We start from the raw sequence: 324,974 nt of genomic DNA on the forward strand, positions 1-324,974 counted from the left end.
CAATACACCGCGCAAATGTTTAGGGTACAAAACACCTGCAGAAGTCTTTCGGCAGAAACTCTTCGCAAACAGACATCGTTTTGCGTAAACTCAAACCGAAAAGTCGCGCTTCAGCCTGACCTCACACCGCAAAGTTAAAATGTCCTGTTTCTGCAAAGTAGAAGTGTCACACTCCCCGGTCTGAAAGATGTCTGGGAGATAAGCAGATGGGATTGATCACGATGAGCGAACGCGATCTGCAACGGATTGAGGTTTTGTCGAAGGTTATTGCGGGGCGCCAGACCTTGGCATCTGCGGCCCATGTACTGGATCTGAGTACGCGACAAGTCCGACGATTATTGAACCGGATACGCTTGGATGGTGCTGCTTCGATCCGGCATAAAGCGATCGGCATGCCCTCCAACAATCGGATAATAGACGGCGTCAAAGATTATGCGATGGCATTGGTTCGCGAGCGCTATGCGGACTTTGGTCCGACTTTGGCGGCAGAGAAGCTTGACGCGCGTGATGGTTTGCATGTCTCACGCGAGACGTTGCGTGGCTGGATGGTGGAAGCCGGACTTTGGCTTTCCCGCAAGCAACGACGGACATTTCATCAGCCTCGGTTGCGTCGCGAGGCTTTGGGTGAGTTGGTGCAGATTGACGGTTCAGACCATCGTTGGTTTGAGGATCGCGGCCCCGCCTGCTCCTTGTTGGTGTTTGTTGATGACGCGACCGGCACGCTGATGGAGTTGCGTTTCGTGCGTTCGGAAAGTGCTTTTACGTATTTCGAGGCACTGGGCCATTATCTGAGGCGGCACGGCGCACCTGTGGCCTTTTATTCTGACAAGCATTCGGTGTTTCGGGTTGCGAAGAAAGAGGCCAGAGGCGGACAGGGCATGACGCAATTCGGGCGCGCGTTGTGTGAGTTAAATATCTAGATTCTCTGTGCAAATTCGAGCCAGGCCAAAGGTCGTGTTGAGCGGATGAACCGAACATTACAGGATCGCCTGGTCAAGGAATTACGGCTTGCTGGGATCAGCGACATGGAGACGGGCAATGGCTTTCTGCCACGCTTCATGGCGGATTATAACAGGCGCTTTGCGATCATCCCTGCCCGGTCTGAAGACCTGCATCGGCCGCTCAATCTTGCCCCAACACGCTTGTTGGACATCCTGTGCAAGCGCGAGCAGCGTTATGTGGGTTCACAGCTGACGTTTTCGTTTGAGCGCCAGCGGATCATGCTGGAAGAGACCGAGGTGACGCGTGGCCTCGTTGGACGTTATGTTGAGACCTACGCCTATGCGGATGGCCGGTTGGATGTGCGCTGGAAGGGGCATTCCCTGCCTTACCGCGTGTTCAACAAAGATCAGCGTGTGACCCATGCAGCGATCACCGAGAACAAGCGGCTGGGTGATGTCTTGGCCTATATCAAAGAGCAGCAGGACAAACCGCTTCCACCGGACGTGAAGACCAATAGCGACAAAAACGGTTACAAACCACGCGGTGGTAAACCAGGGCGACGCACCGATTTTTTGCATGATCCTGCGGTGATTGCGCGGCGGCAAAAGGTGCTGTCGCGGCAGGGCCCCAGTGAACCGACCTTCATACGATAGGCGCAAAGCGAAAGCCGAAGAGTGGCAGAGCCACCCGCCCCGCTCTGCCCTTGCAACCCCGATCAGCCGGTCCGAGCGGGGCTAATCATCGCCCGCACAAAAGCATCAAAGTGACATTTTAACTTTGCAGAAAAACGGACAATTCAACTTGGCTGCCACAATATTTGTAGCCGGGTATATTCTATTTTAAACTGCAACATGCCGATGAATTCATGTGCTTAGCCATGGAGGAAATTGGATGTCAAATTGCTATTCACAGATCACTTTGCGTGAACGGCGTCGTCTTCTCGAACTTAAACAGCTTAAAGTCCCTCTCGGCGATATTGCGCGGCTGATGGGTCGTCATCGCTCGACGATCTATCGCGAGATCAAGCGCAACAGCTTTCGGGACACTGAGATACCAGACTATAACGGCTATCATAGCGTTGTTGCCGACAACATTAGTAAGGAGCGCAGAACGCGGTTGCGCAAGCTCCGACGTTATCCAGAGCTGCGCAAGTTCGTCATTGAACAATTGGAAGCCCATTGGTCGCCGGAACAGATCTGCGGCAGACTGGTTAGCCATGGCCTGAGCTTGATACATCTGTGTGCAGAAACAATCTATCGCTTCATCTATTCAAAGGAAGAATACGCGCTGAAGCTGTATGAACACCTGGCTGAGATGCGAACAAAGCGCTGCCCACGCGGCACCAGACGATCGCGCAGTTCCCGCATTCCAGAAGCGTTTCGTATTCATCAACGTCCTCATTTTATTGACAATCGTCTGCAATTTGGAAATTGGGAAGGCGATTTGATTATCTTTTAACGTGACCTTGGAGAAGCCAATGTCATGACACTTGTCGAACGCAAGAGCCGTTATTGCGTCATCATTAAAAACAACAGCCGACACTCAAAGCCTATCATGAACAAAATCATTCAGGCCTTTGCAGCACTGCCTTATCACGCACGTCGAAGTTTTACCTTTGATCGTGGTTCCGAGTTTATGGCGTATCGGGCTTTGGAGGATGGAATGGGGGCAAGAAGCTGGTTTTGCGATCCAAACTCACCGTGGCAGAAAGGTGCTATTGAGAACATCAACAAGCGCATTCGACGATATTTGCCCAGCAACACGGACCTGACACAAATCAGCCAGGAACAGTTGATCGCCCTCGCCCATAATCTCAATGCAACTCCGCGCAAGTGTCTTGGATTTAAGACACCAGCCGAGGCTTTTGCTACACTTTTGCAGGATGCAGCTTAATCAGATAGCTTTACCTACGGCATGATGCAGTTGGATAGCTTTTCCAAACAACAGTCGCTTATCTGTTCAAAAAGTATTATCAGTGAACAGCAGCATACATGATGTCTTTCTCAGTGACTTTAAGCGGCGAGAATTCCTCAACTATGCGCCCTTGGCGACAGACCAGAATGCGGTCAGAAAGAGCCAGAATTTCCGGAAGATACGAGGAGATAACGATAACAGCCAGTCCCTGATCTGCAAGAGCTTCAATCAAGCTGTGAATTTCGGCAATCGCGCCCACATCAACGCCACGCGTCGGCTCATCAAAAATAATAAGTTTCGGATTCTGCACAAGCGCCTTGCTGATAACAACCTTCTGCTGATTACCGCCTGAAAGCTCGATAACCTGTGCTTTTGAATCAATGCTTTTGATAGCGAGCTTATTTCGCCATGTATCGGCGAGCGCCTTCATTTCCTTATAGCTGATAACTGGCAACCGTTCCAGACCAGCAGCCAGAAGTCCCGCATAAAGATTTTCAGCGATAGACATGGTTTCAAAGAAGCCATCAACCTTACGGTCTTCAGTGACATACACGATCCCATCGCGCACGGCCTCACGCGGCGTTGTGTAACGCACCGGCTGTCCACGATATTCAATGGTTCCACCACGCAGAAAATTGCGTTTAAAAACCCCGGCAATGATCTTCGCGGTCTCGGTTCTGCCCGAACCAACAAGCCCGAAAATGCCAGTCGTCTGCCCTTCAAAAACTGAGAAGGATGTATTGCGCACCATCGCCCCCATAGACACATCTTCAACTGAAAGGATGCGCGGGCCAGCAGGACGGATAGCTCGGCGTGGCTGGGATCCCTCGACAGAAGCACGCCCGATCATTGCCTGAACAATCTTTGCCTGGTCCATATAAACGGTATTCTCTGTCATCACCTTCTCACCGTCGCGCATGATAGTGATACGGTCTGAGATAAGCAGAGCTTCTTCGAGAGCATGACTGATAAAGACAATAGTTACGCCGCGTTTTTTCAATCGCCTGACAAGTGCGAAAAAATGTTTGCGTTCTTCAGGTGTCAGAGTGGCGGTTGGTTCATCAAAAATGATGATTTTCGCGTTTAGTCGTACTGCGCGCGCGATCTCCACCATCTGGCGTTTTGCAGCACCAAGCGTCGAAACATTGGCAGTTGGATCCACAGTAAAATTCAGCGATTGCAGAAATTGTTGTGCCGCAATGGTAATACCGCGTAAGCGGTTGAATGCTTTCTCATCACCAAGGTAAAGATTTTGAGCAACAGTCATCGAGGGCACAAGGCTCGTTTCCTGAAACACCATAGCGATACCGTGTTGCAAGGCGTCGGCGGGGCCAGAAAACCTGATTTCGTTTCCGTTCAGAATAAGCTTACCAGAACTCGGTTCCACAACACCGGCGAGCAATTTGCTGAGCGTTGATTTTCCGGCTCCATTTTCACCCAACAGCGCGTGCACCTCACCTGCGTGAAGGTCGAAATCAACCGCATTAACGGCGATATTCCCGTGATAAGACTTCGTGATCGCTTTGGTTTCCAGCAGAACTGTCATTGCCCATCACCGTTATCAAGCTCGACTATCAGATCAGCTCCTTTGACCGTTGCAAGCACCGACGAGCCTGTATCCAGTATCGACGTTAATCCGTGACGGTTACCATCAGAGCGGCTATGGAAACTTTCCTCCGGCAGACATTGGCTGTCGAGCCGTACCGCCAGGCCGTATGAACGCGAAGGCGCCCAGGGTTTGTGAACTCCCATCGTGCGCACTGACCCGCACTGCAATGGCGCAAGAAAGTCAGAGCCAGAAGACAAGGCAGGCGCAATCCAGTATTCACGCTCAATCGTTGCGAGCATATCGTGACGGAAAGCCTTCTCCTGCAATACGAACTCGATCAGGCGATTTCGGGGTGCGAAAACTGACAGCCAGAAGCCGCCATTGCGCGCAGGCGACAATCTGCCCGGATAGCCTGGAATTCTGGTCAGGACCGGCGTCACGCCCGCTCCAGCATCGATTTGAATAATGCGGTGCGCAAAAGCCTCGCTGACCAATATCAAGCCATCACGGTTAGCATGAACACCTGATGGCCATGCAAGCCCGTCTGCCAGAAGAGTTGCGCTGCCGGAAACAATATCAAGCCTCCACACAGACCCGGTCGCTTGTTTGTTCATGAGAGCGACGACCCAATCAGACGGCGCATAGGTGGCAGAGCCTACTGTTAAAACAATGGTTGTCGCATCGATTACCGATACAGCCGTTGGACAAAGAAGCACGTTTGAATCAAGCCGATCAAAAATCTTGCCATCATGGATTCCACCATGGATGAGCAACTTGCCACTATCTAGCGCAACAATCAGAGCATCATCGGAAAGCACGGCCATTGCGGCAATATCGGCATCGTAACTTGCGATTTCCTCGGCGACAGCATCCGTAATTCTGAACACCGAGGCACCAGACGAGAAGACGGGGGTGCCTGACCAGAGCACGAGATTATCCGGCGCTTTATGCGATAGAAGAACCGGGGCATCATCCAGCGCAGTATTGGGTTTATATGCACCGTCATAAGGTGGGATCGTAATGGCCTTGCCACGAAATGGATCAAGAAGGCGATCAATGAAACTCATTTTGCCTCTCCCCAATAGGAGTTCCAGCCTGTCCAGTCTGGATCAGCTCCATCAATCTTGATACGACCAATTCGATTATTCAGAATACCGCCAATATATAGAAAGCCTTTGTGCTCGCGCATTGACGTCACCATAGGGTGACTTGCACCGCCCAGATCGCCAAGGGTTGCGACAATGGCCCCTGAATCATCAAATTTCACGACGCCGCCCGTGTTGATATTAGGGAACAACCACTCGTCCTGCGGGAGACGCCGGGTCATGCGTTTGCGCATACCGGGATTTCGCAATGCAAGATCGAAACTTGGTGTGCGCATCCCCAGCCACGCCATCCAGTAAGTGCCATCGGAAGCGCGGTTGATATTATCCGGGTAACCCGGCATGTCGCGGATAACTGTTTCTAGAGTGCCGGCCTTTGGCCCCTCAATCCAGTAACGGTGAACCGAGCAGGCCCACGACTCTGCCAAGAGCAACGACTGACCGTCATGGGCTATGCAAACGCCATTGGCATAGCGGAGATTTTTAAGAACTGTCCGTGTTTTGCCAGTTTTTGGATCATACACTAACAAACGTCCGGTGGGGCGGCTCTCAATTGAGTCCAAAGCCCAGTCATGCGCATCATAACGTGTTGTTGAATCCGTAAACCAGACCCGACCATGACGGTCGATGTCGCAATCATTTGGATCACGTAATCTCGCATCGTCGATGACAGAAAAAAGGGAACGGCCTGTCTCCGTCGATAATTCGCTGACCGTGCCATTCTGTGCAACAGAGTATAAACCCATCGCGCCCACGCAAGACTTGATTGATCCGTCACGTTCGATCGCAAGTCCCAGCGGGAAGCCGCCAATATGCGCAAATATTTCTGAGCGTTTATAATCCGGAGCGAAATAGCGTACGATTTCGCCATGCCGTGTGCCCGCATAAAGATTATCGTCACGGTCCAGAACAACATCTTCCGGACCTTCGACCTCACCAATACCGATAGCTTCAGCATTCGCCAGTGAATTGTTGAGCGCGTATGGTGTGCCCGATCCGGGCACCGCTGACAAAGCGGTCTGCATTTGGTGATGCACGGGTGCCACATAAACCTCAGACACGACCTTATGTCGGTTTTTTAGCCAACGCACATCAAACACGATTGCGAGCGCCAGCAACAATCCGAGGATCATCTGATTGGTGCCAGTTCCCGCGCCCATGCGGATCAATCCGTTATTGATAAGCAGTACAGCGACAGCACCCATAAAGCCCTTGGCAATCGAACCACGCCCGCCGCCAAGACTGTTCCCGCCAACGACGGCGGCAGTCAATGCCAACAATTCCAGCCCAAGCCCGGTCCCTGGCCCAACCCCGGACAAGCGTGCGGCAAAAAGATAGCCCGCAATGCCACACGCAGCTCCGCATACAACATAAGTCAGGAAGACCGTTCGCCGCACCGGAATACCTATATTGAATGCGGAACGGCGAGCACCACCAACGGCACTGATATGCCAGCCAATGCGCGAACGTGTGATGATCAGATGTGCGAGCGCCGTGAACAGCACGGCGATCAGAGCACTCACAGGCAGGCCCCACAAGGTGCCCATACCCATCCAGTCAAAGCTATCAGAATAAACCGCAGAACTTTGTATCTGTTTGCCGTAGTGAATGATCAGAATATCATAGATCGAACGACCGATAATGAGCGTAACGAGTGTTGTGAGAAATGCGCGCAGACGCAGATAGCCAATGAGAAAGCCATTGAACGCACCAAACAATGCCCCCACACCGACCGCAGCAATGAAAGCCAGCCAGACGGACCCTTCCCCGATATAAATAACGGAGAGTGTTGCAAAAGCTGCGAGAGCAAAAATAGAGCCAACCGACAGATCAATTCCGCCACCAATGATAACCACCGTAAGCCCGATCACAACGATCAGAAACTCACCCAGCTGCCGAGATGTATCAAGGAGACTGCCTGCGGTAAAAAAGCCTGGAACAAGCACGCCGAAAATGCCGATGACGGCGATAAGGAAGACAAACGGAACCAGATTATCAACCCAGTTTTTAACGAGAATTTCCCCGGCGAGATGGTCCGGGATTCTGTTATATCGAAACCGCGCTAGCGCTTCTCTCATTTTCATTCGATGTTTCCGGCTTTCCGAAAGGCAATGTCTATCATCCAGTCCCCGCTGCTGGAGCGGGGAAGCATAAGCAAAAAAGGGGAAGCACAGCGCTCTAAAGAGACCGTGCTTTCCTAATTGGTGACTTTAAGTCTTCGCTGCTTCGATTGCCTTCTGGCTCCAGCAGACGCCGGGCGTCAGATCAGCTTTCGTACGCGCGCGTTCGAGTGTGTAAAGGTAGCGGGCCTTATCGCCCGGCTTTTCATTGCCCTGCAACAGAAGCTTGATCGCGGTTACAACGTCGTGCGATTGACGAACCAGCTCACTGGTCACGATAGCGCCAAAAGTACCATCTTCTAGCAGGTTGCAGTCGATCTGTTCGCCGCCACCGGTGGTCACCAGAAACACCTTGTCTTTAAGACCTGCATCACGAATGGCCGCAGCGGTTCCCTGCGCGGTTGCATCCCAGAAATCGATAATGCCGCAAACATCAGGATTTTGCTGTAGCAGTGTTGTGGCTGCATTGCGCGCGGTGGTCGGATCCCAGTTGGAATCGGGCTGGCCAACGACCTTGAATTCTGGGTTTTTCTCAAGAACAGCCTGCACACCAGCCCATTGATCCAGGCTCGATGCATTAACCTGATCGCCCTGTATCACGCCGATCTTCTTGCTGGAATTTGGCCCACAGCCCTTGATAACAGCTTCCGTTTCGAGCTCTCCAAGCTTCTTCCAGTCCGAACCGGCGAAAACATCAGACGCAAAATTCGATGGATTATCGAGCTGGATAACAAAAATTCCGGCATTCTGTGCCCGCTTATAAAGGCGGCTATAGGAGTTGATATCCGGGGATTGTACAATCAGCACATCAGGCTTGTTCGCAGACGAAATCAGATCTGTGATCGCCTGCGCTCCTGCATCCACGCTCCAGTTCGGATCACGTGTTTCCCATATGCCACCGAAAGCCTTGACTTCTTCACCGATAAAATGGTTCCAGCCCTGAGCGAGATCAAAGCCCATTGTCATTGGAACAAGCACAACGCGCTTGCCCTTAAGCGCATTTTCATAAGCAGCAGGTCCGGGGTTCCCCGCATCCTGCGCCGAGCTTGTGAAAGCGCTCACAGCGAACACCATGGTCGCGGACAGAGCGGCAAGTAAACCACGCTTCCAGATTTTCATTTTCCAACCCTCTTTTCGATGGACCGCCAGGCGCGCCCATAGTTACAAATGTCAGATATCGCCCTGCTGACTGGTCTGTTCATCGCGTGGATTGAGGCGCCCATCGAGAATGATTGCAGCCAGCAAAATTGTTGCTTTGATCAAGTTTTGATAGATATTGGGGAGGTCGAGGATGGTCATACCGTTGAGCAAAATGCCAATCAGCAAGGCACCAACCAGAATATTGCGCATCCCGCCTTTTCCGCCGGAAAGACCTATGCCGCCAATCACCACCACCAGAATGACATCATAGAGCAGCGTTGAATTCACGATGCGGGTATTCATGCTTTGCAGGCTGACAGCCGTAGCGACGCCGGCAACCCATGCCAGCAACGCACTGACAACATATTTTAGCAGCGTCAGCGGACGCACACCGATACCCATGGTCCGCGCCGCCTGATAGTTATCGCCCATCAGGTAAAGAAACCGTCCGGGCTTCGTATATCGAAGAAACAGCCAGCCTATGATCAGCATTCCAAGGAAAAGCAGCACGTCGAGCGGGAGCCCTACCAGGCGCGCCTGCCCCAGAGAGAGCAGCGCCAGCGCATCCTGCGGAATGGAAATCACATCCTGCGTCAATATCTGAGAACGAACAAAGCCGAAAACAAAAGCACTCGTGGCGAGCGTCGCAAAAAGCGCTGGGACACTGGCATAGGCAACCAGAAATCCGTTGACCAGACCAATAGTCACAACAACCAGAAAGACAACAGAACTCGCTGTGAGTAAGCTCCAGCCATGATGCAACAATTCAAGTTGTAGCGCAGTTGCAATCACCATCACAGCTACCATAGATAAATCGATACCACGACCGATAACCACCAGCCCCATACCGATAGCCAGAATACCCAGCACTGAAATGCTGCGTATAATTGCGATAAGATTTCCCGGTGTCCTAAAACCATCAAGGCTCACGGCAAAGCCCGCAAACAATGCCACGGCCAAGATCAGAACAATTTTTTCCTGACTAACCGAGTTGAAAAAGCCAGATGACCGCGACACTTCAGGCAACCTTTCACATGCTGAAACAGTCGTTTCAGGCCGTTAGTCGGCACCCTATCGGGCTGCAACAATCGCGGTAATTGAAACGCTTTCCGGATCATCAATAGCCGGTCTCAGTCGTTGCTTGCAGGCAGCCTTTTCTATCTTGAAGTCAAAATGAGAACAATTTTTCGCCAAACGACGCCCTGCGGGAAACAGGTCTTAAACCATGTCTACTGCCAAAGAACCAATTGAGCTTATTTGCCTCAGCTGGTCACATCAAACTCAGGATCAATAGGAATAGACAAGGCAGTGACAATCCGATTGGTCTCTGATGCCATACCAATAACAGCAAGAAGATCGCCATACTGGGCATCCGTCATGCCCTTAGCGCGTGCGGCGGCGGTGTGAGAGTGAATGCAATAATTGCAACCACTGGCAACCGACACAGCAATATAGATCAGCTCTTTTGTAAGCGGATCGAGTGCCGACGGCTCTACCATCACCTCTTTCAGACTTTGCCACGTCCGTTCGAGGGTGCGAGGATCGTTCGCCAGTCCTCGCCAGAAATTATTTATGAAGTCCGATCCCCGCACGGCCTTTATATCATCGAATACGGCTTTAACGCGTGGTGATTTCTCCGCATCTCCGTCGGTCCAGAGCTTCACTGTCGTCATGTTCATCACCTTGAAATTCTAAAAGCGCTGGCAAACAGTATAGCAAACCAATAACGCCCACCAAAATAGGAATGTAGCGTCGGAAACAGCAAATCAGGGCGGGTTCACCGCCCTGTAGAGCAAGACAAAATTGATCAGATATTGCCTGCGATTTTGAAGCGCAACGCGTCATCAATAAAGCTCTTTTCGCCTGGTTCACTCTCATTAGAGCCGAACGGCAATTGGGCGCGCAGCGTCCAATTTTGTGGAATATCCCATTGCTGTGCAACCACAGTGTCGATCACCGGATTATAATGTTGCAGGCTTGCACCAACACCTGCGTTCGCTAAAGCAGTCCAGACTGCGAACTGCGCCATGCCTGATGATTGTTCCGAAAATTCAGGAAATTTGTCCGCATAGAGCTTATAGGTTTCCTGCAAATCACGAACTACCTGCTGATCTTCATAAAAAAGAACCGTCCCTGCTCCCGATGCAAATCTCTTAAGTTTCGCTTCAGTTGATTCAAAAGCATCTTGAGGTACGAGAGGTCGCAACGCAGCCTTCACAAGCTCCCAGAACTGAACGCTTTCGGAGCCATAAAGAATGACAATTCGCGAGCTTTGAGAATTAAAGGTGCTGGGCGCATGGCGCACAGCTTCCTGAATTATGCGAGTCACGTCGGCCTGAGATAACTCTAGGTTCCGACCAATATTATACTGGCTTCGACGGCGGCGAATTTGATCGATAAAGTCATGGGCCATTACAGGTCTCTTTACAGTTGGACAGGATTTGGTTTCAGGCAATCGCTGGATTAATAGTCGAAGGTGGGTAAAATTGGCAGGTTCGCGCATCTCGCGCAAAGTCACGAGGCGGCAATTTCTGCCGCTTCTGGAGAAATTAATTCCATTATTTGCAGTTCCGACAGCCAATTTATTATACAAAACGTTCAAAGTTGAATAACGCGTAGCCACTGACCATTTTGTATGGCTGGAATGATACAACATACAATTTGCTGCCATGATTTACGGTTTTGCTGCAAATATTTCGTCAATGGATGAACTGATAGTAATCTGGCTTTCAGTGAGCGGAGTACTTTTGTTGTTCAAAGGTCACAACTTCGATCAGTCCGTCATTCTGCTCTATGTTCGATAGTACCTTGCTTACAATCAGAGCATCCGCAATCTGAGAGAAATGATGGCGGAACGCGGCATTAATCTGGATAATTCAACCGTCTATCGTTGGGTCGTCTGTTTCAGTCCAAGGCTGCTTAAACGTTTTATTCGGAAAAATGTCAGGTCACACGCAAATGGAACCTCGATGAAGTTCACATCAAGGTCGAAGGCAAGTGGCTGAATTTGTATCGTGTAAGCGATAGAAATGCGATACAGTTGAAGTTTCTTCAGCAAAAAACTTATCTCATTGCTGCGAAACGCTTTTTAAGCAGAATATTAACCAACCGCGGCAGGCAAGAGCGCATTATCATGGATGGTAGTCAGACCGACAGAACAGCTATGTTACAATTCAATACAGGACTCCTTCTCTCTCAGAATCGGCGTATTCGCAATTTAGTATTAGTAATAATTAACAAAAAAATCAACGAGAGTTGTCGAATGTATTTATATTCAACTTTGAATTAAATTAATAATTTAGAAAATATTTATTTAATATTATCTCATATATATACGTAAAATTATAATATTTGTTTTATCTAGGCTTGGATATTTCAGACGAAATTTTATCTTTTATGCTGTTTTTACTAAACATCAATTTCTTCAATATTTATTAATAAAGCAAGCTAGGTGCTCTAAATATATGATAAATTAATTTTACGAATTTTATTCAAGATAGCCGACATTGATCAATTTTCATTGAATTGCATTGGTGTTTCACTCGAAAGCGACTATTCGGCAGTTGGGCTATCCAAGTAAGAATGCTTTGAAGGGCTGGCACCTGGAATATGAGCACCATCTTGATCTGCGTTTAGGATTTGCGCCCAGCCCCCCAAGTTCACACGGGCGCAGAAGGAAGTGGCTGTTGAGCACTACCGCACGCATGGTCGTTGTGTTTCTGCAACGATGCGCGCCTTGGGCTATCCCGGCCGTGCAACGTTGACAGCATTGGTTCGTTAGGCGTTTCCCGAAACTAGTAAAGCTGTCACTAGAAGAATTGGACGTCCACGATATCCCGAGACGTTGAAGAAGGCTGGCGTTGTCGGACTTAATAATCGGCAAGAAAGCGCGCAGGCTTTGGCCGAAAAACTCGGCGTATGCAGACCGACACTGTATAACTGGAAAAACCAGTTACTTGGCCCGGCGGCTCCCGCAATCAAGAAACGCAAGAACAACTCACCGCCAGTGCCAGAGCGAGACGAATTAGAGCGCCAGCTCGAAACGCTGCCGAACGATATTCAGAAACTGCAGCTTGAGCACGACCTTTTGAAGAAAGCGACCGAAATCATAAAAAAAGACTTGGGCGTCGATCTGCAACTTCTAAGTAATCGGGAGAAAACGCTGCTGGTTGACGCCCTCAAATACCTTTATCAACTCCCAGATCTGCTTGCTCAGTTGGGATTGGCGTGAAGCTCATATTTTTACCATCGAACCCGCATGAGGATGAGCGACAAGTACTCACCATACGTCAAAACATCACCGAAATCTTCGAAGCCAACCGTCGATGCTATGGCTGCCGCAGGCTACAGGCGTCATTGGCCAAACAATACGTTACAATCTCAGAGAAGGTTGTGCGGCGCTTGATAAAGCAGGAGAACCTGATCGTTGCCACGTCAAAGCGGCGGCGATATCGCTCTTATGTCGGAGAAATCAGTCCGGCACCTGAGAACCTTATTAATCGCGACTTCCAGGCCAAAGCGCCGAATGAGAAATGACTGACTGATATCACTGAATTCCATATCCCGGCTGGCAAGGTGTATCTCTCACCCATCATCGACGGTTTCAATGGTTTGGTTATCAGCTGGTCACTCGGAACGAGACCAGATGCGGAATTGGTCAACACCATGCTCGACGCCGCCATAGAAACTGTCACAGGTAGAGATGAGCGGCCAATAGTGCATTCTGATAGTCATATAATTGATACCAGTTCTTTGATGGTTTTACTCAAACACCGAGTGAGCATTCTCTGTGCCGCATGGCTTCCCGGTATGATCTGACCCTCATTCTGATCGACCAATATGTGTCTTTCCGCGGACCTGTCGATCATCCGGGGCACCCTGCGGTGCGGTTTTGCCTCGAAGGTGCTGCTGTGACCCAAGAAGGGCATGACCATCTGGCCCCATGACTGTCCTGTCCCTGCATCCTTCAGACAAATAATTCTCATGCCGCAGGAGAGGTTAATTAGATGGCTGAGCAACGAGCAGAAACTCAAGTCATTGGTGGCGTCGATACACACAAGGACTTGAATGTCGCAGCAGTCGTTGATCATCGCGACCGCGTTATCGGTACCGAGAGCTTTCCGACAACTCGACTTGGCTATCGCTTGATGCTGGCTTGGATGCGATCCTTCGGGGACCTTCAGCGGGTCGGAATCGAGCACTCTGGCAGTTACGGCGCGGGGTTGCTGCGCTACATGCAAGCCGCTGATGTCGAGATTTTGGAGGTAACAGCACCCGACAAGCTCGATCGCCGCCGCCGCGGCAAGAATGACGACTTCGACGCAGAAAGTGCGTCCCACGCAGCCTTTGCGAGACGGCATACCGTAACACCACGCAGCAGGGACGGCATGGTAGAAAGTTTACGCGTCCTAAGGGTTTGCCGCAAAACTGCTATCCAGGCGCGCCGCATTGCCCTGCAGCTGATCCAGATGACAATCATCTGCGCGCCGGAGAATATCCGCGATCCACTACGCAACATGACGCGGATGCAATTGATCCGTGCGCTCGCTACCGCCAGACCTGACCTCACTGCATATCGCCAGGTGAGGAAGCCTACCGCATCTCTCTCAAGTCTCTGGCGCGACGTTATCTCGAACTACATGACGAGATTGCCGACCTGGACGACATTATTGAGGCCATCGTCAAGGATTTTGCTCCTGAGCTACTTGCTCAAACCGCAATCGGCGTGAACAGTGCTGCGCAGTTGCTGTTCACGGCGGGCGATAACTCGAACCGGTTGAAGTCCGAGGCGAGCTTCGCCGCATTGTGCGGCGTCAGCCCCGTCCCCGCTTCTTCCGGGAAAATGGTTCGATATAGGTTGAACAGGGATGGAGACCGCGCGGCAAACAGTGCCATACGCATTATCTCTGTCGGGAGGCTTCGATTGGAAGCACGCACGCAGGCCTACGTCGATCGACGGACCGCCGCCGGAAATTCGAAGCTCGAGGCAATTCGCTACCTCAAACGCTACATCGCCCGTGAAGTCTTCGCCATCCTCAGACGGCGGCATAGGGAAATCAATCAAAGCCAAATCGCGGCTTGACTCTTAGAAGGACGTCCGCGGTGCACATTATCGCTGGCCGGGTTGGCTAACGAGGATCAGTGATGCGAAGCTGGTAGGCTCAATGTCCCGCAAGGCTTGTTCCCCAGATAACGCTGCATGCGAAGGCTTCTTCGGAAGGCTGAAAACAGAACTCTTATACCCCCGTGATTGGAAGAGCACCACGATTGAGCAGTTTATCAAAGAAGTTGATAGCTACATTCGGTAGTACAACGAGAAACGGATCAAAATGTCACTTGGCGCACGAAGCCCAATCGAATATCGAAACAGTCTTGGCATTGTGACGTATAACCAGTCCAAGTTTTCGTCCGCCCCTCCTTTTTTACCCGCAATTCCTGCGCACTTCTGGGTGGAAATCAACACCGTCCATTTTTAAGCAAGTGCAGCACATATCCTCAAACTTCATTGAGGCTTTCAATATATCAAAATTTACGTCCGGTCAGCCCATATAAAATGCTAGGAAATCCTTTTATACTTTTTTCCACAATCAACATCCTAATTAACTCTTTAGCTAAAACTAAAAATGAACCAAATTCAAAGAATATCGGCTTATAACAATTATGCTTCTTGTAGTACTCTTTAATATTACCCCTGTTTCTAATAGCATAGTAACGTGAAAGATCACTAGAATCATTCAAATGCCGCAAGCCAAGGCTAATCTGCTTTTGCTTTCTGACTTTTTGCAGACACTTATCAGCAATAAATGCAACATCTGTGTGCTTAGATGCGAGCCAACCATAGATTGCATCGTCCCAAACAATGAAAAAACGCTCATCTGGCACACCAATCTTATTCACGATATCACGGTGGATCATCATTCCTTCAAAACAACCATAATTCGTTAGAAAATACCCCTTCCCCTGATATGGATCTTTGAGAAACGGCACTTGCACGGCAAGGCTATCGCAGATCCATTGCTCACAAAAGAAATGTTCTCCGTCGGGATCTTTTCTACCCGCGTGGAAGCATTTAAATTGGCCTGACCAACGCATCATATTGTCTAGACCGTTGGGGAGAACGATAACGTCATCATCCATGAGCCAGAACCAGTCTGCCGCAGTCTTCAAAGCCTCACTTACGCCGACAGAAAACCCGCCGGCTCCTCCCATATTCTTATCGAGGCTTTTAGTTACAAGTTCGAAACCAAGTTCTTTACTGGAAAAATCGCGCAAAATATTCTTGGTTGGCTCACTACTGTTATTATCTATAACGATAACAAAATCCGGCTTACGCTCCAGAGATGTTATGCTCTGTAACAGACCCTCTAATAGAGAAGGTCTATTATAAGTTACTATAACAATAGCCACACTCTGACTGTATATTATATCTGCAACCATTGCTATATATTACTTCCAATCGATTATTTAAGGCTTTCTGTCGAACCTGTATCGTAGCCCATCACAAAATGCGCGTCGCCATTGATGAAAACCATCCCAATCTAGCTTCTTTCTTATTAGAAAATAATAGGGGTAGAGAATCATGTCAGCGAAAAAGCTCAAAGGACGAAGATGTCTCCGGGCCAAATAGCCTCTATTCCTGAAGAAGTAATATTTTTTAAAGCTCGTTTCTGGCACGAGCAATTGAAGCTTACCTTCAACAATAGAGACAATTTCGCCCCATACAGGTGGATGGCTTACCAATGCAGTAGTTAAAGTACCAAACCGCACTCCATTTCGTCTTAAGCGTAGCAAGAAATCAACCTCGTCGCCACGAATGAACAACCTGATATCTGGAATGCCAATTTTGAAGAAAACATCACGTCTAACAAGCGCCCCGTTAAAAAAATGAGCCAGGTTCGGAATAAACTCCCTTTCCTGTACAGCTTGTCGATCAACTGTTAATCGACCGTTTATCTTGAATGGGAACGCCGTCTTCTGATCATCCTGAGATGCTACAATCAAGGGAGAAATAACATCGAGATTATGTTTCTCAGCACCATTAATAAGAATCCTAAGACAATCCGAACTGATAGGACAGGCATCATCATCCATAATCCATACCCACTCAGCACCAGAAGACAGCGCGGATAGAATTGCTAGTGAGAAACCTCCTGCGCCGCCAAGATTGATCTCAGACTTGAGGTAAGTTAGCTCCTCACCATCATAATCTGGACGACCACTCTGCCCCGCGTCGACGAGATGAATAGACAAAAGCTCCGGCTTCAATTGTTTGGATGAATCCAAAAGACGATCAATGTCATCGGGACGATTACACGTCAGCACGGCCATTGCGACAGACAAATCAAATCCTTTCCCTGCGAATTCCAAAGCCTATATAGAGAAAGCGATTGAAAGTTTCCAATCAATCGCTCTGCTTAACAATATTACACTGCTTTGTTAACCGGCCGCCAAGCGCGGTTCAATGGTTGTTTCGTAACATTTCAGAGCAGCACCAATTGCCTGATGCATATCCAGATAACGGTATGTTCCTAGTCGACCGCCGAAAATCACGTCATTTTCAGCATCAGCCATTTCCTTATAAGCGAGGTATGTCTTCTTATCCTTCTGTGTATCGATTGGATAATAAGGCTCGTCACCGCGCTGCGCGAAACGTGAGTATTCACGAACTATGACAGTCTTGTCCTTCTGATAATCACGCTCCGGATTAAAATGTCGGAACTCTAGGATACGAGTAAAGGGCACGCTTTCGTCAGCATAATTCATAACAGCAGTGCCTTGAAAATCGCCTACTTGCAAAACTTCAGGTTCAAAGTCAATCGTACGCCAGCCCAATTCCCCTGCCTTGTGATCAAAGAACTTATCGATCGGTCCGGTGTAAACAACCGGTTTTCCGGCAGGAATCTGATATTTTATGTCAAAGTAATCTATACCGGTCTGGATATGAATTAGGGGATTTGAAAGCATCTTTTCGAAGATGGCCGTGTAGCCATCAACAGGAAGCCCCTCATAAGCATCATTGAAATAACGATTGTCAAAATTATAGCGAACAGGAAGACGCGTAATTATACTTTCCGACAATTCTCGGGGATCCGTCTGCCATTGTTTCGCAGTATAGCCACGAATAAATGCTTCATAGAGCGGACGTCCAATTAGTGATATTGCCTTTTCTTCAAGGTTAACAGGCTTATTTTCACCCAACTCACGCGATTGCTCCAATACAAGCTGCTTAGCTTCCGCAGGAGACATCCGTCGTCCGAAGAATTGGCATATCGTGCCAAGATTAATTGGCATCGAATAAACCTGATCCTTATAAGACGTATATACCCGGTGCTTATAATCAGTGAACTTCGTGAAATTGTTCAAATAGTCCCAAACGAGCTTATTAGGAGTGTGAAAAAGATGCGCACCATATTTATGTATCTCGATACCCGTTTCCGCATCGTTTTCACTATACGCATTGCCGCCGATATGATTTCGCCGGTCTAAAATCAGCACTTTGCGCCCCAATTCATTGGCGGCGCGCTCGGCTATTGTTGCACCAAAAAATCCAGCGCCGACGATAATTAAATCGTAATGATCAAAATTCACAGCAAGCCATCCAGGTTCGTTATAATTAATATCGATTGGTTTATGCCATAATCGATCTAGCTATCGATCTCAAGATAAACGTAATCAGTCTTTATGAATGTCTACCTCATCATAAAACGTAATATCGATAAAAAATCATGTTATCAGTAATAACTAGTAATTGAAAATATTGTAAAATTTGCCGTGAGCCGGAAACGTAATGTGATATATATTTCGACTTTTTCATCATCCCTTAATCAAAAACGCCCTATTTGAAATGCAATGATTTCAGTGCTTTGATAGCATCGCCGGGTTAGTAAAAAAATCGAGGATACCTATGAGTTCGATCCGCAAAATCCGTAAAGCAGTTTTTCCTGTCGCAGGTCTTGGCACCCGTTTTCTACCCGCGACCAAGTCGATCCCCAAGGAAATGCTTACCGTCGTTGACAAGCCAGTTATCCAGTATGTCGTGGATGAGGCTCGTGAAGCCGGCATCGAACATCTGATTTTCGTCACTGGACGCAACAAGGCTGTGATCGAAGATTATTTCGATGCACAGGTTGAGCTTTATGCAACCCTTGCCGAGCGCGGCAAAAAGGCTGAGCTTGAGCATTTGCAAGAATTGCAGCCGCAGCCCGGTACTACGAGCTTTACCCGTCAGCAGGTTCCGCTCGGCCTTGGCCATGCGGTCTGGTGCGCGCGTGAGCTGGTCGGCGATGAGCCTTTTGCACTGCTTCTGCCAGATATGGTTATGCAGTCGAAGACGGGCTGTCTCAAGGAAATGGTCGAGCTTTATGAGCAGACCGGCGGCAATGTGATCGCTGTGCAGGAATGCGATCCTGAAGAAGCCCATAAATATGGCATCGTCGGAAAAGGCACTGCTATTGGCAATGGTTTTGAGATCAACCAGATGGTTGAAAAGCCTGCCAAGGGCACAGCACCTTCCAATCTCTATATCAATGGCCGCTACATTCTTCAGCCAGAAATCTTTGAACTGCTAAGCAAGCAGGAAAAAGGCGCTGGCAATGAAATCCAGCTGACCGATGCGATGTTAAAACTCGCTGATCAACAGAAATTCTATGGCTTTGATTATCATGGTCGGACATTTGACTGTGGTTCGAAGTCAGGCTTTATCGAAGCCAACGTAGCTTTCGCTCTTTGGCGCAAAGATATTCGCCCAATGGTAGAAGCGAATATCGCCAATCTTCTCAAGACGATCAAGCCAGAATAAGCCTGCAAATCGGAATAAATTTCCGGTCAATACAATGTGTAGATTCAACAGGTTAGAGCGCGGTTCTTCTGGAAGTACGTATGGTTCTCTAACCACCAAACAGAAAGTGAAAGCCACGCTTGAAGGATTGAAGGCGTGATTTTTACTTGTCAAAGACTATTTAAAAGCCTCTTATTTTCGAGAATCTTGGAAGTAGGTTGCCAATACATCTTCAGGAGCACCATCCATTTTTAGTTGCCCATGCTCTAGCCACACAATACGGTTACAATTCTTCATCAGCAGCTCTCTGGAATGGCTCGCAAGAACCAAAATTTTGGTTGATCCGACGAGGTCATGCATTCGCTTATTCGCACGCTCCTTGAAATCTTCATCGCCAGTCGACAACCATTCATCCATGATCAGAATTTCTGGACGAACCGACGTGGAAGTAGCAAATGCTAGCCTGAGTTGCATACCCGAAGAATATGTTCTGAACGGCATATCCAGGAAATCTCCCAAACCTGAAAATTCGGCTATTGCATCAAATTTTTCGTCAATCTCTTTTGGGTGCATACCCATCATTGCAGATCTAAGACGAATATTTTCGCGCCCCGTCGCATCAGGATCAATACCAAGCTGAATATTGATCAATGACACACAAGTTCCATCAATGAACGCGTCGCCTTGCGTGGGCGTGTAAATACCCGAAAGAACGCGTAGCAGAGTCGTCTTTCCAGAGCCATTGTGACCGATCAACCCAATCCGATCGCCATCATTCAATAATAATGATACCCTTTCAAGACCACGAATTACGACTAACCTATCACTCTTCCGCTCAATCTTTCCGCCTGTCGCAATGCTCAGAACGCGATTCTTAAGAGATCTGCTTGATGAGTTATAGATTGGGAACTCAACACTGACATTATCTAGCTTAATCAAACTCATATCATTACAACCAATACGCTACGCGCCAACGATATTTTCCAAAAAATACTAGTGCAACCGCCCAACCGAGAACGGCAAGCACGCTCGCAAAAACCCAGCTAATATTCTCCGGAGAATGGCCAAAGAGGGGAGCCCTCACCAATTCAATGAAGTGATAGAATGGGTTGAGTTCAATGAAGGCCCGTGAAACATGGTCTGGCAAAATCTTTACCATCCACATGATAGGTGTCGCATAAAAAAGTATCTGCAAGACATTCGTCACAACCTGCGTCATGTCGCGAAATCGCGCGCACAAAACAGCAAGAATAAGCATCATCCAAGCTAAATTCAGGCAAACGAGAAGAAACCCGGGAATTGCCAGAAATGCGTAAAAATTCATTGGATGTTGTAAGATCAAAGCAATAATAGGAAATATTACAATATTATGTAGAAAAATTATCACATTCCTCCACATGGTGCGCAATATATGTGTAAAAAGTGGCATCCGTACCTGCAGGATAATGCCATCCGATCCGCTGAATGTGGTACACCCCTCAGACAAGCAGCTAGTTATAAAGCTCCACATGATTACGCCTGCACATACGTGAGGCAAATATTCGCGCATCTCAGATTGGAAAAGCGTTCCAAAAATCGCACCCAGAGCACCGATCAAGACGGCCATATTCAAAGTGAGCCAAAAAGCTCCAAGCCTTGAACGGCGATATCGCTGTGCAACATCCTGCCAACCAAAAATTAAAGCCAGACGATACTTGGCAAAAGCCTCGATAATGTCGTTCAATGCTACATTGACGCCTGTCTTTGGCTTCAAACGGTATGCAACCAGCTCGGTATTCTCATCGAAAGCTTCAACGCTCATAAAGATCTAATCCTAGTTGAACATCGCGGCACCACTGCATGTGGTTTGGCACATAGTTCGTCAGCCTGAACGTGCGTAGTAATGGAATCACTTGAAATTAGTCAACCATTTCCCCAACCAAATGAATCGCTAACGTGGCCAAATTCGGATCAGCATACCCTTACTCCCAAGTTTTCTCTACGTCGTAGACTCATAAACTGATGCACCAGATGCCGAGAGAGTCGAACCAGGAAAACTGCACAGCTAGGATGGTAATCCCCCGTTTTTAACGGGGCTGAGCAGTAGAATTCATCTCGATCCCGAGCCCCTCCCGGTTGAAGTCGTCGATGACGTTCAAAGTCCGGAACAAGCGACCATCGGAAAGCTGATGGGCCATGATGTCCATAGGCCAGGTCTAGTTGGGCTATTGGGGGCACAGCCAGTGGCTCTGGTCGTTCCCGCGCCGTAAGCTTACGCTGGTCCCCACCTTCCAATTACAGTTCTGATTGTCGCAATAGACTTTTGAGATGATCAGGACGGAGTTTCCCCATGGACACTATATTGGAGGTTCTACGAGTTGGTGGCGGAAGCTGCGGGGGCCGAAAGTGGCCGGATGAGGTGAAGGCGCGGATTGTAGCGGCAACGCTGCTAGCTGGCGCTACGGTGCGTTCTGTTGCACGTTGGCACGGTTTGCTTGCAAATCATGTATCGACTGCGGTCTCTTGCGGAAAAGGAGTAGCTGGTATTGCCTGCGCCAGAGGATCTGGTGGAGTTTGCAACCTTAATGGTTGGGTCGACCACTCAGGCAGCGTGCATTGATGTTGATGTTCCCTCAGGCCCGGAAATCGTCGCGGGCGCAGTGTTCATTCGTCTGGAGGCTGGCGCTTCGGCGGATCAGATCGCATCGGTGGTGCACGACTTGGCTAACTGCCCATGATACTTCCTTCCAACCGGGTACGGATCATGGTTGAGACGAAGTCCATCGACTTCGGCAAGGGGTATGACGGGTTAGCGGCACTCGTATCATCGGTTCAGCGCGAGAACCCATTCACGGTACCGTATTTGTGTTCCGTTCACGCCGCGCGGATAGCTTGAAGCTGCTATATTGGGGCGGTACCGGGCTGATGATGGCTTACAAACGGCTGGAGGATATGAGTTTCACCTGGCCTGCCGTCAGAGACGGATTGATGACGTTGAACCACGCGCAGTTCGAGGCGCTCTTTTTTTGGGCTCGACTGGCGTAAAGTCAAGGCTCTGGAAGCCAGAGCGCCAGCTGCGGCAGAATGAATCAAATATCTGGATTTACTTGTTTTTGCTGGGTTCTGATGGTATCTTTGGTCTATGCAGATTACTCCCGCCCTTGATCTTTCAGCCATTTCAGCCGCGCAACTTGCGACGGCTCTCGCATTGATAGAAGAGGTTGCGGTGCTGAGGGATATCACCCGGCGGCAAGAGCATCTGATCGCCGAACTCAACCACGCTTTGCATGGAAAACGGTCGGAAAAGCTGTCTGTAGACGAGCGGCAGTTGGCATTCTGCAGGTCGATGGCTATCAGGGGTACAACCGGCTAACCAAACCTTCTCGAAAGGTTGGCAGTCCCATTCGGGTGGCTCATTGTTGGGCGCATGCAAGGCGCAAGCTGAAGGAAGTCTTCGACCGCGACGGCTCTGAGATCACCGCCGAAGGCCTGCACCGAATTGCGGAGTTCTACGCTATCGAGGCTGATATACGCGGCATCTCACCTGGCCAGCGCCTGTCTGCCCACCAGACCCGCGCCGCGCCCCTGGTCGCCGCCTTCGGTGAATGGCTTCAGACACAGCTTGCACGTTATCCGCCAAATCCCGTCTGGGAGAAAAGCTCACCTATATCCATAACCAATGGGAAGGCTGCAAACCGTCCTGACAGATGGTCGCGTAGAGATCAACTCCAACAGGGTTGAAAACCTAATCCGGCCTATCGCTCTCAATCGCAAAAACGCGCTTTTTGCAGGTCACGACGAAGGCGGTATTGTTTGGGGGCGCATCGCTTCGCTGATGGAAACCCGCAAAATCAACGATTGTCGAACCCTTTGCTTATCTCAAAGCAACACTCACTGCTATCGCAGCCGGATGTCCTCAAAGCTGCCTCGACGATCTGCTCCCATGGAACTTTAATACGTCAAGCTAAGAAACACGTGCAACGCAGCGAAAGCTTACCCCGCACCAGGCGATTCCTAGGCTTGATCCTCAGATTCAATTCCAGATCACGACAGATACGGTAAACTCTTTTGTGGTTCCATCCGAAACCTTTGATATTATGCAGATAAAGGAAGCACAGGCCGGAACCCCACGCTTTCCGGGCTGTCGTCAGACGCAACAGCCAGTTGACAATATCTTCGTTCTCGCTGTCGAGCTTGCGTCCATAGCTGTAGCACGTCTCGCTGATCGAGAACGTCCGACACGCAAGCGCCAAGCCCACCTTATGTTCTTGAACTGCTTGCCTGGCCATCTCCTTAAGTTGAGACGGCCTCAGCGCTTTTTTCCAACAGGTCCCTTTAGGAGATCGTTTGCATGCTCAGATCGGCATACATCTTCCTCAGTCGACGGTTCTCGTCTTCCATGCTCTTCATTTGGCTGACCATGGACGCGTCCATGCCGCCGAACTATGCCCGCCACTTGTAAAAGCTGGTATCACTCATGCTATGCTCCCGACAAATCTGCGCAACCGGAATGCCATCCTACGCCTGCTTCAGAATTGCCATACCTGTGCGTCGCCAAATCGTGATGTTTTTATACGAATCTTCTCCAAAATCATTGCGAGAAATTCTACTTTTAAACCCGGTTAATTGCCGGGGAGATTACCACAGCACAAAGCCTTGATTCAACAGTCGGTAGCTATCGGACCGCTACAAAATATCATCTGGCAAGAATAACCAAAATCAATGGGACAGAGGCGGTGTATACGATACTTCTTCAAAGCTGCAGGATATAGGCTGATTAAATGCGACATGCTTTAGATGAGACTGGGGGCAAGGTCACCATCGCCCACCACTTTCATTGCAAACGCTTGTCAATGTAGGCTAATTGTTACAATAAGAGACTGCTGTGCCTAGTTATTTGAGTTTGGCTTTGGATGCGTATATGCGGTAAAACTAATAAGGAAAAATACACACTATACCACTGGAAAACGATATGAAAGAAAAGAAAATATATAATACAATTCAACGGGTTATTTTCCCAACAGTCGCAGAAATAGATAAATCACCACTGTTCGTAAGATGGCCTAACGGCGGTGCTACCGCTTCAGTCGATATGTTCGGAATCAATATTTCCAAAGGAACAGTGTTAGATTTATCGACCTTTTTCAATTCTTTCAGCCATAAAAAATGGCTGGACCTAACTGGTCTGCAAAATCTTAGTGTTAGATTCGAAGGGTCAGGAAAATTTTTAATCAAGGTTCTCTGCTATACAGAAACAGCAGCGGCTTCTATTATTTTAGAAAAGGAGTTAACACTATCGAGTGAGGAAACTATATTAGAATTACAGAATATTGATGGAATAAATGGAAATATTATCGCATTAAATATACAGTCTCTGCAGGAAGACTCACATATTAAATGTCTTGAATGGGTAACTTTAGAAGTACCTAAACGTGACGTTAAACTCGCCGCTGTAATTACAACTTTCAAGCGCGAATTGGCTGCTCAGCGGGCCATTGATAAATTTAAAGATGTTATTATTCCCCATTCGCCGCACGCACCGATTGAATTATTCGTTATCGACAACGGCCAATCCCTCGATATTTCAATCGAAAATACTGCCATCCACCTGATCCCCAATCCAAACTTGGGAGGAGCGGGCGGTTTTGCTCGCGGTCTGAAAGAAGTACAGGACAGAAACCAGTTTACACATACTTTGTTCATGGATGACGACGCAGCATGTGAACCAGAAAGCGTCTGGCGCACTTGCGCATTGCTTTCATATGCTCACGACACAAAATTAAGCGTGGCAGGAGGGATGTTTCATACTGAAACACCAACCGTTCAGTATGAAAAAGGCGCAACACTTTTGTTGAACGGTAACGGGCCTGTTTGGGCGACCCATTATCATAACCGCAACCTTTCCGACATCGCCGTTGTCGCAAGCAATGATTATGGGGACTGGGCAAATTATGGCGCGTGGTGGTTCTTCGCATTCCCCCTTTCGGAAATTTCACAATATCCATTTCCGTTTTTTGTGCGTGGCGACGATACAGATTTTAGCATTGCAAACAATTTAAGAATTGCAACGATGAACGGTATTGCCACTTGGTGTGAGAATTTTGGATATAAGGTTTCGCCTTCTGTAATATATCTTGCTCATCGCAGTTGGCTTGCGCTGGTTCTTATGCATGGAGATGCAAAAAAAATTAGAAGTGCATATAAACACTGCTTAAAAGAATCTATACATATGGCACTTAGATTCCAGTATGCTTGTGCACTAGCTGCATTAGATGCAATTGATGACGTGGCCAAAGGGCCTGACTATTTTGCAGCAAATCCAGCCCCCATCGACAAGCTGAGCTCGTTCAAGAGTTTATACCCACCACAAAAATTAACAGCCAACGATTTTGAGAAACTTGTTCCTGTCCCAAGAACCTCGCCTCGTATTCGCCGCATAGTGGGCATTTTGACGATTGGTGGGCTCCTGCTTCCACAATCGCGAATACGTGAAAAGTATGCTCACACAAGAATACCGTGGGAATCAGGCACGTGGGATCTTTTGCGACTTAATGGTGCAGTTTATGGTGTGGGAGAAAACCTCTCCTTATTCAAACGTGATCGAAAAGCACTCTCCAAAGTCCTACTTCGTATACTCAAAACGAGAATGAGCGCTTTTACAAATATCAGCCGTCTTGAAGACGAATATAAAGCAGCTTCCACGACTTTGCGTACAAAAGAATACTGGGTAAAGCTGTTTTCGGCATTAAAGGGATAATCATGAACAATACAAAGCTTGCGATCTTGATGTTGGCTTGCAAAGACTACGAAGCTACAGAACTCGCTCTGGCTTGTCATATGTCTTATGGCAACCCTAATATTCCATTTTTCATCCTACAGAACTGTCGTGGAAGCTATGATGCGGAACGCACCTTACAAGTGGCAAAACGCTATCAAACGCTTTATCCCAAACAGATAAAAGTTATCGATAATATAGGTCCTGACTACCCATATAAGTCTATATCGGAGTTATTGGAATCTGACATATTTAAAGAATTCGATCTTGTGTGCAAGGTTGATGATGATGCATTTCCTATTTCGCCAAACTGGATAGACAGCCTTCTTTCTCTATGGCATGAAAAAGATAAAGAGCAAGGCGATCAACTCGCATATGTCACACCACTGATCAACAATAATTGTTGGGGTTTTCCAGAGACCTTGAAGGCCATGGATCTGGAGGAAACCTACTTTAAGAAGTACGCTCGTGATCATTACGCGGGAGCGGGATCAAGTAGGAAACTATATCCCGCAAATGCTATCGCAACTGGATCAGATGGAACCGTTTGGCAACTCCCTTATCTCGCGAGATGGCTACATGAAGAGACAACTCTGCAGCCTGATCGCTTCATTGCCGCGACTAAAGAACTAACTTCGGCCGAGGTGCCGTCGCAGGAGCGATATTCCATTGGATGTATACTTTTCAGAAAAGAATTCTGGAAAGCAATAAACGACGGTGGTCGCGATGACGAGCACATGATGCACCAGTATTGCAAGAAGAATAATTTGCGAATCTTTTGCCAAAGATCGATTCCTTTTGCCCATATGGCTTACTTCGTTCAACGAGAGGAAAATCGCGACATCGTTGAAGCCGCCCAAAAAATATATCAAGACAGGCTTTCTCTGCCTTATCCTATTGGCCTTCGCAAAACACGTGAACTGGAAATAGAGGCTCGTTTACGTTGGATCGAATTAAGCAATGCGGGTAGTAATGACCCCAATCACCAAGTCGCAGCAGGCAGCGGTGGCCCCAGCCTTTCTCCAGAAGAGTTTGGGGTTCGTGCATTCAAGGGAGTTGTACGCGCCATTCTTTATAAGCTGAGGCTATCGTCGCGGCGACCATAGAAAAATTCTAACGTGTTCACTTATCTCATCTAATGGAATATCCAGGGCTATAATCTATTCAGCCTTGGATGCTCTTTAGAGAATTCAACCTTATCTCGTTTTATTTAAACAGCGCAAAAAACCACCTCAAAGGCGCGGTAATTTTCCAAGTCCGGCTATTGAGAATCAAAATTCTTGCTGTTTTCTCTTGCTTGAGCTCTTCACTAATTCGCTCAACTTCCGCCAACATCGCGTCGAGCTTAGCTTGTACATTATTCAACTGACTTAACAATTCGGAATTTGATTCAAGCTGTTGGGTATATAGCTTTTGGGTTTCCTCTCGCTCAGCTCTAATATGCTCACAATGGCGGTTCGAATTTTCGAGTAAGCGGAGATTATTTGACCAAATATCAATGAAGTCAATTGGCAGAGCATTTGGCTTTCCATGCGCGGCGAAAATCGCATGCTCCATTTTTTTCTTCTTACTTACGAATGAATCCCGAGCCGTCTTATTGAAGGTTGGCAACCTACGATTCAATTCGTTTGACATGGCACTGTAAATATCCACACCAAGATCGTTGTTTAGTACAGGCCAGTTGCTGCCCATCTTGCGGACAGCCTCATGCTTGGTGTCATAGTAACCAGTTGTGCTAAGCGCCACCCCACTATACCCTGACAGGGATGCTAAAAAATGCGGATGGTATCGCGATGTGATAACCAATCCACCATCACTTACCGGGAATCCGCTTTCAGTGAGCTGACTCGGATCCAGAGAGGAAATACTGAAGCCGTGATTTTCAAGTACACTTCGGAGTTCAGTGCTTGGGCCGGCGACGTCAGCAGACATCGCAGCTGCATACACGATGTTATGAATCCCATGTGTCTTCAACAGCTCTATTGAAGCCGGACTAAAAAGATCTGAGACGATATGATCGCCTGGGAATAGATCATTCTGAAGGCAAATCACCAGCGTGGGTACACCCATATTCTGAAGCGGAAATTTGGGGGGGCCATTATGAATAAACAGGAGCGCGTCATCACCTGAAAAACTTAAATGCTCAGGCGATGATATCTTCAATAATTCGTATGATTCGGTATCTCTTACATCCACATAATCAAACGTCGACAAGATACCAGTTAATCCGGAAATGTCCTCCGATTTGACCGGCGAAAGTCCAAGGCCTGTTGCTATGATACGCGCAGCTGATCTCCACGCGAGGAGACGAGCGAGCAACAAGAGGATGTAGTTTGCCGGCCATAATGCATTCAGATATCCACCGCCAATGATATGGATTTGATCAATATTATAATGCGCAAGCGCATCGACGCAGTTGATTGCCTTCCAAGCTCGAGTTGGTTCCCGCAAACCATTATGAATACTATGCCACGAACTCGATGATTTCTGGCCTTGGTCGGGAACGACAGAATATGTGCAGGCCCACAGACTTTCATTCGATTTTAATGTGTAGACGTCGCCTCCGACAAACTGGGCAACATTATCTGGATTGTAACCGTCACAAAGTATTTCTGCATCATTATCTGCGTCTCTAATTGCCTTTATCCAAGCATGTAGTATAATCTCATCGCCAAAATTTGGCCCTCCGACCGCACCAATTAATAAATATTTAGCCATAAGAGAAATTACTTTCACAATGTTTGTAGGAATAACAATTATGCAGCTTTTTTTGATTCACTTATACGTCGAATTACCGGACTCACTGGTATTAGCTAGTTATCGACTATATTAGGATCAACGTGATGATTACCTCCGGATCGCAGTAAGCGCCACTTTTGTCTTAAAAGTCGAGCTGTGGTTTCGGCGCGGTCGTCTCGTCATGATATCTCCTGTTCCCGGCATCTAAGCCGAAGTCAGACAGAAATTCCACTTATCCCAGCTGTGCAGTTCTCCCGATGTATCTCTCAATCAACTGTGCTCAACGTTAGTCGATGCAGGTCCATACCTGGCAGCGTTATTGTTTACGAACGCTCAATCACTTCAGTCTGAGGATTATAAACCATATCGGCTACCATTTTTTTGACTTGGAAGCATTTCAAATGTTTGAAGGACGGATCTGATTAAAGCCTGCACATCTGTTGCCAGCCGCCGATCAATGTCGGATGCCAGTAAAGAAGAGAATATAATTGTTCGTTCTCTTGCACGCGTAAGCGCCACATTCATCCGCTCAATGCGCTGCTTGTCTTCAAAACCTTCAATTTCCAGTGGGAGGCGACCTTCTGGTGTGAACACTGAGTTCAAAAAAAACAGCACACAATCTGTATCTTTGCCCTGCACACCTTCGGGTAAGCCTAGAAATCTTAATTCCTTCAGATTTGCTTTTTGAACCACGTCATGGATTGACTTCAATTGCTTCTGGCTGAAAGCGACAATACCCACACTCTCTTTTCCAGCAATGCCTGACCGGCAGCGTTAATAATTGCCCGCACTTCTCCTCTTGAAACGCCGTCCCGTTTGCGTCCCAAGGGCACGTAATGCAGCTCGCTTTGACGCATGCCTCTATGTACTATGGCCAATCTGTTTTGATAACTGAAGATGTTGGACCACGTCACTGCATCGCAATTGCGCGCGCAATGATTTTTACGCAAAGGCAGCGTTGGAATATCTGATGAACGGGCTACTGCAAAAATCGAGTTTTTACAACTAATCTGAGAAAAGTGACCAAGGGCCACGAATTGTGGCCTGCCGTTAAAGAGGGAAGCGTCAAAAGCGATGCGCGTTGCGTCGTCGAAAATTAGAACCTCAGCCTTGTCATGGCGTGGCGGATTAAAAAGTTAGCTGCTGAAACTTGTGGTAGAACGGGCTTCATCTGCATGGTCTGGATAATTGTCACGCGGATCACGCGCTGAACCAAAAATGATATAATTGGCTTCACGCGCTCGGCCGATGAGAAACTTATGTCCCTTATCGGCCACGATGAAATCGTAACAACGCGCTTCGATCCCGTCAAGTGTGTTACCATCCGCTATAACCTTAACAGACTTGCCTATCGCCAGACAGTAATTGACCATTGCGGGAATCAAATGGGTTTCGCCGGTTCCAGCAGCACCCTCAATGATAAACGAACGGCTTCTATCGAGCATCAAAAGCGGTTGTTTCAATTCCTCTGTGTAAGATACCCAGGACGACGGGTCACAATGGTGCGAATGAATTTTGCCTTCTGTGATTAGGTCACTTGAATTGTAAAAGCCTTTAAACGAAGGTTTTGCGCGAAAAGATCGCTTAAGAAGAGCTTTTGGCTGAGCGCCTTTAGCGTCGCTTGAAAATTGGCGATCACGTACAGCGTAATAAGTTCTTCCACCATTTGAGACAGGGCCTGCCTAGAACTGGCTGAACTTTGTACGGCTGCCTGCATAGGCATTGGTAATCTCGCGGCGACGCGCGAGAAATTCATCCGGATCGGTCACGACGATCTCATCACGATCGTTTGAAACTAAGTCGCAATGCACAGCACCTAATCGGCGTTCAACGCGAGCATTTCTGATGATGATACGGACCCTGCCCTGATCGTCAGTCACGCGCTCGTAAGGATGGCCGTTTAACAAATTTGACTTCAAAGAAATTTTGGCTGGCTTTTCCATTAACCAGACAAGTCCGCTGTTAATTGTAGCAACCTCATATTCAAGCTTACAACGGGCGACTTCCAGCTCAATCGCGGTGCGCTCCATTCTGAGCTGTAATTTTTCTTTTCGCTTTTGCAGAATTTGGCGATAGCGTTTTGCCGGAATACGCTGACCCCAGGGATAAACCTGCGCATGCAGCCGCTTAGAAAGTCGTGGCCTGTCCAGCTGCAAATTCTCCCATTCGTCGATTTTATTTTCGGCGGTTTCAATTTCCGGCATCTCTTTGTACCAAACAATTTTCGCACGAAAATGTGCTGCCGCTTTTTCACAAAGACTAAGTACGAGCCTTTTGTAAGTCGCTTCCATTCGACGCTTCCATTCGGCATTAGACAGCGTCTTGTGCGGTTTAATCGGAACCATCACTTTTGACGGGTCGATATTTAATCCAGACACATCAGCTGCTTTTCTTCGAAAAGAAATTGAACGATCAGCTAAAAGCCAAAAATATTCAGCCCGGTTAATTGCGGATTATCATCCTTCATGCAGGCGATTATCGCAGACAGCTACGCAAAAAATCCTGACTGCAGAAGACAGCGAATGGGCCAAAATAGCTGCTCAACCCGTGCTATTTTGCGTATACACGCATCTTAATGCAAGTAGATCTTTTCGCGCGAAATTCGTGCGATATTAGTTTATGATTTTTATCAAGCAGTATAAAATATTTTTTTGTAAAATAAAAACATCGAAAAATTAGTGTTCTATGCCGCAGAATTCCGCGGCAAAAAAACGCAATAGAATTATACAAAATTCTCAATGTTATAAACTAACGGGAAATTTGGCACTTATACAATTGTTTTGAATTTTTAAATTGCAATCTCGATAAACTGAAAGTTGGATATTAAGCAACAATACAATAATTAAGATCATTTGATCAAAATTCGCTAGCAATAAATTGGTGTGATGTAAAATATATGTAAATCACATCACATAATATTGTGTAGAACCGGCATAAACGGAGCCTCAATCGGCTTTATTCGGCCCACCATGCCTCTAAATCAAATGCAAAGTGAAATTTTAAGGTTTTAAGGTGCTCATTTTCGAAAATAAGGCCAATTTCTGAGGATTTTCTCAATTCGTAGGGCTCAATACCTCAAAAGTGGCGCAAACGCCATTTTTGATCTGTTTTCGACGCTTCTAAGTGTCTCTGAAGACAACGCCAAGGCGTTTTTTTCCTCGAAATCCCGCGCTGCCGTTGGCAGCACACTAACGTGTGGCGGGATATAAGATTATAGCAGCGATAACTTAGAAAGAGAAGAAAATACTTTGTCTCAACTTTGGAAGTTCATTTCAGTGTCTTTTGACGATTTTTGACCCAGATTTTTAGGCGTGAATGAAAAAGTTGGACATAAAGATTGCCGATTGTCGTTCCTGATAGGCGATCGTCTGGTTTTGAATATTTCAGTTTTGAAGAGCTCGATGAGGGCGAATAGCAGCAGCAGAAAAATACAGAAAATAAGTTTCTAAAATTATGAGATGTGTGCGCTTTGCTCACTTGAATTGCTATTTATTTTTATTTTTGAAGGGTCGATCTGCGATCTCTTGATAGTTAGATTTCCCGAAAAAAGAGAAGAGTGGCGCGCCTGATAGATTGTGAAAGCGCGCAGTCATTAAACGGTTTGAGTGAGAGGTTTTGTGGTTTCAGCTTTACTTAGGCCAGAGCTTTTGTTCGTCCAAAATTATAAGGAGTTATGAAATGCGAATAATTGGAATGTTTGATCAGCGCGGCAACAGTATCGTTGGTCAAATGGAATTGCTCGGGCACACGATCGATCTGGTATTCTGGCCGCGTGAAAAGAAAAGCGAATTCAGTCCGGATTTCGATATTTATAAAAAGAGCTTCATCGTTGGATCTGCCTGGCGCAGAACAACGCTCGATACAGAGCAGAATTATCTCTCCGTCAAATTTGATGATCCGACTTTTGTGTCACCGGTTTATGCGCGGCTTCTCGATAAGGATGCAGACGGCAAATTTGCCCTCATCTGGCAGCGCCCCTAAGCCAAGCCTGTTTAAACCGTTGAGGTTTTCGCTCATATCACCATTGTCATCAGCATTCGTGCGTCTGACCATCCGTCGATAGCATTTACGCTCATCGACTGCTCTGAGGCAACAAGGCCATTAACTCCGCCGCCTGAATGATCAGGCCGCAGGCCGTTCCGCCTCCCTTCCAAAAAGACTGATCGCGCAATCCGCTTAATCCTGTCTGGAGCATCGCTGCTTCCAGCGTGCTTTCGCGCGCGGTTCGTCAGCACTGACATCAACAACAAAACAAAACGAAAAATAGAAAGACGGAAATTAATGACAACTGCACATACTAAACTTCAGCTCACCATCTCGTTTGATGATGGCAATGAGCCGCAATCCGCAAACATGCGCATCGAACTCGGGGAATCAAGCATTCTGCTGCCGATCACCCCTGGGCTTCGCTTTGAGGGTGAACACCCTCTGAGCATCAGCCTGAACTTTCCCAACAATTTTATTCTCAATAAGGAAACAAACGATGGATGTGTTTCGTCAAACTCAGCAATCACCGAAGAAACGTCACACACGAAATCCTCTGAAAACAAAGCAGACAAAAAGCAATTGCTTCTACCGTCTGCCCGTTCACAGACAGCTTCATCAAAATACCAAACACAATGGCCAGTCATCGGTGGTGATGACCTCATCCTCGACACGGCCGATATTCTGAGTTCAAAGGCATTCGCCGAGAAATTCAGCCCTGGCTTAAAGGATCTTAAAAAGCAGCTCAGCATTCCGATCTTTAAGATCGGTGAATGCGGTGAAGGTCGAATTGCTGATCGTATCAAGCAGCAGAGCAAGGATCAGTACGGGTCCTATTATCAAATCGATGGTGACTGGCCGGTGCAGGATGAAGGCTATGATGAATATTCAGCTCTTCAGATCTATTCGCCAGAGACTCTTCACGAGAATAGCCCGGTTCGTGCGTTAACCCGCGGCCTCTCGTTCACCCTCCCTCAAGGCATGAGGCGTCAGCAGTTCAGTGCCGACTTTCAAAAGCGGCTTGCATCTTGCAGCTGGCTCAAATGGCGCAACACCGAAGATGCCATTGCGCATTTTGAGCGCAAGAATATCAATCAGGATATTATCGATCGCTACACTGATTATGGTGTCGGCGGTCGAACGGACATGACCCAGGCCGTTGAGCTTTACTGCATCCGCAATGAAAATCCCGATGACTGCAAGCGGCTCATCGCCATCATTAAGAATGTCATTCTCGCGCATATGGGATTGAATTGAGAACTGCGAATTTGTGCTTCCGCTAAAGGAATTGCAATCCGAAATTCAATAACTGCAAATCTTTATGACAGGCTGGGTACGCTCGGCCTGTTTCTAAAAATGAAGCAACTATTCGAATTTTTTCAAAAATACGACATAAACTGAATGATGTTTATGAGTATGAAAGCGATACGACCACGGACAATCTATCCCAAGCAACGCCAAAATGATAAAATCATGAAAAATGTCATAAATTACGAAATTGTGATGATGTCGATTTTCCTATTGGAAACTTGAATTATTATGAAGAAAAATAAATTTTTTATAAATATTCAGTCTTTTTGTGAGATCCAGAAATAGATTTTTTATAAAATAATTTTCGGCTTTTTTAATTTTATATTTTTTTAGATATCTGAACTACGATTATTGAAACTAATTTTCAAAAAAATATAGAGCCATCTTAATCCTCCCCAATTTATAAATAATTTAATTATTTTTTTAAAAAAGGTCTGTGTGAGTTATTACTTTTTCTTGAAATTATTTTCCTAAACTTTACGTAAGTTATTTTACTGTTAAAATTCAATGCTTTATGAATTTCACCAATGATTGATTTTAAATTAAACAGCTGACTGGTAGCAGCAGAGAAATCTGACCAGCAAACTTATTTTATATTTTTACACGGATAAAATCACTTTTAAAACTCTGATAAAATATTAAATGGAGGAAATTTTAAAATAATTTTTTCCAATCAGTTTTCTCAAAAGTTTAGAAAATAATTGACCTTGAATGTGCCTAGTAAAAAAGCGTATCGGAAATGAGGCGCAAATGTTGCCAAAAATGGGAATTTAATGCGCCATCAATTTTATTATTTAAAAACAAACAATTAGATGATTTGTGGTATCTGGTCAAAATCTGCCTAAGAAATTTTTACTGGGCACTTGCTTTTTAACAACTTGCTAATGACAATATAAAGGAGGCGACGAACCAAAACAGTCCGCCGCCTCAAGATGGTTGATCCATCCATAGCCAAAGGGCCAGAGCGAACAACATATGCACTCTGCACGATATAACATGTTGCGATAAAGGCAACAGGCAACAAGCCGCGAGGGTCGTGCGTGACGATCTGGTCTGGAGGCTATGTATGGATCGACCGATATTAACAATGGGAGTATCATCCATGCATACCAATAAAGAAAGTCTTTTTAGCGACATCTCAGGAAGTCCATCAAATTTCCGTTTGCTGGCACTGCCGGAGGTGATGCAGCTGACTGGCCTCGGGCGTGCCACCATTTATGAATGGATGTCAGAGGGAAGATTTCCACAATCCCTGAAACTCGGAGGCAGCTCTGTTCGGTGGAGATCCGATGAAATGGAATATTGGATTTCCACACTACCTCGGCATCGAAGCAATGTCTTAGGCCAAAACAAAAGCGCGTCGCAATTCAGTCTATTCAAGCGACGCGCTTCATCTCTTCATATTTCAGCATGTCGTCACCTCAGAAGGGCAACGCCCCCCTTAAAAATACACTTTAATTGATCTTGCCGAATATTCTTTGAGCTGATCGACGGCGGCCAACAAGCAAATCTGATGCCGGCAGCATACCATCAAGGAGCATGTCAGCCCATATTTGTGCAAGCTCCTGTCGGCGCGCCATATGGCTTGCACGATTGTATGCTGCTTCAACCTTATCGTCTTGTTTGTGAGCGAGCATCGCGTCGATAATAAAACGATCAGCTGGAAAATTATCATTCATAATTGTCGAGAATGTCGCGCGCCAACCGTGAGGAACATGTCGGTGATGATACCCGGCCCGATTGAGAAGGTAACCCAGCGCATTTTCACTCATGGGCTTATGTGCATTTCGCGCATTGGGGAATACGTAGGGGCCCTTACCTGTCAACAGGCGAACGGCCTTAAGCGTTTCGAGAGCCTGCCGTGACAAAGGTACCCGATGGTCATTGCGATCATCGTTCTTCATCGCCTTTGTCATCTTCATACGTTCAGCAGGAATAGTCCAGACTGGATTGTCCTCATCAACACCTGCAAACTCGCTCCATGGCGTCGCCGCCAATGAACCAGGCCGAACGGCGGTAAGAGCAAGCATACGCATTGCAAGTCGCGTGACTGGATGCGCCGTTTCACCATCTATCGCTTGAATGATTGCACGTGCTTCTTCGAGCGTGGCAGCAGCCGGATGACGACCTTTCCTAATCGGCGCTAGCGCCTTCTGAACGATCGACGCGGGATCAGAGCTACCTTTTCCAATCGCTATAGCAAAAACAGCTGACACACGTTGACGCACACGATGTGCTGTCTCAATCGCAGGGCGTTTTTAAATTTTACGCAGAACGCTTAGTACCTCAGGCGGTGTAATCTCATTAATTTGCATATCACCGAGATCGGGAAATACGTCACGCGTCAATGTATGAATGACTTCATCTGCATGACGCTCACTTCACGAACCCTTCTGAAGATTAAACCATTCCCGGGCAATCGCTTCAAAGGTAGACGCTTCATTAGGCCTCATGAGCTTTTGTTTCTTCTTGGCAGCAGACGGATCGACGACAGATCGCAACAGCTTTCTGGCCTCTTCTCGATGTTGCCGAGCCTAAGCAAGCGAGACCTCAGGATACGGGCCGAAAGATATCATTTTTGCCTTGGAATCGAAACGATAACGATAACGCCAAACTTTTGAACCGGTCGGCATAATGAGAATCGAAAGTCCGTTCGAATGTGTTTGGTGATAGGACTTGTCTTTAGATTTAGCTCTTTTAATTGCAGCATCTGTCAACATTTTCGCCCCCCGTGACGTATACGCATTAAGGCGCCGCGATATACGCTTTTCTCCGATCGCGTATACACATTATATACGCATTTTGACTGGCTTGCCGGATACGTACATGGAAGGACGCGGAGAGATAACCGGCGCAAAAGCCCGAAATTGCGCGGTTTTTTGATGGATCTGGAATTTCAAGGAAAGGGAAATGGCGGAGGGGGTGTCCTATTATTTATTCTAATAAGTCATTGAATTAAAATCATCTTCCATTTCAGGTATCACCTAAATATCCGGTTTCATATCCGGTTTTTACAGCTAGTTCGAATGAGCACTTTCATCCCATGTCATCTATGAACGTGTCGTCCAAGCGGTTTAAACTTACCTACGGCTTAGAAGGCTGTGAGATTTATTTCGTTTTCAATGAACTCTCCAGCTTACGACACGCTGATACAGGCGCAAATTAGCCGTGCTTGGAGCTCTTTCGGCTTCAGATGTGGTACCGACGGGTCGCTTCATCGATCTTACATAAACCCTTATTTTGCGGTATTTTTCCGTACTTCTTAAATAATATGTGGCTCATAATGTGGCCCAAAATGTGGGCAATAATACCTGCCTGTTTCATATCTTTATTCTGGATCTGCAAACCTGTTCAAGCGAAGCCATTCGCTTGAACAATGCTAGCGCGGATCCTGATTGTCTGAAGATTAGACTCCCCCCTAAAAGACAGATCCCAGAGTGCTCAGTTTGTTCGAGCATCTAAGATAAAAAGCGAAGTAGGGATCCACTATATCCAACGTGTCTCCATCCCACGCTAGCACTTCTGATGAAGACTGCACCTCAGTACAAATCGTCTGCATCTGCTCCAGACAAGAGGTAACACTGGAGCCGGAAGGCGTTTCTCCTGTGCATACATTCTTTATTCGGGACTGAATATCATCGTAAGTAAATGAAAGCGCTACAGGGCTTTGCTTCACAGCAAGCAATACCGTTCTGTAAACATCACCGTTCGTTCCATCTACCAGTGCATGCGTTTTTCGCTCTGTTCCGCGTACTCGCGGCCCTGCATGAAGACTTGAAAGCAACTTTGTATAATCAGTTACGACCGAAGTCCTGCGCAACCCATCCTCGATCTGGCCCTCTGTAACCTCATAATGCACAAGATCTTTCGTCGGACCCACAACACCCAAAACCTGACAGAGATTAAGGCAGATTGTCTGCATGAGTTGCGGAGACCCCATCGCCTCATCTGCCAAACGTCTTTTAATCTCTTCGCTTACAACGATCCCCAGTGCCTCAAATCCTTTGTCAGCTATCTGAACGAGATGATCGCTGTTCCAGCGTTCAATATCAACGCCTGCAACCCTACCGCGAAGTTCTTCATTGCTGCGCACTACATCGTCAGACCTATGTGGAACTGATGCAGTCAGAATTTTTACACCATTATCAGCAGCCGCTTTTACTTGCCTGCCGATCTCAGTCCTGATTTCTGGTTTTATATAGTGAAAATCATCTATGAAGATTACAAAATCGCTATTGGCCACCTCTTTGATGACCTGTGTTAGAGGATTGATTGTTGTAGTTGAACTTACAGTATTTGCCTGACCCTGCCGATAGTCTACACCGCCGCTAAACGATCCTTTGACTACTACAGCACTCACGCCACCTTCACCTCTAGCACTCATGCCAATAGAATTATTATCGGCCAAGGATTTGGTTTCGCTTAATGGCGTACCCATCCACTGCAAAACTTGCTCCCAAAGATTGCTAGCCGCGTTGATTGCCGCCCCGTGAACATATATTACATAGTCATAATCAATTATTTTTTTAATTAGAACGGTTTTTCCGGTCTTAGATGGACCGCTTATTGATACGATCGTCTTCGGCATCTCCATATTATTTCTAAGATGCTCTTCCAGCTTCAAATCTTCACGACCAACGTAAGTATAGGATGGAATATCGTTTGGAGTGAATACGTCGATTAATTTCATTTACTGCCCCTGAGCCGCCTAAATGATGATGATTCTAAGTCTAAATTAGCCGAAATTCTGATCTTGTCGAGATAAGGCTTCCGAGACCGGAGAGAACTAGAACTCATACCTCTCATCCATGTAACCTTTTAAATGTCCGATGCAATAAAAGCGGCTCCATAATAAGACCACCGGCTTAGAAGGATGTAAGATTTCTTTGGTTTTCAATAACGGTTCCAACTTTAAGCCGTCTCAATAGGGTTGCTAATGATGGGAAGTTGGAACTTTTGACAGGCGTTAAAACGCCTCCTCAAACAGCATTTCCCCACAGCTTATCAACCGGATTTCCACCGCATTTTCACACTCGTAAAAAGCTTGATTGACTCTTTTCCAAAATGAGAACATTTTAGGAACATTCCCCTACAGCGCGGAATATGTTCCTTAGTGCCTATGCACTCGGGACAGGTTTCGTGCGCCCTGTTTTCTGGAGTTTGAAATGCGCCTGCCTGAGACGATTGAACGACTGTACCTCGACTTCGACGGGTTTTTCGCGTCGGTCGAGCAGCAGTGCGACAAGCGTCTGCGAGGTCGGCCAATCGGTGTCGTTCCTTTTGAAGGCACCAATCGAACTGCCGTGATCGCCTGCTCAAAAGAGGCGAAAGCGATGGGTGTGAAGAATGTGATGCCAATCAAGGACGCGCTTCGGGTTTGTCCGGATCTCATTCTCGTGCCACAGAACCCAGATCTATACCGACGAGCGCACAATGCCCTGCTCTGCGAGATCGAAACGGTCATCGCTATTGATACCGCTAAGAGCATCGATGAGCTGACGTGCGTTCTGGACGACAGCGGCAAGCGAGATCCTGAATTGCTTTCCGCCCGCATCAAAGCCGCTATTGCTGACAACATCGGACCATACATCACCAGCTCGATTGGTTTTGCTGCGAACCGCCAGTTGGCCAAGATCGCGTGCAAGGCTGGGAAAGATGAAAGCAAGCGTCACGGTAGCTATGGCAACGGCCTTGCGATCTGGCATCCCGCATCGATGCCCGCGCCATTGCTGAAAATCCCGCTGGAAGACATTCCCGGTATCGGATCAAGCTTGGCGCAACGGCTTTACAAGAACCGGATCTACACGACAGAACAGCTTTACGCATTACAGCCGAAGCATATGCGCAAGATCTGGAACAACGTGAACGGTGAGCGACTTTGGTATGCCCTACATGGATATGACATCCAAGCGCCAGAGCAACAGCGCGGGATGTTTGGCCATGGGCGCGTGCTGCCGCCAGAATCCCGCAAGATCGATGGCGCTTACGAGATCTCACGCCTGCTACTCACTAAGGCCGCGCGTCGCCTGCGCCGTGAAAACTTCTATGCTGGAGGTCTATGGCTCTGGCTTTCAATTCATGATGGCTCATGGCTGGGCAAACAAGGACTATCTGTCGTGAATGACGATCAAGCCATCTTGGCTGGTCTTAATGCGCTGTGGAATCGTGTCCGCCGAGAGTTTCCGAAAGGCACGACAATCTTCCGGGTTGGCGTCACCCTATATGATCTTTCGCCAGCCGATGAGCGCCAGATTGATCTCCTCAATAATGACGACAAACTGCGCCAGAAGTGGGAACGCGCCAATGGTGCTGTCGATAAGCTCAACAGCAAATATTCCAGCACAATCGTCAGTATGGGCGAATGGAAGCCACCGGCAGGCGGACACGTTGGCGGAAAGATCAGCTACACCCGCATTCCTTCAGCCGAGGACTTTTGGTGATGGGAAACTGGAAAACTCACATCAAAGTCGGCGATCTGGCAGATGATCAGAAGCTGGAACTGATTTGCCGGAAATGTAACCGTCTGGCCTACACCGATAAATTGTTGCTCTGCGAGACGGTTGATCGTTCGCAACTCTATCTCGATCAGATCGAGAGCATGGCGCGCTGTAAAGGTCGCGGCTGCAAAGGTACGATGCGCCTATCCATGGTGCGCCTTAAGGAAATGAGCGGCTTTGTCGGTGGGTTAGCATGAGCGGATACGGAACAGATAATGGCCGCGTTTCCAAGCCCGGAGGCAAGTGGGAGCATTGGTGCGATGCTGACGGATGCAAAGCATGGGGCACATACGGTTACAAAACGAAATATGGTCAACTTTGGTTTTGCTACGAACATAAGCAGGAAGGCGAGGACGCCTTGGCTGGACGAAGGTAATATGCGCGCTACCTGATCTCTTTAAAAGGGAGAGCACCATCTTGAAACCTAAACAAGCGGGAAACTACCCAGATCGAGATCTGGATTGTCAGGAAGCTGTTGCGCAAGGCATCGCAGACTTGATCGAACAAGCGACATTATCAGGCACATCGGAAGCTGATGCCGCAGCTGCAATAGCTGACACCGGCGTTCCGGGCATACGTGATCTCATCGATGATGCGGTTGCAGCTGGATGGTCAGCTGAAGAAACAGCTTCAGCCATTAAGGTTGTTTCGGCAGGCATGTATCGCGGCTACACCGGAACAGATCCAGACGAATAATGCGGTAGGGGTCGGAGTTCCGGAGGTTCTACGGAAAGCAAGCTAATTCAATCGCTTGTAGAAAAGTGGGGCAGATTTAGCCCATATGATTTAATTATGCTTTTTAATCCGCCCCCACCGCGAACAACAAAAAAACCCGCCGAAGCGGGGTTGTTTAAGGAGGTACGCGGCGTTGACCGGCTTCAATACGTTGAAGAATTTCTTTCACCACACGCATATCACCACCGAGTTGCGAAAGCGCGCCTTGTGTTTCTTTGTTGCTTTGGGTCACCGATAGGATCGCCTGCTCGCTCGTTGTGACGCGGTACGAGAGATTGTCGTAAGAAGCAGCGATTTTTCGTACGTCACTTTCGATGCTTTTCATTCTCTCATCAGAACGTGCATCATTCGCTTTAACGTCTGCGAGCCGGTTTTTGTGCAGCTCATCATGAGTAGTCCACCTCGCAGCCTGCTCACGCTCAACTCTCGCTGTCTCAGCCGCATTGCTGCGAATGTCAGTTTCGACGCGTTCAACATACCCACCCCCCTTCCAGATCACGCCGAGCGCCGCAAGAACTATGAGGCCGGTATTAATCAGTGAGCCAAAACGCTGCCAGACGCTTTCAACATGCCTTAGACCATTCACTTGCTTACCCTCCTCACTCACTTCCAACATCCCCGCCGCTTTCCGTTTTCATCATTGCCCTCGACGCGCTCGGCCCCTGCCCGATCCACCGTGGTTAGCGCAACCAATCCGGCCGCACTGAGATTATTCTGCCGCCACCCCGCGCAACCGCTCACAGTCTGCGGGTTGCAGGCCGCGACGACGAAGAGACAAGACACAAAAATCATAGTTCGACAGAGAACGGAGCTTCGCATCGTCCTTCGTCCTTTCACGTTCAGCTTTGATGTCAGATTGCAGTTGTTCGGTTTTGATTTGCTGCCGACCTTCACGCTTACCGATCAGGTAACCGCCACCCGCTATGATGCAGGCAGCGACGATTCCGGCGATAAGGTATTTTAGCCAGGCAGGAATGACCTTCCAAATGACTGCCATCAGGCAAACTCATTGGAAAGGTCTTTGACCGCTTTAAAAAGATCGAAGCGCCGCTTGATTGCATATACAGCAAAGCCACCAACCATAGCGCAGATGAACAGCTGCACGCGCCAATCCAGGCCGCCAAGGAAAGCGCCAACACCCGTCACCGCCATACCTATGGCGGTCAATGCATTGCCAATAACGGTTTTCGATTTCGCAGGAGGTGCGCCAAGCTCACCGGGATCTGCAACGATTGGCACCTTTTCAACAACGACGACAGCATCACTAGCCACAGCTGAAGTTCCCGCCGCCTTCACCTGATCAAGAATTGCTTCCATGCGTTGCGGTGTAACGAGAGCCTTATTGAGCTTATCACCAGCATAGAATGTTTCGCCCCGCTGCAATGCACGGTGTGCGCCCTTCGTCGGAGCAAGGACAGGAAATGAAGCCCATTCTTGCGCTAACCGCCGACCGAACTCAGTGCGACTGATCTTGCCAGCAATGAAATCATTGTAGCCGCGACGGATCGCGAGATGATAACCGAGACGATCCTGCAAATCAGGATCCATGATCTGCCCGCCACGCAGGCGTAACTCCGCCTTCAAGTCGAGCAGCGTATTACGCATGAACTGATAACCACCCGCAGCCGACGACTTAAAGCGCTTTGTGAAAGTTGGCTGAATTCCGATCAACTCATCGATCGACATCGATGTGATTTTCTTCGTTATCTTTCCTTCATTGTGACCATAGATCACATCGTATGAAGAGCGATCGGTTTTGCCCGTTTCGATAAGGCGCACGAAATCAAGCAGAAGCGCCGCGCCAGCTGGTACGGTTCTATCCATTGTGTTTTCCTGTTTTTGTGAGATGATTGATGAGAGCGGACGAAGCCCCCGCTTCAAGAACGCTCAGCCCCAGAGTAACCCCATTCTCTGGGGCTTTCTTTTGGTGACTATCTGTGTTTCAATTTTCTGGCGCAGGTGAGGGGTGACAATCTATCCAGCGCGGCCCCGGCACATATCGACCACCAGTCGTCCGGGGCTTTTCTTTTCAGGATACTCGGCTAGATTGCAGAGGCGCCAGACATGTTACATTCCTTGTCCACGCGCAGCCTTGTCATACAGCGGGCTGTGACAAGGCTTTTCTTTTCAAGCATGTTCTGTAATAGATAAGGTGCACTCAAGGCCGCCCGTCATAGTTGCCTCGGTGTAGAACCCCGGATTGACCTACCGTCTGCCGGGGTTTTTCTTTCACAGTAGTCCGCTATACTCTGCATCAAACGCGGAGGGGCAAATGTTTTTGATTGATGTTCTTGAAGACGAAATCGCAGTTTTTACTGTAGCTGCTGTGATAACTATGTGTGTCTGCTTCTGGATCTGGCGACAGGCATAAGATATACCTCAAGGGCGACGACTTCGACATGAGTTGCAAAGCCCATGGCTGAACTGCTAATTAGCGGCTTGGAAAAATGAACATCCGAACCGGGAGGCTAAATGATACGATCACTTATCCTACAAAATGCAATTCCAGTCGCTATCGTTGGATATTACATTTCAGCACTATTTAACTTCAGTCGAACAGAGCGGATGACGATAGATCTTCGAGCGCGTCATCACAGGTTCTTGAGCTGGATTATCGCTTTATCCCCTGTCGGGCTCACTCTCAGTGCGATATTAGGTGCTATTGTCGTTTTCGCTCGATATACTGAAATGGCACCTTAAATCCGCCATACTGTCGCTTAATCGAAACCACAACGATTGACAGTATACGGAATTACTATGTTCAGACTTGAACCTGCTACAGTTCTTTGGGGCTATTTAGCAATTGCTGCGTTCACCGGCCTAGCGTCCGCGCCTTTGAATAAAGATTGCCGAAATCCGGATTATGACGGACGGATGTTGGGAGCATGCCTTTTTGCTGAAGGCCTTGCTTCTGGATTTGCTTGGCCACTGTATTGGGCATGGGAGGCGGAACACCTTTTGCACCTAGAGTGGAACCGCCTGCATGACACCAATTGAATTATGAATTTTTTGAGAACCAGTATTCTCTGAATTTTGAGTAGTTCTCATAATCCTTTTGAGAAAACATCGGCACACCGATTTCATGCAACTTGTTCATCGTATCACCGATTTTATCATAAGGAATTTGGTTGATGAACGATGGATTGTAAGCGTTTACCCATGACATATCTATTCCGGTGCTTTGGAACTCTTTCAATGCTTCCGGGTTCTCAATAACTCGATACACTGTTTCATGTGCATCACTGGATGCAAAGGCGTAGTAAAGGAAGTCCAGCGCAAAGGACTTTCCTATTTTCACTTTGTTTTTTGGAAGCGATATAGCATCGTAAACTTCATTTCCTGCAACGCCATCGCGCACAAGCTCCATACGAAGCAGCAGTTCTTTTCGATATTTCTTTTCAGAACCCTCATCCGCAAGAGACTTCAACGAAGCTTCTGCGAAATCCGGAGCAAGTTTCTGGATGATACGAACCGTTGCAAATTCTGTTAGGCCCTTTGTAATTGTGTAATCACCCAAGCCAACAGCACGGCGGAAATCGTTCATAGGTTGGTGCTTATATTCCGCTGGCTGCATATGCACCGGAGCGGCTTCGAAAATCGTCCCGAACCCGATCCCGCTCATATTCAGGTAGTCCGCGTGAAGAATAAGCGGGGCACCCATGAACATCCAGTGAAACGATCCGTCGCCAGTTCTTCGGAAATCAGTCTCAATAATCGTCGTATCAAGCGTTTCAAAGAATGCGCGCTCCCGCGCATAAATCCCCCCGAAATCGATTGATGCGAGCTTATAATATCCGGGACAAAGCAAATATCCGGCCAGAGAGTCAAAGCCCCCACTGAAAGCCAGAAAAGGCGTCGTTCCAGCTTGCCACGGCTCAATTACACCTGCAGTCGAAATTTCAATGCCAGCAATTTCTTCTAAAACAGCCACACATTCCGTCGAAACCTCGAAATTTAGACGGACTTTTTTGAAAAGCCCGCCAAAAATACTGATGATACAAGTAGCAATTAGATCGTTGTGACAGCTGAAATCGTCCGGAACAGATATGCTGAACGTGTCTATTTTGGCCTTTGGCTTGAAATGAAACCACATTTTTCCGTCCTTGATATAAGGGCGATCAAATTCTGTGACCTCGGTAGTTTTGATAAGCGGTGCAGGTTTTCTAACTAGAAATGGCGCATGACGCTTAATTTGTTCTTTCACGTCACGCGGCAGCAATTTAGCTACAGTCTCATACATTACCCAATCCCCTTCAACATAGATGACCAATAGTCAAAATTAGCTACCAAATTCAAGGGGCAGGATAGAATTACATCGTCATGTGCGATGAAAGCGCAAGATAGCGGATTGCTCCAGTCCTGTTTTCAATTTGAAGCGCTCCACTACTGCCGGGATTAAGCGCCACGTTAATGGCACCGTCTGCCCCGGTTGTGCCACTAAGCGGGCCAGTGACAACATTGACGCCAGAGCTATTCGGCAAAGGGGAGTTATCACCAGCTGTGGCCGATTTGATTACTCCATTAAGGATGCGGTAAGCTGCACTCGTTCCGACTGCATTTATCAATGAAACTGTCACTTCACCACCCCGGTGTGCCGGAAGTGACTTAACCGCATCATCAGCTACGCTGAAAAAGTACGTGTTGTTATATTTCACGTAAGCGCGAGAACTCATCGAAAACGTTGTGAGATCGGGGAATATCTGCACGGTTGGGGTGGCGGAGCCCGATGCGTTGATTAGAGAGAAACCGTCGATGATGATCGGGTTTTCCAATGTCCAACCTGAAGGCACATTGATTATGCGGAATGGCACCGTAGATCCGCCGTCTTGCGTGTAGCCAGCCCGGATATCCGAGAGCGAGAAGCCGGGGATGCTATTACCTATGCTGGCAATGTCTACAATACCTAACGCCACACCTTTTAGATTAAATCCGGACGCACTCCACCTTTTGCCAGATTGCACATCGATCTGATCGACGCTGAATTTAATAGCATAGTCGAGGTATTGGTTCGCGGCGCTTGTGTAGGTTCTGCTGTTTGAAGCGCGCGTATCCAATTGGCGAGAATTATAGTAGAGGTCAGACATGTCTGCATCGCTTGTGCCATGTATAAGCACAAGCGAACGCATGCGGCCCCATCCGTTAATCCCTTTGGCGACCTCTGCTTTTCCTCTGAAATTGAGGACAGTGCCAACCGAATAGCCGCTGCTGTTGAGGTAGACATTATCCATCGCCCCGCCATGCGACCCACAGGTGTTTTGTTCGGTTGCGCCAATCGGCCAAAATTCGACACCGTCATAAGCGACACCGCCACCATGTGCAGCGGTATCTTCGATGATGTTTCCAACCGACAGGAAGGCATAGCCACTCAAGTCCAATACACGGCGACAAGCAAAGCCGCTCACATTCTTTGAATGGCCGTAGCAAGCGGCTCCGAGCGTCACGCCATAGCCGGACCCGTCCCATACATTATAGGCCCTGTTTGCATAATCTGCCCGTATATTTTCCAGCGTCCAGTCATACCAAGCCACGCCCCGAAGCCCCGCATCAGCGAAGCCATGAAAGCGAACGCCAGCAAGACGCGGACGAAACGCGTATTCGATGTCCAGCGCAATGTGGCCTCCATCTCCCGTCGTCGCGTCAAATGTCGGCTCCCGGAAAAATTCGAAGTCCCCATCAATATCCACGAAAATCGCATTGATTTTCCGGACCCTAATTTTGTTCGCAACGGAGAAAGTGTCACCCACAGCCAATCCACTAGGGAATACGCTCGTCCCGGTAGTATTTGAGCAAATACCTGTAGCCGTATCAAAATGAGCAATGACGGCCGATTTGCCGGAGTTGGCCCCTGACGTAAAGATGACCCTACCACGCATCAGGGAAACAGCCCTACCGATCAAGCCTGATGCCGTGAAGCTGTTAGTTCCGACAGCAGTAATCGTCCCATCAACTTGTGTCATGTTGACGGAATAGGGGTGAGCCTCACTAAACGTCAGGCTGTTGCCGTTGACACGATCAACGCTCGTTATCCTCCCGTAGAAGCTGCTTGCGCGCGGATCGGTGTCTATCAGGCTGTCGCTTTCGAGCGCGACCATATCACCGACAGAGAATCCGGAGGCATCCGTTACCCCAACTGAAGAACCTCCAGTCCATATCGAGCCCGTAGCTTGAACTGCCCCCGCGCTTTGTCCCAAAAAGCTCATGAATATCAGGTCGCGCCAGTTAGATGTTGATGCAGGATCAGGAAGGTTTACAGGTAGGAAGCGCACCTTTCCGGCATGAGAACGCCACAGCAGATTGCCGCCCGCGTACGTTTGGGTAATTGTATTAGCGTAGTAATCGCCACCTTTCCAATCGATCTTTATACCGGAACGGAAAGCGTAATCGATAAGATCTGAGACCATTTGCGCTTGGTCAGGTGAACCAGTTAGTCCAAGCTGCTCGGAGAGCCATGTTTCGCCGACCAGCTTCCACCAAGCCCCGTCAGCCGACTGCACTTTGCCGATATGGGTCGGTTCCGTTGCTACCCATACATAGAACCCCTCGCCACCATCCCCAACAGACGCAAACCCATTTGTACGAAATGCAGTAATACCAGCCGGAATTTCCAGTGTCTCAACCGCATTTCGTGTTGAATAGATCGGGACATTACCCTGTGAAACAGCATCCGACGCAGCTGCCACAGCTTCATCGCGAGCCTGCTCAGCTGCCGCCTGTGCAGCTTGTGCAGCGGCCAGTGCCGCCTCGACATCATCAAGCAATATTTCCATGTCACCGTAAGACAACATACGCAGTTCCGAACCGGTATCGATACACAGAACGGCCATTCCGGGAGTAAGATATCCTGACGGAATAGCTGCGCTCGTGTTCGTGACCAAAGCACGATTTACCGCTCCGGAGACGGTTACGGCACCAGTGTTCTCTTGCGTAACGTTCAGAATATAAAGAACCTGGTAGGCTGCAGCTGGAATGGCAACCGAAGCTGTCACAATAATGTTGTTCGCAGTGCCAGTGTTCGCATTATTCAAACGGATGACACGGTTATCCGGAAAAGTGGAGATGCCTTCCAAAAGTTTTTTAAGCGTGTCGCGAATGTCTGGCTTATACGGATGGAACGGACCCGATGCGGGCATTCCGTCAATAACGAAATCGCGGAAGATATCGTCAATCGTGCGAACGGTCATTCGGATGCTCCATAGCAAATAGCCCCGCCAGAGCAGGGGAAAATTCAATGAATTGTGTTGGTGATCAGGTCGTTTCGACCGTGCTTTCGGAATAGTCGCCTATGCGGCCCTTTTCGGTGCGCATTGCCAACTGGAACTCATATTCAGTCGTGGTGGCCAGTGTAGGCGTTGTGTAACTTTCGGCGTCATTGGCGAGAGGACCAAACACGGTCCATTCAGTGTCGACCGTCTTTTTCCAGCGCACCATGTAGCTAAGGATAGCGTTGCTTGAAGGTGGGAAGCTCAGTTCCGCGACCGGCCCCGACTGGATTATCACGTCGGGAGCGTCTGGGATCGGCAACTCATCGTCGACATTGCTGTTATCCGATACAGGCGCAGTTCCTTCCTGCGAGAGATCCCACTGGTAAGCGGTTTGTGGCATTGACTGGACCTGTATCGTCGCGCCTTGAAGGATGCCGCCCTCACCCAGAATGAACTTGAAATCCAACACTTCAAAAACACTGTTGATGCCAAACAGAGGGTATTGGATACGGATAAATCGTACGCCAAATGCTGCAAGGCCCATCAGATTTGTGTTGAACGTGCCAACCCAATTCGGGTTTGCACGGAACCATTCCAGCTTCATCAGACGTCTTGCCTGACTGTGCGACGGTGACATGTTGAATTGAACGTCTTTGGCTTCCTCGCCACGCTCTGACACATCGTTCTCATAGGCCCAAGGATCAGCATCAGTAGATTGATAATCCTGACCGGGATCAAGGAATGTTGCACGGATCGTGTTGGCGGAAGTCATTACATCACGTCCGCGACCCACCTCAGAAAAGCCGGTGATTGCGTCCGCCGTCAAAACAACTGTCGGCTCTTCCCATGCCCCGATATCGAGCGTTAAACCGCCATCGGGTGTAGGAACTAAACGGCCATCACAACACGACAACATTCGCCCCAGAACGTCAGCAGGACGCTCATTGAGCTGATATGAACCCCACAGCCTGTATCTCGGCTCGGTTCCACCAGATGCAACAGCAATTGCTTCATTCGAACGGTTATACGCGGCAGCCCATCCAGCCTGCGCGAGAGGTGTTGTGAACAAACTTTCCGGCAAGCGCATACCATCGCGATGTGTCATATAATCGCGAATTACGGCTGCTGCCCGATCATTCCATTCCGTAACGCCTGTAACAGGGTTTTTCACAAGGGATGTGCGTGCCACAACCCGATAGTTGGTATTGATGCCGTTCGGGAATAGTCCGAGATAGTATTCTTGCCCAATTGCATATTGACATGCCAACAAAGAAGCCACGCCATCGCCACGGTGTTGGGCAGTCCATTCAGGGAACTCACTAACCAGCTCAGAATAGGCAACTTCTGTTGCGGCGCCTAGACGAGCTTCGATACGAAGCAACGATCCTTTGGTCTGACCATGTCGCCATTTGCTGGGCGGAACGGGCGTGCCGTCTGGCAAAAGGTTGACAAGGGTGTCGTCTATCCAAAACTCTTCAATACCATCGAACGGCCCCTGCCCCAGTGCCAGAACCTTGTAAAAGTTCCCGTTCTTGGTTTCGGCAAACGCCCAAGTCCCTGACATTTTTACGCGACCGTAATGTCTGATGCGAGGTGCAGTCGGTTGACGCACCTGTTGTTGCACGTCTTCCGGTTTTGGTTGGGATGGACGGAAGATCGAAGATGCCAAGTATGACAGACCGAGAGAAAGCGCGAGCCCACCAAGGGTGGTCGAGGCGAACATCGTTATTGCGGCAAGACCAGTCTGAATTGCCGCACCTATAGCTCCCGTTCCAATAATGCTCGCGATGATACCGGAAAGAGCTACTGGCATTGAATTCTCCAAGCTTTCCAGATTGCATCAAGTGACACGCCGATCAGTCCGCTCTCGTCCCGCGAGAACCAGAATGTATCAGCGTGAATGGCGAGGCACATTTTTCGATTGTGAAGGATCAGACCGACATCGCCTGTCTTTGGTTCATCGCTCTTTTCAAAGCCGACAAGCCTCATCGCCCGGTTGACGACAACAGGGAAGCTGCCGCGCTCAATCAGAAGGGCCGTAGCGTCGTATTCGTCGCGATAAACCAACCCAGCCTGTGCCAATGGTGACTTCCCCGCTTGAAGCTTGATCCAGCGGTCCGCTGTTGAAGCGCAATCAGTCTCACCCCACCGGAAAGGCTTTTGGGCCTCGGCTGCTACAAACTCTGCGATCTGCATGATTTGACCTTAGTAGTCGGGGTACTTGAAGCTTTTGAACAGCAATGAACCGACGAACTGAAAGAACTTATCCCCGTTCGATCTGGCTTGCTGATCGCGGTCAGTGTACCGTCCATAAGCTGGACGCGATCGGTTGAAAAAAGCATTCTCAGCCGTCATTGAGATTGACTGGATCGCACCTTCAATTCCCTGCATTTCCGAACGGCTGATGCGTGGCGGCTGCATAAATCCCCACCAGATCGGCGCGGGGTTACCAAGCGGTTGCCATTCGGTATCGAATAACTGGATCGAAACCACAACAATCCGTTGATCAACCTCTTCGTTCGCATTCAACGCCATGGCGAGAAAGTTCAGTGTTGTATCTGGCAAACCGCTCAACTGAAACGACACGTTGTCTGCGGCAGTTGATGACCCCATGCCGATACCGTCAATTGAACCATATCCATACATTGGCTCATAGATATTGCCGCCAGCTGGTAGTTTTGTATTTCCGTTCCATACCCGCATTGTCTCAGACGCAAAGCGGAACTCGACAAGCATATCAAGCCGAACCTCACCTTTTGAGAACTCAGCCAATTGCTGCGACGTGAAAAAAGACATCATACATCCTCAATGAAATTGACTGTCGGGTATGACCATGGCGCAACAAGGTCTAAATCGAGATCCATTTCAGCATCGGTTGCGAGACGCATTCGGCAAACAGGCCGGTCAAATTCCATTTCCGTTCCAGCTGCCACGGCTTCACGCGCTGGAGGACGGAAGGTGATAGTTGCCGTATTCGCTCCGGTCATCTGGACCGTGCGAATGCGATACATGCGCTCACCGACTGAAAAATCCTGCCCCGGCTGAAGCTGGCCCGCCGCGACAATGGCAATGTTCGCAGTCGTTCCACGCAAAGGAATATTGCTTATCAGGCGAATGTCGATTGCGCGGGAACGATATAAGCCGCCATCACTAAACGGGCTAGTATCTAAATGAGGAACCCGGTTCAGCAAGTCTTTCCAATCCGGATCAGAGGGCTGATACGCGCAGCACCTTGGAACAAGAATAGGATGCATCCTGCCTTCCAGCAGATTTGCGATAGCGCGGAAAGCCAAGATTGATGCAGTCCCGCGCTTGATGATGATGTCAGCAAACGTTGCCTTCCAGATGCCAGCGTCTGATGCGGACACCTGAGAAACGCCAGACACGCTCGACGGCCCGGCCAAAGTGCGAGGCGCAATGTTAAAAGGATCGCGCTTAGGCTTGAGCACTGAACGAGGCCAGAGAATTGTTGCCATTACATTTTTCTCGCTTGTGCGTCAGCCATCATTGACGGCAAGGCCTCCTGAACAGTCCGGGTGCTTTGTTGCACTGAAACCTGAACAATCGCGCCGGACGCTGTTTTAATCCGCTGATCGGCAATGGTAGCCATGCGCCCACTGTCATCTTGCAGCATGACGCGGATTGTTTCGTTTGAACCTTGCCCCCGGGTACCCTTGATACCGGGCGCAGTTGGTGCATTCGATGTTGGCAATGGACCGACATAGCCACCATTGGCGTAACCCTTCAGGCCACGGCGCATTGCTTCAAGGGCTGCGGGACCGCCAGCAGCGCGAACTGCGTCTTGGTCAAAGACATACTCGCCTTTGTGAACCACACCAGCCGGCTCATGCTTGCCACCGTTGCCGGTGTAGCCGCCCTTATCAAAGCCAAACAGCTTGCCGATGCCGCCTAAGAAACCCGATCCGCCGCCGCCGAAGATGCCAGCCAGTGGACCTTTGCCAAGCAAGGTCGCCTGCAAGACCGCTTCGATCAGAGTGTTCAGGAACTTATCAAGAGCCGAATTGCCGGTTTCAATCGCCGGTATCATCGACTGAAAAGCATCCATCATGGAGCCTTTGAAGAAGTCAGCGGCCTCTCGCGCCTGATCCTGACTTTCGGCAAGCTTATTGGCTTGAACGGTGGCATTAGCATAACCTTCAGCCAAGCCGTCGATCTGCTCTTTCAAAGCAGGCGTGATTTCAATCCCGGCTTTCTTGGCAGCATTCAGCAGTTCTTGCGTGGCGCGAGCTTTGGTGATTGCATAATCGTAATCATCAATGAGCGGGTTGATGCCAGCCTGCGCTTCGGTTTCAGATTGGATAGCTGCGGTGCGTTCTTTGATCTGCTCAATTTCGCGTTGCAAATCATCAGGACGATCTTTCTTTGATCTGCCGCCGCCTTTACGTGATTTCTTGGATCCCTTTTTCGCAGCATCCTCAATAGCCTTGGCCTGCGCTTCCAAGCTTTTTTTAGTTTCGTCAAAATCACCAAATCTATCGTTGAAGTTGACCTGCGATTGCCTCACACCTGTTTCGCGGGCCTCACGCTCCGCATCGGTTTCTTTTCCAACGCGTCCGCCCTTGCCGCCGAGACTGGATAAGGCCAAGCTCAGCGCATTGACTTCACCACGCGCAGCAGCGGCTTCTGATGCAATTTCCTGCATCCGTGCAACAACGGATGTGACATTCGGATCAATACCAGACAGGCGGTCGAGTTCAGAGTTAAAGTCCTCGACTGATATTTCACCGTCCTTAAAGCGCTCAACGAGATCACCCATTTCGCCATAAACAGACGATAGGTACGTACTAAGACCAGATATTCCGCGCCCGGCTGAGTTGAAAGCCTCCTCAAGAGCCGCAACAGATTTCTCGACATTTGCAGTTGCGTCATCAATGCGTATCGCCTTCTGGGCTTCCGTAAGGCTGCTTGATAGTGCGAAAAGTTTTTCAGCGGTCTTTTCAATGCCAAGCCCTGCGTAATCGGTATCTTCACCCGCCTTCTTGATCGCCTCAGCATACCTATTTGCGCGCTCTTCCGCCTCCTGCGAACGCGTCGATATCGCATACATGATGCCGGTCAAGGCCAACAGACCAACACCAACCGGACCACCGAGGGCAGTCATTGCGGTAGAAAAACCGCGAATTGCGGCAGACGAAGCGGTCGCAATAGGACCAGTCGCGGCTAATTGCGCGTTAGCGGCGCTCATTGCCATGCGAGAGGCCAACAACTCACGGCTGACACTGCGCAATGAATTGGTCACAAGACCGTTTGCGTGGACTGCTGCCATAGCTGCTTCCGCGCTACGCAGTCGTGCCGCTGCCATGGCCTGTTCTTCAACGGCTGCTGCGCGTGATGCTGCCGCCGCTGCAATTGTCGTTCTCGTATAACCGCCAAGACTTGTTGTTGCATTCCCAATCTGGCGCGCACCGAAAGCAGCTGCCATTGCGACACCCGCAACGGCTACGGTATCCATATTCTTGGCAACGCCACCCAGCAGACCAGAGAGCTTTTCGGAAACCTTTCCAGTTTGATCAAGCGCACCAACAGACTTTAGCGCCGCATTCTGGATCTGCTGTAATGCATCACCAATAGTCGCTGGCATCGATCCAGCCTGATCGGCAAGCTGCTCCATGCGCTTAGTGAGAGCACTGTAGATCACCTGCGAGGTAATCTTGCCCTGAGCACCCACATCGCGCAGTGCATTGACGCCAACGCCAAGTTCAGCGGCTAGAACTTCGGCTACACGGCCACCAGTTTCAATGATGGTATTAAGACCATCGCCTGACAACTTGCCAGCTGCCATGGCTTTCGAAAGAGCGTTCGTGACACTCGTTGCGCGATCACCCTTTGCGCCTGATACAACAAGAGCGTTGTTTAACGCCTCAGTATAATCAAGCTGCTGATTGGTGTTATAGCCAAGCTCTTTGAGAGCCGTGCTATTGGCAATAAAACTTTCTGCTGTCTGCTGAAAACCTGAATAGGTGTCCTGCGCAAGGTTATAAAGACGCTCCATAACCGCTGGAGCTTCTGACATTTCCCCAACAGCGATACCGACACGAGCGGAAACGTCAGACCAACTATCGGCCATCGTGACCAATTCGCGGGCTGCAAATATACCTGCCAGTCCGGTCATCATCCCTTTCATGGATGTTGTGGACTGGCTGAGCTTGGCTTCTGCCGACGACACGGCAGCAACGGACGCCTCAAGGTCTTTCTTGATCGCAGAACTAATGCCGCCGCGGGAGAACACGCTTTCGATATTCTTATTCATATCGCGAAAGCGACGTTCAATCTGATTAGATTGCTTTGCCGCCTGACTGTAAGAGCGGTTGAGCGCCTTCTCAAAAGCCGCAGTCCGGGCCTCCATAGCCACGACAAGGCGTTCAACGTCAGTTGCCATCAGAAGCCCTCTATTCCAAGTTCTGCAAGTTGCTCGTCGCTCATGCCGGGAGCGGCTTTTTCTTCGGTCGCATTGGCGGCTTTGAAGCCTTCAGTGGCGCATCGGAACTCCCAAAGCGTCATCATGCCGATGTCGCGATTGATTATTCCAGCCCACTGGTAGAAGCGGTTGAACTTCCATTTGCCACGCGGGAGCGGGTTCGGGTCTTCTTCGCCCCCGCTTTCGGCTCCCCCGGCTGATCGTCCACATCTCCAAAGAGTGCGACCATCAACACAGCCTGCGCAGTCAGTACCGATAATGTGAGTGGACGATCTTCAACGAATTTTTGGACCAGCTTCCGAGCGGCTTCCTTTTCCATGCCACCGCCTTCAAGACCTAGGCGGATGGGCTGGATCACATCATCAATGAACCATTGTTTGGAAGTGAGCCGCATCAAAATCCATTGCGGCCCTGCATCGCATTTGTCTTGCAGGGCGCGAAGGTGCTCAAGGCGGAGCTCAAAATCATGTTCGCCGCCAGCCCATGTAAGAGCTTTCGCCATTACGCAGCCTTAGCGGTACGCGTTGGCAAGCCGTCGAACTGAATTTCGATTTCAGCCGATACCTTCTGGCCTTTTTCAACGGCATTGTTGAGGTTCACAAGGATGGCCGATCCGGTTTCATACTGCGTGTCACCAACCGCTGAATTGACATGCTCAACGCGGATTGTCTTCTTGCCACCGGAATACCACCAATCAAGCATCATTTGATGGCTCTGGCTGGCCCAGACGCCAGTACCTGAAATAGTGACTTCTGAGGATTGAACAGCACGTTCAACAACAGCCGGCAGGCTTTCATCTTCACAATCGGCAGGAACTTCGGTCGTCTGCATATTGTGCTGGCGGTTGATACCGCGCTGTGTGATGCCACAAATCTTCGAGAAAGTACCCCCGACATCTGTTTCAATTTCAACAACAAGATGCTGAAACTCTGCTGTAATTGGCTTAACGGCCATGATATTTCTCCATGCGAAAACGGGCCAGCAATACGCCAGCCTTGATAGGGCTTGAGGCCCGGTTTCAGGTGATTGGGCTAAGCCCGTTTACGGCCTTTCAAGGCGCGCTTCTCATCGCGTGTCGGGCTTATGACCACTTCGGGCCAGCCTTTCGAAACGCAGTAATCAATGAAGTCTTGCGGACGTTCTTGCGGTTCAGCTGATGCCTTTGCATTGAACGAATAACGGCTGCGCGGACGCGACCAGTTGCATTCCACTTTAAAGATCGCCCAAGCCATTATTTCGCTCCGTCTCTGACTGCTTTGCGCATTTGGCGCGTGACCCTGCCCCGAACACGCTTTCGCAACGTGCGCCATGATGGGAAGAAGTATGGGCTGGCCTTCATGTGCTGGGTGCCGAACTCTTGCAAACGTGCAAGCTGAAACTGCTCCCGCTCACCAACCATAGTTGTTGCATCGCCTGCGTATATGGTGATCACCAAGCCGTCACGGGTTGGTGCGGACTTGCCTAGGACCATAGAGCCTTTGGGCGCATCGCCCCATGTCCAGTTGATCGATTGTGCAAGTGCGCCAGTATCTTTCGGAGCCAATCGGCGCATCATGCTGACGACTTCACCAGCACCTTGTTCCATGGCCTTAATTGTCGCATCGAACACTGCCTGTGGAATGGTCTTTGTCAATTTCCGCTTTAAACGATCGAGCCCTTCAACCATCTTCAGAAACCTCGTCGATCAGACCTGTCACTTGCACAACGCCATGAACAGTCAGGCCGTCCGGATCGTCAAATGTGCGGGCTATCTCAATCCGCGTGCCGACCAAATATCCCTTTGGGAACTCGCCTTCCAATCCACGCATCACGTCTACAACGGCATCCACGATTTGCTTACAAGGCCACTTCCGGCCATTGGCACGTGTCCAACAATCAAGCTGGAGAGTTTCTTCGCGAGCCTCAATGCACTCCGCGTCATCAGTGGAAAAATCCGCCTCGCCGAGACTGATATACGGAAACTCACGTTGCGTCGGAGGGTGATCCCAGATGCGACCCGCAACGAGATCGTTCACGGTTGCATCGGCTTTCAAAGCAGCGACAATATAGTTAGCGAAGCTGACGGAAACACTCATGTTGCCACCCCACTCTCAGCAGTGATTTCAACAAACTGGCGATCTTCTGTCGGAACCACAGCGCGAATATTATATTCAATGCCAGTCCGTGCATTCTTCATCTTTGAATCGGGCGTGATCTGGGTTGTTTTGCTACTACGCCGAACGGTGACAACAACAGGCTGCTTTCCCTCAAGGCGGGAAGCCTGGACAGCTTCACCCCCACGAAGATAACGGATATGCGCTCGTGTCGTGAAATCCATAGGAACTTCATTAAACCCGTTGTTTCCATCCGGCACCTCAGTAATGATGCCGAATGTCATGGAATGATGAAGCTCACCGGACGAAAGCTTAACAGCCATGATAACCTCACCGATAGATGCGGTACGGCTGCAATAGCGCTTCGACCGCGAATGGCATTTTATTGACAGACCCTTCCGTCGTCGCAGCTTCGCGCACCGCGTACCATTGAGCCACCAGCATCATGATCGCAGTACGGATCGCTTGCGGAGCATCCGAAATCAGTTTTGATGAATCCACAGGATCAGGCCTTTGCCAACCGACCTTGTAACGGATGCGCACCGAATCTGCCGTGCCTTCCGCCGTTGGCCAGCCGTTATGCAATGGCCTCACACCACCCAAGGTCGCTTCGTATTCACTAGCTGGCATAACGATAGAAGCACCAGCCGGATCACGATAAGTGATGGATACAATTTCGACAATTGGCGGATATGGCAGTGGGATAATACCTTGCTGACATGCCAGTGAATAGAAATCCGCAACGCAGAGCTCCAAGGTTTGGACGCCAAGCGCACAGCCAAGCCAACCTGTAGGGCCATCAATCCAAGATGTTGCAGCCAACAGCAGTGACCTGATGAGTTCGTCGTCATCATCAAAATCGACAATCAGATGACGCTTTGCCTCCTCAAGCGTAACTATTGGCTGGGGAGGCTCTATAACGCGGACTTGGCTATCCATTGCACCTAACCGTTATTTTTCCGACTTGCCCTTAGACTTGTCGTTTTCTGTCGTTTCCGATTGCGATGCAGGCTTCTGCAGGTCAGCAATTGCAGCCTTCAGACCGGCAATTTCATCAGCGGCGGCAGTCAGCTTTGCTTCGGCTTCGGTCTTATAGGCAGCGAATTCAGCCTCTACACCTTCGGAAGCTTTGACGACCTCTGCCAGCTTACCTTCAGCTTCAGACTTGTATGCATCCAACGCCGAAACCGCGTCAGATGTCGCCTTATTTGCATTCGTAAGCACTATTTCAGAGTCAGCCTTGAAATCTGCCAGCTCACGAACTGCCGTTTCCGTCTCGGCCTTCGATGCTGTCAAGGCCTTTTCACCAGCTTCAATTTCAGCAAGCAGAGTGTCGATATCGGCAGTATCGCTTTTCGAAGCCGCCGCAATTTTCTTGGCATCGAGAATACCGAGTTCCTTGCGGCCCTTCGCATTCTTGATATCCTGTTCTGAAGCTTCGGTATAAGCGCCACTGGCCAACATCTTTTCAGCCTGACTTTTATCAACGTCCGTGAGGATCTGGCCTTTGCGGACGCGACCAAAGTCGCCAAAGCTTCCGCGCGTTGCTTTGATATGCATAGTTATTCTCCTTTGGTTCATAGAGCGGGCGGCAGAACCGCCCGCCTTAATGAGCCAAAAGACAGCGATTACGGCTGGAGCGCAGTGGCAAAATCGCCGGTCACAAGCGCAGCGCGACGCTTGACTGCAAGAGCCAGACGGCGTTCCGCACGAACGGTCAGCATGTTCTTGATGAAGTTGTCACGATCTTCGGACGAGATCAGGACTTCCGTTTCCATACGGTCCCAGATCTTTGCAGCCATACGGAATGCACCCGTAAGGAATTCATCGAGATCCATCGCTTGAGTAGCGATGACTGGACGGCCCCAAAGCTGCGGACCTGCAAGCTGGATCACGTTGGCAAAGATGTAACGGTTCTCACCATCCTTGGTCAGTTCGATATCTGCCCAGTCAGTAGGGTTGAGAACAATGCCGTCAGCTGGATATTCTGCAAGCGAAGCCTGAAGAATTGCCAGACGCAAGATATCAATCTTGGTCGCGTTGACGACAGTTACACCGGGATTGGCATAAGGTGTGGCCTGCGGAACAAGACCATGAATATGCTGCCCGGTACCGTCGCCCTTGAGAAGTTCTGCCTCCTCCACAAAATCGAGACCGTAGCGAAGCTCACCATCGATTTCGCTCTGAAGCTGCGAGACATCGTCCATTGCCTGACGTGATACCGGCACCCAGTGCGCAATAGTGCGAACAGGCGCATCAGCAACTTCCCAGATATAATTGGATTCCGGTTTCTGCGCACCTTCTGCAACAACACCAGCCTTGTTATCGCGCGTGACCATGCGCGCAAACTCGATAGAGTTACTTGCTGTTTCACCAACGGAGAGAAGCTGGCGAATAGTCATTTGTCGGCGTGGAATACCGACAATTTCCGTATCACGCTGCGGAGTGATTAATGGTCCTGCGGAACCCGGCGCTGATGTGATCGCATTCTGGATGACAATACGAACTGCACCCTTGGCGCCACTCTTATTGACGAAGTTCTTCAGATCCTCGGATTCACCGACCATCTGGCCAAGTGACTTAACGCTCTGCTCACCGCCGCCGCCTCGACGAGAAGCAACGCGCTGCTCAATATCGGTGCTTTTGGTTTCGAGCGATTCAAGACGTTCTGTCAGTTTATCATGCGCAGCTGATAGCTTGCCCTGCGCCATAAGCAGTTCATCTGCCTTCTGCTTAACTTCAGCAGTGAGCGTGCCGGACTCTTTTGCCTGCTTAAGAGCATCTTCCGCCGTCTGCTTTACGTCGCCGCCAACGCGTGCAAGTTCGCTCTTCACTTCGCCGAGCAGCTTTTCAATGTTCTGCGCGTCATTGCGAACGGAACCGACGATACCAGCAGGACGTGCGGCCATGAGTGCCGCCAGTGCTACTGACGGCATGAAATGTTTGGACATGATTGCCTCCTTGGCTGCCCTAGATAGATTTTATGGATGCGAGGAGGTTTGAAACCTCAGCTAGTACGGCAGCGTCCTGCATGCCGGTTACGGTAGCGCCAGGCATACCGCCTTTCAGCGCATTGAGCAGTTCGCGCCGCTCGGATCGCGGTACGTTTGCTCTAGCGAGAAGAGTATCGAATTTGTGAGCCGCAACCTGTTGGCGGCTCTCCATCGAATTATTTGCCTTACTCTCGATTTCATCAGCGGAGAGCATACTGTCTGCAAAACCCTTTTCGACAGCTTCAGCGCCGCCAATCCAAGTTTCGCGATCAAGCATGCGACCAATCTCATTTTCATCAAGACCAGTGCGCGCCGCATAAATATCGGTGGCAGTCACATCAAATGGCTCAAGCCAGTCAGCGACGTCACGCAACGCATGACGATCTCCTACAGCGACAACCCACGTATTGTGGATCATGATGAATCCTGCGCGGGCGATCTGCACCTCATCTGCGGCCATCGCTATGACGGATGCGGCGGATGCTGCAATTCCGACAATCTTGACGGTCACTTTCGCCGGATGCTCGCGAAGAAGATTGTAAATCGCCAGCCCTTCGAAGTAATCGCCACCCGGCGAGTTGATCGAGACGACAACGTCTTTCTTGCCAATATTTCGCAGAGCGGCAGAAATGCGCTTGGCCGTCACACCATCCCCAAACCAGTCTTCTCCAATCGGATCGAGAATGGAAATGGTGTTATCGGAATCGTCAGCTGCGGATTTGACCGAACTATTCCAGCGATCAAGTGCTGCTGGCGCAAGCTCCGAACGCAAGCCGGGACGAACATTGATCTTGGCAGATGGAAGCTTACGCATCGTCATCGGATTGCCTTTCCTTGGAATATTCACCAATCCATGCGCGCATCGCTGCGCGGGCTGCGTTGCTGTCACTCGCAGCGCCAAGTTGGGTGAGCGGTGCAAGATTGGTTTGTGCCGTGAGTTCGTCACCGCCATCCTTGCGAGGAAGATTGAGTTTCGCCCTACCCTCATTACGGGTCATCAGACCGTTTTGCGTCATGGTTGACAGGAATGCCGCCTTGGACTTGCTGTCCATTTGCAAGAGAGCTTCGCGGTTGAACTCAGCATAACGGCGACGATTGCCGGTTGGACGGATAAGCTGCTTTTTGATCCGCGCCTCTATGCGATCACAGAGCGGATCGATGCCAAGTGTCAGCCACGCCAGCAGGATCTGTTCAACACCAGATCCCCACATGGTCTGGCCTTGTGCAGCGTGACCGATGATGATCGGCGGTACGCCCCACCAACGGCAAATTTCCTCGACGCTGAAGCGCTTGTTTTCAAGCATCTGCGCATCGACAGGGGAAAGTGCCAACCGGTCATATTTCAGACCCGCTTCAAGAACCATCAGTTTGCCAGCATTGCGAGAGCCGACAAACTTTTCCATGATCGTTTGCAGCTGCTCGCGCTGTTCTTTCTCAAGCGTCTTATCTGAGGAAAGTACGCCACTGGCCTGCAATCCGTTTCCGTAGAGCTTGCCGGTCGCCTCATCGAGCGCGATTGCGGATCCAAACGCCTGCGCACCAAACTGGATTGGCGATAAACCCATATCGCCGCCAAAACTGAATCCGCGAAGGTGAAACACTTTGTCTCGCGGAAGAATTTCAGTTTTACCACGATCATTGACACGATATTGCAACTCGCCTTCGCTGTCGCGGAATGGCGTGCAATGCGTGCTGGCTAATGGCTGGAGAGAAACCAGACGATTACCGCTTTGCACCTTTTCGGAATATGCATTGCCGGTAGCAGCCATCCACGCAACCATCGACTCCCAATATTCGAGCGCCGTCTGATCTTCGTTTGGATTTTCGCAGATGACTTCTGCAAGATCGTCATCAGAGACACGAACACGATTATCATCGCCACGCTTCTCATACATGGCAAGCGGCAGGCACGATACGGCCTGCGCAGTAAGCCGGATGCAAGCCCATGCTGTTGAAAGCTGCAAAACAGAATGAAGGTGAACGCTTTTCCCAGCGTGGTTATTCGTACCAAAAGCACCGGCCCAGCCAGAGCCATTCTTCAGTGATAGGCGCCGATCCTTGGCGATTATCTCATCACGCGTCATATTTGCCGGTAAGCTGGACTTCCGGTTTCGCGTCTTTTTGCGAGTAGCCATTAGACTCCGACCATTACCGGGTTAGCGAGGAAATTATCAAGCCGATCATCCGAAGCTTCGGGGTTCCAGCTCATCAGGATTGTGGCGCAAAGCATCGCGATAAATGGATCAATCTTTGCACGACCCGCCGCCTGTTTGGTGGCGAGATTGCCGTTGCCGTTCACTTCAATCTTCACATTGCCGATAACCCAATTCATCATCGTGCTTCCGTCATGACTGAGTGTATCGTTGCTGAGCTTGTGCTCCAGTCCCCATATCGCTGGAGAAAGCGCTGGACCCTGTCGGATACGCCGGAACATTTCATCTGATATCTTGCGCTCTGCCAAGGCATCAATGAATGCGGCGATGTTGTTCGGATCAGAGCCGACTGCATCCTTTTTGGGAAACAGACCAGCATTGCGTAGTCGTGCCGCTATGTCGGCTATCTGATCAATATAAGCTGAGACCTCACAGAAAGTGAGGCTTCTCTCAGCCTCAAAGTCACGCAAGTTGGCAGCTATTTCTTTGCGTGTTTCAAGAACACTCGGATGCGCATAAGCATGGCACCAAACCAACCATCGACGCGTCACCCTCTCGCGCCCGATGACACAGACGCCGAAAAGGTCATCCAGACCGCCGCCATCCGTTCCCATAACGGCAACTTCAGAACGGCGCATCAGCTCATCAAGCGTGAGTGTTGGATCTGCGCGATCTTCCCAGTAGTCGCCACCGCGCCATGCATCATCGGTAAGACCAACGCCGATTTCGATGTTGAGATGCTGGCTAAGCCAGATCTTCTCAGCCTCTTTATTGACCTTGCCGTTATTCTCGTAATCATCAACCAGACGCTGCGGGTCAATAGAACGCCCAATATTTGGCAGCACATAGCGCCAGTTTCTATGGCTTCGCCAAAAATCCTGACTACGCTGCAAATCCGCGGGAAACTCATAAAGCACCGGCAGGAGGATTGGCGATGGACCGCCGACGCCGTCACGAACCTTGCGTGCTTTATCGAGTTCGGTTTTCCAGATCCCTGCCGGTTGCTCATCCGATTGCGTGGTAATCATCAGGACTTGCCCGCCCTGCATGGTGATACCGCCGCCCCGGATCTGCTGCATGACGGCTGCGGCCTTGGCTTTCTTGCCCAGTTCGTGCAACTCATCAATGATTGTCAGGATCGGGATTTCGCCGGTGACAATCGACGTGTCGAAGGTCTTAACATCCAGTTTCGTGCCGGTCTTACGGCGCGTGATGCACTTGAGATGATCCTGCACCTTGAATATCGCATCAAGACGCGGATCAATTCGGATCATACCCTGTGCCTGATCAAAACAGCGCTCCGAGATATTTTGGCTCGGTGCAACAATAAGCATCTGACGATTAGGCGCTTCTTCCATGAAAAGCGCTGTCAGGCCCAAAGCCGCAACATATGTCGTCTTCGAGTTCTTCTTAGGAACCATGCAGAGCAGTTCCCAAACGAGCCGCTTTCGCGTTTCAGGATCCTCGCTCGCCAGAAAGGCGCAAAGAATATCGCGAAACCAATCACCGCATGCATCTGCCAAAGCGGGATTTCCGGGAACATCCGGCAATCGAAGGCGATTAAAGAATGCCAATGCCTTCGCCGCTTTTTCTGGATTGAGCGGAACGTCGGCCATTGGCGTCTGTCCTGCCTGAATCCGATCCCACCAATCCGGGCAGGCAAAGCGTGGCAGTGTATTACTGGATGACATTCTGCGAAGCCTCGGCTTCGAGCTCCGCCATCAGATCAGCGTCTGCGGCCATGGCTCGCTGTTCGTCGGTTGCTTTTTTGCCTGGTCGATCTGTGGGCCGATCATCGTCGCTACCCTTGGAACCCATTGCAGCCTCAATCACCATGCGGTCGTTGCGCTCAATCATCGCGCCAAGTTCTCGAAGTGCAGTGACGTTTCCGGCGTTGGCTTGGTCCATGGCAATCTCAAATCGCCGTGCATCCAGTCTGTCCCGCATGCCATCACGCGTTTTTAGCTCGGGACTAAAATACCGCTGAATTGTCTTTCCCGACACATCAAGCGCGTTACCAATCCGAGAGATCGACCAGCCCAGAGCCAGTAACAGCTTGACTTTATTACGATCTTTTTCAGATGGCGCATATGGTGGCCGTCCCTTCTTGCCAAAACCTTCACGAACAGGCTGACCGAAGAGGTCAAATTCAATCGTCATGAGAAAAAAATCTCTTCATGTGGGAGACGCGGGTCTAGGAGATGGACCCCTTTTTGACTTTCGATCCGCCCCCCCCCCGCCTGATGTTTCACGGTCGATGTTTCACGCGACCAGTACGATTCGAGGCATGATGGTGCGAAGCTTAGCCACGTGGCCTCGTGCAATCTGGGTACATATCTATCGAACCATCTTCATGCTCGGTTAGATCTTCCACGGTAGCATCTCGCCATGTTGGTTCCTCATCGGGCACTGGCAATGAACTGAGTGCTGTTCTGAAGTGTCGGCGCGTCTGCACCTGAAGAATGATCTTGCCTTCTTGGTCCGCACGATATCGGCGCTTGCCTGTTAGTTTGACCATGATTGACCTCAAAGAAAGCCGCGAGCTTTATACTTCGGAATGCTGCGCAGCACTTCGCGATCCACATCACGTCGAATACCTTCAATCACCTTCTGCATATCGGTCGTATCCACCGATACAGTGACAGTTAGCTTCTCAATATCTGTCGACTTATCCGACCTTGGCAGCGCCATTGCGGGAACTGCGACTGCAACCGGCGCAAGGCTGAGAAATGACAAGAATGAACGACGGTTCATGTTGCACCTTCTGTGTTTAACGGCTGGAGTTATCGAGAATGGTTGATGATGCTGGCCGCTACGTGCTGCTTAGCGTTGCGCCCTACTGAAAGGTTCTTCGGCAGCGTACCCATTACCCAATTCAGTTCTGGCATCACCAACGCCTTCAGACTAATCCCACACACCACGATGATGCAGGCTCACCTGCTCTTGCTTTTGCTTTTCGCTGTCGTGATAGACTTTGCTCAAGGCCTGAAGGTTGTTCATATCCCAGAAGAGTTCAGCATTGCCGCGATGCTCTTTGATGTGATCGACAACCGCGCTGTTTGGCGCTGGATACTTTCCGATAAGAAGGATGCCGGTCTGCTGGCAAGTGAACAGGTCACGCTTGAGAACATCCTCGCGCAGCTTTTGCCAACGAGCGGTCTTATACCACTTGCGCCATGGCGCAGCTGCATCACGCTCACACTCGATACGTTGGCTCACGTCAGCCTCATATACATATGGAAAGAGCGCCACATCGGGCGCTCAAAGTGTTTGGTGAATTTCAGACATAGCTTACGCTCTGGCCCTGAATCGGTGTCTCCTAATTGAGACTGTCAGAGCAGGGTCCGAGCGCGCCACCTCAGCAACTTGTGCCCACGTGTTACCGTGTATCGAGGATCACTATCTAATCCGGATCATCCGTGGGCAGATTACAGTCACAGCGGAGACAAGAATGCAAGAGGCACAATCATTGGCATAGGTCGGTTCATAAATTGTATTTCCACAACAGCCGTGCCCTTCCCTTTGCCTACAGATGTTACGACCGCACCCACATGACCAGCAAATGGCCCCTCTACAATTTGCACCTTCCGAAGGTGGCCAAACAATGTGACAGGCCGCTCATGATCAAATTCACCACTCTTGGCTTTCTCATTGAAACAGCGTACTTTTTCAGCGCTCATCAGGTAGGGATTTTGATAACCGCCAAGCACCTCAGACACGTCATCAAAACTTAATAAGGCAGCTATCGCATCATTATTAATTGGGCACCTAGCTAACATGTATCCCACCATCACTGGAGCCTTACGTGGGGGAATTTCTCGCTTTTGCCTACGCAGTTTTGGTCCCATTTTCATAGGAACAAGCGCTTCAATGTTGGTAACTTCAAGCGCCTCACATACTGATACTTCGCGGTTAACCCGCGTGCGAAGTATGAGCCATGGCGAATCATCTTGCATACGAACTGCCGCTGTCGCTCTCAAACGTTCTATTCGACGACGCTCTGCCAGCACCTTGTCAATCGCCCGACAATGCTCTTCACTGGGAGCCGATGCTATTGCGATATCAATTTGACGTTGATCAATTGCCATCATGCTCACCTAACCCCCTCAAAGCTATTTCAAAGTCTTTCATTCCATCTGGGCCACCTGCTGGGAAACAAACCCATTTCAGCCAGTCAGGTGTTGGATACCAACGCCAGCCACGCTCTTCGTGGTAAGCCTTCCATGCAAACCAAAGCTCACTGCCGACGCTGACGGACTCCATTCGATCTGAAAGGTAGTCCAAGCGGCCAGAGACCACGACAGAACGACCAGTCGCGCCACGCTCAAACATGGCCTCGACATCAGTCCATCCCTGTTTCACAAGCTTTTCACGATAGATTTCGCCTTCGGTTCGCTCACCGCGTTCGATCTGATTGCGCTCAAAAGCCGTTGGCGCTGAGATCAGGCCCGGCGAAACCGTCAGGAAGTTTCGATAAACATCGATACCGAACAGTTTGCCGAACGGTTTAGCCTCAAGGCGAGATGGCTGATCAGGTTGAGCTGGAGCATCGGGGACATCTTTCCAAAGCTTCTGCCTGAAATATGTCGATGGTGCTGAGACGTGTGATTTTTTCTGTGCTTTGAGCAAAGCGAACCAAGCGTCGCGCTTCGCTTCAGCTTCAATACGTTCATCCGGAGTGAGGGCAAACCAATCGTCGAGATAGTTTTCCTTTGGCATGCCATCGAAACCGGGCCAAGCTTTGATGACCCGCCAGAAGGCTGTCTTGATTGCCTTCAAATCTTGCTTTTCGATCGCGCACGCCTCTCTCAAAGGTTCCTTTACAGGTTCCTTTACAAGGTTAGGCGGCAAATTCTGCCGGTTGAAACTGTCAGAATCTGCCGGTAGCTCGTGCTCATTTTCGCCGGTAGAACAAGCGGCAGAATTTGCCGGTTGAAACCCCGGCTCGAACCCAAGTCCATAACGGTTTGAACCGCGCTTGCCGTTCTCGCGATGCAAATCCCAATTGATCAGGCCACGTTCGCGCAATCGTGTGAGCTGATCACGCACCGCACGTTCTGCCAGATTGGTCTTTGAGCAGATGAATTCCTGACTGGGGAAACACCCATTGATAGGGTTGTGACAGTCTGCGAGCACCATCAGAACGGCCCATTCGGAAGGTTTCATATCCCGATGCAGTTCTGGTTGGTCAAAAGCCCATTTAGTCGCTGCGTGGCTCATTCCGCTGCCTCCTGATACGGAGACACGCCATGGTGCACGGGCTGCTTAATGGCGCGCAATTCGGCCAATTTGCGCTGATATTCGGCCTCATCAAAAAGGGTATCCATCTGGCGAAGATGATGATGCTTGCCGGTCAGCGCGCCCGCGTCACGCTGCGCCTGACAAACAGCGCTTGATAGCGACTGGATGCTACTCACGCCGCCATCAAACAGATTGCCATATCTGTTCACAAGACGACGAATGCACGTTGCCGCCGCATCGCGGCTTGGCAACAGCCAACCTACCGGCGTCAGAACATAGCCGCTGTTTTCATGAACAAGGATAAAGCCAGCTGTGACTTGTTCGCCGGGACGCTCGCCCCTGCGACCGCCGTCAATCCAGCGCGCTATCGCTTCATCAGTTTTCAGTTCGTCAACGATTTCATGCGCAACGATAGCCAGTCCATTGCTGGCATATCCCTGCATGATGCGCCGACCAGTGGATCTGGTTGCATCGCGCACGCTGACAGACTGGCGAATAAGCATATCGCTCATGCGTCACCCCCGGTATTTTGTGTAAGTAGAAGAAGCGTTTGGCGTGCATGATCGAGCGCCAGATTGACCAAGTCACCATTGCGGCGCGTCTGGTTCATAGCGGCGTAAAAGCACGTGAGATACTCGCAACCAGCCACAAAGCCATGCTCAGAGCATAAACGCTCCAAGAATGGCTGATACTGGATCATGATGCGGATAGGACAAACGAGCAGCACCAATGCGCGGTCAGCGTCATTTGCAGCACCGATCATAGCCTGCAAGATTGGCAGAATATTATCGTTCATTCCGCCGATAAGGTTCGGGCTTGCGGTCACAGAAAACCCTCCTGCTTTGCAGGCGCGGATATCGGCGGTGTTGCAACCAGCATGTCGGACTGTGCATGAGCTTTGCGGATCCGCTCATGTGCGATCTCAAAATAAGGCTCATGACGCTCAATGCCGATGAAAGAGCGGCCAGCCTTTACGCAAGCGACACCTGTCGAGCCGCTGCCCATAAACGGATCAAGCACCACCTGCCCTGCAACATTGCAGATGATCTTCGACATGACGGTCTGCGGCTTAACCGTAGGATGCGCGACATCGCTGTCTTGGCCATTCTTGGCGATGATGAAGCGTTTTTTCTGCTGAAGATCGCCGACCGGATGGAAGCCGCAATTCCAGGCATGAACGTAGATTTCGATATCGGGCCGATAATGCTTATTCGCCACTGGCATGGCATTCGGCTTCACCCACGGGATGATTGCGTAACGATCATACTGTGATGCGAGATAAGGCAGTAGATCAGCCCACTGATCATTGTGCGCGAAAAACACAGCAGAGCCGAATTGCTTGCTAGTGAAAACGCTATGATCAAAGCCTTGATCAAGACCGACCGCCGCAATTTGATCCATGTTCGGACGCTTTGAGCGGAACTTGCCGCCGCCCGATGTTTCAAACTCGTATGGTGGATCTGACACAACCGCGTCGATCATTCCTAGCGTGGGAACAATGGCGTTGCAGTCACCGAGATAAAGCATGCAATTGCCGATGACGATCTTGCGCTCATATGGATCGCGTTGCGGCCAATGCGTATCGCCGCGCTCGCGCTTCACTTGGACTGCGAGATCATAGCATTTTTTGGAATCGTCAGCCGGATCATATTCACGCATATCAGCGCCGCCCCGCAAACCAGATGATGTAAATGAGGAAAGCCGCGACCGACGCTTCCGCCAATACAGCAGTGAGAATGATCAGAAGGGTTTCGCGTGGCGTAAGGCGGCTGCTCATCGCTTGCGCCTGACTGGACGTAAGAAACGCCCGGCATGTTGACGCTTTTCGCGATAATGGCTGACGCCATAAATGATTGTGGAATGATCGCGACCGCCGAGCTTCAATCCAATTTCGGTGCAGCCAAGCGGCGTGAGGCGAAACGCCCAATAGTAAATCGCCTGCCGCGCCAAAATCAGATCGTAGCGGCGGGATCGCGACAGGACATCGCGTTGCGACACACGAAGGGCGCGGCATATCCGGCGAATAATCGTGTTAAGATCAGGTCGATAGAGATCAGCCACCGGCAAAACACCGGCTTTTGCCACCTCACCACAATATCGAACCCATTTCCGGTTGACCCGATGAAGGATCACTTCATCAGAAATGGCAGCGCGCGACCTCTTCGACGGTACTTTTTTCGGTAACGTAGCCTCAGCTGTGACGACTGGCGCGACCTCAACCGGTGGCGCCAGTTTTGGCCCCACCGGAGCTTTGCGTGCTTCCTCGCGCAAGCGCTGCGCGCGCATAGCTGCGGCAGTTATCGGATTGCTTTCTGTATGGCGTGAGGAAGCGTAAAACATTAGCGCTCTGCCGAGCCTTCGAAGAATGGAAGGCCGGTTTTGGCGGCAGCTTCTGCAAGATCGCGCTGGACCTGTTCACGCAGCACGTTTTCCCAACGATAAAGCTGATAGAACCAGACAATATCGCCGCCCTTGATGCGGTAACGCAGGCGTGCCGGAATGCGGACCTTGTCACCATCGACAAACGCCGGCACCGAAATCATAAAGATGCCCGGAATGACAACCGGCTCACCCTTGGCGTTCTGATGTTCTTCCTTGAACTCGACAGTACGTTCGCCGGTCTGCAAGCGCGTGCCCTGCTTCACCGTCGCGCTGACAAACACTTCCAGATGACGGGCGAGCATGACCAGCTCAGACGGCGTGGCCATCTTTTCATTGAACAGGCGTTCGCACTCAGTACGTTCGCCATCAGTCGGAGCACATAATTCAACCGAATGCTCTTCAAGGAACAGAGCAAATTCTGCCTGTTCCATCGGTTGCGCATTGTTCTTCACCCACGCGGTGAATTCTTCCGTTACCGGGAATGCGTATTCAACGCGATGCTCACCAAAGCGCGGCTCATTATCGAGATCGTGATAATCAATGATCGAAGTGAGTTTCGGATTAGGCCAGCTTGCCTTGCCAAAGATGACCGAGCCATCATCCTTGTGACGGTTCGTGAGATCAATGAAGCTTGCGAGCACATCGGTATTTGCAGTACCGCGGCGGCGTTCTGGCGCAATGCGATGCTCTTCAAGCAGGCTTTTGACAGAAGCGAACTTCTGATTATTACGATCAAACGCCAGCGGAACTTCGTCGGCAAGACCCTTCGCCAAGCCTTTCGTGGAAACGCTGACAATTTCCGGGTCACTGGCCTTATTGGCCAGCCCGGTTAATGTGAGAATTGCGGCATTGAGGCCGACAATGGATTTCTTATCTTCCATGGTTTTACTCTCCGGTTAAAAAAATCAGCGCTCAGTGGCGGCGCTTGGCGTCGGCCCGGCGTCACGAAGGAACATGTCAACTTGGCTTGGATGCTCGATGCTCAGTGCACCATCCAAAGACCAGAACGGTGTTTTCATGAACTTGGCGGTGTCAGGCAGTTTGAGCTTGACCTTTGGATCAATATCGATGCGGCCCAACTCGTAGTTAAAATCGATGGTCACGGTCATCGTGGCCTTGCCCTTGTCGCCGGGCATGTTTTCCAGTGCCTCGATCGCAAGCGCCATTTCATCATCAAGCTTGCGCGTGAAATCACCACGCGAAAGCAGTCCGAGCATTTCCCGGAACGAACGCATAACCCGGCTCATTGAAGTCCTCCTAAGACAGTGGGTGTTTGCTTTTTGGTAAGAGGTGAGCCCGCCTCAACAGAACGGCGCGCAATGCGATCAGCCTGATCTGGAAAGCGGGAAACGAGTTGCAGCGAGCGGTCGCAGCCAAAGCGAGCAAACGGATGCCGCCAGCGCAGCGGCTGCGGTTTGCCGGTTTCATCGATGATGAAAAATTTGAGGACTTGTGATGCGGTCATTCGTTGACCTCTCGCGCTTCAGCGGCAGCAAGTCGCCCATCAATGTCAGCGTGGATTTTCGCAATCTGGCGCGATATTTTGCGCAATTGCTGCGCTTCCGATGGCGACAGAAAACCATCCGCCTTGGCGCGAACAGTTTCGACCATCATATTTCCGGTCAGCTCAACCAAATCGGCATTGAGTGCAGACAGACAGGACGAAATTGAGTTGCTGACGACAGATCCGCCAACCTCAAGGCCGAGAAACTCGACCATGATGCCCGAAACAATCGGGCGACCGACATAGCCTTCCAGCGCCATAACGACCGGCGTCGGCATTGTGTCTCGATCAACACCGCCATACCAACGCCCGACCTGACTTTTTGAAATTGCGAATTTTTCAACCACGCGGCGGCTGCCGCCATACGCGTCAATCAGATCCGTCTGCGCTGCCAAAACCCGCAAACGCCAGCGTTCTGTAAATTCACGAGGTTCGATGTCAGCCATAGCGCGCAATCCTCAAGGCAAAGCTTTCCCGCGCCGGGAAAACCCAGCGTCGTTTCCCGTGGTGGGAAGGTCAAAAATTTGAGAGTTTCAAACCGTCAAAACGGCATCAGGAATTTGAAGTCATGGATCGCAACCTCGACAGATCATCGAACCGCCTCCCCGGAATTAGTCGCCGTGGCGCGCTGACGGACTTCACAACGCGCCACGGCTTCGCCCGATGGGAGGACTTCAGGCGAATTGGAAATAAAAGCGGAGCGCAGTGCAGTTTCGGCCCGCAGCCGCGCTCCTGTTTCGCAGTTGCCCTTGGTGCTTTGCGAACTCAAAACATTTGCCGGAGCGCCACTTTGGGCGGGGGGCGCAACAGACGCTCCGGCAACATCACCCGCCGAGGAACTGGCAGGAGATACTTTCGAACTAAAAGCTTCTACATTGAGGCGATCAAGCAGAGCACGCGCTGGACCGCGCTTAGGAATGCCATCATTTTCCCAACGCCAAACAGTAGAAAGGTTAACGCCTGCCATACCTGCCAGCTGTGACTGCGTCAGGTTTAGGGCTTTCCTAATCGCCGGAATATCTAATGGTGCTTCGTTCATGTCGCGGAATGTGCGTTAAGCACAATTCATTGTCAAGACGAAACGCACATCGAAAGTGTGCAATATGCAAATCATGACAGACACTCGCCCAGACTTCGCTAAGCGATTGGAAATTGCACGTATCGCCCGCGGTTTTAAAACCGCGAAAAGCGCCTGCGAATATTTTGGCTGGAACTACAATTCCTATGCGCAGCATGAGCAGGGCAATCGTGGAATCAGCCGAATATCGGATAAGTATGCAAAGGCTTATCGTGTTAGCGAAGCATGGCTACTCACAGGCGAAGGCAAGGGGCCATCATCAACGGATGCCGAACAACCTACTGACGTTGATAGAGAATTCTCACTTTTGATTGCCGAAGCCACAGAAGAAGAGAAGCAGGCGATGCTTCCTCTTTTGCGGACATTGATCGCCGCCAGAAAGCAATAAAACTCCGCCGTTCATCCTGCGACAGCCTCTCCCACTCATTCAGCAGATCATCCTCGATACTCACTACTGCACCCCTTTACCGCACATTAATGATGGCCCATGAAATGGAACGCATCAAGAACATATTTAATAAACTGCTTATCTGATGAGCAGTTATAGAGCTTTTCCACAGGCACAGATTCGGCATTATTTAAACAATTGACCTTACAGAGCACAATGTTATTGCTCATTACGCACATTTTGTATTGACATAATTGTGCATTATGCGCATTTTCTGCTCACCCCGCCCAAAACCGGCTGCGCTGGACCGGGTTTTGAGTAGAAAGCGCAGTCGGTTCTCCGGGGTTTAGCGGAGAGACCGATGTCAAACATTATTTTCATGGCAAGACTAACGGACAAAGGCGACTTCGCCGCTGTTCGACGCGCAGAACAGTTGCTTCAGGCTCACGGCTTTTCAGTTGGAGTAACCCAGCGTGGATCACCTCGCGGTATCCTGTTCGGAGCGTACAATATCCAGAAATGGCGCAACCTTGATGAAAACGACCGTGCCGGTTTGCACGGCATTTTAGACGGCGACCGTGCAAGCGATGCGCAGATTGAGATCTGGGATCCGGCTCCTATTGAAGCCGTTGGTGCACTCGCTATCGCAATCGAGGGGCAGTCTAGCTCGATAATCACGAAGCGCCCTTCGCTATCAACGGAGGTTCTCGAACATGCATGAACGCCCCAGCTCAGAAGGTTTTAACCTTCCTACTGCCTACAAATCGCATGACAAGAAGCTCAATCAAAAGGTTGTTTTAGCAACTCTTTTTGCCAGCGCAAGTGTCGCCGCCATTCTTGGCGCGCAGATCGTAGGGCTGGTATGACTGACCGCCCTATCCTTTTCAGCGCGCCAATGGTGCGCGCCTTGCTCGAAGGTCGCAAAACACAGACGCGCCGTGTGATTAAACCACAGCCGACCGGCCGGATTGATCCGCTTATTAGTTTCAATCATGGCAGAATGGAAATCGCATTCGGTCCTGACATGCGTGATAAAGATGGTGGTCCGAAATGGTGGCGACCGCTTGCACAAGCAGGAGATCGCCTTTGGGTACGCGAAGCTTGCGCCATTGTCGGCACAGTAGATCCGGGCTTCGTGTTGTATCGGGCGGACGGTTATGAAGCCGAATGCGAGCGCCACGGCTTCGACAAACCATTCCCTCCTGAAGCGGAAGCCCGCTGGCGTCCATCTATTCATATGCCACGCTGGGCATCGCGTATCACGCTTGAAGTCATAGATGTACGCGTAGAACGTTTGCATGACATTAGCGAGGCTGATGCATTTGCTGAAGGTGTCACGAAAGTGCGGGAAGCTTGCCACGTTATTCGTGGGTTCGATTATGACTTATCAGGTCTTTGCCATACATCGGCAATCACGCCATTTCTGAAACTTTGGAACCACATCAACGGACCCGATGCATGGGAGAGTAACCCATGGGTTGCCGCCTACACTTTCCACGTCATCAATCGGAATATCGATCAGATCGGGGTGGCGGCATGAACAAACGTAAGAAAGTCGCATCGTACCAAAATCGCTTGAACAAAAGTCTGGCAAACTTCAAGCGAGATACTAAAGGCCACTCAATGACGGTTCGCATGGATAACGGCGTGCATCGCGACCTCAAGTTTTCCTATAACAACAGTTCCACATACCACTTCAACATCACGACTTGGCCGGGATACCTATGCATAAGCGGGGATATGGGAGACTACGTTTTCCAGCGCTTAACTGACATGTTCGAGTTCTTCCGTGGCGATGCCATCAACCCGGATTATTGGGCTGAGAAAATTCAGGCGAATAATAGGCGCGGCGGTTATGAGCGATTTAGTTTTGATCGCCTCAAAGAAGCTGTGAAGACAGATTTCGACCAGTGGGAAGTCCCACGCAGGAAAAAGAAAGCTGCTTGGCAGGCCATTGAAGATAAATTGTTTTTCTACATGGACCCGAACGATGAGCGCGGATGCATACAATCGGTTATGGATTACGAGTGCTCGCTAACCAAGCAGTGCTTCGTTGATTTTTACGAGCACAATTTAAAGGAATACACGCACCACTTTCTGTGGTGCTGTTTCGCTATCCAGTGGGCTATCAAGCAGTATGACGCCATCCACCCGACAGGAGGCAGCTATGAAAAATAGATGCAAAGAAAATCCATGTTGCGGAGAACCGCATTCTTGCACCTTGACCACCCGCCCCGCCGCGCCGGTCGAAGGGTTGGAGACGGTTGAACACCAATACTGGACACCAAAGAGCGAATGGAAAAAAGGCGATAAGAAGTTTGTTCTGAGTGCGGCTAGAAGTGGTGAAACTATCCGCGAACTCGTCGCCAAATCGCAGGCCGAGGACATCATTGCGGCGGAACGGGGAGCGCAGCAACGTCTTCTTGATATTATCGAGGAAGCGAACGCCGAAATTGAAAGCTTGGAAGTTGAAAAGGTACGGCTAGAAAACCGCCTCTTGGTTCTCGAAACCGACAACGCGGCGCTGACGGCGCGGGTTAAGGAGTTGGGCGAGGCGTTGGAAGAGATTGACCGCACGGCACAAGCTGGTTTGTGTGCGGGCACATTCCAAGGTGCGCGAGCTTTTCATGAGGATATTCGCACCAAATGCGCCGCCTTGGAGGATCGCCCATGACCTCCACCCATCATAAAGAGATCGATGAACTATTAGACAAGCTAACGCCCCTTGCTTCGCAAGCTCGCGTTGAAAACGCCCATTGGATTGTAACGCCTGAAGGTGAGTACGTCTCCAATAACGGCAACGAATGGTGCTTCGACTGCGGATCAGCAAAGCTCAAGAACCTTCGGAAGCATAATCGTAAAAACGCCGATGGATACATTCTTGATGGCGGATGGGCAATCGATCACGACACGCCACCTATGTGCGCTCACTGCGGCGTGAAGCTGCGGGCCTCGCTTTTGGTGTATGGCGGCATCTACGAGTTGGATCATTTCCGAGATAATCCTCCGGTCCCCGGCAACATAGATCACGCCTACGAGGTCAGCGAAATGCTTTCAGCTTTCCAATACACGCGATCAGAGCATGACGGTCTTGCTGCGGAAGCCATTGAGATCGGTCAAAAACTGGTTTCACAGCTTAAAGGAGACCGCCCATGACCCTCATTGACAGACTATCCAAGCTGGACGGGCCTGATAGGGAAGAGGATGCGGAGATTGCCAAGAGCGTTGGCGGACTCAAAGCTAACCGTGAATTTGGCATGGGCGGCAACTGGTGGGACCGATGGACCGATGGCGGGTTAACTGTTGGCCTCCCCGCCTACACCGCCTCTGTAGACGCGGCTATCGCGCTGGCTGAGAGGGTGCAGCCTTACAGCATCATGGTCTTATTTAATGATGCATTCATCTGGCTTCACGCGAGATACAGACCAGAAAATCATTCAAAGATGCTTCCCATCGCCCTCTGCACCGCCCTCTTGCGCGCAAGGGAGGTCAACCGATGAGCATGGCTTGGATCCGGAAGAACTATCGTGTTCCTGCCAAGCGCGGTGGACGTATTCAATACACTGGCGGGTGGAAAGACGAAACAAAATCGACCTTTGGAACAATCCGTAGTGCAATAAGTGGCAGACTTAGAATCCAGATGGACGGCGAGAACCATACATCGATCTTCCATCCGACGTGGGAGATCACCTACTTGGACGGCGGTGTGTTATGATCGCCATCGCCCATCATGTTCAGATAGTTGGTAATTTCCTGCGCTTCATCGCGCCGAAGATTGCAACAAAATTGGCCGTTCAGCTTGGCAGGTTCACCTGTCAAAAGCCTAACAACGGTCCACGTTCCATCCGGCTCTTGCCGTTTGTTGAAGTGAATTTTTGTCATGGCACATACCGTTCATTGCGCTGCCAAGTAGATAAGTTTGAGCAGCCTATTTTCAAGTCATCGAGGAGAGCAAAATAAGATGCATGCGCAAAGCACAAATCAACAGCGAAGCCTTGATCACATCCAAGCGCCGAGACTTCTAGACGTCAACGACGTCAAGCGCCTCACCACGCTGGGAAAGACGACGATTTATCAGTACGTCAAGGACGATAAGTTTCCGAAGCCAGTGCGGCTGGGAGCAAACAAGATCAGATGGCGCGAGGATGAAATTGTTGAATGGCTCGAATCGCTGCCTCGCGCTTGATAACTATCGCTTCGGCCCCAGTAACAAATCTCCTGCTGGGGCCATTTTATTCATCAATAAATCAGCCCACAGTTGCGCGAGTTCACGCCTCCGACCAAGATGCATTGCGCGATTGTATGCAGCCTCGACTTTATCTTTTGGAACATGCGCCAACATCAGGTCGATAACCGCGCGATCATTCGGGTAATGCTCATTCATGATTGTTGAGAACGTAGATCTCCAGCCATGAGGCACATGCACCCCTGATAAATGCGCGCGCTTAAGCAGGTAGCTTAATGCGTTTTCGGACATCGGCTTAAATCGATGTCGAACGTTAGGGAAAACGTAAGTCGCGCCCCACGACTCTTTCTTGGCTGCTTCAATCACCTCAATTGCCTGCTTTGACAACGGTACCAGATGATCGCGGCGTGCGTCATCCTTATGCTCCAGCTTCAACTTCATCCGGCTTGCAGGGATGTGCCAGACGGGGTTCTCCTTATCGAGATCTGCAAATTCCGTCCAAGGCGTGGTGATCAATGTGCCGGGCCTGACAGCCGTTAAGGCAAGCAGGCGCATCGCAAGCTTGGTGACCGGGTGAGCGGTTTCAGCTTCAGCCTTAGTCAGAACTTCGCGAGCCTCTTTGAGCGTGATCACCGCAGGCTGTTTGCTTTTGCGCAAGGGTGCCAAGGCACCTTTCACAATATGGGCCGGATCATCTGATGCTTGACCGGATGATATGCCGTAAACAAACACCGATGAAATCCGCTGCCTTACACGTTTAGCTGTTTCAATGGCGGTCTTTTCGATCTCGCGCAGCAACTTCAAAACATCAGGCGCACTTATGTCGTCTGGATGCTTTGATCCGATATGTGGAAATACCCGCGCCTCAAGACTGTCGATCACATCATCAGCATGTCGCTTGACCCACATAGGCCTTTGAAGCTCAAACCACTCACGCGCCAGTATTTCAAATGTGAGACCGGTAACGCTCGATGGCAAGCGAATCGGAGAAACCTTAGGGTCGCCGCCGCTCTTAACAATCTTACGTTTTTCATCACGGAGATCCCGCGCATCTGAAAGAGATAATTCGGGATACGACCCAAGCGATAGCAGATGTTCTTTGCCTTCGCGCTGATAACGAAAGCGCCAAAGCTTTGAACCGGAGTTCGCCACGAGAAGAAACAGCCCTTTTGAGTCGCTTAATTTGTAAGGCTTGTCGTTTGGTTTGGCTTTTTTGATTTGTGCTTCAGTTAGCATGCACCCACCCGCTATCTCAATTTAGCGAACGGGCGAAGGATAACGGTATCCGGTTTTCTCTTTTACGATATCCGGTTTGTATCCGACTTGGTCCCGGCTTCCAGCAACCAAGCCCGAACGCGCTCGAAACGGAATGTACACTCAAACTCAAGCTTTACAATGGTTTTCGAACGCGAATGAACGTGGGTGTATCTGCTTGAAAGAGTAAATGGCGGAGGGGGTGGGATTCGAACCCACGGTACGGTCTCCCGCACGCCGGTTTTCAAGACCGGTGCCTTAAACCGCTCGGCCACCCCTCCACGCGATTGAAATGGTTATGCTTTTCTCGGTTTCAGAAAAGCTCTAATTCAGTATGGATACTGATTTGCCACCCATTCAATTATCGGATGAGTACTTACCAGCTTTTATGGCGACGTCAACTTGTTCTGCAACTTTTGTTTTCATCCAAAGCATGACTTGTGAATAAATTTCCAGAGCAATCCGATTATGAAGGAGGATATGCATCAGCACGCCATTTTCACCACCATTCTTGACCTGATAAAACGGGTGCCATGGACCTCAGAACAAAAATGATTTGCGGCAGCACATTCGGCTTTGATTGTCGTTCGGATTAAGTAGCTTTGTGGCGCTTCATATTTTTGTCGATGACTTACGCGATTGCACTAATTGCACTTTGGTAAGCTTCTTTCCCGCTATCAACACAAACTCTACCGCGTTGAGAACTGGCAGAAGACCGTAGAGTAACCCTAAACAGCAATAAGAGGACGCCCGACCGAACAACCTCTTCAAATTAAATTGTTAAAATTAAGCTGTTTGAATGATCGTATTCTGCTAAAGCTCGCGACGAAATTAACAGCATGGAAATATTCATAAAATGGAATGGTTCCCGATAGTCGCCGGCGGATTCAAGCTTATCGTTTTAGGCATCGCCATGTTTTTTGCCATCAAGTGGCATTACGACAAAGACAAAGAGGCAAAAAAACAAGAAGCTGATAAAGCTATTGAGCCAAGCAATTCATAATTTACCCATGACAACAACGCATTGCCCCTTCCCCAAACAGGAAGGGGTATTGCGATAAATAAATATATACCTCGACGTCCGAAGATAATTATTGATGAATCTTAAAGTCCAACAATAATACGATAAATAAAATACTATATAAATAAATGCAACTTAGACAAAAATATCTAAGTTAAGCAATCTCGATATAATAGAGATTAAAAATAAAGGCAGCGGCAATCTGTCACTTATATAGATTTGTAAAAAATCGCGCTACGGATTGAACTCTCCATCCATAATGCATAAACTTGATATTCATACTCATAAAAGAAAAGGGAACCTATGAGTCTGGAATCGGTCAAAGCGTTCTTTGCGGAGAAGGCACCGGAAATCGATATCATTGAATTACCGACCAGCACAGCGACAGTCGCACTTGCTGCTGAGGCTCATGGCGTGCAACCGGGGCAGATCGCGAAGACATTATCGTTTACGGCTAAAGACCAGACTATTCTCATCGTTACGCGTGGCGATGCACGTATCGATAACCGTAAGTTTAAAGATCATTTTGGAAGCAAGCCGCGCATGCTGGATGCGGAAAGCGTGGTAAGCGAGACAAGCCATCCAGTCGGCGGGGTGTGTCCGTTTGGTTTACCAAGCGCCCTGCCCGTTTATTGTGATCTGTCGCTCAAGACCTATGAAGAAGTTGTACCTGCAGCAGGCGCAACGAACAGCGCGGTAAGGATCGCTCCGCAAAAAATGGCCGAACTCGTTTCGGCGCAATGGATTGATGTTTGTCAGTCGACCGACATTGATTTGAATACATGATCGCGGTGACGTGATGAAAAGAAGTCGTTTTTTACCCTTCAAAGGTGATAAATCACTTCATATATTTTAAGAATAGTTCTAAAGTGGAATCGAAATAAACGCACGCGCTTGGCACATACGCTCAAAAGCTAACCATCTTCGGTTAACCCACGAAGTATGTGACGTAACAAAAGCAGAGCTTTTGAATGGGAAAACCCCAATCATAAAGTTCGAGGATGTGCTGAAAGGAATAATAAATGCGTCTTACTCGTCAGACGAATTATGCCATTCGCATGCTTATGTATTGTGCCGCCAATGACGGCAAATTGAGTCGTGTGCCGGAAATCGCCCGTGCATATGGCGTATCCGAACTTTTTCTTTTTAAGATTTTGCAGCCACTTGTCGAACACAAGCTGGTTGAAACGGTGCGCGGTCGTAACGGTGGTGTACGCCTTGGACGCGCAGCAAAAGATATTTCACTGTTCGACGTTGTACGCGTGACCGAAGAAAACTTCGCGATGGCAGAGTGTTTTGAGAACGACGCTACGGAATGCCCGCTCGTTGATAGCTGCGGCTTGAACTCAGCTTTGCGTGAAGCGCTTAATGCCTTCTTCGGCGTTTTGATGAAGTACAGCATCGACGACCTCATAAAGGCTCGTCCGAATGTTCGTGCTTTGCTTGGCCTTGATGAAGATCTTGAAGTTGAGCGGGTCGCCAGCTAAATTTCTATTTTGTACTGAATTGAAAAGGCTGAGAACCGACTTGGTTCTCAGCCTTTTTATTTTATGATTTCGTTCAGAGCGACGCAGCGTAAGCCGATTGTGGTAGCACGAAAGGAACGCCTTTTGCCGGCTGGACACCGACCCGCAACGTGCATTCATAAACCCGTTCAAGGCGATCGTCGGTCAAAGCATCTTGCGGCGTGCCGATCGTATCAAGCCTTCCCTTATGCATGACGGCAATACTATCGGCAAACATGGCGGTAAGATTGAGATCATGAAGAATGGCAATCACCCCACCACCTGCCGCCGCAAAATCGCGTGCAATTTCCATCACCGTGATCTGGTGTTTTATGTCGAGGCTGGAAATAGGCTCATCAAGGAACAAATAGCGGGGTTTTCCATCCACCACCGGCTTCCACACCTGACACAAGACGCGAGCCAGCTGAACTCGCTGCTGCTCGCCCCCGGATAATTCCTGATAAAGCCGACCGCTAAAGCCAGCCAGATCGACTTTCGCTAAAGCGAGATCAGGCAATTTTTCCTGTTCTGGACCCATCACACCGCTGAATCCACCTGTCAGACCGATATGTACAATTTCGCGAACTGTGAAGGGAAACGACAAGGCGCTGGCCTGTGGAAGCACCGCACGACGTGCTGCCATGCGCCATGGCTTAATGCTGCTAAAATCCTCGCCATCCAAATAAGCCGATCCCGTATAAGCGATATCGCCAGACAGCGCGCGCAGCAATGTTGTCTTTCCCGAGCCATTCGGACCAACGATGGCTGTCACCTCACCCGGTCGGGCAACAAAATCGACATTTTCAATGATCGACTTTTTGCCGATAGAAACGCTTAAGTTTTTGGTTTCAATCATCTCGTGCCTCACAGGTCGAGAACGCCGCGCTGACGCAGCAATATCCAGAGGAAGAAAGGAGCACCACAAACTGCCGTAATAATGCCAATAGGCAACTCAGCGGGTGCGACAATGGTACGGCTGACCGCATCTGCCAGCAGAAGCATAATCGCGCCGAGCAGCGCTGCCGAAGGCAACAAATAGCGATGATCGGGGCCAATGCTCAAACGCAGCATGTGCGGCACAACGATACCAATAAAACCGATGCCACCCGATATTGCGACCGTTGCACCAGTTGCAGCGGCCACTGTCACAATAGCCACATTTTTAATACGCTGAACGGGGATGCCGAGATGACCCGCGGCTGCCTCGCCCAATGCAAGCGCATTTAGACCACGTGCAAGAAACGGTGTAGCAAACAGGACAACCATGATAATCGGGCCAGCCGTTCCAATCTTGCCCCAAGTTGCGCCCGCAAGCGAGCCAAGACCCCAGAAGGTTAGATCACGCAACTGACGATCATCGGAAATATAGACGAGAGCGCCAGTGGCGGCCCCCGTCAGTGCCCCAAGCGCGATACCGGCAAGCAACATTGTAGCGACGGACGTGCGGCCACGCCGCGTCGCTACGCGATACAGCACAAGCGTTGTGATCAATCCGCCAACAAACGCAGCCAGTGGCAAAGCATAAAGACCGAGCAACATGTAAAGCGGCGCAAGCGTGGTTCCACCAAGAACAATCATCGAAACTGCACCCAGGCTGGCACCAGCCGAAACACCGACAAGGCCCGGATCAGCGAGTGGATTGCGAAACAACCCCTGCATCACAGCGCCTGAAACCGCAAGCGACGCCCCCACCAATATGCCTATGATGATGCGCGGCAGGCGTATTTCCATAATGATCAGATGATCGCGCCTGAAGGCATCTGCACTCTCCTGCGTGCCGAAAACATATTCACGCAGAACAGTCAAAACCGATGCATCAGAAGCACCCGCAGTAAGACTGAAAAGAGCAGTCACGCCAAGGGCTATCGCAAGAACAACGATAGCAAGGCGTGCGCGGGCTGAACGATCACCGACATGGTTATCGGCGGCTTGATCACGCACAACAAAGCCCCCGGGTTTTGCCGTGCGGTCATGGCTGGTCATTTCTATATGTCCTTATTGCGCGTTTCCGCGATATGCCTGCCCGTACTCAAACGAAACAGGCACAGTTCTTAGTTTGCGGCCTGCTTGCCATAGAGCTTTTCAGACAACTCGCGGCTGGCAGCACCTGTACGTGGACCGAAGCCAAGCAAATAGAGTGAGTCCATCTGAACAATGTTACCGCTGCGGCCCGCAGGCGAATTGGCCAAAGCAGGATTTTTCAGAAGGTCTTCCTTCTGAACGCTATCTTTACCAATATTCATCGTCAGGATCAGATCAGGAGCAGCCTTTTCAACGGCCTCGTCTGTCAGCTGCTTATAACCCTGGTATGAATCGATAGCATTTGCACCGCCCGCAAGCGTAATGATGCCATTGGCACCAGTGCCAGTTCCAGACGCCATAATGCGTCCTTCCTGTGCAGACATGATGAAAAGCACACGCTTACGTGGGTTTTGATTGGCCGAAATCTTCTCAGCTGCTTCAAGATCACGCGAGACGTTTGCTGCAAGTTCCTTGGCCTTATCTTCAAGCCCAAGCGCTTTACCGACAGCATCAATCTTGGCAATGACGCCCTCACCCGTAAAGGATTCCGGTACCATAACAATAGGAACAGATGCTTTCTTGAGGACTTCCAGAGTTTCCGGCGGGCCACTGCCTTCCGACATCAAAATGCCGGTGGGATTGACCGAAAGAACGCCTTCCGGCGACAGGCGGCGCATATAACCAACATCGACCAGTTCGTGCGCTTGTTCAGGATAGGTACTGGTTTGGTCACGTGCGACGAGCTTATCGCCTGCGCCCAACGCATAGACGATTTCTGTCACAGCGCCACCAACCGAAACAACCCGGGAGCTATCCGCAAGTTTCTCAACTGTATCCGCTTTTGCAAACCCGCTGAACGCAACGGTCGTAGCAAGGACAGCCAAAGCCGTATAGCGACCGATGCTTGAACCAATCATTGACATGTTTTGAACCCTTCACATGCATATTCCGGAAATGGAAGCCATCTCCGGAACGCATATTAAAACAAAGACTTAAATCCTGTTTGTATTAAGCGGCAGACGACTGAGGCAAGCGCGGCAGATTTTCTGCAATCATGCGCCAGTCAGCGAGTTCAGCCTCGCCTTCATGACGTTCGCCGAAGAACTGGATAATCATCTCACCATTGGCATCGTAGGCTTCAAGCGAAGTGACGTGACCATCCTTGGTAGGTTTACGAACAACCCATGCATCAGCAATGTGATCCGCGCGCAGATGAAGATGGAAAGTCGGGTCAAGTACATTGAGCCATGGGCCCATCGTCTTAATTTCTGCAATCTTACCCGTGTGGATTTGAATGCAACCGCGACTTCCGACAAAGCACATGATCGGGATCTGTTCCTGCACCACATGGTTCATCATCGCTTCAACTGCCGACAGATCGACGCGCCATGCGAAATCCTGACCCGCAAGATGCACCGCCTGATGACGGTCAACACCAAAATCCTTCAGCAGGCCAATAAACTGGTGAACATCGGTGAGCGCTCCCCAGCGTTCGCGGAACGCATCGCCATCAACAGTTGAAACATCAGCTTTCTCAGCTTTGGCAGCGATTGGCTTTGTTTCAATCGCAGGCGTCTGATCATCAAGCAGCAGTTCTGAAACAAGCTGCTCATATGCTTCCAGATTGGATGCAGGACGCAGATGGATTTTATGAACCGCTTCGCCCGAAGCATCAAAAAACTGAAGGCTACGACGAATATGTTCGCCATCCGGCTTTGCGACAGCAAAACCGTGCACCCAATGCCTCGGGAAAATACGGAGATCAATTTCTTTGCCGAGTGTCAGCGATGCATGCGGACCCCAAATCGTTTTTTCGAATGGGCCGATCTTTTCGTGCACAGCGCTTTCATTGCGCGTTAGCGCCATGACTTCGCCGAGCGAAGGCGCATGTTTAAGCAGAGTTTCAACATCGGCACGGATGCGTCGAGCGGAAATCGAGCTTTTAGCATCTGCACCTGTGTAAGCCGCAATGAAATCGGCTTCTGATATCCCGAGGCTTTGCGCAAAATCGCGTTCGCGCATTTTCGGGTTATCTGCCCGTGCCTTGAGTATTTGCTCTGGGGAGGGCTTGGTCTGGGTCGTCATCTTTTGTTGCCTACTTGTTAAGGATGAGCTTGCCTTGACGGGTGATTTTCAAACGATAGAGAGAGCCGCCGTGCTCTATCGCCACTTCACGAGAGCCGTTGAAGAGTTCACGGCTGCCATAAGTTTTAAGCTGCGATTCATAAGACTGTTCAGAAGTGTGCGATTTGACCTGTCCTGTCGTATCTAGACGCGACTGGAGTTCGGGCATGCGGCTGGAGACGCGCTCACGCGGCAACCGCACCTGCATGTCGATATGGATTCGCCTGTTCATTTTACTGCCTCTGCACCAGTTATGGAGCCGTTTTTGTTAACTGACTTGGTCCCAACAAATCATTAGTTGACATCATAAGTCATGTTTAATAATCACTGCCTTACTGGATTAATCGAGTCAAGTTTAATTGTCTTTTTTTCCAGAGCAAGCCCGAAGGTTCTCCTTCCAGCCAGCGCCATAACTTCCCTCGGGATGGGAAGAACGTAACCTATTGAGATAATTAATTTTCTCGCGCCCAAGCGGCTGCGAGAATTTTCTGTGGCCTTCAGGAGAACTTAGGCAATGCGGGTAATAAACGGGGAATATAGGCGGTCATTTCTAGCGAGCACAGGCTTGGCAGTGATCCTTACTACGATGGCATCGGGCGCATATGCGCAGCAAAAAGCTGCTGCAAGCGAAGCCGATGGTGTTGAGTTGAAAACAATAACAATCCAGAATCCAACGACAGCTAAAGGCGATGCACCATATTCTACGCCTGCTGCAGTCAGTGCTATTTCAAAAGAAGAAATCAATCGTTATGGCGATGTGAAACTCGATGACTTGCTTCGAGATGTTCCGGGTACCTTTACGCGCGTGAACGGTTCCCAACCTGGTGTTGCTGTTAATATTCGCGGCTTCGAAGGCTCAGGGCGCGTTAATACAATGATCGATGGTGTTCGCCAGAATTTCCGCTTTACAGGACATGAAGCTTCCGGCTTTACATATGTAGACTCTAATCTTCTCGCAGATATTGATGTGAGCAGAGGTGCGGTCACCGGCCTTGGCGGTGGCGGTCTCGCTGGCAGCGTAAATCTTCGTACCTTGGGCGTTGATGACATCGTGCGCCCAGGTCAGCAATATGGTGTTTTGGGCCGAGCCTCATGGGGTAGCAACGGTGTTGGCTTCTCGGAGATGATCGCTGGTGGTGCTCGTGTCAATTCGATGGGCATTGCGGGAGCAATCAGTCATAGGGATTCTGATAACTATAAAAATGGCGATGGCATTGAGCAAAACAATACTGGGCAAAAGCTGACGTCTGGTCTTATTAAGACTGAATTCGGTTTTGGTGAAGATCACAAATTGTCTTTAGGCGGCGTTCTCTATAACAATGATTTTGGCGCCAATTCTTACGATCAAACCATCAAAAATCGAACCCTGACTGCAAATTATAGCTATAATCCAGCAGATAATGATCTCATCGATTTCCATCTAAATGGTTACTACAATCGACTTGATATGAATTATGGCAAAGGCCTCACATCAAATGCAACAGCGGCTATAGACCGCGAAATCAAGGACACGGGATTAGGCTTCGATATATCCAACACCTCACGCTTTAACGTCAACGAAGTGGCCGTTAAATGGAACTATGGTGTTGAATATTTCCGCGATAAAGTGACCGGAACGAAGACTGGTGCTAATCCGGATAATGGACACAGCACAACCGGTGCAGTCTTTTCGGATACGACTTTGTCATACGGAATTGCCGACCTTACGGTCGGCTTGCGTTATAACTTCTATAGCCTTGAAGGTGACGCAACTGATGGCACTTCTCTAATTGACAGGTCCTTCAACGCGCTCGACCCACGCATCACCCTCGCCGTCAATGCAACAAGTTGGCTGCAACCGTATGTGACCTACTCTCACTCGATGCGTAGTCCCACTCTTCAAGAAACGATGGTTGGTGGCGTGCATCCAGGTAGCACTCAGGTCGGCTTCCGTGCAAATCCAGACTTAGAACCTGAAAAGCAAAGAGGCTGGGAAATCGGCGCTAATATTCGCAAAGATGACCTGCTGACCGCAGGTGACAGCCTGAGAATTAAAGCCAACTATTACGATATGGATGTAGAGAACTACATAATCAGTTCGGCATATAATGGCTGTAATCCTTTAACAGACAGAACTTGCCAGACATGGTACACGAATGTTGATGGAAATTCCCGCGTTAGAGGTGTGGAACTGCAAGCAGCTTATGATGCAGGATTTGCCTTTGGTGGCGTGACTTATACGTACACCAAAGCTAATTTGCCGTCGATTCTGCCCGGACTTGGTGCAAGCCAATACCTTCCGGACAATATTTTTTCATTGTCAGGTGGCGCTCGCTTCCTCGAACGTAAGCTAACCGTCGGTGGACGTTATAGCTACGTCTCCACCGGCAAGGTTGCAGGTTATACGGGAACGACAACTTCCGACAAGAGCTACGGTCTAGTCGATGTCTTCGCAAACTATAAGTTTACTGAGAACGTTGATCTAACGCTCAAAGTTAACAACCTGTTCGACAAGACTTACACACCATTCCTCAGCACATCTGGATCAGGTCAGGGACGTACATTCCTCGTCGCTACACAGTTCCAGTTCTAAAAACATTCGGGAGGTCTAAGCCTCCCGAACATCAATCGTCGTGTCTACGAAGTCCACTCATCTCTGACCGCTGTGGTGGTCTTCATATCCCGAGATACGACGCGGCGAGTGCGGTCCCTACCACTGCACTCGCCGGAATTTTATCAGGACGTACCACGCCATCTGTGCAATTGTCCTGCGACCAATTTGTAGCCAGTCCCTCTTTGAAAGTAAGGATCAGCAATGTTCATCGCAATGAACCGCTTCAAGGTAATCGTCGGCAATGAAGCCGAATTTGAAACCGTTTGGCGCAGCCGCGACTCGCAACTGTCAGAGTTGCCGGGGTTTGAAAGCTTCCATCTTCTGCGCGGCGCAACCAATGAGGAAGAAGGCTATACGCTTTATTCCTCGCACACAGTTTGGAAAACGCGTGACGATTTCATCTTCTGGACGAAATCTGAACAGTTCCGCAACGCGCATCGCAATGCGGGCAACACCAAGCCGCTTTATGCTGGCCCACCTCAGTTCGAGGGATTCGAAGCTGTTGAAGGCATCTAAACAGTCTCAAAAGGCAGTTTTCCACACGATGCGGCGAAATAGCGCATAAATTCAAAACAGGGCTAAAACTGCCCTGTTTTTCTTTATGTAAAAGTCTAATTCGCGTTTAAAGATGGGCGGTTAACTCATATTTAGAATTATTCTAAGTTATTGTTTTTTAGAACGTTTCAAAAACATAAAATTTGACAGAACGGCCACCATACAGCCATAACCTGACTGAAACTGGTGGGTTTTAAAAGACTTACCTAAGACTACCTTTGATGTTCGGGCCTTTAACCCCTGCGATTGGAGGAACCTTTGTTCGGTTCAGAGTGGCTTACCGCCAATATTGAAGTTAAAAAACGCACTTTAAACAGTGCTTTTGATGCTATGAATAGCAACGAACAAAGATGCCCACTCCATCTTGTGAATTTTTTACAATCACAGAGCATTGCAGATGCTGGAGTTTCTTTTAAATGCTAGTCTGCAGCTGCAACGTTATTACACAAAAAGATATTGAAGCCGTTGTCACGCAACTTCTTGATGAGGATTGCTGGCGTTTAATCGTGCCTGGAACCGTCTTCAATGCCATATCCAAGAGTGGCCGCTGCTGTGGCTGCTTCCCAAATGTCGTAGAAACGATCATAAGGGTGACCGAAGAATATCATCTTCGTCACAATCAAATGGACGAAAACGTGATCCTGTTTATGGATCGTGTACGTTCTCTACGAGACAAATTCGGGAGTTCTTGGAATGAAAGGCGAACCAAAGGTCATCGAGCGGCTTAACGAGGCACTGTTTCTCGAATTAGGCGCTGTAAACCAGTATTGGTTGCACTATCGTCTGCTTAACGATTGGGGTTTCACGCGTCTTGCTAAGAAAGAACGCGAAGAATCCATCGAAGAAATGCAGCATGCGGACAAGATCATCGACCGCATTATTTTCCTTGAAGGCCACCCAAACCTTCAGACACTCGCACCATTACGCATTGGCGAAAACGTCAAGGAAGTTCTAGAAGCTGACCTCGCTGGCGAGTATGACGCACGCGCTTCTTATAAGAAGTCACGTGAAATCTGCGACGAACTCGGTGACTATGTCTCCAAGCAGCTTTTTGATCAGCTTCTGGCGGATGAAGAAGGTCACATTGACTTCCTCGAAACCCAGCTGGAACTGCTTGGCAAGATCGGCGAAGAACGCTATGGTATGCTGAATGCAACTCCTGCAGACGCAGCAGAATAAGTAAAAATACATTACAAAAAAGGGCGCTCTAAGCGCCCTTTTTTATTCTTTGGATTGCAGCTTATTGCGGCAGCTTGTCGTCTACGCCTTCAACATAGAAGTTCAGGCCAAGCAATGTCTTGTCGTCAGCCTGTTCGCCCTCTTTCAACCAAATTGAACCGTCCTGCTTCTTGATAGGACCAGTGAATGGCTTGAATTCGCCAGACTTGATCTTGGCTTCGGTTTCTTCAGCCAGTTTCTTCACGTCGTCTGGCATGTTGGTGTAAGGCGCCATCTTGACGAGGCCTTCCTTCATGCCCCACCAGATGTTCTGGCTTTCCCATTTACCGTCGAGAACAGCTTTAGCGCGGTCGATGTAGTATGGACCCCAATCGTCAACAATCGCGGTGAGCTGAGTTTCTGGGCCAAACTTGATCATGTCCGAAGCCTGACCAAATGCCTTGATACCACGCTCGTGTGCAACCTGGATTGGTGCGGTTGAGTCGGTATGCTGGGTCAGAATGTCGACGCCCTGATCAACCAATGCCTTGGCAGCATCGGCTTCTTTGCCCGGATCAAACCACGAGTTAACCCAGATCACCTTGACTTTGAAATCAGGATTGACCGACTGTGCGCCGAGGATGAAGGAATTGATGCCCTGCACAACTTCCGGCACGGGCACCGAGGCAATGTAACCTGCAACGCCCTTTTCGGACAGCTTCGCTGCGATCTGCCCTTGCACATAGCGACCTTCATAGAAGCGCGCATTGTAAGCAGAAACATTGTCGGCGGTCTTGTAACCGGTTGCATGTTCAAACTTTACATCCGGGTATTTGGCAGCAACCTTGATGGTTGGGTCCATATAGCCGAAAGAAGTCGTGAAGATCAGCTTGTTACCAGCACGCGCAAGACGCTCGATAGAGCGCTCAGCATCAGCACCTTCCGGCACGTTTTCCAGGAATGTCGTTTCGACCTTGTCGCCAAGCGCTTCAATCATTTCCTTACGCCCAACGTCATGCTGATAAGTCCAGCCGAAGTCGCCCGGAGGTCCGATATAGATGAAGCCAACTTTCAACTTGTCTTCTGCATGTGCCGCTCCGCCGAGCATAAAGCTGGCTGCGGTGGCAATCGCCAACAGCGTCTTTTTCATGTTCCCTGCACTCCTTGTTATCACCCTCAAAACAAAACAGCAGGCCGTGGGAGCCGGACTGCTGTTCAGAACTCGTATCTACCTGTCCGGCACAAATGGTTTGCCAAGCGACGCAGGCGTGTTCATCATCGTCAAACGCCTGTTGCGCGAGATGATGACCAGAACCAAGATGGTCGCGATATAGGGCAAGGCCGACAGGAACTGCGACGGAAGACCGAAACCAAGTGCCTGCGCGTGAAGCTGGCCAATGGTCACAGCGCCAAAAAGATATGCGCCGATCAGAACACGCCAGGGACGCCATGAAGCGAACACCACGAGCGCAAGTGCAATCCAGCCGCGCCCCGCCGACATGTTTTCAACCCACTGAGGCACATAGACCAGCGATAGCTGCGCGCCGGCAAGTCCGGCACAAGCGCCGCCAAACAACACTGCGAGATAGCGCGTGCGAACTACATGCACACCAAGCGCATGAGCCGAGCCGTGATTGTCACCGATAGCGCGCAATTGTAGGCCTGCCCGCGTGCGGAACAGGAACCATGTCACGCCAATAACAAGAAGAATGGAGATATAAAATATTGGGTCCTGACCGAACAGGAAGCGACCGACATAAGGAATATCAGTGAGATACGGAATGCTGATCGCATCAAGCCGTACACCGGGCATACCGACAAAGCTTTCACCAAGCATAGCAGATACGCCGATACCAAGAATGGTGAGCGCCAAACCCGTTGCAACCTGATTGGTAACAAGCGTCAGTGTCAGAAATGCAAATATGCCGGAAAATGCCATTCCTACGAAAATGGCGGCAATCATGCCAAGCCACGCCGAGCCAGTAAACTGAGCCGCGGCAAAGCCGGAAACCGCCCCCATCAGCATCATACCCTCGACGCCGAGGTTCAACACGCCGGAACGTTCAACAACGAGTTCACCAATGGCAGCAATTAGCAAAGGTGTTGCAGCAGTCGCTATGGTGAGAAGGATTGCCTGTGTCAAATCCATTGATCAGGCCTTTCCTGCTGCGCGTCCCGCGATAAAGCGGATGCGATAATGAATGAGTGTGTCGCAAGCGAGCACGAAGAACAGGATCATGCCCTGAAATACGCGCGCGGATTTTTCGGAAATGCCGATTGAAACCTGCGCAGCCTCGCCACCCAGATAAGAAAGCGCCAGCACGAAACCTGCTGCAATTGCACCAATCGGATTGAGCCTGCCAAGGAAGGCGACAATAATCGCCGTAAAACCATATCCGGGCGAGATAACTGGACGAAGCTGGCCGATAGCGCCCGATGTTTCAGCAATACCCGCGAGACCTGCCAGCGCGCCCGAAACAGCAAAGACAAAAAAGACAAGTTTGCCCCGACTAAAGCCCGCAAAGCGCCCTGCCCGTGGGCTTTGACCAATGACTTTGATTTCAAAGCCTTTCAGCGTTTTGGCAAGCAAAAACCAAACGACGATTGCGGCAATAATTGCGAAGATGAAGCCCCAATGCGCACGTCCAGATGCACTCCAGATTTCTGGCAGCACGGCGCTTGCATTAAACTGACGCGTTTCCGGGAAATTATAGCCTTCCGGGTTGCGCCAAGGGCCACGTACCAGCCAATCAAGAAAAAGCTGCGCCACATAAACGAGCATCAGACTGGTCAGGATTTCATTGGTGTTAAAGCGGACTTTCAACAAAGCCGGGATCGACGCATAGGCAGCACCGCCCGCCATGCCCATTAACATCATCAACGGCAGCACAATCCACATCTGAAGATCGGGAAACATGACGGGCAGAATCGAGCCAGTCACTGCACCAATTATAAATTGGCCTTCCGCACCGATATTCCAGTTGTTGGACTGAAAGCACACGCAAAGACCCACTGCAATAAGAATAAGCGGCGTCGCCTTTACCAGCAATTCGTGCCACGACCAGATATCAAACAGCGGTTCGACAAAGAAAACGTAGAGCGCATGAAGCGGATCTTTGCCCATCAGCGCAAAAGCAATACCACCAAAAACCAACGTCAGCACCAAAGCGAGCAAAGGCGAGATGGCACTAAAGATCTTCGATGGCTGCGGGCGTTTTACGAGTTCAATACGCATCACGCTGCCCCCGCCTGATCTGTACCGGAAACGCCGCCCATCAAAAGGCCGATCATTTCCAATGTTACATCTGCTATAGGCATCGGGTCGGAAAGCGCGCCATGGTTCATCACAGCAATACGGTCACTGATTTCAAGGAGTTCATCCAGATCCTGACTAATCACAAGCACTGCTGAACCAGAGCGTGCGAGATCAACAAGCGCTTGGCGGATATGCGCCGCAGCACCGGCATCCACACCCCATGTCGGTTGATTGACGACCATCACCGATGGCGAGCGATCTAATTCTCGTCCGATAATAAATTTCTGCAAATTACCGCCTGACAAGGCGGAAGCGGGCGGGTTTTCTGCGCTCTTGCGGACATCCATTGTTTTGATAATGCGCTGTGCAGCCGACCGCAACGCGCTTTCAGCAATAAGCTTCAGCTTGCCACCGCGCATAAAGGCTTTGGCATCGGTTTTATAACGCGAAAGGAAGAGATTATCTGTCAGCGAGAGAGCCGGAACAGCACCATGTCCCAAACGTTCTTCTGGCACAAAGGCAGCGCCCATCATTCGGCGGTCGCTAATGCCGAGCTTGCCTGCGCCCGTGCCGCGAATGCGCACCGCTGATGCAGACGATTGGAGAACCTCGCCAGAAATGGCTTCAAAAAACTCACCCTGCCCGTTACCAGCAACGCCAGCAATACCGACAACTTCCCCAGCTTGAATGCCAAGCGAGATATTGTTTAGCGCTGTTGAGAATGGGCCTCGCGGTGCTTGAGACAGATTTCTTATCTCAAAAAGCGGTGACGCTTCTTGTTCAACAGCTAAAATCGGGCTGCGTGCGACGACTTTAATATCATTGCCAACCATCATACGCGCCAGTGATGCAGCCGTTTCCTGTCTCGGATCACGATGCGCAACAACTTTGCCATGACGCAGCACGGTGGCACGGTCACAAAGCCGCTTCACCTCTTCAAGGCGATGGCTGATGTAAAGGATCGACTTACCTTCAGCCTTCAGGCGCTCCAGCGTTTCAAACAGGCGGTCAGCTTCCTGCGGTGTGAGAACCGATGTGGGTTCATCGAGAATGATCAAATCCGGTTCCTGCAACAGGCAACGAACAATCTCAATACGCTGACGCTCGCCAACCGACAGATCACCCACATGGGCCTGCGGATCGATTGGAAGACCGTAGGCCTTCCCCACATCGCGCGCACGTTTTGCCACTTCAGAAAGCGACAGGGAGCCATCAAGCGAAAGCGCAATGTTCTCGGCGGCCGTGAGCGAGTCAAACAGCGAAAAATGCTGGAAAACCATGCCAATGCCAAGCTGCCTTGCCATTGCGGGTTCGGTAATCGTAACGCGCTCACCCTTCCAGACGATTTCGCCTTCCAGAGGTTGCAACGCACCAAACAGCATTTTTACAAAGGTCGATTTTCCCGCACCATTCTCACCCAGAAGCGCGTGAATTTCACCTTCCGCGATAACGAGATCAACGGCGTCACAGGCCCGAAGCTGACCAAATACTTTGGTGAGCCGGCGGACATCCAAAAGAGGTCGGTCGGTTGAAGGCGCTGACATTATTCCCCGAGCTTATTTTTGGATAACCTTATCCAGCAAGGTCACACTTGAAAAGCTAAAAAGAAAACGGCGGAGGACATATGCACACCGCCGTTATATTTTCTGATTGTATTAAGACCTATGGAAGCAAGATGCTCGCACCGGTAGTTTTACGTGCTTCGAGGTCTTCATGAGCCTTGCGAACGTCTTTCAGCGCATAAGACTGGTTGATTTCGATCTTCACAGCACCGCTTGAGACAACATCAAAAAGATCATTCGCTGTTTTTTCCAGATCAGCACGCTTTGCAACATAATTGAACAAAGTTGGACGCGTTACAAAGAGCGAGCCCTTTTGTGCAAGCAGATTAAGATCAAACGGCGGAATAACCCCGGATGACTGACCAAAGCACGCAAACATACCAAGCGGCTTCAGCACATCGAGCGATCCCATATAGGTATCGCGACCAACTGAGTCATAGACGACGTCCACGCCCTCGCCGCCGGTCAGTTCTCGGACCCGGTCGACAAAGTTTTCCGTACGGTAATTAATGACATGGTCATAGCCATGCGCTTTAGCCAGCGCGACTTTTTCCTCGGAACCTGCTGTTCCAATAACGGTTGCACCAAGGTGTTTGGCCCACTGACCAGCAATTAACCCTACGCCACCGGCTGCGGCATGGAAGAGGATTGTATTTCCCTGCTTCACAACAAAAGTCTGGCGCAGAAGATACTGCGCAGTCATACCTTTCAGCATCATTGCTGCAGCAGTTTTTAATTCGATGCCGTCCGGAGCCTTGACGAGCCTGTCGGCCGGCAGAATGCGCTCATCAGCATAAGAACCCGGAGTCGCTGCATAAGCAACGCGATCACCGATTTTAAGACTTTCAACGCCGGAGCCAACGGCCACAACAATGCCCGCACCTTCATTGCCGGGGATGAATGGCATTTGCGCGGCTTTATAAAGTCCGGTGCGGAAATAGACATCAATGAAATTCAGACCAATCGCCTCATGGCGCACCTTAACTTCGCCAGCGCCCGGTTCACCGATTTCGATCTGCTCATATTGCAGAACTTCCGGGCCACCTGTCTGGTGCACGCGAATTGCATTGATCATGATGCTTCTCCGGTCTTTGCTTTCTTTGCATTTGCAGCTTGTTCAGCCGCAATCACCGTAGCCGTTCGACCAAGATTAGGGAAAAACTGCATGATTGCGCCGATGAAATAGATGTAAAGACCTGTCACCGTGATACCGACCCGCACCCAAAGCGGCGCATCGAGCATATAATAAAGGCCAGCCGCACCGAATGCACACCATAGCAAGAAGATCGAAAGGTTGAGCGGGCGAAGACGCACCACGCGCACTGGATGCAAAAAGCTGATTGGCAGAAATGAAAGAATTGCCGACAGAACGACGATAGCAAAGGCTTCCCATTCGCCCGGCCGCACAATGAACAGCGTAAACACCACCATATTCCAGACTACCGGAAAACCCTTGAAGAAGTTTTCCTTCGTCTTCATGCCCGTATCGGCATAGTAAATCGCGCTGGTGATGACGATGATCGCGCCGGATATGAAGGACAGGTTGGTCCCCATAAACCCGCTTTGATAAAGCGCGAAGGCCGGTATCAAAACATAAGTCACATAGTCGATGATGTTATCAAGCAGTTCGCCTGACCAGTTGGGCAGCACATATTTGACTTCGAGTTTGCGGGCGATTGGTCCGTCAATGCCGTCGACGAACAGCGCCAGTCCCAACCACCACCACATTGCAGTGTAGCGACCGTCACTCGCAGCGACGATAGACAAAAAAGCAAGAAATGAACCCGATGCGGTGAGCAGGTGCACAGAAAATGCTTTCGCCTGAGGCGCTGTCACTTTCTTAGCTTTTAATTTTCCGGTCAGTTTGCTTCTCACGTCGCTCGCCATTTCTCTTGATCGCCATCCCACGCGCTAAAAACAGCATTGGGAGGCAGATAAGACTTTCGGGCACCAAGCCATCGAAAGCCATACTCTGTTAAAAAAGCTTTCCCCGAATAAGGTCAAAAGCGCAAGTAAGTCATGAGACAAAACCGCCCTCATTCCACCAAAGATTGGGTTTTAGTGGTTGCGGCAATGGCGTTTGACCATCACTTACGATTAAATGAACACAAATACGATGCGATAAGAATCGCTTTGGACCGGAGTTTTGTCGGTCAGGGATAGAGCATTATGAATGATGTGATTGTAGATAAGCCCCTCACTGAAATCACGATCAGCGGCGGTGGTCCTGCCGGAATGATGGCGGCGATCGCACTTAGCGCCAAAGGTTATCGCACAGCATTGCTCGGCCCGGAAACAGACATTCACGACCGCCGTACAACAGCGCTTATGATGCCGGCCATCCGCTTTCTCGAAGAAATCGGCGTGTGGGAAGATATTGCCCCAGTCGCTGCTCCCCTCGCATCAATGCGTATCGTTGATGCCACAAAGCGGCTTATCCGCAGCCCAACTGTCACGTTCCGTGCAGGTGAAATTGATGAAGTCGCATTCGGCTATAATATCCCCAATGCTGCCCTGAACCAGAAGCTCTCTGACGCCGTTGCGAGAAATGCGAACATCACGCGGATAACGAACACGGCGATTGAATATCGTAACAACGACGATCACATAACCATCACGCTTGCAGGTGGCGATACACTGCATACGCGTTTGGTCGTGGCCGCTGATGGACGAAATTCAGCAGCGCGGGAAGCAGCAGATATTCGCACCCGTCGCTGGAGCTATCCGCAGACAGCGGTCGTGCTTTCCTTCGCACATGAGATCGAACACGAGAATATTTCGACCGAGTTTCATACCGAAGAAGGACCATTCACACAGGTTCCGCTCAAAGGTAAACGCTCAAGTCTCGTCTGGGTCGTCAACCCTGAGCGGGCAGATTATTTGCTTGCGCTAAATGAGAGCATCCTTGCTCAACATATTGAAGACATGATGCAATTCATGCTTGGCAAGATCACAATTGATGTTCAACCGCAAGCGTGGCCGCTATCAGGTATGGTGCCTTTATCATTCGCAGCCAAGCGCACAATTCTGATCGGTGAAGCAGCCCATGTCTTTCCGCCTATCGGCGCGCAAGGACTTAATCTCGGAACGCGTGATGTAGAAATGCTCGTTAAAGCCATTGCAAGCAATCCTTCTGACCCCGGTTCAGATCGTGTGATCCGCGCTTATGATCGTGGCCGCCGCCCTGATATTCTGGCACGCACTGGTTCAGTCGATGCGCTGAACCGCTCGCTATTGTCATCAATGTTGCCAGCACAGATTGCTCGCGGTGTGGGGTTGGAGATGTTGCGTTCGTTTGCACCGCTTCGTGCGTTCTTCATGCGCGAAGGTTTACGGCCCGGTAGCGGATTTTCCAGGTTTCTACCGCAGTTTCCGAAACTATCTGATCGCGGAAGCCAAGTAAAAAAGTAGCCAATCGCGTTAAAATTCGATCCTGAAATCTCCCGCAGCTTTATTTTTGTGAGCGGTGAACTACATATGTCTTATGAGTATGGCACAGATAAAACACGCTAAGTTTCAGATCGGACAGGTCGTTAAACATCGTCTGTTTCCCTTCCGCGGGATCATTTTCGACGTTGATCCTGAATTTGCGAACACGGAAGAATGGTACGAATCCATTCCAGAAGAAACGCGTCCGCACCGCGATCAGCCATTCTATCATTTGCTGGCAGAAAACTCGGAGTCCGAGTATACGGCCTATGTTTCTGAGCAAAATCTTGTGCCAGACTTTAGTGATGAACCTCTGCGTCATCCGCAAATTGGCGAAATGTTTGATAAGCTCGAAAATGGCTCTTATCGCGTCAAGCTTCACGCAAACTGAGACATATAAAAACTGACAAACCAAAAAGGGCGCTTGAAGCGCCCTTTTTTTAATTCTCGCATATAGCGCTGCTTAGTTAGCTGCGCCTTTTGCCTTGGCCTGTTCAGCCTTCATCTTTTCTTCGAATTCCTTCTGGCGCTTTGCAACAGCGTCCTGAAGTTCCTTTTGGCGTTCTTCAAGTTCAGACTGCTTAAGGCCTGGACCAGTAAGCGCTGCCGAGAAACCGGTCAATGCAACAGGAATCGGGTTCTGCTTGTTCTGGTAGTTAACCGAAGTCAGCGTAACCTTGGTGCCCTTCTTAAGAGCATTGATCAGCTCGTCCGAAAGCGGTGCTTCGGCAATGCAGCGATCTGGGAAGCAAATGCCATATTCAAGCTTCGTTGGCTTGGCATTGTCGATCTGAAGACCAACCCCCGCAGGAATCAAGCGACCGATTGGAACGGTAACCTGAAAAATCTTGCGGTTAATCTTACCCTTAATCTCGATGAGGTTGACAGCGGTCAGCAACTGGCCGGAGTCAGCAGTGATAATGTTCTGCGTGTTGCAGATGTCATTGTCTTCCTGCTTCGAGCAAACTTTGAACCAGCCCTGTGGCGGCTGCTGCTGTGCGGCTGCAGGCATCGTCGCAGAAGCAAGCAGGGCGAACGCGCCGGCAAATGCGGATGCGGCAGCGATTGTCTTCGTGCTGGTCATGATCAACAGTTTCCTTCCAAGGCTTTGATCTTCCGGTCTCTGGTTTGAGTCAGCGATAGACCGTCACTGATTTGAAAATGCGGCAACAGCGTGACCTCTGGAATTTATCATCCCAATCCGAGGGCCGTGTTACAACGACTTCACACATGAATCCAGATGGTCGTATGCAATCAAAGAGCAAAATACGACATATTTTTTGTTTTAATCTGCACTGTCACGCGCCAGACACGCTCTTAATCCGCACGAGTTCAACGTTCATGCTAATTTCGCCATACGAATCAAATGTAAGTTCTCACGCTTATTTACAATGAACCAATTAAGTTGAACGAGGACGCGAGAAAGTTGACTGAATTGTTTGCTCTTTTCCGCACCACAGCTTTGGCAAGCCTGATCGGCATTTTTACAGCGTCGGCTCCCACGCATGCAGAAACCAATTCCGCGCCAGATTATGCACTTTCAATGCATGGTGATGTGGCCCTGCCCGCTGACTTCACTCATTTCCCATACGCCAACCCCGATGCACCAAAAGGCGGGACGCTCAGAATGGGCGTTGTTGGCACTTTCGATAGCCTCAATCCATTTGTGCTGAAAAGCATGCGCACGACAGCTCGCGGCTTGTTTGGCGATCAGGACTTTGGCAATCTTGTCTATGAAACGCTTATGCAGCGATCCCGCGATGAGCCCTTCACCCTTTATGGATTACTGGCTGAAAAAGTCGCGATTGATCCGGAGCGCAAATGGGTTGAGTTTACACTAAACCCAAAAGCAAAATGGTCTGATGGCGAGCCTGTCACTGTGGATGATGTGCTCTTCACCTATGACATTCTGACTGAAAAAGGCCGCCCGCCGTTTAACAATCGCATGAGCCGCATCGACAAGATCGAAAAGACCGGTGAACGCTCGGTGCGATTTAACTTTAACGAGCAATCTGATCGTGAATTTCCGATGCTGATTGCCGGGACAATGCCAGTTCTGCCAAAGCACGCAATTGATCCGGCTACCTTTGGCAATTCCACGCTTAAGCCACCGGTTGGCAGCGGGCCGTATATTGTATCGAGCGTACAGCCCGGCCAGCGGATTATCTACAAGCAGAACCCTGACTATTGGGCCAAAGAACTACCTGTTCGTCGGGGCTTCGATAATTTTGATACATTCAGTATCGAATATTATCGCAATGAAACTGCGTTGTTTGAGTCTTTCAAAAAGGGACTTCTTGACGTTTTCATCGAAGCAAACCCAACACGCTGGGAAAAATCCTATAATTTCCCCGCAGTGACACAGGGAAAAATCGTCAAAGAAAACTTTGAAAAAGGCACACCCGCAAACATGCTGGGATTTGTTTTCAACACGCGACGCCCAGTGTTTGAAGATCCACGTGTCAGACAGGCACTCGGACTACTGTTTGATTTCGAATGGGCTAACCGAAATCTTTTTGCCGACCAGTACAAGCGTTTGCAGAGTTTCTGGGAAGGCTCTGAACTGTCGTCCATTGGAAAACCCGCCGATGCGCGAGAGCGTGAACTGCTCGCAGCTTTTCCAAAAGCGGTGCGCCAAGACGTCATGGAAGGCGCTTGGCATCCGTCTACCACCGATGGAACAGGACATGATCGGGGGCCAGCCAAACAAGCTTATGAGCTTCTAACGGAAGCTGGCTTTTCATTCGAGCACGGCAAGGCAATCGACCCATCCGGCAAGCCTTTGCAGTTTGAAATCATGACACGTTCGCCAGATGAAGAAAAAGTAGCGCTGGCCTATAAGCGCAATCTCGCGCGTCTCGGTATTGATGTCGAGATCAGGAGCGCCGACGATGCACAATACCAGCAGCGGCTGCAAACCTTCGACTATGACATGATCCTTGGGGCCTTAACCGGCTCGCTATCTCCCGGCAATGAGCAATGGCAGCGCTGGGGCTCGGCATCGCGTGATGCACAGGGAAGCTTCAACTACCCGGGCGTTGCAGATCCAGCAGTGGATACCATGATCGAAGCCATGCTTGCAGCGCGTGAGCGGGCAGATTTTGTCAGTGCCGTACGCGCACTCGACCGTATTCTGATATCCGGAAATTATTACATTCCACTGTATTATCTGCCTTATCAGTGGGTTGCGCGTTGGGACCAGATCGGTCATCCGGAAAAGACCTCACTCTACGGTTATCAATTGCCGACATGGTGGAAACTCACTCCCTGATACCGGTTGAACGCATTATAATTCACCCTACATTTTAAAAGTAAAATCTATGCAAGCGGGAGCGCTGTAATCCCGCTTGTCGAATGGAGCACCTTATGACCGGAAGAAAAATCACCATCGACGTTGTGTCTGATGTCGTCTGCCCTTGGTGTTTCGTAGGCAAGAAACGACTTGAACAGGCACTTGAATTAGCGCCCGAAGTCGATGCTGAAGTGCGCTGGCGTCCTTATCAGCTCGACCCAGCAATCCCTGCACAAGGCAAGGATCGTCAGGCCTATATGCGCGAAAAGTTTGGTACCGGTTCTAAGATTGACGATATTCACAAGCAGCTTGTGGAGCTAGGCGAAGAAAACGACATCGTTTTTGATTTTGAAGCGATTAGTCGCGCGCCCAACACGCTTGATGCGCATCGCCTAATTCATTGGGCGGCACAGGCTGGCCCAGGATTGCAAGACAAGCTCGTGGGCAGACTGTTCTCACTCTATTTCGAGCAAGGACAGGATATAGGCGATCACGATGTTCTCGTAGATGCCGCTGCAAGCATCGGCATGGAAGCGCCAATCGTTGCTCGCCTTCTGCAAAGCGATGCCGATAAAGATGCGATCCGCGAGGAAATTGACACGGCAAACCGCATCGGCGTGCGTGGCGTACCTTGCTTCATCATCGACCAGAAATATGCAGTTATGGGCGCACAATCAGCTTCGGCATTGGCCGATGCCATCAGACAGACAGCGGAAGGCTTTGAACCTGGCATTTCCGAAGATCGCTGACACCCGAATAAGCAACTAAAAAGCCCGCGCATTCATTGGGATGCGCGGGCTTTTTTCTTTAAAAATCAAGCGAATGCTTACATACTCTCATCAGACACCCGAACCAGAGTCCAGCATGGTTGCTCGGCAAATTCAAATTCCATATATTCGCCATTGTCGGTGCCTTTGATAACGACAATCTTATTGCCGTTCTCGCCATCCTTGTACTCAGCCTGCCGTTTTCTTCCAGCCAGCGTTTCCACATCTGGCATCACCGGCCATTCGACATCCGCAAGCGGAACTTCTGTGCTCACCTTCTTTGGCTCTGGATCAGCTTCCATATCCAGGCTCTCGAAGATGACGGTCTTTGCGGTATTGGCTTCCTGAATCGAAATATCATGGCTGAAAGTTTTGACAAAATTCTCAATCGTCTCAACCTTACAATTGGGCGTCGTCAAAGCGAAAGCCGATTGAGACACAAATACGAGTGCAGCAGCGGTGCAGGAAACGCGCAAAGCATTCTTTAGCATCAAAGTTCTCTCCGTTTAAACTTCAGAGCCGGGGAATGGCTCGGAACCCTCAGTGTTTAATAGCGAACTGTTTAGCTGCCGCTAGCAATCTTTGCCAGCTGTGTCATGATGACAGCCGAGCCATTCAAACGCTTTTCAGGCGTAGCCCAATCGCGAATAAAGACGATGCTCTGATCTGGCCTGATCTTGGCCATTGAGCCGTGTTCGCCGATCATCTTCACCAGTCCAACTGGATTATTGAACGTTTTATTGCGGAACTGAATAACGACGCCCTTTGGACCAGCATCGAGCTTTTCGACATTGGCGCGGCGGCACAAGGCTTTGATATAAACGATCTTGAGTAGATGCTGTACTTCTTCCGGCATTGGACCGAAACGGTCGATCAACTCCGCGCCAAATGCATCAATTTCCTGTGGTTCGGCAAGATCGGCAAGACGACGATACAGTCCCAGACGCAATTGCAGATCCGGCACATAGGCTTCCGGAATCATCACAGCCGTACCTATGGCAATCTGTGGCGACCACTGGCTATCTTCACCTTCAAATGTACCCTTGAGCGTGGCAACGGCTTCTTCCAGCATCTGCTGATAAAGCTCAAAGCCCACTTCCTTGATATGTCCGGATTGCTCCTGCCCCAGCAGATTACCCGCGCCGCGAATGTCCATATCGTGGCTTGCAAGCTGGAAACCTGCGCCAAGCGTATCAAGCGATTGCATCACTTTCAGGCGACGTTCAGCTGTCGTGGTCAGCGTGCGTCCGGCAGGCAACGTAAACAGCGCGAATGCACGCTGTTTCGAGCGACCGACGCGACCGCGAAGCTGATAAAGCTGTGATAGGCCAAACATATCAGCGCGATGCACGATCATCGTGTTGGCCGTCGGAATATCGAGCCCGGATTCCACAATCGTCGTGGACAACAACACGTCATATTGCCCGTCATAAAACGCATTCATGATGTCATCGAGCATACCCGGCGCCATCTGACCATGCGCGACAGCGACTTTCAGCTCTGGAACGTGCTGTTTAAGGAACTCTTCGATCTCGCCCAAATCAGCAACGCGCGGGCAGACATAGAAACTCTGACCACCGCGATAGCGCTCGCGCAGCAGCGTTTCGCGGATCACGAGAGGATCAAACGGAGAAATGAACGTCCGTACAGCCATGCGATCAACCGGCGGCGTAGCAATGAGCGAAAGCTCTCGAACGCCTGTCAGAGCCAGTTGCAATGTGCGCGGTATTGGCGTGGCCGAAAGTGTGAGAACGTGAATATCCGACTTCAACTCCTTGAGCCGTTCCTTATGCTTCACACCAAAATGCTGCTCTTCATCAATGATAAGCAGACCAAGATTTTTGATCTTGATCGAACTTCCAAGCAGTGCGTGGGTTCCGATGACAATATCGACAGTACCGTCTTCCAGCCCCTTTTTGGTGGCTGCAAGCTCCTTAGTGCTAACAAGCCGCGATGCGTGCGCCACATTGACCGGCAGCCCATGGAAGCGCTTGGAAAATGTCTTGAAATGCTGGCGTGACAGCAGCGTTGTTGGGACAACGACCGCCACCTGAAAGCCACTCAAGGCTGCAACAAAAGCCGCGCGCAGTGCCACTTCCGTCTTACCGAAACCAACATCACCACAAATAAGGCGATCCATCGGCTTTCCTGCGCCTAGATCATCCATAATAGCATCGATTGCTCGCTGCTGGTCTTCGGTTTCATCATAAGGGAAACGCGCAGCAAACTCTGCGTAAACTCCTTCTGGCGGAACCATAGCAGGCGCACCACGCATCTGACGTTCGGCGGCAATCTGAATCAGATGGCCAGCAATTTCAAGCAAGCGCTTCTTAAGCTTGGCCTTGCGCATCTGCCATGCGCCGCCGCCAAGCTTGTCTAAAGTTGCTTCTGAGCCTTCCGAGCCAAAGCGAGACAGGAGCTCGATATTTTCAACGGGCAGGAAAAGCCGGTCATCGCCAGCGTAGTGAATTTCAAGACAATCATGCGGAGCACCGGCTGCTGTGATGGTCTTAAGGCCAATGAAGCGTCCGATACCGTGATCGACATGAACGACAAGATCACCAGCTGAGAGCGACGCGACTTCCGAAATGAAATCCTGATCGCGCTTGCGGCGTTTCGAGCGCCGTACAAGACGGTCGCCCAAAATATCCTGCTCGGCCACAACAACCAGATCGCCCGCATCAAAGCCACTTTCAACGGCCAGCACCGCCGCCGTGATCTTGTCACGTGACAACGCCTTGACCATTGAGAGCCGGTCAACCGTCTCGATCTTCTCAAGGCCATGCTCGTCCAGCACCTGCAAAAGACGATCAAGCGAGCCTTCCGACCACGCCGCCACAAGCACTTTTTTGCCTGACGCGCGCAGATCGGCGATGTATTTTACCGCCTGTTCAAATACGTTTACATCGGTTGCAGCGCGCTCCTCAGCAAAGCTGCGGCCTTTATGAACATCCGCGTGAACAATCGTACGACCAGATACTTCAGGCACATCAAATGGCGTCAGGTCTATACGCTGACCGCGGCTTACTGCAATCGCTTCAACATCTTTTGGTGTGAGATAAAGCGCTTCCGGTTTGACTGGCTTATAAGGCACGGCATCACTGCCCGGCTCTTTACCTTCAGCCTGTCTCAACCGAGATTCATAATGGTCGACGACCATCGTGTGACGCTCAGTAAGCGCTTCATGCACCAGATGATCGAAGACCACCGGCATGTCGCCTGCATGGTCAAACACTGTTTCGAGATTGTCGTAGAACAGCGGCAACCAATGTTCCATGCCGGCAAAGCGACGGCCTTCACTGATCGCTTGATAAAGCGCGTCATCACGTTGCGGCGCACCAAACATCGCCACATAATTTTTGCGGAAACGGCTGATCATATCCGGCGAGAGCGAAATTTCGCTCATCGGCTGTAGCACGAACTCCTTGCGTGCGCCGGTAGTGCGCTGCGATGCCGGATCAAAAGCACGGATTGTCTCTAGCGTATCACCAAAGAAATCAAGCCGCAGCGGTTCTTCGGATCCCGGTGCATAAAGATCGAGAATGCCGCCACGAACCGCATATTCACCAATGTCACGCACGGTCGAAACACGTTCGAAACCATTGCGTTCCAGCCGCGCGCTCAGATCATTCATATTGAGCTGATTGCCGGGGCGCGCAGAAATCACCTGCTCGGCGATTGCGGCCTGCGGTGGCAGTTTTTGCAGAATTGCGTTTGCCGTTGTGATGATAACGGCCGGATGCGGCGACGTTTTAAGCGAAGCCAATGCACCCAGTGCAGCTAAGCGACGCGCGCTTGTATCCGCACCCGGCGAAACACGATCATAGGGCAGACAGTCCCAGGCAGGCAGATGGAGAACCGGCAAATCCGGTGAAACGAAATTCAGAACCTGCTCGAGATCGGCAATGCGCTGACCATCACGCACAATATACAAAACAGGCCCGCGTTCACCAATCTCCTCGACCAGTCGCGCAAGACAAAAGGCTTCGAAACCATCGGCAACGCCGTCGATAACGATATTCTTGCCATTTTTAACGCCTGAGCTGGCTTTAAGACCGAGTTTGCTGAATACGGGCATGGGACTTATTCTCAGAATTCTATGCGGTCACGGAATGCGATAATGTCTCGGAACAACGGCGTATCATGCTCTTCAGGCGTAGGGCTTTCGCCTGTTACCCACTTCAAGAGATCGCGATCAAGCACTTCAAGAAGCTGTTCAAACTCTTCAAGTTCAGCATCGGTGAAAGCTGGAAGATACTGATCGGCATATTGCCCAAGGATCAAATCCATCTCGCGCATACCGCGATGCCATGCGCGAAACAGAAGCTTGCGACGCCTTACATCAAGATTTCCTGCCGCAAGTGTGCTGCCAGTCATTGTTTGAGCGCTCCATTAACAAATATGTTGCCGGTATATAGCATCTCAGGCGCAAGTGGGAACCCGTTTCCGCAATAAGAACAAAAATAGTACAAAACTATTTCAAAGGCTTGCACAGAAAAGCAAAGCAGTTAATGCTCCCGCCATGCGCCCGTCTGTCCTTGATCCGTTTTTCGCTTCCGTCCGCTCGCTTTCCGGCATTGGCCCGAAGGTGTCAGCTTTGCTTAGTAAACTTTTGGGCACAGATGTACCCGGTGCTGAGCCTAAAGTGGGCCAGCTTCTGTTTTTGCCGCCGCACAGCGTGATCGACCGACGCAATCGCCCCGGCATCGCTTTTGCACAGGAAGGTGCGATTGTTACGCTCGAAGTTAAGGTCGATCAGCATCAGCCTGCACCGCGCGGGAAAGCCAATGTTCCGCATCGTGTGATCGCGCATGATGATACCGGCGAAATCGTCCTCACCTTTTTCCATGCGCAATTGCCATGGCTTGAAAAGACGTTGCCAGAAGGTGAAACCGTCATCGTTTCAGGCAAGGTCGAATGGTTTAACGGACGCGCTTCAATGGTGCATCCCGATTATATTGCGAGCCTTGAAGATGCAGCCAATCTACCAATGGTCGAGCCGGTCTATCCACTGACGGCCGGGCTTTCTTCCAAAACACTTGGTCGCGCGATGAAAGAAGCGCTGAGCCGCGTTCCGGTTCTGCCTGAATGGATTGATGGGCCGTTGATTGCGCGGGAGCGGTTTTCGCCATTCAAAGATGCTCTCGATACGATGCATCTGCCGGAAGACCCAAGCGATATAGCGCTCGAAAGCATTACGCGCCGCAGACTGGCCTATGACGAGTTTCTGGCAGGCCAACTCGCATTAGCAATGGTGCGCTCCAAAACACGCCGACTTTCCGGCCGTCCGCTGGAAGGCAACGGGCGCATAGCGGCAGAAATTATGCGCCACCTGCCCTATAAGCTGACGAAAGGTCAGGATCAGGCGGTTCGCGAGATCATCACCGACCTCAAATCACCAGAGCGTATGTTGCGGCTTTTGCAAGGCGATGTGGGTTCCGGTAAAACGGTGGTTGGCCTTTTATCAATGGCACATGCCGCAGAGTCCGGCGGGCAATCTGCCCTGATGGCTCCCACAGAAGTTCTGGCACGACAGCATTTTGCAACGATTGCCCCGTTGGCTGAAAAGGTTGGTTTGAAAGTAGCCCTGCTTACTGGTCGCGATAAGGGCAAAGAACGCACTGCCACACTTGAAGGTCTGAAAAGCGGTGAGATAAATATTATCATCGGCACACATGCGCTTTTTCAGGAGAAAGTCGAATATCACGATCTGGTCTTCGTTATCATCGATGAGCAGCATCGCTTTGGTGTGCATCAGCGTTTGATGCTGACAGCTAAAGGCACCGCGCCTGATATGCTGGTTATGACGGCAACGCCGATCCCGCGTACACTTGTTCTGACGGCCTTTGGCGATATGGATGTATCCAAGCTTACAGAAAAGCCCGCCGGGCGTCAGCCGATCACCACCGCAATTCTGCCAATGGAGCGGATGAACGAACTGGTTGAACGTATTCGAAAAGCAATACATGAAGGGCAGAAAATCTACTGGATTTGCCCACTTGTGGAAGAATCCGAACTTGTCGAACTGACTTCTGCCGAAGAACGTTTTGAATCACTGAAGCCCGTCTTCGGTAACAAGATTGGCCTCATTCATGGCCGGATGAGTGGTGCTGAGAAAGACGAAGCTATGCGTGCTTTCAAGCAGGGCGAAACACGCCTTCTTGTTGCTACGACTGTTATTGAGGTTGGCGTCGACGTGCCCGATGCAACCATTATCGTCATCGAACATGCGGAACGCTTCGGCCTCTCGCAATTGCATCAGTTGCGCGGACGTGTCGGGCGTGGCGACAAGCCATCCACATGTCTGCTGCTTTATAAAGGCCCGCTTGGTGAAATCGGACAGGCACGTCTCAAGGTGATGCGCGAAACCGAAGATGGCTTCCGCATTGCTGAAGAAGACCTGAAACTGCGCGGCGAAGGCGAATTGCTCGGCACCCGTCAATCAGGCACTCCAGGCTTCCGGCTTGCTTCGATTGAAGCGCATGGTGACCTTCTGGAAATTTCGCGAAAAGATGCGCGTTATATTCTGGCGAGCGATCCTGATCTTGAAAGCGAACGCGGTCAGGCTTTGCGGGTGCTGCTCTATCTCTTCGGACGCGATGAGGCGATCCGTCTGCTCCGGGCAGGATAACATAATGGCCGCATCGCTGCGGCCATTTTCATTTTACTCTACAGTCACCGATTTCGCTAGATTGCGTGGCTGATCGACGTCAGTCCCCATCAACAATGCTGTGTGATAGGCCAGCATCTGGATTGGCAGAGCATAAACCAGCGGCGTTATGAATTCCGGCACATCTGGCAGAACGATTGTCGCCATCGTATCGATGCTAGCAGATGCAGCACCCTTCTTATCGGTGATGAGAATGATACGACCACCGCGTGCAGCCACTTCCTGCATATTGGAAACGGTCTTCTCATAAAGACGATCAGAAGGTGCAATGACAATAACCGGCATGGTCTCGTCAATGAGCGCAATCGGGCCGTGCTTGAGTTCACCAGCCGCATAGCCTTCAGCGTGGATATAGGAAATTTCCTTGAGCTTCAGCGCGCCTTCCATAGCCAGCGGGAAGGATGTTCCGCGACCAAGATAAAGCACATGATTAACCTTGGAAAGTTCATGGCAGACTGCTGCAATCTGGTCTTCAAGCTTAAGAACCTGATTGATGAAACGCGGAGCTTCAGAAAGCTGACGCACCAGTTCCTGCTCACGCTTGTCATCAATCGCACCGCGTGCTTTTGCAGCAGCAATAACAAGCGATGCCATCGTGGAAAGCTGGCAGGTGAATGCCTTGGTCGATGCAACACCAATTTCAGGGCCAGCAAGCGTTGGGAAAACGGCATCCGATTCACGCGCAATAGTCGAGCCCGTGACATTGACCACAGAAGCAATCTTCAGGCCCTGTGACTTACAATAACGCAGCGAAGCAAGCGTATCAGCCGTTTCACCAGACTGCGAAACGAACATTGCGAGCGAGTCTTTTGAAAGCGGCATTTCGCGATAGCGGAATTCCGAAGCGATATCGCTGTCGACTGGCAAACGTGCGATCTGCTCAAACCAGTATTTTCCAACCGAAGCTGCATAAAACGCTGTGCCGCAGGCAGAAATCGTCAAACGATCAATCTTGCTGAAATCAATACTGACTGCTTCCTGACGCACTTTGCCAGTGGTGAAGTCGAGATAATTGGCGAGCGTATGCGAAATAACTTCCGGCTGCTCGAACATCTCTTTCTGCATGAAGTGGCGATGGTTGCCCTTCGAGACCAGCATATTGGCCGTCTGCGACTTCTGGATTGCGCGCTCAACCTCCACATTGTTCTCGTCATAGACGGTCACGCCCTTGCGGGTCAGCACGGCCCAATCGCCATCTTCGAGATAGGCAATGGTGTCGGTGAACGGCGAGAGCGCGATAGCGTCAGAGCCAAGGAACATTTCGCCGTCGCCATAGCCAACGGCCAATGGTGGTCCCTGACGCGCACCAATCAGGGTTTCTTCGTCGCCTTCAAACAGGAAAGCGAGCGCAAAAGCGCCCTGTAACAAAGGCAGGCAATCGCGCACAGCTTCAACCGGCGATTTGCCCTTATTCAGTTCGCGCGTCACGAGATGCGCAACTGCCTCAGTATCGGTTTCTGTCTCGAACTTGTAACCTTCAGCAGAAAGCATAGCCCGCAGTTCAGCAAAGTTTTCAATGATACCGTTGTGCACAACGGCCAGACGTGACGTGATATGAGGATGCGCATTACGCTCAACCGGTTTACCGTGTGTGGCCCAACGCGTATGGCCGATGCCAATCACGCCAGGAAGCGGCTCACCTGCAAGGCGCTTTTCCAGATTGACCAGTTTGCCTTCCGCGCGACGGCGATCAAGCTTTCCATCCAGCAGCGTAGCAATACCAGCGGAATCATAGCCGCGATATTCAAGCCGCTTCAGCGCATCAACCAGACGCGGTGCAACTTCGTCATTGCCGATGATGCCGATAATTCCACACATAGAGTGCTCCAAATCCAAGATTCACGCATATAGCTGCGATTTAAAACTTATAAAGCAGAACGGCAACCCAAAGGATTGCCGCTATTGTCATCCAATAGTCTTTTATTTCTTCGCCGTTTTAGCCGCTTTGATGGCAGCGTACTTCTCACGCAGCAGCTTTCCACGACCTTCTTTCGTTTCCTGGCGCGCACGACCAAAAGCCAAAGCGTCGGCAGGAACGTCATCTGTGATCGTGCTACCCGAAGCAATATAAGCATTGTTGCCAATTGATACCGGCGCAACAAGCGAGCTATTTGAACCGATAAACGCGTTTTCACCGATCACGGTCTTGTATTTGTTATAGCCATCGTAATTGCAGGTAATCGTGCCTGCACCGATATTGCTCGACGCACCAACCATCGCATCACCAATATAGGTAAGATGGTTGATCTTGGCGCCCTTGCCGACTTCTGCGTTTTTCACTTCGCAGAAATTGCCGACTTTTGACTTTTCACCAAGATTTGCACCCGGACGCAAACGCGCAAACGGCCCAATCTCAGCATTCAAACCGATCTTTGCGCCTTCAATATGCGAAAAAGCATGGATCATCGCGCCCGATGCGACATGAACTTTCGGGCCGAAAAACACATTCGGTTCGATAACAACATCTGCTTCGACCAGCGTGTCATGCGAGAAAAAGACAGTTTCAGGCGCAATCAGCGTCACACCTGCCAGCATCATCTCCTGACGCTTGCGGTTCTGCCAGATGTTTTCCGCAACAGAAAGCTCTGCGCGATTGTTGATGCCAATCACATTATCGACCGGCACTTCAATCGCCACGACGTTCAAACCTTTGCCATGTGCAAGGCCAACGATGTCAGTGAGATAATATTCGCCCTTGGCGTTTTTGTTATCAACCGCATCGAGCAATGCAAGCGCATGATCGCCGCGAACGGCCATCAGTCCGCCATTGCAGAAGCCAATTTTCTTCTGCTCGTCGGTCGCTTCTTTTTCCTCGATGATTGCGGTGAGCTTGCCGCCTTCTTCGATCAAGCGACCATAGCCATGCGAGCTTTCAGGGCGGAATCCGATAACGACAACATCTGCGCCGTCCACAAGCTTATTGCGTGCGGCCTGCAAAGAATGCGCTTCAATCAGCGGCGTATCGCCAAAGACAATCAGCAAATCATCATACCCGCGTTCAATCGCTTCGCGGGCCGCCAGAACAGCGTGCGCCGTACCAAGCCGTTCTTTCTGCTCGAACGCAGAAACAGCATCGGCAACTTTTTCGACAGCTCCGCGCACTTCATCCGCTCCGCGTCCGACAACCAGCGCTACGTCGCTCTTACCGGTTCCCTGCACGGCTTTGACCACATGAGAGACCAGCGGCAGGCCTGCCACCTGATGCAGAACTTTTGGCAGGTTCGACTTCATGCGTGTGCCTTCGCCAGCGGCAAGCACGATGGAAAGGCAGGTACGGTCTGTCATGGTATCGTCCAGAATGATTGATGGCTTCTCTGCTCAATAGCATCAAAGCGTATATGGAAGCTTACAGCGCGTTATCCAAGTCTGCCCAATGCGGGGAAGGTTTCAAGCAGCCAGAACGAGAAAGACTGCATTCCGCCTGTTAAGAAAAGGACACCAGCCGCGATTAAAAGAACGCCCATCGCTTTCTCGACTTTGCCAAGATGCACACGGAAGCGCGACAAAAACCGCATGAATGCGCCAGAAAAAAGAGCGGCAATCAAAAACGGAATACCAAGGCCGAGTGAGTAGACTGCCAGCAGTGCTGCGCCCTCGCCGACGGTACTACTGCCACCTGCTAGAGTGAGGATCGGGCCTAGTACCGGACCGATGCATGGTGTCCAGCCAAAGGCAAAGGCCAGACCCATAACGTATGCGCCCAGCGGCGTTGCAGGTGCGCTGCGTGCCTGAAAGCGCGCTTCTCGCGACAGGAATGAAAAGCGAAGAACACCGAGGAAGTTAAGGCCCATCAGTATAATGACAACGCCTGCAACCATTGCGATTTCCTGCTGCCACATGCGCAGGAATGCACCAATCGATGATGCACCAGCACCAAGCGCAACAAAAACAGTGGTGAAGCCGAGAACAAAGCAAATGGCAGCAAACGCAAGCGAGCGGCGCTGGCTCGGGGCCGCGGCGGCTCGCGCTTCTTTTTCAGCGCGAAAATCTTCAACGCTCACCCCTGCCATATAACAAAGATATGGCGGAACCAGCGGCAAAACACAGGGCGAAAGAAATGACAGTGCACCTGCCCCGGCCGCCGTTAAATAAGAAACACTAAGCACTAAAACCTCTTTATATCAGACCGGATGTTTGTTATCTCAAACATACAAACAGCTCTAGTCATTTGTTTTTGAACAAAGTCCGGCAGGGTTTATAAAAATCTCTCAATTTATCTAAAAACTTTTGTACTCACGCTAATTCATTCAGCCCTATAGACCAACTTCGGCATTAGTTTGAATATTTTCAATGCGGCATCTCGTTCGAACACAAGTTCGCCCTAAATCAGGATCATTTGCCAGATTTTAGATTGCTCCAGACTGGACAACGCTCCGATGAGCTTAATTGACGATGAAGAACCTTCTTTAACACCGCCACCCGCCAAAAGATCTTTCGCGTGGCTAAGACGTTACCAACACTTTCTGTTTCCGATAGCTGGCATCGCAATCGCGCTGCTCGCAATCTATGTTCTTGGTAATCTGCTTCAGAACACGTCGCGTAAAGAAACACTTGATGCATTCCATGAAATGCCATGGACCATCATCGGCCTCGCGGTCCTGTTTACGATGCTCAGCTATGCAGCAGTCGCCCTTTACGACGTCGTTGCAGTGGACACCATTGCCCCAAATCAGATTCCGCGCCGCATTGCTGCCGTCGCGGGTGCTGCAGGCTATGCGATATCTAATGCTATCGGCTTTTCGCTGCTGACGGGCGGTGCACTTCGTTACCGTATTTATGCAGCCGAAGGTATTAGCCTTGCTGACATTGGCAAGATCGTTGGCACTTCATGGTTTGCAATCTGGTTTGCGCTCATCATCATGGTGGGCGCAGCCCTCCTGATTGATCCGCAGGATGTTCCGTGGATTTCGACCATTGATGCCCGTATTGATATCGTCGCGGGAGTTATTATTCTCGCTGGCATCGCCTGGCTGATCTACTGGCTTTCCCATGGACAACGTACGTTGCGCATCGGATCGCTTAGTCTGCGCTTGCCAAATTCAAAGGGCGCGATCACACAAATCCTTGCTGGCCTTGTCGACGTTGGTGCAGCAGCCGCAACGCTTTACGTTCTGATGCCACAGGACGCCGTGCCAAGCTTTGCAGTCTTCTCACTCGTCTATGTGATTGCGATTGTTCTTGGTATTGCGAGCCATGCTCCGGGTGGCCTTGGTGCCTTTGAAGCGACCATCATCGCCGGTTTGGGCATTGGCGATAATCCGCAGGCGATTGCCGGTTTGCTGGCCTATCGGGTCATCTACACGGTCATGCCGCTTGTGGTCTCGACAATTGGCCTGCTCATCTGGGAAGCTATGCGCCGCAGGCAAATGCTTGGGCGGCAAGCCAAGTTTGCCAAGCGCCTTGTCGAGCCGCTGATACCGGGGCTTTCCGCCAGCATCATCTTCCTTGGCGGCATTATACTGCTTGTTTCGGGCGCAACACCCGATATGCGCTATCGCGTCAAAATCTTGTCAGGCGTTGTTCCAGAGTTTTTTGTCGAGACTTCTCACCTTGCGGCAAGTCTTGTTGGCGTCGCTCTGCTCATCGTCGCGCGTGGCTTGTTCAAACGGCTGGAGCGCGCATGGATTGCGGCCATCGTCCTTCTGCTGTTTGGTGCCGTTTTCTCAATTGCAAAAGGTCTCGACTGGGAAGAAGCAAGCATTCTTTGTGTCTTCGCACTTGCTCTATGGGGGTTCCGGGATTCCTTCTATCGGCGTCCGATTTCCGGTCCCTTTGAACTGAGCTGGAGTTGGGTTGCCTCGGTCGGAACGACAGTGATCGTCTCGACATGGCTCGGCTTTTTTGTTTATCGCCATGTCGAATATTCCAACAATCTATGGTGGGATTTCGCGTGGAACGATAACGCGCCGCGCTTTTTGCGCGCAACGGTTCTGGTCTTCGCGGTTGTCGCAGCATTTGGTCTGCACTCCATCATCAACCGTCATAGCCAACGTAAGCGCAAACGCGATTATTCAATCCCCGACGCCGTTCCAACGCTCGTTGCGCAATGCCCGCACACCGATGCGGCACTCGCTATGTTGGGTGACAAGCAATTTTTGTTGGCACCAGATGACAGCGCCTTCATCATGTATGCACAATCCGGTGGAAGTCTGATTGCCTTGGGCGAACCGATAGGCACAGCGCAAAGCGGCAAAGACCTCGCATGGGCATTCCATAGTCTTGCCGACAAAATGGCGCTTCGCACAGTGTTTTACGGAGTTGGTCCGCAAAGCCTACCGCTATTTCTTGATATGGGGCTTGTCGCCCTGAAGCTTGGCGAAGTTGCACGTGTGAACCTTGCAGACTTTTCTCTGGAAGGTCCACGCAGGCAACCTTTCCGTTATGCGGATCGTAAGGTTGAAAAGGACGGCCTGACTTTTGAAGTCATCGACGTAAAAGATGTACCGCCACTTGTGCCACGCCTGCGCGAAATCTCTGACGCATGGCTGGACCATAAGTCTGGCAGCGAAAAAGGTTTCTCGCTAGGCTATTTCGACGATGATTATATGCAGCGTTTCGATGTTGCCGTTATCAAAAAAGACGGTGAAATTGTCGCCTTTGCCAATCTTTGGCGCGGAGCCGACAAATACGAAATCACCGTCGATCTCATGCGTTACATGCCGAACGTGCATAAGTTGCTGATGGACGCACTTTTTGCCAAACTGCTCATGTATAGCAAAGATCAGGGCTACAAATGGTTTAATCTGGGTGCTGCACCACTCTCGGGCCTAAACCGCAGCAGACTGGCTTCACGGTGGAACCGCTTCGGCTCTTTCATCTACCGGCGCGGCGCTGATCTTTATCACTTTGATGGCTTGAAAGCCTTCAAGGAAAAATTCGGTCCCGTCTGGACACCACATTATATGGTCTGTCCCGGCGGACTTGAGACACCGCGTGCGCTTATCGATGCAACAACCCTGATTAACGGCAGCCCTCTGGAGTTTATTCGCAAATGAAGAAGCGACGCATTCTTTTGACAGTCTTCGGATTGGCGCTGCTTGGTGCAGCCGGTGCTTATGCTGCGATGCATTCAGGCAAGATAGCTCGTCATTGGGCACAGTTTTTCAATGCTGACGAGCCGGTAATCCATGCCAGTGCCGAGCGACTTTCAAACATTCCGGTCTATATGCCGAAAGGCGATCCGGTTGGACTTTCCATTTTGCTGAGCGACGAAAACGGCATCGGTGATAATGAACGCAGCTATATGGATGCAATGCTTGCACGCAACATCATCGTGCTTCCGGTAGAACTTGGCCCGTGGCGGGCTGCGCTCGATAAGGAAGACGGCGAGTGCAATTATCTCGACTCAGACTTTGAAGCCATTGCCAAAGAGGCCCTCCGCGGACTGGATCTGGATGTTTATTTCCATCCAGTCGTAACCGGCATTGGACAAGGCGCTACAATCGCTTATGCCGCTGCATCCGACTCTCCAGATGCAACGATTGCTGGGGCAATTGCTCTCGACCCAACCCCTGCAAAAACTCGGCTGCCCTCTTGCACAGAAGAAGCTGAAGCCGTCAAAGCACCGGGCGGTGGCTTCACCTATGAATATGATGCGAAAATGCCTGCATCCACACTTGTAATTGGCCCAACAGGCTCGCCGGTCAACAATCCGTTGGAGGCACGACAGAAGAAAGTAGCCGTGTTGCAATCCGGGCCAGATTTCGCCTCTCGTATGAAGATGGCGGTCGACAATGTGGTTGCCATGGCTGATCAGGATGCCAAAAACGAAGCCTTGCCCATCGTTGACCTGCCAGCTAAAGGCGGAAAAGCTGAAATGGTCGCAGTATTTTACTCAGGTGATGGCGGCTGGCGCGATCTCGACAAATCCATTGGCGAATGGCTGCAAGCGAATGGCGTTCACGTCATCGGCGTCGATTCACTCCGCTACTTCTGGTCAGAACGAACGCCCGAAGAAATTGCGCGTGATACAACCGCAATGATCCAGAAAGCTGATCCGACAAACAAACTACCGGTCACAGTTTTGGGCTACTCGTTCGGTGCGGATACATTCCCCTTCGCCTGGAAATATCTTGACCCAACCATCCAGGACCGCACGAAGATGATTGGCCTATTGGGCGTCGAAACAACGACGACGTTTCAGGTCTCAATCGAAGGCTGGCTTGGAATGGATGGCGACAAAGATGTTGTACCGGCTATCTCAACCATCCCGCTTGATCGTGTTGTCTGTGTCTATGGTGAGGAAGAAGACGATACAGCTTGCACCGCACCAGAACTTAAAGGCGCAGATCTCATGAAACTCGCTGGTGGCCATCACTTCGATGAAAACTATGAACCAATTGCCGCTGATCTTTATCAAAAAATGCGATCACATGCGGGCCTGCCACCACGTCCAGCAAGTTAAATATCGGGGTCCGAAGTCTGACAATGCTTGTTGCTGCTTACCGGGAGGATATTATCGCTTCTCTAAAAGCTCGGTATCGCTTGGCTTCGGATAACCTCCATACCGTTTTATAGAACGCTATCCCGCATTTGTGCCTTTTGCTCCTGAACGCCTCCTTATATTGAGGCGTCACGGACAAACGCTTAATCAAGCAAACGAAGAGAAATCTTCATTTTTTTCAGAAGAAATCCATAACATTTTGGGTGAATGAGATTACCTAACTACCCTGAATCAGGGATTAATTCGTCATAGTTCGATGCCTAATTGATATTATACAATTTTGACTAAGTCGATCCTGAGAGTATGATTAAGCATTCCATTTACAGGGGCAGTTCATTTGAGAGCTTCTGACGTGCCCTCCTAAAACATACGAGTTTTGCCCGTAGCGCTGCATCAATCCAGCATAGCATTTGATAGTTCGACCGAACTGCCATCACACGTTCCCAATTATTTTTTTGCAAAATTATTGCAAATGATTTGCAAAAGCGATTGAAATTAGTCTATTCGTACTTTATGCAAATGATAGTTATTCGCATTAAGGAAAAAGACCGAGTCAAAACCATAACTATCGTGCGCAATATACGATCAACCATTTGCAGGCTTGGCAAATTCCCCGAGGAGAAGGCAATGAACCGTCGCTTAAACCGCAGCTTTTTTTCTATAATATCCATCAGCTTAGGTTTGCTTTTCACATCGGGGGCCGCGTTGGCGGCGGATAAATTCAAAGCCGTTACGACCTTCACGGTCATTGCTGATATAGCTCGGAATGTTGCTGGCGATGCCGCGACGGTTGAATCGATCACGAAGCCTGGTGCTGAGATCCACGAATATCAACCAACCCCCGGCGACCTCATCAAAGCGCAGGGTGCGGACCTCATCCTTTGGAATGGACTCAACCTTGAGCTCTGGTTTGAAAAATTCTTCTCACGCCTCAAGAAGGTTCCAAGTGTGGTGGTGAGCGATGGCGTTGTGCCGATGGGTATCACGGAAGGCCCTTACAGCGGCAAACCCAATCCCCATGCGTGGATGTCCCCGACCTCTGCACTCATTTACGTCGACAATATCCGCGATGCGTTCGTGAAATATGACCCGGACAATGCTGACACCTACAAAGCCAACGCCGAAAAATACAAAGCCGAAATCACTGCGACCATTGATCCAATCAAAGCCGAGTTCACAACGATTCCGACCGACAAACGCTGGCTTGTGACGAGTGAAGGCGCATTCTCCTACCTCGCCCGCGATTTCGACCTGAAAGAGCTTTATCTCTGGCCGATCAATGCCGACCAACAGGGTACTCCGCAGCAAGTACGCAAAGTGATTGATGCTGTTCGCGCCAATAACATCACTGCCGTTTTCTCGGAAAGTACGGTTTCCGCCGCCCCTGCTGAACAGGTCGCGAGGGAAACTGGCGCGAAATATGGTGGCGTCCTCTATGTCGATTCACTTTCTGAAGCGGACGGCCCAGTTCCAACTTATATTGATCTTCTGAAAGTCACTTCGGACACGATCGCCAAAGGCCTCAAACAATGAATGTTCCAATAAACCATCACATTGAGGAACAGGCCGCGCTTAATCAAAGCGCGGCTCAGGGCTTGAGCGTGAAAAATGCGACTGTCACATATCGCAATGGTCACACGGCCTTGCGCAATGCGAGTTTTGAAATACCAACCGGGACGATCACTGCGCTTGTAGGTGTAAACGGATCTGGAAAATCGACCATTTTTAAAGCCATTATGGGCTTTGTTCGCCTTGCGAAGGGCGACATTTTGATTCTCGGCCAACCTGTTAAGCAGGCATTGAAAAAAAACTTGGTCGCTTATGTTCCGCAAAGCGAAGAGGTTGACTGGAATTTCCCTGTTCTGGTCGAAGATGTCGTAATGATGGGGCGCTACGGGCATATGGGCATGATGCGCATTGCACGTCGCGCCGATCACGAAGCGGTTGAAAAATCTTTGAGCCGCGTCAACATGCTCGATTTTCGCAAACGGCAGATCGGCGAACTCTCTGGCGGGCAGAAGAAACGTGTATTTCTCGCTCGCGCATTGGCTCAGGATGCCCAAGTCATCCTCCTTGATGAACCTTTTACCGGGGTGGATGTTAAGACCGAGGAAGCAATTGTAACCCTTCTGCGCGGCCTTCGCGATGAAGGTCGGGTGATGTTGGTTTCGACACATAATCTTGGCAGCGTACCAGAGTTCTGCGACCGCACGGTTCTCGTAAAGAATACCGTGCTTGCCTATGGCCCTACAGAAGAGATTTTCACGCAAGCGAACCTCGAAAAGGCTTTCGGAGGCGTCCTGCGCCACCTCATTCTTGATGAAAAGACCAGTCATAATCGATCAGCTATTGGCGTGATAACAGACGATGAGCGCCCATTTGTGCTTTATGAGCATAAACAGGAAGGACAGAATTAATGTCCGTGCTGCTCGAACCGTTTTCTTATGGATATATGCTCAATGCCATGTGGGTTTCCGCCCTCGTCGGTGGAGTTTGTGCATTTCTGTCAGCCTATCTGATGCTTAAGGGTTGGTCGCTCATTGGTGACGCCCTCTCCCACTCCATCGTACCGGGAGTTGCCGGTGCCTATATGCTGGGCCTGCCCTTTTCTATCGGCGCTTTCTTCTCGGGTGGCTTGGCTGCGGCTGCTATGCTGTTTCTCAATCAGCGCACGAAGCTCAAAGAAGATGCTATTATCGGGCTGATCTTCACGGCCTTCTTCGGCCTTGGTCTGTTCATGATTTCGCTGCGGCCAACCTCAATCAGCATTCAGACAATCGTGCTGGGCAACATTCTGGCGATCACGCCCGGCGATATTCTGCAATTGGCCATCATTGGCTTTGTGTCGCTCGCTCTGCTTTTGCTGAAATGGAAAGACTTGATGGTGGTGTTTTTTGATGAAAGCCATGCACGGTCCATTGGGCTGAAACCAACAGCGCTGAAAATCATGTTCTTCACACTGCTTTCAGCTTCGACAGTTGCTGCAATGCAGACCGTAGGTGCGTTTCTCGTCATCTGCATGGTCGTAACGCCGGGTGCAACCGCCTACCTGCTGACAGACCGCTTTTCACGGCTTTTGTGGATTGCTGTACTCATTGGCGCGCTAACAAGTTTCATCGGTGCATACATCAGCTACTTCATGGACGGTGCCACAGGCGGCATCATTGTTGTGTTGCAGACGCTGGTGTTTCTCACTGTATTTTTTCTAGCACCCAAGCATGGCATGCTCGCAGCACGCAGGCGCGCATCCAAAGCGTTGCAGGAGGTTGAGCTATGAGCTTTCCTGAAATGCTTTTGATGCCATTTCAATTTGATTTCATGGTCTATGCGCTGATTGCTTCGGTGCTTATCGCCATTCCAACTGCCCTGCTCTCCTGTTTTCTGGTGCTCAAGGGTTGGTCGCTAATGGGCGATGCTATCAGCCATGCAGTGCTGCCGGGTGTCGTCATCGCCTATATGGTCGGTCTGCCCTTTGGCATCGGCGCGTTTATTGCAGGTATGGTCTGCGCACTTGCGACCGGATTCCTCAAAGAAAACAGCCGTATCAAACAAGATACCGTCATGGGAATAGTCTTCTCAGGCATGTTTGGGCTAGGGCTTGTGCTTTATGTTTCTGTGCGTGCAGAAGTTCACCTTGATCACATCCTATTTGGAGACATTCTGGGCATCAACACGGGCGATCTTATCGAGACCGCAATTATAGCTGCTCTGACTGCCGGTATTTTGATAGTCAAATGGCGCGACTTTCTGCTTCATGCATTTGATCCGGCGCAAGCACGTGCAGTTGGTTTGCCGGTACGACTTCTGCATTATGGATTGCTCTGCCTGATTTCGCTCACCATTGTCGGTGTGCTGAAAGCCGTTGGAATCATCCTCGCAATCGCCATGCTGATCGCGCCGGGAGCAATTGCATTCCTGCTCACGCGCCGGTTCAGCAGCATGATGATTGTTGCTGTTATTGTTGCGGTGTTCTCGTCGTTCATGGGCGTTTATCTGTCATTCTTCATCGACAGTGCACCAGCACCAACAATCGTTCTGCTCATGACAGCGATCTTCATCGCTGCCTTTCTGTTTTCATCATGGCGCACAGCAAAAGCAGAAGCACTGCATGAGACTGAAAGTGCTTGATTAATTTACCAAGTAAGCTGTCCTTTCGTGTCGGATCAGCTTGCGTGCAGCGTGGGCAGCTTTGCAAAGCTGTCCACGTTTTTGCACAGCTGCGCAGCATCAGTCATATGGCTGTTATAAATCCTCGATAGATAACGACGTCAACAGGCAGCACATAAAAACTGCTCCCGAATTTTCAGCGCATTAAAATTGTTGCTTGTCGAGGTAAAATAAAAATGCTTCAATCCCAATTGCACGGCTGTGCAGAAAAAATAAAACCGGCCGTCGATCCTGGGGAGGATACGCAAATGCCTGCGTTTTTGGAGGTAGCGGATGCGCGCGTTCGCTATGGCAACAATGAGATTCTTAAAGGTGTAGACCTTTCGGTCAAGAAGGGTGAGTTCGTCGCACTGCTCGGATCATCGGGCTGTGGCAAGACCACTTTGCTGCGTGCAATTGCCGGCTTTAATACACCAAGCGAAGGCGCAATCCGCGTCGGCGGTAAAGATGTCACTCGCCTGCCACCTGATAAGCGCGGCATGGCCTTGGTGTTCCAGTCCTATGCGCTCTGGCCACATATGACAGTCGCGCAAAACATCGGATACGGACTGCGCATTCGCGGCACAGCGAAAGATACAATCCGCAGCAAAACTCAGGAAGTTGCTCGCCTTCTAGGGCTTGATGCACTGCTTGATCGTAAGCCAACCGCCCTGTCCGGTGGCCAGCGCCAGCGCGTCGCCCTTGGACGTGCGCTTGCAATTGAACCGGATATATTGCTGCTGGATGAACCGCTATCCAATCTTGATGCACGCATTCGCTTGTCCGTTCGTCACGAAATCAGTGCGTTGCAGCGCCGCTTGGGTATCACTGCTGTGCATGTGACCCATGACCGAGAAGAAGCCATGGTCATGGCTGATCGCATCGTGATCCTCAACAATGGTGAAGTTGCTCAGGCGGGAGCACCTGAAGAAGTCTATAATCATCCAGCATCTGATTTTGTTGCGGCATTTATGGGTGCTGAAAACAACGTTGAATTGCCAATAAGCGTCACGGCTGATCGAATTGAAATTGCAGCCGGACCGCACAACAAAGCAAGCACGATACCAGCCGGTCGTCGCAATCTTTCAGACGGTATCGCCACTGCCCGCTTTCGTAGCGAAGCTGCCAAACTGACCAATCCTGGATCACCCAATTCTGGCACGACACCTGAACTCATTCTGACAGGAACAGTCGATCAAACCAGCTATCCCGGCGGTCTTTGGCGTCACATGGTGAATGTCGGCGGCAAACATCTCTTGGTCGATACGCACGAAAGCCACCAGCCCGGATCTCAGGTTGAAATACGCATTCCAGAGCAGTCACTTTTCCTGTTCGACAAGTGATCTGACCAATAAAAATGGCCTCATATTTTGATGCACACCTGTGCATTTGAATACAAGCCATTCGTAGCTGTCATACCAGATCAACACAGAATTGCGGGCCGTAAAACGCCCGCAACCGCTCAAAAATTCCCGATCACGCATCAACTGATACACAACATTTAACCGGCGAAACCTTCCGCTAAGCGGATAAAATGCAGGATTTATTCGATGAAAACGATCCTTAAAACAGCTCTCATTCTTGGCCTCACGGCGTCACCAGCGGCAGCGCAAGAACTGACCGTTCTAACCGCTGGCGATCAAAACATGGTCGATTATGTAAACGAATATCTCGGTCCATTGTTCGAAAAAGAAAATCCGGGCACAACGGTTCGTGTTGTCGGCACAGGTCCGGGCGATGCTGGTTCACAGAAGATTCTCGAACGCTTCGAAGCACAGTCCAAAGCTGGCGTAGATAAGTGGGACGCTGACGTTGCAGTCGTTCATGAGAAATTCGCTGGCCCAATGGTCGAAAAGAAGTTTCTTGAAAACTATCGTGGCAAGATCGACAGCGGCAAGCTGGTAACCCGAGACAATGCCAAAATGGCGCTCGGCACCAATGTTGACGGCTATGTTATGCCAATGTTCAACAGCCAGACGGCACTTGCCTACAACCCGGCTCTCGTTGCCAACCCGCCAAAGAGCTATGACGAGCTGGTCACGTGGGCCAAGGAAAATCCGAAGCAGTTCGGCTATAACGGCATCAAGGGCGGCGCATCAGGTGTGAGCTTCGTTATGGGCTGGATCTATGCTTACGGCGGCGATTCCGAAAAGCTGATGAAAGGCCCGTTTGAAGAAGGTGAAGCGAAGAGTTGGGACAAGGCTTTCGCCTCGCTCAAGGATTTCACCACCAATGCAACTTTGACGCCGGGCAATGCTGGAACACTCGACATGCTAAGCCGTGGCGAAATCGCCATGGGCCCGGTCTGGGTTGATATGTTCTATTCTTGGAAGGCTAACGGCCAGCTCCCACCAGAAATGAAGCTCATTCTGCCTTCGCCGGGCATGCCTGGCCAGCCGATGCATTATGTCATTCCTGAAAAGAGCGCCAATAAGGAACTCGCTGAGAAGTTTGTAGCGCTTGCAACCAGCCCAAAAGTTCAGGCTGAAGGCATCGTAGAACGCTTCAACTGGTATCCGGGCATCGATGCCGACCACGTCAAGGCAGAACTCAATGCTGATACGTGGAACAAGCTCTTCACCGATATTTCACCAGAAGAACTAGCCAACTACGGCAAGCCTTTCCCTATCGCTCCATACAACAAGGCGATCCTGGAAGCTTACGAGCGTCAGGTCGGCAACTAACATAGGATTAAGCCGGGTGCGTCAGCGCGCACCCGGTCCCCTCACCTGAATTAAGGAATATCTATGTCGCAGAGAATGACGGGTTTTCTGCTGGTCGCACCCGCACTGGCAATCGTGTTGTTTCTGTTCATCGTGCCGCTGTTTGGCGCGATAACTGGTGCATTTCACGTTGGCGAAGATTGGGGCTTCGGCAATTTCACCAAAGCTTTCGAGCTTTATTCCAGCGACATGCTATTCACGCTTGTAATCGTCACACTTTCCTCAGCACTCATTGCGCTGTTCGCAATCGCGATCGGTGGCTATCTGACACTCGGGTCTAATCAGCGCGCAGTCACTGTGCTTCGCTGGCTTTATCGTTGGCCGCTGTTCATTCCTTTCATTGTTGTTGGCCAGATATTGCGCACTTTTCTTGCAAAAAACGGCCTTATGAATAGCCTTTTGATCGAGAGCGGTGTTCTCACACCCCTTCAAGCGATGAGCTTTCTCGACTGGCGCGGCATTGTCATTGCGTTTGTCTGGAAACAGACCCCGTTCGTTACGTTATTGCTTGCTGGCGCAATGGCATCGATTGATCGCAGCACGATTGAATCAGCACGCAATCTTGGTGCTGGGCGGCTGCGCATCCTCATTGAAATCGTGCTTCCACAAGTACGTCCGACGTTGCTTGTTGGTCTGATACTGAGCTTCGTCACAATGATGTCAGTGCTTTCTGTGCCGCTGATGATAAATGCCCAATCGCCAACCATGATCACCGCAAATATGGCGTTCCGCATCAATGCCTATGGCGATTACGGCGTTGCCAATGCGCTTGGCACGATCTCGCTCCTGATGACCAGTCTGGTTGCATGGGTTTATCTGCGCCAAACCATGAAGGAGCATGGCTAATGAGCAACATCTTTGACTGGCGCTGGATACCGCGCGGCATCGTGCTTGGTTTGCTGGCGTTTGCAATCTTTGGACCACTGGCGAACCTTCTTCTCTGGGCTGTGGCTGAACGCTGGTATTTCCCGCATACGCTGCCCATTCAATATGGTTTTTCTTTCTGGGCGAATGTATTTTCACCGCGTGGAAACGCGCTGTCTTCGCTTGCCACAAGCGTTATCATCGCAAGCCTGACGGTGGTTGTTTCGCTCGGCCTTGCCATTCCTGCTGGCTATGCACTGGCACGCCTGAAACTGCCATTTCGTGGGCTGGTGTTGCTTATCCTGCTTATCCCGCAGGCATTTCCGAACCTCCCAATCTACGTCAATATCGCGCAGATGTTCTATTCACTACGTTTGAACGGCACGATTACGGGCGTTGTTTTGGTGCATGTAACACATGGTCTGGTCTATGCAGTGTGGATCGCAACAGCCGCTTTCTCCGCGATTGATCGCGAACTGGAAGAGGCCGCACGCTCTATGGGCGCTTCTGCCATTAAGACCTTCATCCACATCACATTGCCAATCGCAGCACCGGGCCTGCTTGCAAGCGCAATCTTTGTGTTCCTTGAATCACTGGATGAATTTACCGGCACCTATTTTGTGGGCGCACCTGACATTACAACATTGCCGCTGATGCTCTATACAGCAAGCTCAGGTGGCAACTATCAGATCGCGTCGATCAGTGCATTGATCCTGCTGGTGCCGTCCATTGTGTTCATGTTTGTTGTCGAGCGCTTCTTGCGTGCAGACGTCCTCTCGAAAGTGGGTCGATAATTATGGCCGACAAAGATCGTTTTCAGGAAGAGCTTCCCGAAAACCAACCGCGCTTTATCAGTGCGCACGAAGTTGCTGTAGAGGCTGGCGTATCTCGCTCGGCGGTTTCGCGCACGTTCACTCCCGGCGCAAGCGTTTCGCCCAATACTCGCGAAAAAGTGCTGAAAGCAGCGGAAAAGCTCGGCTATCAGGTCAACGACCTTGCACGGGGATTGCTTGCCAACCGTAGCCGCATTGTCGGCATGATCGCAGCAGATCCAGCAAGCCCCTTCCGCTCGCGGCAGATCGCTGCTCTGTCTCGCCGTTTAACGGCACGTGGTAGCGTTCCCGTTCTTATCCCGACCGGACAACATGGTGAAAACCTCTCTGCTGCACACCAGACTTTGCTGCGCTATCGAGCCGAAGCAACTGTCGTTCTCTCTGGTATGCCTTCATCTTCCTTCGTTGAACTGGCACAGCGCAACGGGCAAACTCTGATCGTCGTCGGACGTAACGAAGACGGTCCAGACCACATTCGCATCAACAATAAACAGGCAGCCGAAACAGCGGTCGATGTTTTTGCCGCTCGCGGCATGAAACGGCTGGGACTTGTGACGTCGAATGTGCGCAGTCCCAATCTATTGGAACGCGAAGAGGCCTATATAGCGCGGGCCAAAAGCTTTGGCCTTGATGTCAGCGTACAACGTGGCGAACTCACGGACTATGATGGCGGCTTTGCTGCTGCTTCTCTTTTGCTGAGCGAGCGGGATCGTGTTGAAGCGGTGTTCTGCGTCAATGATCTGATGGCTTTTGGGCTGATCGATTGCGCGCGCGATGTCTTCAATCTCTCGATACCTGACGATCTGTCCGTCATCGGCTTTGATAATGTCACCGAAGCGCGCTGGGGTGCTTACCGCCTCACAACATTTGATCAGAATGCCGAGCGTCTCTCCGCGGAAATTATCCGAATGCTCGATGAGCGGCAAAGCGCGCCCAATGCACCACCGCAGATGGTGATGATCGACACGCCCTTAATTTTGCGTGGAAGCGTTCGCCCACTAAAAACTGAGAACCCAACGAACGGAAGCAAGTTCTGAATGTCCGATCATTCTATCTGGCTGCGGCCTGCTCATGACGATCTTATTTTTCTTGATAGCATCGTCAGTGATTTGGGTGGACGCTTTAATTCGCCGATATTTGAGCCGCATGCAACGCTGGTGCCAGATATGAAGCGGTCAGCAGAAGACCTTCTGCCACAAGTGTTGAGTCTCGCAATAACCCGCAAACCGCTTGAACTACTGATCGAAGACGTCACGGGAAGCGACGCTTATTTTCGCTCTCTCTATGCTGCACTTGAAAAAGCACATGCACTAATGCGCCTGAAGCAGGATTCTCTTGAAATCTCCAGCGAAGCCAGCTTGCAGAGCTTTATGCCGCATGTCTCGCTGGCTTATGGCGTTGAGGAAACAACCCTCAAACAAATGGAAATCGATCGGCTTAAAAAAGAGCTGTCCGGTCGAAAGCTTCGGTTCGACCGGCTTGTAATCGTAAGCTCCTCTAGTGATACGCCAATCGATCAATGGCATGTCAAACACGAGGTTTATCTAAAAGGCTAAGCCAGCCGCACATATAATATGCGGCTGGCTCTTAATCATCAAAGAGGGCGCGGGTAAGAGCGATAGACTTTTTCGATGTCTGCCAGAACGTCATCTGAAAGTGTTAGTTCACTCGAAGCAATGTCAATCTTGAGCTGCTCAACAGATGTTGCGCCAATAATCACGGACGCCATAAATGGCCGTGATACAGAGAAGGCAATTGCCATCTGTGCAATATCAAGACCATGCTTTTTAGCAACATCGATATAAGCGCGGATTGCCGGCTCAGAATAAGAGTTATCCCGCCACATGCCGCCATCCATCACAGATGCGCGTGAACCTTCAGGGACTTTTCCGTCAAGGTACTTGCCAGTCAGCACACCTGCTGCAAGCGTGGAATACGCAAGCAAACCAACATCTTCGAAAAGCGATACTTCTGCCATGTCGTGATCAAATTCACGCTGCAAAAGACCATACTCATTCTGGATCGATGCCATACGCGGCAGATTATGTTGTTCAGCAATCTTGAGCCACTGCATCGTGCCCCAAGCCGTTTCGTTGGAAAGGCCAACGTGACGGATTTTGCCTGCACGCACCGCATCTTCAAGACCAAGCAGAACATCATGGATTTGTTCACGTTCGGCTTTCGGATCAACATTGGATGGATTGAAATCCCAGCCCTGACCAAAGTGATAATGCGGGCGGGATGGCCAATGGATCTGATAAAGGTCGATATAGTCAGTCTGCAAACGCTTCAGGCTGTCATTAACGGCTTCAGCGACACTGGCACGGCTCGGCTTCGCGCCGCCGCGAATCCATTCCTGCCGGCCACCACCTGCAATTTTGCTGGCAAGGATAACGCGATCACGTTTGCCTGACTTTTTGAACCAGCTACCGATGTAGTTTTCCGTCTTGCCGTAGCTTTCCGGGCTCATCGGAATGGCATAGCCTTCAGCAGTATCGATAAAATTGACACCCGCATCGACAGCAAAATCAAGCTGCTCATGCGCGTCGTTTTCAGTATTCTGAACGCCCCAAGTCATGGTGCCGAGGCAGATATCAGTAACATTAAGGCCTGTGCGGCCCAAAGGTTTCATTTTCACGAGATTTTTCCGGATCGATTTGCCCGCAGAGCGCGGATGTGATGGGGGACAATTGATAACCCCGCTTTGTCACACCTGACAAGACCGCTCCTTAAAAATTGAAGATGATTATAGAAACCGATTTGCTGAATAAGGCGCTGGATCAGTAAATGTTTTCTCGCCTGTCATCATCTCAGCCAAAAGACGCCCAGTTGCCGGACCAAGCGTCAAACCATGATGCGCATGTCCAAAATCAAACCAGAGACCCTTATGGCGCGGCGCAGGACCAATCACCGGACGCATATCTGGCAGACATGGCCGCAAGCCAAGCCACGGCTTTGTTTCGACAGGCGCACCGAGCTGCGGCAGAAGGCGGCGCGCAACCTTCTCAGCACGTTTGAGTTGAATGAAATTAGCCGGAGCATCAGGCGAAGCAAATTCGATGCCTGTCGAAAGACGAACGCCCTGCACCATAGGCGCAAGCACATAGCCCGCCTCTTCATCAACCACGGTATGACCAAGCCGCTCGCCGTCCTGCATCTCAAAATGCATATGATGACCACGCTTAATACCAAGCGGAATTGCATAACCAAATTTCTGGAAAATCAGGCCCGATTGCGGACCAAGAGCTACTACCACTTCACGCGCAAAAGTGGGACCTTCCTCGGTCGTTACTTGCCACCCATTCGTGCTTTCCGAAAGTGTTGCCGCATCGCCATGAACAAACCGGCCACCATTTGATCGAAACAAATCCGCATAGGCCTGAACCAAACCGCCCGGATTGACGATGGTTTTGGGATCAAGCCAATGGATACCACCTGCAACATCACCCAACGTTGTTTCGCGCTGTTTCAGCGCCGGTGCATCAAGAACATCATAGGCCAGATTAAAGCGTTGCAACTGCGGCAAACGCTGAACTGCCGCCTGAAAAGCAATCTCACTGCGGAAAACTTCGATCCAGCCTTGCGAGCGCACGAGCCGTTCACAACCCGCCTGTGTAATCAGCGCATCATGCTCACGCACGCTCGCTTCAACCAGTGGCAACATCGCATCGGTTGCTATCTTGAGGCGCTCTGGTGATGATTCACGCCAATATTGGAACAGCCAGCGCGCAATGCGTGACACATACAACGGATCGTAGCGCACATCGGAACGGCGGTTCATGCCATAACGCAGCAGCGTGCCAAATCCTTGCGGAAACGAATAAGGAATAACGCTGGAGCGCTCAATAAGCCCTGCATTTCCAAAGCTTGTGCCTTGTCCCGGCTCACCACGATCAATCAGCGTGACTGAACGGCCTCGCGCTTGCAAATGAAGTGCTGCCGAAACACCGACGATACCTGCGCCCAGAACGATGACATCTTGTTGCAGCATGGTATCCCCAACCCATTGCATGAAATGAAAGCGCGCACCGACTGTTTGTCAGTGCGCGCATTCATACATCAAACTAGCGTAACTTTTACAAGTCACTTATCTTCGATCAATAAATATCAAAGTCGAAATATTTCTTCACGATCGTTGCATAGGTGCCGTCGTCGCGAATTTTCTTGATGGCCACATTGAACTGCTCGCGCAGATCATTGTCACCCTGACGCACCGCAATAGCCGTGTCTGTCTGCGTACCGGGCACATCCCCAATCAGCTTGCAGCAATCCGCGCCATCAGCCTTGATCCAGTCAGAAATCGGAAACTTATCCGAAATCACTGCATCAAGGCGACCGCTTTTAAGATCGGCATTGGCTTCATCAGCAGTCGGATAGAGTTTAACGTCCGCACCAGCTTTGCCATAAACGTCTTCGGCATAAGTGCCCTGCGTGGTCGATCCCTGTGCGCCGATGCTCTTCCCCTTGAAAGCTTCTGCATCAAGCGACGTGATCGTGCTATCTTTTGGAACTGCCACGGAAAGCGGTGTGGAATAATATTTGTCGGTGAAGGAAACCTGCTTCTGGCGCTCTTCCGTCACACTCATTGATGCAATAACAGCATCAAACTTGTTGGTCTGGAGGCCCGGAATCATGCCGTCCCAGTCATTAGCGACAATCGTGCATTTCGCATCCATCGCCTTGCAAAGCGCATTGGCAATCTCAACGTCCAGCCCTTGCAATGTTCCATCAGCTGCAACGAAGTTGAATGGCGGATAAGCACCTTCCGTTGCAATCTTGATCTCCTTCCATTCCTTAGCCTGCGCTGGAAGTGCGGCTATAATGGAAGCAAAGCCTGCGAACAGGATAGATTTCAACATAATATTCCCCTTGACCGTTGTTATGGTTCTGTTTTGCAGGTTTCCCGCCCACAATATTATGGATCGAATGAAGCACTGAGCGCCGCCAGTTTCAAGTTAAACATTTGGCGACGCTCATAAATTCTATCAATAAATATCGAAGTCGAAATATTTCTGCCGGATCGTCTCGTAAGTACCGTTGTCACGGATCTTTTTAATCGCCGCATTGAACTGTTCACGCAGATCATCGTCGCCTTGACGCAGAGCGACCGAAATCTTGGTTTCCGAGCCCGGAATATCGCCAAGGAACTTGCAGCAATCAGCGCCCTGCTTTTTCAACCAATCTGCAGCCAAAAACTTATCAGCCGCAATCGCATCGATACGGCCGTTCTCAAGATCGGCATTGGCTTCGTCGGCAGTTGGGTAAAGCTTCACATCCGCGCCGGCCTTGCCATAGACATCATCGGCATAATTGCCCTGTGTCGTGCCAGCCTGAGCCCCGACTGTCTTGCCGTCAAATGCTGACGGTTCAAGCGAGGTAATGTCGGTGTCTTTCGGAACCACAACGGCCAGTGGCGTTGTGTAATAGCGTTCGGAGAAAGCAACCTGCTTTTCGCGCTCTGGCGTAATCGCCATCGAGGCAATAACGGCATCGAACTTGTTGGCCTGAAGACCCGGAATCATGCCGTCCCAATCATTGGCGACGATTTCACACTTGGCTTCCATTGCTTCGCAAAGCGCATTGGCAATATCGATGTCAAAGCCAATCAGCTTGCCGTCAGGCGACATGTAGTTGAAAGGCGGATAGGCGCCCTCACTGGCAATACGAATTTCTTTCCATTCCTTTGCCTGCACAGGCATGGCTAGAACAACGGAGGCCAGACCGGCCAGCAAAATTGTTTTAAACATCGCTTCCCTATTCCACTTTTAGTTTCGGGCCATTTGATTTCTCAGTCCGGATTGCCCGCAAAGCCGAACAAATTCAATTGCAACTTTGGTCATATTCAAACGCAAAATGACCCGCTGCGTGTAAAACGCAACGGGTCTTGATATGGCCTTAACGGTGCTTTCAGGCAACAAGACGCGTTGCGTGATCTTCCTGAGCATAGGCTTTGCCGAAGCGGTTTGCGAGGAATGCATCAAGCGTGATGTCTTCCTGACGAACAAAGCCCTTCTGCGCAATTTCACCCTTAGCAAGCATATCGAGCACAGCACAGATTGCCGAAGCAGTTGTGATCTGGATGCCAGAGCGAACGATCTTGCCAACCTGATTGGCGTAAACCTTGTTCGCATAGGTTTCCTGAACCAGACGGCCGTTCTTCATTCCCGAAACAGTAACGAAGATCACGATAACGTCCTGCAATGTGCTTGGCAGAGCATTCTCAAAAATGTCCTTGAGCACTTCACGACGATGACGCAGGCCAAGATCGTTCAGCAGCGCCTTCATAAGCGCTACGTGACCTGGGTAACGGATCGTGCGGTAGTTAAGCGTGCGGACCTTGCCTTCAAGCGTATCACAAAGCGTGCCTAGACCACCCGAAGTGTTGAAAGCCTCGTAGGTTACGCCGTCGAGCGAGAACTCTTCGCGCTCTTCAAGAGCCGGAACCTTGGTCAGCTGGCCGTTGACGATAGCTTCACATGGTTCGATATATTCGTTGATCAGGCCGTCGGTGCTCCATGTGAGATTGTAGTTAAGAGCATTCGATGGGAATTCTGGCAGAGCGCCAACGCGCATACGGACGTTTTCCAGTGTGTCAAAGCGCTTTGCGAGATCGTAAGCAACGATCGAAATAAAGCCTGGAGCCAGACCGCACTGTGGAATGAATGCAGTGTTTGCATCCTTCGCCAGTTCCATGACGCGCTTGGTGCTTGCAACGTCTTCGGTCAGATCAAGGTAATGCACGCCAGTCTTGGCTGCAGCTTCTGCGATCAGCGTGGTGAGCTGGAATGGAGCCGCGCTGAGAACTGCGAACTTACCGGCCAGAACAGCTTCAAGCGCCTTGGCGTCTGCAATGTCGAGCGCCTTCGTCTTAACTTCTGCACCAGTGTCCAGCGCATCAAGCTGTGCCTGCGAACGATCGATAACCGTTACAGCATAATCACCAGTCGAAGCCAGAAGATCGGCAATGGTCGCGCCAATTTTGCCCGCGCCTACAACAACGATCTCTTTCATGTTTATTCCCCTATAGGTCTGTTTGGGTAATGCAATTTCGATAGACAAAGAATCTCATATTTTTCGGCGAAAAGAAGCGTATAAACTGACGATTTCACGTTGTTTGTTTGTGCAATATGACGTACTTAATATGCATTATGACGACAAATGCCGACCTTGCCCTTATCGCACTGCTACGTGAAAACGCACGTGCATCCACTGCCGACCTCGCACGGAAGCTCAGTGTGTCACGCACGACCGTACAAAGCAGGCTGGAAAAGCTGGAAAAGCGGGGCGTAATTGAAGGCTATACCGTTCGAATCGCTCCAGAATTTGAGCGCGATCTGGTGCGCGCGCATGTGCTTGTAACGGCGCTACCGAAGTTTGCACCAAAGGTGGAAACGGCACTGCGCGGCATCATGGCTGTGCGTACATTGCATTCTGTCAGCGGTCATTTCGACATGATTGTGGTGGTTGAAGCGCCGTCGATTCAGGAATTGGATATTGTTCTCGACAAAATCGGTGCGCTCGAAGGCGTCGAACGCACCATGTCTTCGATCATTCTATCGACACGGATTGATCGCTAATCAGTCTTTCGAACTGCCTTCCCAACCGGCATAAAATACGCCCGGATGCCTTTCCATGAACTGCGTAACAGCATCAATTTCTTCCGGGTCAATCGACGTACTCACAAGGGTCGCGAGAATTTCGACCGTCTCAGCATTGCGATCAGAAATCTCCACATCGCCAACCGGATATTTCGCCTCTTCCAGCTTCTCAACGAGCAGCTCGCGCATTTCTTCCATCGCTTTGTGAGAAGCGATAACGCGAACTTCATAAGTTTGCTCAAGTGCCTGTTGATCGACCGGTATGCGATTGATGAGATTGACCAGCGGGCGAAGCAGCGTATTTCCCAGCAGAACAAAGACCGTCAAAAGAGCTGCTTCGGCCAGCATATCAGTGCCAGCACATGCGCCAACGGCTGCGGAACACCAGAGCGTCGCAGCCGTGTTAAGGCCGCGAACATTCATGCCCTCTTTCATGATGACACCGGCACCGAGGAACCCGACGCCCGAAACCACATAGGCGATAACCCGTAAAGCTTCCGCGTTGCCTGCAAGACGCGCTGCCAGATCAACAAAAGCAGCAGCGCCAAGTGCGACCAGCGCATTGGTTCGCAAGCCCGCCGTTCGCTGACGATACTGACGCTCAGCTCCGATCAATGTACCAAAAATGAAAGCGGCAGTGTAACTCACTGCCGTATCGAGAAACGGGAAAAAGTCGAAAGTATTCAAAAACTGCATATCAAAAACCCAATTTCTGCCAATGCGTTAGCAAATTAGATTAATGCAATTATGACGGTGAAGTCAGTCCACTCAGTTGCCAACAAATTCAAACTTATCGACATCGACCAAACCACGATCTGTGATCTTCAGATGCGGAATAACCGGCAAAGCAATGAAAGCCAATTGAAGAAACGGCTCTTCCAGCACGGATCCGAGTTCTTCCGCTGCATGACGCAGCGTGCGCAATTGTTCGCGTACTGTTTCATATGGCTCAGCACTCATCAATCCGGCTATTGGCAAAGGCATTTCGGCAAGAACTTTCCCATCGCGCACAACAACAAATCCGCCCTCGATTTCACCAAGACGATTTGCAGCAACAGCAATATCTTCGTCGGAAACGCCGACCACGCAGATGTTATGGCTATCGTGACTGACGGTTGACGCAATAGCTCCGGCTTTCAGGCCAAAACCATGCACAAAGCCCGTTGCGATATTGCCATTTTTGCCGTGGCGCTCGACGACTGCAATTTTCACGACATCGCGTTCAAGATCGGGTTCAACGCCATGCGGACCAACTTTAAGATCGAATTCTAAGCTTTCGGTGATGATCTTGCCGGGAATAATACCGATGGCACGGGTCTTGCCGCTGTTAGATTGCGACCGGAAATTCGTTGCACTGACCCTTTGCGCCTTAACGCTGTTACGACCAACTGCGGCAACCGTTTTGCGGGTTGCGAACAACTCTTCCGAAACCACCCTGCCCGCAGAAAGCACGATTTCTGCATGACAGCCTTCAAGACTATCAACGATCACGAGATCGGCGCGCTGCCCCGGCGCCACTAGGCCACGATCATGCATCCCAAACGCGCGCGCTGCCGAAACACTTGCCGCGCGATAAATCGCTAGCGGCTCAACGCCTCCAGCAATGGCTGTGCGGATCAGATAATCAAGATGGCCCTGATCTGCGATATCGAGCGGATTGCGATCATCGGTGCATAATGACAAGAATTGCGAATGTCGTTCAGTGATGATCGGCATTAGCGCATGCAGGTCTTTCGAGACCGATCCCTCACGCACGAGCACATGCATGCCTTTACGCATTTTCTCTAATGCTTCTTCGGCACTTGTCGCTTCATGCTCTGTACGAATACCCGCTGAAATATAGCCATTCAGGTCAAGCCCGCGCAGAAGAGGTGCGTGACCATCGATATGACGTCCCTGAAAGGCTTTGAGCTTCGCCATGCATGCAGGGTCTTTCGAAAGAACGCCGGGGAAATTCATAAACTCAGCGAGGCCAATTACCTTTGGATGATCGGCAAACGGCAAAAGATCGTCGATCAGAAGCTCCGCGCCCGATGTCTCCATATGCGTAGCTGGTACGCAGCTCGAAAGTTGCACACGAATATCCATGATCGTCTCAAGCGAGCTATCAAGGAAATATTTTAAACCTTCGGCGCCCAGCACATTGGCGATCTCATGCGGATCGCAAACGACAGTTGTAACACCCTGCGGGAGCACGCAACGATCAAACTCATGCGGTGTAATGTGTGATGATTCAATATGGAGATGCGTATCGATAAACCCCGGAACGACAATACGCCCGCTGATATCGATTTCCTGCTTGCCCTGATATGTACCGAACGTACCAACAATGCGATCACCGCAGATTGCAATATCGCTTTCAACCAGTTCACCAGTTACGAGATCGAAGAAGCGGCCACCTTTCAACACGATGTCTGCGGGTTCGCGACCGGCGCCCTGATCAATCATCTGTTCCAACATTGGCTCACTCCATTCAAATCATTTTCGGAATCAATTTCCCGAAAATAACACAATGAAGCAACTTCAACGCTGATATTCGATGACCCGGCTTCGGTTAAGAACCAATTCAAGCCTGTTTTCGTCCAGAAGATGCATGCAGATGCGTTTGCTCCAAGGCCCATCCTGCAGCGTAAACAAAGCCCGCCCATTACCCAAATCTTCAAGCGGCATGACCTGACGCGCCGGTCCTATACCCATAATAATGTGACCATTATCCACGGTGAGCGACGCGCCATAAAGCGATGCATTCCATTGTCCGTCAAATTCTTGACCGGCTGGTTTTGGATGTACTGGTCGGAATTCGCGCCTCACATGACCAATTTCACCTTGCAGAACATCACCACCCCACCGCAATTTCATCGGCGATGATGGAGATAAGGAAGAAGCCCAATCTTGCCCCACATCATAAAGCCTATCTTCCGCGCCAAGATAATTTGCTACGCCTTCACGCATTTCGAGCCAAAATGGTCCAGTGTCAGTGACGTACAATCCATCAGGGATGGCAGACGTCTTTTCGGGCAATGAAAGACCGTTCAGAGCCGCCATGCAATCACGTGCGATTGTATATGTATCGGCATCTTCGCGATTACAGACAACGACTATGCCGGTTTTATCAACCGGATCGAGCAAGAAATAGCTTTTATAGCCCGGATGCGAGCCGCCATGACCAATAAACCGCTTCCCGTCGATGTCATTCCAACGCAAACCAAGGCCATATCCTGTCGGACGACCGTCATTTAGAAAATGCTCAGCAGACAACGTCGAAAGCAATCCATTCAAAGCGCCATGACCGGCCAAAAGTGCCTGCGCCCATTTTGTGAGCGCCATGCCGCTACCAGCCACACTGCCAGATGCGGAAAGATGCAATCCCGCACTGCTTTGCTGCCATTTTCCGTTTGCTTTAAAGTAACCCGGAACAAGACCTTTCACAGGATCGGCCCACTCATTGGGGGCTTCCATACAGATATTAAGCGGGTGGCTTAATTCTGATCGCACAAAGTCTTTGAAAAAAATTCCCTTACGTTCGAATGCCGCTTCAATCAGTCTATAGCCTGTATTGGAATAAGATATTTCCGCACCAGCCGGAAAGTTAAGCCGCTCCAAACTGGCAAGGAACTCAATCAGGCTTGCTGCATTCGTATGCGAATATACGGATAGTCCCAACAGCGTCAGGCACTCGCGCGCATCCGGTAAACCACCCGTCATATCCAGCGCACGCGCGACGGTAACGTCAGCAAGCGGGCACTGCAATTCCGGCAAGTGGTCGCCGATCCGATCATTAAGACCAATCAAGTCGGAATGGCGCAACAGCATCGCGCAGAAAATATGCTTGGTGATCGAAGCATAGCGAACAACGGTATTCGCTGTAAAAGGAGTGCCCGTCGAAAGGCTCTCCAGCCCTCCGGCATAAGCGAATTTCACACCCTCAAGATCAAAACCAATGATGACGCCACCCGGCTCATCCTTGCTCCATGTCCTGGAATAATGCTTTGCAGACAACGAGGCTGCATTCCAGTCGGAATGGATGGGCATAAAAACTCCGTCAGGCATTCTCGGACGATGGACTGCCCGCATGTGAAAATTAGTGTTTATTTAAAGCCGCCGAGAAATGAGCCTAACATTACATTAGCAGCTTTGAAGAAAGCCACATAATTGGGATTCGACTGGTGGTGCAAGTCCATGAGTTTGCTGAATTTTTAATTGGGCTTTATAAGAGTGATAAATATTTTTGCTAAGACCTCAAAAACGGGTAGCTGATCCCAAAACCGAAATTGCAAACTCTATTGATGATCGGTTCGGACCACTATCCACATCTTCTGCACATAATTATCGTTTCTTTTTCGTTTTTTTTCCTTTCGCCAATTAACATTTTCGGTTTTATTCTATTAAGGGAGAGAAAAGTTGCCCTATAGCGAATTTGCAGTCATATAAGTGTAATAACCATAATGCAGGTATCGGAACCTTAAGAGTGGAACGAATCCGTTCTTGAAGTTCACGAAACCTCATTTCCGAGGAGGAAATATGCTTACCCGTCTGATCACAACTTCAGCGCTGACTGGCGCCCTTGCCCTAACCCTTGGTTCACAGGCTTTCGCACAGACAGAGCTAAGCTGGTGGCACGGCATGACCGGCGCAAACAACGAAATGGTCAATGAGCTTTCCAAAGAGTTCAACGAAAGCCAGAGCGAATACAAAATCGTTCCAGTCTATAAAGGCAGCTACCCAGAAACGTTGAATGCAGGCATTGCCGCGTTCCGTTCCAAGCAGCCACCGGCAATCATTCAGGTTTTTGATGCTGGTAGCGGTGTGATGATGGCTGCTGAAGGCGCCATGGTGCCGGCAGCGGAAGTGCTCGAAAAAGGTGGCTATAAGTTCGACAAGTCGCAATATCTGCCGGGCATTGTTGCATATTATTCAAAGCCAGACGGCACCATGCTGTCGTTCCCTTACAATTCCTCTTCGCCAATCCTTTATTACAACAAGGACGCTTTCAAGAAAGCTGGCCTTGACGAAAACAACCCACCAAAGACATGGCCGGAAGTTTTCGACGCTGCCAAAAAGATCAAGGCAAGCGGCGCTTCCCCTTGCGGCTTTACCTCGACATGGCTGACATGGATTCAGACTGAAAACTTCTCCGCATGGAACAATGTTTCCTACGGAACCAATGAAAATGGTCTCGGCGGCACCAATGTTGAGCTTAAAATCAACGAACCGCTTTTTGTTGAACATTTTCAGGCTATTGCTGACCTCGCTAAAGACGGTACCTTCCGTTATGGCGGTCGTACTTCGGAAGCCAAGCAGCTCTTCACCTCTGGCGAATGCGCGATCCTGACTGAATCGTCAGGCGGTCTTGGCGACATCATCAAGTCTGGCATGAATTACGGTATCGGCCAGCTTCCTTATTACGAAGGTCATGGCCCACAGAACACCATTCCAGGCGGCGCAAGCCTCTGGGTGTTTGCTGGCCTCAGCGATGACCAGTACAAGGGTATTGCACAGTTCTTCAACTTCCTTTCGCAGACCAACATCCAGCAGAAGCTGCATGAAAAGTCAGGCTATCTGCCTGTGACGATGGCTGCTTATGAAGCAACGAAGAACTCGGACTTCTATGAAAAGAACCCGGGCCGTGAAACGCCAATCCTTCAGATGATGGGCAAAGCGCCAACCGAAAACTCAAAGGGCGTTCGCCTCGTCAACCTGCCGCAAGTTCGTGATATTCTGAACGAAGAATATGAAGCGATGCTTGGCGGTAAGCAGGATGCAAAAACTGCTCTCGACAATGCTGTTAAGCGTGCAAACGACGCGATTGCAGCCGCACAATAATCTGATGAACTAGAGCGTGCCGCCTGACCTCAAAGGGTTTGGCGGCATTGCTATCCGCAAGGAAACTCCCCGTGCAAAATGTTACGTTTCCAAACAAAATCTTACCCTATTTGCTGCTGGCCCCGCAGATCATATTGACTGTGATCTTCTTTTTCTGGCCAGCAAGTCAGGCTATTTATCAGTCCTTCATGCGTGAAGACGCTTTTGGATTGAAATCGACATTTGTTGGATTAGCCAATTTTACCAATGTTCTGTCTGATCCGAATTACCTTCATTCTGTTCAGGTGACGATTGTTTTCAATCTCCTGACGGCATTTGTCGCGATGGGCGCAGCCTTGTTGCTTGCAACCGCCGCCGATAAAGTTATTCGCGGCAAGACATTTTATCGCACACTGCTAATCTGGCCTTATGCTGTAGCGCCTGCCGTCGCCGGTATGCTCTGGCTGTTCATGTTCAACCCTGCCATGGGTACACTGGCTTATATGCTGCGTAGCGCAGGTTTCGCATGGGACCCGCTGCTAAATGGCAATCAGGCAATGGCGATGATTGTGGGTGCTGCCGCATGGAAGCAGATTTCCTATAATTTCCTGTTCTTTGTTGCGGGCCTTCAGGCAATCCCAAAATCGCTGATTGAAGCTGCGGCCATTGATGGCGCACGTGGTGCACGGCGTTTCTGGTCGATTGTTTTCCCGCTTTTGGCACCGACGACCTTCTTCCTGTTGGTGGTCAACACGGTTTACGCCTTCTTCGACACATTCGGCATCATTCATGCTGTAACCGGCGGCGGCCCAGCCAAAGCCACCGAAACCCTGGTCTACAAGGTTTATAACGACGGCTTCGTCAATCTTAACCTCGGCTCCTCCTCGGCGCAGTCGGTTATTCTGATGATTATCGTAATCGCCCTGACCGCATTCCAGTTCCGCTTCATTGAGAAGCGCGTGCATTATTCGTGAGTGAGGCGAACATGATAGAAAAACGCCCAGTCTCAAATCTGTTAGGTCATCTGATCCTGATCATCGGGATCATCGTTGTCGCCTTTCCGATTTATTACACCTTCGTCGCTTCGACGCTGACTTCAGGCGACATTATTCGCCCACCAATTCAGCTTGTTCCCGGTGGGCATATGCTGGAAAACTACAATGAAGCCATTTTCGGTGGCGTCGAGCGTGTGGTTGGTGTCAGCTTAGAGCGTCTTCTCTGGAACTCATTTGTGGTGGCAATGCTCATCGCAGTTGGCAAAATCATCATCTCGTTCATGTCGGCATTCGCGATTGTATTCTTTCGCTTTCCATTCCGCATGTTTTTCTTCTGGATGATCTTCGTCACGCTGATGCTGCCAGTCGAAGTGCGTATTCTGCCGACCTATAAGGTCATTGTGGATCTTGGCATGATCGACACCTACGCGGGTCTGACACTGCCACTTATGGCGTCTGCAACGGCAACGTTCCTGTTCCGTCAATTCTTCCTCACAATTCCCGGCGAATTGGTGGAAGCCGCACGCATTGATAATGCAGGACCGTTCCGCTTTATGCGTGATATTCTGCTGCCACTGTCGAAGACAAACATTGCTGCCCTCTTCGTCATTCTCTTCATTTATGGCTGGACCCAGTATCTATGGCCCCTGCTCGTCACCAATGATGCGAAAATGAACACGATCATTATCGGCCTGCGCCGTATGGTCGATTTCGCCGATGCTTCCACGCCGTGGAATTACGTCATGGTTACGGCCATTCTGGCTATTATACCGCCGATCCTTGTTGTTGTTCTCATGCAGCGTTGGTTCGTCAAAGGTCTCGTGGAAACGGAAAAATAATGAGCAAGATCATTCTTGATAATGTCCGCAAGAGCTATGGCGGCGGTGTTGAAGTCATCAAAGGCGTTTCGCTGGATATTCAGGACGGTGAATTCGTCGTTCTCGTCGGCCCATCGGGCTGCGGTAAATCCACACTTTTGCGTATGATTGCAGGCCTTGAAGGCATCAGCGGTGGCACGATCTCCATCGGTGACCGCGTTGTCAACGATGTGGAACCAGCCGAACGCGACATCGCAATGGTGTTTCAGAACTATGCGCTTTATCCGCATATGTCCGTACGCGATAACCTCGCCTACGGCCTGAAAAATCGCAAAACACCGAAGGACGAAATCGAACGCCGCATTGCAAAGGCAGCGAAGGCGCTCGAAATTGAGCAGTTCCTTGATCGCAAGCCACGTCAGCTTTCCGGCGGTCAACGTCAGCGTGTTGCTATGGGTCGCGCGATTGTTCGTGAACCATCCGCATTCCTTTTCGATGAACCGTTATCGAACCTCGACGCAAAATTGCGCGTGCAGATGCGCGTTGAAATTAAACGCCTGCAGCGTTCGCTAGGAACAACCAGCGTTTATGTGACACACGACCAGATGGAAGCCATGACCATGGCAGATCGTCTTGTGGTGTTGAACGCCGGTAATATCGAGCAAGTCGGCACACCAATCGAGCTTTACGAAAAGCCAGCTTCGACCTTCGTTGCGACCTTCATCGGTTCACCATCGATGAACCTGCTGGAAAGCGGAGAGAACAATGTCTGGCAGCCGGGCAAGGCTGTGACGCTACCGTCAGACAAATATACCTTCGGTGTGCGTCCGGAAGACATTCGCATCATCGAGAATGGTGAAGCGGAAGCTGATGGTTTCAATACCGAAGTTCGTATTGAGGCCATCGAGCTGGTTGGTGCAGAAAGCTATATCCATAGCTCGCTCACTGATGGCAAGCCGTTGATCTTCCGCGTTCCCGGCCGCTCCGAGCATTCGGTGGATGAAGTAGTGAAAATCGGCGCATCAGCAAAAAATATACATATTTTTGGTGCTGACGGTCGCCGCGTAAGCAACTAATTTCAATGCCGGGCGTTCAGGAAACTGAGCGCCCGAAACATAATAAATCCCTTTTATTAGCCGTTTTCGTTTTGGATTTTATGCGCTACACAGCAGTAGAATATTTTTCTCTTTTTGAGGAATGCGCATAGAATGACCCACCAGCAGATACTGTCCTTCGCAGTGATTATTCTCATGATGGGGGCATTTATCTGGGGCAAGTTTCGCTACGATATTGTCGCTCTGTGTTCGCTGCTTTTGGCTGTCGCTGTCGGCGTCGTCCCATTTGATCAGGCCTTTACAGGTTTCAGCGATGATATTGTCATCATTGTCGGTAGCGCGCTAATCGTAAGCGCTGGTGTGGCGCGTTCCGGCCTAATGCAAGAGGCAGTTCAGCGTTTTCTCCCCGACCTGAACAGTGTGCGATTACAGCTTGCAGTGCTTGTGGCAATCGTCACAGTGTTATCCGCCTTTGTTAAAAATGTTGGCGCACTCGCCATCATGATCCCGGTCGCTTTTCAGTTCGCGCGGCGTTCAAATGTGTCGCCTTCTACCTTTCTGATGCCGATGGCATTTGGTGCGCTGCTTGGCGGATTAATGACGCAGGTGGGCACTTCACCCAACATCGTTGTGTCGCGCATTCGTGGCGAAATGGTTGGCGAACCTTTCACCATGTTTGACTTCACCCCGGTTGGTGCAGTTCTGGCAGTTGTGGGCCTTATTTATCTGGTCTCGTTCTATTGGCTTGTGCCGCAGCGCACGCGCGAAAGCGTATCACTGGATGATGCCATCAAGATCAAAAACTACGCCTCGGAAGCAAGCGTTGCCGCAAATTCTTCGGTCTTGGGAAAGCGCATCAGCGACCTCATAAAGCCCGCCGAAGGCGAGGCTATGGTGACGTCGATCATTCGCAAGAACAGCCGCATCACTCCGCTGCCCGATACGATGCTTGCCGAAAATGATATCGTGCTCCTAGAAGGCGATCCGAAGGCACTGGATACTGTTGTCAGCTCTGGCAAACTCACGCTGTCCAAAAACCGCAATCCATCGGACACAAGCGGTTCGACTGAGATTGAAACTGTTGAAGCCGTTATCGGAACCAATTCCCGCCTCGTTGGCCTCAATGCGCAACAGCTTGATCTTTATGCACGTTATGAAATCAACCTACTGGCTGTCAGTCGTCCCGGCCAGCGCATTTCAGAGAGGCTGAGCGAAGTGCGATTAAGCTTTGGCGATGTCGTTGTTCTGCAAGGCAGACAAGCCAATCTCTCAAACTTCCTGACCGAATATGAACTGTTGCCGCTCGCACGTCGCAAGCTCATGCTCGGCAGTGTCAGACGCGCACTTATTCCGCTTTGCATTCTGATCGCAGCAATTGGAGCGACCGCTTTCAGCCTTGTGCCGGTGGCAATAGCGTTCTTCGCGGCGGCGGTCGCCATGCTGCTATTTAAAGTTATTCCTATCAACGAGGTCTATGACGAAATCGATGGGCCAATTCTGGTCATGCTTGCAGCGCTGATACCCGTGTCAGACGCGCTGCGCACCACCGGCGGAACCGAACTCATTGCACAATGGCTTTCCAGCATCGGTCATGAATTGCCACCATATGGTGCCCTGGCGCTTATTCTCGTCACAGCCATGATGGTAACGCCATTTCTCAACAATGCTGCAACCGTGCTTGTCATGGCACCTATTGCCACAAGCTTTGCCTCCGGACTTGGCTTCAAACCGGAAGCCTTCTTGATGGCTGTCGCAATTGGTGCGGGTTGCGATTTCCTCACACCAATCGGCCATCAATGCAATACGCTTGTCATGGGGCCAGGAGGCTATAAGTTCAGCGACTATCCAAGGCTTGGGTTGCCCTTATCGATCATCATCGCACTGGTGACTGTACCAGCACTGATGTTCTTCTGGCCTCTACGATAGCTCGTCCTTTAGAGAACGAACCCAGTCGAGACTTTCCATAACGATTTTCTCGATTGGGTCAGCAACATCCACACGGAAAACCAGCGCTTCACCAACGGGGCTTTCAAGTGTCGCAAGCTGGCTTTCCAGCATTTTAACCGGCATGAAGTGGCCAGACCTTTGCCCCATATGCTGATGTAAAACGTCAAAACTACCATCAAGAAAGACAAACATCAGCGAACCGCCAGAAGCCGCACGCATTCGGTCGCGATAGCTCTTTTTCAACGATGAGCAAGATACCACAATACCGTTATGGGCAGCGGCGAGCCGATCACCAATCTGATCCAGCCAAGGCCAGCGGTCTTCATCCTGCAACGGAATTCCAGCCACCATCTTATCGACATTGGATTGTGGATGCAGGCTATCGCCCTCCAGAAAAGGCAAATTGAGCGCCTCTGCGAGTTTTTCGCCAACCGTTGACTTTCCAGAACCAGAAACACCCATCACAACAATATGCACGTTCAAGATCCTTAAAATGTTTCGAGCTGAAGATTAACGCGGTTTGCAGCTCCAACAACATGGAGGCGCATAACGTCACGCGCTTTCAGCGGATCACGCGCAGCAATCGCATCACGAATGGCAACATGCTCAGCGATGGTGATCTCGACAATTTCCTCCAGAACTGCACGCGCTCGCGCTGCGCGGATGGCCTGACTGATACGTTCCGCAATAAAGCCTAGCACCAGAGGGAAATATTCATTGTGTGTAGCGCTCGCAAGCGCACGATGGAATGTGAGGTCAGCGGCGATCCCATCATCGGACCATTTTTCACCGCCGGTCATCTCAGCTAAGGCTTCATCCAACTTGCGCAAATCGTCTGCGGTGTGATGCACCGCAGCAAGCCCCGCAGCCTCAATTTCCAGCGCCATACGCAACTGAAAGAGACTGCGGAAATGATCACGGTCGGCCAATGTTTCAGGCTCAATGCGAATAGCATGGCGGCGATCGGGCTCGGTCACGAAGGCACCGACACCCTGCCGGGTTTCAATAAGCCCTTCGTTACGCAATTGGGCAATCGCCTCCCGGATGACGGAACGACTAACACCAAAGCTTTGGGCGAGACTATGCTCCGTGGGCAATTTATGCCCCGGCAACCAACTGCCTTCACTTATCTGGCGGACAATTTCAGAAGCAATACGAGCGGGAAGCTGTTCGTTACGTCTGATTTCACCGAACATCGTATGCTGCTCCCCTGTATCCTCTGCCATTGATTTGTAGTGAGTTTTTTATCAAGTCAAGCGAAAGCTGACAGCCAGATTTTTATAACCAGGTTCTGCGCTAAATTGCGGGAACGCATCTCCAAAAATCGCCATGTTTCAAACAAGCTACGCATAAAAGTAGTTTTCAAATGCCGATTATACAGTTATCAGACAACCCAACAATATAATTTGGAGGAGTTAAATTGTGATGCCGTTTGCAGGGCCGAAAGCCCATAAGATACGAAACTTGGCGTCGTTCGACCTCCGCACCCAATTTAAATTCGCATTTTGAACTGAACACACCGGGAGGAATATCCGTGCAAGACAAGCATACTTTGAACTCGTCCATCATTCTGCCAGAAGACAGCGCTTCCGCAGTGCTTATCGGACGCGTATGGTCCAAGGCCGAAAACGGCCCCTGCCCTGTACTCGTCGCCAACGGTCATGTTCATGATCTATCCAGCATTTCGGCAACCGTTTCAGGGCTTCTGGAGCGCAAAGATCTGTTAGCCGAGTTGAAAGACGTAAGCCGCTTTGCTGATCTTGGCGCACTTGATGATTATCTTTCCGGCGAAAAAGGCGAGTTGCTTGCACCGATTGATCTCCAGTCGATCAAGGCAGCGGGCGTAACCTTTGCCGACAGTATGCTTGAACGTGTAATCGAAGAACAGGCAAAGGGAGACCCGACCCGTGCGTTGGAAGTACGCAAGCGTCTGGCGCCTGTTATCGGCGACAGTCTGCGCGGCGTCGCTGCTGGCTCTGAAAAAGCCGCACAGGTTAAAGCTCTTCTTCAGGATATGGGCCTCTGGTCGCAATATCTCGAAGTCGGCATTGGACCGGATGCGGAAATTTTCACAAAATCGCAGCCAATGTCTTCGATGGGTTGTGGTGCAACAGTCGGCATTCTGCCAATCTCGCAGTGGAACAACCCAGAGCCAGAAGTTGTGCTTGCTGTTGCCTCCGATGGCCGCATTGTCGGCGCAACGCTTGGCAATGACGTTAATCTGCGTGATGTTGAAGGTCGCTCGGCGCTTCTGCTCGGCAAAGCCAAGGACAACAATGCATCCTGCGCCATTGGCCCGTTCATCCGTCTCTTCGACGGTGAGTTCACCATGGATGTTCTGCGCAAGCTTAAGCTTTCGTTACATGTTACCGGAACTGATGGCTTTGAAATGACCGGTGAAAGCCCGATGGAAGCGATCAGCCGCGATCCGGAAAACCTTGCTGGCCAGATGATGAACCGTAATCACCAATACCCGGATGGTGCAGTTCTTTTCCTCGGCACGATGTTTGCACCAGTGAAAGACCGTCGCGGCGCAGGCCAAGGCTTCACGCACGAAATCGGCGACAAGGTTGAAATTTCAACGCCCAAGCTCGGACGTCTCGTCAACTGGGTTGATCGTACTGATAATTGTGCCGAATGGACTTTTGGCATTCGAGCGCTGATCCAAAACTTGCAAAAGCGCAATCTGCTCGACAAGATTTAAAACTGAAAGGCCGCATATTATAAGATATACGGCCTTTTATATTAATTCAGTGGAATAGCATTTCCATCTTTGGAACTCTGATAAGCATTCGACATCTTATCATATTTGGCTCGGATGGCATCAAGCCGCTTTTCGAGACGAGCCCGATCTGGCTCCGAAAGCGATGCCACCATTTTCGGAATGGAATGGCTGTGCCAAAAACTATTGTCGTGGTTGTAGCCACCCGGCTCAAGCGTGAAAACTTCCTTGAGAATCTTCAGATCATGCGGGATCGAAAACGCATCGCGTGAATCTTCATGGCTGAACAAATAATAGAAATTATCAAAACCACTCCACGTGATTGCCGAAAGGCACATTGAGCACGGCTCATGTGTGGAGAGGAAAATCATGTCCTTGGTTTCAGGACGCCCTTTTTCAGACATCTCGTAGAAACGCTTGATGGTGTGAACTTCACCATGCCAGAGCGGATTCTCTGTCTCGTTATTGGTTTCAGCAAGCACCAGCGATAAATCGGACTTGTTGAGCAAAGCCGCACCAAAAACCTTGTTGCCGTCAGCAACGCCCTGCTCAGTTAAAGGTATGATGTCGTTTTCAATGACTTCAATCAGTTTCTCAAGCAGCTTCAATTCATCCGATGACATAACTCGACTCCTTTAGTGCAAAAGAAAAACGCCGGGGTGTTGCCCCGGCGTTAAAATTTTATTCTGGGAAGAATGCGAAGCGGATCACGAAGAGCGCCGCGACGATCCATGTCGCCAAGTGAACCTCACGAACCTTACCGGTTACCGTCTTCAAAACGACATAGCTGATGAAACCAAAAGCCAGACCGTTAGCAATCGAATAGGTGAGCGGAATTGCAAGCGCTGTGAGTGCAGCAGGTGCAGCTTCGGTGATTTCGTCCCACTTGATTTCGGACAGTTCGCGCATCATCAGACACGCGACATAGACCAGCGCTGGTGCTGTTGCGACAGCAGGCACGGAGCCCGCCAAAGGCGAAATGAAGAGCGCTGCAAGAAACAGCAGAGCGACAACAAGTGCCGTCAGGCCCGTACGACCGCCAGCCTGAACGCCAGAAGCACTTTCAACATAGGCTGTTGTTGAAGACGTGCCGAGCAGCGAGCCACCAAGAATTGCGGTGCTGTCTGCAAACAAAGCTTTACCAAGACGATTTGGCTTGCCTGGTTCGATAAGACCACCACGCTTGGCAACGCCAATCAGTGTGCCAGTCGCGTCGAACACTTCAACAAGTACGAACACCAGAATGACGTGCAGAATGCCCGTATGCAGCGCACCCATGATATCGAGCTGCATAAATGTTGGCATCAAGCTTGGAGGTGCAGAAAACACACCATTAAACTGTGTGATGCCGAGCGAGATCGATGCAACGGTAACAACGAGAATACCGATAAGGATCGCACCGCGAACCTTAAGTGCATCCAGAGCCGCGATGATGAAGAAGCCAGCAATTGCCAAAAGAGGACCAGCTTCACGCAGATCACCAAGGCCGACGAGCGTTGCTGGATTATCGACAACGATTCCTGCAGTCTTGAGGCCAATAAGCGCCAAGAACATACCAATACCCGCAGCAATAGCGCTTCTAAGCGAATGCGGAATACCTTCAATCAACCAGCGCCGAATACCTGTGACAGTCAAAAACAGGAAGATAATGCCGGAGATAAACACCGCACCGAGCGCCTGCTGCCATGAAAAGCCCATAGCGCCAACAACGGTGAAGGCGAAGAAGGCGTTCAGGCCCATGCCCGGAGCCATACCAATTGGCCAATTGGCAACGAGTGCCATAACGATTGAACCGAGTGCCGCCGCAAGACAGGTTGCGACGAAAACCGCGTTTCGATCCATGCCCGTGCTGGACAGAATATCAGGATTGACGAAGATGATGTAAGACATAGTCAGGAAGGTTGTCAGACCAGCGATCACTTCCGTTCTCACCGATGTTCCGTGTTCCTGCAATTTGAACAGCTTTTCCAGCATGATCCCTCCAGGGCAAAAAGCGCGCGTTCAAAGGCACCCATAAACCGCCAAAGGCAATTGCTTGCGATTGGACGTTGAAAATCGGTGCAATCTATTGCGATTGCCGTATTTGTTAGCCGCAGCCGCTTATTAGCGAGCGGATTTGTTCCCCATACACCCAAGTCGACAAAAAACACAGTTCTGCCGCAAGAATGTCTGTTTATTAACGTGATTTAGTTTGGTCTGACTTAATCAATAACGCTAGTCAGCTATTCAGCGGTATATTTTTGAAAGTGCTTCAAAAAACGGCAATAGGCTAACTTCGGGCCTCTGCAGCTAACATAATGATTAATATACGTTTCTAATTAAAACGCCCGTACCATACAAACCGAACGCAAAAAATGTATGCGCGACAAGGTTGAGTACGCGAACGTTCGCAGCGTTCGGTAAACGCGAAGCTGCCCACCCGATTCCCAATCCAGGCTGTAACAAAAACCATCCTGCAGCCACGGTCATTATGCCAAATATCCAAGCCGGAAGAAAAATGGGATTCGCAAACCACGCCGAACCACCATAAAGCGCGAAAACCACGCCATAAAGAATGCCGACAACATAATGACCAATCCAGCCTAATACGACTTCATGTCGATAAGGTTTGGTTGCAGCAATATCCTCGTGAAATATTTGACCATGGCGCAAATGCCAGAACCAGCGCCCAACAAGGCCCCAATCCGGGCGCGACTGGCCGGGAAACTGAGCAAGAATCAATGCCCATAGGTCCATCAAGATTGTCGCGCCAACTCCAATCACGGTTCCTTTAATGACAAGCTCAAGCATTTCATGATCCCAAAAGTATTGGGTAGTCACATACCCCTGTGGCTACCCAATAAGCAAGATCTAATAGTCTATCGGGCAAATGCCCCGCAATATATTAATTGCTCGATCACTAAATATAGCATGAGAAGAACATATTTACGGAATGAAATCAGCAATCTGGCGGCGACGAAAATTGCACATCAAGTCGGATATCCGGATGACCATCTATTTGTCACGGGCACTGAAAGGTAAATAATACAAGACGGCGTAAATCTTACAACCGCGACACGTCTCAAAAATACACGCGAAATGTCTCAACACTAAGCGAAAACAATGATTACGCAATCAGCAGAAATCAATGAAAAATAATAAAACATGTTACTATCGGTATTTAAAATTAAATTTATAAAACAAAAGCGCCGGGACTGGAGCACCGACGCTTTGTTATATTACTTCTGTTTCACTTACGGGGCGATCATCTATCAGCCGCACCATCAGTGATTACTTACCGAACACTGCGCTCTGGATCTGCGAACGCGATACGCCGATATCGGCAAGAAGATGATCGTCCATTGCACCGAGTTCACGGATAGCGCGGCGACGGGAAACATACTGGTTAAATTTCTGACGAATGTTCATTTCTTTTCTCCTCGTTGGATGCCCTATATTTAATCTTTTGCACAAAATTCCACCACGGATATGATTGCAAATGAGGCATGCGTTTTCGCTAGAGCTCGCGCTCTTGAAAATGCCGCAATCGCCTACCCCATAGGGGATAGAGGAAGTTCATTTTTTTGATTTTTAGGGCATTTGCCTTTTGCCAAACGGGTCTTAATCGATTAATCCGGTCGGCGGAGGAGTTTATCTCTAGCCTTTTGCGGAAACCACTATGCTTTACGGTATTTTCCTCGCGTTTGCGTCCTATGCTGCATTCGCCATCAGCGATGCGTGCGTCAAGTTTCTTGACGGCACATTATCCCCCTATGAGATCGCATTTTTTGGTGCCGTGCTCGGTATTCTTGCCATCCCATTCACGAAGAAGCCGGAAGATCAGTGGCTCGATATGTTTCGAACCACAAATATAAAACTCTGGTTACTTCGGACACTTACCGCCGCGATGGGTGTGATTGGTAGTGTTGTCGCCTTCACGCATCTATCAATGGCTGAAGCATTTGCGCTGATATTCCTGCTTCCGGCATTTGTGACGATCCTTTCCGTGCTGTTCCTCAAAGAGCAAGTCGGCTGGCGTCGGTGGTCGGCAGTTATCATCGGCTTTATTGGCGTGCTTGTTGTGCTGCGCCCCGGCTTTCGTGAATTATCGATCGGTCACCTTGGCGCACTTGGCGGCGGCCTTGGCGGTGCATTCAGTATCGTGATCTTTCGCGCAATGGGTAAAAAAGAAAAGCGTATCTCGCTTTACACTGCGGGGCTTATTGGCCCAATCCTCATCTGCGGTGCCTTGATGATTCCGAGCTATCAGACACCTTCCGCTCTGCAATGGGGTTACCTTGCGGGTTACGGTCTGCTTGCAGCTCTTGCTAACATTCTTCTCATGCTTGCAGCGCAGCGTGCGCCCGCGAGTGCCATCGCTTCCCCACAATATAGCCAGATGATCTGGGCTATTCTGTTCGGATATTTCGTTTTCCATGATCATATTGATCTTCCGATGCTTATCGGCATCGTTCTGATCACGATTTCTGGACTATTCACTTTCGTGCGTGAGCGCCAACGCGGCGTTCCGGGACCAGCAGCTGTGGCAACATCCGATCCGTCACCGGCTTTGGCTGAAGAAAAGTAGACCAGTTCTCGCGTAAGCTTGATCACTATAAGGATATATCAAACCCGAAACTGGTTTCCAGTTTCGGGTTTGATGCTATAAAAGCCAATAATCATATCCCGCCGCAGCTCTTTCCAGCAATTCTATTTAAAACTGAAAGCGCTTCGCGCGGGGTTTGGCACGTAACGTAATTGATCAAGGATGAAGACGATGGCTGAGAAGCGAGCAACTTGGACCTATTACAAAGGCGAATGGCATCAGGGCGATGTGCGCATTCTTGGTGCAGCTTCGCACGCAACCTGGCTTGGTTCTCTCGTGTTCGACGGCGCACGTCTCTTTGAGGGTGTAACACCTGACCTTGATCGGCATTCTGCACGAGCAAACGACTCTGCACGCGCGCTTGGACTGGCGCCTATGCTGAGCGGCAACGATATTGAAACTTTGGCCCGCGAAGGTTTGAAGAAGTTCGCGCCGGGAACAGATGTTTATATTCGCCCGATGTATTGGGCCGAAGACGGCGATAGCACCACTGTTGCGGCAGCACCGGAATCAACGGACTTCGCACTTTGCCTTGAAGAAATCCCGATGGTCGAGCCAAAGGGCTTTACCGTTACGACAACATCGTTCCATCGCCCTTACCTGCAAGTCATGCCTGTTAATGCCAAGGCTGCATGTCTTTATCCAAACAATGGTCGCATGCTGCGAGAAGCCAAAGCTAAGGGCTTTCATAACGCTCTGGTGACAGACGTTCTGGGCAATGTTGCAGAAACTGCAACCTCGAATGTGTTCATGGTTCGTGGTGGCGAAGTTTATACTCCAGTTCCAAACGGTACATTCCTCAACGGCATCACACGCCAACGCGTTATCGGTCTGTTGCGCCAGGCCGGTGTCAGCGTCCATGAAACGACGCTTACGCTTCAGGATTTCCGCGAAGCAGACGAGATTTTCTCTACGGGCAATATCAGCAAGGTTGTTCCGATCATTGGCTTCGATGAGCGTACACTCGAATATGGCGCCATCACCAAGCGTGCGCGCTCGCTCTACTGGGAATGGGCGCATAGCTGAGAACTCGGCTATAAACCATTGTTTCAATGATATAACGGTTACTTTTGAATGCTTGAACATACCCCGCTGTTTATGACAGTAGCCGTTATTGCAGCCTTTTTGGTCGGCCTATCCAAAGGTGGCCTACCGTCCGTCGGAACGCTTTCAGTGCCGTTAATGGCATTGGTGATCTCCCCTGTAACGGCGGCAGCGCTACTGCTGCCGATCTATGTCGTCAGCGATATGTTTGGGCTTTACCTCTATCGCCACCACTTCTCGGCCAGAAATCTAGCAATTCTTACGCCGGCTGCCATTGTCGGGATTGGATTAGGCTGGTTTTTCAGCTCGCATCTTTCCAGCACATTCATCGGAATGATGGTCGGACTTGTGGGATTATTCTTTTGCTTCAACGTCTGGGTTGGTGCAAAATACCGCCGTGCGGCGCGCAAGGCGGATATCGCGGGCGGAACCTTTTGGGGCATTATCACCGGCCTCACCAGCTTTGTTTCACACTCCGGCGCACCACCATTCCAGATGTATGTGCTACCGCAGCATTTGGAAAAGCTCGTATTTGCAGGCACATCGACCATTCTGTTTGCAATCGTCAATGCGGTTAAGCTGATCCCTTATTGGCAATTGCAGCAGTTTTCCAACCTTGACTGGTCGCTTGGTCTTTGGCTTCTGCCTGCCGCGATCATCGGTACGTTTGTTGGTGCCAAGCTCACCCGTATCATGCCGGATGGTCCGTTCTTCCTGCTCGTTCAGCTCACGCTCTTTGGCCTGTCAATCAAACTCATAGCAGATTGGGTCATCCCGTTTTTGGCGCACTAACTTTCGAAAAACCGAGACCAATCCAAAATCAATATTTCGCAACAAGCCTAATAAACCTTCGTGATGGCCCTATATCTTTTATGAAGTCGCAGTAGGCAAGTTCTGGCAAGCCGATTTAAAGGAACCAGAGACCGCGAACTGCGTTCGTTAAACAGTGACGTTACGGAGGCAAAAGAATGGTCGAGTTGGTCAACAATATTGAAAACATCGAGTTCATCATCGCCAAGGCGCGTGAATATGATGTTCAGGTTCCCGCAGTGGACGAAGATTCCGGCTCCAATGCTTCCGATGATGGTGATGTTGACATTCTTGATGCTTCCATAACCAATCCAACACGCAAGGAACTTGTCGCTGCAATTCGCTCTCTGAACGAAGACGAGAAGATTGAATTGCTGGCCTTAGTCTGGGTCGGTCGTGGAGACTTCAGCGCGGAAGAATGGGATGACGCCCTTGCCACCGCAAGTGATCGCCACAATGGGCGTGAAGCGAAATACCTTCTCGGAATACCACTGTTGGGCGATTACATCGAAGAAGGCTTGGAAACGCTCGGCGTAGAATTCGAAGCCTACGATAACGAATAAGAAAAATTGATGTTTCCATTGATCGTTCTGTTTTGACGCCGTCACAGCTGGCGAGTAGTCTGCGCATCGACAAGGGAAACGAAAAGCAAAGCATTGGAGGATTTCATCATGCTTCAAAAAAATCTGGATCAGAAAACAGATTTCTATATCGACGGCGCATGGCACGCACCACTCGAAGCTAAGACGATTGAAGTCATCAATCCAGCCAATGAAAAGCCATATGCAGTGATTTCTGCTGGCTCGGCTGCTGATATTGATCTCGCTGTCGCTGCGGCGAAAAAGGCATTTCCCTCATGGAGCGAAACGCCTGCCGAAGAACGCATTGGCTATCTTCGTCGTATAGTTGAAATCTATGAGCGCCGTCTTGAAGAAATGGCACAGGCTATTTCGAAGGAAATGGGTGCGCCAATCAAGCTCGCGCGTGAATCTCAGGCCGCGGCTGGCATTTCGCACACCAAAGCTTTTATCGCGGCTTTCGAGAATTTCGAGTTCGATGAAATTCTTTCGCCTAAGCATTCCAATCAGGCGATTGTGCGTGAACCAATCGGTGTGTGTGGTCTCATCACACCGTGGAACTGGCCAATGAACCAGATCGCGCTCAAGGTCATCCCTGCCCTTGCTGTGGGTTGTACTGTTGTGCTCAAGCCATCCGAAATTGCTCCAATGTCGGCGATGCTGTTCGCTGAATTTGTCGATGAAGCAGGTTTGCCAAAGGGCGTATTCAACCTCGTTAACGGTGAAGGTCCAGTCGTCGGCGAAGCAATGTCGCAGCATCCTGACATCGACATGATGTCATTTACCGGGTCAACCCGCGCCGGAACTGCTGTTTCGCGTGCTGCTGCCGCGACAGTCAAACGTGTTTCGCTTGAACTTGGCGGCAAATCACCAAACATCGTGTTTGCCGACAGTGATCTCGAAAAAGCGATTGAACGTGGTGTGAACCATTGCTTTGAAAACACTGGCCAGTCGTGCAATGCCCCAACCCGTATGTTGGTTGAGCGCTCGATCTATGATCAGGCGGTTGAGTTTGCCAAGACGTCGGCATCGAAAACCACGGTCGATGATCCATCAAAAGATGGCGAACATATCGGTCCATTGTCTTCGTCGATCCAGTTCGACAAGGTGCAGACAATGATCCAGAAGGGCATCGATGAAGGTGCGCGTTTGGTTGCTGGCGGCACCGGACGTCCTGACGGTATTTCCGAGGGTGACTTTGTTAAGCCAACCATCTTTGCTGATGTGAACAACGACATGGCTATCGCACGCGAAGAAATCTTCGGCCCTGTGCTGGCAATGATCCCCTTCGATACGGAAGAAGAAGCCATCGCTATCGCCAATGATACGCCTTACGGTTTGGCCGCTTATATTCAGACTGGAAGCCCTGAACGCGCAAAGCGTGTTGCCCGAAAACTCCGCGCTGGCATGATCCAGATCAACGGAACATCACGCGCGCCGGGAAGTCCTTTTGGTGGGTACAAGCAATCCGGCAATGGCCGCGAAGGCGGCAAATGGGGCCTTGAAGACTTTATGGAAGTAAAGCTCATAAGCGGTTGATTGAAAAGCTTTAAATAAAACAGAAAACGCCGGTTATCCGGCGTTTTTTATTGCTATTTTTACCAGCTATTTTTCGTCAATTGATAGGCACATCATACTTCTGTGCCCCCGAACCTGTTCCTTGACGGAAGAAAGAAAAAGCAAACAACCGTCAAGGAATGGGTTCATTTTAATTATGGGCTGATCCCAATTTAAGGCTGGCGAATTCTGGGGAATCCAACAAATCCTGATGATGAGCACGCGCAACATCAGGATGAGAACGCAAGCGACTTTTCAGATTATTCTGTCCCACCTCGCGGAAGAGCGTATTCAATGGATCAACGCTCACACCGCGTTCCTTTGTTTTTAGCTCTTCCGGGAGATCAATCACAGGGATTGTCGCATCATACCGCGAACCAAGGAAGAACGCGACTGAGAAGCGTTCTGTGCCTGCTGGTGGAGCTACCACACCATGCACGTCAGCACGAACAAATCCATTCGTCGCCAATTCAAGCAGCTCGCCAGTATTGATTACAAATGTTCCCGGTACAGGCGGTGCGTCAATCCAGACACCATCTTCACGCTGCACACGCAAACCCGGCACAACATCCTGCAAAAGAACTGTTACAAATCCGCCGTCCTTATGTGCGCCAACACCCTGCTCACTTTCCGCAACATCTCGACCGGGATAACGAATGATCTTCAAAAGCTGCGATGGATGCGGCTCATAAATCTGCGCAAAGAAATCTTCACTCTGCCCCAGTGCTTGTGCAATTGCTTTCAATACATCAATGCCAACACGGGTAACCTCTGCCTGATAAGCGAGCAAAAGAGGCTTCAATTCAGGAAGTGCATCAGGCCACTGATTTGGGCCGATCAAGCGTTTCCATGCAGGACTATCGGGACCAATTTCAGCTGGCTCGAGTTCAGTGTTGATGTCGAGTTGCTCACGCCAATCCTGTTCGCCTCTCGTGCGCTCCAAACCGGCGCGATTATAGCCACGAAAATGCGGCGTATTAATCATCTCGATCTTGAGCTTTTCTTCGGTTGGAAGCGCAAAGAAATGCTTAGCAGTAGCAACAACATTTTCGATGAGTTTCGGATCAACACCGTGCCCAGTGAGATAGAAAAATCCATGATCATGCAGCGTATGGCGCAGCTCATCGATAAAGCTTTTTCGGTCTTCTGCTGTGCCATTGTAGCGTGAAATGTCGAGCAACGGCAGATTGAACGGGTTTGATTGGACGGTCATTAATATTTTCCTTGGAATTCCTGCACAAGCGATTGCCCGCTTATTCCCGAATGTCTGGCGAAACTTAGGGCATATGAAAGCCACAAACAAAGCAACAACTTGCTGACTCATTCGATTGACAGGAGTTAATTTCTAATAATCTGCATAAATAGAATATTTTTCTCCTATCGCTCTATGGCAATCACGAGGCTGCGTGACGTGTTCGCCAAAGCTCTTCTGCCTTTTTGTAAAACTGGCCATAGCTATCATCATCGGCGGCAAGTGCCGTCATTAATGCCATTGCTGTTGATGCAATGACTGTGAGTTCAGCGCGCTCATCGATAGCCGCACCAGACCAAACTGCGAGCCAATATTCAAACGTGCTTTGGCTGGTATGACGGTCTGTAGCGGCCTTTGATAAGGTCGGCAGATTAATGTCGGTTTTCTGCTCACCAAACCATCTGTAGACCGTATGCGCGTGATGAGGAACCAGTTCTGCAACATCTCGGCTTGTTGAAACGGCAGACACAGACTTCATATCCAACAGGGCACCTGCATCACGATGCAGTTCGCGGTAAGCAGGCTGTGTCACACCGACAAAAGATGCTGAAAGCCTCAAGGGATTAAGCAGATGGGCGAGACTATTGATTGATGAGCGCGAATTAAACAACGGATAGAGCGCCAGCAGGGAATGAACCTGCGGTGCAAATCCTGCCAGTGGCATGAAGCAAATGCCATGAGCGGTTAAAGCGCTCTTTCCAAGCGCCAGCGACGTGGCAATCGGAATATTTACGGCCTGTGCAGCAAGTTCCAGCTTTCCCGACAATTCGCCCATACCGCAGTTGCCATGTAACACCACCGGATAACCTGCGCGGGAGACGAGAATAGCTGCCAGCATAAACCAGGGCGACTGATTGGAATTGGGTGAGAGATAGGCTGGCCAGTCGAGCGCTGGCGTGCTGATATTCGTATCAAGCGCGTAATAGCGATGCGCTGCACGAGCCATCCCTGCTAACTCCGGCGCAGTTTCACCCCGATAGTGAATAAGACGCAACAAAGCACTGATTTGCATAGGGTCTGCCTCACCAGCAAAAATCGTGGTGAAAGCGTCTTCTGCCTCATGCATTTCGAGCGGACGCGTATAGCCAATCTTACGGCCAATAATCGCTATGTATTTTGCCAAGCGTAGGGACGGATCATTCTCGTCCTGAACATTGGCGAATTGCGCAGCAAGTTGTTCTGGCGTTGGGTGGTTCTCAAGCTGTATCACCTTGCGGATGCCAAGCGGTGGCGGGGCGACAATCATACTGGTTTTTTCCCAGCCCCGCTTTCTTTCGCAATGCACTTCAGCAGCATCTTTGCCGTCAAAATTCATTAGCGCTTCTGTTTCGTTTGCCAGCCTGCGAAGTCGTCCGCGCAATGCTTCCGCTTTGGGCGTCGCAAGCATGTTACGGCCTGAACGGATAAAAATCGGATCATCAAATTTTTCGCGTATCTGCCCAAGCAATCGACTCATGGCCGCCATACTCAAGCCCATTTGCCGAGCGGCCCCACCAACACTGCCTTCCACAAGAAGTGCATCGAGCGCAATCAACAAGCGAAGCTGACCCAATTTCAGGCTTTCGCCTTCAATAGCCTCCGGCTCTGTCTGTGTTTTCATGCGCTTGCCAGCCATTGCTGCGTTATCCGTTCAGTTGCGTTTTTTGGAACTTGGAATTGTTATAAAAGACGACCGTTGACGTCATCTTATTGCCATACATAAGGAGAGCCGAAAACTCAACTTAAAGGGTGAAATTTATGACCAGCTTGTTTCGGGGATCGCGCGCCACTGGCTCGCAGAACAGGCACTTGGCCAGCAAATCGCTTTTTGCAAAAGCTGTTCTTGCGGGCACATGTCTTTCCACTGCACTTATTCTGAGCGGAGCAGTTTCCTTCGCACAGACCTTAACCAAGGCAGAGGAAGAAGCTGCCAAAAAGAAACAGGCTGAAGCGCAAGCGGCTGAACAGGTGAATGCTGGGGGTGGCATTACACTTAATCAGATCGTGGTATCGGCAACTGGTTTCGAGCAAAACATCACCGATGCGCCAGCCAGTATCTCGGTCGTGCCGGGTGAAGAACTCGAAAAAGGTGCTTATCGTGATCTCGGAGATGCACTGCGTGATGTGCAAGGCGTTGCCGTAACTGGTGCCGCTGCCGAACGTGATATCTTCATCCGTGGCCTTCCCGGAACTTATACGCTCATTCTAGTTGACGGAAAGCGCCAGAGCACACGTGATGCGCGCACCAACGGTAATTCGGGCTTTGAGCAAAGCTTCCTGCCGCCAGCCAACGCTATTGAGCGCATCGAAGTCATTCGTGGTCCAATGTCGTCGCTTTATGGTTCCGACGCGATGGGCGGCGTTATAAACGTCATCACCAAAAAAGTCGCAGACAAGTGGAGCGGCTCGCTAAGCGTCGACACGACAGTCCAGCAGCATTCCAAATATGGCGATTCCTATCAGGGTTCTTACTACATAACCGGCCCGCTCGTGCCCAACCTCGTTGGCGTACAGCTTTGGGGCCGCGGTATGAAGCGTCAGGAAGACAACATTATCAGTGGTACGCCTGAGCAAAAAGACATCGACATCACAGGTCGCGTGACCATCACGCCAAATGCTGATCACGATATTGTTTTTGAAGCTGGCAAGACCCGCCTGCGCCGCGATTCAAGCGTTGGTAACACCATCAATCCAGTGGCAACCGGCAGCACAGCACCTGTTGATGCTTACAATCTGAATGACCGAAATCATTGGTCCGTCAGCCATACTGGCCGTTGGGGTCCAACGACTTCCGAATTCTCCTTCATGCAGGAAACGGCTGAAAGAACAAATTTCAGCTGGAATAATGCGCGCAGAGAATTCGTGGAAAACCTGCGTTCGCCACATATCCGCAACTCCACGCTTGATGGCAAGTTCACGACACCATTCGAGCTTTATGGCAACCATACGCTCGTAACGGGTGGCCAGTTTATTGAAGGCACGCTGACGGATCAGAATCCGGGTCGTCGCAATGGTCTTGATGAGCAGTTCACAATCAAGCAATGGGCGCTCTTTGCTGAAGACGAATGGTGGATCACACCGGACTTCGCCCTCACCGGCGGTCTGCGTATGGATCACCACGAAATCTACGGTTCACATTGGAGCCCGCGTGGATATGCCGTCTGGCATGCAACCGATCAGCTGACCATCAAGGGCGGTATTTCAACCGGCTTCCGTGCACCTGAGCTGCGCACCATCGCACCGGGCTATGCTTATACCACTGGTGGCGGCAATTGTACTTATGGTCCAACTGGAAACTGCGGCGTCATCATTGGTGACCCGGGCTTGCAGCCAGAAAAAAGCACGAGCTATGAAGCCAGTGCACTTTGGGATAATCAGCAGGGTCTGCGTCTTGGCGCAACTTACTTCTACACCGACTTCAAAGACAAGATCGCCAGCAACATTCAGTATGATCCAATCACTGGCCAACCCCTTCGCTGGGCACAGGATCCAAACTACGTTCTCTATTACAGCTATAACATTGACGATGCTGTCATTCAGGGCGTCGAGTTGACTGCAGACTGGGAAGCGACCGACACGATTAAACTTCGTGGAAGCTATACTTACACAGACTCAGAGCAGAAGACCGGCGAATATGCGGGTCTGCCTTTGGCGCGCACACCGAAGCATATGGCAAATGTCCGCGCTGACTGGGAAACACCAGTCGAAGGTTTGACCGCTTGGACTGCCGCCAATTATCATGGCGAAGAAATCAATGCCGGTCTTCGTATTGGTACTGTCGGTGAACCTTATGCCTATAACAGCCGAGGTCAGGTCATTGCCCGCAAATACAAGGGCTATGCGACAGTCGATTTCGGTGGCTCATATGAGTTCAGCGAAAACGTCACACTGAATGCGGCAGTCTACAACATCTTCGATAAGAAGGTGACCGTTGATGAAACGAACAATGTCGTCGAAGGCCGTCGTCTCTGGCTCGGTATGACTTCACGTTTCTAAGATACGCAATGACGCCAGCCGATTTTAGCTGGCGTCATTTTTATGAATTGGATGCTCTCATGAGCAAAATGAAGAACGTCATTCTAAAGGTCTGCCTCATGGTTGGAAGTATCCTTGTGAGCGCATCCGCGCATGCTGAAAAGCCACAAGTCGGTTCCTTCGACATGCAGGCAAATGGCATCGACTATCGGATTTTCGTTGCGGCTCCCGCAGAAAAAGCACCTGCTGAAGGGTTTCCTGTCGTCTATATGACGGACGGCAATCGCATGCTGCCAATCACTGCAAAGCTTATGGAAAACAACCCTAAGCTCAATGCCGTTTTTGTTGGAATCGGCTATCCAACCGAAGACCAGAACGAAATCGTGCGCCTGCGCTATTTTGATCTGACACCGCCGACGCCTGATGATCTGATCCCCGTTCAAACGAATATTCCAAAGACCGGCGGACGAGATGCTTTTTTCGCATTCCTTGATAATCAGGTAAAAGCCGAGATTGAAGGTCGTTTTCCAATCGACCCAACCAAGCAGGCATTATTCGGCCACTCGCTTGGCGGCCTCTTCACGCTTTATGCGCTGTTCAATCATAGCGATTCATTTCAAACCTATGCCTCTGCCGACCCTTCGATCTGGTGGAATGGACGCTCCATTCTCGCCGATAAGGACAAGTTCGTAGAAGCATTTAAAGCAAATCCAAAACCCATTCGCCTGTTGATTGAAAATTCTGGAAAGCGCGGCGAGCGTCCGGGTCAGACCAAAGAAGATGTCGAGCGGCTCAAAATACTACGTGGCGGACCATCGGGCGCGGACATTCAAACAGAGTTGAAGCAGCTACCCGGCTTTGATGTTGCCTATCGTCGTTTCGATGATGAAAGCCATGGATCGATGATCCCACTGACCGTGGAAGATAGTTTGAAATTCATACTGCTCAATGAAGCGCCAAATGGCCAAAACAACTGAATATTGATCTTCCCGCTTTGACGGGAAGAAAACTGGACTATAAAGTACAGGATTGACGAAAGGATCGAACGCTATGCTGAAATTCAGCCGACATTTTTCCCGTCTGTTTGGCGCGGCACTTGTTGCGACAGCACTTGCCTCCGGCGCGCACGCGGCTGATGTCGCGGTAAAACACGCGCAGGGCGAGACAAAGATTGCAACCAATCCTGAAAAAGTCGTGGTGTTTGATTTTGCGACGCTCGACAACCTTGACCGTCTTGGCGTGAAAGTTATCGGCGTCCCCGGTAGCATCGCTTACCCGGAATATCTCAAGAAATATGACGGGGCTGATTATGAAAAAGTCGGCACATTGTTTGAACCCGATTATGAAGCTGTCAATGCAGCAGAACCGGATCTCATTATTGTGGGTGGCCGTTCGGCAGCGAAATATGGCGAACTCGCAAAAATCGCACCGACTATCGATCTGACTGTTCCAGCCAAGGAATTCATTTCCGGCAGCGAAGCCAATATCGAAAAGCTTGGCCAGATTTTTGGCAAGGAAACCGAAGCGAAGGCCGAAGTTGAAAAGCTAAACAGCGAACTCGCTGCACTAAACGAAAAAACAAAGGGCAAAGGCAAGGGCCTGATGATCCTGACTTCAGGCGGCAAGATCAGCGCCTATGGTCCGGGTTCGCGTTTCGGTGTGCTGCATGACAGCTTCGGTATCGAACCAGCAGCGCCTGATCTTTCCGTCGGCAATCACGGGCAGCCAGTGAGTTCAGAATTCATTCTGGAAACCAACCCGGATTGGCTTTTCGTACTTGATCGCGATGCCGCCATTGGACGTGAAGGCACCTCTGCCAAGCAATTGCTCGACAACGAACTCGTGCGCCAAACAAATGCCTGGAAGAACAATCAGGTCGTCTATCTCAACGGCCAGAACTGGTATCTCGTGGGCGGCGGTCTTGGCGCGCTGCACAGTACCATTCAACAACTTTCAGAAGCTTTTGATAAAGCTAAGTAATATCTTCTGACCCAGTCATGTCGGGCCGCATAAGTTGTGGCCCGATTTCATGGCAAGGCAAGAGAACGGGAATTCAGCGTGAAGGCACTCGCCGCAGCTATAATTGTTGTCGTCATACTGGCTTTTATCAGCCTGTTTATCGGCGTCAGCGATGTATCGCTTAGCACGCTGTTTGGCGCAAACAGCACCGACCGCGCGACCGAAGTGCTGTTAATCAGCCGCATACCCCGCACACTTGCGATCATCCTCGCTGGCATGTCCATGGCAGTTGCCGGAATGATCATGCAGATGCTCACCCGCAATCGTTTTGTCGAGCCTTCAACCGCAGGCACTGTTGAGTCGGCAAGCCTCGGTATTCTACTGGTTATCCTATTTGCCCCCGACACTCCGGTCTTTGGCAAGATGCTTGTGGCATCCGTCACAGCCCTTGCAGGCACAGCGCTTTTTCTGCGTATCCTGCGCAGTATTCCATTGCGTTCTGTTCTGGTGGTTCCGCTCGTCGGCATAATGCTGGGCGGCGTCATTAGCGCGGTCACAACTTTCATTGCCTATCGTTATGATCTGCTGCAAGCACTCAATTCATGGACAACAGGTGACTTTTCAGGCGTGCTGCGCGGACGTTATGAGCTGCTTTGGCTCTCATTCTTCCTGACCGTTATTGCCTATATTGCAGCTGATCGTTTCACAGTTGCTGGCATGGGCGAGGACTTCACCACAAATCTCGGTCTCAACTATCGCCGCGTGGTAACGCTCGGACTTGTAATCGTTTCGATGGTCAGCGCAAGCGTGGTTGTGACGGTTGGCATGATCCCGTTTCTGGGATTGATTGTGCCGAATGTGGTCAGCATGTTCATCGGCGATAATATGCGCCGCGCTGTTCCATGGGTGGCGGTATTGGGTGCCGGACTGGTACTCGCCTGCGATATTGTCGGGCGACTGATCCGCTTCCCCTATGAAATCCCAATCGGCACAATGATGGGTGTCGTTGGCAGCGCGTTGTTCCTTTATCTGCTATTACGCAAGGGGTCACGCATTGCTTAAACGTCCCGGCTTTGTCATCGCATTTCTTGCAGTCCTTACCCTTGCTTCCTGCGTTGCGTTCATGACACTAGGCGCAAAAGGCAGTTGGTCTTTCATCCTCACTTTCCGAGGCACAAAACTCGCTGCGATGATACTCGTGGCCTATTCAATCGCTGTCTCAACCGTTCTGTTTCAAACAGTCACCAACAACCGCATTCTCACGCCCTCCATCATGGGTTTTGATGCGCTTTATATTCTGATCCAGACATTCGCCGTCTTTGCCTTCGGTGCCATTCACATCAATGGAATAGGCCCAAATGCGCGTTTCTTTGCTGAAACCGCAATAATGGTGGTTTTTGCAAGTACGCTTTATGCATGGCTGTTTTCAGGTGCGGCGCGCAGCCTGCATCTTGTCATGCTCGTTGGCATTGTCTTCGGTGTTTTCTTCCGAAGCGCGTCAAACCTCATGCAGCGCATGATCGACCCGAACGAATTCGCGCTGCTACAAGATCGTTTCTTCGCAAGCTTCAATAGCGTCAACGCAGATATTCTGGTGCTGGCAGCAATCATCGTGGCGGTAGTCACGCTTTACGGCCTGCGTTTTCTCAATGTCTTCGATGTTTTATCGCTTGGACGTGATCCGGCTATCAATCTGGGTGTCGATCATAGCCGCGTTGTGCATCGCATTCTGCTGATCGTTACGATCCTTGTGTCGGTATCAACTGCGCTTGTCGGTCCCATCACTTTTTTCGGTCTGCTCGTCGCCAATCTCGCTTACATGATCGCGGGATCTTCCAAACACCGTATCGTTCTGCCCATCGCCGTTCTTTTGGCAATTTTGTGCATTGTCGGCGGACAAACTGTCCTTGAGCGTGTTTTCGCTTTCAACACCGCGCTTAGTGTCATCATCGAGTTTCTGGGCGGACTCGTCTTTATTATCCTTCTCGTCAGGGGGAACGCACGTTGATCGAAATAAGCCAAGTCAGCAAATCCTATGCAAATGCAGTCGTCGTTGATAATGTGACGCTACAATTGCCAGCACGCGGCATTACCTCAATCATTGGGCCAAATGGTGCGGGAAAATCGACGCTGCTTTCGATGGTCAGCCGTCTCTTGCCGATGGAAAAAGGCCGCGTGACTGTCGATGGGCTAGATGTTTCAACCACATCCGGCGATATTCTGGCAAAGCGCCTGTCGATCCTGCGGCAAGACAATGCGATTAATTCCCGCCTCACCGTGCGCGATCTGGTTACATTCGGCCGCTATCCGCATTCCAAAGGACGCCCAACACGCGAAGATCTCAACCATGTCGATCAGGCGATCGGCTATCTTGGTCTTGAGGAACTGGGTTCGCGCTTTCTCGATGAGCTTTCCGGTGGGCAACGCCAGCGTGCCTTTGTGGCAATGGTTCTTTGTCAGAATACGGATTATGTACTGCTGGACGAACCCCTCAACAATCTCGACATGAAACATTCAGCCTCAATGATGAAGCTGTTGCGACGCGCTGCAGATGAACTCGGCAAGACGGTCGTCCTCGTTCTGCACGACATCAATTTCGCCTCGTGCTATTCCAACCATATCGTTGCCATGCGCAAGGGTAAGGTCGTGCATCAGGGATCGCCGGAACAGCTCATTCAGCCGGACATTCTGCGCGATATTTACGAGATGGAGATTGCCGTCGAAATGATCGGCGGCAATCGTATTGGCATATATTATCTTTAATTATGCAACCGGCTCGCTCGGGAAAAGCTGCTGCAAAGCATCATAAGCCGAAAGAACAGTTTCCATCTGCGCTGTGTGGCCTTTTACAAAAGCTTCGCCGTAGATGGTTTCGTCTGGATATTCGGTAATCAATGTCAGCGGAACGGTGTGCCGATCATCAACACCAACCAGACATGGGAAGCCGTTGATAATACGGAAACCCGTTTCGCCCGCATGTTGTTCGAAAAGCTTGATCTGTGCATCGTTGTATTCAAGCAGACCATCGATCGCACCAAGATGCTTAGTCACATGATCCATAAGCTGTTCAGCTTCTTTCTCCCATGACGCGTGGTGACGTATAATCAGGAAGAAGCCCTTTGGCAGCGTCCACATCGCAAAGGAACGCGGCACATAACCCGACAGAGGGCGCGTCCATTCATGTGACGGATAACCATGCAGATTGACGTGAAGCTTCGCACTTGTAAGAGCCTCAGCCTCTACGCGGATGGCCTTTTCAAAGAGCCCTTCGCCTGTGCGATATTCCAGATCATCACCCAGAGCCGTGTAGCGAGACGCGTGATGCATATGATGTGGTTGCAAGACACACAAACGTTTGTGGATTTCATATCCGTCCGGGTTTTCCTGCGGCGAGATCGTGAAATGTCCGCCATCGCGCGCGGCAAGCCGTGTGGCTGCACGCAATGCACCAACGATACCTGTTGTTTCATTGGCGTGCTGCCCGGCGCTGATCATCATAGGCAGATCACTGCCCGAAACATAGGTCGCGCGCACGCTACGCCCCGCTCGCGTCTTGGCTTCAAAAGGCGAACCGCCAAGTTTAACAATCTCACGTCTGATCTGATCAGCGGATAGCGGAGCTTGTGCATTTTCCAGCACCTGCTCGGCAGTCAGCGCATCCGTTGTTTCAAGCGGACGCGTTTCCACTTTCACATATGGGTCGGCGTCACGGAAACGAACTTCCGGCACAATCTGCCCCGGCTGCAAACCGCGATCACCAACAGGCCGACCAGACTTTTTCTGAAAGACTTCGAGCAGCGAAAAATAAATGTCTTCATGCAGAGCTTCAGTAAGGCTCAGTGCTTCTTCATCAAAAGGAAGACGACGATCTGTAATTGGCAGGCTGACCGATATGTTCAGCTCTTCAAAATAGGGCTCGCCCCTACCCCAGTCATGAGTAGCTATAGTCGAGATCGTGTCATGAAACAGCTTTTCATAAGCTGTCTCAAACCGGGCATTTTCTACTTTGTCTTTGTGCTCGACAATCAGCCAGCCGGTTGGAGAAACAAGCGTTTCGCCGATGAAATCTACATGGACGCGATTGGGTGCGAAAACCCGATGATTTTCGTTCCGACCATCGGCAAATATAAGGTCGACTTCATAGAAGAAGTCATCCTTACCCGATGCGCTAAAGCTGATTTTTGCATCAGGCAGAAGCGCAGAAAGCGGATAGGTTTCGAGCAAAAATCGGTTTTCTACGCAATTGTCATGGCGCGGATAGAGAATTGTTGCGGCTTTGAGGGCTGCACCGTCCACTTCTTCAAGGAAGAAATGCAGAAGCGGCTTATAGGCCGAACGCAGACGCGCATTAATGCCCGCCTCGCGCAATTTCGTTTCAGCCGCAAAGCGACTTGGCTGATCATCGAACAGCCATGCTTCCACTTCAGCGCCGCGCATTTCCGGCTTTGAGAAACGTTCGATCAGGACATTGATTGAACGCGGATAGGTCTTTTCAAAAAGCACGCTCATCGCGATGTCCTACCGGTTGGATCGAGCGTGTCACGCAGCCAGTCACCCAGAAGATTAAGGCCAAGCACGGTGAAAAGAATAGCAAGGCCGGGGAAAAGGCTAACCCACCACGCAGTCTGGAGATATGTGCGGCCATCGGCCAGCATTCCACCCCAGCTCGGAATGGTTGAATCAATACCAAATCCAAGGAAGGTCAGGCTGGATTCAAGCAGGATATTGTTAGCGACATTCAGCGTCATCAAAACGATGACAGGACCAAGCAGATTTGGCAGCAAATGCTGCAAGATAATCCGCCAATCCTTCACGCCGATAGCACGCGCAGACAGAATAAACTCACGCTCACGCAGCGACAACACCGAGCCGCGTACCAGTCGGGCATATTGTACGCATTGCGAAACAATCAGCAGAATGATCGTATTGACCAGTCCACCGCCGAGGATGGCCATAAACGTAATCGCAAGCAAGATGAACGGCATGGCAAGCTGCACATCGACAAAGCGCATCAGCGCCATGTCCCAGAAGCCACGATAATAGCCCGCGACCAGTCCCATTGTGGTGCCGATGATGACCGAACCTACAACGGAGATGAAGCCCACAAATAGCGAAATCTTGCCGCCGATGATAACACGCGCGAGCACATCACGTCCGAGAGGATCAGTGCCAAAAATATGCGCTGGATTGACGAAAGGTGGTGTCAAACGTGCCAGTAGATCGATCTTATTTCCACCTGCTGGAAACAGGTAGCCTGAGAAAATCACCGCCAAACAAATAGTGCCAGTCAGCAGAAAGCCGACAACGAATTCCAGATTTGCAAAACGTGAAAGCGAGAGAGTTGATGTTTTAGTCGCCATTACTCTACTCCGTCCGAATGCGCGGATCGACAAGGCCATAAGCTATGTCTACCAGAAGATTGACGCCGATAATCAGCATCGACAGAATTGCGATTGTCGCCTGAAGAACAGGATAATCGCGTCCAGCAACAGCATCAAACGCCAGCGTTCCCATGCCCGGCCAGTTGAAAACGCGTTCAATTACCACAATGCCGCCGAGTAGACCACCAAACTGAAGGCCGATGAATGTAATCAGCGGAATGGCACAGTTGCGCAGTGCATGCTTGTAGAGCACTTTGTTTTCGCTCAAGCCTTTGGCGCGGGCGACCATGATATATTGCGATTGCAAGGTTTCGAGCATTGATGTGCGCACAAGACGAACATTGGTTGCCGTCAGAATGATGCCCATCGTCATGGCTGGCATAATGAAACTTGCAAAACCGCTCATGCCGCTTGGTGGTAGCCATTGCAGAGAAATACCAAACAGCAAAACAAGCATTGTGCCGAGCCAAAAGTTCGGAAAAGACAGGCCAACCAGCGAACAAATGCGAATAAGCTGATCGGCCCATTTGCCACGCGATACAGCCGCTTTAATGCCCAGCGGCACTGAAATCACGATGGATACAAACAGCGATGCAAAAGCCAGCATCAGCGTTGCAGGCAAGGCACTGCCAACCAGAACGGAAACGGGTGTCCCACCCAAAAAGCTGCGTCCAAGATTAAGCGTGAACAGGCCTTTGAGGAACTCCCAATATTGCACAAGGAAAGGCTGGTTCAGGCCCAATCCTTCGCGGATGCGCTCTAGATCGGCTTCTGTGATACTGCCCGCACCTTGCGTCAGCATCAGCGCCGGATCGCCCGTAAGCCGGATTGCATAGGATACAAGCATTGTCATGGCTATAAGCACAAACAACGCCTGCAAAATTCGTTTTATGAGAAATCCGGCCACCAGAGCGCCTCCGAAATGCGGTGGCAAGCCGATAAACGGCTTGCCACATTAGTCTTATCAATCAACAGTCACGTCGGTGAGACGCAGGCGGCTATCTGGAACCGGAACAAAGTTCTTCACGCGCTTGTTCACGCCAAAGATTGCCTTGAGGTTATAAAGCGGCATTTCCAGAGCACGGTCGGCTGCATAATGCGCGATTTCCTGAAGCAGCTTTTCGCGCTCGCTACGATCAAGAACCGAACGCTGAGCTCCGAGCATCTTGTCGAGCTTTTCGTCCTTGTCATATGGGTTCCACTTTTCGCCCGAATGATACATCGAGTAAGCCGTGTTATCGTAATCAAGCGTCCAGCCACCCCATGACTGCTGGAACATCGCGCCGGTCTTGCCCTGCGGGATGATGTCGTTGAGCAGAACATTGGTGTCATAAGGCTTGATGGTCGCATTGATGCCAACCATCTGCAGGAAGGAAGCGACAGCCTGTGCGACTTCATTGAAGGTCGCTTCATTGCCGCGAACATCGATCTGTACTTCTGCGCCCGGCTGAACGCCAGCTTCTTCAAGCAGCTTCTTCGCCTGTTCAGGATCGTAAGGCAGCGGCTTCATTTCAGGATCAAAGCCAAACGAAAGCGAACCCTGGAAGCTTGCGATCTGCTCTGCCTGACCAGCGAGGATCGACTGAATGATCGCATCACGATCAACCGCCATGATCAGTGCCTTGCGCACGCGCTCATCCTTGGTAATGCCGTCGCGCGTGTTGAAGCGAAGCGCATAAACAGTTGGACCAGCGGTCGTGACGAGTTCGAGCTTTGGATCGGCTTCAATCGTCGGGATCATGCCGATTGGAATGGTCGGCGGAATGACGAGATCAACGCGACCAGCCTGAAGTTCGGCAACGGCTGTCGAAGGTTCAGTGATAAAGCGATATTCAAGCTCTGAAAGCTTCGGTGCGCCACCCCAATGATCAGCAAAAGCTTCGAGCTTGATGTTGACCTTTGGCTCATAGGACACAAACTTGAACGGGCCAGTACCGACTGGATGCGTGTTGAAATAATCATCACCCTTTTCGGTGATGTATTTCGGCGGAACGATCATCGCGCCATAAGCGGCAAGCTTGGTGATCAGAACCGGATCAGCAGCCTTCAGATGAAAATCAACGGTCTTTTCGTCGATGATTTCAACTTTGTCGATTGCGATATAGTTCGAACGCTGCGGACCTTTTGCGCCTTCATCTCCAAGCAGACGATCAAAGGTAAACTTCACGGCTTCGGCATTAAATGGCTCGCCATCGTGGAACTTCACACCTTCACGCAGAGTGAAGCGAATGCGCTTGCCGTCATCCAGCTCTTCCCATGACGTCGCAAGGCCGGGAACGATTTTCAGATCAGGACCGCGATAAACCAGACCGTCGAAAATATTGGTGCCGACAGATGCCCAATTGACGAGGAACGTATCAATCGGATCCCAGCTTCCGGGATCCTGCGGCGACGAAACGGTAAGCTTTCCAGCGGCGAAAGCTGGAGCCGACGCAATCACAGCCGCCGACAGAGCGGAAGCCAGAAAAGCGGCTTTCAGTGCTTTCTTTATCATTATTTTCCCCTTTGGGTTCGTTGAAGCATTTCCAGCAAAAGTGTTAAGCGGTTTTGCGTTGGACCATGCGATGAAAAGATGGTGCAAGAATTCAAGCGCTTTCGGCGACGAAATGGCCTGATGAAATCTCGCGATAGTTATAGATGGTCGGCTTGTCATCGATGCGACGGGTCGTGCTTGGAATTTCGCCTTCGAGCGCTGCGCGCTCGGTACGGGCCGAAGGATCGGCGATCGGCACGGCAGACAACAGGCGCTGCGTGTAAGGATGCGATGGCGTTTCAAACACCTGCCGACGCGAGCCAAGTTCCATGATTTGGCCAAGATAAAGCACCGCAACGCGATGGCTCATCTTTTCAACCACAGCCATGTCATGGCTGATGAAGAGATAGGCTAAGCCCTGCTCCTTCTGAAGGTCCATAAACAGGTTGATCACCTGCGCCTGAATCGACACATCAAGCGCTGACAAAGCTTCATCAGCGATAATCAGTTTCGGTTTTGAAGCAAGCGCGCGTGCAATGCAGATACGCTGGCGCTGTCCACCCGAAAACTCATGCGGATAGCGCGATGCATGTTCCGGGCCAAGACCAACGCGCTCTAGCAGTTCTGCCACGCGTGCATTGATCGCCTTGTTATTGTCGAGAAGACCATGCGTGCGGATTGGCTCTGCAATGGAAAAGCCGACAGTCTTGCGCGGATCGAGTGATGCAAACGGGTCCTGGAAAATATACTGCACTTCGCGACGCATCGCGTAGCGCTCTGGAGAACTCATCTGCGAATAGGCTTTGCCATTGAAGCGAATATCGCCTGCTAATGGCGATTGAAGCTGCTGGATTGTGCGTCCAATGGTCGATTTGCCCGAACCGGATTCACCAACCAGCGCCAGCGTTTCACCCGGATAAATGTCGAAAGCGACCTTAGAGACCGCATTGCATACATGAGTGACTTTGCCAAAAATGTTCTTCTTGATCGGAAAGCGCACATACAGATCATCAACGGCAAGAAGCGGCTTTTCACCGTAACGTGCGGTATCCTGAATGCGTTCTTCACCCGTTAAAACAGGCACGCCATCGCGCATCATCATAACCGGCATCCGTTTTGGGAACGCCTCGCCCGTCATGCTGCCGAGCTTTGGAACTGCCGACAAAAGCGTTTGTGTGTAAGGGTGCTGCGGCGCTTCAAAGATACGGCCTACCGGGCCTTCTTCGACCTTTTTACCCTTCCACATCACGACAACATCGTCAGCCATTTCAGCCACCACGCCCATATCGTGCGTGATGAAAATGACCGCCATTTCAAGCTCTTTCTGCAAGTCCTTGATGATGTGCAGAACCTGTGCCTGAATTGTGACATCAAGGGCCGTTGTTGGCTCGTCAGCAATGAGTAGTTTAGGACGGCAAGCCAGTGCCATAGCAATCATCACGCGCTGGCGCATACCACCAGAAAGCTGGTGCGGATAACGCTTAAGCAGGCCTTCGGCATCCGGCAAACGCACCATTTCCAGCAGGCGTTTCCCCTCAGTCAGAGCCGCACTCTTCGACATACCTTCATGCAGCATCAGCACTTCAGAAAGCTGGTTGCCAATGGTGAAAACCGGATTGAGCGATGTCATCGGCTCCTGAAAGATCATCGCAATGTCTTTACCGCGAATACCGCGCATGGCTCTCTGATCCGCTTTCAGAAGATCGCGCTCGCCTTTAGGACCATTAAACAAAATGCGACCATTGGGGAATTTTGCGCCACTCATATCAGCAAGGCGCATAATCGAAAGCGAGGTAATCGACTTTCCTGAGCCGGATTCACCGACAACTGCCAGCGTGCGGCCAGCAGAAACAGAGAAATTCAGATCATCAACAACGCGATTGCTGCCGAATTCAACACTCAGACCCTCAACCGTCAGCAGAGGCTTGGACACAGTTCCGCTCAAACTCGTAACTCTCTTATAGTGTTATGGCAGACCGCGTGGCCTGATTGAATGCACCGGACATGAAGCGCAGCAATGCGGCAACTTCCGAAAGGGTTTCTTCTGAAGGGCGGGCATTGGCGGTCGATTCGACCAATAACCGCTCACGAATCTCGCGATAACGCGCACAAGCTTCTGCGCCCTTTTCGGTGATTTTGACCGTCTTTTCCTTGGACGCCTTACCAGTGGTCAAAAGCCCGGCTTTTTCCAACTTGCGGATGGCGTAGGTGGCGATATGCGTATCTTCGATATCAAGCACCAGACAGATATCAGCCAGCTTCTTTTCACGCCCACGATGCCGGATTGAATGAAGGATCAAAACTTCGATTGGCGAAAGCCCCGGCAAACCGGCAGCTGCCATGCAGCGAACCATCCAGCGTGAGAATGCATGGGAAGCGAGAATAAGGCCATATTCCACCTCGGAAAGACCAGGCGAACCGCCTTCTGCAAGGTGCGAAGAAGATACAATAGGGCCAAGAGATGCGACAGAACGTAAATGCTTAGGCAACGAGACTTCATCAAAGCCCAACGACTGCATATCCGCTGGCGCTTCCGCCATCAGCTCGCCATCTCTGTTATTCCCCATATAAGCTGCTCCCTTTTTCTTATTTGTTTTATGTCATCATCTTATCGACATTTTGTCAATAAAGTGGTGTCGTATTTTCTGAAATGCCGATAATTAGATAAATAGGTGATAGTTGAGAGCGCTATTCGGCCTCGATCTCAGCTGCGTCACGGCGATTTTTAGAACAGAAAATCGCAGTTTCAGGCTATTTGGATTCAGATTGCTCAAATTACAATAAAAACAAAAATATATTCCGATAAGTATCCAAAAGCGGTGATTTTCGACGCATCATTAGAAAATAATTCCTGTATTTTAATTTCATCGAATATTTTTACAGGTGACCTTACAAATGAAGTTCGCAAAAATCCTCGCTACAGTCGGCGTTCTCCAGGCAGCTCTTCTCTCGACCGCGCTTGCGGGCGATAACCTTGAAGCCATTAAATCGGCTGGCGTTCTCAAGATCGGCACTGAAGGCACCTATGCGCCATTCACCTTCCACGACAAGGACAACAAGCTCGTTGGTTTTGACGTGGAAATCGGCGAAGCCGTTGCTCAGAAGCTCGGCGTGAAGCCTGAATTCGTTGAAGGCAAGTGGGATGGTCTCATTGCTGGCCTCGATGCCAATCGTTATGATGCCGTGATCAATCAGGTCGGCATTACCGAAGAGCGCCAGAAGAAGTTCAACTTCTCAAACCCTTACATCGTTTCCAAGGTCGTTCTGATCGTCAATGACAAGAACGATACCATTAAGGACTTCGCCGACCTGAAGGGTGTAAAAGCCGCTCAGTCGCTCACCAGCAATTATGGTAAGCTTGCAACCGAAGCCGGTGCAGAACTCGTTGCAACAGACGGTTTTGATCAGTCGGTCCAGCTTGTTCTGACAGGCCGTGCTGATGCGACGCTCAATGACAGCCTTTCTTTCCTCGACTTCAAGAAACAGCAGCCGAAAGCTCCTGTAAAAGTCGTTGCAGAAAAGGAAAACGCCACGGCTTCCGGCATTATCGTGCGCAAAGGTGATGACGAGCTCGTAGCGGCTATCAACAAGGCGCTTGATGAAGTCAAAGCTGATGGAACCTATGACAAGATTTCTCAGAAATACTTCGGTCAGGACGTTTCGAAGTAAGCTCTGGATAGTGTCTTCAAAGAAAGCCGGAACCAGTTTCCGGCTTTCTTTCATTGTGTATATGTTATTTCCTGAGAATTGAGTGTTCAGGTCCTATCCCAGCTAAGGAATTTGAGACGTGCCCGATTGGCTTCAACTCATGGCGGATTCCCTGCCCACCCTACTTTGGGCCGGGCTTAAGTTCACCATCCCACTGACGATACTTTCGTTCATTTTCGGCCTATCGCTCGGATTGCTTACAGCGTTGGTGCGCTTGTTTGCGCCGGTCTGGGTATCGCTGATTGCGCGGTTCTACGTCTGGATTTTCCGCGGCACACCAATGCTGGTACAGCTGTTTGTGATCTTCTACGGTCTTCCAAGCGCAGGTATTTATCTCGACGCCTTTACGGCAGCCGTTATCGGCTTTTCGCTGAATGTTGGTGCTTATAGTTCGGAAGTTATCCGCGCCGTAATTTCTGCAGTTCCGAAAGGTCAGTGGGAAGCAGCCTATTCCATTGGCATGAGCTGGCGTCAGGCACTAACCCGCACCATCCTGCCACAGGCAACACGCACTGCCGTTCCGCCGCTGTCTAATACATTCATCTCGCTGGTGAAAGACACATCACTTGCTGCAGCAATCACCGTGCCAGAACTGTTTCAGTCGGCACAACGCATTGTTGCCACCACCTATGAACCGCTGGTGCTTTATATTGAGGCAGCGCTCATCTATCTGGCGCTCAGCACGATCCTGTCCAATCTTCAGGCACGACTGGAAAAGCGTTTCAAACGCTATGGTGGAACGCTGGAGACAAACTCATGATTGAGCTGAAAGATATCGTCAAAAGCTTCGACGAGGTTGTGATCCTCAATGGCATCAACGTGAAAATTGCCGAAGGAACAGTCACAGCACTTGTCGGCCCATCAGGCGGCGGCAAGAGTACACTGCTGCGCTGCATCAACTTGCTCGAAGTCCCAACGTCCGGCACGCTAACGCTTGGCGGTCAGAGCTTAACGTTTGATCCCGACCGCAAACCAAGCTGGCAGGCGATCCAGTCTATTCGCCGTCAAACGGGTATGGTATTTCAGAATTTTCAGCTTTTCCCGCATCAGACAGCCATTCAAAATGTTATGGAGAGTCTGATAACGGTCCTGAAATGGCCAAAGGAAAAGGCAAAAGAACGCGCCATGGAGCTGCTTGTAAAAGTAGGCATGGCACATAAGGCCGACGCCTGGCCTGCAACGCTTTCTGGCGGGCAGCAACAGCGTATTGCAATTGCACGTGCCCTAGCGCCCTCACCGCGTGTTCTGCTTTGTGATGAGCCAACATCTGCACTCGATCCAGAATTGGCATCGGAAGTTGTGGACGTGTTGAGCAAGCTTGCAAAGGAAGGTACGACGATGGTCATTGCCACGCATGACCTGCGCCTTGCTTCAAAGATTGCGCAAAATGTCGTGTTCTTGGAAGCCGGCAATATTGTCGAAACTGGCACTGCGCATGATGTGTTCGTCACGCCAGCGCGCGAACGGACCAAGCAGTTCGTGGCGACAATCAATGCCGCGCACAGCTACGACATTTGAGACCTGAAAGTCATTTCTGATTCTGATAATGGGGCTTTTGCAGACAGCAGGAGCCCCTATTCATATTAGCCCTATCAGATTCATGCGTCCTTTTATCAATTTTCCCACGACTGGTCCCTGCCTGCCCCTTGGTAAATGCCCAAAGCGCTGCTACATTAAGGGCAACGTAAAAATTGAAGCGCATTGCTTGCGTCCTTTACAGGTTCGCGCGGCGCCATAAGGATAAGAACCTTGAAAAACCCCGAGGAGCGCCCCGCAGCAACGGCGCAACAAGGGGCGTCCGGCGGACAAACGGGCAACCAACAGGCTCGGAATCCGTCCGAGAACGGCAAGCGCAAACCGCGCAAGCAAGCCGTTCCAGAAGTCGGCAAGGCAGCAAAAGCCCCCGATTCAGGACGCTCAGACACTGAAAACAAAGGCTCTCAAAGCCAGCGCAAGCGTGCGCGCCGTCGCAACCGTGGCAAATCCCCCGGTGGCTCTGACGTGCGTGGCCAAAAGCCAACAATTGCTGAAATACCGAATCCAGATACTAAATCCGCAGATGGAAAGCCCGGCGGTAAAATATCGAATCGCCGCAGGCGTGCCCGCAAAAAGAAGCAGGCTCGCCAGCAAGGAAGTGCGCCTGTAGCTTCAGACAATGTTACAAAGCTGCAAAATCCCACTGCCCGTTTGGAGCCAGCGGGCAACGCATCACCGCAGGTAAAACGCCATTCGACCAATACGCAAAGCGTTCGCAGCCATGCGCCGCATGAAGCACCGCTCTATGCAGCGCTCGATCTGGGGACCAATAATTGCCGCTTGTTGATTGCTTCACCAACACGCCCCGGGCAGTTTCGTGTTGTGGATGCTTTCTCGCGCATCGTGCGGCTTGGTGAAGGCCTAAGTTCAACCGGACGGTTGAGCGAGCACGCGATGCAGCGTGCTATTGAAGCTTTGAAGATTTGTCACGACAAGCTTGAATCTCGTAAAATCAAGCGTTCACGTTTGATTGCGACTGAGGCTTGCCGCTCTGCCGCGAATGGCGAAGAGTTTCTCGAGCGCGTTCGCACAGAAACCGGGCTCGAACTTGAAATCGTTGACCGTCAGACAGAAGCCCGCCTTGCTGTATCGGGCTGCGGAACGCTGGTTACACGGGAAACCGATGCGGTCGTGCTGTTTGATATTGGTGGCGGCTCATCAGAAATCGCGTTGATCGATGTGACGCAGCGCCGCTCACCGCGACTTGCTGAGCATATTATGGCTTGGACCTCCCTGCCCGTTGGCGTTGTCACGCTTGCCGAACGTTTCGGTGGCCGCAATGTCACGCAGGAAAGCTTCGATGCCATGGTTGGCCATGTCACAGACCTGCTTTCCGGTTTTGCAGAACGCAACTGTCTTGGAAACCTCACGGCAAGCTCGCGCTTCCATCTGTTAGGCACATCTGGAACAGTGACAACACTTGCTGGCATCCATCTTGGACTTGAACGCTATGATCGGCGGCGCGTCGATGGTATGTGGATGGGATCAGAGGACGTGACGCAGATGACGCAACGTCTGCTGTCATGGGATTTTGAGGCCCGCGTTGCCAATCCCTGCATTGGAGCCGATCGTGCTGATCTGGTGCTTGCAGGTTGTGCTATTCTTGATGCCATACGCAATGTGTGGCCGAGTGAAAAACTTCTCGTTGCCGATCGCGGATTGCGCGAAGGCATATTGACCGAACTCATGTCGCGTGATGGTGCCTGGCGCCACAACCGCGCGCCAACCGTCAAAGCTGGCGGCAAAACCGACTTAAGAAACAGGCACTAAGATGAGCAAAGCAGGCGGAAACAAGAGCGGCACCAAAACCGGCGGACGCGGCGGTGCAGGAACCAGCAATCTTCGCGTTCGCGTGAAGAAAAAAGCCGGAACGATCAAGGAATCGTCGCGCCGGTGGCTACTGCGCCACCTGAATGACCCCTATGTTCACCAATCGAAGAAGGATGGCTATCGTTCGCGTGCAGCTTATAAGCTAATCGAAATCAATGATCGCTATAACCTTCTAAAAAAGGGTCAGAAGATCATCGATCTGGGTGCTGCACCCGGCGGCTGGTCGCAAATCGCTGCTAAGATTGTTGGCTCAACAGACGAGAATCCGCAGATTGTCGGCATCGATTATCTGCATGTTGATCCGCTTCCCGGCGTTATTCTGCTGGAAATGGACTTTCTCGACGATGAAGCCCCTGCAAAACTGATGGAAGCGCTTGGCGACAAGCCTGATCTGGTGATTTCAGATATGGCAGCACCAACGACTGGCCATCGCCGCACGGACCACTTGCGCACCGTGCATCTTTGCGAAGTTGCGGCTGATTTTGCGGTATCAGTTCTCAAGCCCGGTGGCCACTTCCTGACAAAGACATTTCAGGGTGGCACTGAAAATGAACTGCTTGCGATGCTCAAACAGAAATTCAAATCTGTGCATCACATCAAGCCGCCCGCATCGCGTGCAGAATCCGTCGAGCTTTATTTGCTCGCACGTGACTTCAAAGGCTAAAAACGACCATCAAGGCGGCTTTCAAAGCCGCCTTTTTATTTGCCATTAGACAGACCTGCTTCTTCCAAAGCCGCAGCATCATTGCTCTTACGCTTAAACTTTGCAGAGCTTGAAAGCTCGTGGCCTGCATCCGGTGCCAGTCGTGCAAACCAGAAAATTGCCGTTGCCGATACTAACGCCACCACGAAGAATCCAATATGGAAATCTGCCAGCTGTAACGGTGCGCGCCGAACCGCCGTGCTCAATTCGAGAATGCCACCCGCCAGCGCCACACCAAGCGCGATTGAGACCTGTTGCGCGACCGCGGTAATTGGCGTCGCCTGACTTGTCTTGGCATCAGGAATTTCGGCAAAGGCCAGAGCATTCACTCCAGTGAAGAACAGCGAGCGGAAAAATCCACCGATCAGCAAGAAACCGATAATGACACCATAAGGTGTATCCGGAAAAAATAGCCCATTGGCTGCAATAAAACCGGCTGAGATCAGCGATCCATACATCAGTGTGCGGCGGAAACCGAACAGGTTGAACACCTGCCTCGCACCGAACTTCATGCTGATCGCACCAATTGCCGAAACGAACGTCATCATACCGGACTGGAACGGCGTCATGCCGAAGCCGAGCTGAAACATCAAAGGCAGCAGAAACGGAATTGCGCCAATACCCAACCGGAAAACACTGCCACCAAAAACAGCGGCGCGGAAAACCTGATTTTCGAATAGTTTCAGATTAAGCAGCGGATCAGTCACGCGTCGCGCATGAAGGATATAAAGAACAGCGCAAGTCAAGCCGAGAGCCACGACGACAATGCCAATGACTGGCGGCAGTGCGGGCAGACTAACAACCGACAAGCCAAACACGACGCCCGACATCGCAACACCGGACAGGACAAATCCCGGCCAATCAAGCGGCTTTAGAATACGCTCATCGGTATCCGGTAGAAAGCGGGTTGCAAACCAAATGCCAAGAAGACCAATCGGCACATTGATGAGGAATATCCAGTGCCACGAAAAGAAGGTGGTAATAAACCCACCGACCGGCGGGCCAACCAATGGCCCGACCATCGCGGGTATGGTTAGCCATGCCATCGCTGACACAAGTTCACTTCGAGGCGTCGAGCGGATCAACACCAAACGCCCGACGGGCGTCATCATCGCACCGCCCATACCCTGCAAGAAACGCGCAACAACAAAAGCAGTCAACGAGTTCGAAGCCGCACAAGCAACAGACCCCACCACAAACACAGCGATCGCTGCACGAAATACATTCTTGGCACCGAATCGGTCCGCCATCCAGCCGCTTACCGGAATAAAAACCGCAAGCGAGACGAGATATGCAGTCAGTGCGAGTTTTAAGGCAATCGGGCTGGTGCCAATGTCAGCGGCAATTGCAGGTAGCGATGTTGAGATGACATTGGAATCCATCTGCTCCATGAAAAGAGCAATGGCCAGCACGAGAGGAACGATGCGGTTCACGGTAAAAATCCGAATAAAAGCAGCAAATTACAATTAGCTTCAATGTCGTTATACGCCGCTCTCTATGTAACGCGCACGGATTATTTGCCAGCCCGTTTAACGTCACAATACGGTTACCAGTCGGAAACACGACCTCGATGGCCGGAATACAACGCATTTCTCACGCGACGTTACAATCGTTCACATTTGTGAGAAATGGGTTGCGCCACTCGTAACAGGCTGTTACATTTCGTTATGTTCTCGAGCTTTAGAATCCGATGCAACAGCGTCGAGGTTCAAGGAGGTAGAAAATGAATGACATTACTAGAACCGCACTCGTCTATGGAATGATGATCGTTTCACTGAACACGGCGCTGGCGATTGGTCTTCTTGGCTTAGACTTCCTGCGTTAAGTGCGAGACCCTAACAGTTTGATTTTGCCCTCCAGGCAAGCATGAAAAAGAGCGCTCCTATCTTATTGGGAGCGCTCTTTTCATTTTGTTTTCAACGAATACGTTCCTGGCTTTTTGGATCGAAAAACACAGCTTTGTCGAGATTGAAAGCAAGGCGTGAGCGTTGCCCAGCGACAATGCGTGCATCAGCACGCAAACGCGCGACGACCTGTTTACCGCCAATCCGTGTCACTGCGAATGTGTCGGATCCGGCAGGCTCCACCACATCAATCAGACAATCACCTTCGATAACAGATTGCGCATTACGATCCGCTCCATCGGGGTCGGTGAGAGCTTCGGGACGAATGCCAAAAGTAATATCCTGGCCGATATGGTCACTGAGTCCCTTCGGCGCATTAAGGAGCGGAAGTCTCAAAGCCTCGCCCTCCGCCTGCGCAAGAACGATAACAACATCTGCTCCATTCTTTTCAACGCCTGCGCTGAGAAGATTCATGGCTGGCGAACCCATAAAATCGGCCACAAACATATTGGCGGGATTGTTATAGATTTCCGCTGGGGTGCCAAATTGCTGCAAGATGCCATCTTTCAGAACAGCAATTTTTGTTGCCAGAGTCATTGCTTCAATCTGATCATGGGTCACATAAACGATTGTTGTCTTCATGCGATGATGCAGCCGTTTGATTTCAGTGCGCATATCCACACGCAACTTGGCATCAAGATTGGACAGCGGTTCGTCAAACAAAAACACCTGCGGATTGCGAACCAACGCGCGCCCCATCGCAACACGCTGACGCTGACCGCCCGAAAGTTGGCTCGGCTTGCGATCTAGAAGATGGCCGATCTGAAGAATATCAGCAACTTCCTGAATAGCCTTATCGCGCTCAGGCTTTGGCACTTTGCGAATTTCCATGCCGAAAGCGATATTTCCGCCAACTGTCATATTCGGATAAAGTGCATAGGACTGAAACACCATCGCAATATCGCGCTGCGAAGGATGCAGACCTGATACAGACCGCCCCTTAATCGAAATATCCCCGGATGTAATTGGCTCGAGTCCGGCAATGGTATTGAGCAATGTAGACTTCCCACACCCAGACGGCCCGACCAGCACCAGAAAGCCGCCCTCCTCAATCTCGATATTGATGTCTTTGAGGACCGGGACGCTGCCGTAGGATTTATAGAGATCTGTAATTTTGAGAAATGACATGTGAAGCTTATCCCTTAACGGCACCGGACATCAGACCGCGCACGAAGTAGCGCCCGGAAACGATGTAAACAATCAGCGTTGGCAACGCGGCCAGAATGGCAGCTGCGAAGTGAACATTATATTCCTTAACGCCTGTGGAAGAGGAAACGAGGTTGTTAAGCGCAACCGTCATCGGCGTTGAGTTTGCACCCGAGAAAGAAGCGCCGAAAAGGAAGTCGTTCCAGATATTTGTGAACTGCCAGATGACCGACACAACGATGATCGGGCCAGATGATGGAAGCAAAATACGGGTGAAAATCTGTAAAAAGCTTGCACCATCAATCTGTGCGGCGCGCACAAGTTCAGTCGGAAACGCTTCGTAATAATTTCGGAAATAAAGGGTCGTGAATCCGATACCATAGACAACATGCACAAGGATCAGCCCCCAGATTGTACCGGCAATGCCAAGCATACCAAGAACACGGGCCATTGGGATCAGCACGATCTGAAACGGGATAAAGCACGAAAGCAGCAACAGGCCAAAGAAGACATTCGATCCGCGAAAGCGCCACTTCGTCAGCACATATCCGTTCAACGCGCCGATAATTGTTGAGATGAAAACTGCTGGCACAACCATCAGGATCGAGTTGATAAAGAATGGCTTGAGGCCAGTTGGCTGCACGCCAATCTGTGCTGTGGACCATGCCGAAAGCCATGGCTCGATGGTCCATTGCTGTGGCAGACTGAGCATGCCGCCTTGGCGAATTTCATCCAATGGCTTGAATGAATTTACCAACATCACATAGAGCGGCAGCAGGTAATAGATCGCAAATAGCAGCAACGCAGAATAGATCAAAGCGCGTGTCAGCTTGCCGCTATTGATTGCATTTTCCTGGGTCTGAGCACTCATGAGCGCGACCCTCCGCGAATTTCCGAATAGAGATAGGGGATGATAATCGAGAATATCATGACAAGCATGATGATCGCGGAAGAGGCACCGATACCCATCTGATTGCGCGTGAAAGTGTAGGAATACATGAAGGTCGCAGGCAGTTCGGTCGCCTGCCCCGGCCCGCCGCCGGTCAAGGCAACTACAAGATCATAAGCCTTGATCGCGAGATGTGCCAATACCACAAAAGCCGACAAGAATACCGGACGCATCAAAGGAATAATGATGCGGCGGTAAATCGTGCTGGTGGAAGCACCATCGATTTGCGCCGCTTTGATGATTTCATTGTCTACGCCACGCAACCCCGCAAGGAACATCGCCATAACGAAACCAGACGACTGCCAAACAGCTGCAATGACAAGGCAATAAATTGCCATTGTGTTGCTCTTGATCCAGTTAAACGTAAATCCTTCCCAGCCCCAAACACGCATTGTATGTTCAAGGCCGATACCTGGATCGAGAAACCACTTCCACGCGGTCCCTGTCACGATGAACGAAAGCGCCATCGGATAAAGATAAATCGGGCGCAAAAAGCCTTCACCGCGGATTTTTTGGTCAAGCAAAATAGCCAGAAACAAGCCGATAACCGAACAGATGATAATGTAAAGCGATGCGAAAATCGCAAGATTGGTGACAGCGCGCCACCAATGCGGTAACGCCCAAAGCTTTTCATAATTCGAAAGCCCGACAAAGCCATATGACGGCAACATTCGGCTGTTTGTGACGGACAGAACGCCGGTGTAAATGATAAATCCATATACAAATACAAGGACAATCAAGAAGCTCGGTGCCAGAACCAGCTTAGGCACCAGTTCCTGTAGTCGGCTGTTACGCTTCATGTGTGCGTCACCCATTTCTGCACGCGCATCCGGCTGCCGTTCAATCGCGGCGCTCTTGATGCGGGCTATTGTTTTAACGGCATTGTTGTCTGCCGCTCACTGTACTGAAAATATTTATTGATAACGGCTGATGTGAGCGCCCGGAACCTCTTCCGGGCGCAAACACTCTACTTACTTCGCGCCCTCAACGGCGGTAACCAGTTCCTTAACCGCATCTTCTGACGAAAGCTGGCCATTGAACTGACGGGTCACAACGTCATAAATCGCGTTCTTGACGGAAGCTGGATTTGCATAACCATGCGCCATGGAGCCGAGCATGGTGCCCTTGTCCGCTGCTTCCTTCACATCGGCGATCGCCTTCTTACCGCAAGCGTCAAAAGCGGTATCTGGCACATCGGTACGTGCAGGAGCAGAGCCCTTGACTACGTTAAAGGCCGACTGGAATGCCGGGCTTTCGATAGCAGAAGCCATTTCAAGCTGTGCTGGCACCTTGTCATCAGCAACCTTGAACATCGCGAACATATCGGAGTTGAAGGTTACCGCTCCTTGGGTTTCCGGGTAGCGCATGCAAACGAAATCTTCGCCCGGCTTTTTACCAGCTTTCACGAATTCGCCCTTAGCCCAATCACCCATAAACTGAACGCCAGCCTTGCCTTCAATGACCATTGCTGAAGCGAGGTTCCAGTCACGACCAGAGAAGTTATCATCCACATAGGAACGCAGCTTGGTCATGCGGTCGAACGCCTGCTTCATCGTATCGCTGCCGAGCGCTTCCGGGTCGAGATCGATAAAGGCTTTTTTGTAGAAGTCCGGACCAAAGGAAAGGACGACCGCATCAAAAATCGTTGCGTCCTGCCATGGTTGACCGCCATGAGCGATTGGGGTGATGCCCTGTTCTTTGAAATTATCGAGAAGAGCAACCAGTTCATCCCAGTTGGTTGGCTCTTTGCCGCCAGCTTTGTCGAGAGCAGCCTTGTTGATCCACATCCAGTTGGTGGAGTGGATGTTTACAGGTGCGGCAATCCAGTGGCCATCATACTTGGCAAAATCCTGCAAAGGTGCTGGTATAACCTTATCCCAGCCTTCCTTGCCTGCAATCTCATCAAGATTACCGAGCGAACCCTGTTCAGACCAGTCGCGGATGTCGAAACCGAGCATCTGCACGGCGGTCGGAGCATTGCCAGCTGTAACGCGGGCGCGAAGAACAGTCATCGCTTCTGTTCCGCCACCGCCTGCAACTGGCATGTCTGTCCAGCTGATCCCCTTAGCTTCCAAGTCCTTCTTGAGAACATCAAGTGCTGCGGCCTCACCGCCAGCGGTCCACCAATGCAGAACCTCCACGTTCTGTTTGTCCTGCGCATTTGCAACAGGCGCCATTGTGGCAAGCATTGCACACGCAGCCGTACCCATGGCGGCCATTTTAAAATATTTATGCATATGTCTACCTCCCGTAGAACTCTACAAAATAAAATCTAGCCAGATGCGTAGGGCGATCTCACCCAAAGCATCCTTAAGAGCATTCAACCTGCTTTGAGACCTCCATCCCAATCATTCTACCGCAGCTCCACCTGCGATTGACAACGTTGTCTTTTTTAGTTGAAAGTCTTCACTTCAGACAAGATGTGCGCCTAGAATAGGCCGAGAAACCTGATCTGTGTCAATACGGTTAGCTCACGGACGCTCAAAGTCTGCCACGCTAAATCGAAAAATCCATCCAAAAAACAGAACAATTTGAGCATCTTAGTGCGCAAAAAAATATTTCTTGCAGCGATATATTACGGGGTAGCGGATATCTGAAAAATTCAACGCTCATCCAGTTCCAGATCAGTATAAATTTCCCGTGAAGTCACTAGACATCAGCCAAAGGAATGCCTAGTTTCCGTTCAATCGCACAATGGTGTGCGAGTTTGTTCTCGGGGCGGGGTGAAACTCCCCACCGGCGGTATGAAGAGCGATCTTCGAGCCCGCGAGCGCCTTAAATAAAAGGTCATTTCGACCGTTCATTTAAGGGTCAGCAGATCCGGTGAGATGCCGGAGCCGACGGTTAAAGTCCGGATGGAAGAGAGTGAAAGAACGTTCGGCTGTGCCTTAACGGGCGCTGGCATTCGTTCCTTTGTGCGCCCTGATTCTAGTTTCTTGAGGAACCTATGAACCAGAGCTATCCGAACAAGACATCCTTCAAAATCGCCTTCATTCAGGCGCGCTGGCACGCAGATATTGTCGACGAAGCACGTAAGAGCTTCATTGCCGAACTGGCTGCCAAAACGGGCACAAACGTGGAAGTTGAAGTCTTCGACGTTCCCGGCGCTTATGAAATTCCGCTTCATGCCAAGACGCTCGCAAAGACAGGCCGTTATGCGGCGATCGTTGGCGCGGCTTTCGTTATTGACGGCGGCATTTATCGTCATGATTTCGTGGCTACTGCCGTTATTAACGGCATGATGCAGGTGCAGCTTGAAACCGAAGTTCCGGTGCTCAGCGTGTCACTCACGCCGCATCATTACCACGACAGCAAAGAGCATCATGACTTCTTCTTCAACCATTTCAAGGTGAAGGGCGTGGAAGCTGCACATGCTGCATTGCAGATTGTCAGCGAACGCGCACGCATTGAAGCACTTGTATAATCTTAATTTAGCTGGCCTTACATTTGTAGGGCCAGCTATTCTGTAATGATGCGTTCGGGGTGCGTATAGACGTCAAAATCGTCGCCGCGAACAAGCGCCACAAGTGTGAGATTGGCTTCTTCCGCAGTGCGGATTGCCAGAGCCGTTGGCGCAGAAATTGCGGCCAGCAATGGCGCACCAAGAATAACGGCTTTTTGTACCATCTCAACTGAAACACGGCTCGTGAGTACGACCAGACCACTGGCTGCGAGCCTGTTTTCATGCGCCAGTGCACCAATAAGTTTGTCGAACGCATTATGTCGACCAACATCTTCACGAACCATGACAAGCCCCTGATCTGGCACGTAAAAACCTGCACCATGCACCGCATGTGTCAGCGCATTCAAACGCTGCGCATTACCAAGCGCGTCCATAGCTGCTGTTATTGATGCTGCTTTAAACCGAATGTTACCTGGCCCTATCTGCGTGAGCGGGCGAATGGCCTGATCGATAGAATCGATCCCGCACAAACCACAGCCCACAGGCCCTGCCATAAACCTACGTCGGGCAACGAGCATATCGTTACGCTTCGTGACAAGCCGCATCTGAATATCGATGCCCCTTTCAAACACCTCAATATTCAGATCTTCGATTTCAGAGATATGGCTTATGATGCCTTCCGTAAGACTGAAACCTAAAGCAAAGTCTTGAAGATCAGCAGGTGTCGCCATCATAACGGCATGGGTCGTACCGTTATAACTCATAGCGATGGGTACTTCCTCCGGAACTTCGCGCGAACTCTCGTGATAACCATCGTAACGACGAGTAAGGCGAGGCAAGTTCTGGCTGGTCTCGTACGTAATCATTTATCCTGCAACTCACAGATGCATAACTAGGCTTAAGTCATAACACTTAACGATATGATTGGTATCCGTATCAAATTCAATGAAGCAAAAGATTGAATAAATATCTGGCACCAGTCAAAGGGCATAGCGCTTGCGATAAGCAATGCGAACAAGCTATATCTGAGCACAATTCAAGTTCGTAAAGACTTGGTGCCTATTCCAACAGATCGTCTTACAGGTGCAAAAATGGATATTCGTCAAATCGACGACAATTACTCAGTGACCGGACAAATCTCGCCAGACGACGTGCGCGATATCGCGGCTGAAGGCTTCCAGACGATCATATGCAATCGTCCCGATGGCGAAGAAGGGCCAGATCAGCCAAGTTTTGCTGAAGTCGCCAAGGTAGCCGAAAAGGCTGGCATCAAGACCTATTATATCCCGGTCATTGGTGGCCAGCTCACTCAGGAAAACGTTGATGAAATGGCCTCGGCAATTGCCGAAGCCGAAGGCCCTATTCTGGGCTATTGCCGCTCTGGCACACGCTCAACGAATATTTACGGTATCGTGCAGAGCCAAAAGCGCGGATAAAAAACGAGCGCAAGCTATTTGGACGGTGTTGCCGCAAAGGCATTTGAGAAGTCTTTGCAAACATAGCGATTACCGTCCAGAAGCACGCGGGCCTGAAAAGCGCGCATTCGAGAACTTTGACCGGCGAACATTATGCGCCGAATACTGGCGGTAGTAGCTCATGCCTGTGCGGACCGCTGTTGCGATCACGCCGCCAGCAATCATCGTCCAGCCAACGATCTGCGGCCAGTTGAAGTTTTCAATGCCGGTGCTCAGCGCTACGATAACAACACCAGCCCACAGAACAGCAGCCGTGCGGCGCCAGAAAACCGGGTTGAGTTCGTCAAAGACGGCCTTCCACAGCGAAAGCACAAGACAAGCAAAGAAAACGGCAGCGGCCAAACCAATGTTCAGCAACTCGACTGGGAGCCATTGTTGCGTGTTGAGCATAGATTCCATCATTCCATTCCTTCCGCGACCCTGACGACGACCTTCGTGGCCATTTTCCTGTCAGCTTGCGCGGTCTTGTTTCAATTGTGACCATTGAGCTTTCGCATTGTGGTAGAAGCATGGAATTGGGCTTATAATACAGTCACATATTATTGCGTTCACGCGAAATATCGTGTTGAAATCATTCAGTAATCTGCGTTCAACAACAGGCTTTAAGCCTGTCAAAGCCCTTGATAGATCAGCGTTTTTTGGATTTTCCGCACATTCGGCAACCATGCCGCGCATCGTGTTAAAGTCGCGAACCATAACGACATTGTAACAATTTGATATTGCAGAACTTCTGCGATCACCTGCGAGCGTTACCCAAACGGCGCCCGACCCGCGAAAGCAGGATGACCGGCAGAATGCCGACTGCCACAATTGCCAGCGCTGCAACAGATGCTTCCTCATAGGTTCCGCGTGCAGCCTCGCCATAAAGATGCGTAGCAAAGGTCTCAATATTGAGTGGACGCAACAAAAGCGTTGCCGGTAACTCTTTCACGCAATCGACAAAAACCAAAAGGCCAGCGGCAACAATAGCCGTTTTTGATAGCGGCAGATGTACTTGGCAGAAGGTAGTCGTCACTCCTCGCCCGAGTGTACGAGAAGCGTGATCAAGCGATTGCGGAATCCGCTCCAGCCCTGCATCAATGCCACCAGCCGAAATAGCCAGAAAGCGTGCGACATAGGCATAGATGATAGCTGCCCCCGAACCGATCATCAACAAGCCTGTCGACACGCCGAATAAGCTGCTGAACACCTGACCGAAGAAGCGATCAACCGCTCCAGAGACGATCATAATAGCGATTGCAATCACGGTTCCGGGCGCTGCGTAGCCCATAGTTGAAAAGCGATAGAACCAACGCGCAGCTGTGCCGGGAAACAGCCGCATCGCATAGGCCACCATCATACCAAACAGCAGCACCAGAATGGTTGCGACACATGCCAGCATGACAGTGTTAAAAGCTTCGCCGGCAAGGCGCGGAGATATACCCGCAAAACGCATCCGCTTGACCGCTTCAATCACAAGATAAGTCGCAGGCAAGATAAAGCCAATAATGATTGGAGTAAGGCAGGCAAAGAATAGCCATATGCCTTTTAAACCCCTCACCTTTAGCGGCTCGAAACCACGTGAATGGCGAATATTGGACGAGAAACGTTGTTTACGCCTCGCCCATCGCTCAATTGAAACAAGTGCGACAACCAACAACAAAAGCGCCAAGGCAAGCTGTGCCGCTCCCGGCAGGTCGAAACGCGTAACCCATGTTGTGTAAATCGAAACAGTCAGCGTCCGCACACCTAGAAATTCGGCAGCACCAACATCGTTAAGCGTTTCCATCAATGCAAGACTGACGCCAATAGCCACGGCGGGACGTGCAAGTGGCAGTGCAACGCGCCAGAATATGCCTCTGCGACTGACGCCCAATGTGCGCGCAGCTTCAATCAAGCTTGCAGACTGTGTGAGAAACATCGCACGCGTTGGAATATAGACATAGGGATAAAGCACGAAGCCGAGCAGAATGATGCAGCCCGTCATGGATCTTATATCGGGCAAGCGGAACTGGCGGGGAGTTTCATAGCCCAGCATGAAACGGATTGCGCTTTGTATCGGGCCAATTGGGTGCAGAATATCAAGATAAGCATAGGCGATGATATAGGTCGGCACCGCAAGCGGCAGCAAAAGCGCCCATTCCAGCACACCGCGCCCATGGAAATCATAAGCCGTCACCAACCAAGCAGTCGATGTACCGACAAAGGCTGTAATAAGCCCCACACCTGCAAGCAAAATGATTGTATCGGTAAACGCCGTGGCAAAGATCGTTGAAAAAAGATGGCCCCACAGCCCGGACGAGCCGCGAAACGCTTCTATAATCAGTGCAAGAACTGGTAGGCACACCAGCAGCGCAATCAATCCGGAAAGCCACAACCAGCCTCGCCCTGAGCGCGAGCGATAAGGCTTGGTCGATGATGCGGCTTGCACAGATTCCGGCATGCTTTCCTCATATCAAAACGCCGGCGCAAAGGTTTTGCACCGGCGTCATTTTCATAATGCTAATCAGCTTTTAATTATCAAAGCCAACTTTGTCGACCAATTCACTGGCCTGCTTACGATGCTTGACGATTTCCGAAAGTGGGACACTATCAATCTTGAGTTCACCGAAAGATTCGACAATCGGATCAACCGGAGCACCAGCTTTGACTGGGTATTCGTAGTTCGCCTGAGCATAGAGCTTCTGCGCGTCGTCCGAAGCGAGATATTCAAGAAGCTTAACGGCTTCTTCCTTGTTCGGGGCGTTCTTGGCAACAGCTGCACCGCTGATGTTTACCTGCGTGCCGCCATTTGCAAAGGTCGGCAGAATGACTTTGATGCTATCTGCCCATGCCTTCTGCTCATCGCCGCTTTTGCCTGAGCGCATCAGCCCAACATAATAAGAGTTTGCAACGGCAATATCGCAAATTCCGCCTGCAATATCCTTGGCGCCATCGCGATCACCACCGGCAGCCTTGCGTGCCAGATTAGCTTTCAGGCCAGTAAGCCATTCTTCGGTCTTTTCGGCACCATTATGCGCAATATAATCCGCAATCAGCGCCGTGTTGTAAGGGTGCTGACCAGCGCGAATACAAATCTTGCCCTTCCACTTCGGATCAGCCAATTCTTCATAGGTGATCTTGTCGAGTTCCAGATCCTTATCGGCATAGATGACGCGTGCGCGCATCGACAGGCCGAACCAGTTACCATCGGCATCACGAAGCTGCTCAGGAATTGCATCCTTGAGAGCTTGTGAATCGACCTTCTGGGTCAGTCCCTTGTCTACGAGATCAACCAGATTGCCAGCATCAACCGTCATCAGGATATCGGCAGGAGACTTATCGCCCTCAGACGCAACACGTTCAGCGAGACCATCCTTCAGGAAAACTGTGTTGACGGTTGTACCCGTCTTTTCCTTATAGGCATCGAGCAAAGGCTGGATCAGGCCTGGCTCACGGGTTGTGTAGATATTCACCTCATTTGCATTTGCAGCACCTGAGAGAAAAGTCGCAGCCATGAGTGCAAGTCCAGCACGCGCGATCTTGGGCATATTACCTCCGAAAATATGGTTCATTTGGAACTATATGTAATGCAATCGGAATATATGAACTCGATTTTGCAGGGTCAATTGCACGGGCGGATAAATATGACCTATTTACTCACTTTTTTCCGAAAATCAGCGCTTTGCTCCAATCAACGTGGAGTAAAACAGATGACGCCTCCTCAGCCACATGCTGTTCTGTCCGAACGCGCAAAGACTCTTCGCTCCCATTTAAGCGGATCAAGAGTTCTTCCGTTTCACCAAGATAGATGCGGGTTTGGATCTGTCCGCTCAAACCACTCGCTTGGTCATGCGGCAGCGTTTTAATATCACGCGGTCGGATGTAAACGAGGACTTCGCCACTTATACCGAGATCACTCGGCAGATCGAAAGAACCCAGTTTGGTTTCGATTGCATTGCCGCGAACAAAACCTTCAAACGCGTTGAAGTCGCAGAAGAAATCGGCTGCATATCGGCTATTTGGATGATTATGCAGCTCGCGAGGAGAACCTTGCTGCACGATTTCTCCCGAGCGCATCAGAACGACGCGATCGCCTGTCGAAAGCGCTTCTTCAGCCTCATGCGTCACGATAATGACCGGCGTACCAAGAGCACGTAATAGGGCCATCGTTTCGCTCCGCACGCGCGCGCGCAATCCGCGATCCAGATTGGAGAACGGCTCATCCATTAACAACAGATCAGGCTTGGGAGCCAAAGCCCGGATGAGCGCAACACGCTGCTGTTCGCCACCCGACAACATATGCGGATAACGGTCTGCCATCGAAGACAAACCAACCAGTTTAAGCAATTCATCGACGCGGCTGAGCGCTTGTTCCTTGCGTACCTTGCGCAAGCCAAAAAGTACATTTTCGCGCACGGTCAAATGTGGAAACAGCGCATAGTCCTGAAAGACTACACCTATGTTTCGCTTTTCCGGTTCAATGAAGATCGATGGCCCGACGAGCGTGCGCCCGCCCATCGTAAGCTGACCTTCATCAGGCGCATCAATGCCTGCAATAATCCGCAACATTGAAGTCTTACCGCAACCGGAATGCCCGACCAGACAGATGATCTCACCGGGCTGCACATCCAACGATATGTTGTCCAGTGCGCGCACGGTTCCAAACTGCCGACCAATTCCCGAGAGGGTCAGTGCCGGAGCCCTTTCATTACCAAGCTTTGTGTCTTGTAAAGTCCGTGCGTCCATAGATGAGACCGAAAGTCCTGTTATCATCAAACTGCATATAAATGCACTTGGACGACTTTGCCAATAAAACCCGACCAAACGCATCAAGCATTTGCTGAAACACCATTTAAAGCACAATAATTTGCTGCACTATCCGGTTGAATAAGCTCGCAAATCGCGCAATGTTGCTTTCATCAGAATTTGATATTCGCATTGCAGGAGTCTGATCATGGGGCCGATCACCGACAAAGTGGCAACCGCCGAGCGTTTGCCACAGGAAACGAAGGTCGCCATCATCGGTGGTGGCGTGATCGGTGTATCAACGGCGCTTTTTCTGGCCGAGCGCGGCATTCCTGTTGCTCTTTTTGAAAAGGGCGAAATCGCGGGCGAGCAATCAAGCCGTAACTGGGGCTGGTGTCGTCAAACCGGACGCGACAGCCGTGAACTTCCGCTGATCGTCGAAAGCATGCGTCTCTGGGAGGGTATGAATGAACGTGTGGGTCGCGAAACTGGGTTTCGCACCACAGGCATTGCCTACACTGCCGAGAAAGATGAGGAAGTCGAGCGCTATGCAGAGTGGATCAAAATTGCCAGCGAACATGGCATCCAAACGCAGTTGCTTAACGGTCAACAGGCTGCAAGCCTCGCACCGGGACTGACGCGTCCACTCAAAGGTGGCATGATCACGCCGCGCGATGGTCGTGCAGAACCGCAAAAGGCAGTACCTGCTTTTGCCGCAAAGGCTCAGGAACTCGGTGCTGTCATTCTGCAAAATTGCGCCGTGCGCGGGATCGAAACCACCAATGGACATGTGTCAGCAGTGCTAACCGAAAAAGGCCGCGTGGCTTGCGAGGCAATTGTCGTTGCTGGCGGCGCCTGGTCGCGACTGATCATATCGTCGTTCGATGCCCATCTACCGCAACTCAAAGTGCGCTCGTCCGTCTTTCGTACCTCGCCTATCGAGAGTGGCGTTGAACCGGCAATCGCGTTTTCGGACTTCGCACTGCGCAAGCGGCTTGATGGCGGATATACGGTTGCGAGCCTTGGCGGTTCCATTGCAGACATAGTGCCGGACAGCTTCCGCTTTTTCCGCGACTTCCTTCCGTCGCTCTCAACCGAATGGAAATCGCTCCGTTTCCGTTTTGGCGAACGCTTTTTTGAAGAAGCTTTCCAGTGGAAGCTCCGTCCGGCAGACCAGGTCTCGGTGTTTGAAAAAATCCGTACGCTTGATCCCGAACCGCACAGGGCAGCGAATGCAGCAGTGCTGGCCAAACTGAAAACTGCCATTCCATCTTTTGCTTCTTCAACAATAGCGCAGGAATGGGCAGGTCTCATCGATACTATGCCGGATGTCATTCCGGTTATCTCACCCCTGCCCGGCATTGACGGGCTGATTGTCGCCACAGGCTTTTCAGGCCACGGTTTTGGCATCGGCCCCGGTGCTGGTCGATTGGTTGCTGATATGGTCAGCGGCGAAACGCCGGTGGTCGATCCGTCGCCGTTCCATATCTCGCGTTTCTCCGACGGATCGAAAATCCGTATCGAGAACTGGGGTTAGAAAATCTAAAGTCGATTAATCGTACCTGCCGCTGCCATAATGAGTGGTGCAAAGTGACTAGAAAACGTCTCTTTGTTCCACTCGCTTAGTGATCCGCCGACGTGAATGGCTGCAACTGGGCGCCCTTCGGGTCCGCGTATCGCAGCGCCGATTGCGATTTCGCCTTGAAGAACTTCTTCCGAAGCAAGCGCAAAACCATTTTCGCGGGCTTCGTGAATTTTGTCCCAGATTTCTTGCGGCTCAGTGATGGTGCGCGGTGTAAATTTGCGGCGTTTGGACCGCTGAATAATCTCATCCACTTCATCATCTGGAAGCTGCGCCATAACTGCGCGCCCGCCAGAAGTGCAATAAAGAGGCACACTATTGCCGATAAGCGTTGCAAAAAAAGCTTCTCGCTTACTTTGCAAACGCAGCGCATAAACCAGACGCAGATCATCCCTGACACTGAGATCGACACGCTCACTGGCGTCCCGTCGCAGCTCAAGCAGAGATGGAAGTGCGCGCACAATAACCGAATTTAATCGAAGATAATCCAGCGTATGATCAAGAATACGAATGCCGGGTACATACCCACGATCATTTGGGTCGCGTTCAATATATCCCTGCTGGCGAAGTGTGTGAACAATGCGCTGCACAGTGCTTTTTCCCATGCCGCAGATTTTTGCAATCTCGTTGAGAGTCAATGGCTTACTGGTGCCGTGAAAGGCTGACAAAACCTGCATCGCACGTGCGATTGCAGAGACAAAAAGCGGGTCTTTTTCATCCGCATCAGACACCGGACGAACACCATATTCCACTCTCTCAACGTCGCGCATAGCCCCTCCTTTAAATCCCCTTGACACATTAGCAAAATGCCAGCTATCGTCAATAACAATACTACCGTATCGCTAGACGATACTTATGTCAATCACGGGAATGATTGGCTGGTGATCTGGAGGAGGAAATAATGCGCGGAACAAGTCTTCACTTCGACGCGAGCTATAAGGTTGGATGTCAAAGCCACCAGTCAGCATCATTGCTGCCAGAAAAAACAACGGAACATCATCTGAAAATGGGAAAAGCAATGCTTCACGAAAAGAATTCACAGCCATCGCTGAAAGCTAAGGGCCGTGCAAATCGCGGCATGAGTCGCTTGCGGTCGACCGTTGCAGGCATGGCAGCCGTTTTGCTTGCCGACTCAGCATTCTGTCTGCCAGCTCAGGCGCAAACCATCACGGCCGTCATGGAAGGACTGCGCGTCCTTGATCCGGTAATCACAACCGCACACATCACGCGCAACCATGCCTATATGATTTATGATGTGCTGGTCGCCGTTGATGACAAATTTCAGCCACAGCCACAGATGGCAAGCTGGACAGTCTCCGATGACAACAAAACTTATACATTTACGCTGCGTGACGGCCTGAAATTTCACGACGGCGCACCAGTTACAGCTGCGGATGCGGTTGCTTCACTGAAGCGTTGGGGCCAGCGCGATTCCGGCGGGCAGACAATTTTCAAGCTCACGGACAGCCTTGAAGCAAAAGACGACAAGACGATTGTGTGGACGCTAAGCAAGCCATTCCCTCCGCTTCTCGATACAATTGCAAAACAATCCGCACTACCTCCTTTCATCATGCCTGCGCGCATCGCTGCAACGCCAGCAGATACAGCAATCACAGAATATATCGGTTCTGGCCCATTCAAATTTGTTACCGAAAAATTCCAGCCGGGTGTCAGTGCCACTTATGTGAAGTTTGAAGACTATGTGCCGCGCGATGAGCCACCAAGCTGGATGGCAGGCGGCAAAAAGGTCAATGTTGACGAGGTCAACTGGCTTACAATGGCGGACTCGCAGACCGCCGTTAATGCGATCATGTCGGGCGAAGTCGATTTCATCGATCAGGTGCCTGTAGATCTGCTGCCAATCCTCGAGACCAGCGATGATGTTGCTGTCGAGCTTCGCGATGATCTCGGCTATCAGGCAATTGCGCGAATGAACTTCAAGCATCCGCCGTTTGATAACAAGAAAGTTCGTCAAGCAGCGATGAAAGCGCTCAGCCAGAAGGATTTCCTCGCAAACATCGTCGGCAACCCCGACTACTATAAGGTTTGTGGTGCGATCTTTGGTTGCGGAACACCTTTGGGCGATGAAACCGGCGGCGAAACGCTGATCAATGGCGGCGATATTGAAGGTGCTAAGAAGCTCCTTGCAGAATCTGGCTATGATGACACGCCTGTTGTTATTCTTCAGGCTACCGATGTGCGTGTAACGTCATCTCAGCCGATCGTTGCAGCTCAAGCCTTACGTGCTGCAGGCTTTAATGTTGATTTGCAGCCGATGGATTGGCAGTCAATTGTCACGCGCCGGGCCAATCCGGGCAAGCCAAGCGAAGGCGGCTGGAACATGTTCTTTACGAACTGGATCGTGCCAGAAGTCGACAATCCACTGATCAGCCCTATGCTCAATGGTCGTGGTGATCAAGCATGGTTTGGTTGGCCGAAGGATGATGAAATCGAAGCTCTGCGCGAAGAATTCATCGATGCGACAACACCTGAGCAGCGCAAAGAAATCGCCAAGAAGATCCAAATCCATGCGATGGACAATGTGAGCTATGTGCCGCTTGGTCAGTTCTTCTCGCCGCATGCCCGCCGCAAGGTGCTTGAAGATATGGTTATGTCTCCGGTGCAGGTATTCTGGAACGTTAAAAAAGTCGAATAACCCTAGCCTCAATTTTGATACAGGTTGACGGCGCAACGTTCAGCGCCGTCATCACCTCCCGAACTACTCACATGAATCTGAATGCGTTTGATCTGGAAATTCATTCTTTCCGGCTCGTTCTCTTTCGTTTGAAATTTCGACAAGGACAACCCGATGTTTGGTTTTATCCTGCGTCGCATTCTTGCCGTCATCCCTGTGATGGCAATCGTTGCGATCTTTGTTTTCCTCCTTCTGCGTCTGACCCCCGGTGATCCCGCCGCGATCATTGCCGGTGATTCAGCAACGACCGAGCAGCTTGATCGCATCAGGGAGTCGTTGGGGTTGAATCTGCCGCTTCATACTCAGTTTTTCACTTGGGTCGGCCATCTGTTTCAGGGTGATCTCGGAACGTCGCTTATTTCCGGCACGTCTGTCACCACAATGATCGGCCAGCGCATGTGGCCAACCTTGAACATCGCTTTAATGACGATCTTCTTGTCCGTTGCCATTGCAGTTCCGCTGGGAATTTTGGCTGCTTGGCGTCATCGCACATGGATCGATTACGCCGTCATGACGCTCTCGGTGTTGGGCTTCTCGATACCGGTTTTCGTTATCGGCTACCTGTTCATCCAGTTTTTTGCGATTGATCTGCGCTGGTTCCCGGTGCAGGGCTATACCGCTCCGACAGAGAACTTTGGCAAGTTCCTTTCGCGCGCAGCACTCCCCTGTTTTACGCTGGCCGTGATTTATGTGGCGCTTATTGCACGCATGACACGCGCCTCCATGCTTGAAGTGTTGGGTGAGGATTATATCCGCACCGCTCGCGCTAAGGGTGTGCGCGAAAAAGTCGTTCTTTTTCATCATGCATTGCGCAATGCTGCGGTTCCTATTCTCACTGTTATAGGCACAGGCTTTGCTCTGCTGATCGGCGGCGTGGTTGTAACCGAAAGCGTGTTCAATATCCCGGGAATTGGGCGTCTGACCGTGGATGCAGTCCTCGCACGCGACTATCCGGTTATTCAGGGAATGATCCTGCTTACCAGTGCGCTTTACGTGTTCGTCAATCTACTGATTGATCTTTCCTACACGCTCTTTGACCCAAGGATACGCTACTAATGTCAGCCACACCACAACCGGCAGCACGCCTGCAATGGCTGCTGAGCGCTCTGTCCTTCTCAAAAGCAACTCGGCTTGGCATTGGTCCGATCATTGCCGCCGCCGTGCTTATCATTCTCGTCGTGATGACTCTGATCTCACCATGGATTGTCCCGCATGATCCTATGACAATGGATGCCTTGCAGCGTCTGAAGCCACCTTCAGAAACTTATGCGCTGGGTACGGACGGCTATGGTCGTGATCTCTTGTCTCGTGTTCTGATGGGTGGGCGTGTATCGCTGCTCATCGGAATTGGCGCTGCAATTGTCAGCATCTTTCTTGGGCTGATCATTGGCCTGGTTGCGGGCTTCTCCCGCGTTGCTGATGCCATCGTTATGCGTGTTATGGATAGCCTGATGGCGATACCGTCCATCTTGCTGGCCATCGCACTGATCGCGCTAAACGGTGCAAGCATTGGCTCGGTTCTGGCGGCAATCACCATTCCAGAAATTCCGCGCGTTGTCCGTCTGGTACGTTCCATTGTGCTTTCAGCGCGCGAAGAACCCTATATTGAAGCTGCCCTCTCGCTTGGGTCTTCGATGCCAAAAATCATCTGGCAGCATTTAATGCCAAACACACTGGCACCACTGACTGTGCAGGCCACCTATGTCTGTGCATCGGCTATTCTAACCGAAGCTATTCTGTCGTTCCTGGGTGCAGGCATTTCGACCGAAATCCCGACATGGGGCAACATCATGGCTGAAGGCAGATTGTATTTTCAGCTTAAGCCATCGCTGATCTTCTGGCCGGGATTGCTGCTCTCGCTGTGCATCCTTTCCATCAACCTTCTTGGCGATACGGCGCGTGATCTGCTCGATCCACGTCTCAAGAAACGCGAGGGCTGATCATGATTTTTAAGAACCGCAATTTTGATAATGCACCCACAGTGCTCGAAATATCTGATCTGACCGTAAGGCTCGCTGGCAATGCCAATGCAAAGCCGGTTCTCAATGGCATTTCACTGAAAATCAGAAAAGGTGAGACGGTTTGTCTCGTCGGTGAAAGCGGGTCGGGCAAATCCGTCACATCGCTTTCGATCATGGGGCTTTTGCCAAAAGGTGCGCTTGAACCCGCTGGGGGGCAGATCAATATGGAAGGCAAAAATCTTCTCGATCTTGGACCACAGGCAATGCGTGCCATTCGCGCCCGAAAAATATCGATGATCTTTCAGGAGCCGATGACGGCGCTTAATCCGGTTTTGCGCGTTGGCGAACAGATTGAAGAGGTGCTGCGCACGCATTTGAACCTGTCATCCAGCGAACGCAAAGCGCGTGTTCTCAACATCATGGAGCAGGTACACCTGCCCGATATTGATCGCATTTATCGCTCCTATCCGCATCAGCTTTCCGGTGGTCAGCGCCAGCGCATTATGATCGCCATGGCGCTTGTGCTTGAACCGCAATTGCTGATTGCTGATGAGCCGACGACAGCACTTGACGTCACAACGCAAAAGCAAATCCTCAGCCTGATCGCCGAATTGCAGGAAAAGCACGGCACAGCGGTTTTGTTCATTACGCATGATATGGGCGTTGTGGCGGAAATTGCTGATACCGTCCATGTGATGAAAAACGGCAATGTCGTTGAGCATGCACCGGTCGAAAAACTGCTGCGCTCCCCACAGGAAGATTACTCGAAAAAACTGCTGCAATCTGTACCAAGCCTGACGCCACGCGCAGCACGCGCGACTGCTTCTGATGAACTTGCCCTACAGGTTGAAGATCTTCAAAAGGCATACGGAACGCACAAGGTTTTCGTTAAAGGTGAGCATACATTCGCTGCAAGCGATGTAAGTTTCACAATCAAGCGCGGTCGAACACTCGGCATCGTGGGCGAAAGCGGTTCGGGAAAATCGACCGTTGCCCGATGTGTAATGCGTCTTATCGATCCTACGGCGGGCGACATTAGAGTTTCCGATTACAACATCGCCAAGCTTTCGCAACGCCAGCTTAAACCCTATCGCAAGCATATCCAGATCATCTTTCAGGACCCGTTTCGCTCACTTAATCCGCGTTGGACGATTGGCCGAAGCCTTGTTGAAGGTCCGGTCAACATGGGCGTTGATAAACGCACGGCGACAGCGCGCGCAGCGGAACTGCTGCAACTGGTTGGATTACCGGAAGATGCAATCGATCGTTATCCGCACCAGTTCTCCGGTGGCCAACGCCAGCGTATTGCCATTGCAAGAGCCGTTGCCATGGAGCCGGATGTCCTTGTGGCTGACGAGGCGGTTTCTGCACTCGACGTTTCGGTTCAGGCACAGGTGTTACAATTGCTCGATGAATTGCAGGAAAAGCTCGGCATTTCCACCCTTTTCATCACACATGATCTGCGTGTTGCCGCGCAAATTTGTGACGATGTTCTGGTTATGCAGCATGGCCGCATCGTTGAGTATGACACCGCGATCAATGTGCTTTCAGACCCCAAACACGCCTATACGCGCAGCCTGATTGATGCAGCACCTGGCAGGCAGTGGGATTTTGCCCACTTCCGTGAGCTTGGCACAACGACAATCGAAGCACCGCTGAACTGAATTTCATTTTTCCTTAGACTGGATCGAACGTAATCATGACAAAACTTAACGCACTCAGCGCTCAGGAAATGATTAACGGCTACGAAGCCGGAACTTTTTCGCCTGTTGATGTTACCAAAGCGGTTATTGAACATATTGAGCAACACGACCCGCAACTGAATGCGATGTGGTTTGTTGATGCCGAAGGCGCTCTTGAAGCAGCACGCGCATCTGAAGCACGCTGGAAAGCAGGCGATCCAATTCGTGTAAAGGGCGTATCGCTGGATGGTGTTCCCATCACACTCAAAGAAAACATTGCGACCAAAGGCGTGCCGATGCCGCTGGGCACGGCCTCTGGCGACATGACACCGAAGAGCGCAGATTCACCACCCGCCGCCCGCCTGCGCGAGGCTGGTTCAGTGTTTCTCGGACGAACCACAATGCCGGATTTCGGGATGGCATCGTCCGGTACATCAAGCTTCCACAAACTCGCCCGCAATCCTTGGAATCTGGAAAAGAACCCCGGCGGATCGAGTGCCGGTGCTGCTGCTGCCGGTGCTGCGGGCTATGGCCCCATTCATCTGGGAACGGATATCGGCGGTTCTGTTCGGCTACCGGCTGCATGGTGTGGTCTGGTCGGGCATAAGCCAAGCTTGGGACGCATTCCTATCGAGCCACCTTTTATGGGACGTGCCGCAGGTCCGATGACGCGTCGCGTTCACGATGCAGCAATGGCCATGGCTATTCTGTCCCAACCAGACAGTCGCGATCACATGAGCCTCCCAGAAGCCGACATTGATTGGCTAAATCTTGAGCGTAGCGTTCGTGGCTTAAAGATTGGCCTTCTTCTCGACCCGGGCTGCGGAATGGCTGTCGATCCGCAAGTAACCGCTGCCGTCACGGAGGCCGCCAAATTATTCGAAAGTGCCGGTGCACATGTCGAACTTTTAAAGCCTTGGATGACGCCTGAGATGCTTCGTGGTCTGGATCATTTCTGGCGCACAAGATCCGGTTTAGATGTGCAGGCCCTTCCAGAGCAAACACGTGAGAAAATCCTTCCCATCATGCGTGAATGGGCTGAATCCGGCCTTGGAAAAACAGGGGAAGAAGTCTTCCGTAACTATTTGATGACGCTGGAGATCAGGTCAAAGACTGTCGCGGCGACTGCCGATTACGATTTTGTTTTGACGCCAATTTCACCCAATGTCAGCTTTCCAGCAGAGTGGACATATCCAAACAACAACACTGTTGAGGGTGCACAATCACACATCAATTTCACGCTGTTGTTCAATATGAGCGAACAGCCTGCCATTTCTGTTAATTGTGGATATGACAGTGCTGGCGTGCCAATCGGGTTGCAGATTGCTGGGCGTCGCTTTGACGATCTGGGCGTGTTGCAAATGGCAACAGCTTTCGAACAAATGCGTGGCCCCCAGCGCGCCTGGCCTTTCTAAACATCCAGCAATATCGGGCAGTGATCATAAGTCCCTGCCCGCCTTTAAACGCCAGCTTTGTTGCCTCTTGTCAAACATCTCAACTGATACATATCCATCCTTATCTTGTGGAATATGGAGAGTAAAATGGGTGAAGCAGGTGTAGGCTGGATCGCAGCAATCATTATCGGTGGTCTTGCAGGTTGGATTGCGTCCAATTTCATGAATAGTAACACTGGCATATTCATGAATATTATTTTGGGCATTATCGGTGCGGGCATTGCCAGCTTTTTATTCGGCCTTCTGGGCGTATCGTTCGGTGGCTGGCTTGGCTACCTGATTGCTGGCTTCATCGGTGCATGCATATTGATTTGGGTCGCGCGAGCGATAACGTAACGTCAGCGACGATCTATTAAAGCCCCGCATTTTCGGGGCTTTTTCTATTTTACAGACTGAATACCGATCAACTATTCATGATTAGCTAATTTAAACTCATTTTAAATTGAAACACCCTATTTATTGCGTCTAATAAAGATGTGCTGAATGTTGACGGAGTTGTAGGGTGATACGGATACTATTTCTTCTGCTAGGTCGCGAGATTATTCAGCGACACTGGAGAACCCTTCTGGTGGTATCCGCTTTATGGATTATCGGCGGTGCGTTAATCGTTATCGATGCACTCGACGGTAAAACTCTTATCCCAACACGTATTTTTGGGTATTTTCTGCTTCCAGAGGCAGCACTGTGCCTTTTTGCAGCGTTTGCAAGCCAAGGCACGGCACGAAGAATGCGCATCGTGCAAGGCGTTGCTCTGTCAGGCGTTAGCATATTAATCCTAACCTCTACTCCAGCGAGTAACTTCGCACTCGCGGTTTTATTCGGCCTTTGCTTCTTCATTGACGGCGTTGTGCGTATCGGCAGTGCATGGGTTGTCCGTTATCCGCGCTGGAAAGTCGGCCTCATCGGTGGCGTTGTTGAAGTTCTGATAGCAATTTTCACGCTTCAACCTTGGCCGACGTGGTACGCTGGAACTGTCGGCGTCAATGTCGGCGCTGTACTTGTTTTGACTGGCATAGGCCTGCTCAACATTGCGTTCCGAATTAAACGTCTGGAAGCCGACGCATCGCTAACAAGCATTTTGAGTAGAAATCCTTTCAATTATCGCGCCGCACAGATTTATAAAAAGCGAACAGCACGCAACCGTAAAAAGCTAATAGTTCACGTCTGGACGCCAACTGGTACGGCAATGACGTCGCTGCGACAGCGTGCAATCAATCGCTACATAGCGGCAGTTGATAATAATGGTGTGATCTCGACAGGACATTCTGCACTGGAAATGTCACCCGATGTCTATATCAGTCATTATCCGGCAGCCGAAATTGACCGCAATCCGGATGAGTTCACGCGCACATTGCGCGCGACACCAGACAATAATGTTCCGGGCCGCTTTTTGCCAAGTTACGAGTTTGAATCCAACGATTGGTGTCCATCAACCGTAAAAGTGGAAATCAACAATATCGACGCAGCACGGCTGCGCCGGTTTTGGAAACACTATCGCGAAACTGACACCTATAATCTGACAAACAGAAACTGTTCAAGCGCAGTCGCAGATGCACTCGATGCCGCTCTTGAAGGTGTCTATCGCGAACACAGATGGCCAGTATTCAAAGCGCTACAAGCCCTTGTATTTCCGGAATTATGGGCAGCTGGGCTCATGCGAAAACGCGCTGAATCCATGGCGTGGACACCCGGACTTGTCCTTGACTATGCACGTGCATTATCAGCTTTGGTCGACCATTCCGAACGCCCGTCAGCAAAACAGAGCTTCCGTCTTGTGAAAAAATATTCACCACGCAAATCGAAGGCTCGTGCCGGTTAAAACACGTGTTAATGCCACATGATTTAACTTGATTATTTTACTCATATTAAATAGATTTCTCTGATCTATCATACAATAAAATGGATCAGGCCGAAGTGCATTTTATATCAGGTACTCGCGTTTTACCTTTCGGCAGAGTCGCAAAATCTTTGCTGGTGCTCGTAATTCTTTGCATCGCACCACCGACAGCATTTGCCGAAAGCGATGAAGCAAAACGCATCGTCTCACTCGGCCCTGACGTGACCGAGATCATATTCGCGCTTGGGGCTGGCGATAAAGTTATCGCAGTCGACCGCAGCAGCAAATATCCCGCTGAAACAGCGAACAAGACAAATGTAGGCTATCGCCGCAGTCTGTCGCCGGAAGGCATTCTGGCGCTTAATACCGACCTTATCATTGCTTCCGAAGATATTGGGCCACCTGAAACAACCGATGTGCTCAATCAATCGGCGGTCGAAGTGTTTTATGTGCCCGTTGACAACAGCCGCGAGGGCCTCATCAAAAAAATCGGGCTGATCGCAAAGCGGCTTGGAGTTGAGAAGCAGGGTGAAGCTCTGACACAGACGGTTATAGATGATTTCGATGCAGCCACGGCCTATGCCAAAAAGGTTTCGGCGGACAAGCAGAAAAAAGTTGTATTTTTCCACGGCCTTGCAAAGCTGAGTGGTGCCGGAAGCGACACAGCGGCAGATGCGTTTATTCGCTATGCTGGCGGGACAAACCCTTTGTCTATTTATTCTGGATATAAGCCAGTATCGGAAGAATGGCTGGTCAAGGCGGAACCAGATGTAGTTCTGATGCTATCAGATGGTGCAGGCGGGCCAACACGCGAGGATGTTTTCTCCCATAAAGCATTACAAGAGACTCCCGCTGCACGCAGTCAGTCACTGGTTGTTCTTGAAGGGCCTTACATGCTGGGATTTGGCCCACGCACAGCCGAAGCGATCCGTAAGCTGGCGGCTGCGCTCTACGAATAACTCAACAAAGAGCCCCGGAAAACCGGGGCTTCATCACTTCCGATATTCAATGATGTTTATTAAGCACTCGCAGATGCGGCCTGAGAAACACTCAGAACGCTAAGCTCGTGTGCCTTGCCATCACGTGCAGTCCAGGACATCGACTGACCGGGCGTCAAGCCAATAAGTGCTGTACCAATCGGCGTGAGAATCGAAATCTTACCCTGCGCAATATCTGCTTCACCCGGATAGACCAGTGTTACCTTCCGTTCGTGGCCATCATTGGAGCGAAACTCCACAGTCGAGCCCATGCAAACAACATCAAGCGGCAGCTTCTTCTGCGGAACGACCTTTGCGCGATCCAATTCCTGTAACAGTTCCTCAGCAACTTCTTCCAGTTTTTCGGAGACGTTACCGGCCAGAATTGTCAGGCGTTCGTTGTCGATGTCGCTTACAACGATCTTTGGCTTCTTACGGTTCTTTACGCTCATGACGTTCGCTCACTGCTGTCTAGTGATGATTGCTCTCCGCGACGATTCTCGTCCGGAATAACTGATTATTTTTTTAAGAAAGCGCTTTTAACAATTCCGCTTGCAGCCAAGCGGCAAACCGTCCCCCGGAATCCTCTGCGCTAAGCAGGACTCGAGGGTTGCTATCCCATGATCGGTTGGAACCGATGGAGTATGGATGCGAAACGGTTGTTCATGTTGCTAAACTTGGTGATATCCTTGGCAATGTCAAGTGCACAACTGACAGTGTGACCGAGTAACGATGGTATTACTGTGGTTTAATGCTATAAATCGATGTTCCTTTTATGTTCACAAAGCAGCATCCAGCTATGATCGATTCACATGCCGCAAATAATTCGGAGCAAGGTTTCTGCCGCGATTGCCTATCGCCGCAAAAGCTTGCAACGACGCGACGTTGCAATACGTGCGGCAGTCCGCGGCTTGTACGTCATGCAGAGCTTTACAAACTCTCACTGGCCCATGTCGATTGTGATGCTTTTTATGCTTCTGTTGAAAAGCGTGACAATCCAGATATTCGCGACAAACCAGTCATTATTGGCGGCGGTACGCGCGGGGTCGTCTCCACCGCCTGTTATATAGCGCGCATTCATGGTGTGCGCTCCGCCATGCCTATGTTTAAAGCGCTGGAAGCTTGCCCAGAAGCTGTGGTTGTTAAACCCAACATGGAAAAATACGCACGTGTAGGCCGTGAAGTTCGACAACTGATGCATGAACTTACGCCGCTCGTCGAACCCATCTCTATTGATGAAGCATTCCTTGATCTCGAAGGCACCGAACGCTTGCACCGCGCACCTGCAGCTTTGGTTCTTGCTCGCTTCGCCAAACGTGTCGAAGACGAAATTGGCATTACAATTTCAGTCGGGCTTTCCTATTGCAAATACCTCGCCAAGATAGCCTCTGATCTACAAAAACCACGTGGATTTTCTGTCATCGGAGAAGCCGAAGCACTGGATTTCCTGCGTGATAAGCCGGTGAGTATGATCTGGGGAGTTGGAAAGTCGTTTAATGCGAAGCTGGAAAGCGATGGCATTCGTACAATCGGCCAATTGCAGACAATGGATGAAGGCTCGCTGATGAAGGCTTACGGCACGATGGGCCAGCGCCTTTTCAGACTGTCACGCGGACAAGACAGCCGCAAAGTCGAACCAGAACACGACATGAAAAGCGTTTCCGCAGAAACCACCTTCAACAAAGATCTCTCGCAAGAGCGCGATCTCGTACCTGTCCTACGTGCATTGTCGGAAAAGGTTTCGCATCGTCTTAAAAATGCTGACATTGCTGGGCGCACTGTCATCCTTAAACTCAAGACGCAGGATTTCAAGCTACGGACCCGCAATCGCCAGCTCGCAGACCCCACACAGCTTGCTGATCGCATTTTCCGCACAGGCCTTCAGCTTTTAGAAAAAGAACTGGATGGCACCAAATTCAGACTACTGGGTATTGGTGTAGGAGAATTGTCAACCGATGATCGCGCGGATCCGCCGGATCTGGTTGATACGGCAGCCACAAAGCGTGCGGTAGCGGAAGGCGCAATTGATAGCTTACGCAACAAGTTTGGGCGCAATGCGGTGGAAACTGGCTACACCTTTTCCAAAGGCAATCTAGCGAGAACACAAACACCGTCGGATCGAGACCCAGATGAGTAATCGCAATTAAGACATTTAATTAGAAAGCCTTGGAGAAATGTCGCACAATTGTCCGTAACGGCTTGACGAAGCGTGTCTGGATCAATATTGGAACTCATCAAGAGTGGACTGACTGATTTGACAGCGCTCTTCGGAAGGCCTCATGGCGGAGTGGTTACGCAGAGGACTGCAAATCCTTGCACCCCGGTTCGATTCCGGGTGAGGCCTCCAACATTTACCCAAAATCATTATAACTGATTGAAATCACTTTGATACTTATCAAGGTGTGGCAATCGGTTCTCAACGTGTTCCGCCACACCTAAGTCGGGTGTGGCAATCGGTTCACCTTCCACCCCTTCACGCAAAATAAATTTCATCTGTGCATGCGGCGTATTGACTCTTTCTATTAGCATGAACAAAATAAGAACATCGATGGCGGTCATGTTTAACACAGATATACGGATGGCGTGTGTATCTGCTTTTTAATGGAGCAGTACAATGAATGCGGTTACGCAAGAAAATGAATACGACAATGAAATCGAGCTCGTCCTCGCCTATCACAAGGGCGACGTGCGAGCAGCGATTGAAGCGCTTTTGAAAGACCGTGATTTCCTCGTCAAAGAAATCGAGTATGCCAGCCTTGCAATGTCGATGGGCTTCGCTCGCGGCTGGAAGCCAACTGTGTTTACAAAATGAGCAGATCACGCGTCGAGCCACCAAAGATGCTGATCAACAAGGAAGTGCCAAAAGCTTGTTTTAAATTGTGGCAGGTCAATTTCTTATAGCAGGAATAACGGCTTCCATTCTCTGAGTATAAATTTCTCCACAAAGTTTACTATGGCGTGAACATTGGCGTAAAGTTTGAATATCAAGCTTTAATGAAACTTGTTCCACCAAATATCATCAATAGGTTGCGGCCATATATTTAGCCCATTAGAAAATGATACCTATAACTGCAAAAAATGGAGAAATATATGCGCCGTCTAATTATTGCAGCAGCAATTACCGGAACAACATTGACTTCCGCATTTGCTCAACAGCCAACGCCTGAACAGATGGAAATGGCTTACAATGCCGCGCGCAATCAGCTTGGCGTGCTCTCATACTGCCAAGAAAAGGGATTTATTGACGGCAGCGCAATCGAAGTTCAGGCAAAGTTGATGACGCTAGTTCCAACTCCTGCTGACGTATCTAAGGGCGATGCAGCTGAAGCCCTCGGTAAAGAAGGGAAAGTTTCCGCTATGGGCATGGAGCAGGACATTCAAACGTCAGCAAAAGCTCAGGGCATCGATGAAGCTAAGCTTTGCGAAATGATGGCTAGCACCATTAAACAAGCAGCAGCCAACTTGCCAAAGTAAAAAACAGCCCCGCTCCTATTCAGTGCAGCGGGGCTGTTTCTTATCCTGTACCAGTACAGCAAGAGCCTGATCGAGACGGGTGTTTGTACCCCTTGACGCTTCTCTGGTCTCGTCCCTCAATTCACGCACGCTATCCCGCAACTGTTTCACATGATCGTCTAAATCAACACGTCGAACATACTCATCTCGTGTTCGGTTGATCCATTCATGTAGCTGATTACTCCCTGATTGATTTTCTCAGAGAGCGATCGGAACGCAGCAACCAACGCGATGACAAATGAAACAATCATTGACGCGGATATCTACGATATGAAGCGGTACTGCACCCGCAAAAAACAAGAACAGACGACAGCAAAGCTGCTGCCATGACACTGAAGCCAAAGAGCATATCGTTCTCCTATGTTTGGACAATAAAAAAGCCGCACTAGGCGTGGCTGAAAAGTCCGGATTATCCGGTTTATGGAACACCACCTACCTAACCAGACAAGCGGTTGATTTAGTTAAATATTTCGGCCAATTACGGGAAATTCCCATGATTTAAGCACCACCATCAATACCTGTGCTTTGTGCGGAAACCTTTCGGGCATTATTCGAGTGATCGACCTCATTTTGAAAGGATCGATCCCATGCAGCGCCCTAGCTTTTCCGATATTCTCAACCTCTTGCGCCTCATCCTTGACGCCGGGAAGGTATTCGGTTGGTGGTGACCAGAACGGGTCTGGCGCTACCCAGACAGTGGGAGTAAATCGTGGTGTGCGTTGCACCAACACCTTCTATACTCAGGCTGCTTGCTCACGGTGCACCGTTATCGCATCTGACCTTGCGCTTCTGCTTTCAGCGCCGCCGTTCTGATTTGGTAAACGAATTAAGATACGATATGTAGCCCGTGTCTATACTCATCTAAGGGCTAAAATCGTGAGATATATATCAAAAATCTTTGCTTCTGTTCTGGGCCTAGTCATCTCACCAGAGCCCGCTCTAACTTCAACTATTGCCGGACGGATCGCGATACACATCAAACTTGCTGATGATAATTTTGGCGCATCAGGAGAAACATTCGAACTATACTCATTCGAAGATGAACTGGAACAAGCGATGGGGGATGCTGCAAGTCTTGAAGGGCATGAGATAGGCGGTGGATATTTTAAATCCTATTTCACTGCTTCAAATATCGATATAGCCCTTAGACAATCACATGAGATGCTCAGTTCCCATGAATTCAAGTCGACTTCCTTTATTCTAATTACCTATTCAGACAACCAAACTAAGCGAATTGAATTGCCGATAACTGAGCAATGATCTTTGCGCTAGTCGGACTCTGTTGGGCGAGGCTCTCACAACGTCTTTACGCCACCATTAACCAACCATGGCTATTTTCGCTGGCCGTCAGCTACTTGCGAGGATCGGCGCTTATACGCTCGATGTGCAAAACGCCCTCGCATTCCGTTGAGGCGTCACACCTCATTCTCGAACCATCGCCGATGCATCCGGCCCATAAACTCTGTAGTTACTGAAAATCCTGAGGCATCGCCAATTACCGCGTCAATTCCACAGCGAGGGCATATGGCTGTATCGTCATCGTCAGTCCATTCGGCAACTTCATTTGGACTGTATATTTCAAGACAATAGAAACAACCGCATTTTGCGCTAACGGTTAACTCTGACCAATTGTGAATGCATCGCTTATGAGCTTCGATAATATCCACTATTGCACCAAACTTGGCTGTAAATATCTAATAAAAAAGCGTCCCGTAGGACGATTGAAAAGCACTCGGCAACTTTACGCAAATAACCACGATATAAAATATAGCGTAATTCGCTTAAGCGGGCAACTATCCATCGCGTTTTATATCCCCAATGCACAGCCAATTCTTTAAGGCCATCTTTGATATAATCGCTAAACGTTGTCTTCTCGCGCTGTGTCTTGGCAATGTCGGCAATTTCCGTACCTGGCCCGACAACCTTGATCATAATGTTGAAAGTACGTTTGCCAAGGACATACGAGCATTCGTTCAATTGCTGCGTGGCGTCGACAACACGATCTGGAAGTGGTCTATGCCCTTTTGCCGCCATCAACCTGAACGGGCCCGTAATCGATGGCGATTGCGCCTTTCGCCCCTGATTGCTCCCAATACATGCGGAATCTGCCAGCTGCTGCCCACTGTGCATCATTAATATGGCCGCGTGCATACAGCGTATCCCAGACAGACGGCAGGAAGCCTCGCAAGCCAGAGGAATGGAAAGTTCTTTTGGTGTCTGGGCATTCCGTCGCCACGAAACAGCAGGCAGAAATTGTCCCCGGACTGGAAGGTGAATTCATCAACATTTGCGAAAGCACAGCTCGCATGTCGGTTGAGCGAGCCTGTGGCAGAACGGATACAGACATTTGCAGTCAATGAAGTTAATTCACCTAAAGCAGAAAATATGCACTTTAAGGGCTTGGGCAACATTATGAAAATCAAAACAATATTATTGGCATCGACAATCACATTTCTGAGTTTGTCGGCAGCTAATGCCGCTGATGCTATACAGTATCAAGAACCGACCCCAGCTATTGCTGCCCCGTCTTTTACATGGAATGGAGCATATATTGGCGGACAAATTGGGTACGGTTGGGGCAAGTCGCATTATACCTCATTGCTCAATAGCGGCGAATTGAAGCCAAATGGCTTCCTTGGCGGTATTTATGCTGGCTACAATTTTGCGCTTGAAAACAACTTCGTCCTTGGTGCCGATATTGACGTTACATATAACGATCTGAAAAAGCATAATGCCAACCAATCAGAAGAATTCGAAACCGAATTGCGTTGGTCAGGTGCGGCGCGAGTTCGTGCGGGCTACGCAGTTGACCGCTTTTTGCCATACATCGCGGGCGGCGTAGCTTTCGGTCAGGTACAGAACAAATATAGCATTACCGGTATCAACAGAACTTATTCTGATAAGGAGACCGTTACAGGCTGGACGCTTGGTGCAGGCGTTGACTATGCGGTAACTGATAATGTGATCGTCCGCTTTGAGTACCGCTATACAGATTTTGGTCGTAAAGACTTCGATTTCGGCGGTTCGGATGGTGTACCTAATAAATTCAAAACAAACGACATCCGTCTTGGAGTTGCTTACAAGTTCTAATTTGCTTCCTAATCAATACAACAGCCGCCCTGCTCCAGCCGGGCGGCTTTTTTCATTTCTTGTCCAGTGCCAGCACTGCAAGGACTTGATCGAGACGTTTATTCGTACCCGTTGACGCTTCTCTGGTTTTGTCCCTCACTTCGCGTAGCCACATCTAAATCCGGTGTGGCAATCTGCTCAATTTGCACCCTCTACATTCATAAATAAATTTCAGGCTGCACTGCTTCGATCCGCGGTAATATCTCAATAACAAGACACATGTTACTCGTGAACTATGGCAACGCGCGGCAAGCTCTGAAGGGGAGCTGAATAGTCACGCTGCAAGCGACGCATCCAAACCATTCAAGTACTCAATCAGTTCTTCCGCATCCCGCTTTTTAAGCGAACAACAAAATTGACCGTTCAGCGACACCGGTTGATTGGTGACTGTTTCCCTGACTTCCCATAAGCCGTTTTGTTGTTCGGAGAGGTAGTAAAAATTATCAACCGAAATTGTTTGAATAGGCATTTGCGTTCCCAAAAAGCATTCAACTTGCCGCAATAACGTGGGTAGAAATCATTGGTTCCCAACCTTTGGAATAATAAATTGAACGGTCAGCTACATAGCGCTGCAAGAAAGGCTGCGAGTGATTACTAAGAGAATAATCATCTATATCGCGGCAGTTGTGGCCCTGATCATTGCCTATCAGCAAATACCGGACATTGTCATCGGAGAGAGGGCGCAAGGGAGCTATGAAGGAGGGGCAGCCTCAGACGCTGATGTATCGAAAGCGATAAGAGACGCGCAGGAAGCCGCCGACAAAGCTGGCCGCGCCAGACTACGAGAAGGGGAAGAGTGAGAAGTCCTAAAAGCAGTAGATATTGCAGAGGGTATCGAGGGCACAACCTCCTCATTTACACCCACGAGTGCGCCCCCCCGGATTTGATTGCCTTCTAATAGTGTTTTTCTTTGTCAACTTATCCCAAAGTAGGGAATGCTAATCTTTTACCGTCTGGTAAAGAACACCTGCACTTTACAGGCGGGGCTCAGCTTGGGGTGCAGCCCCGGATTGCCCGCCAGCATCTGGGGCATCTAATTTACTTAGAGTGCTCTTAAGAACATTTTGCATATTGCGTTATCTGGCCAACACCCGTTGCCAACATTGATGGCACCACCTTCGCACCTCCAGTTCCTGCCCCTCGCCGATGAGCTAATAGTGCTCAACTACAACCTCCTTCTTGGACTGTGAAAAATTAGGGCGCGCAAGCCGCTAATCTCATACACAGTTCAGGGCGATGCTCCTGTTGCCAGCACCTGCCCGGACAGTATTGCAGCTCTTCACAGGATCAATATACCTGAAATTGGGGAGTGTCTTTTGCTCAAATGCCGATAGACTCACCAAGCACCTAACCGGCGGGGGAACGCTTGGGGAGTGCTGCCCCAGATCGCCCGCCAGCTTCTGGGGCTTTCATTTTGCAGTCAAAAATAGCGAAACAAATCATTACAATTCTGAAATTGAAATTTTTCGACATTTTGCGATGCTGACTACGCGATGTCACCACAACCCGCAGCACCCAGTAGTGACACGCCATGGAAATCCCGACAGGTATTTCCATAATTAGCAGAAGGTCAGCTATATTCCTTTCTGCTACCGGGAGACGCAGCACATTATCTCCCCAGATATGCGCCTCCCGGCCTTTTTTATCCGAAAACGCTGCAAATATGCTCCGCTCAACCAGCAGGTGAACGAATTGGCTGAGCAAAAATATTTTGATAAACCGCAGAACGAAGGCAATGTAAAAACTACATCGCCTCCGCATTGAAAATGCTACTTCTGCAAGCAGTCCTTTGCCAATTGGCAAAACAGACGGACACCATTTTCCAGGATATCGTCGTTGAAATTATAGGTTGATGTGTGCAGTCCTGAACTGTCTCCATTACCAATCAACACATAAGCGCCCGGTACTTTTTCAAGCATAAATGAAAAATCCTCGCTGCCCATCAGCGGCTTTTCCATTTCCGAATAAGCTTCGGCACCAAAGCTTCGGGAAATCGTTGCTTTGACCTGTTCTACCGCAGCCTCATCATTAATGGTCGCTGGATATCCCGTTAGCCATTCGAACGAAACCTGAGCACCAAAGCTTTCAGCCTGCATCGTTGCAAGCCTCTCAATCTTGTCGCGCAACATCTTTCGGACCACAGGATCGGTTGCGCGCATAGAAATTTCGAGCTTTGCAGTATCCGGGATAACATTGCACACGGACCCTGAGTTAAACGCCCCCACTGTCACGACACTTGCCTGATGCGGCGAGATATTGCGTGACACAATCGTCTGCAATGCCATAATGAAGCTTGAACCAACAACTATCGGATCAATAGTCTTTTCCGGCTCTGCACCATGTCCACCACTTCCCCTAATGGTAAGCGTCAACGCATCAATCGAAGCTGCCACCGGACCAGACTTTGAAGCGAAGCTCCCAGCCTTCATACCCGGCCAGTTGTGCATCGCGAAAATCTGATCGCACGGAAAACGCTCGAAAAGCCCCTCTTCAATCATGATCTGGGCGCCGCCGAAATTTTCTTCTGCGGGCTGGAAAATGAAATGCACTGTGCCCGAAAGATCGGGATCATTCGCCAGTGACCACGCCGCACCAAGCAACATTGTCGTATGACCGTCATGGCCACAGGCATGCATATTACCGGGATTTGTACTCGCATAAGGCAAGCCCGTTTCTTCCAGAATAGGAAGTGCGTCAAAATCCGCACGAAATCCAATGGCGCGGTTAGAATTCCCTTTGCGTATGCTGGCAACCATACCAGTCTTTGCAAGTCCGCGCAAAACTTCAAAGCCCCATTCTTCAAGTTTGGATGCGATAAAATCAGAGGTTTTCAGCTCTTCTAGGCCAAGTTCGGGAATACTATGCAGATACCTGCGAATAGAGGTCAATTCGTCAATAAAACCAGTGTTTTTTTGATCGTTCATGACGTTCCCCTCAATCCATCTTCAGGAATTGGCGCAGACGTGCGGACTTCGGATCACACATAACAGTATCAGGCGAACCACGTTCCTCTACCAATCCCTTGTGCAGAAAAATAACCTCGCTCGAAATCTCACGGGCAAGCGCCATTTCATGCGTCACCATCACCATCGTGCGCCCCTCTTCCGCGAGTTTCTTAATAACCTGAAGCACCTCGGTTACAAGTTCAGGATCAAGCGCAGATGTCGGCTCATCAAAGAGCATGACCTCTGGTTTCATCGCAAGTGCACGCGCAATGGCTGCGCGCTGCTGCTGCCCGCCTGAAAGCTGGGTTGGGTATTGGTCACGCTTCGGCGTTATACCCACTTTTTCCATCAGAACTTCCGCGTCCGCTATTGCCTCGGCTTTTGACATGCCAAGCACATGAACCGGACCTTCAATAATGTTTTCAAGAATAGTGCGATGCGACCAAAGATTGAAACTCTGAAACACCATACCAAGACGCGTGCGGATATGTTCAAGCTGCCGTGGATCAGCAGCATGTGACTTGCCAGCCTTATCTGTCTTGGTCCTGATAGTTTCTCCAGCAACCGAGATCGAACCCTGATCTGGAGTTTCAAGATAGTTGATGCAGCGCAGTAATGTACTCTTACCGGAGCCGCTGCTGCCTATAAGAGAAATGACGTCACCTTTACGCGCTTCGAATGAGATACCCTTCAGAACCTCAACACCAGAAAAGCTTTTGTGAATATTTTCGACGGTAAGAGCCATGGAAGTCATGGGAAATTACTCCTGAAACGGGTCAGATCATAGCGGCACTGTGGCCGCTAACACGCCGCTCAACCCCATTCATAATTCGGGTGAGGATAAAGACGACGGTGAAATAGATAATGCCAGCGGCAATCAGCGGCTCAAAAATCAACAACGAACTGCGTTGAAGTGCACGTGTTGTTCCCATGACTTCCATAATCGTAATCGTTGAAGCAAGAGACGTCGATTTAAGCAGGATAATAAGATCGCTGGTCAGCACCGGCATACAATGCCGGAAGGCAAGTGGCAGTGTAATGCGTCGCAGAACCTTGTAAGGGCTCATGCCAATAGAAAGGGCCGCCTCAATCTGCCCGCGTGCGATAGACTTGATCGCACCGCGAATAACTTCCGCATTATAAGCGCCTTGATTAAGGCTCAATGCGAAGATCGCATACCACAATCCATCGCGCATATATGGCCAGAGAAAACTGTGCCGAACCCATGTGCCCGGCAATATTTGACCGAGGCCATAATAGATCAGGTAAAGCTGAACCAGCAATGGCGTGCCGCGAAACGCAAATGTAAAGACGAAGGCAGGCGTGGACAAAAGCTTGTTTTTTGAAAGCCTTGCCAATGCGGCAAGTGTTCCCAATACCAGCCCGATAACACCCGCAACTGCCGTCAGAAGCAGCGTCAGTGGTAATGCCTTAATCAGCGGCGGCAGAAATTCTATGACTTTGGTAATCGACTCCATCATCAATGCCCCCGATTAAGGCGCTTTTCAAAGCGCGCAATGATGATGACGGATACAAGCGTAATCAGCAGAAAAAGAAACGCAGTCAGTCCATAGAAAAAGACATATTGTTTTGTCGATGCTGCGGCGCGATAGCCTGTGTAAAGCAGTTCATGAAAGGAGCCCAACACCGAGATAATGGCGCTTTCCTTGGTGATAGATAGCCAGAGATTACCTATTCCGGGAATAGCGTGGCGCATCATTTGCGGGAAGATCACCCGCGTAAAAATCTGGCGTCGACGCATTCCAATCGAAAGAGCGGCCTCAATTTGCCCACGAGGGATGGCGAGATAGGCTGCACGCAATACCTCCGTCATGAACGCACCATTGACAAAAGCCAGAGCGATCACAGCAGCCCAGAAAGCGCTAAACTGGAAATTATTGCCGACAAGTCCAGTCGTTTTCAGAAGTCGTTCGACACCTGTAGCAACAGAAAAATACAAAAGCAGAATGACAAGCAGTTCCGGCAAGGAACGAACAACAGTCGTGTAGAAATCTGCAATCAGTTTAGGGAATTTCGCACGGGATAGCTTGCCCGCGGCACCGGTAAGGCCGAATAGAAAAGAAATTGCAAATGCCACCGCAGAAACCTGCAATGTCATTATCAGTCCATAAAAGAACTCGTCGCCCCAGCCCTCACTCCCCCATGAGAGCAAATGCCAATATGTTTCCATGCGTTTTGATCCGATCAGAAGACAGCGCGGCCCATGCCGCCCGGAATATCTTGCATCCCTCGCCTATTGTGGAGTGCAGATAATCCCGCAGAGACGTATATAATACCTCCGGCGAACGGGCGCTGTAAGCGCCCGCTCTGATCCGATTTACTTCTTCTCAAAAATCCACTTATCAACAAGCGTCTTGAGAGTTCCGTCCTTATCGAGGGCAGCAAGTGCTTCGTCAACCTTGCCGAGTGTTGCCTTGTCATCCTTGCGAACAGCATAGGCAACGCCTTCACCAAGAACTACGTTCTTAGGGGCTACGACCTTAACTTCGTAATCTGCACCCTGTGGAGACTTCAGGAAGTTTTGTACGAAAAGATCAGGAGCAAGAACATAATCGACGCGTCCAGCGACAAGATCTGCAACCGAATTGTCTGCGGTGTCATAGCTTTTCAACGACACATCAGGAAGGTACTTTCCCATATAAGCCGACTGAACGCTGGAGGTTTGTACGCCAACGATCTTGCCATCAATGCTCGCCGCGTCAATTACCTCACCCGAGCCATCAGATGCAGCAACCACGGTAATCTTCTCTTCATCCGACTTCGGGCCGACGATGACAGTGCCTTCGGTGTAATAAGGTGCGCTGAAATCGACAACCTTGCGGCGTTCATCAGTAACCGAGAAAGCGCCGATAATGAAATCGACCTTATTCTCAGTCAGCGATGGAATAAGACCGTCCCACGCCATCGATTTGAATTCACACTTTACAGTAAGCTTTTCACATAAAGCGCGGGACAGGTCGGCCTCAAGCCCTTCCCATTCACCAGCAGCATTAACCTGCGTGAAAGGCATATATGGTTCTGGCGTCATACCCAGACGCAAAACATCTTCTGCATGTGCTGTACCTGCCAGTGCGCAAAGTGCGACAATACCGGCGATTTTCCCTGTAAATCTACGCATGTTCCCGTTCTCCTTTTATTTTTAAACCGCCATGCTCTGGGAGTAGTGATCAGACGGTCATGCTATCAAAAAAACGGTTCAGTCTCGTAAGAGAACTGAACCGTTGATTACTTACTGGCGATACCAACGCAGCGACATGCAGGAAAGCCCGGCATCAATCTTACCAATCTGCGTTGTTTTGAGTGGAACGACATTGTAGCCGCTCTTATCCAGCAACTCGATTGTGCGCGGGAAGTCAGATCCCACCATCACAACATTATTAACGCGCAGCGCATTTGCTGCCGCTTCTTCGCCTTCCGGCACGATAAGCTGGCGAAGATCCGAGAAAACCCCAGACTTTGCCAAACGCGCGGTGGAGAGAACAGTTTCTTCGTCGACCAGCGAGCAATCCGTTTTGAAATGCAGCACACCTTCAGGTGTGTTTACGACTTCACCCTTAAGGCCCATCTTATCGAGTGTCGCAATAAGCGCTGCTGCACCTGCTTTATCAGTACGCGCCGAGAGGCCAATCATGACGCTCTTCTGAGTATTGAGTACATCGCCGCCATCAGCAAAGCCCGGATGCGGGAGATCAAGCACATTGTCGAACATGCTGCGCAGCGTTGGTTCGATTTCTGCTGTCTCGCCGATACGGGTTTCAGCACCCGGACGCAGAAGAATAGCGCCCTGTGTGAAAACAAGTGCAGGATCTTCGACGAAAATGGAATCAGGGAAGTTTTCCAGAGCTGGCAAAACAGTTACCTCAACGCCAGCCGCACGCATTGCATCGATATAAGCGTCGTGCTCAGCCTTCACGCCTTCATAGGTAGGATTTCCAGTATCATAAGCGCGCAAGCCATTGACGACTGAACGGGAAGGTTCGCGAACGATGATCGAATTGAACTCATAAACTGGTCTGTTAGAAGACATGAAAGGTACCCTCATTTTTACTGGTGCTTATCTACTCGGCTCTTGCTGCTTCGTAAAGCAGATGTATGCCGTTTGTATTACGTCTGGAGAGATGAATGCCTGCGAGCATGCAACGAACCGATCCGCCGGCAAGCTCAATGGTCGGAACTTCAAAAGGTAGAGGCTCAGCAGTTTGCTTGATAACACTGATCTGATCCGCCGAAAGCGAAGCATAAGCGCGCGCTGAAAGCGCCAGAACCCGGCCCTTCTGCCCTTCGAGCTCAATAGCATTTCCGGCAAATTCTGCAATCTGGTGATGTGAAAGATGGATCACCGTGCGACCGGTTTCCTCTAACCGATCGACAATTTCTTGTCTGCGCGCCTCGTTAACGATCATGTCCGTTCCAATGAGCGCATAATCCGTACCAATGCACATGAGTACATTGGTGTGATAAATCTGACGCCCTGCATCATCCACGGCATCAAAAACCATCGGTTCGAAATTGAAATGCGTACAAAAACGCTCAAGCGCGACTTCATTGGTACGATTGGAGCGCGCGGCATAAGCAACACGACCAATATGATCGAGCACCATTGCGCCCGTACCTTCAAGATAAAACCCATCACGCTCCAAGCCAGAATAATCAATCACGTCCTGAACGCGATACTCTTTCTTGAGCATCTCAATAATATCAGGCCGACGTTCTCTCTGTCTGCTTTCCGAAAACATCGGATAGATAGCGACATGGCCACCCGAATGCGTTGAAAACCAGTTATTCGGAAATACAGAATCCGGCAAAGAGCGGGTCTTATCTTCGAAAAGATGAATGGTGACACCGGCTTGTGCCAGGCCTTCCGCCATGCGGCTCACCTCCTCAAAAGCAGCCTTCTCAATAGCAAGCGTCGAACGACGCTCATCAACTGACTGAAATGCATTATCCTTCGCGGTTTGCGCATTGGGCGTGAAATGGTGCGGACGGATCATGACTGCTGATTTCGGAGTCTGTACGGATGGTCTGGTCATATTCATGCGAAACTCTGAAAAAGATAAAGAAGGAAGCGACGCGCAGCGTATTTGAGCAAAAAAGCAGGAAAGAACCGGACAATCTCAACGGGGTTATCAACCTAACCGCAACATCTTACCGAAGATAAGTCCATCATTTCCAGCGCTTCATACGACAACCGCCGAGGATCAGACTAAGCCGACACAAAGCCAGTTAAAATTAAAAAAATGCTGGGTATGATTTAAAAAATCTAGCAAATTGTATAGTTAAACTATACAAAGTGTCATGCATATTTTTGATGAACTCGACCATCGCCTGATCGCAATTTTAAGAGAAGATGGACGCGCACCGCTGTCAAAGCTCGCGGCCATCCTGGGGGTGTCGCGTGGGACCGCTCAAGCGCGGCTTGACCGGCTCTTGGAAACTGGAGCAGCCTTAGGATTTACCATCCGTGTTCGACAAGATTACGATGATGGTGCCATTCGGGCAGTTATGATGATTGAGGTTCAGGGACGCTCAACCACCAAAGTCATAAAACTGCTTCGAGGCTTCCCACAAATCCGAACGCTTCACACGACAAATGGCTCCTGGGACCTGGTCGCGGAGATACATGCTGATAGCTTGCATGAGTTTGACAGAACTTTACGTGATGTCCGTACAATTGAAGGTGTACTGAACAGCGAAACAAGCATTCTTCTCAGCAGCGTATAATACCGCTTCGAAAAATAAGTTAGCTGTCAGACGTTCATTGCACTACATCAGCAACCTTCGTCAGCCTATTCTTGCGAGACGACAACTCTGAATCGCTTGCACGTGACACAATATCTGCGCCAACCAGAATTTTAACAGGCGGTTGACTGTCGGACGTACTAATTAGATCATCAAGAACAGTCACAGCGAGATTACCAATCTTACGCTTCGACACTTCAACTGTGGTTAGCCCCGGTTCCATCGTTGCGCTCTGTGGCAAATTATCGAAGCCTATTACTGAAACATCATCAGGAATTTTAATCCCTTTTGCTTTCAGTGCGCGGATGAAACCGTAAGCGATAATATCATTCGTACAAAAATAGGCCTCAGCGAGATCAAGCCCAGAATGCAGCATGGCACAGGTATCACGGTGTGCGCCTTCATATGTCGACTCGACCGACAAAATATCTCGTTCCTGAACCGTCAGTTCCAAACGCTGCATGTTTTTGAAAAACGCATCGCGCCGAAGCCGAAAATTAGTGGTTTCCGTATGACTGGCTACAAAACCTATCCGAGAAAGACCAAGTTGCTTGAAACGTGATAAAACTTTGAAAACTGCATCTTCGTTGTTCATATCGACGAAATTCGCTTCAACGACTTCGTAAAATGTATCAATAAAAACAGTAGGCAAACCAATCCCTTGGATCATATGAATGTCTGCAACAGATAGCTCCGTCCCCAAGGCAATTACGCCGCGGATTGATGCACCGGCAAGCGATTCAGCGACTGCACTCATTGGCTGCCCCTCAAAACTCACCACTTCCAGCGTATAGTTACGGCGCGTTGCTTCCGAGGACATTCCATCGATGTAGTCGGAGATAAAAACGCTATGATCGCGATTAACGGTCTCACCGTGTTTAGCTATCTTCAGAAAGCGGATTGTTTCACCCGCGCTGGTCCCCGTTTTGGCAGTGCGTGGCACATAATTCAGCTTAGAAACCGACTCAAGAACACGCGCTCGGGTCTCACCTGAAATCTCGCCTTTGCCATTGAGCACAAGCGAAACCGTGGCAGGAGAAACGCCCGCATTTTCGGCAATATCCCTGATCGTGTAAGACTTTTTCTTCTTCATGCTCTCCGCGCATCATACAAAAAAGATGTGTCGTTTAGTAAACATAAACGCCCTTATTTAAAACGATTAGGCGAATTTATAGAGCTAAGCAACCAAAATCCTATGAAAACGGGCTTGACACGGTGATACCTTCTGTTGAATCATTTAGTGAATAATAGTTTTGTTTACTAAACATGGTAGGAGGAGACCATGCAGAAGACAAGCAATCAGCTTGCTATGCTAGTTGTCATCAATCTCGGATTGCTCGCGCTTGGCGCATATATTTCGGGTGGATCTTTCCTATCTCTTTTCAATCTGCAGTCGATGGCCGGTCAGGTTCCCGAAATTGGGCTTCTGGCAATCGGCGTCATGCTGGCAATGTGTGCTGGCAATGGCGGGATTGATCTGTCGGGTATCGCACTGGCCAACCTTTCCGGCGTTCTTTCAGCCGTCATCGTTTCGATGTTCATATCCAGCGCTGAGAACCAACTTGGCTTTAGCCTTGCTTTCATCGGACTAGCGTTGGTGATTGGTCTTGCAGGCGGCATCGTCAATGGTGTGCTGATTGCGCGTTTCAATATCACACCGATCCTCTGCACGCTTGGCACACAGATGGCGTTTACGGGGCTTGCGGTTGTTGTTTCTGGTGGCCGTGCTGTCATGGTTGGCAGCCCGGATCTGCTATCACGCATCGGCAACGACATGTTTCTGGCGGTTCCGATCAGCTTCCTGATCTTTATCGCAGTCGCGTTGCTGATTGCTGCTGTAGTGCGCTTTACGCCCTACGGTTATTGGCTGATGTTGATGGGAACCAACCCGAAAGCCGCTGTTTTTGCTGGTTTTCCGCGCCACGGTGTCTTGATTGCGACCTATGCAACCAGCGGATTTCTGGCAGCTATTGCAGGCATCATCATCGCAGCACGCAACGTCAACGTGAAGTTCGATTACGGCAGCTCGTATCTTCTGGTCGCCATTCTGATTGCCGTTATGGCTGGTGTTAAGCCGGAAGGTGGCTATGGCCGTGTCATCTGCGTCGTGATGAGCGCCATTGCGTTGCAGTTGATGTCCAGCCTTCTCAATTTCGGCGGCCTCTCAAACTTCGTGCGTGACTTTGCATGGGGCTTGCTGCTGCTCGCCTTCCTCGCAGTCGGCAAATACGACATTGCGAGCTTCTTTACCCTCGGCAATCGCCACAAGGGAAATATCGGTGCTCAACCCTCAGGCACCCGACCATAGACATTGGGGGAATGTTAGCGTGGAGGAAATCATGAAATCAGTAACGAAGAAACTGCTCGCTGGAACTGTTATTGGCGCAGCAATTGTAGCAGGCAGCGCAAGTGCTCTCGTCGCACAGGAAAAGCCAGTTATCGCAACGGTCGTCAAGATCAGCGGCATTCCTTGGTTCGACCGCATGAACACAGGCGTTGAAGCCTACCAGAAGGCCAACCCAGATGTGGTCGCAACGCAGAGCGGCCCAGCAACTGCCGACGCAGCACAGCAGCTTCAGATCGTTCAGGATCTTGTTGCCAAGGGCGTAAACGCGCTTGCAGTTGTCCCAATGGACCCGGCAGTTCTAGAGGGCACATTCAAGCGCGCTATGGAGCGCGGCATCATTGTTGTGACGCACGAAGCCGACAACCAGGTCAACACCATGGCCGACGTCGAAGCCTTCGATAATGCCGATTACGGCACTGCACTCAACGAGCGTCTTGCAGAATGCATGGGCAAAAGCGGCAAGTGGACCACATTTGTAGGCTCACTCGGCAGCCGCACACACATGCAGTGGGTTGGTTCGGCTGAAGAAAATGCAAAGAAATATGCTGACATGCAGCTCGTCGATCCGAACAATGAATCATTTGACGATGCAAACGGAACCTATGAAAAGGCCAAGGAAATCCTGCGCAAGCACCCTGACCTGAAGGGCTTCCAGACCTCTGCCGGCAACGACGTTCTCGGCGTTGGCCGCGCTATCGACGAAGCTGGCCTGAGCGGCAAAGTCTGCCTTGTTGGCACCGGTCTGCCAAATCCTTCGGCTGATCTTCTTGAATCCGGTGCAATCACCGCAATCGGCTTCTGGGATCCACAGAAAGCTGGCATGGCGATGAATGCTGTTGCCAAGCTTCTGCTTGAAAAGAAAGAAGTCAAGGAAGGCACTGATCTTGGCGTTGATGGCTACAACAAAGTCAGCGTGAAAAAGGGTGCAGGTGAAGGCCTACTCGTGATCGGCAACGGCATGGTGATTGCTGACAAGGCGACCTACAAGGAACACCTGTTCTAGTCGTTTCGCACAGGTTGCCTAACCATCGTGTGCGGACATCGTTCAGCCTCGCGCGATGGTTTCAAAAATCCGGATGCAGCCCGCGCTGCATCCAGGTGCCTGAACCAAAAAGAACAGCCATAAAACAAGACATTAGCGCCCGACAATTATCGTCGGTCGGTCCTACAGCCAGCCCAATCGCTTTGGCGAGCTGCGCGGCGACAAAGGAATTTAACGTGTCCACTACAACCACTAGCGCGGATCGTTTCCTCGAACTGCGCAACATTCATAAGCGGTTTGGCGGCGTTCACGCGCTGCGCGGCATCGATATGACAATCGACCTTGGTCAGGCCTATCACCTGTTGGGTGAAAATGGCTGCGGCAAGAGCACGGTGATCAAGATCATGTCCGGCGCACACGCACCCAGCGAAGGCGAGATCATTCTCGATGGCAAAACATATGCGTCACTGAATCCGATCCAGTCGCTGGCAGCGGGCATTGAAACCGTCTATCAGGATCTGTCGCTCATTCCCAATTTGACCGTCGCTGAAAACGTAGCGCTGAATGAGCAGCTCGTTGAAGGCAATGGCCGGCTATTCCGCAGCGTCAAGCTTACGCAGCTTCGCGAGACTGCAGAACGGGCATTGAGCACGGTTGGCTTGCCAACCGACAAAACCTTCCTCAACACAATCGTTTCCGAATTGCCCTTGGCAATACGCCAACTCGTTGCAATTTCGCGCGCCATTGCAACGCGCGCTAAGCTCGTCATCATGGATGAGCCGACCACATCGCTGACCCGTCGCGAAGTGGACAATCTGATTGCAGTCGTAGAACGCCTGCGCGCCGAGCGCGTCGCAGTGCTTTTCGTGACCCACAAGCTTGATGAATGCTATCGCATCGGCGGCAATGCGGTTGTCTTCCGCGATGGCCAGTGCGTGGCACAGGGGCCAATCGAAAACTACACCAAGAAGCAGCTTTCCGAGCTGATGATCGGCCGGGAAATCGACGCCGAGCGCTATCGCACGGCACAGCCTGGCGATGCCGAACTGCTTAAACTCGACGGCCTTACCGCATCGGGCTTCAAGGACATCGGCTTTCGCTTACGCAAAGGCGAAATCCTTGGCATTACCGGCCTTGCAGATTCTGGCCGCAACGAGCTTGCCATGGCGATAACGGGCGTCGTGCCTGCGCATTCCGGTTCAATCCGCCTCGATGGAAATATAACCGAGGTCAAAAGCCCTGCGGAAGCCATTGAGCGCGGCATAGGCTATGTGCCGGAAGACCGGCTTGCAGAAGGCCTCTTCCTCGACAAGTCGATCTTCCAAAACGAGATCGCACTGATCTTCAGAAAGCTCTGCAACAGCCTTGGCATTGTCGATCAGAAAGAGGGGCGGAACATCGCCGCCTCGCTGATAAAAGAGATGCGGCTTAACACAACCAATCTAGACCTGCCTGTTGGTGCGCTTTCAGGCGGCAATCAGCAGCGCGTTTTGATCGGTCGCTGGCTGAGTATTGCCCCGAAGCTTCTGGTGTTACACGGCCCGACCGTCGGCGTCGATGTGGGATCAAAAGATACAATCTATCGCGCAATTCAGGCGCTGGCCGAAGCTGGCATGGGTCTGATCATCGTCAGCGATGATCTGCCGGAGCTTCTGCAGAATGCCGACCGCATTCTCGTTATGAACTCAGGGAGCATCGTTGCAGAACTGGATGCTGCACAGGCCACCGAAGATCAGCTCTATCAAGCCATGATGTCGTCGCAGAAGGAAGTTGCCTAATGAGTGCGTCGCAGTATCAACAGGATTTAGGCCGCACCCAATCCTTCAAGTTGGGTGACTTTATTCGCAGGCGCCCAGAATCGATCACGTTCTTGCTGCTCGTGGCAATCTGCACGATTGTCTCGATCATCAACCCTGCATTCTTACAAGCCTCGACACTGATCGATATTGGTCGTGCCAGTGTGGTGATGGGCCTGTTTGCGCTTGGCGTCTTCATCATTCTCGCCGCAGGCGGGATTGATGTTTCCTTTACGGCAATTGCCGCCACGACAGTCTATTCGCTGACGCTTCTGGTGCAGTCCTATATGCCGGAACTGCCGATCATCTTCATCATTCTGATGGCGATTGCGGGCGGTATTTTCCTTGGTGTCCTCAACGGTCTGCTGGTGCATTACCTCAATGTGCCGTCATTGATCGTCACCATCGGCACACAATATCTCTTCCGCGGCTTCCTGCTGGCTTTTGTCGGCACCGTCTGGATTATGTCCCTGCCGCCGACAATGGGTGCTTTCGGTCGCCTTCCGCTGTTCCAGTTTGAATCAGCAACCGGTGCAACCATCACCATGCCATTCTATTTTCTGGTGCTGCCTGCCGCTGCAATCCTGACGTGGTGGATATTGAACCGCACTTTGATGGGCCGCGCGATTTTTGCGATGGGTGGTAACAGCCAGATCGCAAGCCGCCTCGGCTATAATCTGCGCACCATCCATATCTTCCTGTTCGGCTATGCGGGTGGTCTGGCTGGGCTTGCAGGCATCATCCATGTCTGCGCCAATCGCCAGTCGAGCCCCTTCGACTTTGTTGGAACAGAAATTGCGGTTATCGCCGCTGTGGTCCTCGGTGGTGCACGCATCACCGGCGGCACCGGCACCGTCTTCGGCACCATCCTTGGCGTCCTTCTTATCACCGTCATCAACAGTGTTCTGGTGCTCGTCGGCATCCCCAGTACATGGCAGCGTCTCGTCGTGGGCTGCTTCATCCTGCTGGCTGCCGCCTTCTTCGTCACCAGTCAACGCAAGAAATAACCCGATACTCTCAAGAGGCAATCATGAAGAAGTTTCTGAACGATCCCGTCAATTTCGTGGATGAGATGCTCGAAGGCATCTATCGGGCCCATCCCGAGCTTACCTTTGTCGATAATGACAAGCGTTGCATGGTCACAGCCAATATCAAATCCGGCAAGGTCGGCATCGCAACAGGCGGCGGCTCCGGCCACCTGCCGCTGTTCCTCGGCTATATTGGCGAAGGCATGATAGATGGCGCAGCTGTCGGCGGCGTCTTCCAGTCGCCAAGCTCAGAGCAGATGTATCAGGTCACCAAAGCCATCGATCAGGGCGCAGGCGTGCTCTACATCTATGGCAACTATAGCGGCGACATCATCAATTTCGATATGGCTGCAGAACTTGCCGATCTTGATGGCATCGCCGTCAAACAGATTGTCGGCAATGATGACGTGGCATCCTCGGTTGTCGGTGAAGAACACAAGCGTCGCGGCGTCGCCGGTATCTTCTTTGTCTACAAGGCAGCCGGTGCAGCTGCAGCCAACGGTCTGTCGCTTGATGAAGTAACGCGTCTTGCCGATAAGGCACGTCTGCGCACCCGCACCATGGGTGTCGCTCTTTCGAGCTGCGTTGTACCAGAAATCGGTCACGCCACTTTCTCCATCGGCGAAGATGAAATGGAAATCGGCATGGGCATCCATGGCGAACCCGGCATCAGCCGCAAGAAGCTTGCCAGCGCAGATGCAGTCATCGACGAGCTGATGGAACGTATTTTCGCCGAGCAGTCCTATGCCAAGGGCGACGAAGTCGCTGTGCTGGTCAATGGTCTTGGTGGCACGCCGCTTGAAGAACTTTACATCATGTTCCGTCGTGTTTCGCAGCTTTTTGATGAGCGTGGCGTCAAGGTAAAGCATGTCTGGATCGGCGAGTTTGCCACGTCCATGGAAATGGCTGGCGCGTCAGTTTCCGTGCTACATCTTGATGAAGAACTAGAGCCACTGGTTGCCGCTTCCGCAAACACCCCATTCTTCAAGCATTTTGCGGGTTGAGGTCAGATTATGAACGTCATTACAGCATCTGATCTGATCAATCTTTTCGACAGCTGGAAGCAGCTTTTTGCCGAACAGCGTGAGTTTTTGATCGCACTGGACGGCAAGGTGGGCGATAGCGATCTTGGCATCACCATGAGCAAAGCCTTTGCGGCAGCCGCAGAGGCCGTTCACGCGGAAGGCGAAGCCGCTGGTATATCTAAACTATTACGCACGGCTGGCACCACTATGGCCCGCGTTGCGCCTTCAACCATGGGCACCCTCACCGCAACCGGCTTCCTGCGTGCAAGTAAGGCCTGTGACGGCCTTGACGCACTGGGAACACCTGAGATGGCCGCTTTCTGGCGCGCCTACCGTGATGGCATTGCCGAGCGCGGCAAGGCAAAGGTTGGCGACAAGACACTTCTCGATGTGCTTGATCCGATTGCAATTACGCTCGAAGGACAAACGATACTCGGCGCATCGCTCGTTGATGCACTGGCAGCAGCGGCTAAGGCCGCTGAAGACGCGCTTGAAGCAACCAAAACCATGGTTGCTCAACACGGCAAGGCTGCGGCCTTTCAGGAAAAGACCATTGGCCTTCAGGACGCAGGAGCAACTGTCGGCATGCTCTTGATTACGAGCATGTCCGAGTTTGTTTCAAAGCAGGGGTAGAACTAAATCAGCCCATGGCGATTATGCTCGCCATGGGCACTTCAAACGCACGTTTCATTATTCAGACATAAATCACATTATTGACCAGCTATTGCTCATACAGCAACAGAATCTGACTGTCACAGGCCCGTCGGCGAAATGCTCAATAACGCGTTTGAATGTTATTCAACAAATTTTTCAACCACTGCAGCCAATAATATGACACTTGTGGTCCAGTAATAACTTCTGATTGATTTTGATCAAAGATATCGGATCCGATCCGTTCTAAATCGATATCAAGTCGGCGCATATGAACCACAATGAAAGTCAGCGCCCACTATGGAGATCTGACATATGCGTAGATTTGTAATTTCGTTCGCCGCAGCCACCCTTAGCGCGATGCTGGCAGTTCCTGCCATGGCTGAAAATATCGAAGTCCACATGCTCAATAAAGGAGCGGACGGCGCTATGGTTTTTGAACCAGCCTACATTAAGGCCAATCCCGGGGACACCGTCACTTTTATCCCAACCGATAAAGGCCACAATGTCGAGTCGATAAAAGGCATGATCCCTGAAGGTACCGAGGCGTTTAAAAGCAAGATAAACGAAAACTATACCCTCAACGTCAAAGAGCCTGGCGCGTATTTCGTAAAATGCACTCCGCACTATGCCATGGGCATGGTAGCTTTGCTCATTGTCGGCGAGAATCCATCCAATCTCGAACAAATTGTTGCGGCCAAGAAGCCAAAGCCCGTGCAGGCGAGGCTTGAGAAGGCAATCGCCAGCGCAAAATAGCACGCGAGTTCAACAAACCGGGCCTGCAATTTTAAGCTATGGTCTCCGCCCATATTTTCTGGGCGGAGACTTCCGGGCAGTCATAGTAATCCGCTCTGGATATTGTTGCAGACGCTGGAACTTAGGCTTCGATCACTCGCCATATTGAAAGGCACATAACTACCCCCTCGACAACCCACATCACTTATACTTGGGCTATGTCCGCCGCGCTTATCCGGCCTTTCACAAAGACTAAATCGAATTTCTTCCATACATTTCTCGCCGCCACAGCCCTGTTGTGGATGCAGATATTCAATTTCTTTGTCCTTGAATATAACCCAATGATAATCTTAGAATATAAAGAGGTTTGAGACACCCAAAGATGTGCTGCATGTCGTGCAGCAAGCTGAACAGTAAGAGTAAAATGCCCGTTCGTCATATAATCAAATACCCAGACCAAAGCCTGCGCACCGTCGCAAAACCTGTTATCGACTTTGATCAAGCCCTGCGAAATCTTGCCGACGATCTGCTTGACACAATGAGGGCAGCGCCTGGTATTGGCATAACGGCACCGCATATAGGCATTGCGGAACGGCTGGTTGTTCTTGAGCTGTCCAAAGAAACTGGCCCCCGCATCTATGCGAATCCAGAAATTATCTGGGCATCTGACGAAACTATTCGCCATCAGGAAGGCAGCGTCTCGATGCCCGGAGTTGTAGATGAGGTTGAGCGCCACGCACGCATTCGAATCCGTTATCAGGATCTCGACGGCGTTTCCCAAACTGAGGAATCCGACGGACTGCTCGCGGTTTGCCACCAACATGAAATTGATCAACTCAACGGCATTTTCTGGATCCAGCGCTTGTCCCGACTAAGGCGCGAACGGCTCATCAAGCGCTTTGAGAAATTGCATCGTTAAAATATTTTCAAGACAGCTAAATAAGTGCTTTTAAATTGTTGAGTTCTTCTGAGGGTTAATATCTAAGTATAGTTCTTATCATGCCCCCCGGATCATAACCTTGACCAAACAACCATTAGCTTCGAATATCACGTTCTCACGTACTGCTGTCATCAGCACAGCGATGATATTTGGCCTGACATATAGCCTTAGCGCTGCACTGATCGCACTCGATCTTGACGAAATGGGCTATAGCGAAGCTATTATTGGTGCGAACGCAGCCATGCATGCGGTCGGGGTTCTTTGTATGGCATTTTTGTTGCCACGCTTAAGCGCTCTGCTTGGAATGCGCCTTCTGGTCATCGTTGCTCTTGCCGCAGCAGCACTACTTCTTGGACTGTTTCCAGCTATTCCGCTGATTTGGCTGTGGTTTCCATTGCGTATCCTGCTGGGGGCTGCATCGGAAACACTGTTTGTCGTATCCGAGACCTGGTTAAACTCACTCAGCACGGATGAAAACCGCTCAAAAACCATGGGCATATATACTGCCGCGCTATCACTTGGTTTTGCTCTTGGACCCTTGATCCTTTCACTTGTTGGGTCGAGTGGTTTTCTTCCCTATTTCATTGGCTCTGCTCTTGCAATTATCGCGGCATTGGCAATTGCCAGCCCGAAAGTAACTGCACCGCCAATTGACGACAAGCCGCATGGAAGCCCGCTCCAATATCTAGCATTAGCGCCCGTAGCACTTGCCGCGACAGTGCTTAATGCAGCAATTGAATCAGCCGGCCTTTCATTTCTCCCGCTATATGCTGTCGATCTCGGATGGAGTGAAAATCAGGCGACACAACTTATGTCGGTTATGATGTTTGGTGCTATTGTCCTCCAGATCCCAATCGGCTTTCTCGGAGACAAGGTTAATCGCCAAACATTGCTGCTAGTACTCGCAGCCTTGTCTGCGGCAGGTGCAGCGGTCTGGCCATGGGCGCTTACTTTGCCATGGCTAACCTACACGCTGCTGTTTGTCTGGGGTGGTGCATTTGTTGGCATTTACACAATCATGCTCAGCGTGGTGGGAAGCCAGTTTAAAGGTGCGCAACTCGTCGGCATTTATGCTAGCATGGGACTGATGTGGGGTGTGGGAGCACTGGTCGGACCACTCTTTGCAGGGATTGCACAGCAATATCTGGTCCATGGCCTGCCGGTTTTTGTAACCATCGCATGCTTGGCTTTTCTCACATTGGCTTTGACCGTGCGTAAACGCAGCCCGGCAGCGACCAATTAGGCATTACCTTTCAGAAACTTAAGGACTGACAGAGCCTTCATACAGAAGGCCCTAATCCTAAGATTGCAACCAAATCTTAACCACTTATTTACCACGTTTGTAAGAAACTGAACCTAGCAAATCATTGCGCCGATTTGTTCGTGGATTCGAACTTTGGCGGTTTCTGTTTTTGAAAAGCGAATTTCATATGGCAAACTCACATCAGGCTTCTGGTTCTCGTTCCGTCATCGACGAACTCAACGCCCTGCGTGAGCGTCATGTAACGTCAACGGCACCAAATTGGAGTGCTATGGACGAGCTGCACAACACATTGGCACAGCTAGAAAAACGCCTCAGCAACTCGAGTGAAATGAACGTACGAGAGCGCTTTTCCGAGCCTCACGCTTCGGACAGACGCATTGAGGATATTGCAGAAATTGCTGAACATCTCCGTCGCTTAAATCGCGAAAAAGATGTCTTTGGGCAATATGGAGAGCGAGTATCGCCAGCTATATCGCGGCATTCATACAACAGCCGTGAGGAACAGCGCTCACCAGCTTTTGACGCTGGTCTTCTTCGACAGATGGACAGCCGACTGGATGAAATCAGCCGCGCAGTTATTGCCGCTAATCAGCGCCAGCAATCAGATCACGAAGAAGCGCTTCGTATGGAGCGTATAGAAGCCCGTCTGACCGAACTCACGCAGCAGCTTGATAACTCTGTGGCAGACCAGAATGCTGATACGCTTTTCCGTCGCCTTGGTGAGTTATCGCAGCGTATTGATGCTTTAAGTGAAGGTTCGCACCTCCCTGACGAGGCAATTGAGCATCTGGCACAGCAAATCAATCTTTTGGCACATCAAGTTGGACGGGTTATGGAAAACCTGAGCCAGCCTGATTATCATATTATCGAGTCACGACTTGAAGCAATTGGCCAGAAGTTAGAAGCTGCCGAGAAATGGTCAGCTGAACCGAACCCTGCCCTGCTCGAGAAGATAGATAACAAATTCAAAGAATTAACGAAGCGTCTGGATGCACAATATGCAAGCCACTATGCAGAAAGCGGCTTACTCCATACGCTTGAAGGCCGTCTTGATGACATCTCACAACAAATTTCGCTGAGCCTTTTACAAACTCCACCATTGAGCGAAATCGCTGTGGCAGAAAGCGAAGCAATTCGCGGGCTAGAAAATCAGATCGCGAATTTGGCGCGACAACTGGCAAAGCCGTCTGCAGAATTTGCGGAATTGAAACCGCGACTTGATACCATAGAGCGTTCAATCCTCGACAGTCGCGAAACATTTCTGGATGCCGCGCGCGAAGCCGCTGAAACAGCCATTGCGCGTGTTTTGAAACATGGCACGCAACAAGACACAACAATAGCACTTCAGCTCGCAAATGATATGAAGTCACTTGAAACGCTTGCACGCAATGCAGATGAGCGAAACAGCAAAACATTTGAAGCTGTCCACGAAACACTTATAAAAGTGGTTGATCGGCTCACCAATCTTGAGCGGCAAATCGATATACGCCCCAATGCTTCATCGCTTGCAGCAAAGCCAAAGCCTGTTGCAAACCCTTATTCTGTGGCATCAAACACTGCTCCAAAAAGTGCAACTCCACTCGTTGAGCAACAGAAAGCCCCTGCTGTCGATGCAGTCGGCGGCGGTGAGACCCTTGCACGGCTAACGCCGAAAACACGGCGCGAACCTGTCTTGGGCGCATCGTTGGATTCTGTTCAGCCCGACAGTGACGGTGTGCTTGACCTCAACACGATCATGAAGCGTGTGCGCGAGGAACGCGGCCAGCAAGATGAAGAAGAAACAAAGGTAAACAAGAAAGCTGATCTGATTAGCGTTGCTCGTCACGCCGCACAGAAGGCCGCTGAAGAAGCAAGCCGACTTGAGCTGGTTACGGAGCAAAATAAAGATAATAAGAAAAGCTCACTCAGCGCTCTGTTCGGCCGCCAGCGCAAGCCAATTCTGATGGCAATTGGAGCGGTAATGCTCGCTATTGCAGGCTTGCAAGTCGGAGCAGCTTTCCTTGAAAACAATCAGCAAGCAGAGATTGCCGCTACCGACAGCACACCAGAAATCGATAACAACACAACCGCCTCCATTGCACCTACCAATGAAAGCAAGCCTGCGAGCAGCATTCAGCCAATGCCGCAGCTTTCCATACCGGAAACGCAAAATACAGAGCCACAAGCATCAGTCACTCCGACTGCGCCACAACCGGAATTACAACCTGAGCAAAATAGTTTTTCTGATGAAGCACCTGCTCAGGAAATGGAAGCTACAGCGATCGAAGTGCCTGCTGATGCTGGCCCTTCAGCACTGCGCGAGGCTGCGGAATCTGGCAATGCCCATGCGCTTTTTGAAATCGGTAACCGCTACTTCGAAGGTATTGCAGTTTCAAAGAACGAAGCTGAAGCAGCGAAATGGTACGCACTCTCGGCCCAAAAAGATTTTGCGCCAGCGCTTTATCGCCTTGGAAACATGAATGAAAAGGGGCTCGGAATGCCCCGCAATATCGGCAAAGCCATTGATTGGTATCAGCAATCAGCGCAAAAGGGCAATGCCGGGGCTATGCACAATCTGGCCGTTCTCTATGCTTCAGGTGCAGGTGGTTCTCCCGACAATGCCGCCGCTGTTCGTTGGTTCACAGATGCAGCCGAACTCGGCGTAAAAGACAGCCAGTATAATCTTGGCATTCTGGCGGCACAGGGGCTCGGAATGCCGGTCAATCTGGAAGAAAGCTATAAATGGTTCGCACTCGCTGCAAAGGCTGGCGACAAGGATGCTGCAGACAAGCGCGACCAGATTGGTGCGGCGCTGAAGCCGCAACAGCTTCAGCGCGCAAAAGACACAGTGGAACTCTGGAAGGCAAAGCCGCTTAATCAGGAAGCCAATTCAATCGACACACCTGAAAGCTGGTTGGATTCCAAACCCGTTGCACAAGCAACAGTCGATATGAAAAAGGCCGTCCGCAACATCCAGCTTATTCTCCAGAAGAATGGTTATGATGTTGGCACCGCTGATGGCGTGATGGGCAACAAAACCCGTAACGCCATCTCGGAGATTCAAAAAGCCAATGGTCAGGAGCCTACTGGCGAAGTCAACCAGCAGCTCGTCCAGCTTTTGCTTGAAAAGAACAAATAATCATTCGATCAGGGCGCGATGCTGTCCTGATCGGCGATGATCGATTTCGCATCGCAATAGAGCCTTGCACTTTCATTGTCTTTGGTGTCGTTCGAAAACTTTTCTGTCGACGAATAGACGCGCACTTCTGCGTCTCGTATAGCACCACCGAGACGCTTATCTTCCGTCACTACAAAAGCATAAACATATTCACCGCGCGCATAACCCAAAGCCATAGTCATATCGGTCGGATGATCGACATTGGTGTCTTTGGTCGAAAACCACGTCGAGTTAGTTTCAAAATAGAGTTCGGACGGTTTGGTTCCAGTTACATAATTGTAATAGGCTTCTTTCTTATCGGGATGCGCTTTTGGGTCCGCGATACGACAAAATTCGACACGCGCATCGCGATCTGGAATATTGCAGGCAAATTGCGTCTGCCACGGCGGAATGCAATTGGCCATTGCTGGCAGTGGAAGAAATGTCGTCAGCGCCAGAACCACATATTTCATAATAGCTTATCGCTTCCCGCTCTAATCGTGTTTTACGAATGAACGGATATATTAGAATATTAGCGCTATAAAAAGCGAAAAAATGATTTAATTCTGGTCGTTACTCGTTGCCATAAGTAACAGGTTGAATCCTCTCGATACGGAATAATATTAAAAGAATAACAAGGGGAAGATTCATGCTGCTATATGTAAATAATGAAATGGAAAATGGCATTATTGCAAAAATACCCCTTGCTCTCGACAAGGACATTAAGGGGTTTCAAGGCGATGCCATCGACTTTGAAATTTCATCGATCAAGGGGCAACTCATTCCAGCAGACGATGTTCAGCCGTATAAATCCTTATTCAAAATTCTTTCTGGAAGCTCAGAACTAAAAAACATTCATATGGCTTTGTCGTTTAATCTCAATTTCGTCACCCCAGACGGTAAGAAAACGTCGTTGACGCGATCAAGCCCCACCGATGAATGGCTTATTACCAACGGTGACTACTACTGCGATGTCGCAACATCGTTTGGCTTCACATCCGGTAGCAAATTCGCAGGAAATTACAGCGCAAGCCTTACCAACGCGTTCCTTTATGTCATTAAAGGTGGCAGCCTGATCGACAACAAAATGTCGGAACCGATTGCGATCAAAGCGCAATTTTACCCATCATCAGCACACTCGGCGATCACACCAAAAGATGGCATTCAAATCGTGATCAGCAACCGTCAAAGCGGAACCGAATAACGGACAGTTTGGGGTAGTTAAAGATTGCATATTGTTGTCCACAAACAACAAAGTTCTATTTTCTTTGGTCATGTCACTTCAAAGTAACTCTATTTGCAATCGGCGTTTGACTTCACAACGTCGAAAGAGCAAACCCATAGAGTGCATTTTCTGTGATGATTTTCAGCTAACATGCACGCCAAATCAAATTGTTAGAACCACGTTCTCATAGATTTCTACGAAAACGGGTTTTAGCGAATTTAAAACAGACCTTGCGGCACCGCGCGACCGCATAGGGCTGCGTGTTGTGCGTTTTAAAACCGGGTTCGGAATTGGGTATTTACCTTCCCATTGCGGAATTGTCGGTCAACATGCTGGTTCTGCTTGGCATGGGTGCCGCTGTTGGTTTTCTTTCCGGTTTGTTCGGTGTCGGCGGCGGATTCCTCATCACGCCGCTGCTGATCTTTTACAACATTCCACCCGCAATTGCCGTTGCAACAGGCGCCAATCAGGTCATCGCTTCGTCGGTTTCAGGCGCACTTGCCCACTTCAAACGGCGAACGCTCGACATCAAGCTCGGGCTGTTTCTTGTTGCGGGCGGTATCTTAGGATCACTGCTCGGTATCTTTGTTTTCTCGTGGCTGCGTGATCTGGGACAGCTCGATCTTATCGTTTCGATCCTTTACGTCTTCTTTCTCGGCACTGTCGGCGGACTAATGCTGGTTGAAAGCTTTCGCGCACTTCGACGCGTAAAAAAGGGACAGGCGGGCGCAATCCGCCGCCCCGGTCAGCATACGTGGATCCACAAACTGCCCTTCAAGATGCGGTTCCGTGCTTCGACAATTTATGTCAGCATCATACCTGTGCTCGCCATTGGCTTCTTCATCGGCCTGTTATCATCAGTGATGGGTGTCGGTGGCGGCTTCATCATGGTGCCCGCGCTGATCTATCTGCTCCATGTGCCAACGAATGTGGTTGTCGGTACGTCGCTATTTCAGATTACTTTCGTTACAGCTTTCACCACAGTGATGCAGGCGACGACAAACCAGTCAATCGACATAGTGCTGGCGTTTCTGCTGATGCTCGGCGGCGTGATCGGCGCGCAATATGGCGCGCGTGCCGGGCAAAAGCTGCGCGGTGAACAATTACGCCTACTGTTGGCGCTACTCGTCCTCGCCGTTGGTCTGCGTCTTGCATTTGGCCTGTTTGTGCGGCCTGATAATCTGTTCTCGATATCAATAGCGGATATGTGACATGCGGAAATTCGCACTCATATCCACGCTATTATCCGGCCTTGCTGCAATACCCGCATCCGCGCAAATCAATTCAAACGGCGACGGCAATGGCGTTCCACAGCTTCAAAATCCGGCTGAAGAAACAATCGAAATCGGCCTTTCAACCGAAACAATCGCAATCACTTCCAATTTCGGAGGCACCGATCTGACGATCTTCGGTGCTCTCGACAACGCGGATCCTACAATCCTTCGCCGCGGACGCTACGATATTATCGTCGTGCTACAAGGCCCGTCGCGCGATCTGGTGGTGCGTAAGAAAGAACGTTATCTCGGTGTGTGGGTGAATGCGGATTCCGAAACATTTCTCAATGTACCGCTATCCTATTCGCTCGCATCAACGCGTAACTTGCAGGATATTGCTGACGATAAGCTCTATCGTCAGCTGTCCGTTGGTGTCCGCAATTTTTATCTGCGCCCGGAAGACCCCGCCAGTCTGTCAGGCAACATTCCAAAATTTGGCAATGAATTGCGCGAGATGAAAATCCGGCAAGGACTATACAGCCAACGTATCGGTGGCGTTGAGTTTCTCTCACGCACTCTGTTTCGCGCAACGCTGAACCTTTCAGCCAATGTGCCGGTTGGACGTCATCGCGCACGCGCACTGCTGTTCCGCAACGGTGTTTTCTTGCGCGAAGCCAATGCAAGCCTTGAAATCGTAAAAGCCGGTGTCGAGCAAAGCATTTATGATGCGGCACATAAATATAGCTTCTATTACGGTTTGTTTGCTGTGTTTCTCGCCGTCTTCACCGGATGGGCAGGCCGCATTCTGTTCAAACGCGATTAACCTCCGACCAGCGCCGCATGTGCAATCGGGTAGATCTTACCCTGCCCCAGCATGTAAGCGCGCAGCGTTGTATCCATAAACAGCCCACGAAATGCCCGATCCAGCACATTGAGCGCGCCGGTATATGCACCAAACGCCGGCATAATCAGCCGTTCACCGTCGCTTGCAAAACATGGGCGCCGCACCGAGCGCCCGCGTCGTACAATCCTCGCTGCCGGATGAAGATGGCCTGCCACCTCTCCTTGCGAATTTATACGCGATGGCTCATGTCGGAATGTAAGCGGTCCGATTGCCAGTTCCTCAACACAATCGCCGGGCAGATCAACCGGACGGTCAGGATCATGATTACCCGTAATCCAGAACCAGTCACGATGCTCTATCAGTGATTTGAGACGGATTGCATAAAGTGAAGGCAGGCGTTCACTGGCTTTCGCATCATGAAAACTGTCCCCCAGACTGATCACCGTGCGCGGCTGATAACGCGCAATTACAGATGCCAGCATATCAAGGGTCACAGCGGTATCATAAGGCGGAATAAGCTGACCTCGCCGGGCAAACGACGAGCCTTTTTCGAGATGCAGATCCGATACAACCAGCATATGAAGGTCCGGCAAATACAGCGCGCCACAAGGATCATAAATGGTCGCGACCCCACGCACCTCACCATGCGCGAGACTGTAAGCCTCACCGTTTCCCCAAACTGCGGTCATTCTATCGCTTCTCTGATCAGTTCATCCGCTGCCTCTTCAAGCAGCATATCATCACCCTCACCGGCCACGCGTTCACGTCCGATTTCAAGCATCACCGGCAACGCCAGTGGTGAAATTCGGTCGAGCGGTTTATGCAAGAGATGCCCCTTCACTCGCGCCAGCATATCACCCAAACGTTTAATGTCTAAAAGACCGGTCGCAGCATCGGCGCGCGTTGCCTGCAACAAAATATGATCTGGTTCATGCGTGCGCAGCACGTCATAAATCAGATCGGTGGAAACCGTCACCTGACGGCCCGTTTTCTCCAGTCCCGGATGACGCCGCTCGATAAGCCCGGAAATCACGGCACAATTGCGGAAAGTTCGTTTGAGAAGATAACTTTCATCAAGCCATGCTTCGAGATCATCGCCCAGCATGTCCTCATCAAACAGACGCGTCAGATTGAGTTTGCCCGCGCCAATCATCGCGCCCATGTCTTTAAGACCCCAAAGCCCCAGCGAATAATCGGTCGCGACAAAGCCCAGCGGATGCGCGCCCATACGCTCCAGACGCCGGGTCAGCAGCATACCAAGCGTCTGATGCGCAAGCCTGCCCTCAAAAGGATAGGCGACCATATAAAACCGTCCGCCTTTGGGGAAAGTCTCGATAAGCAATTCATCTGTACGCGGCAGAACGGACTTGAACGCCTGTACTTCCAGCCATTCCCGCACTTGTTCGGGCAGAAACTGCCAGCGCGAACGGTCTGCCAGCATCGCACGCACCTGAGAGGCGAGATAGGTCGAAAGCGGGAATTTACCGCCAGCATAGACCGGGATTTTAGCATCTTGTCCCGCAGCGTTGGAGGCCATGCATTCATTTTCACGAATGCCTTCAAACCGCAGCACTTTTCCTGCAAAGAGAAATGTGTCGCCCGGCGTGAGTGTTTCGAGAAAATATTCCTCGATCCGGCCCAGAACGCGGCCACCTCTCGCATTGGCTCCCTTACCGCTGCGCGTAAGCCTCACATTCAGCTCCGGCGCTTCAACAATCGTGCCAATGTTGAGGCGATATTGCTGCGCAATGCGCGGATTTGAAACCCGCCATGTGCCATCGACAGTCTTGCGGATTTTGGCAAAGCGCTCATAGGTTTTAAGAGCATAGCCGCCGGTTGACACAAAATCGAGAATTTTATCAAAAATTTCGCGCGTGAGTGTTGAATAGGGCGCAGCGCTTTGCACTTCCCGATAAAGCTGATCGGCATTGAAAGGCTCGGCACAAGCCATGCCCAACACATGCTGCGCCAACACATCCAGCGCACCATCGATCAATGGCGGCGTATCCTGCGCACCGATATAATTCGCATCAAGTGCAGCGCGACACTCCATCACCTCAAAACGATTAGCAGGCACAAGAATGGCGCGGCTGGGCTCATCCATACGATGATTGGCACGACCGATACGTTGCGCAAGACGGCTGGCACCCTTTGGCGCACCGACATGAATGACCAGATCGACATCGCCCCAGTCGATGCCAAGATCAAGCGTTGAAGTCGCGACCACGGCGCGCAATGTGTTGGCTGCCATAGCCTGTTCGACCTTGCGGCGCTGACTGGCATCGAGTGAACCATGATGCAGCGCAATCGGCAGCGTATCCTCATTGACGCGCCAAAGTTCCTGAAACAGCATCTCCGCCTGACTGCGCGTGTTGACGAACAGCAGCGTCGTGCGATGGGCGCGGACCGCCTCATAAATATCCGGGATCGCATAGCGCGAGGAATGCCCCGCCCATGGCACGCGCTCTTCGGAATCGAGAATGGTAATCTCTGGTTTCGCACCGCCATCAACAGTCACGAGACCAGATTTCGGTTCCGTTCCATCCTGTTCGACCAGCCAGCGACGCAATTCGTCAGGCTGCGCGACAGTTGCGGACAATCCGATTGTTTGGAGTTGTGGTTGCAAACGGCGCAGACGCGCAAGACCCAGAGCGAGCAGATGACCACGTTTGGAAATGACCAGAGAGTGCAGCTCATCCAGCACCACATAACGCAAGCCTTTGAAAAACTGCTCCGCCCCTTTGGAGGCGATCAGCAAAGCAAGCTGTTCCGGCGTGGTGAGCAGAATATCAGGTGGTGCCAGTTTTTGCCGCTGACGCTTATGTGCAGGCGTATCGCCAGTGCGGGTCTCAATCGTAATATCGAGGCCCATCTCCTCGACCGGGATAGTGAGATTACGATGAATATCGACCGCCAGCGCCTTAAGCGGCGATATATAAAGCGTATGCACGCCTTTTTTTGCCATGCCCGGCTTTTTTCTGCCCCGTTGCTCCAGATCGACCAGCGCAGGCAGAAAACCAGCCAGTGTTTTGCCAGCACCCGTCGGTGCGATCAGCAGCGTGGATTGCCCCTGTTCGGCACGTGAAAGCAGCTCCAGCTGATGAGCGCGCGGCGACCAGCCCTTCTGTGCAAACCATTTGATAAAACGGTCTGGCAGATCAAAGGCTTCCGTCGGTGTGGTCGGGGTCCGGTTCAGCGTCACCCCACCAATCTAGTGCTCCCAAGTCTTTCCGCCAAGATGTTTGTTCACTTTTGTTCTCATTTTATCAGGAGTATTTTTATGGGCTCTTTCCAGCGCGAAGGTGCTGACCTATCTAACCATCTATGCGCTTCAACGAGCTTCTGCACTCCACACCCAAAGGCCTTTACTGCCCGCCCGGCGATTTTTATATCGATCCGGTACGGCCAGTTGATCGCGCGCTTATTACACACGGTCATTCTGATCACGCACGCGCTGGTCACACCCACGTGCTTGCGACCCGGCAAACACTCGACATCATGGCGATCCGCTATGGTGCGGATTTTGCGGGCAGTTCCCAGCATGCCGATTTTGGCGACGTGCTTAATGTTAACGGCGTCACAGTCAGCTTTCACCCTGCGGGGCACGTACTCGGTTCAGCGCAGATTGCCGTCGAGCAAAACGGCACGCGTATTGTGGCATCGGGGGACTATAAACGCGCATCCGATCCGACTTGCTCACCTTTTGAGCCCGTCGCTTGCGACGTATTCATCACTGAAGCAACATTTGCTCTTCCAGTTTTTCGGCATCCTGAAGCAGCGCACGAAATCGAGACACTGCTTAAATCGCTCAAACAATTTCCTGAGCGGGCGCATCTGGTCGGGGCCTATTCCCTTGGTAAGGCACAGCGCGTTATAAAACTCATCCGCAATGCAGGTTATGATGAACCGATCTATATCCATGGTAGCCTGCAAAAACTCTGCGATTATTATCAATCTCAGGGCATAGATCTCGGCAAACTGGAACCTGCGACGCTTGAACGGGGTGAAGTAGCGCCCGATTTTGCTGGAAAGATCGTCGTTGGTCCGCCCTCTGCGTTGGCTGATCGCTGGGCACGACGCTTTCCTGATCCTCTGCCAGCATTTGCGTCGGGCTGGATGCGCATCCGTCAACGTGCAAAGCAGCGTGGCGTGGAATTGCCCCTGATCATTTCCGATCATTGCGACTGGGATGAGCTCACCGCCACCATCAGCGAGATAAAACCCGCCGAGGTCTGGGTGACGCATGGGCGTGAAGAAGCATTGGTTCGCTGGTGCGAATTGCAGAACATTCCTGCACGCCCGCTCCATCTTATCGGCTATGAGGACGAGGGAGACTGATGCGCGCTTTCGCTGAACTTCTCGACCGCCTTGTCCTTACTCCGCAACGCAATGGAAAATTGCGCCTGTTGGTCGATTATTTCCGCACCACGCCCGATCCAGACCGTGGGCTGGCGCTGGCCGCCATCACGCGCGATCTCGAATTGCAAAGCGTCAAACCCGCAATGCTGCGTGCGCTTATGACTGATCGCAGCGATCCGATGCTTTTTGCCTATTCCTACGATTATGTCGGCGATCTTGCCGAAACGATCTCGCTGATCTGGCCCGGCCCAAATGAAACGCCAGTGGGAGCCAATCTGCCGCTCAGCGTGGTTGTGCGCGAATTGCAGAATGCTTCGCGTCGCGAAGGTCCGCTGCTCATTGCGAGTTGGCTTGATGTGCTGGGTATTTCCGAACGTTATGCCCTTCTGAAACTTGTAACAGGCGGCTTGCGCATTGGTGTTTCATCACGCCTTGCAAAGCAGGCGCTAGCGAACTTAGGCAACGTAGACGTGGTTGAAATCGAAGAACTGTGGCACGGTCAGGTTCAGCCTTACACCGCACTGTTCGACTGGCTTGAAGGCAAAGCTCCAAAGCCTGCGGCCACTGCCGATGCACCGTTCAGACCTGTGATGCTGGCGACTGCACTGGATGAAGCCGAGATACCCTCTCTTGATCCATCTGCCTATAGTGCAGAGTGGAAATGGGACGGTATTCGCGTGCAGGCAGTATCCGAAAACGGCGTGCGGCGGCTTTATTCGCGCACCGGCGATGATATTTCTGGCACTTTTCCCGATGTACTTGAAGCGATGGATTTCGACGGTGCCATAGATGGCGAATTGCTGGTGGGGCACCATGGCGAAACCGGCATTGACACCGCAACATTTTCCGATTTGCAACAGCGGCTTAATCGCAAAACGGTGACGGCAAAACAGTTGCACGAATATCCGGCTTTCATCCGTGCCTATGATCTTTTGCAGGATGGCACGCAACAATCAGGCGAAGATTTACGCGCTCTGCCTTTTGCCGAACGACGTTCGAGGCTCACTCAATTCGTAGACAAGCTCGATAAGCGCCGGTTTGATCTCTCACCCGTGCTTGAATTTTCGGATTTCAGCGAACTCGCGAAACTGCGCCTCAACCCTCCGCATCCGGTTATTGAAGGCCTTATGCTTAAACGGCATGATAGCACATATGTACCCGGACGCCCCAAAGGCCCATGGTTCAAATGGAAGCGTGATCCGTTCACCATCGATGCCGTGGTGGTCTATGCGCAGCGCGGGCACGGCAAGCGTTCCAGCTATTATTCCGATTTCACCTTCGCTGTGTGGACCGGCCCCGAAGACACACCCGTTCTTGTACCAGTTGGCAAGGCCTATTTCGGCTTCACAGACGAAGAGCTGAAACTGCTCGACAAATTTGTCCGTGAAAACACCATTGAACGTTTTGGACCTGTGCGTTCTGTGCGCGCGGAGCAAAACCATGGCCTTGTGGTGGAGGTCGCCTTTGAAGGGCTTAACCGGTCTACCCGACACAAGTCCGGTGTTGCCATGCGCTTTCCGCGCTTCTCGCGCCTGCGCTGGGATAAGCCACCCCGCGAAGCGGACCGGCTAGAAACGCTGGAAAAGCTCTTGAGTTGATTATTCCACAGCCGCAGTCGTCACGCGGATTGCAAATATATCGACAGCCTTGCCGGAACTGCTCAGATCGGAATTGATCGTAATCTTGCCTGCGCGTCCCGCAGCCTGTCCTGCCTGAAACTCCTGATCAAACAGGAAATCTCCTACAGAATCGCGAACGTCATAGCGCCTGCGACCACAATCACCAAGACCCGCAAAATCGCAATTGACCGACATTTGCGTGGTTTTGCCATCGTCGCTACGGGCAACAATATCGAAGGTAGCCTTCTTACCAGCAAGCTGATTAAGCACGCCTTCACCGACATCAAATGTCACAGTATCATTTACGCCGTTTGACTGCACCCGAACAAAGCTGTTTGTGCCTTCGCGCATGATGTCAGCTTTGGCTCCTCCTTGTACAGACATACGTGTAGCATCAGTAGGTGTGAAAATATTGATCCAGTTACGGCCTTCAGGATCCTCACCTTCCTTGATCGGAGCCATATTGTTCTCTGTGAGAAGCGGGCTTGAACCATTTCCACGCGTGAAATCGGCAAAGCTATTATAAAGTGAAAACCCGATAAGCCCTAGCACAACAATAACCAGTACTGGGATGCCAACGCTGATGAGTGGCGAGCTGCGCGTCTTCTTGCGGTCTTTGCGCGAAACACCAGCATCATAATCAGATGCGGTACCAGACCGGGCCGAACCGCGCTTTTTCTTTTTAGAATCGGTACGAATATCTGCTGCATCGAGTGCGGGACCGGCTTCGACACTGCTATCACCAAGCACTGGATCAATGGATTCCGGCACACCGAGCGAGTGTTCCCGACGGGTTGAAGCCGCCTGCACGGACTTGAACTCATTTTCAATTTCCGAGATCGCGTCTTTAACTTTCTCGCGCCGCTGCCTTTTTTGCTCTTCGCTGAGTGCGGTGTTAGCAACAAGCGCACGCTCATGCGCACCCCATGCAGCTTCATAGATACGCTGCCGGGCGGCCGGACTATGCGCGTCCGACCTTGCAAATGCATTTCTTATAGCGCGCTCGATACTTTCCAAAGGGCAGTTCTTCCTCGGTTTTTCATAATCCGGTTCAGCGTTTTTCTTGGTTCTCGTACCCTGACTGAGTCCCCCAAACAAAGCCAACTACATGAGCCTCAGCGAAATTAACGACTGAATCAAGGCATTTAGCGGTTCTGCATCCATTTTGGCTACCCGCGATGCCCGATAAAGTTATCAATTATTAACTTTATACCTCTTTTTCCATCGAGCCATTGCCGAAAGTTTATACGACTCCACATCGAAACCGCCTCGCTGTGACCCACTACCTCTCTAAATATTTTCACCTTGCGGTAAGCGTCAACCGTGTTAGAAATATTACGTTTACGCAAACGTCAATTTTTGGAGGATAAAATGGCATTGCCGGAAATTTTGAAAAACAAACTGCGCATTCCTGTTGTAGGAGCGCCTCTGTTTATCATCTCCAATCCGGCTCTGGTGCTGGCACAATGCAAAGCGGGCATTGTCGGCTCATTTCCTGCCCTGAACGCACGTCCGGAAGCGCAGCTTGACGAATGGCTGTCTGAAATTACAGAAAGTCTGGCCGCGTATAATGCCGCCAACCCCGATCGCCCAGCTGCACCGTTTGCCGTTAATCAGATTGTTCACCGCTCAAACAAACGGCTCGAGCACGATCTTAGCCTCTGTGTGAAATACAAAGTGCCAATCGTTATCTCCTCTCTGGGAGCCGTACCTGAAGTCAACGCCGCGATCCACTCCTATGGCGGCATCGTACTCCATGACGTTATCAACAACCGCCACGCCAATTCAGCCATCCGCAAGGGTGCCGATGGCCTCATCGCCGTTGCAGCAGGCGCTGGTGGCCATGCGGGTCTACTTTCACCCTTTGCGCTTATTCAGGAAATCCGCGAATGGTTTGATGGTCCACTGCTGCTTTCTGGTGCGATCGCCAATGGCGGTGCAATTCTCGCAGCACAAGCCATGGGCGCAGACCTCGCCTATATTGGCTCTCCTTTTATCGCGACGACAGAGGCCCGCGCATCAGACGCTTACAAACAAATGATCGTGGAATCGAATTCGTCCGACATCGTTTACTCGAACTACTTCACTGGCATTGCCGGCAATTACCTCAAGCCATCAATCGCAAATTCTGGCCTTGATCCGGAAAATCTGCCTCAGGCCGACCCAACGAAAATGGACTTCGATAAAGCACAACAGGAAGGCGCAAAAGCCTGGAAAGACATCTGGGGCTGCGGACAGGGAATTGGCGTAATTAAAGAAGTTGCGCCTGTGTCAGAGCTGGTTGAGCGTCTCGCATCTGAATATACCTCAGCGCGCAACCACATCTGTGGAGGCGCATAAATGGGATTCGCCTATTGAGACCTCCATCTTTAAAGAAGGTCTGAGACAAACATACAGAACGTGCGTTTTGGACCTTGCTTTCCTTCCCGCTTTTAGTTATCAGCGCAACGTTCAGTCACAATTGGCTGATAGTCCTTCTGGACACGGGAACCTTTGTTCCGGGCCGCTTTAGCTCAGTTGGTAGAGCACATCATTCGTAATGATGGGGTCAGCAGTTCGAGTCTGCTAAGCGGCACCATAATTGTTGGTTTTTTTCATACATTTCAATGATTTAGTTCGAATGAACGAGTTTCAATCCACCCGAACATCCACCTTATTATAATCCTTGGTTCGCATTGCATGCGACAATCTGTCAACGGTAGATAGGCATCCCTATCAGCACCGCTCTCCCGTTTGATAAACTTCGATATTAAATCAAATCGCCTCGCGCGCGTGCACGTGCTGCTCGCAAAAATCTTCCCCGCGCAGAGACCGACTGACAAAACTCACCCGAGAAAAATTCACAAAGTACGCAAGAGACGAACTGACAAAACTGACAGAACTCCACGGCAGCAGAAAAAAATATTGAAACGCCCCATTGGGAAACTGACAAAACCGACAAAACGCCAGCGAAAAAAATCACCAAATACGCCAGAAGCGAACCCTCAAAACCTTCAAAACTATTGGCAAAGCAGAAAAAACATCGAAAACGCTGCTAAGCAGAACCTTCAAAACCCTTTCAGGTTAATCGCCGCCCAAATTGGACAGCCAGTAAATCGCAGTATTTTACTGATTGGAAACTCGCTATCGTCGCGCTAGGCACTCAGACGAGCCATTTCGCTATCAACTTTTGAGAAGATTAATGAAAAAGATTATCGCCGCTGGGCTGCTGTCTATATTTACGTCTCAAGCCACTATGGCCGACACTCAAGGTTCGCTCAATTTACCACACCGCGTTTCGAAGCAAGACTTCGTCATCTATATGGCTGGAGTGATGGCAGCAGGATTGTATTGCGAAGGGCTGGAACTCAATGGTTCTTACATCCAAGGTTTTCAGGATGCGACCGGCCTCATGTTGCCTTTCGCAGAACCGGGATACAGAGAAGAATTTAAACGGAGAGAAAAGGAAGCAAAGGAAGATACCGAAAATTACTGCAAGCTTGCAATTGTAATGTTTCATAAGGATGTGAAACCAAGGGCACTACTTGCACCTTTGCTAATGAATAAAGTTCCAAAAGATTGATTTTCAGGTAGCCGAGGCCTTATTCCGCTTTTGGTTCCCATGATTGTTTTTCATGGTGCCCTCTGTGCATGAATAAACGCCGCTGGTTGGTCAGCGCGCAGAAAAAGGCCGCGGAGTATTAGGTTAATCTTAGGGTGCCTCCTCATCGTATAGACGCTCAGTCCATCCGATTAACCGCGGCTTCTGCTCGCGATATGATAGCAGATAAATCGGTATTTCTCTCGCGTAGTGATGTCAGATTAATCGGTGAAGCCTCGCGCGCGCGTATTGGTCTCGAAAGTGCGTTTTTCGGATATTTCCGAGAAAGGGTATCAGTTGAACATATACCCTTGGAGATAACGCCGCACGGCGCGGCAAGTCAGCCGGACGAAATGTGTTCGCTTGCATTTCAGTTAATATGGGAATTTCTGAGATTAATAGGTCGGTATGGATTTCATACCAATCTCACATGCGGCGGATTTCGTCGGACGACCTGAAACGATAGTCGTGATACCTCCACCCGCCTTGAGGGATGCGCAGAAGTGAGAGCTTTTCGGCCTAATTGCGTTCATCCAAAAGCTTGATGAGCCGCTCGTGCGTTTTCTTCATATCGTAGAGATGCTCTATAACCATACCGAGGCAAATCAATACCAAGCCTGATAAGCACAAGCTAATCCCGCAAGACAGGAGAACAAGCCTGTCAGTGCCTGTAGTTGCAATACCGAAAACAGCAATCGTCAATCCGGGGATTAATGCGAGTATGCCAATAATTTTTATGAAAAGGCCCATTTAATCCCATGCTCTCCCGCAAATTAGCATCTGTGGTTTAGTTGCCCACTGCCAAAGCGGCCAGTTCGTTAATTCTCCGGTCAAGAAGCGTCTGATCTAAATCACGACGGCGCTCGTACTCCCTAACCTCCTCAGCGTGCTCATCAGCGTTAGGATGTGGAAAGCGGTTAATAAGATCAAGTTGATATTTGTGGTGGTCCATACGTGCTTTGAGTGCTTCGATACGGCTCTCAAGAAATTCGTGAGTTTTTGACATAACGCCACTCCCCTAATTGCCACAAGCTGGCAGAGGGGTGACGGGTGGTCAAGCATAACCTTAAATGAAAGTTTACTCCACCCCCCTGGTCCATATGGCCCGCCGATTGATTACGTTTGATCGTGGTACTGAGTTTACAGAATGGGATAGGGTCGCAAATCTGGTTCTGTGATCCGCAGTCACCCTGGCAGAAAGGCACTGTTGAGAACACCAACAGAAGCACAAGACGCTGGCTTCCCCTAGACCTTGATCACCTCACCGTCAGTGAACGAGACCTCGCCTTTGTCTGTCATCGCCTCAACAATATGCCACGCAAATATCTGGGGTACAAAACGCCTACAGAAGTCTTTCGGCAAAAACTCATCGCAAACAGACATCGTTTCGCGTAAACTCAAACGACAAAAGTCGCGCTTCAGCATGACCTCACATCCACATTTTTCCGAATACTTCCTGCTAGGGGGCAATTGTAGCCGGGGCTACCAGGGCATATGAAGTGACCGCTTTTCTGATACTCAACTCAGAAGTGTTCAGTAGCCATTCAAAGATACTGATGGCGTTATAAGCGGAAAATTCGCTATTCGAAGCGTATGAAAGTCACGCCAATCGCCTAATTCGCGCAAGCCATTCAAGTGAAAAAGTAATAAAAATACCTACGCCCCTCTTTGGCCTAAGATAGAGCGATGCTTAAAACCTAAAAAATAATTGTTCAGCTTTCGTTTTTCATGCGCAAATATGTACAAAAGCCTGATCGCATTCCGCGTCACGTCCTGCATTGAGAGCTATCAGTGTCGCCTATAAGGGTTAACCCGAATACCGGCGCCCCCTCATCCATCATATCATCAGTCCGTTAAGCAAATTGGGAGGATTTGCTGGAGGAGCGATATGTGCGAACTAATGCCCTAAACTTGCATCGGTTCCTCTGACCTACCGCCTAGCGTCCTTTCGAACTGGCTCACTGCTTCACCGCTTAGGGAATGCAGCGCGCATATCTGCGCGCCAGCATGATTTCCTCATGGTGTCTGATGCAGCGACGTGAGGAAGATAAGAAAGGACCCAATATGTCCAAGAAGAAATGTGCGATCATCGGTTCCGGCAATATTGGCACGGACTTGATGATCAAGGTCATGCGCACATCGAAGAATATCGAGATGGGCGCAATGGTCGGGATCGATCCAAATTCGGATGGTCTGGCGCGTGCTGCACGCTTTGGCGTATCCATAACCCATGAGGGTATCGATGGCCTGATCCGCATGCCGGAATATCGTGATATCGATATCGTGTTCGATGCAACATCCGCCAAAGCCCATCTTCACAATAATGGGTTGTTGCAGAAGGACGGCAAAAAGGTCATCGATCTAACGCCAGCTGCCATCGGCCCCTTCACCATTCCCGCAATCAATGGCGACGCTAATATCGACGAGCCAAATGTCAACATGGTTACATGTGGCGGCCAAGCGACGATCCCAATGGTCTATGCCGTCAAGCGTGCAACCGACCGCGTGGTCTATGGTGAAATCGTCGCTTCGATCTCATCGCGTTCGGCTGGTCCAGGAACCCGCGCCAATATTGATGAATTCACGGAGACCACATCGAAGGCGATCCGCACATTGGGCGGCGCTGAACGCGGTAAAGCGCTGATTGTTCTCAATCCAGCCGAACCGCCGCTGATCATGCGCGATACGGTGTTTGTTCTGTCGCAGGGCGGCAGCCGCGAAGCCATTGAGGCCTCGATTGCCGAAATGGTCAAGACAGTTCAGGCCTATGTGCCGGGCTATCGTCTGAAGCAGAAAGTGCAGTTCGAAGTCATCGGCGATAATGCACCGGTTCGCGTGCCGGGTATCGGGCTCGTATCGGGTCTCAAAACGACGATCCTGCTCGAGGTGGAAGGGGCTGCACATTATCTGCCTGCCTACGCCGGCAATCTCGACATCATGACATCCGCTGCATTGATCACCGCTGATCAATGGGCAGCAAAAGCGCTTGCCAAGGAGGCTGCATAATGGCCCGCTCCAATCCCGATAAGCTCTATGTTCAGGATGTCACGCTGCGCGACGGCATGCATTCGATCCGGCATCAATACACGCTGAAGGACGTCGTTTCCATTGCGCGGGCGCTTGACGCTGCCAAAGTGGATGCGATTGAAATCACCCATGGTGACGGCCTTGCCGGTTCGACTTTTAACTATGGTTTCGGTCTGCACGATGATGTGGAATGGATCGGCGCAGTTGCCGATGCTTGTAATCATGCACGTGTGACAGTGCTACTCATTCCGGGCATTGGTACGGTCCATGACCTGAAAGAAGCCTATGATGCAGGGGCGCGCTCGGTGCGAGTTGCCACTCATTGCACTGAAGCCGACGTGTCGCGCCAGCATATTGAGGCTGCGCGTGAACTAGGCATGGACACCATCGGCTTCCTGATGATGTCGCACATGGCTGAGCCCGAAAAACTTGTAGAACAGGCGAAGCTGATGGAAAGCTATGGCGCGGAATGCGTCTATGTCACGGACTCGGCAGGCGCGCTACTACCCGAGCAGTATACTCTTCGCGTCGAGGCGTTGCGCGATGCATTGCGCCCAGAGACCGAAATCGGCGTTCACACCCACCACAATCTGACGCTTGGTGTAGCCAATGCGGTGGCTGGTATCGAGGCGGGAGCTGTTCGCGTCGATGCATCGCTTGCAGGCATGGGTGCAGGTGCAGGCAACGCACCACTTGAAGGTCTGATCGCTGTTCTCAACCGCAAGGGCATCGATACGGGCTGTGATCTCTATGGCCTAATGGATGCCGCCGACGACTTGGTGCGTCCATTGCAGGATCGTCCGGTGCGTGTGGATCGTGAAAGCCTCTCGCTTGGTTATGCAGGCGTTTATTCGAGCTTTCTGCGTCATGCGGAAAATGCTTCGAAACTCTATGGCGTCGATACGCGCGAAATCCTCATTGAACTCGGCAATCGTCGCATGGTCGGAGGTCAGGAAGACATGATCATCGACGTCGCGCTCGATATTCTCAAGACCAAGACTGCGTAAAAGCCAACGCAGCTCATCAATCAAACAATCAGACATCATGCACCTTTTCCGGTGCACGATGCACTATAGGAGGAAATGCTATGACCGTCTTGGAGGGCGCGGCTTCTGCACGCGTAGAGAAAGACACCTTGATTACCGATCGCGACCGCCGTCGCGCACTAATTGGCAGCGCTGTTGGCAGCACCATCGAATGGTATGATTACTTCCTTTATGGAACCATGTCTGCCATCGTATTCGGAAAGTTATTCTTCCCGTCCAGCGATCCGGTCACCAGCCAGCTTCTGGCGCTCGCATCTTTTGCACTGGCTTTCTTGATCCGTCCCATCGGCGGCATCGTTTTCAGTCATATCGGCGACCGCATCGGCCGCAAGAAAACGCTTGTCATCACCCTTTCCATGATGGGAATCTCAACAGTATTGATTGGCCTCGTGCCGACATACGCCACGATTGGTATATGGGCACCGATTATCCTCACCCTGCTGCGTCTTTTACAGGGCCTTGCTCTTGGTGGAGAATGGGGCGGCGGTCTGCTTTTAGCGGTTGAATATTCGCCACGTAAAAAGCGCGGGTTCTATGGTGCTGTGCCGCAAACCGGAGCACTGTTCGGTCTGGCGCTTGGGAACTTGGTGACATCTGGCCTCTCTTTAGGCTTTTCAGAAGAAGCGTTCCTTTCCTATGGCTGGCGCATTCCGTTCGTCCTATCCATTGTGCTGGTTGCTGTCGGTATGTGGATCCGTAATGCCGTTGACGAAACTCCATCGTTCAAACGCGTGGCTGCCACCAATACTGCAAAGAAAGTACCTCTGCTCGAAACGCTAACCAAGCACTGGCGCGCGGTTCTGATTGTGATTGGTGCGAAGTTTATCGAAACCTCAACATTCTTCCTGTTTGCAACCTTCACAGTTTCATATCTCGTAGGATTGGGTTTTGAGCGCGTTCATGCACTCAACTCAGTGTTGATCGCTGCGTTGATCGCGGTTCCGGTCATGCTCTACTTCGGCAGCCTGTCCGACCGTATCGGCCGCAAAAAAGTGTTCATGCTCGGCACAGTCGCGATGATCATTTACACTGTGCCCTACTTCTGGCTGCTTAATCATGGTTCCTGGATCGTGGCCACGCTTGCAGTCGTGATCGGGTTTGCCATTATCTGGTCGACCTATGGATCAGTGCTCGGAACGTTCTTCGCCGAAAGCTTTCCCGCCGACGTCCGCTATACGGGTGTTTCACTCGGCTATCAGGTAGGTGCAGCAATCGTCGGGGGTCCACTCCCGCTAATCGCAACGGCACTGCTCGCCAAATATAATGGGAGTTATCTTCCAATTGCTGTGTTTATCGCAGCCTGTGGTATCATCTCATTGATTGCGGTGGCGTGCACAACGGATAAAAGCGGTCAGCAGCTCGACGACTGATCTAATACCCCAAAAAAGAAGTCGGCATAAGCCGGCTTCTTTTTTGGGTTTTCGCGAAAAGATAGATTTTGGCTAACCAGTTCCGCCACATTCATCACCTGCATCTTTTCCATCACGCGGCTACGATGTACTTCAACCGTCTTAATGCTGATATCCATTAGATCGGCGATCTGCTTGTTTAGCTTCCCCGTCACAATGTATTCCAGCACTTCCTTCTCACGCTGAGTTAAGCTTTCGTAGCGACGAGAAAAATCCTCTGCTTGTTTGCGCAACTGCGCAGTTTCGCGCGCCTTATTGAGACAGAACTCGATCCTCTCCAGGACATATTGATCGTCGAGTGGTTTCTCGATGAAATCCACAACCCCGTCGCGAAAGGCCGTGACGGCCATCGGTACGTCGCCATGACCTGTAACGATGATAGTCGGCAGATCGATTCCAGCCGCCTGCAAACGACGATACAGTTCGAGACCGGTTATGCCAGACATACGAACGTCGGCGATTACACAGCCGGACATATGTGGTGACGCGACATCCAAAAATGCTTCTGCCGAGCCGAAAGGATGAACGGCATATTGGCTCGATTCCAGCAACCAGACGAGTGAATCTCGAAATGCGTCGTCATCATCGATGACATAGACTACTTCACTCATGCGGTATTTTCCTTACAAACGCCGCCTACAGGCAGCGTGAACCGAAAGGTCATACCGCGCGTTGCCCCGCCGACAGTACTTGGGTCTGCCCAAAGCCTACCCCGGTGAAACTCCATAATAGAGCGACAGATATTGAGCCCAACACCCATTCCTTCGGCTTTGGTTGTATAGAAAGGATCAAATATCTTGCCCAGTTCATCTTCCTCAATGCCTTGTCCAAAGTCATGCACGGCTGTCTCCACATACTGACCGTCATCACTCATTCTAGCTGAAACGACGATATCACGCCTTGGTGAAGGAACTGCCATAGTAGACTCGATAGCATTTCGCAGCAGGTTGAATACAACTTGCTCGACCATCACACGGTCAGCAAGGACAGCGGGTAAGTCTTTCGCAATTTCAACTTTAATCTTGAAGCCGCGTCTTCGGGACTCAATATCGACAATGGAAGCGGTTTCCATCACAATCTCCCTTAACATTTGCGGCTCCAAAACAGGTTCACTGCGGCGCAAAAAATTACGTATGCGCGACACTATCCCAGAAGCACGGTTTGCCTGACGCGACGCTTTCTTCATTGCATCTAACAGCGCAACGTTGTCACTATTACCAGCCTCGAGCCTACGCACTGATCCCATGCAATAATTGCTAACAGCCGCTAGCGGCTGGTTCAGCTCGTGGGCTAGGCTGACGGCCATCTCACCCATCGAAATCAGCCTTGCCGTCTTTTCAAGACGCAGAGCGCTGTCACGCTCGAAAGCAAGTGCGGCTTCACGCTCCGCCTGGGCTTTAAGCTCCTGTTCGCGCATCTTCTCTTCCAGGATTTCAAACTCCTGACCCGTTTTCTTGAATATTTCCACCGCGCGTGCAATGCGACCAATTTCATCGTGGCGATCCTGATCCACGACGGTCAAACTATAGTTGCGCCGGGTCAGCTGCCCTATCACCGCTGTCAATCGTCCAAGCGGTCGCGTGATACTGCGCGACAGCAGGATCAAAAGAGAGGTTGTAACGAATGCAATCGTTACGAGAATGCCGCCTGCACGTAATAGGACGGTTTTCGTTTCATTGTCTACATCGTCCAGATAGAGGCCAGTCGCAATAAACCAGTTCCACGGCTCGAATGGCATAACATAAGCCATCTTTTCACCGCTCTCATTCGTATTGGGCTTCGTAAATTCATAACGCACCACGCCGCCACCGGCCTTGGCGGTATCGATCTGCATTTGCACGTAAAGCCGACCTTCAGAATCGACCAATTTGGATGCGTCAGTACCCTCCAAATCAGGACGAATAGGCAAAAGTACAGAATTTCCTTCGAAATCATCTATGAAGAAATACTCATCATTGGCATAACGTAGCTTGCGCAGAGTTTCTACGGCATTGTGTTTGGCCATAGCCTCATTGATCTCACCGCGTTGGAAGCGATCATGCTCTTCCTCAATAATCTTGCGTCCAATTTCCGTCAGATTGCGAACCATGGTGACACGGTCATCGATCATCTGGTTTCGCAGTGCATGCACCGTTACAGCAGCCATCACAAGCAAGCCGATAAGGCTCACAAGGCTCGATAAAAGAAGCTTAGAACTAATACCCAAAATAGCCTCCGATCAGCACTTCGGTGGCGAGTTAGATCACTTGGCGCAGAAGCTTGCCACTTAAAACACGCGGCCAGTAGAATGCGCTCACTGCTTTGCCCCTAAAACTGGACCTTTTTTGATTAGAGTTTTCAGCACTATTTTCTAACTACCCCAAAATCACCATTATAATATTCAAATGGCTCTCCGAACATCTCTCTGCGCCTAGCGCCAGTCTTAAAGATGACTTCAAGTCAATCATCGATGATTTTTTCCCTCGCTATCTCCAAGTATTAGACAAATACAAAGACGCCATTGATGAGGTTCGCATCGAAGGGCATACATCAACAGAATGGGCACCAAACACGCCACGGTTGGAGGCCTATTTCAAGAACATGGACCTATCGCAACAGCGAACGCGAAGCGTTCTTGAATATGCGTTAAAACAGCCGGAAGTTAAGTCCTATCAGGAATGGGCGATACGCCATGTGACGGCAAATGGGCTTTCATCAAGTCGTGCACTTACTCAATCTAACGGCAATGAAAATTCTGATGCGTCTCGACGCGTAGAGTTCCGGGTACTTACAAATGCCAAAGAACAGATCGTCAAGGTCGTGGAAGAACTTCAATGAAGCTCGCGATCGACTTTTCCGTATTTGATGTCCTTTTAAACCGAATGGGCGCAACGCGATCAAGATGGAAATTAGGGGCTTCAGCGCTATCTCAACGAGAAACCCGTATCGCCGAGCTATTTGTTGGCAAAGAAATACCTATTGAAGACGTTCAACATCTTGGCGGTTTGCTTCCCTATGAGGGTGAGCAAGTGTTGCTCTATATTAAGGACACACGTTCAACACGTGAAACCCTTCTGGAAGAACCTGAAAGGACAAAAAGATTTCATATTGCTGAGTGTAAAACACTATCAGATATGAGGTTGAAAGGCAGATTTCAGCGTTACCACGTCACAAAGCGGTTCGACGGAAAGTTCAATTGTACCTGGTTTGACGACGATAATAATACATCCGGGGAAGTCGATGCTGCATTGAAGGTTTGTAAGAATTGTCTTCAGCAAGTCGGATGGCAGGATTATGAAATAAAGTCACCGGATCAAGGGATTTGGAAAAATTTCGACATTGCCGATTTTTTGAGAAGTTATGAAACCATTTTTTTCACGAAACCTGAGCGCGATGATTTTTCCCAAGTTGATAACCAGTATATTCGCGAATGGCCGCGTATTTCGCACAACTATCGAAGCTCTAAGAGATGGAGATGTGAAGAATGTAGCGTCGATCTTTCAGACAACAGACAGCTTCTCCACACGCATCATATCGACGGTAACTTAAGCAACAACCGACCCGATAATTTTAAAGCGCTATGCGTACTCTGCCATGAAAATCAACCTTTTCATCAACATATGCGCAAATCGTTGAGAGAACAGGTCGTTATTGAAGCTTTGCGAATTAAACATGCCTAAAAGTTTCTTCGTGCGAGCTACAGACAGCATTTCTGTGGCTCGCCTATCTATACACATTTACAAAGTTATTCTGTGACAGTGCGCTTAACTAAAAACAATACCGCCATCGACATTGAGACTTTGCCCGGTAACAAAAGCTGCATCGTCAGATGCAAGAAATGCCACTGGGCCAACAACGTCTTCTGGATCGCCAATGCGGCGCATTGCAGTCTTCTCTTGCCATGCTTCACGCACAGCCACATCATCCAGATTAACGCGGCCCATATCGGTCAGAATAATTCCGGGACAAATGCAATTGGCCGTAATTCCGAAGGTTCCAACTTCTTGTGCGAGTACGCGCGTAAAGCCCATGACTGCGGCTTTGGATGCAGAATAATGCGCCTGTTCCGGTGCGCCATGCTTGCCACCAATGGAGGCGATATTCACGATGCGACCATAGTGCTGCTTCTTCATGTGTGGCAGTACGGCCTGAATGACAAGAAATGTGCCCTTGGCATTAATATCCAGCACACTGTCCCAATGTTCTTCTTTCAAATGCTCAACATCGCTGGCGATCAAAATACCTGCATTGTTCACAATTGCGTCGATCCGGCCAAAGGCTTCAATGGTTTTAGTGACCATTGCTTCAACATCAGTTTTGTTGCTGACATCAGCATAAACAGCAAGCGCGCGCTGGCCCAAGGCTCCGATTTCGCCTGCAACCTCGTCCAATGCGTCTTTCTGGCGTTCGATGTCATTGATAGCTACGTCATAGCCGCGCTTTGCCATGCCAATAGCAATGGCTCGTCCAATCCCGCGACTGGCGCCCGTGACGAGCGCTATTTTTGTCTGTTCGGTCATTTTGTCCTCCAAATTATAGCGCGGTGTAGCCACCATCTACGACAAGCACAGTACCGGTTATGAAGCTCGCCGCATCGGATGCGAGGAACAGAACAGCATTGGCGATCTCGCGCGGTTCACCTAGCCGTCCTTGCGGCGTCATGGCGAGCCAATGCGAGAACCATTCCTCATTGCTGCGCCCAGCAAGTGTGAGTTCCGTAGCGGTATAACCGGGAGCAACCGAATTAACCCGCACGCCCTGCTTGGCCCATTCAACAGCCAATGACTTGGTGATAAGATTTACACCTGCTTTGGCCGCGTTGTAGGCAACTTGTGGCTGCGGATAGACGGTAACCTCTCCGCATATTGATGAGATATTGACGATAGCGCCGCGACCAGCGGCAGACATGCGCTTTCCAAACGCCTGCGCGCAAAAGAAAACACCATTTAAATTAACGTCAATCACTGCACGCCAGTCGGCTTCGGTCGTTTCCGAAGCAGGTGCATTTTTCACGATACCGGCATTGTTTACGAGTATATCCGGCACGCCATATTCACTCACAATAGCTTCTGCCGCGCGTTCAACCGCATCCCTGTTTGTCACATCAAGAACATGAAGACTTGCTGACGAAGCTCTGACTGCATTGAGTTCTGCAACAGCCGCAGCACCGGCCAACTCATCCCTATCCGTTATGATGACGTTAGCCCCTGCCTCTACAAAAAGTTCAGCAACAGCACGTCCAATACCTTTCGCCCCGCCAGTAATGACAGCACGTTTACCGGTCAGTTGAAAATCATTCATCATCTTATCCTCAGGTTCCACGAACGGAGTTTAAAGCTGGATAAAGTGCACGATATTGTTGATAGATCTCATTATAGATCGCGGCTTCGCGTGGTCGCGGTTCGATGCGCGCGCCGGGCTTGACCATCGCAGCTATTCCGTCGTCTATGCTGGAGAAATAGCCCGCACCATGGGCCGCCAGAACTGCGGCACCGACAGAAGGCGCATCGCGTGACTGTGGAACACACACAGGCAAGCCCGCGGTATCCGCATGAATTTGCAGCCATAGCGGTGAAGCACTGGCACCGCCGCCAACCGTGATTTCCTGTCCGCGATAACCAGCATCTGCCATGGCATCGAGAATAGCTCGCGTACCGAAACTAATGCCTTCCATGATTGCCCGGAAAACATGGTGCGGCTCATGCGCCAGCGTCAGGCCCACGATGGCACCACGCGACCGCGCATCAGTGTAAGGCGTGCGATTGCCCTGAAAATGATCCTGAACCAGAAGCCCGTCAGCTCCCGGTTCAAGCGCTGCTGCTTTGCGGTTCAACTCTTCCATATCCATGGTGCCATTCATCATACGGCCAAGCCATGCAATGATTGATCCGGTTGATGTCTGACCACCCTCGATAATGTAGCGTCCCGGATAAAGAATATCGGGGTAGCTCCCCCAAATACCCGGCGCATGGAGTGGTTGGTCTGACACGCCAAATTGCAAATGCGATGAGCCGGTTATCAGAGCGAGTTGGCCGGGCATCGCGACGCCAAGACCAATCATTCCGATCAGCGCGTCCGCGCCTCCCTGCACCAGTTTGACCTTCTGACTAAGACCAAGTTCAGCAGCGGCAGAGGCGCAAAGCGTAGAGATAACTTCGCCGGGGGCAACAACGCGGGATGGCCATTTCTGTGACAGGGCCTCAAGGCCGATCTTTTCTAACAGAGAGGTTGGGAAGCCACCACGATCAGTTGAATAATGCCAGCGCAGAGATGTATTGTTGAGACTTGCTGCCTTTTCGCCAGTGAGGCGCAAAGTCATAAAATCCTGATATTCGCAGATCGTTACGGCTTTCTCGAAAATCTCAGGTTCGTTGCGCGCAATCCAGAGTGCCTTGGGGATCATCCACTCTGCTGAAACCGGTCCCTGCCCACCACCATTTGCCAGAAGTGCTTCATCGCCCGTAGCAAGAACCGCCTCAGCCTCTGCACTCGCGCGAACATCCATCCATATGATCGACGGACGCAAGGGCTTACCGTCGGCGTCGAGAGCAACGACTGTACAGCTTGTCGTCGCAAGTGTGATCGCTTCAATTGCGGCCGGATCCACTCTTGATTCTGAAATCGCTTTACGTGCCGCCTGAACAAACGAAGCCCACCAGTCTTCCGGGTCTTGCTCAGCGCGCGCACCGCTTGCGAACTTCGTTTCATAAGGCACTGCAGCACTGGCAAGGCAAATGCCTGACAGATCATAAACCCGCGCGCGGATGCTTTCTGTGCCTCCATCGGCGGTCAGAAAATAAGCCATTCAACTCCTCCCAAAGCGATAGCGAAAACGCCTCCAGTTTTCGCAATGCTCTCAACTCAACTTAATCCGCGGAATGCTTCAAGTGCCTTACCCGCATACATCACAGCCGGACCACCACCCATTTCGACAGCAACTTCCAACGCTTCGAGCAGTTCTGCTTCCGTTGTGCCATGGCGGATTGCTGCATCGACATGATATAGAATGCAGTCCTCGCAGCCTTTAACGACGGCAATGCTGACTGCAATCAACTCACGTTGAGCAGAAGAGAAGCTTCCCGCAGCGGTGGCAGTTTTGCTAACTTTGGCAAAGCCAGACATAAGTTCTGGTGTTGCTTTAGCGAAAGCTCCAAGACGTAACTGGGCTTCTTTAAGTTTGGCTTTCATGTCAGTCATTAGCCCCTCCCGCGAAGCTCAAAAGCAGATCGAGAACATCCTTCGTCTGATCCCATTGCGGCATATGGCCGGACTGGGCGAGGAAATGCACACCAACTGTTGGCGGCAGCGACGTTACCTGCTGCCAGGGAATAATGCGGTCATGGAGACCGACCAGAACATGGACAGGGATTAAGCGCGTCAGTTTTTCCAACGGCGCGATAACGTCAGTGCGCTGCCCAGATGAGCCGACAATTGCATCAGCGAGCGCCTTGAGGCGGCCTTTGTTCATTGTGTTGGCAAAGTCCGCTGCAAGTTCCGGTGAAAGCTCCACTGGCTTTGCCGCAACGCGTCTTAGCAGATGCGTTACTTCGCCAGCGGTTGTGGCATGCGCCATGCCAGAGATGAAACTTGCATCAATTTCGGAACCAAGGCCGGCTGGCGCAATAAGCGTAAGCCCTGACACACGATCAGGATAGTTCGCGGCAAAAGCTGTCGCTGCAATTGCTCCCAGCGAATGCGCGACCACATGAACATCCTTCAAGGACAGTGCGTCTAGGAATGCGGGTAGAAAAGCGCTCAATTCAGCGACGTTGCCTGCTTCAATTGTTGTCAGGCCGTGCGCTGGAAGATCAGGAGCGATAACGCGGAAATTTGCGCGGCGCAGACCTGAAGTGATACCGCTCCATGTCGTCCGATCTCCCGAAAATCCATGCAAAAGCAGGAAGGTCGGAGCAGTCTTCGAACCCTGATCGCTATAGGCAACGCGACCATTTTCAAGCTCGACAAATTGAACGTCGCCGCTTTGCCGTGCGCCACCTAACGCTGCAAGCACGTCTTCTTTTTCAATACGACCCCTGCGACCCGTACCTGAAACGAGATTAATGTCGATGCCTTTATCACGCGCAATTCGACGTGCGAGAGGCGTCGCACGCACCCGTTGGCCGTGGCTCGCTTGCCTTGGCGTTGGGGTTTTGCGAGCGGCTGGCATTACAGAGGCTGACACTGTTTCAGCGAGCGGTGCATTCGGCTTCGCAGCGACAGAACCCGCAAGCACTTCAATCCGCGCAATTGCATCGCCAACCGTCACCATGTCACCTTCGTGACGCAGGATTTCGATTAGCTTGCCACTCACAAGCGCAGGAAATTCAGCGACTGTTTTATCCGTTTCAATTTCGAGAATAGCTTCGCCACGCTCGAAACTATCACCCACGGCCTTCAACCAGCGGACGATGCGACCTTCTTCCATTGTCTCGCCAAGGCGTGGCATATCGAGCTCTGTCACGACAACCCCTTCAGGTGAACCGACTGCGTTAGCGGGGGCCTGCGCAGTCGGCTCTTCCGGAGAGGATGCGCTTTCGCCACCCTCATCCGTCCAGTCAGGACCATCGCCGATATCAATGCGCGCTAAGGCAGCACCAACCTCCACATGATCCCCAATAGATCCAATCCACTCATGAAGCGTGCCATCACCGAGTGCAGGAAATTCCGCTACGGTCTTATCTGTTTCAATCTCAATTATGGAATCGCCGCGCTTGAAACTGTCACCGGGGTTCACAAGGAAGCCGACAATTTTGCCTTCTTCCATTGTTTCGCCGAGACGTGGCATTTTGAGAATACGCTCAGTCATGACAGCATTCTCTCTGCGATCGAACGGATCAAGTCCGCCGTTGGCACGCTGCCCGCTTCGAGATCCTGCGAAACCGAGATCGGAATATCTTCACCCGCAACGCGCACGACAGGCTGTTCGAGATAGTCGAAACATTCTTCCGTAATACGTGCTGAAAGTTCTGCCGCAACACCGGCTGTCATAACACCTTCGGAGACAACCATGGCTTTGCCGACACGCTCCACGTGTTCGCGAATGGTGTCAAAATCGAGTGGGTTAAGCGTGCGAAGGTCGATGACTGTCGCTTCAATACCCTTAGCAGCGAGCTTTTCAGCCGCATCCATCGCATAGTGCACCTGACGCGAATAGGTCACGATGACCAGATCTTTGCCTGTGCGACGCACCGCCGCCTTGCCCCATTCGAGCGGCTCAGCATCCAGATCGACTTCTTCTTTGCGGGTATAAAGCGCCTTGTGCTCAATAAAGACCACTGGATCAAGTTTGGTCAGGCTCTGTCGCAGCAGATGATAGGCGTCCTGCACAGTGGCAGGCATGACGAGCCGCAGACCGGGCGTGTGCATGATCCATGCTTCCAGGCTCTGCGAATGCTGCGCACCAGCCGAACGTCCGGTGCCGCCCTGGGTACGCAGAACCATTGGCACACCGATCTGGCCGCCAAACATATAACGGATTTTGGCCGCCTGATTGGCAAGCTGATCCATCGTCATGCCGAGAAAGTCGATATACATCAGTTCAGCAACCGGGCGAAGGCCAGTCATAGCTGCACCAACAGCAGCACCGATAATTGCAGGCTCAGAAATCGGCGTATCGATCAGCCGATCAGCACCATATTTACCGATCAGGTCTTTCGTAACACCATAAGCACCACCATAACGGCCAACTTCTTCGCCAATCACGACGATGGTGTTGTCTTCGGCCATGGCATCATCCAGCGCTTTACGCAGCGCATCGCGGTAAGTCATGGCAACCATTATGCTTCATCCCTGGAAAGTACACGATCAATACGGGTGCGGACTGGCTCGGGTTCTGGTTCGCCAACCGCATAAACATCTCTGAACATGGAAGTGAGTGGCGGTGCTTTGGATTCCACAGTGAAATCAATGGTCGCATCCATTTCAGCAGTGATACCGCTATCCATCGTATCCAGCTCTGCTTCTTGTGCCAGACCTTCCGAAATCAATCGATCACGCGTGAATTTAACCGGATCTTTTTTACGGCCTTCAGCTTCTTCTGCTTCTGCACGATAAGGGCTCTTATCCATGCGGGCATGACCAAAGAAACGATAGCAACTCACCGAAAGGAAGCCAGGTTTGCCAAGGCGCGCATCATCGATCAGACCCTGCGCAACGCTTTTGACTTCCTCCACATCAATGCCATCCACCACGGCACCGTTCAGACCAAATGCATGTGCGCGCTGGTCGAAGGCTGTATTGGCTGTCGCCTGATCGACACGCGTACCCATGCCATACTGATTATTGATGCAGACAAACACAACCGGAAGCCCCCAAAGTGCTGCCATATTCATGCTCTCATAGAGAATACCCTGCTGCATCGCACCATCACCAAAAAAGGCGAGTGAAACTGCGTTTTTCTTAAGGTACTTGCTGGAAAGGCCTGCACCAACCACAGCTGGAATACCGCCACCAACAATGGCATTCGCACCAAGATGCCCAAGCGCCATGTCAGCGATGTGCATGGAGCCACCTTTGCCGTGACAATAGCCGGTTTCCTTGCCACCAATTTCCGCCATCATCTGTTTAGGATCAGCGCCGCGTGCCAGAAAGATACCATGGCCGCGATGGTGGGTGGTAAACGTGTCCTGTGGCTGCATGGCAGCACAAACACCAGCAGCAGCGGCCTCTTCACCAATCGAAAGGTGAAGCATCGAACCTGCCGTCTGACCGCGCACGAACAACTCGCCGACGCGTTCTTCAAAGGTGCGGATACGCCGCATCGTCTGGTATAGTTCGAGAAGATTAGAGTTACTCGGATTTTGCACGTGCGCCTCCGACAGACTTGTCTGTTTCAAGTTTTTCATGATGTTTGATTCAATGCCTAACGCAGTTCTTCAAAGAAGCTTCAGTTTGGTGGTTCGCGAAACAACCGCGACCGCCACGAGAATGATAAGGCCCTTCACAATGCTCTGGATGTATGTGTCCATGCCAATGAGGTTGAGGCCGTTATTGATGACGCCGATGAAGAGAGCGCCGAAAAATGTCCCTGCAATTGTTGCAGTACCCGGACGAAACATGGTCATGCCGATAAACACTGTAGCAAGCCCATCCAGCAGATAACGTTCGCCTGCATTGGGCTGACCAGAGCCTAAACGTGCAGCAAGAAGTGCACCTGCGACGGCTGCAAAAATTGAGCAGACCACAAGAGCGGCAGCGCGATAGAAGCGACCATTAACGCCGGAAAGCTCCGCTGCTTTGAGGTTTCCACCCACTGCATAAATGTAACGGCCGAACACCGTGCGTTCCATCAAGAACCAGGCCACGAAAACGACAATCACCATGGCATAGGCAAGTACCGGTATGCCAAAGAGCTGACCTTGGCCAAGCCAGAGATAGTTTGCAGGAAGACCTCCATAAATAGCGCGTCCGCCTGTCATCAAAAAGTTGATGCCGTAAAGAATGGAGCCAACCGCGAGTGTGGCAATCAGCGACGGCACACCAACAAATGTAACCAAGACTGCATTGACCGAACCCACAACGAGGCCTGCTCCAAGCCCGGCGAGAAGAGCTACAGGCAAAGGAAATCCAGCAACCAGCATTAGTGGCACCAGAATGCCTGACATACCAACCATATAACCGACGGAAAGGTCCATTTCCCGCGCAGCAAAACCGAATGTCAGACCCGCACCAACAATGGTGAGCATTGAAATCTGCTGGATAATATTGAGAAGATTGTTTGCTGTCAGAAAGCGGTCAACGGTCAGCGAAAAACCTGCAAACAACAGGAAAAGCACAAACAGCGTGCTATATTTTAATAGCCATTCACCTTTAAGCTTTTTACCGAAACTTTGGGCATGACGGGATGATTGCGGCGAAACCGCTGAAGATCGGGCACTCATTGGGTAACTCCTGCCATTGCGGCAATAAATTTCGCTTCTGAGAATGCGCCACGCTCAATCTGTGGGCCGGGTTTGCCATTCACAAACGGGATGACACGGTCTGCCACGTCTGCGATTTCCAGAAGGTCGGAAGAAGTAACGAGAATGGCTATGCCTTTTTCAGCAAGCCTGCGCATTTGCGCATGAATTTCACGCTTGGCGCCAATATCGACGCCTTCAGTTGGCTCGATAAAAATCATCAGCCGGTAATGCTCATCCGCACCATAAAGCCACTTGCCAATCGAAACCTTTTGCTTGTTACCGCCGCTTAAGTCCTTCACGAACTGTCGATGCGAATGCGCCTTAACATTCATCAACTGCATTGTGCGGTCAGCTTCTAGCGCTTCGCGACGCATCGACAAAATGCCCGTGCTACCAAAGGTTGAATGCGTTGGATGCACCATTGCGAGGTTTTCGCGCACATCCCAATCACCGATTAGCGCATTCTCCATACGGTGATCAGGAACGAGCGCCACGCCTTTGTTCTGCATGGTTCGTGCATCGACTTTATTCACAACCTCGCCCTGAAAGAAAAGTTTTCCGCTTGTCACACCGCTTGCAGCATAAAGAGAGCGTGCAAAGCCAAAATGCCCTGCCCCTGTCAGACCGATAAGGCCCACAATCTCACCGGCGCGAATGACAAAATTATCAGCAACAACCCCACCTGCCTGCCAATCGCTGACTTCCAGCACAACGGGGCCAAGATCGCGACCATGTTGCGCTTCCTGCTCGACGGCTTCGCTACTTCCAGAGCGTTGAAGCATCAGGTCAATGAGTTGCGCTTCACTGGAGTCTTCAGCCTCGAGCGTTGCAATGTGTCTGCCATCGCGAAGAACAGTGATGCGGTCGCTCAGAGCTTTGATCTCTGAAAGAAAATGGCTGATCAGGACAATTCCAACTCCTTGTTGCGGCAAGGTTTTGATGATTTCCCAAAGGCTTTCTTTTTCGCGCGCAGGCAATGTGGCGGTCGGCTCATCAAGAATAAGCAACCGCACATTCCCACGCAAAGCACGAACAATTTCGATGATTTTTTGATCTGCCATCGGCAGCATATCAACCTGCTCATCAAGGTCGATGGACACTTGCGGAAACCAGCGCCTTAGAAGTGCGTCTGCACGGCTGACAACCTTTTTCTTGTCAATAACACCGAGGCCCATACGAGGCTCATCACCCAGCAAAATATTCTGCGCACCAGTCAGTCCGGGAACGAGACTGCCTTCTTGCGAGACATGCGCAATGCCCTTGCGCAGAGCATCACCAGCACTTGTTAGTCGCACCTCTGTGCCATCAATAATGATGTTGCCAGACGTCGGACTTTTGCTGCCACCAAGAATGCTGACGAGGGTTGTCTTCCCTGCACCATTTTCTCCGATCAGGCCATGCACCTCATCGAACCGGAATTCAGCACTGACTTGATCGAGCGCCAGTGTTCCGGGATATGACATGACGATCTGCGAAAGGCTTACAGCCATCGAAGAACTCCCGCGAATTGAATTTTCAGGTTAAAAAATGGCCGGAACTTGGAACGTCAGGTCCCGGCCAGTTGCAGGCACGGGTGCTTAGTTCTTTGGTAGGAAGTCCTTACAATTCTGCTTTGTGATAAGCGGCGCATTGAGATAGACGGTCTTCGATGGAATGACCGCCGCGGCATCTTCCTTCTTCACGACGATGCTCTCGATCCATTCACCGGTCTGTGCACCCATCTTTTCAAAAGGCTGGGAAACAGTCGCGATCAAAAGGCTTTCTGGCTTACAGACTTCCTCAATCGCCTGAGGATTACCGTCGATACCGATAACTTTCACGTTTTTCAGACCGGCTGCATTCAACGAATTGATGGCAGCCTGCGCTGGCTCATCCCAAGGTGCCCAAACAGCATTAATTTCTTCGCCAAAACGGGCAGCATAATCCTGCATTGAGCTAGACGTGTCTTCAAAAAACGCCGTGTAGTCGATATTATGTTCCGCAAGTACCTTCACTTCCGGGTATTCTTTCAACACTGTGGCCATCACATCGCCGCGCTTACGCGTGCCGTGATGCTCCGCCATGCGCAGGAAAATCAGATTGCCCTTTCCGCCCATTTCGTTGAGCAGATAAGGCGAGACACTGGCCGACATCGCCCAGTTATTGGTTGTCACATCGACGAGAACACCATCAACCTGTCCGCTATCAATGGCGAAAACTGGAATTTTTGCTGCGACCGCAGCGTCGATTGCAGCGCGCGATGCGCGCAGATCCGACATGCTAACAATAATCGCATCGACACCACGCGATGCCGCATCCTGAATATTGGACGCCGTGCGTTCGCCAGAGCCACCGCTATCAAGAACACTGACTTTCCAATCTTTGCCGGTTTCTTTCAGCCATGCATCAAAGCCAGCTTTGGCACGCTGTTCAGACTGCGCAGCAGCATTGGAATGCACCCAAGCAACGTTCGTCGCCGACGCGCTTGCTGTGCCCATCAGTAAGGCCAAAGCTGCAACAGCGACAGACTTCTTAAACAATCCCGATCCCATTTATTCCTCCCAGAAGCGACGTGGTTATATCCACTGTCCAGCTTCACATTGTTGAACTTGATACGTGACTAGCGAAACGCCGCGCCTTGTATCGTCCTGCAACTCCCCCTGAACTGTAGTCACGCAGCCATCCATCCCCGCTCCTCCGAAGAAAGATGTTGCGATACTGCTATGGCTTCAGCTCGGTATTCCAATTGACCTGAACACTCTTTCGCGCTCTTGTCGGTCGGAACGAATGGCATTAAGCGTCGTTAAATTACAAATGTCAAACAAAAATACATTTGTAATTTAACCGCACAATATTGGTTGAGGGGCGTATGAGTGAATCTGAAGACAGCCTTATGGTACGCGTGGCGTGGCTATATTACGTTGGTGGATTCAACCAGGAGGCGACTGCTTCCAAACTTGGATTAACCCGTGCTCGCGTAAATAAGATCTTGGGCGAAGCGCGCGAAAGCGGTCTTGTGAGCATATCCATCGACCACCAAAATGCGGGCACACTACCCGTTGAGAACGAGATCACACGTCGGTATAAACTGGATTTTTGTATTTCTACGCCGCCGTTTGGCTTTAGCGCAGACGATACTACGTCAGAAATCCGCAAACAGGTTTCATTTCGCGCAGTGGGCGTTGCCGCGGCGACTTACCTAAAGAATTTTCTCGCAGACAATCCAGAAGCCACCATCGGAACAGGCTGGGGGCGAACAATCGAACAAATGACCCTTCAACTTGCGGGTGTATCATCGCCGCAGGCGCGGTTCATATCTGTAATGGGTTCGTTGATAGCCAACTCCGCTTACAATCCGTTTGAAGTTGTAAACATGCTGGCACGTCGCACGGGTGGACAAGGCTTTTTCCTTCCCGTTCCTTTTATCGCTGATTCCGCCGAAGACAGAAAGGTTCTGATCTCCCAACGTTCCGTGGCGCGTGCAATGGAAATTGCTCGCACGGTATCGGTTTGTTTTATCAGTGCAGGTGAATTGACAGAAGATTCATTGCTGCGCCGCCAGAATATGTTGAGCAAATCAGAACTCGAAAGTCTGCACACAGCAGGCGCAATCGGCGACACAAATGGAATTTTCTTCAATAAAGATGGACACCAGGTCGATCACGAGATGAACGAACGCACAATCGCATTGGGATTTTCTGAATTGCAGAAGGTACAGGTTGTTCTTCTCATCGCGGGTCAAGAAAAGGCAGTAGCTGCCAAGGCACTGCTAAAAAGCGGCATAGTAAACGGCCTTATCATCGATGGTGACGCTGCCGAAGCATTGCTGAAATTATAACAAAAGCGCATATTGCAATTTCAGCTGCACGCATAATTAGTTGGGTTCTTCCATTATCCCTTTTAAAATTTGCTTCCAAAGATCGACCAATTTTCGACCAGTAGCGATTTCCGGGTCAAAGCTCTGATGAACCGCTATACCACGCAGGACTGACAAAATGAGATGCAGCTTTAGGGTATGTGTTTCATTGTCAGGCTCGAACCCCACTAATAGCGATATGCGCACATCACGTATATCGACCCATCGCTTCATTTCATCGCGTAGTCGCTGACCAAGCTCATTGTCTAAGCGAGCCGCGAGCATCAGTTCAATGGCAGCTATGTAACGCGTGTCCGAAAAAATCGTCAACCATAGAGCTTCTGTCAGTTCAGGCAGCGTATACTGGGTTTCATTCGGATCGGCTCCAAACGGATCAGCAACTTCCCAATCCTCATGAAGCTGTCGAAGAGCTGCTACGAGAAGATCATTGCGCGAAGGAAACTGATGCGTGAGTGCCCCGCGCGAAACCTTTGCTTTTTGAGCGATCATCGCGGTCGAAATTAGCCCATGCCCAACCTCAGCAAGTGCCTCAAGTGTAGCCTGGCAAACACGTGACCGCGTCGTAGACGAGCGTTCAGCTTGCGTTTTTCTACTTGATAGCGCCGAATTCTGAACCTTGCTCGGGTTTACGGGGCGATTCATATGGTGAGGTCTCTACAGGTGACGACAGTTAAATTAATGCCTCAATATTAAGCCAACTGCACTCAAAATCAACACGGCTAATGATCTACATTCGTATAAATATAAATTAAAACAGTGCTATAGGCGAGTTTTCAACATAAAAACAAGCCGACCTGTTTTTATGTAGACAAACCAAAATCCCCATGCAAGGATGTTGCTAATATACTTACTGTATACAAGCGTCGAAACGGGCGCATAATGGGGAATAAACAATGACGAGTTTTGTGTTTTTCGGCGGCCATGTCCTTGATGTCGATAAAGGTACCCTCAAAGCAGGACTAGAAGTGCTGGTCGAAGGCGACCGCATCGTTGCGGTGAGCGACCAACGCATTGATACTCCTGATGCTCAGAGAATTGACCTTGCTGGCCGCACATTGATGCCAGGCCTTGTGGATGCACACGTACACGTAGCTGCGACTCTGGTCGACCTCGCTGAAAATGCTGCTTTACCAACATCCCTTATCGCTCTACGCAGCGCCAAAATCATGCGCGATATGCTAATGCGCGGGTTTACAACTCTGCGCGATTTGGCAGGTGCTGATCTCGGCTTGAAGCTTGCTGTCGATGAGGGCACAGTTGAAGCCCCTCGTCTCGTTATCTGCGGCAAAGCATTGAGCCAGACAGTCGGCCATGGCGATTACCGTAAGCGTTACGACAATCGTCCATTACATGAAGCCCGATTGGGCAGTTTGGGGCGCATTGCCGATGGTGTGGATGAAGTGCGTCGCGCTGCACGCGAAGAAATCAAGAATGGTGCACAATTCATCAAAATCATGGCCAATGGCGGCGTCGCTTCACCCAATGATCCTATTCACGTACTGCAATACTCGCGCGAAGAAATTTGCGCCATCGTTGAAGAGGCCGAAAATTACGGTCTTTATGTTGCGGCACACACCTACTCAGATGCCTCTATTCGCCGTGCTGTCGAATGCGGTGTTAAGTCATTAGAACATTGTAATCTTATCACTCCTGAAACTGCACGACTTGCTGCCGAAGCCGGTGCAATCGCTTGCCCGACGCTCGTCGCCTATGAAGGATTGGCGATGGAAGGTGCAAGCTTTGGTTTAAGCGCAGACTCCCAATCCAAAATTGATACAGTACGCCGTGGCGGACTGGAGTCGCTGGCAATCATGCGTGACGCGGGCCTGCCAATGGCATTCGGGTCAGATTTGCTTGGGCAACTTCATAAATATCAGTCGATGGAATTTTCATTACGTGCAAGCGTTTTGACCAACCGCGAAGTTCTGCATTCAGCAACACGCGTTTCAGCGAAACTATGCGGCATGGAAGACGAAATCGGCATTATTATGCCGGGCGCCTATGCTGATCTTTTGATTGTGGATGGCAACCCACTAGAAGACATCACCACACTTGAAAGACATGATGAGTGCTTAACTGCCATCATGAAGGGCGGCGTCTTCCATAAAAACACCCTAGCGGAGTAGGTCGAATGGTCCGAGGCAATTCTCTTACAGAACGCCTAGGACGATTGGGAGCAGCGACAATGATAGCATTCAGCCTTGTGCTGATGCTTCTGCCCCTTGTGCTTGTGTTCTGGCTTTCTGTCATCTCGAACGAGATACTGTCATTGCCGGTTGAAGGCTACACGCTCCATTGGTTTTCGGAAGCGTTTCGTCAGCCCCAGTTTCTGAGCGGATTCTTGCTTTCAATCGCCGTTGCAAGCTTCGCGATGATTGCTGGCCTGCTGGTATCGGTTCCTGCGGCAATGGTGATTGTACGGCGAAGCTTTCGCGGTCGCAGCTCCTTGATCCAACTTTTGATGTCACCTCTCACGGTGCCAGCGATTGTTATAGGCGCAGCGCTCTATGTAACGGTTGTTGAAATCGAGATAGCATCTGGTGCGCCTATTGTCGGTTCAACTGGGGTTTTTGTTGCAGGGCATGTCTTGCTAACAATCCCATGGTGTATCCGCCTGCTTCTGGCTTCGCTTGAAGGTGTTAATATGTCAGTCGAAGAAGCTGCCGCTTCGCTCGGCGCCAAACCATCAACTGTTGTCTGGCTGGTGACATTACCGCTCATTAAACCGGGAATATTTGCTGCTGCTGTATTTTCGTTCGTTGTCAGCTTCGGCAATCTTGAAGTCTCGATTTTCCTCTCTGGTCCAGGACAGGTCACGCTTCCAGTTGCGATGATGCAATATCTGGAATGGAAGATTGATCCAACAATCGCCGCCGTTTCGGTACTGCAAGTGCTGTTCGTGGCGCTAATGCTGATGATTTCCAATCGCTTTGTAAATATTTCGAGGATGGTCTGATGGCTGACGTTCAAATTCAGGGACTGACCAAAACCTACGGTGCTTTCAAAGCAGTATCCGACATGACGCTTGATGTTCATGAGGGTGAGTTTCTCATTTTCTTAGGGCCATCCGGGTGCGGAAAAACCACAACATTGCGCATGTTGGCTGGCTTCATCGAACCTGATGCGGGAACTATGCGCCTTGGAAACAGAGACATTACATTTGAACCGCCGCATCGCCGCAATATTGGTCTGGTATTTCAGAACTATGCGCTTTTCCCGCATCTGAGCATTTTTGAGAATGTTGCCTTTGGTCTGCGCCGCAGGAAAGTGGCAGAACCAGAGCTGAAAAACCGCGTTAAACACGCTCTTGAACTCGTTGATCTTGCACACCTGATGGAGCGCCTGCCAAAGCAGCTATCCGGCGGGCAACAACAGCGTGTTGCCATTGCCCGCGCTATCGCAATTCGGCCCGATATGCTGCTTCTCGATGAGCCGCTATCTAATCTGGATGCACGTCTGCGCTTGCAAGTGCGTGACGAGCTTCGCAGCCTACAGAAATCACTTGGCATCACAACAATCATGGTCACGCACGATCAGGAAGAAGCCATGTCGGTTGGTGACAGATTGGTACTCATGCGCTCGGGATTGATTGAACAGATTGGCAATGCAGAGCAATTATATAAGCAACCTGCAAACCGCTTTGTTGCCGATTTTATTGGACGTGCAAATTTCCTATCCGGAAAAGCGGTCGAAAATGGGCGCTTTACGACTGAAGGCGGCGTTCATTTTCAGGCAGCACAAAGCTCCAAAACAGCATCTGAAGTGCTCATCCGGCCAGAAGCTCTGCGGTTGAGCAAAGCACCTCTGCCTTCAGCCCAAAACAATCAGACGGCTATTATCAAGAAACATGTGTTCTTAGGTGGCATGGTTGAGATTGATCTGATGCTGACCGACGGGCAGCATTTGACCGCAGTTGCATCGCCGCGTGAACTCAATGAGGCGGGCATCGATCTTACTCCTGAAAGTTCAATCTCAATGAGCATCGCGCCGGAGGACGTCGTGCTGCTTTAATCATTTATTCCTGAACGAGGCGACAGACCTCCGGGAATGCTTCATCAACGATCAAAAGGGGAACTAACATGACTAAAATAAGCAGACGCACTTTTGGAATCCTTTCCGGCAGCCTTTTCGCTTCAACAATGTTGCCTTCGTTCGCCAAAGCGTCAGGTCGAGCCGTTGTTGGTACCTGGGGTGGCGATTACCAAAACCTGCAACAAATCAACATCGCTGATGGCAATCTAAAGGGCAGCGGTATGCAGGTCATCTATGATCCTGCGACAGATACGGTGCGCAAAGCAAAGCTTCTGGCAGAGCGGCGTTTGCCACGCGGATCAATGGACATTGCATGCCTCACCCGTCAGGGAAGCTTTGAAATGTTCCAGAACGGAATTATCGAAGAGCTGGATGAAACCAAAGTTCCAAACCTTAGCAAGGTTCTGCCGTTCATTCGCACCAACTACTCCATCCCGCATATCTACACGGGTCGGGTTATTCTTTATAATCCAAAGCAGGTAAGCCCAGCGCCGACATCCTATGCTGATTTGTGGGATCCGCAATATGCTGGTCGCGTTGGCGTCATTGATCTTCAGTATCAGACGACAATTGAATCAGCTGCAATGGTTGCAGGTGGTAGTGCGTCGGATTACGAGCCTGGCAAGGCTAAACTCTTGGAGCTGAAAAAGCAGGGTGTGAAGATCTATCCTACCAATGAGGCTCTTGCGCAGGCATTGAAGTCCGGTGAAATCGTCATGTGCATCATGTGGAATGCACGCGGCTACATGTGGAAGAACGCAGGTATCGACATCGAAATTGCTATTCCAAAAGAAGGTATCGGACTCTACCTCTCCGACATGACAGTGCCAAAAAACGCACCGAACAAGCCAGCTGCATACGAGTATTTGAATGCCATGCTTGAACAAGCACCGCAAACAGCTTTTGCCGAGCAGATGGGCTATGCACCAACCAATGCTGAGGTGGCATTACCTGCCGAACTCGCATCAGCAGTTGATTACACTGCGGCGCAGCGTGAAAAATTCGTGCTGCCTGATCTTGAATATGTCGCGAAGGCAGATGCTGACCTGCAAAACTGGTGGAACAAAGAGTTCAAAGCCTGATTATCGCAACGACCTGTCTGGCTAAGCCAGACAGGTTCAGCTCCAGCTTTCTCGGTATAGCCATGCAAAAAACATCAATTTCCGCCGCCGCACTTCTCATGCCTGCGACAGGGCTGGTCCTTGTATTCATGGCCTTGCCGCTGCTTTATTTGCTCCGTTACAGCTTTAATGATTTCGTGCCCGGCGAATTTATGGTGCAAGGCTTTACACTAGCAAACTTTGCAACATTCTTTACCGACACATACTATCTAAAAGGCATGGGTACGACCTTGCTCATGGCAGGTTCAGTTACAGCAGTCTGCATCATACTCAGCCTGCCGCTTGCGAACTGGATTTCGCGACAAAGCGGCAGTCTTAAAACAATACTTCTTATGGCAATCATCCTGCCACTGTTCATTTCGAACGCGGTTCGCGCTGCGGGCTGGATGGTCGCGTTTGGTCAGACGGGAGTGTTGAATTTTCTTCTTATGAAAATCGGCATCATTTCTACGCCGCTCACGATCATGCAAACACCAACAGCTGTCTTTATCGGCATAACGGCCGTCAATCTTCCTTATGTCGTCCTCACATTACAAAGTGTCTTTGAGGGACTGGATGAGAACATCGATTATGCCGCTGCAAGCCTCGGCGCATCGCCTTTTCAAAGCTTTATGCTCGTTCGTATGCCACAAATTATGCCGGGTCTTCTCGCGGCTTCAGTTTTGTCATTCATTTTGACAATGAATGCATACGCCACGCCAGTACTTCTTGGTGGCCCGTCGTTCCGAATGATGGCTCCAATGATCGTGACTGAGATACTGAACAAAGCAAACTGGCCACTCGGCGCTGCCCTTGCCTTCGTTCTGCTAACTGTCACGGTGACAATATCAATATTGGCCGGTATGTTCATTCGCCGACGCTACTAATAAACAAGCGGGAGCTAGGATGCTGAACCGTAGTTCCTGCACTTATTGTAATGTCGCTTTTGTTCGCCTTTGATAGTCATCTGCTATGGTGCAAGTTATACGCGTTGATGAAACAAATAAGGGGAAGAACCCAACATGAGCGACACGCCAAAGAACAACTCATTCGACGGACCCCAAATGCAGGGCCAGCACTTTCGTCACGCAGATATGTCCGGCGCGAATTTCGACGGCGTAAACCTAACCGAGGCAAGATTTTATGCCGTTTTGAGCAAAGCGAAATTCAACGATGTTAATCTCAGCTATGCAGAGTTTGACGATGTAAATCTCGCAGGAGTGCAGTTCAATGACGTCAATATGACCGGCGTCAACATCACTAACGCCAATATGACGGGCTTGACCATCAGCGGCGTTACACTGGTGGACTCCAACATTAAGGATGCAGATCTGACAGGCATGCGGATCAATGGTGTTCTCGTTTCCGCGCTTTTTGAAGCTTACGAGAAAGCCAAGTCACGTCACGATTAAGTGCCAGTAAGCCTACAACGCTGAGGATAAGCGAGTGGTGTCGATTTTCGCCAGCGTACTATCTGGGTCCGCAACAGCTAATAGGGGTGTATCTGGTCAACGTGAATGTTGCCGTCATTGTAAACCTGGATTGTCAAATCAGGATTACCTTTGATGATCTCATATTCAACTCCTCGCCGCATTTTCCATTGATAGCCCTTTTCAGGATGCCCCGAAGAAACAGGTTCCCATTTCATTTCCGAAATTGGCTTGCCTTCGCCCCACCTATCTTCTTTGGTTGCGAATAATTTGCTCGGAGTGTCGCCCTTATCTCGTTGGTTGAAGTCGTAATAATTCTTACGATCTTGCAATATGATTGATTTTGCATCTGTAAGCTTAACACCCTTGTGATCCACCTTATCCTTCTCGCTGATATGAGCGGTGTAGCTATCGATGAGCTTGGGTGCGGCTGCTTGCTGCGGAGCTGTCGCGATATTTGCCGAACTGTTTCCTTTGGGGTTGTCACCTGTTGTACATGCGGTGACCAATGCAATCGCGCAGATGCCTACAGTGATTGGAATAAATCGCTTCATGGTAGCCCCCTATTTGCCGCAAGCTGGCAGAGACTTGGCGACGGGTCAAGGGTAACTACCAATTGTTCATACCGAAAAGATATAGTTTTCGATTGGAGTGTCAGGCCTGACAAAACCGTCCGAAATCCAGACGGTTTTCAAGCGCATAAGTATTACGCCGAACCTCTTATAATAAGATGGGTATCAAGCCGACGCACTTCGTCTTTCACAACGCGTCCTGTTTCTTTAGGATTGATACGAGAGAACAGCATATCCAGCCCCAGTCGCGCAATAGCTTGATAGTTTTGAGCAACCGTTGTTAATGGCGGGCACGTAAATCGACTGAGCGGATGATCGTCATGGCCAGCCACACGGAAATCGCATCCCTCTTCGCGTCCAACATGACGTCGCCGCTCATAAGCTGCTGAAATCACACCAAAAGCAATACGGTCATTGGCACACAAAACGGTGCGCGTCGGAAAACCGCCGCGATCTAGAATACGCCCTGCTTCCTCATAACCAAGCTCTTCGAAGTTCCATTTTTTCGACGTCATCGGCAAGACAATCGGCTCGATGCCCAGACGTTCCATTGAAGAGATGTAGGCAGCACGGCGCTCAATCGCATTCTGATTAACGGCAGGCATTTCCATGAAACAAGGGTGTTCACCTGTGCGGCAGAGATACTCGACAATATTGCCAATGCTCTGGCGATTATCCGTGCCAACAAAAGGCTGATCATCACTAATACGGCTATCCAGAAAAACGACTGGCATGGAATTCGACAGGCTTGAAAGAAGCTTGGCATCAGTTTCAAAGCCAAGCGGCGCCATCAAAACACCAGATATATTGAGCGACATGAGCGTACGCATAGCTCGCGCTTCAAGCTTGCGATCGCCATGAGAAGACAGAACAATCGTCCAATAGCCCTCAGCCAGACAACGCATTTCAATCTGGCGAATGATTTCGGCGTAAAATGGATCGGAAATATGTGGAACAATGACGCCAATATTCTTGGGCTTTTTGCGGTTCATGCTAACAGCAAAAATATTGGGCTGGTAATTATGGTCCTTCAGCGCCTTCTCAATGCGCGCCCGCGTCGACGGCTTAACACTCTCAGGATTATCGAAATATTTCGAAACAGTCGGGCGCGATAAACCGCTTGCGACAGCGAATTCTTCCATTGTCCTGATTTTGTTGTCGGCCATTGCCGCTCCTCCCATCCCGTGTCACGAGCCTGCCTAGACGGGTTCATTACTTTCTATGCGTAAAATTATTTTTTAACAGAAGCAACTCTAATTTGCACGGATATGCGGCGAATCCTTGATTCTTAATATGAAATCGACCTCACCTTTCGTCAAAATCCAAATTTTAAATCGTTATAAATTTTACACGTGATAAATTTTATATTGACTCATCGAACAGGCTCTATCATGTCTAATAAAGGCCCTAAGACGGGCTTAGGAAGGAACCTGCCCTTCCGGGAGGTTTTAGGATTGGCGACAATCTTGAACCCAGCAGGAAATGTTTATGTGTCCCTAATCAGAAGGACGTCCCGGCAAATGCCGGTTCTACACGGAGGAAATTATGTTTCGTAAATCGCTTGGTCGTATTCTTTTTTCTGGCGTAGCCCTTGCCATGATGGCAGGCGTTGCTTCCGCCGAAGGCATTGGTGCATCGCTTCTCACCCAGCAGCATCCTTTCTACATCTCGCTCGCAGAAGCGATGAAGAAGGAAGCGCAGGCAGAAAATGTGCCGCTCGAAGTGTCCATTGCCAATCAGGATCTCAGCAAGCAGCTTGCTGACGTTGAAGATTTCATCACCAAGGGCGTGGATGTCATCATCATCTCGCCAGTTGACAGCAAGGGCGTTCGCTCGGCTATCACCAAGGCTCAGAAGGCTGGTATCAAGGTTATCACCGTTGACGTTCCAGCCAACAATATCGATGTGACTTCCTTTGTTGGCACCGACAATTTTGCCGGCGGCGAAAAGGCTGGCGAGCTGATGGCAAAATCCATTGGCGACAAGGGTAATGTTGCTGTCATCGAATACCCGACAGTTCAGTCGGTTGTTGACCGCGTCGAAGGCTTCAAGAAAGCCATCGCAAACCATCCAGACATCAAGATCGTTTCGATTCAGCCGGGCATCACCCGCTCAGAAGCGCTTGCTGCTGCTCAGAACATCATTCAGGCCAATCCTGATATCGTCGGCATCTTCGGATTTGGTGATGACGCAGCGCTGGCCGCGGCTTCCGCTGTAAAAGCTGCAAAGCTCGAAAATCAGGTTAAGGTTATCGGCTTTGACGGCATGGAAGAGGCCCGCAATGCAGTCAAAAACGACCCGATCATGGTCGGCGTAATTGCGCAGTATCCTGATCAAATGGGAAAGGTTGCCGTCGAAACCGCTGTTAAAGTGATCAAGGGCGAAGAAGTTCCTGCGAAGCAGCCAATCGTACCGGGTGTTGTCACCAAGGACGGCGAAACCAAGTAGAACCGCGTGAAACGACGGCATCTCCTCCCAGTCGTCGTTTCTCTTTAGTGCGCGGCGGCACGACGATCACCACGCGTCAGTGCCGCCGCAGCACATTATCGATACAAGGCTATAGCTTCGCGCATTTTCGAGCGCGATAAATACAAGCCTCAAATGGAGAGCGGAGACTTCCGATGACCGCTATCAATTCTACTACCGAGACCAAACCGGACGTTGTGCTTGAGATCAGCAATGTTGCCAAAACATTTGGCCCTGTTGTTGCACTCAAACGCATGAACCTGACTGTCCGGCGCGGGCGTGTGCACACATTGCTCGGCGAAAACGGTGCGGGCAAATCCACTCTGATGAAAATCCTTGCCGGTGTTTTCAAGCCGACATCAGGCACAATTCTGCTCAAGGGCACGCCTTATACGCCTAAGAACCCGCGCGACGCACGCACCAGCGGTATTTCAATCGTGTTTCAGGAATTGAGCCTGTCTCGCAATCTATCGGTTGCTGAGAACATTCTGGCGAATAATGAGCCGAGCCGCTTTGGTTTTATCCGCGAACGGGAGCTCAATGCCGAAGCCAGCAAGCTTATTGCAGAACTGGGTCTGCCCGTTGATGCACGCGCCAAAGTCGGCGATTTGTCGATTGCGCAGCGACAACTTGTTGAAATCGCAAAGGGTCTTAGCCAACCGGCAGATGTCGTGATCCTGGACGAGCCGACATCATCGCTTTCTGACAGCGAAGCCGAAATTCTGTTCACCATCATAGAACGTCTAAAAGCGCGTGGAACCGCCGTCATCTACATTTCGCACCGCATGGAAGAAATCATGCGACTGTCCGACGACATTACGGTCGTGCGCGATGGGGAATATGTGACGACGACCGAAAAAAGCCAGACCAGCATTGAAAAACTGATCGCCTTGATGGTCGGTCGTGAGATGAACGACATCTATCCCCCGCGTGAGGCACCGCGCCCATCGGCAATCGTTCCAGCTATTCTGGAAACAAAGAACCTTTCAGTTCCGGGCAAGTTCAATGACGTTTCCATTGATGTAAAGCCCGGCGAAGTACTTGGTTTGTTTGGCCTCGTCGGCTCCGGTCGTTCGGATGTGATGAAAGCGCTCTTTGGCATGCTACATCCAACCGGCGACATAAAACTCGACGGTCAATCCATCACCCTCACCTCTCCAACACAGGCAATTGCGCACGGCATCGCTTTTGTGACGGAGAACCGCAAGGAAGAAGGTCTCGTTCTGCCGCAGAGCGTCGAGCGCAACATCAATATGGTTGCTCTCGGACAGCTGGCCGGTCCTTTTGGCATGATGCGCTCGTCGGCTGAACGCGCCAGCGCAAAAGCCGAAGTGCTGCGACTGGCGATCAAGACCGCATCGCTTGACACGATTGCCGGGTCTCTCAGCGGCGGCAATCAGCAGAAAATCGTTCTGGCAAAGTGGCTTCAGATGAAGCCAAAAGTGCTCATCCTTGATGAGCCAACCCGCGGCGTCGATGTTGGCGCAAAATTTGAAATCTATCGCATCATCCGTGAACTTGCCGCCCATGGTGCGGCGATCCTGATGGTTTCGTCCGAGTTGCCAGAAGTTCTGGGTCTGAGTGATCGCGTTGTCGTCATGCATAATAAGCATGTCGCCGCAACACTTGATGCAGATGGCCTCACACCAGAAACCGTCATGAGCTACGCAGCAGGAATGCATCAATGAGCAACGCACAAGACATTCAAAAAAAAGCCGCAGACGCAGAAGTTCGTCGTTCGCTTTTCTCTTCTCCGATGATCCGTCAATATGGCGGCATCGTCCTTTCGCTGGCCGTTCTCTGCATTGTTTTTGCAGTTTTGAACCCGCGCTTCCTCGCATTCAATAACTTCATGAACATCATGCAGCAGGTCGCCGTGATCGCGGTTGCAGCCTACGGCATGACCTATGTGATCCTGCTTGGTGAAATCGATCTTTCTGTGGGTTCAATGATGGCTGTTGCTGGCATGGTTGCGGCACAGGCATTTTCTATGGGCTTCGGCTTTGCGCCGACCGTCATATTCACACTGGCTGCCGGTGCGATCATGGGCGGACTGAACGGTGTACTCTCGGCAAAGCTCATGCTTCCGTCCTTCATTGTGACGGTTGCCACAATGGGCATTTATCGCGGCATGGTCAGCCTGCCAACCAACGGTGCGCCTGAAATCATCGAGAATGAAACATGGCTCGCAATCGGCTCTGAAAGCTGGCTCGGCTTGCCAATCATCATCTGGATCGTTGGGTTTCTGTTCCTCTTCAACTACGTTGTGTTGTCCAAGACGGTTTTTGGCCGCCGGGTTTATCTCGCAGGTGGCAACAAGGAAGCGGCGGTTTATTCTGGCATTCGCGTGGATCGCATTAAGATTATCGTCTTCATGATTTCGGGCGTCATGGCTGCAATCAGTGGCATCCTGCTCTCATCGCGCTTGTCTTCGGCGCAAACCAATGCGGGCATGGGTTACGAACTCGATGCCGTCGCGGCCGTGGTCCTTGGTGGAACATCGCTCGCTGGTGGCGTGGGAACGATGGTCGGTACAATCCTTGGCGCGTTGATTATCGGCGTCATCAACAACGGCATGAACATGCTGTCGGTGCCATATTTCTATCAGCTCATCGTCAAAGGTGTCGTCATTCTCGTCGCCGTTTGGCTCGATGTCCGCTCTAAATCCGTCAGAACATAGTTTGGTGCATCGCATGAAAAAGATCATCACAATCGGCGAAATCGTCGTTGAGATCATGGCCATCGAAACCGGCAATGGCTTCAAAAGCGCCATTCCATTGATTGGCCCTTTTGCTTCCGGCGCACCGGCAATCTTCATTGATCAGGCAGCTAAAATGGGCCAGCCTTGCGGCATGGTCAGCGCCGTAGGCAATGACGACTTTGGCACGCTTAATATCGAGCGCTTGCAAAAAGACGGCGTTGATGTTTCGGCAATCAGCGTGCATCCAACAGCCGCCACTGGCAGCGCATTCGTACGTTATCGTCCGGATGGCAATCGCGACTTCATCTTCAACATCAAGCACAGTGCATGCAGCGCAATTGCGCTGACATCTGATGCGGAAAAGCTAATCGAGACTGCCGACCATCTGCATATTATGGGTTCAGCACTGTTTTCTGATGGTATTGTCGACGCTATCCACGAAGCAACGCTGCGCATCAAAGCTAAAGGCGGCACGGTCTCGTTTGATCCGAATATCCGCAAGGAAATGCTCGATCTGCCGGGTATGCGCGAGGCACTCGTCCATGCGCTTGAACATACCGATTTGTTCATGCCAAGTGGGCCTGAAATTTTCCTCTTCACCAAAGCGACTGATGAAAAAGCCGCTATCGAAGAATTGCTCGATCGTGGCATCAAGGTAATCGTCATTAAGCGTGGCGCTGAAGGTGCAAGCTACTTCGACCATTCCGGCGAAGTCACAGCACACGCATTTAAAGTCGATGAGATCGATCCAACAGGCGCAGGTGACAGCTTTGGCGCAGCCTTTGTCACCTGCTGGTTGCGCGATCTCGCACCAAAGGAAGCCTTGACCATAGCCAACGCGACAGGCGCACGCGCCGTCGGCGTCAAAGGCCCGATGGAAGGCACATCAACGATGGATGAAATCAACGCATTCATCGCCAAAAACGGAGTCTCTTCATGAGCAGCACTCAGAGTTTACGCAATCTTCCCGCCCGTTATGCAAGCGGTGCGCGTGGAGGCATCACCTCGATCTGCTCGGCACATCCTCTGGTTATCGAAGCAGCCCTTCTTGAAGGCATTGCCACCAACACCGACGTTCTAATCGAAGCGACCTGCAATCAGGTCAATCAGGATGGCGGCTATACCGGCATGACACCGGCTGATTTCCGCCGTTTTGTCGAAGAGATCGCAGCGCGTCTCGGCTTTGATACCAAGCGGCTTATTCTGGGTGGCGATCACCTCGGCCCAAATCCTTGGAAGCATCTCTCTGCTGAAGAAGCCATGGCCAAGTCCGAAGTGATGATGGATGGCTTTGTGCGTGCAGGCTTCACCAAGATTCATCTCGATACGTCCATGGGCTGCGCTGGTGAGCCCGTCGCCCTGCCCGATGCTGTGACCGCAGAACGCGCTGCGCGACTTGCCAAGGTTGCTGAAAAAGCAGCGGCTCAATCCGGCTTTGATCTGCCTGTCTATATTGTCGGGACCGAAGTTCCCATCCCGGGCGGCGCAATGGAAGAAATCGAAGATCTGGAACTGACCAAGCCAGATGCAGCCCTTGAAACCATCGCCATTCATCGCAAGGCTTTTGCAGCCCTTGGCCTAGAGGATGCATTCGCGCGCGCCATCGGTGTTGTCGTGCAGCCGGGCGTGGAATTCGGCAATGAAAACGTTGTCTATTATGATAGTGAAAAAGCAACTGCTTTAAGCGGCGTTCTCAACGAGATCCCGCAGTTTGTCTTTGAAGCCCATTCGACCGACTATCAGCCCGTTGAGGCGCTGTCGGCGCTGGTTCATGATGGCTTTGCCATTCTGAAAGTCGGACCGGGTCTGACTTTTGCGCTGCGTGAAGCACTCTACGGCCTTGATCAAATTGCAGCATTCCTCGATAAACTGCCAGAAGAAGAAACCGTTCGCGGCAAGCTTGAGAAGCTGCTTCTCAACGAGCCGAAGAACTGGGAGAAATATTATCATGGCGATGCAGAAGAGCTGCGTCTTCAGCGCCATTTCTCCTATAGCGACCGCATTCGCTATTACTGGCCACATTCGGAAGCCACAGCTGCCGTCAATTCACTGCTCAAGCGTCTTGAAGGTCGCAAAATTCCAGAAACACTGATTAGCCAGTATCTCGGCACGCTTTATCCGGCTGTTGCATCTGGCAAGGTTGAAGCCACGCCCCATGCGCTGATGGTCGAAGCCGTCAGAAATGTCATCCGGGTTTATGGCAAAGCAGTGGGCACGCATTAAATAAATATAACAAAAAAGGGCGGAAATTCCGCCCTTTTTTATTAGCTACAGAATGGTGCTCGAAGTTTAATTCGAGAAATCGCCCTGTCTTGTAAAGGCAATGCCATTCTGATCGAACAAATGGCAGGATTGTGCATCAAAACTTGCCTTGATCGAAGCATCACCAGAGATCGGCGCTGTGCCCGGCGTAATGATGCAGAATGTCTCGCTCATGCCTTCCGGGGTGCTGTAAACGATTGTCTGCTGACCAAGTCGCTCAACAACAGATGGCTGCACCGTGATTGCAACTGCACCTTCGCCGATTGCAACATGCTCTGGACGAATGCCCAGTGTAAGCGTCTGGCCGACGTCTGGACGCGCGGCTTCCTCGCAAAGAACCGGCAGAACCAATTCGTTGCTTCCGAGCTTCACACGCGCATAGCCGTTGCTCTCAAATCCAGCAAAAGTGACCGGCAGCATATTCATGCGCGGGTTGCCGATGAAGCCTGCAACGAAGCTGTTGCGCGGCTTGTTGTATAGTTCGAGTGGCGTACCAACCTGCGAGATGTTGCCACCTTCAAGCACCACGATACGATCAGCCATGGTCATGGCTTCAACCTGATCATGCGTCACATAGATCATGGTTGCACCAAGCTGCTTGTGCAGCTTGGTCAGTTCAATACGCATATCGGCGCGAAGCGCTGCATCGAGGTTAGAAAGCGGCTCATCGAACAGGAAAATCTTCGGCTCGCGCACAATCGCACGGCCAATCGCTACGCGCTGACGCTGGCCACCGGACAGCATACCGGGCTTCTGCTCAAGCCGTTGATCGAGATGCAGGATCGAGGCCGCATGTTCCACCTTGCGCTTGATGGTCGCGTTATCCGCACCTTCGACGCGCAATGGAAATGCGATATTTTCGTAAACGCTCATATGCGGATAGAGCGCATAGCTCTGAAATACCATCGCGATGCCGCGCTTGACCGGAGGCAGGTCATTGACGCGCTTCTCATCAATGATGATATCGCCCGACGTCGTATCCTCAAGACCAGCGATCATGCGCAAAAGCGTGGACTTGCCGCAGCCCGATGGTCCGACAAAGACCATGAACTCGCCTTCGTTCACTTCAAGGGATACGTTCTTGACGACGTCAAACTGGCCGAAGCTCTTGACAATATTCTTGAGGGATAATTTTCCCACGCTGCTCTCCTGCGGCCGAAAACTCGTTGTAGTACCGCCCTGCTGAATGATCCGGCAGGGCGGCTCTGTCTCAGTTTTATCTAAGGTTCTTCAGCTCTTCATCAGCCTTCTTCAGTGCGTCTTCAGGCTTTGCATCGCCTGTAACAACGGACTGAACCATGGCGATCATGACATTCTGGAAACCGCGCCAATCAGTGAAAAGCGGCTCTGCGCCACCATACTGAATGCCTTCGATCAACGGACGCCAGTAAGGAATGTCAACCATAACCTTATCAACGGCTGGCGACGGACGCATTGGTGTCAGGCCTTCATCGGTTGCAAGCTCATACTCTTCCTGAATTGCAGGCGAAGTGATGTACTTTGCGAACTCAGCGGCCTTTTCTTCAACACCTGAATCCTTGAAAACAGCCAGGCTGTCGGTGATGACCAGCGTGCCGGAACCTTTGGCATCAGGACCAACTGGAAGCGTTGCAATGCCCCAGTTGAACTTGGAATCCTGCAAACGAACGGCTGCACCCGATCCACCCTGAATCATACCGACTTTACCGTCGAGGAAGATCGCGCGCACTTCGTTCTGCTCATACGCGGTTGGACCTTCCTGCGAATAAGCCTTGATGTCGTTATAGGCTTTCAAAGCAGCGAGAACCTGCGGGTTATCGATAACGACTTCGCCCTTGTCGTTCAGGATCTTGCCATCATTGGTGTAAACCCAATGCAGGAACTGGTGAACGGTGTTGTCAAAGGTCTTAGCCGACAGACCATAGCCTGGAATGCCGGTCTTTTCCTTGATGATCTTAGCGAATTCGATTTCTTCAGCCCATGTGCGCGGTGGCTGCTCCGGATCAAGGCCAGCCTGCTTGAACAGATCCTTGTTCCAGTAGAGAACCTTGGTCGAAAGCGCGATTGGAACGCCCCACTGGGTGCCATCATAGGTGACGGTTTCAACCACGTGTGGGAAATAAGCGCCCTTTTCTTCGTCCGTCATCGGAACCTGGACGATCATGTCGTTGTCAGCAAATTCCTTGAGCGTGCGCGAACCGACATAAGCGATTGCTGGCGGTGTACCTGCTGCTGCAAGTGTAGTTGCCTTGTCCTGGCACTGTGCCCAGCCGACCACTTCAACAGCGATCTTCCATTCTGGGTTCTTTTCTTCCCAGGCCTTGATGTATTTGTCATGCGTCTTGTCGAGCTTATCACCGCAATAGATCCACGAGATCTCCTGCGCTGCGGCTGATGCGCCGAGCGTTCCAAGCATCGTGCTGCCTGCGAGAACAAGCGCCGCAGCTCCCATTTTAAATATCGTCGTCACCTCTGAAAACTCCCTTATGATGATAGATGTTTAGACGGATTTTTATTGCTTCACAGCACCTGCGGTCAGTCCTCCGACCAGATAGCGCTGTAGTAGGAAGATGATGATCATCGCCGGTGCGATGCCCACAAAGGACGCTGCCATCAGCTCATTCCAGACGACTTCCTGCTTACCGAAGAAGGCAAAGAGGCCTACCGGCAGCGGCATATATTCGGCCTTGGAATTGAACGTCAGTGCGAAGATAAACTGCTGCGCATAGGCGCCGATAAAGGTTGTGATCGCCACAACGATAATGCCCGGCATTGCAATCGGCAGGATAACCCGGCGCAATGTGTAGAAGTGACTTGCGCCATCCATATAGGCGGCTTCATTCAGCTCACGCGGGATGCGCATCATGTAGGTGCGCAGCAGCCAGATCGCCGCCGGAATGAGGAAGGCAACGCCCGGCACGATCATCGCGGCATAGGTGTTGAGGAGCTGAAAACTGCGCATCAAACGGAACAGCGGGATCAACAGAACCGCGCCTGAGAACATATTGATTGCTAGAAAACCACCAAGGATCAGCCCTGCTCCGCGAAAGTCAAAACGCGAGAAGGCGTAAGCCGCAGGCACCACCAGAAGCAGCACAATGATTGTGACCACTGACGAGATAAAGAACGAGTTGAAGATGTATCGTCCGAATTGCGGAACGCTCTTCCACATTGAAAAATAGGCATCAAAACTGCCACTTTCCGGCCAGAACCGATAAGGCGAAGAGAACAGCTGGTTTAATGGCTTCAATGAAACCAGAAACCCTTCAAAGAATGGTGCGAGCAGAAAGATCATAAAGATGGCGATCCCTGCATAGGCAGCAATTTTTTCAATCCACGTATAGCGGTCGATAAGAGGCGTGTTTTGTGGTTGGCTCATTCTGGTGCTCCCTATGCCAGCTTTTCGGGGCTGATGCGCCGCGTGACACGGAAATAGGCAAGGCAGAACAGCGAGAGGAATATGCAGATCGTGACCGCACGCGCCGCACCTTCACCGTAACGCTTGGAACCAATAGCCGTCTGATAGGTGTCGATAATCATCGTGGTGGTCGAACCATTCGGGCCGCCCTGCGTCAAAATCCAGATGATGTCGAACGAGTTGAATGTCGCAATTGTCGAGAGCATCGACATGGTGATGATGGCTGGTAACATCAGCGGCAGCGTCACTCGGCGGTAACGATACATGCGACCAGCGCCATCAGTCCAAGCGGCTTCATAAAGATCTTTTGGGATTGCCTGAAGCGCTGCAAGGAAATAGAGCGTCACCATCGGCACGCCAATCCAGACGTCCGTGACAATCGTTGCCCAGAAGGCTGTATTGCCATATGCGAGGAAGGCAATCGGTCCATCCACAAGGCCAAAACGCTGGAGCATGCCGGAAATCATGCCGAACTGGCCGTTATACATCCAGCTCCACATAAAAATGCCAATCGCCATTGGTACAATCCACGGCGGCATGATCATCAGACGGAACAATGCACGCCCCGGCAAAGCCATATTGAGAAGCACCGCTCCAAACATGCCAATCGTGATCTTCATCAGCACCGAAAAGAACGTCCAGACGAATGTCCGGCCAATAACAGCCATAAACTGCGCATTGGCGATCTTTTCATAATTGGCCCAGCCGACCCAATTGGTCGTGCGGCGCAGCGATGCATCGGTGAAGGACAGGATGAAAGTGTCGATCAACGGATAGGCGACGATTGCCAGCACATAGATAAGTGCCGGTGCAAGCATGACCCACGCAAAGATGACTTTGGAGCGTTGCATTCCCATGTATCAGATCAAACTTTCTGAAGTGCTGCGTCGAAGCGATCCCAGACGGGACGCAGATCGATGACCGTGCGCTTTTCGCGCGCTTCATCCATTGCCATGGCAAGAATGCCCGCTTCCATCGCATCAAGCGGCGAAACAGGAAGTGGCCCGCCATGCATGACATGTGCGATCACTTCTTCCGCCATCTTTTCGTCTGCGCCATAATGCTGCGAAAGCTCGGTGCGTGTCGCATATTCCTTGTGAATGGTGCGCTTTTCGTTCAGCACCTCATGCACATCGAAATAACCGCGAATGAAATCGCCTTCGGCCTGACCACGCGTTCCAAAAATCGCAAAGCGACGGAACTGGTCCGGTGCATTCAGATTGGTGTGGAAGTTCATACCAACGCCGTTGGCATATTCAATGATCGCGACCTGATAATCGATGATGTCACCATCGGAATCGAAAACCTTGTCGGAACCCTCCCAGCCCGTCGGCTTGCGATGGAACAGCGACATATCGTTGATACCTTCACGACGCGGATCATTTTCCGGAATGAAGGTCTTGCGGCCACCAAAGCTTGCAACACGCTCAGGACGCGAGCCGATAACGCTGTTGTAAAGATCGAGATCGTGGCAGCACTTCTCCAGAAGAAAGCTGCCCGACCACTTTGAATAGCGGCGCCAGTCGCGCATAAAGAATGCGCCATGATATGGATAGATGTGCTCTGCCGCTTCAACCGAAACGATATTGCCCAGCAAACCATCGGTCTTGGCCTGCATCAGATCGCGATACATCGGCGCATAGCGCAGCACCAGACCAACCAGCAAACGATCCTGACCGTGTTTGGCCAAAAGCTCAGCCAGCGCATATGTCTGCTCAATCGAGGATACAATCGGCTTTTCGGTGAAAACCGTAAGGCCCGCTTCAAGACCCACACGAATATGATCGAGATGCATATGGTTTGGCGAGCCGATCATCAGCAGATCAAACGCCTCATTGGCGATCAGCTCTTCCGGCGTCGCATATTGCTTGCCAGCCGAAATGCCATGCTCATCCAGCTCTGCCATACCCGCAGGCGCAGGGTCTACATAGCCGACAATCTCGAACTCGGGATCAAGTGCATTGAAGACAAAACCCAAATAACCCAGACGATAGCCCAGTCCTACAATGCCGACTTTCACGATAAACTCCCAATCGATTTTTTAGTAAGATGAAAATTATCACCACAAAATGTCAAGAAAAAACACAAGGAATTTAGCAAAACCAAAACTTTTCACACAGACTTGATGATGTTCAGAAATAGCATTCCCGAGCATCTGCCTTAAAAGAAATCATATTGCTCGAAATCAGCTCAATATGTACAAATCGCAATCATTCCGCAGTCAAATTGCAATTTTAACAAATTAAAACAGTTATTTAACAGATTTACGACTTTACAGAAAACGCGTCGGGTTGCGGATAAATGTTGTATTTTCGTGATCGATTCTAGCTGCACGAAGCGCATGAAGTCATGCAAAAATCGCAACAAAAGAATTTAATAACCATTAAATCACAAACGGCTAAATTTTAGGATGGACAAAATCTGTTGAAGGCGATGATATAGTTGCTAACAAGGCCAAGGCCTCTATCCCGCATGATTTGTGGCCAAACCGACAAAGACTCAGCGGGATCTCACTTATCTAAAACGCGCTCACCGAAAACAGGTTTACGTTTCGGAATGCGCATAAATCTGCTGGTGGAGAATTGCATGCCTAGCCTATTCCGACTTGAAAATTCGTGGATCGCAAATCCCGCACCAGCCGGAACCATGACAATCGAAGTGTTTAACCTGTCGGATGAAACACTAACCGATTTCTCACTTTGCTACACCAGCATCACCCGCATTGTTGGAGAGCCGCAGATCACGAACGGACATTTTGTCCTGCATGATGGCAGCTTCAACGAAATAGCTGCGCCCAAAGGCTTCACATTGAAGCCGGGCGAAACATGGACGTTGAGCGTCGCACCACTTAATCGCTCACCGTTCCATGTTAATGACGGAGCGAAGACGGCTTATCTCAAATGTGCTGATGGCCGTTTGATCCACATTGAGACCGGCGAATTAGCGCTTTCGGGACAGAACCTCCCTCTGCCCGGCCCGCGTCTGCCGGAAGGCCGTCTTACGCTTCCGTTTTCCGTGCTGCCATGGCCTGTGAAGTTCGAGGCTGAGGCAGGTAGCACGCCAATTGCATTGCATCCCGCAGAGGGTACAGATCTTGCGGGTCTGCGTGCGCTTTCGCTGGTTGAGGAGCTTCATGCACGACTGTTCCCACAGGCGCGTCAGGTCTTTTCGCTGAAAGCAGTTGATGGCGGTCGCGCTGTTACGATCAAAGCCGACGGGAGCATCAAGAAGAGCGGCTTCACCATTGATTTCACCGCTGACCTGATCACGGTTACGGGTGGCAATGTCGACGGCACACGCCATGGACTTATCGCGCTCGCGCACATTCTTGATGGCGCAAAGCAAGATGCAGAACGCTTCAAATTCCCGATTTCGGGCCGTATTGAAGATGCCCCACGCCATGACTGGCGCGGCTGCCTTCTGGATGTTTCGCGTCACTTCTGGACGCATGATGAAGTCACGCGCTTCCTCGACATTATGGCCTGGTATCGGCTCAACACCTTCCATTGGCATTTAACCGATGACGAAGCATGGCGCATCGAAATTCCGGAACTTCCGGAACTGACAGGGATTGGCGCAACCCGCGCTCCGAATAGCCCAATGCTGCCGCAGCTTGGCGATACGACAGAAACGTCGCACGGCTTTTATACCCAAGAACAAATCCGCTTAGTGGTTGCACATGCGCAATCACTCGGCATTGAAGTGGTGCCGGAAGTCGATATGCCCGGCCATTGCAAGGCAGTGCTGACCGCATTGCCGTATCTTCAAGATCGCAATGAAGCCAATGAGTCCTACAAAACTGTGCAGGGCTTCACGAACAATGCGCTCAACCCCGCAATGCCTGCGACATGGGAGTTCGTGAAGACGATCCTCGACAATATCGTCGCTCTTTTTCCGGGCCGCTATATCCATATTGGCGGCGACGAAGTGGCCGATAATTCATGGATTGGCTCGCCGCTTGCACGCGAATTAATGGAACGCGAAGGGCTTGAAGGCACTTTTGAACTGCAATCATGGTTTATGCGCAAGCTCAAGATCATGCTGGAACAGCGCGGCCGTGTTCTCGCTGGCTGGAACGAAGTCGCGCATGGTGGTGGCGTGCAGCCGGAAGGCACTTTGCTGATGGCATGGCAGGCACCGGAAATCGGCATTGAGCTTGCAAAGCAAGGTTATGACGTCGTCATGACGCCGGGTCAGGCCTATTATCTTGATATGGCGCAGTCGCATAACTGGTGGGAACCCGGCGCTGGCTGGGCAGGCGCCTCCACGCCGGAAGAAAGCTATGCTTACGAAGCTGCTGGCAATTTTCCGCCAGAACTGGCGCAGCATCTCAAAGGTGTTCAGGCTTGTATCTGGTGTGAACATTTCACCACGCACGCCTATTTCAACGACCTCACCTTCCCGCGCCTTTTGGCTGTTGCGGAAGCTGCGTGGACCCCAGCATCGGAAAAAGACTGGCTGCGCTTTGCTGTGCAGGCACGCCGTCATCCGCTATTCTGATCCTCATGTCCTGTGCGGTTTCAGCCGTGCAGGACAAAGCCTGTTTTGGAAATAGTGGCGCACCGAATGTCGACCTCGAGCCTTGATCTTGTCCGGCAATATCCGATCGTGCGTGCCAGCACGATCGCCATCCTGTTTTTTGGCTTTGCAGGGGCGGCCACAACACCTTATCAGCCAATTGTCGGCATTAAGGTCATCGGATTAAGCGACTTCACCTATTCTATCGTGGCTTTCTGCGCCGTTGTAGCCAATCTCGCGGCGAGCATTGCCATCGGATTGGTATCTGACCGCATCGGGCGTTATCGCGCGCCGATGATCATCGTCACAGCCCTTGGGATTGTAGGTTTTGGCCTGATCTGGCTGTTTCCAACGCCTTGGGTTTTTGCGCTGGCGACCATCGGACCAATCGCGCTTTTTAACGTCGTCAGTACGCTTTTGTTTGCGAATATCCGCAATCACTCCGCTGGAATGACGCCGATTGAACTTAGCGATTCGATCACCATCGTTCGTATGGCCATTTCAATCGCATGGATTCTGGTGCCCGGACTTGTCGGTGCAGCGCTCGCCGGAACTGGCTCTGCCCTCACCGCTTATTCCTTTGCGACATTGCTCGCGCTCGGCTGCTTTGCGTCAATTGCCACATTGATGCCACACGATCACCACAAGAATCTTGAAAAAACCCACAAAAAAGCCTCCAGTTTTGACGACTTCAAGCGCCTTTTCTCGCCTTTTGTCGTCAAAAGGCTACTTGGAATAGCACTTATCACATCGGTTTTGCACGTGAATGCGATTGCTTTGCCGCTGATCATAACCGGTCGCGGTGGCGGTACGGTTGAAGATGTCGGGATGGTCATGGGCTTCGTTGCGGGGCTTGAAGCAGTGCTCATGCTTGTCTGGGCACGCATTAGCCGCCGCCGAAGTCAGATCAGCATCTTCTTTGTCGCATCATTGCTTTATGCAATCTATCTGGTCTGGCTTGCATTCCTCACCACACGGTGGGAGATTTACGCAGCATCAGCGATTGGGGGGATTGGTGCAGCTGCAATCGTAAGCCAGCCAATAAGCTATCTGCTTGGCATCATTCATGATCGGCCCGGCCTATCGGCTTCCCTGATCGCAATTAACATGTTTGTCGGCGGTGGCATCGGCACAGCGCTTTTTGCAATTGGCACAAGCTTTGCTGGCTATGGAACTGTCACCATCATGGGGGCTATCGCGGGATTGGCCGGTGTCGCGATACTGGCGAAGGCAGAGTACAAGAAAAACTGAGGGGATTGCTTTGAGCCGGATATTACTGGAAGTCTGCGTCGATGATGCTGAGGGGCTGAACGCCGCAATTAAAGGCGGTGCAGATCGGATTGAGCTATGCTCGGCCCTCGCAATCGGCGGGCTGACGCCTTCAATCGGTCTCATGCAACTTTCAGCCAAAGCACCAATTCCGATCATGGTGATGATACGGCCGCGCGCTGGCAGCTTCGTCTGGACCGAAGATGAATTGCAGATCATGGAAGCCGAAATTACAGCAACACGTGCCCTCGGCCTCGCAGGTGTTGTGATTGGAGCCAATCTGCCCGATGGCAAGCTTGATAAGCCAGCCCTGCAACGACTGGTCAAAGCAGCCGATGGCCTTGAAATTGCTTTGCATCGTTCAATCGACCTTACCCCTGATGCGGCAGATGCCGTGCAAATAGCTATCGAGCTTGGCATCAACCGGATTTTGAGTTCAGGCGGCGCGTTGAAAGCCGTATCCGGTCTCGAACGCTTGAATGCCATGCAGCATGCCGCAAACGGCAAAATCATCATCATGCCAGGTTCGGGCGTGAATATGGGAACACTTGCCGAGATCGCTGCGGCATTGCCTGATCTCACTGAAATCCACGCATCCTGCAGTGCGCCAATCGATTCAGATGAGATTTTGCTGAATTTTGGCTTTGCTGTGCCGGGCGCAACAAGAACCACAGCAGCGAAAGTTGCCGAGCTGCGCGAAGCTCTCAACGCCATTGCTGATGGCAGACAGCCACCTTCCTGATTTAAACAGCCATCCCTTGCTCAGGAATGGCCGATATACAAACGGAGCAAAATAAATTTGTGTTGAAATAAACAACTGACTTGAGAAATTTGTGTTGAAGTAAAATTTTCTTTTCAATAGAAAATTACGACACAAGGAAAGGGCCGGAGTTGCAACCGACAGAAGACCTCTATCAGACTGTGCAAGCAGCAGTGCCGGAGCTTACTCCGAAGCTGCGTGGCATATGCCTGTTGATCGAAAACGATCCGGTAGGCTTCATTCGCTCCACTGCACGCGAATTGTGCAGCCAGCTTGGCACATCTGAGCCAACGCTCATCCGCTTCTGCCAGCGCTTTGGCTACGCGGGCCTTGCCGATTTCCGTATCGATCTCGCTTTGTCGCTTGCCCAGCGCCCCGGCCTCGTGCCCGCAGGCGTGGAAGCCAATCCGGTTGATCGTCGCGCCGTCAATTTCGACGCCAAGGATGCAATCGGACGCAAGGCAGTTAGTCTCCTTGAAGGCGATACCGCGGTGCTGTTCGATAATGGTTCCAGCACCGAACGACTGGCGGCACATCTTGGCAATCTCGCACCACTCATCGTCATGACGCGCAGTCTCGACGTTGCGCAGACCGTGCTTCGCCATAAGCAGCATCAGGTTATGCTAACCGGCGGCAGCATTCGCCGCGAAACAATGTCAGTCTCCGGGCGTCTGGTCGATACAGCCCTTTCCGAAATGCGCTTCGACACCTTTGTCATGGGTGCGGATAGTGTTGATCCCGAAACAGGTGTGAGCACTTTTCTGGAAGACGAAGCCCATCAGAACCGCGCGATGATCGAGGCTTCTGGCCGTGTCATTGTGCTGGCCGACAAGACCAAATTCAGCAAACCACGGCTGCATCGTATTTGCGCAATGGATCGGATTACAGCGATTGTAACCGATCTGGAGCCCAATCACGAAATAGCCAACCGCATCCGCGAACGCGGCGTGCGTGTAATCAGTACCCAAGAGGACGGCGTTAATGACTAAACTGGAAACGAGCCACACATGGCAGGAAATTCATGCACAGCCGGGCATCTGGCAGGCATGGGCAGTACCTCTTGCCACCCAGTCGGCTGAAATCCGTGAATGGATCGCCGCCAAGGGTGTTAAGCGTATCGTTTTCAGCGGCGCAGGCACCTCGGCTTTCATCGGTCAGGCTCTTGCATCGGTTAAGGCGGGCGCGATTTCGCTTACAGCCATTCCAACCACCGACATCGTTTCCAATCCGTCTGAAACGCTGTCTGATGATGGCGAACTGCTCGTCGTGCAGTTCGGCCGCAGCGGCAACAGCTCGGAAACCATCGCAACGCTCGACCTGCTGGACGAGCATTTCCCGAAAGCTCACCGCCTCAACATTACCTGCAATGGCGAAAGCGCACTGGCCGTTCGCGATGCAAAAGGCCCGGGCGAACAGCGCGTGATCGTTCTGCCAGCGGCAACGCACGATCAGGCTTTTGCAATGACGTCCAGCTACACGACGATGCTTTTGTCGGCACTCGCCTGCATTGATGGCAATGTTGATGTCGCCGACAAGCTTAACAAGCTCTCGGCTGCGGGTACTAAGGCACTTGCGCAGCTCGACGCAACGCCTGCCCCGCATCCAGACCGCGCAATTTTCCTCGGCTCCGGCGCACTGACCGGCGTTTCGCGCGAAAGCGCACTCAAGGTTCTGGAGTTGACCGCAGGTCAGGTCATGACCAACTGGGATAGCACGCTCGGCTTCCGTCATGGTCCAAAAGCCTCGGTTGTCGGCAACACCCGCGTTGTGGTCTTCATTCACCCGGATCAGCACACCGCGCGTTATGATCGCGACATTGCCGTTGAAATTGCTCAGCAGTTCCCGACAGCAACCGTTACGACTGTTGGTGGCAAAGACTGTGATCTTGCGCTTGATCTTACCGGTGACAGCCGCTGGGATGCCGTACTCTACGTGCTTTTGGCGCAAATCTGGTCTGCCCGCTGGTCGGCAGAACTCGATCTCAACATCGACAATCCATTTATTGATCAGGGCAACCTGACACGCGTTGTTTCCGGGGTTAAGATTTACCCCTTTGCAGCATGAAACACGAGGTCAGCATGATCTGCGGCGCTATTGATCTGGGCGGCACCAAAATTGAGGGCCGTCTGTTCGACGCGAATATGGAAACCGTTCTGACACGGCGTATTCCTACGCCTGTCAGCGACTTCGATGCCTTCATCGATGGGCTTTCGGCGCAGATTGAATGGCTGACCGAGACGGCGGGCAATCCCAATCTGCCCGTCGGCATCAGCCTTCCGGGTTGGATTGATCCGGCCAACGGACTTGGCTTTGCATCCAATATTCCGATCACAGGTCGGGATGTCGGTGCAGCACTGGCCAAACGTTTTGGGCGCAGCTTTCCACTGATGAACGACTGCATGGCTTTCGCCTATTCGGAAGCGCACGGCGGGGCAGCCGAAGGCAGCGAAGCGATGATTGGTCTGATTGTCGGAACCGGCATGGGCGCTGGTGTGGTCATCAATGGTGAAATTCCGCCGCGCTATAATGGTCTAGCGCTGGAAATCGGTCACACGGGTATGCCTGCACGCATTTTGAGCGAACAAAGCCTACCACTGATCCCTTGCGGCTGCGGCAAGACAGGTTGCATGGAACGCTATGTTTCCGGCACGGGCCTTGCCGATATTTCTAAAATCAAGCTCAATGAGACCATCTCCAATCAGGAACTGACATTGCGCGCATCCAATGGCGATGCGAATGCAGAAAAGGTTCTCGATGACTGGGCTGATCTGATGGCGGAATCGCTTCTGACCATGCAGCTCGTCGTCGATCCGGATTGCTTCGTTCTTGGCGGCGGTCTTTCCAATATGGATGGTGTCACTGAGCGCGTCTCAAAGGCATTTGAAAAGCGCAAGCTCGGCCCCACACGCATCCCTGCCATCAGAACTGCACGTTTCGGTGATAGTTCCGGTGCGCGCGGCGTTGCGCTCTACGCACTTAATCATTCTGGAGAAACCCAATGACCCGTCTTGTCGCCCCCGATTATGTGTTTCTGAATGGGCGACTTCAGACTGGTCTGGTGGCCGAGATCGGCCAGCATGGCATCACCCGTCTTCGCCCGCGCAAGTCGGATGAAACGCCGGACCTCACGCCGCATGTGCTGATGCCAGCCTGTATCGACCTGCAGGTCAATGGTGCGGGCGGCGTCATGCTCAATTCGGAAACCAGTGCAAAGGGCATCGCGCATATCATCTCGACACTGCGCAAACTCGGCACTGCTTGGGTTCTGCCAACGCTCATTACCTGCGAGCCGGAACGTATCATTCAGGCCGCTCACGCTGCTGTTGATTGCAAGGGCATGGATGGCTTCTTCGGCCTGCATATCGAAGGCCCGCATCTCAACCCTGCCCGCAAGGGTACACATCGCGTTGAATTCATCCGCCCGATGGATGCAGCCACGCTTGAGGCGCTGAAAATTCTGCGCAAGGCGGATGTGCCTGTCATGCTGACACTGGCACCGGAAATGGTGCCGGGCGACACCATCCGCGAGATCGCTGATATGGGTGTCGTCGTTTCCGCCGGTCACACCAACGGCACGACGGAACAGGCCCGCGCCGGGCTTGAAGCTGGCATCAGCTGCTTCACCCATCTTTACAATGCCATGCCGCCAATGACATCGCGTGAGCCGGGTGTGGTCGGCACTGCGATTGGCAGCGATGCGTTTGTTGGCATCATTGTTGATGGGCATCATGTGGCATGGGAAATGGTCGGCGTCGCATGGCGTGCGCGCCCAAAGCGCGACCGCATGTTCCTTGTATCCGACGCCATGTCGACCATTGGCGGACCGGATCATTTCGAGCTTTATGGCGAACGCATTGAGGTGCGCGATGGCGCACTGGTTAATGCAGCGGGTTCGCTTGCTGGCGCCCATATCGATATGGTCGGCTGCCTTGCCAATCTCGTTCAGCACGTCGGAGTGTCGCTTGAAGAAGCCATTCGCGCGGCCTGTGTTGTGCCTGCCGATGTGATGGGCGTGGCTGCACCGAATCTCGGTGCTGGAACACCGCTGCCAGAGGTTCTTGCTCTGGATAACAATCTTCAGCGCATTTCTCTCTGAAATTTACCTTATATATGGAGTCTCGTCATGAGCAGCACTCAGACCTTGAGCAAACTTCCCGCCCGTTATGCAAGCGGTGCGCGCGGAGGCATCACCTCGATCTGCTCGGCACATCCTCTGGTTATCGAAGCAGCCCTTCTTGAAGGCATTGCAACCAACACCGACGTTCTGATCGAGGCCACCTGCAATCAGGTCAATCAGGATGGCGGCTATACCGGCATGACACCGGCAGATTTCCGCCGTTTTGTCGAAGACATCGCAGCGCGTCTTGGGTTTGACACTCAGCGCCTTATTCTGGGTGGTGATCACCTCGGCCCAAATCCATGGAAGCATTTGTCTGCTGATGAAGCACTGGCAAAGTCCGAAGTGATGATGGATGGCTTTGTGCGTGCTGGCTTCACCAAAATCCACCTTGATACCTCCATGGGCTGTGCTGGAGAGCCAGTCGCCCTGCCCGATGTCGTGACGGCTGAACGCGCGGCCCGTCTTGCCAAGGTTGCAGAAAAAGCAGCGGTTCAATCCGGCTTCGATCTGCCTGTCTATATTGTCGGCACGGAGGTTCCGATCCCGGGCGGTGCGATGGAAGAAATCGAAGATCTGGAACTGACCAAGCCAGATGCAGCCCTTGAAACCATCGCTATTCATCGCAAGGCTTTTGCAGCCCTTGGTTTAGAGGATGCATTCTCGCGTGCCATCGGCGTTGTGGTTCAGCCGGGCGTGGAATTTGGCAATGAAAACGTTGTCTATTACGACAGCGAAAAAGCGACTGCTTTAAGCGGCGTTCTCAACGAGGTCCCGCAGTTTGTCTTTGAAGCCCATTCGACCGACTATCAGCCGGTTGAGGCACTATCAGCACTGGTTCATGACGGCTTTGCCATTTTGAAAGTCGGACCGGGTCTAACTTTCGCGCTGCGTGAAGCACTCTACGGCCTTGATCAGATTGCGGCTTTCCTCGACAAGCTGCCCGAAGAAGAAACCGTTCGCGGCAAGCTTGAGAAGCTACTTCTCAACGAGCCTAAGAACTGGGAGAAATATTATCATGGTGATGCGGAAGAACTGCGTCTTCAGCGCCATTTCTCCTATAGTGATCGTATTCGCTATTACTGGCCGCACCCGGAAGCGACTGCTGCCGTCAATGCGTTGCTCAAGCGTCTTGAAGGCCGCAACATTCCAGAAACGCTGATCAGCCAGTATCTCGGAACACTTTATCCCGCCGTTGCAGCGGGTAAGGTTGAAGCCACGCCCCATGCGCTGATGGTCGAAGCCGTCAGAAATGTCATCCGGGTTTATGGCAAAGCGGTCGGCACGCATTAAATTAATTGAACAACAAAAGGGCGGAAATTCCGCCCTTTTTTGTTATCGATATAGAGTATCACGAGCGCTTATTCATGCTCTCACTCGATCATTATTCTCATCGATATCAAGCGCTCCATTCATATCTAACGGCAAAAACCGGGTTGATGGGTGGCATTTCAGGATTCTACCTGCACCAACATCACCGCGCAGATGAAGAAGTTTTGGCAGCAAATGAAGCGGAATGAGGGCTGGCGGGAGTACCGTATTGCCACTCTTCGAAATCAGTGGATGCGTGCCCGCGTTAGCAACCATTTTTTTCAAATGCTGGCGGGGGACATTCGGCATATCGCCAAGCAAGACGAGAGCATGGCTTGCGCCATGTTTTCTCACATATCGCAAACCCGCTTTAAGACTATCGCTTTGCCCCGTTGAATTTTTAAGAAAAAGCGGGCGAAAGCGGGCTTGCTTGAATAGACCCGCCACGAGAGGATTACTTGTCACAACAACGCCAAAACTATAGGGCAGACCAAGCAGGGATGCTGCAACATGAGCGCTCAGCGGCTTTCCCCGATAATTTGACAGGAGTTTATCACGCACGCCAAAACGTCGTGACTTGCCAGCTGCTAAAACAACAACAGCAACTTTTCTAGTTCCACTCATTTCAAATCTTTGACGCTCTGCAAGATATGTGCAAGTACAGACACGCCGAGTGTGTAAGGGTCGCGCGTCGATGGGATAAGTCCAAGGGGAAATTTCAACTTATCAGTATTTTCAACCGGGCAGCCATATTCAATCAATGCCTCACAACGCGCCGAATGAGCGCGTCTGCTACCCTGAGCACCCACAAAAAAGGCAGGGCTGCCCAGTGCTTTCGACAAGATAGTCGGCTCGCGACTATGATCGTGGAAAAAGGTTACGACTGCAGTTCGTTCATCCGTCATAACGCCATCCGGCCAGACACCTTTGACAAGCGGATTCGCCCAAGAAAACCGTATCAGAACATCGGGATCAGGTGAAAACAATTCCACCCGGCAACCAGCGGCCAATGCCAATTCTGTAAAGCAAATCGTTTCCATTCCGGTGCCAAAAACCAAAACCCTGATCTGAGGCAAAATAGTGAGATGCAGTCCCATTCCCGTCGGATTGAGAGATAGTGTCCCATCATCAGCCAACGTCAGCATCGCTGGCTTTCGTGCTCTCAAGCTTCGATCAATGTCCTCAAGAATAATCCTATCAGGAAATGGAAATATCTGAATGTCGAGCCCACCACCACAGGGAAGCGGCAAATCCCAGTAGGGAGAACCACGGCCGTAGCGCACTTTCATAGCATTGCCGGTTTCCATTGACGACTTTGCATTCAGCACAACACTTTTATCTATACAGCCGGAAGACAGATTACCCCAGCTACGACCAGAAGCATCGACAACCATGGCCGCGCCGCAACGTCGATAAGATGGGCCTTCAACGCCAACAATAACCGCAAGTGCGCACTTCTCAGCGGACAAGGCTGGCATCAACGGAAAGTCATTTTCGTTGATGGAAGCAGAGCACACCGCCACATTCGTATCATTGAAATGAGCCTGTTCCGTTGGTTTCATGAAGGTCCACCATGACTTGCGAGAAACATCTGTGCCTTTACTCTCCGAGTGCCCGCTGGATCTTTTCAGGCGTTACAGGCAGACGATAAAAGCGAGCGCCGGTTGCATGCGTAATCGCATTGCCGGTCGCTGCCACAACCGGGATCATAACCACTTCGGCCATGCCTTTGGGCGGTGAACTTTCTGACAGCGGTTCGAGATATTCCGCTGTCTGCGTCCAGACCGCTACGTCCTTGCTGCGCGGCAGTGTATAGCGATTAAAGTTCCATGTGCCATTGCCCGGGCCATCTTCATAAAGCGGAAGCTCCTCCATCAAAGCATGGCCAATCCCCATTGCGAGACCACCCTGTTGCTGACCGGAAACAAGCTCGGGCACGATTATATTGCCCGGATCAAGTATGCTGTGATGCTTCATGATCTCGACTTCGCCGGTAAACGTATTCACGTTGAGTTCGACGATACATGCCGCTGGCGTATAGGTGGTAACACCCGCATTGTTGCGTTGCACAGGTGGAAAATTCACGCTGCTCCGCTTGATAAAATCATAGCCGCCCGTTGTCATGCGGCTTTTAAACTCCGCTGAAGCACCGTCACCATAGCGAACGGCGAGAAGATCAACAGGCAGTTCGCGCATGCCTATGACAGGTATGTCGAATTTGGCTGTTGCCCACTCCCAGCGACTGAAACAGTGAATTGAAACACCTGTCACCAAACCCATTTCATGGGCTTTGCGTGCGAGACGCTCAAAGGAAAGCGTTTCCATTCCGCCACCCCCAATGCCGCCTGCCGTCACGCGCAGATCGCTTTGTGTGACAACGCCACTGGCAATTTGTCCGCCAGATGCACCTTCGCTCCAGATCGCCTTTGCAGCAGGCCAGAATGTGTTTTCAAAAAGGAACCGCGCCGCCTGTTGTGTTCCAAAACCAAGAAAATAAGCACTGTTGGAAGCGCTCATCGGCGGCAGTGCATTTGGCACCCAGAACGGGTCTTTTTGCAATTCATCCTGCTGCTCTTGCGTGGTTGTATAAGGCGACCAGTTGCTTACCATTGGTAATTCGGCAAAATCGGTCACACCAAACTCGACGACATCCGGCACTTTGCCCAACAGATTGCGCACCATCACCTGCTGTGCAGTGGTGGCACCAGTGCCAATTTCCTGCACACAATGGCGCATGGTCAATTTGCCATTTGCATCAAATTCGAGCGTGAGTGCAGAGGTGTCCGCACCAGAGCCATAGTCCTTCTGAACCTGCGCAAAACCTACACCATAAAGGCGACCGGGATTGGCTTTGTCATAGTCCGCCTTGGCTTGTTCGCGATTGACCCATAGTGGGTTTTTAGCCACCAGTTCGAGCATCTCTACATTACGCAAATCGCCCAAAGGTTGCGCGCCTTGTGTATTTTCGTCACCCGCCCGCATTGCGTTAAGACGGCGAAGCTCAACCGGATCAATACCAAGCTCGGCTGCGATTTCATCGACCATCAGTTCGGTAATGCTCATCACCTGAATGGTGCCATAACCGCGCATGGAGCCTGCTTCTACGGCAGGTGTTGCAAGGGCTATGGATGTGAGGTCTGACTTTGGAAAATAATAGATCGACTGGGCAGCCGTCGCAGCGACCTGTGCCACTGAGAATGAGAAATTGGCGCGACCACCACCGTTGCAATTATAGAAACCTTTCATGATTTCAAACTTGCCGGTCTTGCGATCAGCAACGATGCAAACATCCATTTCGATAGAATGACGCTTCAACCCAAGCTGGAACTGTTCGTAGCGATCATTGGCCAGACGCACCGGCAATCCATCACCGTAAAAGCAGGCGGCAATCGCATAAAACGGAAAGATCGAGTGGTCTTTGGATCCGTAACCGACCGTTGTTCCGGTCAGGAGTTTGATCGTCTCAACGGGGAAGCGCTTGTTATCTTTGACCATAGCCGCTGCAACACGCGCAACTTCATAAGGTGACTGAGCGGCAACGATCAGATGCAGCGTTTTCGACTTCGCATCATACCACGCATTGCCATTGTCTGGCTCCATGGCGCTCGGATCGATAGACTGCGAAAAGCCGTGCCGTTCCAGCACAAATTTGCTTTCGTCTTTACGCGCGTCTTCAATAGCTTTGGCAATATTTTCGGCGGCGTTCATACCGCGTCGCATAGGTTCATAGGTCTCGCGTGCGACTTCTTCCGGATCGCGTACCCCACCGCCGCCGCGATGTTTGGTCAAAACGGATGCTGGCACGAAAACGCCTGTAGTGCTGTCTGATGGCCAAGTTGGCGTATCACCATCGAAGCCACCAAAGATAACCGCATCCTGTATCGGCGAATAGGCAGATGATGCAGACGGTGTATCACCGCCGATGCGTACATAACGCGCTGCGCCGTAATTGGCTGGCGATTTAACACCAGTTTCAGCACCATATTTCACTATGCTGGTTTCAAACCGCAGCAGACGCTTTGCGGCATCAAAACGATCAAAGTCATGGTAGACAAGCAGCGCTACTGGCTGTCCCAGAAGCGGTGCAGTTTGCCCCTTTGGCAGCAGAATGCTTTTACCGTAAAATTCATCGGCCAGACCTTCGGCATACGGTGCTGTCAAGCCATCGGCTTCAAAGTTTTCATGCAAAACCAGACGATCAGGCTGGAGATCAGCCCCTAAAATGGTCAGATCAACGCCCTCAAAGGCTCGTTTTGCATCGGTTGCTTTGATGAAGAACGCATGAGCTTGTTCTTTGGGCCAGCCTTCGAGATCGCGAGCGCGATAGTCGCGCGAGAAGGTTTTCTCGCCGGTGACTTTACGTATGGCATCCCATCGGTAACGCGCTTGACCATCTTTGCCAATCCAGTCGGACGGGCTTGGTCCGGACTGAACTTCCAGCGCATGAGCAGCGGGCAACCGTCCAAGCATCACAGTGATGCCGGCGATTGTTCCCAGCTTAATAAAATTGCGACGTGAAATATTCGAACTCATCATTCCCCCCGGGGGTTGATCCGATTACGCCTGAAATACATATGCACGTGCTAATAACTGAGTTGGGCTCAATCGATTGAGCCCAACTCATGCGTTTTAATCGACAGCACTCTCTTCAGCTGCAACCTGCTCGGTCGTCACTGCTGTTGCCTGACCGCCCCATTCGGCTCTGATCCAAGTGATCAGGGCTGCAATGTCCGGATCTTCAATCACATGGGCGAACGGTGGCATCGCATACATGCGCTGACCATTGATGAATGTCTGCGTCGGAATGCCGTTGAGAACCACCTTGATCAGTGTCTGCGGATTATCCATCGCCAGAGTGGCATTGCCCTTCATAGCAGGAGCGACATTCGGAATGCCTGCACCATTGACACCGTGGCAGCCAGCACAGGCGGAAATATAAGCCAGCCTTCCGGTTTCCATCGGGCTTCCCGGTTCGGGATTATGCGCTTCCGCCAAAGGTGCAGGAGGAGGTGCTGCGGCTGCAATATTGCCTTCGTCATCGGTCAATAGGTAGGTGGCGACGGCCTTTATATCATCCGCGTCCATCACACTGGTTGAGAAGTGCGTCACCGTATTCATACCAGCAAAGGATGTGCCCTGCGGCGCGATACCGGTGGAGAGATACTGGCTCAATGTCGCAACATCAAAACCATGCTTAGACAATGCTGCGGCTGTGATGTTTGGAACAGCCAATCCATCGACTTCGCCGCCTTGCAGCGGACGCAGGAAATCAACGCCCATCATAAGATTGCGTGGTGTATGGCAAGCACCACAATGAGCAAGCCCTTCAACGAGATAAGCCCCTCGAGTCCATTCAGCCGAGCGCAGCTCATTCTGAGGAACTTCCCTGTTCGGGAAATTGAGCAAGTTCCAGAAGTTTAGGAATGGGCGCACCGGCAATACGAACACACCCGTATTGGCTTTATTGGCAACCGGCAGCGCGGGAATGCTCATCATATAAGCATAAAGCGCGTCGAGATCGTCGGGTGTCGTAATATGCGTGTAAACATAAGGCATCGCCGGATAAAGATTACCCTTGCCAGCCGCAATACCGTCTTTCAAAGCACGATGGAAATCGGCGCGGGTATAATTACCGATGCCATGTTCTTTATCGGGTGTGATATTGGTCGAATAAATCGTACCAACAGGAAGTTGGATCGGCACGCCGCCCGCAGCCATTGGGCCTTGCGGCAGTGAATGACAGCCAAAGCAGTCACCAGCCAATGCAAGCTCACGTCCACGCGGTATGAGACTTTGCATCTGCTCTGGCGTCATAGCCTGCTCGGCCTGTGGTGCTACACTTGAAGTGCGAAAAAGACCAAACAAGATGGGTAGCGCAACCAGTGCACCCAACACGATGATGGCTAAGATCGAATTGCGCAATCTATGGCTTTTCATCGTTTTTCCCCTATCCGATCACGCAACCGGGCGTGGCAAGCGCCACATCGCGGATAGCTTCGTAATAACGCACATAGCCTGTGCAGCGGCAGATATGGACATCGAGTGCCTCTTCAATCGCGCCTTCAAGATCTGCGCGTTTGACAGGCTGACGCTTGAGCTGGTCGATGAAAACCGTAGCGCCAGCCACAAAACCGGGCGTGCAATAGCCGCACTGGAATGAGAAATTATCGATGAAAGCCTGCTGGATTGGCGTCAGCTTTGTGACCTTGCCATCCGCATCGGTTTCAGCCTGACCTTCGATTGTAATAATTGATTTTCCATTGAAAAAATGCGCATCGTAGATGCAGGTCCGGCTTTCAGTTCGCGTACCATCCTTCTTCACTTCCATAATGGTGCAGGCGTGGCAGATACCCTGACCGCAGCCAAAATGCGTGCCAGTCAGATCAAGGTATTCATGCAAAAAATCAATCATAGGCATGCCGACCGGAACCTGCACCGGACCGATTGCCTTGCCATTGATGGTAAGAGAAAGTGGGCGTTTTTCGATGCTCATGATAAGGCCCTTTTTACTTTTTCCGGGGTAATCGGAAATTCATAGAAACGTTTTCCGGTCGCATGCGTAATGGCATTGCTGGTTGCTGGCAGGATCGGGATCATGCCCAGCTCCGCCATGCCTTTGGGTGGTGATGTTTCTGAAAGTGGTGGCAGATAATCAGTTGTCTGGTTCCAGACAGCGACATCTTTGGCGCGCGGCAGCGTATAGCGGTTGAAGTTCCAAGTGCCGTTGCCGGGGCCGTCTTCATAAAGCGGCATTTCTTCCATCAGTGCATGGCCGATGCCCATTGCTGTACCGCCCTGTATCTGGCCGGAAACAAGCTCAGGAACAATCATTGTGCCGGGAGCCATCATCATGTGATGGCGCATGACCTGAACATGTCCTGTGAAGGTGTTCACATTCACTTCGACCAGACACGCAGCCGGTGTCACAGTTGTTGGATCAGCGCCGCCGCGCTTTGTCGGCGGGTAATAGGCTATCTTGCGTTTGATGAAATCATAGCCTGCTGTGGTCATGCGGCTTTTGAGTTCATCGGATGCGCCGTCACCATATTTAACCGCAATCGCATCAAGCGGCAGGTTTCTCTCGCCAACAGTTGGAATGTCGAACTCTGCCCGCGACCATTGCCAGCTGCTGTAGGCATGAACGGCAACGCCGGTAATCAGCCCCATTTCATGGGCTTTTTTTGCAAGACGCTCAAACGGGATCGGCGTCATACCGCCACCGCCAATGCCATCCGGTCCAACGCGAATGTCAGACAATTCGACGTTCAGGCTTGCAATGGCACCGCCGCCAACACCTTCGCTCCAGAGCGCTTTCGCGGCTGGCCAAAGGCTGTTTTCCAGCAGAAAACGACCAGCCTGACGTGTGCCAAAACCGATATAATAAACACCGCTTGAAGAACTCATGTCCGGTATCAGCGCGGGTGTCCAATAAGGGTCGCTCTTCGCAAGCTCATCTTGCTTTTTCTGATCGGCATAGCTTGTGTGAAGCGGCAACTGTTCAAAGTCTGTGACGCCAAAATCTACCACATCCGGTGCTTTACCCAGCGCCTGCCAAACCATAACCTGTTGCGCAGTGGTGCCGCCGGTGCCAATTTCCTGCACGCAATGGCGCATGGTCAGTTTGCCGCTCGCGTCAAACTCTAAAACCAATGCGGTTGGAACGCCACTGGAACCATAAACCTGCTGAACCTGCGAGAAACCAACACCGTAAAGCTTGCCCGGATTAGCCGCCTCAAATTCAGCTTTGGCTTTTTCGCGGTTTTGCCAGATCGGATGTTTTTCGGCGAGATTGAGCATTTCCACATTGCGCGGATCGCCAGCAATGATGCCGCCTTGCGTATTGGGATAACCTTCCAGAATGGCATTACGACGACGCAACTCAATCGGGTCAATCTTCAGCTCGCTGGCAAGTTCATCGACCATCAGTTCGGTGATAGCCATGGATTGCAATGAGCCGAAACCACGCATCGAACCTGCTTCCACAGCGGGTGTCGCCATAGCGAGAGCCGTCAGATCAGACTTTGGGAAGTAATAGATTGACTGCGCGCCGCGCGCCGCCACGTGCGACACCGCAACGGACAGATTTTCACGCCCGCCACCATTACAGTTATAAAAGCCTTTGAGAATTTCGAACTTGCCGGTTTTGCGGTCTGCGGTGATCGAAACATCCATCTCAACGGAGTGGCGCTTCATACCCATTTGAAATTGTTCATAGCGATCATTGGCCATCCTGATTGCATGACCTTCACCATAAAAACACGCTGCCATCGCATAGAACGGAAAGACCGAATAATCTTTCGATCCATAACCAACCGTCGAGCCGGTCAGCAAAACGATCTTCTCAACCGGAAACAGCTTGTTGTTTTTAGCCAGCATTGCCACAGCATTGACAATGCCGGTCGGTGACTGCGTAGCCGTCATTACATGCATTGTTTTTGTGGCTGCATCATACCAGGCATTGCAATTGTCGGGTTCCATTGCGCAAGGATCGATGGACTGCGAAAAGCCGTGGCGTTCGAGCACGATTTTTTCGGGATTTGTGCGCGCGGCTTCTACTTCATCGGTGATGCCTTTGGCATAGTCCATGGCAATGCCCTGCGCATCCGGCTTTTCTTCCGCCCGATGCAAAGCTTCGATGAAACCGCCGCCGCGATCTTTTCGGATGATCGGCGGAATGGCGATTGCTTTATCCGGTGCATAGGGCGGCCAGACAGGCGTGTTGCCGTCAAACCCACCTTTAATGCCAGCATCCTGATAGGGTGAAAACACGGATGCATCGTAAGGCGTTTCACCACCAATCCGCACATAGCGCGCAGCACCATAATTCTTTGGTGGCTTGGCTCCAGTTTCTTCGCCATAGACAACGACATTATCTTCAAAACGCAGCTGACGTTTTGCAGCATCAAGCCGATCAAAATCCTTGTAAATCAGGATAGCGACAGGGTGGCCCAGAATAGGTGGCGTCTCACCCTTCGGCACAAGAATATTATAGCCGTAGAAACCCTTGCCCATATTGGTGTCTTGCGGAATATTCAGACCGTCACGAACAAGATCTTCCTGAAGCAAAACTTTGTCAGGCTGCAAATCTGCGCCCAGTATAGAAAGGTCAATGCCCTCAAATGTCCGGTCGGCCTTCGTCGCCTTGATCATGAAAGCGTGGCTTTGTTGCTTGGGCCAACCGGGAATATCACGCGCGCGATAATCACGCGCAAAGTTCTTTTGTCCGGTTACTTTACGAACACCATCCCAGCGCGAACGCGCTTTGCCATCCTTGCCGATCCAGTCGGTTGATGTCGGGCCGGAGTGCACTTCCAAAGCGCCTGCGGTAGGAACACGTCCAAGCATCACCGTAATGCCGGCAAAGGTGCCGAGCTTGATAAAATTCCGACGTGAAATACCTGACGCCATCGAGCGTGCTCCATACAATACATGGTCCTCTAGCGGGGGGGGGGGCTAGTGGAGCAAATTCATAAAAATCTAAAAGTGGGAGAAGGGTTGAAGGATGAGACTTCCTTCAGAGAACCTCCTCAGACCATACGAGAGAATTTCCCGTATGGCATTTTTAAAGTATCGAAAACGCTTAATATTCGAGTTCTCTGCGCTGTGCGTGAGGCTTAGCGTCTTCAGGGTTTTCTTTTGCAGCAAGCGCGGAATCTTCCTGTTCTTCAAAAAGAACACCACCGAGCGCTGCAACAAGGATCATGAAGCCGGTGCCAAGCAACCATGAGAGATACCAAGGGCCGTAATCACCAAGGATGATACCAATAAGGATCGCAATGACTGCGATGATCATTGCCACCACAAAACGCCAGAATACAGTCATCTTGCTCTCCTTAAAATGCGTGGTGCGAGGTTTCGACATGATCAGGATCGACCTTGCCGCGCATCACCCAGAAAGCCCAGCTCGTGTAAACGACGATCAAAGGCATGAAGACAACCGTAAAGCCCAGCATCCACATCAGCGTCAGCTCGCTGGAACCGGAGTTCCAAACCGTGAGGCTATGCGATGGATTGGTGCTTGATGGCATCATGAACGGGAACATTGCAGCACCAGCGGTGCCGATAACGCCAATCCATGCGATGGCACCGAGCCACCAGCCAAGCAATGCCTTGCGTGCAAGCAATGCTACCAGCCCCAACGCAACGCCGATATAGGTCAGCGCTGGAATAACCCACAGCACGGAATATTCATGGAAGTTGGACAGAAGTGCGCCAGGTGTGCGTTCAACCACCTGATGCAGAGGTGTTTGCGGCACGCCCGGATTGGGACCCTGCACGATCTGATAACCGTCCATGCCCGAAACCCAAAAGCCACCAATCGTGAACAGAACAAGTGCCAATATGCCGCCGAAAAGCGAAGCTTTGCGGGCGCGATCGGCGAGATTACCAACGCCACCGCTCATTAGCATCGCGCCGCCCATATAGATCGACAGCGAAACAGAGAGGAGACCACACAGAATTGCAAACGGGTTGAACAGTTCAATGAAGCTGCCGGTATAATAGGATGTCATCCGCCAGTCGAAGTTGAACGGCACGCCCTGAATGATATTGCCAAAGGCCGCACCAAACACCAGCATCGGCACAAAACCGGAAACGAACAGCGTCCAGTCCCACGCATTTCTCCAACGTGGTGATGGCATTTTACTGCGATATTCAAAGCCCAGCGGTCTGACGATCATGCTGAAGAGCAAAACCAGCATGACGATGTAAAAGCCGGAGAACGCAGTCGCATAGACCAACGGCCATGCCGCGAAAATTGCACCCCCACCGAGAATGAACCAGACCTGATTTCCATCCCAATGCGGGCCAATGATATTGAGTGCAACGCGCCGTTCTGTATCGGTACGCCCCACATAACGCAGCAACGTACCAACGCCCATATCCATGCCGACCATGATGGCAAGGCCCATCAGCAGGATACCAAGCAGCAACCACCATACAAGCTGAAGTACGAGATAAATATCCATGAAATATCTCCCGATTAATAAGCCGCAGCCGGAGCTGGTGCAGTTGCAGGGGCGGTTGTTTCTGATGCATCCGGTCCTTTGCGGATGAAATGCAACATGAGAAACAGCTCGACGATGGCGAAGATTGTGTAAAGCAGGATGAAGCCCGACAGCGACACGATCATATAGGCAACCGTATGCGTCGATGCCGAAAGCCATGTCGGCAAGACTTCATAAACCGTCCATGGCTGTCGCCCGACCTCGGCCACCACCCAGCCCATTTCACAGGCAATGAATGGTACAGGGATCATCCATACAGATGCCCGCAAGAACCAACGATAGTTTTGAACCGTATTGGTCAGCGTGAGAATGAAGGACAGAACAAAGTAGCCCAGCATCAGTAAGCCCATAGCCACCATGATACGGAACGCCCAGAAGATGATCCAGACTTCGGGAATGGTGTCTTTTGCGGCCCTATCGATATCGGCATCGGTTATGCGTGTGATGTCGCCATCAGGTGCGTAACGCTGGACCAGAAAGCCATAGCCAAGATCGTCCTTGTGCAAATCGAACTTAGCCAGCGCCGCCGGGTCTGTTGGATTTGAACTGAGTATCTGCATGGCTTCAATTGCCGGAATACCGTTTCGGATACGCGTTTTCGCGCGCTCCTCCAACACATCCGCGGCAGGCACTGTTCCCTCAAGTGAGTGCGTCACGAGAATAGACAGCATGGCCGGTATTTTAACTGCGAAGAGATTTTTCTGCTCGCTTTGCGATGGAAAGGCGATCGCATTAAAAGACATCGGCGCTTCTTCGGTTTCCCAAAGCGCTTCCATCGCCACAAGCTTGGTTGGCTGCGCATGCGCACCAACGAAACCGAGTGCGTCACCAAGAGTCAGAACGCCACCGGTTCCAAGTACACCAAAGAGTGCAGCAATACGGAACGAACGCTTGGCAACGTCCATATGACGATTGCGCAGCATATAAAAAGCGCTGACACCACAAACAAAAATCGCTGCGGTCACATAACCTGCAAGCACAGTATGTACGAATTTCGCCTGTGCATCCGGGTTGAAGAACATGTCGAAGAAGCTGCTCAGCTCCATTCGCATGGTGACGGGATTGAAGTCTGCACCCTTCGGGCTCTGCATGAAGCTGTTGGCCACAAGAATCCACAGCGCCGATAGGTTGGAGCCAAGCGCCACAAGATAAGTAACAACCAGATGCTGCATCTTGGTGAGACGATCCCAGCCGAATACCATCAGACCAAGGAATGTGGATTCCATGAAGAAGGCCATCAGGCCTTCAATCGCCAGCGCGGTACCGAAAGCATCGCCGACAAAGCTTGAATAAAACGACCAGTTCATGCCGAACTGGAATTCCATGGTGAGGCCGGTCGCGACACCCAGCGCGAAGTTAATCAGCAGCAGCTTTCCCCAGAACTGGGTCATGCGGCGATACACTTCGCGGCCAGTCGTTACATAAACCGTTTCCATAATGGCGACCAGAATGGTCAGCCCCAAAGTTAACGGTACAAAGAGAAAATGATAAAGTGCCGTCGCCGCGAATTGAATACGCGAAAGATCAACTACAAGATCGTTAACCATAGTTAGCCCCCATAATGTGTCCCCAGACGGCTAAAATCACAAGCCAGATCGCATGATATTGTAAATCCTGAAGGTATTCAGAACTTATTACTATCAAACATAAGCTAGTACTTAATATGAATTATGAATAATATTATTATTTCCATAATGTTACCAATTGACGCAGCATAGATGATATTTAAAGTTGACTTAATTGGTATACAATTGCAATTTAAGAAATCTTGTTTATTATATAAAATTGCAATGAAGCCATATAGTTAGAAGAAAAAATCATTATTTTCTTTGTAGGGTAATTCATGAAAATCAATACATTTTTTGCAATAAAAATGTAATATTTCCGCCGAAAAACAACAAAAAATAATTAGCAATTATACTATTATATAAGCTTCGATATTTGCAGTTCATGCACGAAATTCAGGATCATCAGAATTTACATTGAAGATCATAATTCATGAAAATCATTTGAAACCGTATAGCAAGAGATAAATATCTCATCATCGGTTTACGCATCTAGGCATGCAATAAGGGCATCTATATTCGCTATTCAGTCTAAATATTTTACTCAAAACTCCTGATTCTGAAATCTGTTATTGTCTCTCATAAAAAAATCACCGCATTGACTGACGAAAAGATGGTAGTAAGCACAGCTTTTTTAGGCACCAGCCCCCAACTAACTTTCAGCAAAACCATTATACCTTAGTAGGGTAACATGTGTTAAAAACGCCGATTTCTGGTGAATTATTTCGCGCCTGGCATGCTTGAAGATATAATACCGTGAATTTCACTTCCAAATAACTTGATTAAGTAAGTCATCTTTAATATCAGGAGCGCGAAATTGTGTCCCTGAGGATTATTATGATCACTAACAAATTCGCGCTCCTTCTATCCGCCTGTGCAATTGCATTTACAGCCCCTGCATTTGCAGAAGTGAAAACCATCACCGATGTCATCGGCCGTGAAGTGAAGGTCGATCTTCCTGCAAAGCGTGTTGTCGTTGGCTTCTACTTTGAAGACTACATGGCAGTCGGTGGCGAAAAGGCTTACGACTCGGTCGTCGGCATTTCGCGCGAAGCATGGGAAGGCTGGGTTCCTGCTAACTGGAACATGCATGTCACCCACCGCCCTTCATTGAAAGACATCCCTGATGTTGGCGAAGTTGAAGCACAGACCTTCTCTGTTGAAAAGGTACTGAGCCTCAACCCTGATCTCGTCATTCTTGCAGACTGGCAGTATAAGGCATTGGGCCTTGATGCAGATCGCCTTGAAGAAGAAGGCATCCCGGTTGTCGTCGTCGATTACAACGCGTAGACCGTTGATCGCCACGTTGCATCTACGCTGGTTCTGGGTGAACTCGCAGGTACTGAAGACCGCGCCAAAGAAATCGCTGACATGTATTCCGGCGCTCTGAAGGATGTTTCGGAGCGCGTTGCCAAGGCTGGCAAAGACAAACCAAAGGTCTATGTCGAATTCGGCAACAAGGGACCGGCTGAATATTCTTTCACCTACGGGAAAAACATGTGGGGCGCGATGATCCCTGCAGCTGGCGGCGACAATATCGCAGCACCGTTTGTCGAGTGGTGGGGCCCGATCAATCCGGAACAGGTTCTTGCTTCCAAGCCTGACGTCGTCTTGATCTCTGGTCGCGAAAACAACAAGGATAAGACCGCTCTGCCAATGGGTCAGGCCGTGAATGCTGATGAAGCGCGCGCAAAGCTCAAGGCATTTGAAACCCGTCAGGGTTGGAGTGAACTGCCAGCAGTTCAGAACGGCAAGCTTTATGGCGTTTATCAGGGTGCATCGCGCACGCTGTCGGACTTCGCCATGGTTCAGTACATCGCAAAGGAACTTTATCCTGAACAGTTCGCCGATATGGACCCAATCGCCAACTACCATGGCTATTACAAGAAGTATCTGCCAGTTGATCCGCAGGGAACCTTCGCAATCAGCGTAAAGTAATATCTGCGATTCCGTGCTTAAGGGTGCCACCATCACAATGGTGGCACCCTGTTTTGCAATTTGAACAGGCCACCATGACAACTCTCTCAAGGCATAAAGCAGCGATTGCCACCCACCGCGCGCGTGAGCGAAAACGTCTGCGCACGGTCATTATTTTTCTCGCAATCATGGCTGCGAGCCTTGTCTTTGACGTTGCGACCGGGCCATCGATGTTGTCACCAATGGAAGTGATCCGCTCCTTAACCGGCATCGGTGAACGCGCCGCAATGACGGACTCCATCGTGAGAAACTTGCGCCTCCCTATGGCACTCATGGCGCTTGCTGTGGGTGCGGCCCTTGGTGCGGGTGGCGCGCAGATGCAGACGCTGCTCAACAATCCAATGGCAAGCCCTTATACCTTGGGCATGGCCGCAGCCGCTGGCTTTGGCGCGGCTTTTGTTCTTGCAATTGGTGGTCTCGGCATGCCGGTGATGATCGCTGTTCCAGTCGGTGCTTTTGCCTTCTCTATGTTGGCAGCATTGTTCCTGTTCACACTGGCATCCATGCGGCACATGAATGCGCAAACTATCATCCTCGGCGGCATCGCGCTGCTCTTCCTGTTTCAGTCTTTGCTTTCGTTGATCCAGTTCCTGTCTTCGCCTGAACTGTCACAACAAATCCTGTTCTGGCTATTCGGTAGTTTGACGAAAGCCACATGGCCAACTCTGATGCTGACCGCGGCGGTCACAGCGGTTTGCTGTGGCTTGTTGATGGCAGATTCATGGAAGCTGGCCGCACTGCGCATGGGTGAAATGCGAGCCGCAAGCCTCGGCATCAACGTGCGTCGTTTGCGAATGAAAATTCTCATCATCGTTGCAATTATGACCGCCACCGCAACAAGCTTTGTTGGTGTTATTGGATTTATCGGCCTTGTCGCACCCCACATCGCGCGCATGACAGTTGGCGAAGACCAGCGCTATTTCCTGCCAATGTCTGTGATCTCGGGCGCATTAATGCTGTCCGCGGCCTCTGTTCTCTCGAAGTCGATCATACCGGGAGCACTCTTTCCAGTCGGGATTGTCACAGCCATTGTCGGCGTGCCCTTCCTGCTTTGGCTCATCTTTGCGCCAAGATCGCGAGGCGCATGATGGAACTGAAAAGCATATCCATAAAACGTGGCTCGCAAACGATCATATCCAGTGTGGACACACGACTAGAGGCGGGAAAAATTCACGTTATCATCGGTCCGAACGGCACAGGAAAGACGACATTGCTTCGTGCGATGTTTGGCGATTTGCCTTTGCAAGCGGGGCAGATCGGATTTAATGATCGGACGCTTAGCACGGGTGTCCACCGAAGCACCCGACTACGTCAATGGCGTGATGCCATTGCCTATATGCCGCAAGATAGTACGACTGATGCAGCTCTGACTGTGTTGGAAGTCGTGGTTCTAGGGCGGCTCGACAAACTATCATTACACATCGATGATGAAACTCTCTATCAAGCGATGACGCGGCTTGAAGAAGCGGGGATTGCCCATCTTGCCGACCGCAATGTGACGTCGCTCAGCGGCGGTCAACGGCAAATGACCATGTTTGCGCAAGTTCTTATGCGCGAGCCGAAAGCCATGCTTCTTGATGAGCCTGTCAGCGCCCTCGATCTCAAACATCAGGTCGGCCTCCTTGATCTGGTCAAGCGCGAGACCCAAGCGAACAACTGGGTCACTGTCATTGTTCTGCACGATCTCAACCTTGCATGCCAGTATGCAGATAATCTGCTCGTGCTCTCTCAGGGCCGTCTTCAGGTTTCCGGCACACCAGCCGATATCGTGACATCAGACCTCATTCTTCAGACCTACGGCGTTGATGCCGAGATCCTGCGTGACCGCGCGGGAAATCCCGTCATTCAGCCCGTTGGCAAAAAATTCGAACCAGCATTACAACACCAGGAAGGACTAGTCCTATGAAGTCGATCATCGCGGCTTTTGCATTGAGCCTCATTGCCACTACGTCTATGGCAGCAGAGCACAAGATCAAAATGCTCAATTATGGACAAGAAGGCGGCATGGTTTTTGAGCCGGGCTATGTGAAAGCAGAAGTTGGCGACACAATTACATTTATTCCGGAAAACTCCAGCCATTATGTTCAGTCCTTCGCAGTTCCTGAAGGTGTGAAAGCCTGGAAAAGCAAGCTCGACGAAGAGTTTACAGTCACAGTCGATCAGGAAGGCGTCTATCTTTATTACTGCCCACCACATCTTATGATGGCAATGATTGGCGTCATTCAGGTTGGCAAACCTGTCAACCTGGACGCAGTCAAAGAAAAGTCCGCCAAGCTTCGCTCAAAGCTCGTCATGAAGGGCGAACGTTTGGATAACTATCTTGGACAGGTCTCCGAATAATTAGACCCAACCGTCTCTAAAGAGATAGCCCAAGGTTTTGCCTTGGGCTGTTTTGGGGGGGGGCTGCTGTCCAGATAATGGGAGTTCTACAAAAGCGAAACTCCCAGCGGCATCACACTGCCAGAAAACCACCATCGACTGCCAAGGTAGTACCTGTTACCATAGCACTATCATCACTTAAAAGAAGCGCAATGGCCTGCGCAACCTCTTCGGATTGCGCGAAACGATTGATCGGATGCCGTACCATCATCGGCGCACTTTTTGCAGGGTCGCTCCATGCTTCAAGAGCCAGTTCTGTGAGTGTAATTGTGGGCGCAACCGCATTGACGCGGATACCATGTGGCCCAAGTTCTTTAGCGAACACCCGCGTTGCACCTTCAAGACCTGCCTTGGATGCTGCATAACACAAATGGTCCTGAAAACCACGATGCCCAGCAATAGATGTGATATTGACGATAGCGCCACCACCGCCTGCTGCCACGCGCATGCGCGCAAACTCCTGACAGGTAATCAGCGCTGCACGCAGATTGATGCCCATAACGGCCTCATAACCCGCATCCGTCATATCAAAAACGCTTTCAAGCACGTTTATGCCTGCACTGTTGATGAGATAATCGCACGTTCCCGCCTTACGGATCGCGTCGCGTGCAGCCTGCGCATCCGCCAGATCGACCTGAATTGAACGGCCTCCGATCTCGGCAGCCAAACTCGTAAGATCGGACTGCGTGCGGCTGAGTGCAATCACTTCCGCGCCACGGCTTGCCATCAATAGCGCGCATGCGCGACCAATGCCTTTGCCTGCACCTGTGACGATAACGGACTTTCCCGAAAACTGCATAAAAGTGACCTCTTTGGCGTCTTGTTACACCGGATATTGGATGTTGAATTATGCAGGTAAAACCTGCGCCATGCTCTGGCGTATCTCTCGAGCGCTGCCTTGCAATGTCACAAAGGCCTTATAACGCGCATCGTGCATGGGTCGGATATCCGTTTGCGGCAGGCATTGCGTACCAACACGTGACATGGCCGACATGGCTGTTTGTGTATCAGAAAAAAGCCCTGCTGCCATTGCTCCCAAGATTGCAGAACCAAGCAAGACTGGCTCCTCGCAATCAATCACTTCGATGGGCAGTCCTGAAGCATCGGCCAGAAGCTGGCGAATAAGCGGATGTGAGCCTGCGCCGCCACTCACGCTAATTGCTTGGACGGGCGCGCCATTTTTGCTTTGCGTATCGATAATCTGTCGCAAGCCGTAACCAAGACCACAAAGACCCGCAACATATAGTGCAACAAGGGAGTCTACCCCTTTCTCCATGCCCTGCCCTACAATAACAGCGCGAGCATGTGGGTCGGCAAAGGGTGCACGATTACCAAGAAATTCCGGCACAACATGTAGCGCATCAGCGAGCCGCACAGCCTCACTTGGTGAATTTGCCAGCGTCAACGCCCTGTCACCAAGCCATTGCGGCAGTGATTTGCCTTCAGCCTTTGCAACTCTGCCTGCTTCATGCGCTGCCGGATGACACTGGATAAGATGATCAATTGCAGCCCCCGCCGCCGATTGACCACCTTCATTAAGCCACTTGCCCGGCAGCATTGCCGAATAATAAGGCCCCCAGACGCCGGGAACAAATGCCGGTTCAATGGTCGTGGTCATTGTACATGAAGATGTGCCGAACACATAAGCCAAGCATTTCAACGGATCGGCAACGCCATCACGTGCACCAACGGTTCCTACACCACCCGCATGCGCATCGATCAGCCCTGCTGCAACTGCAATGCCTGCAACAAGCCCCATTTCGGATGCAGCTTGTTTGCTCAATCCATGACCGAGTGGAGTGCCGGGTGCAACTATCACCTGCCCGATACGACTAAAATCATCATCTGCCAGATCTCCGAGGCCAATAGCACGGAAATAATCCGCATCCCAACGCGCTTCATGCGCCAGATAGGTCCATTTACAGGTAACAGTGCACGATGAGCGCTCAAGTGCGCCGCTTGCCTTAAATGTCAGAAAATCGGTGAGGTCGAAAAAATGACGAGCCTTTGTATAGGTATCGGGATTATTTTCACGCAACCACAGCAGTTTTGGTGTCTGCATTTCTGGCGAAATACGACCACCGACATATTTGAGCACATCATAGCCGCCCGCATTAATACGCTCGGTCTGTGAGAGTGCGCGATGGTCCATCCACACGATAACATCACGATCGCTATCGCTGCTCACTGGCAATGTTTTCTCGCCGTCACCAATGACAACGAGCGAGCAGGTGGCATCAAAGCCGATGCCTGCCACCTCGCCCGCGTCAATCCCAGCGGCCGTAACACTTTCACGAACGCATTCACAAACGGCACGCCATATCTGCTGGCTTAATTGCTCGACGAAACCACGATCGTCCCGGTAAAGATCAATTGGGCGTTTGGCTGTCGCCAAAAGCTTGCCAGAGCGATCAAAAATACCGGCGCGGGCGGAACCCGTACCAACATCCACACCAATCAGATATTTTGAGGCCATTAGGGCTGCTCTCCGTAAAACGCGATTACACCCGATCAAAGTTCGTCGGCAGCACCAGCATATCGCGGATGGTAACTGTACGCTTACGCGTAAGCATATATTCGACTGCGTCAGCAACCTCACTCGGGTCAATCAGACTGCCTGATTCTTTAGCCTTGCGCAGGTTTTCTTCAGGCCAATCAGCAAGCAATGCAGAAACTACTGGGCCGGGAGAAACCTGTGCCACACGAACGCCATGCGGGATCATCTGGCGACGCATAGTCTGCACAAAGCATGTCACCGCCCATTTGGACGACGCATAGACTGGTTCCCAATAAGTCGGATAATGGCCAGCGATCGAACAGGTTACGATAATATCACCCGTCTTGCGCTCGATCATATGCGGCGCGACAGCATGAACATTTTTAATAACAGCATTGACGTTCAGGTTAAGCATCTGATCGATAGCTTCGGCGGTTGTTTCTGTCAGATCACCACCGATATAAGTGCCAGCGTTGCAATAAAGAATATCGATATGATCGACCTTTTGTAGGATTTCCGGCACCATAGCTGCGCAGCTTTCGGCATTGAGCAGATCGGTCACTTGGGCGATAGCCTTTTCGCCCAACTCAGCCACCAATGCACTCAATGCTGCTTCATTACGATCCACCAGCACAACTGTGGCCCCTGCGGCAAGCAGCGTTTTTGTTGTGGCCAGACCAATACCTGAAGCAGCCCCCGTGATGACTGCGATCTTGCCTTGAAGCGATTCCGCCATTTTATTCTCCTGTATATGCACCAGATTGTTTCCGGCAATTTTCGTAAATGGTTAGCGCCACTCGCGCCCGATATAGATTGCGAGCAGGATGATGCCGCCTTTGATCACATCTTGCAGATATGGATTGATGCCCATCAGATTGAGGCCATTGTTCAAGATACCCAGCAGGATCGCACCAATTAGTGTCCCAATGACCAGACCGCGACCGCCCGCAATTGCGGTACCACCCAAAACAACCGCAGCAATGGCATCAAGCTCAAAGCCCACGCCGGCATTGGGCTGACCACTCATCAGCCGCCCGGTCAGGATGACTGCGGCGAGAGCTGACGTGAAGCCAGAAATTGCATAAACGGCAAGCTTAACGCGCAGCGTTTTCACGCCCGAAAGCCGGGCTGCGGTTTCGTTGCCACCGAGCGCATAAACATGGCGACCGAAGGCTGTCCGCTCTAACACCACCCATGCAATCGCGTAGATAATGAACATGATGATAACTGGTACAGGGATCATACCGATCCGCCCTACACCAAACCATGACACCCAGCTCGGTAGGCCACTGATCGGATAACCGCCGGAATAAATAAGACCGATACCGCGCGCCATGCCCATGGTAGCAAGTGTCACAATAATGGCAGGCATCCGCCCCCATGCGACGAGCACACCATTGATGGTGCCAATTGCAAGCCCAATGAGCACGCCAAGAGCAAGGGCGGCACTTGCCGGAAGCCCGGCATGAACCATAAGGCCGGAAGCAAGCGTTCCAACCAGTGCCATGACGGCGCCAACAGACAAATCAATGCCGCCTGTGAGGATGACAAACGTCATACCGACAGCCAGTACCGCAACGATAGAAACCTGCCGCAACACATTGAGAATGTTGGAAACAGTGAAGAAGTTGTCGCTGGCAAGCCCCATCAAAATCGAAACGACGATCAAGCCCGCCAAAGGCAGTATCAGCGGTGAATGCAGCCAATTGCGCAATGAAAAGCCGCTCTTCTTTTCTGCTGTGGCAATATTTGCATCATTGGACATAGTGCGGCTTCCCCGTTGTGGCTTGGGTCATGACTTCCTCGGACGTGATTTTCTCGTCCTCAAGCGTTGCAACGATACCGCCGGAACGGAACACGCAAACCCTGTCGGACATGCCGATGATTTCCGGCAACTCGGAAGAGATCATGATGATAGAATATCCGGCATTGGTGAAAGCGCGCATGAGGGCATAGATTTCGGCCTTCGCACCAACATCAATACCACGTGTGGGTTCGTCAAAAATCAGCACGCGCATGTCATGATTGATCCAGCGTGCGATGACGACTTTTTGCTGATTACCACCTGACAGCGTATCAATACGCGCATATGGCCCTTGAGCCTTTACGCGCACCTGCTGCATGGCAACCTGTGTTGCTTCGAGCTCTTTTTTGAGATCAACGAACCAATGCAGGCGACGATATTTTCCATAATTGTTGAGAGAAATATTTTGCAGGATAGAGAAACTGGTGATCAGCCCCTGCTCTTTGCGGCTTTCAGGTAAAAGCCCAATGCCGTTTTCAAGCGCCTGATCCGCACCGGAAAGTCGCGTCACGACGCCATTGAGTTTCATCTTACATTGAACAGACGTATGTTCGCCAAGCATGGCCAAAACGCTTTCCGTCCGGCCTGAACCAACAAGCCCCGCAAAACCTAAGATCTCGCCCTTGCGCAGGCTAAAGCGCGAAACAGGCCCACCCTTGCGCAATTGCAATTCCTCTACGTCAATGATTGTCGGCGCTGACACATCGATGTCGGCCTTGGGCGGAAAACCAGCTTCCAGACGGCGACCAACCATCATCTCAACCAGACGGTCGTTATCCACATCCGCGACATCACAGGAATTAATATAATTGCCATCGCGCAGGACCGTAATCCGATCGCAGATCTCAAAAATCTCTTCGAGATGGTGCGAGATAAAAATGATCGCCACACCCTGTCGGCGCAACTCACGCATTACCTTAAAAAGATGTTCAACTTCGGATGGCGTCAGCGTGGCCGTAGGCTCGTCGAGTATTAGAATACGCGCATCAAGCGCCAGTGTTTTAGCGATTTCGACAAACTGCTGTTCTGCCACCGAAAGCCGGTTTATCGGCACATCCATCTGCACATCAACGCCAAGCTTTGCCATAATTTCACGCGCGCGGCTGCGCATAGCGGCACAGTCCAGAAGACCAAGACGGTTGCGCATTTCACGCGCCAGAAACATGTTTTCGACTGCATTGAGATATGGGATCAGGCTGAATTCCTGAAACACGATACCGATGCCAGCTTGAATGGCAGCGTCGTAATCGGCGAAGTGGCGCTCTGCTCCGTCAACCCAGATTTCGCCTTCAGAAGGGCGCAGAATCCCGGAGAGTATCTTCATCAGCGTAGATTTGCCCGCACCGTTCTCCCCGAGAAGAGCGTGAACCTCACCAGCACGCACTTCCAGATCCACACCGTGGAGAACCTCGATCCGGCCAAAGCTTTTTTTGATGCCTTTCAGCTCAAGCACGATTTGTTCCTAACCAATAAAGGGCTCCCGCTCCAAATGCGTCCTTTCGGACGCACCCGGAGCGGGAGCTGGGAGGATGATTACCAGCTGAAGCCTTCAGCATTCTTGGCATCGATCACCATGACGTCGATTGGAACTTCCTTAGGAACAACGCGTGCACCCCATTTCTGGGCCAGAGCCATCGCAAGACCGACGCGAACCTGATCACGCGGGAACTGTGCGGTGGTTTCGATGAAAGGTGTACCATCCTTGATCGCCTGAATTGCCTCTGGTGCACCATCGACGGAGGTCAGCTTGATATCACGGCCCGAGCCCTGAATTGCTGCCAGAGCGCCCATAGCACCGCCGTCATTGACCGAGAAAATGCCTGTGAGATTAGGGTGCGACTGGATCATGTTTTCAACGACACCAAGTGCCACGGAGCGATCCTGACGACCATTCTGTGTATCGACTAGCTTGATGCCCTCAAACTCTGCAAGTGCAGCCTTGCAGCCCTCAACGCGCTGTAGGATAGGAACGACTGGAATACCATCCAGAATGGCAACCTCGCCTTTGCCCTCAAGGCTTTCACCAAGATACTTGCATGACTGATAGCCCGCATCACGGTTTTTCGATCCGACGAATGTATCAACCGGACCATTGGCGTTGGCATCAACCGCAACAACAATAACGCCCTTTTCCTTAGCGGCATTAACAGCCGCTTCAACGCCAGCACTATCAGTTGGATTGAGAAGCAGAATGTCGATGTTCTGCTGGAGCATATCTTCAACGTCGGAAATCTGCTTAGCCACATTATGGCCAGCGTCGCTGACAACAACTTCAGCACCGATGCTCTCGGCTGCGCCGCGGAGCGCTTCCTGCATCGACACGAAATAGGGATTGTTCAGTTCCTGAAATGTCATACCGATTTTAAGCTTTTCCTGCGCAATAGCAGGCGATGCCAGAAGAGCAAGAACAGTGCTCACTGTTAAAATGGCTTTTTTCATTGAGATTTACCTCCCGTTACAGATTGACAGGCGATGCCTGCATGTTTTGGGCAGAAACCCGCCCGCCCAAATTGCGAATAGCCGCATTCTCCGGCTCTGATTGGTCTTGCATCACCGGAATTTTGTTTGCGGCAAAAGTGGTACGAAACTGCGAGGGGGACATGCCCTTGAGATTGAGAAAATGCCGGTTGAAATTGGACAAGTTGGAAAAACCGATCTCGTAGCAAATATCGGTAATGCGCACCGACGGCATCGTCAGCAGCATCTGGCAAGCTAAATCTACGCGCAACTGATTGCGGTAACGAACCAAAGTCGTCCCTGTATGACGCTTGAAGGCGCGCGAAAAAGCGCTCTGACTCTGCCCAAGCATTTGAGCGAGTTCGCTCTCTTCAATCTGATCGGTCAGATGCTCGCGCAAATAAGCGAGCGCGCGATTGATGCCACAGGGATTAAAGCGTCTCACGTCAAGCTCATAACTCAAGCTTGCCAGCACTTCCGGTTCAGGCGCATTAACCAATAAGTCGAGAATTTCCCAGAACAACGCGATCCGCGTCATTCCCTGCGCCACGATTAAACGCTCCATGAGGGGGCGAATTTTGATGCTTGTCGCATCATCAAACAACAACCCGCGACGGCTGCGTTCCAACAATGGGCCAAGGCTGCCCATTTCCGGCATGGTTGCGAGCACGTTTTCAATGAAAGCTTCGGGGAATTGGATGACCATAGAACGCGTGGGAACAATTTCACCGCGCTCAATCTCGCTGATCCAGTTTTGTGGAAGATTGGGCCCGGTCATAATCAATTGTCCCGGCGCAAAACGCCCGACATGATCACCCATGTAGAAGGTGCCAGAAGTCGCAACGACGAGATGAATTTCATATTCCGGATGATAATGCCAACGCACGGTACGGAATGGATAACCATGCATCCATGCCGCAAAGGACTCACCCTTACGGATATGCACAAGCTCCAAATCTGGTTGCATGACATCCTCCCTGACGCACACCATGATACAGTTTGAAGGCCTGGGCTCCTCTGCTCCAGACCATGTCTCATGATTGATGCATTCTGGGTGGTGTGAGCGCCCGCGGCTACATCACAACTTAGAATATTATGATACTTTTTTTACATATAATTTGCGTAATCTATGAAAAATGAAGCACTTAACAGTGCCCGTTCAATGCCTTGACACCATAATCCATATGTTTGATGTCTATAGAAACCCGACATTACCTGTATTTTCAGTGCTGTAACGTCAATAGACCTGCATCTTTCAGGCGACCATAAATGATGTGATCGCTCTCATATTTTTTGACATAGTAAATTACCAGTTTAAGGCTAGATACTATTTTCACTCGCATTTGAGTTGTACGAAAACCCAGAATATCTACATGCAAGTGGCGACTTAAACTGCGTAGCAGTGCCAGCGAGCGTTGCAATTGCCTCCTCGAGCCCCTCGTCCAGTCAGGAGGATTCTGCTCCGACTAAACGGGGTGCGAAAGGCTCACTTGCAACGCAGCATGAACAACATCAAGAGCAGTAGAACTTAATCGATAAGCCTTGTCTTGATACTAGGCGTTCTAAAGTGTTCTTGATCGCCTATTGAGGAAAGGTGATCTGAAGCTTCACATCAGTTTCACGCGCCTCAACCGCACGATCAAATCCAAGAATACTCTCTTCAAAAGGCAATGTAGCCGATATCAGCGGCTTGAGATCCACTTTGCCAGAAGCGATCAATGCAATAGCGCGATCGTAAACATTGGCATAACGGAAGACGGTCTCAACGCGCAACTCACGGGCCTGAAGTCCGACAATATCGACCGGCACGGGGTCAACTGGCATACCAACAAGCACAATTGCACCGCCCGGTCGTGCCAAGCTCGCGATATTGAGAATAGCAGATGCAGCACCCGAGCATTCAAACACCAGATCGCAACCCCAGCCGTCGGTGTGTTCTGCAATAACTTCCGCAAGATTATGTTCACGAATATTGACCGCTACGATGCCGTCATAGGCTGCGATAATATCGAGCTTCGGTTGAGCCAAATCGGCGACGATCACCTTTGCGCAGCCGCCAGCAAGTGCTGCCAGTGCCACCATCATGCCAATAGGACCTGCGCCCGTGACAACAGCCACGTCACCCGGCTGGATGCGTGCACGTAAAGCCGCCTGCATGCCAATGGCAAAAGGCTCAACCATAGCACCTTCGCCAAATGAAACCTGATCCGGAAGTTTGTAAGTGAAAGCAGCTGGATGAATAACTTCCGGCACAAGGCAGCCATGAACAGGTGGGGTAGCCCAAAACTGAACTGCCGGATCCACATTGTAGATACCGAGTTTCGACGCACGCGACGTCGGATCGGGAATACCTGGTTCCATACAAACACGATCGCCGACCGCAAGATGTGTAACATCTTCGCCCACTTCAATGACCGTTCCTGATGCTTCATGACCGAGAACCATCGGTTCGTTGACGATGAAATGACCGATGCGCCCATGCGTATAGTAGTGCACATCGGAGCCACATATGCCGACGGTGTGAATCTTGATGCGCACATCCTTGCGCCCTAGCGTATTCGGCAAATCAAAATCTCTGAGCGAGAGCTTTCCCTTTTCTTCGAGAACGAGTGCTTTCACTGCTTCCTCCTAAGCGCATTATGAAACATGCGGGCTATCAAAAGGGAATTTTACAGAAAGTAAAGGAGACGTATCAGAGAAGTGGAATCTTTAAGTTTGGTGCGCAAAAATCTATCAGTAAGATAGAGAATGCGTATAGGTCTTGGGATTTTTTGTGGCTATCTGGATGGATGCAAAATCGAATCGCAAAGTGGCAACAGCTACACTGAAGGGAAATACGTTCGAAACAAACGAGAGCAGCAATAAGCTGGATAGACAAAAAATGTCAGCAACCAGTGTCCATAATGCATAACTAACACTGGTTACGAAATGCGTTAAACCTGTTCTAGCTAGCAGAACCAAACTACTAATTTTTAGTTTTAAAAGATATGGCTGGGGCGCCTGGATTCGAACCAGGGGTGCCGGTACCAAAAACCAGTGCCTTACCGCTTGGCTACGCCCCAACTTGCAGCATCAAATAAACTCTATCGCTGCAAAACTCAAGGCTATATATTCAATCAATCGACATTTCCCCAAATGAAAATTTGGATGTCTCAACACCATCATTTTATGCTTGAATAGCCCTTTCTGAACCGCAATTAGCACCAACAAAATAGCTTTGGCGCTGTCTGATGTTAACTATTGGCCAAACATTTTTTCAGACTCAGAAAATGACGTACAACTGTTGACGAAACGCGAGAACCTGATTGTCACGAGGCCAAATCGGTGGCAATTCGACCACCATTCCGGAGAAACAGAACAGTCACCCAGCAACTTCAGCGGCAGTGTTCTTCAAGCTGCAGCCTCGAACGAGAAATGACTCACTGACATGAGTTCGTTCCTCATTCCGGTTGGAACAGCATACCTTCCGCTCATCTTGCCTTTCTTATCTTTTCATCAGCCACGACCTTTCGGTTGTGCGGCATTTTGCAGATCGTGTGGCTGTGATGTATCTTGGACGCATCGTTGAGACAGGCAAGACCTCTTATATTTTCGATAATCCGGCGCATCCCTATACGGAAGCACTGATTTCAGCCATTCCGTTGCCTGATCCCATCGCTCAACGCCAACGTAAGCGTATTGTCCTGCGTGGTGATTTGCCAAGCCCAGCCAATCCACCAAAGGGCTGCGGTTTTTCCACGCGATGCCCTATTGCTTTCGACGAATGCCATCAACTGCCGCCGCCACTCATTGAAGCTAAGGCGGCAAGATATGTAGCTTGCCATGCTCGATAGTATCAGAGATGGTGTTACTTAACGCTCGGGTCTTACAGCACCCCCGCATACTTCTCTGGCTCATTTAATGAGTGTTTTTATTTGCGTTATTATGCTTTTCCCGATTTCCGCATCTTATAGCTGCGCTGTTTCTGGATGCTATATTATAAAGCAAAAAGCCCGCTCGGGGCGGGCTGTTTTTGGGTGTGTTTTGCCGTCGTAATGATACGCGGGTAGGCTGGTTGATAAATCTGGGTTGTTTTTTTGATATTTTGTTTCGTGATCAGGATTTAGGCCGTTCGTGGTGCGATCGATAGTCGATTGATTATCGATTTGGTTGAACGGGCAGGCCATAAAGTTTGTAGAAGCGGTATAGCTACGAATATGGCGTGTGCATCAAAGGTTTTAGTATTTTTTTTGAGATTTGGTTGCGGGGGCAGGATTTGAACCTGCGGCCTTCAGGTTATGAGCCTGACGAGCTACCGGGCTGCTCCACCCCGCGCCATGGTGTGTTTATTGAACCGGTTTGGTATTGTGCGCATAGCGCTAGTAAAGCTGTTTTGTATGGATTTGAGAAGATGAATGATATTTGTGTGCTTAGCAGACCTGGCAGCGACCTACTCTCCCGTGTCTTAAGACAAAGTACCATTGGCGCTGGAGCGTTTCACGGCCGAGTTCGGAATGGGATCGGGTGCAGCCGCTCCGCCATAACC

At 50.8% G+C, this 324,974-nt stretch carries 303 protein-coding genes, 5 tRNA genes, 1 rRNA gene, 11 pseudogenes and 1 riboswitch; of the genes and pseudogenes, 149 read left to right on the forward strand and 171 right to left on the reverse strand.

Annotated elements, in window-relative coordinates:
• The first annotated feature begins 206 nt into the window (after positions 1–206).
• Positions 207–1,595 (forward strand): annotated as a pseudogene (locus ACOZHT_RS14805) (ISNCY family transposase).
• 238 nt (positions 1,596–1,833) lie between these two features.
• Positions 1,834–2,835 (forward strand): annotated as a pseudogene (locus tag ACOZHT_RS14810) (IS30 family transposase).
• 79 nt (positions 2,836–2,914) lie between these two features.
• On the opposite strand, the gene ACOZHT_RS14815 reads toward ACOZHT_RS14810, so the two are convergent.
• The 7 genes from ACOZHT_RS14815 to ACOZHT_RS14845 form a co-directional block, all read right to left on the reverse strand.
• Complete coding sequence (locus ACOZHT_RS14815) at positions 2,915–4,402, reverse strand: sugar ABC transporter ATP-binding protein (RefSeq protein ID WP_339515308.1); 1,488 nt, start codon at positions 4,400–4,402, stop codon at positions 2,915–2,917.
• Positions 4,399–5,472 carry a hypothetical protein gene (locus ACOZHT_RS14820; protein WP_339515310.1) on the reverse strand — a complete coding sequence of 358 codons (1,074 nt, stop codon included), beginning with the start codon at positions 5,470–5,472 and terminating at the stop codon, positions 4,399–4,401. Before ACOZHT_RS14820 ends, ACOZHT_RS14815 begins: the two co-directional genes overlap by 4 nt.
• Positions 5,469–7,592 carry an ABC transporter permease gene (locus ACOZHT_RS14825; protein WP_421565873.1) on the reverse strand — a complete coding sequence of 708 codons (2,124 nt, stop codon included), beginning with the start codon at positions 7,590–7,592 and terminating at the stop codon, positions 5,469–5,471. The genes ACOZHT_RS14820 and ACOZHT_RS14825 overlap by 4 nt, the downstream gene beginning before the upstream one ends.
• 126 nt (positions 7,593–7,718) lie before the next feature.
• On the reverse strand, positions 7,719–8,747 hold the full coding sequence (locus tag ACOZHT_RS14830) for a sugar ABC transporter substrate-binding protein (protein ID WP_421565874.1): 1,029 nt from the start codon (positions 8,745–8,747) through the stop codon (positions 7,719–7,721).
• A gap of 51 nt (positions 8,748–8,798) precedes the next feature.
• Entirely contained in the window at positions 8,799–9,785 is a 987-nt protein-coding gene (locus ACOZHT_RS14835; protein WP_421565875.1) for an ABC transporter permease, read from the reverse strand.
• Positions 9,786–10,030: 245 nt separating this feature from the next.
• The gene (locus ACOZHT_RS14840) at positions 10,031–10,441 is read right to left on the reverse strand and encodes a carboxymuconolactone decarboxylase family protein (RefSeq protein WP_339515318.1); all 411 of its coding nucleotides are present in this window, start codon (positions 10,439–10,441) and stop codon (positions 10,031–10,033) included.
• A gap of 134 nt (positions 10,442–10,575) precedes the next feature.
• Positions 10,576–11,181, reverse strand: coding sequence for a nitroreductase family protein (locus tag ACOZHT_RS14845; protein ID WP_421565876.1), 606 nt, complete (start codon positions 11,179–11,181; stop codon positions 10,576–10,578).
• 555 nt (positions 11,182–11,736) lie between these two features.
• On the opposite strand from ACOZHT_RS14845, the pseudogene ACOZHT_RS14850 reads away from it, so the two are divergent.
• From ACOZHT_RS14850 to ACOZHT_RS14865, 4 pseudogenes are all read left to right on the forward strand, one after another.
• Positions 11,737–12,057 (forward strand): annotated as a pseudogene (locus tag ACOZHT_RS14850) (DDE-type integrase/transposase/recombinase); the annotation flags it as partial.
• A gap of 259 nt (positions 12,058–12,316) precedes the next feature.
• Positions 12,317–13,496 (forward strand): annotated as a pseudogene (locus ACOZHT_RS14855) (IS3 family transposase); the annotation flags it as partial.
• A gap of 278 nt (positions 13,497–13,774) precedes the next feature.
• Positions 13,775–14,850, forward strand: a pseudogene (locus ACOZHT_RS14860) (IS110 family transposase).
• Positions 14,851–14,866: 16 nt separating this feature from the next.
• Positions 14,867–15,148, forward strand: a pseudogene (locus ACOZHT_RS14865) (transposase); the annotation flags it as partial.
• A 142-nt stretch (positions 15,149–15,290) separates the two neighbouring features.
• Here the strand turns inward: ACOZHT_RS14865 and ACOZHT_RS14870 are convergent.
• From ACOZHT_RS14870 to glf, 3 genes are all read right to left on the reverse strand, one after another.
• Positions 15,291–16,205: a glycosyltransferase gene (locus ACOZHT_RS14870; RefSeq protein ID WP_421565877.1), complete on the reverse strand. Its 915-nt coding sequence runs from the start codon at positions 16,203–16,205 to the stop codon at positions 15,291–15,293.
• Positions 16,206–16,232: 27 nt separating this feature from the next.
• Complete coding sequence (locus ACOZHT_RS14875; RefSeq protein ID WP_421565878.1) at positions 16,233–17,108, reverse strand: glycosyltransferase; 876 nt, start codon at positions 17,106–17,108, stop codon at positions 16,233–16,235.
• Positions 17,109–17,204: 96 nt separating this feature from the next.
• Positions 17,205–18,356: a UDP-galactopyranose mutase gene (glf, locus tag ACOZHT_RS14880; protein WP_421565879.1), complete on the reverse strand. Its 1,152-nt coding sequence runs from the start codon at positions 18,354–18,356 to the stop codon at positions 17,205–17,207.
• 316 nt (positions 18,357–18,672) lie between these two features.
• Between glf and galU the strand changes: the two genes are divergently transcribed.
• Positions 18,673–19,566, forward strand: coding sequence for a UTP--glucose-1-phosphate uridylyltransferase GalU (gene galU / locus ACOZHT_RS14885; protein ID WP_421565880.1), 894 nt, complete (start codon positions 18,673–18,675; stop codon positions 19,564–19,566).
• Positions 19,567–19,737: 171 nt separating this feature from the next.
• Here galU and ACOZHT_RS14890 read toward each other — a convergent pair whose 3' ends face one another.
• The 3 genes and pseudogenes from ACOZHT_RS14890 to ACOZHT_RS14900 all read right to left on the reverse strand — a co-directional run.
• Complete coding sequence (locus ACOZHT_RS14890; RefSeq protein ID WP_421565881.1) at positions 19,738–20,490, reverse strand: ABC transporter ATP-binding protein; 753 nt, start codon at positions 20,488–20,490, stop codon at positions 19,738–19,740.
• Positions 20,491–20,494: 4 nt separating this feature from the next.
• The gene (locus tag ACOZHT_RS14895) at positions 20,495–21,346 is read right to left on the reverse strand and encodes an ABC transporter permease (protein WP_421565882.1); all 852 of its coding nucleotides are present in this window, start codon (positions 21,344–21,346) and stop codon (positions 20,495–20,497) included.
• 286 nt (positions 21,347–21,632) lie between these two features.
• A pseudogene (locus tag ACOZHT_RS14900) lies at positions 21,633–21,801 on the reverse strand (IS3 family transposase); the annotation flags it as partial.
• A gap of 73 nt (positions 21,802–21,874) precedes the next feature.
• Between ACOZHT_RS14900 and ACOZHT_RS14905 the strand changes: the two are divergent.
• The 6 genes from ACOZHT_RS14905 to ACOZHT_RS14930 all read left to right on the forward strand — a co-directional run bounded on the left by ACOZHT_RS14905 (position 21,875) and on the right by ACOZHT_RS14930 (position 23,492).
• Positions 21,875–22,144: a transposase gene (locus tag ACOZHT_RS14905; protein WP_421565883.1), complete on the forward strand. Its 270-nt coding sequence runs from the start codon at positions 21,875–21,877 to the stop codon at positions 22,142–22,144.
• Positions 22,071–22,262, forward strand: a complete 192-nt coding sequence (locus ACOZHT_RS14910) for a hypothetical protein (RefSeq protein ID WP_421566022.1) — start codon at positions 22,071–22,073, stop codon at positions 22,260–22,262. Before ACOZHT_RS14905 ends, ACOZHT_RS14910 begins: the two co-directional genes overlap by 74 nt.
• 109 nt (positions 22,263–22,371) lie before the next feature.
• Positions 22,372–22,569 carry an IS66 family insertion sequence element accessory protein TnpB gene (gene tnpB / locus ACOZHT_RS14915; RefSeq protein ID WP_421566012.1) on the forward strand — a complete coding sequence of 66 codons (198 nt, stop codon included), beginning with the start codon at positions 22,372–22,374 and terminating at the stop codon, positions 22,567–22,569.
• A gap of 97 nt (positions 22,570–22,666) precedes the next feature.
• Positions 22,667–22,897, forward strand: coding sequence for a hypothetical protein (locus tag ACOZHT_RS14920; RefSeq protein ID WP_421565884.1), 231 nt, complete (start codon positions 22,667–22,669; stop codon positions 22,895–22,897).
• Positions 22,861–23,265, forward strand: a complete 405-nt coding sequence (locus ACOZHT_RS14925) for an IS66 family transposase (RefSeq protein ID WP_421566013.1) — start codon at positions 22,861–22,863, stop codon at positions 23,263–23,265. Before ACOZHT_RS14920 ends, ACOZHT_RS14925 begins: the two co-directional genes overlap by 37 nt.
• Before the next feature lie 116 nt (positions 23,266–23,381).
• Complete coding sequence (locus ACOZHT_RS14930; RefSeq protein WP_421566014.1) at positions 23,382–23,492, forward strand: transposase domain-containing protein; 111 nt, start codon at positions 23,382–23,384, stop codon at positions 23,490–23,492.
• Positions 23,493–23,516: 24 nt separating this feature from the next.
• On the opposite strand, the pseudogene ACOZHT_RS14935 reads toward ACOZHT_RS14930, so the two are convergent.
• Positions 23,517–24,098: pseudogene (locus ACOZHT_RS14935) on the reverse strand (transposase); the annotation flags it as partial.
• Positions 24,099–24,496: 398 nt separating this feature from the next.
• Between ACOZHT_RS14935 and ACOZHT_RS14940 the strand changes: the two are divergent.
• Positions 24,497–26,281, forward strand: a complete 1,785-nt coding sequence (locus ACOZHT_RS14940) for a glycosyltransferase family 2 protein (RefSeq protein ID WP_421565885.1) — start codon at positions 24,497–24,499, stop codon at positions 26,279–26,281.
• Positions 26,282–26,283: 2 nt separating this feature from the next.
• The gene (locus tag ACOZHT_RS14945; RefSeq protein WP_421565886.1) at positions 26,284–27,405 is read left to right on the forward strand and encodes a hypothetical protein; all 1,122 of its coding nucleotides are present in this window, start codon (positions 26,284–26,286) and stop codon (positions 27,403–27,405) included.
• Between the two features lie 100 nt (positions 27,406–27,505).
• Here the strand turns inward: ACOZHT_RS14945 and ACOZHT_RS14950 are convergent, their stop codons facing one another.
• The 4 genes from ACOZHT_RS14950 to ACOZHT_RS14965 all read right to left on the reverse strand — a co-directional run bounded on the left by ACOZHT_RS14950 (position 27,506) and on the right by ACOZHT_RS14965 (position 31,416).
• On the reverse strand, positions 27,506–29,017 hold the full coding sequence (locus ACOZHT_RS14950; protein ID WP_421565887.1) for a polysaccharide pyruvyl transferase family protein: 1,512 nt from the start codon (positions 29,015–29,017) through the stop codon (positions 27,506–27,508).
• Positions 29,018–29,392: 375 nt separating this feature from the next.
• Positions 29,393–29,779, reverse strand: coding sequence for an AAA domain-containing protein (locus ACOZHT_RS14955; protein ID WP_421565888.1), 387 nt, complete (start codon positions 29,777–29,779; stop codon positions 29,393–29,395).
• A gap of 395 nt (positions 29,780–30,174) precedes the next feature.
• The gene (locus tag ACOZHT_RS14960; RefSeq protein WP_421565889.1) at positions 30,175–30,483 is read right to left on the reverse strand and encodes a hypothetical protein; all 309 of its coding nucleotides are present in this window, start codon (positions 30,481–30,483) and stop codon (positions 30,175–30,177) included.
• A 237-nt stretch (positions 30,484–30,720) separates the two neighbouring features.
• Positions 30,721–31,416, reverse strand: a complete 696-nt coding sequence (locus tag ACOZHT_RS14965; RefSeq protein WP_421565890.1) for a hypothetical protein — start codon at positions 31,414–31,416, stop codon at positions 30,721–30,723.
• Positions 31,417–32,716: 1,300 nt separating this feature from the next.
• Here ACOZHT_RS14965 and ACOZHT_RS14970 point away from each other — a divergent pair.
• The 3 genes from ACOZHT_RS14970 (at position 32,717) to ACOZHT_RS14980 (ending at position 35,795) form a co-directional block, all read left to right on the forward strand.
• Positions 32,717–33,019, forward strand: a complete 303-nt coding sequence (locus ACOZHT_RS14970) for a DUF736 domain-containing protein (RefSeq protein WP_421565891.1) — start codon at positions 32,717–32,719, stop codon at positions 33,017–33,019.
• Positions 33,020–33,319: 300 nt separating this feature from the next.
• A complete protein-coding gene (locus ACOZHT_RS14975; protein WP_421565892.1) occupies positions 33,320–34,279 on the forward strand; it encodes a hypothetical protein in 960 nt (319 codons plus the stop codon).
• A gap of 1,156 nt (positions 34,280–35,435) precedes the next feature.
• Positions 35,436–35,795 carry a helix-turn-helix transcriptional regulator gene (locus ACOZHT_RS14980; protein ID WP_421565893.1) on the forward strand — a complete coding sequence of 120 codons (360 nt, stop codon included), beginning with the start codon at positions 35,436–35,438 and terminating at the stop codon, positions 35,793–35,795.
• Here the strand turns inward: ACOZHT_RS14980 and ACOZHT_RS14985 are convergent.
• The 4 genes and pseudogenes from ACOZHT_RS14985 to ACOZHT_RS15000 form a co-directional block, all read right to left on the reverse strand.
• Positions 35,788–36,549, reverse strand: coding sequence for a tyrosine-type recombinase/integrase (locus tag ACOZHT_RS14985; RefSeq protein WP_421565894.1), 762 nt, complete (start codon positions 36,547–36,549; stop codon positions 35,788–35,790). The genes ACOZHT_RS14980 and ACOZHT_RS14985 overlap by 8 nt on opposite strands.
• Before the next feature lie 42 nt (positions 36,550–36,591).
• A pseudogene (locus ACOZHT_RS14990) lies at positions 36,592–36,702 on the reverse strand (phage integrase central domain-containing protein); the annotation flags it as partial.
• 165 nt (positions 36,703–36,867) lie between these two features.
• Positions 36,868–37,053: an Arm DNA-binding domain-containing protein gene (locus ACOZHT_RS14995; protein WP_421565895.1), complete on the reverse strand. Its 186-nt coding sequence runs from the start codon at positions 37,051–37,053 to the stop codon at positions 36,868–36,870.
• A 698-nt stretch (positions 37,054–37,751) separates the two neighbouring features.
• Positions 37,752–39,023: a hypothetical protein gene (locus tag ACOZHT_RS15000; protein ID WP_421565896.1), complete on the reverse strand. Its 1,272-nt coding sequence runs from the start codon at positions 39,021–39,023 to the stop codon at positions 37,752–37,754.
• A 475-nt stretch (positions 39,024–39,498) separates the two neighbouring features.
• On the opposite strand from ACOZHT_RS15000, the gene ACOZHT_RS15005 reads away from it, so the two are divergent.
• The 3 genes from ACOZHT_RS15005 (at position 39,499) to ACOZHT_RS15015 (ending at position 41,526) form a co-directional block, all read left to right on the forward strand.
• Complete coding sequence (locus ACOZHT_RS15005) at positions 39,499–40,773, forward strand: Y-family DNA polymerase (protein WP_421565897.1); 1,275 nt, start codon at positions 39,499–39,501, stop codon at positions 40,771–40,773.
• On the forward strand, positions 40,773–41,027 hold the full coding sequence (locus tag ACOZHT_RS15010; RefSeq protein WP_113485226.1) for a hypothetical protein: 255 nt from the start codon (positions 40,773–40,775) through the stop codon (positions 41,025–41,027). The genes ACOZHT_RS15005 and ACOZHT_RS15010 overlap by 1 nt, the downstream gene beginning before the upstream one ends.
• A 220-nt stretch (positions 41,028–41,247) precedes the next feature.
• Positions 41,248–41,526 (forward strand): hypothetical protein, encoded by a 279-nt coding sequence (locus tag ACOZHT_RS15015; RefSeq protein WP_421565898.1) that lies wholly within the window; start codon positions 41,248–41,250, stop codon positions 41,524–41,526.
• A gap of 154 nt (positions 41,527–41,680) precedes the next feature.
• Here the strand turns inward: ACOZHT_RS15015 and ACOZHT_RS15020 are convergent, their stop codons facing one another.
• The 38 genes and pseudogenes from ACOZHT_RS15020 to ACOZHT_RS15205 form a co-directional block, all read right to left on the reverse strand.
• A complete protein-coding gene (locus ACOZHT_RS15020; RefSeq protein WP_421565899.1) occupies positions 41,681–42,172 on the reverse strand; it encodes a hypothetical protein in 492 nt (163 codons plus the stop codon).
• A 102-nt stretch (positions 42,173–42,274) separates the two neighbouring features.
• Positions 42,275–42,562, reverse strand: coding sequence for a hypothetical protein (locus tag ACOZHT_RS15025; protein ID WP_421565900.1), 288 nt, complete (start codon positions 42,560–42,562; stop codon positions 42,275–42,277).
• Positions 42,562–43,389, reverse strand: a complete 828-nt coding sequence (locus tag ACOZHT_RS15030; protein ID WP_421565901.1) for a hypothetical protein — start codon at positions 43,387–43,389, stop codon at positions 42,562–42,564. Before ACOZHT_RS15030 ends, ACOZHT_RS15025 begins: the two co-directional genes overlap by 1 nt.
• A gap of 1,174 nt (positions 43,390–44,563) precedes the next feature.
• Positions 44,564–45,805: a hypothetical protein gene (locus ACOZHT_RS15035; protein WP_421565902.1), complete on the reverse strand. Its 1,242-nt coding sequence runs from the start codon at positions 45,803–45,805 to the stop codon at positions 44,564–44,566.
• A gap of 2,472 nt (positions 45,806–48,277) precedes the next feature.
• Positions 48,278–48,746: pseudogene (locus ACOZHT_RS15040) on the reverse strand (hypothetical protein); the annotation flags it as partial.
• Positions 48,747–48,810: 64 nt separating this feature from the next.
• A complete protein-coding gene (locus tag ACOZHT_RS15045) occupies positions 48,811–50,580 on the reverse strand; it encodes a fibronectin type III domain-containing protein (protein ID WP_421565903.1) in 1,770 nt (589 codons plus the stop codon).
• Positions 50,571–50,963 (reverse strand): DUF6950 family protein, encoded by a 393-nt coding sequence (locus tag ACOZHT_RS15050; protein WP_421565904.1) that lies wholly within the window; start codon positions 50,961–50,963, stop codon positions 50,571–50,573. The genes ACOZHT_RS15045 and ACOZHT_RS15050 overlap by 10 nt, the downstream gene beginning before the upstream one ends.
• Positions 50,964–50,972: 9 nt before the next feature.
• Positions 50,973–51,563: a hypothetical protein gene (locus tag ACOZHT_RS15055; protein ID WP_421565905.1), complete on the reverse strand. Its 591-nt coding sequence runs from the start codon at positions 51,561–51,563 to the stop codon at positions 50,973–50,975.
• Entirely contained in the window at positions 51,563–52,243 is a 681-nt protein-coding gene (locus ACOZHT_RS15060) for a hypothetical protein (protein WP_421565906.1), read from the reverse strand. The genes ACOZHT_RS15055 and ACOZHT_RS15060 overlap by 1 nt, the downstream gene beginning before the upstream one ends.
• Complete coding sequence (locus ACOZHT_RS15065; protein ID WP_421565907.1) at positions 52,243–55,167, reverse strand: tape measure protein; 2,925 nt, start codon at positions 55,165–55,167, stop codon at positions 52,243–52,245. The genes ACOZHT_RS15060 and ACOZHT_RS15065 overlap by 1 nt, the downstream gene beginning before the upstream one ends.
• Complete coding sequence (locus ACOZHT_RS15070) at positions 55,167–55,292, reverse strand: hypothetical protein (RefSeq protein WP_421565908.1); 126 nt, start codon at positions 55,290–55,292, stop codon at positions 55,167–55,169. Before ACOZHT_RS15070 ends, ACOZHT_RS15065 begins: the two co-directional genes overlap by 1 nt.
• A 17-nt stretch (positions 55,293–55,309) precedes the next feature.
• Positions 55,310–55,708, reverse strand: coding sequence for a gene transfer agent family protein (locus ACOZHT_RS15075; protein WP_421565909.1), 399 nt, complete (start codon positions 55,706–55,708; stop codon positions 55,310–55,312).
• Entirely contained in the window at positions 55,708–56,160 is a 453-nt protein-coding gene (locus ACOZHT_RS15080; protein ID WP_421565910.1) for a phage tail tube protein, read from the reverse strand. Before ACOZHT_RS15080 ends, ACOZHT_RS15075 begins: the two co-directional genes overlap by 1 nt.
• Positions 56,161–56,237: 77 nt before the next feature.
• A complete protein-coding gene (locus ACOZHT_RS15085) occupies positions 56,238–56,438 on the reverse strand; it encodes a hypothetical protein (protein WP_421565911.1) in 201 nt (66 codons plus the stop codon).
• Positions 56,438–56,872 carry an HK97-gp10 family putative phage morphogenesis protein gene (locus ACOZHT_RS15090; protein WP_421565912.1) on the reverse strand — a complete coding sequence of 145 codons (435 nt, stop codon included), beginning with the start codon at positions 56,870–56,872 and terminating at the stop codon, positions 56,438–56,440. The genes ACOZHT_RS15085 and ACOZHT_RS15090 overlap by 1 nt, the downstream gene beginning before the upstream one ends.
• Positions 56,865–57,281: a DUF3168 domain-containing protein gene (locus tag ACOZHT_RS15095; protein ID WP_421565913.1), complete on the reverse strand. Its 417-nt coding sequence runs from the start codon at positions 57,279–57,281 to the stop codon at positions 56,865–56,867. Before ACOZHT_RS15095 ends, ACOZHT_RS15090 begins: the two co-directional genes overlap by 8 nt.
• Positions 57,278–57,622 carry a head-tail adaptor protein gene (locus tag ACOZHT_RS15100; protein ID WP_421565914.1) on the reverse strand — a complete coding sequence of 115 codons (345 nt, stop codon included), beginning with the start codon at positions 57,620–57,622 and terminating at the stop codon, positions 57,278–57,280. The genes ACOZHT_RS15095 and ACOZHT_RS15100 overlap by 4 nt, the downstream gene beginning before the upstream one ends.
• A 7-nt stretch (positions 57,623–57,629) precedes the next feature.
• Positions 57,630–58,238 carry a head-tail connector protein gene (locus ACOZHT_RS15105; protein ID WP_421565915.1) on the reverse strand — a complete coding sequence of 203 codons (609 nt, stop codon included), beginning with the start codon at positions 58,236–58,238 and terminating at the stop codon, positions 57,630–57,632.
• A 12-nt stretch (positions 58,239–58,250) separates the two neighbouring features.
• A complete protein-coding gene (locus tag ACOZHT_RS15110; protein WP_421565916.1) occupies positions 58,251–58,859 on the reverse strand; it encodes a hypothetical protein in 609 nt (202 codons plus the stop codon).
• Positions 58,860–58,927: 68 nt separating this feature from the next.
• Positions 58,928–60,250: a phage major capsid protein gene (locus ACOZHT_RS15115; protein ID WP_421565917.1), complete on the reverse strand. Its 1,323-nt coding sequence runs from the start codon at positions 60,248–60,250 to the stop codon at positions 58,928–58,930.
• Positions 60,251–60,269: 19 nt separating this feature from the next.
• Positions 60,270–61,112, reverse strand: a complete 843-nt coding sequence (locus ACOZHT_RS15120; RefSeq protein WP_421565918.1) for a head maturation protease, ClpP-related — start codon at positions 61,110–61,112, stop codon at positions 60,270–60,272.
• Positions 61,099–62,427, reverse strand: coding sequence for a phage portal protein (locus ACOZHT_RS15125; protein WP_421565919.1), 1,329 nt, complete (start codon positions 62,425–62,427; stop codon positions 61,099–61,101). The genes ACOZHT_RS15120 and ACOZHT_RS15125 overlap by 14 nt, the downstream gene beginning before the upstream one ends.
• Complete coding sequence (locus ACOZHT_RS15130; RefSeq protein ID WP_421565920.1) at positions 62,427–64,136, reverse strand: terminase TerL endonuclease subunit; 1,710 nt, start codon at positions 64,134–64,136, stop codon at positions 62,427–62,429. Before ACOZHT_RS15130 ends, ACOZHT_RS15125 begins: the two co-directional genes overlap by 1 nt.
• Complete coding sequence (locus ACOZHT_RS15135; RefSeq protein WP_421565921.1) at positions 64,123–64,605, reverse strand: AraC family transcriptional regulator; 483 nt, start codon at positions 64,603–64,605, stop codon at positions 64,123–64,125. Before ACOZHT_RS15135 ends, ACOZHT_RS15130 begins: the two co-directional genes overlap by 14 nt.
• A gap of 142 nt (positions 64,606–64,747) precedes the next feature.
• Positions 64,748–64,963, reverse strand: coding sequence for a hypothetical protein (locus tag ACOZHT_RS15140; protein WP_421565922.1), 216 nt, complete (start codon positions 64,961–64,963; stop codon positions 64,748–64,750).
• A gap of 8 nt (positions 64,964–64,971) precedes the next feature.
• Positions 64,972–65,199, reverse strand: coding sequence for a hypothetical protein (locus tag ACOZHT_RS15145; protein WP_421565923.1), 228 nt, complete (start codon positions 65,197–65,199; stop codon positions 64,972–64,974).
• A 150-nt stretch (positions 65,200–65,349) separates the two neighbouring features.
• Complete coding sequence (locus ACOZHT_RS15150) at positions 65,350–65,664, reverse strand: HNH endonuclease (protein WP_421565924.1); 315 nt, start codon at positions 65,662–65,664, stop codon at positions 65,350–65,352.
• A gap of 215 nt (positions 65,665–65,879) precedes the next feature.
• Positions 65,880–66,536 (reverse strand): transcription termination/antitermination protein NusG, encoded by a 657-nt coding sequence (nusG, locus tag ACOZHT_RS15155; protein WP_421565925.1) that lies wholly within the window; start codon positions 66,534–66,536, stop codon positions 65,880–65,882.
• Entirely contained in the window at positions 66,523–67,665 is a 1,143-nt protein-coding gene (locus ACOZHT_RS15160; protein WP_421565926.1) for a helix-turn-helix domain-containing protein, read from the reverse strand. Before ACOZHT_RS15160 ends, nusG begins: the two co-directional genes overlap by 14 nt.
• Positions 67,662–68,198, reverse strand: a complete 537-nt coding sequence (locus ACOZHT_RS15165; protein ID WP_421565927.1) for a hypothetical protein — start codon at positions 68,196–68,198, stop codon at positions 67,662–67,664. The genes ACOZHT_RS15160 and ACOZHT_RS15165 overlap by 4 nt, the downstream gene beginning before the upstream one ends.
• On the reverse strand, positions 68,195–68,512 hold the full coding sequence (locus ACOZHT_RS15170; protein WP_421565928.1) for a hypothetical protein: 318 nt from the start codon (positions 68,510–68,512) through the stop codon (positions 68,195–68,197). The genes ACOZHT_RS15165 and ACOZHT_RS15170 overlap by 4 nt, the downstream gene beginning before the upstream one ends.
• The gene (locus ACOZHT_RS15175) at positions 68,509–69,345 is read right to left on the reverse strand and encodes a DNA-methyltransferase (protein ID WP_421565929.1); all 837 of its coding nucleotides are present in this window, start codon (positions 69,343–69,345) and stop codon (positions 68,509–68,511) included. The genes ACOZHT_RS15170 and ACOZHT_RS15175 overlap by 4 nt, the downstream gene beginning before the upstream one ends.
• Before the next feature lie 114 nt (positions 69,346–69,459).
• Positions 69,460–70,026, reverse strand: coding sequence for a helix-turn-helix domain-containing protein (locus tag ACOZHT_RS15180; protein ID WP_421565930.1), 567 nt, complete (start codon positions 70,024–70,026; stop codon positions 69,460–69,462).
• Positions 70,026–70,949, reverse strand: a complete 924-nt coding sequence (locus ACOZHT_RS15185) for a DUF2303 family protein (RefSeq protein ID WP_421565931.1) — start codon at positions 70,947–70,949, stop codon at positions 70,026–70,028. Before ACOZHT_RS15185 ends, ACOZHT_RS15180 begins: the two co-directional genes overlap by 1 nt.
• A 24-nt stretch (positions 70,950–70,973) precedes the next feature.
• Entirely contained in the window at positions 70,974–71,315 is a 342-nt protein-coding gene (locus tag ACOZHT_RS15190) for a hypothetical protein (RefSeq protein WP_421565932.1), read from the reverse strand.
• The gene (locus ACOZHT_RS15195) at positions 71,312–71,533 is read right to left on the reverse strand and encodes a hypothetical protein (RefSeq protein WP_421565933.1); all 222 of its coding nucleotides are present in this window, start codon (positions 71,531–71,533) and stop codon (positions 71,312–71,314) included. Before ACOZHT_RS15195 ends, ACOZHT_RS15190 begins: the two co-directional genes overlap by 4 nt.
• The gene (locus ACOZHT_RS15200) at positions 71,530–72,018 is read right to left on the reverse strand and encodes a hypothetical protein (protein WP_105518465.1); all 489 of its coding nucleotides are present in this window, start codon (positions 72,016–72,018) and stop codon (positions 71,530–71,532) included. The genes ACOZHT_RS15195 and ACOZHT_RS15200 overlap by 4 nt, the downstream gene beginning before the upstream one ends.
• 143 nt (positions 72,019–72,161) lie before the next feature.
• Positions 72,162–72,611 (reverse strand): helix-turn-helix domain-containing protein, encoded by a 450-nt coding sequence (locus ACOZHT_RS15205; protein WP_421565934.1) that lies wholly within the window; start codon positions 72,609–72,611, stop codon positions 72,162–72,164.
• A gap of 64 nt (positions 72,612–72,675) precedes the next feature.
• Here ACOZHT_RS15205 and ACOZHT_RS15210 point away from each other — a divergent pair, with 64 nt between their 5' ends.
• The 11 genes from ACOZHT_RS15210 to ACOZHT_RS15260 all read left to right on the forward strand — a co-directional run bounded on the left by ACOZHT_RS15210 (position 72,676) and on the right by ACOZHT_RS15260 (position 77,224).
• On the forward strand, positions 72,676–73,038 hold the full coding sequence (locus ACOZHT_RS15210; protein WP_421565935.1) for an XRE family transcriptional regulator: 363 nt from the start codon (positions 72,676–72,678) through the stop codon (positions 73,036–73,038).
• Between the two features lie 361 nt (positions 73,039–73,399).
• Positions 73,400–73,759 carry a hypothetical protein gene (locus ACOZHT_RS15215; protein WP_421565936.1) on the forward strand — a complete coding sequence of 120 codons (360 nt, stop codon included), beginning with the start codon at positions 73,400–73,402 and terminating at the stop codon, positions 73,757–73,759.
• On the forward strand, positions 73,752–73,904 hold the full coding sequence (locus tag ACOZHT_RS15220; protein WP_421565937.1) for a hypothetical protein: 153 nt from the start codon (positions 73,752–73,754) through the stop codon (positions 73,902–73,904). Before ACOZHT_RS15215 ends, ACOZHT_RS15220 begins: the two co-directional genes overlap by 8 nt.
• Complete coding sequence (locus tag ACOZHT_RS15225; RefSeq protein WP_421565938.1) at positions 73,901–74,578, forward strand: hypothetical protein; 678 nt, start codon at positions 73,901–73,903, stop codon at positions 74,576–74,578. Before ACOZHT_RS15220 ends, ACOZHT_RS15225 begins: the two co-directional genes overlap by 4 nt.
• Positions 74,575–75,216: a hypothetical protein gene (locus ACOZHT_RS15230; RefSeq protein WP_421565939.1), complete on the forward strand. Its 642-nt coding sequence runs from the start codon at positions 74,575–74,577 to the stop codon at positions 75,214–75,216. The genes ACOZHT_RS15225 and ACOZHT_RS15230 overlap by 4 nt, the downstream gene beginning before the upstream one ends.
• Positions 75,206–75,712, forward strand: coding sequence for a hypothetical protein (locus ACOZHT_RS15235; protein WP_421565940.1), 507 nt, complete (start codon positions 75,206–75,208; stop codon positions 75,710–75,712). The genes ACOZHT_RS15230 and ACOZHT_RS15235 overlap by 11 nt, the downstream gene beginning before the upstream one ends.
• Positions 75,709–76,194 (forward strand): hypothetical protein, encoded by a 486-nt coding sequence (locus tag ACOZHT_RS15240; protein ID WP_421565941.1) that lies wholly within the window; start codon positions 75,709–75,711, stop codon positions 76,192–76,194. Before ACOZHT_RS15235 ends, ACOZHT_RS15240 begins: the two co-directional genes overlap by 4 nt.
• Positions 76,191–76,538, forward strand: coding sequence for a hypothetical protein (locus tag ACOZHT_RS15245; RefSeq protein ID WP_421565942.1), 348 nt, complete (start codon positions 76,191–76,193; stop codon positions 76,536–76,538). The genes ACOZHT_RS15240 and ACOZHT_RS15245 overlap by 4 nt, the downstream gene beginning before the upstream one ends.
• The gene (locus ACOZHT_RS15250; RefSeq protein WP_421565943.1) at positions 76,535–76,753 is read left to right on the forward strand and encodes a hypothetical protein; all 219 of its coding nucleotides are present in this window, start codon (positions 76,535–76,537) and stop codon (positions 76,751–76,753) included. Before ACOZHT_RS15245 ends, ACOZHT_RS15250 begins: the two co-directional genes overlap by 4 nt.
• The gene (locus ACOZHT_RS15255; protein WP_421565944.1) at positions 76,750–76,998 is read left to right on the forward strand and encodes a hypothetical protein; all 249 of its coding nucleotides are present in this window, start codon (positions 76,750–76,752) and stop codon (positions 76,996–76,998) included. Before ACOZHT_RS15250 ends, ACOZHT_RS15255 begins: the two co-directional genes overlap by 4 nt.
• Position 76,999: 1 nt before the next feature.
• Complete coding sequence (locus tag ACOZHT_RS15260; protein ID WP_151615096.1) at positions 77,000–77,224, forward strand: helix-turn-helix transcriptional regulator; 225 nt, start codon at positions 77,000–77,002, stop codon at positions 77,222–77,224.
• 3 nt (positions 77,225–77,227) lie between these two features.
• On the opposite strand, the gene ACOZHT_RS15265 is transcribed toward ACOZHT_RS15260, so the two are convergent.
• Both ACOZHT_RS15265 and ACOZHT_RS15270 read right to left on the reverse strand, forming a co-directional pair.
• Positions 77,228–78,460 carry a tyrosine-type recombinase/integrase gene (locus tag ACOZHT_RS15265; protein ID WP_421565945.1) on the reverse strand — a complete coding sequence of 411 codons (1,233 nt, stop codon included), beginning with the start codon at positions 78,458–78,460 and terminating at the stop codon, positions 77,228–77,230.
• 209 nt (positions 78,461–78,669) lie between these two features.
• Positions 78,670–78,759, reverse strand: a tRNA-Ser gene (locus ACOZHT_RS15270).
• A 575-nt stretch (positions 78,760–79,334) separates the two neighbouring features.
• On the opposite strand from ACOZHT_RS15270, the gene ACOZHT_RS15275 reads away from it, so the two are divergent.
• From ACOZHT_RS15275 to rirA, 3 genes are all read left to right on the forward strand, one after another.
• The gene (locus ACOZHT_RS15275; protein WP_421565946.1) at positions 79,335–79,481 is read left to right on the forward strand and encodes a hypothetical protein; all 147 of its coding nucleotides are present in this window, start codon (positions 79,335–79,337) and stop codon (positions 79,479–79,481) included.
• Positions 79,482–79,802: 321 nt separating this feature from the next.
• A complete protein-coding gene (locus ACOZHT_RS15280; RefSeq protein WP_421565947.1) occupies positions 79,803–80,285 on the forward strand; it encodes a YbaK/EbsC family protein in 483 nt (160 codons plus the stop codon).
• 236 nt (positions 80,286–80,521) lie between these two features.
• A complete protein-coding gene (gene rirA, locus ACOZHT_RS15285) occupies positions 80,522–80,986 on the forward strand; it encodes an iron-responsive transcriptional regulator RirA (RefSeq protein WP_339512834.1) in 465 nt (154 codons plus the stop codon).
• Between the two features lie 73 nt (positions 80,987–81,059).
• Here the strand turns inward: rirA and ACOZHT_RS15290 are convergent, their stop codons facing one another.
• The 5 genes from ACOZHT_RS15290 to hemP all read right to left on the reverse strand — a co-directional run bounded on the left by ACOZHT_RS15290 (position 81,060) and on the right by hemP (position 85,382).
• Positions 81,060–81,860 (reverse strand): heme ABC transporter ATP-binding protein, encoded by an 801-nt coding sequence (locus tag ACOZHT_RS15290; protein ID WP_421565948.1) that lies wholly within the window; start codon positions 81,858–81,860, stop codon positions 81,060–81,062.
• A gap of 8 nt (positions 81,861–81,868) precedes the next feature.
• Positions 81,869–82,987 (reverse strand): FecCD family ABC transporter permease, encoded by a 1,119-nt coding sequence (locus ACOZHT_RS15295; RefSeq protein WP_421565949.1) that lies wholly within the window; start codon positions 82,985–82,987, stop codon positions 81,869–81,871.
• Positions 82,988–83,055: 68 nt separating this feature from the next.
• On the reverse strand, positions 83,056–83,949 hold the full coding sequence (locus ACOZHT_RS15300) for a heme/hemin ABC transporter substrate-binding protein (protein WP_421565950.1): 894 nt from the start codon (positions 83,947–83,949) through the stop codon (positions 83,056–83,058).
• An 85-nt stretch (positions 83,950–84,034) separates the two neighbouring features.
• Positions 84,035–85,111, reverse strand: coding sequence for a hemin-degrading factor (locus tag ACOZHT_RS15305; protein ID WP_421565951.1), 1,077 nt, complete (start codon positions 85,109–85,111; stop codon positions 84,035–84,037).
• 10 nt (positions 85,112–85,121) lie between these two features.
• Positions 85,122–85,382: a hemin uptake protein HemP gene (gene hemP / locus ACOZHT_RS15310; RefSeq protein ID WP_339512824.1), complete on the reverse strand. Its 261-nt coding sequence runs from the start codon at positions 85,380–85,382 to the stop codon at positions 85,122–85,124.
• A 339-nt stretch (positions 85,383–85,721) separates the two neighbouring features.
• Here hemP and ACOZHT_RS15315 point away from each other — a divergent pair, with 339 nt between their 5' ends.
• From ACOZHT_RS15315 to bfr, 4 genes are all read left to right on the forward strand, one after another.
• On the forward strand, positions 85,722–87,722 hold the full coding sequence (locus ACOZHT_RS15315) for a TonB-dependent receptor domain-containing protein (RefSeq protein WP_421566015.1): 2,001 nt from the start codon (positions 85,722–85,724) through the stop codon (positions 87,720–87,722).
• Positions 87,723–87,944: 222 nt separating this feature from the next.
• Complete coding sequence (locus tag ACOZHT_RS15320; RefSeq protein ID WP_421565952.1) at positions 87,945–88,259, forward strand: antibiotic biosynthesis monooxygenase family protein; 315 nt, start codon at positions 87,945–87,947, stop codon at positions 88,257–88,259.
• Positions 88,260–88,714: 455 nt separating this feature from the next.
• The gene (locus ACOZHT_RS15325; RefSeq protein WP_310011967.1) at positions 88,715–89,026 is read left to right on the forward strand and encodes a (2Fe-2S)-binding protein; all 312 of its coding nucleotides are present in this window, start codon (positions 88,715–88,717) and stop codon (positions 89,024–89,026) included.
• Positions 88,992–89,477, forward strand: coding sequence for a bacterioferritin (gene bfr, locus ACOZHT_RS15330; protein ID WP_421565953.1), 486 nt, complete (start codon positions 88,992–88,994; stop codon positions 89,475–89,477). Before ACOZHT_RS15325 ends, bfr begins: the two co-directional genes overlap by 35 nt.
• A 61-nt stretch (positions 89,478–89,538) precedes the next feature.
• Here the strand turns inward: bfr and ACOZHT_RS15335 are convergent, their stop codons facing one another.
• From ACOZHT_RS15335 to pcsA, 6 genes are all read right to left on the reverse strand, one after another.
• Positions 89,539–90,606, reverse strand: coding sequence for a BMP family ABC transporter substrate-binding protein (locus ACOZHT_RS15335; protein WP_421565954.1), 1,068 nt, complete (start codon positions 90,604–90,606; stop codon positions 89,539–89,541).
• Between the two features lie 78 nt (positions 90,607–90,684).
• Entirely contained in the window at positions 90,685–91,605 is a 921-nt protein-coding gene (locus ACOZHT_RS15340; RefSeq protein ID WP_421565955.1) for an ABC transporter permease, read from the reverse strand.
• Between the two features lie 3 nt (positions 91,606–91,608).
• Positions 91,609–92,691, reverse strand: a complete 1,083-nt coding sequence (locus tag ACOZHT_RS15345) for an ABC transporter permease (RefSeq protein ID WP_421565956.1) — start codon at positions 92,689–92,691, stop codon at positions 91,609–91,611.
• Complete coding sequence (locus tag ACOZHT_RS15350; protein WP_421565957.1) at positions 92,691–94,256, reverse strand: ABC transporter ATP-binding protein; 1,566 nt, start codon at positions 94,254–94,256, stop codon at positions 92,691–92,693. The genes ACOZHT_RS15345 and ACOZHT_RS15350 overlap by 1 nt, the downstream gene beginning before the upstream one ends.
• 118 nt (positions 94,257–94,374) lie before the next feature.
• Positions 94,375–95,349 carry a quinone oxidoreductase family protein gene (locus ACOZHT_RS15355; protein ID WP_421565958.1) on the reverse strand — a complete coding sequence of 325 codons (975 nt, stop codon included), beginning with the start codon at positions 95,347–95,349 and terminating at the stop codon, positions 94,375–94,377.
• A complete protein-coding gene (gene pcsA / locus ACOZHT_RS15360) occupies positions 95,346–96,161 on the reverse strand; it encodes a phosphatidylcholine synthase (protein ID WP_421565959.1) in 816 nt (271 codons plus the stop codon). The genes ACOZHT_RS15355 and pcsA overlap by 4 nt, the downstream gene beginning before the upstream one ends.
• Positions 96,162–96,443: 282 nt before the next feature.
• On the opposite strand from pcsA, the gene ACOZHT_RS15365 reads away from it, so the two are divergent.
• Both ACOZHT_RS15365 and hspQ read left to right on the forward strand, forming a co-directional pair.
• Positions 96,444–97,685: a UbiH/UbiF family hydroxylase gene (locus ACOZHT_RS15365; protein WP_339512804.1), complete on the forward strand. Its 1,242-nt coding sequence runs from the start codon at positions 96,444–96,446 to the stop codon at positions 97,683–97,685.
• Positions 97,686–97,758: 73 nt separating this feature from the next.
• On the forward strand, positions 97,759–98,094 hold the full coding sequence (hspQ, locus tag ACOZHT_RS15370; protein WP_339512801.1) for a heat shock protein HspQ: 336 nt from the start codon (positions 97,759–97,761) through the stop codon (positions 98,092–98,094).
• Between the two features lie 72 nt (positions 98,095–98,166).
• On the opposite strand, the gene ACOZHT_RS15375 is transcribed toward hspQ, so the two are convergent.
• The gene (locus tag ACOZHT_RS15375) at positions 98,167–98,787 is read right to left on the reverse strand and encodes an invasion associated locus B family protein (protein ID WP_250042387.1); all 621 of its coding nucleotides are present in this window, start codon (positions 98,785–98,787) and stop codon (positions 98,167–98,169) included.
• Positions 98,788–99,246: 459 nt separating this feature from the next.
• Between ACOZHT_RS15375 and ACOZHT_RS15380 the strand changes: the two genes are divergently transcribed.
• Positions 99,247–100,974 carry an extracellular solute-binding protein gene (locus tag ACOZHT_RS15380; RefSeq protein WP_339512874.1) on the forward strand — a complete coding sequence of 576 codons (1,728 nt, stop codon included), beginning with the start codon at positions 99,247–99,249 and terminating at the stop codon, positions 100,972–100,974.
• Between the two features lie 95 nt (positions 100,975–101,069).
• Complete coding sequence (locus ACOZHT_RS15385; RefSeq protein ID WP_339512799.1) at positions 101,070–101,744, forward strand: DsbA family protein; 675 nt, start codon at positions 101,070–101,072, stop codon at positions 101,742–101,744.
• A gap of 77 nt (positions 101,745–101,821) precedes the next feature.
• Here ACOZHT_RS15385 and ACOZHT_RS15390 read toward each other — a convergent pair whose 3' ends face one another.
• The 3 genes from ACOZHT_RS15390 to ACOZHT_RS15400 all read right to left on the reverse strand — a co-directional run bounded on the left by ACOZHT_RS15390 (position 101,822) and on the right by ACOZHT_RS15400 (position 106,139).
• Positions 101,822–102,253: a hypothetical protein gene (locus ACOZHT_RS15390; RefSeq protein ID WP_339512797.1), complete on the reverse strand. Its 432-nt coding sequence runs from the start codon at positions 102,251–102,253 to the stop codon at positions 101,822–101,824.
• A gap of 71 nt (positions 102,254–102,324) precedes the next feature.
• Positions 102,325–105,840: a transcription-repair coupling factor gene (gene mfd / locus ACOZHT_RS15395; protein WP_421565960.1), complete on the reverse strand. Its 3,516-nt coding sequence runs from the start codon at positions 105,838–105,840 to the stop codon at positions 102,325–102,327.
• A gap of 11 nt (positions 105,841–105,851) precedes the next feature.
• Positions 105,852–106,139, reverse strand: a complete 288-nt coding sequence (locus ACOZHT_RS15400; protein ID WP_339512793.1) for a succinate dehydrogenase assembly factor 2 — start codon at positions 106,137–106,139, stop codon at positions 105,852–105,854.
• Positions 106,140–106,284: 145 nt separating this feature from the next.
• Here ACOZHT_RS15400 and recG point away from each other — a divergent pair, with 145 nt between their 5' ends.
• Positions 106,285–108,393 carry an ATP-dependent DNA helicase RecG gene (gene recG / locus ACOZHT_RS15405; RefSeq protein WP_421565961.1) on the forward strand — a complete coding sequence of 703 codons (2,109 nt, stop codon included), beginning with the start codon at positions 106,285–106,287 and terminating at the stop codon, positions 108,391–108,393.
• A gap of 33 nt (positions 108,394–108,426) precedes the next feature.
• On the opposite strand, the gene glmS is transcribed toward recG, so the two are convergent.
• The 3 genes from glmS to ACOZHT_RS15420 all read right to left on the reverse strand — a co-directional run bounded on the left by glmS (position 108,427) and on the right by ACOZHT_RS15420 (position 112,538).
• Positions 108,427–110,250 carry a glutamine--fructose-6-phosphate transaminase (isomerizing) gene (glmS, locus tag ACOZHT_RS15410; RefSeq protein ID WP_339512789.1) on the reverse strand — a complete coding sequence of 608 codons (1,824 nt, stop codon included), beginning with the start codon at positions 110,248–110,250 and terminating at the stop codon, positions 108,427–108,429.
• A 102-nt stretch (positions 110,251–110,352) separates the two neighbouring features.
• On the reverse strand, positions 110,353–111,717 hold the full coding sequence (glmU, locus tag ACOZHT_RS15415; RefSeq protein WP_339512787.1) for a bifunctional UDP-N-acetylglucosamine diphosphorylase/glucosamine-1-phosphate N-acetyltransferase GlmU: 1,365 nt from the start codon (positions 111,715–111,717) through the stop codon (positions 110,353–110,355).
• Between the two features lie 71 nt (positions 111,718–111,788).
• Entirely contained in the window at positions 111,789–112,538 is a 750-nt protein-coding gene (locus tag ACOZHT_RS15420; RefSeq protein ID WP_339512785.1) for a cytochrome c biogenesis CcdA family protein, read from the reverse strand.
• A gap of 270 nt (positions 112,539–112,808) precedes the next feature.
• Here ACOZHT_RS15420 and mprF point away from each other — a divergent pair, with 270 nt between their 5' ends.
• The 12 genes from mprF to ACOZHT_RS15480 all read left to right on the forward strand — a co-directional run bounded on the left by mprF (position 112,809) and on the right by ACOZHT_RS15480 (position 126,997).
• The gene (gene mprF, locus ACOZHT_RS15425; protein ID WP_421565962.1) at positions 112,809–115,427 is read left to right on the forward strand and encodes a bifunctional lysylphosphatidylglycerol flippase/synthetase MprF; all 2,619 of its coding nucleotides are present in this window, start codon (positions 112,809–112,811) and stop codon (positions 115,425–115,427) included.
• Complete coding sequence (locus ACOZHT_RS15430) at positions 115,424–116,836, forward strand: virulence factor family protein (RefSeq protein ID WP_421565963.1); 1,413 nt, start codon at positions 115,424–115,426, stop codon at positions 116,834–116,836. Before mprF ends, ACOZHT_RS15430 begins: the two co-directional genes overlap by 4 nt.
• A gap of 666 nt (positions 116,837–117,502) precedes the next feature.
• A complete protein-coding gene (locus ACOZHT_RS15435; RefSeq protein WP_421565964.1) occupies positions 117,503–118,408 on the forward strand; it encodes a metal ABC transporter substrate-binding protein in 906 nt (301 codons plus the stop codon).
• A complete protein-coding gene (locus ACOZHT_RS15440) occupies positions 118,405–119,292 on the forward strand; it encodes a manganese/iron ABC transporter ATP-binding protein (protein ID WP_421565965.1) in 888 nt (295 codons plus the stop codon). The genes ACOZHT_RS15435 and ACOZHT_RS15440 overlap by 4 nt, the downstream gene beginning before the upstream one ends.
• Complete coding sequence (locus tag ACOZHT_RS15445; protein WP_421565966.1) at positions 119,292–120,152, forward strand: metal ABC transporter permease; 861 nt, start codon at positions 119,292–119,294, stop codon at positions 120,150–120,152. The genes ACOZHT_RS15440 and ACOZHT_RS15445 overlap by 1 nt, the downstream gene beginning before the upstream one ends.
• Positions 120,149–121,003 carry a metal ABC transporter permease gene (locus ACOZHT_RS15450; RefSeq protein WP_421565967.1) on the forward strand — a complete coding sequence of 285 codons (855 nt, stop codon included), beginning with the start codon at positions 120,149–120,151 and terminating at the stop codon, positions 121,001–121,003. The genes ACOZHT_RS15445 and ACOZHT_RS15450 overlap by 4 nt, the downstream gene beginning before the upstream one ends.
• Positions 121,004–121,290: 287 nt before the next feature.
• Positions 121,291–122,364: an ABC transporter ATP-binding protein gene (locus ACOZHT_RS15455; protein ID WP_339512771.1), complete on the forward strand. Its 1,074-nt coding sequence runs from the start codon at positions 121,291–121,293 to the stop codon at positions 122,362–122,364.
• 207 nt (positions 122,365–122,571) lie between these two features.
• Positions 122,572–123,705: an extracellular solute-binding protein gene (locus ACOZHT_RS15460; protein WP_339512769.1), complete on the forward strand. Its 1,134-nt coding sequence runs from the start codon at positions 122,572–122,574 to the stop codon at positions 123,703–123,705.
• Positions 123,706–123,768: 63 nt separating this feature from the next.
• Positions 123,769–124,590 (forward strand): sugar ABC transporter permease, encoded by an 822-nt coding sequence (locus ACOZHT_RS15465; RefSeq protein ID WP_339512767.1) that lies wholly within the window; start codon positions 123,769–123,771, stop codon positions 124,588–124,590.
• Positions 124,590–125,402 carry an ABC transporter permease gene (locus ACOZHT_RS15470; RefSeq protein WP_339512766.1) on the forward strand — a complete coding sequence of 271 codons (813 nt, stop codon included), beginning with the start codon at positions 124,590–124,592 and terminating at the stop codon, positions 125,400–125,402. The genes ACOZHT_RS15465 and ACOZHT_RS15470 overlap by 1 nt, the downstream gene beginning before the upstream one ends.
• Positions 125,403–125,404: 2 nt before the next feature.
• Positions 125,405–126,478, forward strand: coding sequence for a LacI family DNA-binding transcriptional regulator (locus ACOZHT_RS15475; protein WP_339512765.1), 1,074 nt, complete (start codon positions 125,405–125,407; stop codon positions 126,476–126,478).
• On the forward strand, positions 126,479–126,997 hold the full coding sequence (locus ACOZHT_RS15480) for a haloacid dehalogenase (protein ID WP_339512764.1): 519 nt from the start codon (positions 126,479–126,481) through the stop codon (positions 126,995–126,997). It begins immediately after the preceding gene.
• A 38-nt stretch (positions 126,998–127,035) separates the two neighbouring features.
• Here the strand turns inward: ACOZHT_RS15480 and ACOZHT_RS15485 are convergent, their stop codons facing one another.
• The 5 genes from ACOZHT_RS15485 to ACOZHT_RS15505 form a co-directional block, all read right to left on the reverse strand.
• A complete protein-coding gene (locus tag ACOZHT_RS15485; protein ID WP_339512872.1) occupies positions 127,036–128,073 on the reverse strand; it encodes an aldo/keto reductase in 1,038 nt (345 codons plus the stop codon).
• Positions 128,074–128,187: 114 nt separating this feature from the next.
• Positions 128,188–129,432 (reverse strand): NAD(P)/FAD-dependent oxidoreductase, encoded by a 1,245-nt coding sequence (locus ACOZHT_RS15490; protein WP_421565968.1) that lies wholly within the window; start codon positions 129,430–129,432, stop codon positions 128,188–128,190.
• A gap of 106 nt (positions 129,433–129,538) precedes the next feature.
• A complete protein-coding gene (locus ACOZHT_RS15495) occupies positions 129,539–130,300 on the reverse strand; it encodes an ABC transporter substrate-binding protein (RefSeq protein WP_339512762.1) in 762 nt (253 codons plus the stop codon).
• A 126-nt stretch (positions 130,301–130,426) separates the two neighbouring features.
• On the reverse strand, positions 130,427–131,188 hold the full coding sequence (locus ACOZHT_RS15500) for an ABC transporter substrate-binding protein (RefSeq protein ID WP_421565969.1): 762 nt from the start codon (positions 131,186–131,188) through the stop codon (positions 130,427–130,429).
• Positions 131,189–131,348: 160 nt separating this feature from the next.
• Positions 131,349–132,488, reverse strand: coding sequence for a saccharopine dehydrogenase family protein (locus ACOZHT_RS15505; protein WP_339512870.1), 1,140 nt, complete (start codon positions 132,486–132,488; stop codon positions 131,349–131,351).
• A 101-nt stretch (positions 132,489–132,589) separates the two neighbouring features.
• Here ACOZHT_RS15505 and ACOZHT_RS15510 point away from each other — a divergent pair, with 101 nt between their 5' ends.
• The gene (locus tag ACOZHT_RS15510) at positions 132,590–133,018 is read left to right on the forward strand and encodes an Lrp/AsnC family transcriptional regulator (protein ID WP_339512758.1); all 429 of its coding nucleotides are present in this window, start codon (positions 132,590–132,592) and stop codon (positions 133,016–133,018) included.
• Here ACOZHT_RS15510 and ACOZHT_RS15515 read toward each other — a convergent pair whose 3' ends face one another.
• From ACOZHT_RS15515 to ACOZHT_RS15525, 3 genes are all read right to left on the reverse strand, one after another.
• Positions 133,019–133,735 carry an MgtC/SapB family protein gene (locus tag ACOZHT_RS15515; RefSeq protein ID WP_339512756.1) on the reverse strand — a complete coding sequence of 239 codons (717 nt, stop codon included), beginning with the start codon at positions 133,733–133,735 and terminating at the stop codon, positions 133,019–133,021.
• A gap of 72 nt (positions 133,736–133,807) precedes the next feature.
• Complete coding sequence (gene ade / locus ACOZHT_RS15520; protein WP_421565970.1) at positions 133,808–135,499, reverse strand: adenine deaminase; 1,692 nt, start codon at positions 135,497–135,499, stop codon at positions 133,808–133,810.
• 63 nt (positions 135,500–135,562) lie between these two features.
• Complete coding sequence (locus ACOZHT_RS15525; protein ID WP_339512754.1) at positions 135,563–137,071, reverse strand: serine hydrolase domain-containing protein; 1,509 nt, start codon at positions 137,069–137,071, stop codon at positions 135,563–135,565.
• Positions 137,072–137,560: 489 nt separating this feature from the next.
• Between ACOZHT_RS15525 and ugpB the strand changes: the two genes are divergently transcribed.
• The 5 genes from ugpB to ACOZHT_RS15550 all read left to right on the forward strand — a co-directional run bounded on the left by ugpB (position 137,561) and on the right by ACOZHT_RS15550 (position 143,635).
• Positions 137,561–138,862 (forward strand): sn-glycerol-3-phosphate ABC transporter substrate-binding protein UgpB, encoded by a 1,302-nt coding sequence (gene ugpB / locus ACOZHT_RS15530; protein WP_339512752.1) that lies wholly within the window; start codon positions 137,561–137,563, stop codon positions 138,860–138,862.
• A gap of 71 nt (positions 138,863–138,933) precedes the next feature.
• On the forward strand, positions 138,934–139,815 hold the full coding sequence (gene ugpA / locus ACOZHT_RS15535) for a sn-glycerol-3-phosphate ABC transporter permease UgpA (RefSeq protein WP_250042341.1): 882 nt from the start codon (positions 138,934–138,936) through the stop codon (positions 139,813–139,815).
• Positions 139,816–139,826: 11 nt separating this feature from the next.
• Positions 139,827–140,675 (forward strand): sn-glycerol-3-phosphate ABC transporter permease UgpE, encoded by an 849-nt coding sequence (ugpE, locus tag ACOZHT_RS15540; protein ID WP_339512749.1) that lies wholly within the window; start codon positions 139,827–139,829, stop codon positions 140,673–140,675.
• On the forward strand, positions 140,675–141,730 hold the full coding sequence (locus ACOZHT_RS15545) for a sn-glycerol-3-phosphate import ATP-binding protein UgpC (protein ID WP_339512747.1): 1,056 nt from the start codon (positions 140,675–140,677) through the stop codon (positions 141,728–141,730). Before ugpE ends, ACOZHT_RS15545 begins: the two co-directional genes overlap by 1 nt.
• Before the next feature lie 132 nt (positions 141,731–141,862).
• The gene (locus ACOZHT_RS15550) at positions 141,863–143,635 is read left to right on the forward strand and encodes an SLC13 family permease (protein ID WP_339512745.1); all 1,773 of its coding nucleotides are present in this window, start codon (positions 141,863–141,865) and stop codon (positions 143,633–143,635) included.
• Here the strand turns inward: ACOZHT_RS15550 and ACOZHT_RS15555 are convergent.
• On the reverse strand, positions 143,627–144,118 hold the full coding sequence (locus tag ACOZHT_RS15555; protein ID WP_339512868.1) for a gluconokinase: 492 nt from the start codon (positions 144,116–144,118) through the stop codon (positions 143,627–143,629). The genes ACOZHT_RS15550 and ACOZHT_RS15555 overlap by 9 nt on opposite strands.
• A 26-nt stretch (positions 144,119–144,144) precedes the next feature.
• Complete coding sequence (locus ACOZHT_RS15560) at positions 144,145–144,852, reverse strand: FadR/GntR family transcriptional regulator (RefSeq protein WP_339512743.1); 708 nt, start codon at positions 144,850–144,852, stop codon at positions 144,145–144,147.
• Positions 144,853–145,190: 338 nt separating this feature from the next.
• Between ACOZHT_RS15560 and ACOZHT_RS15565 the strand changes: the two genes are divergently transcribed.
• Positions 145,191–146,360, forward strand: coding sequence for a fumarylacetoacetate hydrolase family protein (locus tag ACOZHT_RS15565; protein WP_421565971.1), 1,170 nt, complete (start codon positions 145,191–145,193; stop codon positions 146,358–146,360).
• Positions 146,361–146,401: 41 nt separating this feature from the next.
• On the opposite strand, the gene ACOZHT_RS15570 is transcribed toward ACOZHT_RS15565, so the two are convergent.
• From ACOZHT_RS15570 to ACOZHT_RS15585, 4 genes are all read right to left on the reverse strand, one after another.
• On the reverse strand, positions 146,402–147,001 hold the full coding sequence (locus ACOZHT_RS15570; RefSeq protein WP_339512739.1) for a nucleoside deaminase: 600 nt from the start codon (positions 146,999–147,001) through the stop codon (positions 146,402–146,404).
• A 58-nt stretch (positions 147,002–147,059) separates the two neighbouring features.
• Entirely contained in the window at positions 147,060–148,352 is a 1,293-nt protein-coding gene (locus ACOZHT_RS15575) for an NCS2 family permease (RefSeq protein WP_339512737.1), read from the reverse strand.
• 327 nt (positions 148,353–148,679) lie between these two features.
• Entirely contained in the window at positions 148,680–149,168 is a 489-nt protein-coding gene (locus tag ACOZHT_RS15580; protein WP_339512735.1) for a DUF2938 domain-containing protein, read from the reverse strand.
• A 480-nt stretch (positions 149,169–149,648) separates the two neighbouring features.
• Positions 149,649–149,786, reverse strand: a complete 138-nt coding sequence (locus tag ACOZHT_RS15585; protein ID WP_250042323.1) for a DUF1127 domain-containing protein — start codon at positions 149,784–149,786, stop codon at positions 149,649–149,651.
• A 250-nt stretch (positions 149,787–150,036) separates the two neighbouring features.
• On the opposite strand from ACOZHT_RS15585, the gene ACOZHT_RS15590 reads away from it, so the two are divergent.
• The 5 genes from ACOZHT_RS15590 (at position 150,037) to ACOZHT_RS15610 (ending at position 154,934) form a co-directional block, all read left to right on the forward strand.
• Complete coding sequence (locus tag ACOZHT_RS15590) at positions 150,037–150,945, forward strand: DMT family transporter (RefSeq protein WP_339512731.1); 909 nt, start codon at positions 150,037–150,039, stop codon at positions 150,943–150,945.
• A 189-nt stretch (positions 150,946–151,134) separates the two neighbouring features.
• On the forward strand, positions 151,135–151,989 hold the full coding sequence (locus ACOZHT_RS15595; RefSeq protein ID WP_339512729.1) for a branched-chain amino acid aminotransferase: 855 nt from the start codon (positions 151,135–151,137) through the stop codon (positions 151,987–151,989).
• A gap of 48 nt (positions 151,990–152,037) precedes the next feature.
• A complete protein-coding gene (locus tag ACOZHT_RS15600; RefSeq protein ID WP_339512727.1) occupies positions 152,038–152,799 on the forward strand; it encodes a sulfite exporter TauE/SafE family protein in 762 nt (253 codons plus the stop codon).
• Between the two features lie 176 nt (positions 152,800–152,975).
• Entirely contained in the window at positions 152,976–153,380 is a 405-nt protein-coding gene (locus ACOZHT_RS15605) for a DUF3775 domain-containing protein (RefSeq protein WP_339512725.1), read from the forward strand.
• 108 nt (positions 153,381–153,488) lie between these two features.
• Positions 153,489–154,934 carry an aldehyde dehydrogenase family protein gene (locus ACOZHT_RS15610; protein ID WP_339512723.1) on the forward strand — a complete coding sequence of 482 codons (1,446 nt, stop codon included), beginning with the start codon at positions 153,489–153,491 and terminating at the stop codon, positions 154,932–154,934.
• Between the two features lie 169 nt (positions 154,935–155,103).
• Here ACOZHT_RS15610 and ACOZHT_RS15615 read toward each other — a convergent pair whose 3' ends face one another.
• Together ACOZHT_RS15615 and ACOZHT_RS15620 are read right to left on the reverse strand one after the other, a co-directional pair.
• The gene (locus ACOZHT_RS15615) at positions 155,104–156,165 is read right to left on the reverse strand and encodes an isopenicillin N synthase family dioxygenase (protein WP_339512721.1); all 1,062 of its coding nucleotides are present in this window, start codon (positions 156,163–156,165) and stop codon (positions 155,104–155,106) included.
• Between the two features lie 181 nt (positions 156,166–156,346).
• The gene (locus ACOZHT_RS15620) at positions 156,347–157,819 is read right to left on the reverse strand and encodes a glycosyl transferase family protein (RefSeq protein WP_339512719.1); all 1,473 of its coding nucleotides are present in this window, start codon (positions 157,817–157,819) and stop codon (positions 156,347–156,349) included.
• Between the two features lie 122 nt (positions 157,820–157,941).
• Between ACOZHT_RS15620 and ACOZHT_RS15625 the strand changes: the two genes are divergently transcribed.
• The 6 genes from ACOZHT_RS15625 (at position 157,942) to ACOZHT_RS15650 (ending at position 164,880) form a co-directional block, all read left to right on the forward strand.
• Complete coding sequence (locus ACOZHT_RS15625; protein ID WP_339512718.1) at positions 157,942–160,179, forward strand: TonB-dependent receptor domain-containing protein; 2,238 nt, start codon at positions 157,942–157,944, stop codon at positions 160,177–160,179.
• Between the two features lie 59 nt (positions 160,180–160,238).
• Positions 160,239–161,135 (forward strand): alpha/beta hydrolase, encoded by an 897-nt coding sequence (locus tag ACOZHT_RS15630; RefSeq protein ID WP_339512716.1) that lies wholly within the window; start codon positions 160,239–160,241, stop codon positions 161,133–161,135.
• 73 nt (positions 161,136–161,208) lie between these two features.
• On the forward strand, positions 161,209–162,138 hold the full coding sequence (locus ACOZHT_RS15635) for a siderophore ABC transporter substrate-binding protein (RefSeq protein WP_339512714.1): 930 nt from the start codon (positions 161,209–161,211) through the stop codon (positions 162,136–162,138).
• A 78-nt stretch (positions 162,139–162,216) separates the two neighbouring features.
• Positions 162,217–163,179 (forward strand): ABC transporter permease, encoded by a 963-nt coding sequence (locus tag ACOZHT_RS15640; protein WP_339512712.1) that lies wholly within the window; start codon positions 162,217–162,219, stop codon positions 163,177–163,179.
• A complete protein-coding gene (locus tag ACOZHT_RS15645; RefSeq protein ID WP_339512710.1) occupies positions 163,172–164,125 on the forward strand; it encodes an iron chelate uptake ABC transporter family permease subunit in 954 nt (317 codons plus the stop codon). Before ACOZHT_RS15640 ends, ACOZHT_RS15645 begins: the two co-directional genes overlap by 8 nt.
• Entirely contained in the window at positions 164,122–164,880 is a 759-nt protein-coding gene (locus ACOZHT_RS15650; RefSeq protein WP_339512708.1) for an ABC transporter ATP-binding protein, read from the forward strand. Before ACOZHT_RS15645 ends, ACOZHT_RS15650 begins: the two co-directional genes overlap by 4 nt.
• On the opposite strand, the gene ACOZHT_RS15655 is transcribed toward ACOZHT_RS15650, so the two are convergent.
• The 6 genes from ACOZHT_RS15655 to ACOZHT_RS15680 all read right to left on the reverse strand — a co-directional run bounded on the left by ACOZHT_RS15655 (position 164,881) and on the right by ACOZHT_RS15680 (position 172,538).
• Positions 164,881–166,626: a peptidase M14 gene (locus tag ACOZHT_RS15655; protein ID WP_339512706.1), complete on the reverse strand. Its 1,746-nt coding sequence runs from the start codon at positions 166,624–166,626 to the stop codon at positions 164,881–164,883.
• Entirely contained in the window at positions 166,623–167,477 is an 855-nt protein-coding gene (locus tag ACOZHT_RS15660) for an ABC transporter permease (protein ID WP_339512704.1), read from the reverse strand. The genes ACOZHT_RS15655 and ACOZHT_RS15660 overlap by 4 nt, the downstream gene beginning before the upstream one ends.
• Positions 167,478–167,481: 4 nt before the next feature.
• Positions 167,482–168,405 carry an ABC transporter permease gene (locus ACOZHT_RS15665; RefSeq protein ID WP_339512702.1) on the reverse strand — a complete coding sequence of 308 codons (924 nt, stop codon included), beginning with the start codon at positions 168,403–168,405 and terminating at the stop codon, positions 167,482–167,484.
• 57 nt (positions 168,406–168,462) lie between these two features.
• Positions 168,463–169,992, reverse strand: coding sequence for an ABC transporter substrate-binding protein (locus ACOZHT_RS15670; RefSeq protein WP_339512700.1), 1,530 nt, complete (start codon positions 169,990–169,992; stop codon positions 168,463–168,465).
• 91 nt (positions 169,993–170,083) lie between these two features.
• Positions 170,084–171,904, reverse strand: a complete 1,821-nt coding sequence (locus ACOZHT_RS15675; RefSeq protein WP_421565972.1) for a dipeptide ABC transporter ATP-binding protein — start codon at positions 171,902–171,904, stop codon at positions 170,084–170,086.
• A 25-nt stretch (positions 171,905–171,929) separates the two neighbouring features.
• Complete coding sequence (locus tag ACOZHT_RS15680) at positions 171,930–172,538, reverse strand: winged helix DNA-binding protein (protein ID WP_339512697.1); 609 nt, start codon at positions 172,536–172,538, stop codon at positions 171,930–171,932.
• Between the two features lie 328 nt (positions 172,539–172,866).
• Between ACOZHT_RS15680 and ACOZHT_RS15685 the strand changes: the two genes are divergently transcribed.
• The 5 genes from ACOZHT_RS15685 (at position 172,867) to ACOZHT_RS15705 (ending at position 177,709) form a co-directional block, all read left to right on the forward strand.
• Positions 172,867–173,640 (forward strand): amino acid ABC transporter substrate-binding protein, encoded by a 774-nt coding sequence (locus tag ACOZHT_RS15685; protein ID WP_339512695.1) that lies wholly within the window; start codon positions 172,867–172,869, stop codon positions 173,638–173,640.
• Between the two features lie 118 nt (positions 173,641–173,758).
• Positions 173,759–174,439 (forward strand): amino acid ABC transporter permease, encoded by a 681-nt coding sequence (locus ACOZHT_RS15690; RefSeq protein ID WP_339512693.1) that lies wholly within the window; start codon positions 173,759–173,761, stop codon positions 174,437–174,439.
• Complete coding sequence (locus ACOZHT_RS15695; protein WP_339512691.1) at positions 174,436–175,197, forward strand: amino acid ABC transporter ATP-binding protein; 762 nt, start codon at positions 174,436–174,438, stop codon at positions 175,195–175,197. The genes ACOZHT_RS15690 and ACOZHT_RS15695 overlap by 4 nt, the downstream gene beginning before the upstream one ends.
• A 231-nt stretch (positions 175,198–175,428) precedes the next feature.
• A complete protein-coding gene (locus ACOZHT_RS15700) occupies positions 175,429–176,985 on the forward strand; it encodes a Ppx/GppA phosphatase family protein (RefSeq protein WP_339512689.1) in 1,557 nt (518 codons plus the stop codon).
• Position 176,986: 1 nt separating this feature from the next.
• Complete coding sequence (locus ACOZHT_RS15705) at positions 176,987–177,709, forward strand: RlmE family RNA methyltransferase (protein WP_339512687.1); 723 nt, start codon at positions 176,987–176,989, stop codon at positions 177,707–177,709.
• A 35-nt stretch (positions 177,710–177,744) separates the two neighbouring features.
• On the opposite strand, the gene ACOZHT_RS15710 is transcribed toward ACOZHT_RS15705, so the two are convergent.
• From ACOZHT_RS15710 to ACOZHT_RS15730, 5 genes are all read right to left on the reverse strand, one after another.
• Entirely contained in the window at positions 177,745–179,181 is a 1,437-nt protein-coding gene (locus ACOZHT_RS15710; RefSeq protein ID WP_339512685.1) for an MFS transporter, read from the reverse strand.
• 483 nt (positions 179,182–179,664) lie between these two features.
• Positions 179,665–180,780, reverse strand: coding sequence for a sn-glycerol-3-phosphate ABC transporter ATP-binding protein UgpC (locus ACOZHT_RS15715; protein ID WP_339512683.1), 1,116 nt, complete (start codon positions 180,778–180,780; stop codon positions 179,665–179,667).
• A 7-nt stretch (positions 180,781–180,787) separates the two neighbouring features.
• Positions 180,788–181,669, reverse strand: a complete 882-nt coding sequence (locus ACOZHT_RS15720) for a carbohydrate ABC transporter permease (RefSeq protein WP_339512681.1) — start codon at positions 181,667–181,669, stop codon at positions 180,788–180,790.
• Positions 181,666–182,547, reverse strand: a complete 882-nt coding sequence (locus tag ACOZHT_RS15725) for a sugar ABC transporter permease (protein WP_339512679.1) — start codon at positions 182,545–182,547, stop codon at positions 181,666–181,668. The genes ACOZHT_RS15720 and ACOZHT_RS15725 overlap by 4 nt, the downstream gene beginning before the upstream one ends.
• A gap of 171 nt (positions 182,548–182,718) precedes the next feature.
• Positions 182,719–183,984, reverse strand: a complete 1,266-nt coding sequence (locus tag ACOZHT_RS15730; RefSeq protein WP_339512677.1) for an ABC transporter substrate-binding protein — start codon at positions 183,982–183,984, stop codon at positions 182,719–182,721.
• A 468-nt stretch (positions 183,985–184,452) separates the two neighbouring features.
• Positions 184,453–184,618, forward strand: a riboswitch (FMN riboswitch).
• A 76-nt stretch (positions 184,619–184,694) separates the two neighbouring features.
• On the opposite strand from ACOZHT_RS15730, the gene ACOZHT_RS15735 reads away from it, so the two are divergent.
• Positions 184,695–185,171 (forward strand): 6,7-dimethyl-8-ribityllumazine synthase, encoded by a 477-nt coding sequence (locus ACOZHT_RS15735; protein WP_134152197.1) that lies wholly within the window; start codon positions 184,695–184,697, stop codon positions 185,169–185,171.
• Between the two features lie 35 nt (positions 185,172–185,206).
• On the opposite strand, the gene fdhD is transcribed toward ACOZHT_RS15735, so the two are convergent.
• Complete coding sequence (gene fdhD / locus ACOZHT_RS15740) at positions 185,207–186,016, reverse strand: formate dehydrogenase accessory sulfurtransferase FdhD (protein ID WP_339512673.1); 810 nt, start codon at positions 186,014–186,016, stop codon at positions 185,207–185,209.
• A 225-nt stretch (positions 186,017–186,241) separates the two neighbouring features.
• Here fdhD and ACOZHT_RS15745 point away from each other — a divergent pair, with 225 nt between their 5' ends.
• Positions 186,242–186,586, forward strand: coding sequence for a TIGR01244 family sulfur transferase (locus tag ACOZHT_RS15745; protein ID WP_339512671.1), 345 nt, complete (start codon positions 186,242–186,244; stop codon positions 186,584–186,586).
• 69 nt (positions 186,587–186,655) lie between these two features.
• Here ACOZHT_RS15745 and ACOZHT_RS15750 read toward each other — a convergent pair whose 3' ends face one another.
• The 4 genes from ACOZHT_RS15750 to ACOZHT_RS15765 form a co-directional block, all read right to left on the reverse strand.
• Positions 186,656–187,027: a hypothetical protein gene (locus ACOZHT_RS15750; RefSeq protein WP_421565973.1), complete on the reverse strand. Its 372-nt coding sequence runs from the start codon at positions 187,025–187,027 to the stop codon at positions 186,656–186,658.
• Between the two features lie 334 nt (positions 187,028–187,361).
• Positions 187,362–189,047 (reverse strand): ABC transporter permease, encoded by a 1,686-nt coding sequence (locus ACOZHT_RS15755; RefSeq protein ID WP_421565974.1) that lies wholly within the window; start codon positions 189,045–189,047, stop codon positions 187,362–187,364.
• A 70-nt stretch (positions 189,048–189,117) separates the two neighbouring features.
• The gene (locus tag ACOZHT_RS15760) at positions 189,118–190,134 is read right to left on the reverse strand and encodes a Fe(3+) ABC transporter substrate-binding protein (protein ID WP_339512665.1); all 1,017 of its coding nucleotides are present in this window, start codon (positions 190,132–190,134) and stop codon (positions 189,118–189,120) included.
• Between the two features lie 109 nt (positions 190,135–190,243).
• Entirely contained in the window at positions 190,244–191,332 is a 1,089-nt protein-coding gene (locus ACOZHT_RS15765; protein WP_421565975.1) for an ABC transporter ATP-binding protein, read from the reverse strand.
• Positions 191,333–191,540: 208 nt separating this feature from the next.
• Between ACOZHT_RS15765 and ACOZHT_RS15770 the strand changes: the two genes are divergently transcribed.
• Positions 191,541–192,869 (forward strand): NAD(P)/FAD-dependent oxidoreductase, encoded by a 1,329-nt coding sequence (locus tag ACOZHT_RS15770; protein WP_421565976.1) that lies wholly within the window; start codon positions 191,541–191,543, stop codon positions 192,867–192,869.
• A gap of 5 nt (positions 192,870–192,874) precedes the next feature.
• Here the strand turns inward: ACOZHT_RS15770 and ACOZHT_RS15775 are convergent, their stop codons facing one another.
• Complete coding sequence (locus ACOZHT_RS15775) at positions 192,875–193,684, reverse strand: IclR family transcriptional regulator (protein ID WP_421565977.1); 810 nt, start codon at positions 193,682–193,684, stop codon at positions 192,875–192,877.
• Between the two features lie 308 nt (positions 193,685–193,992).
• On the opposite strand from ACOZHT_RS15775, the gene ACOZHT_RS15780 reads away from it, so the two are divergent.
• From ACOZHT_RS15780 to ACOZHT_RS15815, 8 genes are all read left to right on the forward strand, one after another.
• Positions 193,993–195,570 carry an ABC transporter substrate-binding protein gene (locus ACOZHT_RS15780; protein WP_421566016.1) on the forward strand — a complete coding sequence of 526 codons (1,578 nt, stop codon included), beginning with the start codon at positions 193,993–193,995 and terminating at the stop codon, positions 195,568–195,570.
• Positions 195,571–195,723: 153 nt separating this feature from the next.
• Positions 195,724–196,665, forward strand: coding sequence for an ABC transporter permease (locus ACOZHT_RS15785; protein ID WP_339512657.1), 942 nt, complete (start codon positions 195,724–195,726; stop codon positions 196,663–196,665).
• Entirely contained in the window at positions 196,665–197,549 is an 885-nt protein-coding gene (locus ACOZHT_RS15790) for an ABC transporter permease (RefSeq protein WP_339512655.1), read from the forward strand. The genes ACOZHT_RS15785 and ACOZHT_RS15790 overlap by 1 nt, the downstream gene beginning before the upstream one ends.
• A gap of 2 nt (positions 197,550–197,551) precedes the next feature.
• Positions 197,552–199,234: an ABC transporter ATP-binding protein gene (locus tag ACOZHT_RS15795; protein ID WP_339512653.1), complete on the forward strand. Its 1,683-nt coding sequence runs from the start codon at positions 197,552–197,554 to the stop codon at positions 199,232–199,234.
• A 35-nt stretch (positions 199,235–199,269) separates the two neighbouring features.
• Positions 199,270–200,667 (forward strand): amidase, encoded by a 1,398-nt coding sequence (locus tag ACOZHT_RS15800; protein WP_339512651.1) that lies wholly within the window; start codon positions 199,270–199,272, stop codon positions 200,665–200,667.
• 126 nt (positions 200,668–200,793) lie between these two features.
• A complete protein-coding gene (locus tag ACOZHT_RS15805) occupies positions 200,794–201,042 on the forward strand; it encodes a GlsB/YeaQ/YmgE family stress response membrane protein (protein WP_339512649.1) in 249 nt (82 codons plus the stop codon).
• Positions 201,043–201,274: 232 nt separating this feature from the next.
• Entirely contained in the window at positions 201,275–202,525 is a 1,251-nt protein-coding gene (locus ACOZHT_RS15810; RefSeq protein ID WP_339512647.1) for a protease, read from the forward strand.
• A gap of 155 nt (positions 202,526–202,680) precedes the next feature.
• Positions 202,681–203,502, forward strand: coding sequence for a heme/hemin ABC transporter substrate-binding protein (locus ACOZHT_RS15815; RefSeq protein WP_339512864.1), 822 nt, complete (start codon positions 202,681–202,683; stop codon positions 203,500–203,502).
• Between the two features lie 59 nt (positions 203,503–203,561).
• On the opposite strand, the gene rnk is transcribed toward ACOZHT_RS15815, so the two are convergent.
• Positions 203,562–203,972, reverse strand: coding sequence for a nucleoside diphosphate kinase regulator (gene rnk / locus ACOZHT_RS15820; protein ID WP_310012112.1), 411 nt, complete (start codon positions 203,970–203,972; stop codon positions 203,562–203,564).
• A 347-nt stretch (positions 203,973–204,319) separates the two neighbouring features.
• On the opposite strand from rnk, the gene ACOZHT_RS15825 reads away from it, so the two are divergent.
• Entirely contained in the window at positions 204,320–205,657 is a 1,338-nt protein-coding gene (locus tag ACOZHT_RS15825) for a DNA polymerase IV (protein WP_339512644.1), read from the forward strand.
• Positions 205,658–205,793: 136 nt separating this feature from the next.
• A tRNA-Cys gene (locus tag ACOZHT_RS15830) sits at positions 205,794–205,867 on the forward strand.
• 17 nt (positions 205,868–205,884) lie between these two features.
• Here ACOZHT_RS15830 and ACOZHT_RS15835 read toward each other — a convergent pair.
• Entirely contained in the window at positions 205,885–206,079 is a 195-nt protein-coding gene (locus ACOZHT_RS15835) for a hypothetical protein (RefSeq protein ID WP_339512642.1), read from the reverse strand.
• Positions 206,080–206,134: 55 nt separating this feature from the next.
• Between ACOZHT_RS15835 and ACOZHT_RS15840 the strand changes: the two genes are divergently transcribed.
• The 3 genes from ACOZHT_RS15840 (at position 206,135) to ACOZHT_RS15850 (ending at position 208,293) form a co-directional block, all read left to right on the forward strand.
• Positions 206,135–206,332, forward strand: a complete 198-nt coding sequence (locus tag ACOZHT_RS15840) for a hypothetical protein (protein WP_310012123.1) — start codon at positions 206,135–206,137, stop codon at positions 206,330–206,332.
• A 278-nt stretch (positions 206,333–206,610) separates the two neighbouring features.
• Positions 206,611–206,994, forward strand: a complete 384-nt coding sequence (locus ACOZHT_RS15845) for a pore-forming ESAT-6 family protein (RefSeq protein ID WP_421565978.1) — start codon at positions 206,611–206,613, stop codon at positions 206,992–206,994.
• A gap of 915 nt (positions 206,995–207,909) precedes the next feature.
• A complete protein-coding gene (locus ACOZHT_RS15850) occupies positions 207,910–208,293 on the forward strand; it encodes a hypothetical protein (RefSeq protein WP_339512639.1) in 384 nt (127 codons plus the stop codon).
• A gap of 384 nt (positions 208,294–208,677) precedes the next feature.
• On the opposite strand, the gene ACOZHT_RS15855 is transcribed toward ACOZHT_RS15850, so the two are convergent.
• Positions 208,678–209,184, reverse strand: coding sequence for a hypothetical protein (locus ACOZHT_RS15855; protein ID WP_339512880.1), 507 nt, complete (start codon positions 209,182–209,184; stop codon positions 208,678–208,680).
• Here ACOZHT_RS15855 and ACOZHT_RS15860 point away from each other — a divergent pair.
• Positions 209,130–209,393 (forward strand): recombination protein NinB, encoded by a 264-nt coding sequence (locus ACOZHT_RS15860; protein ID WP_421566017.1) that lies wholly within the window; start codon positions 209,130–209,132, stop codon positions 209,391–209,393. The two genes, ACOZHT_RS15855 and ACOZHT_RS15860, sit on opposite strands and share 55 nt — an antisense overlap.
• Before the next feature lie 52 nt (positions 209,394–209,445).
• Positions 209,446–210,123, forward strand: a complete 678-nt coding sequence (locus ACOZHT_RS15865) for an outer membrane protein (protein ID WP_339512862.1) — start codon at positions 209,446–209,448, stop codon at positions 210,121–210,123.
• Between the two features lie 313 nt (positions 210,124–210,436).
• On the opposite strand, the gene ACOZHT_RS15870 is transcribed toward ACOZHT_RS15865, so the two are convergent.
• Complete coding sequence (locus tag ACOZHT_RS15870) at positions 210,437–210,631, reverse strand: hypothetical protein (protein WP_310012136.1); 195 nt, start codon at positions 210,629–210,631, stop codon at positions 210,437–210,439.
• Positions 210,632–210,749: 118 nt separating this feature from the next.
• Here ACOZHT_RS15870 and ACOZHT_RS15875 point away from each other — a divergent pair, with 118 nt between their 5' ends.
• Positions 210,750–210,962 (forward strand): hypothetical protein, encoded by a 213-nt coding sequence (locus tag ACOZHT_RS15875; RefSeq protein WP_339512635.1) that lies wholly within the window; start codon positions 210,750–210,752, stop codon positions 210,960–210,962.
• A 547-nt stretch (positions 210,963–211,509) separates the two neighbouring features.
• On the opposite strand, the gene ACOZHT_RS15880 is transcribed toward ACOZHT_RS15875, so the two are convergent.
• From ACOZHT_RS15880 to ctlX, 8 genes are all read right to left on the reverse strand, one after another.
• Positions 211,510–211,965, reverse strand: coding sequence for a hypothetical protein (locus ACOZHT_RS15880; protein WP_421566023.1), 456 nt, complete (start codon positions 211,963–211,965; stop codon positions 211,510–211,512).
• Complete coding sequence (locus ACOZHT_RS15885; protein WP_421565979.1) at positions 211,932–213,086, reverse strand: M20 aminoacylase family protein; 1,155 nt, start codon at positions 213,084–213,086, stop codon at positions 211,932–211,934. The genes ACOZHT_RS15880 and ACOZHT_RS15885 overlap by 34 nt, the downstream gene beginning before the upstream one ends.
• 10 nt (positions 213,087–213,096) lie before the next feature.
• Positions 213,097–213,861 (reverse strand): ABC transporter ATP-binding protein, encoded by a 765-nt coding sequence (locus ACOZHT_RS15890; RefSeq protein ID WP_421565980.1) that lies wholly within the window; start codon positions 213,859–213,861, stop codon positions 213,097–213,099.
• A 22-nt stretch (positions 213,862–213,883) separates the two neighbouring features.
• The gene (locus tag ACOZHT_RS15895) at positions 213,884–214,588 is read right to left on the reverse strand and encodes an ABC transporter permease subunit (protein ID WP_339512617.1); all 705 of its coding nucleotides are present in this window, start codon (positions 214,586–214,588) and stop codon (positions 213,884–213,886) included.
• A complete protein-coding gene (locus tag ACOZHT_RS15900) occupies positions 214,588–215,298 on the reverse strand; it encodes an ABC transporter permease (protein ID WP_421565981.1) in 711 nt (236 codons plus the stop codon). The genes ACOZHT_RS15895 and ACOZHT_RS15900 overlap by 1 nt, the downstream gene beginning before the upstream one ends.
• A 147-nt stretch (positions 215,299–215,445) precedes the next feature.
• A complete protein-coding gene (locus ACOZHT_RS15905) occupies positions 215,446–216,246 on the reverse strand; it encodes a transporter substrate-binding domain-containing protein (RefSeq protein ID WP_421565982.1) in 801 nt (266 codons plus the stop codon).
• A 111-nt stretch (positions 216,247–216,357) separates the two neighbouring features.
• The gene (locus ACOZHT_RS15910) at positions 216,358–217,155 is read right to left on the reverse strand and encodes a dimethylarginine dimethylaminohydrolase family protein (protein ID WP_421565983.1); all 798 of its coding nucleotides are present in this window, start codon (positions 217,153–217,155) and stop codon (positions 216,358–216,360) included.
• Between the two features lie 31 nt (positions 217,156–217,186).
• Positions 217,187–218,158 (reverse strand): citrulline utilization hydrolase CtlX, encoded by a 972-nt coding sequence (gene ctlX / locus ACOZHT_RS15915; protein WP_339512632.1) that lies wholly within the window; start codon positions 218,156–218,158, stop codon positions 217,187–217,189.
• Positions 218,159–218,423: 265 nt separating this feature from the next.
• On the opposite strand from ctlX, the gene ACOZHT_RS15920 reads away from it, so the two are divergent.
• Positions 218,424–218,849 carry an Lrp/AsnC family transcriptional regulator gene (locus ACOZHT_RS15920; RefSeq protein ID WP_339512609.1) on the forward strand — a complete coding sequence of 142 codons (426 nt, stop codon included), beginning with the start codon at positions 218,424–218,426 and terminating at the stop codon, positions 218,847–218,849.
• A gap of 34 nt (positions 218,850–218,883) precedes the next feature.
• Here ACOZHT_RS15920 and ACOZHT_RS15925 read toward each other — a convergent pair whose 3' ends face one another.
• Complete coding sequence (locus ACOZHT_RS15925) at positions 218,884–219,960, reverse strand: LacI family DNA-binding transcriptional regulator (protein WP_339512607.1); 1,077 nt, start codon at positions 219,958–219,960, stop codon at positions 218,884–218,886.
• Positions 219,961–220,149: 189 nt separating this feature from the next.
• Between ACOZHT_RS15925 and ACOZHT_RS15930 the strand changes: the two genes are divergently transcribed.
• The 10 genes from ACOZHT_RS15930 (at position 220,150) to ACOZHT_RS15975 (ending at position 232,753) form a co-directional block, all read left to right on the forward strand.
• The gene (locus tag ACOZHT_RS15930) at positions 220,150–221,175 is read left to right on the forward strand and encodes an ABC transporter permease (protein WP_339512605.1); all 1,026 of its coding nucleotides are present in this window, start codon (positions 220,150–220,152) and stop codon (positions 221,173–221,175) included.
• Positions 221,176–221,206: 31 nt separating this feature from the next.
• On the forward strand, positions 221,207–222,217 hold the full coding sequence (locus ACOZHT_RS15935) for a substrate-binding domain-containing protein (protein ID WP_105706488.1): 1,011 nt from the start codon (positions 221,207–221,209) through the stop codon (positions 222,215–222,217).
• Between the two features lie 215 nt (positions 222,218–222,432).
• Positions 222,433–223,974: a sugar ABC transporter ATP-binding protein gene (locus tag ACOZHT_RS15940; protein ID WP_339512601.1), complete on the forward strand. Its 1,542-nt coding sequence runs from the start codon at positions 222,433–222,435 to the stop codon at positions 223,972–223,974.
• Positions 223,974–224,999 (forward strand): ABC transporter permease, encoded by a 1,026-nt coding sequence (locus ACOZHT_RS15945; RefSeq protein WP_339512599.1) that lies wholly within the window; start codon positions 223,974–223,976, stop codon positions 224,997–224,999. The genes ACOZHT_RS15940 and ACOZHT_RS15945 overlap by 1 nt, the downstream gene beginning before the upstream one ends.
• Positions 225,000–225,022: 23 nt before the next feature.
• Complete coding sequence (locus ACOZHT_RS15950) at positions 225,023–226,024, forward strand: dihydroxyacetone kinase subunit DhaK (RefSeq protein ID WP_339512597.1); 1,002 nt, start codon at positions 225,023–225,025, stop codon at positions 226,022–226,024.
• A 9-nt stretch (positions 226,025–226,033) separates the two neighbouring features.
• Entirely contained in the window at positions 226,034–226,678 is a 645-nt protein-coding gene (locus ACOZHT_RS15955) for a dihydroxyacetone kinase subunit L (RefSeq protein ID WP_339512595.1), read from the forward strand.
• 333 nt (positions 226,679–227,011) lie between these two features.
• Positions 227,012–227,452: a pseudoazurin gene (locus ACOZHT_RS15960; protein WP_339512593.1), complete on the forward strand. Its 441-nt coding sequence runs from the start codon at positions 227,012–227,014 to the stop codon at positions 227,450–227,452.
• 403 nt (positions 227,453–227,855) lie between these two features.
• Positions 227,856–228,350 (forward strand): peptide deformylase, encoded by a 495-nt coding sequence (locus tag ACOZHT_RS15965; RefSeq protein WP_339512591.1) that lies wholly within the window; start codon positions 227,856–227,858, stop codon positions 228,348–228,350.
• 100 nt (positions 228,351–228,450) lie between these two features.
• On the forward strand, positions 228,451–229,614 hold the full coding sequence (locus tag ACOZHT_RS15970) for an MFS transporter (protein WP_339512589.1): 1,164 nt from the start codon (positions 228,451–228,453) through the stop codon (positions 229,612–229,614).
• Positions 229,615–229,801: 187 nt separating this feature from the next.
• The gene (locus tag ACOZHT_RS15975; protein ID WP_421565984.1) at positions 229,802–232,753 is read left to right on the forward strand and encodes a peptidoglycan-binding protein; all 2,952 of its coding nucleotides are present in this window, start codon (positions 229,802–229,804) and stop codon (positions 232,751–232,753) included.
• A gap of 8 nt (positions 232,754–232,761) precedes the next feature.
• On the opposite strand, the gene ACOZHT_RS15980 is transcribed toward ACOZHT_RS15975, so the two are convergent.
• On the reverse strand, positions 232,762–233,244 hold the full coding sequence (locus ACOZHT_RS15980) for a hypothetical protein (protein WP_339512585.1): 483 nt from the start codon (positions 233,242–233,244) through the stop codon (positions 232,762–232,764).
• 200 nt (positions 233,245–233,444) lie between these two features.
• Here ACOZHT_RS15980 and ACOZHT_RS15985 point away from each other — a divergent pair, with 200 nt between their 5' ends.
• The 3 genes from ACOZHT_RS15985 to ACOZHT_RS15995 all read left to right on the forward strand — a co-directional run bounded on the left by ACOZHT_RS15985 (position 233,445) and on the right by ACOZHT_RS15995 (position 236,033).
• Positions 233,445–233,975, forward strand: coding sequence for a hypothetical protein (locus ACOZHT_RS15985; RefSeq protein WP_421565985.1), 531 nt, complete (start codon positions 233,445–233,447; stop codon positions 233,973–233,975).
• Positions 233,976–234,286: 311 nt separating this feature from the next.
• A complete protein-coding gene (locus ACOZHT_RS15990) occupies positions 234,287–235,207 on the forward strand; it encodes a sulfite exporter TauE/SafE family protein (RefSeq protein ID WP_339512581.1) in 921 nt (306 codons plus the stop codon).
• A gap of 1 nt (position 235,208) precedes the next feature.
• Positions 235,209–236,033, forward strand: coding sequence for a TIGR02186 family protein (locus tag ACOZHT_RS15995; RefSeq protein ID WP_339512579.1), 825 nt, complete (start codon positions 235,209–235,211; stop codon positions 236,031–236,033).
• On the opposite strand, the gene pdeM is transcribed toward ACOZHT_RS15995, so the two are convergent.
• Complete coding sequence (gene pdeM, locus ACOZHT_RS16000) at positions 236,030–236,743, reverse strand: ligase-associated DNA damage response endonuclease PdeM (RefSeq protein WP_339512578.1); 714 nt, start codon at positions 236,741–236,743, stop codon at positions 236,030–236,032. The genes ACOZHT_RS15995 and pdeM overlap by 4 nt on opposite strands.
• Positions 236,740–239,256, reverse strand: a complete 2,517-nt coding sequence (locus tag ACOZHT_RS16005) for a ligase-associated DNA damage response DEXH box helicase (RefSeq protein ID WP_421565986.1) — start codon at positions 239,254–239,256, stop codon at positions 236,740–236,742. Before ACOZHT_RS16005 ends, pdeM begins: the two co-directional genes overlap by 4 nt.
• A 122-nt stretch (positions 239,257–239,378) precedes the next feature.
• Here ACOZHT_RS16005 and ACOZHT_RS16010 point away from each other — a divergent pair, with 122 nt between their 5' ends.
• Together ACOZHT_RS16010 and ACOZHT_RS16015 are read left to right on the forward strand one after the other, a co-directional pair.
• Positions 239,379–240,392, forward strand: coding sequence for a ligase-associated DNA damage response exonuclease (locus ACOZHT_RS16010; RefSeq protein WP_339512574.1), 1,014 nt, complete (start codon positions 239,379–239,381; stop codon positions 240,390–240,392).
• Entirely contained in the window at positions 240,392–242,011 is a 1,620-nt protein-coding gene (locus ACOZHT_RS16015) for a cisplatin damage response ATP-dependent DNA ligase (protein WP_339512572.1), read from the forward strand. Before ACOZHT_RS16010 ends, ACOZHT_RS16015 begins: the two co-directional genes overlap by 1 nt.
• Here the strand turns inward: ACOZHT_RS16015 and ACOZHT_RS16020 are convergent, their stop codons facing one another.
• Positions 242,012–243,049 (reverse strand): hypothetical protein, encoded by a 1,038-nt coding sequence (locus ACOZHT_RS16020; protein ID WP_421565987.1) that lies wholly within the window; start codon positions 243,047–243,049, stop codon positions 242,012–242,014.
• A 354-nt stretch (positions 243,050–243,403) separates the two neighbouring features.
• On the opposite strand from ACOZHT_RS16020, the gene ACOZHT_RS16025 reads away from it, so the two are divergent.
• The 3 genes from ACOZHT_RS16025 to ACOZHT_RS16035 all read left to right on the forward strand — a co-directional run bounded on the left by ACOZHT_RS16025 (position 243,404) and on the right by ACOZHT_RS16035 (position 245,594).
• The gene (locus ACOZHT_RS16025) at positions 243,404–244,372 is read left to right on the forward strand and encodes a nitronate monooxygenase family protein (protein ID WP_339512568.1); all 969 of its coding nucleotides are present in this window, start codon (positions 243,404–243,406) and stop codon (positions 244,370–244,372) included.
• A 162-nt stretch (positions 244,373–244,534) separates the two neighbouring features.
• Positions 244,535–244,610, forward strand: a tRNA-Thr gene (locus tag ACOZHT_RS16030).
• A 603-nt stretch (positions 244,611–245,213) separates the two neighbouring features.
• Positions 245,214–245,594 carry a hypothetical protein gene (locus tag ACOZHT_RS16035; protein WP_421565988.1) on the forward strand — a complete coding sequence of 127 codons (381 nt, stop codon included), beginning with the start codon at positions 245,214–245,216 and terminating at the stop codon, positions 245,592–245,594.
• A gap of 805 nt (positions 245,595–246,399) precedes the next feature.
• On the opposite strand, the gene ACOZHT_RS16040 is transcribed toward ACOZHT_RS16035, so the two are convergent.
• On the reverse strand, positions 246,400–246,618 hold the full coding sequence (locus tag ACOZHT_RS16040; RefSeq protein WP_421565989.1) for a hypothetical protein: 219 nt from the start codon (positions 246,616–246,618) through the stop codon (positions 246,400–246,402).
• Positions 246,619–246,697: 79 nt separating this feature from the next.
• On the opposite strand from ACOZHT_RS16040, the pseudogene ACOZHT_RS16045 reads away from it, so the two are divergent.
• The 4 genes and pseudogenes from ACOZHT_RS16045 to ACOZHT_RS16060 all read left to right on the forward strand — a co-directional run.
• Positions 246,698–247,007, forward strand: a pseudogene (locus ACOZHT_RS16045) (IS30 family transposase); the annotation flags it as partial.
• A gap of 669 nt (positions 247,008–247,676) precedes the next feature.
• Positions 247,677–248,618, forward strand: a complete 942-nt coding sequence (locus ACOZHT_RS16050; protein WP_421565990.1) for an acetaldehyde dehydrogenase (acetylating) — start codon at positions 247,677–247,679, stop codon at positions 248,616–248,618.
• Positions 248,618–249,646: a 4-hydroxy-2-oxovalerate aldolase gene (gene dmpG / locus ACOZHT_RS16055; protein ID WP_421565991.1), complete on the forward strand. Its 1,029-nt coding sequence runs from the start codon at positions 248,618–248,620 to the stop codon at positions 249,644–249,646. The genes ACOZHT_RS16050 and dmpG overlap by 1 nt, the downstream gene beginning before the upstream one ends.
• A gap of 80 nt (positions 249,647–249,726) precedes the next feature.
• Positions 249,727–251,055, forward strand: a complete 1,329-nt coding sequence (locus ACOZHT_RS16060) for an MFS transporter (protein ID WP_421565992.1) — start codon at positions 249,727–249,729, stop codon at positions 251,053–251,055.
• Here the strand turns inward: ACOZHT_RS16060 and ACOZHT_RS16065 are convergent.
• On the reverse strand, positions 251,037–251,705 hold the full coding sequence (locus ACOZHT_RS16065; RefSeq protein WP_421565993.1) for a response regulator transcription factor: 669 nt from the start codon (positions 251,703–251,705) through the stop codon (positions 251,037–251,039). The two genes, ACOZHT_RS16060 and ACOZHT_RS16065, sit on opposite strands and share 19 nt — an antisense overlap.
• Entirely contained in the window at positions 251,702–253,240 is a 1,539-nt protein-coding gene (locus ACOZHT_RS16070; protein ID WP_421566018.1) for a cache domain-containing protein, read from the reverse strand. Before ACOZHT_RS16070 ends, ACOZHT_RS16065 begins: the two co-directional genes overlap by 4 nt.
• A gap of 299 nt (positions 253,241–253,539) precedes the next feature.
• On the opposite strand from ACOZHT_RS16070, the gene ACOZHT_RS16075 reads away from it, so the two are divergent.
• Together ACOZHT_RS16075 and ACOZHT_RS16080 are read left to right on the forward strand one after the other, a co-directional pair.
• Positions 253,540–253,911, forward strand: coding sequence for an OmpA family protein (locus ACOZHT_RS16075; RefSeq protein WP_421566019.1), 372 nt, complete (start codon positions 253,540–253,542; stop codon positions 253,909–253,911).
• Positions 253,908–254,753: a hypothetical protein gene (locus ACOZHT_RS16080; RefSeq protein WP_421565994.1), complete on the forward strand. Its 846-nt coding sequence runs from the start codon at positions 253,908–253,910 to the stop codon at positions 254,751–254,753. Before ACOZHT_RS16075 ends, ACOZHT_RS16080 begins: the two co-directional genes overlap by 4 nt.
• A gap of 84 nt (positions 254,754–254,837) precedes the next feature.
• On the opposite strand, the gene ACOZHT_RS16085 is transcribed toward ACOZHT_RS16080, so the two are convergent.
• From ACOZHT_RS16085 to ACOZHT_RS16130, 10 genes are all read right to left on the reverse strand, one after another.
• On the reverse strand, positions 254,838–255,593 hold the full coding sequence (locus ACOZHT_RS16085) for an SDR family NAD(P)-dependent oxidoreductase (protein WP_421565995.1): 756 nt from the start codon (positions 255,591–255,593) through the stop codon (positions 254,838–254,840).
• 13 nt (positions 255,594–255,606) lie between these two features.
• The gene (locus ACOZHT_RS16090) at positions 255,607–256,377 is read right to left on the reverse strand and encodes an SDR family NAD(P)-dependent oxidoreductase (RefSeq protein ID WP_421565996.1); all 771 of its coding nucleotides are present in this window, start codon (positions 256,375–256,377) and stop codon (positions 255,607–255,609) included.
• 7 nt (positions 256,378–256,384) lie between these two features.
• Positions 256,385–257,878 carry an FGGY-family carbohydrate kinase gene (locus ACOZHT_RS16095; RefSeq protein ID WP_421565997.1) on the reverse strand — a complete coding sequence of 498 codons (1,494 nt, stop codon included), beginning with the start codon at positions 257,876–257,878 and terminating at the stop codon, positions 256,385–256,387.
• Positions 257,879–257,934: 56 nt separating this feature from the next.
• Positions 257,935–258,270 (reverse strand): carboxymuconolactone decarboxylase family protein, encoded by a 336-nt coding sequence (locus tag ACOZHT_RS16100; protein ID WP_339512464.1) that lies wholly within the window; start codon positions 258,268–258,270, stop codon positions 257,935–257,937.
• Positions 258,263–259,879 carry an acetoin dehydrogenase dihydrolipoyllysine-residue acetyltransferase subunit gene (locus ACOZHT_RS16105; protein WP_339512462.1) on the reverse strand — a complete coding sequence of 539 codons (1,617 nt, stop codon included), beginning with the start codon at positions 259,877–259,879 and terminating at the stop codon, positions 258,263–258,265. The genes ACOZHT_RS16100 and ACOZHT_RS16105 overlap by 8 nt, the downstream gene beginning before the upstream one ends.
• Positions 259,876–260,850 (reverse strand): pyruvate dehydrogenase complex E1 component subunit beta, encoded by a 975-nt coding sequence (locus tag ACOZHT_RS16110; protein ID WP_339512460.1) that lies wholly within the window; start codon positions 260,848–260,850, stop codon positions 259,876–259,878. The genes ACOZHT_RS16105 and ACOZHT_RS16110 overlap by 4 nt, the downstream gene beginning before the upstream one ends.
• The gene (locus tag ACOZHT_RS16115) at positions 260,850–261,878 is read right to left on the reverse strand and encodes a thiamine pyrophosphate-dependent dehydrogenase E1 component subunit alpha (protein ID WP_339512458.1); all 1,029 of its coding nucleotides are present in this window, start codon (positions 261,876–261,878) and stop codon (positions 260,850–260,852) included. Before ACOZHT_RS16115 ends, ACOZHT_RS16110 begins: the two co-directional genes overlap by 1 nt.
• A 69-nt stretch (positions 261,879–261,947) precedes the next feature.
• On the reverse strand, positions 261,948–262,952 hold the full coding sequence (locus ACOZHT_RS16120) for an ABC transporter permease (RefSeq protein WP_313828355.1): 1,005 nt from the start codon (positions 262,950–262,952) through the stop codon (positions 261,948–261,950).
• Positions 262,949–264,463 (reverse strand): sugar ABC transporter ATP-binding protein, encoded by a 1,515-nt coding sequence (locus tag ACOZHT_RS16125; protein WP_339512455.1) that lies wholly within the window; start codon positions 264,461–264,463, stop codon positions 262,949–262,951. The genes ACOZHT_RS16120 and ACOZHT_RS16125 overlap by 4 nt, the downstream gene beginning before the upstream one ends.
• Before the next feature lie 87 nt (positions 264,464–264,550).
• Positions 264,551–265,504 carry a sugar ABC transporter substrate-binding protein gene (locus tag ACOZHT_RS16130; RefSeq protein ID WP_421565998.1) on the reverse strand — a complete coding sequence of 318 codons (954 nt, stop codon included), beginning with the start codon at positions 265,502–265,504 and terminating at the stop codon, positions 264,551–264,553.
• 317 nt (positions 265,505–265,821) lie between these two features.
• Between ACOZHT_RS16130 and ACOZHT_RS16135 the strand changes: the two genes are divergently transcribed.
• Positions 265,822–266,790, forward strand: a complete 969-nt coding sequence (locus tag ACOZHT_RS16135; protein ID WP_339512451.1) for a sugar-binding transcriptional regulator — start codon at positions 265,822–265,824, stop codon at positions 266,788–266,790.
• A gap of 36 nt (positions 266,791–266,826) precedes the next feature.
• Here the strand turns inward: ACOZHT_RS16135 and ACOZHT_RS16140 are convergent, their stop codons facing one another.
• A complete protein-coding gene (locus ACOZHT_RS16140) occupies positions 266,827–267,471 on the reverse strand; it encodes a TetR/AcrR family transcriptional regulator (RefSeq protein ID WP_339512449.1) in 645 nt (214 codons plus the stop codon).
• 251 nt (positions 267,472–267,722) lie between these two features.
• On the opposite strand from ACOZHT_RS16140, the gene ACOZHT_RS16145 reads away from it, so the two are divergent.
• From ACOZHT_RS16145 to ACOZHT_RS16170, 6 genes are all read left to right on the forward strand, one after another.
• The gene (locus ACOZHT_RS16145; protein ID WP_339512447.1) at positions 267,723–268,955 is read left to right on the forward strand and encodes an amidohydrolase family protein; all 1,233 of its coding nucleotides are present in this window, start codon (positions 267,723–267,725) and stop codon (positions 268,953–268,955) included.
• Positions 268,956–269,014: 59 nt separating this feature from the next.
• A complete protein-coding gene (locus ACOZHT_RS16150) occupies positions 269,015–269,785 on the forward strand; it encodes an ABC transporter permease (protein WP_339512445.1) in 771 nt (256 codons plus the stop codon).
• Positions 269,785–270,840 carry an ABC transporter ATP-binding protein gene (locus ACOZHT_RS16155; RefSeq protein ID WP_421565999.1) on the forward strand — a complete coding sequence of 352 codons (1,056 nt, stop codon included), beginning with the start codon at positions 269,785–269,787 and terminating at the stop codon, positions 270,838–270,840. The genes ACOZHT_RS16150 and ACOZHT_RS16155 overlap by 1 nt, the downstream gene beginning before the upstream one ends.
• A gap of 68 nt (positions 270,841–270,908) precedes the next feature.
• Positions 270,909–271,943, forward strand: coding sequence for an ABC transporter substrate-binding protein (locus tag ACOZHT_RS16160; RefSeq protein ID WP_339512441.1), 1,035 nt, complete (start codon positions 270,909–270,911; stop codon positions 271,941–271,943).
• Between the two features lie 62 nt (positions 271,944–272,005).
• Complete coding sequence (locus ACOZHT_RS16165) at positions 272,006–272,848, forward strand: ABC transporter permease (RefSeq protein ID WP_339512439.1); 843 nt, start codon at positions 272,006–272,008, stop codon at positions 272,846–272,848.
• Positions 272,849–272,983: 135 nt separating this feature from the next.
• On the forward strand, positions 272,984–273,373 hold the full coding sequence (locus ACOZHT_RS16170; RefSeq protein ID WP_421566000.1) for a pentapeptide repeat-containing protein: 390 nt from the start codon (positions 272,984–272,986) through the stop codon (positions 273,371–273,373).
• Positions 273,374–273,450: 77 nt separating this feature from the next.
• Here ACOZHT_RS16170 and ACOZHT_RS16175 read toward each other — a convergent pair whose 3' ends face one another.
• Positions 273,451–273,945: a hypothetical protein gene (locus tag ACOZHT_RS16175; RefSeq protein WP_421566001.1), complete on the reverse strand. Its 495-nt coding sequence runs from the start codon at positions 273,943–273,945 to the stop codon at positions 273,451–273,453.
• A gap of 152 nt (positions 273,946–274,097) precedes the next feature.
• On the reverse strand, positions 274,098–275,129 hold the full coding sequence (locus ACOZHT_RS16180) for a LacI family DNA-binding transcriptional regulator (RefSeq protein WP_339512433.1): 1,032 nt from the start codon (positions 275,127–275,129) through the stop codon (positions 274,098–274,100).
• A 379-nt stretch (positions 275,130–275,508) separates the two neighbouring features.
• Here ACOZHT_RS16180 and ACOZHT_RS16185 point away from each other — a divergent pair, with 379 nt between their 5' ends.
• The 5 genes from ACOZHT_RS16185 (at position 275,509) to ACOZHT_RS16205 (ending at position 281,353) form a co-directional block, all read left to right on the forward strand.
• Positions 275,509–276,411 (forward strand): substrate-binding domain-containing protein, encoded by a 903-nt coding sequence (locus ACOZHT_RS16185; protein ID WP_339512431.1) that lies wholly within the window; start codon positions 275,509–275,511, stop codon positions 276,409–276,411.
• A gap of 173 nt (positions 276,412–276,584) precedes the next feature.
• Entirely contained in the window at positions 276,585–278,117 is a 1,533-nt protein-coding gene (locus tag ACOZHT_RS16190; RefSeq protein ID WP_339512429.1) for a sugar ABC transporter ATP-binding protein, read from the forward strand.
• 68 nt (positions 278,118–278,185) lie between these two features.
• Positions 278,186–279,109: an ABC transporter permease gene (locus ACOZHT_RS16195; protein ID WP_421566020.1), complete on the forward strand. Its 924-nt coding sequence runs from the start codon at positions 278,186–278,188 to the stop codon at positions 279,107–279,109.
• A 13-nt stretch (positions 279,110–279,122) separates the two neighbouring features.
• Entirely contained in the window at positions 279,123–280,070 is a 948-nt protein-coding gene (locus tag ACOZHT_RS16200) for a sugar kinase (protein WP_421566002.1), read from the forward strand.
• On the forward strand, positions 280,067–281,353 hold the full coding sequence (locus ACOZHT_RS16205; protein ID WP_421566003.1) for a D-tagatose-bisphosphate aldolase, class II, non-catalytic subunit: 1,287 nt from the start codon (positions 280,067–280,069) through the stop codon (positions 281,351–281,353). The genes ACOZHT_RS16200 and ACOZHT_RS16205 overlap by 4 nt, the downstream gene beginning before the upstream one ends.
• Positions 281,354–281,419: 66 nt before the next feature.
• Here the strand turns inward: ACOZHT_RS16205 and ACOZHT_RS16210 are convergent, their stop codons facing one another.
• The 5 genes from ACOZHT_RS16210 to ACOZHT_RS16230 all read right to left on the reverse strand — a co-directional run bounded on the left by ACOZHT_RS16210 (position 281,420) and on the right by ACOZHT_RS16230 (position 286,809).
• Positions 281,420–282,532: an ABC transporter ATP-binding protein gene (locus ACOZHT_RS16210; protein WP_421566004.1), complete on the reverse strand. Its 1,113-nt coding sequence runs from the start codon at positions 282,530–282,532 to the stop codon at positions 281,420–281,422.
• 76 nt (positions 282,533–282,608) lie between these two features.
• On the reverse strand, positions 282,609–283,823 hold the full coding sequence (locus tag ACOZHT_RS16215; protein WP_339512625.1) for a sugar ABC transporter substrate-binding protein: 1,215 nt from the start codon (positions 283,821–283,823) through the stop codon (positions 282,609–282,611).
• A gap of 60 nt (positions 283,824–283,883) precedes the next feature.
• Positions 283,884–284,750 (reverse strand): carbohydrate ABC transporter permease, encoded by an 867-nt coding sequence (locus tag ACOZHT_RS16220; protein ID WP_339512421.1) that lies wholly within the window; start codon positions 284,748–284,750, stop codon positions 283,884–283,886.
• A gap of 11 nt (positions 284,751–284,761) precedes the next feature.
• Complete coding sequence (locus ACOZHT_RS16225) at positions 284,762–285,646, reverse strand: sugar ABC transporter permease (RefSeq protein WP_339512420.1); 885 nt, start codon at positions 285,644–285,646, stop codon at positions 284,762–284,764.
• An 8-nt stretch (positions 285,647–285,654) separates the two neighbouring features.
• Positions 285,655–286,809 (reverse strand): Gfo/Idh/MocA family oxidoreductase, encoded by a 1,155-nt coding sequence (locus ACOZHT_RS16230; protein ID WP_310016030.1) that lies wholly within the window; start codon positions 286,807–286,809, stop codon positions 285,655–285,657.
• 566 nt (positions 286,810–287,375) lie between these two features.
• Here ACOZHT_RS16230 and ACOZHT_RS16235 point away from each other — a divergent pair.
• The 8 genes from ACOZHT_RS16235 to ACOZHT_RS16270 all read left to right on the forward strand — a co-directional run bounded on the left by ACOZHT_RS16235 (position 287,376) and on the right by ACOZHT_RS16270 (position 296,746).
• Positions 287,376–289,289: a family 20 glycosylhydrolase gene (locus tag ACOZHT_RS16235; RefSeq protein WP_339512416.1), complete on the forward strand. Its 1,914-nt coding sequence runs from the start codon at positions 287,376–287,378 to the stop codon at positions 289,287–289,289.
• Positions 289,290–289,355: 66 nt separating this feature from the next.
• Positions 289,356–290,558 (forward strand): MFS transporter, encoded by a 1,203-nt coding sequence (locus ACOZHT_RS16240; protein ID WP_339512414.1) that lies wholly within the window; start codon positions 289,356–289,358, stop codon positions 290,556–290,558.
• A 10-nt stretch (positions 290,559–290,568) separates the two neighbouring features.
• Entirely contained in the window at positions 290,569–291,318 is a 750-nt protein-coding gene (locus ACOZHT_RS16245) for a copper homeostasis protein CutC (protein ID WP_339512412.1), read from the forward strand.
• Between the two features lie 149 nt (positions 291,319–291,467).
• The gene (locus ACOZHT_RS16250) at positions 291,468–292,325 is read left to right on the forward strand and encodes a DeoR/GlpR family DNA-binding transcription regulator (protein ID WP_421566005.1); all 858 of its coding nucleotides are present in this window, start codon (positions 291,468–291,470) and stop codon (positions 292,323–292,325) included.
• A complete protein-coding gene (locus ACOZHT_RS16255) occupies positions 292,318–293,400 on the forward strand; it encodes an SIS domain-containing protein (protein ID WP_339512408.1) in 1,083 nt (360 codons plus the stop codon). The genes ACOZHT_RS16250 and ACOZHT_RS16255 overlap by 8 nt, the downstream gene beginning before the upstream one ends.
• A 14-nt stretch (positions 293,401–293,414) precedes the next feature.
• A complete protein-coding gene (locus tag ACOZHT_RS16260) occupies positions 293,415–294,338 on the forward strand; it encodes an ROK family protein (RefSeq protein ID WP_421566006.1) in 924 nt (307 codons plus the stop codon).
• Positions 294,335–295,432, forward strand: a complete 1,098-nt coding sequence (gene nagA / locus ACOZHT_RS16265; RefSeq protein WP_339512404.1) for an N-acetylglucosamine-6-phosphate deacetylase — start codon at positions 294,335–294,337, stop codon at positions 295,430–295,432. The genes ACOZHT_RS16260 and nagA overlap by 4 nt, the downstream gene beginning before the upstream one ends.
• A gap of 27 nt (positions 295,433–295,459) precedes the next feature.
• A complete protein-coding gene (locus tag ACOZHT_RS16270; RefSeq protein WP_339512402.1) occupies positions 295,460–296,746 on the forward strand; it encodes a D-tagatose-bisphosphate aldolase, class II, non-catalytic subunit in 1,287 nt (428 codons plus the stop codon).
• A 72-nt stretch (positions 296,747–296,818) separates the two neighbouring features.
• Here the strand turns inward: ACOZHT_RS16270 and ACOZHT_RS16275 are convergent, their stop codons facing one another.
• From ACOZHT_RS16275 to ACOZHT_RS16315, 9 genes are all read right to left on the reverse strand, one after another.
• Positions 296,819–297,388: an NTP transferase domain-containing protein gene (locus ACOZHT_RS16275; RefSeq protein WP_339512400.1), complete on the reverse strand. Its 570-nt coding sequence runs from the start codon at positions 297,386–297,388 to the stop codon at positions 296,819–296,821.
• Positions 297,385–298,326, reverse strand: coding sequence for an XdhC family protein (locus tag ACOZHT_RS16280; protein ID WP_339512398.1), 942 nt, complete (start codon positions 298,324–298,326; stop codon positions 297,385–297,387). The genes ACOZHT_RS16275 and ACOZHT_RS16280 overlap by 4 nt, the downstream gene beginning before the upstream one ends.
• Before the next feature lie 37 nt (positions 298,327–298,363).
• Positions 298,364–301,297 (reverse strand): xanthine dehydrogenase family protein molybdopterin-binding subunit, encoded by a 2,934-nt coding sequence (locus ACOZHT_RS16285; protein WP_421566007.1) that lies wholly within the window; start codon positions 301,295–301,297, stop codon positions 298,364–298,366.
• A gap of 96 nt (positions 301,298–301,393) precedes the next feature.
• Positions 301,394–302,701 carry a c-type cytochrome gene (locus ACOZHT_RS16290; protein WP_421566008.1) on the reverse strand — a complete coding sequence of 436 codons (1,308 nt, stop codon included), beginning with the start codon at positions 302,699–302,701 and terminating at the stop codon, positions 301,394–301,396.
• A 10-nt stretch (positions 302,702–302,711) separates the two neighbouring features.
• Positions 302,712–303,257 (reverse strand): (2Fe-2S)-binding protein, encoded by a 546-nt coding sequence (locus ACOZHT_RS16295; protein ID WP_339512393.1) that lies wholly within the window; start codon positions 303,255–303,257, stop codon positions 302,712–302,714.
• Positions 303,254–306,172 (reverse strand): xanthine dehydrogenase family protein molybdopterin-binding subunit, encoded by a 2,919-nt coding sequence (locus ACOZHT_RS16300; RefSeq protein WP_421566009.1) that lies wholly within the window; start codon positions 306,170–306,172, stop codon positions 303,254–303,256. Before ACOZHT_RS16300 ends, ACOZHT_RS16295 begins: the two co-directional genes overlap by 4 nt.
• A 172-nt stretch (positions 306,173–306,344) precedes the next feature.
• Complete coding sequence (locus ACOZHT_RS16305; protein WP_339512389.1) at positions 306,345–306,587, reverse strand: hypothetical protein; 243 nt, start codon at positions 306,585–306,587, stop codon at positions 306,345–306,347.
• Between the two features lie 10 nt (positions 306,588–306,597).
• The gene (gene cydB / locus ACOZHT_RS16310; RefSeq protein WP_339512387.1) at positions 306,598–307,731 is read right to left on the reverse strand and encodes a cytochrome d ubiquinol oxidase subunit II; all 1,134 of its coding nucleotides are present in this window, start codon (positions 307,729–307,731) and stop codon (positions 306,598–306,600) included.
• Between the two features lie 14 nt (positions 307,732–307,745).
• A complete protein-coding gene (locus ACOZHT_RS16315; protein ID WP_339512385.1) occupies positions 307,746–309,317 on the reverse strand; it encodes a cytochrome ubiquinol oxidase subunit I in 1,572 nt (523 codons plus the stop codon).
• 855 nt (positions 309,318–310,172) lie between these two features.
• Here ACOZHT_RS16315 and ACOZHT_RS16320 point away from each other — a divergent pair.
• The 5 genes from ACOZHT_RS16320 to ACOZHT_RS16340 all read left to right on the forward strand — a co-directional run bounded on the left by ACOZHT_RS16320 (position 310,173) and on the right by ACOZHT_RS16340 (position 313,652).
• Positions 310,173–310,625, forward strand: coding sequence for a hypothetical protein (locus tag ACOZHT_RS16320; RefSeq protein ID WP_421566010.1), 453 nt, complete (start codon positions 310,173–310,175; stop codon positions 310,623–310,625).
• Between the two features lie 33 nt (positions 310,626–310,658).
• Positions 310,659–311,273, forward strand: a complete 615-nt coding sequence (locus ACOZHT_RS16325) for an ABC transporter substrate-binding protein (RefSeq protein ID WP_421566021.1) — start codon at positions 310,659–310,661, stop codon at positions 311,271–311,273.
• A gap of 74 nt (positions 311,274–311,347) precedes the next feature.
• Positions 311,348–312,400 (forward strand): iron ABC transporter permease, encoded by a 1,053-nt coding sequence (locus ACOZHT_RS16330; protein WP_339512381.1) that lies wholly within the window; start codon positions 311,348–311,350, stop codon positions 312,398–312,400.
• Positions 312,397–313,218 carry an ABC transporter ATP-binding protein gene (locus ACOZHT_RS16335; RefSeq protein WP_339512379.1) on the forward strand — a complete coding sequence of 274 codons (822 nt, stop codon included), beginning with the start codon at positions 312,397–312,399 and terminating at the stop codon, positions 313,216–313,218. Before ACOZHT_RS16330 ends, ACOZHT_RS16335 begins: the two co-directional genes overlap by 4 nt.
• Positions 313,215–313,652, forward strand: coding sequence for a pseudoazurin (locus ACOZHT_RS16340; RefSeq protein WP_339512377.1), 438 nt, complete (start codon positions 313,215–313,217; stop codon positions 313,650–313,652). Before ACOZHT_RS16335 ends, ACOZHT_RS16340 begins: the two co-directional genes overlap by 4 nt.
• Before the next feature lie 112 nt (positions 313,653–313,764).
• Here the strand turns inward: ACOZHT_RS16340 and ACOZHT_RS16345 are convergent, their stop codons facing one another.
• From ACOZHT_RS16345 to ACOZHT_RS16385, 9 genes are all read right to left on the reverse strand, one after another.
• Positions 313,765–314,490 carry an SDR family oxidoreductase gene (locus tag ACOZHT_RS16345; protein WP_339512375.1) on the reverse strand — a complete coding sequence of 242 codons (726 nt, stop codon included), beginning with the start codon at positions 314,488–314,490 and terminating at the stop codon, positions 313,765–313,767.
• Positions 314,491–314,538: 48 nt separating this feature from the next.
• A complete protein-coding gene (locus ACOZHT_RS16350; RefSeq protein ID WP_339512373.1) occupies positions 314,539–316,167 on the reverse strand; it encodes an FGGY-family carbohydrate kinase in 1,629 nt (542 codons plus the stop codon).
• 25 nt (positions 316,168–316,192) lie between these two features.
• Positions 316,193–316,924, reverse strand: a complete 732-nt coding sequence (locus ACOZHT_RS16355; RefSeq protein WP_421566011.1) for an SDR family oxidoreductase — start codon at positions 316,922–316,924, stop codon at positions 316,193–316,195.
• Between the two features lie 51 nt (positions 316,925–316,975).
• Positions 316,976–317,953 carry an ABC transporter permease gene (locus ACOZHT_RS16360; protein ID WP_339512369.1) on the reverse strand — a complete coding sequence of 326 codons (978 nt, stop codon included), beginning with the start codon at positions 317,951–317,953 and terminating at the stop codon, positions 316,976–316,978.
• Positions 317,943–319,445: a sugar ABC transporter ATP-binding protein gene (locus ACOZHT_RS16365; protein ID WP_339512367.1), complete on the reverse strand. Its 1,503-nt coding sequence runs from the start codon at positions 319,443–319,445 to the stop codon at positions 317,943–317,945. Before ACOZHT_RS16365 ends, ACOZHT_RS16360 begins: the two co-directional genes overlap by 11 nt.
• An 80-nt stretch (positions 319,446–319,525) precedes the next feature.
• Positions 319,526–320,431, reverse strand: a complete 906-nt coding sequence (locus tag ACOZHT_RS16370) for an ABC transporter substrate-binding protein (RefSeq protein ID WP_339512365.1) — start codon at positions 320,429–320,431, stop codon at positions 319,526–319,528.
• 16 nt (positions 320,432–320,447) lie between these two features.
• Complete coding sequence (locus ACOZHT_RS16375; RefSeq protein WP_339512363.1) at positions 320,448–321,416, reverse strand: AraC family transcriptional regulator; 969 nt, start codon at positions 321,414–321,416, stop codon at positions 320,448–320,450.
• Positions 321,417–322,030: 614 nt separating this feature from the next.
• Positions 322,031–323,068 (reverse strand): NAD(P)-dependent alcohol dehydrogenase, encoded by a 1,038-nt coding sequence (locus tag ACOZHT_RS16380; protein WP_339512361.1) that lies wholly within the window; start codon positions 323,066–323,068, stop codon positions 322,031–322,033.
• A gap of 369 nt (positions 323,069–323,437) precedes the next feature.
• Positions 323,438–323,511: transfer RNA gene (locus tag ACOZHT_RS16385), tRNA-Gln, on the reverse strand.
• 387 nt (positions 323,512–323,898) lie between these two features.
• Here ACOZHT_RS16385 and ACOZHT_RS16390 point away from each other — a divergent pair.
• Complete coding sequence (locus ACOZHT_RS16390; protein ID WP_339512359.1) at positions 323,899–324,282, forward strand: ABC transporter ATP-binding protein; 384 nt, start codon at positions 323,899–323,901, stop codon at positions 324,280–324,282.
• A 404-nt stretch (positions 324,283–324,686) separates the two neighbouring features.
• Here ACOZHT_RS16390 and ACOZHT_RS16395 read toward each other — a convergent pair.
• A tRNA-Met gene (locus tag ACOZHT_RS16395) sits at positions 324,687–324,763 on the reverse strand.
• A gap of 102 nt (positions 324,764–324,865) precedes the next feature.
• A 5S ribosomal RNA gene (rrf, locus tag ACOZHT_RS16400) occupies positions 324,866–324,974 on the reverse strand; the annotation flags it as partial.

It is taken from the genome of Ochrobactrum sp. EDr1-4 (assembly GCF_049199085.1).
Taxonomy (GTDB): Bacteria; Pseudomonadota; Alphaproteobacteria; order Rhizobiales; family Rhizobiaceae; genus Brucella.

Coding starts and splice junctions, on each gene's coding strand:
- ACOZHT_RS14815 (WP_339515308.1), bottom strand. CDS start 4,402: ATGACAGTTCTGCTGGAAACCAAAGCGATCACGAAGTCTTATCACGGG.
- ACOZHT_RS14820 (WP_339515310.1), bottom strand. CDS start 5,472: ATGAGTTTCATTGATCGCCTTCTTGATCCATTTCGTGGCAAGGCCATT.
- ACOZHT_RS14825 (WP_421565873.1), bottom strand. CDS start 7,592: ATGAAAATGAGAGAAGCGCTAGCGCGGTTTCGATATAACAGAATCCCG.
- ACOZHT_RS14830 (WP_421565874.1), bottom strand. CDS start 8,747: ATGAAAATCTGGAAGCGTGGTTTACTTGCCGCTCTGTCCGCGACCATG.
- ACOZHT_RS14840 (WP_339515318.1), bottom strand. CDS start 10,441: ATGACGACAGTGAAGCTCTGGACCGACGGAGATGCGGAGAAATCACCA.
- ACOZHT_RS14845 (WP_421565876.1), bottom strand. CDS start 11,181: ATGGCCCATGACTTTATCGATCAAATTCGCCGCCGTCGAAGCCAGTAT.
- ACOZHT_RS14870 (WP_421565877.1), bottom strand. CDS start 16,205: ATGGTTGCAGATATAATATACAGTCAGAGTGTGGCTATTGTTATAGTA.
- galU (WP_421565880.1), top strand. CDS start 18,673: ATGAGTTCGATCCGCAAAATCCGTAAAGCAGTTTTTCCTGTCGCAGGT.
- ACOZHT_RS14890 (WP_421565881.1), bottom strand. CDS start 20,490: ATGAGTTTGATTAAGCTAGATAATGTCAGTGTTGAGTTCCCAATCTAT.
- ACOZHT_RS14895 (WP_421565882.1), bottom strand. CDS start 21,346: ATGAGCGTTGAAGCTTTCGATGAGAATACCGAGCTGGTTGCATACCGT.
- ACOZHT_RS14905 (WP_421565883.1), top strand. CDS start 21,875: ATGGACACTATATTGGAGGTTCTACGAGTTGGTGGCGGAAGCTGCGGG.
- ACOZHT_RS14920 (WP_421565884.1), top strand. CDS start 22,667: ATGCAGATTACTCCCGCCCTTGATCTTTCAGCCATTTCAGCCGCGCAA.
- ACOZHT_RS14940 (WP_421565885.1), top strand. CDS start 24,497: ATGAAAGAAAAGAAAATATATAATACAATTCAACGGGTTATTTTCCCA.
- ACOZHT_RS14945 (WP_421565886.1), top strand. CDS start 26,284: ATGAACAATACAAAGCTTGCGATCTTGATGTTGGCTTGCAAAGACTAC.
- ACOZHT_RS14950 (WP_421565887.1), bottom strand. CDS start 29,017: ATGGCTAAATATTTATTAATTGGTGCGGTCGGAGGGCCAAATTTTGGC.
- ACOZHT_RS14960 (WP_421565889.1), bottom strand. CDS start 30,483: ATGCTCGATAGAAGCCGTTCGTTTATCATTGAGGGTGCTGCTGGAACC.
- ACOZHT_RS14970 (WP_421565891.1), top strand. CDS start 32,717: ATGCGAATAATTGGAATGTTTGATCAGCGCGGCAACAGTATCGTTGGT.
- ACOZHT_RS14975 (WP_421565892.1), top strand. CDS start 33,320: ATGACAACTGCACATACTAAACTTCAGCTCACCATCTCGTTTGATGAT.
- ACOZHT_RS14980 (WP_421565893.1), top strand. CDS start 35,436: ATGCATACCAATAAAGAAAGTCTTTTTAGCGACATCTCAGGAAGTCCA.
- ACOZHT_RS14995 (WP_421565895.1), bottom strand. CDS start 37,053: ATGTTGACAGATGCTGCAATTAAAAGAGCTAAATCTAAAGACAAGTCC.
- ACOZHT_RS15000 (WP_421565896.1), bottom strand. CDS start 39,023: ATGAAATTAATCGACGTATTCACTCCAAACGATATTCCATCCTATACT.
- ACOZHT_RS15005 (WP_421565897.1), top strand. CDS start 39,499: ATGCGCCTGCCTGAGACGATTGAACGACTGTACCTCGACTTCGACGGG.
- ACOZHT_RS15010 (WP_113485226.1), top strand. CDS start 40,773: ATGGGAAACTGGAAAACTCACATCAAAGTCGGCGATCTGGCAGATGAT.
- ACOZHT_RS15025 (WP_421565900.1), bottom strand. CDS start 42,562: ATGGCAGTCATTTGGAAGGTCATTCCTGCCTGGCTAAAATACCTTATC.
- ACOZHT_RS15030 (WP_421565901.1), bottom strand. CDS start 43,389: ATGGATAGAACCGTACCAGCTGGCGCGGCGCTTCTGCTTGATTTCGTG.
- ACOZHT_RS15035 (WP_421565902.1), bottom strand. CDS start 45,805: ATGTATGAGACTGTAGCTAAATTGCTGCCGCGTGACGTGAAAGAACAA.
- ACOZHT_RS15045 (WP_421565903.1), bottom strand. CDS start 50,580: ATGCCAGTAGCTCTTTCCGGTATCATCGCGAGCATTATTGGAACGGGA.
- ACOZHT_RS15050 (WP_421565904.1), bottom strand. CDS start 50,963: ATGCAGATCGCAGAGTTTGTAGCAGCCGAGGCCCAAAAGCCTTTCCGG.
- ACOZHT_RS15055 (WP_421565905.1), bottom strand. CDS start 51,563: ATGTCTTTTTTCACGTCGCAGCAATTGGCTGAGTTCTCAAAAGGTGAG.
- ACOZHT_RS15060 (WP_421565906.1), bottom strand. CDS start 52,243: ATGGCAACAATTCTCTGGCCTCGTTCAGTGCTCAAGCCTAAGCGCGAT.
- ACOZHT_RS15065 (WP_421565907.1), bottom strand. CDS start 55,167: ATGGCAACTGACGTTGAACGCCTTGTCGTGGCTATGGAGGCCCGGACT.
- ACOZHT_RS15070 (WP_421565908.1), bottom strand. CDS start 55,292: ATGATGACGCTTTGGGAGTTCCGATGCGCCACTGAAGGCTTCAAAGCC.
- ACOZHT_RS15075 (WP_421565909.1), bottom strand. CDS start 55,708: ATGGCGAAAGCTCTTACATGGGCTGGCGGCGAACATGATTTTGAGCTC.
- ACOZHT_RS15080 (WP_421565910.1), bottom strand. CDS start 56,160: ATGGCCGTTAAGCCAATTACAGCAGAGTTTCAGCATCTTGTTGTTGAA.
- ACOZHT_RS15085 (WP_421565911.1), bottom strand. CDS start 56,438: ATGGCTTGGGCGATCTTTAAAGTGGAATGCAACTGGTCGCGTCCGCGC.
- ACOZHT_RS15090 (WP_421565912.1), bottom strand. CDS start 56,872: ATGGTTGAAGGGCTCGATCGTTTAAAGCGGAAATTGACAAAGACCATT.
- ACOZHT_RS15095 (WP_421565913.1), bottom strand. CDS start 57,281: ATGAGTGTTTCCGTCAGCTTCGCTAACTATATTGTCGCTGCTTTGAAA.
- ACOZHT_RS15100 (WP_421565914.1), bottom strand. CDS start 57,622: ATGGCTGTTAAGCTTTCGTCCGGTGAGCTTCATCATTCCATGACATTC.
- ACOZHT_RS15105 (WP_421565915.1), bottom strand. CDS start 58,238: ATGGATAGCCAAGTCCGCGTTATAGAGCCTCCCCAGCCAATAGTTACG.
- ACOZHT_RS15110 (WP_421565916.1), bottom strand. CDS start 58,859: ATGCATATCAAAGCAACGCGCGGAAGCTTTGGCGACTTTGGTCGCGTC.
- ACOZHT_RS15115 (WP_421565917.1), bottom strand. CDS start 60,250: ATGTCCAAACATTTCATGCCGTCAGTAGCACTGGCGGCACTCATGGCC.
- ACOZHT_RS15120 (WP_421565918.1), bottom strand. CDS start 61,112: ATGACGATGCGTAAGCTTCCATCTGCCAAGATCAATGTTCGTCCCGGC.
- ACOZHT_RS15125 (WP_421565919.1), bottom strand. CDS start 62,427: ATGGCTACTCGCAAAAAGACGCGAAACCGGAAGTCCAGCTTACCGGCA.
- ACOZHT_RS15130 (WP_421565920.1), bottom strand. CDS start 64,136: ATGTCATCCAGTAATACACTGCCACGCTTTGCCTGCCCGGATTGGTGG.
- ACOZHT_RS15135 (WP_421565921.1), bottom strand. CDS start 64,605: ATGACGATTGAATTTGACCTCTTCGGTCAGCCTGTTCGTGAAGGTTTT.
- ACOZHT_RS15140 (WP_421565922.1), bottom strand. CDS start 64,963: ATGGTCAAACTAACAGGCAAGCGCCGATATCGTGCGGACCAAGAAGGC.
- ACOZHT_RS15145 (WP_421565923.1), bottom strand. CDS start 65,199: ATGAACCGTCGTTCATTCTTGTCATTTCTCAGCCTTGCGCCGGTTGCA.
- nusG (WP_421565925.1), bottom strand. CDS start 66,536: ATGATGGCAATTGATCAACGTCAAATTGATATCGCAATAGCATCGGCT.
- ACOZHT_RS15160 (WP_421565926.1), bottom strand. CDS start 67,665: ATGAGCCACGCAGCGACTAAATGGGCTTTTGACCAACCAGAACTGCAT.
- ACOZHT_RS15165 (WP_421565927.1), bottom strand. CDS start 68,198: ATGAGCGATATGCTTATTCGCCAGTCTGTCAGCGTGCGCGATGCAACC.
- ACOZHT_RS15175 (WP_421565929.1), bottom strand. CDS start 69,345: ATGCGTGAATATGATCCGGCTGACGATTCCAAAAAATGCTATGATCTC.
- ACOZHT_RS15180 (WP_421565930.1), bottom strand. CDS start 70,026: ATGTTTTACGCTTCCTCACGCCATACAGAAAGCAATCCGATAACTGCC.
- ACOZHT_RS15185 (WP_421565931.1), bottom strand. CDS start 70,949: ATGGAAGATAAGAAATCCATTGTCGGCCTCAATGCCGCAATTCTCACA.
- ACOZHT_RS15190 (WP_421565932.1), bottom strand. CDS start 71,315: ATGAGCCGGGTTATGCGTTCGTTCCGGGAAATGCTCGGACTGCTTTCG.
- ACOZHT_RS15195 (WP_421565933.1), bottom strand. CDS start 71,533: ATGACCGCATCACAAGTCCTCAAATTTTTCATCATCGATGAAACCGGC.
- ACOZHT_RS15200 (WP_105518465.1), bottom strand. CDS start 72,018: ATGGCTGACATCGAACCTCGTGAATTTACAGAACGCTGGCGTTTGCGG.
- ACOZHT_RS15205 (WP_421565934.1), bottom strand. CDS start 72,611: ATGAACGAAGCACCATTAGATATTCCGGCGATTAGGAAAGCCCTAAAC.
- ACOZHT_RS15210 (WP_421565935.1), top strand. CDS start 72,676: ATGCAAATCATGACAGACACTCGCCCAGACTTCGCTAAGCGATTGGAA.
- ACOZHT_RS15215 (WP_421565936.1), top strand. CDS start 73,400: ATGTCAAACATTATTTTCATGGCAAGACTAACGGACAAAGGCGACTTC.
- ACOZHT_RS15220 (WP_421565937.1), top strand. CDS start 73,752: ATGCATGAACGCCCCAGCTCAGAAGGTTTTAACCTTCCTACTGCCTAC.
- ACOZHT_RS15225 (WP_421565938.1), top strand. CDS start 73,901: ATGACTGACCGCCCTATCCTTTTCAGCGCGCCAATGGTGCGCGCCTTG.
- ACOZHT_RS15230 (WP_421565939.1), top strand. CDS start 74,575: ATGAACAAACGTAAGAAAGTCGCATCGTACCAAAATCGCTTGAACAAA.
- ACOZHT_RS15235 (WP_421565940.1), top strand. CDS start 75,206: ATGAAAAATAGATGCAAAGAAAATCCATGTTGCGGAGAACCGCATTCT.
- ACOZHT_RS15240 (WP_421565941.1), top strand. CDS start 75,709: ATGACCTCCACCCATCATAAAGAGATCGATGAACTATTAGACAAGCTA.
- ACOZHT_RS15245 (WP_421565942.1), top strand. CDS start 76,191: ATGACCCTCATTGACAGACTATCCAAGCTGGACGGGCCTGATAGGGAA.
- ACOZHT_RS15250 (WP_421565943.1), top strand. CDS start 76,535: ATGAGCATGGCTTGGATCCGGAAGAACTATCGTGTTCCTGCCAAGCGC.
- ACOZHT_RS15255 (WP_421565944.1), top strand. CDS start 76,750: ATGATCGCCATCGCCCATCATGTTCAGATAGTTGGTAATTTCCTGCGC.
- ACOZHT_RS15260 (WP_151615096.1), top strand. CDS start 77,000: ATGCATGCGCAAAGCACAAATCAACAGCGAAGCCTTGATCACATCCAA.
- ACOZHT_RS15265 (WP_421565945.1), bottom strand. CDS start 78,460: ATGCTAACTGAAGCACAAATCAAAAAAGCCAAACCAAACGACAAGCCT.
- ACOZHT_RS15275 (WP_421565946.1), top strand. CDS start 79,335: ATGGAATGGTTCCCGATAGTCGCCGGCGGATTCAAGCTTATCGTTTTA.
- ACOZHT_RS15280 (WP_421565947.1), top strand. CDS start 79,803: ATGAGTCTGGAATCGGTCAAAGCGTTCTTTGCGGAGAAGGCACCGGAA.
- rirA (WP_339512834.1), top strand. CDS start 80,522: ATGCGTCTTACTCGTCAGACGAATTATGCCATTCGCATGCTTATGTAT.
- ACOZHT_RS15290 (WP_421565948.1), bottom strand. CDS start 81,860: ATGATTGAAACCAAAAACTTAAGCGTTTCTATCGGCAAAAAGTCGATC.
- ACOZHT_RS15295 (WP_421565949.1), bottom strand. CDS start 82,987: ATGACCAGCCATGACCGCACGGCAAAACCCGGGGGCTTTGTTGTGCGT.
- ACOZHT_RS15300 (WP_421565950.1), bottom strand. CDS start 83,949: ATGTCAATGATTGGTTCAAGCATCGGTCGCTATACGGCTTTGGCTGTC.
- ACOZHT_RS15305 (WP_421565951.1), bottom strand. CDS start 85,111: ATGACGACCCAGACCAAGCCCTCCCCAGAGCAAATACTCAAGGCACGG.
- hemP (WP_339512824.1), bottom strand. CDS start 85,382: ATGAACAGGCGAATCCATATCGACATGCAGGTGCGGTTGCCGCGTGAG.
- ACOZHT_RS15320 (WP_421565952.1), top strand. CDS start 87,945: ATGTTCATCGCAATGAACCGCTTCAAGGTAATCGTCGGCAATGAAGCC.
- ACOZHT_RS15325 (WP_310011967.1), top strand. CDS start 88,715: ATGCTAGTCTGCAGCTGCAACGTTATTACACAAAAAGATATTGAAGCC.
- bfr (WP_421565953.1), top strand. CDS start 88,992: ATGAAAGGCGAACCAAAGGTCATCGAGCGGCTTAACGAGGCACTGTTT.
- ACOZHT_RS15335 (WP_421565954.1), bottom strand. CDS start 90,606: ATGAAAAAGACGCTGTTGGCGATTGCCACCGCAGCCAGCTTTATGCTC.
- ACOZHT_RS15340 (WP_421565955.1), bottom strand. CDS start 91,605: ATGGATTTGACACAGGCAATCCTTCTCACCATAGCGACTGCTGCAACA.
- ACOZHT_RS15345 (WP_421565956.1), bottom strand. CDS start 92,691: ATGCGTATTGAACTCGTAAAACGCCCGCAGCCATCGAAGATCTTTAGT.
- ACOZHT_RS15350 (WP_421565957.1), bottom strand. CDS start 94,256: ATGTCAGCGCCTTCAACCGACCGACCTCTTTTGGATGTCCGCCGGCTC.
- ACOZHT_RS15355 (WP_421565958.1), bottom strand. CDS start 95,349: ATGATCAATGCAATTCGCGTGCACCAGACAGGTGGCCCGGAAGTTCTG.
- pcsA (WP_421565959.1), bottom strand. CDS start 96,161: ATGGCGAGCGACGTGAGAAGCAAACTGACCGGAAAATTAAAAGCTAAG.
- ACOZHT_RS15365 (WP_339512804.1), top strand. CDS start 96,444: ATGAATGATGTGATTGTAGATAAGCCCCTCACTGAAATCACGATCAGC.
- hspQ (WP_339512801.1), top strand. CDS start 97,759: ATGAGTATGGCACAGATAAAACACGCTAAGTTTCAGATCGGACAGGTC.
- ACOZHT_RS15375 (WP_250042387.1), bottom strand. CDS start 98,787: ATGACCAGCACGAAGACAATCGCTGCCGCATCCGCATTTGCCGGCGCG.
- ACOZHT_RS15380 (WP_339512874.1), top strand. CDS start 99,247: ATGCATGGTGATGTGGCCCTGCCCGCTGACTTCACTCATTTCCCATAC.
- ACOZHT_RS15385 (WP_339512799.1), top strand. CDS start 101,070: ATGACCGGAAGAAAAATCACCATCGACGTTGTGTCTGATGTCGTCTGC.
- ACOZHT_RS15390 (WP_339512797.1), bottom strand. CDS start 102,253: ATGCTAAAGAATGCTTTGCGCGTTTCCTGCACCGCTGCTGCACTCGTA.
- mfd (WP_421565960.1), bottom strand. CDS start 105,840: ATGCCCGTATTCAGCAAACTCGGTCTTAAAGCCAGCTCAGGCGTTAAA.
- ACOZHT_RS15400 (WP_339512793.1), bottom strand. CDS start 106,139: ATGACTGGCAGCACACTTGCGGCAGGAAATCTTGATGTAAGGCGTCGC.
- recG (WP_421565961.1), top strand. CDS start 106,285: ATGCGCCCGTCTGTCCTTGATCCGTTTTTCGCTTCCGTCCGCTCGCTT.
- glmS (WP_339512789.1), bottom strand. CDS start 110,250: ATGTGTGGAATTATCGGCATCATCGGCAATGACGAAGTTGCACCGCGT.
- glmU (WP_339512787.1), bottom strand. CDS start 111,717: ATGACAGACCGTACCTGCCTTTCCATCGTGCTTGCCGCTGGCGAAGGC.
- mprF (WP_421565962.1), top strand. CDS start 112,809: ATGAGCTTAATTGACGATGAAGAACCTTCTTTAACACCGCCACCCGCC.
- ACOZHT_RS15430 (WP_421565963.1), top strand. CDS start 115,424: ATGAAGAAGCGACGCATTCTTTTGACAGTCTTCGGATTGGCGCTGCTT.
- ACOZHT_RS15435 (WP_421565964.1), top strand. CDS start 117,503: ATGAACCGTCGCTTAAACCGCAGCTTTTTTTCTATAATATCCATCAGC.
- ACOZHT_RS15440 (WP_421565965.1), top strand. CDS start 118,405: ATGAATGTTCCAATAAACCATCACATTGAGGAACAGGCCGCGCTTAAT.
- ACOZHT_RS15445 (WP_421565966.1), top strand. CDS start 119,292: ATGTCCGTGCTGCTCGAACCGTTTTCTTATGGATATATGCTCAATGCC.
- ACOZHT_RS15450 (WP_421565967.1), top strand. CDS start 120,149: ATGAGCTTTCCTGAAATGCTTTTGATGCCATTTCAATTTGATTTCATG.
- ACOZHT_RS15455 (WP_339512771.1), top strand. CDS start 121,291: ATGCCTGCGTTTTTGGAGGTAGCGGATGCGCGCGTTCGCTATGGCAAC.
- ACOZHT_RS15460 (WP_339512769.1), top strand. CDS start 122,572: ATGAAAACGATCCTTAAAACAGCTCTCATTCTTGGCCTCACGGCGTCA.
- ACOZHT_RS15465 (WP_339512767.1), top strand. CDS start 123,769: ATGTCGCAGAGAATGACGGGTTTTCTGCTGGTCGCACCCGCACTGGCA.
- ACOZHT_RS15470 (WP_339512766.1), top strand. CDS start 124,590: ATGAGCAACATCTTTGACTGGCGCTGGATACCGCGCGGCATCGTGCTT.
- ACOZHT_RS15475 (WP_339512765.1), top strand. CDS start 125,405: ATGGCCGACAAAGATCGTTTTCAGGAAGAGCTTCCCGAAAACCAACCG.
- ACOZHT_RS15480 (WP_339512764.1), top strand. CDS start 126,479: ATGTCCGATCATTCTATCTGGCTGCGGCCTGCTCATGACGATCTTATT.
- ACOZHT_RS15485 (WP_339512872.1), bottom strand. CDS start 128,073: ATGAAACCTTTGGGCCGCACAGGCCTTAATGTTACTGATATCTGCCTC.
- ACOZHT_RS15490 (WP_421565968.1), bottom strand. CDS start 129,432: ATGCTGCAACAAGATGTCATCGTTCTGGGCGCAGGTATCGTCGGTGTT.
- ACOZHT_RS15495 (WP_339512762.1), bottom strand. CDS start 130,300: ATGTTGAAATCTATCCTGTTCGCAGGCTTTGCTTCCATTATAGCCGCA.
- ACOZHT_RS15500 (WP_421565969.1), bottom strand. CDS start 131,188: ATGTTTAAAACAATTTTGCTGGCCGGTCTGGCCTCCGTTGTTCTAGCC.
- ACOZHT_RS15510 (WP_339512758.1), top strand. CDS start 132,590: ATGACGACAAATGCCGACCTTGCCCTTATCGCACTGCTACGTGAAAAC.
- ACOZHT_RS15515 (WP_339512756.1), bottom strand. CDS start 133,735: ATGCAGTTTTTGAATACTTTCGACTTTTTCCCGTTTCTCGATACGGCA.
- ade (WP_421565970.1), bottom strand. CDS start 135,499: ATGTTGGAACAGATGATTGATCAGGGCGCCGGTCGCGAACCCGCAGAC.
- ACOZHT_RS15525 (WP_339512754.1), bottom strand. CDS start 137,071: ATGCCCATCCATTCCGACTGGAATGCAGCCTCGTTGTCTGCAAAGCAT.
- ugpB (WP_339512752.1), top strand. CDS start 137,561: ATGCTTACCCGTCTGATCACAACTTCAGCGCTGACTGGCGCCCTTGCC.
- ugpE (WP_339512749.1), top strand. CDS start 139,827: ATGATAGAAAAACGCCCAGTCTCAAATCTGTTAGGTCATCTGATCCTG.
- ACOZHT_RS15545 (WP_339512747.1), top strand. CDS start 140,675: ATGAGCAAGATCATTCTTGATAATGTCCGCAAGAGCTATGGCGGCGGT.
- ACOZHT_RS15550 (WP_339512745.1), top strand. CDS start 141,863: ATGACCCACCAGCAGATACTGTCCTTCGCAGTGATTATTCTCATGATG.
- ACOZHT_RS15555 (WP_339512868.1), bottom strand. CDS start 144,118: ATGGGTGTTTCTGGTTCTGGAAAGTCAACGGTTGGCGAAAAACTCGCA.
- ACOZHT_RS15560 (WP_339512743.1), bottom strand. CDS start 144,852: ATGTTCGGTGAAATCAGACGTAACGAACAGCTTCCCGCTCGTATTGCT.
- ACOZHT_RS15570 (WP_339512739.1), bottom strand. CDS start 147,001: ATGTCATCGGATGAATTGAAGCTGCTTGAGAAACTGATTGAAGTCATT.
- ACOZHT_RS15575 (WP_339512737.1), bottom strand. CDS start 148,352: ATGCTGGAAAAGCTGTTCAAATTGCAGGAACACGGAACATCGGTGAGA.
- ACOZHT_RS15580 (WP_339512735.1), bottom strand. CDS start 149,168: ATGCTTGAGCTTGTCATTAAAGGAACCGTGATTGGAGTTGGCGCGACA.
- ACOZHT_RS15585 (WP_250042323.1), bottom strand. CDS start 149,786: ATGAACATTCGTCAGAAATTTAACCAGTATGTTTCCCGTCGCCGCGCT.
- ACOZHT_RS15590 (WP_339512731.1), top strand. CDS start 150,037: ATGCTTTACGGTATTTTCCTCGCGTTTGCGTCCTATGCTGCATTCGCC.
- ACOZHT_RS15595 (WP_339512729.1), top strand. CDS start 151,135: ATGGCTGAGAAGCGAGCAACTTGGACCTATTACAAAGGCGAATGGCAT.
- ACOZHT_RS15600 (WP_339512727.1), top strand. CDS start 152,038: ATGCTTGAACATACCCCGCTGTTTATGACAGTAGCCGTTATTGCAGCC.
- ACOZHT_RS15605 (WP_339512725.1), top strand. CDS start 152,976: ATGGTCGAGTTGGTCAACAATATTGAAAACATCGAGTTCATCATCGCC.
- ACOZHT_RS15610 (WP_339512723.1), top strand. CDS start 153,489: ATGCTTCAAAAAAATCTGGATCAGAAAACAGATTTCTATATCGACGGC.
- ACOZHT_RS15615 (WP_339512721.1), bottom strand. CDS start 156,165: ATGACCGTCCAATCAAACCCGTTCAATCTGCCGTTGCTCGACATTTCA.
- ACOZHT_RS15620 (WP_339512719.1), bottom strand. CDS start 157,819: ATGGCTGGCAAGCGCATGAAAACACAGACAGAGCCGGAGGCTATTGAA.
- ACOZHT_RS15625 (WP_339512718.1), top strand. CDS start 157,942: ATGACCAGCTTGTTTCGGGGATCGCGCGCCACTGGCTCGCAGAACAGG.
- ACOZHT_RS15630 (WP_339512716.1), top strand. CDS start 160,239: ATGAGCAAAATGAAGAACGTCATTCTAAAGGTCTGCCTCATGGTTGGA.
- ACOZHT_RS15635 (WP_339512714.1), top strand. CDS start 161,209: ATGCTGAAATTCAGCCGACATTTTTCCCGTCTGTTTGGCGCGGCACTT.
- ACOZHT_RS15655 (WP_339512706.1), bottom strand. CDS start 166,626: ATGAGCGTGCTTTTTGAAAAGACCTATCCGCGTTCAATCAATGTCCTG.
- ACOZHT_RS15660 (WP_339512704.1), bottom strand. CDS start 167,477: ATGGCGACTAAAACATCAACTCTCTCGCTTTCACGTTTTGCAAATCTG.
- ACOZHT_RS15670 (WP_339512700.1), bottom strand. CDS start 169,992: ATGATAAAGAAAGCACTGAAAGCCGCTTTTCTGGCTTCCGCTCTGTCG.
- ACOZHT_RS15680 (WP_339512697.1), bottom strand. CDS start 172,538: ATGGGGAATAACAGAGATGGCGAGCTGATGGCGGAAGCGCCAGCGGAT.
- ACOZHT_RS15685 (WP_339512695.1), top strand. CDS start 172,867: ATGAAGTTCGCAAAAATCCTCGCTACAGTCGGCGTTCTCCAGGCAGCT.
- ACOZHT_RS15695 (WP_339512691.1), top strand. CDS start 174,436: ATGATTGAGCTGAAAGATATCGTCAAAAGCTTCGACGAGGTTGTGATC.
- ACOZHT_RS15705 (WP_339512687.1), top strand. CDS start 176,987: ATGAGCAAAGCAGGCGGAAACAAGAGCGGCACCAAAACCGGCGGACGC.
- ACOZHT_RS15715 (WP_339512683.1), bottom strand. CDS start 180,780: ATGTCATTTCTCAAAATTACAGATCTCTATAAATCCTACGGCAGCGTC.
- ACOZHT_RS15720 (WP_339512681.1), bottom strand. CDS start 181,669: ATGAGTGCTCAGACCCAGGAAAATGCAATCAATAGCGGCAAGCTGACA.
- ACOZHT_RS15725 (WP_339512679.1), bottom strand. CDS start 182,547: ATGAAGCGTAACAGCCGACTACAGGAACTGGTGCCTAAGCTGGTTCTG.
- ACOZHT_RS15730 (WP_339512677.1), bottom strand. CDS start 183,984: ATGCATAAATATTTTAAAATGGCCGCCATGGGTACGGCTGCGTGTGCA.
- ACOZHT_RS15735 (WP_134152197.1), top strand. CDS start 184,695: ATGAACCAGAGCTATCCGAACAAGACATCCTTCAAAATCGCCTTCATT.
- fdhD (WP_339512673.1), bottom strand. CDS start 186,016: ATGATTACGTACGAGACCAGCCAGAACTTGCCTCGCCTTACTCGTCGT.
- ACOZHT_RS15745 (WP_339512671.1), top strand. CDS start 186,242: ATGGATATTCGTCAAATCGACGACAATTACTCAGTGACCGGACAAATC.
- ACOZHT_RS15750 (WP_421565973.1), bottom strand. CDS start 187,027: ATGATGGAATCTATGCTCAACACGCAACAATGGCTCCCAGTCGAGTTG.
- ACOZHT_RS15755 (WP_421565974.1), bottom strand. CDS start 189,047: ATGCCGGAATCTGTGCAAGCCGCATCATCGACCAAGCCTTATCGCTCG.
- ACOZHT_RS15760 (WP_339512665.1), bottom strand. CDS start 190,134: ATGCCCAAGATCGCGCGTGCTGGACTTGCACTCATGGCTGCGACTTTT.
- ACOZHT_RS15765 (WP_421565975.1), bottom strand. CDS start 191,332: ATGGACGCACGGACTTTACAAGACACAAAGCTTGGTAATGAAAGGGCT.
- ACOZHT_RS15770 (WP_421565976.1), top strand. CDS start 191,541: ATGGGGCCGATCACCGACAAAGTGGCAACCGCCGAGCGTTTGCCACAG.
- ACOZHT_RS15775 (WP_421565977.1), bottom strand. CDS start 193,684: ATGCGCGACGTTGAGAGAGTGGAATATGGTGTTCGTCCGGTGTCTGAT.
- ACOZHT_RS15780 (WP_421566016.1), top strand. CDS start 193,993: ATGAGTCGCTTGCGGTCGACCGTTGCAGGCATGGCAGCCGTTTTGCTT.
- ACOZHT_RS15785 (WP_339512657.1), top strand. CDS start 195,724: ATGTTTGGTTTTATCCTGCGTCGCATTCTTGCCGTCATCCCTGTGATG.
- ACOZHT_RS15790 (WP_339512655.1), top strand. CDS start 196,665: ATGTCAGCCACACCACAACCGGCAGCACGCCTGCAATGGCTGCTGAGC.
- ACOZHT_RS15795 (WP_339512653.1), top strand. CDS start 197,552: ATGATTTTTAAGAACCGCAATTTTGATAATGCACCCACAGTGCTCGAA.
- ACOZHT_RS15800 (WP_339512651.1), top strand. CDS start 199,270: ATGACAAAACTTAACGCACTCAGCGCTCAGGAAATGATTAACGGCTAC.
- ACOZHT_RS15805 (WP_339512649.1), top strand. CDS start 200,794: ATGGGTGAAGCAGGTGTAGGCTGGATCGCAGCAATCATTATCGGTGGT.
- rnk (WP_310012112.1), bottom strand. CDS start 203,972: ATGAGCGTAAAGAACCGTAAGAAGCCAAAGATCGTTGTAAGCGACATC.
- ACOZHT_RS15825 (WP_339512644.1), top strand. CDS start 204,320: ATGATCGATTCACATGCCGCAAATAATTCGGAGCAAGGTTTCTGCCGC.
- ACOZHT_RS15835 (WP_339512642.1), bottom strand. CDS start 206,079: ATGACCGCCATCGATGTTCTTATTTTGTTCATGCTAATAGAAAGAGTC.
- ACOZHT_RS15840 (WP_310012123.1), top strand. CDS start 206,135: ATGAATGCGGTTACGCAAGAAAATGAATACGACAATGAAATCGAGCTC.
- ACOZHT_RS15845 (WP_421565978.1), top strand. CDS start 206,611: ATGCGCCGTCTAATTATTGCAGCAGCAATTACCGGAACAACATTGACT.
- ACOZHT_RS15860 (WP_421566017.1), top strand. CDS start 209,130: ATGCGGAATCTGCCAGCTGCTGCCCACTGTGCATCATTAATATGGCCG.
- ACOZHT_RS15855 (WP_339512880.1), bottom strand. CDS start 209,184: ATGCACGCGGCCATATTAATGATGCACAGTGGGCAGCAGCTGGCAGAT.
- ACOZHT_RS15865 (WP_339512862.1), top strand. CDS start 209,446: ATGAAAATCAAAACAATATTATTGGCATCGACAATCACATTTCTGAGT.
- ACOZHT_RS15870 (WP_310012136.1), bottom strand. CDS start 210,631: ATGCCTATTCAAACAATTTCGGTTGATAATTTTTACTACCTCTCCGAA.
- ACOZHT_RS15885 (WP_421565979.1), bottom strand. CDS start 213,086: ATGAACGATCAAAAAAACACTGGTTTTATTGACGAATTGACCTCTATT.
- ACOZHT_RS15890 (WP_421565980.1), bottom strand. CDS start 213,861: ATGACTTCCATGGCTCTTACCGTCGAAAATATTCACAAAAGCTTTTCT.
- ACOZHT_RS15895 (WP_339512617.1), bottom strand. CDS start 214,588: ATGATGGAGTCGATTACCAAAGTCATAGAATTTCTGCCGCCGCTGATT.
- ACOZHT_RS15900 (WP_421565981.1), bottom strand. CDS start 215,298: ATGGAAACATATTGGCATTTGCTCTCATGGGGGAGTGAGGGCTGGGGC.
- ACOZHT_RS15905 (WP_421565982.1), bottom strand. CDS start 216,246: ATGCGTAGATTTACAGGGAAAATCGCCGGTATTGTCGCACTTTGCGCA.
- ACOZHT_RS15910 (WP_421565983.1), bottom strand. CDS start 217,155: ATGTCTTCTAACAGACCAGTTTATGAGTTCAATTCGATCATCGTTCGC.
- ctlX (WP_339512632.1), bottom strand. CDS start 218,158: ATGACCAGACCATCCGTACAGACTCCGAAATCAGCAGTCATGATCCGT.
- ACOZHT_RS15920 (WP_339512609.1), top strand. CDS start 218,424: ATGCATATTTTTGATGAACTCGACCATCGCCTGATCGCAATTTTAAGA.
- ACOZHT_RS15925 (WP_339512607.1), bottom strand. CDS start 219,960: ATGAAGAAGAAAAAGTCTTACACGATCAGGGATATTGCCGAAAATGCG.
- ACOZHT_RS15930 (WP_339512605.1), top strand. CDS start 220,150: ATGCAGAAGACAAGCAATCAGCTTGCTATGCTAGTTGTCATCAATCTC.
- ACOZHT_RS15935 (WP_105706488.1), top strand. CDS start 221,207: ATGAAATCAGTAACGAAGAAACTGCTCGCTGGAACTGTTATTGGCGCA.
- ACOZHT_RS15945 (WP_339512599.1), top strand. CDS start 223,974: ATGAGTGCGTCGCAGTATCAACAGGATTTAGGCCGCACCCAATCCTTC.
- ACOZHT_RS15950 (WP_339512597.1), top strand. CDS start 225,023: ATGAAGAAGTTTCTGAACGATCCCGTCAATTTCGTGGATGAGATGCTC.
- ACOZHT_RS15955 (WP_339512595.1), top strand. CDS start 226,034: ATGAACGTCATTACAGCATCTGATCTGATCAATCTTTTCGACAGCTGG.
- ACOZHT_RS15960 (WP_339512593.1), top strand. CDS start 227,012: ATGCGTAGATTTGTAATTTCGTTCGCCGCAGCCACCCTTAGCGCGATG.
- ACOZHT_RS15965 (WP_339512591.1), top strand. CDS start 227,856: ATGCCCGTTCGTCATATAATCAAATACCCAGACCAAAGCCTGCGCACC.
- ACOZHT_RS15975 (WP_421565984.1), top strand. CDS start 229,802: ATGGCAAACTCACATCAGGCTTCTGGTTCTCGTTCCGTCATCGACGAA.
- ACOZHT_RS15980 (WP_339512585.1), bottom strand. CDS start 233,244: ATGAAATATGTGGTTCTGGCGCTGACGACATTTCTTCCACTGCCAGCA.
- ACOZHT_RS15985 (WP_421565985.1), top strand. CDS start 233,445: ATGGAAAATGGCATTATTGCAAAAATACCCCTTGCTCTCGACAAGGAC.
- ACOZHT_RS15995 (WP_339512579.1), top strand. CDS start 235,209: ATGCGGAAATTCGCACTCATATCCACGCTATTATCCGGCCTTGCTGCA.
- pdeM (WP_339512578.1), bottom strand. CDS start 236,743: ATGACCGCAGTTTGGGGAAACGGTGAGGCTTACAGTCTCGCGCATGGT.
- ACOZHT_RS16010 (WP_339512574.1), top strand. CDS start 239,379: ATGCGCTTCAACGAGCTTCTGCACTCCACACCCAAAGGCCTTTACTGC.
- ACOZHT_RS16015 (WP_339512572.1), top strand. CDS start 240,392: ATGCGCGCTTTCGCTGAACTTCTCGACCGCCTTGTCCTTACTCCGCAA.
- ACOZHT_RS16025 (WP_339512568.1), top strand. CDS start 243,404: ATGGCATTGCCGGAAATTTTGAAAAACAAACTGCGCATTCCTGTTGTA.
- ACOZHT_RS16035 (WP_421565988.1), top strand. CDS start 245,214: ATGAAAAAGATTATCGCCGCTGGGCTGCTGTCTATATTTACGTCTCAA.
- ACOZHT_RS16040 (WP_421565989.1), bottom strand. CDS start 246,618: ATGTCAAAAACTCACGAATTTCTTGAGAGCCGTATCGAAGCACTCAAA.
- ACOZHT_RS16050 (WP_421565990.1), top strand. CDS start 247,677: ATGTCCAAGAAGAAATGTGCGATCATCGGTTCCGGCAATATTGGCACG.
- dmpG (WP_421565991.1), top strand. CDS start 248,618: ATGGCCCGCTCCAATCCCGATAAGCTCTATGTTCAGGATGTCACGCTG.
- ACOZHT_RS16060 (WP_421565992.1), top strand. CDS start 249,727: ATGACCGTCTTGGAGGGCGCGGCTTCTGCACGCGTAGAGAAAGACACC.
- ACOZHT_RS16065 (WP_421565993.1), bottom strand. CDS start 251,705: ATGAGTGAAGTAGTCTATGTCATCGATGATGACGACGCATTTCGAGAT.
- ACOZHT_RS16070 (WP_421566018.1), bottom strand. CDS start 253,240: ATGGCTGCTGTAACGGTGCATGCACTGCGAAACCAGATGATCGATGAC.
- ACOZHT_RS16080 (WP_421565994.1), top strand. CDS start 253,908: ATGAAGCTCGCGATCGACTTTTCCGTATTTGATGTCCTTTTAAACCGA.
- ACOZHT_RS16085 (WP_421565995.1), bottom strand. CDS start 255,593: ATGACCGAACAGACAAAAATAGCGCTCGTCACGGGCGCCAGTCGCGGG.
- ACOZHT_RS16090 (WP_421565996.1), bottom strand. CDS start 256,377: ATGATGAATGATTTTCAACTGACCGGTAAACGTGCTGTCATTACTGGC.
- ACOZHT_RS16095 (WP_421565997.1), bottom strand. CDS start 257,878: ATGGCTTATTTTCTGACCGCCGATGGAGGCACAGAAAGCATCCGCGCG.
- ACOZHT_RS16100 (WP_339512464.1), bottom strand. CDS start 258,270: ATGACTGACATGAAAGCCAAACTTAAAGAAGCCCAGTTACGTCTTGGA.
- ACOZHT_RS16105 (WP_339512462.1), bottom strand. CDS start 259,879: ATGACTGAGCGTATTCTCAAAATGCCACGTCTCGGCGAAACAATGGAA.
- ACOZHT_RS16110 (WP_339512460.1), bottom strand. CDS start 260,850: ATGGTTGCCATGACTTACCGCGATGCGCTGCGTAAAGCGCTGGATGAT.
- ACOZHT_RS16120 (WP_313828355.1), bottom strand. CDS start 262,952: ATGAGTGCCCGATCTTCAGCGGTTTCGCCGCAATCATCCCGTCATGCC.
- ACOZHT_RS16125 (WP_339512455.1), bottom strand. CDS start 264,463: ATGGCTGTAAGCCTTTCGCAGATCGTCATGTCATATCCCGGAACACTG.
- ACOZHT_RS16130 (WP_421565998.1), bottom strand. CDS start 265,504: ATGGGATCGGGATTGTTTAAGAAGTCTGTCGCTGTTGCAGCTTTGGCC.
- ACOZHT_RS16135 (WP_339512451.1), top strand. CDS start 265,822: ATGAGTGAATCTGAAGACAGCCTTATGGTACGCGTGGCGTGGCTATAT.
- ACOZHT_RS16140 (WP_339512449.1), bottom strand. CDS start 267,471: ATGAATCGCCCCGTAAACCCGAGCAAGGTTCAGAATTCGGCGCTATCA.
- ACOZHT_RS16145 (WP_339512447.1), top strand. CDS start 267,723: ATGACGAGTTTTGTGTTTTTCGGCGGCCATGTCCTTGATGTCGATAAA.
- ACOZHT_RS16150 (WP_339512445.1), top strand. CDS start 269,015: ATGATAGCATTCAGCCTTGTGCTGATGCTTCTGCCCCTTGTGCTTGTG.
- ACOZHT_RS16155 (WP_421565999.1), top strand. CDS start 269,785: ATGGCTGACGTTCAAATTCAGGGACTGACCAAAACCTACGGTGCTTTC.
- ACOZHT_RS16160 (WP_339512441.1), top strand. CDS start 270,909: ATGACTAAAATAAGCAGACGCACTTTTGGAATCCTTTCCGGCAGCCTT.
- ACOZHT_RS16165 (WP_339512439.1), top strand. CDS start 272,006: ATGCAAAAAACATCAATTTCCGCCGCCGCACTTCTCATGCCTGCGACA.
- ACOZHT_RS16170 (WP_421566000.1), top strand. CDS start 272,984: ATGAGCGACACGCCAAAGAACAACTCATTCGACGGACCCCAAATGCAG.
- ACOZHT_RS16175 (WP_421566001.1), bottom strand. CDS start 273,945: ATGAAGCGATTTATTCCAATCACTGTAGGCATCTGCGCGATTGCATTG.
- ACOZHT_RS16180 (WP_339512433.1), bottom strand. CDS start 275,129: ATGGCCGACAACAAAATCAGGACAATGGAAGAATTCGCTGTCGCAAGC.
- ACOZHT_RS16185 (WP_339512431.1), top strand. CDS start 275,509: ATGTTTCGTAAATCGCTTGGTCGTATTCTTTTTTCTGGCGTAGCCCTT.
- ACOZHT_RS16190 (WP_339512429.1), top strand. CDS start 276,585: ATGACCGCTATCAATTCTACTACCGAGACCAAACCGGACGTTGTGCTT.
- ACOZHT_RS16195 (WP_421566020.1), top strand. CDS start 278,186: ATGATCCGTCAATATGGCGGCATCGTCCTTTCGCTGGCCGTTCTCTGC.
- ACOZHT_RS16200 (WP_421566002.1), top strand. CDS start 279,123: ATGAAAAAGATCATCACAATCGGCGAAATCGTCGTTGAGATCATGGCC.
- ACOZHT_RS16205 (WP_421566003.1), top strand. CDS start 280,067: ATGAGCAGCACTCAGAGTTTACGCAATCTTCCCGCCCGTTATGCAAGC.
- ACOZHT_RS16215 (WP_339512625.1), bottom strand. CDS start 283,823: ATGGGAGCTGCGGCGCTTGTTCTCGCAGGCAGCACGATGCTTGGAACG.
- ACOZHT_RS16220 (WP_339512421.1), bottom strand. CDS start 284,750: ATGAGCCAACCACAAAACACGCCTCTTATCGACCGCTATACGTGGATT.
- ACOZHT_RS16225 (WP_339512420.1), bottom strand. CDS start 285,646: ATGGGAATGCAACGCTCCAAAGTCATCTTTGCGTGGGTCATGCTTGCA.
- ACOZHT_RS16235 (WP_339512416.1), top strand. CDS start 287,376: ATGCCTAGCCTATTCCGACTTGAAAATTCGTGGATCGCAAATCCCGCA.
- ACOZHT_RS16240 (WP_339512414.1), top strand. CDS start 289,356: ATGTCGACCTCGAGCCTTGATCTTGTCCGGCAATATCCGATCGTGCGT.
- ACOZHT_RS16255 (WP_339512408.1), top strand. CDS start 292,318: ATGACTAAACTGGAAACGAGCCACACATGGCAGGAAATTCATGCACAG.
- ACOZHT_RS16260 (WP_421566006.1), top strand. CDS start 293,415: ATGATCTGCGGCGCTATTGATCTGGGCGGCACCAAAATTGAGGGCCGT.
- nagA (WP_339512404.1), top strand. CDS start 294,335: ATGACCCGTCTTGTCGCCCCCGATTATGTGTTTCTGAATGGGCGACTT.
- ACOZHT_RS16270 (WP_339512402.1), top strand. CDS start 295,460: ATGAGCAGCACTCAGACCTTGAGCAAACTTCCCGCCCGTTATGCAAGC.
- ACOZHT_RS16275 (WP_339512400.1), bottom strand. CDS start 297,388: ATGAGTGGAACTAGAAAAGTTGCTGTTGTTGTTTTAGCAGCTGGCAAG.
- ACOZHT_RS16280 (WP_339512398.1), bottom strand. CDS start 298,326: ATGAAACCAACGGAACAGGCTCATTTCAATGATACGAATGTGGCGGTG.
- ACOZHT_RS16285 (WP_421566007.1), bottom strand. CDS start 301,297: ATGAGTTCGAATATTTCACGTCGCAATTTTATTAAGCTGGGAACAATC.
- ACOZHT_RS16290 (WP_421566008.1), bottom strand. CDS start 302,701: ATGAAAAGCCATAGATTGCGCAATTCGATCTTAGCCATCATCGTGTTG.
- ACOZHT_RS16295 (WP_339512393.1), bottom strand. CDS start 303,257: ATGAGCATCGAAAAACGCCCACTTTCTCTTACCATCAATGGCAAGGCA.
- ACOZHT_RS16300 (WP_421566009.1), bottom strand. CDS start 306,172: ATGGCGTCAGGTATTTCACGTCGGAATTTTATCAAGCTCGGCACCTTT.
- ACOZHT_RS16305 (WP_339512389.1), bottom strand. CDS start 306,587: ATGACTGTATTCTGGCGTTTTGTGGTGGCAATGATCATCGCAGTCATT.
- cydB (WP_339512387.1), bottom strand. CDS start 307,731: ATGGATATTTATCTCGTACTTCAGCTTGTATGGTGGTTGCTGCTTGGT.
- ACOZHT_RS16315 (WP_339512385.1), bottom strand. CDS start 309,317: ATGGTTAACGATCTTGTAGTTGATCTTTCGCGTATTCAATTCGCGGCG.
- ACOZHT_RS16320 (WP_421566010.1), top strand. CDS start 310,173: ATGATCACTAACAAATTCGCGCTCCTTCTATCCGCCTGTGCAATTGCA.
- ACOZHT_RS16330 (WP_339512381.1), top strand. CDS start 311,348: ATGACAACTCTCTCAAGGCATAAAGCAGCGATTGCCACCCACCGCGCG.
- ACOZHT_RS16335 (WP_339512379.1), top strand. CDS start 312,397: ATGATGGAACTGAAAAGCATATCCATAAAACGTGGCTCGCAAACGATC.
- ACOZHT_RS16340 (WP_339512377.1), top strand. CDS start 313,215: ATGAAGTCGATCATCGCGGCTTTTGCATTGAGCCTCATTGCCACTACG.
- ACOZHT_RS16345 (WP_339512375.1), bottom strand. CDS start 314,490: ATGCAGTTTTCGGGAAAGTCCGTTATCGTCACAGGTGCAGGCAAAGGC.
- ACOZHT_RS16350 (WP_339512373.1), bottom strand. CDS start 316,167: ATGGCCTCAAAATATCTGATTGGTGTGGATGTTGGTACGGGTTCCGCC.
- ACOZHT_RS16355 (WP_421566011.1), bottom strand. CDS start 316,924: ATGGCGGAATCGCTTCAAGGCAAGATCGCAGTCATCACGGGGGCTGCT.
- ACOZHT_RS16360 (WP_339512369.1), bottom strand. CDS start 317,953: ATGTCCAATGATGCAAATATTGCCACAGCAGAAAAGAAGAGCGGCTTT.
- ACOZHT_RS16370 (WP_339512365.1), bottom strand. CDS start 320,431: ATGAAAAAAGCCATTTTAACAGTGAGCACTGTTCTTGCTCTTCTGGCA.
- ACOZHT_RS16375 (WP_339512363.1), bottom strand. CDS start 321,416: ATGCAACCAGATTTGGAGCTTGTGCATATCCGTAAGGGTGAGTCCTTT.